The following is a 461373-nucleotide window of genomic DNA, read 5'->3' as shown; positions in this document are numbered from 1 at the left end:
GATAAGGCCGTCGCGAATGCCCAGGCCGTGCTCTTTGAGGACCACGCCAGCAGGTTCGACCGGCACCAGCCAGGTGGGCAGGAGCAGCAGGTCGAGCGGGGCAGCAGGATTGGGCATGGCAGGACATCCAGAGCTTATATTCAGGGCCGGCGAAGTATACCCGAGCGTCTTCTTGGGCGGCTCGCTATAATCAGCGGCTTTTTATGCTTTGCTCTCGATCTTGGCTTTCTATTTTTAAGTACATGGGGTGTGGAATGCGCGATCGACTATTGGCTGCGGAGAAGGTGAAGGCCATCGATTGGCGGGATGGCGCTCTGCATCTGCTTGATCAGCGCGTGTTGCCCTTCGAGGAAACCTGGCACACGTACACCAGCGCGGCGGGCGTGGCTGAGGCCATTCGCTCGATGGTCGTGCGCGGTGCGCCCGCCATCGGTATCAGTGCGGCCTATGGCGTGGTGTTGGCAGCGCGCGAGCGTTTTGCCGCTGGCGGCGACTGGCAGGCAGCATTGGAAGAAGACTTCACCGTGCTTGCCGAGTCGCGGCCCACCGCCGTCAACCTGTTCTGGGCGCTGAATCGCATGCGCGACCGTCTGCAGCGCTTGAAGGGCAGCGAATCACCTTTGGCGGCGCTCGAAGCGGAAGCAGTGGGGATTCACTTGAGTGATCGCGAAGCCAACCTGACTATGGCCCAGCTCGGTGCCGACCTGATCCGCAAGCATCAGGGCAATCTGCAAACCGTGCTGACCCACTGCAACACGGGCGCGCTGGCGACTGGCGGCTTCGGCACCGCGCTGGGGGTGATCCGTGCGGCGTACCTGGAAGGCATGATCGAGCGCGTTTACGCCGATGAAACCCGGCCATGGCTGCAAGGCTCGCGTTTGACGGCTTGGGAACTGGCGAATGAGGGCATCCCTGTCACCGTCACTGCCGATTCGGCCGCGGCGTACCTGATGCGCACCAAAGGCATTACCTGGGTCATCGTCGGCGCCGACCGCATCACCGCCAACGGTGACGTGGCGAACAAGATCGGCACCTATCAACTGGCCGTTGCCGCCATGCACCACGGCGTGCGCTTCATGGTAGTGGCGCCGAGTTCGACCATCGACATGGCCTTGGCCAGTGGTGAAGACATCCCCATCGAAGAGCGTGACGGTCGAGAGTTGCTGGAGCTCGGCGGCCAGCGTGTAGGGGCTGATGTCGACGCGTTCAACCCGGTGTTCGATGTGACGCCAGCAGACTTGATCGACGCCATCGTGACCGAGAAAGGCATCGTCGAGCGCCCCGACACCGCCAAAATGGCGCAACTGATGTGCCGCAAGCGGTTGCATTGATCTTATATGGGCCCTCCTGCAGACCTTCGATCAGAATCGAAATCGACACAGGGCGGGATCGTCAAAACGCATGCAGGGCCCTCAGAGGCGCTATAAAGGCCGATCGTTGGTCGATTAGTGTTTTGGCAGGCTATCCAGGGGATAGGTCCCTGATCGCGTTTGTGATAACATTCGGCGGTTTCCAGGGTAGCGCGATGCGCCTGCCTTTACTGCGCAGATCCATGGCATAACTCGTTGATTTGTCGTAAGTCGTTGCATGGCAAATGCCTGCAGCGGCGAGCTTCGTTCGTCCCGCATGGATGTGACGAGGTTTCACCAGAAAAAGGAATCAGGCTTCTCATGGGCGAACTGGCCAAAGAAATCCTCCCGGTCAATATCGAAGACGAGCTGAAACAGTCCTACCTCGACTACGCGATGAGCGTAATCGTCGGACGGGCACTGCCGGATGCGCGTGATGGCTTGAAGCCCGTGCATCGGCGTGTACTCTTCGCGATGAGCGAACTGGGTAACGACTGGAACAAGCCGTACAAGAAATCTGCCCGTGTGGTCGGCGACGTTATCGGTAAGTACCACCCGCATGGTGATACTGCTGTTTACGACACTATCGTACGGATGGCTCAGCCATTCTCCCTGCGCTACCTGTTGGTAGACGGCCAGGGCAACTTCGGTTCGGTGGACGGCGACAACGCCGCAGCCATGCGATACACCGAAGTCCGGATGACCAAGCTGGCCCACGAACTGCTGGCCGACCTGCATAAAGAAACCGTGGACTGGGTGCCGAACTACGACGGCACCGAAATGATCCCTGCGGTCATGCCGACCCGTATCCCCAACTTGCTGGTCAACGGCTCGAGCGGTATCGCCGTGGGCATGGCGACCAACATTCCGCCGCACAACCTCGGTGAAGTCATCGACGGTTGCCTGGCGCTCATCGACAACCCTGAGTTGACCATCGATGAGCTGATGCAATACATCCCGGGTCCTGACTTCCCGACGGCCGCGATCATCAACGGTCGTGCCGGTATCGTCGAAGCCTATCGCACCGGTCGTGGGCGCATTTACATGCGTGCCCGCTCGATGGTCGAAGACATCGACAAGGTCGGTGGTCGTCAGCAGATCGTCATCACCGAACTCCCGTACCAGCTGAACAAAGCACGTCTGATCGAGAAGATCGCCGAGCTGGTCAAAGAGAAAAAGCTCGAAGGCATCACTGAGCTGCGCGACGAGTCCGACAAAGACGGCATGCGCGTAGTGATCGAACTGCGTCGTGGCGAAGTGCCTGAGGTGATCCTCAACAACCTCTACGCCCAGACCCAGCTGCAAAGCGTTTTCGGTATCAACATCGTAGCGCTGATCGATGGCCGTCCGCGGATCCTCAACCTTAAGGATCTGCTGGAAGCATTCGTTCGCCACCGTCGCGAAGTCGTCACCCGCCGTACCGTTTTCGAACTGCGTAAAGCCCGTGAACGTGGTCACCTGCTCGAAGGTCAAGCGGTCGCCCTGTCGAACATCGACCCGGTTATCGCGTTGATCAAAGCCTCGCCGACACCGGCTGAAGCCAAGGCAGCGCTGATCGAAACACCGTGGGAATCCAGTGCTGTTGTGGAAATGGTTGAGCGTGCTGGCGCAGATTCCTGCCGTCCGGACAACCTTGACCCACAATATGGCCTGCGTGACGGCAAGTATTTCCTGTCGCCGGAACAGGCTCAGGCGATTCTGGAACTGCGTCTGCACCGTCTGACCGGTCTCGAACACGAAAAACTGCTGACCGAATACCAGGAAATCCTCACCCAGATCGGCGAACTGCTGCGTATTCTCAACAGCGCCGAACGTCTGATGGAAGTCATCCGCGAAGAGCTGGAGCTGATCCGCGCTGAATACGGCGATGTGCGCCGCACCGAGATTCTCGATGCGCGTCTGGACCTGACCCTCGGCGACCTGATCACCGAAGAAGAGCGTGTCGTTACTATCTCTCACGGTGGTTATGCCAAGACTCAGCCGTTGGCCGTCTACCAGGCTCAACGCCGTGGCGGTAAAGGCAAATCGGCTACCGGCGTCAAGGATGAGGACTACATTGCTCACCTGCTGGTCGCCAACAGTCACACCACGCTGTTGATGTTCTCCAGCAAAGGCAAGGTGTACTGGCTCAAGACATACGAAATTCCGGAAGCGTCGCGTGCTGCCCGTGGTCGTCCGTTGGTCAACCTGTTGCCGCTGAGTGAGGGTGAATACATCACCACCATGCTGCCGGTAGACATGGAAGCCATGCGCAAGAAGTCCGAAGAAGAAGGCGGTGACGATGTCATCACTCCAGAACTGGACGACGTAGCAAGCGACGAGAGCGAAGAAGACAGAAAGGCCCGCATCAAGGCGGAAGACCGGAAGAAAGCTCCGTTCATCTTCATGTCGACTGCCAACGGCACCGTGAAGAAAACCCCGCTGGTGCAATTCAGCCGTCAACGCAGTGTTGGCCTGATCGCGCTGGAGCTGGACGAAGGCGACATCCTGATTTCCGCCGCCATCACTGACGGCGAACGCGAAGTCATGCTGTTCTCCGACGGCGGCAAAGTGACACGCTTTAAAGAGTCCGACGTTCGTGCCATGGGCCGTACCGCTCGCGGTGTGCGCGGCATGCGTCTGCCAGAAGGTCAGAAGCTGATTTCCATGCTGATCCCGGAAGAAGGCAGCCAGATTCTCACCGCCTCCGAGCGTGGTTTCGGCAAGCGCACTGCGATTACCGAGTTCCCTGAGTACAAACGTGGCGGTCAGGGCGTTATCGCCATGGTCAGCAACGACCGTAATGGCCGTTTGGTCGGTGCGGTACAAGTGCTCGACGGCGAAGAAATCATGTTGATTTCCGACCAGGGCACCTTGGTTCGTACCCGTGTTGATGAAGTGTCCAGTTTGGGTCGTAATACCCAGGGTGTAACCTTGATCAAACTCGCCAGCGACGAAAAACTGGTCGGCCTGGAGCGTGTTCAGGAGCCATCGGAAGTCGAAGGCGAAGAGTTCGAAGAGGGTGAGGTGTTGGAAGGCGAAGTGCTTGAAGGCGAAGTGCTGGATGTCAGCGACATCGACGAATCCCAGCAAGTCGACGCCCCGGAAGAAGAGTAATGCGATACCTGTAGGAGCAGACTTGTCTGCGAATGGTTTGACGCGGTGTATCTATCAGGTATGCCCCTATCGCAGACAAGTCAGCTCCTACGGCCTTCGGCCAGAAACAGATGCCCGGCCGAACACGAATTCCTGTAGGAGCTGACTTGTCTGCGATCTAGTGCGAAGCGCTAGCAAAAATAGTGAATTCACTACCGTCGGAAGGTCGTACCGAGTCGAGCGCGACCCCGGCTTATCGCAGACAAGTCAGCTCCTACAGATTTGATACACGTGCAACGCGTACAGACCCAAGCATTGACGAGAGTGGATATGAGCAAGCGAGCTTTTAACTTCTGCGCAGGTCCTGCTGCGCTCCCTGAAGCTGTTCTGCTGCGTGCCCAGGCAGAACTCCTGGACTGGCATGGCAAAGGCCTGTCCGTCATGGAAATGAGTCATCGCAGTGATGAGTTCGTCTCCATTGCCAACAAGGCCGAGCAAGATCTGCGCGACCTGATGAGCATCCCCTCAAACTATAAAGTGCTGTTTCTGCAAGGCGGCGCAAGCCAGCAATTTGCCCAGATTCCGCTCAATCTTTTGCCGGAAAACGCCAGTGCCGATTACATCGACACCGGTATCTGGTCGCAGAAAGCCATTGAAGAAGCATCGCGCTTCGGCAACGTCAACATCGCTGCCAGCGCCAAGCCTTACGATTATTTCGCCATTCCTGGCCAGAACGAGTGGAAGCTGTCCAAAGACGCTGCCTACGTTCACTACGCACCCAATGAAACCATTGGCGGCCTGGAATTCAGCTGGATTCCTGAAACCGGCGATATCCCGCTGGTGGCTGACATGTCCTCGGACATCCTGTCGCGCCCCGTGGACGTTTCCAGGTTCGGCATGATCTACGCGGGCGCCCAGAAAAATATCGGCCCGAGCGGTATTGTCGTCGTGATCATTCGCGAAGACCTGCTCGGTCGTGCCCGTACAATCTGTCCGACCATGCTCAACTACAAAGTCGCCGCCGACAACGCGTCGATGTACAACACCCCGCCGACTCTATCCTGGTACCTGTCCGGACTGGTGTTCGAATGGCTCAAAGAGCAGGGTGGCGTCGAAGCCATCGGCAAGCTCAATGACATCAAACAGCGCACGCTGTACGACTTCATCGACGCCAGCGGCCTGTACAGCAACCCGATCAACAAAACCGATCGCTCGTGGATGAACGTGCCGTTCCGTCTGGCCGATGATCGTCTGGACAAGCCGTTCCTGGTCGGCGCCGAAGCACGTGGTCTGCTCAACCTCAAGGGCCATCGTTCGGTTGGCGGCATGCGTGCCTCCATCTACAACGCCGTCGACATCCATGGGGTCAACGCCCTGGTGGCGTACATGGCAGAGTTCGAGAAGGAACACGGCTAATGTCTGAGCAAGAACTCAAGGCGCTGCGCATCCGCATTGACAGCCTGGACGAGAAAGTCCTGGAATTGATCAGTGAGCGTGCGCGCTGTGCGCAAGAAGTTGCGCGGGTGAAAATGGCCACGCTCACTGAAGGCGAAGTGCCAGTGTTCTACCGTCCAGAACGCGAAGCCCAAGTGCTCAAGCGTGTCATGGATCGCAACAAGGGGCCGTTGGGCAACGAGGAAATGGCGCGCTTGTTCCGCGAAATCATGTCCTCGTGCCTGGCGCTGGAGCAGCCGCTGAAAGTGGCTTACCTCGGTCCTGAAGGCACCTTCACCCAAGCTGCAGCCATGAAGCACTTTGGTCACGCTGTCATCAGCTTGCCGATGGGTGCCATTGATGAAGTGTTCCGTGAAGTCGCAGCCGGCGCGGTGAATTTTGGCGTGGTCCCGGTGGAAAATTCCACCGAAGGCGCGGTCAACCACACCCTCGACAGCTTTCTCGAACACGACATGGTCATCTGTGGCGAAGTCGAATTGCGTATTCACCACCATTTATTGGTCGGTGAAAATACCAAGACCGACAGCATCAGCCGCATCTACTCCCACGCCCAGTCGCTGGCCCAGTGCCGCAAGTGGCTGGACGCGCATTACCCGAATGTCGAGCGCATCGCCGTTGCCAGCAACGCCGAAGCGGCCAAGCGGGTCAAGGGTGAGTGGAACTCGGCGGCCATCGCCGGCGATATGGCGGCAGGGCTGTACGGCCTGACCCGTATCGCAGAAAAAATCGAAGATCGCCCGGATAACGCCACGCGTTTCCTGATCATCGGCAGTCAAGAAGTCCCGCCGACTGGCGACGACAAGACCTCGATCATCGTGTCGATGAGCAACAAACCAGGCGCGCTGCATGAATTGCTGGTGCCCTTCCATGAGAACGGAATCGACCTGACCCGTATCGAAACCCGACCTTCACGCAGCGGTAAATGGACCTACGTGTTCTTTATCGACTTCGTCGGCCATCACCGTGATCCATTGATCAAGGCCGTGTTGGAACAGATCAGTCAGGAAGCGGTGGCACTCAAGGTGCTGGGTTCCTACCCGAAAGCGGTTCTCTAAAGGGGTTAGCACTACATGAGCGTCGACTTCCTCGCCCTGGCACAGCCGGGCGTGCAAAAACTTTCGCCTTACGTCCCGGGCAAACCCGTGGACGAACTGGCGCGCGAACTGGACATCGATCCGGCCCGGATCATCAAGCTGGCCAGTAACGAAAACCCGCTGGGTGCCAGCCCTAAGGCCTTGGCCGCGATTCGCGACGAACTCGCCGAGTTGACCCGCTACCCGGACGGTAATGGTTTCAATCTCAAGGCGCGTCTTGCAGAGCGCTGCGGTGTGCAAGCCAATCAAGTCACCTTGGGTAATGGCTCCAACGACATTCTGGAGTTGGTCGCTCGTGCGTATCTGGCGCCGGGCCTGAATGCGGTGTTCAGTGAGCATGCGTTCGCCATCTATCCTATTGTCACTCAGGCTGTTGGCGCCGACGCTCGCGTTGCGCCCGCCAAAGACTGGGGTCATGACCTGCCGGCAATGCTCGCGGCTATCGATAGCAACACCCGCGTCGTGTTTATCGCCAACCCGAACAACCCGACCGGGACCTGGTTCGGTCCGAGTGCCTTGGCTGACTTCCTCGCCGCCGTGCCGGAAAACGTGTTGGTGGTGCTGGACGAGGCTTACATCGAATACGCCGAAGGCGCGGAACTGCCAAATGGCCTGAACTACCTGGCGGATTACCCAAACCTGCTGGTATCGCGCACCTTCTCCAAGGCCTATGGCCTGGCATCGCTGCGCGTCGGTTATGGCGTGTCTTCGCCGGTTGTTGCTGATGTGCTGAACCGTGTACGTCAGCCGTTCAACGTCAACAGTCTTGCGCTGACGGCGGCTTGTGCTGCGCTGGATGACGTCGAGTACGTGGCCCAAAGTCGCCGCGCGAACGAAGCCGGGATGCAACAGCTTGAACAAGGTCTGCGTCTGTTGGGCCTGAGCTGGATTCCGTCCAAGGCCAACTTCCTTGCCATTGATCTCGGTCGCGAAGGCGCGTCGGTCTATCAAGACCTGCTCCGTGAAGGCGTGATCGTGCGCCCGGTCGGGGGGTATGGGATGCCAAACCACCTGCGGGTCAGCATCGGTCTGCCGGGCGAAAACGCGCGCTTCCTTGAGGCTTTGGCCAAGGTTCTGGCACGTGGTTGATGTCATGCCCGTGCAATCAACTCAACCTATGATCGGGCGCCTGGTGGTGATCGGCCTCGGCTTGATCGGTGGTTCGTTCGCCAAAGGCCTGCGTGAAAGTGGCCTGTGCCGGGAAGTGGTGGGTGTCGATCTGAATTCGCGCTCGCGCCAGCTGGCGGTAGAGCAGGGCGTGGTCGACCGGTGCGAGGAAGATATCGCTGCCGCCTGTCGCGGCGCTGACGTTATCCAGCTCGCTGTGCCTATTCTGGCAATGGAAAAGTTACTGACGTTGTTGGCGACCCTTGATCTTGGCAATGCTGTGCTGACCGATGTCGGCAGTGCCAAGGGCAACGTGGTGCGCGCTGCGCGTCTGGCGTTTGGCGGTTTGCCCGCGCGTTTCGTGCCGGGACATCCAATTGCCGGGTCCGAGCAGAGCGGGGTGGAAGCCTCTAACGCCCAGCTGTTCCGTCGGCATAAAGTGATTTTGACACCGCTGGCCGAAACCGATCCGGCAGCGTTGGCCCTGATTGACCGTTTATGGTCTGAGCTGGGCGCGGATGTCGAGCACATGCAGGTCGAGCGCCACGATGAAGTGTTGGCGGCGACCAGTCATTTGCCGCATCTGCTGGCGTTTGCCCTGGTGGACTCACTGGCCAAGCGCAACGAGAATCTGGACATCTTTAGATATGCAGCGGGCGGTTTCCGCGATTTCACAAGGATCGCGGGCAGTGACCCGGTGATGTGGCACGACATTTTTCTCGCTAATCGCGAGGCGGTGTTACGCACATTGGATACATTTCGCACAGACCTCGACGCCTTGCGCGACGCGGTCGATGCAGGGGATGGGCTTCAATTACTGGGCGTATTCACTCGCGCCCGTGTTGCTCGCGAGCATTTCAGTAAAATCCTTGCCCGCCGGGCTTATGTGGACGCTATGAACACCAACGACCTGATTTTCCTGGCTAATCCTGGTGGACGCGTTTGCGGACGTATCCGCGTTCCAGGCGACAAATCGATTTCCCACCGCTCGATCATGCTCGGCTCGCTGGCCGAAGGCACGACCGAAGTCGAGGGCTTCCTCGAAGGTGAAGACGCGCTGGCAACCTTGCAGGCGTTCCGTGACATGGGTGTTGTGATCGAAGGCCCACAAAATGGCCGCGTGACCATCCACGGTGTTGGCCTGCATGGCTTGAAAGCCGCGCCGGGCCCAATCTATCTGGGTAACTCCGGCACCTCGATGCGCCTGCTTTCCGGTTTGTTGGCCGCGCAGAGTTTCGACAGCACCTTGACCGGCGATGCCTCGCTGTCCAAGCGGCCGATGAACCGCGTCGCCAATCCATTGCGTGAAATGGGCGCCGTGATCGAGACCGCCGCTGAAGGTCGTCCACCGATGATCATTCGCGGCGGCCATCGTCTGACCGGCCTGACCTACACCTTGCCAATGGCCAGCGCACAGGTGAAATCCTGCCTGCTGCTGGCTGGCCTGTATGCCGATGGCAAGACCAGCATCACCGAACCTGCACCGACGCGTGACCATACCGAACGCATGCTGCGCGGCTTTGGCTACCCGGTCAGCGTTCAGAACAGCACCGCTTCCGTAGAGTCGGGTCACAAGCTCACCGCGACCCACATTGAAGTGCCTGCTGATATCTCCTCGGCAGCCTTCTTCCTAGTCGCGGCTTCTATTGCTGAAGGCTCTGACCTGTTGCTTGAGCACGTCGGCATCAACCCGACGCGTACCGGCGTCATCGATATTCTGCGTCTGATGGGCGCCGACATCACCCTGGAAAACCAGCGCGAAGTCGGCGGCGAACCCGTGGCGGACCTGCGTGTACGCGCCGCCAAACTCAAGGGTATCGAAATCCCTGAAGAGCTGGTCCCGCTGGCAATCGACGAATTTCCGGTATTGTTCGTGGCGGCAGCCTGTGCAGAAGGGCGCACCGTCCTGCGCGGCGCCGAAGAGCTGCGGGTCAAGGAATCCGACCGTATCCAGGTCATGGCTGACGGCTTGCTGGCGCTGGGCGTCAAAGTCGAGCCGACCCCGGACGGCATCATTATCGATGGCGGCCTGATCGGCGGCGGCGAAGTTCACGGTCACGGCGACCACCGGATTGCCATGGCTTTCAGCGTGGCCTCCCTGCGCGCATCGGCACCGATCCGCATCCATGATTGCGCCAACGTCGCGACCTCATTCCCCAACTTCCTCGCGCTTTGCGCTCAAGTCGGCATGCGTGTATCAGAAGAGGCGCAGTCATGAGAGTTCGAGCGCCAGTCATCACCATCGATGGACCTAGCGGTTCAGGCAAGGGCACCGTTGCTGGCCGGTTGGCCAAGCATCTGGGTTGGTGTCTGCTGGATTCCGGAGCGCTCTATCGTTTGCTGGCGTTCTCCGCGCGCAACCACGGCGTCGACCTGACGAATGAAGAGGCCCTGAAGCTGCTGGCCGCTCATCTGGATGTGCAGTTCAACGTCGGCACCGATGATCACGGGCAGCGGATTACTCTGGAAGGCGAAGATGTCACCCACGCCATCCGCAACGAACAGATCGGCAATGGCGCCTCGCAAGTGGCTTCACTGCCCGCGGTGCGCGATGCCTTGCTCCAGCGCCAGCGCGCATTTCAGGAGCCGCCGGGCCTGGTAGCCGATGGTCGCGACATGGGCACTGTGGTGTTCCCGGATGCGCCGCTGAAGATTTTTCTGACCGCCAGCGCCGAGGAACGTGCACGTCGCCGTTACTTGCAGTTGAAGGCCAAAGGCGATGATGTTAGTCTGTCGAGTCTGCTAGATGAGATATGTGCACGCGATGAGCGTGACACCCAGCGAGCGGTAGCCCCGCTCAAGCCGGCGCATGACGCCATACAGCTGGATTCCACTGAATTATCCATCGAGCAGGTGCTGGAACGCATTTTGAGTGAAATCGCACTTCGCGATCTCGCCGGATGACAAGGAAGCGTGTGGGAGACCAGGCATAGTCCCACAGGCCTTCTTTTATTTGAACGAAACCCACGTTGTCTGGAACGTGGCAGATGGGCGTATTCTTCGCCCTTGATCAACAGGAATTAAAATGAGCGAAAGCTTTGCAGAACTTTTTGAAGAAAGCCTAAAGACCCTCAACCTTCAGGCCGGTTCGATCATCACCGCGATCATCGTTGATATCGATTACCAGGCTGGATGGGTTACGGTTCACGCCGGTCTGAAATCTGAAGGCCTCATCCCGCTGGAGCAGTTCCACAACGACGCTGGCGAGCTGACCATCAAGATCGGCGACGAAGTGCACGTTGCACTGGACGCGGTCGAAGATGGCTTTGGCGAAACCAAGCTGTCCCGCGAAAAAGCCAAGCGTGCTGAGTGCTGGATTGTTCTGGAAGCGGCTTTCGCAGCTGAAGAAGTGGTCAAGGGCGTTATCAACGGTAAGGTTAAAGGCGGCTTCACTGTCGACGTTAACGGCATCCGTGCGTTCCTGCCTGGTTCTCTGGTTGATGTCCGCCCAGTGCGTGACACGACTCACCTGGAAGGCAAAGAGCTCGAATTCAAGGTCATCAAACTCGACCAGAAACGCAACAACGTTGTCGTTTCCCGCCGTAGCGTCCTTGAAGCCGAGAACAGCGCTGAGCGCGAAGCTCTGCTGGAATCCTTGCAAGAAGGTCAGCAAGTCAAAGGTATCGTCAAAAACCTCACCGATTACGGCGCATTCGTCGATCTGGGTGGCGTCGATGGCCTGCTGCACATTACCGACATGGCTTGGAAACGCATCAAGCATCCATCGGAAATCGTCAACGTTGGCGATGAGATCGATGTAAAAGTCCTGAAGTACGATCGCGAACGCAATCGTGTTTCCTTGGGTCTGAAGCAGTTGGGCGAAGATCCATGGGTCGCTATCAAAGCTCGCTACCCAGAAGGCACTCGCGTAACAGCCCGTGTTACCAACCTGACCGACTACGGCTGCTTCGCTGAGCTGGAAGAAGGCGTTGAAGGCTTGGTACACGTTTCCGAAATGGACTGGACCAACAAAAACATCCACCCTTCGAAAGTCGTACAAGTTGGCGACGAAGTGGAAGTTATGGTTCTGGACATCGACGAAGAGCGTCGTCGTATCTCCCTCGGCATCAAACAGTGCAAATCTAACCCATGGGAAGATTTCTCTGGCCAGTTCAACAAGGGCGATAAAATCTCCGGCACCATCAAGTCGATCACCGATTTCGGTATCTTCATTGGTCTGGACGGCGGCATCGACGGCCTGGTTCACCTGTCCGACATCTCCTGGAACGAAGTGGGCGAAGAAGCCGTACGTCGCTTCAAGAAGGGCGATGAGCTCGACACCGTGATCCTGTCTGTTGATCCAGAGCGTGAACGCATCTCCCTGGGCATCAAACAGCTGGAAAGCGATCCGTTCTCCGAGTACGTGATGGTCAACGACAAAGGCGCTATCGTTCGCGGTATCGTTAAAGAAGTTGACGCCAAAGGCGCCATCATCACTCTGGGCGACGACATCGAAGCTACTCTGAAAGCCTCCGAAATCAGCCGTGACCGCGTTGAAGACGCGCGTAACGTTCTGAAAGAAGGCGAAGAAGTTGAAGCCAAGATCATCAGCGTTGATCGCAAGAGCCGCGTAATCCAATTGTCCATCAAGTCGAAAGACGTTGAAGACGAGAAAGAAGCTATCCAAAGCCTGCGCGCCAAGCCAGAAACTGCGGAAAGCACAGGTCCTACCACCATCGGTGACCTGCTTCGCGCACAAATGGAAAAACAGAACTAAGTTCTGATTGACCATAGAAAAAGGGCGACTTCGGTCGCCCTTTTTTGTGCTTGCGAAAAGCCCATCACGATCCCCCTGACACCCCTCGCCAAACATACCTCCCTGCACACCACCCCACACTTGGCTAATCTGGGACATACACCTGATTAACCCAACGGGAGGGGCAACGGAATGCCCAAACACGCGCACAGCCACAGCCTACGCCATGGCCGACTCTCTGAAATCAGCCAAATTTACCTGTTAACCACCGTCACCCAAAACCGCCACCCCCTCTTCAAAGTCTGGCGCCTGGGACGGTTGGTCGTCTCCGAACTAAAACGCGCCGAAGAGCAAAGCCTGGTTCAGTCATTAGCCTGGGTAGTGATGCCCGATCACCTGCACTGGCTCATCGAGCTAAAGCAAAACTCCCTTTCCCGCGTCATGCAACAAATCAAAGCCCGAAGCGCTATCGCAATCAACAAAGCCACCCAAAGCCAAAACCGTGTATGGCAACGCGGATACCACGATACAACCCTCCGCACCGAAAACGACCTGAAAAAACTCGCCCGCTACATCGTCGCAAACCCCCTGCGAGCCGGGCTGGTCAAGCGAATAGGTGACTACCCACTGTGGGACGCCATATGGCTTTAACATCACACTATCCCAGCCGCTGAGCTGACTCGTAACTACGCGTCCCGGTCAGCTCCCACCTATCAAAATCATTGCCCATACGGTCTCCGCTTCTGGCCGCTAGGCCGTAGGAGCAGACTTGTCTGCGAAGACCATGCGGCGCGGTCTGCCTGCTGCCCCTCGATCCAGATCGAGGGGCAGGGTCAAACCCAAACCCGCCGGAAGCCCGTGCCGTGCTTATTCGCAGACGAGTCAGCTCCCACCTATCAAAATCATTGCCCATACGGTCTCCGCTTCTGGCCGCAAGGCCGTAGGAGCAGACTTGTCTGCGAAGACCATGCGGCGCGGTCTACCTGCTGCCCCTCGATCCCGATCAACCTCCTGCCATAGGTGATTTTCGCCGTGAAATGCACCATGTCTTTCGCGTCTGTCATTGCCCCACACGGTCATACCACCAACACATCACCCCCTCCTGTCTTTTCAACAAGACAAGCCCTTCAAGCCGAGACTAGACTGAATCGTCTACGAGCTGTCGCAGGGCACGCGCCCCGCATAAGGAAATACATGCGCCGCATCATCATTGTTGTCGCCATGCTGGCCCTCACAGGCTGTGCCACCTCCCATAAAACCAAAGTAATACGTGGTCAAAGCGGATTGATGGTCGAATGCTCCGGCATGAACTCCAGTTGGGACAGTTGCTACGCCCGCGCTACCCGTGAATGCAAACCGGGCGGCTTTAAAGTCCTCGGCAAATCCAGCGACGTCAAAGAAGATCCAGAGGACTATCCATTCGGGTGGAATCCAGCCGGCTATTTCACCAGGAGCATGCTCGTGGTCTGTAATTGAGCGTTTTAATCCTGGATATGCACCAGAAAATGTCATAAATGAAGGGAACTTCACGGGCCGCCAATCATCCTTCACATAAGTCAATACTCGGACTGTTCAAATCCTTCCAGTCATGCTAAAACCTTCGGAGCGCTTATCTAGCTGCTTGAAAAAGAAGGGAAAAATATGACGAAGTCGGAGTTGATCGATCGAATTGTTACCCATCAAGGGCTGCTCTCATCCAAGGATGTCGAGCTGGCTATCAAGACCATGCTTGAGCAAATGTCTCAATGCCTCGCCACCGGTGATCGCATCGAGATTCGGGGCTTTGGCAGCTTTTCTCTGCACTACCGCTCACCGCGCGTAGGGCGCAACCCAAAAACCGGCCAATCCGTGAGCCTTGACGGCAAATTCGTCCCTCACTTCAAACCGGGCAAAGAATTGCGTGATCGAGTCAACGAAGACGAAGAAGAGGGCGTCTAACGCCCCCAACAAAAGGAGCGGCAGATGCGGAACTTCAAGCGCGTAATGTTGGTCGTAATCATCCTGCTGATCGTTTTGGCGACGGTAGTGTTCGTGCTGGAAAATCAGCAACCTGTTTCCCTGGTCTTTCTCGGCTGGTCAGCGCCAGAGCTGTCAGTGGCTGTCCCTGTGATTTTAGCCTTGCTGATCGGGATGATGATCGGCCCGCTGCTTGGCTGGATTGTGAGCTTCCGGAGAAAACAAAAACCGCCTCGATTGGTTTGAGTTCAGTCCGGATTCTGGATGATCAGCGAGCGGAAAGAGAAAGAGGGCGCGGAGTGCGCACTTTTTCCGGGTTCTCTTCAAGAGATCTCAATTGTTTACACCTTCGACACTCAGAACATCAAAGTATTGTCTAACCTCAAATAGTCATGCTTGGCAAGGACGCTCAAGATATTCAGCGCGTCGACCAACCCACTATAAAAATTGAAAAGGTTAGACCTGATATGGCGAACACCCCGGCAACGACGCAGGACGCGGATGAGATCGACCTGTTTGAATTGGTTGTGGCGTTATGGGCTCAGAAGCTTCTGATAATCAGTGTCGCTTTGGTCGCAACCCTGGCAGCGGCGACGTATGCTTTTCTCAGTAAGCCTATTTATGAAGCGCGTGTTTATTTGCAGCCGCCAACCTTGAACGGCATCGCTGATTTCAACTACGGCCGAACCAGAGATGCAGAGCTCACGCCCTTTACGACCAAAGATGTGTACGAGGTATTCACCCGTAACTTACAGAGTGAATCATTGCGACGAGCCTTCTTCAATGAAGTTTATTTGCCTTCGCTACCAGCGTCCGAGCGTAACGGGTCGCAAGATGTGTTGTACGCCAATTTTCTAAGAACATTGACTATAGGTCTTCCGAGCAAAGAGCAACCAGATCGTTATTCCGTTATCGTTGAAGGCGAGGATCCTGCCCAAGCCGCCGATTGGGTGAAGGCTTTTGCAGCCAGAGCGGGTGCCGCAGCGGAAAAAGAAATGATCAGCAACGTTACCCGTGAAGCCGAAGTGCGGGCGCGTAACCTTAGCCAGCAGATCACTACCTTACAAGAAACACAAAGCCGAATTCGTCAGGACTCCATCACCCAGCTGCGTGAGGCGTTGGCGGTGGCTGAGGCCATTGGCCTGCAAAATCCACCCATCGTTTCTGGCAATATTTCAGCGGAAGTCTCTGCCAGCATGGACGGGCAGTTGACATATATGCGTGGCAGCAAAGCGCTGAAAGCAGAAATTCAGAACCTCGAAAGTCGTAAATCTGACGATCCTTTCACGGGGAACTTAAGAGCACTGCAAATCAAGCAAAGTTTTTACACAGATTTACAGGTAAGCCCAGACGCCGTCTCTGTCTATCGCCAGGATGGTCCCATTGAGCAGCCTGATCGTCCCATCAAACCCAAAAAAGGCCTCATCATACTGCTAGGGCTGGTCGTGGGTGGCATGGTGGGTTTCATGATCGCGCTGGTTCGCCATTTCGTACTGACCAGGAAAGGTAGGGTTTGAAGCATCTAGACTCAAATCCTCATGCCGATTCGTTTTGTAGGAACTATCCTACAAATTGTCAAGACTTGTAATGAGCTAGGTTAGTGGCAGAATGCCGCAAGTTCTCGATTACCAGTCAGTCTTTTGTGCGTCATTGACGCGAGCATGAAGCTCGCGTCAATGACCAGAATTAATAATAACTACTAGCACTTAGCTATCTGTCTGCATAACGAGCCCGCAGTTTCTCTTTTGAAGGCAGGCCTTGGTTGTGAGTAGCATTACCCGTATTCCCTCGACTACCCCTAACGATGAAATCGATCTATTTGCGTTAGTTCATGCCATCTGGCGTCAGAAAGCGCTGATCGTCTCAGTGGCTATCGTCGCCGGTCTGATCGCCGCAGCCTACGCGTTCCTTACTACCCCGGAATATCAAGTCAGCAGCGTTCTGCGCCCGGCGGCGATCAACGAACTCGATGCCCTGAACCGCTCGGATATCTACAAGCTTCCTCCTAAAGATGCCCTTCTCAAAGTGGGGGCTTCGTTGGAATCTTATGACACACGTTTAGGCTTTTTCCGCGCAAATCAAGGATTATTCAAAGAATTCAAGCGCCCAGGTCAAACCCTTGAGCAAAGCTTTGAGGAGTTCAACCGCGACTCAATCAGGCTGGTTTTGCCAGACCCCAAGAGAGTGGATGTCCTCAGCGCTTCTATTGGCCTGGAGTTGAACTATCCGAAAGGTGTAGATGGTGTTGCAATCCTGAACGGCTTTATTGACTACGGGATTCAGGCTGAGCGTGAGCAGATTTCGGCGGACATGGATGTGATCGTCAATAACCGTCTGAATGAGTTGAAAGGCAAAATTGATGCCGCGCGTGCCAGCTACGATACCGACAAAGAATCGAAAATCGCGGTGCTGCTTGAGGCGGATAACCTAAAGCGTGCGCAACTGCAGGACGAGCTAAAAGCCCTACGCTTGCAGTTAAAAACCCAGCGCGGTGATCGAATGGCTCAGTTGAGTGAAGCCATAGGTATTGCCAAATCATTGGGTATCAAGCGACCTACCACTCCGTCCTCGTTGGGTGACACTGAGCGCACAGGCCCTAACAGTGTTATGCGTACGGAAGTCAATAATCAGCAAATCCCCCTGTACTTCATGGGCACAGAAGCCTTGGAGGCGGAGCGTAATGCCTTGCAGCAGCGTAAATCTGACGATTTCACCGAACACCGAATTGCCGAGATCGCCAAGGAACTGCTACTGCTGCAGAACAACCGCCAGGTTGAAGTGCTGAGCAAGCGTGAAAACGAAGACATTTTCTTGACCGGCATCGAGCCTCTACGTGAAGAGCGTGCACGACTGCGTAACTTGAACATCGATCTGCAGAACCTAAAATTGGTCACTATCGACCGTAAGGCTCTGGAGCCTCAACGGCCCGTCAAACCTAAAAAGGTATTGATTGTCATTCTTGGCCTGATAATGGGCGCGATGCTGGGTGTACTGTTGGCATTGATCCGCCATTTCGTCAGCGCACGGCGCCTATCGGTTGTTCATCATCAGGCGTTAGCACCTGCATTGAATGGCACCCTGCAAGGCAGCAACGGACAAGGTTTGCAAAACGTTAAAGACTGATCAACGCCCAAGGTCCGGCTAAGCTGGACCGTTTTTTTATGGGCGAACATCGTCTTTCATGTAGCAAGACCGAGAGGGACTCTCATGCTTTACCCGGAAATCATCCACCACGGCGCCATTGAGGGTGTCACAGGCTCTTGCCATCAACTGCAACTGGATGCAACAAGCAGCCTGCTGATCGACTGCGGCTTATTTCAGGGATTGGAAACCAGCAAGCAGGGTATCGTCGGGGCCGATTCATCGGCCATCGACTTTTCCATCGAAACCATCAAAGCCCTGATCGTTACGCACGTGCACGCTGACCATGTCGGGCGTATCCCTAATCTCCTGACCGCTGGCTTTAAAGGTCCGATTCTCTGCAGCGAGCCGTCGGCTAAATTGTTGCCGCTGGTGCTGGAAGACGCCTACAAGCTCGAATACGGGCGAGACGAACAACACGTCGAGCGCTATCTCAAGCTAATCGAGTCGAGGATCATTGCGCTGCCCTTCGACACCTGGTTTAGCCTGGCAAAAACCCCTGAGCTTTCTTGCAGAGTTCGTCTGCAGCGTGCTGGGCATATTCTTGGTTCGGCTTATGTCGAATGCGATATCGACTACCCCGTCGAAAGCCGCAATAAGCGTATCGTTTTCTCGGGTGATCTGGGCGCCTCGCACACGCCACTGTTATCTCGTCCAAAATCCCCAGAACGCGGACGTACTGGTGCTGGAAAGCACCTATGGTGATCGCCTGCATGAAGACCGAGCTACACGCCTGTCGCGACTGGAAGAGGTCATTGACAGGGCTTTGGCAGATCATGGCACGGTACTGATTCCCGCATTCAGCATCGGGCGCACTCAGGAATTGCTCTACGAAATCGAAAATATTCTCCATCGCAAAGCGCTGCGGAACCCAAACACCGCCAATGAGGGGGTGGCGTTTGAAAGCCCCGCATCCGAGCAAGATCCAGGCAGCTCCCTACCCATCGATTGGCCTCAGCTACCGATCATCCTGGATTCACCCTTGGCCAGCCGTTTTACCAAGGTCTATCAGGAACTTGATGACTTCTGGGATGCCGAAGCTAAACAGCGACTAGACAACGGGCGCAAGCCGCTACGATTCGACCAACTGATTACCATCGACACCCATGCAAAGCATATGCAAACGGTCAACTACCTTGCCAGCACCGGCCGACCCGCTATCGTCATCGCGGGCAGCGGCATGTGCTCCGGTGGTCGAATCGTCAACTACCTGAAAGCCATGCTCGGTGACAGCAGGCATAATGTGCTTTTTGTGGGCTATCAAGCCAAAGGCACGCCGGGCGCGGCTATTCAGCAGCGTGGTCAGAAGGGTGGTTATGTCGAACTGGACCGTGAACGCTATCCCATTGTTGCGGGCGTGAGCACGATTAGCGGCTATTCCGCTCATGCGGATCAGAAAGGTTTGGTAGAATTTGTAACCGACATGGCAGATTGGCCGTCAGAGGTAAGGCTGGTACATGGTGACGCGCAGGCCAAAAAAGCGCTTCAGGCTGTCTTGCTTAGAAAACTTCAGCTCGAAAATAGCAAAACTACGGTGGTCTTGGGTTCGTTGTTGTAACGTATTGCAGATGAGAATTATTCAATAGTCTGCGTAGATAGCTGGCTCAACGTCCGCATTGATTGCATTGATTTTCGAAAGTAGGGGTCGTTAGGTTAACAACCGATCCCTGTGTAACTATTGCGCCGGGACCATTTCAGGGACCGCAGCATTGAAGGGAATAGCATGAAAGGCATAATTCTGGCAGGTGGTTCTGGAACCCGCTTGTACCCCATTACAAAGGGTGTTTCGAAGCAACTGCTGCCCATTTATGACAAACCAATGGTTTTTTACCCGCTGTCGGTACTCATGCTGGCCGGAATCCGGGAGATATTAGTCATCACCACGGCTGAAGATATTGACGGATTCAAACGCCTACTGGGTGACGGATCTCAGTTTGGTGTGTCTTTAAGCTATGCCATTCAGGCCCGGCCCGATGGTCTGGCTCAAGCCTTCATTATTGGTGAGGAGTTCATCGGTAAGGATCCGGTTTGTTTAGTGCTAGGCGACAATATTTTCTATGGTCAAGGTTTTACGCCGATGCTGCATGCTGCGGTAACTCGTGGGAAAGGGGCCACCGTTTTTGGATATCAGGTCAAGGACCCTGAGCGGTTCGGAGTGGTTGAGTTCGACCAAAATCTACGCGCAGTTTCTATTGAAGAAAAACCAAATAAGCCAAAATCAAATTATGCCGTTACAGGTTTGTATTTCTACGATAACGACGTTATTGAAATTGCCAAACAGGTCGAACCTTCTGAACGTGGTGAGCTAGAAATCACAAGTATTAACCAAGTCTACATGGAGCGTGGTGATTTGCACGTTCAGTTGTTAAGAAGAGGCTTTGCCTGGCTGGATACAGGAACTCATGAAAGCTTGCTTGAAGCTGCTCATTTCGTGGAAACGATTGAAAAGCGCCAAGGGTATAAAGTTGCTTGCTTGGAAGAAATTGCTTTTAATAACGGTTGGTTAACAACTTCTGAATTGATGCAGATTGGCACCGATCTGAGCAAAAATAGTTATGGACAATACTTGCTCAGTATAGTGAGAGAAAATGCTTGAGCGGAACGGTATTACTTTCATGATTGCGAAAAAAATAGGTCGCTTATTTATTAATATTGTCAGGTGTGATGATTAATGGCTTATCTCACAGACGTTCAACTACAAGAAGCAGGTTTTAAGGCGCTAGGCAAGCATGTAAAAATAAGCGATAAGGCAAGCATATATAATGCCGACCAGATTGAGATAGGTGACTTCTCTCGAATCGATGATTTTTGTGTGATTTCCGGGCGTGTTTCTCTCGGAAAATATAATCACATCACTCCCATGTGTTTGGTTGCTGGAGGCATTCCAGGTATCGTATTGGAAGATTTCTGTACGTTAGCTTATGGCGTAAAGGTATTTTCACAATCGGATGACTACAGCGGAGAGACCTTAACCAATTCCTTAGTACCAAAAAAGTTTAAAAATGAAAAGCTTGCTTCCGTCCATTTACAGAGACACGTAATTGTCGGAGCCGGAGCGATAATTTTCCCCGGTGTAACCGTTGCCGAGGGGTGTTCAATAGGCGCCATGGCGCTAGTAACTAAAAGCACTTCTCCTTGGGGCATATACACCGGTATACCTGCTCAGCGGGTTAAAAATAGAAAGAAAGATTTGCTAAAATTAGAACTTGAATTTCTCGACGAGCAGAAAAATGATTCCATTTAATAAGCCTCCTTATACCGGAAACGAAGACCAATATGTAATGGCCGCTATGCGAAGCGGAAAAATGTCAGGCGATGGCGACTTCACAATACGCTGTCAAAGTTGGTTTGAAGAAGCGCTGGGTTGTGAAAAAGCACTGTTAACGCCTTCATGTACACAAGCGTTAGAGATGGCTGCTATTCTTATAGATATTCAGCCCGGCGATGAAGTCATTATGCCGAGCTATACATTTGTAAGTACGGCTAACGCCTTTGTACTACGTGGCGCAAAAATAGTCTTTGTCGATATTCGCCCTGACACCATGAATATCGACGAAACATTGATAGAAGTTGCAATTACAAATAAGACGAAAGCTATAGTGCCAGTCCATTATGCTGGAATAGCCTGCGAAATGGACGTGATTATGGACATAGCGTCACGACATAATCTGTACGTCATCGAAGATGCGGCACAAGGGATGATGTCTACCTATAGAGGTCGGCCTTTAGGATCCATTGGGCACATGGCTGCGTATAGTTTTCATGAGACAAAAAACTATACCAGCGGTGGAGAAGGAGGATTGCTCATCATTAATGATAAGCAATTTGTATCGCGGGCTGAAATTATTAGAGAGAAAGGGACAAACCGCAGCCAGTTTTTTCGAGGCATGATCGATAAGTATACTTGGGTTGACGTCGGTAGCAGTTACTTACCTGGTGAACTTCAGGCGGCCTACCTGTATGGCCAACTTGAGAAGGCGGAATATATTAACGCTTCGCGCCTCTCGATTTGGAATGCATATGATGAGTTTTTTAGAGAATTAAAAAAAGAGGGGTTAGTTGATTTGCCAAACATACCCTTAGATTGCGTCAACAATGGACATATGTATTATTTGAAAGTGAAAGATATTGCGTGCAGAACGCGGGTTCTTGATATGCTGAAAGAAGCGAAAATAGGCGCTGTTTTTCACTATATCCCGTTACATTCTGCACCCGCAGGAAAAAAACTTGGACGTCTTAATGGTATCGACAATTTTACTACGAAAGAAAGTGAACGGTTATTACGTTTGCCTATCTGGCATGGAATGACATCTGCTGAAGTAAACGCTGTAACTGAAGCTGTCTCGGGTGCTATCCATGCCGCATGCTGCTGAGACGGGCGTAGTGCCTTCAAATCCAAGCCGTAGGATAGCAATTTACAGTGCATTACTCACCAGCGCAGCTCAAGGCTCGAAAATCCTTGTTGGTTTTTGTGTACTAAAGCTAGTGGCCATGTACTTAGGCCCCGATGGGCTTGGAAAACTTGGGCACTTCATGAGTGTCGTTTCAATTTTGGTCCTTCTTGCAGGTGGAGGATTAAGTCATGGAGTTATAAAATACTCGTCTGAATATAAGGCTAACTACTTTAAGTTTTACAAGGTGTTGTCTACATCTATTATTTATGCAGGTGTGTTTTCACTTGTATTTTTTGTAGCTGGAATAATTTTTTCGAATGCTATTTCTAAACTTGTATTCGGAGATGTTCACTTATATTGGGTAATTTTACTGCTGGCTGCTAGCCAAATTGTATTTGCGTTTAATGTTCTTTTTTCTAGTTTTGCTAATGGCTTGGGGGACGTAAAGTTATTTGCCAAAACGCAGATCATAGGTAATTTGATGGCTCTACCTGTGGCCTGGTTGATGATTTCAAATTACGGGGTTCCCGGTGCGGCTATAGCAATCGTTGCCGTCTTCTTCATGGCGTTTTTCCCCGGATTAAGTAGTTATATTAAATCGCCGCTTTTTTTGCGAATTAGCTGGAAAAAAATAGATACTGGGATATGTAAAAAGTTAGGCCGGTTTGGTCTAATGCTAGTCGTAAGCGCAATTGCTTTTCCATTAGTTGAAATACTTATTCGAGAGTCCCTAATAAAAAATGTAGGCTACAAAGAAGCAGGAATTTGGCAAGGGAGTATTAAACTCTCAAGTGCTTATCTTGGGTTTTTTAGTGTGTTTTTAGCGTCTTATTTTTTACCTATTATTTCTCCGATGATAAGTAAGAAGGAAATAGGTAAGCATGTATTTAAGTTTTTACTAGTCGTAATGTTTGTTTTTTCTTTAGGTGGCGGTGTTCTTTACATTGGACGCTCTTTTTTTATTCCTTTGCTTCTTTCTCGAGATTTCGTCGAGCTGGAAAGCTACCTCATATATCAACTGGTTGGTGATTTCTTTAAAGTATCAGCCTATGTGATTGGTTTTGTTTCAGTCGCTAAAGCTGCTACTAAAATATATATTGGATCAGAGTTTATCCAAGCTGGTATTTTTCTGGGACTTAACTTTACATTAGGACATTCTATTGGTGGCGTTGCGGGTGTCATGGTTGCTTACATGTATGCGTATATCATTTTTTTTGCTGTTAGCTTGGCGGCGTTTATGTACTGGATGCGCTCATAATGTCATTTAGGTTTGTGTGGCCGCTCTATGCGGTATTTGGGCTCATCTTTTTTTTAGGTGGACTTGAAATGGCATTAAAGCAGCGCCTATATAGATCAATTATGGTCTCGGCGTGTGCACTTGCACTGATCACGCTCGCGACGTTTCGAAGTGTCGGGGTAGGTAGTGATGACGCTGCCTACGAGTTAATGTTTATTCAAATACCATCTTTTTTTGATTGTGATACATTTTTATGCAATTACAGCTATTCTCAGTTTAATATTGAAGTGGGTTTTTTTACGCTACTTTCGTTGTTGTCTAGCATAAGCACAAGCCACTATTTGTTGTTTGGATTTATTTCATCTGTCGCCATTCTTTATAATATTAGAAGTATTAAGTACTTTACGCCCCATGTAGGGGCTGCGACTCTAGTCTATTTTAGCCACTTTTATCTAAATAAAGAGCTAAATGCAATACGGCTTGGTCTGGCTTCCGCGATACTTTTTTGGGCAGCGACATATGCAGGAAGAAAAAGATATTTAGCAATGTGGGTGCTGGTGGTGGGGGCAATATGTATACATGTGTCCTCAGTACTATTTATTGTTCCATTTTTATTATATTCTCGAATCTCGAACAGAGCAGTTTATGCTGTGGGAGGCTTGGCATTACTAGTCTTTGCTGCCCTAATTGATTTGAAGCTATTGTTTTCTTATGCGACAAATTTTGGTTTTATTGGGGAGAAAATTGAGCTTTATCTAAATGCTGATATGTACAGTTATGCACTCCCACTCCTGAGTGTAGTTAATTTAAAAAATATTTTCATCGTGATTTTATCTTTAATCTGGTGGAAAAAACTGTCAGAAAAATATGAGCATTTTGAGTTGATATTTTGTTTTTTCTACTGTGCAACGTTTCTTCGGATAGTGCTCGGGGATTTTGCAATTTTCGCAGGAAGAAGTTATGCCGCGATATCAATGTTCGAATATGTTCTCTTACCTGCGGTAGCGTTTGTCATATTTGGTCGCTGGGTTGGATATTTGATGATAGGCATCTATTCGCTTTTGACGTTATATCTGAACTTGACAACTAATTCAGGTTGGGCTGGAGAGGCTGAGGTTTTTTTTGATTTTTTTAATCTTTGACTTCACCGCTATGGGAGTGAGAATGTGAAAAATATACTATTTGTTTTAGGCGGCCTATCTATCGGCGGGGTAGAAACCTATGTTGTAAGGTTGGCTAAAGAGTTGAAAGAACAAGGGAACAGTATTGATATTTTGTTGTTATCCGGCAAATATGATGTAGGTCTTTTTTCACAGCTTAGCAAATTTGCCAGCGTTACAATTATCGAGAAAGTTAGCTTTTTAGGTGCTTCGAGTTGGATTAATTCTTTATTACCAAATTCCAATCGATCTGATATCCATTATGATGTAGTACATGTCGTTGATTTGCTGACACTTGCTTATGTGTACTTTAATAGAAAACATTACTCTTTCACCGGTTTGAGTATTGGTATTTATCACTCAAAAGAAATTTGTTGGTGGCGAGAGCGTAATATCTACTTTAGAAAAAAAATGCTTGAGCTCTATGATAAGAATGTGAAGCTCACATTGTTTCCTAATGAAAGTACTGCGGAAATGGCTTCTAATTTTTGTGGCATAGAATCGTCTAGTCTCCATGTCCTGCCTTTAGGGATTTCAATCAAAAATTATCAAAATAAAAAACCAAATAAAAAGTCTCTGAAAATAGTTTCCGTTGGACGGCTCGTTGATTTCAAAATTTACAATGCTCATGTGATTTCACAAATGCCTAGGCTTCGTGAGATCGATAATTTTGAGTATTTTATATATGGATCCGGTCCAGAGCTAGCCAGCTTGCAGCTATTAGCAAAGAAGTGTGGCGTTGGTAAGTATGTGCATTTTATGGGTGAAATCGAATATTCAGAGCTTCCAGCTGTACTGGATGGATCGTTTTGCTTTGTCGGATCAGGAACAACGATTATTGAGGCGTCCGCTGCAGGTATCCCATCTGTAGTGGGTATAGAGTCAATTGTTCTCCCGTTGACCTGCGGGCTATTTTCCGATGTTGTTGGCTACTCCTATAATGAGGAGTCAGCTACGACTATAAGACTGGGTATCTTTGAAACGATTCAGTCGTTACATGAATTGAATGATGCTCAATATTATCTCGTATCAGAGTCTCATCGATATAAAGCTAATGATTTTGATATAGAAAAAACGTCCATATTATTTTTAGAACAATCGAATCAACAACCAACATTCGATTTTTCTTTTAATAGGTGGCGAGCGCTGCTTTCTTTCGGTGCTTCAATTCTGAGCCTTGGGCCAAAGGCGTTGAAATCAAGATTTGATAGTGTGAACTAATATGAATTTAAAAATTGCCATCGTAACCCAGTATTTTTATCCAGAGCATTTCATAATAAACGATATTGTTCGTGAGTTGGTGCGCCAAGGGCACACAGTAGAGATATTTACGGGTAAGCCGAATTATCCCGATGGAATTATTTATGATGGCTATAGCGCTAAAGGGTGCACAAATGAAATATGGGAAGATGGTGTAAAGTTACATCGTGTCCCCATGAGGCCACGCTTAACAGGTGGAGCTAAGAATCTAGCTTTAAATTATTTGTCTTTTTTATTCAACGGACTATTTTTTTTTCCTGGGTCGTTAAAGAAGCAATCGTTCGATGCAATAATCGTATATGGGGTTTCGCCGATAACGGCTGCAGTGCCAGCGATTTTAATGAAGTTTTTAACGAGGGCACATTTGTTTGTGTGGGTCCAGGATCTGTGGCCTGAAAGTCTAAAAGCGACTGGTTTTATTAAGAACTCAATGACGCTTCGTCTTGTAGGGCTCTTGGTTAAAGGGATATATGCTTTTGCTGATACCATCTTGGTGCAATCCAAAGCCTTTGTGACGCCTGTAATGAAATACGCAAAAGCGAATAAAATTTTCTATTATCCTAATTCATACCGTAAACCCACCACTGTCGAAGTGTCTGAATCCGGCCTGCCTAGTGATTTTATTGACCTGTTAGAGCGTAATTTTTGCGTGGTATTTGCCGGAAACCTAGGGCACGCCCAGTCGTTGGATACCTTAATAGATGCGGCTATTAGATTAAAGCATTTAAGTGAACTCAAAATTGTCATAGTTGGCAGTGGTAGTAGGTTGCGTTGGCTTCAAGACCAAAAAAAGCAACTTAACCTAGATAATGTAATCTTGCCTGGTCGTTTTCCTGCTTCTGCGATGGATGAAATTTTCGAGAAGAGCAAAGGACTCTTAGTGACGTTGACGCGAGATGAGATTTTCTCTTATACCGTTCCTAGCAAAGTGCAGGCATATATGGCAGCTGGCAGACCACTCCTAGCCGCCTTAGATGGCGAGGGGGCCCGTGTTATTGAGGAGTCTGGCGCAGGGCTCTGTTCCCGTGCGGAAGATGCGGCCTCGCTCGCTCAAAATATTGAAGTCCTTTACAATAGATCGCCGGAGGAGCGGGATATCATGGGTGAAGCCGGTTTCCGTTATTTTAGCGAGCATTTTGAAATGCAAGGTCAGTGCCAACGCTTGGTAGAAATTATCAAAAAACGAATTGCAGACCAAGAGACTCATTAGATGAATATTTTAATTTTGGGCGTTACAGGGATGTTAGGCAGTACGATGTTTAAATACATCTCGGAAAATACGAGTCATTCAGTACGCGGTACAATGAGAAACCGCTCAGGCTTAAAAAACTTTAAAAGTGAACTCAAAGATAGTTTTTATGTTGATGTTGATGTCTTGGATCATGATTCTATCATCAGTGTTTTTGACGCGGCGCGACCTGATTTGGTCATAAACTGTGTTGGGCTGATAAAGCAGTTGGCTGATGCTAAGAACCCTTTGTCTGCGCTGCCTATTAACGCGATGCTTCCTCACCGGTTGTCAAAACTATGTGGGTTGGTTAATTCGAAACTTATTCACATAAGTACTGATTGTATATTCAGCGGCCGCAAAGGTATGTACACCGAGAACGACATCTCTGACGCCGAAGACTTGTATGGAAAGTCGAAATATATCGGTGAAATTTCAGATCAACCCCACGTGTTAACACTTCGCACATCTATCATAGGTCATGAACTGGGTAGTAGTTCGTCGCTGATCGACTGGTTTCTTTCCCAGACGGGTACGGTGAAGGGGTACTCAAAAGCTATTTTCTCGGGGCTGCCCACGGTAGAAGTTGCGAGAGTTATAGTGGATTTTGTTATTCCAAATCCCGAGCTATGTGGTTTATATCATCTATCTGTTGAACCGATAGATAAGTATTCATTGCTGCGCGAAGTTGCCAAAGTCTATGAGAAAAATGTGGAAATCATTCCAGATGATGAACTATTAATAGATAGATCTCTAGATTCTTCTCGGTTTAGATCTGCTGTAGGTTACATGCCACCCTCATGGCCAGATCTTATAAAAACCATGTATCTACATCGCTAATTACACTCTTGGTGGAAAAAATGTTTGACAATAAAATTCTGATGATTACAGGTGGAACTGGTTCTTTCGGGAATACGGTCCTTAAGCGTTTTCTTGACACTAATGTCAAAGAAATACGCATTTTTAGTCGAGATGAGAAAAAACAAGAGGACATGCGTATTGCCTTGAGTAATGACAAGGTAAAGTTTTACATAGGTGACGTACGAGACTATGCCAGCATTTCTCAGGCCATGGTCGGAGTTGATTACATTTTTCACGCGGCGGCCCTAAAACAGGTGCCTTCTTGTGAGTTCTACCCAATGGAAGCGGTTAAGACGAATGTTATGGGTACAGAAAACGTACTCAATGCTGCCATTGCGAATAACGTCAGCCGGGTAGTGGTACTCAGCACAGACAAGGCTGTATACCCCATTAACGCAATGGGGATATCCAAAGCCATGGCTGAAAAACTTGTAGTGGCTAAATCCAGGATTATCCCTGATACAGGCCCAGTGATTTGTTCCACTCGTTACGGGAACGTGATGGCCTCTCGTGGTTCGGTAATACCTCTTTTTATAAATCAGCTTAAAGATGGTCATGAGCTTACTGTTACAGATCCTAATATGACACGCTTTTTGATGTCGCTTGAGGACTCGGTAGATCTGGTTCTCCACGCATTTGAACATGCACAGCAGGGCGACATTTTTGTCCAAAAAGCGCCTGCATCTACAGTTGCAGACTTGGCTCAAGCGCTGAAGGAACTTTTTGCTTGTGATAATGCGATCAAGGTTATTGGGACGCGTCACGGTGAAAAATTGTACGAGTCTCTCATCTCACGTGAGGAAATGGCAAAAGCTGAAGACATGGGGCGTTACTACCGTATTCCGGCAGATAATAGGGATCTCAACTATAAAAAATATTTTGTCGAGGGTGAACAGCATATTTCGGAGTTGGATGACTACACTTCCCACAATACTGAACGTTTGGATATTCAGGGCATTAAAGAGCTTCTTCTGAAGCTGGATTTCATTCAGGAGCAACTTAATGCTTAAGGTAATGACGCTGGTGGGCACTCGACCTGAACTTATTAAAATGAGTCGAGTTATTGCCGAGCTGGATGAGCAAACCAATCACATTTTAGTCCACTCGGGGCAAAATTATGATTATGAGCTCAATCAAGTTTTTTTTGATGATCTCGGAATTCGTAAACCTGATCATTTTTTAGGTGCTGTCGGCGATACTGCGGCTAAAACCATTGCGGAAGTCATTTCGAAAGCGGACGATATTTTTGAGCTTGAGAAACCGGACGCGCTGATGCTTTATGGCGACACTAACACCTGCTTGGCTGTTATCGCGGCGAAACGTAGAAAAATTCCGGTTTTTCATATGGAAGCCGGAAATCGTTGTTTTGATCAACGCGTACCTGAAGAGCTTAATCGTAAAGTACTGGATCACTTGAGCGATATAAATCTGGTACTGACGGAGCACGCTCGTCGCTATCTTTTGGCTGAAGGCATTCGTCCTGAGACCATTATAAAAACCGGGTCTCACATGGAGGAGGTCCTAGACTATTATATGCCTCGCATACTAGAGTCCGACGTTCTTGCTCGTGAAGGGCTTGAAGATGGAAAGTTTTTCATCGTCAGCGCTCACCGTGAAGAAAATGTGGATACACCCGATAATCTTCTTGACCTTCTAGCCTCACTTCGTGCTTTGGCTGAGATTTACAAATACCCGATTATCGTCTCCACTCATCCCCGTACTCGCAAACGGCTGGAGTTACTCGGTGAGTCGCTTGATCATCCGTTAATTCGTTTCGTTAAACCTTTTGGGTTGCTGGATTATATAAAACTGCAGATGGGATCATTTTGTGTGCTTTCTGACAGTGGCACCATTACTGAAGAGGCTTCGTTGTTGAACTTGCCTGCGGTGACTATTCGAAACGCCCATGAGCGACCAGAAGGCATGGACGAGGGAACATTGATTATGTGCGGTCTTAAGTCAGAGCGGGTGCTAGACGCGGTCCGTGTCGTGACAAGTCAGCATAATCGAGAGGCTCGAGTTATTCCAGTGGTTAAGGACTATCTCGGCGGACCTGTATCCAAGCAGGTTGTTAGAGTGGTTCATAGCTACACTGACTATATTAATCGGACTGTTTGGTCTAAACCCTAAGAGGCTCGTTAGTATGCGCGTTCTGATAACAGGTGCCTCTGGCTTTGTCGGCAGTAGGTTGCTTACTGTCCTTTGTACAAAAGACAGCTATGAAATAGGCGCAGCTACACGCCGCGATTTCTTTGAATGCCCTGCCTCGGTGCGCGTATCTAGGGTCACTGGGCTTTCGCCTGATACCGACTGGACCGAGGCTACCAGAGGCGTCGAAGTTGTTGTGCATACCGCCGCTCGGGTGCACGTGATGAATGACACTTTTGCGGATCCTCTAGCAGAATTTCGCAAGATTAACGTTGAAGGGACGCTTAATCTGGCCCGCCAAGCAGTAGCGGCCGGAGTAAAGCGGTTTGTATTTGTTAGCTCCATTAAGGTACAGGGAGAGTTAACATTACCGGGCCGCGCGTTTTCAGCAGATGATTCGCCTGCCCCTGTTGACCCATACGGGGTATCCAAGCAAGAGGCTGAGGTGGGCCTTCGCAGGCTTGCAGCTGAAACCGGTATTGAAGTGGTGATTATCCGCCCTGTGTTGGTCTATGGGCCTGGGGTAAAAGCAAACTTTTTGAGCATGATGCGTTGGCTCGACAAGGGTATTCCGCTTCCTTTTGGAGCTATCAATAACCATCGCAGCTTGGTGGCACTGGACAACCTTGTTGACCTTATCGTGACGTGTATTGAGCATCCCAACGCCGCGAATCAGACCTTTTTGGTGAGCGACGGTGAAGACCTTTCTACCACAGAGCTTTTGCTCAGGATGTCACAGGCACTGGGTAAGTCACCAAGGCTGCTACCCATACCCAGTTGGGTTTTAAAAAACGCTGCCAATTGGTTGGGCAAAACGGAACTGTCACAACGGCTCTGTGGTTCGTTGCAGGTAGATATAAGTAAGACCCGATCAGTATTGGGATGGACGCCTCCAGTCAGTATTAATGAGGCTCTCAAGAAGACAGCTGTGCATTTTCAGGAATGTCGAGAATAATGATTTATTGGTGGCTGATTCCCGTTGTTGGTGTTTTTTCGTTGGCGTTGACGGCGGTCCTACGTCGATACGCCCTGTCTCGAAGCCTGATGGATATTCCTAATTCACGTAGTTCACATTCAATACCGACCCCGCGAGGTGGGGGGGTTGCGATCGTCGTGGCCTTTTTGATGGTATTGCCTGTTCTAGGGTGGGCCCTGCTGACTTCTTGGTCTACGGTTATCGCCATCGGTGGGGCCGGCGCATTAGTCGCAGTAATTGGCTTTATGGATGATCATGGTCATATCGCAGCTAGATGGCGTTTACTAGGCCATTTCAGTGCTGCCACATGGGCTCTGTTCTGGCTGGGCGGATTACCCGTAATCGTATTGTTCGGGGTCGAGGTTGATTTTAGTTGGTTTGGGCATATTTTGGCTGCGGTTTATCTGGTCTGGATGCTCAATCTGTATAACTTCATGGACGGGATCGACGGCATTGCCAGCGTAGAGGCTATTTGTGCCTGCCTTGGGGCTTGCCTTTTGTATCTGGTCGGTGGCTTTCCAGAGTTGATTTGGGTACCGCTGTCGTTGGCGATGGCAGTTTTTGGTTTTCTCTACTGGAATTTCCCCCCTGCGCGTATTTTTATGGGCGATGCCGGTAGTGGGTTTCTTGGAATCACCCTAGGTGTTATATCTCTGCAAGCGGCTTGGCTGTCATCACCGCTTTTGTGGAGCTGGTTGATTTTATTGGGCGTGTTTGTGGTCGATGCGACGTTTACACTGATCCGGCGCTTGGTGCGAGGTGACAAGGTTTATGAAGCGCACCGCAGTCATGCTTATCAGTTTGCTTCGCGCAAGGTCGGAATGCATCTACCGGTCACGTTGGCGGTGGCGGCAATCAACCTATTATGGTTAATGCCAATTGCGTTATGCGTGGCGATTTTTGAGCTGGACGGGGTACTTGGGCTTGTCATTGCTTACGTCCCTCTGATTGCCCTGGCCATAAAGTTTCACGCAGGCGAGCTTGAACCTATTGAATTCCCCCCGTCCTAAAATGAGGGCGTCTTCTGTTTTTGGTGTGTGTTCAAATACGTACAATGAAGCGGGTACTAGTCATGGGAGCGGCACGAGGTGAGTGAAGGTGTTATGGACAAGCTACGATCGGGTTTGCTAGGGCTGCCACGTCGGCAGAAACGATTGATACAGGTCGTTACGGACGTTATTTTGGTCTGGGCTGCGCTTTGGCTGGCTTTTGTGGTCCGTTTAGGCATTGATGAGTTGATACGTCCTACTGATTACCTTTGGCTGTTCCTCAGCGCACCTGTCATAGCAATCCCATTATTCATTCGCTTCGGTATGTACCGTGCGGTGATGCGCTATTTTGGCAATGATGCACTCATTGCCATTATCAAAGCTGTCAGCTTGTCCTCTCTGATACTTGGGGTTGTCGTCTACTGGTACGGCAATCATCAGAACGTAGTACCCAGGTCTATCATTTTCAACTACTGGTGGTTGAGCATGATCATGATTGGTGGCCTGCGTTTAGCGATGCGTCAATATTTCTTGGGAGACTGGTTTGCTGCCGCGCAGCACGTCCCATTCACTAATCGAGACGACGGTCTTCCTAAGGTTGCGATTTATGGTGCGGGCGCAGCAGGTAATCAGTTGGTAGCTGCGTTGCGCATGGGGCGATTAATGCGTCCCGTCGCGTTCATTGATGACGACGACAGCATTTCGAATCGGGTCATCTCGGGTCTTCAGGTCTTTAAGCCGCGCCACATTCAGCGAATGATCGACGTTACAGGTGCACAGGAAATTCTCTTGGCTGTGCCCTCGTGTTCTCGTGGGCGCCGTCGGGAAATATTAGGTTATCTTGAGGGCTTCCCCCTTCACGTGCGGAGCGTACCAGGGTTCATGGATTTGGCCAGCGGTCGGGTCAAAGTTGATGATATTCAGGAGGTCGACATTGCCGATTTATTGGGGCGGGATGCCGTACCCGCGCAGGAAGACTTGCTTGAACATTGCATTACGGACCAAGTTGTTCTTGTAACTGGGGCAGGGGGGTCCATTGGCTCTGAGCTTTGCCGACAGATTCTGGCATTGCGACCCGCCACGCTTTTGTTATTCGAGCACAGTGAGTTTAACCTCTACAGTATTCTTTCTGAGCTAGAGCAGAGCGTTAGTCGGGCGTCTCTGCCGGTCAAAATCTTGCCAATTCTTGGATCGGTTCGTAATCAGGATAAGATTCTGGATGTCATGAAGACCTGGCGTGTAGATACGGTTTATCACGCCGCCGCTTACAAACATGTCCCCATGGTCGAGCACAACATTGCTGAGGGCGTGCTGAATAATGTCATTGGTACACTTAATACCGCTCAGGCTGCGCTACAGGCTGGAGTTTCTAACTTTGTTCTGATTTCTACAGATAAGGCTGTTCGCCCGACAAATGTGATGGGTAGCACGAAGCGCCTTGCGGAACTCACGCTGCAAGCCTTGAGCCGTGAGCTAGCCCCCGTAATGTTTGGAGATAAGGCGAAAGTCTCGCGGGTAAATAAGACCCGTTTCACAATGGTTCGATTTGGCAACGTACTGGGATCTTCTGGCTCAGTCATTCCGCTATTCCATAAACAGATCAAATCGGGTGGGCCTCTAACGGTTACTCACCCGAAAATTACGCGCTACTTCATGACCATCCCTGAGGCTGCTCAGCTAGTGATTCAGGCAGGATCAATGGGGCTTGGCGGGGACGTATTTGTTTTAGATATGGGCGACCCCGTAAGGATTGTCGAGCTGGCCGAAAAAATGGTTCACCTTTCTGGTTTAAGCGTTCGCTCCGAGAAGAATCCCCAAGGCGACATTGCTATAGAATTTACCGGTCTTCGTCCGGGCGAAAAGCTTTATGAGGAATTGTTGATTGGCGATAATGTGGTGGCCACAGGGCATCCGATGATTATGAGTGCAAACGAAGATTCGTTTACATGGGAGGTTTTAAAGGAAAAAATATCTGACTTACTCTCTGCCGTCGAGGAGGATGATTATAATAAAGTTCGTCAGTTGCTACGGGAAACAGTCAGTGGATACGCACCAGACGGTGAAATCGTCGATTGGATATATCAGCAGCGTCGTTTGGAACCGTAAGCTCAAAACAAAATAAGATGGTTGTGGTGTATTGGCAAAGACGTTTGTGCAGGGGTCATTAAGCTGGCAGGTATCGGTTCGTTTTAATTCGAAAGCAGTTCAGGCAGCTGCTTCTGAATTAAACGCCGTTTCGAATAATTATTTATTTACTCTTGCATCCTTGCCATCTGCTTCGTATACCCTCACTTTTGCCCGCTCTCGAACCTGTAACTTATAGGTGTATGAAAACGTACTCCTGAAAAGGAAGGACAGCGATGTGGTTTGATATGGGCGCTGGAAAAGTTGTTTATTACCCATCCGTGATGACTCACCAATGCACTCTTAGCGCGGGTCTTCAGGTGTGTAGGACTCTGCTGGGTTTTGGGTGTTGTTGAGTTTTAATACAGTATCTTTATTTAAGGTCTTTTTAGTAAAATTTGTGAAGGGTTTTTCGATAAATGTGTAGCTTAGGTATGAGGTGATAAGTATGGTTAAGCATATAATTGCCAAGGTTGCGGCGTTTTGCAAGGTAGTTGTCGCGTCAGCTGTGTTTTATGCGGCTATTTTCAGTGTCGGTAACTCCCTTTCCGGATTGAGTGTGACCGCGCCGATGGGCTGCCAATTGCGTGTCGCACCTGACCAGCGATGTGGATGTTGATTACGAGCTTGCTGATACAGGGCATGACGCTTGGCCAAGATCTCTTGATCATCTCCTCGATGACGCTGCGCCGGGGTCACGAAGCGGATGCGGCTGTGGCGGTGTTGGTGGTTGTACCAGCGGATAAAATCGCGCACCCAGCTGCGTGCCGCGTCCAAATCTGCAAAACCACCAGGAGGCCATTGCGGGCAATATTTCAGGGTTCTAAACAGCGATTCTGAGTAGGGATTATCGTTACTCACCCGTGGTCGTCCGCGTGACGGGGTGATGCCGAGTTCGTACAGTTTGCTCAGCAACGTCACCGATTTCATCGGTGCACCGTTGTCCGAGTGCAGCACTAGGGGCCGTCCGGCGCAGCGTTCGGTGAGCACGGTGCGCTGCATCAGTTCGGCCGCCAGCTCGCCACTTTCTTGCTCGTAAACTTCCCAGCCCACGGCCTTTCGGCTGTAGATGTCCTCGATCAAATACAGATAGTAGTACTTCCCACGCACTGGCGATGGCAAGTAGGTGATGTCCCAAGACCAGACCTTATTGGCTGTGGTTGCGCTGTGAGTTGTCGGCGCAGCATGCTTGTGCGGTGCATGGCTGCGGCCACGTCGGTGCTGCTGATCAGCTTCCTTCAGGACGCGGTAAAAGGTTGCCTCTGAGGCCAGATAACGACCTTGATCGGCCAGTATCGGGACGATCTGGCTGGGCGGCAGGCTGACGAATGGCGGACTGTTGCAGACCTCTAAAATAGCGCAACGCTCCTGTTCACTCAGGGCATTAAGTGGTCGCGGACGTGACGTGGTGGTGCGCACGTCGGCCTGCATCACAGGCGTCAGCGCCCAGCGTTGCAGGCTGCGCAGCGACAGCCCGATCTCCGCGCTGGCAATAGTTTTGCGTGCACCAGAAGCAACGGCTTGGTTAAAACGTTCAACGAGTTGTTGCCGTTCTGGCAGCGAGGTCAGACGTCCTCGCTGTCGTTTCCCCAGAAGGCATTCATCTTTTTTCGCAGCACCAGAATCGCGGCGGTTTCTGCGAGCGCCTTGTCCTTGCGCCGCAGTTCACGCTCCAACTCGGCGATGCGTTTTTTGTCGGCGCGCGCCTGTTCTCGCTCGGCCTGGCGCTGTGCCTGGGCTGTTAGCTGGCCACTGATGCAGGCCTGTCGCCAAGCGCCGATTTGCTCGGGGTACAAACCCTTGCTGCGACAGTATTCGCTAAGCTCGATCTCGCTCAACGTGGCCGTGTGCAACACCGCTGCGAACTTGGCTTCAGCCGACCAGTTATCGGCACTGCTTTTATCTCCGGGCACCACTGCGCCTCCTGCTTTGAGCTTGGTTCGCCAAGCATACAGGGTGGCTTGAGAGATGCCTTCTTGACGCGACAACTCGGCCACGGACATGTTTTGAGGCGGCAGCAATTTGTTGATAAGGGCCGCTTTACGCTCAGGTGAATAGCTCGACATTACAGCTCTCTTTGGCGCCCCCGATCTATCGTTTTGATAAATCAGCTCAGGCGACAACTAGCCTGACACCGGGGGGTTGTAAGCAGTGAAAGGTTAAAGGTGTTCTGTGCTTTATACATATAGCAAATAACGAGGACGTGACTTAAATAAGTTGAGTACGACCAATCACCAAGCGTTGCGATGAAAGCGTTTTTTGGGAAGCGTTTCTCTTGGGATAAACTTGCAATGACGAGTAAAGAACACGGCACGCCGAATCGGATTGGTTCGTGGTTTACACCCGCTGTTGTAACAACGGTATAAATAGAGCCAGCAGCTAAGGTAAGGGCGACAGGGAGATTTATGAATTGGAACCAGTCCTTTTTATACATTAAGGCTATCAATATCCCCATTAAAAATTCAAAAACTATTTTGTTGGTGTAAAAAGAAAAGCTTCCATTAAGTTTTGGTACAATGTACGCGAGTATATAGATGCCTAAGAAAATTGTAGGCAGTCTGAGCTTTTTTGGCGCATACAGTGCAAGAAAAAAAATCGCATAAAATGCCATCTCATAATTTAGCGTCTAGCCTACAGTTAGTAGGGGAAATAGACCGACTCCTGATGGGTTTTCGGCTGGTAAAAATGCCAAACTTTTTAATAAAAAAAATGGTTCGAATTCAGTAAAAGCGACTAAGCCTTTGAAGTTGATAAGGCTCACTGCAACTAAACATGTAAATAGCCAGTATGCAGGTACAATCCGGGCCAAGCGATGGGCCAGAAAATGTAGAGGGGGAGTGTGTCTGTTGATGGTTGAGCTATAAATTACAAAACCACTGATAACAAAAAATAGATCAACACCTATCGCTCCATATTGTGATATCGCGACCGACAGAGGATCAGTAAGTTTGAAATTATAGAAGAACTGCAGGTAATGGTGGAAGACAACGAGCCATGCCGCAAGCGCTCTTAATGTTTGAATTGAGTTAAGCATGCTTAAAGCCGTCAAAAAAGGAGAATTATACCCACTGCTTGCTAAAGTCGGCCAGTAAATGCACTCATCTGGAATGAGGCCTCACATGGATATCACGTAATCGTGCCATAAAGCCTACCTATCGCGACGTAGCTTTCTCGTTTGCCTTGGCATATCTGGCGATCAGTTCCACGGCAGCAAGGCTTTGAAGTCAGCCACCGAAGCGGCCTGTGGCAAACGCTCCAGTACAGGCGTCGCCATGTGCAGGGTACCTGGCCATTGACCTTAGCGGTCTTGAGTAGACTGTAGATCCGAGCGTTCGCGGTGGGGTCTTTAAGGTGTGTCGCTGAACAGTCATGTCTTACGGCCGATCACAAACGGATTTTCAACTTTGGCGTCGGTACGCACCATGACGGTGCTGGCTCCAGAACAAGATCAGGGACTCAGCACTTGGTATCAACTGATAGCTTATTGTTCAATGAGCCAGCGATGACGTTGCGGTAGCTGAAAGCTAGATGATGTTCAAGCTCGCAACGTTCTTGGCGCCACCGCCGAATTCTGGGCGGTACGGGATGATAGTTCGCTGCTTTCTTGACTGGTGCGTTTCCCGCTCCAGATAAGGCTTAGTGCGATTAAAGTGCCGACTACCGAAGCAGCGCCCCAGCACAGAAAAAAAGTTAACATTTTGCTGCTCCTGATTCGGTATTTCTTTGTCCGAACAAACGCGGATTTGAGCCTTTTTTGCTGAGCGTCAAAAAACTCCTGAACTAAATTTACCTCTAAAATTAAGTTGTTCAAGCTGAAAGCCATTATTTTTGTCGTCAAAAAACGGCTTCCGTTTGTTTTTTTTTGGGTTGATGTTGTGTGATTGCCGGCAAGTTGACGCTTTTCTGTTTTGGCGGTTTTTTGGCATTTATTTAAATGAATCATTTCATGGTGCTAGCACGGAAAAATGTTGGGTTGTCGTGCTTCGACATAATTACGTCGCTCAAGCAGAAGAAAGCGTTGGTTCGAGAAATAATTGTTTCAAATGACCTCGAAGGGCGTTTTTGGGCGGGGCTGACGTTCGCTATGGCTTTGCATGCGCGATCAAATATTCGGTAACGCTTCGGTTTTTGACGGGGGGCGGGGCTCGGCTACCTTTGAGAGGCAGCTTCGGAAAGCTGCCCTCACCCTGGATAACATGGAGCGTCACTTATGCGTAATTCTGTCCTCTCGTCCTTCTTGTTTGCCTTGTTCACCACTGCTTCGGTCGCTGTGAGTGCCGCGCCTGTTGCCGAGGTTTCCTCGCCGGTCCCTGCCAGCGCTCCAGCCATGATGCAGGCCGAGCAGGGTGAAAGAATCAATCTCAACACTGCGGATGCCGAGATGCTTCAGCGTGAATTGGCTGGAGTGGGTGAAGCCAAGGCCAAAGCCATCGTGGCTTACCGTGAAGCCAACGGCGAGTTTGCGTCGATTGATGAGCTGCTTGAGGTGAAAGGCATCGGCAAAGCGATCCTTGAAAAAAATCGCGACAAGGTCAGCATTAACTAAACAGGCGTCGGTGGATGAAAGGCTGGTCTTTTGACTGGCCTTTTTTAATGGGTGTGTGAAATGGGGTTGTTGCATGGTTTTATCAAAAAAAGTCAGAGGACACCTCGCGTCCGACCGTAGCAGTCGCAATATGGTTGGGTTCACCACCGGATGAAGGTCGTGCCGCCCTTATTCGCAGACAAGTCAGCTCCTACGCCCGCGGGGCAGAATCGAGGTTGTGTTTGCTGTGCGACAACACGAGGCCTCCTATCAAACAATCGATAACTATTTTAAATATAAGATTATTTGTAGGAGCTGACTTGTCTGCGAATCGACCCGGGGTCGCGTCCGACTGTATAGCAGTCGCAAAATGGTTGGGTTCACCACCGGATGAAGGTCGTGCCGCCCTTATTCGCAGACAAGTCAGCTCCTACGCCCGCCGGGCAGAATCGAGGTTGTGTTTGCTGTGCGACAACACGAGGCCTCCTATCAAACAATCGATAACCATTTGAAATAGAGAATTATCTGTAGGAGCTGACTTGTCTGCGAATCGACCCGGGGTCGCGTCCGACTGTAGCAGTCGCAGAATGGTTGGGTTCACCACCGCATGAAGGTCGTTCCGACCTTATTCGCAGACAAGTCAGCTCCTACGCCCGCCGGGTAGAATCGAGGTTGTGTTTGCTGTGCGACAACACGAGGCCTCCTATCAAACAATCGATAACCATATGAAATATAAGATTATTCGTAGGAGCTGACTTGTCTGCGAATCGACCCGGGGTCGCGTCCGACTGTATAGCAGTCGCAGAATGGCTGGGTTCACCACCGCATGAAGGTCGTGCCGCCCTTATCGCAGACAAGTCAGCTCCTACGCCCGCGGGGCAGAATCGAGGTTGTGTTTGCTGTGCGACAAGGCGCGGCCTCCTATTAAACAATCGCAGAATGGCTGGATTCACCATCGGATGAAGGTCGTCCGAGTTGAGCGCGCCCCGGTTGGCTGTGCGACAGTCCTATTAAACAATCGACACTTATGCCGACCGTTTCGCCAAACGCGGCTACGATTTGTTGTTAGTTGCGCGCGATTTGGATCGTATGATTCAGCTCAATGCTGCGGCTCGTTACGAAGCTCCGGTTGCTTGAGCTTCTATTTCAACGTTGAGGGTTATTGCATGAGCGAACGCCGAGTTGTAGTGACGGGCATGGGCCTGGTGTCACCTTTGGGCTGTGGCGTGGAGGTGGTGTGGCAACGCTTGTTGGCGGGCCGCTCCGGGGTGATTCGGTTACCGGAAGAGGTGGTGGCCGATTTGCCGGGCAAGGTCGGTGGGGTTGTGCCGTTAATTGCCGATGACGCCGAGGCTGGGTTCGATGTGGACGCTGCTGCGCCTCCTAAAGAGCAGAAGAAGATGGACCGCTTCATTCTGTACGCGCTGGCGGCGGCCAAGGAGGCGGTGGCTCAGGCGGGTTGGGTTGCTGACAGCGAAGAAGCTCAGGAGCGCACGGCCACCATCATTGGTTCTGGCGTGGGGGGGTTCAGTGCAATTGCAGAGGCGGTGAGGATCACGGACAGCCGTGGCCCGCGCCGTTTGTCGCCGTTCACGATCCCTTCGTTTCTGGTCAATCTCGCGGCGGGCAATGTTTCGATCCAGCATGGTTTCAAGGGGCCGTTGGGCGCACCCGTGACTGCGTGCGCGGCGGGTGTTCAGGCGATTGGCGATGCAGCGCGGATGATTCGTTGCGGTGAGGCGGATATAGCGGTCTGTGGCGGTGCTGAGGCGGCGATTGATCGCGTGAGCCTTGGCGGATTTGCAGCGGCACGGGCGCTGTCCAGTGCGTTCAATGACACGCCGGAGCGTGCGTCGCGTCCGTTTGATCGTGATCGCGATGGGTTTGTGATGGGTGAGGGCGCAGGGATTTTGGTGATTGAGTCGCTGGAACATGCGTTGGCGCGGGGGGCCAAGCCGATTGTCGAGTTGGTGGGGTATGGCACCACGGCTGATGCCTATCACCTGACCGCCGGGCCGGAAGATGGCAGCGGGGCTCGGCGCTCGATGCAGGCGGCGATTCGTCAGGCGGGGATTCAACCTTCTGAGATCCAGCATCTCAATGCGCACGCCACGTCCACGCCGGTGGGTGACATGGGTGAGATGGCGGCGATCAAGGCGGTGTTTGGTGATCAGGCGTCGATTGCAGTGACGTCGACCAAGTCAGCCACCGGGCATTTACTCGGCGCGGCAGGCGGGATCGAGGCGATTTTTACGGCATTGGCGATTCGCGATCAAATTGCGCCAGCCACCCTTAATTTCGACAATCCCGATGAAGCGGCGCAGGGCCTGGATATTGTCCATGGCGCGGCACGACCGATGGCCATTGAATATGCCTTGTCCAACGGTTTTGGGTTTGGCGGGGTCAATGCGAGCGTACTGTTTCGGCGTTGGCATGATTGAGTGGGTGTAAGTGAATAGTCATGCGGTGGCTTGCTGCTTAAGCCACTCACGCGTGGTGTCGAGGATTCGATCGGATAGCGCGGGGTCATTTGCGCTACGCGACAGTAGCAATGCACCGACCAAGGTCGAGAGCATGACGATGCTTTGTTCGCTGGCATTGGTTTGATCGGGAAGGGTGTTTTCGATGGATTTGAGCCGGGACTGGATACATTCATCGGTCGTCGGACTGGCCTGTCCGCGTTGGCCCAGCTCGGCGGACATGGTCGGCAGCGGGCAGCCTGTATCTGGCGATGCGCGATGCTCAGACGACAGATAACTGTCTATAAAAGCTGCCAGCGGGTTTTCCTCTGCGAACAGGCCGTTGCAACGAACAGTCACATCGTCGGCAGCTTTGCGCAGTGATTGTTCAACCAGGTCATCTTTGGATTTGAAGTGAGCATAAAAGCCGCCATGGGTCATGCCCAGGGCTTTCATCAGCGGTTGCAGGCCTGTTGCGCCGATGCCATCACGCCGAAAGCGCGCAGACGCTTCGTTGACGATCCGTTGATGAGTTTGGGCTTTATGGTCTTCCGAGTAGCGCATTGCTGGAGCCTCCCGATTAGGGCTCGTGAGATGGTGTATGTCATTTTCACATGGATGCGTAACATGCCGCATCAAACATTCACTGGACAGTTGCCCGGCTATCAGTTGATTGCAGAGAGTGTTCGGTGATCGGACAGTCGTCTGTTGTTTGCCCGCTATCTCCAGTACCCTCTTGATAGTGCCAATGCCCGGGTCTTCCGGGCATTGTGAGCAACTATAAAAACAAGATGGGTGTGCGGTGTATGCAAAGCCTTCTGCTTAACGAAAAGAGCATGGTGTTTGAGCGCGCCGACCCTTACGCGGTGTCGGAATACGTCAATCAGCATGTCGGTTCCCACTGCATCCGGCTGCCTGCAACATCAAGACCGCAGGCCAGTCTGAATCACACTAAGTTCGCCAGTCTCGACCTGTGCCGTATCAGTTATGGCGCCAGTGTTCACGTGACGTCTCCCGCGCTTGAAACTATCTATCACTTGCAAATTCTACTGCGGGGTCAGTGCCTGTCCAAATCCTATGGGCAGGAGCATTACTTCGCGCCGGGCGAGTTACTGTTGATTAACCCGGACGATCCGGTGGACCTGATGTATTCCGCCGATTGCGAAAAATTCATTCTCAAGTTGCCGCTGCCTTTGCTCGACCTGACCTGCGCCGAGTTACGCTGGCATAAGCCCAGCGAAGGCATTCGTTTTGCCTCCAATCGCCATAAGCTGGCCGAACTCGATGGTTTTATGAGCCTGTTGGGATTGGTCTGTCAGGAAGCGGAAACGGACTTGGTGTTGCCTCGGGTTCGTGAGCATTACACCCAGATCATTGCGAGCAAACTGCTCTCGCTGCTGGGCACCAACGTCAACCGTGAGACGCTTGACGTGCAGTCCGCGCCATTCGAACGACTGGCCCAGTACATTGCGCAGAACCTCAAGCAAGACATCACCGTCGAGTCACTCGCGCAGTTGAGCCACATGAGCATTCGTTCGCTGTATGCGCTGTTCGAACGCCATGCCGGCACCACCCCGATGAACTACATCCGCAGCAAAAAGCTCGAACGCATTCAGGCCAGTTTGTCTGACCCGAGCCAGGGCGTGCGCAACCTGACCGAAATCGCTCTGGATTACGGCTTCCTCCATCTGGGCCGCTTCGCCGAGTACTACAAGAATCAATTTGGTGAATTGCCGTCGGTGACGTTGAAACGCCGCTGACCTCTGTGGAAAATCCCGCGCTGCCGTGCTAGCTGGAAGCCCGTGCCGGGCTTATTCGCAGACAAAACTACGCGTCCCGGTCAGCTCCTACCTATCAAAAGCATTGCCCACACTGTCTCAGCCTCTGGCCGCTAGGCCGTAGGAGCAGACTTGTCTGCGAATCGGCTGCGGAGCCGTCGCAAAATAGCTGGGTTCACCATCGCATGAAGGTGCTCCTGGTCGGACGCGACCCCGGCTTTTTCGCAGGCAAGTCAGTTCTATATCCTGCCAGGTTTATTTGGGGCCCATTATTTTGTTCAAGGTCTCGGGCGATGGTGCGCCTTGTTGCTGTTGCAGGTGGCCTTGGTCGTCGAGGTAGAAGATGGCCGGGGTGGCGGACAGGCCCAGATCGGTCATTAATTGCAGGTTGGCGTCGAGCTTGGTCTGGATATCTTTCGGGATGGTTGCCAGGGGTTTGAGCGGGCTGCCTTTGCCAGCGCTTTCGTGAGCGTTCAGCGCGACTTCGGGGGATTTGTCGGCCAGGAGCGTGGCGGATTTGGCGGCGCTGTCTTCGCGGATGATACCGACCATGATGTGCCGCAACTGCACTTTGCCGGCCTTGACCCACGGCCGTGCCTGTTCCCAGAACATGTTGCAGTAGGGGCAATTCGGGTCGCTGAATAGGTAGACCACTCGGGGTGCGGTCTTGCTGCCGTCGGCGATCCAGGTGCTGTTCTCCATCTTGTTCCAGACTTCTTTCGCCATCGGCGCATACACCAGCTTGTCCAGCGGCGCCTTGCTCAAGTCCTTGCCTTTTTCGTCATACAGATTGCCGGCCAGCACATGTTTGCCATCCGCTGTCAGGTAGAACGCCATGCCTTGATTCTGATACTCGGCGGCATACCCGCGCAGGCCATCCGGGGCATCGAAACTGCCGACGATGCGCGCGCCCTTGGCTTCCATCGCCCGGATCGGTTCGGGCCATGTTTCGGCATGCAGCAGCGAGCTTTGCAGGGCGAGCAGACTGATGGAGACGGCTAAAAAGTGACGGGGTAGTGTCATGGGGTAGTCCTTGAATGTGAAGGGGATGCATCGCTGTCGACGTTATCGAGGTAACGCGCCAGGCTGGCGTTGGACAATTCACCGAGGTGGCTGCCGCGTAAGCGGCCATCGGCGGTGTAGAAAATGGTGGTGGGCAGGGCCATAGAGCCGACGCTTTGCGCCAGTTTGCCGCTGCCATCGAACAACACGTTACGCAGACGCAGGCCTTGGTCGGCGATAAAACCGGTGACGGTCTGCTGGCTTTCGGCTTGGTTAACGAACAGGAAGACCACGTCCTCACGTTCTGCCTGCGCCTTTTGCAGCACCGGCATTTCCCGGCGACACGGGGGGCACCACGTTGCCCACAGGTTGATTACCAACGGTTTGCCTGTGTAATCGGCCAACTGCACCGATTCTCCGGCGGCATTGCGCAAGGTCATCTGAGGCAGGCGCGCGCTTTCCTGGTAGATGTTCAGGCCCATGGTTGCCAGCAACCAGAACAGCAAGCCGCTGCTCAAGCCCAACCCCAGCGGTCGGCGCAACGCGTGCTGACGCCAGCCGCGCCAAAGGCCGCCCAGTATCACTGCGAGCACGCCGGGCCAGATCAGAAAACCACCGTCGCGAATGTCGACGATCTGCCAGAGTTCTTCGCGGAACTGTGGCCAGTAAGCGATTACAAACCCCAGCCGAGCGACGAGTAGACCGAGCACGAACAGGCTGAATAGCGCCGACTCGGGATTGACCCCGCCACGCTTGGCGACACGCCAGCCGACCAGGGTTGCCAACCCTAGAGCGGCGATCAGCAGCACGTGGTTCATCGCGAGGGCGAAGGGGCCAATCGAGAAACTCAACATCAGCCACGCTCCCGGGTTGCTTGCCAGTGTTGCAGAAAGGGCTGAGCGTCGACCTCGCCGGTGATGCGTCGGTCACGCCGTTCTTCGCCCGTAGGACTTATCCACAGCAGGCTCGGCGGCCCCGGTACTTGATAGCGACTGAGAAGTTCGCGGCTGGCGGCATTGTCGGCAGTGACGTCCAGGCGTAGCAGGCGGACCTCTTTCAATGCGGCCAGCACCTCGGCTTTTGCGAACACCTGTTTCTCCATGACCTTGCAGGACACGCACCAGTCGGCATAGTAGTCGAGGAACACCCATTGACCTTGCGCCTTTGCAGCGTTGAGTTCGCGCTGAAGGGCTTCGGGTTCATTGACTGTGGTGAACGCGTTATGTTCAACGGCGTTCTGCACCGTAGCCCCCGGCGTGGCGTTGTACACCTGTAATGGGCGCAACGGATCTTCGGCGCCGCCTGCCGCGCCGATCAGCATCAAGGCTCCCCAGAGTCCGATCACCAGTCCGCCGGGGCCGAACAGGATCGCGGCGCGCTTGAGTTGCCGGGCCTGCATCACGGCGGCATAGGCTGCGACCAATAGCAGAACACCGCACATACCGACCCACAGCGACTCATCCAGTAGCGGTCGTACCATGATTAATGCGGTACCGAGGAACAGAAAGCCAAACACGCCTTTGAGCAGGTTCATCCAGGCGCCCGGTTTCGGCAGGAAGCGATTGCCCATCGTGACCAGCAGCAAGAGTGGCACACCGATGCCCAAGCCCATGGCAAACAACACCAGGCCGCCGTGCAGCGCATTGCCGCTTTGCGCGATGTAGAGCAACGCGCCGGCCAACGGTGCGGTCATGCAAGGGCCGACCATCAGCCCGGACAAGGCACCCAACACCCCGGCACCCACCAGACTCCCGCCTTGACGCTGGCGCCCGGCACTTTCCAGCCGATCACGCAGGACGGCGGGCAGTTGCAGTTCGAAAAGGCCGAACATCGGCAGCGCCAGTATCACAAACAGCGCGGCGAAACTGCCGAGTAGCCAGGGTTGTTGCAACAGCGCTTGCAGGTTGGCGCCCAGTAGCGCAGCCAGTACACCGAGACCTGCGTAGATCAGCGCCATGCTCAGCACATAACTGCTGGCCAGGGCGAGCCCGCGTTTGGGGCTCGCACCACTGCCGACCACCACACCGGCCAAAATCGGCAGCATCGGTAACGAGCAGGGGGTAAAGGCCAGTAGCAAGCCCAGGCCAAAGAAAATCAACAGGCTCCAGCCGAGTGCGCGTTGCTGCAGGCTACTTGCCAGTGCTTGGTCCGGCGCCTGAGAAATGCCTGAATTGATGTTGTTGTTGCCGCCCAGATCGAGCACTTTGTTTTGCGGTGGATAACACAGCCCGGCGTCGGCACACCCTTGCCAGCTCAGCTTCACTTGCCCGCTGGCAGCGACGGGGATCATCAAGTCCAAGGTGTTGCGATACACGGCCTGCGCGCCGAAATACTCATCGCTGTGCGGCTCGCCTTCAGGCAGTACGGGCCTGTTGTCTGGCGACAGGCCCTCGAATTTCAGACGCTGCTGATACAGGTAATACCCTTCACTGATGCGCCAGTGCAGGCGCGTCTCGCCCGAGGCCATGCGCTCGGAGCTGAACGTAAACGCCTTGTCCGCTGGCAGAAAGTCCGCCTGAGCGAAAGGGTCGGTGCTCGGGAGTGCCTGGGCCAGGGCGGGTATCAGATAAAAGATAAACAGCCAAAAAATCCGCATGAACAAAAAAGCCTTGAAGTGACAGGTGGGGTAAGGATGCGGCATGTCGATTAAGCGAGCGTTAATGGCGGAGCGTGGGCACCGTCTTCGACGCCGCGGAGTCTCCTGCAGGGGTGGGTGGACACGGGATCATTAATCGCGGGTTAATCGTGTTCTGCTTTAATAGCTTTTTTTCCCGAGTCCACCATGCACGTATTGCTTTGCGAAGACGATGACTTGATCGCCAGCGGCATTGTCGCGGGCCTTAATGCCCAAGGGCTGACGGTGGACCATGTCGCCACGGCGGCGGCTGCGCGGGCGATGGTGCTGGCGGCGCAGTTCGATGTGTTGATTCTCGATCTCGGCTTGCCCGATGAAGACGGCCTGACGCTGTTGCGCCAACTGCGCCAGAACGGTCTTGAATTGCCCGTGCTGATTCTCACGGCGCGGGACACGGTGACTGATCGGGTCGCCGGTTTGCAGGCGGGGGCTGACGATTACCTGCTCAAACCCTTCGATCTGCGCGAGTTAAGCGCTCGCTTGCACACCCTGATCCGTCGGGTGGCGGGGCGTTCGGTGAACCTGATCGAACACGGCTGCCTGACCTACGACCCCAGCAGCCGCGAAACCGTGCTGGCCGGGCAGCCGGTGGACCTCTCCCGTCGCGAGCAGGCGCTGTTGCATGCCTTGTTGCATAACCGCGGTCGGGTGTTGTCCAGCGAGCAACTGAAGGACAGCGTCTATGGTTTCGGCGATGACGTGGAGAGCAATGCGCTCAACGTGCACATTCACCACCTGCGTCGAAAACTGGGCCACACGATTGTCGAAACCGTGCGTGGCTTGGGTTATCGACTCGGTCCTGCGGATGCCAAGAGCGCCGGGCCGGAGGCGCCATGATGAGTTTAAGGGTGCGCCTGAGCCTGATTCTCGGGTCGGTATTCGTGTTGATCTGGGCCCTGGCAGCGGCCTGGATGCTCTGCGATTTGCGCAGCCAGATGATGCTGTCCCTCGACCAGCGTCTGGGCGCGTCGGCGCACATGGTTGCCGGTCTGCTCGAGCAGTTGCCGACCCCCGGCAAAAGTGACGGCACGCCGCTGAGTGCCGAGCAATTGGGTATTCCCGGCGGGCTCGCGTGCCAGGTCAGTTCGCTGCGGGGGGAGGTGCTGGTGCGCAGTCATGCCGACCCCGATCAGGCCCTCGACGCCCAGCAGTCCGGCTTTCACGATCAATTGATCAATGACGAACACTGGCGCAGTTTCACCCTGACCCAGGGGGATCTGCGCATTACCACGGCGGATCGACAGGCTGAACGCGACACCCTCCAGCATTCCATCTTGCTCGCGGCGTCGGTGCCGGTGGCGGTGGCCTTGTTCGGTAGCCTGGCGTTGCTGTGGCTGGGCATTGGTCAGGGTTTGGCGCCGCTCAATCGAATGCGCGATGCCTTGAAGCGGCGCAGTGCGGATTCCGTCGAGCCGTTGCACGTCCCCGATCTGCCCAGCGAGCTGCAGCCGTTACTGGACACCCAGAATCAATTGTTCCAGCGCATCGCCCAGACCCTTGAGCGCGAGCGCCGCCTGACCGGCGATGCCGCCCATGAACTGCGCAGTCCGCTGACCGCTATCAAAACCCACCTGCAAGTGGCGCGCATGACCGAAGGTCCGGTGCGGGATCGCTCATTGGCCCACGCGGAAGAGGGGGCCGACCGTCTGCACCGAACCCTGGAGCAATTGCTGTTACTGGCCAGGGTGGAGGGCAGTCTGTCGTTTGATGATGGGGTGCAGTGCAGTGCTGAAGAGGTTGCGCGGTTGGCCATCCACGACGCTAGCCCGGGCGATAGTTCGCGCATCGAACTGCACATGCCGAAAAATCTCTCCCTCGCGGCGGTGGAGATGCCCGCGGTATTGGCCGTTGCCGCGTTGCGCAATCTGCTGGATAACGCGTTGCGCCACACGCCTGCCGATGCGCATGTCGAGCTGAGCCTTGAGGCCGATGTGCATACCGCCTGCTTCCATGTGCGCGACCACGGCCCTGGCATTGCGAGCGAGGACCTGCAGCACCTCACCGAACGTTTCTGGCGCAACGGTAAAAGCCCTGGAAGCGGCCTGGGCCTGGCCATCGTCCAGGCCATTGTTCAGCGCTGCGCCTGCTCCCTGACATTCGACAGTCAGCCGGATGGTTTGCGCGTCGAGCTGCGGGTGCCACTGCGGAGCAATCAGGCGGAGTAGCCCCCTGCATTGATGGATCAGGGCTCAGGTCCGGGCCCGTTGACTCGGGTCAAGGCCTGTCGGCGGCTGTGCTGCTATTCTGCGCGCGGTAGCTGGATGCTCGCGGTGTTGCGGATGTCTGTCTGAGTCAGGTCATGAAGGATCAGGGGGATGGACATGAACGCACCCGAGACCGTGCCGGCGCAGCCTGCGGCCCGCATCAAATTTCCTGTGGGGTTGGTGGTCGCCGCGCTGGTAATGGTGGGCGTGCTGCTCTTGCCGTTGCCGACCGACTTGCCCGTCGCAGGCCATCGGATGCTGGCGATTCTGGCGTTCGCCGTGGTTGTCTGGATTACCGAGGCCGTGTCGTACGAAGCCAGTGCGATCATGATTACCTCGCTCATGGCGTTTTTGCTGGGGACGGCGCCGACGCTTCAGGACCCTTCGGTGATTTACGGCTCTTCTGCCGCGATTACCATGGCCTTGACCGGGTTTTCCAACTCTGCGCTGGCGCTGGTCGTGGGCGCGCTGTTCATCGCGGCGGCCATGACCCATACCGGGCTGGATCGGCGCATTGCTCTGGTCACGCTGTCGCGGATCGGCACCAGCACCCGACGCATCATGCTCGGTGCCATCGTGGTGACGATTTTACTGAGCCTTGTGGTCCCGAGTGCGACGGCGCGCAGTGCCTGTGTCGTACCCATCATGATGGGGGTCATCGCGGCATTCGGTGTGGATAAACGCTCGAATATCGCCGCCGCGATCATGATCATCGTGGCGCAGGGCACCAGCATCTGGAACGTCGGGATTCAGACCGCCGCCGCGCAGAACCTGCTGACAGCCGGGTTCATGGACAAGATGCTCGGCCAACGCGTGGCCTGGATCGACTGGCTGATTGCCGGCGCTCCGTGGGCAATCATCATGTCTGGCGTACTGATGTTTCTGGTGCTGAAGATGCTCCCGCCTGAAAGCGACAGCATTCCCGGTGGCAAGGAGGCGGTTGCCAAGTCGTTGGCCGATATCGGGCCCATGACCGGCGCGCAGAAACGTCTGTTGACCGTCTCGATACTGCTGCTCCTGGTTTGGTCCACCGAGGGCAAACTGCACAGCTTCGACACCACCTCGACGACCTATGCAGGGTTGGTAATTTTGCTCCTGCCGCGCTGGGGGATCATGACTTGGAAGGACGTGCAGTCGCGGATTCCATGGGGCACGGTGATTGTGTTCGGGGTGGGGATCAGCCTCGGTACGGCGCTCCTGAACACCCACGCGGGTCAATGGCTCGGCACTCAGGTGGTCAGCCATACCGGCCTGGACCAAGTAGGCCCGCTGGGCGTCTTCGCAATCCTCGGGGCGTTTCTGATTTTGATTCACCTGGGGTTCGCCAGTGCGACCGCGCTGACCTCGGCCATGTTGCCGATCCTGATTGCCGTGCTGCAAACCTTGCCCGGCGATTTCAATCGACTGGGCATGACCATGCTGCTGGGCTTTGCGGTCAGCTATGGCTTCATCCTGCCGGTCAATGCACCGCAGAACATGGTGTGCCTGGGCACGGAAACCTTCACCGCCAAACAATTTGCCCGTGTCGGCCTGGTCGTGACGCTGATTGGGTACCTGCTGATGCTGGTGTTCGGCGCGACCTACTGGAAGTGGTTGGGCTGGATGTAAGGGGTTTTCGCGAATCGTTGAGCACTGTTGTACTGACGCGCTGAAGACCGTTCCTCAGGCAGGGCTTTGATTCTTAAGCCTAATCCCGGACAATCGCGCCCCTCTTAAGGTTGGGGGCGCTGACTGTACAGTGTTGTGATCCGCCCCGGCCTTGCAGTAATGACTGGCTAGCGGAGATGTCGAACGGATGAATGACCAGGCCACCAGCGTCGATGAACGCGTTGAATCGGTGCCAGCGGGCGTTGCCTCTTGGAGCCACCATGACACCACTTGGATGCTGGGCCTGTTTGGCACCGCAATCGGTGCGGGCACGTTGTTTCTGCCGATCAACGCCGGTATCGGGGGCTTCTGGCCACTGTTGATTCTGGCGGTGCTGGCGTTCCCCATGACGTTCTACGCCCACCGTGGCTTGACCCGGTTTGTGTTGTCCGGACGCGAAGGTGCCGATATCACCGAGGTCGTCGAGCAGCATTTCGGCAAGACCGCTGGCGCGCTGATTACCTTGCTGTATTTCTTTGCGGTGTTCCCGATCCTGCTGATTTACAGCGTGGCGTTGACCAATACCGTGGGCAGTTTTCTCGAGCATCAACTGCATGTGCAGCCGCCACCCAGAGCGCTGCTGGCGTTTTTGCTGATCGTCGGGCTGCTCGCGGTGGTGCGCTGTGGCGAGAAGGCAATCGTCAAGGCAATGAGTCTGATGGTTTACCCCTTCATCGTTGCGTTGCTGTTCCTGGCGGTGTTTCTGATCCCGCACTGGAACGGCGGAATTCTGGCCACCGCGACCACGCTGCCTGAACCGTCGGCGCTGCTGCACACCCTGTGGCTGGCGATTCCGGTGATGGTCTTCTCGTTCAACCATTCGCCGATCATCTCGGCCTTCGCCGTGGACCAGAAACGCCAGTACGGCCGCCACGCCGAAGTGCGCAGTTCGCAGATTCTCGCGCGCGCCCACGGGCTGATGGTGGTGATGGTGCTGTTCTTTGTGTTCAGTTGCGTGCTGACCTTGTCGCCGCTGCAGCTGGCCGAAGCCAAGGCGCAGAACCTGTCGATCCTGTCCTACCTGGCCAATCACTTCAGCAACCCGACGATTGCTTTTGTCGCGCCGCTGATTGCCTTTGTCGCCATCACCAAGTCGTTTCTGGGTCACTACATCGGCGCCAGCGAAGGCCTTAAAGGCCTGGTCGTCAAAACCGGGCATCGTCCGGCGCCACGCACCCTGGATCGGCTGACAGCGGCGTTCATGTTGCTGGTCTGCTGGCTGGTGGCGACCTTGAATCCGAGCATCCTCGGCATGATCGAAACCCTGGGCGGGCCGGTCATTGCTGCGCTGTTGTTCCTGATGCCGATGTACGCCATCCACAAAATCCCGGCGATGCGTCGTTACGCTGGCAAGGCGTCCAACGTTTTTGTGACCGTGGTCGGTCTGGTAGCGATTTCGGCGTTGGTTTATTCGTTGATCGACTGATCGGTATCAGGGGGGATCGCGCTCATATGGGCGTTTTGGCGCGACCAGCCCCGAGTCGATCACCGCGGTGCTGCGGACGCGCGTGTCGTTTTCGATATGCGGGCCAGACCTGCCTTGCCGACAAGTCGAGCAGGGCTTAAGGTCGGCCGAGCCTGCCAATAGGTTCCTGCCGTAAACCGTTAGGGGAATAGCGATGAAACTCGCCCTTTTGAAAGAATTTTTCGCAGGCTTTCTGCGGACTCGACATTTCTCCCGGCACTTCCGTCGATTGGCACTGCTGGACAGCCTGACCGATGCCCCGGTCAGCCGCGAGGTGCCGCCGACCCTGGCACAAACCCTGGTGGCGGGGGCCAACAGTGATGTGGGTGCTTTGCTGGAAAAGCTCGGCAGCCACAACGAAGGTCTGAGCGACAGCGAAGCTGAAGTACTGCGCGAGCAATACGGCCTCAACGAAGTCGAGCACGAGCAACCGCTGCCATGGTGGGTTCACCTGTGGCACTGCTATAAAAACCCGTTCAACCTGCTGCTGACCTTGCTGGCGGTCATCTCCTGGCTGACCGATGACATGAAAGCTGCCACCGTGATTCTCTCGATGGTGGTGCTCTCGACGTTGCTGCGTTTCTGGCAGGAAGCCAAGTCGAACAAGGCCGCCGATGCCCTCAAGGCGATGGTGAGCAACACCGCGACCGTCATGCGTCGGGGGACCAGCAAAGAGGCGACGCCGATGTTCGCCAGGTTCTATGGTGCGGCAGCAGCGGTCCAGGGAGCATCGCGGATCGAATTGCCAATCAAGCAACTGGTACCCGGTGACCTGATTGTGTTGTCGGCGGGTGACATGATCCCTGCCGATTGCCGGGTGCTCAGCGCCAAGGACCTGTTCGTCAGCCAAGCGGCGATGACGGGTGAATCCATGCCGGTCGAGAAGTACGCCCGTCAGCAGGATGCAGGCACCCACAACCCGCTGGACCTGGAAAATATTCTGTTCATGGGCACCAACGTGGTGTCCGGTGCCGCCACTGCGGTGATTCTGACCACCGGTAATAACACCTATTTTGGCGCGCTGGCTCAACGGGTCAGCGCTACCGACCGTGCTCCGACCTCGTTTCAGACCGGGGTTAACAAAGTCAGCTGGCTGCTTATTCGCTTCATGTTTGTGATGGCGCCACTGGTGCTGTTCATCAACGGTTTCACCAAGGGCGACTGGACCCAGGCGCTGCTCTTCACGCTGTCCGTCGCCGTCGGGCTGACCCCGGAAATGTTGCCGATGATCGTCACCTCGACCCTGGCCAAAGGTGCGGTGTTCCTGTCGCGCAAGAAGGTCATCGTCAAACGCCTCGACGCGATCCAGAATTTCGGCGCCATGGACGTGCTGTGCACGGACAAAACCGGCACGCTGACGCAGGACAAGATTTTCCTGGCTCGCCACGTTGATGTCTGGGGCGATGAGTCGGACGACGTTCTGGAAATGGCGTATCTGAATAGCTATTACCAGACGGGCCTGAAAAACCTGCTCGACGTGGCGGTGCTGGAGCACGTTGAAGTGCACCGCGAGCTGAAAGTCGCCACCGCGTTTCAGAAGGTCGATGAAATCCCCTTCGACTTCACCCGCCGGCGCATGTCGGTGGTGGTGGCCGAGCAGGATCAGGCGCATGTGTTGATTTGCAAAGGCGCGGTGGAGGAAGTGCTGGCGGTGTGCAAGCGCGTTCGCCATGGCGATGAGGATGAAGCGCTGAGCGCTGAACTGCTGGCGCGTATTCGTCAGGTGACTGCGGCGTTCAACGAAGAGGGGCTGCGGGTTGTGGCGGTGGCTGCTCGCTCGATGGCGCCGGGTCGAGACACGTACAGTCTGGCGGATGAACAAGAGCTGACATTGATCGGTTATGTGGCATTCCTCGATCCACCCAAAGAAAGCACCGCTCCGGCGCTCAAGGCGTTGGCCGCCCATGGCGTAGCAGTAAAAGTATTGACCGGCGATAACGAGCTGGTGACCGCGAAAATCTGCCGTGAGGTGGGCCTCGAGCAACAAGGGCTGCTGCTCGGAGGGGATGTCGAGGGCATGAGCGATGCTGAATTGGCCGTCGCGGTGGAGACCACCAATGTCTTCGCCAAGCTCACGCCTGCGCACAAGGAACGCATTGTGCGCATGCTCAAAGCCAACGGGCACGTGGTCGGTTTTATGGGCGACGGCATCAATGACGCCCCGGCGTTGCGCACGGCTGATATCGGTATTTCAGTCGACAGCGCGGTGGACATCGCCAAGGAAGCGGCGGATATCATCCTCCTGGAAAAAAGCCTGATGGTCCTGGAGGAGGGCGTACTGGAAGGCCGTCGGACCTTCGCCAACATGCTCAAGTACATCAAAATGACCGCCAGCTCCAACTTCGGTAACGTGTTCTCGGTGCTGGTGGCCAGCGCGTTTATCCCGTTCCTGCCGATGTTGCCCATGCATCTGCTGGTGCAAAACCTGCTGTACGACATTTCGCAGATTGCCATCCCCTTCGATAACGTCGATGAGGAAATGCTCAAACAGCCGCAGCGGTGGCAGCCTGCGGATGTCGGGCGCTTTATGCTGTTCTTCGGCCCGATCAGCTCGATCTTCGACATCACCACCTTTGCCTTGATGTGGTACGTGTTCGACGCCAACACCCCAGACCATCAAACCCTGTTCCAGTCGGGCTGGTTTGTCGTCGGGCTGCTGACCCAGACCTTGATCGTGCACATGATCCGCACGCCGAAGATCCCGTTCCTGCAAAGCCGCGCGGCCATGCCGCTGATGGTGATGACCTTCGTCATCATGGCTGTGGGGATCTTCCTGCCGATGGGACCGTTGGCGCATTACTTCAAACTGCAAGCGTTGCCGTCGCTGTACTTCGTCTTCCTGCCGGTGATTCTGCTGGCTTACATGGGCCTGACCCAAGCGGTGAAAGGCTTCTACATCCGACGCTTCGGCTGGCAGTGACAGGCCTCGTTGAAGGTCTTCGCAGACAAGTTGCAATGCTTTTGACAGGTAGGAGCTGACTTGTCTGCGATCGGCTGCGCAGCAGTCGCAAAATGGCTGGATTCTCTGGGCGGAATCCAGCCCGATTTTGCTGCGCAATAGTGCGCTACACAGGGTCCACTTTCTTTTTGACGAAGTGCCCGTGCATTTCCACGGTCAGGGTCTCGACTCGCTCGGTCAGGGCTTTGGTCATTTCGGTCAGGCGGGTGTTCTGCTCAAGCAGTTGGAGCATTTGCGCAGAGCTCTGTGCGGCCATTGCCATGCGTTGCTCATTGGCTAACGCCAGTGCTTCCCGGTGCTGCGCATCGGCATCGGCGTGGGCTTTGTCCCGTGCGGCCTGACGGGTCTGGGCGAGCAGGATCAAGGGGGCGGCGTAGGCCGCTTGCAGGCTGAATGCCAGGTTGAGCAGGATGAACGGATAGACGTCGAATTGGGTGAAGCCACTCAGGTTGACCCCGATCCACAACACAACGATCAACGTTTGCCCGCCAAGAAACATTGGCGTGCCGAAGAAGCGTGCGAATGCTTCAGCCTTGAGGGCAAAGCTGTCGTTGCCGAAGGTTGTCGACAGGTGCGCATGCTGCTTGTGGAAGCGCAGATGATCGACCTGCGCTTTCTTCGGCGCAATCGGTGCGACGGGATCGGAAACGGGGGCGTCGGGCGTGGCGGCAGTCATGAAAAATTCCTGATGCTCAAGTAAACGGACGGGCAATAACGCCCTTGCCGCCACTATAGCCGCACGCCAGTCGCCTCGATATGTCCGGCGAGCCGATACCGCCGGTCGGCCTTAATCAGGGTGCAGGGGCTTGGACACCTGCATGATGTGCGCATAGTCGTACACATATTGCCGACCCGCATGGCTGGTCAGTCGCAGCTCCTCGATCAGTAGGCGCTCTTTCTTACTCAGATATAACAACCCAGGATGGTCATCGGACTTGAGGCGATCACGTTCATGGGCGTCAGGGAAAGTGATGACGTTCGTCATGAAAAATCTCCTTGCGTATTGAGTCCTTGTTCCCGGATGTCTGTCCAGGCCACTGGTGATGTAGCGACAGTGCACCTTACCCAGAAAAAGTTGGGGGGATCAACCCTGCAAACGGATAGGTCTCACATCACTTGAGTGACTTCGAACGATTGGCGCGCGCCGTTGATGGTGATTTCTACAACATCCCCCTCCGCTTTGCCGAGCAGGTTTTGCCCCAGCGGTGCGCGGGTCGTGATGACGGTGATCAATACGTCGCCCAGGTAGATCTTCAAGCCGGCGGCATCGGGCCCGAGGAACAATTGCTGCTGGCTGCCGTTGCCGGCCTCCAGGCTGAGCAGGTCGCCGATTTGAATCCCGCGTTGCTCGTCGAAAGGTCGCAGGCTCAGGTTCTGGAACAGCACCAGTGATTGACGGATTTCCTCGACGCGCCGTGCTTGACCCGCTGCCAGGTACGACGCCTCCAGGCCAAGGGTGTCGTACTTGTTCTCGGCGATATTTTCTTCGTGGGTCGCGGTTTCGTAGGCGGTCTGGGCTGCACGTTGCGCAACGTCCAGATCAATGACGAGTCTGGCGATGATCAGTTCGAGTACAGACTGCTTATTCAGGATTGATTGCATCAGGCCTAACCACAAAACTGACTGACATTGGCCCGGGTTTTTTCACTGGGCGCAGTTTGATCCTGCTGTAACCAGAATTGGCATTTCGGCGCGCTGAGGCGTTTTTCCTGAGCGGCCTGATTCTGTTCCTGGGCTTGCTGGGCCTGGCTGTCCTGCAGGTTTTGTTTGTACTTGTCGAACATCGGGTTTTCCGACGCCGGTTGCGCCGGAGGACGTGAGCTGAGGATAGAAGCCTTGAACTGGCTGACAACGCTGTTCAATGCGCTGACCTGGCTGGCGAGCGTCGTGGTGTAAGCCAGTCCCACCGTCACCGCGATAGCAATGAAACCGAGCCAGACGCCCACGGCAATGCAAATAATCAATTTCAGGGGGTGAGAGAGCATTGAAAATTCCTGGTGTGACCATCGATGCCAACGATTGTCGCACGACAGACGGCCGAAGCTGGAGCTTGCAGGCCGTTATGACAGACAATCAGCAGCTTTAGCGTTTCTTCTTTAGGGAACCAGGCATGAAAGTCTCCTGGGATATTTTTTGCAACGTTGTCGATAACTACGGCGATATCGGGGTTACGTGGCGTCTGGCCCGGCAATTGGCGGCAGAGTACCCCTTCGCGGTACGTTTGTGGGTGGATGATTTGCAGCCCTTTGTGCGGTTGTGTCCGGGGGCTCAGGTGGATGCCGCGCAGCAGTGGCAGGAGGGGGTCAGCGTCTGCCATTGGACCAAAGACTGGCAGCCGACCGAACCGGCGGACGTGGTGATCGAGTCGTTTGCCTGCCGTTTGCCACAGGCTTATCGGGACGCCATGCCTCAGCGCATGCGCCCGCCGCTGTGGCTGAATCTGGACTACCTCAGCGCCGAGGAGTGGGTGTCCGGTTGCCATGCGTTGCCATCACCGCAATCCAACGGCTTGCGCAAGATTTTCTTCTTTCCCGGGTTTCGTCAGGCGACCGGGGGCTTGTTACGCGAAGCCGGCTTGCTCGATCAGCGCCACGCTTTCCAGCAGGACCAAGCCCTGCAGCGAAACTTTTTACGAGGCTTGGGCGTGGTTCCGGACGAAGGCGCGCGCCTGATGTCGCTGTTCGCCTATGAAAACGCCGGGCTCGCCAGTTGGCTGGATGCATTGGCCGCCGATAGCCGACCGACCCACTTGTTGGTGCCGGAAGGGCGAATTATGGGCGACCTGCAGCGTTGGCTGGGCGTCGAGGATTTGCGGCCGGGAGCCTTGGAAGTCCGTGATTCGCTGACGGTCCACGTGCTGCCATTCGTCCGACAGGAGGACTATGACCGCCTCCTGTGGTGCTGCGATTTCAACGCCGTGCGCGGGGAAGACTCGTTTGTTCGTGCGCAATGGGCCGGTCGACCGTTCCTCTGGCACATCTATGAACAAGATGACGATGCACACTGGGTCAAGCTCGACGCGTTCCTCGATCTCTATCTCCAGGGCCTCTCGCCTGCGGCTGCCCAGGCACTGAGGGATGTTTGGCGAGCCTGGAATGCCGGACAGGACATGGGTCAAAGCTGGTCTGATGTGCTGCAACACTGGTCGGAAGTCACCCTGCACGCCGAATATTGGTGTCAGGAACAGGCTTCGCAGGTAGATCTTGCAGCGGCTCTAGTACAGTTTTACCGAAATTGGATATGATGCGCGGCCTAGATATTTGTAAATCCATCCAAATTCGGATATTCGTAATGAAAACTGGTAAAGAACTGAAACCCGGCACCGTGATTCGGCTCGAGAATGACCCTTGGTTGGTTCAGAAAGCTGAATTCACCAAGTCCGGTCGCAACAGCGCGATCATGAAAACCAAGTTGAAGAACCTGTTGACCGGTTACAAGACCGAGATCGTTTACAGCGCCGACGACAAACTGGACGACGTGATCCTTGATCGCAAGGCCGCCACGCTGTCTTTCATCAGCGGCGATACCTACACGTTCATGGACACCACCGACTACACCATGTACGAGCTGAACGCTGAAGACCTGGAAGCCGTTCTGCCGTTCATCGAAGAAGGCATGACTGACGTTTGCGAAGCGATTTTCTTCGAAGACCGTCTGGTTTCCGTTGAGCTGCCGACCACCATCGTTCGTGAAGTTGACTATACCGAAGGCTCCGCACGTGGCGACACGTCGGGCAAGGTGATGAAGCCAGCCAAATTGAAAAACGGTACCGAGCTGAGCGTTGCTGACTTCGTCAACATCGGCGACAGGATCGAGATCGACACACGTGATGGCGGTTCTTACAAAGGCCGCGCTAAATAAGCGTTGTCTTGTTCCGCAACACACGAAAGCCCGACCATCGAGTCGGGCTTTTTTGCATGCGTTGATCGGTGAAGTCTGGTCTTCGCAGACAAGTCAGCGCCTGCAGATTTATCAAAGGTTGTCGTGCAAATTCCCGCGCAGGGCGAGCAGTTCGCGTTGCAGGTTTTTCAGTGTGTCTAGTGTTGTGCCTGTGGCGGCGAAGATGCAGGAGGGCACGCTTTTGGCTTTTTCGCGCAGCGTACGGCCTTGTTCGGTGAGGTGCAGGTGGACAACACGCTCGTCTTCCTTGCTCCGGGTGCGGCTCAGCAGGCCTTCGCCTTCAAGGCGTTTGAGCAAGGGGGTCAGGGACCCCGGGTCGGTCAGCAGTCGCGTGCTGACTTCACCCACCGTCATGCCGTCGTGTTCCCAGAGCACCATCATCGCCAGGTACTGTGGATAAGTCAGGCCCAGCGCTTGCAGCAAAGGTTTGTAGACCTTGGTCATCATCAGCGATGTCGAGTACAGGGTGAAGCACAGCTGACTGTCGAGCAGCAGATGGTTGCCATTGTCTGCGTTGGGGGTGGAGCTGTCGTCAGCGCTCATGTGAGAGTCCTGTGTGCGGTAATGCGCTCTAATTTAGTGCCGCGATCTTTAATGCACCAGATAAATTCTACGGCTCAGCGTCAGTCGCCGTCGCATTCATGAAAGGCGAAGCCTCTGTGCATGGAATGTGAAGGCGCTGCGGCTGCCTTTGCGTTTCCCTACGTCATCGGACTGCGTAGCATGCGCCCATGGATTGACTGGGGACGCGGTGTGATTGAAATCGGGATGTATGTTTTGTTGGGCACCGTCATGGGGACGTTGGGTGGGTTGTTTGGCATCGGCGGCGGTCTGGTCGCGATTCCTGCGCTGGGGGTGTTGTTTGGTCTGAATCAGCAAATGGCACAAGGCACGGCGTTGCTCATGGTCTTGCCTAACGTGTTATTGGCATTGTTGCGTTATCACCAGCGCAACCGGATTTCCCTGCGCAATGCCCTGATGCTGATCATTCCCGGTTTTTGCTTCGCCTGGCTGACGTCGTTGTGGGCGGTGCGCCTGGATGCGCACACTATGCGTTTGGGCTTCGTCGCGTTCTTGATTGTGCTGACGCTGTTTAACCTGATTCAAATGTATTGGCACAAGGGCCAGGCCAGCAGCGAATTGCGTCATGTTAAATGGCTATGGCTGCTGGGTGTCGGCTCGGGGATGACAGGCGGCCTGTTCGGCGTCGGTAGCGGGGTGGTGGCGACCCCGATTCTGACCGGCGTGTTCGGCGCGACACAGGTGGCGGCTCAAGGGTTGGCGCTGGCGTTGGCAGCGCCCAGTACCGCCATTACGTTGGTCACTTACGCGGTGCATGACCACGTCAACTGGCAGATGGGCATTCCCTTGGCAGTGGGTGGCCTGCTGAGCATCAGTTGGGGCGTGAGGCTCGCCCATTCGCTGCCGGAAAAACGCCTGCGTTCGTTGTTCTGCGGCTTTCTGGTGATCTGCGCCGTGGTGCTCGCGTTTAAAGTTTGAAGCCGTCAGCGATGTGTTCGGCCAGGCATTCGGTGACCGGCGAGGTGTTTTTCGGATTGCGCAGCAGCACGATGCTGGCGGACGGCAACTGCGGCATTCCTTCGGCCTCGCCGATGATGCGCAGGTCCGGGGTGAGCAAGCTCTCGAGTTGCGCAGTCACCGCCAGGCCTGCGGTGACCACGGCACTGATCGCCGACAGGCTGGCGCTGGTGTAAGCGATACGGTACTCGCGCTGCATCGCGTCCAGCGCATTGCAGGCCCATATCCGGCAAAAACAGTCGGTATTGAACATCGCCAGCGGCAGCGGCGTTTGCTCGTGAGGGCAAAAACCTCGCGCCTCCATCCAGACGAAGCGCTCCTGACGCAAAATCTGGCCAATTTCGGTGCCCGGTTCTCGGGTGACGATGCTCAAGTCCAAGTCCTGGCGCTGTAGCAGTTGCTTGGAGGGTTCACAGTGAACTTCCACCTGCACCAGTGGATAGGCCTGAGCGAAGCGCGACAGAATCCCCGGTAGAAACCGCATCACGTAATCGTCCGGTGAACCGATTTTCACCACGCCGACCATGTGCGGTTCGCGCAAGGTGTTGAACACTTCGCTGTGCAGTTTGAGGATGCGTCGGGCATAACCGAGCAGCACCTGACCCTCGACGGTGAGGCTGACGGTGCGACCGTCCTTTTGAAAGAGCGAGCGCTGAAGAATGTCTTCTTCCAGGCGTTTCATCTGCATGCTGACCGCCGATTGCGTGCGGTTGACCACCTCTCCGGCACGGGTGAACCCACCCTCATCGGCAATCGCGACAAAGGTGCGCAACAGCTCGCTGTCGATGCTCGGGTAGGTGGCCATTCATCAATCTCCCAGATGCAGCGCATAAGAAACATTCGTTGGATTGATCTTAGCGCTGACGCGAGACTTAAGTCATCCCCACTTGGAGGGCAAGATGATGAAAGGTCAAAAAGGTTATGTGTGGGTGCGGGGCAGCGTGAATCGCAGTTCATCGGGTACACGCCTGATCAGCATGATCAAGCGTCAGTTGTTGCGCTGGTATGAACTGCATCGTCAACGTCAGCAGCTGACGAGCCTGAGCGATGCTGCTTTGAAGGACTTGGGTTTGAGTCGTGCCGATATCCAGCAGGAGGCAGAGCTGCCGTTCTGGAATGACCCAATGAAACGCTGACAGCACGGCGGTCGATCAGGTAGCGTTGTGGACTGAACAGGAGGTTCTGTATGTCCGCAGGTCTATCGCTCACAGGCACGGCGCATGGCGCTGGCCGCCCAGGGATTCAACGGGCGCCAGCCGCCAGCGTCGATCCCAGCCTTGGGCAGCGCCTACATTAGAAACGGATCAATCAGCGCCGAACCTGCTTCAATGTCTCGGCAATCAAAAACGCCAATTCCAGCGACTGGTCGGCGTTCATCCGTGGGTCGCAGTGGGTGTGGTAGCGATCCGACAGGCTGTCTTCGGTGATTGGGCGTGCGCCGCCGATGCATTCGGTGACGTTCTGCCCGGTCATCTCGATATGGATGCCCCCAGCGTAAGTACCTTCGGCCTGATGCACCTGAAAGAACTGTTTGACCTCGGTGAGAATCTGCGCGAAGTCACGGGTCTTGTAGCCGCTGCTGGCCTTGATCGTATTGCCGTGCATCGGGTCGGAACTCCACAGCACCTTGCGACCTTCGCGTTCGACCGCCCGAATCAGTTGCGGCAGGTGATCGCCAACCTTATTCGCACCCATGCGGGCGATCAGGTTCAGGCGACCTGGATCATTGTCCGGGTTGAGCGTGTCGATCAGGCGGATCAGGTCTTCCGGGTCCATGCTCGGGCCGACTTTGACCCCAATAGGGTTTTTGACCCCACGCAGGAACTCGACATGCGCACCGTCCAGTTGCCGCGTGCGGTCGCCGATCCACAGCATGTGTGCCGAGCAGTCGTAGTAATCATTGGTCAGGCTGTCGCGGCGCACGAACGCTTCTTCGTAATTCAGCAGCAAGGCTTCGTGGGCGGTGAAAAAGCTGGTTTCACGCAATTGCGGCGAGGTGTCCATGCCGCACGCACGCATGAAGGCCAGGGTTTCGTCGATGCGGCCGGCCAGCTGGCTGTACTTTTCGGCCAGCGCTGAATTAGCGATGAAGTCGAGGTTCCACTGGTGCACCTGATGCAGGTCGGCAAAACCGCCCTGAGCGAATGCGCGCAGGAGGTTCAAGGTGGCGGTGGACTGGTGATAAGCCTGCAAAAGACGGTCTGGGTCGGGCACGCGGCTTTTTTCATCGAAGCTGATGCCGTTGACGATATCGCCCCGGTAGGCCGGGAGCGTCACGCCGCCAATGGTTTCGTCGTTGGAGGAACGAGGCTTGGCGAATTGGCCGGCCATACGTCCGACTTTGACCACCGGGCCGCCGGCAGCGAAGGTCATGACGATGGCCATTTGCAGCAACACTTTGAAGGTGTCGCGAATCTTCGCTGCAGAGAACTCGACAAAGCTTTCTGCGCAGTCGCCACCTTGCAGCAGGAACGCACGACCCTGGGTCACCTCGGAAAACTGACGCCGCAACTCTCGGGCTTCCCCGGCGAACACCAGCGGCGGATAACCGGCCAGGCTCTGCTCGACACGCAACACGTGCGCGGCGTCGGGGTATTGAGGTTGCTGCTGAATAGGCATTGCCCGCCAGCTGTCGGGGCTCCAGGGTTGGCTCATGGTGAACTCTAAGTCAGTACGGTCGGACGGCCATGTTAGCAGTTCAGTGCCTGGGTGCCAGCGGAGGGGCCGTAGGATCAATCAATAATTAACGTGACCTCTCGGGCCTTGTTCGCGGACAATCCGCGCTTTCGTACAGCAAGCCCGGTCTCGATTCTGCCCGGAGGGCGTAGGAGCGACCGGGACGCGCAGTCTTGTCTGCGAAAAGGTCGGAACGACCTTCCGACGGCAGTGAATTCACTATTTTTGCTAGCGCTTCGGTCGGACGCGACCCCGGCTAGATCGCAGACAAGACTACGTCTCGGTCGCTCCTACAGGGGGCAGCGTTTTGCTGGGAATTTGATGGCACTTATTCTTTATTTTTCAATTGGTTACTTGTTTTTTGATAGGAGCGGCAATGACTGAGGAGAGGGTGGAGCGTGTACTGGCTGAAGTACACGATGATTTCGGCATGATTCGCGTGCTGGAAGTGGACGAGTATCGCTTCCTTGAATTCGGCGACGCCATCGAGCAAAGCTGCACGTTCACCGCCGACCCTAGCTGGCTGGAGTACGACTACACCCGCGCCATGCTGATTGGCGCGTTGTGCCACGAAGCGCCGGAAACCGCGCTGTTTCTGGGCCTTGGCGCGGGGACATTGACCCAGGCTTGCCTCAAGTTTTTGCCGCTCGAAGACGTCGAAGCCATCGAGTTGCGCCCTGACGTACCGCGGCTGGCCATCGAGTTTCTCGGTCTGGATGATGACCCGCGCCTGTACATACGCATTGGCGATGCCCTTGAATTGCTCGGCACTGCCGAAACCGCCGACCTGATCTTCGTGGATCTGTACACCGATCTGGGCCCGGGTGTCGGCCATCTGGCCTGGCAATTTCTGGAAAACTGTCAGAAGCACCTCAATCCGGGTGGCTGGCTGGTGATCAATCAATGGGCGACCGATGACGGTAAACCCTTGGGCGCTGCGCTGTTGCGCGGTCTTTATCACCGCCACTATTGGGAACTGCCGGTGAAGGAGGGCAACGTGATTCTGATGGTGCCGGCGAATCTGGAGCAGACGCTGGACTTGCAGCATCTGACCGAACGCGCCGAAGCCCTCGCGCCGCGCCTCGGTTATTCGCTGCTGCCGTTGATCAAAGCCATCCGCCCGGCGACGTGATTGTCCGGGGCTGCTAGTTGCCTTTGAAGTCGCCGGGCCTGCGTTCCAGCATCGCCCGTACGCCTTCTTTGGCGTCTTCGCTGTCCATCACGCTACGAATGAGCTCTGGCAAGCTTTTCGCCGCTGCGGTTTCCCCCTCCAGCAATGCCTGACGGGCCGAAGCCAGGGTAATCCTGACCCCTAGCGGTGCTTGCTCGGCGATGCGTCCGGCCAGTTTGATCGCGCGAGGTAGCAAATCCTCGCTGGCCATCACTTCCTGGACCAGGCCCATTCGATAAGCCTCATGTGCGTCGAACTCATCGCCAGTCAGCAACCAGCGCATGGCATTGCCCCAGCCCGCCCGTTGATGCAGGCGCAAGGTGGCGCCACCAAACGCAAAGATCCCGCGCTGCACTTCCATTTGCGCAAAGCGGGTGTTGCTGGCGCACAGGTTGATGTCCGAGGCGAGCATCAGCTCAATGCCGATGGTCAGGCAGTAACCCTGAGCGGCGACGATCACCGGCTTGCTGACCCTGGGGCCGATGAACACGCCCCACGGATCGCAGCCGCCCTCGGGCACTTCCCAGCCGCTGGCCAGGGTCGGTCCCGCCGCAGCCAGATCAAGGCCTGCCGTGAAATGATCGCCGTGGGCAAACACCACGGCCACTCGCGCCGCATCGTTGCGTTCGAACTCCCCGTAGGCGAGGCTCAGGTCATTGAGCAGGTCAAGATCAAAGGCGTTGCGTTTGGCGACGCGATCCAGGCCGATCAACATGATATGACCCCGCTGTTCGCGACTGACTCGGCCGGTGGAGGAGGAGGGCATAGGCATAATCCTTGTGCGCTGAGTGGCATTGGACGTGCGGTGAACACCTGGATCAGTGAACCGTTTAAGCAGCGTGGCCCCGCGATACCGGGCCTTTGCAAAATAGACACTGCAATGGATTTGCGCAAAGCCTGCGACGGACGGACGCGCAGCTATTATTTTGTTAAAAAACCCTCACTTTCGTGCGTAATTCCGGTATAGTGCGCGCCGGCCTTTAACAGGGCCCTCGTACAGGTATTGCAATTTCCCGAAGCCAGCTTCGGCTGCTTGTTCGCTCTGCGGACTATCCTTGACGATCCATTCATTCAAACGTTTTCGCAAATCCCCGCCGACAAAGCAGCCAGGGCGACTCTAGGGTCTTACACGGCACGCGCAGCTTTGGAACATGGGTCTTTGCGGATGCACTAGAGGCAGACCCATGACCCAGGAAATCGGCGGCTTCGCCGCTTTTGAACTACACCCTAATATTCTTGCAGCCGTTATCGCGACTGGCTACGAAGAGCCTTCGGCTATTCAGCAGCAATCTATTCCGATCATCATGGCCGGTCACGACATGATTGGTCAGGCGCAAACCGGTACGGGTAAAACCGCCGCGTTCGCCCTGCCGATCCTGCATCGCATCGACCCGGCCAAACGCGAACCACAAGCGCTGATTCTTGCGCCGACTCGCGAACTGGCCCTGCAAGTCGCCACCGCTTTCGAAACCTACGCCAAGCAAATGCCGGGCGTAACGGTTGTGGCTGTCTACGGCGGTGCGCCGATGGGCCCGCAATTGAAAGCTATCCGTAATGGCGCGCAGATCGTTGTCGCCACGCCGGGTCGTCTGTGCGATCACCTTCGCCGTGACGAAAAAGTCCTCTCTACCGTGAACCACCTGGTTCTCGACGAAGCGGACGAAATGTTGAAGCTGGGTTTCATGGACGACCTCGAGGTTATCTTCAAGGCCTTGCCAGCAACCCGCCAGACCGTTCTGTTCTCGGCCACCTTGCCTCAATCGATCCGTGCCATCGCTGAGCGCCATCTGCGCGATCCGAAGCACGTCAAGATTCAGACCAAGACCCAGACCGTTACCGCGATCGAACAGGCTCACCTGTTGGTTCACGCTGACCAGAAGACCTCGGCTGTTCTGAGCCTGCTGGAAGTGGAAGACTTCGACGCACTGATCATGTTCGTGCGGACCAAGCAAGCGACTCTGGATCTGGCCAGCGCCCTGGAAGCCAAAGGCTACAAAGCCGCTGCGCTGAACGGTGACATTGCTCAGAACCAACGTGAACGCGTCATCGAATCGCTCAAGGATGGCCGTCTGGACATCGTGGTCGCGACCGACGTTGCTGCCCGTGGTCTTGACGTTCCGCGTATCACCCACGTATTCAACGTGGACATGCCTTACGATCCAGAGTCCTACGTTCACCGTATCGGCCGTACTGGCCGTGCCGGTCGCGAAGGTCGTGCATTGCTGCTGGTGACTCCACGTGAGCGCCGCATGCTGCAAGTGATCGAGCGTGTTACAGGTCAGAAAGTTGCTGAAGTCCGCCTGCCGGATGCTCAAGCAGTTCTCGATGCTCGCATCAAGAAATTGACTAACAGCCTGGCTCCACTGGTTGCTGATGCTGAATCGACCCACGGTGATCTGCTTGATCGCCTGACCGCCGATATCGGTTGCAGCCCACGTGCCCTGGCCGCCGCTCTGTTGCGCAAAGCTACCAACGGTCAAGCATTGACCCTGGCAGCCATCGAACGTGATCGCCCACTGGTTCCGACCAGCGCGCCACGTGAGCGTAGCGATCGTTCATCTTCGGGTGATCGTCCTGAGCGCAGCGGTGCTGATCGTGAGCGTCGTGCTCCGGTTCCATTGGCTGAAGGCCGTGCTCGTTGCCGTACCGCGCTGGGTGCGCGTGATGGTATCGCTGCTAAAAACCTGTTGGGTGCAATCCTCAACGAAGGCGGCCTGGCCCGCGAAGCAATCGGCCGCATCCAGGTGCGTGATAGCTTCAGTCTGGTAGAACTGCCGGAAGATGGCCTTGAGCGTCTGCTGACCAAGTTGAAAGACACCCGCGTTGCTGGCAAGCAGTTGAAGCTGCGTCGCTATCGCGAAGATTGATCTGCTCTTGAGCTGATCGTCTGAACAAAAAAATCCCCGACTGGTTCGGGGATTTTTTTGTTTGTGGATTGATGAATTCGGCGTGTATATCCAGCATTTGCGGGTACTGGGGTTACGGTTCCGGCCTTACGGAGGGTCACTTTTTACAGGCGCCGGAATGCCGGACCACAAAAAAGTAACCAAAAACGCTTGCCCCTCCATACGGGGCTTCGCTGTGGCTCAGCCTGCACAGGTTCTATCTCAACCAAACCGATAAATGTCCATCCCCAGCGCGCCCATGGTGAAGCCTTGGTGCGCAATGCTGAATTCGCCTCCGGCACCGCGGGCAAAGAAAAGTGGCAGCAGGTGTTCATCGCTGGGGTGGCTACGAACGGCGTGGGGCGCCAGGCGGCGATAGTCGTGCAGAGCGGTTTCGTCGTTGTTCTTCAGCTTGTCGATGATCCAGTCGCGAAACTCTTTGGCCCAGGGCTCGACGCTTTCCGGTCCTGCGTGCCAGTCCAGTTCACGCAGGTTATGGGTGATGCTGCCAGAACCGATCACCAGCACACCTAGCTCACGCAGGTTGGCGAGTGCACGTCCTACCTGGGTTTGCAGGGCAGGCCCTTGGCGGGTGGGTAGCGAAACCTGCACCACTGGAATATCGGCCTGTGGGTACATCAACGACAATGGCACCCAGACGCCATGATCAAGCGGTCGCTGATTGTCGATTTTCGCCGCCAGGCCGCCAGCGGTGAGGAGTTCGACCACCTGTGCTGACAGTTCGGGTAAGCCGGGTGCCGGGTACTGCACGGCAAACAAGGCCGGCGGGAAGCCCCCAAAGTCATGCCAGGTTTCCGGATGCGGGTTGGCGTTGACCAGCAGCTCCTGGCTTTCCCAGTGGGCTGATACGATCACAATGGCTCGCGGCCTGGGCAGCTCGGCGGCCAGGCGAGCAAGTGCAGGGCCGCTTTCGCCGGGTTCGAGTGCAAGCATCGGCGAGCCATGAGAGATAAATAAGCTGGGGAACATAGCGAGAGTCCTGAGCGTTAAGATGGGGTTATCTTCAGGCAGAACATTGATCTAAATCTAATATAAGTTTTCGCGTCTTTTTATCGAATTATCAGGAGTATTTATGCAGCCGGACTTTTGGCACAAGCGCTGGGCACTCAATCAGATCGGTTTTCATCTTGGCGAGGTTAATCCTTATTTACAACGCTTCTGGCCTGACCTTGAACTCAAAAAGCATGCTCGGGTGCTGGTGCCGCTGTGCGGTAAAAGCCTGGATCTGGCCTGGTTGGCCGGCCAGGGATTTCACGTGCTGGGTGTCGAGTTGTCGGAAAAGGCCGTGGAGGACTTCTTTAGCGAACAGCACCTGGATGCGCAGATCAGTCAGCGCGGGCCGTTCAAGGTCTACAGCGTTGAGTCGATTGAGCTGTGGTGCGGCGATTTTTTCGCGCTCACGGCGGACGACGTCGGCGAGTGTGTCGGGCTTTATGACCGTGCGGCCTTGATCGCGCTGCCACCTGAGATGCGCCAACGCTATACGCGACACCTCGCGCAGATTTTGCCTCGCGGGTGCCAAGGGTTATTGATCACCCTGGATTACGATCAGACTCAAATCGACGGACCACCGTTTTCAGTGCCTGATGCTGAAGTACAGCAGTTGCTGGCAGCCGACTGGCAGCTGGATACCCTTGATGAGTGCGATGTGCTGGGCAAGAGCTGGAGATTTTTGCAGGGTGGCGTTACGCGGCTTGAGGAGCGGGCCTATCGCCTACTGCGTCGCACTGCCCTGTAGGTGGCGAACAAACGCATCGGAGTCGTCGATTGAGCGCTGCATGTCTTTGAGCAGTTGGTCGACATTGCCTTGCAGGTTGCTGTGCTCACCCTTGAGCGCGCCAATCGCTTGGGCGTTGAGGTTGTGCTTGAGGAACAGGACGTGATCGCGTAATACGCTCAGTACCGGCTCGATGCGGCTTTCAGCTGTTTTCATTTTCTGTAGCAACTCTCGGTATTCGGTCTGGGTGCGAGCCAGCTCCTTGGCGCTGGCGGCGCGCAGGTCTTTGTTGCTGTATTGATCGAGTTCGTCATTCCATTCGTCGAACAACACATCGGCCACGGTTTCGATGGCGCCGATGCGGTGGTGTACGGCGGCGGCGCTTTTTTCGCTGGCTTGGTAATCATCATTCAGCGCGTTGTAGCGTTTCTCCAGGTCGCCACCATTAAGTTGCACCACACTGCGATAGTTCTGCAACGCGCTGCTGAAATGCTGCTTGGCATCTTGTTGTGCGTCGCGTGCGTCATTAACCCGGCTGACCAGCATTTGCCGTTTTGGGATGCCTGCTTTTTCCATGGCGGCGAAGTACGCGCTTTGGCAGCCGCTCAGGGCGAACACGGTGATGCAGGCGAGGGCGAGGGCGAGCGAGCGCATGACGGTTTATTCTCTGATCCGGATAAAACAAAAAGGGCGACTCGCGTCGCCCTCTCGTAACACTGCCTGAAGCTTATCAGCCGCGACGACGGAGCGCCTCAATGCGGTCTTCCAGTGCCGGGTGGCTCATGAACAGACCCGCCAGACCGTGCTTGAGAACGCCGCCGTTGATGCCGAATGCTGCCAGGCTGTCCGGCATTTGCACCGGCACGCCTTGTTCCGAGCGCAGGCGCTGCAGGGCGCCGATCATGGCGCTGGTGCCTGCCAGGCGTGCACCGGCTTCGTCCGCCCGGTATTCGCGTTTGCGCGAGAACCACATGACGATGGTGCTAGCCAAAAAGCCCAATACCAGTTCGGCAAAGATGGTCGCGATGTAATAGGCCATGCCCTGACCCTGTTCGTTCTTGAAGATCACCTTGTCGACGAAGTTGCCGATGATCCGCGCGAAAAACATGACGAAGGTGTTCACCACGCCTTGTACCAGCGCCAGGGTCACCATGTCGCCGTTGGCAACGTGGCCGATTTCGTGCGCGAGGACTGCTTTTACTTCGTCGGGCGAAAAGCGCTCCAGCAAACCCTGGCTGACGGCGACCAGTGCGTCGTTCTTGTTCCAGCCCGTGGCGAAGGCGTTAGCTTCATAGGCCGGGAAGATGCCGACTTCAGGCATCTTGATCCCCGCTTCGCGTGCCAACTGTTCAACAGTTTGCAACAGCCATTGCTCATGACGAGTGCGTGGCTGGGAAATGATCTGGGTGCTGGTGCTCATCTTCGCCATCCACTTGGAGATGAACAGCGAGAACAGCGAGCCGGCGAAACCGAATACCGCGCAGAAAACCAGCAGCTGAGAGAGGTTCAGATCAACCCCATTGGCCGCCATGAACCCGTTGAAGCCAAAAAGGCTCAGCGTGATGCTGGCAATCAGCACGACCGCCAGGTTAGTGGCCAAGAACAGCAAAATGCGCATCATGGTTGAAACGTTCTCCTCATGAAAGTATGTAACGTGATGCGGGGTATATAAGGGGATGCACGCGGCTATTCAACAGGGGGACTATTTCAAACTGTGTCATTTGTCTGTTCCCTTCGCCCATTCAGCATAGCCCACACCTGGGCGATCCAGGGCTCCGCTAGCGCGAAAAGCCCCGTAGGCTGGCGGCGTGGCCCGTTCAGACCACGCAAGGCAGTGCGTGACTCGTTAGCTTACTGGCGATAGGTCTTGAGGAAGTTGCCGATGCGCCCAATCGCCTGATCCAGGTCATCGACACGCGGCAAGGTCACTACGCGGAAATGGTCCGGCCATGGCCAGTTGAAGGCTGTGCCCTGAACCACCAGGAGCTTTTCCGACAGGAGCAGATCGAGAACGAACTTCTCGTCGTTGTGGATCGGGCAGACTTTCGGATCGATCCTCGGGAAGGCGTACAGCGCGCCCATCGGTTTGACGCAGCTGACACCGGGAATATCGTTGAGCAGTTCCCAGGTCCTGTTGCGCTGCTCCAGCAGGCGACCCTGTGGCAGCACCAGGTCGTTGATGCTCTGGTAGCCGCCCAGCGCGGTCTGGATCGCGTGCTGGCTCGGCACGTTGGCACACAGGCGCATGTTGGCCAGCATGTCGATGCCTTCGATGTAGCTATGGGCGTTGTGCTTGGGCCCGGAAATGGCAACCCAGCCTGAGCGGAAGCCCGCGACGCGGTACGACTTGGACAGACCGTTGAACGTCAGGCAGAGCAGGTCTGGCGCCAGTGAAGCGGTGCAGATGTGCACGGCGTCGTCGTAAAGGATCTTGTCGTAGATCTCGTCGGAAAACACCACCAGATTGTGCTGGCGCGCGAGTTCCAGCATGCCCATCAGCACTTCTTTGGGGTAGACCGCGCCGGTCGGGTTGTTCGGGTTGATGATCACCATGGCTTTGGTGTTCGGTGTGATCTTGGCCTTGATATCTTGCAGGTCAGGCCACCAATAAGTCTGTTCATCGCACAGGTAATGAACCGGACTGCCGCCTGCGAGGCACACGGCGGCGGTCCACAGTGGGTAGTCGGGTGCCGGGATCAGCACTTCATCGCCATTGTTGAGCAGGGCCTGCAGCGACATCACGATCAGTTCGGAGACACCATTGCCCAGGTAGATGTCTTCAATGCCGACACCCTCTACCTGCTTTTGCTGGTAGTACTGCATGACGGCCTTGCGTGCGCTGAACAGGCCTTTGGAGTCGCTGTAGCCCTGTGCGGTCGGCAGATTGCGGATGACGTCCTGGAGGATTTCGTCCGGCGCTTCGAAACCAAATGGCGCGGGATTGCCGATATTCAGCTTGAGGATGCGATGGCCTTCCTCTTCCAGGCGTTTGGCGTGCTTGAGCACTGGGCCGCGAATGTCATAACAGACGTTGGCGAGCTTGTTCGATTTGCTGACCTGCATGGCGATTGATCCCGAAAATGGACGATCCACTGTATTCACATAGCCTGGGTTGCCGAGCATAGCGCCATGAAAATGGATTTGTATGCGCGAAACACGGATGCCAGACTGACGTCTAACGAGGCGCAATGATACGTGCCGCCCGATCAGCGGAAAAGATACAGATCGGGCTTTTTAAGCTGTGGAGGTGTACCCGTGGAAAAGTTGGAAAAAACCCGTGAAGAATGGCAAGCGATGCTCGATCCAGAGCAGTACAACGTGTGTCGCCTGAAAGCGACCGAGCGGCCCTTTTCCGGGAAGTACAACAGCACCAGGACCGCAGGGGTCTATCACTGTGTGTGCTGCAACGAAGCATTGTTCGACTCTTCGACCAAGTTCGACTCGGGTTGCGGCTGGCCAAGTTTCTACGCGCCCCTGGAGGGCAGTGCGGTCGTCGAGATTCGCGACATGACCCACGGCATGATTCGCACCGAAGTGGTTTGCGCCAAATGCGATGCCCATTTGGGGCATGTGTTCCCTGATGGCCCGCCGCCGACTGGCCTGCGTTATTGCATCAACTCGGTGTGCCTGGACCTGGTTCCTCGGGAGTAACGCGCCGCCGGGCTATTTGCCTATGCTGTGATATTGATGAGGTGAATTAGATTGCGCGCAATTAAATTGCGCACTATGTTTCCCCCACACTCCAGCCTTTGAGGGCTTTGCCATGAGCGAAAATTTACTGTCCATTCCGTGCACGACCATCAAGGGCGAGCAAAAGACGTTGGCAGATTTTGCTGGCAAGGCCGTATTGGTGGTCAACACCGCGAGCAAATGCGGTTTCACCCCCCAATACAAAGGCCTGGAACAGCTTTGGCAGCGTTACAAGGACCGAGGTTTGGTGGTGCTGGGCTTCCCCTGCAATCAGTTCGGCCATCAGGAGCCGGGGAACGAAGGGGCTATTTCCGAGTTTTGTGAATTGAATTTCGGGGTCAGTTTTCCGCTGTTCAAGAAAGTCGATGTCAATGGCAGCGACGCTCACCCATTGTTCGTCCAGTTGAAAAAACAGGCGCCGGGCCTGCTGGGCTCGAAACGCATCAAGTGGAATTTCACCAAGTTTCTGATTGGCAAGGACGGCAAGCTGGTCAAACGCTTTGCACCCCTGACCAAGCCAGAGGATCTCTCCAGCGAAATCGAAGCATTGCTGTAGGGCGCAGGCAGGCCGGTGTCTACAGAGGGGCTCCGCCAGGGGCGACGGGCAGCCACTTGTCCAGCAGGCTGATCAGTTCTTCGCGGCGGAAGGGTTTGGCCAGGTAGTCACTCATGCCCGCCGCGCGACAGTGTTCGCGTTCTTCGGGCATGGCGTTGGCCGTCAGGGCAATGATCGGCAGCTGTTGCCAACGCCCGGACTGGCGAATCTGCCGACTGGCTTCGTAGCCATCCATCACCGGCATGTTGCAGTCCATCAGCACCAGATCGAAGGTCTGATGCTCAAGCCGTTCGAGCGCATCGGCACCATGCCCGCTGACAACCACCTCGCAGCCGAGTTTGCTGAGGATGCCCTTGGCCACCAGTTGATTGACCGGATTATCCTCGACCAGCAGGATTCGCGCTCTGCGCGCCGTTGCCTGATTCCCGAGCGACAGTTCGCGGTGGCCGGATTCGTCTGCGTGCAGCACCCGTCGCAAGGTCTGGTACAGCGCATTGCGTGCCAGCGGGCGGGCTTGTTGTTGCAGGGGTTCGAGGGCTATGACTTGGTCGCGGGGCATGAAGTTACCGTATGCCGTGATCAGCAGGATCGGTGCTTTGATCGCGGGACGCAGGCCGAACAGACATTCCGGACAGTCGGTGATCAGCAGGTCGGGTTCAAGGCCATAAAGGCTGTCTCCGATACTATAGCGCCGGTATGCGATGCCCCAGCTGGGCAGCAGGCTGCTCAGCAACTCCGCCAAGCCGCTGCTTGCAGGACTGACGACAATCACTTGCCCTTTGATCGGTGCGAACACCTGTGCCGGGGCGTAGCTGGGCAGGGGTAGCTCGGCGCTGAACTGGCTGCCGAAACCGACTTGAGACTCAATGCTCAGATAGCCCTTCATGGCACCGCATAGATTGTGGGTCAGTGCCAGGCCAAGACCTGTGCCACCAAACTGCCGGGTGATACCCGCTGCAGCCTGCATGAACGGTTGGATGATTTTTGCCTGGGCGTCATGGGCGATGCCGATGCCGGTGTCGCGGACTTCGATCCGTACGCCGTCAGCGTGGGTGCTCAGGCGCACATCGACGCGGCCAAGGCGGGTGAATTTCAATGCGTTGGACAGCAGGTTGCTGACGATTTGTCGAACCCGGGTGGGGTCGCCGAGTACCAATGCCGGGAAGTGCGGATCAATCAGGCAGGTCAGCTCGACGCTGGGTGCTGCGTTTTGCGACAGCAGGTTGGCGGTGTCCTCGATTAAAGCACCCAGGTCGAAGGGGATATGCTCAAGCTCCAGCTGGCCGGCATCAAACTTCGACAGGTCGAGAATATCGTTGAGCAACTCCACCAGTACCTTGCCCGAGTCATGCGCAATGGACAGCTGTTGACGCTGTTCGGCGTTGAGGGGGCTGTCCAGAGACAGCGCGAGCATGCCCAGCAGGCCGTTGAGCGGAGTGCGGATTTCGTGGCTCATGTTGGCCAGGAAGGCTGAGCGCGCCTGGGCCATGTCCAAAGCGGTGCTGCGCGCTATCTGCAGTTCCTCGTTGGACTGGCTGAGCCGGGTATTACTGGCTTTGAGTTCGGTCGTCCGTGCTGAAACGATGTTTTCCAGCTCGCTCAGGTGGTCGGTGAGGCGGTTTTCTGCCGTCCGGCGTTGGGCGAGTTCGCTGGCTATTGTTTCAAGCTGCTCATTGGCGACTTGCACCAAAACGCCAATCTCGTCCTGCTCATGACACGGCGGGCACGGTAACCGGGTTTGCTCGGGGCTGTGCGGGTCGCTACGGCTCAGTGCGCGGATCACTCCCACCAGTGGCTTGGTCAGGGTGAAATAAAACATCGCTAATAAAATGCCGCTCAGCAGCAGGCTGCGGGCAAACCCGTTGATCAGGGTGATTTCGGCCCGTTGCAGGAAGTGGCTGCCAAACGCGAAGGTGTCGACATCCAGGTGCAAGGTGCCGATCGAGTCGTTGGGCATGTGGTTCAGGTGCAGGATATCTTCGAACTGGCGGCTTTCGCCAAAAAGAAAGTCGCTGATCATCCGGTAGCGACTCTCCGCCCGTGGGCGTTCGACGTCGGCAAGCACCACATTATTGTTGTCGCTGAGCTTCGCGCCCATGATGGCGGGGGAGCGCAGCAAGCCCTGGGTCAGTTCCTGAGCAAGTTCGGCGTCAATGTTGTAAGCGATTCGCGAGGCGGGGTTGTGACTGATTTCCAGCAGGGAGCGAATTTCGCGATCGATGGAGGCGTCTTCGCTGGCATAATCGAGGGTGATTTGAATCAGGCTAAGCACGGTTCCCAGCGCGAAACCGACCAGCACTGTCAGGCGCGCTTGCTTGAACGACAGACGGTTGGTGAACGATATATCCATGGGGTAAAGCCATTCCTCGTGTTTCTTCGCCGGGAAATCATAGCCGATCAGGCCTTGCCTTTATTCAGTTTAATTAAGGAGACACCGTGGACTCTCGGTTAAATGCATTTCTCGAACGCGCCGATGCGGTGCTGGCCCGTCTGGAGCCGCTATTGCCGGCACCTCGTCGTCCCGTCGACTGGGCGCACTCCCTGGCCGCGCGTTGGGTGCAGGAAGGTCGCAGTGGTTACTTGATGCCACTCCACGTCAGCCTGGACACACGCTTGTCTGACCTGATCGGTGTCGATAAACAGCGCGATCAACTGGCGCGCAATACCCGGCAGTTCATTGATGGTCTGCCGGCCAACCATGCGTTGCTCTGGGGCTCGCGAGGGACCGGCAAGTCATCGCTGGTCCGTGCATTGTTGGCTGAAAATCATCAGTGCGGTTTGCGTCTGATCGAGATTGAGCGCGATCACCTGGGCGATCTGCCTCGTGTGGTGGAGCAATTGCAGAAATTGCCTCAGCGCTTCGTACTGTTTTGCGATGACCTGTCGTTCGAAGCGGGCGAGAGCGATTACCGCGTGCTCAAGAGCGTGCTGGACGGTTCGCTCGAACAGGCGCCGGACAACGTGCTGTTGTACGCCACGTCCAACCGTCGCCATCTGGTGCCGGAGAAGGAAAGCGATAACGAAAACTGGCAGCGGGTCGACGGCGAGCTGCACCCCAGCGAGGCGGTGGAAGACAAGATTGCCTTGTCTGACCGTTTTGGCCTGTGGCTATCGTTCTATCCCTTCACTCAGGAACACTTTCTGAGCGTGGTCGAACACTGGATTGGTCAATTGGCGTCAGCGTCGGGCCTTGAGTGGCAGCGCGATGAGGCACTGGATATCACGGCGGTCCGTTGGGCGACCGGGCGCGGTAATCGCAACGGTCGTTGTGCTTATCAATTTGCGCGTTATTGGGTAGGGCTAAAATTGTTGGAGCAACAAGCATGATCGATTTACAAAACACCGGCGCTGGCCTGAACGGCTACGGCTTGCTCGCCGCACAGTTGGAGTCGTTGCTGGCGGACGAGCGTGACTTCATTGCCAATGCCGCACAGTTTTCTGCTTTTTTGTTCAGTCAGCTTGATGACCTGAACTGGGCTGGCTTCTATTTGGCGCGCAACGAAGAGTTGGTGTTGGGACCTTTTCAGGGGCAAATCGCCTGCGTGCGAATCCCGTTCGGCCGTGGCGTTTGCGGCGCGGCGGCCGCGACCCGCAAGACTCAGCGGGTCGAAGATGTCCACGCGTTCGACGGGCATATCGCCTGCGACAGCGCATCGAACAGCGAGCTGGTGGTGCCATTGGTCAAGGGCGGGCGATTGATTGGTGTGCTGGATCTGGACAGCCCAAGTGTTGGGCGCTTCTCCGAGCAGGATCAGGCAGGCATGGAACAGTTGGTGGCCATCTTTCTCAGGCTGACCACGTGCGATTGATTGCCTGATGGTGTGGCGGTTGCAGAGTCGGTGAGTTTATCGGCAGACAGGCTTTGCGCCTGTCTGCCTTGTAGTCAGAGCCTCAGTCGTAGACCACTTTCTTTTTCCAGTCGCCGTCTGCTTCGACAGTCTTCAATCCGTCGGTCAATTCGTTTACTTCGCCTTCGGCAGGCGCGGTATTGGTCAATACCATTGAGTTCGCGCGGGCCAGCATGCTTTCCATGTACCGGAGTTGTTCCTGATAAACGGCTGGGTCAGGCTGTTTACGCAGGTACTGCACGCCGCGTTCGAACGCCAGTCGCGCCTGACCGGGCTGCTCGTGGGAGAACGCCTGTTGCCCCAGGTTATTGAAGAACTCGATGTGCAGCAGCACCAGAATATTGCGGATTTCCTTGATCCAGTACTTGGCTTCGTTGGTAGGCAAGAAGCCATCGTGTGCGGCGCGTGTCACCTGGCCGTGTATGGCTTCTAATAGAAAGCGCACGTCCTTGGCCTTGGCTTCGGTCAGGATCGGGCCGGGTGGGTTGCTGATCGGGATCGCGTCGCCCTGATTCACCAGTGTCGCGAGTTCATCTATACGTGCCTTGAGCGCGCTGTTGCCCTTGTTCAGAGCGAGCAGGCGCTGGTTCACGTTCAGTTCCAGACGCGTCAGTAGCAGCTTGAGAGCGGGCGTCATCAACTGGCCGGGAAAAGTTTCGGTGATCTCTCCGCAGCGGCGCAGACGATCATTCAGCTCGACCTTAAGGCGAGCCTTTTCCAGCTTCTTGTTTTCGGATACGTGGTTGAGGAAGCCGATGGCAATCAGAATGACGATGCCAGCGACTATCAGCAGGGTGATCATGAGTGGTGTCACCGTTGAAACCTCATTCGGGTAGTTTGTGTCGAGTGTAGTGGTTAAGCATTTTTGCCGATAGGTGTAACGGTCGTTCGTCAAACTAACGGCGTGGTAATTCAGGCGCCTGTGCGTGTGGGCCAAGATATCAATGCGCGGGGAAGTCGTTGATTTAGATATATTTATAGATGGGGGTTGACGACTTGCCCCAGCATCCATAGAATGCGCGCCACTTACAGCGTAAAGCACACAGCGAAACGCAGATAAGTAGTGAAGTTGTACGTGTGTCCCCTTCGTCTAGTGGCCTAGGACACCGCCCTTTCACGGCGGTAACAGGGGTTCGAGTCCCCTAGGGGACGCCATTGCGGGAATAGCTCAGTTGGTAGAGCACGACCTTGCCAAGGTCGGGGTCGCGAGTTCGAGTCTCGTTTCCCGCTCCATTTTTAAGCAGTCTTGCTTTCGGGCAGGGCTGGTGAAACCAGGGCACGGTCTTCGGATCATGTTTTGGACACTGGAACATACCTAGTATGTTTCGGGCAGCGTCCCCTTCGTCTAGTGGCCTAGGACACCGCCCTTTCACGGCGGTAACAGGGGTTCGAGTCCCCTAGGGGACGCCATTTGCGGGAATAGCTCAGTTGGTAGAGCACGACCTTGCCAAGGTCGGGGTCGCGAGTTCGAGTCTCGTTTCCCGCTCCATATACAAACAAAAACGCCGCTCATTGAGCGGCGTTTTTGTGTGTGCGTTTTTGTGTGTGCGTTTTTTGGTGTGGCCCCGGGAGCTGACGTGTAACTACGCGTCAGCTCATTGCGGGTGGGCGCTCAAAGGTGAAGGCCGATCAATCAGTGCCTGCTGTCTTGTAGCGAGAGCGCCATCAGTTGTTTTTCCTGATTCCAGTCGAACGGTTCTTCATTCTGCTCGGCTTCGTAGCGGCGTTCTTCGAGTGCCTGATACAGGTCGATCTCATCATCGGGCATGAAGTGCAGGCAGTCGCCAGCGAAGAACCACAACAGATCGCGGGGGACCAGGTGGGCAATTTGCGGGTAGCGCTGAATGACCTGGCAGAGCATTTCCTGGCCCAGGTATTGGCTTTCGATGGGGTCTTGCGGCAATAGCGCGACCAGTTCGTCGAAGCGCTCCATGAACAGCTCATGGCTTTCTTCGGGAACTTGTTCGGCCTCGCCAAGGGCGACCAGGATGCTGCGCAGGTGCGCGAGCAGGGCAAGTTGGTGGTCGAGCGTGGCGTCGGCCATGATGGAGTCCTCTAAAGCAAAAACGGGCGCACGAGTATAAAGCCCTGTGCGCCCGCTGTCTTACCTCTGGTCAACTAGCGAGTCTTGCCCTCGGCCAGCGTCAGTTCCTCTTTATCGAAATCATCGACATCGATCACTGTGCGCCGCGCCGCCTCTGCCACGCGTAGCGTTTGTGCTTCGGCCGGTAGCAGCACGCCGACGCTCAGGGCGGCATCGATAACGTGCTCACCTGCCGCCGGTTTCAACTGACCGCTTTTCAGTGCGTGGTGCAGCTTTTGTTGTAGCGGTTGGCTGGCTTTCAGCAAGTCACTGGCGTGTTGCAGGGCGCCGACCGGATCATCTATCGATTGCGGGCGATAGCAGCCAGCAAGCAGTTCTTCCAGGGCCGGATCTCCTTTGGCGCGACCAATCACTTCGGCGACCTCGGCATCCAGTGCATCCGATGGCCCGGTGTGCCGACGACCGAACGGGAACACCACCACACGCAGCAGGCAACCCATTACTCGACTCGGGAAGTTGCTCAGCAGCTCATCCAGTGCGCGCTCGGACTCGCCAAGGCTTTCCTCCATGGCCCAGCGAAACAGGGGGCGCATGTGGTCGGGCGAATCGAGGTCGTGGTAACGCTTGAGCGCGGCGGAGGCCAGGTACAGATGGCTCAGCACATCGCCGAGACGGGCAGACAGCCGTTCCCGCCGTTTGAGCTCGCCGCCCAGGAGCATCATGCTCAAGTCGGCCAGCAGGGCAAAAGCGGCGGCCTGGCGATTCAGTGCGCGGAAGTAACCCTGGCTCAGGCTGTCTCCCGGTACGGTCTCGAAACGTCCAAGGCCAAGGTTGCGAATGAAGGTACTGGCTGCGTTGCCGACCGCAAAACCGATGTGCTTGAGCAGCAGGCCATCGAACTCCACCAGCGCGCGTTCGTGATCCTCGCGGCCGGCCAGGGCCATTTCCTTGAGCACGAACGGATGGCAGCGAATCGCGCCCTGACCGAAGATCATCAGGTTGCGCGAAAGGATGTTGGCGCCTTCTACGGTGATGAAGATTGGCGCCCCCTGCCAGCTGCGGCCCAGATAGTTGTTCGGGCCCATGATGATGCCCTTGCCACCGTGCACATCCATGGCGTGGCTGATGCATTCACGGCCACGTTCGGTCAGGTGATATTTCAGGATCGCCGACAACACCGAGGGTTTTTCCCCCAGGTCCACGGCGTTGGCGGTGAGCATCCGCGCGCTGTCCATCAGCCAGGCGTTGCCGCCGATCCGCGCCAGGGCTTCCTGGATACCTTCGAAAGCCGACAGCGGCACATTGAACTGTTCACGCACCTGCGCATATTGCCCGGTGACCAGGCTGGTGAACTTGGCTGCGCCAGTGCCGACCGCAGGCAGGGAGATTGAACGACCCACCGACAGGCAGTTCATCAGCATCATCCAGCCTTTGCCGAGCATGTCCTGACCACCGATCAGGAGGTCCAGGGGGATGAACACGTCCTTGCCGCTGTTGGGGCCGTTCATGAACGCGGCGCCCAGTGGCAGGTGGCGGCGCCCGATTTCCACGCCGGGGGTATCGGTCGGGATCAGCGCCAGGCTGATGCCCAGGTCTTCCTTGTCGCCGAGCAAGTGCTCAGGGTCGAATGCCTTGAACGCCAGACCCAGCAAGGTGGCGACCGGGCCGAGGGTGATGTAGCGTTTTTCCCAGTTCAGGCGCAGGCCGATGACTTCTTTGCCTTGCCATTGGCCTTTGCAGATCACCCCGGTGTCCGGCATGGCGCCGGCATCAGAGCCCGCCAGCGGGCCGGTCAGGGCGAAACACGGAATGTCGTCGCCGCGTGCCAGGCGTGGCAAGTAGTGATTGCGTTGTTCGTCCGTGCCGTAATGCAGCAGCAATTCGGCAGGGCCGAGGGAGTTGGGCACCATGACCGTGGACGCCAGGTCGCCGCTGCGGGTGGCCAGTTTCATCGCCACTTGGGAGTGAGCGTAGGCCGAGAAACCTTTGCCGCCATATTCTTTGGGGATGATCAGGGCGAAGAAGCCGTGCTGCTTGATGTGTTCCCAGGCTTCAGGCGGCAAGTCCATTGACTGGCCGATCTGCCAGTCACTGACCATCGCGCACAACTCTTCGGTAGGGCCGTCGAGGAACGCCTGTTCTTCTTCTGTGAGCTGGACTTTGGGGTAGGCCAGCAGCGTGTTCCAGGCGGGGCGACCGCTGAACAGTTCACCGTCCCACCAGACGGTGCCCGCGTCGATGGCGTCGCGCTCGGTCTGCGACATAGGTGGCAAGGTTTTCTTGAACCATGAGAACAACCGCGCAGTGAGGTACGTGCGGCGCAGATCTGGCAGGGCCAACGGCACTGCGACTGCCAGCCACAACACCCAGAGCACTACCAGCAGCCAACCCGGCGCGTGGCTGAAGGCGCCCATTGCCAGCAAAAAGACAGCGACCACACCCAAGCAGGGCAGGGGTGCGACGCGTCGGTGGGCCAGATAAGCAACCCCGACCACCAGAACCAGTATCCACAACAACAGCATAGGTAATCCTCCGTGACGACAGCGGCAAAAAATCCGCCATCAAGAGCTTAGTCGGCATCAGGTGAAGATGGCGACAACAGCGAGTGCATCGATAGTGACCACCCGGCCGTGGCGGAGTTCGCCGGGCATGAACTCGGTTTCAGCTCCAGCCCAGAGATGCAGGCGATCAATTTCTATAATAGATCGCTGGATTTAGAGGGGCGTGCTCGGATTAAACTGATGCACGATTGAGTCATCACGGGTTTGACAAGGGGAATGGCATGCTGAAAATCTGGGGTCGGAAAAACTCGTCCAACGTGCGCAAGGCGCTGTGGTGTGCAGAAGAGGTTGCGGTGCCGTATGAAGCCATTGATGCCGGTGGCGCATTTGGCATTGTCGATCAACCCGAATACCGGGCGATGAACCCCAATGGCCGGATCCCGGTCATTGAGGATGATGGTTTCGTACTCTGGGAATCCAACGCCATCGTGCGCTATCTCGCCGCTCGTTATGCGCCGGGCTCGGCCATGTACCCTGACAGCCTGACCGCGCGGGCGTCGGCGGACAAATGGATGGATTGGACCACCTCAACGTTTGCCGAACCCTTCAAGAGCGTGTTCTGGGGCGTGTTGCGCACCCCGGCGGATCAGCAGGACTGGGTGCAGATCAACGGTGCGATCAAAACGTGTCAGGCGTTGCTGGCCGTCGTCGACGACACGTTGGCCAAACAGCCTTACTTGTCTGGAGAGGTGTTGGGGATGGGCGATATTCCCTTGGGCAGCTTTATATATGCCTGGTTCGAGATGCCGATTGAACGCCCCGCGATGCACCATCTTCAAGCCTGGTATGAGCGCTTGAAAGCGCGGCCGGCCTATCGAAAAGCAGTGATGACCGCGTTGAGTTAATACTGACTATCAACACATGTCGCTGTACTTGCGCGGCGTTGCCAAGCACCATTGTCCGGTTGGCCGCAGTTGTTATTGATTGCGCTCGACCTTATTTATTCTTCCTTCCCCCTTCTTGGTGCGTATTTCAGATATGAGTTCCGCTCTGTCCATCCGGCAGCTAACCAAAACCTACGGCAACGGTTTCCAGGCCCTGAGTGGTATCGATCTGGATGTCGCTGAAGGTGATTTCTTCGCATTGCTCGGCCCCAATGGCGCCGGAAAATCCACCACCATCGGCATCATCTCGACCCTGGTCAACAAAACCAGCGGTACAGTGAATATCTTTGGTCATGACCTGGATCGCGAGCCCGCAGCGCTCAAGCGGTGCATCGGTGTGGTGCCGCAGGAATTCAATTTCAACCAGTTCGAAAAGACGTTCGACATTGTGGTAACCCAAGCCGGGTACTACGGTATCCCACCCAAAATCGCCAAAGAGCGGGCCGAGCAATACCTGACTCAACTGGGCTTGTGGGACAAACGCGACGTGCCATCGCGTGCGTTGTCCGGCGGCATGAAGCGCCGTCTGATGATCGCTCGGGCGTTGATCCACGAACCGCGTCTGTTGATTCTTGATGAGCCGACGGCGGGCGTGGACATTGAGCTGCGTCGCTCAATGTGGACCTTCCTCACCGAGCTGAACGAGAAAGGCATCACCATCATCCTCACCACGCACTACCTGGAAGAGGCTGAGCACCTGTGCCGTAATATCGGGATCATCGATCACGGCGTCATCGTCCAGAACATGGGCATGAAGCAACTGCTGAATACGCTGCACGTCGAGACGTTTTTGCTTGATCTGAGGGATGCGTATCAGGTGGCGCCGACCTTGATTGGTTACCCGGCGAAGTTGGTCGACAGCCATACCCTGGAAGTGCAAGTGGACAAGACCGTTGGCATCACCGCGCTGTTCGGTCAGTTGGCCGCGCAGAAAGTCGAAGTGCTGAGCCTGCGCAATAAAACCAATCGCCTTGAGGAGCTGTTCGTTTCTCTGGTGGAAAAAAACCTGGCGAAGGTGGCGGTATGAGTTCCAATCCTGGCTCCGAGCTGCGTCCCAACCTGATTGCCCTACAAACCATCGTCTATCGCGAGATCCGTCGTTTCACCCGTATCTGGCCGCAAACGTTGCTGCCGCCAGCGATCACCATGGTGTTGTACTTCGTGATCTTCGGCAACCTGATCGGCCGGCAGATTGGCGACATGGGTGGCTTCACCTACATGCAGTACATCGTGCCGGGCCTGATCATGATGTCGGTGATCACCAACTCCTATGGCAACGTTGTGTCGAGCTTCTTCGGCGCCAAGTTTCAGCGTTCGATCGAAGAGTTGATGGTCTCGCCGGTCTCGCCGCACACCATCCTGATCGGCTACACCCTTGGGGGCGTACTGCGCGGTTTGATGGTGGGCCTGATCGTGACCCTGTTGTCGATGTTCTTTACTGACCTGCAGGTCCATCACTTGGGGATCACGATAGTGGTGGTCGTGCTGACGGCAACGATTTTCTCGCTGCTGGGCTTCATCAACGCCGTCTTTGCGCGCAACTTCGACGATATCTCGATTATTCCGACCTTCGTCCTGACGCCGTTGACCTACCTGGGCGGGGTGTTTTACTCGATCAACCTGCTGCCGCCGTTCTGGCAGACCGTGTCCATGGCCAACCCGGTGCTGCACATGGTCAACGCCTTCCGTTACGGCATCCTGGGTGTGTCGGACATCCGCATCAGCATCGCCCTGACGTTCATGGTCGTGGCGACCGTTATTTTGTACCTGGGCTGTGCGCGTCTGCTGATCAGCGGGCGCGGGATGCGTCAGTAGTCTTCCTCTGTACAGGCTGTGTACTCAATCCGTGGGAGCGAATTTATTTGCCCCCACGGATTGCGTCAGCCTGACAGCTTCACTTCCTCTTCTCTCTCCGCAAACGCCACTGCCTGCTGACCCACCAGCGCCAATACAGCTGGGTCAGGCCGTATGCCAGTGTGCCAAATACGATGCCTGTCACTACAGAGCCCAGCAAGAAGGGCTGCCACAAGGTTGATAACTGCCCGCTGATCCACTCCCAGGACAGTTCAGGCGGCAGGTGGCGTGGTGGCAATTGCATCAGCCAGGCACCGATCCGGTACGTGCAATAAAACACCGGAGGCATCGTGACTGGATTGGTCAGCCAGACCAGGCTGACGCCAATCGGCATATTGCCGCGCACCGCGATGGCCAGCATGGCCGCCAACAACATCTGCAAGGGAATGGGCATAAATGCTGCGAACAGCCCGATGCCCATCGCACGCGAGACGGAGTGGCGATTGAGGTGCCAGAGGTTCGGATCATGCAGAAGACGACCGAGAAAGCGTAAGGATTTGTGTTCCCTGATGCGGGTCGGGTCAGGCATGTAGCGTTTGAATAGACGACGCGGCATAGGGGGTCTCGTCCCAGGTGTGTGGGTCAGTATGCCTAGATTCTGCCTACATCAAATTCAGACTTTGTGACAATTAATAAAAGCGGGGTCTGGCAGGGTGCGCTAATCCAAGGGATGGACTTCTCAAGGACAGACTTATGCGCACAGGGATGGTGGCGCTCGCGCTGGGTCTTTTGGCTATTCGTTTCATGCCGGCATTGCCACCGTTTTGGCTGTTGCTGTTGACGCCCGTCTTGGCGCTGATGCTGTTGCCGTTTCGAAGTTATCCGCTGGCGTTTTTTCTGTTCGGCTTCAGTTGGGCGTGTGTGTCGGCGCAATGGGCGCTGGATGATCGCCTGCTGCCTCGACTCGACGGCCAAACGCTATGGGTGCAAGGCAAGGTGGTCGGCTTGCCGCAGTCGAGTGACGGCGTGGTGCGCTTTCAACTCGACGGTGCGCAATCACGTCGTGCCCGGTTGCCTGAGCATATGCGTCTGGCGTGGTACGGCGGCTCTGGTGTGCGCAGCGGCGAGCACTGGCGGCTGGCGGTCAAGCTCAAACGTCCGGCGGGCCTGATTAATCCTGATTCATTCGACTACGAAGCCTGGTTGTTGGCGCAGCGCATTGGCGCGACCGGTACCGTGGCGGATGGGCAATTGCTCGCGCCTGCGCGTTCAGCCTGGCGCGATGCGGTGCGTCAGCGGTTGCTGGCAGTCGATGCACAAGGACGTCAAGGCGGGCTGGCGGCGCTGGTGCTGGGCGACGATTCAGGGCTGACGCCGGCTGATTGGCAAGTGCTGCAGGACACCGGCACTGTGCATCTGCTGGTGATCTCGGGCCAGCACATCGGGTTACTGGCCGGGTTGATTTACGCGCTGGTCGCCGGGCTGGCGCGTTGGGGGCTGTGGCCGCGCCGTTTGCCGTGGTTGCCCTGTGCGTGTGGCCTGGCGTTTGCCGCAGCGCTCGGTTACGGCTTGCTGGCTGGTTTTGAAGTGCCGGTGCGCCGAGCCTGCACGATGATCGGTATGGTCCTGCTCTGGCGTCTGCGCTTCCGTCACCTGGGTGTGTGGTGGCCCTTGTTGTTGTCACTCAACGCGGTACTGGTCGTCGAACCGCTGGTCAGTTTGCAACCCGGTTTTTGGTTGTCCTTTGCCGCCGTCGCGATCCTGATTCTGGTATTCAGTGGTCGGCTGGGCGCCTGGAGCTGGCTGCAAAGCTGGACCCGTGCGCAATGGTTGATCGCCATCGGGTTGCTCCCGGTAGTGCTCGCGTTGAACCTGCCGGTCAGTCTCAGCGGGCCATTGGCCAATTTGCTCGCGGTGCCATGGATCAGCGTCGTCGTGTTGCCGCTGGCGCTGCTCGGCACTGTGTTATTGCCGGTGCCCGGTATTGGCGAGGGTTTGCTGTGGCTGGCTGGAGGTCTGCTGGGGTGGCTGTTTCAGGGGTTGGCGTGGGTCGCTGGGTGGGTCCCGGCCTGGATCGGCAGTGCGGTGCCGTGGTGGGCGTGGTGGCTGAGCATGCTTGGCGGCGTCTTGTTGCTGCTGCCCAAGGGCGTGCCATTGCGTCTGTTGGGCTGGCCGCTGTTGCTGCTGTGCGTGTTCCCGCCAGTGAAGAGCGTGCCCTATGGTCAGGTCGAGGTGATGCAGCTGGATGTGGGACAGGGCCTGGCGATTGTGTTGCGGACGCGCCAGCACACGCTGTTGTATGACGCAGGCCCGCGCTTCGGTGATTTCGATATTGGCCAGCGCGTGGTGCTGCCGTCGATACGCAAGACCGGCGTACGCCAGCTCGATTTGATGTTGATCAGTCATGCGCATGCCGACCATGCGGGTGGGGCGCAGGCCGTCTATAAAAGCTTGCCTGTTGCCCGCGTACTGGCTGGCGAGGTAGCCAAGTTGCCGCCACTCTTGCAGGCTCAGTCCTGTCAGAACGGTGAGCAATGGCAGTGGGATGGTGTGCATTTCTCGACCTGGCGCTGGGAACACGCGACAGAGAGTAACGAGGCTTCCTGCGTACTGCGGGTCGAGGCCAATGGTGAGCGTTTGTTGTTGACTGGCGATATTGAAGCCGGAGCCGAACGTGCCGTGCTCGGCAGCGGGTTCGATGTTCGCGCGCATTGGTTGCAGGCGCCGCATCATGGGAGCCGCAGTTCCTCATCCACGGCGTTTCTCAAGGCGGTGGCGCCTGAAAGAGTATTGATCTCCCGTGGGCGCAACAATGCGTTCGGGCACCCGCACCCGCAGGTAATGGCGCGCTATGCAGCCTTGGCCGTGCAGCCTTATGACAGCGCCGAACTGGGCGCGATTCGTCTGCAACTGGGGGTATTCGGTGAGGCGCAAGGAGAGCGTGCCCGACGGCGCTTCTGGCGCGATTGATCAGGGCGGTTATTCATCGCGGGGTTCGGCGTGCGGGCGGCCCTATGGTAGAGTGACGCCACTTTTTTCAAGGGGTCGTCACTGTGTGGGAACTGGTCAAATCAGGCGGTTGGATGATGCTGCCAATCATCCTGAGTTCCATCGCTGCTGTCGCGATCATTATCGAGCGGCTCTGGACGTTGCGTGCCAGCCGCATCACCCCGCCGCATTTGCTCGGTCAGGTGTGGCGCTGGATCAAAGACAAGCAACTTAACAGCGACAAGCTCAAAGAGCTGCGCGCCGACTCACCGCTGGGCGAGATTCTCGCGGCGGGTCTGGCGAACTCCAAACATGGTCGCGAGATCATGAAAGAGTGCATCGAAGAGGCTGCGGCGCGGGTCATTCATGAACTCGAGCGTTACCTGAGTGCGTTGGGCACCATTGCTGCCATGGCGCCGTTGCTCGGTTTGCTGGGGACGGTGCTGGGCATGATCGATATCTTTGGTTCGTTCGTGAACTCAGGCATGACTACCAATGCGGCGATACTGGCTGGCGGTATATCCAAAGCGCTGATCTGTACCGCTTCCGGCCTGATGGTCGGTATTCCTGCCATCTTTTTCCACCGGTTCCTGCAAAGTCGGGTCGATGAACTGGTGGTGGGCATGGAGCAGGAAGCTATCAAGCTGGTCGAAGTGGTGCAGGGCGACCGTGACGTCGATCTGACCGAGGGTAAAGCGTGAAATTCCGCCGCCGTAAACCGCGGGAGATCATCGACATCAACCTCGTGTCGTTGATCGACGTGGTGTTTATCCTGCTGCTGTTCTTCGTTGTCACCACCACGTTTACCCGTGAGACCCAGTTGCGCGTCGAATTGCCGCAAGCGGTCACCGGCACTCCGGAAGCCGATTCAGAACTTAAACACCTGGACATCGCAATCAGTGCCGATGGCGTCTATTCGCTGAATAACCGGTTGCTGCCCAAGAATGATCTGGCAACGCTGATCGATGCGCTGCAGAAGGAGTCGGCTGGTGATACGACACTGCCGCTCTCGATCAGCGCCGACGGAAAAACCCCTCACCAAGCCGTTATCACAGCGATGGATGCAGCGGGCAAGCTGGGTTTCAGCCACCTGCGCATGACCACCGTCGAGGCGCCAACGGCTAACTGATGGCGCTGACCGACCGTTTACTCAATGCCTGGTACACCGGCCATCCTGCGCTTGGCCTGCTACGCCCGCTGGAATGGGTGTACCGGCGAGTGGTGCAGAAAAAACGGGCGCGCTTCCTGGCCGGTGAGGGCGACATCTATAAGGCGTCGGTCCCAGTGCTGGTGGTGGGTAACGTCACGGTGGGCGGTACCGGCAAAACGCCGATGATCCTGTGGTTGATCGAGCACTGTCGCAACCAGGGTCTGCGGGTCGGGGTGGTCAGCCGGGGGTACGGCGCTACACCGCCGAGTTTCCCGTGGCGGGTCCGTGTCGGGCAAAGTGCCAGCGAAACCGGTGACGAACCGTTGTTGATCGTGCAGCGCAGCGGCGTAGCCCTGATGATCGACCCGGACCGCAGTCGCGCCGTGCGTGCCTTGCTCGATGCCGAGCCGCTGGACCTGATCCTGAGCGACGATGGCCTGCAACATTATCGCCTGGCCCGGGATCTGGAACTGGTATTGATCGATGCCGTTCGCGGCCTGGGTAATCGCCGCTGCCTGCCCGCAGGCCCCTTGCGCGAACCGATGGAGCGCCTGAATAGCGTCGATGCGGTGCTTTATAACGGCGCCGTCAGCGACCGCGAGGACGGCTTCGCATTTGTTCTCAAACCCACCGCCCTGGTCAACCTGCGTAGCGGCGAGCGTCTGCCGCTGGATCACTTTCCGGCCGGACAAGCGCTGCATGCGGTGGCCGGAATTGGCAATCCACAACGTTTCTTCAACACCCTCGAAGGGCTACACTGGCAGCCTGTTCCCCACGCGTTCGCCGATCACGCAGTCTACAGTGCGCAGGCGTTGACGTTCACACCGTCGTTGCCGCTGATCATGACCGAGAAGGATGCCGTGAAGTGCCGGACCTTCGCCGCTGACGATTGGTGGTATCTGGCTGTGGATGCGCAGCCTTCAGCCGCCTTCGTCAGTTGGTTCGATTCGCAGTTGTTACGCCTGTTGCCCATTTCGCCACTTTCTCCGTAAATAACAGCAACACCACAGGATTTTTTATGGACACCAAATTGCTCGACATCCTCGCTTGCCCGATCTGCAAAGGGCCGCTCAAGCTCAGCGCCGACAAAACCGAGCTGATCAGCAAAGGCGCGGGCCTGGCCTATCCGATTCGTGATGGCATTCCGGTGATGCTGGAAAGCGAAGCGCGCACCCTGTCCACCGAAGAGCGTCTGGATAAATGACTGCAGCGTTCACGGTTGTTATTCCGGCGCGTTTCGGCTCCAGCCGTTTCCCCGGCAAGCCCCTGAAAATGATCGCTGGCAAGCCGATGATCCAGCACGTCTGGGAACAGGCGCGTAAAAGCAGCGCTGAGCGCGTGGTAGTGGCCACTGATGATGCGCGCATCGTCGAGGCTTGCCGTGCTTTTGGCGCCGAAGTGCTGCTGACCCGTGACGACCACAACTCCGGTACCGACCGCCTGGCCGAAGTCGCCGCTCAACTGGGCCTGGCGCACGACGCCATCGTGGTCAACGTGCAGGGTGATGAGCCGATGATCCCGCCTGCGGTGATCGATCAAGTGGCGGACAACCTGGCGGCACACCCGGAAGCGCGGATGTCGACCCTGGCCGAACCGATCGACGATGTGGCCAGCCTGTTTAATCCGAACGTGGTCAAAGTCGTGGCTGATCTCAATGGCCTGGCCCTGACGTTCAGTCGCGCACCATTGCCGTGGGCGCGTGACGCCCTGGCCAAGGATCGCGATCAGTTGCCGGCCGGCGTCCCGTATCGCCGACATATCGGGATCTACGCCTACCGTGCGGGTTTCCTTCACGACTTCGTCAGTTGGGGCCCGTGCTGGCTGGAAGATACAGAGAGCCTGGAGCAACTGCGTGCCCTGTGGCATGGCGTGCGTATTCACGTCGCCGATGCAGTGGAAGCGCCGCCAGCCGGTGTCGACACCGCTGAAGACCTTGAGCGCGTGCGCCGCTTGCTGGAGGTTTGATGGCCTTGCAGGTGCAGTCCGCGGTTTCCCTCAAGCCGTTCAACACCTTTGGCGTGGACGTGAGCGCCAAAGCGTTCGCCGAAGCCCACAACGACGATGAGGTGCGCCAGGCATTGGCGTTTTCGGCTGAACACGGGCTGCCATTGCTGGTCATTGGCGGCGGCAGCAATCTGTTGCTGACGGCCGATATTCAGGCACTGGTGCTGCGCATGGCCAGTCGCGGCGTTCGTCTACTTGCCGACGATGGCGAGCAGGTCATCGTGGAAGCCGAGGCGGGTGAGGCTTGGCATCCCTTTGTGCTGTGGAGCCTTGAGCAGGGCCTGTCCGGCCTGGAAAACCTCAGCCTGATTCCTGGCACCGTGGGCGCTGCGCCGATGCAGAACATTGGTGCCTATGGTGTCGAAATCAAGGATGTATTCCATAGCCTGACTGCGCTGGACCGCCAGACAGGTGAGCTGCGTGAGTTTTCCCTTGGCGACTGCGCTTTCGCTTACCGCGACAGCGTGTTCAAGCGCGAAACAGGGCGCTGGGTGATTCTGCGCGTGCGCTTTGTACTGAGTCGCGCGGCGCACCTGCATCTGGAATACGGGCCTGTACGTCAGCGTCTGGATGAACAGGGCATCGTTCAGCCGACGCCCAAGGATGTCAGTCTGGCGATCTGTGCGATCCGCAGCGAAAAACTGCCGGACCCGGCCGTCTTGGGCAATGCGGGCAGTTTTTTCAAAAATCCATTGGTACCCGCTTCATTGGCAGCTGAACTGAAGCGCCAATATCCGGGTCTGACTGCTTATCCACAGGCTGATGGTCAAGTGAAGCTGGCTGCGGGCTGGCTGATCGAGCACGCGGGGTGGAAAGGGTATCGCGACGCGGGCAACGGGGCGGGGGTACATCGCCTGCAGTCACTGGTGTTGGTCAATTATGGCAACGCCACCGGGTTGCAGCTGCTGAACCTGGCGCAACGTATTCAAAATGACATTGCCCAGCTCTATAACGTGCAATTGGAAATGGAGCCGAACCTTTACTAAGGTTCGGTTGTTTTTAGGGCTATTCTCTACCCTCGCTTTGCTCCTGTTTCATTAGAACCATCAGAATCCCTGAGGCGGACTCGTTCGCTTAAACGCTTTTTAGTTAGCTTGCTATCGATGTAAGGCGAGCGACTTGTTGATGCATCCGAACCGAGGGGCTGTGCGACACGGTCCTGTATTAGCCTGAGCCGATCTGCCTCAGCCAAAGAGCTGAATCCAGAGAAAGATCGCTCGTCTCGAACCCCTGATAAATAGGCGGCGTGCTCCATGATTACCCTGAATCTCAATGGCAAAGATCACCAATTGGATGCGACTGACGATATGCCACTGCTGTGGGCTATCCGGGACATCGCGGGTTACACCGGGACCAAATTCGGCTGTGGCATGGGCGTGTGCGGTGCCTGCACCATCCACATCAATGGTGAGCCGGCGCGCTCATGTGTCACCCCGATTGGCAGCGTGGTCGGTCAACCGGTCACCACCATCGATAACCTGCACAGCGATCCGGTCGGTCAAGTGGTACAGCAAGCCTGGCTCGATAATGGCGTGGCCCAATGCGGCTTCTGTCAGGGTGGGCAAATCATGTCCGCGACCGCCTTGCTCAAGAGCAATCCGGCACCTAGCGATGCCCAGATTGAAGACTATATGGCTGGCAACATCTGCCGTTGCGGTACCTATAACCGGATCAAAACCGCGATCCATAAGGCCGCGACTCACCTGAAGGAGGCCAAGGCATGAGCCAGTCCCTGAACGATTTCGCCCTGAATAATTTGAGCCGTCGCGGCTTCCTTAAAGGTGTCGGCGCAACCAGCGCGCTGGTACTGGCTGCCAGTTGGGGTTGGCAGGATGCTTTCGCCGATGAGAAGAAGTTCGGCGCCGACGGCATGCCGCACGGCTGGATCGATGACCCGAAGGTCTACGTCAGCATCGACGCCGACGGCACTGTGACGGTGACGTGCAACCGTTCCGAAATGGGTCAGGGTATTCGCAGCAGCCTGAGCATGGTGGTCGCGGACGAACTGGAAGCCGATTGGACGCGGGTCAAGGTCAAGCAGGCACCCGGCGACGAGGTACGCTTCGGCAACCAGGACACCGACGGTTCGCGCAGCATGCGCCACTGGTATGAGCCTATGCGCCGCTGTGGTGCTGCCGCGCGGACCATGCTCGAACAAGCCGCTGCCGATCAATGGAAAGTGCCATTGGCCGAATGCCACGCGCAGCTGCATAAAGTTATCCACAGGCCGACAGGCCGTGAGTTGGGCTATGGCGAGTTGGCCACGGCGGCCGGTGCATTGGCCGTGCCTGCCCGTGACAGCTTGCGCCTCAAGCAGCCTTCCGAGTTCCGTTATATCGGTAAGGAAGCAACGCGCGCCCTTGATGGTGATGACATCGTCAATGGCCGGGCGATTTATGGCGCTGATGTGCATTTTGACGGCATGCTCTACGCCACCATTGCGCGGCCACGGGTGTATGGCGGCAAGGTTAAATCCGTTGACTCCAGCGCTGCCCTGAAAGTGCCCGGTGTGATCAAAGTCATGGAAATCGAGAGCAGCCCGCTGCCCTCCGAGTTCCAGCCGCTGGGCGGTGTGGCGGTGATCGCCAGCAACACCTGGGCTGCGATCAAAGGCCGTGATGCGCTGAAAATCGAGTGGGATGATGGCGTCAACGCCAGTTACGACTCGGTCGCTTACCGCAAGGAAATTGAAGCTGCCGCGCAGAAATCAGGCAAAGTAGTCCGCAGCACGGGTGATATCGACGCCGCCCTGAGCAAGGCTCATAGTACGCTCGACGCTTCGTATTACTTGCCGCATCTGGCGCAATCGCCGATGGAGCCGATGGTTGCCATTGCCCGTTTCCAGGATGGCGTATGCGAAGCCTGGGCGCCGAGCCAGGCGCCGCAAGTGACCCGCACGCGGATCGCGGACCGTCTGGGCATCCACTTCGACAAGGTCACGGTCAATGTCACCCTGCTGGGCGGCGGTTTCGGGCGCAAGTCGAAACCGGACTTCGTGATCGAAGCGGCGATCCTTGCCAAAGCCATGCCCGGTAAAGCGGTGCGGGTCCAATGGACGCGGGAAGACGATGTTCATAACTCTTACTTCCACACGGTGTCGGCGGAATACCTCAAGGCCAGCCTCGATAAGGACGGCATGCCGTCTGGCTGGTTGCACCGCACCGTAGCGCCGAGCATCACCGCGCTGTTTGCGCCGGGGGTCAAGAACGAAGGTGCGTTCGAACTGGGCATGGGCTTCACCAACATGCCGTACGCAATCCCCAATGTCCGCCTGGAAAACCCCGAGGCCGTGGCGCATACCCGTGTGGGCTGGTACCGCTCGGTATCGAACATCCCCCACGGGTTTGCGGTGCAGAGCTTTATCGATGAACTGGCAGCCAAAGCGAAGCAAGACCCCTTGAAGTACCAGCTCAAACTCCTGGGCCCGGATCGGCAGATCGATCCACGTACCCTCAGTGAAGAGTGGAATTACGGTGAATCGCCAGAGCGTTACCCGATTGATACCGCGCGCTTGCGTGCAGTGATCGAGCGGGCCGCCAAGGAAGCCGATTGGGGGCGTAAATTGCCCAAGGGCCGTGGCCTTGGCCTGGCCGCGCATTACAGCTTCGTCACCTATGTGGCGGCAGTGATCGAGGTCGAGGTCAAGGATGACGGGACCTTGATCGTGCACAAAGCCGACATCGCCGTGGATTGCGGGCCGCAGATCAACCCGGAGCGGATTCGCTCGCAGTTCGAAGGTGCTTGCGTGATGGGCCTGGGCAACGCGGTGCTGGGGGAAATCAGCTTTAAGGACGGCAAGGTTCAGCAGGACAACTTCCACATGTACGAAGTTGCGCGCATGTCGCTGGCGCCCAAGCACGTCGCCGTGCATCTGGTGACGCCTGCCGGTGAGGTGCCGTTGGGCGGTGTTGGCGAGCCAGGTGTACCGCCGATTGCGCCGGCCTTGTGCAACGCGATCTTCGCCGCCACAGGCCAACGGATCCGCAGCCTGCCAATTCGCTATCAGCTCAACGGCTGGCAGGCGAAACAGGCCAAAGTCTGATGGACAGCGTTGACCTGAATGTCCTGCGCAGCGTGCTCGAATGGCGCCGCGCGGGGCATCGCGTGCTGTTGTACAGCGTGGTGCAGACCTGGGGCAGCGCGCCTCGGCCACCCGGCGCGATGCTGGCCTTGCGCGAAGACGGCATCGTCATCGGCTCCGTATCGGGTGGCTGCATCGAGGACGACCTGATCGCGCGCTTGCAGGAGGGGCGTGTACACGCCAGTAATGGCGTGCACCTGGTGACCTATGGCGTGACCCGCGAAGAGGCCGCCCGATTTGGTCTGCCGTGCGGCGGTACGCTGCGTTTGGCCGAAGAGTGGGTCGGCGATGTGCAGTGGGTTGCCGACGTATTGCAGCGCTGCGGGGATCACCAGATCGTCGCTCGCGAGCTGAATCTGCAGTCTGGCGCTGTCAGCCTGCACCCGGCCAGTCGTGAAGAGGGGGTGACGTTCGATGGGCAGACCCTGCGCACAATCTATGGGCCGCGCTGGCGTTTGATGTTGATTGGCGCGGGGCAATTGTCGCGGTATGTCGCCGAGATCGCCCGTCTGCTGGATTTCGACGTGCTGATCTGTGATCCGCGCAAAGAATTTGCCTACGGTTGGGAGGATCAGCAAGCGCGCTTCGTGCCCGGAATGCCGGATGATGCCGTGTTGACCATCGAGCCCGACGAGCGCACCGCCATCGTTGCCCTGACCCATGACCCGCGCCTGGATGATATGGCCCTGCTCACGGCATTGAGTTCCAACGCGTTCTACGTGGGCGCGCTTGGGTCGAGGGCCACCAGCCAGAAGCGCCGGGAAAATCTTGCTCAACTGGGCATGGATGCTGAGATTATCGGACGTTTGCATGGGCCTGTCGGTCTGCACATTGGCAGCCATACCCCCGCAGAAATCGCGCTGTCATTGATGGCAGAGATCGTGGCCCTTAAAAACGGCATTCCCTTGAAGCAGAAAAACCCCCTCAGCGCAGAGACGGCGCATTGAGCACAACCCTGTGTGCTGTGGTGCTTGCCGCAGGGCAGGGCAGTCGCTATCGGGCCGTTGCCGGTGCGGATCAAGATAAGTTACTGGCTCCGTGTGTCGGGCGCGACGGAATTGTGCGCCCGGTGCTTGAGCAGGTGTTGCTGAACTTGCAAGCGGCTGTGGATAAAGGGGCTGTGGATAACTGTGTGCTACTGACCCGTCCCGAGCGTCTTGAGGTCATTGAGCTGGGACTGCGTTATGGCTGCCAGGTGGAGTTGCTGGCGTCAGGCGGTATGGGCGACAGCATCGCGGCGGCGGTTACCGCTCAGCCCGATCATCGTGGTTGGCTGGTTGTGTTGGGGGATATGCCATTTATCTTGCCCGACACCCTGGTTCGGGTGATTGGCTCGCTGGAAGAAGGGTCCGTCAGTGTGCCGGTCAGCGCTGGAGAATACGGTCATCCCGTAGCATTCGGCCGTCAGTTTTGCCTGCCGTTGATGGCATTGGCGGGCGAGCGGGGCGCAAGACGCTTGTTTCAGGCTGGGCGGGTGCGGGAAGTGCCGGTCGACGACCCCGGCGTGCTGTGGGACGTCGATACACCTGCATCGTTGGTGTTCACGCCTTGATTGACTGATGTGCCTGGATTACCACCTTCGCGTCCGCTGGGTAAACCCGTTTCGCAGGCATGAAAAAGCCCCCATCTGCTCGCGCAGGTGGGGGCTTTTTCATCAGCCGGGATTAAGCGAGCGGTTTAGGCTCTTTGCTTTCTTCCAGTACTTCAGGGTGCTGCTTCACAACGTCTTCAATCGAACGCAGGTTCTCATCGATGACCGGCACTTGTTCGGTGCTTTCAACGTGCTGGGTCGATTCGATTTCAGCAACGACAGGAGCCGGTTCTACAGCGACAACCTGTGGAGCGTTGGCAGCTGCTTCTTCAGCTTCTTTCAGCAGACGCTCGGCTTCACGCTTGCGACGACGCACTTCGCGAGGATCGTTCGGCGCACGGCCAGTGCTGCTGACTGGAAGAGCCGGGGCTTCTTCAGCGATGGCTTCAACCACTGCTTCAGGTGCTGGTTCGGCTTTGACTTCCGGAGCAGGCGTCACGGGTTCGGCGATGACAGGTTCAGCGACGGCCGGCGCAGCAGGTGCTTCGGTCGGCAGTGCTGACGATTCAGTTGCCTGAACCTCTTCCTGAACAGGCGCTACGGGTGCTTTGTGGTACGACGCTGCGTGCTCGACGACCGGTGCGCTGAACAGTTCAGCCTGAGCGGCTGCTGGTTGTTCAACCGGTGCTGCGGGCTCTTCGCGTGGTACTGCCTGGACTTCAACGTCCGGAGCGGCTTCTGCTGCGCTCGGTGCAACGTCTGCGGCCTGCGCTTCAACCACTGGGGTCTCGACGGCTGGCGCATCGCTTGCTTCTACTGCGGCAGTGGCGCGTTCAGCCTGACGGTGTGCATCGGCTTCGGCCGGTGCGCTGATCACGCTGCTGGCAACGGCGGCAGTGACTGCCAGACCGGCAGCCAGATCGGAGGTGGTTTCTTCGGTGGTGCTTTCTTCAGCGCCTTCCGAACCTTCGATCACATTGCCGTTGGCATCACGTTGACGCTCGCGACGGTTGCTGCGACGACGCTGACCACGTGAACGACGACGAGGGCGATCACCTTCGGTGTCATCCTGATTGTCATCCTGCAACAGCTCTTCGTTAGGCAGCACTTCTTCTTCGCTGACAGCTACGGCCTGTTCGGCACGTGGCTGACGCTCTTCACGCGGTGCGCGCTCAGGACGCTCTTCGCTACGGACTTCAACTGGAGCAACAGCATCCAGAGGCTCGCGCAGTTCGCGGACCGGACGCTCTTCGCGTGGCTTGCGATCTTCACGTGGCGCACGTGGAGCGCGTTCTTCACGAGGCGGGCGAGGTGCGCGCTCTTCGCGAGGGGCTGTAGTCTCTTCGCGCACTTCACGCACTTCACGCACTTCACGTGGCGCACGTTCTTCACGAGGGGCACGCTCTTCGCGCGGTGCGCGTTCTTCGCGTGGTTTGCGTTCTTCATCGCGGCGGCCAGTGCGGCTGCGGCTCTGCTGACGACCGTTACGGCGCTCTTCGGTGCGAGCAGGACGTTCAGCAGCGGCTGGTTTTTCGACCACGACCGGTGCTGCAGGCTCTTCCTTGGTGGCGAACAGGCTGACCAGCGACTTCACCAGACCTTTGAACAGGCTTGGTTCGTGAGCAACGGGAGCAGGTGTCGGTGCAACGGCAACGGCTTCAACCGGCATCGGCGCGTTGGCGCGCGGCGGAGCGGTTTTGACTGCAGCTTCCTGGCGAACCAGGGTGCGGGTCGCGGCCGGGGCTGGCGGCACTTCTTCCACTTCAGCGGCAGCCGCAGCGATTTCGTAGCTGGACTGGTTGGTGTGGGCTTCCGGGCTGTCATCACGCAGACGCTGCACTTCGAAGTGCGGCGTTTCGAGGTGATCGTTCGGCAGGATGACGATGCGAGCACGAGTACGCAGTTCGATCTTGGTGATCGAGTTGCGTTTTTCGTTGAGCAGGAACGCCGCCACCGGGATTGGCACCTGAGCGCGAACTTCTGCAGTGCGATCTTTCAGGGCTTCTTCTTCGATCAGGCGCAGGATTGCCAGCGACAGCGATTCAACATCACGAATGATGCCGGTGCCGTTGCAACGAGGGCAAACGATGCCGCTGCTTTCGCCCAGCGATGGACGCAGGCGCTGACGGGACATTTCCAGCAAGCCGAAACGCGAGATGCGACCCACCTGGACGCGGGCACGGTCTTGTTCCAGGCTTTCGCGGACTTTCTCTTCCACGGCGCGCTGGTTCTTGGCTGGCGTCATGTCGATGAAGTCGATGACGATCAGGCCGCCGATATCACGCAGACGCAACTGGCGGGCGATTTCTTCAGCCGCTTCCAGGTTGGTTTGCAGTGCGGTTTCTTCGATGTCGCTGCCTTTAGTGGCGCGCGCCGAGTTGATGTCGATGGACACCAGAGCTTCGGTCGGATCGATGACGATGGAGCCACCGGAAGGCAATTCGACGACCCGCTGGAAAGCGGTCTCGATCTGGCTTTCGATCTGGAAACGGTTGAACAGCGGTACGCTGTCTTCGTAGAGCTTGATCTTGCTGGCGTACTGCGGCATCACCTGGCGGATAAAGGTCAGGGCTTCTTCCTGAGCTTCAACGCTGTCGATCAGCACTTCGCCGATGTCCTGGCGCAGGTAATCGCGGATGGCGCGGATGATGACGTTGCTTTCCTGATAGATCAGGAACGGCGCGGAACGATCAAGCGACGCTTCTTTGATAGCGGTCCAGAGTTGCAGCAGGTAGTCGAGGTCCCACTGCATTTCTTCGCTGCTGCGGCCAAGGCCGGCAGTGCGCACGATCAAGCCCATGTCGGCCGGAGCGATCAGGCCATTCAGCGCTTCACGCAATTCATTGCGTTCTTCGCCTTCGATGCGGCGCGAAATGCCGCCGGCACGCGGGTTGTTCGGCATCAGCACCAGGTAACGACCGGCCAGGCTGATGAAGGTGGTCAGGGCTGCGCCCTTGTTGCCACGTTCTTCTTTTTCGACCTGAACGATAACTTCCTGGCCTTCGGTCAGGACGTCCTTGATGTTGACGCGGCCTTCAGGTGCTTTCTTGAAGTATTCGCGGGAGATTTCTTTGAGTGGCAGGAAGCCATGGCGCTCAGAGCCAAAATCGACAAAGGCAGCCTCGAGGCTTGGTTCGATGCGAGTAATCCGGCCTTTATAGATGTTGGCCTTCTTCTGCTCGCGCGCACCTGATTCGATGTCCAGGTCGTAGAGGCGTTGGCCATCTACCAGTGCAACACGCAACTCTTCGGGTTGGGTTGCGTTAATCAGCATTCTTTTCATGTAGTACCGTCGGTTTCCGGGCTGCCGGAAACGGCGTTCGGCACACACGACTTCTCACGGTCGGTGTCAGGGCGCGTCAGGAGTGGTTGGCCACTCCGTGTCTAACGAGTTTCGACCAGAGGGGTCGGAGTCGCGACGACGTTTCCTGCTTGCTGTGGTGACAAAAGACACCCTGTCAGCAAAAGCTTTGTCAGGAGGAGGAATCAACCATCGGCAGCGGACGATATGAAGCGTCTTGAATAAAGCCTAGTGCTACACGGTCCGATGGTTGTGCGTCTCCACCCCGCACGTATCCCTGATAATTCGGGTGCTGCCGCGCGCAGAATCCGCAACGGGTTGGCATTTACCGCGGTCTTCGATAGGGAAGATCGCGCATCATTGCTAGAGGCTTTATTTCCGAAGCATTCGCTTGAGTGTCTGCAAACGACTGCACTTTGTGAACTGGCCGTGAATATGGGCTCCGAAGGCGAGTGATAACTCTGCGATCTGGCTTGTTTCAGGCCTCATGTCACCTGCGCTCGTTACGTTTCCAGACCTTCCGTTATCCAGCGAAAGCCCCGTCGGACGGCCTTGCGTCCTTGTAATTGCGATGGTCAGGGCCGGTGGTTATACCGTTTGTCCGCTGGCCAGGCCGCTTTTGGCGACGTTCGCGACTATAACAGTAATCATTAAGTGCTTCAAATCCATAAAAATTGTTATGATTTGCCGCATGACGAATATTGCCCCCCCAACCTCCGGCGTCCAGCTGGTTGAGGTTGCGCCGGAACTTGCCGGTCAACGCATCGATAACTTTCTATTCACCTATCTCAAGGGCGTTCCCAAGACCTTGATTTATCGCATTTTGCGCAAAGGCGAAGTGCGGGTGAACAAAGGTCGGATCAAACCTGAGTACAAGCTGAAAGGTGGCGACATCATTCGCGTCCCGCCTTTGCGCCTGCCTGAGCGTGACGAACCCGTGCCTGTGGCTCAGGGGCTGTTACAGCGCCTGGAGGCGGCCATTGTCTACGAAGACAAGGCGCTGATCGTGCTGAACAAGCCTGCCGGCATCGCTGTGCATGGCGGTAGCGGTCTGAATTACGGGGTGATCGAAGCCTTTCGTCAGATGCGTCCGGACGCCAAGGAGCTGGAGCTGGTCCATCGGCTCGATCGGGACACGTCTGGCCTGCTGATGATTGCAAAAAAACGCAGCATGCTCCGTCATCTGCATGAAGCATTGCGCGGTGATGGTGTTGATAAACGTTATATGGCCTTGGTCCGTGGCCACTGGGAGACGGCTCAGAAGCGCGTAAACGCACCATTGCTCAAGAGTAACCTGCGGTCCGGCGAGCGCATGGTCGAGGTCAACGATGAGGGCAAGGAGGCGCTGACGATTTTCAAGGTGCTGCGTCGCTTCGGTGATTTTGCCACCATGATCGAGGCTAAACCCGTCACCGGGCGTACGCACCAGATTCGTGTCCACACCTTGCACGCCGGACATTGCATCGCAGGCGACACCAAATACGGCGATGAAGACTTCAGTCGTGAAATTCGTGATCTGGGCGGCAAGCGCCTGTTCTTGCACGCCTACATGCTGACCGTGCCGTTGCCCGACGGTGGTGAGCTGAAGCTGCAAGCGCCAGTCGATGACATGTGGGCCAAAACCGTGGAGCGTTTGAGTGCGCCCTGATTATAAATTGCTGATTTTCGATTGGGACGGCACGCTGGCCGATTCCATTGGTCGTATCGTCGAGGCAATGCGTACTGCGGCGCATCTTAGTGATCTGGCCGCGCGCGATGATTTTTCGATCAAGGGCATCATTGGTCTGGGTTTGCCTGAAGCGATTCGCACGTTGTACCCCGAAATTTCTCCGAGCCTGATGACAGCTTTTCGTGATCACTATGCGCAAAGTTATATCGCGCTGGAGGCCGAGCCTTCGCCGTTGTTCGCGGGTGTCGTGCAGTCGCTCGAGGCGTTTCGTGTTCAGGGGTATCAGCTTGCAGTTGCCACGGGGAAGTCGCGCCGTGGCCTGGACCGGGTGCTGAGCGCGCATGGTTGGGAGGATTACTTCGAGATCACGCGTGCCGCCGATGAGACCGCGAGCAAGCCGGACCCTTTGATGCTGCACGAGATCCTTCGGCACTGCGATGTCGCACCCGAGGAAGCGCTGATGATCGGCGATTCATCGTTTGATTTATTGATGGCGCGTAACGCTGGCATGGATTCGGTGGCGGTGGGTTACGGTGCGCAAACACTGGCATCGCTGCGCGAATTCGAGCCGCGTCTGGCTATCGAGAGTTTTCCAGAGTTGCACGCCTGGTTGGGCGCGCGCTGATTTTTTAGGGTGATTGAACATGTCGGACGAATGGAAAGGCAGCAAGGCTGAAGTCGAGGGCGGTAGTTCCGACGACAAAAGCTGGAAACTGCTGGAAAAGACCTTGTTGGCCGGTGTGCAAGAGCAGCGCCGCTCACGACGCTGGGGCATTTTCTTCAAGCTGCTGACATTCGCTTATCTCATTGGTGCGTTGATGTTGTTTACGCCGCTGATGGATGTCGAAAAAGGTGTTTCTCGCGGGAAGAACCATACTGCGTTGATTGAAGTGCGGGGGATGATCGCGGACAAGGAAACGGCCAGCGCCGATAACATCGTTGGCAGTCTGCGTACGGCATTCGAGGATTCGAAGACCAAGGGCGTGATCCTGCGTATCAACAGTCCAGGCGGCAGCCCGGTACAGTCCGGCTACATCTATGACGAAATACGTCGGCTGCGCGCCGAGAAGCCGGATATCAAGGTTTATGCGGTCATCACCGATCTCGGCGCTTCGGGTGCTTATTACATTGCCAGTGCCGCCGACCAGATCTATGCCGACAAGGCGAGTCTCGTGGGTTCCATTGGGGTAACGGCGGCCGGCTTCGGTTTCGTCGGGATCATGGACAAGCTGGGCGTTGATCGTCGTACCTACACGTCGGGCGAGCACAAGGCGTTCCTTGATCCGTTCCAGCCACAGAAGGCTGATGAAACTCAATTCTGGCAAGGCGTGCTGGACACCACTCATCGCCAGTTCATCGCCAGCGTCAAGCAGGGTCGCGGTGATCGCCTGAAGGACAAGGACCATCCCGAGTTGTTCTCCGGGTTGGTGTGGACCGGTGAGCAGGCGCAACAGCTAGGCCTGGTTGATGGTCTCGGCAGTGCCAGCTATGTGGCGCGTGAGATCATCGGTGAGAAGGAAATAGTCGATTACACCATCGAAGAGTCATCGTTTGATCGCTTCTCCAAGAAGCTGGGTGTCAGCATGGCTAACCAGATAGCGATGTGGATGGGCTTCCAGGGGCCGTCGTTGCGTTAACGAAATCAGCGGTACGTGCAAAGAAGCCCGGCCATTGGTCGGGCTTCTTCATTTCAACGATTAAGGAATCGCGATCCCTTCCATCAGTAGCATGTCGATCAGGCGAATCAAGGGCAGGCCGATCAGGCTGGTAGCGTCGCTGCCTTCGGTGCTGCGAAACAGGCTTACACCCAACCCTTCGGCCTTGAAGCTTCCTGCGCAATCGTAGGGCTGCTCGGCGCGCAGATAGCGCTCAAGGCTGGCCTGATCCAGATCGCGCATATGGACGGTGAACGGCACGCAATCGACCTGGCAGTGGCCTGTACGGCTGTTGAGCAGTGCCAGGCCGGTCAGAAACGTCACGCTGGCGCCGCGGGCTGCTGACAGCTGCTCCAGGGCGCGTTCGAACGTGTGGGGTTTGCCTAGAATCTGGCCGTTGAGGACCGCGACCTGATCCGAGCCTATGATCAGGTGGTCTGGGTGGCTGTCGGCAAGCGCCAGCGCCTTTTCTCGAGCCAGGCGCTGAACCAGTTCGATCGCGGGCTCTTCAGGTCGGCGGCTTTCATCGATATCAGGTGAGCAGCAGGTGAACGGCAGGCGCAGGCGAGCCAGTAATTCACGGCGGTAGGGCGAGCTCGATGCGAGTAGCAGGGGTGGCATGCTGTTCTCCGAAAGGTGAAAGGTCATTCTAGTCAGCACTCAATATTGAGCTTTCAGTCTGCTGAAACGTAGCGAGCGAAGGCAAGGCAAGGCGAGAGCAGGCGAGAATGCGGAGTTTACGGGCTGTAAATGAGCATTTCGAGCCTGCTCTCAACGCAGCATTGCCGAGTGCAGTAGTTTCAACAGATTGAAAGGCCTGAATTTCCTTTGACAGAGGGAGGGCTCGTCCCTAGAATGCTGCGCCTATGTTGAATGACCCGATTCCACCTCACGTTGACCCGCGCAAATTAGCTGATCGTGGCACTACTCTTCAGGGAGAAGTACTGCTGGCTGATTTGGAGAGACTCTGCGACCCGCTTTCCGATAACCTCGGTACGGTGCAGGCTAAATTCATTTTTGAGCGAGACGAGCGCAGATCTGTGGTCATCCACAGTTCCATCGACGCCGAGGTCAAAATGGTTTGCCAGCGTTGTCTTGAGCTGGTCACCCTGCCGATCCACAGCGAATGCAGTTACGCTGTGGTGAAAGAGGGTGCGAATACCCAGTCGTTACCGAAAGGTTATGACGTGCTGGAACTGGGCGAAGATCCATTGGATCTGCTGGCATTGATCGAGGAGGAGCTGTTGCTCGCCTTGCCCATTGTGCCTGCTCATCATCCGGAAGAATGCCAGCAGCCGGCGGACCTTAACGAGTCCGAGCCGAGCGTGGACGAGGTAACGCGGTCCAACCCGTTCAGTGTATTGGCGCAGTTAAAGCGTGACCCAAACGTTTAGGAGTTAATCAATTATGGCTGTTCAGCAGAACAAAAAATCCCGCTCTGCCCGTGACATGCGTCGTTCGCACGACGCTCTTGTGGCAAGCACTCTGTCTGTAGAAAAAACCACAGGTGAAATTCACCTGCGTCACCACGTATCGCCGGAAGGTGTTTATCGTGGTCGCAAAGTGATCGACAAGGGCGCTGACGAGTAATTTCTTGTCCGCTCCGATCATCGCGATTGACGCAATGGGTGGGGACTTCGGTCCCCGCAGCATTGTGCAGGCCAGTATCGCTTGTTTGTTCGCTACGCCCTCGCTGCACCTGACCCTCGTCGGTCAAGCCCCCCTTCTTGAAGAATTGATTGCTCGCCATTCCGGTGTGGATCGCTCACGTCTGCGTGTTGTAAACGCCAGCGAAGTGATCGCCATGGATGAGCGGCCTTCGCAGGCTTTGCGCAGTAAGCCTGATTCGTCGATGCGGGTGGCGTTGGGGTTGTTGGCCGAGGGCCAGGTTCAGGCTTGTGTGAGTGCGGGTAATACCGGGGCGCTGATGGCGCTGTCACGCTTTGTGCTCAAGACTTTGCCAGGCATTGATCGACCCGCGATGATCGCAGCCATCCCGACTCAGCGTGGTTATTGCCAGTTGCTGGACCTGGGAGCAAATGTCGATTGCAGTGCCGAAAACCTCTATCAGTTCGCCGTCATGGGTGCTGTCGCGGCTGAGGCCTTGGGCGTTCCCCGGCCTCGGGTGGCGTTGCTCAATATTGGCACCGAAGACATCAAGGGTAATCAGCAGGTCAAATTGGCGGCTACTCTGCTTCAGGCTGCGCCGGGTTTGAACTACATCGGCTTCGTCGAAGGTGATGGGGTGTACCGTGGCGAGGCTGATGTTGTGGTGTGCGACGGTTTTGTCGGTAATATCCTGCTCAAGTCAAGCGAGGGGCTGGCGACAATGATCGGCGCACGGATCGAATCGCTGTTCCAGCAGAATGTATTTACAAGGGTGGTGGGTGCTTTAGCGTTGCCCATGCTCAAGCGTTTGCGGGCCGACCTGGCGCCTGCACGGCATAATGGCGCGAGTTTTTTGGGTTTGCAGGGCATTGTCGTGAAAAGCCACGGCGCCGCAGGCGTGCAAGGCTTCCAGAGCGCGATTCAACGAGCGCTGATCGAAATACAGGAAAACCTCCCGCAACGCTTGGGTGGGCGTCTTGAGGGGCTGCTTTAGGCTGTCTCCGGGCGCGAGTTGCGCAAATGTGACGCTGGTGACTGGTCAGTCATCCAACTGTCCATTCACGGACAGTTAATTTTGAGTTTCGCGCCTGGCCTGGCCGGGCGTCAATTTTCGACGACAAATCATTAGGGGCTTGATCAATGTCTGCATCCCTCGCATTCGTCTTTCCGGGTCAAGGATCGCAGTCCCTCGGCATGCTCGCCGAGCAGGGCGCTCAGCACAAACTGATCCTCGAGACCTTCAGTGAAGCTTCCGAAGCCTTGGGTTACGACCTCTGGGCGCTGACCCAGCAAGGGCCGGAAGAACAACTCAATCAAACCGATAAAACCCAGCCTGCGATCCTGACAGCCTCTGTGGCGCTGTGGCGCCTGTGGTTGTCTGAAAGCGCTTTGCGCCCTGCGTATGTCGCCGGGCACAGTCTGGGTGAATACAGCGCGCTGGTAGCGGCAGGCAGCCTGACCTTGAGCGATGCGGTCAAGTTGGTGGAGCGTCGGGGTCAGTTGATGCAACAGGCTGTGCCTGCGGGCCAGGGCGGTATGGCTGCCATTCTGGGGCTGGACGATGCCGATGTGCTGGCGGCGTGCGCCGAGGCTGCCCAGGGCGATGTCGTCAGCGCGGTGAATTTCAATTCGCCGGGCCAGGTCGTGATCGCCGGTTCTGCCGCCGCTGTCGAACGTGCCATTGAGGCCTGCAAGGCCCGTGGCGCCAAGCGTGCATTGCCACTGCCTGTGAGTGTGCCGTCGCATTGCGAATTGATGCGTCCGGCCGCTGAGCGCTTCGCCGAATCCATCGCGGCGATTGCCTGGCAGACACCGCAGATCAAGCTGGTACAGAATGTCAGCGCGTCATCGGTGGCCGACCTCGATACCCTCAAGCGCGATCTGTTAGAACAATTGTACAAACCTGTGCGTTGGGTCGAATCTATCCAGTTCCTGGCAGCCCATGGCGCGACCCGGTTGGTCGAGTGCGGGCCGGGAAAAGTGTTGGCGGGTTTGAATAAGCGCTGCGCCGAAGGTGTGACAACCTACAACCTCAATACCCCAGACGCCTTCGCCGCCACCCGTGCGGCATTGGCCTGATTAGGAGAAGCTTGCATGAACCTGCAAGGTAAAGTTGCACTGGTCACCGGTGCGAGCCGCGGTATTGGCCAAGCCATTGCTCTTGAGTTGGGACGTAACGGTGCGACCGTGGTCGGGACGGCAACGTCCGAGTCCGGCGCCGAGCGTATCAGTGCGACCTTCAAGGAAAACGGCATTGAAGGCTTCGGGCTGGCGCTCGATGTCTGCAGCGATGCGTCGGTCAGTGCGACACTGGCATTGATTCAGGAGCGCGTTGGCGCCCCGTTGATTCTGGTCAACAACGCCGGTATCACCCGTGACAACCTGATGATGCGAATGAAAGATGACGAATGGCATGACGTTGTCGACACCAACCTGAACAGTCTATTTCGGCTGTCCAAGGGTGTTTTGCGTGGCATGACCAAGGCTCGTTGGGGTCGAATTATCAGTATTGGTTCGGTAGTGGGTGCCATGGGCAACGCAGGCCAAGTAAACTATGCGGCTGCGAAAGCTGGTCTGGAAGGTTTCAGCCGGGCCCTGGCCCGTGAAGTCGGTTCGCGTGCGGTCACCGTGAACGCGGTTGCGCCTGGTTTTATCGATACTGATATGACTCGCGAGCTGCCAGAAGCGCAACGTGACGCATTGATTACCCAGATTCCTTTGGGACGTTTGGGGCAGGCGCAAGAGATCGCACACGTGGTCGCTTTTCTTGCATCTGAAGGTGCGGCCTACGTTACCGGGGCTACAATCCCGGTGAATGGCGGCATGTACATGAGTTGAATGTGACGGATCGCTTCAAAAAAATGTCATACGGGCGGTCTAAAATCCGTTATAAAGCTGCAATCTATTAATAGGCGGAAGGCGGGTGTGGTTACAGAGGATGAGCATTGAGCTTGAAATGCGTAAAACCTCTTCGATACACTTACCCACCGGCCAGCTGCCTGAATTTGTCCACTAGGAGTTAAAACAAGGTATGAGCACCATCGAAGAGCGCGTCAAGAAAATCGTTATGGAGCAACTTGGCGTCAAGGCAGAGGAAGTGACAAATGCTGCTTCTTTCGTTGAAGACCTGGGCGCTGACTCCCTTGATACCGTGGAGCTGGTGATGGCTCTGGAAGAGGAATTCGAGACCGAAATTCCTGACGAAGAAGCCGAAAAAATCACTACCGTTCAAGCAGCTATCGACTACGTTACTGCCCACCAGGCGTAATGGTTTGTAGTCGTCGCTTGCTGTCGGGAAAAACCGCACTGCCATCACGGCGTGCGGTTTTTTCTTTAGAAGTGATGTAAAGAGTCGTCAATAGATTAAAGGAGAGTGCTGTGTCGCGTAGACGCGTCGTAGTCACCGGTATGGGTATGTTGTCGCCATTGGGCACGGACGTTCCGAGTTCCTGGCAGGGCATTCTGGCTGGTCGCAGTGGCATTGGTCTGATCGAACACACGGACCTTTCGGCCTTTACCACCCGTTTTGGCGGCTCGGTAAAAGGCTTCAACGTTGAGGAATATCTGGCGCCCAAAGAGGCACGGCGTCTCGACCTTTTCATTCAGTACGGTTTGGCCGCGAGCTTTCAAGCCGTGCGCAACTCCGGGCTTGAAGTGACCGACGCTAACCGTGAGCGCATTGGCGTTGCCATGGGTGCGGGCATCGGTGGCTTGACCAATATCGAGAACAACAGTCGTTCTTTGCATGAGCAAGGGCCGGGGCGGATTTCTCCGTTTTTTGTACCGGGCTCGATTATCAACATGATCTCTGGCTTCCTGTCGATCCATCTGGGTGCACAGGGGCCTAACTACGCCATCGCAACGGCGTGCACCACCGGCACCCATTGCATTGGTATGGCCGCACGCAACATCGCCTACGGTGAAGCTGACGTGATGATCGCCGGGGGCGCGGAAATGGCTGCCTGTGGTCTGGGCATGGGTGGCTTTGGTGCGTCGCGGGCGCTGTCTACCCGCAATGACGACCCTGCACGGGCAAGCCGTCCGTGGGACAAAGGCCGTGATGGTTTCGTCTTGTCCGATGGCGCTGGAGCCTTGGTGCTTGAAGAGCTGGAACACGCCAAGGCGCGTGGCGCGACCATCTATGCCGAGCTGATCGGCTTTGGCATGAGTGGCGACGCTTATCACATGACCTCGCCACCCGAAGACGGTGCCGGCGCTGCACGTTGCATTGCCAACGCGCTGCGTGACGCCAGGATCAATGTCGATGAAGTGCAGCATATCAACGCTCACGGCACATCGACCCTGGCGGGCGATTTGGCCGAAGCATCGGCGATCAAGACTGTCTTTGGCGACCATGCCTACAAGCTGGCCATCACGTCGACCAAATCGATGACCGGCCACTTGCTCGGTGCCGCAGGGGCGGTCGAAGCGATCTTCAGTATTCTGGCGATCAACGGCCAGGTTGCGCCGCCGACGATCAACCTTGATGAGCCGGGCGAAGGCTGCGATCTGGACTTTGTCCCGCACGAGGCTCGAAGCATGCCTATCGATGTCGTGCTCTCCAACTCCTTCGGGTTTGGCGGCACCAATGGCTCGCTGGTGTTCCGTCGGTACGCTGATTGATGCCGAGCTGGATCAATGGTCGTCCAGCTGAGACCCTGCCCGTGACGGATCGGGGTCTGGCTTACGGCGATGGTTTGTTTGAAACCATTGCCGTCAAGGCCGGGCGACCCTTGCTGTTCGAACGTCACCTGCAGCGCCTGGCGACAGGTTGCAGTCGATTGGCGATTGCTGCGGATCAATCATTGATCCGCAGCGAATTGCTGGCGTTTGCTGCGCAGTTGGGCGAGGGCGTGATGAAGTTGATTCTCACCCGTGGCGACAGCTTGCGTGGCTACGCACCCGCACCCATGGCCGAGCCACGGCGCATCCTTCAGGGCGGCGCGGCGCCAGCCTATCCGGCGGCTCATGCCGAGCAGGGTATCTGCCTGTTTGAATGCCTTACTCGTTTATCTGAACAACCCCTGTTGGCCGGGCTCAAGCATCTGAATCGGCTGGAGCAGGTGCTCGCGCGTAGCGAGTGGCAGGACAGCGCATACGCCGAAGGGCTGATGTGCGATACCTCCGGGCGGATAATCGATGGTGTGTACAGCAATGTCTTTCTGATCAAGGAGGGTGTGCTGCTGACCGCCGACCTGAGCCGTTGCGGCGTGGCCGGTGTGATGCGCGCAGAACTGCTGGCTCAAGCCCGGACGCTGGGCATTGGCACTGAAGAACGCGACATCCAGTGGCTCGATCTGGAGCAGGCGGACGAGGTTTTTCTGAGCAACAGTGTCTACGGTGTGTGGCCCGTGCGAGGGGTTGCACGGCTGAACTGGCCGGTTGGCCCGCTCACCCGTAAACTGCAGGGCATTGCTCGCGCGCTTCTGGATGTTTGATCGGTGATTCGTAAATTATTGGTGTTGTTCGAAGGTTGTCTGGTCCTGGCAGGGTTACTGCTGGGCCTGTCTGTCTGGCAACAGGATGCAGCGCTGAAGCAGCCCTTGAACCTGACTCAGGAACAGTTACTCGACGTCCCCGCAGGCTCCACGCCCACTGGCGTGCTTAATCGTTTGCAGGCCGACGGGGTGATCAAGGACGCCTTCTGGTTGCGTCTTTACTGGCGTTTTAATCTGTCGGATCAATCGTTCCACAGCGGCGAATACCGCATGACACCCGCAATGAATGCCAAGGCGCTACTGGGGTTGTGGCATCGTGGCGAGGTGGTGCAATACAGCCTGACACTGGTTGAAGGCTGGAATTTCCGTCAGGTCCGTGCGGCCTTGGCCAAGCAGCTCAAGCTTGAGCAGAACCTGGCCGGGTTGAGCGACACGGAGTTGATGGCCAGGCTGGGCCACGCCGATGTATTCCCTGAAGGTCGTTTCTTCCCTGACACCTACCGTTACGTACGCGGCATGAGCGACGTCGACTTGCTCAAGCAGGCGTACAACCGCCTGGATGAAGTCCTGGCGGAGGAGTGGACCAAGCGTGCGGCTGACGTGCCTTATGTCGACCCGTATCATGCGTTGATCATGGCCTCGCTGGTCGAAAAAGAAACCGGCGTGCCTCAGGAGCGTGCGCAAATCGCCGGCGTTTTTGTCCGGCGCCTGCAGATTGGGATGTTGTTGCAGACCGATCCTACCGTGATCTACGGCCTCGGTGAGCGTTACAACGGCAAGTTGACCCGTGCTTCCCTGAAAGAGCCAACGCCCTATAACACTTATGTCATCGCTGGTTTGCCGCCGACCCCGATCTCGTTGGTGGGACGCGAAGCCATCCATGCCGCGCTTAATCCAGTGCCTGGCAGCAGCTTGTATTTCGTTGCTCGCGGTGACGGCAGTCATGTGTTTTCTGCTGATCTGGACGCCCATAACAACGCGGTTCGCGAGTTTCAGCTCAAACGACGTGCGGACTATCGTTCCAGTCCGGCGCCTGTTCCCGCTCCGGGCTCCATGCCAACGTCGGAGCCAGAGGTCGTACCGGCTCCGACTCCCGCACCCACTGCCACGCCAGATGACAAAAGCGAGCAGAGCCCGCAATGAATTTGATTAAGGACTGCCTGTGACTGGCTTGTTTATTACCCTGGAAGGTCCGGAAGGCGCTGGTAAAAGCACCAACCGCGAATACCTGGCCGAGCGCCTGCGCGCCCATGGTGTCCATGTTGTGCTGACCCGGGAGCCGGGCGGCACGCCTTTGGCTGAGCGGATTCGCGAGCTGTTGTTAGCGCCGAGCGATGAACCGATGAACGCCGATACCGAGCTGTTGTTGGTATTCGCTGCCAGAGCCCAGCATCTGGCTGAAGTCATTCGTCCGGCACTGGCTCGCGGGGCAGTGGTGCTGTGTGATCGGTTTACAGATGCAACCTACGCTTACCAAGGGGGTGGCCGTGGCTTGTCCCATGAGCGAATCGCCGTCCTGGAGCATTTTGTTCAGGGTGATCTGCGTCCCGATCTGACCCTGGTGTTCGACTTGCCGGTGGAAGTGGGTCTGGCGCGTGCGACGGCCCGTGGGCGGCTCGACCGTTTCGAGCAGGAAGGTCGGACGTTCTTCGATGCCGTGCGCAGTACCTATCTGAAACGTGCGGCCGCCAGTCCTGAGCGCTACCGTCTGGTTAACGCAGCGTTGTCGCTGTCGGAGGTTCAGCAGTCACTTGATGGCTTGCTGCCCGAGTTGCTGGAGCTTCAACGTGGCTGAGGCCTACCCGTGGCAAGAAAGTCTTTGGCAGCAACTGGCCGGGCGTAGCCAGCACGCGCACGCTTACTTGCTTCATGGGCCTGCGGGCATCGGCAAGCGCGCACTGGCGGAGCGCCTCATGGCTCGCTTGTTGTGTCGGCGCCCTGAAGGACTGGACGCGTGTGGTCAGTGCAAGTCCTGCCTGCTACTGGTCGCGGGCAGTCACCCGGATAATTACGTGCTGGAGCCGGAAGAGGCGGACAAAGCAATCAAGGTCGATCAGGTTCGCGATCTGGTCAGCTTCGTCGTGCAGACCGCGCAAATGGGCGGTCGCAAAGTGGTGTTGATCGAGCCTGCCGAGTCGATGAACGTCAACGCCGCTAACGCATTGCTCAAAAGTCTCGAAGAACCTTCCGGCAATACCGTGCTGTTGCTGGTCAGTCATCAGCCGAGCCGTTTGTTGCCGACGGTCAAAAGCCGTTGCGTGCAACAGGCCTGTCCGCTGCCCAGTGAGGCGATGAGCCTGGACTGGCTGGCCAGCGCGTTGCCCGATTGCGCGGAGGATGAGCGTGTCGAACTGCTGGCGCTGGCCGCCGGTTCGCCCTTGGCGGCAGTCAGCCTGCAGGCTCAGGGCGTACGGGAGCAGCGGGCGCTGGTGGTGGACGGTGTGAAAAAACTGCTTAAACACCAGCAATCACCCACTCAGCTGGCTGAAGGCTGGAAAGATATTCCGCTGTTGTTGCTGTTCGACTGGTTCTGCGACTGGTCGCATCTGATTCTGCGCTATCAGCTGACCCAGGATGAAGCGGGGCTAGGCTTGGGGGATATGCGTAAGGTGCTGCAATACCTGGCGCAGAAATCCACTCAGGGCAAGGTCCTCGGGATTCAGGACTGGGTGCTGGCCCAGCGTCAGAAAGTCATGTCCAAAGCCAATCTTAACCGGGTGTTGTTGCTCGAAGCGTTGTTGGTGCAGTGGGCAGGCTTGCTCGGACAAGGTTAGACTCTAGGGTCTGTTGACGTTTGGTGACGACCGCGACGGAGGCCCATTTGGCGCAGGGCGAGGCGCGAGGAACGCGGTTTGGTTGTTCCAAATAAGTTCCGAGCAACGCAGCCCTGCGCCAAATGGGCCCCGTCCCTTCGGGTTGCGCGCCAACGTGCGCGAGGCTGCGTTGCGGGATTTGCCAAGGGAACAACCATTAGCGGCATCCCGCGCCTTGCCTCGCACACGTTGGCATCGCAACGCGGTTCGCCAACAAACGTCAACAGACCCTATTATTCGGATCATGTCCCCAGGAGTTGCAATGAACTTGCCGCTGAGTCCAGGCCCACGGAACGGCATTTTGTCCCTGACGATCAAGGACAAATCCGTGTTGTACGCCGCTTATATGCCATTCATCAAAAATGGCGGGCTGTTCATCCCTACCAGCAAAAGCTACAAGCTGGGTGACGAGGTGTTCATGCTGCTCAACCTGATGGACGAGCCGGAAAAAATCCCGGTGACGGGCAAGGTTGCCTGGATAACGCCCAAGGGCGCTCAGGGTAATCGGGCGGCGGGAGTTGGCGTCCAGTTCAATGATGGCGACAACACGGCCCGGAACAAGATTGAAACGTACCTGGCCGGAGCCCTGAAATCCGACCGTCCAACCCATACCATGTAGTTGCCATCCTGCCATGCTTGTAGATTCCCATTGCCACCTCGACCGTCTCGATCTCGCTGTGCATGCAGGTTCGCTCGATGCAGCCCTTGACGCTGCACGGGCGCGGGGCGTCGGGCATTTTCTGTGCATCGGTGTCAGCGCCGAGAATGCCGGTGCGGTCAAAGCCTTGGCTGAGCGTTATGACGACGTGGATTGTTCGGTGGGTATTCATCCGCTGGACCTGCAGCCGGGCGAGGCACCGGCACTGGACTGGCTGCTGGATGAGCTGAATCACCCGCGGGTGGTGGCCATTGGCGAGACGGGACTGGATTACCACTATGAGCCTGAGGCTGCCGAGCTTCAGCAACAATCGTTTCGTCTGCACCTGCAGGCGGCCAGCATCACGGGCAAGCCGGTTATTGTGCACACTCGTGGCGCTCGCGCCGACACCTTGAACCTGTTGCGAGAAGCTGCGTTGCCGCACGCTGGCGTACTGCACTGCTTTACCGAGGATTGGGAGATGGCCAGGGCGGCGCTGGACCTGGGGTTTTATATCTCGTTGTCCGGGATCGTCACCTTCCGTAATGCCGATGCTCTGCGAGACGTGGCACGTCAGGTGCCCGTCGATCGATTACTGGTGGAGACCGACTCACCTTACCTGGCACCGATTCCTTATCGAGGCAAACCCAACCTTCCGCAATATGTGCGGGAAGTGGCAGAGTTTCTGGCGATGTTGCGTGGTGAGTCCTACGAGCGTTTTGCCGAGCAGACCACTGAAAACTTTAGGCGGCTGTTCCCTCTGGCGCACGTGAAGCGCTAGGCACTCTTTTCTCGAGCGCTGCCCTGCAGGGTATTTTCATGCAAAAAAAACCCGGGCTCTGGGGGGGGAATCCGGGTTAAGACCATTAGGAGTAAAACAAAGGCGCTCGGTCCATCGGCACCTTCATTGACGCGTCACTTGGGGGAGATGTCGCGTCAACTATCTTAGTATTGGTCATGATTGGCGGGCGTCCAGTCGCAGATGCTCATTTTTTAAACAGATTTGGAATACATCCGCTTCTGTTGAGTTCTCAATGAGCCGCCAGCGTGCGTACGATGGCCAATGTCTCTTCGATCACCCGCGACTCAGTATAAAAGTGTGGGGAAAATCTGACGCCGGGTCCACGTTGAACGCACACCACCTGTTCCCGTTTAAGGTGCTCGAATACGTGGGCGTTCGCTATACCGTCCAGGCTGAAGCTCAGGATTCCCGCGCGTTTCTCAGGGTTTTTTGGAGTGTGCAAGCGGACACCTGGAATGGCGCTCAACCCGTCTTCGAGCCAGAGAATGCGCTCGGCAATGGCCTTCCCCACTGCGTCCATGCCGACGTCTTCGAGCAGCGAAAGGCTGGCCTCTAATGCCATGGTGCCAAGCATGTTCGGGCTGCCGCATTCGAAGCGGCGCGCAGACAGGGCGGGCTCCCATGTCGTGCGGTTGTAGTCACCCATGTGCTCGAGCATGTGCCAGCCGAACTCACTGAGTTTCAGTTGTGGTCGCAATTCGCTGCGGCAATAAAACACGCCCAGGCCTTCCGGGCCCAGCAACCACTTATGGCCGTCTGCCATGGCGAAGTCGCATTGGTTTGCCTGAACATCAAAGGGCAGGGCGCCCAGTTGCTGGATAGCATCAATGCAGAACAGCACGCTGCGTTGTTTGCAGCCCTGGCCCAGACGCTCCAGATCCAGGCGCAGGCCCGAAGCGTATTGCACCGCGCTGATCGACAGCAGGCGTGTGCGAGCACCGCAGGCGGCGAGCAGCGCCGCCTCAGGGTCGTCGTTTTTGAGGCTGACCTGGATGACTTCGACGCCTTGGGGCGCCAGCGCCTCCCAGACGATGCGGTTGGATGGGAACTCTTCATCGCTGATAACGATCTGGTCGCCGGCTTTCCAGTCCAGTCCAAATGCAACGAATGACAGCGCTTCCGAGGTATTTTTGACCAGAGCGATGTCATCGGTCGACGGTGCGTTCAGTAGGCGCATCAGGCGTTCACGCAAGCGTTGCTCTACCACCATCCAGTCTGGATAGTCCCTCGCGCCCAATAAAACGTTCTCCTGGGCAAAGCGGCTGACGGCGGTCGCGGCGCGTTTTGGCCAGGGGGCGACCGCAGCGTGGTTTAAATATCGCAGGCCCGGGGCCTGTGCAAATTCATCAAGAAACGTAGACATGGTCGGATGATCCGTGCAATTTGGCGCAAGTTAGGCATAATACGCGGCTTCGATTTTGACCCCTACAGACCTTTTCTTATGCAAAAAGAACCTCGTAAGGTCCGTGAGTTTCGTCGCCGCGAGCAAGAAATTCTCGATACCGCGCTAAAGCTGTTCCTCGATCAAGGTGAAGACAGTGTCACCGTCGAGATGATCGCTGATGCCGTGGGTATCGGCAAAGGCACCATCTATAAGCACTTCAAGTCCAAGGCGGAAATCTACCTGCGCCTGATGCTCGACTACGAGCGCGATTTGAACGAGTTGCTCCACTCTGCCGACGTCGACAAGGATAAGGAAGCTTTATCCCGCGCCTACTTCGAATTCCGCATGCGCGATCCTCAGCGCTACCGGTTGTTCGATCGACTGGAAGAAAAAGTGGTCAAGGGCAATCAGGTGCCGGAGATGATCGAGGAGTTGCACCGGATTCGCGCGTCGAACTTCGAGCGCCTGACCCTGTTGATCAAGGGGCGGATCAGCGAAGGCAAGCTCGAAGATGTGCCGCCTTATTTTCATTACTGTGCGTCCTGGGCACTGGTGCATGGCGCCGTGGCCCTGTATCACTCGCCGTTCTGGAGCAATGTGCTGGAAGATCAGGAGGGCTTTTTTCAGTTCCTGATGGACATCGGCGTGCGTATGGGTAACAAACGCAAGCGTGATACCGATACCCCGCCAGGCAGCTGATATATTCGGTACCGTTATAGCGTCAGGTAGTGAATGCAGGGATCGTTGGTGCGGGAATATACTGGGCCCCGGGGTTGGTTGAAACGTGATGTCCAGTCATGTTTTACCGGCCTAATTTCTTAGCCGGAGTCGCTCATGATCGTTGACCGTCAAGGCAGGCGTTTCCGCAACTTGCGAATCAGCCTGACTTCAGCCTGCAACTATGCGTGTACCTACTGTGTGCCCAACGGCAAGCGGTTGGTGGCTGCGCAGGATGAATTGTCGGCCGATGCCATGACGCGTGGCGTAGCCTATCTGATCGAAGCCGCGGGCATTGAGCGTTTGCGTATTACTGGCGGCGAGCCACTAGTGAGCCCGAAGCTGGAAGCGTTCATGGGGCGAGTCGGTCAATTGGGGCTGGCTGATATCAGCCTGACCACCAATGGACAATTACTCGCTCGCAAGCTGCCATTGCTGGTCGATGGGGGTATTCGTCGGCTCAATGTGTCCCTCGATACCCTTGATCCTGTGGCCTTCCGCCAGATTGCCCGTGGCGGGGATCTGGCCAGCGTGCTGGACGGCATGGATCAGGCGCGCGCCGCCGGGATCAAAATCAAAGTCAATATGGTGCCGCTGCGCGGGCAAAACCTGGATCAGGTGATGCCGATGCTCGACTACTGCCTTGAGCGCGGATACGAGCTGCGGTTTATCGAGTTGATGCGCATGGGCCATCTGGCCAACGATTCGAATGCCTTCCTGCAGCAGTTTGTCAGTCTGCAACAATTGCTGGCATTGATCGGCGAGCGTTATGAGTACCTGCAAGCCGACGCGCCAGTCGATGCTACAGCTGTCCGCTATCAAATTCCCGACCTTGGTTTTTTCGGCGTGATTGCCAACGAAAGCGTACCGTTTTGCCGTACCTGCTCACGTTTGCGCCTTTCTTCCACGGGCTGGTTGCACGGTTGCCTGTCCTCCAGCAACCGCCATTACGTAGGCGATCTGTTGGATAAGCCACGCCACGAAGCGTTGCCAGCGCTCCAGCGTTTGCTGGTCAGAGCCTTGGGCGACAAGCAAGAAGTCGCGTTTTCCGGCGGCGCCACGATCATGAAAATTATTGGCGGCTAAGCTTCTCGCATCCCGGCGTTCCCACGTAAAACTGTCCATCATCGTCGCTCATACACTGCTTGATGGCGCGGAAGCTGCATCTTGTGCCCATTCGCCGGTTTTCCGTCACCGGCACGAGGGAGTGGATGATGCGTAGTCTGGTTTTGCTACTGACGCTTCTGGCGTTGAGTGGCTGCATGAGTGTCAGTGACATGGGGCAGGGCGCTCACGATCAGTTGAGTGATGCGGGCTTACTCGATCACAGCAACACGAGTCGCGCGAACAATCTGCGTATACAGGCAGACTCCTTTATCTATATTGCCCAGGGCTCATTCGTTCCCCCCGGCAATGCCTATCCGCGGCCTAATGTCGTGGCGGAAGAAGCCTTTCACGGCTTTGTCGAATACTTCCCTATGGTTCGTCGGGCCCGAGCGCCGATTGGTCTGGATGCAGCCTTAAGCGAGGCGCGCGCGGCGGGTGCGCATTATTTGCTGTACACCCGTTTCGCCAAAGCTGACGACAGGATTGGCAACACTGACGAATGGCACGACCAGCAAGCCGTGGATCGGCTGGGCGTCGACAGCGGCGTGATTCAGCTGATGCTGATCGAAACCAGTACCCGCTATTTGATCGATACCGCACGGATTCACACCCGCGGCGGATTGCTGACACTGCGCAACACCAAGCCCGAAGATTTGCTTGGTCCACCCCTGGAGGACTACGCTCGCAGTCTGTTAGGCATGAGTCGCTAAGGAGAAAGGCATGAGTGGTCCCGGCAATGCCAACGATCTATTCGCGCAGATTCCCAAGTCGAAGGGGTTGCCGCCTGTTCATCTGTGGAATCCCGATTTTTGCGGCGATATAGATATGCGTATCGCCCGTGACGGCACGTGGTACTACCTCGGCACGCCCATTGGACGTAAGCCCATGGTGCGCCTGTTCTCCACGATCATGCGCCGTGACGGCGACGACTACTTTCTGATCACTCCCGTGGAGAAGGTCCGGATCAGGGTGGATGACGCACCTTTTGTTGCAGTCAGCCTTGAAGTGGAAGGCCAGGGCGAAGATCAGCGTTTGCGCTTCACCACCAATGTCGAGGATCAGACCGAGGCGGGGCCCGAGCATCCGATACGGGTAGAAATTGACCCGCTCACTCAGGAACCAGCGCCTTATGTCCATGTGCGGGTCAATCTGGAAGCGCTGATGCACCGCAATGTGTTCTATCAATTGGTTGATCTGGCGGTAACGCGAGAAATAGATGGCCAGCGTTGGTTGGGCGTATGGAGTGGTGGCGAATTTTTTCGAATCGGACTCGAACCCTGAAGTGGGTTGTCAGCAGTTCTGGACCTGTCTCTGTTCCTGCGGTTAATTGCCTGTCGGTACCTCGACGGTTAAAGTGCCGCTCCCCGTTTTTGCTTGAGGTTTTTGCATGAAGCAGTCCTTTGATATTGCCGTGATCGGCGCCACCGGCACTGTTGGCGAAACCCTCGTCCAGATTCTTGAAGAGCGCGAGTTTCCGGTGGCCAGTCTGCACTTGTTGGCGAGCATCGAATCGGCGGGCCATTCGGTGCCGTTCAAGGGCAAGAACGTGCGCGTGCGTGAAGTGGATGAATTCGATTTCAGCAAAGTCCAGCTGGTCTTTTTTGCCGCTGGCCCAGCCATTACCCGCAGCTATGCAGCGCGGGCGACAGCGGCGGGTTGCACGGTGATCGATCTGTCGGGCGGTTTGCCGGCTGAGCAGGCGCCCACTATTATTCCAGAAGTCAACGCGGCCCTGCTTGGCGCGCTGAGAAAGCCGTATCAAATTGCCAGTCCCAGCCCGTCGGCGACGGCATTGGCAGTGGTGATCGCGCCGTTGCGTGCGCTGCTCGGCGTCGTCCGGGTCAATGTCACTGCCTGCCTTGCAGTGTCCAGTCAGGGCCGCGAAGGGGTGGCGGAGCTGGCTCGGCAAACCGCTGAGCTGCTCAATGTGCGACCGATGGAACCACGCTTTTTTGATCGGCAGATGGCGTTCAACCTGCTGGCTCAGGTCGGTACGCCCGACACCCAAGGCCATGCGCCGTTGGAAAAGCGTTTGGTCACAGAGTTGCGCGAGTTGCTTGCCATGCCATTGCTTAAGGTGTCCGCTACCTGCGTTCAAGCTCCTGTATTTTTTGGCGATAGCTTTAGCGTTTCGCTGCAGCTATCGGGCGCGGTCGATCTAGCGGCAGTCAATGCTGTGCTGGAGGCTGCACCGGGAATCGAACTGATTGAAGCGGGCGATTACCCCACGGCGGTTGGTGATGCCGTGGGTCAGGATGTCGTCTATGTAGGACGAGTGCGTACAGGGATCGACGACCCGGAGGAACTTAATCTGTGGATCACGTCTGATAATGTGCGCAAGGGTGCGGCGTTGAACGCTGTGCAAGTGGCTGAATTGTTGATAAAAGACCTTGTGTAAAAGATACTTGGCAACAATTCAAGAATCGTTTTAGCTTTCAGACTTTACCTTCTCGGTTGCCGAGGAATATTCAAACAAGGGATGGGCTATGGTTCAGGTTCGCAAACTGGTTTTAGCAATCGCTGCCGCTTCGGCGTTGTCGTCCGGTATGGCGCATGCGTTGGTGCTCGGGGACCTGACATTGAAGTCGACCCTGAACCAGCCTCTGGTTGCCGAGATCGAGTTGCTTGATGCGCGAGACCTGAATGCCGGGCAGGTAGTGCCGAGCTTGGCGCCATCCGCTGATTTCGCCCAGGCTGGCGTTGCTCGGCAGGCATTTCTCGATGATCTGACGTTTACCCCGGTGCTGAATGCCGGCGGTAAAAGCGTTCTGCGGATTACGTCGAGCAAGCCGGTTCGTGACCCCTACATGAAATTCCTCGTGCAAGTGCTCTGGCCTAACGGCCGGTTGCTGCGCGAATACAGCCTGTTACTCGATCCGCCGAAGGCTACGCCGGAAGCGGCCGTTGCTGCGCAACTTCCGGCCACTGCGCCCGCCGAGCCTCAAGCACCGGCCGCAACGCCGCCTGCACCGGTAGAGGCGCCTGCGCCGACCCCGGTCGCGGAGGCTAAACCTGCTCGATACACCACCAGTAAACGCGATACGTTGTGGGAAATCGCCGCCCGCGTGCGCAATGGTGGGTCGGTTCAGCAGACCATGCTGGCCATTCAGGCGCTGAACCCGGATGCGTTTATTGGCGGTAACATCAATCGGCTGAAAACCGGTCAAGTGTTGCGTCTTCCCGATCAGCAGCAAATCACCACGCTCCCTCAGCCGCAGGCCGTCGCTCAGGTGGCGGAGCAAAATGTGGCCTGGCGTCAGCGTCGCAGTTTGCCCGCAGCCGCGCGTCAGGTTGATGCGACCCGTCGCGCTCGTGCCGACGCCGCACCTTCCAAGGTCGACGCGCAGGATAACTTGAGCCTGGTCTCGGGCAGCTCCAAGGCGGGCGGCAAAGGTGCCTCGGGTGATAGCAAGGCGCTCAGCAACAAGCTGGCGGTAGCCAAGGAAAACCTCGACACGACGCGTCGTGATAATGCGGAACTGAAAAGCCGCATGACTGATTTGCAAAGCCAGTTGGACAAGTTGCAGCGCTTGATCCAGTTGAAAAATGATCAGTTGGCGAAGATGCAGGCTGATGGGGCGACCGCACCTGGCGCCACTAATACCGTGCCACCGCTACCTGCTGAACTGGTCGCGGCTGATATGGTTGCGAAGGTCCCGGGCGAGATTGCGCCCGAAGATGCTCTGCCACCGGGTGCTGCGCAAGCCAGCGCAGCGCCGGATGCCGCGCCGATCGCTCCTGCGCCTGCCGCGCCCGCAGCAGAAGAAAATGCAGATAATGCATTGAATCAATTGCTTGCCAGCCCGCTGATGTTGGGGTTGTTGGGTGGCGGCGCGCTGTTGATTGCGCTGCTCTTGCTGCTGCTCCTGGCGCGACGTCGCAATGCTCGGCAAGCGTCTGACAAACATAAACGTATGGCTCGGGCGCTGGCCGAAGAAACCCAGTTTGCGGCTGACATGGATTTGCCTGAAGACAGTTTCGACGGTGTCGATGTTCCGCCGCCAAGCGTCATGCTGGCGCCAGTGCCAGTACCTGCCGTTGAGCCGGTGCGTGAACGATCGGCTGATGTTCTTGGTCAGGCAGAGGTTCATCTTGCCAACGGTCGTCTCAATCAGGCTGCCGAACTTCTGGAAGAGGCCATCAAGGAAGAGCCGCAACGCAGCGACCTGCGCCTGAAACTGATGGAAGTCTATGCAGAGCAAGGTAATCGCAGTGGCTTTACTGGCCAGGAACGCAAGTTGGTGGCCACCGGCAAAAATCACGCTGAAGTCGAACAACTGAAAAGCCGCTATCCGACGATGCTGGTGGCAGCAGTTGCTGGCTTGAGCGCTGCGGCCCTGGCAGCCGAACTAGACGCCAACTACGTCAAGGACCTGATGCTTGACGAGCCTGAAGCGCCTGCTCCGGCAGCAACTCCGGCTCCAGTTCTAACACCAACACCAACACCTGCTCCGGTTCCAGCTCCGGCGCCTGTCGCGGAGTCCGATGATCTCGATGATTTTGACCAGGATTTCGACCTGAGTCTGGATGATCTGGAAGAAGCCTCGCCTGCGATCATCAAAAACCCGGTCGAGTCGACGCTCGATGATGTGCCTGTTTTGGGCGACGATCTGAACCTTGATGCGCCTTTGGTGAACGACGCGTTGCTTGATGATGACCTGGATTTTGACGCGGTGTTGCAACAACAGACGGACGCCAGGAAAGCCCCGTCCGATGATTTGGCAGATTTCGACCTGGATCTCCCGGAAGAGCAGCCATCGTTGAGTGCCGAGGATGACTTCCTGCTCAGCCTCAAAGATGACCTGCGAGATCTTCCCGCTTTTGATGACGCTCCGACCCTGGATCAACCCGTCGTCGATAAGTCGTCTGCGGACGATCTGGAATTGCCGGCTGATTTCGACCTGTCGTTGGCCGATGAAATTGACGCTGAAGCAGCGCCCGATGCTTTCGATTCGGAACTCAACGACGTCAATGCCGAGCTGGATCGTTTGTCCCAGAGCCTTGAGCACCCACCGATCGCCAAGCCGTTCGAAGCCCCGGGCGTTACCGCAGAGGACGCAGCTCTCTCGGACGACGAGCCTGAGTTTGACTTCCTGGCGGGTACGGATGAGGCTGCGACCAAGCTTGATCTGGCCAGGGCTTACATCGAGATGGGCGACAACGATGGCGCCCGCGATATTCTCGACGAAGTGGTCGGCGAAGGTGATGAAACCCAGAAAACCGAAGCACAGGAGATGCTGGCGCGCTTGCTCTGAGTCGATGCTCCTGGTTTTACCGTATGACGACCGCCTTGGCGGTCGTTTGCGTTTATGGCGTTTGGCAGGTTCGTCATGGACGGTGTGGGGCATCCTCCCTGAGGCGTGCCCCCGGTGACTCAGGGTTTAAGTTGAGCTGGCCTTTTTACTCAGCCTTCCGATCAGACAGGTTGCAGAAATGGACGGAGGGGGTACGAAGAGGAAGTTTAATTTGTAGCGTTCAATGAGCGTGAGGGCGAGCAGTGGTACGGTTATGCCAACCAGAGTTCCTACCGCCAAATGAACGGACGCAGCCTGTACTCCGGCGACCTTCACTAGGATTATCCGTGCACCGCTGCCGGCCAGAACATGCATTAGATAGATCGCCATGGAGGACGTCCCTAAAAACATGAACCATTCCAGGCGAACTTTATCCAGGCACATGGACAACGACACAACAAACAGAATCGAGACCGCCGCGAGCATTAATGCCGTAACGCCGACGACGTCGTAGGTCAGTCCCAGTACGAAGTGAAAAATGTATTGCCCCGCCAGAAAAGCAATACCAAGGCCCATCGCCAATGCCTTGCAGCGCCGCTCGAAAAAATCCTTTATATCGTTGAATACAATGCCGAAGACAAAGAAAACGGTATTTCCGGCTATGTAATATACGATGACCCCTGCGTGCAGTTCTTTGCTGACCACAAACAGGACAGCGAAAAACAAGAGCAACAGTGCCGAATAAGCCTTGCTGACCAGCGAATAAATAAGCGCACTTAAAACAAAGATCCAGAAAAGAGCATACAAGAACCAAAACTGCGCCCTTGGATTCCAGGCAAAAGAAAGCACATCGAAATAAGAGGTGCTGTGGGTGGTGTAATTCGACAGTGCAAACTCAATACTGCCTTGCAACAAAGACCAGATAATGAATGGATAGGCGATGGTATCAATTTTGTTGACGATCAGTCCGCCCGCGCCACGCTTCGTGAGCGACTCGTAAAAGAACAGGCCTGACAGGAAGAAAAACAGCGGCATGTGGAAGCTGTAAATAATGCTGTCTACCATTCGAAATGTATAGGCATCGATAGGCAGCCCGGCACTGTAAACGCCTCTGGCGACGTGACCATATACAACTAAAATGATACCTATCGCTTTTGCGTAATCAACCCAATAGCTTCTGTCCCTCATCGTAAAAACGCCTGTGTAGTGTGGATGTTTACTGCTGGCGATCGGCAAACGCAAGCTTAGTCGGGTATCAGGTTTGTGCCAGTTCCCAGGCGCAGATAACCACGCCGCGGTCTCGTTGCCTTTCGTCCGCCAAACCGGGTCTTGTTTGGGCGTGGAAGGGCTCTGGAGATTGCGGCGTGTCCTGCGCATGGCACTGCAGGGTAAAGGGGAGAAACAGCAGAAAAACTACAGTGCTGCACTCAATCCAAGCAAACGTTCTACCCCGACAGGCTCCTCAGCCATCAGCGGGATTACGGCATAGCGGTGAGCATGCTCGTGGATTACATGATCAATTTCCTTGAGCTCATTTGTCGCCCGCTTACGAAGCAGTGGGGATTGGGTCTTGGCTGCCGCGATGCTGTTGTTGATCACCCAGGCCCAAGGCTCAATACCCGCCCGTCGCAGGTCGGCTTGCAGATTGGCAGCCTCTAGCACGGGGGTTGTTTCAGCCAGCGTGACAAGTAAGACCTTGGTTTTCTTGGGGTCTTGAAGCTGCATCATCGGCGTCGTGAAGTGGGTGTTGCTGCCTGCCATCTGCCGGGCGATATCGCGATGATAGGCACCGGTGGCATCAAGCAACAAAAGGGTGTGACCGGTTGGGGCAGTATCCATGATCACGAACTTCTTGCCAGCCTCCCGAATAATGCGCGAGAAGCTCTGGAAGACCGCGATCTCTTCGGTGCAGGGAGAGCGAAGGTCTTCCGCCAAAAGCGCTTTTCCCTGCTCATCCAGATGCGCGCCTTTAGAGGCCATCACTTGATCGCGATACCGCTGGGTTTCAACGTGAGGATCAATGCGACTGAGGGTGAGGTTTGCCATTGAACCGTCCAGGGTTTCTGCTAGATGAGCCGCCGGGTCGGACGTGGTGAGGTGAACGGGCAATCCTCTGTGTGCCAACTCGACGGCCACCGCCGCCGCCAGTGTTGTTTTACCGACGCCGCCTTTACCCATGACCATCACCAGTCCATGGCCATCAGCCGCAATGTCATCCACCAGGTCGCTCAAGCTGGGCGCATGAATCTCGGTAGTTGGAGAGTCAAGCGTTTCAGCCGCGCCGTCGTCTTCGCGTAACAACTGTTTCAGTGCATCAATCCCAACCAGGTTGAAAGCTTTCAGGGGGAGTTGATCAGCGGGCAACGCCTTGAGCGCGTCCGGCATCTGCGCAAGGGCTTCTTGTTCCCGTGCATATACTGCGGCAGCCAAAGGATCTTTATCAGCTTCAGTCCTGGGCAAAATCCCGTTGACCACCAGGTATTGCTGGCGCAGGCCGATACTCGCAAGTTCCTCGTGGGTGTGTGCAGCTTCGCGTAGCGTGGCGTTCTGGGCACGAGCGACCAGGATGAGTCGAGTCAGTGCCGGATCGGACAAGGCTTCAACCGCCTTGTGATATTGATCACGCTGTTTGTCGAGCCCCGCCAATGGCCCTAGACAAGAGGCATCGCCTTGACCTGCTTCAAGGAATCCACTCCAGGCGCCAGGCAGTTGGAGTAGGCGAATGGTGTGCCCGGTAGGCGCTGTATCAAAGATGATGTGATCATAGTCATGGAGCAACGTGGCGCTCACCAATAGCGCTGTGAATTCATCGAAGGCGGCGATTTCTGTTGTGCATGCCCCGGACAACTGTTCTTCCATGCCCTTCACGACATTGGCGTCCAGCACACCGCGTGCAGGCCCGATAATGCGATCTCTGTAGGCTTGGGCTGCCGCCTGCGGGTCGATTTCGAGCGCAGATAAATGAGCAACTGCGGGTACAGGGGTTATGCGGTTGCCAATGCTGATGCCAAATACCTGGCCAACGTTGGATGCAGGATCGGTACTCACCAGAAGTACGCGTTTCCCTCGTGCCGTCAGTTCCAGGGCCGCGGCGCAGGCAATCGACGTTTTACCTACACCCCCCTTGCCAGTAAAAAACAGAAAGCGTGGTGCGTTCTCGAGAAACTGCATGAGCGACTCCGTCAAGGTTCAAGTGGCCATGTGTGTCGCTCAGAACGTACGACACATGAAGGCGGTTGGCGATTTTATCGGGCTTGAACATGATCGCCTACAACGTGTGGTCTTCGCCATTGCGTGCAATACCGTGTACCCGACGTGCTAATCTTTTTAGCCTCTTTCATCCTCCCAGGTCGTGAATAATGAGTAAGTGGCTCGCATTGATGGTTCTGCTGTGCTCGTCTCCGGTTTATGCCGAAGAGGCTGTGCAACGCGACTTGCCGCTTAGCTATCTGGAACAGACCCAGCCAGGTTCGAACAATCAACCTCTGGTCATTTTCCTCCACGGTCATGGTGGTAGCGAGAATGACTTGTTCGGGCTGAGAGAATCGTTACCTGCCCGCTACACTTACCTGTCTGTTCGCGCGCCGATGACCCTGGCCGATGGCGTCTTCCAATGGTTCGACAAGACTAATCGCACCGGTGAATATGACGGCAACACCGCGCAGGTGAAAAACAGTGAGCGGCTGATCGCCGAGTTTGTCGTTGCGGCGATTCAGAAATACCGGACTTCGGCGAAGAAGGTGTATCTGGTAGGTTTTAGCCAGGGCGCAATGGTGAGTTACTACGTTGCGCTGCACCATCCGCAGGCTATCGGCGGAATTGCGGCGCTGAGCGGAACGATGCTGCCCTCTCTGCGCGCTGAAGTGGAACCGGGCAAGCCTCTGGGAATGCCGGCCACGTTCATCGGTCATGGCACTTCCGATGGGACATTGCCCTTCGCTTTGGCTATCGAGGCGGATCGACTCTTGAAGGGTGGTTCGGTCACGGTGCAGTTTCATGCCTATCCCGGCTTGGGGCATTCGATCAATGAAGCTGAGGTGGCCGACCTCAAGCATTGGCTGGAACAGATGGATCGCGGCGCTTGAGCACCTTAATGTTACTTTTTTGCAAAAAATAGGGTGGCGAAAAAAGAGCAACCAGATAGCGCGTGAAGAGGTTGTTGGGTTGCTGGCTGGCAAACCGCTGTTTCTTCGATGGCCACGGAGCGCTCTATAAAGGAAGGCTGGCCTGCGTGGTACTCAGCTTTCAGGTGCGTATAATGGCCGCCACTGCGAAAACGATATTGGCGTAACAAATTGAAAAATATGACCACTGCGGCAGCCGAGATGGCTGCCGCCGGCTTTTCCAGAATCGCATTAGGCGTCGAGTATAAAGGTTCGCGTTATTGCGGATGGCAGCGCCAGGCTTCCGGCGTACTGACCGTTCAGGAAACCCTTGAGAACGCATTGTCCAAAGTTGCTGCGTCCCCCGTCTCATTGTTGTGCGCCGGGCGTACCGATGCGGGTGTTCACGCCTGTGGGCAAGTGGTGCACTTCGATACTCAGGCCGAAAGGTCGCTGAAAGCCTGGGTCATGGGCGCCAATATCAATTTGCCTCACGATGTCAGCGTGACCTGGGCCCAAGTCATGCCGGCGCATTTTCATGCGCGGTTCAAGGCGATTGCCCGTCGTTACCGCTACGTCATCTACAACGATCCGATTCGGCCGGCGCACTTGGGCCAGGAAATCACCTGGAACCACCGCCCGCTGGATGCAGAGCGCATGGCGCTGGCTGCTCAGTACCTGGTCGGCACCCATGATTTCAGTGCGTTTCGTGCCGGGCAATGTCAGGCGAAGTCACCGATCAAGCAGCTGCATCACCTGCGGGTGACGCGTCACGGTCAAATGATCGTCATCGACGTTCGCGCCAACGCCTTTTTGCACCACATGGTGCGTAATATCGCCGGCGTGTTGATGACCATTGGCACCGGTGAGCGGCCAATCGAATGGGCCGGGGAAGTACTGGAGAGCCGGGTCCGTCGGACCGGTGGCGTGACCGCGCACCCGTTCGGGCTTTACCTGGTGAAAGTGGAATACCACGATGAGTTTGCCCTGCCGGAACGTTACGTCGGCCCGCACTTCTTGACCGGCTTCTCTGAACTTGGCGGCTGACGCCCGGAAAAGCATTTGCTAACATCCGGGACTTTCCCGAACAAGGCTTGAGGTTTTCACTGCATGTCAGGCGTTCGCAGCAAGATCTGCGGGATTACCCGTATAGAAGACGCGTTGGCCGCGGTTGATGCCGGGGCCGATGCCATCGGCTTTGTGTTCTACGCCAAAAGCCCTCGTGCCGTCAGCGTCGAGCAGGTGCGTGCAATTATTGCTGCCTTGCCACCGTTTATTACCACCGTCGGCTTGTTCGTCAATATCAGCCGTTGCGAGCTCACCGAGATACTGGAAATCGTACCTCTGGATCTCTTGCAGTTTCATGGCGACGAAACGCCCGAAGACTGTGACGGCTATCATCGACCTTACATCAAGGCGTTGCGCGTGCAGGCGGGTGACGACATCGCCGCCAGTTGCCGGGCCTATTCCAGGGCCAGCGGTATCCTGCTCGATACTTATGTTGCCGACGTGCCGGGCGGCACAGGCGAAGCGTTTGACTGGTCGTTGATCCCGCACACGCTGAGCAAACCGATTATTCTGGCGGGCGGTTTGACGCCAGACAACGTCGCGCAAGCCATCGCTCAGGTCCGACCTTATGCGGTGGATGTCAGCGGCGGAGTTGAAATGAGCAAGGGCATCAAGGATCACGACAAGATCCGTGCGTTCATGCACGCGGTGCGGGGTTCTTGATCCGCCCGTTGACAGGTTGTTTGCCTGATGTGACGGTTAGTGTTTAGCCACCGTCCATAAGCCTGGCGTAGCGATAAGCGCGCGGGTCGACATTGAATAAGCGACGACGCTGATGCGCGTCGTCACAATGGCGAGTGACGAGGTTCGGTTCAGGCAGGTCCGGCGGTATGCCGATCCCTGAAGTGCTTGTCGCCGCTGTACACATGAATTAGCTCAAGGGCATACGCGGGACTGTGAATCGCTAGCGCGATCGAGTCACCGGTACTGGAGAAAGAAAGCATGAGCAACTGGTTGGTAGACAAACTGATCCCTTCGATCATGCGTTCCGAGGTGAAAAAAAGCTCGGTACCAGAAGGGCTTTGGCATAAGTGCCCGTCTTGTGAAGCGGTGCTTTATCGTCCGGAACTCGAAAAGACCCTGGACGTCTGCCCCAAGTGCAATCACCACATGCGCATTGGCGCGCGTGCTCGTCTGAACATCTTTCTCGATGTGGAAGGGCGTGCAGAGCTGGGCGCCGACCTTGAGCCAGTGGATCGACTGAAGTTTCGCGACAGCAAGAAGTACAAGGACCGCCTGGTCGCTGCGCAGAAGCAGACCGGCGAGAAAGATGCACTGATCTCCATGAGCGGCACGCTGCTCGGGATGCCCGTCGTGGCCTGCGCGTTTGAATTCTCGTTCATGGGCGGCTCGATGGGTGCCATTGTCGGCGAGCGGTTTGTCCGCGCGGCCAACTACGCACTGGCAAATCGCTGCCCAATGGTCTGCTTCGCTGCTTCCGGCGGTGCGCGGATGCAGGAAGCGCTGATTTCCCTGATGCAAATGGCCAAGACGTCGGCGGTATTGGCGCGTTTGCGCGAGGAAGGCTTGCCGTTTATCTCGGTCCTGACCGACCCGGTCTACGGTGGTGTTTCCGCCAGTCTGGCGATGCTGGGCGACGTGATCATTGCCGAGCCTAAAGCGCTGATCGGCTTCGCCGGTCCTCGTGTGATCGAACAGACTGTGCGTGAAAAACTGCCAGAAGGTTTCCAGCGCAGTGAGTTCCTGCTGGAACATGGCGCTATCGATTTGATCGTTCCGCGTCAAGAACTGCGTCCGCGTCTGGGTAATCTGCTGGCCCAAATGATGAACTTGCCGACACCTAAATTCATCGCCGCACCTTTGGAACCGATCATCGTTCCGCCGGCACCGGCCACTGTATGACCCTGCGTACCTTGGGCGACTGGCTCGCTTACCTTGAGCAACTGCATCCATCGGCCATCGATATGGGGCTGGAGCGTTCGCAACAAGTGGCGGGCAAGCTGGGATTGACCCGGCCGGCACCCAGGGTGATCACAGTTACAGGGACCAACGGCAAGGGGTCTACCTGCGCGTTCATTGCTTCATTGATGCAGGCGCAGGGGCTCAAGGTGGGTGTTTACAGCTCGCCGCACTTGTTGCGTTACAACGAACGGGTGCAGGTCCAGGGTGTTGAAGCCACCGATAGCCAGCTGTGCGAGGCCTTCGCGGCGGTAGAAGCCGCTCGCGGTAACATCTCCCTGACCTACTTCGAAATGGGCACGCTCGCGGCGTTTTGGCTGTTCGAGCGTGCGGCGCTGGATGCGGTGGTCCTTGAAATAGGCCTCGGTGGACGTCTGGATGCGGTGAACCTGATCGATGCCGATTTGGCCGTGATCACCAGTATTGGCGTTGATCACGCTGACTGGTTGGGTGATACCCGAGAGTCGGTCGCCTTCGAAAAGGCCGGGATCTTGCGTCAGGGGCGTCCAGCCCTGTGCGGCGACCTCGACCCTCCCGCGCCATTGCTCGAACGCGTCAAGGCGCTCGGTTGCCCGTTCCTGTTGCGCGGTCGTGATTTCGATCTGGCGGTGACCGACAGTGACTGGCATTGGCAGGGACATGATGCGCGCGGCCAATTGGTTGAATTGCACCACTTGCCGCTGCTTGACCTGCCGATGGAAAATGCTGCATTGGCGTTGCAGGCTTATCTGCTGCTGGATCTTCCCTGGGTGCAGGAACACATTAGTGCAGCCTTGAGCAGCACGCGGTTGACCGGTCGTCTGGATCGGCGCCAGATCAACTGGCATGGCAAGCCACTGAAGCTTTTGCTGGATGTCGGCCATAATCCTCATGCGGCACACTATCTGGCGCAGCGGCTGGCAAGTCGGCCGCTGGCTGGTAAACGCCTGGCAGTTTTCGGATTGCTGGCGGACAAGGATCTCAAGGGCGTACTGGCCGAGCTGGCTGGCAGCGTTCAGGAGTGGGCTGTTGCACCTTTACCGACGCCCCGTAGCTGTTCGGCTGGCGAGTTGCAGGCCGCGCTACAGAACCTTGGCGCAAGCGTGACGTCTTATCAGAGTGTCGCACTGGCGCTGGAAGGGCAGTGCGATCAAGCGACTGCCGAAGATGAAATTCTGTTGTTCGGATCATTTTATTGCGTCGCCGAGGCCCTGGAATGGCTGGCCCGGCGCGCCAAGGAGGACATTGCAAATGGCTTTGCTGGATAACGTGTTCAAGCAGCGGATGGTCGGTGCACTGGTATTGGTTGCATTGGCGGTGATTTTTTTGCCGATGTTGTTTTCGCGCCAGGATGAAACGCGTCGCGTGTCGGTCGATGTGCCCGCCACGCCGCAAACACCGGCGACGCCTCAAGTGCAGGTCGAGCCCGTAGCGGTTCCAGAGCCTCAGTCGTTGCCGCAGGAGCCTGTGCCGACGGACGAAGACCTTGCTCAGCCCAAGGCCTCTTCAGTGCCTGTGCCAATAACCACTGTGACCCCGTCGGTCGCGACCACGCAGCCAGTCCCGGCAGTCAAGCCGGCAGCGGCTCAGGCGCCCGCCAAACCCGCTGCGGACCCCAGTCGTGTGGATGCCAATGGCCTGTCGGTCAGTTGGTCGGTGCAACTGGCCAGTCTGTCCAATCGCGCCAGTGCCGACACGTTGCAGAAAAGCCTGCGTGCTCAGGGTTATAATGCTTATATTCGGTCCTCGGACGGCTTGAACCGAGTGTTTGTCGGGCCGCTGATTGAGCGTGCCGAGGCTGATCGTTTGCGTGATCAGTTGAGCAAACAGCAGAAACTCAACGGTTTGGTGGTGCGCTTTCAGCCTGAGCGAAATTGAGTCCGTCATCTAATCGGTAATAGCTGCTTACGGGCGGGCTGGTGCTCTGCTAAAATACGCCGCCTTATCCGTCCGTAGGCTTCAACGTGCCATTTACCCCGGTTGATTGGGCGATCATTGCGATCATTGCCATCTCCGCCTTGATCAGTTTGAAACGCGGCTTCGTCAAGGAAGCATTGTCGTTACTCACCTGGATCATTGCCGGTGTTGTTGCCTGGATGTTCGGCGGCTCGCTTTCGCAGTACCTTGTCAGTTACATCGAGACACCTTCAGCTCGCGTGATTGCCGGCTGCACCATCCTGTTTGTCGCCACCTTGCTGGTAGGCGCCATGGTCAACTTTCTTATCAGCGAACTGATTCGCGTCACCGGGCTTTCCGGGACCGATCGTTTTCTGGGTATGGTCTTCGGCGCTGCGCGCGGAGGCTTGCTAGTGGTTGTCGCGGTCGGGCTGTTGAGCCTGGGCCCCGTACAGCAAGATCAATGGTGGCAGCAGTCTAAACTGATGCCACAATTTCTATTGGTCGCTGACTGGTCGAAAAACCTGATTCTCGGGTTGTCCAGCAAGTGGCTAGCCAGCGGTATCAGCGTACCCGCTGATCTCCCGTTCAAGGAACACCTCCTGCCGTCAACAATGCCGCAAGAAGTGTTCGGTAAATCCAGTTCCACTAAGTAGGGGTTGCGTCGCATGTGTGGCATCGTCGGTATCGTCGGTAAGTCGAACGTCAATCAGTCGCTGTATGACGCGCTAACCGTCCTCCAGCACCGCGGCCAGGACGCTGCCGGTATCGTAACCAGCCATGGCGGCCGGTTATTCCTGCGCAAGGATAATGGGTTGGTCCGTGATGTGTTCCACCAGCGCCATATGCAGCGCCTGGTAGGTCACATGGGTATCGGCCATGTGCGCTATCCCACCGCAGGCAGCTCGACTTCGGCCGAAGCTCAGCCGTTTTACGTCAACTCGCCGTATGGCATTACTCTGGCGCACAACGGCAACCTGACCAACGTCGAGCAATTGGCCAAGGAGATTTACGAATCTGACCTGCGCCACGTCAACACCAACTCCGATTCGGAAGTGTTGCTCAACATTTTTGCTCACGAACTGGCCCAGCGCGGCAAGTTGCAGCCGACAGAAGAAGACGTCTTCGCGGCCGTGACCGATGTGCACCACCGTTGCCGTGGCGGATACGCCGTGGTCGCCATGATCACTGGCTATGGCATCGTCGGTTTCCGTGACCCGCATGCCATACGTCCTATCGTCTTCGGTCAGCGTCATACCGACGAAGGCGTCGAGTACATGATCGCTTCCGAAAGCGTTGCGCTGGATGTGCTCGGTTTCACACTGATCCGTGATCTGGCGCCGGGCGAAGCGGTCTACATCACCGAAGACGGCAAGCTGCACACTCGCCAGTGTGCGACCAACCCGCAATACGCACCGTGCATTTTCGAGCACGTTTATCTGGCGCGTCCAGACTCGATCATCGACGGCGTCTCGGTGTACAAGGCGCGTCTGCGCATGGGCGAGCGGCTGGCGGACAAAATCGTGCGCGAGCGCCCTGATCACGACATCGACGTGGTCATCCCGATTCCTGACACCAGCCGTACCGCAGCGCTCGAACTGGCCAATCGCCTGGGCGTGAAGTTCCGCGAAGGTTTCGTCAAGAACCGTTACATCGGTCGCACGTTCATCATGCCGGGGCAGGCTGCGCGGAAAAAGTCCGTGCGCCAGAAACTCAACGCTATCGACCTGGAATTCCGTGGCAAGAACGTGATGCTGGTGGATGACTCCATCGTGCGCGGTACCACCTGCAAACAGATCATTCAGATGGCCCGTGAAGCCGGGGCCAAGAACGTGTACTTCTGTTCTGCGGCACCGGCTGTGCGTTACCCGAACGTCTACGGCATCGACATGCCGAGTGCTCATGAGCTGATCGCACACAATCGTACGACGCAGGACGTTGCGGACCTGATCGGCGCCGACTGGCTGATTTATCAGGACCTCAGTGACCTGATCGATGCAGTGGGCGGCGGCAAGGTCAAGATCGCAAACTTTGACTGCGCGGTATTTGACGGCAAGTACGTGACCGGCGATATCGACGAGCATTACCTGAACAGGATCGAGCAGGCGCGCAACGACGCCTCCAAGGTCAAGACTCAGGCGGTCAGTGCCATTATCGATTTGTACAACAACTAAGAAGGGGTAGGCGGCATGGCTCACGAATGGGATGCAGGCCGGCTGGACAGTGATCTCGACGGCGTGGGTTTCGACACCCTTGCCGTGCGTGCCGGTCAGCACCGCACGCCGGAAGGTGAGCATGGCGATCCTATGTTCTTCACGTCCAGCTACGTGTTCCGCACTGCCGCCGATGCGGCGGCGCGGTTCGCCGGTGAAGTGCCGGGCAACGTCTATTCGCGTTATACCAACCCGACCGTGCGTTCTTTCGAGGAGCGTATTGCCGCACTCGAAGGTGCTGAGCAGGCCGTCGCCACCGCCACAGGCATGGCGGCGATCCTTGCTGTAGTGATGAGCTTGTGCAGCGCCGGTGATCACGTGCTGGTGTCGCGCAGTGTGTTCGGTTCGACCATCAGCCTGTTCGAGAAGTACTTCAAGCGCTTCGGTGTCGAAGTCGACTATGTTCCGCTGGCCGATCTGTCTGGCTGGGATGCAGCGATCAAGGCCAACACCCGGTTGCTGTTCGTCGAGTCGCCGTCAAATCCTCTGGCCGAGCTGGTGGATATCGCTGCACTGTCCGAAATTGCGCATGCCAAAGGCGCGATGCTGGTAGTCGACAACTGTTTCTGCACGCCTGCGCTGCAACAGCCTTTGTTGTTGGGCGCCGACGTGGTCGTGCATTCGGCGACCAAGTTCATCGACGGCCAGGGCCGTTGCATGGGCGGTGTGGTTGCTGGTCGTAGCGAGCAGATGAAAGAAGTAGTGGGATTCCTGCGGACCGCCGGGCCGACGCTGAGCCCGTTCAACGCCTGGATCTTTCTCAAGGGCCTGGAAACCTTGAGTCTGCGTATGCGCGCTCATTGCGCCAGCGCCCAGATTCTGGCCGAGTGGCTGGAACAGCAGGACGGCATCGAAAAGGTTCATTACGCAGGCCTCAAGAGCCATCCACAGCATGCCTTGGCGCAACGTCAGCAAAAGGGCTTTGGTGCGGTGGTGAGTTTTGAAGTCAAAGGCGGCAAAGAAGGCGCCTGGCGCTTTATCGATGCTACGCGGTTGATTTCGATCACCGCCAACCTGGGCGACAGCAAAACCACGATCACCCACCCGAGCACCACTTCTCACGGGCGTCTGGCGCCGCAAGAGCGGGAAGCTGCCGGGATTCGTGACAGCTTGATCAGGGTTGCGGTGGGTCTCGAAGACGTTGCCGACTTGCAGGCGGATCTGGCACGCGGGCTGGCGGCTTTGTGAGTGAGTGGGCGGTGGAAGCGGCCCCAGCCAGCAATGGCCGGGTCGCGTTGGTCACAGGGGCTGCTCGCGGTATCGGTCTGGGCATTGCCGCCTGGCTGGTCAGCGAAGGCTGGCAGGTGGTGTTGACGGACCGGGATCGTGTTCGTGGTTCGAAAGTGACCAAGGTGCTTGGCGAAAACGCCTGGTTCATTGCCATGGACGTGTCCAGTGAAGAGCAAGTGGCGCTGTGTGTGGCTGAAGTGCTGGGGCAGTTCGGTCGCCTTGATGCGCTGGTGTGCAATGCGGCCGTTGCCGATCCACACAATGCAACACTGGAAAGCTTGAGTCTTCATGACTGGAATCGGGTACTGGCCGTCAATCTCAGTGGGCCGATGCTGCTGGCCAAGCATTGCGCGCCTTACCTGCGCGCTCACGGTGGCGCCATCGTCAATCTGACCTCGACCCGTGCCACACAATCGGAACCGGACACAGAGGCCTACGCAGCGAGCAAGGGCGGCCTGTTGGCGTTGACCCATGCTCTGGCCATCAGTTTGGGGCCGGAAATTCGTGTAAACGCTGTCAGCCCTGGCTGGATCGATGCCCGTGATCCGTCAGTGCGGCGTGCAGAGCCTTTGTCCGATAGCGACCATGCCCAGCACCCGGTGGGCAGGGTGGGGACGGTTGAAGACGTGGCTGCGATGGTGGTCTGGCTGCTGTCGAAAAATGCAGGGTTCGTCACCGGCCAGGAGTTTGTGGTCGATGGCGGCATGACCAGGAAGATGGTTTATCAGGATTGAGGTTTTCAGCGAAAGCGCTGCATCAAACCGGCATGACCTGAATGTGCCGATCTGTTCGCGGATAGATACGCTCCCGCAAATGTGATTCGGTAAAACGATGTCAGACGATTGATTCAAAATGGTACTTTTCAAAAAAACTTCAAGCAGGGTATTGACTTAGGTTCGATACCTGCGTAAATTTCGCGGCCTCAACGAAGCAAAGGGTGATTAGCTCAGCTGGGAGAGCAGCTGCCTTACAAGCAGCGGGTCGGCGGTTCGATCCCGTCATCACCCACCATTTATTGAGTGTTCTTTAACGAGAACAGGACGAAAGTCCACCGACAAGCAGCGGTAGTTCAGTCGGTTAGAATACCGGCCTGTCACGCCGGGGGTCGCGGGTTCGAGTCCCGTCCGCTGCGCCATATTTTTCAGATTGGGTTCGCCCGGTCTGAGACTGGAAAGCCGCAAGGTTGATCAGTCAGGGTTACAACGAAACAGGCTCTCGAAGGCCCGTTTCAAATGAGTTCATCGGGTGCAAGCTCGAGCGACAAGCAGCGGTAGTTCAGTCGGTTAGAATACCGGCCTGTCACGCCGGGGGTCGCGGGTTCGAGTCCCGTCCGCTGCGCCATATCCCGCTTCAAGGCCCTTGAACTCCTTGAAGCAAACAAACAAGCGACCTTAGGGTCGCTTTTTTGCGTCCGTCATTTTACAGGACGCCATCGCCATCGCCATCGCCAGCACTCACGCGGTGAGCGCTTCTGTTTCTTCCATGCTCCGGGATTAGGTTATGCTCGAAGCGTGAAGGCGTTTTGGCATCGGTTGCGGCCTTGGTGGGGTGAAAGGGAGTGACTCATGGAGTCTCAAGGCAGTATTCGCAGGGCGCAGTCATTCGCTTCCGATACACGAGAGGCGGTGCGTGAGTTTCACGCAGGGGTCGTTCAGCACGACATGGCACTGGTGCTGTTCTTCTGTTCGCCGACCTATGACCGGGAGATAGTCGCGCAAGAAATGGCGCGTCTGTTCCCAGGCGTAGACGTTGTTGGCTGCTCGACGGCGGGGGAGATTGGCCCTGTCGGTTATTGCACCGACAGCATCACCGGAGTCAGTTTTCCTGAAAGTGATTTTGTGGCGGTGGTGGGTGCTATTGACCACCTGCAGCAACTTGAAGCGGCCAAGGTCATGGAGTTTGCGCAACGGCAGTTACAGAGGCTCACGATCAAGGCGTCAGGGGTGGTGGACCCAAGTGGTTTTGCGCTGCTCCTGACCGATGGCCTTTCAGTGCGTGAAGAGCCGCTGGCTAACGCGTTGCAACGGTCCCTGGGCAAGTTGCCACTGATCGGTGGGTCTGCAGCCGATGCGTTGTCTTTTGGCCATACCTACGTCTACTTCGACGGGACATTTCACAGCGATAGCGCGGTCGTGGTCCTGCTGAGTACCCCGTTGCCGTTCAAACTGTTTAAAATCCAGCATTTTGTACCGACGTCCAAAAGGCTGGTGGTGACCGCGGCCGACCCCGCACATCGCGTGGTGAAAGAAATCAACGGATTGCCCGCCGCCGAGGAATATGCCCGCTATATCGGTGTTGAGGTAAGCGACCTGACCCCGTTGAGTTTCGCCGCGTCGCCCCTGGTGGTGGTGATCGGCGAGACGAGCTATGTGCGTGCCATTCAGTCGGCCAACAGTGACGGGAGCCTGACGTTTTTCTGTGCCATCGAGGAAGGGTTGGTGCTACGCCTGGCGCATGGCGAGGATCTGGTGGAAAACCTCCAGCAGTCCTTTGCCGCATTCAACGCGGAAATCGGGCCACCGCAGTTGGTTCTGGGGTTCGACTGCGTCCTGCGCAGGATGGAAATCACCCTCAATGGCCTTGATGACGCCGTTGAGGATATTTTTCGCAGCAACAATGTCACCGGGTTCACGACCTATGGTGAGCAATTTCGCGGAGTGCACGTCAACCAGACATTGACCGGTATCGCGATTGGCGCAGCGCTGCCCGAGGTGGATCATGCTTGAGCGAACCCAGCTGTCCGCCGATGACGAAAAGCGTCTGTACGCCGAGATCGCTCGCAAGGACAAGATCATCGAGGTCCTGATGGACCGCGCCGAACGTGGGACCAACGGTCAAGGTTCCGATTTCGATCTGTTTCAGACCACTGTCATGCTGGAAGACATGGTGCATGAGCGCACACAGGATCTGGAAACCGCGCTGCGCAATAACGAAAGCATCACCCGCGAGCTGAAAGCGACCCAGGGGGAGTTGGTGACCTCCGCGCGCCTGGCCGGTATGGCCGAAATCGCAAACAATGTCCTGCACAACGTCGGCAACGTGCTTAACAGCGTGAATATCTCGGCCGATATCGTGTGTTCCACGCTGCGCCAGTCGAAGGTTCGCAGCCTGAGTAATGTCGTGGAGCTTATCCAGGAGCACTCGGACGACATCGGTGAGTTTCTGGCGCGAGATGAAAAAGGAAAGCTGTTGCTGCCTTACCTGTTCAAGCTGGCGGCCGCGTTGTCCGCCGAGCAGCGCAACGTGCTGGATGAGCTCGGCTCATTGACCCAAAACATCAACCACATCAAAAGTATTGTCGCGACCCAGCAGTCCCATGCGGGCTCGGCCAGCATTATCGAGGATGTCGATCTGGATGTCGCGATCGAGGATGTCCTGCGTTTGGGGGCCGGGGTCGTAGGTGCGCATCAGGTTCTCGCGCTCAAGGAGTATTCTGATGTGCCCGCGTTGCTCCTGGATAAGTCGCGGTTTATCCAGATTTTGGTCAACTTGCTGCGAAATGCCAGGCAGGCCATGGACGCTATCGATGACCTGACAGGCCCGATCACCCTGCGCGCAAGGGTGGTCAAGAACAGCGAGGGCAGGCGTTTGCAATTGAGTGTGGAAGATGACGGCGAAGGCATCGCCCCCGAGCATCTGCCGCAGCTTTTCGTTCATGGCTTTACGACACGCAAAGAGGGCCATGGCTTTGGCCTGCACAGCTGCGCGTTGGCCGCCAAGGAGATGGGCGGCACCTTGACGGTTCACAGTGACGGGCCCGGCGCCGGGGCGGTGTTTACCCTTGAGTTTCCAATGACCTCAGCGCTGGGTTGATCCGCGATGTAACGCTCATGCGGGTAGTTGCCGCCCCCGGCGATCAGTGGAAGCGTTCGGCGCTATAGGGGGCTGGGTCGGTAAACGGTTCGGCGCCGGTCATCAGCTCTGCGAGCAGGCGGCCACTGACCGGGCCCAGCGTCAGACCGTGGTGGGCGTGGCCGAAGTTGAACCACAGCCCCGGATGACGGTTGGCCGGACCGATCACTGGGCACATGTCCGGCAGGCACGGACGTCGACCCAGCCAGGGTTCGGCATCCAGACGTTCTCCAAGGGGGTAGAAGCCGCGTGCCAGCTTTTCGCAACGGCGCAGCTGGATTTCATTGATAGGGTCGTCGCTGTCGGCGAACTCGACGCCGGTGGTCAGACGAATCCCTCGCACCATCGGTGCCAGTACATAACCGCCCTGACGGTCAACGATGGGGTGATGCAACTGAGTACCGGGTTTGGCTGCGTAGTGCATGTGGTAGCCGCGTTTCACCGCCAGCGGAATCCGGTAACCCAGCGGCTCGAAAATGCCCCTGGCCTGAGGACCGAGGGCCACCACGGCTTCGTTGGCAATGATTAGGCCCTTTTCGCTCTGCACCTCCCATTTGTCGGCACGCTGGCTCAGGCTCAAGGCATCACCCAGCACGAATACGCCGCCGCGCTTAATGAACAGTTCAGCATAGCCGCGGGTCAGACCGCCCGGATCGCTGACCGTCTTCGGGTCGAGCCAGTGAATACCGCCGACGACGTTGGCATGCAGCCCGGGCTCGCGCTCGTGTACCTGCTGCTGATCAAGCACTTCATAGTTCAAGTCGTACTTTTTGAGCGCCGCCGCGTCTTCTTTGGCCTTTTCAAACGCGGGCAGGTTGCGGAAGGCCTCGATCCAGCCACTGTCCTTGATCAGCCCGCCCATGCCTGCCGGTTCCGACAGCAGGTCATGTTCGCTGACACAGCGCTCGACCAACGGCAGCATGGAGCGAGTCGCGACGGCCAGGCCTTTGGGTCCCGAGTTACGCCAGTATTGCAGCAGCCACGGACCTGCCTTAGGCAGATAACGCAGGCTGTAGCGCACATCGGATTGCTGGTTGAGGGCATAGCGCAGCAGGCTCGACAGCTGGCGCGGAAACGCATAGGGGATCACGCTGGCGCGCTCGATCAGTCCGGCGTTGCCATGGCTCGTGCCGTTGCCGGGTTGCTCTCGGTCGAGCAATACCACGTTGCGGCCGCGTGCCTGTAACTGCAGGGCGGTACTGACGCCGACAATCCCGGCGCCCAGAACGATGGTGTCGCAATGCATGGGAAATCCTTGATACGCGGGCCGTAATCACAGCCTGGAAAAATCGGTTCAATTCAAATCAGGGCCCGGCGGCCTTCGATTAACTTGGGCAGCGTCGCACAGTGTCGACATTACGGGAGAAGCTCCACTTCGTCACGCCCATCGGCGCCTTGGATAATCAACGTCGGCGCGTGAGCCGAACGGGTGTAGAATCCCCAGGCGTCAGTCAAATCGACCATACCTCCAAACTGCGTTGATCGAACGCCAGCCTTGTTGCAGACTTACCCCCTCGTTTCAGGACTGTAGTTCTACTGACAGCTATTTTCCCCAGGATTTTCAATGTCTAAATTACTGAGCTTTCGTACCGCATGCTGGGTCACCACCCTGCTGGCTGCCGCAGGCTGCTCATCGCCCAAGCCGGCGGTCTACGAGCATGAAAATTTCGACGATTCCGGTACTTTTTCGAGAAACTACCCGGTCAGCGATTCCGCGTCCTGTGAGGCGGCGCGTCGAGCCTTGCTCAGCCAGGGCTACATCATCAGTAGCAGTGACCCGAAAGTGATCAGCGGGCACAAAAGCTTCCAGCAGACGGGTGAAACCCATATGGAGATCAGCTTCAGTGTGGTCTGCGCGTCTGATGGTACTGCCGCTAATGGGGCGACGATGTTCGCCAATGCGTTGCAGGACCGTTATGCGCTGAAGAAGGTCAACAATTCGGCGAGCGTGGGTGTTGGCGTACTGGGTTCGGTGTCGATGCCGATTGGCTCCACTGACGATTCGATGGTCAAGGTTGCCAGCGAGACGGTCTCGTCACCCACGTTCTATGATCGCTTCTTTACGCTGGTAGAAATCTTCTTGCCACCTGAAGTGAAAAAAGCCGCCCATATCCCTGAAAAACCGAAAACCGATCTGGGCATACCAGAACCGGCTGCTCAAGCGATAAAGCCGGCAGCGCTGGCCGAGACCAAGCCTGCGACTCCAGAGGCGGTACCTGCGACAGAACCTGCGAAAGAATCCTCTCCGGAGACGGCTCCTGCTGCCGCCAATGGAAGTGAACCAGCGCCAGCACCGGCTGAGCACGAGTCTATTAAGGTCGAACCTGTAGCGCCTGCGCCGACACCTGTTCAGCCGGAGGCAACGACACCTTAGCGTCTGGCAAGCAGCATCCGGTGCCCAATAGCCGCTGAGACTTCTCCGTTCAGCGGCTTTTTGATGGGCAGCGTTCCTCAGCTTAGAAAAAGCTTGTACGCCGGGTTATCCGTTTCATCCCAGTACGGATAACCGATCTCGGCCAGTGCCGCAGGGATCAGGTGACGCTCCTCTTCCGGCACTACCAGCCCCGCCATAACGCGGCCATCTGCAGCGCCGTGGTTGCGGTAGTGGAACATCGAGATATTCCACTGGCCGCCGAGCTTGTTCAGGAAGTTGAACAGTGCGCCGGGACGCTCGGGGAATTCGAAGCGGAACACCACTTCATCGCTGACCCTTGGCGCATGGCCACCGACCATGTGCCGAATATGCAGCTTCGCCAGTTCGTTGTGGGTCAGGTCCAGCACCGGGAAGCCCTGTTCGGTCAGGCTGCTGAGCAGCGCGGCGCGCGGGTCGTTTTTCGGGTGGGTCTGCACGCCGACGAAGATGTGCGCTTCGCGATCGGTGTGATAGCGGTAGTTGAATTCGGTGATCTGGCGTTTACCGATGGCTTTGCAGAAGGCTTTGAAGCTGCCCGGCTTCTCGGGAATGGTCACCGCGATGATCGCTTCGCGGCCTTCGCCCAGCTCGGCGCGTTCGGCAACGTGGCGCAGACGGTCGAAGTTGACGTTGGCCCCGGAGTCGATGGCCACCAGGGTCTGACCACTGACGCCGTACCGCTCGACGTACTTCTTGATCCCGGCCACGCCCAATGCACCGGCAGGCTCAGTGATCGAGCGGGTGTCGTCGTAGATGTCCTTGATCGCCGCGCAGATTTCGTCGGTGCTGACGGTGATCACTTCGTCGACGTAATCCTTGCAGATATCAAAGGTGTGCTTGCCAATCTGCGCCACCGCCACACCATCGGCAAACAGACCGACCTGACTCAGCACCACGCGCTCGCCTGCGGCCATGGCCGCTTGCAGGCAGTTGGAATCGTCAGGCTCGACGCCGATCACCTTGATCTCCGGGCGCAGGTATTTCACGTACGCTGCGATGCCCGCGATCAAACCGCCACCGCCCACCGGGACAAAAATCGCGTCCAGACGACCCGGATACTGACGCAGGATCTCCATCGCCACGGTGCCTTGCCCGGCAATGGTGTCCGGGTCGTCATACGGGTGGACGTAGACGTAGCCTTTTTCTTCGACCAGTTTCAGGGAGAACGCCAGCGCCTCGGGGAACGAGTCGCCGTGCAATACCACCTTGCCGCCGCGCGAACGCACGCCTTCGACCTTGATCTCGGGGGTGGTTTTGGGCATGACGATGGTGGCTTTGACCCCCAATACCTTGGCCGCCAACGCCAGCCCCTGCGCGTGATTGCCGGCCGACGCGGTGACCACGCCCTTGGCCCGTTCGGCTTCGCTCAGTTGCGTCAGCTTGTTGTACGCGCCGCGAATCTTGAACGAGAACACCGGCTGCAAGTCTTCGCGCTTGAGCAATATCTGATTGCCGAGGCGCTCGGACAGCTGGCGAGCCTGCTGCAAGGGGGTTTCAACGGCCACGTCATAGACGCGCGAGGTGAGGATTTTCTTGACGTACTGCTTGAGCAAATCGCTCATTGATGGGCTCCTGGTACGAGAGGTGTTGCCCAGGAGACAGAAGAAAAACCCGCCTCGAGGGCGGGTTGGGTGCAGCCGTCAGCTAACCCGCCAAGATAGGAATGGCGGTAATAATAATCGGGCGGACGACATGCTGGGTCAGGTTCATGTATCGAAGACTATTTCGGATGGCGTGGGCAAGTCAAGCCTACACGGGCTATGTAGGAGGCCTCGCCGCGTCGTCGACGCCGCGCTGTCGCGCAGCAAACCGGGTTGGGATTTTGCTCGGAGGGCGTAGATACCGTCTTGACCCTCACCGCGCAAGCGCAAGTTGTGGGTTAAACCCAGCCCCACCAGAAGCCCGTCCCGGGCTTATTCGCAGACAAGTCAGCTCCTACAGGGATCAGCGCTTATCTTGAAATTTTATTTATTTTTCAATTGGTTACACGTTTTTTGATAGAAGCGCTTGCAACGACGCGTCCCGCCGCGATGGCGTCGTGTCAGGTGTACCGATGATCGCAGAACCAGGTATCCCTTTCCCTAGGGGGCGACGCATTCATTTTTTCGTCACGTTGGCACTTTAAGGTGAAAACCGTGGTCAGTCATAAAACCAATAGTGAGCATCAGCCAAAGAGGGCATGCGTAATGGACGAATACCAGGAAGAACTGCTTGAGTATCAGGCTTTTGAACTTGATCCAGTGGAACCCGCCGACGACGCTACCGAGCTGTAAGCGTCAACCGGCTTGACGCTGGCTGCGGCGGAACTCTCCCGGGGTATGCCCGTTCCAGCGTTTGAAGGCGCGTTGAAAAGCCTCGGCCGAGGCAAAGCCGAGCAGGTAGGCTATTTCGCCGAAGGCCAGTTCTGTATCACGGATATAGGTCATCGCCAGGTCGCGGCGGGTGTCATTGAGAATGGCGCGAAACTGCGTGCCTTCGTCAGCCAATTTGCGACGCAATGTCCAAGTCGGCAGCTTCAGTCGTGCGGCCACTTCTTCCAGATCCGGTTCCCGACCACCATTCAATAACGGCCCGAGCAACTGAGTGATGCGCTCTCGCAGGCTGCGGGTGCGGGTGAGCTGTTCCAGTTCCTTCTCACACAATTGCAACAAGTGCCGCCACGTGCTGGGGCAGTGCTCCGGGTTGCGTAGCCCGAGGCTCGACAGGCTCAGGCGCAGTTGATTGATGTCGGCAGCAAAACTTACAGGGTTATCGCTCAAGTCGCTGTAAGACCCCGCGTAAGCCGGCGCGGGAAACTCGATGTCGACCTTTTCCGCACGCAGGCGGCAGCCGGCCAGACTCGAAAGCTGCTGAATCCAGCTGGCGAGAATCGAATCCACCACAAAGCGGTTGTAGGCGTTGTACGGGCTGATGGAATAGAAACGCAGCCATGCGCCTTGAGCGTCCTCATGAAAGCTCGACCGCCCTCGGTAATTCGAACCGAAAAGCGCTTCAAAGCGGATCAGGCAGCGTGCTGCCTCGCGCACGGTGGGCGCCTGCGCGGCGGTCACGCCCGCCAGTCCTGCCTGGCTGATACGGCTCAACTGGCCCATGCGCAGGCCCAGCCCCGGTTCGCCAGTCAGCTGGATGGCGGCGTGCCCAAGGCGCATGTAACGCGGGATCGACAGGCGTGCACCCGGCTCAGCCAAGCGTGCCGGGTCCAGCCCGTATTGTTCCAGCAACGGCTCCGGGTCCTGGCCGAAACTGCGTACAGCGTCGGCCAGGCTGTGCACGAAGCCTACTGACAAATCACCCAAACGCACCCGTGGCGAAGTCATCGATTCACAGCCAGAGGTTAATCAAGCGCGCACCGTGCCCAGGCTGGTCGGCGCTGATTTGATCGGTGCCGGTCAGCCCTTGGCGATTGGCAAAACTGTCGCCGGAGCTGTCCTGATCCCAGAACTGGCCACGCATGAACACACTAATCCCAGCACGTGCGGTACTGGCCGGTGCATGGCCGGTCAAGGTCAGGCGGCGCCAGGCCGCACCTTCGCTGATTTCTCCCGGCTTGAGGCTGACGCCCTCAGGTGTCGAAGCACTTTTATAGCCTTGCCAAGGTTTGGACCAGAGACCATGGCCCACGACGAACGCAGGCACGGCAATCAATTCGGCGCCGTTGTTGTTCAATTGTGCGTAATTACGCGGATACCAACTGTCACTGCCGATCAGCACCCCCAGGCGTCCGGCCGGGGTGTCGACGACATTCAGCGCAGCCTGCGTCGCTGGCTGGATGTAATTGCGTTCCGCGAACGTCGGGTACAGCTGACGCTGCGGCTGGCCAATCGGCAGGCCGTCGCTGCTGAATACCAGGCTGCTGTTGTACAGAGGGCCTGGGCCGATGTGCAGTTGGCCGTTATCGATGCTCGGTTCGGGCAATACGATTGAGCCTGCCACCAGGGTCACGGCAAACTCTTTGGCCAGACCGCCGAACAGCGTCTGGTAATCCTTGGCCATGGCCCGTGCTTTCATGCGCAGATGAGCGTCGTCGAGCCGGTTACTGCCCTTGGCCCGTATCAGCGCGTTGAGGAATTGCAGGGGGTTGCTGACCGACAGCCAGTTCATGGCTTCATTGATCGTCGTGGCTTGATACAACTCATCTTTCTCGCCTCTGGCAAACAGCCAGGTACCGATGTGCTCAGGCAACACCACGATGGTTTTGTCGTTAAGCAGACCCTGGTCACGGGCTTGTTGCAGGTAGGCCGCCAGCTTGCGGTGCAGATGTTCGAGGCTTTGATAATCGGTGGGGAACAGCTCCGGCTGGATACCCAGCAGGTTGCCGCGCTCGCCGGGTTGGCCGTCATTCACTGCCAGTTGAATGCGCAGATCCGAAAGATAATGGCCTACGGGGCGTTGCCCGGTCCAAACGGCGTAACCGGTGATCATGGCGATCAACAGCAGGGCAACGGAGACATTGAAAATTTTGCGCATGGGAGACACAGAGAGCAGCCGTGAGCAGGATTCACCGACTAGGGTAGGGCGATGAGCCGCGCTTGCCAACCCTCGCTGTTCGTTTGGATCAATAACTTGTCACTTTGAGTCATTGAGTGTGACCGGTTGGCTCTTTAATGTTTGTGCCATGGACAGATCAGTGAGTTTGCCTCCTGCCTGAATAATTGACGGGAGCCCATAGAGGCCCCCGCATCCCGTGATGACGTTCGATGGAGTTTTTATGGCCGCCGCTCTCTACCCGCACCTGTTGGCCCCGCTGGACCTGGGATTCACCACCTTGCGCAACCGCACCCTGATGGGCTCGATGCACACAGGTCTTGAAGAAAAGCCCGGCGGATTCGAACGCATGGCGGCTTACTTCGCTGAGCGGGCCCGTGGTGGTGTTGGCCTGATGGTGACCGGCGGTATCGGCCCCAACGATGAAGGCGCGGTGTATTCCGGCGCAGCCAAGTTGACCACGGTTGAAGAAGCGGACAAACATCGCATCGTCACCAAGGCAGTGCATGAAGCCGGTGGCAAAATCTGCATGCAGATCCTCCACGCCGGACGCTATGCCTACAGCCCCAGGCAAGTCGCTCCAAGCGCGATTCAGGCGCCGATCAACCCGTTCAAGCCCAAAGAACTGGACGAAGAGGGCATCGAAAAGCAAATTCAGGATTTCGTCACCTGTTCGACCCTGGCGCAGATCGCCGAGTACGACGGCGTTGAAATCATGGGCTCGGAAGGTTATTTCATTAACCAGTTCCTGGCCGCTCACACCAACCATCGCACTGATCGCTGGGGTGGTAGCTATGAAAATCGCATGCGCCTGCCAGTGGAAATCGTCCGTCGCGTGCGCGAGACGGTAGGCCCGAACTTCATCATTATCTATCGCCTGTCGATGCTCGATCTGGTGGAAGGTGGCAGCGTCTGGGAAGAAATCGTGCAACTGGCCAAAGCCATCGAGGCGGCGGGTGCAACCCTGATCAACACCGGTATCGGTTGGCATGAGGCACGAATCCCGACTATCGCGACCAAGGTTCCGCGGGCGGCTTTCAGCAAGGTCACGGCTAAATTGCGCGGCTCGGTGAGCATTCCACTGATCACCACCAACCGCATCAACACCCCGGAAATTGCTGAGCAGATACTCAGCGAGGGCGATGCCGACATGGTGTCCATGGCGCGGCCGTTTCTGGCGGATGCGGATTTCGTCAACAAGGCCGCCGCCGGTCGCAGTGATGAAATCAACACCTGCATCGGCTGCAACCAAGCCTGTCTGGACCATACCTTCGGTGGCAAATTGACCAGTTGTCTGGTCAATCCGCGCGCCTGCCACGAGACTGAACTCAACTACCTGCCCGTGCAGCAGATCAAGAAAATCGCGGTGATCGGTGCCGGTCCAGCGGGTCTGGCCGCGGCAACGGTGGCTGCCGAGCGCGGGCATCAGGTGACATTGTTCGATTCGGCCAGCGAGATCGGTGGCCAGTTCAACGTTGCCAAACGGGTGCCGGGCAAGGAAGAGTTCTCCGAAACCCTGCGCTATTTTTCTCGCAAGCTGCAAACCACCGGTGTCGAGGTCTGCTTGAACACCCGGGTGGCTGTCAGCGATCTGCTGGGTGCCGGTTACGACGAGATTATTCTGGCGACGGGCATTGCCCCGCGTACGCCGGCTATTCCCGGTGTCGAGCATGAAAAAGTGCTGAATTACCTCGACGTGATTCTGGGGCGTAAGCCAGTAGGGAAAAGCGTCGCAGTGATCGGCGCGGGCGGTATCGGTTTCGATGTGTCGGAATATTTGGTGCACAAGGGCGTGTCCACGAGTCTCGACTGCGCTGCGTTCTGGAAAGAGTGGGGCATCGACGCGACGCTGGAGGCGCGTGGTGGCGTCGCCGGAATCAAGGCCGAGCCGCAGGCTCCTGCGCGTCAGGTGTTCCTCTTGCAGCGCAAGAAAACCAAGGTCGGTGACGGCCTGGGTAAAACCACTGGCTGGATTCATCGCACGGGTCTGAAGAACAAGCAGGTGCAAATGCTCAATGGTGTCGAATACCTGAGCATTGATGATGCTGGCTTGCACATCCGCATCGGTGAAGGTGAACCGCAGCTATTGCCTGTGGATAACATTGTCATTTGCGCAGGTCAGGACCCGCTGCGCGAACTGTATGACGGCTTGGTCGAAGCCGGGCAGAACGTGCACCTGATCGGCGGCGCGGACGTCGCTGCCGAGCTGGACGCTAAGCGCGCAATCAATCAGGGTTCGCGGTTGGCGGCCGAGCTCTAATGCCCCGTTGTCGCGAATGAACCCGATTCGCCGGTCTGCCTGAAAAAACCAAAGAGGGCGCAATGCTAAACTGCGGCCTCTTTGTTTACTGACTCCAACCTCATGTTTCCCCCAATACCCCACCCGCCCAACGCCCCCCTCCAACCCTTGCATCTGCCTTGGCTAAAACAGGCTGGTGTCGAGGTGGCTGTCCTTCGTCTGGACTTGATCGACCCGCGGATCTCCGGCAACAAGTGGTTCAAGCTGACTCATCATCTGGCGGCGGCAGCCGAGGCCGGTGCTGAAGGCGTGATCAGCCTCGGCGGTGCGCATTCCAATCACCTGCATGCCTTGGCCGCAGCGGGCAAACGCTTCGGTTTCCCCACCGTCGGCCTGCTGCGCGGCCATGCGCAAGACACCCCGACAAGTCTTGATTTGCAGGCATTTGGCATGCAGCTGCACTGGTTGGGTTACGCCGGTTATCGGGCTCGGCATCAGGCGGATTTCTGGTTGCCATGGCAAGCACTTTACCCGCACCTGCACCCGGTACCGGAAGGCGGTGGTGGATTGCCCGGTGCTTTGGGCTGTGCCGATTTGGTGGTTCAAGCGCGCAGCCAATTGAGTCAACTGGGTTGGGACGATTATCACGCCTGGTGGTTGGCGGCAGGCACCGGAACCACCCTGGCCGGGCTGGTCCTGGCTGAAACGGGCGCCCACCCGGTCTATGGCGCTCTGGCGGTGCCGGACGACCACGGTGTCGCCGAGCACGTCTCTGCTGTCATCGAGCGGGCTAACGAGCGCCATTGCAGCTATTACCTGCTGGACGCGAGCCGCGGCGGCTTTGCCAGGACCGATCCGCACTTGCTGGACTTCATCTCCGTCAGTGAAGCCGACAGCGGCCTGCCACTGGAGCCGCTGTATACCGGCAAAGCGCTACTGGCTTTGCATGATCGGGTGGCAGCAGGGTTATTGGCCCGAGGCACTCGCTTGATTTTTGTGCACACCGGCGGCTTGCAGGGGCGGCGCGGGATGGCGGCGAGGACCACGCTCTGAGTCTCATGGCATGAATCCTGCGAATCTCATTTGGTAACGGGTCGGCCCTGAGTATGCGGATGACACATGTGGAGCACGTACATCTCGGCGCGGCCCGGATAATCGATAACTTCTAATCGATACCTTCCTGATGAGCGCGCCGAGGTCAGCATGACAACCCAAGCAATGAAGGCTGTAGACCCTGCCACCTTGAGACGCGTGATCTGTGCGGCGGCCATTGGCAATTTTGTCGAGTGGTTCGACTTTGCGGTGTACGGCTTTTTGGCGACGACTATCGCTCAGCAGTTTTTCCCCAGCAGCGACCCCAGCGCCGCGTTGTTGAAGACGTTCGCTGTCTTTGCTGTGGCGTTCGCTTTTCGGCCCTTGGGCGGTATTTTCTTCGGCATGCTCGGTGACCGGGTAGGGCGCAAGAAAACCCTGGCCTTGACCATCCTGCTGATGGCGGGTGCGACGACGTTGATTGGCGTGCTGCCCAATTACGCGGCAATTGGCGTGCTGGCGCCGGTGTTGTTGACGTTGATTCGCTGTGCCCAGGGGTTTTCCGCCGGGGGTGAATACGCTGGCGCCTGCGCTTATCTGATGGAGCATGCACCGCGCACCCAGCGCGCCTGGTATGGCAGCTTTGTGCCGGTCTCGACGTTCTCCGCCTTTGCCTGCGCGGCGGTGGTGGCCTATGCGCTGGAGTCGTCGCTGTCGCTGGACGCCATGAGCACTTGGGGCTGGCGTTTGCCGTTTCTGCTGGCAGCCCCGTTGGGGTTGGTCGGGCTGTATCTGCGCTGGAAACTGGATGAAACCCCGGCGTTTCAAGCCGTCGCCAACGAGGCTGCAGTGGCCCATTCCCCATTGCGCGAAACCCTGCGTACCCATGGTGCCGCGATCTGCTGCCTGGGCGCGTTCGTGTCGTTGACGGCGCTTTCGTTTTATATGTTCACCACCTATTTCGCCACGTACCTGCAAGTCGCAGGCGGTCTGAGCCGGGCTACGGCATTGCTGGTGTCGGTGGTTGCGCTGATTTTTGCCGCCGCAATCTGCCCATTGGCCGGGATGTTTTCCGACAGGGTCGGGCGGCGGGCGACAATAGCGAGCGCTGGCGTGTTGTTGCTTGTGGTGGTGTATCCCGCATTCCTGATGGCCAGTTCCGGCTCGTTCATTGCGTCGATCTTCGGCGTAATGTTGTTGGCGGTGGGAGCAGTGCTCTGTGGTGTGGTCACGGCGGCCTTGCTCTCCGAAACCTTTCCTACACGTACGCGTTACACCGCCTCGGCGATCACCTACAACATGGCCTACACGATTTTTGGTGGTACCGCGCCACTGGTTGCCACCTGGCTGATCACCACGACCGGCAGCAACCTGTCCCCGGCTTTTTACCTGATGGCCGTCGCAGTGCTGGCGCTGGCGGGCGGATTGGCGTTGCCGGAGACGTCGAAGGTTTCCTTGCACGGGGCTGATGGCTCAGATGAATTCGAAGTGTCGCCGCAGGGATCTGTCGCTTAGCGAATACCTCTACTGATGCTTTTGGATGCACTGGCATCAGGGAGGATAAATTTTGCCAGCCAGGCAGAGTCCGCAACAAAAAATGGCATTCATGCGCTAAAAAGTGGCACATTGGCGCCGCCACTGTTGGCGGCATCCTTTGCAATCACGGTTGTAAAGCGCATACCCATTGTTACGGATGATCTTCATGGCTATCAGCAATATTCAGTCCAGCCCGGTCCCGCCCTTGGCAGCGAGCCAAAGCAGTCCTCTGGTCATGCGCATCATTGGTGCCGTGGCTCTGGCGCATTTGATCAATGACCTGATTCAGGCGGTACTGCCGTCGATCTATCCAATGCTCAAGGCCAACTACGGGTTGACCTTCACTCAGGTCGGATTGATTACCCTGACCTTTCAGATCACGGCGTCGCTGTTGCAGCCTTGGGTGGGTTATTACACGGATCGTCATCCGAACCCGCTGCTATTGCCGGCCGGTGCTATTTGTACGCTGGTAGGGATTGTCATGCTGTCGATGGTCGGCAGCTTTCCGCTCATTCTGCTGGCGTCGGCATTGATCGGCGTTGGTTCTTCGACATTTCACCCGGAAGCGTCGCGTATCGCCCGACTGGCCTCGGGTGGCCGCTTTGGCCTGGCTCAGTCTACCTTTCAGGTCGGTGGCAACGCAGGGTCGGCATTTGGCCCACTGCTGGCTGCAGCCATCATCATTCCGTTTGGCCAAGGCAATGTCGCCTGGTTCGGGCTGTTCGCGGTGTTTGCCATCGGTTTGCTGTACGCGATCAGTCGTTGGTACCGCGCGCACCTGAACCTGTTCAAACTCAAGGCAGGGCAGCAAGCGACCCATGGCCTGTCGAAAAAGCGGGTGACCGGCGCGTTGATGGTCCTCGGCTTTCTGGTGTTTTCCAAATACTTCTACATGGCCAGTTTCACCAGCTATTTCACGTTTTACCTGATCCAGAAATTCGACCTGTCGGTGGCCAGTTCGCAACTGCACCTGTTCCTGTTTCTCGGTGCGGTAGCCGCCGGTACGTTCTTTGGCGGCCCTATAGGCGACAAAGTCGGGCGTAAAACGGTGATCTGGTTCTCGATCCTTGGGGTGGCGCCGTTCACCTTGATGCTGCCCTATGCGGACCTGTTCTGGACCAGCGTGCTGAGCGTGATCATCGGCTTCATTCTGGCCTCGGCGTTTTCCGCCATTGTGGTGTTTGCTCAAGAGCTGGTGCCGGGCAACGTGGGGATGATTGCCGGGGTGTTCTTTGGCTTGATGTTCGGTTTCGGTGGGATTGGCGCAGCGTTGCTCGGCTACCTGGCCGATATCCACGGAATCATCTACGTGTACTCGCTCTGCTCGTTCCTGCCACTGCTGGGGATTTTTACGGTTCTGTTGCCCAATACCAAAAAAGTCTGATCACCTATCACTGCATAGATTCCGGCCGAACGCTCAAGCCGGCGGCATTGGTACGGCGACTGAGGCGACGGCGTTGGTGGTATTCCCTAGATAGGGCCACTGATCCGAGACCAGGAACAGGCGCTCGGCCTCTTCCCAATCGCCGCCACCGTTTTCGGTCAAGCGCACCAAGAGCTGTGCTGGCGCCAGCGGGTCCAGTTGCAGCAGCCACTCCTGTAACTGATCGGCCTGCCAGGTCTGCGCTTCACTGTAATGGGCGGGAGCCAGCCAGGCATGGCGCGGCAGGGGTTGCCAACGACCTGCGGGGCTTTGCGCGATGAAATCTGCCCAGTCATGCTGATGCAGCCAGCGTCCATTCAGGTGCTGACGGTGCGCGCCCGCCGGTGATTGTGCTTTCCCGGGCCATGGATAAAGCAGGTAACCCCCCAGCCACAGTTCAGCGCTGAACTGGCGAATGTCCAGCGCATCAAGGGCTTCACGGGCCTCGGGTCGTGCCGAGATTGGCAGTTGATGCTGGCTCAGGTGCGCGAGCTTGCGGTCCAGTCGGTCATGACAACCGGGCCCCAACCATTGCGCGGGGTCCTTGCCATCGCCCCGTTGCGGCCCCAGATAGAGTTTGATCGCCAACTCCACGTGGTGCACGCCGTCCCGGTCACGCAGAAGCATGTCCAGCTCCCCCAGCGTGTGACCGGCCAGGCGAATAGGTAAATTGGCGGCGATCATTTCAACGCCGGGTGCCTGCTGCACGGCAAATTGCCACAGCCGCTCGTAATACAGACCCAGGCGTCGGGTCGCGCCCAGTGCCAGCCAGTGATTCAGGGCGCTGCTGTCCTGATCCAGACGCAGTAACCAGTCGGCCAGGGTGTGCGGCGCTTGCACCCAATCACTGCCCGTCAGGGGGTGACGCTGGGGCCAGGGCGTTTCGGCAAGCATCGGCGGTGCGAGGATGACCCACGCCAGGTCGCGCACTTCGGGGTGGCGCAACTGGCGGGGCAGGTCGAGTAGGCTCGGGAATAAAGTCATTCAGCGAGAATAGCCTGTGTTGAAGGGGTTGGGTCATTCGCGAGGATGTCCGGGCAGGCAAATAATCCGCACCGGTTTGCCGCTGGGCAGGCCTTTCACCCATAATCGCTTTCTTTGAGTCGTATCGAATCCCGCAGGAGCCCCATGGAGCAATTTCGCAATATCGGCATCATTGGTCGCCTCGGCAGTTCGCAGGTGCTTGATACCGTTCGCCGACTGAAGGCGTTTCTGCTCGAGCGGCACATGCACGTGATCCTCGAAGACACCATCGCCGAAGTCTTGCCGGGGCATGGTCTGCAGACGTCGACGCGTAAAATGCTGGGCGAAGTCTGCGACATGGTCATCGTCGTCGGCGGTGATGGCAGCCTTTTGGGTGCTGCCCGGGCCTTGGCGCGTCATAACGTGCCGGTGCTGGGGATCAACCGGGGCAGCCTGGGGTTCCTCACCGATATCCGTCCCGATGAGCTGGAAGTGAAAGTCGCCGAAGTGCTCGACGGCCACTATCTGGTGGAGAACCGCTTCCTGCTTCAGGCCGAAGTACGGCGCCATGGCGACGCCATTGGTCAGGGTGATGCGCTCAACGATGTGGTACTGCACCCCGGTAAATCGACGCGGATGATCGAGTTCGAGCTGTATATCGACGGCCAGTTCGTCTGCAGCCAGAAGGCCGACGGCCTGATCGTCGCCACGCCGACCGGTTCGACTGCCTACGCGCTGTCGGCGGGCGGGCCGATCATGCACCCCAAACTCGACGCGATCGTCATCGTGCCAATGTACCCGCACACCCTGTCAGGCCGGCCGATCGTGGTCGATGGCAACAGCGAATTGAAGATCGTCGTGTCCAAAGACATGCAGATCTACCCGCAAGTCTCGTGTGACGGGCAGAACCATTTCACCTGCGCGCCCGGTGATACGATCAACATCAGCAAGAAGCCGCAAAAGCTGCGGTTGATTCATCCGCTTGATCACAATTATTACGAAGTCTGCCGCACCAAGCTTGGCTGGGGCAGCCGGCTCGGTGGTGGAGGCGATTGATGCTCGATCCCGCGCGTAGCTATGATCTGATCGGTGACGTGCATGGTTGTGCCCATACCCTTGAGCACTTGCTCGACACCCTCGGTTACCGTTTTCAGGCGGGCGTCTGGCGCCACCCTGAACGTATCGCGCTGTTTCTTGGCGACATCATCGACCGTGGCCCGCGAATCCGCGAAGCGCTGCACATCGTTCATGACATGGTCGAAGCGGGCCAGGCCCACTGCATCATGGGCAACCATGAATTCAATGCGCTGGGCTGGAGCACGCCAGCTTTGCCGGGCAGCCACAAGCAATTCGTGCGCGAACATACGCCGCGTCACGCGCGGCTGCTTGAGGAAACCCTGAGCCAGTTCGACCAGCATCCTCAGGACTGGCATGACTTCCTCGCGTGGTTCTACACGATGCCGCTGTTTATCGATGCCGGGCGGTTTCGCATGGTTCACGCCTGTTGGGACGCGGGTTTGATCGAGCCGCTACGGGCGCAGTACAGCGACGGTTGTATAGATGAGCACTTTGTTCAGGCGTCCGCCGAGCCCGGCAGTTTCGCCAGCAACGTCTTCGACCGTCTGCTGCGGGGGACAGACATGCGCCTGCCGCATGGCCTGACCCTGACCGGCGGCGATGGCCTGACCCGTGCGTTTTTCCGCACCAAGTTTTGGGAAGACGACCCGCAAACGTACGGCGACGTCGTGTTTCAGCCGGACGCCTTGCCTGATCTGGTCGCGAAGACACCGTTGTCGCCACTCGAAAAAAATGCCTTGTTACGCTACGGCATCGACGAACCCTTGCTGTTCGTTGGCCATTATTGGCGCAGTGGCAACCCCGCCCCAATCCGGCCGAACCTGGCCTGTCTGGATTACAGCGCCGTGCTTTACGGCAAGCTGGTCGCCTATCGGCTGGACCAGGAAACCTGCATCGACCCACGCAAATTCGTCTGGGTTGATGTTGAACGTCCAGAGGCTGTGCAATGAGTCCTGTTGCAGTACTACGCTTGCCGTTGACCACTGACTTGAGCGGCTTCGTCGGCTTGTTGCGACGCCTGCGCGTGCCCCATCGGGTCAGTGAAGAGGCGGGTGAGCAAGTTTTGTGGGTGCCAAATGCGCAATTGGCAGATGACATCCGAGTGCTGTATCAACGCTTCCCCGAAGGCGATCCCGCCTATGAATTGCCCGCTGTCGAGCTGGGGGCGACCTACGCCCGGCCGGGCTTTGTCCAACAATTGCGCAACAGCCCGGTTACGACACTGGTATTGCTGCTGTGCCTGGTGGTTGGCGCCGTCACCCTGCTCGGTGACCGGTTTGACACCCTGAGCTGGCTGACTTTTCTCGACTTCCGCGTGCGGGGTGACTACATCACCTTCATGCCACTGGCCGACAGTCTGGCAGCGGGGCAGTGGTGGCGGCTGGTCACACCGATGCTGGTGCATTTCGGTATTCTCCATCTGTCGATGAACGGCATGTGGTACTGGGAACTGGGGCGGCGGATCGAGTCGCGCGAGGGCAGTTGGCACTTGCTCGGGCTGACCTTGCTGTTCAGCCTGGTGTCCAACTACACCCAATATCTGGTCAGTGGGCCGACCCTGTTTGGCGGGCTTTCGGGAGTACTCTACGGCCTGCTCGGCCATTGCTGGATCTTCCAGTGGCTGGCGCCGAACCCTGTTTATCGTCTGCCTCGCGGCGTACTGATCATGATGCTGGTCTGGCTGCTGCTGTGCCTGTCGGGTCTGATCAGCATGCTGGGCTTCGGCGCCATCGCCAACGGCGCTCATGTCGGCGGCCTGATCATCGGTTGTGTTACGGGTCTTGTAGGCGGAGCTTTAGCTCGCCGGGCTGGTTAAAATTGTGTCCTTACTGTGGAGAGTGATATGTCCTCTTTTGTTGAAATGATCGAAAACATTACCCCGGACATTTACCAAAGCCTGAAATTGGCAGTGGAAATCGGCAAGTGGTCCGACGGTCGCAAGCTGTCCCAGGAACAGCGTGAGTTGTCCTTGCAAGCGTTGATCGCCTGGGAAGTCCAGAACTTGCCCGAGGAACAACGCACCGGCTATATGGGACCGCAGGAATGCAGTTCAAAATCGATAACAGTGCCTAACATCCTGTTCAAGTCGGATGCTATCCATTGATCGAGATTGGCCGCGGTGCAATCAGCAAAATGTCGGCGCGTCTCGACGCGCCGTGGGTGCAGTACGGTTTTCGTCTGGGCGACACGGACATACCGGTCAACCCCATGATCGGCAAGACGGTGCGCCTGGAATACCTGGGCGCGATCAATTGCACCCATTGCGGGCGCAAGACCAAGACCAGCTTCAGCCAAGGGTATTGCTACCCGTGCATGACCAAACTGGCGCAATGCGATATTTGCATCATGAGCCCGGAAAAATGCCACTACGAACAGGGCACCTGCCGTGATCCGGCGTGGGGCGAGCAGTTCTGCATGACCGATCATGTGGTTTATCTGGCCAACTCTTCCGGGGTCAAGGTAGGCATCACCCGCGCCACGCAATTGCCCACCCGCTGGCTTGATCAGGGGGCCAGTCAGGCGGTGCCGATTGTGCGCGTCGCGACGCGGCAGCAGTCCGGTTTTGTCGAAGACCTGTTGCGCAGTCAGGTGGCCGACCGTACCAACTGGCGTGCCTTGCTCAAGGGCGATGCACCGCCGGTGGACCTTAAAGCCGTTCGCCAGCAACTGTTCGACACCTGTGGCGAAGGCTTGCTCGGCTTGCAAGAACGATTCGGCCTGCAGGCCGTCCAACTCTTGCATGACGTCGAGCCAATTGAAATTCGTTACCCGGTCGAGGCTTATCCGACCAAGATCGTCAGCTTCAATCTGGACAAGAACCCGATCGCTGAAGGCACGCTGATGGGGATCAAGGGGCAGTACCTGATCTTCGATACCGGCGTGATCAATATTCGTAAGTACACGGCTTATCAGCTCGCCGTGCATCAGTAAGGACTCCAGCATGCGCACAGAACAACCGAAAATGATCTATCTGAAAGACTATCAGGCGCCTGAGTACCTCATTGACGAGACGCACCTGACCTTCGAACTGTTCGAGGACCACACTCTGGTCCATGCGCAACTGGTGATGCGTCGTAACCCGGCGCGCGGTGCCGGTCTGCCGCAGCTGGTGCTGGATGGGCAGTTGCTCGAACTGCTGTCGCTCAAGCTCGACGACACTGAACTGGGTGTCGGCGACTACCAACAGACTCCCGACCAGCTGACCGTGCAACCCAAGGCTGCGCAATTCACCCTCGACACCTCGGTACGGATTCACCCGGAAACCAATACCGCGCTGGAAGGCTTGTACAAGTCCAGCGGGATGTTCTGCACCCAGTGCGAGGCCGAAGGCTTCCGCAAGATCACCTATTACCTCGACCGACCTGACGTGATGAGCAAGTTCACCACCACCGTCAGCGCCGAGCAGCACAGCTATCCGGTACTGCTGTCCAACGGCAACCCGATTGCCAGTGGCCCGGGAGAGGACGGTCGGCATTGGGCGACCTGGGAAGATCCGTTCATGAAGCCGGCGTACCTGTTCGCGCTGGTGGCCGGCGATCTGTGGTGCATCGAAGACGTGTTCACCACCATGAACCAGCGCGACGTGACACTGCGCATTTATGTCGAGCCTGAAAACGTCGACAAGTGCGAGCACGCCATGAACAGCCTGAAGAAGTCCATGCGCTGGGACGAAGAGACCTACGGTCGCGAATACGACCTGGACATCTTCATGATCGTGGCGGTCAACGACTTCAACATGGGCGCCATGGAGAACAAGGGCCTCAACATCTTCAACTCCAGCTGTGTGCTGGCCCGCGCCGAAACCGCCACCGATGCCGCGCACCAGCGGGTCGAAGCGGTGGTCGCCCACGAATATTTCCACAACTGGTCGGGCAACCGCGTGACTTGCCGCGACTGGTTCCAGCTGTCGTTGAAGGAAGGCTTCACGGTCTTCCGTGACGCTGAGTTCTCGGCCGACATGAACTCGCGCACGGTCAAGCGCATCGAAGACGTCGCTTACCTGCGTACCCACCAGTTCGCCGAAGATGCCGGCCCGATGGCCCACGCCGTGCGCCCGGCCAGCTTCATCGAGATTTCCAACTTCTATACCCTGACCGTGTACGAGAAGGGCTCGGAAGTGGTGCGCATGTTGCGCACCTTGCTCGGTACCGAGGGCTTCCGTAAAGGCAGCGACCTGTACTTTGAACGCCATGACGGTCAAGCCGTGACCTGTGATGACTTCATCAAAGCCATGGAAGACGCCAATAGCGTCGAGCTGACCCAGTTCAAACGCTGGTACAGCCAGGCGGGCACCCCACGTCTGGCGGTGAGCGAGGCGTATGACAGCGCGGCGAAAACCTACAGCCTGACTTTCCGTCAAAGCTACCCGGCGACCCCGGACAAACAGGAAAAACAACCCTTCGTGATCCCGGTGGCGCTCGGCTTGCTGGATGCGCAGGGCGGCGAAATAGCCTTGCGTCTGTCCGGCGAAGCAACGGCGTCGGGCACCTCGCGGGTGATTTCGGTGAACGAAGCCGAGCAGACCTTCACCTTCGTCGACATCGCTGAAAAGCCGCTGCCGTCGTTGCTGCGTGGTTTCTCGGCACCGGTGAAACTGAGCTTCCCGTACAACCGTGACCAACTGATGTTCCTGATGCAGCATGACAGCGACGGCTTCAATCGCTGGGAAGCAGGCCAGCAACTGTCGGTACAGGTGCTGCAGGAATTGATCGGCCAACACCAGAAGGGTGAGGCCCTGGTGCTCGATCAGCGTCTGGTCACTGCGTTGAACAGCGTGCTGGCTGACGATCAGCTTGATCAGGCCATGGTTGCCGAGATGCTGTCGTTGCCGGGCGAGGCCTATCTGACAGAAATCAGCGAAGTCGCCGACGTGGACGCGATCCATGCCGCCCGCGAGTTTGCCCGCAAGCAATTGGCCGACAGCCTGTTCGAGGGCTTATGGCAGCGTTACCAGGCCAACCGCGAGCTGTCGAAAAAGACCGCTTATGTCGCCGAGGCCGAGCATTTTGCCCGTCGTGGCCTGCAAAACATCGCCCTGTCGTACCTGATGCTCAGTGGCAAACCGCAGGTGCTTGCGGCCTGCCTTGAGCAGTTCGATACGTGCGACAACATGACCGAGCGCTTGACTGCGCTCGCGGTGTTGGTGAACTCGCCATTCGCCGAAGAGAAAGCCAAGGCCCTGGCCACGTTTGCCGACAACTTCAAGGACAATCCGCTGGTCATGGACCAATGGTTCAGCGTCCAGGCTGCAAGCACCTTGCCCGGTGGCCTGCAACGGGTTAAAGCGTTGATGGCGCACCCGGCCTTCACGATGAAAAATCCGAACAAGGTTCGTGCGTTGGTCGGCGCATTCGCCGGTCAGAACCTGATCAACTTCCATGCGGCGGATGGCTCGGGCTATCGCTTCCTGGCGGACCTGGTGATTGAGCTGAACGCCTTCAATCCACAGATCGCCTCGCGCCAATTGGCACCGCTGACACGCTGGCGCAAATACGACAGCGCCCGTCAGGCCCTGATGAAGGCCGAACTGGAGCGCATTCGTGCTTCGGGCGATCTGTCGAGCGACGTGTATGAGGTGGTGAGCAAAAGTCTGGCTTGATTCATCGCCTTCGCCAGCAACAGGCACAATGGATAGTCCCCTCTGAAAAGTGTTACCCGCAAACAATGGGGTAACATTTTTTTGCGTAAAGAAAGTATCGACGGCCTGTCTTGGACGGATAACTCACATGCAGTTACTAACTTTTCGGTGTGTGTCGGATTGTATTCGCTCCTGAAATACTGCTTGGGATATTCTCCGTGCGTTGAACGGCGTATGTTATTGCCTTAATGATTGGTTTTTTGTTCTGTAACACTTATCCTCTCCTTTGTTATTACATTTGGCATCCGGATTGCGGGTTTTTAACTTGAGAACGGCTTGCGTGCGTTTAACTTGTGAAATTTCCTACAAGCTAAAGGGATGTTTCTTATAAAAATAATTAATGCATGTAAATAAGTAACTTCAGGGAGTAAGTCATTATGGAGAAGGGACCTGTCAGGGCGCGGTTGCGTTTCGCACCAAGGGTTGCGGGCTTTACCTTGGCCGGGCTTTTGCCCTTGCTGGGCGGCGTGGAGGTCGAGGCTGTCGAGTTCAGTTTCGCCGATGATGAAATCAAAGGCTCGTTCGATACCACATTGTCTTATGGGCAGCTGTGGCGAGTGCAAGGCCGGGACAAGACTAATGATGATGTCAATATCAATGACGGTAATCGTAACTTTGATACCGGATTGGTCTCGGAGGTTTATAAAGTTACGAGTGACTTGGAAGTTTCCTACAAGAACTATGGAGCTTTCGTACGTGGCTCGGCGTTCTATGACACACAGATTATGGATAAGCGCACCGATTACTCGGGTAACAATAATCCGTCGCAACCCAGTCAGAACTTTCCGCATAACGACAGCTTCACTTATGCCACTCGTCACAGTGCCGGGCGCGATGCACAAATTCTCGATGCCTATGTCTACGGTAATTGGGAGGTCGGTGATTTGCCGCTGACGGCGCGTCTGGGCCGACAAGTATTCAACTGGGGCGAGGGGCTTTTCTATCGAGGTGGAGTCAACACCACCAACCCGATCAATGCTGCGCAATTCCGGTTGCCTGGCTCTGAACTCAAGGAGGTACTGGTGCCCATCGAGGCGCTGAATTTCAACGTGGGGTTGAGCGACAACCTGTCGATGGAAACCTTCTACCAATTCAGCTGGAAGGAAACCCAGGTTGATCCGGTGGGCACCTATTTTTCGGAAACCGATCTGTTTGCCGATGGTGGCAATACGGCCTATGCGGTGATGCCGCAGCTGAGCACACTCAACGGTTTGTATCAGGGCCTCAGTGCGGCGGGTGCCGGGGGCCTGCAAGGCGGAGGTGGTGCTGACGCCGTCGGCAATTTCAAGGTGGCCTCGATCGGGCCTGATATCAACGCGAGAAACGACGGGCAATACGGCGTGGCTTTCCGCTATCTGGCCGAACAGCTCAACGCCACCGAATTCGGCTTTTACTTCGTCAACTATCACGCCAAAGAACCGACCATTTACGCTGACCTGGGCAGCTACAGTGGGTTGAATCTGGCCGAGCTGACCGCCGCGACCACGCCTGCGATTCAACAGGCGGTGGCCGCTCAGGCCGGTATCAGCGTGGCGCAATTGCAGGCGGCACTGGCTGCCGCCCCCAATTCGCCACTGGCCCAAGCCTATCGCAGCACCCTGACCTCGGCGGTGGGGGGAATGGCCACCATGGACGTCGCCAATCAGGTTCAGGGGCGTCGCGAATACGCTGAAGACATCCGCATGTTTGGTGTCAGCTTCAACACGACTCTGGGTGACGCCTCGTTGTTCGGGGAACTGGCTTATCGGCCGAACATGCCGATTGGTATCGCCACCACCAGCGATTTGCTCGGCGATTTGCTGATGCAGGCCCCACAAATGGCCTCGGGTGCCCTGGTCAATATCGGCGGTAATGACGTCAGGCTGGGGGACATGATCCATAACGCCGAACGCGTCGAAATGTTCAACACCTCATTGGGCACGATCTACAACTTCGGCCCACGAATGAGTTTTGATTCGCTGACCGGCGTCGCCGAGCTGTCTTCCGAACACTTGCGCGGTAGCAGCTTGAAATATACCGCTTGGGATGGCAGCACTCGTTATTACTCCAGCCGTGGCAACGTTCCGTACATCAATGGCCATGACCGAGACGACCAGGTCAATAAAAACGCTTTTGGCTACACGCTGATGTTCCAGGGCACCTGGAACGATGCGTATGCGGGGGTCAACCTGTCGCCCTTCGTTATCTACAAGGATGACTTCGAGGGCAACTCTCACCAGACCGGCAATTTCATCGAGGGACGCAAGGCTTACACCCTCGGCGTCAGGGCCAACTACCAGAACCGTCTGGAAGCCGAGCTGCAATACACCGAGTTTTACGGGGCAGGGCAGAACAGTGCCATTCGCGACCGGGACAACATCGGGTTGAACGTCAAATATTCGTTTTGAAATCAAGGAGAGTGCAGATGTTCATGAAACAGATGCTCAAGACGCATCGGTCAATGGCAGTCGCCTTTGTCCTGACGCTGACGGCCAACACTGCCCAGGCCACGGACGCTGCTGCGTGGGATAAAAGCCTGACCCCATTGGGCGCTGAAAAGGCTGGCAACGCGGCGGGCACCATTCCGGCCTGGAGTGGTGGTCTCACCCAAGCGCCTGCGGGTTACAAAGGCCCCGGCAAACCGCATGTCGATCCCTTTGGCACAGACACGCCGTTGTTCACCATCACCAAGGCCAATCTAGACCAATACAAAGTAAGTCTGACGCCGGGTCAGATCGCGATGTTCGAAACGTACCCGAACAGCTACCAGATGCCGGTTTACACCACTCGCCGCACCGGAGCGGCACCGCAATGGGTCTATGACAACACCCGCAAGAACGCCGGCAGCGCCAAATTGATCGGTGGCGGCAACGGCTTTGTCGATGCATACGGAGGTATTCCGTTCCCGATGCCGCAAAGCGGGGTTGAAGCGCTGTGGAACCACATTGCCCGCTACCGCGGTACCTATGTGGTGCGTCGTGCGTCGGAAGTGGCTGTACAGCGTAATGGCAGTTTCAGTCCGATCACGTCGCAGCAGGAGGCCAAGTTCAAGTTTTATGAACCCGATGGCTCTTACGCCGGCTTGGGCAACGTGATGTTCTATTACCTGTCGTTCACCAAAAGCCCGGCGCGTCTTGCCGGTTCTGCGGTGCTGGTGCATGAAACCCTTGATCAGGTTAAGGAGCCACGTCAGGCCTGGGCGTATAACGCAGGCCAGCGCAGGGTGCGGCGCGCACCGAATCTGGCTTATGACACGCCAATCCCCGCTGCCGACGGTTTACGCACGGCTGATGACACCGACATGTTCAACGGTTCGCCGGACCGTTACGACTGGAAGCTGGTGGGCAAAAAGGAAATTTACATCCCCTACAACAACTACAAGGTGTCCAGCCCGGAGGTCAGTTACAAGCAATTGTTGCAGGCGGGCCATTTGAACCCTGCCTATACGCGTCACGAGTTGCATCGGGTGTGGGTGGTGGAGGGCACGCTCAAACCGAACGCACGGCATATCTATTCCAGACGGACCCTGTATCTGGATGAGGACAGCTGGCAAGCGGCGGTGGTCGATCAGTACGACAGCCGCGGCGAATTGTGGCGGGTATCGATGGCCTACCTAAAAAACTACTACGAACTGCCCACCACCTGGTCTGCACTGGACGTATTTCACGATCTTCAGGCCCGTCGCTATCACGTGCAGAACCTGGACAATGAGGAGCCTAATACCATCGACTTCAGCCAGATCAGCCCTGATGAAAGCGAGTTCAAACCAGCTGCCTTGCGCCGGCGCGGTACCCGGTAGGGGGCAGTGAGACTGCCCTGGCCCCTTCATCGCAGTCTCGCGTGTCACCACACAGGTGCGCGATCTGCCGGGACGGGCAGTCTTGCAATCAGGCGTGCCCTTCTTGATAGGGTATGTCCGCTCGCACCCTGGTCATCAAGCAAACGAATAAGCCATCAATCACGCATGCCCGGCTTAACAAAAGATAACGTCATGTCGATTGTCATACGTTTCTAAAGCTGGATAGGATAGGTCTGCTTCCAAAGGGTTTTTCTAGAGCGGTTGCGGCCCTCTGGGACACCTTGAGGTCGACCTAATAACAATAACGGGGGAGAGGTCTATGAGTGAGCCTGTAAATCGGCGCACCCAGTCCGATGTGGATGCGGCTATAGGTCGTCCATCGGCGTTACGTAAAGGCAAGTCCCTGGCGGCGGCACTCTCAGTGACCATCTCGCTGCTCGGCGCGCTGTCGGTATCTGGTTTTGCCGCGCCCTTGCAGGCTGCGCAAAGCACGGCTGAAGACTCTACTTTTTCCATCGAATCGCCCAAATCCTCTCACGGGTTATTGCTCGACGTGACCCATGCCGGTGCGCGGCTGATCGTTGTGGGCGACCGGGGCCACATTCTGTATTCCGATGATCAGGGCAAGACCTGGACTCAGGCCAAAGTGCCGAGCCGGCAGTTGCTGACGGCGGTCTATTTTGTCGACGACACGCATGGTTGGGCAGTCGGGCACGATGCACAGATTCTTGCCAGTGCCGATGCAGGCGCGACTTGGACCAAGCAATTCGAAGACCTCAACCGCGAAGCACCCTTGCTGGATGTCTGGTTCAAGGACGCCCAGACAGGTTTTGCCGTGGGAGCCTATGGCGCCTTGCTGACGACCACTGATGGCGGCGCGCATTGGGCCGATGTCAGCGACCGAATCGACAACCAGGACCAGTACCACTACAACGGCATCGCCCAGGTCAAGGATTCGGGTCTGTTCATTGTTGGGGAAATGGGCAGCATGTTCCGTTCTGCCGACGAGGGACAAACCTGGGAGCGCGTACAAAGCCCTTATCAGGGTTCCCTGTTCGGTGTGATCGGCACTGCCAGATCCGACACGCTGTTGGCCTACGGCCTGCGCGGTAACCTGTTTCGGTCCACTGACTTCGGCACTACCTGGACCACCATCGAACTCAAGGGCGCACGTGGCCCGCTGGAGTTCGGCCTGTCGAATGCGGCCCTGCTGTCTGACGGCTCGCTGGTAGTGGTGGGCAATGGCGGCAGTGTGATGCGCAGCACTGACGACGGCGTTTCGTTCAAGGTGTCCAATCGTCCTGACCGCATCTCCCTGGCAGGCGTGACCGCCGACGATAAGGGCGATCTGATTCTGGTAGGACAGGGTGGCGTTCGCGTTACCTCGCCAACCGGCGCTGAGCTGGTCCAACAATAAGACCTATTAAGGCGAGGAAGTTTTCGCATGACCAATCATCAACCACTTCATCATCAAGACAAGGCGACGTTCCTTGAACGGTTGATTTTCAACAATCGCCCGGTAGTGGTCTTTATCTGCCTGCTGGTCAGTACCTTTCTGTTCTATCAGGCGACGTTGGTTCGGCCCTCGACCAGTTTCGAAAAAATGATTCCGCTCGAGCATCCCTTCATCCAGAAGATGCTTGAACACCGCAACGATCTGGCCAACCTCGGCAATACCGTACGGGTTTCCGTGGAAGCGGTGGACGGCGACATCTTCACGAAGGAGTACATGGAGACCCTGCGACTGATCAATGACGAGGTGTTCTACATCTCCGGCGTTGATCGATCCGGGTTGAAGTCGCTGTGGAGTCCTAGCGTGCGCTGGACCGAAGTGACCGAAGAAGGGTTTGCTGGTGGTGAAGTCATCCCGCAAAGCTACAACGGGTCCGAAGACAGCCTTGATCAACTGCGCAACAACGTGCTCAAGTCGGGTCAGGTCGGTCGACTGGTGGCCAACGATTTCAAATCGAGCATCGTGGATATTCCGTTGCTCGAGTCCTACCCGGACCCGAATGATCAAGGCAAGCTGCTTGCCCTCGATTACCGGCAGTTTTCCCATCAGCTCGAAGAGAAAATTCGCGACAAGTTCCAGGCGCAGAACCCTAATGTGAAGGTGCACATCGTCGGTTTCGCCAAGAAAGTCGGCGACCTGATCGATGGCCTGATCATGGTGGTCCTGTTTTTTGGTGTGGCTTTCCTGATCACCCTGGTGCTGCTCATCTGGTTCACGCGCTGTATCCGCAGCACCATCGCGGTGCTCAGCACCACGCTGATTGCGGTGGTCTGGCAATTGGGGTTGATGCACGTGGTGGGCTTCGGCCTGGACCCGTATTCGATGTTGGTGCCGTTCCTGATTTTCGCCATCGGTATTTCCCACGGCGTACAAAAAATCAACGGCATCGCCATGCAGTCCAGCGATGCCGACAACGCCTTGACCGCTGCTCGACGGACGTTCCGCCAACTGTTTTTGCCGGGGATGATCGCGATCCTTGCCGACGCAGTGGGTTTCATCACCTTGCTGATTATCGACATCGGCGTGATCCGCGAGCTGGCCATCGGCGCGTCGATTGGTGTCGCGGTCATCGTTTTCACCAACCTGATCCTGTTGCCGGTGGCGATTTCCTATGTCGGCATCAGCAAGAAAGCCGTTGAACGCAGCAAAAAGGATGCGGTGCGTGAGCATCCGTTCTGGCGCCTGCTGTCGAATTTCGCCAGCGCAAAAGTTGCGCCGGTGTCTATTGGCCTGGCGTTGCTGGCCTTCGGTGGTGGGCTCTGGTACAGCCAGAACCTGAAAATCGGTGACCTCGATCAGGGGGCGCCGGAACTGCGTCCGGACTCGCGCTACAACAAAGACAACAGTTTCATCATCAAAAACTACTCCACCAGCTCGGATGTCTTGGTGGTGATGGTCAAGACCCCGCCAGAAGGCTGCTCGGCCTATCCGACGATGTCTGCCATCAACGAACTGACCTGGAAGATGGAGAACACCCCAGGCGTGCAGTCGGCGATTTCCCTGGTGACCGTGTCCAAGCAGATGATCAAGGGCATGAACGAGGGCAACCTGAAATGGGAATCCCTGTCGCGTAACAAGGACGTGCTGAACAACTCCATCTCCCGCGCTGACGGCCTGTACAACAACGATTGCTCGCTGGCACCGCTGTTGGTGTTCCTCAACGACCACAAGGCCGAAACCCTTGATCGCGCGGTGCATGCAGTCAAGGACTTCGCCAGAGACAACGACAAGGATGGTCTGCAATTCCTCCTCGCCGCGGGCAATGCCGGGATTGAGGCGGCCACCAACGAAGTGATCAAGGAGTCGGAGTTGACGATCCTGATCCTGGTCTACCTCTGCGTGGCGACCATGTGCATGATCACCTTCCGTTCATGGGCGGCGACCTTGTGCATCGTCCTGCCGCTGGTGCTGACGTCCGTACTGGGCAACGCCTTGATGGCCTTCATGGGCATCGGGGTGAAAGTCGCGACCTTGCCGGTGGTCGCGCTGGGTGTGGGCATCGGTGTGGATTACGGGATCTACGTTTACAGCCGTCTGGAAAGCTTCCTGCGTGCCGGTCTGCCTCTGCAGGAAGCGTATTACGAGACCTTGAAGTCCACCGGTAAAGCGGTGCTGTTTACCGGCTTGTGCCTCTCTATCGGGGTTTGCACCTGGATCTTCTCGGCAATCAAGTTTCAGGCTGACATGGGCCTGATGCTGACCTTCATGCTCCTGTGGAACATGTTCGGTGCCCTGTGGCTACTGCCAGCACTGGCGCGGTTCCTGATCAAACCGGAGAACATGGCGGGCAAGGTCGGGAACTCGTTGTTCTCTCACTGAAGTCGTCCGCAATAAAAAAACCGCAGCTCAATGGCTGCGGTTTTTTATTGCCGAGTTAGGATTGGTTTCTGTTACAACGCCACATCCTGCCCCAACACCACGTTCAGGGCGCTTCTTGCGTCATCCAGTTGTACCAGCGTGGCATGGCGTGCGCCGAGGGCGTCGCGGTTTTCGATGGCGGTCAGGATCGCTTTGTGGCGCGGCATCGCCAGCTCATGGAGGTTTGGTCGTTGGTTGGAGTGTTTCAACGCTTCGCGCAGGGCCAGTGACAGCATGTTGCACAGGTGGGCGAGCAGGTCGTTATGGGTGGCGTCGGCGATCCTGCTGTGGAAGTCCAAGTCTGGCTGCAACAGTGCTTCAGGCGTCGGCGCGGCTTCCATGCGTTGGTAGGCCTCGCCAATCGAAGCAATGTCCTGATCGGTTGCGTATTGGGCGGCGAGGGCGGCCGCAGCGGGCTCGATGATGCTGCGCACGCTGGTCAGCAGGTTGAAGAATTCATTTTGCGGGCTGCTTTGCATGACCCAATGCAGCACGTCCGGGTCGAGCAAATGCCATTCGCGACGTGGTTTGACCACTGTGCCGACCCGCGGCCGGGAATACACCAGACCTTTGGCGACCAACACCCGCGTGGCTTCACGTAGCACCGGCCGGCTAACTGCGTACTCTTCGCACAGGGTCGTTTCGGCAGGCAGTTTATCGTCGGGCTTGAAGCGGCCGGATACGATCTGCATGCCGATGTCCTGAACGATTCGGGCATGCATGCTTTTGCGGACGGAGGGCTTACGGTAGTCCATGAGGGGCGAGTCGTTCCTGAGCAATAAGTGCTGCGCATAATAGCATCGCGCAGGGGGGCATACAGGGCGACGATAGTATCGTCGCCCGGTTATTTATCCCGCAAACTCAGTGCGAATGACGTGGCACGTCGGCGCCACGACAGCCGACCAGGAAGTCGAAGTCGCAGCCTTGATCGGCTTGCATCACATGGTCGATGTACAGCTGGCGATAACCGCCCAGCAGTAATCCCTCTGGCGCTTGCCAGTCGGCCAGGCGCCCGGCCAGTTCAGCATCGGAGATGTCCAGGTGCAAACGGCCGTTGGCGCAGTCGAGTTCGATCCAGTCACCTTCATGCACCACCGCCAACGGTCCGCCCGCAGCGGCTTCCGGTGCCACATGCAAGACCACCGTGCCATAGGCGGTGCCACTCATGCGCGCGTCGGAGATGCGCACCATATCGGTCACGCCCTGAGCCAGCAGTTTCGCAGGCAAACCCATGTTGCCGACTTCGGCCATGCCTGGATAACCCTTCGGTCCACAGTTTTTCATCACCATGACGCAGCTGGCGTCGATGTCCAGTTCAGGGTCGTCGATCCGTGCCTTGTAGTGGTCGAAGTTCTCGAACACCACGGCCCGGCCACGGTGCTGCATCAATTCGGCGCTGGCGGCTGAAGGTTTGAGTACGGCCCCCAGTGGTGCAAGGTTGCCGCGCAGCACACAGATGCCGCCGTCGGCGCGAATCGGGTTGTCGATTGTACGGATCACTTCATCTTCGCCATAGATTGGCGCGGCTTTGTTGTTGTCGCGTAGGGTTTTACCGTTGACGGTCAGGGCATCCGGGTTGGGCAACAGATTGGCTTCATCGAGGCGACGCAGCACCGCAGGCAGCCCCCCCGCGTAGTAAAACTCTTCCATCAGGAAGCGCCCCGAGGGTTGCAGGTCGACGATGGTCGGTATACCGCGACCCATGCGGGTCCAGTCGTCGAGGTCCAGTTCGACGCCGATACGTCCGGCAATCGCCTTCAAGTGAATGACCGCATTGGTCGAGCCACCGATGGCGGCGTTGACCCGAATGGCGTTTTCGAAGGCTTCTTTGGTGAGGATTTTCGACAGACGCAGGTCTTCACGGACCATTTCAACCGCACGCATGCCCGACATATGCGCGAGCACGTAGCGTCGTGCATCGACTGCGGGAATCGCCGCGTTATGGGGCAGGGAAGTGCCGAGGGCTTCGGCCATGCAGGCCATGGTCGAGGCGGTGCCCATGGTGTTGCAGGTGCCTGCCGAACGGGACATGCCGCCTTCAGCTGCGAGGAAGTCGTCGAGGCTGATCTGCCCGGCCTTTACCTGTTCGCTGAGTTGCCAGACCACGGTGCCGGAGCCGATGTCCTTGCCTTTATGTTTGCCGTTGAGCATCGGGCCGCCGGTGACGACGATGGCAGGCACGTCGCAACTGGCGGCGCCCATCAGCAGTGCCGGGGTGGTTTTATCGCAGCCGGTCAGCAGCACTACGCCATCGATAGGGTTACCCCGGATCGCTTCTTCGACATCCATGCTCGTCAGGTTACGGGTGAACATGGCGGTAGGGCGCAGGTTGGATTCGCCGTTGGAAAACACCGGGAACTCCACCGGGAAGCCGCCGGCTTCGATTACCCCACGTTTGACGTGCTCGGCGATCTGCCGGAAATGTGCGTTGCACGGCGTCAGTTCCGACCAGGTATTGCAGATACCAATGATGGGCTTGCCATGGAATTGATGATCGGCGATGCCCTGGTTCTTCATCCAGCTACGGTACATAAAGCCGTTTTTGTCGGCAGTACCAAACCATTGGGCAGAACGCAGGGGTGGTTTTTTCTCGGAATCAGACATGGTTATTACTCTTATTGTAAGACTTAATGGCGTTTACCTTGGTTAAAATAAGCCTAAAAACCTATCTTTGGAAGAGTTGTGGCTTAAATAGTAATACTATATAGTCGATTTCCAGTGAGGGACGACCCTGCCAGTGCTGTAAGGTGCAGAGGCGATCCCCGAGGTTCCATAACAAAAACAATTGGAGACCACCTTCATGAGCCAGGAACTCAGGCTTATACGCCGCATCACCCTGAAACTGATTCCCTTCCTGATCCTGCTGTACCTGATCGCTTACGTGGATCGCTCTGCCGTCGGTTTCGCCAAGCTGCACATGGGCGCGGACCTGGGCATCGGTGACGCGGCCTACGGGTTGGGCGCCGGGCTGTTTTTTATCGGCTACTTTCTGTTGGAGATCCCCAGCAACCTGATGCTTGAGCGCTTCGGTGCCCGCCGCTGGTTCGCCCGCATCATGATCACTTGGGGCGCGATCACCATCGGCATGGCGTTTGTCCAAGGGCCGCACAGTTTCTACGTGATGCGCTTGCTGCTGGGCGCAGCGGAGGCGGGCTTCTTTCCGGGGGTGCTGTACTACATCACCCAATGGTTCCCGGTTCGCCATCGCGGCAAGATCCTCGGCTTGTTCATCCTGTCGCAACCCATTGCCATGATGATCACCGGGCCGGTTTCCGGTGGATTGCTGGGGATGGATGGCGTGTTGGGTCTGCACGGCTGGCAGTGGCTGTTCATCGTCATCGGCACCCCGGCGATTCTGCTGACCTGGCCGGTCTTGCGCTGGTTGCCGGATGGTCCGAAACAGGTGAAGTGGATGGACCAGACCGAGAAGGACTGGTTGGCCGGTGAGCTGAAAAAGGACCTGGAAGAGTACGGCCAGACCCGCCATGGCAATCCGTTGCATGCCCTTAAAGACAAGCGAGTGTTACTGCTGGCGCTGTTCTACCTGCCCGTGACCCTGAGCATCTATGGACTGGGCTTGTGGCTGCCGACCTTGATCAAGCAGTTCGGCGGTAGCGACCTGACCACCGGCTTCGTCTCGGCGGTGCCTTATATCTTCGGCATCATTGGTTTGCTGATCATCCCGCGCAGCTCCGACCGATTGAATGACCGCTACGGGCATCTGGCAGTGCTGTATGTGCTCGGCGCTATTGGCCTGTTTCTCAGCGCCTGGCTGACGATGCCGGTACTGCAACTGGCGGCCCTGTGCCTGGTGGCGTTCGCGTTGTTTTCCTGCACGGCAGTGTTCTGGACCTTGCCGGGACGCTTCTTTGCCGGGGCCAGCGCGGCGGCCGGTATCGCCCTGATCAACTCGGTCGGCAACCTCGGCGGTTACATCGGACCGTTCGTGATCGGCGCGCTGAAGGAGTACACCGGCAACCTTGCGTCGGGCCTGTACTTCCTGTCTGGCGTCATGGTCTTCGGCTTGTTTCTGACCGGCGTCGTCTACCGCCTGCTGGAGCGTAAACACGCTCTGGCTCCGACCGAATTTGCTGCCAGCGCCCGAAGCCAAAGGGCTCAGCCTGTCAGTCGTCCTTGAAGCCTGCAAAGAAGGGAGCATGCACATGCGTTTAGTACAGTTCGAATTGAGCAATGGCCAGCGTCGGGTTGGCGTGGTGGACGGCGAGCGGGTGCGCGAAGTGGTGGGCGCTGCCAGCGTTCGCGAACTGGCGCTGGCCGCCATTGAGGCGGGCGTCAGTCTGGTGCAACAGGTCGAACGCCAAGGGCTGGGTACCGATCACGATTACCCGCAACTGCTGCAAGACCTGCGCATTCTGCCACCGCTGGACCATCCCGATCCGGCACACATGCTGGTTAGTGGTACTGGCTTGACGCATTTGGGCAGTGCTGCGACGCGGGACAAAATGCACCAGCACACGGTTGATGACGCGACATTGACCGACAGCATGCGCATTTTTCAATGGGGTCTTGAGGGTGGTAAACCGACCGCTGGCCAGGCCGGAGTGCAGCCAGAATGGTTCTATAAAGGCGACGGCGGCATCGTCGTTCGCCCAGGGCGTTCGTTCCCGCTGCCGCCGTTCGCTGAAGATGCTGGCGAAGAGCCGGAGTTGAGCGGTTTGTATGTGATTGGTCCTGACCATAAGCCGTACCGTCTGGGCTTCGCCATCGGCAATGAGTTTTCCGACCATGTGATGGAGCGCAAGAACTACCTGTACCTCGCGCACTCCAAATTACGCGCCTGTTCATTTGGCCCGGAATTACGGGTCGGCGAACTGCCGCAACACCTGTCGGGCACCAGCCGGATCCTTCGTGACGGCACGGTGCTCTGGGAAAAAGAGTTCCTCAGTGGCGAGGCCAACATGTGCCACAGCTTCGAGAACCTCGAATACCACCACTTCAAGTACAGCCAATTCCTGCGTCCGGGCGATGTGCACATTCATTTCTTCGGCACCGCGACCTTGTCTTTTGCCGACGGCGTGTGCGCTCGGCCAGGGGATACGTTCGAAATCAGTCAGGCCGACTTCGGCGCCCCGTTGATCAACGGCATCGCCCCGGCTGAAGCTGCTTTTCAGCCCGGCGCCATTGGCACCCTTTAAGGAGCACCGTTCATGTCCCACATTCTTGGTTACAACTACATCGGCGGCCAGCGTAGCGCTGCCGGCCAGGTCATCGTGCACAGCGTCGACGCCAGCACCGGCGAAAAGCTGCCCCACGACTTCTATCAGGCCACCCTCGAAGAAGTCGACAGCGCCGCCAAGGCAGCCGCTGCCGCGTACCCGATCTATCGTCAATTGAGCGCAGTGAAACGGGCTGAATTCCTCGACGCCATCGCCGATGAACTCGACGCGCTGGGCGATGACTTCGTTGCCATGGTTTGCCGTGAAACCGCGCTGCCTGCCGGGCGTATCCAGGGCGAACGCGGACGTACCAGTGGCCAGATGCGCTTATTCGCCAAGGTCCTGCGCCGTGGAGATTTCTACGGTGCGCGAATCGATCAGGCGCTGCCGGAACGCAAACCGTTGCCACGCCCGGACCTGCGTCAGTACCGCATCGGCCTGGGCCCGGTTGCCGTGTTCGGCGCCAGTAACTTTCCGCTGGCGTTCTCGACGGCCGGTGGCGATACCGCTTCGGCCCTCGCGGCCGGTTGCCCGGTGGTGTTCAAGGCCCACAGCGGGCACATGGCAACCGCCGAACAGGTCGCTGATGCGATCATCCGCGCGGCGGAAAAGACCGGCATGCCGGCCGGCGTGTTCAACATGATCTACGGCGCTGGCGTGGGTGAAGCGCTGGTCAAACATCCGGCGATTCTGGCCGTGGGCTTCACCGGCTCGCTCAAAGGTGGCCGCGCCCTGTGCGACATGGCGGCAGCGCGCCCACAACCGATTCCAGTGTTCGCCGAGATGAGCAGCATTAACCCGGTGATCATCCTTCCCGAGGCCCTGGCTGCACGCGGCGAAAGCATTGCCGGCGAACTGGCTGCGTCGGTGGTTCAGGGGTGTGGTCAGTTCTGTACCAATCCCGGTCTGGTCATTGGTCTGCGCTCGCCCGCGTTCAGCGAATTCGTGCAACAGCTCAGCGCGCAGATCAACGATCAAGCGCCGCAAACCATGCTCAATGCGGGCACGCTAGGCAGCTATGCCAAAGGTTTGCAGGCATTGCAGGCGCACCCTGGCATCGCGCACCTGGCAGGCAGTGAACAGCAGGGTAATCAGGCCCGGCCACAACTGTTCAAGGCCGATGTCAGCCTGTTGCTCAACGGCGACGCGGTGTTGCAGGAAGAAGTATTCGGCCCGACCACCGTGGTGGTGGAAGTCGTCGATCAAGCCCAACTCAGCGAAGCCCTGCACGGCTTGCACGGTCAGCTCACCGCGACCTTGATCGCCGAACCGGGCGACCTGCAGCAGTTCAGCGAACTCACTGCGCTGCTGGAACTGAAAGTCGGCCGTATCCTGCTTAACGGTTATCCGACCGGGGTCGAGGTGTGCGATTCGATGGTGCACGGCGGGCCTTATCCCGCGACTTCCGATGCCCGTGGGACGTCGGTGGGGACGTTGGCGATCGATCGTTTCCTGCGCCCGGTGTGTTTCCAGAACTACCCGGACAGCGCACTGCCCGCCGCCCTAAAAAACGCCAACCCGCTGGGCATTCAGCGATTGGTGGATGGGGTGGCGTCAACGGCTGCGATGGGCTGATTCGGTGGGGAATTCAGGGTCGTTCATAAACAGAGATTGGCAGTGCGTGGGAACGTCCCGCCGTTTGGCCTATCATTCGTCCTTTAACTCAGGCGATTGAACGTTATGACCAGCACTAACCAAACCCTGCTTGCGGCCTTGCAAACGGCCAACATGTTGGAAATTGACGGGCTGCATGCCTGGGAGTTTTCTCTGGGCGACGAACATCTGGAGGTTGAGGCAATAGACGGTCGCGAGCGCAAAATCTGGCGTTTCAGCCTTGCGCAGGTGCAGGCAGCGACGTTTGATACGCAATTGCAGAGCTGGACCCTCAGCGATGGTAGTGCTGATCACCGGATCGTGTGCCTCAGCGCGTTTACGCCAAGCGATGATGATGTGGACGAAGACGTCGACGTCGACGACGCTTCCGGGCGGGACTGATTCGCGTCGACGGGTCGAGTTTCTTACGGCAGCTATACTGCGTTTCACATCGGCTCAACGGATTTGAGCCACAAACGATAGGGAGATCCATTATGAGCACCCAAGGTGCAATAAAGAAACGTGCGGGCCTGTTACCGACTCTGGTCGGGACGGTGTTGCTGGCGTTAGGACTGGTCATGGTGACCGGGGGCGTCAAGCTGGCGCAGTTGGGCGGGTCGTTTTATTACGTACTTGCCGGGGCCGGCTTTGCGTTGAGCGGGGTGTTGCTGATTCTGGCGCGGCGTGCGGCGATTGGGCTGTATGCCGTGCTGCTGCTCGTCAGCACGCTGTGGGCGTGGTGGGAAGTCGGGCTGGATTGGTGGCAGCTGGTTCCGCGCTTGTCCTTGTGGTTTGTCCTGGGCATCGTACTGTTGTTGCCGGCTGTTCGGCGTCCTTTGAGGCCGGAACATCAACGGTTTTCCACTGCCAGTCTGAGCCTGGCAGTGTTGGTTGCCGGTGCTGCAGCATGGGCCAGTCAATACACGCAGTACGATGAAATCAAGGGTGAGTTGGCACGTGCCGATGCGGGTGTGCAGCAGAGTGCGCCAAAGCAGCCTGACGGCGATTGGCAGTCATACGGGCGCAGTGCGTTCGGTGACCGGTATTCACCTCTGGCGCAAATTACCCCGGACAATGCGCATCAGCTGCAACTCGCGTGGACTTTTCGCACTGGCGATCTGCCGGGTCCCAACGATCCGCAGGAAACCACTGCCGAGAACACCCCGCTCAAGGTTAACGGCATGCTCTATCTGTGCACTCCGCACAGCCAGGTGATTGCCCTGGACCCGGATTCCGGCAAAGAAATCTGGCGCTTCGATCCCAAACTCAGCACGCAGAATGCCGCCAACTTTAAAGGTTGGGCGCACATGACCTGTCGTGGAGTGGCCTACCATGATGTCGGGGCGTATCCCTCAAGCCCTGAGGGTAAAGCGTTTTCTGGCAAAACCCCCTCTGGCAAAGCCGTCGTGGCGGTGAAGAACACCTGTCCCAGGCGCATTTTTGTGCCCACCGCAGATACCCGGCTGATCGCCCTGAACGCGGATAACGGCACGCTGTGCGAAGAGTTTGGCGATCAAGGCTCGGTCGACCTGACCCGCAATATCGGGGACTTCACCCCGGGCGGGTATTACTCTACATCGCCACCTGCGGTCACCCGCGATCTGGTGATCATTGGCGGGCATGTCACCGACAATGAATCCATCGACGAGCCGTCGGGGGTGATTCGTGCCTTCGACGTGCGCAGCGGCAAGCTGGTATGGAACTGGGACAGCGGCAACCCCGACAACACCGAGCCAATCCTGCCCGGCCTGACCTACACCCGCAACTCGCCCAACATGTGGTCGGTGATGAGCGTCGACGAAAAGCTGGGCATGCTCTACCTGCCCATGGGCAACCATACGCCGGATCAGTGGGGCGGTGATCGCCAGCAGCCTGAGCCGTACAGCGCCGGCGTGACCGCGCTGGACATTGCCACGGGCAAGGTGCGCTGGACCTTTCAGTTCACCCACCATGATCTGTGGGACATGGACGTCGGCGGGCAGCCGACACTGATGGACCTCAAGACCGAGAGCGGGATCAAGCCGGCCCTGCTGGCATCGACCAAGCAGGGCAGCATTTATGTCCTCGACCGCCGCACCGGTACGCCCATTGTGCCCATCAAGGAAACCGCTGTGCCGCAGGGTGCGGTGGAGGGTGACTTCACCTCGCCAACCCAGCCCATGTCGGCGCTGAACATGATGCCGCCGCGCCTGCGCGAAGCGGACATGTGGGGCGTGACTCCGATTGATCAGATGCTGTGTCGCATCACGTTTCGTTCGCTGCGCTATGACGGGATTTACACGCCACCCTCGACTCAGGGGTCGATCATCTATCCAGGCAATGTCGGCGTCTTCAATTGGGGCGGCATCTCCGTCGATCCGGTGCGGCAGGTTGCCTTTCTTTCGCCCAATTACATGGCCTTCACCTCGACACTGGTGCCACGCTCCGCCATGCAGGGCGGCCCTGCACGCAAAAGTGAAACCCAAGGCGTGCAGCCGAACAAAGGCGCGCCGTATGGGGTGATCCTGTCGCCACTGCTTTCACACGTGGGGTTGCCGTGCCAGGCACCGGCCTGGGGTTACGTTGCGGCGGTTGATCTGACCACCCATAAAATGATCTGGAAACACAAGAACGGTACAGTTCGCGACAGTGCGCCGCTGCCGGTTCCGTTGCCCATGGGTGTGCCGAGCATGGGGGGCACGATCAGCACCGCCGGTGGCGTGTCGTTCCTCGGCGGTACACTGGATCAATACCTGCGGGCCTATGACATCCGCAACGGCAAACAACTGTGGGAGGGCCGCCTGCCAGCGGGCGGTCAAGCCACGCCCATGACCTACACCGGTGGAGACGGTCGCCAATACGTGCTGATTATGGCTGGCGGTCATGGTTCGCTCGGCACCCGGAAGGGCGATTACGTGATGGCATTCGCGCTGCCCAAACCTTGATAACACGCCGCGATAAAACGATTGCATCACGGGCGCTGTCATAGAATCGATGGCGATAGCGCGATTGGCCAAGTAGGGCGCCCAACACCTCCAACAATTAGAGAACTGCTCATGAACCGTAAAACTCTGCCCTGGCTGGTGATGGTGAGTGGGATCAGCGCTTTCCCCGTTTTAGCGCAAAATGTCACTGAGTACGATGTGCTGGTGGGGTCATACACCCAAGGTAACAGTGAAGGCATCTACCGCTACCGGTTCGACAGTCAGAGTGGAAAGATCGACCTGCACCCGCGCCAAGTGATCAAAAGCGAAAACCCGTCCTGGCTGACGCTTTCCGACGATCAGCGCCGCCTGTTCGTGGTCAATGAGAACGGTCCAGGTCAGCGCAACACCGTGGGCAAGGTCAGCAGCTTCGCCATCAATGGTAAAAGCCATGAAGTGACACCGATCAATCAGGTCGAGAGCAAGGGCGATGAGCCGACCCATTCCAGTCTGAGCCCTGACGGACGCTTCCTGTTCGTGTCCAACTACGCCGTGCACCCCGATCCGGGCGGCGCGCTGGCAGTGGTGCCGGTGGATTCGTCGGGCAAGCTGTCCGCCGTTGCGCAAACCAGCAGCCATCCGGCCAGCCATATCGATCCAGAGCGCCAAGCGTCGTCCCATGTGCATTCGGTCGTACCGACACCGGACGGCAAGTACCTGATCGCCAGCGATCTGGGGGCCGACAAGCTGTTTGTCTATCGATACGACAGCAAGGCCAAGCAACCCCTTCAACCCGCCAGGAACCCTGCGGTGGAATTACCTGCGGGCAGCGGGCCTCGCCATGTGTTGTTCAGTCACGACGGCAAGCACGCCTATCTGACATTGGAGATGTCGGCGCAGGTGGCGCTGTTCGATTACCACGACGGGGTTTTCAAGCGCACCCAGCTGATTGATCTGGCTGACAAGAGCATGCAGCAGAAAAATAGCGCAGGAGGCCTACACAGCTCGGCGGACGGTAAATTTCTGTATGTCGCCAATCGGGGAGAGGCCAATCAGCTAGTGGTATTTTCCATCGCCCCGGCGACCGGCCAGCTCAAGGAAGTCCAGCGGCGCTCGGTCGAGGGCACTGAGCCGCGCGAGTTCAGCATTGACCCCAGTGGTCATTTTCTGTTGATTGCCAATCAGAAAAGCAACCAGATCGTTATCCTCCGCCGCGACACCAAGACCGGTCTTTTGGGCGAAACCGTGCAAAAAATGGACATCGACTCACCCTCTGACTTCAGATTCCTCACCCGCTAACCCCTGAATAATAGGCTTAAGCCCCGTTTTCCGGGCGCTGCAGCCTGTTATTAATTGAGTTGATATGGGCTACCAGTACAAAGCATTTCTGAGATCAGACCCCCGGGCGTAAGTTTGAGTCACGGCCTTAAACGGCAGTTATCCAACCTGAACATCCGAGGCTTACGACATGAACTTCAATATCTTCTCTGTCATTGCAGCATCCGCCATCTCCGCCGCTGTCGCCCTGCCTGCCAGCGCCAGTGTCGAGATCAGCGACAAAAAATCGAATGTCACCCAGAGCTACACCACCAAATATCTGCAACAAAGCGTCCATTTCTACGCGGCACTGGATCACAAAACCCAGCAATGAACGCCTCTCTGCAATGAATCCATTCCCCGTTAACGATAAGACCGATAACGGGGAATGGATTCGTCCACATTTTTATGGATGCTGCGTCATCCTCCGTCTCTGCAATGCCAACGACTACGCGGTCGATCAGGCGGTCAGGCGGTCAGGCGGTCATCGCGAAAGTCACGCAATGCCTGCTCGATCTCTTCTCGGGTGTTCATCACGAACGGGCCGTATTGCACGATGGGCTCACGCAACGGCTTGCCTGCGATCAATAACACCTTTGCCCCTGAGGCGCTGTGCAGTTGCAACTCACCGACGTCAGACAAGCGTACCAGACGACAGGTGTCGATTGTTTGTGGCTGACCAGCAAGTTCAAGGGTGCCCTCGTAAACGTACAGCAGCACGCGGTGGCCCTGTGGAATCTGCGGGCTGATGCTCGCGCCAGCGGGGATGTGCAGGTCGAAATAAAACGGTTCGGTATCCGGGCGCTGCACTGCACCCGCCTGTTGCACCTGACCGTCGTCGAACTGCCCGGCGATCACGACCACTTCCACACCAGCCTTCGTGGTCAACCGGGGAATGTTCTGCGGTTGAATGTCTTGATAGCTGGCGGGGTTGAGCTTGGACTTGGCCGGCAGGTTCAGCCACAGCTGAAAACCGCGCATCACACCTTCCTCCTGCTCAGGCATTTCGCTGTGGATAATCCCGCGGGCTGCCGTCATCCATTGCACACCACCCCCTTCGAGCAAGCCTACGTTGCCCAGATGATCCTCGTGGCGCATCCGACCTTCGAGCATATAGGTGACCGTCTCGAAACCTCGGTGCGGATGCGCAGGGAAACCGGCAATGTAATCGTCGGGCTTGTCCGAGCCAAACTCGTCGAGCATCAGGAACGGGTCGAACAGCTCCATGCTTTCGCCGCCGAACACACGAGTCAGGCGCACGCCGGCACCGTCGGAAGTAGGCTGACCGGCTTGAATCGCCAGCACGTTGCGAAATTGAGTCATCACGGCAGCTCCTGATCAGGTGGGAATGGCGACTATGTTATGCCTGTCCCGTTGAGGGAATGGTGCGATTTTTATGCCTTGGTTATCAATTATTCTGATGCTTTCCCCTGTCAGCGGCAGTTGATCGTTATGGCCAATAACAAAGCAGGCAATAAAAAGGCCAGCCTGTTACCCAGGCTGGCCGTTTTGTGACGCTTGCTCAGTTGCTCAGTTGCTTACTCGGCAATCTGCAACTTACGCGCTTCGGTGTAGACGTAGCGCACTTTCTCGTACTCGAACGGTGAGTTCGCCTGACCATAGCGGAAGCTGTTGGTGTAGCGCCGGTCGATAGCCCGCAACAGGTAGATTTCCGGGTGATTGTCGCTGACCTGGGCGACATTGAGGAAGTTGATCTGCGATTCGGCCGTAAAGTCGAAGACCAGCCCCGCGGTGTCACGCAGGTTCGATGGCCCGAGGATTGGCAGGATCAGGTACGGACCACTTGGCAAGCCATAGAAGCCCAACGTTTGACCAAAGTCTTCGCTTTGACGTGGCAGGCCCATCATGGTCGCGGGGTCCCACAGCCCGGCGACGCCGACCGTGGTGTTGAGCAGCAATCGGCCCGTAGTGTTCAGCGAGCGGTGGCCCTTGAACTGGAACAGACTGTTCAACAGGTTCGGGATATCGCCCAGGTTGCTGAAGAAGTTACTGACGCCGGAGCGCAAAAAGTTCGGTGTGATGTAGCGATAGCCGTTGACCACCGGCAGGAATACCCACTCATCAAAGCGATAGTTGAAGTGATACACCCGACGGTTCCACGACTCTAACGGGTCATAGACGTTGAGGGCGTTGAGGGTCGCGCGTTCGAACTCTCGCTGGTCCAGGCCCGGGTTGAATTTCAGTGACTTCAACGGTTCGGTGAAACCGTCCGGATTGGAGACCCTGGCAACGGTCGGGGGATGGGCCGCTGGTGGGACATCGGCCGCATGGGTTACGCCTGCGCACAACAGGGCAGCGATAAACAAGAGATGTTTAGCCACGGAAGAACTCCAGCATGGCGTCGCTGTTGACGCGGTAGTTAATGTTGCCGCAATGGCCGCCGTAGGGATAAACAGTCAAGCGGTCACCAAACGTTTTGCGCAGGAAACCGAGGTCGCCAGGGCCAAGAATTACATCGTCGGCGTTATGCATCACGGCAATTTTCGAGCTGTTGTGCAGGTAATCCTTGAGCGCGTAGAGGCTCACTTGATCCACCAGTTGCAGCAGACTGCCGCCGTCGGTGCGTGCACGCCACATCGGGATGACCTGTTCAGTGATGTAACAATTGAAATCACATTGCAGCGCACGCTTGAAGAACGGGGTCAGGCTGGTCCCTTCACTGATCGGGTATTTGGGTGGGGTGATCAACCCGCGGCGGTTGATCAGGTCGGAGGTGAAGGCGATATCGGCCACCGAGAAACGGAAGGTGCTGCCAATCAGCATCGCCATCTGTTCATTGGTCAAGTGCTGCTTGGACTGCTGGAAGTCAAAAAGCACCGCGTCGTTAAGATCGACGTAACCTTTCTGTTTGAAGTAACGGGTCAGCTTGGCCAGTACCAGTTCGTAGAACGTGGTGCTGTTATTAATGCCCTTGACCTCAGTCTGTACCAGTTTGTCGAGGTTGGTAATCGAGGTGTAGAGGTTGACCGGCGGATTCAGCAGCAGCACCCGCTTGAAATTGAAGCTGCGTCGGGTTTCGTCCAGGTGGGCGACGAAGGCTGCATCCAGTGCGCCCAGGCTGTAACCGGTCAGGTAGTAATCAGTGATCTGCACGTTCGATTGTTGGGCACGCACGGCCTGCATCACCCGATACAAGTCTTCCGCGTCGTCCTTGGAAACTCCGGGTGTTGCAAAGCGCGAGGCGGCACTCATGAAGTCGAAGCTGGAGGGCGACGATAACTGCACGACGTTATAGCCAGCACCGTAGTACAGTTTTTTCAGGAATTCGTTGAGCGTACTGGTGTACGGCGCGCCGGTGCCCGCAATCAAAAAGACCAACGGAGCCGGATGATTTTGCTTGGCCAGACGATAGCGCAGTTTTTTCACTGCCCAGAAATTGTCAGGCAGCGTGAAATCGCGTTCAGGACGCAAGTTAAGGGTGTAATCGGCTTGATCGATATCGGCATCGGCCGGTAGGTCTGGACGCAGGTCCGCAGGTGTTGTGGCAATGGTCGCTTCGAAGGGGTTGGTCAGGGGGAAGCCATAACTGGTCGGGTCGACATCGACCGCCAGAGCGGACGCACTCAAAATGAGGCCGCCGAAAACGGCAGCGCAGCGCAGAAAACGGAGCATGACTAAATCCCTTGGGGAAAGTGCTGAGTGAGGTACGCAGGTTATGACCACTGGGGTAGTGCCAAAGTGCCGTACTTGCAAGCGAACGCCGTGTATAGGTTTGAGACGATACACGTTCTGTACCGTTAACTGACAGTAAAGCCAGTCTTATTATTGCTGGAGCCCCTTGCATAAGGGTGTCGGGCGATTATGCTGGGCGCCGTTTCCGGTTTCGGCCGCGTTGGTTTCTGGAGTATTGCATGTCCCGCCGTCTGCCACTGATTGTGCTGCTGATCGTTCTGCCGCTCTGGCTCGCTGCCAGCTATGGTTTACGTTATTCGTTGATGGAGGATGCCCGCTGGGTCGGTCTCTGCGCCAACGAGGCATTGAACTGGGAATGCCAGATGCGTTCGAGCCTTGGGTTGATGATTCATTTCGGGGTGATCGCCTGGGCGGCGTTGGTGACATCGGTCATCGCTTTTTGTGTGCCAGGTCGGGCCGGATGGGGTTTGGCAGTGCTAGCGGTGCTGTTCGGGATTCCGGCGCTGGTGCTCTACAGTGCGAGCCTTGCAGTGTTTGCCGTAGTGATTGCCGGGTTGCGGTTGGTCAGAGCACCGCGCGCTGTGCGTTGATTCAACATCCAGAATCTCAAACCCCAGACAGCACTGAGGGGAGCCGAAGCTCCCCTCTAATCGTATTGCGTGCTCTTTTTTTATTATTGTAGGGTGGCCTGTTCTTGTTTTTGGCGACCTGTCCCTTTACTGCTGTTTTGTGCGATCCCATTGGGGATCAAGAGCAAACGTATTTTTTTGAGCGCTGACTTGCTTTGATCACTGATGTGACCCAACCCGTTGGTAGCTACCTGAGGTAGTTTTATTGTTCTCTGCCCGGTTGCGGGATCGAAACCCCGGTAAAGCCCTTCCACTCCAAAAAAATCTGTTAGCTGCGTCTCTGTCCGTGTTGTTCTTGTTATGTCAGAGCCGATACGTATTGTTTTTATTGGGTTGCTGCTTTGTTTTTATTTTTGTTGTGCAAGAGATATAGCATGAGCCGTGCCAGTTTATAGAAATCCTTTAAAATCAGTAACTTAAATAAAATCGTATCGGTGCGGTCGATAAAAATCATCAGCATTTGTTTCCGTGTTACCCGAATGGGTACCGGCCTTTGTGTGGCCGGTAACACAATGGGTACATTCCCAGCCTGTTCAGGCGTGACGGACCCGCAAACAACGCCACAGCGCAGCGGTCAGCAGCAGGCTGACCAATGCCCAGCCCAATGCCTGCTGGCTGGCGAGCCCTTCCTGGAACAACTGCGGCGCGACACCGGCACCGACGATGAACGTCAGCAGCGCGACTTCCCGGCGCGGAACACGCACTGGCCGGAATAGATAGAACAAGGCGGGCAGTATCAGGGTCGGCGTGGGAAAGCTGCGGTAGCGCGGGTCAAACACCATGGCCAGCATCATCACCGCTGCGGCGAACCCCGTGGCGGTTACCCACCAACCGGCGCGGGCCTCAAACCAGAGGAATGCGCGAGCCCGCCAGCCGTCTTTGGCCGACAGCGCCAGCGCGGCATGGGTCAGCACCAGCAGATTCAAACCAACCAACAGCACGGCCCAGACCCATTCGCCCGCAAAACGATTAGTAATCCGTGCCAGCTCGCCCCAGTTGCCGACGCAGCAAGCACCCAGCGCGGCCAGCAGCGGTAAGACCACCGCCGCGCGTGTGGTGGACACGCGGCCAGCAACTGCCAAAGTCATCGCGAATAACAGCCCACTGACGGCCAGCCAGAAAGGCCAGTAAGGCAGGTTGGAAACCGGGCCTGCGAGCACGCCTTTCTCCTGGCGGTCTGCATCGAACAATCCCCAGTAACCGCCTACCGCGCCTTCGGCGGCGCGTTTCCACGGCTGGTCAAAGGCTTCTATCAGGTTGTAGTGCCAGCCGTTCTGTTCGGCCATGGCGACAAAACCACGAATGAATCGTGCTTCGTTGGCTCGGCTCGGCACAGCGGTTTCCCGCTGGCGACCTTCGCTGGGCCAGCCGGTCTCGCCGATCACGATGTCTTTGGGCGCAAAGCGACTGCCGAAGATCTGACGAATCTGTGCGACATGCTCCAGAGCGTCGTCGATGCCCTTGGGATCATCTTCCCAATACGGCAACAAATGGATGGTCAGAAAATCCACTGCAGGCGCGACTTCCGGGTACTGCAGCCAGAACTCCCACACGTCGGCGTAGGTCACCGGTTGTTTGACCTGGCCCTTGACCTGAAGAATCAGCTTCGCCAACTGCGAGCCGGTCACTTCCTTGCGCAACAGCGCTTCGTTGCCGACGATCACCGCAGTGACCACGTCAGCGTTGGTATTGGCCGAAGCGATCAGTGCATCGACTTCCTTGGCGGTGTCCACGGGATTGGCATTAACCCAGGCGCCTAGCATCAGCTTCAGCCCGTGTTTGCGCGCGAGCGCCGGAATGGCTTCCAGTCCGGTCATGGAATAGGTGCGAATGCATTGGAATCGGGTGGCGAGCAGGGCCAGGTCGGCATCCATCCGTTCCGGTCGAAGTTTGAAGGGCTGGTCGAACGGGGATTGATCCTTGTCGAACGGGGTGTACGAGGCGCACTGCAATTTGTGCGTAGGCGTGGCCGCGTCCGGCAGAATCACCGGCTTCCCCAGTCCATACCAGAAGCCGCAAAGGGCGAACAGACCAAGCAGACACGCGAACAGATAAGGTGCAACGGGAAAGCGGGAAATCGCAGGCATGATGGGGCCGTAATGGGGCTGAGGCCGGCATGTTACCTGTATTTTTCCAGGGCAGGAGAAGCTCTTTGGCGCTGACCTGAAGAGGGACATGCAAAGTTCGGGCGGACTAGACCACTTATTTAGGGTGGTTTGTCGTTGATGGATTGGTGATGTCGTTTCTCGGTGCCTTGAGGTCGCTGACAGAGCAGGAGGCATCCCCCTGCAGGTTGATTATCAAGGTGCCAGCACGGTGAATGTGTCTGTGCAGGTGAACAGGCGAAGCGTGAAGGGGCGGCAGCGCTCCAAAGCCGGGCATGAACTGCGGTCCCTAAAAACAACGTTAAACATGCTCGACATGTCGTCGGGCCTAGCACTTTCGGGGAAGTAACGATGAAGATTCGACGAATCCTTGGCGCAGGTGCCGCTCTGGTACTTGCGATCAGCTCCACGCTGGCGATTGCAGAAACTAAATCAACGCTTAGCATCGGCTATGTCGATGGTTGGTCTGACAGCGTTGCCACGACCCATGTGGCGGCTGAAGTGATCAAGCAGAAGCTTGGTTATGACGTCAAGCTGATGCCGGTTGCGACCGGGATCATGTGGCAGGGCGTTGCGACCGGTAAACTCGACCTGATGCTGTCGGCCTGGCTGCCAGTCACGCACGGCGAGTACTGGACCAAGAACAAGGACAAGGTTGTCGACTACGGTCCTAACTTCAAAGATGCCAAAATTGGTCTGATCGTCCCGGAATACGTCAAAGCGCAAAGTGTTGCCGACCTGAAAACCGATGACTCCTTCAAGAAAAAAATCGTGGGCATCGACGCCGGTTCAGGCGTGATGCTGAAGACCGATCAAGCGATCAAGGACTACAACCTGGAGGGCTACAAATTGCAGGCCAGTTCCGGCGCTGCAATGATTGCCGAGTTGACCCGCGCTGAAGAAAAGCATGAGTCCATTGCCGTCACTGGCTGGGTTCCGCACTGGATGTTTGCCAAGTGGAAACTGCGCTTCCTTGAAGATCCAAAAGGCGTTTATGGCGCAGCCGAGACAGTGAACAGCATCGGCAGCAAGGGTTTAGAGAAAAAGGCACCTGAAGTGGTGGCCTTCCTGAAAAAATTCTCCTGGAACTCCAAGGATGAAATCGGTGAAGTCATGCTCGCGATCCAGGACGGCACCAAGCCTGAAGTCGCCGCGAAAGACTGGGTTGCCAAGCACCCGGAACGTGTTGCCGAGTGGACTAAGTAAAAGCGCTTAAACGCGTCTACGTCGCACCTTTCAAGGCCATCTTGCATTCCTGCAAGATGGCCTTTTGCCTGACTATAACTGCCCGCCATCCGCGCCCTCTCGCTTAATCATCCCCCTGCTTTATTCAAATAAGCGTGCGTCGTCGCGCATCGTAGCTAATGTCGTTCTAATACTAAGGTCGTCTGGAGTGCGCTCAGGACCAGACTAAAGTGTAATTCGTTCAAACTCATCTGTGCTGCGAGGACAAAAATAATGAACGACAGCATTTACATCTCGATTCAAAACAGCCCCCTTTTTAAGGAGCTGGTCTCAAAAAGAGAGCGGTTCGCTTGGATTCTTTCAGCGATCATGCTTGGGTTGTATGCGGGCTTTATCTTTTTAATCGCTTATGCGCCACAGGTTCTCGGGGGCAAAATCAGCCCTGAATCATCAATCACGTGGGGGATCCTGATAGGGGTCGGGCTGATTCTTTCAGCGTTTATCCTCACCGGGATCTATGTATACCGTGCGAACGGTGAATTTGATGACCTGAACAAAGCGATTCTGAAGGAGGCCCAACAATGATCCGGCGACTACTAACGGCCCTTGGCCTTGCTGTGTTCGCACCGACTCTGTGGGCGTCTGAAGCGCTTACCGGTGCAGTGCAAAAACAACCGCTGAACGTTGCTGCTATTGCCATGTTTGTGGTGTTTGTCGGCTTCACCCTGTGCATCACCTACTGGGCGTCCAAACGCACCAAGTCGGCGGCAGATTATTACTCGGCGGGCGGTAAAATTACCGGTCTGCAAAACGGTCTGGCGATTGCTGGCGACTATATGTCGGCAGCATCATTCCTGGGGATTTCCGCGCTGGTGTTCACCACCGGCTACGACGGCCTGATCTACTCGATCGGCTTCCTGGTGGGTTGGCCGATCATTCTGTTCCTGATCGCCGAGCGCCTGCGTAACCTGGGTAAATACACCTTCGCTGACGTGGCATCCTATCGCTTAGGTCAGACCCAGATTCGCACGCTGTCTGCCTGCGGCTCTCTGGTGGTGGTTGCGTTCTACCTGATCGCGCAAATGGTCGGTGCCGGCAAGCTGATTCAGCTTCTGTTCGGTCTGGACTACTACATCGCGGTGATTCTGGTGGGTGTCCTGATGTGCATGTACGTCCTGTTTGGCGGCATGTTGGCGACTACCTGGGTTCAGATCATCAAAGCGGTGTTGCTACTGTCGGGTGCAACCTTCATGGCAATCATGGTCATGAAGCACGTTAACTTCGATTTCAACACCCTGTTTTCCGAGGCGATCAAAGTTCACCCTAAAGGTGAAGCGATCATGAGCCCGGGTGGCTTGGTGAAAGACCCTGTGTCTGCGTTCTCTCTGGGTCTGGCACTGATGTTCGGTACCGCTGGCCTGCCACACATCCTGATGCGCTTCTTCACCGTGAGCGACGCTAAAGAAGCTCGCAAGTCGGTGCTCTACGCAACAGGCTTCATCGGCTACTTCTACATCCTGACCTTCATCATCGGCTTCGGCGCGATCCTGTTGGTAAGCACCAATCCGACCTTCAAAGACGCTGCTGGCGCGCTGTTGGGCGGTAATAACATGGCGGCGATTCACCTGGCCGATGCAGTCGGTGGCAGCTTGTTCCTGGGCTTCATCTCTGCGGTAGCGTTCGCTACCATCCTGGCAGTGGTTGCAGGTTTGACCCTGGCTGGCGCAACAGCGGTGTCTCACGACCTGTATGCCAGTGTAATCAAGGGCGGCAAAGCCAACGAGAAAGATGAGATTCGGGTATCGAAGATCACCACTCTCGCACTGGGTGTTCTGGCTATCTTCCTGGGCATTCTGTTCGAAAACCAGAACATCGCGTTCATGGTTGGCCTGGCGTTCTCCATCGCGGCAAGCTGTAACTTCCCTGTCCTGTTGCTGTCCATGTACTGGAAAAACTTGACCACCCGGGGCGCCATGATTGGCGGCTGGATGGGCTTGGTCAGCGCAGTAGGTTTGATGATCCTTGGCCCAACCATCTGGGTAACGATCATGCACCACGAGAAAGCCATCTTCCCGTATGAATACCCGGCGCTGTTCTCCATCGCCATCGCGTTCATCGGTATCTGGTTCTTCTCCATCACCGACAAGTCCAAAGCGGCAGAGGGAGAACGTGCCTTGTTCTTCCCGCAATTTGTCCGCTCGCAGACTGGCTTGGGTGCCACCGGCGCCGTCGCTCACTAACGTCTGTTGATGTCATGAAAAAAGCAGCCTTCGGGCTGCTTTTTTTATGGACGTGAAAACGGTTATTTTTGCTGAACCATAAAAAACCCCGCTATAAAGCGGGGCGTTCTGCAGCCAGCGGACTAGATCCTGCCGAGCAGGACCAGGATTAACAGAATGATCAAAACAGTCCCGATGATGCCCGATGGCCCATAACCCCAGTTTCTGGAGTGCGGGAATACCGGCAGGCCGCCAACGAGCAGCAGGATCAGGATGATGATAAGAATTGTGCCGATGCCCATGACGAGTTCCCTCTTGGTGAGTGGCTTCTGCAGTTCACGCAGTTAACGCCCAATGCGTAAAGTGTGTGCTGCTTAAATGATCCGACTGCGGCTGTTTGAAAAAAGTCCGTGGTCTGTGTCGTAATATTTCATGGGGGGGCAGAACTGTGCTTTATCACATCGCCGCCGATGCCGTTGTCCTCATGCATGTGCTGTTTATTCTCTTTGCCTTGTTCGGTGGATTACTGGCGATACGTTGGCGCTGGCTTATTGCACTGCACCTTCCGGCGGTTGCATGGGGCGCGGCTGTCGAGATATGTCATCTGTACTGCCCGCTTACACCGCTGGAAAACGAGTTGCGCGTGAAGGCGGGTGATCAAGGTTTCAGCGGTGGGTTTATCGAGCATTACCTGATTCCGCTGATCTACCCTGCGGGGCTTACGCCGCAGACCCAGTTGTGGTTAGGCGCTGGGGTTGTGGTGATCAATGGGGTGGTTTATTTCTGCTTGATAAGACGTCATTGGCGTCAGCGCAACGCCTTATAAGCCGTGGGTTTGCCCTTGGTATTCAGCAATTGGATGGTGAGGTGTTACGGGGATGACCTTCGCTACACTGCGACTCATCTTCCCCGGAACAACAAGGCATTCCCCTATGCAAAATCGCATGATGATCACCGGCGCCGGGTCAGGCCTGGGTCGCGAAATCGCGCTGCGCTGGGCCCGTGAAGGCTGGCAGTTGGCGTTGTCGGACGTCAATGAGCCTGGCTTGCAGGAAACCCTTAAGTCAGTACGCGAGGTTGGCGGCGACGGTTTTATCCAACGCTGTGATGTGCGGGATTACAGCCAGCTGACGGCCTTCGCCCAAGCGTGCGAAGAGAAGTTTGGCGGCATAGACGTTATCGTCAACAACGCGGGCGTTGCCTCCGGTGGCTTTTTCAGCGAGCTGTCGCTGGAGGATTGGGATTGGCAGATCGCGATCAACCTCATGGGCGTCGTCAAGGGCTGCAAGGCGTTTTTACCGTTGCTGGAAACGAGCAAGGGCAAGATCATCAATATCGCGTCAATGGCCGCCTTGATGCAGGGCCCGGCCATGAGCAACTACAACGTGGCCAAGGCCGGCGTCGTGGCGCTGTCGGAAAGCCTGCTGGTCGAACTGCATCAACAGGAAGTCAGTGTTCACGTGGTATGCCCGTCGTTTTTTCAGACTAACCTGCTCGATTCTTTCCGTGGTCCAACCCCGGCGATGAAAGCCCAGGTTGGCAAACTGCTGGAAAGCTCGCCAATCACCGCCAGCGATATTGCCGACTACATCTTTGAGCATGTCGCCCAAGGCGAATTCATGATCCTGCCCCACGAGCAAGGACGCATGGCCTGGCAGCTGAAACAGAAGAATCCGCAGATGCTCTACGACGAGATGATTTCCATGGCCGAAAAAATGCGCGCCAAGGCAAAGCCGGGTCGCGAGTAAGTAGATCGCATGCCACTGTTTTCGCGAAGGCTTGCTCCGCCTCCAGCATGCAGTTAGGGTTGCCGGCATCTGCCCCAGCAACCTTGACGAGATGCCGACGTGCTCAACTATCTGTGGTTTTTTCTTGCGGCGTTGTTCGAGATCGCCGGTTGTTATGCATTCTGGATGTGGTTACGCATGGGCAAGAGCGTGTTATGGGTGCTGCCGGCGCTGCTCAGCCTGACACTGTTTGCGTTGCTGTTGACCCGAATCGAAGCCACATACGCCGGACGTGCCTATGCGGCTTATGGTGGTATTTATATCGTTGCATCCATTGGTTGGCTGGGGCTGATCGAGCGGGTTCGGCCACTGACGTCCGATTGGCTGGGCGCCGCACTCTGCGTAATCGGCGCCAGCATCATCTTGTTCGGCCCACGATTTTCTAACGCCTGAGAAACCCAAAACCTGTCTGCGTTGCTGACTTCTCCTATGGTTTTGATCGCCATGTGGCCCTATTCCGTAGGATCGGTCTGGCCGGAATGAAGGGCATTACTGATTTACTGCAGATGCATTGAAGAGGCCGATTTCGCCGTGCAGTCTTTGCTCTTTGTAACAAAAGAGGGCAGGGAGAATGCTTATATTGACGCGAGAAGTTGGAGAGACCTTTTCAATTGGTGATGACATCACCGTGCAAATTCTGAGCGTGAACGGCAATCAGGTCCGGCTGGGAATTACCGCACCCAAGCACATCAAAATCAATCGAGCGGAAGTCTTCAGACGCATCGCCAGTCGTTTGGCGGAGCAAGACCCGGAGCCCACGGCGTGACCGGTATCAGCCGAACCATTCCTTGGGCACGTCGTGTTTGAGCATCAGTTGGCACTGCTGGCTTTCCGGTTCGAATACGATCACCGCCTGACCCTTGCCCAAGGCATGACGCACCCTCAGCACGCGGGTTTCCAGCGGTGTCTCGTCGCCATTGTCGGTGCCGTCACGGGTGACGAAATCTTCGATCAGACGGGTAAGGGTGTCGGCTTCAAGTTGGTCGTAGGGGATCAGCATGGGGTTCTCGCATGAATTCCCGCGATGCTAGCGCGGTTGAGGTCAGCAGGCTACATCCCAGGACGATGCTTCCATCCGGGCGGCAGGAGGTTTCCCACCGCCCTATGCCTCAAACCTCCTCGGTGCGCTGACCGATCAAGCTCTCTACAGCCGGTACCCGGGTGTCGGATTCCATCTGGGCATCATGTTCGAGCTGATGGCTGAAACGCTCCAGCGACCCTTTCGCCGGCTGTGCATCGCTGGCGAACACCGGCGGGCTGAGCATGTAGGCGCCCAGCAGACGGCTCAGGGCACTGAGGCTGTCGATGTGGGTGCGTTCATACCCATGGGTCGCATCACAGCCGAAGGCGAGCAGGGCGGTGCGAATGTCATGCCCGGCCGTGACGGCAGAGTGCGCATCGCTGAAGTAGTAGCGGAATAAATCCCGGCGTACCGGCAGTTCGTTCTCGGCTCCCAGGCGCAACAGGTGCCGTGACAAGTGGTAGTCGTAAGGGCCTCCTGAGTCCTGCATCGCGACACTCACTGCATGTTCGCTGGAATGCTGACCTGGGGCGACCGGGGCAATATCGATCCCGACGAACTCACTGACATCCCACGGCAGCACGCCTGCCGCGCCGGTACCGGTTTCTTCGGTGATGGTGAACAACGGATGGCAGTCGATCAACGGCTCGGCGCCACTGTCGACAATTGCTTTAAGTGCAGCCAGCAGGGCCGCGACGCCAGCCTTGTCGTCCAGGTGTCGCGCGCTGATATGCCCGCTTTCAGTAAACTCTGGCAGGGGGTCGAACGCGACGAAGTCGCCGATGCCGATGCCCAGCGATTCGCAGTCGGCACGGGTGGTGCTGTAGGCATCCAGACGCAGCTCGACATGGTCCCAACTGATCGGCATTTCATCCACCGCCGTGTTGAACGCATGCCCTGACGCCATCAAGGGCAGGACACTGCCGCGTATCACCCCGGTGTCCGTGAATACGCTGACCCGGCTGCCTTCGGCGAAACGGCTCGACCAGCACCCTATCGGCGCGAGGGACAGGCGCCCATTGTCCTGCACCGCTCGTACGCTGGCGCCGATGGTGTCCAGGTGTGCCGAGACGGCACGGTCGGGGCTATTTTGCTTACCCTTCAAGGTGGCGCGAATGGTCCCGCGCCGGGTCAGTTCAAAGGGAATGCCCAGTTCTTCCAGGCGTTCGGCGACATAACGCACGATGGTGTCGGTGAACCCGGTTGGGCTGGGGATCGCGAGCATTTCCAGCAGGACTTTCTGCAGGTAATTCAGATCCGGTTCGAGGATTTTTGCAGGGGTCATGAGGGGCGCTCCTGAAGCGATGCGGTTAGCTGTGTGCAGGCAGGCTGTGTGGAAACAGCAGGTCGACGAAACGTTCGGCGGTCGGTTGCGGTTCATGGTTGGCCAGGCCGACCCGTTCATTGGCTTCGATAAACACGTACTCCGGCTGGTCGGCAGCGGGCACCATCAAATCCAGGCCCACCACCGGAATGTCCAGCGCTCGGGCCGCCCGTACGGCCGCATCGGCGAGTACGGGGTGCAGGATTGCCGTGACGTCTTCCAGGCAACCGCCGGTGTGCAAATTGGCGGTGCGTCGGACCGCCAGGCGCTCACCCGGTGGTAACACGGTGTTGTAGTCGAACCCTGCGTCGCGCACTGTGCGTAGGGTTTCTTCATCTTGCGGAATACGGCTTTCTCCCGATGTAGCGGCCTCACGGCGTCGGCTCTGCGCTTCTATCAGCGCGCCAATTGCATGGTGACCATCACCGATGACTTCGGCCGGTCTGCGGACAGCGGCTGCCACCACCTCGAAGCCAATCACCACGATGCGCAGGTCCAGTCCCGGGTGATAACTCTCGAGTAACACCCGGCTGTCGAACGGGCGGGCGCGCTCGATGGCATTCTGGACGTCTTCAATCGTGCGCAGGTCCACGGCGACGCCATGACCCTGTTCACCATCGAGCGGCTTGACCACGATCTGCCCGTGCTCGTTCAGAAAATCCAGATTGTCATCGACGTTGCCCGCCAATTGCTGGGCCGGCAAATTCAAGCCTGCGGCCTTGAGTGCATGGTGGGTCATGCTCTTGTCCTGACACAGGGTCATGCTGACGGCGCTGGTCAGGTCACTCAGGGATTCACGGCAGCGCACACGACGTCCGCCATGACTGAGGGTGAACAGGCCGGCGTCGACATCATCGACCTGTACGTCGATACCACGTCGATGGGCCTCTTCGACGATGATTCGCGCATACGGGTTGAAGTCTGCTCGTGGTCCTGGCCCGAGAAACAAGGATTCATTGATACCGTTCTTGCGTTTGATGGCGAAGGTCGGCAGGTTGCGGAAACCAAGCTTGGCGTACAGGTTTTTGGCTTGCAGGTTGTCATGCAGCACCGAGAGATCAAGGTAGCTCAAGCCACGGCTCATGAAGTGCTCGATCAAATGCCGCACCAACACTTCGCCCACACCCGGCCGGGTGCATTGCGGGTCAACGGCCAGGCACCACAGGCTGCTGCCGTTCTCCGGGTCATGAAAGGCTTTTTGATGGTTGAGGCCCATCACGCTGCCGATCACGGCATTGCTGCTCTCATCTTCGGCAATCCAGTACACCGGCCCACCTTGATGGCGCGGGGTCAGCAGGGCAGGGGCGATGGGCAGCATGCCCCGCGCCAGGTACAGGTTGTTAATCGACTGCCAATCCGCATCGTTCTGCGCACGGCGAATACGAAAACCCCGAAACACCCGCTGTGCCGGACGGTAATCGCTGAACCACAGGCGCAAGGTATCGGACGGGTCGAGGAACAGCTGTTGTGGCGATTGCGCCAGCACCTGCTGGGGCGCCGCGACATACAGGGCGATGTCACGCTCGCCGAGCTTCTCATTGAGCAAGTCGTCAGCCAGCGTCGCCGGGTCAGGATAGGTGTGCCCGATCAGCAGCCGGCCCCAGCCGCAATGCAGGGCCAGAGGTTGGGCGTCAGGCTCGCTGCCGTCTTCCGCGAAGCGTGCTTGCAGGCGCTCATAAGAGGGCGCCTGGCCGCGCAACAGGCGTTGGCTAAAAGCCGAAGCATTGTGTTTCATCGATCAAAGTCCTTGTTCGCTGAGCCACAGGTTCAGCGCTGCGAGCTGCCATAGCTTGGAGCCGCGCAAGGGGGTCAATTCGCCCTCGGGATCGGTCAGCAGTTTGTCGAGCATGGCCGGGTTGAACAGGCCTCGGTCCTGACTCGGGTCGAGCAATAGGTCGCGTACCCAATTCAGCGTGTCGCCCTGCAAATGCTTGAGCCCCGGCACCGGGAAATAGCCTTTTTTGCGGTCGATCACTTCGGCCGGGATCACCCTTCGCGCCGCTTCTTTGAGTACCTGCTTGCCGCCATCGGGCAACTTGAAGCGCCCCGGTACTCGGGCCGACAGTTCGACCAGGCGATAGTCGAGAAACGGCGTACGCGCTTCCAGACCCCAGGCCATGGTCATGTTGTCGACACGTTTCACCGGGTCATCGACCAGCATGATCGTGCTGTCCAGACGCAGTGCTTTATCCACAGCGGCGTCGGCCCCAGGTTGGGCGAAATGCTCGCGGACAAAGTCGCCGGCTGCGTCATTGGCGGTCAGCCACTGGGGCTGCACGGTGGCGGCGTATTCGTCATACGTGCGGTCGAAGAACGCTGCGCGATAGGCCGCATAAGGGTCGCTGGCGCCGTCCACTTGTGGGTACCAGTGATACCCGGCGAACAGCTCATCGGCACCTTGCCCGCTCTGCACCACTTTGCAGTGCCTGGCCACCTCTCGCGAGAGCAGATAGAAGGCAATGCAGTCATGGCTGACCATCGGTTCGCTCATGGCACGGAACGCCGCAGGCAACTGCTCGATGATTTCGCTTTCGTTGATGCGCAACTGGTGATGTTGAGTGCCGTAGTGTTTGGCGATCAGATCCGAATACTGAAATTCGTCACCGCGTTCGCCGCCGGCATCCTCAAAACCGATGGAAAAGGTCGACAGCTCCTTGACCCCGACTTCCCGCAGCAGGCCGACCAGCAGGCTGGAGTCGACGCCGCCAGACAGCAGAACGCCGACATCCACCGCTGCACGTTGACGAATCACCACCGCATCACGGGTGCTGTCCAGCACCCGGTCACTCCAGTCTTCGAGGGTCAGATTCGCTTCGTCGGCATGCGGGCCATAGGGCAGATGCCACCACACTTTCTGTTCGGTCTTGCCGCTGGCGTCGATGCGCATCCAGCTAGCAGGTGGCAGTTTTGCAATGCCCGCGAGCAGGGTACGCGGCGCTGGAACCACGGCGTGGAAATTCAGGTAGTGGTTCAGGGCGACCGGGTCGAGCATCGGGCTGATATCGCCGCCTTTGAGCAGCGCAGGCAACGATGAGGCAAACCGCAGGCGCTTGTCGGTGTGTGACAGGTAGAGTGGCTTTACACCCAGTCGGTCGCGAGCCATGAACAAGGTCTGGGTGTCACGCTCCCAGATGGCGAAGGCAAACATGCCGTTGAGCTTGGGCAGCAGATCGACGCCCCAGGCGTGGTAGCCCTTGAGCAGCACTTCGGTGTCGCCGCCAGAATAAAACGGATAGCCGAGTGCTTCCAGTTCAGCGCGCAGTTCCGGGAAATTGTAGATGGCACCGTTGAACGCCAGCGCCAGCCCCAGCTGATTGTCGACCATGGGCTGTGCCGAGCCTTCGGACAGGTCCATGATTTTCAGTCGACGGTGACCGAGGGCAATAGGTCCCTGGCTATGAAAACCCCAGGCGTCCGGGCCGCGAGGGGCCAAATGATGGGTGATCCGTTCAACCGCCGCGATGTCTGCCGGTTGATGGTCGAAACGTAACTCTCCAGCTAATCCGCACATGGTGCTTAAACCCTATGTGTTTCGGCACAATTGGCATCACTGGCTTTTTACTCGTACCACTTTCGTACCACTTTCCAACATTTTCAGCTTCTCAAGCTCTGCCCAATCGTTCGGCGAGCTGATCCACTTGGCGTATGTAGAAAGCAGCACTTGTACGCTGTGCCCGAGTTGCGCGGCGATGAATGCCGGGTTCATGCCGGCCATCAAGCACATCGTTGCGTACGTGTGGCGGGTGTCGTACATCCTGCGGCGTCTAATTCCTAATTTCCGCAAAGCAGTAAGCCAGTAACGTTTTTGACCAGTCTCAGAGCGTATGTACAACTCCGATTTCTCACCTGTTCCGCTCGGCGCGAAAACATAATCAGAGCGCGCCGCTGTGAGTGGTCTAGCCTTTTCGAGTGCGTGCAAAGCGCGATCGTTCAATAAAACTGTGCGTGGCCTCTTCGTTTTGGTCCGATCCTCGATGATTCCACGGATCTGAATTCGGCAAACATGTGCGGTTTTTTTGCGGGTATCGAGTTCGCTCCAGCGCAGCGCCATCACCTCACCCGGGCGCATCCCTGTGTAAAAGCAAAACTCGAAATAGGCCGCGTAGATTGCGGTCAATCCGCTCGTCGTTTTGTACAGGTGGGCGATGATGAGATCTGCTTCTTCCTTCGTAAACGGGTCAACGTCACGCTTCGGAACTTTCGCGCCGGGGATAGACAGGGCTGGGTTTCGGGTAACTATTTCGTCGATCATGGCCTGTTGGAATATCGACACCAATAAGCCGACCACGCCCTTGCGCCTCACCGGCGAGGTCCATTCAATCTCGTTCATGATCTTGCGTAATCTGACCGACGTGATGGTGTCGATAGGCATTTTGGCTAGATACGGAATCCAATAAACTTGCAGGGCCGACCTGTAGTTTCTGCGAGTGCCGTCGACGATCTGGAGGCTGTCTAACCAGTCTTGGGCGTAGTCAAAGAAAATAGGTGCGACTTGATCTTGCACGGCCACGCTGCGCGTATTAGGGAACAGCCCGGCATACTTCTCTGGCGTGAGAGCGCCGAGCTTGTCTAGGCCCTTTACTTGAGCACGTAAATTCGCTGCTGCTGAGATTCCTTTCGCAGTTTGGGGGAGGGGGAGCGTCTCACAGCACCGCTTCTTGTTCCAGGAGAAACGAATTCGGATTGACTGCCCGATAAGCTCGACCCCGGCTGGCAGGTCCATAGGCTTTCTACCCATTCCTCGTATCTCCGTTTGCTGTAAATAATCCGACCATCAATCTTCATCCACACCCAGTTGGGGATGACTCCCTTCTCCCGCTTGCGTTGGAGCGCCTTCGCAGTACACCCCACCAACTCTCCCATCCGTTTTTCAGTGATCTTGTCGTGCCCTGCGTCTTCGTGCAGGTTTTCGGCTGCGGCCATGTTGGCTACCTCTGCCCGTATCGGGCGCGATGGTGTATCTCCATGCCGCCCTATGGCGGCAGAAGGTAGGGAGGGGTTAGATAGCCAGGATGTGGCCGAACGGAACGCGGAAGCCGGCGGCGTTGCGATGACCGCCACCGCCATACTGCCGGGCGATTGCTGAGACATCCTCACCAGCATCAGAGCTGCGCAGGCTGAAGGATCGGCCTTCCGGCGTGTCCCAGTAGCAGGCGGCGAAGGGCTCGCCCGCAGACATCAGGTGCCCAGCATCGCTGGTCAGCGTGTACGGCAGGTTTGCCACTGGCACGTCATGGCCACCGATCATCATCCGGCGCTTGGCCACCCCGACCAATTCCGCGACGTCCTTGTGGTGCTTGCGTTCAATTGCCACCCCTTCGGCCCGCATCGTTTCAATGTCACCCTCAAAAAGCGCGTCCCAAACATCGAAGTCGTAAGGGAAACTGAACAGGCTTGCTTGTATTTCGCGAGTGCCGTCCAGCTTGAACAGCCAGAGGTCGCGGTCCTCGATGTGGTTGATCAGCGCCGGACGGGGTTCGCCGAGAAAGAAATAGTCCCAAGCGATGCCAGCGCCTGACCGGTTCATATCGAACAGTGCGTGCAGTCGCGGTGCCACCTGATGGTATTTGTGGTGAGGCCCAGCAGCAGGTATTTCCTTTAGATCGGCCTGCGCAGTCTTGTGGTGGTCAAGCACCAGTACAGATTCGGCCGTTTCTGCCATGACCATCAACGTTTCGAGTGGATAGGAGAAATCGACAATGATCACCTTCTTGCCAGTCACGTCGGGAGCGCGATGGCCGTGCGTTGCCGGAAAGAACTCGATGTCGCGCCCAACCATGGCACGGCGAACGACCCAGGCAGCGCCGAACCCATCAGCACAATTGCCGTGGTAAATACAGATGGTGGGGTGCTGGTTGTTGGGAATGGACGGTATTGCCGATGGACTTTCTTCGTCCACCTTGCAAGAGCCGCAGCCATCGCCGCAGGCCCCGCAGAAATCTTTGCCCGCTGCAACTGCGTCGATTTCATGCTGCAGGCTTGGCACATGTCGAACCCATACGCAGATCGGTCCGTCCTCGGTATCGTGGATAGAGAAGATGAACCAGCCATCGCCAGCAGGGTTGCTAGGCACCCATGCAGTGCAGTCGCAGAGACCTTCATCAGCCCAAGTTTCGAAAAGACCTTCCGGACCGTCGCTTTCCATCTCGAAACAGAGGGCTTCAAGACCGTGCTCCGCGAACCAGGTCATCGGGATTGCGTCTTCATCGCCATCGCGCGGCCACGCTGGGTGGGTCCAGAAGCCCATTTCATCGCGCTTGACTGGCAGAGGTTGAATCAAAACGGTTTCTTCAGGCATGACTTCGTCCTTACCGCTATAGCGGCTGACTTTGAATTGGGGGAGGGGTTTGGTGCACCGACTGGCGTGACTTGAGGCTATGGTCTATTGCTGTAATTCAGCGCGGATCTGAATCAGGAAGATCGATATGCATTCAGGTGTAGAACGGCCTTATCCGATGGATTACGACCATCCAAACGGAGAGAAAGCAAAGATTGACTTTGTCTGGGGCGATCCGGAAAGCATGACTCCTATCGGAATTATTATTCTTATCAAATATAGGGAGAGTTATGTAAAGCTCGGTGAGTCGACTGGAAAATGGTCGACTTTTGGAGAGGCGAAGGCGCGTGGTTTTGAGCTGGCATTCCAATTGATCGGCCTCTATGTTGGTATTTCTAATGTACTTGGCTTTGCAGATGCCATGTAGTGATGTGATTCGTTGGAATGGTAGCGCTCCGGCGTTTAGCGCAATAGGTGAGGCCAGGTTATGTGGCTGTGGCAACGGGTTCTGCGAGCGCTTGCTGTACCGCTTCGACGATACGGCGCAGATATGTGAAATCGTGGTTTTCCTCGATGGCATTACCATCAAGTGAGTAATGCCATTCATCACCGAATAGCTCTGTCAGAGGCTTACCGTGATGCCAGCATTCGTTTGGCGTCTCGATGTTACTCAGAACACCGATATCATTCCAAAGCTCGCGGGCCTCGCTTTTGCTCAGTTCGCCAAGTTCCCATTCGTGGCGCCCGGTCTGCTGGCGACGGCGCTGGACGATGCACTTTTTAGCGAAGGTATGGAGCGCGTCACCGTTGAATCGCGTGCTGCTGATCCCTCGATCCAGGCAGTTCAAGACGTAGTCCCAGCCGCAGTTGACGACGAACTCTGAAACAGTGCGCGGTCCCATCCCGCCCCAGTAGGCGTTCCAGCTCTTATCCCAGCAGTTGATGGTGATCTTGCCCTGGGCGGTCTGATAGTTCGGGTTCGATTCGGTCGGGCAATCGCGGCGGCCGAAGTCCTCGAGGAACACGGTGATCGGGTCGAGCCGAGGTGCGCCAGTGATCACCAGCTTCGTCACTGTCGAACGCTCAACCTTCAGTGGCTCAGCGATTTTGTTTTCTGTGGGCATGGGGCGTCCTATACCGGGTCATGCCCGGACTGGCGTGATTTTAGGTTGTGGTCTATTGATGTAATTCAGCATGGATCCAGATCAGGGAGAACGATATGCATTCAGATGCAGCAAGGCCCTATCCAGTGGATTACATCCATCCAACTGGAGAGCAAGCAAAGATTGATTTCGTCTGGGGTGACCCGAAAAGCGTGGCGCCTATCGGAATTGTCATTTGGGTGAAGGATGGAGAGAGTTACGCAAAGCTCGGCGAAACGACTGGCGAGTGGCAGACCTTCAGAGATGCAAAGCTGCACGGCATTGACCTGGCATCCAAACTTATTAGTCTCTATGCCGATCTTTCTGATGTTCTTGGTTGGGTAGATGTCAGGTAGTTGCGTGATTCGTTGAAATGATAGTGCTACGGCTTTCTGCGCAATAGGAGAGTGTGGGTCAGGCTGCGGCTGCCTGACTCTGAGTTGCTCGCCATGGATCGTTCGCCCGGGCCAACGCAGCCATAGGCGGAGGGCTGACGCTGTTACCGCACATGTGCACCTGCTGGGTCTTGGTGAACGGCTTGCCGTCTGCGCCCTTGTCGATGATGTAGTCGGCGGGAAATCCCTGCGCTCGGTACAGCTCAGCCGGTTGCAGCATCCGAAGGCGGATGTCGACGATCACGTAAGGCGTCCCCTTCACCATCACGGTGACCAAGGCCAGTCGATCCTTCGTGGTTATGGTTGGCGCTGGCTTGTTGAGTCCACTCATGTTCTCGGTACCGTAGTAGCTGATCAGGAATGCCGCAACCCGCAGGGCACCTTCTTCGTGTTCGGGTGAAAGCTGGAATGAAACCAGAGAGCTCTTCCCGCCGCCGCCCGCCGTAATAGTTGGCGCTGGCTCGTCAATGCACTGGCCGATGCTGGCGCCGAACTGGCGCTCGAGAAATGCACTGGCCAGGCCGTGGTGAGTTCCGCTTGCGCTTACAGTGTGCAGAGGCTCGGTCAGATCCCGGGCATCGCAGTTACCGCGAAAGTGCACCAGGTTGGCGGCAACCAGCTGCTGTTGGCTGCCGGTGTTCGTCACGGTGGTCATGGGCTCATCGACGCCCTTGGCGTCGGTGGTATTGAAACCGCCGTTCATCTGCGCCATGAAGGTGCTGACCAGAGCGTGCTTAACGCCACCAGCAACAACGGTACCGAGCGGTTGGTTAAGCCCCGGAACTCGCGGTTGTTGACCATTGCGCTCGCCGTAACCGGTTTGGATCAGGGTAGGGCTGATCAGTGTGAGTTCGCCGCGGTTGGCGCAAGTGATCGTCGGAAGCGGTTCAAGCGGATCGTTGATCCGGTCGCTGCCTTGGTGGGTTGCTGGCGCGATGATCGGGCTGACAACGGAGAACGCGCCGCCTTTCGGGTAGGAGGTAATAGTGCGCAACGGCTCATCCATCGACTGCACTGTCTCGGTCGACCAGTTCGCGATCGGCACGATGAAAGGTTTCGGGTTGTCGATGACGAACTTCTTCATGCCCTTCGCTACACGGCGGAGCGTGGCGGGTGCCAGATCCTTCTTCCGTCCAAAAATGCTTTTGCCTAAGTCGCTGAAGTCGATGCACTCGGCGGCGGTGCGCCATGGAAGCTGACCCTTTGCCGGTTTCTTCGCATGGGTTGGCTCTGGCCATACGACTGGCTGGCCATCACACCGAGCAATCATGAATAGGCGCTCACGGCTGGTCGGCGCGCCGAAGTCGCAGGCCTTGATCACGCGCCATTCGACGACGTAGCCCATGCCCTGCAGCTCGGCAACGAATCGCGACCAGGTCTGGCCTTTGCGTTTCGGATCGGGTATCAGGAATTGCTGCTCGAGCGGAACGGCCTCACCTGGTACAGCGACACCGCCGCCCAGTTTAACGACGCGCCCAGTGTCTTTGCATCGTTTCGCAATCAGCGGACCCCACTGAAGGATCTGCTTCACGTTCTCCAGGCTGATCACCCGAGGTTGCTTCTTGCCGGCCCATTTGAGGCCAATCCATGACAGGTTACGGATCTCGCGCTTGCGCGGCTGGCCACCGGCTGCCTGGCTGTGATGCGTACAGTCTGGCGACATATGGAACCAGCCAACAGCCTTGCCGCCGCATTCGGTGTCGGGATCACCCTCGAACACATCAGTCGTGTAGTGCCTGGTATGCGGGTGGTTGACAGTGTGCATGCTGATCGCTGCGGGGTTGTGGTTTTTTGCCACGGTCACTGCGCGGCCAAGGCCAATTTCCAGCCCGGTACCGGCGCCACCGCCACCACAGAAGAAGTCCACCAGGATTTCATCGTCTTGCGGGTTGAAGCCAAGGCCGTACTGAGTTTTGAAATCAAAGGGGTGTTTCTTCTGGTAAGCGGACATAGGGGATCCTCGCCGGTATAGTTCCGGGATCTGCAGGGGAGTGGGTTATGAGCTGGGAAAGTATTTCTTACTGGATTGAGCATCACCCGGGCCTGGCGTCTTGGGTCCAGGCTCTAGGATCGATACTTGCAATCCTAGTTGCGGTACGCGTGGCCTCAAGTCAAAAACGCGAGCAGCTTAAAAATGAACGAATAAGATTCGAGCGCGACTGCGAGTTTTTGAAGGTCATTTCCGATAGAGCGCTCAGGGCAGCAAAACCAAATCCCGCAGAAATCACCGTACGCGATGCGGCGAGAATGCTCGTCGGTGTTTCATCGATCTTCAAAAAAATCGATTTGATGAGTTTGCCGCACGCCTCTTTGATTGAACCGGTATCTACTATCCGTGACGCACTTCAAGCTGCTGAGTCGTCAATTGAAGGCGAACCCAGAATCGAGCTGTATTTTGGGAGCAGTGAACACGATAAGTGGTATAGGCTTATTTTTCTGGCACGCAATCGACTACTCGAAGAGATCAATCGTATTTCTTAAATGGACTCGCTGCGTTCAGCCCAAATCAACCTTCCCCACTATTTTGAATGTCGTGATTCGTAGAAGTGGGGTATTTGTGTTCAGCTCCACCTGAAGCGAGAATACTGATGAAATCGACGGCGAAACCGCTAAAACTTTGCCCTGGCTGTCAGCAATCAATCCGAGCGGCTCGTTGGGAAAATCACGTAATCAAGTGCGCGAAAGTTATGGCATCAATGCTTCCAGCCAAAATCCGCGAGAAGCGGATAAAGTGCCTGATTGGAAGCGAACCTGAATTCAGCAGAGGCGATTTCAAAGCGCCAACGGAAACTACAACCATCGGGGCGTTCGGCTTGGGGAAAAGCAGAAAGCACTGATTTGTCACTGCATTCGGTGCAATAGGTGAGGAAGAGTTAGGCGGCTGGCTCGACCTTCAGCGTCACCGTGACTGGCCCGTCACGGAAATTGCCATCGACCATGCCGTCGAGTTGGGCGATTTCCTTTTTCGTGAGGTTCTTCCATTTCGCAATTAACCAGTCGCCCTTGAGCACAGCCACGGGATGCATCGCAGAAGTGTCGCTGCAGCTGTAGCCGTTTTCTTCTAGCCATTTTCGTGCCGCTTTCCAAGCATCAAAAGTTCCTGGTGCCTCGAATGTTTTTCGGAACATGAGGGGATTTCCAGTTAGGCGCCGCCCTCCGTGACCGGATGCGACAGTGGGTGGTGTGCTATAGAGTCGGAAACCCTTCAATGTTGAGGTTCACGGATGAAGTCGAAGCTTGAGCAGCAAGAGATACTGGTTAGCCGCCTGAAAGGCGTGAAGCTAAATGGTGTGTCAGAGAAATTCGCGATCACACCGGAAGAGGCGTTGTCCGCTCTGATGCGTAAGACCAGCAATAAACGCCGAAATAAAGCCAAGAAAAAAAAGGGAAAATGGTCGCCTGTGCTGCCTGGAAGTTTTGAAAGTTCGTCCCGCTGATCAGTTCTGCTCGATTATCTCGTCGCTAGGTTCTTTCTGAATGATGAGCAAGGGAGGGGCGCCCCATCTACAATTGGGCGCCGCTGAGGGTCAGTTCGGGCTGAATGTGCCAAGTGCCAGCTTGGCCGCCTCACCTACTTGAGCTTCGAGCACCGACTTGAACTCCTGGGCGATCTCCTCGCGCTGAACCTCTTCGCCGATCCAGCGCAGCTTCAGCGCTGGTTGCGCGCCGCTGGTGATGACCGAGATACGCAGCACGATTTCGCGCACGCTGAGGCCTTCGAACGGCACCACCGAGAACACCAAGGAAGTAGGCAGCGTTTCTTTGCTGCTGGCCTCGATAGCGTCCATCGCGCTGCGGCTGGCGCCGGTCTCACGCACGGTATGATCGCTTTCCGACGATGCCTTGATGGTGATGGTGCGCACTGCTGCGATCGCCTTCACGATACTGATGTCCTGCAGGTCCTCACCGACAGCCGTCAGCGACGCGTTCCAGTCCTCGATCCAGTCGCTCAATTCCCTCTGCGATAGGGTGCGCCCGCCAATCTCCCGAACTGCCTTGTAACCAGCCGTGGGTTTTAGCTTCAGCGCCGCGCGGTCGTCGGCGTGACCAGGGTTCGCGGCGTCGCCGATGTTGAACATCACCAGGCAGGACATTTCGTCCTGATCAATGAAGCCTTGAGCATTTACCACGGCTCGGTCGGTGACGTACTTACCGAAGTCCAGCAGGGAGTTTGTGGAGAAGGTGCCACGGAAGCGGCTGCGGCCAGCGGCGAAGCGCTCCAGGTCAAAGATCTTGGCGCCTTCCGGAAGAATGGCGGTCGGCATGAACGTACCCAGCGGTTTGCCGGTGGCGATCAGCGCGGTGTTGGTGATCAGTTGAATTGCTTCAGGGGTGAGGGACATTCGTCAAATCTCAATGTGGAAGGGAGGGCATTGCGGATGATCAGGTGCGGGGAATTACCGGGGCCTGGTCTTTGCTGAACAGCTGGGCGTGCTTCTCAGGAAACAGCGTTATCTTGCCGCCGCTGCCAACGTGCATCGGCGTGTCGAGGCTGGTGTTCTCGCTGCGGGTACCGCGCTTGGTTGGCACCTTGTAGTCGAGCTTGTGCTTGATTTTCACCTGGCTCGATTCGCCGATCTGGGCGAAGTCCAGGGTGATGACCAGCTTCCCGACCTTGCCGTGGTCAACGACACCGGCGGCGACTTCGGAAAGGGCGTGGCCGATCTGGCTGGCGAAGGCGCCGCCATTCAGCTCCTCGAGGAACTCGGCGGTATCGGTTGCGATGGGCATGGATGATTCTCCGGGAGGGCGTTGAGCCCGCTGGGTGGAAGATTGAGTTGAGGTTGTCGACGACGGCGGTGCACTTTGGTGTTGATCCGGCGCATCAAGTCTTCTTGCTGAAGGTGAAGCCGTTTTCCCTGGCAATAAGGGCTACGGTTTTTACGTGGATGCCCACGGCCTTTGCTGCTTCCGCAACGGTCAGCCCGGCATCGGCATGCTTTCTCAGTTCAGGTGCTTTGGCATCGCGCCGCGCCCTAAGCTTTTCGGAGTAGGTGGTGGTACCGGAGAATGTCGCGCTGGCGCTGACGCCGCGCGGTATGTCCTGAATCTTCTTGCCGGTAGCAAGGAAGTAGTCGATCTGGGCGCTGAGGTCAGCGATGGTCTTGTGCCGAGGGTCAGGCATTGGTACGCCGATCATTGCTGTGCACCTTCCGACAACACAACAACGACGCCGTCGGCTTTTGCCTCAAGCTGCTGAGCGAAGTTGACCGCATCCTTCCAGCTAAACCGGAATCCCTTCACCTTGCCGGTCGACAGCTCGATGATGTGGTATGCCTTCGGGCCCTTGGTCGTGACCTGATAGCGAACGGCTTGTGCAGGTGCGTCCCTGCCAATCAAGGCGTAGAAAGCTGCTGTGGCGATACTGGAGCGGACGTGAAGGGCTTTAACGCCGTCCACTCTCTGCTGAATTGATGGGTGCATGGCTGATCCTCTTGTTGGTTCACGTCTATTCGAATGCTTGCTCGACCTGAGCGCGTATTCGAATAAATGCGGGCAATAAAAAGCCCAGTCGTAACTGGGCTCTGTTTGGCTCACTAACACCTCCGTATGTGAACCTGACCTGGCGCGCATATGGCGGACCCGGTAATTGACGTTTACATGGCTGTAAATCCTCTTAGGGTTGTTCGGAGTTGATGAAGGTGGGCGGTTATAGGCCGCGATTTCGTCCGCATCGGGGTGTGATCTGATCGGAGGTGCGGTCGCTTCAACAGCCCGCCGTTCAACTCGCAACGCTACAAAAGCTCACCGCCAGGGGCTGCTTGATCGCTGGCTTCATCCTCGTCCTGCTGCGGACTTCAAAACAGATCACACTCCGATGCGGCCTGGTGCTGGGGAGTACCAGGTGCTCGGGCAGTTAACGTCAGGCTGACGTGGCGCTGGTTGATCAGTCGCTGCTGCTTGAGCTGGAAGAGCTGCTATCGCTCGACGAACAACTCGAACTGTCACTGCTGCTGTAACTGTCGCCGCCGCTGTACCCGCTACAGTGCGAGCGTGAAGGCGTGTCGTCGCTTGCGCTGTAAATCATGGTGTTCTCCGGATTTAGCGGGTTGCTGAGCGTGTCGTCGACGTTTCTCCGATCTGCTGCTGGCATGGCCCGAGGTGAATCGCCACGCCGTATTGGCGGAGGCGGCACGGGTGATGCAGTTCGAACTGTTGGCCGTGGGGTTGGCTTGACTGGTGTAGTCGCCTGCCTTGTTTCCGGTTTCGCTTGAATCGCTTCTGGTGGCTTGCGGCTGAATAGCCTGGCCAAAAACTTGAACATGCTGTCGCCCTCGTTACGTTTTCTCTTTGGTCTTTCCGGTCATCAGCACTATCAGCAGAAGCGACACCAAGATCAGGTCTCCTATCATTGAGAAGATGCGACTTGCCGAGTCGACGAACACCACGCCACCGGCAAGCCCGAAGGCTGCCCAGCGCCGTACCTTGTTGCTGAGCGCGCCAAGCACGGTTACAGGTGGTCTTTGAGGTTGAGCCCAAGCAACTTGGCGCTACGCTCAAGCGCTACCATTTCTGCCGGCTCGATCTCGCCGTCAGCTTCTGCCACGGTGAGCATGATGTTGAGCACGGTCAGTGCCTCGGCTGGGCTGTGAGCCAGGTCGCCAAGTTCTTTCTCGGCGTTCTGGCGCAGGATGCGTGCACCTGACTTGAAGTCAGTCTTGGCGCGGTCGATGGTGTTCGACAGCTCGGCGCCGAAGCCTTGTAGCGATGGGTTGTTGCTGAGAATGGTCTCGACCTTGCTCAGTTCGCTTTCTTCGAGGTCGCCATCAGCTGCGGCGACGTAGATCGCTCCATAAACCACAGCCTCCATCAGGTCGCGGTTTGCCAGCTTGGCCACTGCGGCGCGAGCCTGACCGGTTTTCTTGCCGAACAATTTGCCTAACATGGTGTTACCTCTGGTTGGTGGTCATCCCAAAACGCCCGATCGCTCCGGCGTTTTAGTGATGCTTTCCAATCAGGCCGCTTTATCAGCCGTTGGTTTTTCTGCCTGGATGCGCTGGTAGATCTCTTCGCGATGCACAGCGACATCCGCCGGTGCCGAAATACCGACTCGCACTTGTTGCCCTTGCACGCTTATCACCGTGATGCTGATGTCGTCATTGATGCGGATGGTTTCGCCTGGCTTGCGGGTGAGTATCAACATGGTCCTGCTCCTTGGTTATCTTCCCGCTACCGACGATCCGTCGGTACTGGTGAAGACGGCTCGCTTGAATCAGCGAGCTGTCCGTGTTGCGCCCAGGCTTGCTACTGGCAACAGCCTGGGTTTGTTGCGTCAGCGGTGCTTGTAGCTGGTGCCTATTCCCCGCTTGCTGATGGCAGGTTTCGGTTCGTCGGATGCAGCGGTGGGCTTCCCTGTTCGCTCCAGCTTGATCAGCGTTGCTGGCGCGGTCGTCGGGCAAATACAACATGCGGCGTGCAGTCCTGTGCCTGGGTGAGTTGTTAGGCACACCGCATGAGGTCCGGCGCTCCTCATAGCCGAGGCTCGGAGCGCTAATTCTGTTCAGTTGAGTCTCCCTTCATCCGCTGGGATTCGCGGGGCGCATTGCTTGCCGGGTCGTTCTCACGGTTCTGGCTTGTCGCCATCGATCAGCCGTAAAGGGTTTTCCCTTTCGTGGGCGGGCTATCTGACCCGTCTGATCGCCGGTCGCCGGGAGAGGCAATGCGGTCTGTTGGTATTTCTGTATTGCGCATCAGATTTAAAGAGCGTCGGCCCTTATGAGGGCCTGTCGCTGCGTGGGTGTGTAGCTGCGATGAACTTAGTTAACCATCGGTATATCTGCACGTCAATACCGATGGTTAATTTAATTTCGATTGGTGTGCGGTATCCTTTTGCTATAACTGGATGGATATACAGCTTTAGGAGATAGGCATGAGCAAGCCGCAGAAGGCGACGTCAGTAGTACGAGTTGAGATGTCCGGGGTAGAGCGCCTAGGGCTACGCGTCTCATCGATGGTCAATCACCCCGCAGCGCAGGCTCAGCGCTGGGTGACGATCCATCGCCTGGATACGGACGGCGACCGAGAGTGGGAGGAGGTGATGGGCGTTCTTTCAGAAACGGATGGCTTGGACATCACATTTGATGACGACGGCGGGGTTACGGTGAAATGGGAGTCGATAGAAGGCGAAGATGCGCCGGTAGGAATAGCTGATTTCGAGGAGGAGCCAGCGCCCTTTTGATGGGCAAAAAAATGCCCGCTCAGCAGCGGGCTATTGGGTGCGGTTAGCGGGGGGATATGAGCTGGACGCATCTACCGCGGTCTATCTGTATTTGATCTGATTTTCATTTCGCAGGAGCGCTTGGTTGGCCGTGCGGGGCAGAATGCGGTTTCGTGAGATTAAGCTTGCCAGAGTAGTAATCTTGGCTAGCCGTGGCGAGTAAAATTTGGGTATTGCTCATTACTTTTAGAAGCTGTGTATGCTGAGGTGTTCCCGGCTTAAGGTTAGTCAGACCTTCTTTCGCGTTACCGATATCATGTTTCAATGCTTTTTTGTATAAGGCGAGCTCGATAGGTAACATGAATCTATGAATAAGAGAAATAAAAAAATGCGTTAAAACTGGGCCAAAAAAACTTGCGATCAGAATTCCTGTCTGCTGTTGCTCGATTGGCAGTTTCGAGCAAAGTCCGACAAGCAACATCGTCAAGCCCCCCGATCCTGCTGGTCGGCCAAGTTTATCTACTATCCCCGCGCGATTACTCATAACGCGCTCCTTTTTTGGTTCTCTATTTTTTCAATAATGTTACCGTTGCTCATGGTGCTGATAGAGATTTGAGATGAGACTTGGCCATTCTCCATATAAGTTACTATCAGGATTTCGTCGGCAACATACACGTCAAGTAGGTATTTGCTAAGTTTCCATGAAAAAATAGCTACCAATGGGCTGAATAGTGTCATCCCTAAGTATATAAAAACCAATCCCATGTCGTGGTTTATGAACATTAAGGTATGCCTCAAACTAGACGCTGGTCCTTGTCAACCCAGTGTCTTGTGATTTCAATAACCTCATAGATTATAGTCGATCGCGTCAGTCTTTCGGTAGTAGTGATTTTGATTTTTGCTTCGTACAGATCGTCTTTTTTGAATGCCTGTTCCGCATCTTTTACTCTACGTAAAAAGCCCGCATCTTGCATTGTTGCAGATTTTTCTTTGCCGTCAGCAAATCGAATTCTCCACCCGTTTTTCGAATCGAAATTTACTTGGGCAAAGCTGATGTTTATATGCAGAAACTCAATATGCTCTTGCTCTAGACTACCAATCGGCATAGGCGAAAAATCATTGATCTCAGTCTCGCCGACTATATTTATTATTTCATTATTTTGGCCAAGTACCTTGAATTGAGCGTCATTTTTATTCTGCAAGGGGGCCTGAACAACTTTTTGCATAGCGTCTCGGATTTTTTTGTTTCCGACAAGCGCAGCAACTTTTGAGTCGCATTGTATGACACCCTGATCTGTCTCAATGGTTCCAATACCAGCAGCTTTATCGATTGTAAGTTTAGTAATTTTTCGGTTGCGCAGTTTTTTTATTATCTGGATTGCTGACGGGATTCCGAGAGCCGCGCCAGCGCTAGAAAAACCTAGATATTTCAGTACTTCGAGAACGGCGGGGTTTGTTGCAAATACTAAAAATTCTACTATAACTGAGCCTTCCTTGGCCGGGGTTGTTACCAGGAGCTCAGCATCACCCGATCCCTGCGAGTAGACCAACACTGCTTCGTCTAACATGTCCGCCATGGAGCTAATAGCATTTCCTAGATCTCTAGCATTAATCTTGTGATTCGACAGGTCATCCGACTTGGCGTCATACGAGATGCTAAATTTCTCAAAATCCCTTTTCAAAATATTCCCCAATTCTAAGTTATAAATAATGGTCTTTAACTGTAGTCTTTTTCTTTTTCTTAGGTCCTCGCATCGGGCCTAAACCAAATGTGCATTCCAAACCAGAAGCACGCGAGCCAGGATATGCGTGTCATCACGGCGTATCGGCTTGGTCGGGTGGTGGGTGCTATCCGAGATCATCTCGAAATTATCTGAATCCGACACCTGAAGCCGCTTGATGTAGAGCAGGTCATCCCAGGAGAACAGATAGATGCCGTCGCCAACGAAGTCGCGAATGCTGATATCTACTATGAGCGGATCGCGGTGCTTGATAGTCGGCGCCATTGACTGACCCCAGCCAGTCACAAGCTTGAGGTAGTTGTAGTCCTCATATTCCACGCCCAGCTCTCTCAGATGCTTCTGACTGACACGTATGTCCTTGAGCATCTCCGGGAAGTCGGCGGCTTTCTGTCCACCACCCATAGAGCCACGGATGTCGTAGTGCGCGATTCTGATTTCGTCACCGACCAGGCCGTGGCGGGAGAAGTCAGCAACGATCACATTTCCGCCACTCACGCTAATCGCTGTTTCCTGGACTGCATCGGCAATCTTCTGCCTAGCGTCCTCCGAAAGATTTTTGCCATGCTTGGCAAGCATCTGCTGGACGATATCGGCAGATGACTGCGTAGCGGATGGCTTAGTCGTACTGGTCAGCGATTCAATTTCATCTGCCAAGCGCGGACTGAACCTCTCAACGGGCTCCTGAAGCATTCGCGAGAGAACTGCTGCGAATTGCGTGTTCAGTGGATTTATGCCCTTGAAGTACAAATTTACCGCAGCCGGCGTCATACCGGCGGCATCGGCAATTTTCTTCTGACTCAGCTTTAGCTCGTTTTTCTTCGCTAAAAACAGGTCATGTGCCGCCTTGCACTCAGCAAGTCGGTCGGGCGGGAGTATTCGTTTTTTCGTCATGGCGCGAATTTATACCAATGGTTAAAAATAAGAAGAAACCATCGGTATTGATTAATAATTAACAGATGGTTAATATCTGTTTCGTATCCAACAGAGGCATGACCATGAATGAGACTTCCCTCGATAGGTTCGTGGCTGACAAAGGGCAGTCCGAGGCCGCACGGCTTCTTCGGGTAACAGCCCCAGCCATTCACAAAGCCATATCAGCGAAACGGGACATCCGCGTGCTCGAGCTTCCAGATGGAAGTTTTCAGGCTCAAGAGCATCGCCCGTTTCCCTCTAAAAAATCAGCCACTTAAACCAATTTCACCAAAGCAAAGAGCAGCTTTTCCTTGCGGTTCGGAAGATTTGGTCGCGGATGCGTCCTTGATCAATTTCAGTAAGCAAATGATCGCGGAACCAGTGGCATCAAGCCACGTAACAAATTTCGAGGTGTTACATGCAGACATTGATGAGAGCGATCTATGACGTAGTGGATGAATTCGGAACCAAGAAGATCGCCGAAGGTGCCAGCTTCACATCTAGAACGCTTCTGTCGCAGAAGGCGAATCCAGACTACGACAGCCACAGCATGAACGTTCCGGAGCTACACCGGATCATGAAGTTCACCCAAGACTTTCGGCCCCTGATCGCGTGGGCCGACAGCTTCGGTTTTGACCTTGTGTCGCGTCAGCGCCCAGCACCAAAACCACTCCTGACCGCGCTTGGCCTCCTGTCCGCCGAATGCGGAGACGTGGGCCGGCTGATCTTTGATGCCACGGCTGATAATCACATCAGTCAGCACGAAAAAGCCCAGGGCGATAAAGCCATTTTGGAAGCCATCGACGCGCTGAACGTTCTGCGCGAATCGCTGAAGGCTGCCTGAATTTCAGACACAAAAAAGCCGACGGCGAGGTCGGCTTCTTCAACAACGGTGTATCAACGTGGGGCCATTATGAACACGATCACCACTTCAAGCAACACGGTAACCATGAGTAGCCGGGAAATCGCCGAACTCACAGGTAAACAGCATAAAGACGTGATCCGTGATGTTCGCGCGATGCGGAAAGCGCTGGAGTCGGATGGCGCAGATCTGCGCCATCTCCACGAGATCAAGGATGGCCGGGATTACACCGCCGAGTTTCGTCTTGATCGCCTGCTGACGGAAACGCTTCTGACCGGCTACAGCATTCCGCTTCGCTATCGTGTCGTGACACGTTTGAGCGAACTCGAAAACGTGTCACGACAGGTTGTCACGGTTCCACAAACACTTCCGGAAGCCCTCCGGCTCGCCGCTGACCAGGCCGAGCATAATCTTCAGCTTCAGGCCGTCATCCAGAAGCAGGCGCCGAAGGTTGAGGCGTTGAATCGCCTCGCCAATACCCACGGTTCCGTCTGCATCACTAATGCCGCCAAGCAGCTTGGGGTAGCACCTATGCGGCTCTTCGCGTGGCTGAGCGACAACCGTTGGATCTATCGCCGAGCTAGTCACGCCAGCTGGTCTGCTTTCCAGCCACGGCTATCCAGCGGTCTGCTCGAGCACAAGCTGGTGAAGGTCGGCGGCGATCCGGAAGAACTCAAAGTCGTCGAACAAGTCATGGTCACTCGCCGCGGCATCACCACCCTGGCCGAACAAATCCTAGGAACGCCCCTGTGAGCACCATCATCATGAGTGCCTGCTGGCCGCTCCAGGGCATGAGCCCTGCTCAAAAATCCGTATTGATCTCTCTCTCCGACAACGCTAACGATGAAGGCGTGTGCTGGCCGTCAGTCGCGAAGATTGGGCAAAGAACCTGCCTGGCTGAGCGCACAGTTCAAAGCGCAATCAAATGGCTTTGCTCGACTGGCGTGCTTTCGGTTCGGGAGCGAATGGGCCGCTCGACTATGTACACCATAACCCCGGCAGCATTTGCACCCCCGCAGGATATGCGCCCCGCAGATGGTGCGGGAGAGCCCCCGCAATCGCTGCGCCCGTCCCCCGCAAATGATGCACCACCCCCCCGCAGTGGTTGCACCCAGAACCGTAATAGAACCGCCATTGATCCGTCAGTAGAACCACCATCTTCTTTCCCAGCCCTAGTCGGGCAGGGCAAAAGTGGACTGATCGACCCTGATCAGGAAAAACGCACCAAGGCAAAAATCGAGGCTGATCGCCAGGAAGCCTGCCGGGGAATCTGGATCAGTTACGCCGAAGCGTACTTCAACCGCTACAGCACCGAACCAGTTCGCAATGCGACGGTGAACACCCAGATCAATAACTTGCTGAAGCGGCTCGGTGCCGACGAAGCTCGATTTGTGGCCGAGTACTACGTCTCGATCAACGACTCTTACCTCATCCGCGCTTGCCACGACATGGGCTCGCTGTTGGCAAAGGCTGAGGCTTATCGGACCCAGTGGGCTACCAAAACCCAGATCAATGGCACCACTGCCAAGCAGATGGAAAACACCCAGGCGAACATGTCGACGGCCGAACAGGCCAAAGCAATGTTGCGTAAGCGTGGTACCGGCAATGCTTAACCAGAACGAGCTGGATCTGGCGATCGATCTTCTCTGCGGGACCGCCGAAGCGATGGGCGTAACTTTGAGTCCAAACGCAGCGGCAATCATGGCAGTCGATTTGAGTGAGCACCCATTGGGCTTGATCGAAAGGGCATTGAAGGCTTGCCGGAAAGAGGTTCGTGGGAAGTTGACGATGTCGGACATCTTGTCGCGAATCGAAGCAGCCGATGGCCGCCCGGACAAGGACGAGGCATGGGCTATTGCGCTGGCCTCCAACGATGAATTCGACACTGCGGTGATGACCGACGAGATTCAGATTGCACTCGGTGCGGCCCGCCCTGTGTTGAGTCTTGGCGACAAGGTCGGTGCCCGCATGGCATTCATCAATGCTTACGAGCGGCTTGTGAGCCGGGCCCGGGCCGAAACCAAGTCAGTCAATTGGCATGTCTCCATCGGCTTTGATGCAAATCGCCGAATCGAAGCCATAAACGCTGCTGTGCAGATGCAACGCATTCCGCAAGAGCGCGGCCGGCTTTACCTGGCTGATTTGAGTCATGAGCCGATCACTGAAGACGGTCGCGCGCTCGCTGGATTGATTACCGGGCAAGTCGTGAAGCCAACTGCCGCGATAAGGGAAAAGCTGAAAGGCATCAAAGCCAGCATGCTCGAAATGCGAGGTGTCAGCGATGAGCGGAAGAAAGAGGCTCGTGAAAAAGCCGAGCAGGAGTTCGCCGCGCGCCGGGCCTTTTTGTCTCAGCAGGCAATCGCCGCCCTTGCAAAGGAAGACGCTCATGTCTGATCAGCGCCTCGCCAACACCAATCCTGCCGATTACCGCTTCGCGGTGCACTGCTGCGGCTACAAGTGGGATCTCACCGATAAGCCCGACCGCGCCGTGGGTCTTTTTGAGCATCGCTCCGTCGCCGTTCAATTTGGCCGCGCGCTGTGGCCGAGCACCTTTGAAGTAATCGATATCGTCACCGGGGAGAAGGTATGAAAGGCCGTTCCGTCACTGCCCAGCAGAAGCGCTGGCACAGCATGCTGGTACAGACCATCGGATGCGTCGCGTGCCGCGTCGGCCAGGATATCTACAACGATCAGTGCAGCATTCACCACGTCGACGGCCGCACCAAGCCACACGCGCACTGGTACGTGCTGCCGCTGTGCGCCGGACACCACCAGCATGGTTACGGCGCCGAGGGCTTCCCCGGTTACGCTGTGCACGGGCAAAAGGTGCAGTTTGAAGAGGCATACGGAAAGCAACCGGAACTGCTGAGCTTCTGCGCCAAGTTCATCGCCGAGGCTGGCCAAGATGTGCCGGCGGGCTTCCTTGCCTGGCTGGATGGTTCGGAGGTGGAAGCGTGAAGCCTTTGGTCATCAAGCCGTTCAAGGTCAAGGTCGCGCGCGCAAAGCCCATCGACTGGGAAGGCATGGAGCAAAAAACACTGCTGCTCGAACTGGCGTTACGGCATCCGCTGGCCTCCAAGCTCATTTTCCATGTTCCCAACGGCGGGCACCGGCACAAGCTGGTGGCCATTGAGTTGAAAAAGCAGGGCGTCAAAGCGGGGATCCCCGATCTGGTTTTACCAATGGCACGGGGCGGATATTTTGGCCTGCTGATCGAATTCAAAGCCACACCGCCGCACGATTCTCCGGTCTCTCCGCAGCAAGACGCCTGCCTTCATACGTTCAACGAGCAGGGTTATCTCGCCGTCGTATGCCGTGGGCACCGCGAGGCGCTCGACGTGATCGGTGCCTATCTGAAACAGCCACGTACCGTGGTGGCCGCATGAGCACCGCCGCCGTAAAGATCACTGACGCCGAAATCAAACGGCAAGCCGCCTGCACCGTCCGGGATCTTCGCGACGTTGAGAACCGCGGCCTTTATCTGCGTTTCACCCGAGATCGCGCACGTGCGTCTTGGTATCTAGTGCGCAAGGGCAAGTGGAACCTTGTCGGCAGTTTCCCTGATCTGACAGCAAAGCAGGTGGTAGCAGCGCTTCCGGGCATTCGCCTTCGCATCGAGGCAGGTGCCAACTCAACACTATCCAAATGGGCGACCACAGGTGAGCTGCTTGATTGGTTTGCCGAGCGGTATTCGCGCGACCGAAGCCTGTCGAAAAAGCGCAAGGACACAAGTGCGTCGATGCTCAGGCGTCACCTCGTACCATGCTTGGGAGAAGTAGCCTTGGCCAGCATCGACAAAGCCACGCTGGACAGCCGCTTAATTTGGCCGATGCAGCAAACCGTTGAAATCGACTACGTTCGATCCGCATTCCAGCTGCTTGCGCTGGCCTTCCGGCAGGCATTCAAGCTGCGGCTGATATCGGCAAACCCTATGCAAGACATCAAGTTCAAGGACTTCTCAACAGCAAAGGTCGGGATCAAGGCGTCCCGGCTGCGCGGTACCCAGCTGCAAGAGCTGCTTCACCATCTGGCCGGCGTCATCGAATCCAATCCCCACGACGGAATGCTGGCCGTGATGATGCTCTGTCACGGTACGCGCATTGGTGAATCCCGGCTGGCCCGGTGGTCCCACATCAGCCTGGCTGAGCGCGAGTGGTTCATCCCCAGCGAGAACACCAAGACCGGCGTTGAGCATCATCTGCCACTGACAGACCAGGTGCGGCAATTGCTGATCTGGTACCGCGACAAACAGCAGGCCGCTGGCTACGACGGGCAGTTCCTGTTCCCCGGTCGCGGCGGTGAAGGTCTCAGTGAGGGCCGGGCCAGTGCGGTATTCGCTCGGGTAGGGAAGGGTGAGTGGACCAGCCATGACCTGCGCAAACTGGCTCGCACCTGCTGGGCAGACATCGGGATCGATCACCTGATTGGTGAGCTGCTGATCAACCATGCCATGGGCCACAACGTGAAGGTTTACGTCCAGTCGGGCGTGATGGCCCGCAAGCGTGATGCCCTGATGAAGTGGAACGCCCATCTAGACGGGAAGGGCTTTGACCTGATTCACGCATTGACCGGCTTTAGATTCGAAGATTCTGATAATCAGCTACAGCCCACGGATGGCGTGGCCTCTGTCGCAGTTGCCAACACCACCATAGGCGAGGTTTAAAAACGTGAAAAAGAGCCACGGTCCCGCCTTCCGCAAAGCGCTCAGGCCGCTTCGGGAATGCCTCGACTGCCGTGGTGTTGGTGTAGTCCGGGGTGTTTTCCACGAAATGGAGTGTGCCACCTGCAATGCATCGGGCTGGATTTGCGCAGAGACCGGCGCCGCGCTGCCGCTCACCGATCTGGTCCTGCAGCTGAATATGAAGTTGCAGGTGGCAGAGCAAATAATTCGATCACTCCAGCGGCCAGCAAGTGGCCCTGGTCAGCAATACGAACAGAACAACCGTCGCGGTGCCGGCGGTACCAACTACACTGGGGATTGAGAGGATGACCATGAATAGGAACGACCGAACCGTTGAAGACCTGTTGGAACACTGGGGCCGCTGGGTCGTGTTGGGCTCAGGCGTCTCCTGCTGCGCATCCCGCGAGAACGACCTACACCAGCCAATGATCACGGACGACGATGCTCTATTAATGGATAGCCTGGTTGGCCGCCTACGTAATCGATATGCCGAGTCAGGCAACGTGATCATCAAGTACTACACGTCCCGCGACACTTCATTAATGGTTGTCGGTAAGAAGCTTGGGTTCGGCGAAGAGAAGACCAGGCAGCTCTGGAAGGCCGGCGTTGCATGGGTTGATGGCGCGCTTGATTTTCGTCGCAAGGCTGCTTGACAGCCCCGGTCCTTACATATAGTTTTCACGTTACTTTGCGGTTTTTCCGCGAGCAAAGCCCGACCCTGGAGTTGGGCTTTTTGCTTTCTATGATTCCTTCTGCCTCGCCATTGAGCGGGGCTTTTTATTGCTCTCGATTTCCCCAAAAGACCTCCAAGCCTCTTGCTTCGGCAACGCGTAGATAGGAGGCACCTATTCCTTTGGCTGGCAGTCAGCCTTTTTTATTCATGGAGCACACCCTATGGCCGAACCGAGCACGGGCGCCCTCGCAGTAGCTGGCGTGCTTGGCAGCGTGAGCCTGGGTGCTGCCTTCCCTGAGATTGACTTGGCCGCATTGGTCGGGGCATTCGGTGGGGCTTTCTTCTATGTCGTATTCGCCAAGGACATCACGTCGTGGCGGCGCGTTGGCTACCTGTTCGCTGGCTGGATTGGCGGCTACTTCGGGTCTGCTGAGGTCATGGGCTGGGCCTGGACCAAGACAGCAGGTTTCAGTGCATTCCTTTGCGGCGCCTTCTGCGTCGTGTTACTGGCCAGTGTTATCGAATGGATGCAGACCGGCGCCATGCCGCGCTGGCTTCAATGGTTCCTCAGCCGGTTCGCCGGGAAGGAGGGTTGAATGGTTGCCATCCTACAAGCCGCGCTCTGTGCGCTGATCTTCATCATGATCGGCCTGCACTACCGCCCGCTCCCTGACTCACGCTACAAACCAGCGATCAGCCTCATGGCCTGGGCTGCATGCGCAATCACCGGCATGCAGTTCATGAGCCTGGTTGGTCGCATGGTGTTGCACGATGACTTTGCCGATGCGTCTTGGTTCAACACAGCGTTCTACTGTTTGGCTGCCATGCTGGTGTGGCGGGCCAAGGGCAATGTGGCGCGCATCCTGAGGCTTGATTGATGAAGAAGTCTTGGCGTGTGACTGCACCAGGCTATCTACCATTCCCCATGATCATGCCTGAAGACCATAGCCACTCTGATGCGCTGGCCTTTGCTCGGTCGATTTGGCCTGCCTGTTCTATTGAGTGAGGTGCGGCCATGGCCTGCAGTGGATGTTCCGCCCGTCGCGAATGGGCCAAGAAGTGGATGAGGGTTGGATATGAGCGAGCAGCAGAACTCTTTGGCAAACCTGCTGAGCCAGATACTGGGCGAGCAGGTGAAGCACACGGCGATCCTCGAACGCCTGGCAGAGCAGCAGATCCTGCTGATCGAGGCACTGGCTGATCCTGATGGCGAGGACCCTGATGCACTGCCCGCGACCTACATGGATGGGAGCCCGGTCAATGAGTAGGCTGACCACACTCAAGTCACGAATGACCCAGGTCGAGGGCCGCAAGCTCGGGACATTGACTCCCGCAGAGTGTGCGGGCGGCTGGGGTTCAGGTCGCGGCGGCCGTCCATGGCGGCGTAAGCGCGAGTCGATCCTGCTGCGCGACAAGTACACCTGTCAGAAGTGCGGCGTGGTTACGCTGGACCTTGAGGTCGACCACATCGTCAACATTGCCCAAGGCGGCAACGACGATGACGCCAACCTCCAGGCGCTTTGCGTGCCCTGCCACCACGCCAAGACGGCGGCCGAGGCAGCGCAGGGTGGCGGTTGGTGACTGACACGTCAGTGGCGTGCTAGAAAAGCTGGAAAATGCACCGGTTTGGTGTGGCACGTCACACGCCCACGGGGCGGGTCGAAACCATGGGGCCTTTTGTGTCGGACACCGCCCCCCACCGCACGTAGAGATTTTTTCCCCTCGCTCAGGAAAAGTTAAATGGCATTAACTGACAAAAAGCGCCGGTTTGCTGACGCTCTCTTGTCTGGAGTGAGTAAATCCCAAGCTGCTATTGATGCTGGCTATAGCGTGAAGACCGCGCCACAAGCGGGCTCCAAGCTGTTCAAGGACCAAGACGTGACCGGCTACCTCCAGCGGCGCAGTGCACCAAATGCCCCTCCGCAAAAAGTTAAGTCCGAGGTTAAGAAAGTTAAGTCTGAAGTTGAAAAAGTTAACCTCGACGATGCTTTGACTCTGGATGCGCCGACGTTCGATAGTCGGGCTCTGCTTGAGCGGATTGCGCGTGATAATGAGCAACTGAACCCAGAGCTGGCCGCCAAGATAGCCCTAGGCTTGATGCCGTACGATCACCCGAAAAAGGCCGATTTTGGCAAAAAGGACGCAAAAGAAGCTGACGCGCAAAAGGCAGCCAAAGGCCGATTTGGCCAGTCATCCCCACCACCCATCCAATTACGCTCGGTGAAATAGATGGATCGTGACGAAGACAAGAAAACGGCTGCACCTGGTGTACATAGCGATCCGATGGACTACCTGCTGGCAGAGATGAACGATGCAAGCGCATCTCGGGCAGATCGGCTAGCTGCGGCAGTGGCCTTGATGCCCTATTTCCACGAGTCGCTTAATAATTCCGAGGAGGAAGAAGCGAGCGATTGACAGGCACTACCGTTGCGCAGCGCCTCCGCCTCCATCTCATTTACGCTAGGTGACATAAGTGAACGAACCCACCTGGGACACCTCGTGCCCGGACTGGGAGTCGAGGGTCGTCAATCGACAATCGTTGGTGCCGTTCCCGCCGCTGTTTCCGGACGAGGCTGCAGCTTGTATGCAGGTCCTGAACAATCTGAAAATTGTCGACGCTCCTGGCAGCCCTCTGATTGGCGATTCATCTGCGCCTTGGATTAACGACCTGGCCAGCGCCATCTTTGGGGCTTACAACGCCGGTACCGGTGAGCGATTGATCCAAGAGTTCTTCCTGCTCATAAGCAAAAAAAACGCTAAAAGCACCATCGCTGCGGCAATTATGCTCACCGTTCTGATCCGAAATTGGCGGCAGTCGGCAGAGTTCATCATCCTGGCGCCAACCATTGAGGTTGCGAACAACGCTTACGCGCCAGCCCGCGACATGGTCAAGCACGATGAAGAGCTTTCTGCGCTGCTGCATGTTCAGGATCACCTCCGTACGATCACTCACCGAGAGTCCGGCGCTACGCTGAAGGTTGTGGCGGCCGACCAGAACACGGTCGGCGGCAAGAAGGCAGCGGTCGTCCTTGTGGATGAGCTTCACCTGTTCGGCAAGAACCCGCACGCGGCGAATATGCTGCGGGAAGCCACCGGCGGTCTGGCCTCCAGGCCGGAAGGTTTCGTGATCTACCTGACCACTCAGTCCGACCAACCGCCAGCAGGGGTTTTCCGGGAGAAGCTGCAGTACGCCCGTGGAGTGCGGGACGGCACGATCATCGATCCAAACTTTCTGCCGGTGATCTACGAATTCCCGAAGCACATCCTGGATGCCAAGGAGCATCGCAAACCTGAAAACTTCTACATCACTAACCCCAATATGGGGTATTCGGTCAGCGAGAAATTCCTGATCAGGGAGATGAAGAAGGCAGAGGAGGCGGGAGAGGCTGAGGTGCTGGGCTTCATGTCCAAACACCTCAACGTCGAGATTGGTCTCGCGCTGCGGTCAGATCGATGGGCCGGTGCGGACTTTTGGGTTGCGGCGGCGGTGCCGGTGTTGACGCTCGACATGCTTATCTCAATGTCCGAAGTGATTGATGTGGGTATTGATGGCGGTGGCCTGGACGACTTGTTGGGTTTCGCAGCAGTAGGCCGGGACAAGCGCACGCGTGACTGGCTGATCTGGACCCACGCCTGGGCTCACCCCTCAGTGCTTGAGCGCCGCAAGGCCGAAGCGCCTCGGTTCCACGACTTCGAGAAGGACGGCGATTTGACGTTGTCCATCCGCATCGGTGACGACGTGGCGGATGTCGCCGACCTTGTCGAGCAGATTGAGGCGTCCGGCTTACTCGACAAGGTCGGCTGCGACCCGGTGGGCATTGGCGCGATCTACGACGCGATGATTGAGAGGGAGATACCGGCGGAGAAGATAGTTGCGATCAGCCAGGGCTGGAAACTGGGCGGAGCCATCAAAACCGCTGAACGCAAGCTCGCCGAGGGTGGCTTGAAACACGGAGGCCAACCGCTGATGGCCTGGTGCGTGAGCAACGCAAAGGTCGAGCCTCGGGCCAACTCCATCCTGATCACCAAGCAGGCCAGCGGGTCGGCCAAGATCGATCCATTGATGGCTCTATTCAACGCAGTGACCTTGATTTCCTTGAACCCCGAAGGTCGGGGCAATGACGACTTCATGGCCGCCATTCGGAATCCGATCATCGTATGAACCCATTGTACGTATTCATTCTGACCGCCTTGTCCGGGTTCGCCCTGGCTGTTACTGGCGTATACGTCCTGTTCGGTTTGGGCTGGGCATTATTGGCGGGCGCAGGCTCGTTACTTCTCATCGCTGGTTTTGTACGCAAGGGGCTGACAGGTGACTAAATCCTTATCGGCCGTGATAGGTCGCGCTGCCAGCAAGCCCAGTGCGTCCATTGGCGAATGGTTTGGAAAGTCTATCAAGCTGGGCGATGGCGGGTTCTGGGGACAGTTTCTCGGCGGACAATCAAGTTCTGGCAAGACAGTGAACGTCGACAACGCCATGCAGTTATCGGCGGTATGGTCCTGTGTACGGATCATTTCGACATCGGTCGCAGGGCTTCCGCTTGGGGTCTATCTCCGCGAGGCAGACGGCGGCAGGAAGGATGCTCGCGACTTTGGCCTGTACGACGTCATCCATAACAGCCCCAACGAGGACATGACTGCCTTCCAGTTCTGGCAGGCAATGGTCGCGGCAATGCTGCTGCGCGGAAACGCCTTTGCAGAGATCCTGCGTATCGGATCTCGCATTGTGGCCTTGGATTTTCTGTTGCCATCGCGCGTTGATCTCGACCTCGATGACGACGGGCGCATCACATATTGGTACAGACCACGGAAGGGTGCTCGCCGACAGATCGAGCGCCAGAACATGCTGCATATTCCAGCCTTTAGCCTTGATGGCCGTGTGGGTCTTTCAGCTATCCGTTACGGCGCTGACGTCTTTGGCGCCGCGATGTCGGCGGACGACGCGGCGAATGGCACCTTCAAGAATGGGCTGTTGCCGGCAGTGGCCTTTAAGGTCGACCGGATACTTAAACCGGAACAGCGTGAAGAATTCCGCGACTACGTGAAACAGGTATCAGGCGCACTGAACGCAGGGCGCTCACCAGTGCTCGAACAGGGAATTACGCCCGAGTCCATTGGCATCAACCCGGTTGATGCTCAGTTGTTGGAGTCCAGGGCCTACAGCATTGAAGAGGTCTGCCGCTGGTTTGGCGTCCCACCCTGGATGGTTGGCAAGACGGACTCTGGCAGCAACTGGGGGACGGGGTTGGAGCAGCAGATGATTGCGTTCCTGACCTTCAGCATCAGTTCCATTACCAACCAGATTCAGCAATGCGTAAACAAGCGGCTGCTCACGCCGGTTGAGCGCCAGTCTTATTACGCTGAGTTCTCCCTGGAGGCTTTCCTCAAGGCGGACAGCGCCGGGCGATCAGCCTGGTACAGCCAGATGACCCAGAACGGAATCATGACCCGTGACGAGTGTCGAGTTAAAGAGAACCTTCCACGTCATGGCGGTAATGCCGCGGTGCTCACCGTACAAACCAACCTGGCTCCCATCGACCAGCTGGGCAAGTCAACCGATAGCCAGGCCGCGCAGGCCGCCCTACAAAACTGGCTTGGCCAGAACCAGGAGTAACCATGCAGCTGAACATCAAGGCCGGCAGCTTTCGCTGTGAGCTGAGCCCTCGCGCGCTCGATATGTGGAACCCGGACCTTCGTGCTGCACTGGAGGCCGGTACTGACACCATCACCATGTACGGCATCATCGGAGAGGACTGGTACGGAGAGGGTGTAACACTCAAGCGTGTCGACGCTGCCCTGCGGGCTATTGGCGACAAGCCAGTCACTGTCTACATCAACTCGCCCGGCGGCGATATGTTCGAAGGTATCGCGATCTACAACCGCCTACTCGAACATTCGCAGGAGATCACCATCAAAGTGCTCGGGTTGGCTGCCTCTGCCGCGTCCGTGATCGCAATGGCGGGCACTAAGCGGGAGGTGGCCAAGACGGCTTTCCTGATGATCCACAACTGCTGGACGTACTTCGCCGGTAACCGGCATGCGATTCGCGAACTGGCCGATACCATGGAGGAATTCGACCGAGCGATGATCAGCCTGTATTCCGACACAAGCGGGCAGGATGAAAAAGCCGTAGAGAAGATGCTCGACGCCGAGACCTACATGAATGGTGCGAACGCCTTGGAGAAGGGCTTTGCAACGGGGCTTATCTCTGCTGCCGAGGTTACGGAGGCGCCCGATAACGGGCAGTCGCAAGCGCACGCCGCCCGCAAGCTCGACGCGGCCCTGGCTAAATCCGGGATGCCACGCAGCGAACGCCGAAAGCTTTTATCCGAAATCAAAACTGGCACGCCTGGCGCTGCTGGTGACGGCACGCTCCGCGCTGTCGTTGTGGGTACGCCTTGCGCTGCCCTTGATGTATCCGCGTTTGAAGAAACCGCAACCCAGGCTTCAGCACTGAAAGGGCTGCTTCCCATTCGCTGAAAACTGTTCTCGCAATTGATTACGAACCGCCCGAGTGGCGGTTTTTTCATTTCTGAAAGGAACACAAAAATGCCCGCAGATCTTTCTCAAATCGAAGCTTCCCAGAAGCAAACTCAGGCCGACCTCAAAGCTGTCGGCGATCAGATCAAGACTTACGCCGAGCGTACCGAGAAAGAAATCAAGCTCTCGGGTGAAATGCAAACCGAGACCCGCGCCAAGGTCGACGAACTGCTTTCCAAGCAAGGCGAACTGCAAGCACGAATGCAGGATGCCGAGCAGAAGCTGGTCAATGCAGGCAAACAGCATGAGCCTGAGCAACAGCTTTCTGCCGGTCAGTTGGTTGCGGCCAAGCTGGCAGAAGAGGGTATGACCAGCTCGTTTCGTGGCTCGCGTCGTGTGGAAGTTCCGCGCGCGGCCATCACCTCGGCTCCGGCCTCTGGTGGAGCGTTGGTTGCACCTGATCGCGTCGGTGTGATTCTGGCACCTCAGCGCCGGCTTACCATTCGCGACCTGCTCGCACCAGGGACTACTGGCAGCAACGCTGTCGAATACGTTCGTGAAACCGGCTTCACCAACAATGCGGCGATCGTGGGTGAGGGCTTGGCCAAGCCTTACAGTGAACTGACCTTCGCGCTGGAAAACGCGAACGTTCGCACCATCGCTCACTTGTTCAAAGGTAGCCGCCAAATTCTGGACGACGCCGCGGCGCTGCAAAGCTACATCGATGCCCGAGCTCGTTACGGTCTGCTGTTGGCCGAAGAAGCGCAGTTGCTCTACGGCAACGGCACTGGCAATAACCTGCACGGCATCATCCCCCAGGCTCAGGCCTATGCAGCGCCGATCGGCATCACCGTGGAAGCCGCGCAGCGTATCGACCGTATTCGTCTGGCGCTGCTGCAGGCCACCCTGGCGGAGTTCCCATCTACAGGCATCGTGCTCAACCCGATTGACTGGGCTGCTATTGAGCTGCTCAAGGACGGCGAAGGCCGCTACATCATCGGCAAGCCTCAGGAAGGCACGTCGCCACGCTTGTGGAACCTGCCTGTAGTGGAGACCCAGGCCATTGTTCAGGACCAGTTCCTGGTTGGCTCTTTCAATCTGGCAGCGCAGATTTTTGACCGCATGGGCATCGAAGTTCTGGTCTCTACCGAGAACGACAAGGACTTCGAAAACAACATGGTGACCATTCGTGCTGAAGAGCGTTTGGCCTTCGCGGTTTATCGCCCAGAAGCGTTCGTCACTGGCGATTTGACCGCGGCTTAATTCGCACCGAGAAACAACAGCCAGCCGTCCACGGGGCGGCTTTGCTGTACGCAGGAGAGAGGAAATGGCTCGCACTTCAAAGAGTGATGTTCCAGCAAGTACCCAAGATCAGCAGGGCGTTACAGCTTCGGTAACCCCTCAAGCCAAAGAGCCTCAGCCGGAAACGGGAGGGGTGAGACGGGGGGTAACGATTTACCCGTTGCGCAGCTACCTGGATGGTAAAGAGATCAAGCGCGCAGGAGGTAAAGGATATGAGTCGCCAAAGCATGAAGCTGCGCAGCTCATAGCCAAAGGTTTGGCAACTGACGAAAAACCGGGGACTTGAAATGACTGCTATCACCGTCGATGTTGCCATGCAGCACTTACGGGCTGAGCAGGAAGATTCGGATTATGTAGTGTTGTTGCTCGAGGCTGCCGAGGACAGCGCTGCACAATTTCTTAACAGACATTTTTATGCTGACCAGCAGGCGCTGGATCAAGCGGTATTGGATGGCGTTGCTGGTACTGATCCGATTCTGATAAATCCGTCTGTCCGTGCTGCTTGCTTGCTGATCTTGGGCAGCCTTTTTGAGAGCAGGGAAGACGTCATTGTGGGCGCGACCTCTTCTCAACTGCCGATGGGTTCTCGCTCACTGCTCACGCCGTATCGTATTGGCTGGGGGGTGTGATGCGCTCAGGAAAACTGCGGCATCGTTTGGACTTCGAAGCACCAGGTCTGCAGCAGGATCCGGCCACAGGTGAAATGCTTGAGGGTTGGACATTAGTCTGGAGCAAGGTTCCGGCTTCCATTGAGGCACTCAGCGCTCGCGATCTCATCGCAGCTAAGGCAGGCCAGTCAGAGGTCAGCGCCCGGATCGTTATCCGGTACCGGACTGGCATCCTGCCGACGATGCGCATCCTTCACCGCGACGTGATCTACAACATCCAAGGCCTACCACTCCCTGACAAGGTATCAGGGCTGGAGTACCTGACCTTGCTTGTCGCTGCAGGGGTGAATGATGGCTGACAGCATTGAATTCAGAGTTGAAGGTCTCAATGGCGTTATCGAAAAGCTGAAAACCCTCGCGCCTCGCTTGCAAAAAACAGGTCTGCGCCGTGCTTCCCGCAAAGCAATGAACATCGTCCGCGATGCTGCTCGAGCGAATGCCAAGGCGATCGATGATCCGCAAACCAAGGAGAAGGTCTGGAAAAACATCGTGACCCAGGAGTCTCCGCGCGGCGGCAAGCGCGAAGGCGGGATCATGATGCGTGTTGGCGTTCGTGGCGGTGCCAGCAGAAACCAGTACAGCCAGGACGCTTCCGGTAATCCCGGCGGTGACACCCGGCACTGGAGGTACATTGAGCTCGGTACAGAGCACATGCAGGCTCATCCGTTTTTGCGGCCCGCGCTGCAAAGCAATGTCGCAGCGGTGACCGAAAAGCTTGCTGCCGAACTTCGTAGCGAAATTGATCGATTAGTCTGAGGTGGCCGATGTTTGCACCGATATTTGCGGTCTGCGCTGCCGATGCGGGCGTGACCGCGTTGCTGGGCACCAGCCCGACAAGACTTTATCCATTTGGCGAGGCACCCCAAGACACCGTAAACCCTTACGCAGTGTGGCAAATGATCACTGGCAGCCCGGAAAACTACCTGGCTGGTCGCCCGGACGTGGACGGTTTCACGCTGCAAGTGGATGCCTATGCTCCGACAGGTTCTCAGGTGCGAGCAATTGCAGCGGCCATCCGGGACGCCATCGAGTTGCAGGCTTACATCATCCGCTGGGGTGGTGAGTCGAGAGATCCTCAAACCAAAACCTACCGCTACAGCTTCGATGTTGACTGGTTAGTCCCGCGTTAACCCACCCGCAAATTCTGCCCGCCCTATGCGGGTTTTTTTTCGTCTGTAGGAGACACCTATGTCCATTCTTGCCCAGGGCACGCAGATCTATGCTCTCGTACCCACCATAGCTGACCCAGCAAAGCTGGAAGTCATCGAAATCGAGTGCGCAACGGCATTCAGTCCAGGCGGTAATCCTGCTGACCAGATCGAGACCACTTGCCTGAGCGCAATGGTTCGCAGCTATATGCGTGGCTTGCGCACGCCTGGTCAGGCCTCGCTGACGCTCAATGCTGACCCGCGTAATGAATCCCATGTGCGCTTGTATCAGCTGTCTGAAGACGACACGATTGAAAGTGTGCACTGGGTTGTTGGCTGGTCTGATGGGAAAGATATTCCCCCAACCCTCAGCACTGAAGGCGATGACTTCGTGCTGCCCAAAACGCGCACCTGGTTCGTTTTCGATGGCTATGTCAGCGACTTTCCGTTCGACTTTGCAGCCAACACTGTCGTGACCACCGCAGCCACCATCCAGCGCTCGGGCGGCTCAGCCTGGATTCGTAAGGTCGCCGTGTGATGGACCTGAGTATTGAAAACCTCACCAAGTCCAAAGCGTTCACATCGAAGCCGGTACCCAAGGAAATCGTTTGGGAACATGACGGCGTGAAGCACAAGTTTAAAACGTATATCCGTCCGCTGGGTTATCACACGGCCGTGGGTGATATCAGCTCTGTTCGCAATGACAATTTCTTAGCCGCAAGGATCGCCTCCAGCATCTGTGATGGCGACGGAAAGCCTGTGTTTGCCGTGGCAGACCTCACCGGCGAAAACGACCCCGAGCGCGGGCCTATCGCCGACTCGCTGACTCACGCTCTGCTGATCGCCATTGGTGAAGTGCAGAACCTGGGAAAGACGCCGACCTCGAAAAAATAGACGAAATATGGTGCGAGCTGGTGATGAACGGAATCGGCGGCCGCACCATCGCCGAAGCGCAAGAAAACATTACGTACCCTGAATTTATGATCTGGTGCAAGTTTCGCGGCAAGCGCGGATCGTTGAATCAGGGGATGCGTATCGAGGTGGCGATAGCGCGTTTCATGACGTTGTACGGCAACGTCAAAACCGGCAAAAAAACATTCGCCATTGAGGACTTCGCGCCTCATATGGACCTACCAGAACTGACACTCGAACGCGCTATGGAAACATGGCAGTAAGGAACGCGCATGGCTCGCTCGCTGGGCACTCTGACGCTCGACCTCATAGCAAAAATCGGCGGCTTTACCGGGCCAATGGACAAGGCCGGTGAATCCGCCAAAAAGTCGATGGGCCAGATCGAAAGCAGTGCCAAGAATGCTAGCCAGTCGGTTACCAATTCGCTGAAAACCATCGGGGTGGCTGCTGTTGGCTACCTGGGTACGCAGCAGATCGTTCAGTACGCCGAAACCTGGACCTCCGTCCAAAACAGGTTGAAGCAAGTCACTGGTACTCAGCAGGAGCTGGCTGTAGCCACGCAGGCGGTGTTCGACGTTGCTCAGCGGTCAACCTCTGCGCTCGAGCCTACCGCCGAGCTGTACCAGCGGATTGCGTCCAGCACCAAGGTGCTGGGTGTCTCACAGACTGAAGCAATCCGGGTGACCGAATCGATCAGCAAAGCCATGTCGGCATCAGGTGTTTCTGCTGAGTCCGCCTCAGCTGCTTTGGTCCAGTTAGGCCAGGCCTTTGCCTCGGGTGTGCTTCGCGGTGAAGAGCTGAACTCTGTGATGGAGCAAGCACCCGCTCTGGCGAATGCTATTGCGGCAGGCATGGGTGTCACGGTTGGCGAGCTGCGCACCCTGGGTGCAGCAGGCACGCTCACATCCAAGGCAGTATTTAACGCGATTCTTGGGCAAACGGAGGCAATCGACGCGGCGTTTGCTAAAGCACAGACCACTATTGCGCATGCTTTCACGACCGTTCAAAACTCAGTGACCCGCACTGTCGGGACCATGGATCAGTTGACGGGCGTTTCGGTGGAGGCGGCTGGCGCATTGGTCAGTATTTCCAAATCGCTTGATACGGCCAACATCGAAAAAATCGTATCTGTACTGGGGGTCGGCTTAGTTGGTGCCCTTGGTCGAGTTGCCGCCGGCTTTGCAAATACAGCCATCGCTGCCGGCATGAACGTCCTCGCGATGGGTGAAGTTGCAGCCGCCAACGCTGTAGCCACGGCGGCTGCCGTGCGTAAAGCTGAGGTGGATCTAGTCACCGCAAAAAACGCAGTGACCAACGCTCGCCTAAATCTTGCGCTGGCTACCAGCGTGAATGACATAGCCATTGCTGAGAGGCTGCTTGATGCGGCCAAGGCCAAGGCACTCGCGGCGAGTGCTGCACTTTCTGGGGCACGAGGAGCTGAAGCGACTGCGGCAACGCTCTCCGCATCCGCTACAACTGCTTACGGCTTTGCTCTGCGGGCAGCAAGCGCAGCTGGCGCCGGCTTAGTACGTGCCGGCTCGGGATTGCTCGCGCTGCTTGGGGGGCCAGTCGGGCTGGCATTCATTGCAGGAGCTGTTGCGCTTTCGTTCGTTGATTTCAGCAGCAAATCGGACAAGCTGAAGGGGGACCTGAGCAGCCTGGGTACCGCTGTCGATCAAGTACGGCTTGAGTTCAATAAGTTAAATGCGGACCAGCAGCAAAATCAGGTGAATGTCTGGCGCGACAAGCAGCTGGGCGCCACGATGGCCGTGGATAACGCCTATGCCGATCTAAAGACGTCCGTCCAAAGTGGGCTTGTCGACATTTCCAACATTGAAATGGTCGATCTGGCAAAAGTCGCCGATCAGGTTCGCAGCTACGATGCCTTTATTGGAAAGCTGGATGAGGCGAAAGCGAATGGCGAAGCGTTGGGGCCAATCCTTCGCGAAGCAGCCTCCAGTGGGCAGATCAGTCCGGCACAGCTGAAAAGTTGGGAAACGCAAGCGAGCGTCGTGGCAGACGCGGACGTTGTATTGCGCCAAGTTAACGATAGGTTGGCACTTCAGAGCGATATTTTAGCCCGCAACACGGCCGAGGCAAATGCCAATAATATCGCCAAAGCTGGCTTTACTGGGGCCGGGCAAAAGTATCTCGATACGCTGACAAAACAGCTCGGAAGCCTGCAAGACAATGGCGATGCGGTGAAAGAGGCGAACCGCTACATCGCAGAACATGCCGATCTTTCCGAGACTGACCGTGTTGCCATTGTGTCGGCTGCGACGGCTGTCAAATCGCAGGTCGCCGCCAATAAGCTGCTGATAAGCAGTCAGCGCGAAAGCAACAAAGAAATTTCGGCGGCCGCTGCGGCTGCGCAAAAATTGCTGACCGCTTTCGAAAACTCGGCGGAGGGATATGAGCGAGAAATTGAGCTGATCAACACCACCACCGATAAGCGAAAAAAGGCGAGTGAAGTCTCTCAGCTGGCCTTCGAAATTGAGTCGGGAAAGTTGGTTGGGATCAATGCTGAGCAGCAGGAGCGACTTAAAGGGCTTGCTGCCGAGCTGGACATCAAGAAGCAGTTAAAGCAAACCAACGAGGACGCCGCCAAAGTTGCAGCGTTTGCGGCCGCGCAGGACATTGCCTACCAGACCCAGAAAAACGGTTTCGACCTGGAGCTGGCTGGGGCGGGCATGGGTGACAAGGTCAGGGATCGACTGAAGCAAGACCTTGCGATTCGTCAACAATATGCGCAGGACATTAAAGACCTGCAAGAACAGCAGAACAGCGGTGCCATATCAGATGATGTTTACGCTAAAGAGACGGACTTGCTTAGCGAAAACCTCGATAAGCGCATGGAGCTGCAAGAAAAATACTATGAGCGTCAGGACCAAGCACAGAACGATTGGCTTGATGGCGTTTCTGAGGCGTGGGCGAACTATGCCGATACGGCGAGTGATTACGCGCAAATCGTAAACGATCAGGTATCAAGTCAGCTCGATACCCTGCAAGGCAGTTTCGGCGATGCCATTTCAGCAATGATTCTTGAGAACCAGAGCCTTGGCGATTCGTTCCGGAACATCGTCGACAGCATGGTGACTTCGCTGGTCAAAGGCTTGGCCGACATGATTGCGCAATGGCTAATCCATCAAGCCATAAAACTGGTTATTGGTGGAGTTGGTGATACCGCGGCCATCGCCAGTGCAGGCATTACAGGTACTGCAATCGCTACGGCGTACGCGCCTGCTGCCGCCGCCGCTTCGCTCGCGTCCTTCGGTGGCAACTCTGTTCCAGCCATTGCCGGTATTTTGGCAACCAACGCCGTTGCCAAAGGCGCTGCACTCTCGGGTATGGCGCACGACGGTATCGACTCTGTACCGCAAGACGGCACCTGGCTCCTGCAAAAGGGCGAGCGCGTCACAACTGCCCAGACCAGCGCAAAGCTGGACAAAACCCTTGCGGGTATCGAGTCATCAGGTGGCCAGGGCAACAGCGGGCGCCAATCAGTAGTCAACCAAACCATCAACGTCCAGGGTCGTGTAGACCGCCGCACCTCTACACAGCTCAACAATGACGCTGCCCGCAAACAACGTATCGCTCAAGCGAGGCTTGGCTGATGTTCAACGAAACCAGGCTGTTGGACTGCGTCTCTTACGGGTCGCAGTTCGGGCAGGAATTCAAAACACGCATCACCCAGTTGCGTAATGGGCGTGAGCGCCGTAATGCGGATTGGGCTCTGCCATTGGGCAGATACAGCGTGACCTACCAGGCGCTAAAGCCTGAGGACCATCTATTGGTTCGCGGCGCACACATGGCCTGTATGGGAAGTCTGATTGCATTCCGGTTCAAGGATTGGACGGATTATCTCGGCGAACATGAGTTGATTGGGGAGGGCACCGGTGTTGCACAGACCCTTGCCCTGTCGAAGTCTTATGCCTTTGGTCCCATCAGCTTTGCCCGTCCGATTACCAAACCGGTGGCCGGGACGATCGTTATTTATGAGGGTGGCCAGCCGGTAGCAGCCAGTGTCAATTACACGACCGGCATGGTCACCGTCACGGCCCCACCGGGTTCGCCGATCACCTGGTCAGGCGAGTTTGATGTTCCGGTTCGCTTTGAATCTGACCGTCTCGACTGCGACCCCATCGCCCGATTCAGCAATGGGTATGTGCTGACCGCAGATGTTGACCTTGTGGAGGATCGCCAGTGAGAACTATTCCAACAGCCTTACGCGCTCACTTGCAGCAACCCGTCACCACGACCTGCCGCATCCTTCGCTTCATCTTGGCTGACGGCCGCATCTTTGGCCTGACCTCGCTTGACCGGGATGTTGTGTACCAGGGCGTCACCTATTCATCGGTCAACGGCTTTGACTCGAGCGTGATCGCCACGGACGCCGGACTGAGCGTCGATAACTCGGAAGGCTATGCGCTGCTGTCGGCAGATGCCTTGGGCATTACTCTTGAAATAGTGGTCTCTGGCCAGCTCGACAATGCCCAGTGGGAAATGCTGCTGATCAATTATCGCGACCTGAACATGGGTCACATGATCATTGATGCGGGCGACACCGGGGAGGTTACGACCCAGAGTGGTGTGGCTTACATGCCTGAGCTGCTCAGTTATGCGATGCGCTTGCGCCAGGCAATCGGGCATGTGGACAGTCGGACCTGCCGGGCAACTTTCGGCACTCCGGCCAACACACAGACCGGCTGCGGCGTGAATGCCGAGGTGCTATGGATGTCGGCGGCTGTGACGGGCATGGGTGATGAACCACGCCGAGTATTTGCAGACAGCGCGCTCCTGCTGAACCCTTCGCCGATCCCTGGCCGCATCCGCTGGACTGGCGGCCGCAATGCCAGTGCCAGCCGCTTGTATCAGATCGAGGCGTACAGCTCGGTGTCTGGAACTATTGGCCTACTTGAGCCGCTTCCGTTCGACGTGCAGGTCGGCGACACCTTCGACATCCGCCGCGACTGCCCCAAAAACCCTACGGCGTGCACTGCCTTCGGCAACTTCATCAACTACAAGGGCGAGCCACTGATTCCGATTGGTGACGGCGTCCCTCTGTTAACACCGGGTGGCCAGATAGCAGGCGGTTTCGTTGGTTCGCAGGTGGTCGAATGACGCCCGCTGAGCTTCGCGTTGCCGAGGCCCGCAGCTACATCGGCGTGAAATGGCGCCATCGCGGCCGCAAGCCCTGGTCGCTGGACTGCATCGGTCTGGTGATTCGCGCAGTGGCTGCCGGCGGGCTTGAGATGGTCGACCGGCAGAACTACGGTCGTGAGCCGTGGAATGACGGCTTGCGGCAAGAGATGCGCGACCAGCTTGGCGAGCCAGTAGAGGCATGGCAACCGGGCGATATCGCGCTGATCAGTTGGGATGGCGGCGCCGAGCCTTCGCACGTCGGCGTCATTGGCGATTACCCGGGCGGACTGTCCCTGATTCACTCCTACAGTCTGGTCGCGGTCTGCGAGCACCGGATCGACGAGGCCTGGCACAAACGCATCATTGAGGTTTATCGACCATGAGCCTCAGCGCAACGCTCTTTGGCCGCGACAGCGCGATATTCAAGGCCACCAACATCCTCGGCCTGGGCATTCCAGGCTGGCTGGACAGGAAGTTCGGTGCCAAGCCACTGCAAGGTGCATCGCTGGGTGAGATGGCATCGCAGACCAGCAAGGAAGGGGTGGCCCGTCCGATCATATGGGGCATCGTCCGGCCCATCGGTGGCAACATAATTGCCACCTCCGAGCCGATCATTCGTCAGATCGAGTCCGAAACAGACAGCGGCGGGAAGGGCGGGGGTAGCAAGAGTAAAAAGACGATGGTCAATGCGGTCTATCGCACCTACGCAATTCGTATCTGTGAGGGGCCAATCACCGGCATACGCCGTGTCTGGCGCAACACGAAGCTGGTGTACGACGGGCGCGGCAATGCCTGGGGCGCGACCAATAATGGTGTGTTCCTGACCAAGGCCACTTTCTACCTGGGCGGCTGGGATCAGCTTCCATCGCCGGCGCTGCAATCGATCTTCGGCGTAGCTGCGGTCACGGCTCACCGTGGTACCTGCTACATGACTATGAGTGACGAAGACCTGACCGACCTGGGCGGTGCAATTCCGCAGTTCATTTTCGAGGTTGAGCGCGCCGAGGGCATGCCGCTTACATCGCGTATTTATCCGATTGAGGATATCCAGGCAGTCCAGGAAAACGGTACGGTTGGTTTGCGCGGGGCACCATTTATCAATCGGGTTGAGGGTGTCGATTCGGGCGAATCATTAGTCACGGGTTCGATGCGTTCAATGCTTCAAACGTATCGAAACTATGCGCCTGAGGGCACCCAGCTTATCGCTGAAACATTGATACGCGCCGAACTGCGTTCAATACTTAAAGCGTATCCGAATTATGCGCCAGAAGCTGTAAATGATAGCGGTGTACTTGTTAGTGGCACGCTGACTCGAACGCTTATACGTTACGCAAATTATGCGCCAGAAGCTATCGTCACTGGCGAATCTATACAGCGTGGGAGTTTAGGCTGATGTGTGTAGTTAAACTAAATACAGAGCAGGCTGTTGAGGGTTGGTTTTCTGTCGAGAAATTTAAAGTCGATAGTAATGGAAATGAGATTGAAGGTTCACGCCACAAGCCTGTTCCAGATTTCAGGAATCTTATCACCAACGCTGGGCTAGATAGGATGGGCGCATACGCTGACTGGCTATGGTATTGTCAAGTTGGCAGCGGGTCTACTATTGCCAACGTATCCGACACAACACTAGCGGCCCGTGTTGGAAGTGCTAGCGGCCCCACCCCTGTACAGGCCATGCAATCAACAGCGCCGTACTACATCAGCGCAACAACGACATACCGATTTGCAATTGGTACGGCTGTCGGCAACTTGTCGGAAGTTGGCGTTGGCTGGGCTGAAACCGGGTCGCTATTTAGTCGTGCACTTATCGTCGATGGTTCGGGTGTCCCGACAACGATAACCGTATTGCCTGACGAAATTCTGGATGTAACGTATCAATTCCGTTGCTACGCGCCTACTGCTGATGTGATGGGCACTATCGTATTGCGCGGCGTTACCCATACATGGACTTCACGCGCAGCAATGGTTACATCAATGAACATATACCAGGGTTGGTATATGCCGCGCGGTGCTTGGCTTATGAGTAACCCTGGTGTGCATCAGGCTACAGACGGAACAATTGGCCCTGTTACTGGCGCGCCTACCGGCGACGTGACAGCCGCATCATCTATCTCAGATGCCGCGTATTCATCAGGGAGCTACGCACGTGAAGGGACGTTAACGTTTGGTTTGAACCAAGCGAACTACGCTACTGGCATCGGTGCAATAATTACTGTGCATGGTATTGGTGTTAGTCAAATTTCGTTTTCGCCTCAGATTATGAAAACTAGTGAAGACGTATTGACGCTAGTTGTCAAACACTCATGGGCAAGGAAAACCCTGTAATGATGCCCGATAACGTGCTTTCGTCTCAGACAGTGCGCGGCAATATAGTGGGCGCCCGTGCGCTCGCTGTAACACCTATCGTCGATTATGAGGACGGTGGCGTAGCGCTTAACGACTCGACCCGTGGCAATCAGTACCAAATCTGGCAGGCGCTGCTAATCAAGGATCAAGTGCTTGTAAGCGCGCCAAACACGCCAGAATTCGTGATGTTTGCGGGGCCTGGCCTGACGGAAATTAGCCTGACGTTCGATCAGAACATGCGCCCGGTGCTGGCGTTCGTGCAGGGCGGTGTCGCACGTTATCGCTGGTATGACCCAACTGTTGGCGCGCAGATTGTTACCGACCTTCCGGCAGGCTCAATCACGCCAAAGGTCATTCTCGACGACAAGCGCCAAACCCAGACCAGCAGCTGCGACGTGATCCTCGCCTATGTGCGCGGCGGGGGGTTGTACTACCGCCAACAGCGCGACCGCTACCAGATTGAACGACTACTCACTGACGGCGTAACCACCAGCCTGCTGCGGATTGGCTTTAGTGATCAGTTGCGTCTTCAATTCATGATGGAGGTTGCCCGATGAGTCTGCCTCCTGAGTGGACAAGGCCGGGCCTTGGCCTGGCTCCGCTGGAAGCAAGTTGGGCCGTTTCATCCATTGTTGCCGAGATCTGCCAGCGCGCAGGTATTCCGCCCGCCAAGATCGATTTGGCGGGCCTCGGCGGGATGTGCGACGGGTTCAGCATGACCAGCGAATATGGGGCCTTCACCGGGCTTGAAAACCTCGGTAATGTCTTTCTGTTCGATGCGGCCAACTGGGATGGAGCGCTGCATTTCGTGCCTCGCGGGCGCCCGGTGATTGCCACGATAGAAATTGGCGACCTGATCGACGACGGTGAAGACATCCAGAAGCTGACCCGGCGTGATGCTATCGATATCCCGCGAGTGCTCAGCCTGCAGTACTTCGACATCGACGGCGGCCTTCAGGCTGATATACAGACCAGCGACCGCAGTTTGGACAGCCGGTCGAAGTCAGAGGCGCAATCAGAAACAACCTTGCTCATGCGTGCTGACGACGCTGCTCGTTCGGTGGTGGTGACGCACAAGGTCACCATTGAAGAGCAGCGCGGCGAGTACGCATTCAGCTTGCCGGATTCATGGTGCTGGTTGTCAGTAGCGGACACCATCATGCTTGACGGCGAGCGCCTGCGGATCACCTCAGTGGAAATCGACGAGGGATTCCAGAAGTACAAATGCTCGTTCGACCGAGCCAGCGCATACATCTCAAGCGTTATCGGTATTCCTGCAGCACCACAGGCTGAGCCGCCGACACTGGTGGTGGGCGACACAGTGTTGCAATTCATCGACAGCCACATCCTGCGTGATTCTGATGACTGTCTCGGCTACTACGTGGCTGTATCTGGCACTTCCCCTGCGTGGGATGGCGCCGTCATTGAGCTGTCGCTTGATGGTGGGGCGAACTACATCGACCGTTCCAGCGGCAGCATACGGGCGACCATGGGCTCGCTCACTGCTCCAGTTGGTGATCACAGCCGCCCGGTTACTTCCGATCTGCAAAACACTGTCAGCGTGAAACTGCTGCGCGATGACGTCGACCTGCAAAGCACCAACCTGGCCGGGATGATGAATCGTCTGAATCTGGCATTGGTCGGCAACGAAATCATCAACTTTGCCGAGGCCGACGAAACCAGCCCTGGTACCTGGGACTTGAGCAACCTGCTGCGCGGGCGTAAGGGTTCGCCCGTCTCTGCGCACCCTGTAGGCGAACGGTTCGTGATGCTTCAGCGCAATCGTCTGTTCTTCATCGATGCCGAGATGTTCAGCCTCAACCGTGCGCTGACCTTCCGCGTCACCACCAACGGTGGATCGGCTGGAATCGTCTCGACCCACACCTTCACCGGAATGTCCCAGGCCGAGCAGGCTCCGGCCTATCTCACTGCGCACCGAGTGGGCAGCAATATTGTGATCGCATGGCAGGGAATCGGAAGAGTCGGGGGCGGGGCAAACGTGGCCATGGGTACGTTCTTCAAGGGCTTTCAGGTGACGATTAACGGCGTAACCCAAACAACTATCGCAAGGACTCTCACCATTCCAGATCCAGGCGGCAGCGTGATCATCAGCGTTGCGCAAATCAATCAACTGACCGGCACCGGTCCCGCAACGGCGCTCACCCTATGAATACGATAAGCAACGCGATCCCCTTTGTGCCAGAGAACACCATAGATCCAGCGGCCGGGATCAATAACGCCCTGATTGCTATCGACGTGCTGTTGCAACTGGCTTTCGTAAGCGTCGGCTTGAACGCGCCTGCAGTGTCACCTGCTGACGGTGCACGCTATGCAGTCGGTACGGCGCCAACGGGTCTGTGGGCGGGTAAGGCGGGCATGATCGCAAGCTGGACGGCGGCACCTGGTTTTTGGACTTTTCAGGCGGCCCGGTACGGCTACAACTTGGCAGACTCAACCCTGTATGTGCGGAACGGTAACCTATGGGCGCCGTTAGCCGCTGCGGGCTTAAGCAACCCAATGACTGCACCGGCCGACCTGATTATTGGCGGCGTTGCTGGCGCACCTATGCGACTTGCTGCGGGTGTAACCGGGCAAGTCTTGACGCGCACAGCTAAAGGCCTGGAGTGGGCAGCACCTTCAACGTACGGAACAGTTGTGATCGAGGCAGCCACGGCGCGAACCTTGATCCTTGCGGATGCTGGCACATACCTGCGAATGACTGGTGCAGCCCCTGCGATCACGGTGCCTCTGCAGGCAACTATTGCGTGGGTCGACAACACCGAGATAACGATACGTCACGCAGGTGCGGGAACGCTGACGTTGGCGCCCGCATCGGGTGTAACGCTCAATACCCCTAATGGCGGCACGCTGACCATGGCAGCGGCTATGACCGTCACGCTCAAGCGTGTAGCGATCAACGTTTGGGACGTACTCGGCCAGACGGTGGCCGCATGATTGCTGGGAAATACGCGAGGTTGGCGGGGCAGCCTCGTCCACATCTACAGGCGCTACACCAGCCTGCTGGGCAACGTGATGTGCAAGCAACACCACTCAACAATCTCGAACAGAAGTGTATGGCAACGTAAGTAGTACCTGGATTGGTAACGTCAGAGACCAGTAACAACGCTGACAGCAGCACAGTTTAAGTCGAACACCGCCCCCGCCACTGAGCGGGTTTTTTTCGCCTGGAGAAAAGTGATGACTGCAACAGATCGCGACAGAGACGTGGTGGCCCGAACACTTTGGGGTGAAGCGCGCGGGGAGGGCTTCGCCGGAATGATCGCCGTGGCCTGGTCTATCCGCAACAGAGTGGATACCGACCTGCACAATGACGGCAAGCCCGACTGGTGGGGCGAAGGCTATATCGGCGTCTGCCAAGCCCCGTGGCAGTTCAGCTGCTGGAACAAAAACGACCCGAACTATCCATTCCTGATCGGCGCGAAGCCGATCCCTTCTGGTGAGTTTGCGACTTGCCAGAGTGCGGCGGCGACGGTGATCGATGGTACGGCGCCAGATCCAACTGGCGGTGCGACTCACTACTACGCCACGACCATGCCCAAGGCCCCAGCGTGGGCGTCGAAGGCCAAGCAGACCCTGAAGCTGGGGCATCATATTTTCTTTAAGGATGTGCCATGAGCTGCCTATCCAGAGTGCTGCGATCCAGCGCCGATTATGGCCTGATGTTCTGGTGCCCAGGCTGCGATGGCGCGCATCGCATCCAGCATGGTGCCGGATCTGGCCCGCGCTGGGGTTGGAATGGAAACGCTGAGAAACCAACCTTCACGCCGTCGATTCTGGTGAGCTATCCAGCCAACCCGGATGCGGGGGAAGAGTTCAAGGAGTGGCGCACCGCCCGGATATGTCATTCGTTCGTGACTGACGGCCGCATCCAGTTTCTTGGCGATTGCACGCACGGCCTGGCTGGCCAGACCGTGGATATTCCTGATTGGGACGAGGAGGGGCTATGACGGACTCCGCGTGGAAGTTGATCGGACTGGGCTTGGCCATCGCACTGCTGCTGGCGCTGGGTGCCGGTTGCGGAGCATGGCTGGCATCAGGACATTATCGACCGCTGCTCGACACCGCTGAGACAGATCTAGCCTCGGCCAAGACCGTCAATGGCAACCTGCTAGCGCTTACCACTGAGCAGGGGCTGGCGCTTGGTGGGTTGGTGCAGGCGGGCGAGAAACGACAGGAGGCCGCCAAAATAGCAGTGGCTACGGCGAAGGAAGAGGCGAAGCCTGACTATGCTGCGGCAAACACGATTCAGCAGGGACATACAGGCGGTGACCCGGCCATGGCTGCGGCGTCGATCATTGATCAGGAACTAGGGTTATGAGACTGCTGCTGATGGGGGTGGTGTTTTTGCTGGCGGGATGCGCTGGGCAGGAACCCGAAATACGCACTGTGCGAGTGGAGGTTCCAGTGCAGGTTCCGTGCAAGGCACCAATCATTGCGGCGCCGGTGTTCGCTGCGGCTGGCTTGAAGAAAGCGGATTCGCTCGAGGTGAAGGTGAGGGCGCTGCTGGCTGAGCGTCGGCAGCATATCGGTTACGAAAAGGAGTTAGTCGCGGCGGTGAGCGCTTGCTAGTAAAGCTCGACTTCTACGACTGAATGTTAATTTTTTCGTAAGCGTCTACCCAACATACCTTGCGTGGTTATCCCCAAGTAACTCGGTACTCTCGTCACTGAAAACAACGAAACTTTCACATCTATCCGACAGAGGCCAGACAACTGGGTGCTTACTCTGGGCGCTGCCATAGGTTGATATCGAGGAGGGTAAGCAAAGCAGTCCTGAGAGCGGGGACTCGAAGGGTAACGTTGACGTAATCGCAATGACTAAAAACGCACGTGAGATCCATTCATTCAGGAGTTACCTATGTCCATCGGATCCGTATCAGCTTCAAATCCAGTGACTATCAACGGGCTAAGTTCTGCCCAAAGTCAGCCTCAGGCGAAAGCAAATCAGGCAAAGGCCTCTACCACAGCCAGTAATGTCGCAGCAGCGCTGAAAGAAGCTACTGAGACTGCCGCGCAAACCGCTCAAGAGGCGGGGCATGGTGATCGTCAGGCACAGCGTTTGATGCAAAAGCAGAACCATCAACCCGCAAACACGGCAGCCCCGACGGCTGGTGTTGTGAATGGTAACGGGCAGATAACCGGCGAGACCATAAACACTAAAGCGTAATCTCCCGGATGCACTGCAAAAGGCTGGCGAACCCTGTGCGAGCAAGGTTTTCCAGTTGCATTCAACGCACAGTAATACGCCACTTCTGCTACGTGCTTGAGACTTCCTGGACCTAAGCCTGATAGTCGTACGCGTCCGGGCATCCGGTCTTGCGCAACTAAACCGGTTGTCATCTATGCGGCAGCAGTTAGGCAAGGGTGATGGCGTCCGCTTAAAAATACGCCTGCACAATCGTCCTTAATGCTGGGGGCCGGTAGGTGTATTCCCCGGACGGATACCGAAAAATTAGCATTTAGCCCGTGCGGGTGCGCTTCCTGTTGATCTTTACGCCGTTACACCTGATGTAAAGCTGGTCGTTCGGACCGAACCCCGTTATGGGGGATTCCGCCTTTCGTCAAGCGTGAGTCATTGTCAACTTGCGCAAAATCGAAGGATCTGAAAATTCACCGTGTACTTTCGTTAGGCTTCGATCGTTCAGCTTGTTCTTTCTTATGGTTCTTCATATCCAGGCGGACACCCCAGGCAAGTATGGCCACTCCGAAAATAGCGACGAGGATGATTTGTGCGGCAGGCATAGTGATATTCCATGAAAAGTTCTATTGATTACATGGTCATCAGCTACGAACAAGTCCGATAGGATTACAGAATGTTTCTCATTTTACGGGAGGAAGTTGTGAGGCCGGTCTTAGGTTCTGAGCATTGGTGGGGTACGAGCGCTTGTCGATATGAGATTGTGTCCGGTCGGCAGGACGCCGGGGGAGGGATTGCGCAAAACCTCCGCTACAGGCCACGGTTTACCGTTTGCATAAGCACACAAAAGCGGATAATTTGTCACTCTGAATATGGTATTTATTCCTTATTAAACAATATGTTATGCGTATTTAATCCCAGTATGGAGGCTAGGGCTCGAGTGTTCGAATCACTTAGTCATCTATGTCCAGCCAGCTCAGTGCGAAGCGTTGAACCGGAATGCGGAGATAGCCACCGTCAGGAAGAGCAATCCGGTCGGGCCGGAGCCGCTCAACCCGTTGCTCGATGTCAGGCTGTCAGGAATGGCTACCGGTGGATTCGCGCTGAGTTGGGTAATGGCACTGACTTGCCCACCCGTTAGCATTCGACCTGACCAGCCTTTTGCATCGGACTTGACCGGCAGAAGTCGACTCATAGCTGCTCGTTATGGTTTCCAGGATATTAGAGACGCTTCACAATCCAGCACAAAAGCTTCACGTTTTACCTCTCCTGAATTCATAGAATAACTGCAACGCTTGAAACGAGAGGCAGAGAGCCAGCCACCGGTAGAATCCAGGCTCTCACACCAAAGGATTCAAGCGCAGATGACCACGCCTTACCGGCAGCTGACTCATGGCCAACGTTACCAGATTGAAGCGGGTCTGAGGGCTAAAGAGAGCCAAGCAAACATTGCTAAACAGGTGGGCGTGCACCCTTCGACGATTAGTCGTGAGGTTCGCCGCAACCGTTCTGAAAATGTTTACGAGGCGGTTTCGGCGACCCATGAAAGTGATGTCCGGCGCGCTGGGGCTCGGAAGTTTTGCAAACCGGTTACCTGGTTGAGCCATCACCTTGCGATATGGCTCAACCATGGAATGAGCCCAGAGCAGATTTGTCATCGGCTCAAGCAAGAGCGACCAGATCAGGCGGTCAGTCATGAGTGGATTTATCGGTTTATTGCCACCGACAAACAGGGCGGCGGCGAGCTTTATACGCATCTGCGGCACCGTCGAAAGCGTTACCGTAAACGCTATGGAAGCCACGACCGGCGGGGACAGTTGCGAAATCGGGTGTCGATCACTGAACGTCCTGCTGAGGTCGAAACTCGAGAACGGCTGGGCGACTGGGAAGGTGACACAGTGCATGGGGTGGGCGGTAATTTGGTCACTCTGGTTGAGCGTAAAAGCGGCTATCTGAGCGCTTACCCGGTCAAGCGCTCAGATAGCCGCCAAGTCACTCGGGCGATCAATTTACAGTTCAATGGGCATGTGGTGCATACGTTGACGCTGGACAACGGCAAGGAGTTTGCCGGCCATGAGCGCATCGCGAACAAGAGCCGTTGCCAGGTCTATTTTGCCGACCCGTATTCGTCCTGCCAGCGCGGCACGAATGAAAATACCAACGGTTTACTCCGCCAGTATTTTCCCAAAGGCAGTGACTTCAGCAAGCTGACGGTTGCTGCTGTAAACCGTGTGGTCGCGCAAATAAATTTACGCCCTCGCAAACGCCTGGGCTGGAAGACACCGTATGAAGTCTATGCGGGGGTGAGCGTTGCACTTATGTGTTGAATTCAGGTCTTTTAAAACAGACCGAAACACATAATCCGCTCTTCTTCATCTCATCCGAAAAACTCAATCGGATGTGCGCCCCCGCACGATCGGCTATCGCCTTTACAATCGATAAACCCAGCCCGGAGCCTGCTTCATCGGTTCCCAAACTTCGGTAGAACGGATCGAACACCAGCATTTGTTCTTCCGCGCTGATGCCTGGGCCTGAGTCCTTGACTTGAAGGATCACTGTTTCCTGCGCCAACTCTACCGTCAGGTCGACTCGTCCGCCAACGGAGGTATAACGGATAGCATTATCCACCAGATTCTTGACCAGGATTAACAGATCCATTGCGTTGATATTGACCTGTACGTCTTCGATGCTTTCAACACCGATATCGATGCGCTTGCGCTCTGCCAGCGGCAGTAAGTCCTCTAGTACCCGTCGATAGACTTCATGGACTGAAACTGATGTCTGTGATCGATCCGAGCTTGATTGTGCTGCCGCCAGGGCCAGCAGTTGATCGATCAGTTTTCTGCTGCGTTCAATTCCCCGAGACAATGGCAAAAAACGTTCATAGGCCGCCGCCGACATTTCTATGGCCGACAGTCGCTCGGCTTGTAGTGACAGGGCCGTCATCGGGGAGCGCAGTTCGTGGGCTGCATCGGCGATGAAGCGACGCTGGGCTTCCATGGACTGCGCAACGCGCGTCAACAATCGATTGATGGCCACGACGAAAGGTCGGATCTCGGTTGGCAGGTGGTTATCGTCGATAGGATGCAACGCCTGTTCGTCGCGCTGATCGATTTCGTCCGAGAGGGTTGCTATGGGACGGAACAGTTTGCGTACCAGATCGCTCACCACCAGCAACAGCACCGGAAACAGAATGAGAAACGGCAACAGACTACGCCAAGCGCTCTTTCGCGCCTCTTTTTCACGCACGTCAGCTTCTTGGGCGACAACGATGCGTTCGCCACCGACCATTGTTCTAACCAGCACGCGAAAATTTTCGCCTGCCACGCTCAAGGTCGACAAGCCATCGGCTAGTCTTACCGGGAAGGGTAACGGTGTTGTTGCGTCATCACTTCCGGTCGCTTTACTGCTGTCGGTCAGGTATTGGACGATAACCCTGGACTCTTCGTCGTCGCCAACTACCTGTTCAACCACAGGATAGTGGAAGGTCATCTTTTGCCGATCAAAAAGGATGGCCACTTGACGCAAGGTCTCGTCCTGCATTTCGTGCGTCTCGTTAATCGCAGAGACAAAAGCGAAAAAACCTGCCAGTACCGCCACGATCAGGATGGCTAGCGACAGCGTTACAGACAAATGCATCTGTACCGAATCATTCAAGCGCTTTTTGAAACCATCCATCCCATTCCCCTGACATTCTTGATGACATGGCTCCCCAGTTTCCGCCGCAGTGCATGAATCAGAAACTCCACCGCATTGCTTTCCACTTCATTACCCCAGCCGTAAATACGGTCTTCCAGCTCGCTGCGCGAGAGAATGGCACCAGGTCGTATTAATAGGGCCTGTAACAGGGCGAACTCGCGGCTGGAGAGTTGAATGTCGGGGATTTCGGCAGTAGCCGCTTGTTTGGATAGCAAATCCAGCGACACTACACCGTTGTCCAGCACTGACTGGGCACTGCCGCCTTTGCGGCGTAAAACGGCGCGGATGCGTGCCAGTAACTCCGCCATGGCGAAGGGTTTGAGCAGGAAGTCGTCTGCGCCGCCGTCGAGGCCGCGCAGGCGATCATCGAGTCCATCCCTTGCGGTGATGATCAGCAACGGCACCGGGTTGTTGCGTCCACGAATGCCATCGAGCACATCGAGCCCGTCTTTGCCGGGCAAGCCGAGATCCAGCAGCACCATGTCATAAGCTTGTGTTTCCAGTGCTGCAAGGGCGGTGAGTCCGTTTTTTACCCAGTCTGCGGCGTAGCTAGCATCGTTCAGCGCGCCTTGAATGGCATCCCCAATCATCGGGTCATCTTCGACCAGCAATATCCGCATTTATCACTCCAGAAAAAGGCGCGCCGATCATGACCGTCGCGCCTGTATTGAAGCATCTGGGTCGGCGTTTGTCCGTCGCCGGATCAACGCAATGTGCGGCTGTCGGTCACTGCTTCACCTTCATGGAGTCGAAGGCTTTCAACAGATCATCCATCGAAGCCTTGCAATAGCCCTGTTTCGGTGTGCTGGCGCGCAGGGCGTCGAGTGCCCGGTCAATGGCTTTGTCCAGCACATGCCAGTCACTTGCAGCCCGGGGTTTGATGCCAGCTTCGGCGGAGTCCCAGGACGTTTCTAGATCCTTGATGCGGGTTTTCGCCCCCGGCAGGTCGTTTTTATCGACGAGCGCGGCAACATCAGCGGCGATGGTGCGGAACTCAGACAGATCACCCAGTTTTGAACCTGGCTGGGCGGATGCGCTCGCCGATGTGGTCGGCGTGCCAGCACTAGGTTTGTCGGCAGGTTTCGAGCAGCCGGTGGCGATGCTGAGCAAAAAGATCGACGAGACGATGGCAACGTGGCGAATGACATTTTGAAGTGGACGCATGACGATTCCTTGATTGGCTTTTTGACAGGTTATTGATTGACGGGTTTACGGTTGCCAACACTGATTTGCGCGGCCGCGACCAAAAGAACAATGACGCACAGGAAGATGGCACTCGTCCAAGCGGCTCCCATGCCGAGGCCACCATAAGTTTTAGCTTGGGTCAGCAAATCACCGAGAGAGGCGCCAAATGGACGGGTCAGGATGTATGCCATCCAAAAGGTCAGCACCACATTGCCGCCTAAGCGCCAAGCCAGCAGAGTCGTGGCGATAAGCGCACCGAAAATCACGACGCCAAGGGTGAAACCCAGGCCCAGCGCTTCGGTGGCCAGGTCGCCCGCTGCTGTGCCGAGTGCAAAGGTGCAAAGCACGGTTGTCCAGTAGAAAAGCTCCCTTCGCGGGGTGACGATTTCGCGGATCGACAGGTTGTGCTCCACCCGGTACCAGACCAGGAAATTGATCGTCAGCAGAATGGCAAAGACCGCCGTGCTGGTGTACAGGCTGATGTCGAGCATGTCGGTCATGATGTCCGTGATCTGTGTCCCGACGATGCTTACCAGCACCACGGTTAACCAGTAGATCCGGGGTGAATAGGCCTTGGTACGTAGTTGAAAACACAACGCGAGCGCTAGCAAGACGGCCATGCCGATGCTCGTCCAACCAGCGCCCAAACCGGCATCCACGGCCAGAAAGTCCGCGCCGGTTTCACCCACCGTCGTGGACAGAATCTTGATCACCCAGAATGACAGCGTCACTTCGGGTACTTTGTTGAGCCATCCGGATTTTTCGGGATTCATGTGCGGGTAGCCTCTCCTGAGCGGCGCTGAACTTGCGCAGGGGAGAAGATACTTAGCGAAACTTAGCTGAGGCTGAGGGACGGCAATACGATTGCCGCGGTTCCTTTGCCGGGTAGATCGCTGAAGGCATTACTCCGGATTTGGGAACGTTACATATTACTTCCGCAGCCTATTCTGGAGGTTGGCATGCGCAATTGTCTGAATCGGAACCGATCGGCAGTTTTGTACCGATCATGGCTACGAAGCGTGTTGGTCAAATCCGAAGCAATCGTTGGTCAGATCAAATGCAAACACGGGAATCAAGTGGAGTGCAATTTCGCACTGAGTAGCGTGGAAGAGATCGACTGCTTTCTTTATGCGCAGTCGTGGTATTGCAAGCCGCGTGATTGAGATTGTGTTCGGTCGACAGGACGCCGGAGAGGTTGGGCCAGTTTCTGGGCCAATGGTGCCAAGTCCTTTTTGACCGCTCAATCTGCGCTAAAGTCTGTGAGTATTTTGTGAAAAGGATGTCGTGGATACGAAAAAGCCCGGCGCTGGGCCGGGCTGTACGCTGGCCTGTTAAGCGGCATTATTCGGCGTGCCGAGAGCTTTCTTGTATTCGGCTTTCATCGCTTCCATTTGCTCGCCCAGCGCATCCAATGTCGCTTTGCCGAGCAGCTTTTTCGCCTGAGGAAACATCTCGGTTTCCTCCTCCTCAATGTGATGCTCAATCAACTCCTTAACGAACTTTGTGCGACCCGCAAACTCAGGTCTGTCGCTTTGAGGTCGGGAAGTACCAGAGAGTCGACAGTGCGGTGTTCTTCCTTGGCCTCGTAATACATTTCCTCCTGTTCCTTACCACCTGCTTCCTTGAAGGCGGGATATAAGATCTCTTCTTCCAGCTTGGTGTGGATGGTGATTTCCATTTCGAGCTTGGCTACCAGGCAGGTCAGTACGTTTTTTTTGGGACCGATCAGTCGACTCGCTCAATTGGGCGAGGATGTCCTTTACTCGTACGTGGTCAGCTTTTAAAAGGTCGATCGCGTTCATTTTGCGTGCCTCTGCTATCACGGAAGGACGTGGGACGGTCGTCGCCGTCACTGCTTTGTTTCCTAGGTAGAAATGCATTAGCTGTGCCAATCAAAAATTTAAGCAATCAGCTTTACTATCAATACATTAGACATTTACTACGTCGGCAACGTTCCGAGCAGTAGCACACTTCCTTCCAGCAGCGAGCCCATTTCTTCCGCCACGTGAAGGGGAGGCCGCAGATCACGCAAGTTTTGACTGGGAGTTCACTCTTTTTCAAAATGACTCATCTCCATCTAATTTGGCGAGCAATGACTGGCCACGTTGCCAAAGCGCCTGCTGTTTGAATTCAGGCATCCGGTCGAGGTTTTTATAAATCATGCTCATGCGTTGGTTGCCGCGCAGACGGTCGCCGTGACGCATCAGGAAGTGCCAATAGAGCGAGTTGAAGGGGCAAGCGTCGTCAGTGGTGCTTTCGCTCACCTTGTAAGCGCAGCCACGGCAATAGTCAGACATCCGCTTGATGTACTGGCCACTCGCACAGTAAGGCTTAGAGCCCAGGTAACCGCCATCGGCGTGCATGACCATGCCCAGTGTGTTGGGTAGCTCCACCCAGTCGAAGGCGTCCATGTAGATCGCCAGATACCACTCGCATATTTGACTCGGTATGATGCCCGCGAGCAGGGCGAAATTGCCGGTCACCATCAGCCGTTGGATATGGTGAGCATAGGCATGCTCGAGGCTTTGGCTGATAGCTTGGCGCATGCAATTCATCTTGGTCTCGCCTGTCCAGTAGAACTCTGGAAGCGACCTTGTGTTACCGAACACATTGCCATTGGCGTAGTCAGGCATCTTCAGCCAGTAGACGCCCCGGACATATTCCCGCCAGCCGATTAGTTGGCGAATAAAGCCTTCGGCAGCATTGAGTGCAATGCTGCCCGACCAGTACGCTGACTCCACATCGCTGCAAAGCTGACGAAGATCCAGTAGGCCAATATTGAGTGCAGCGCTTATACGGGCATGAAACAGAAAGGGCTCGTCGCTGGCCATGGCGTCTTGATAGTCGCCGAAAGCTGCCATGCCCCAGTCGAGGAAGTAATCCCATAGGGCCTGAGCTTCCGCATGGGTTACCGGGTAGTCGAACGTGTCGAGGGTGCCATAGTGGCTGGTGAAGTGTCTTGCCACCAACGCAAGCACATCCTGGGTGATTGCGTCGGGCGTGAAGCGGGCAGGCGAAGGCGGCCTAACTCCCCTTGGTAATGCCTTGCGGTTTTCTGTATCAAAGTTCCAAGCGCCCCCGACCGGACTGCCGTCGCCATTGAGTAATAACCTGCTCTTGCGCCGCATCTCTCTGTAAAAGAATTCCATGCGCAGCTGCTTTTTGCCTTTCGCCCAGTTAGAGAACTCGGTGCGCGTGCAGAGAAAGCGAGTATCGGAATGCCATTCGATCGCTAAGCCGCAGTCCTTGATTGATTGCTCCAAACGCCAGTCGCCGCATTCAGTCATGTGTAGCTCATCTGGCTGTAGGAGTGCCTGCCAGCGGCGTAACTCGCTCGGCACCGATCCGCTATTTTGCTGATCATCAAGGGTGACGTATTGAACTCGGATTCCACGCTGCTGCAGAGCCTCGGCGAAATGGCGCATAGCACTGAAGATCAGGGTGATTTTTTGCGGATGATGTGGGACATGGCTAGCTTCTTCCATCACCTCGACCATGAGCACCGTATCGCTCTCCTTATCCAGACCCTGCAGTGAGGCAAGGTCGAAAGATAATTGGTCGCCCAAGACGAGGCATAGCTGGCGAGTCGTATTCATCAAACAGAATCCAGTTGAGGTGAGCGTAAAGGCCCAGGGACTTCCTAGCTTTAATCCACAGAACGTATTGTGAGAAGGGAAGTTGCGAATTATTGTACAAATAAAAAATAATGTACAAGTTTTTTATATCGCCTTTGCTGGAAAACGCCAGCGGTCTTTTCAGATTGGATGCGCAAGCCGCTAGCTCCAAACGGTTTTATTGCGATGGATCAGGATCGCCAACGCTGATGGAAAGTCCCTAGATGCTTTCTCGATCTTGAGCGAAGGTCACCTTCTCGCCCTAATCGATCAACGCCATAATGATGGAGCCTCAAGGCTAGTTGGTTTTCGTAGAGTTTGAGAGCAGGGGCGGGAGCAGGTCAGAGTTCGGCATTGGTGTTCCTCGGTGGAGTGAACAGCACAGCAGTTGGTGTGTTTGGTGGGGATTGTGTTCGGTCGGCAGGACGCCGGAGTAGGGGCTACTACTGTATGAAAATACAACGCTAAGTTATTGATTCTTATAGTGTGTATTGGGGCTTTTTTGGTAGCTAATAAAGTAGATATTTTCTTTTACATTCAATAGGATAGGCTTTAATAGAAGTCACCTTGACATGATGGTGGCTCAAACAATTTCGGCGCCTTTCGCGAAGGCGCCGAAATGATGCACCTACTTACCTTTCGGCGGTGCATTCCCACGTCCGCCACCAGATTTATTCCCTGTTGTGCTGGGCAGATTTGGAACCGGAGCGCTCTTCGGCGCGCTTCCCGTTCCTTTTCCTCCCGATCCACTCTTTGTTCCGCCAGATTTCGTCATGATCTTCTCCTGGGCATGAACACATATGAGTCGTAACCATAGCCGCCAATCAATAGTTGCGCGGTGTCCGGTCGGCTAGAAGCCTGAAGAATAGGTGCGCAAAACCTCCGCTGCAGGCCACGAGTTTACGTTTGCATAAGCACAAAAAAACGGATGTTTTGCCACCCTTAAAAGGGGTGGTATCCGTTTTAATTCAATAGGTTAGCTCGCTATCGTCCCCAGCATGGGGTGCTAGGGGTCGAGTGTTCGAATCACTCCGTCCCGACCATATAACTCAAGGGGTTGGCCCAATCTGAAAAGGTTAGGCTTTTTCATGCCTGGAAAATTACTCCCACATTTACTCCCGCTGATTTTTTGGATCTAGGTAGCTATGAGTTTGTGGGCTCATACGGTGTTAGGCCTGTTGAATGTAGGGGCGGGGCGGTCAGTGATCGAAAGTCGTCCAACTGTCGGAGGCACCCACAATCTGCAGTATTTTTTGCTGAGGCTAAAAATGCCGCAGTCGAACACGGGTTGATCAGGTAAGCGATTCACGACAGTGGCTATCGGCGCCTGTGCATCCGCAGTGCGGCGTGTAACAAGGCCTGACACAAAAAAATTGACGTCAAAATGCCATCACTGTATAAAAACTTCTCTTTCAGCAGCTCAGATCAAGCTGGTGTGAATTACGATGGCTGACGGTGGCACCGCTATACAGCGGCTTAGTTTTGCTGGGTTCTTCTGTAGGTAGCGCGTTTCTGGTCGCGATGACTATAAGTGATTGGGTTTTTTTAGGTGTAGTGTCAATGTGACATCATTCCCAAAAAGGGGTCTATGTGCAGGATGAGTTGAGAGCGCGGGCGCTGGCGTCATGGGGGCGAATCCTTGAACACCCGGCCGCCTGGATGAGCGCTGAGCAGCAATACCACGAGTTGTTGAAGGTTGCAGACAAGATGGAACTAGAGAGGCTTATAAGCGATGTTGAGTGGCGCCAGTTGGTAAGAAAAGCTGGGTCCTGCTTTATAGGCAGTACAGGTCCAGGCACGCTGTACAGCGTGCGCAGAAGGTGGTAGGCAATAGAGCTTTGAGCGGAGCATGCAGATTGTCATTAAAAATGGCGCGATGACGGTCTAATGGCAATATAAATATTTTTACTATCATATCAATGACGGTTCTGTTCAATGGCTATCCAATGGAGTTCTGTACCTTGCCAGCAACAAACCTCATAAGCCTGCGTCGGTGGATCTGGGGAGCTTTTGCAAAAAGCGCCCTAATACCCCTGCTGTTGGTAGAAACGGTGCTGATTGCCGTGTACCTGCTGACCAACGGTGCCATTCGCGAGGCGCAAATCGATTATTTGCGGGAGAACGCCCTGACCGATCTGCAGTACTCGGCCAAGCATGAGGGACGCATCATCGATGAGCAGTTGACGAATCTGGGCGCTCTCACAGATCTCTACCGCAACCTCACCGCAAAAGCCTTGCAAGATGAACCTGTCGGCACGGCCGAAGCATTGATGCTGACGGTCGATGGCGTTCGTTATAGCCCCAAAGACCTCGGTGCAGCTGCGGTGTTCTACGCTAACGGCACGCTGCCCGCGCGTCAGGATCTGGCGAAAGTGGCTCGGCTGGCGAGCCTTGCCCCGCTGATGAAGCAGCTCAAGGAGGGCCAACCGCTTGTTGCCAGTGTGTATTTCAACAGTTGGGACAGCCTCAACTATATCTACCCATGGTTCAGTACGCAGGACCAGTACCCCCATGACATGGTGATCCCCGACTACAACTTCTACTACCTGGCTGATGCGAGCCATAACCCTGCGCGTAAGGTGGCCTGGACCGATGTGTACCTTGATCCGGCGGGACAGGGGTGGATGATGTCGGCCATTGCCCCTGTCTACCGAGGCGACTTCCTTGAAGGCGTCAGTGGGATGGACATCACGGTGGGGAGCATCCTGCGGCAGATCGAGCAGTTGTCCGTGCCATGGAGTGGTTATGCCATGCTGGTCAGTAATGATCTGCGGATCATGGCCATGCCCAAATCTGGAGAGGCCGATTTTGGGCTCGATGAACTGACCGATCACTCCTACGATGAGGCTATCCGTAGCGAGCTGTTCAAGCCAGAAGACTTCAATCTACGTACTCGTAATGAAACCCGCGAGCTGGCCAAGATCATTGCCGCCCAACCAGAGGGTATTCAATCGATCATTCTTGGTGAGCGGGTGAACTGGGTGGCCTGGACCACCATCAAACAAACGGGCTGGCGCCTGCTGACAGTGGTCGACGAGGCCGATATTTTCAAACAAACCAATGCATTGGCGGGTCGCTACCAGCAGCTTGGTTACTTGATGATTGCCGGTCTGATTGTGTTCTATCTGCTATTTTTCGCCTTTATGTGGACGCGCGCTCTGCGACTGAGCGGCGAACTGCGAGCGCCCATCACGAAAATTTCGCAGATGATGAGCGGGATAGGCCAAGGACAGAGGCAGCCCGTGCAAGTCAGTTCGCATATTTACGAGTTGAACGAGATGGCCGGGCATGCCACGGCATTGGGCGAGCAACTGGAGCAAAGCGCACAGTCGCGGGCAATCGCCCAACAGCGCCTCGATCTGGTACTTGAGAGCGCCACTGAAGGTCTTTGGGAGCATAGTTTCATTAGCGGTCGTGTCACCCTGAGCAGGCATTTTTGTCAACGTTTCGGCCTTCCAGATACCGAACTGAGCCATGAACAGTTTCTCCAGCGTGTGCATGTCGACGATCAGTTGTCCATCCGACTGGCCTATGAACAGGTGCGCGATGGGTATGATGATATTTACAAGTCGGAGTTTCGCTTCTCCGATGCCTCCGGTTGCTATCACTGGCTGCTAAGCCGTGGCCGAGTGCTGGAGCATGATTCCAGCAGCGGGATGGCCAGCCTCATTGCCGGCACTCATGTGGATATTGACGAACTCAAGCAAATCGAAGCTCAGCTGCGCGACGCTACCCTGCAAGCGCAGTCCGCAAGCGAGGCCAAGTCGCGCTTTATTTCAAGCATGAGTCATGAACTGCGTACCCCGCTGAACGCCATTCAGGGGTTTGCTCAGCTAATGACCATGAAGCGTAAGGCCTTGGAGCAGACCGAGGATACGGACTATCTGGACGAAATTCTGTTGGCTAGCCGACACCTCAATCACTTGGTGGGCGATATTCTTGACTGGTCGAGCATCCAGACTCACCAAGTGCACCTTGACCTGCAAGCAGTGGACATCGGCAGCCTGATGAGCGAATGCGCCGAGTTGACCCGGCGCGAAGCGCAGGAACAGCACTTGCAGTTCCACCTTGTTCTACCGGATGAGCCGCTACGGGTCCGCGCCGACCCGCACCGATTGCGTCAGGTACTGATCAATCTTTTATCCAATGCCATTAAATACAACAGGCCAGAAGGCCATGTGACCCTCAGTTATCAAGTGACTGGCGGCTGTGTCCGTTTGATGGTCGAAGATAACGGCCTCGGTATCGATGCGCACCTGCAAGAGAAACTGTTCGAACCCTTCCAGCGCCTGGGCCGTGAAAACACGGCGATCCCGGGCACCGGTATCGGCTTGTCACTGTGCCGCGAATTTGCCCAGCGGATGCAGGGCCGTATGGGCCTCCACAGCGAGCCAGGTATCGGCAGCCGTTTCTGGATCGAATTAGCGCTGCTTGGCCGGGTGGCCCTGCCAGTTGCTGGATCGCGTCCAGAACCGCAACTGACTAAGGTCAACTTACCTCATCTGCTCTATGTAGAAGACGACTCGGCAAGCCAGTTTCTGGTGCGCAAGGCATTGGCTGATTTAGCCCAAGTCCATGTCGTCGGCACTGGCTACCTAGCGCTACAACGAGTTCTTGACGAGCCGCCAGCACTGATGTTGCTTGACTTACATCTACCAGATATGGATGGAGCTGCACTGCTGAATCAGCTACGAGCACACCCCTCCACCCGCAACCTGCCGATAGTACTCCTCAGCGCTGCCCCGGATATCGCGCATTTGCTGGCCCTGGATTGCCAGGGAACGCTAAGCAAACCGGTGGACCTGGACGAACTACGCGCCCTGGTGCGCGAACTGTTATCAGAGGTACCTGTTGATGTTATCTGACGAACTGCGCTTTTCGCGTGTAGTGGTTATCGATGATGTGGCCTCCAATCTACGTCTGCTCGAATCCAGCTTGAAAACCTTCAGCCTTGTACACGTCAAGACATTCAGTGACTCGGCCGCAGGCCTCGTCTGGCTGCAGGAGAACCCATGGGACCTCCTGTTGCTGGATCTGGACATGCCAACACCCAACGGGTTCGACATTCTGCAGCAATTGGAGCCGCGTGATCGGAGCCGCTCCCCCGTGATTATCATCTCGGCCCTGAGCCGCGCCGAAGATCGGCGCAAGGGCCTAGAAATGGGTGCTCAAGACTACATCAGTAAGCCTGTTGATCTGTCCGATCTCGTCTTGCGGGTGCGCAACAGTTTGCAGTTGAGTCTGGCCAGCCAAAACATGCATCAGGAGCGTGACCAACTCGAGGACCTGGTAAAGGAACGCACGGCGCAACTAAACCGCAGCTTTCAAGCCCTGATCCGCAGCCTGTCGCGGGCCGCAGCCTATAAAGACAACGAGACGGGCAATCATGTACTGCGCATCGGTGAATCGGCGGCATTGATTGCCACCGCCATGGACCACCCGCCTGAATGGGTAGAACAATTACGCTTGGCTGCGCCCATGCACGATGTCGGTAAAATCGGCATTGCTGACGCGATCCTTGGCAAGCCTGGAGTACTGACCGCCGCAGAACGTGTGGTTATGAATGAACACGCACGTATCGGTTACGAAATCCTGCGTGATGAGCAGGTGTCGCCGCTGACCGAGTTGGCCGCCGAAATTGCTTTGTACCACCATGAAAAGTGGGACGGTAGCGGCTACCCGCACGGGCTCAAAGGCGAGGCCATTCCGCTGGCGGCACGCATCGTCGCTATCTGTGATGTCTACGACGCCCTGCGTTCGCAGCGACCTTACAAGCAAGCCTGGACCAAGGAACGGGCCCAATCCTATATGTGTGAGCAGTCCGGCCGACACTTTGACCCTGAGCTATTGGAAGTATTCAAGGGGCTGTTCGATCAGGTAGATGCGTTACAGCAACACTTGGGTGATGAGTCTGCGTCGATAAAATCACCATTCTAGGATCGCCCACGACTCAACCTAAATGGCATTCGGCGTGTAATGTTCTCTCGCCTCTGTGGCTTACCTCCTCGCCAAGTCTGTGAGGACCTACCATTTTCTCAGCAGCTTCTTCAACTACGAAGAGCCCTTGCGTGTATTCGTAGCATTCTGCGAGTTCATAGGCCCACAGTTCATCAAAGCGGAGTCTGTGTCCGAGCGGATGAAAATGGTGCGCGCCACAGTCGTCGAGAGGGCGGCTGTCACCTATGAAGGCGAAGTTCAAATGCCCGGCAACCTCAAAAAGCCCAAGGCGAAGAAGAGTGGGGCTGGCGGAGCTCCTTTGATCAAGAAGATCTCAGTGCGGGATATGATCGGTAACAGCAATCCGCCGAGCAGGCCCTGACCGCTCTCGATCAGAAAGCCACAGAGGAAAAAACGAAAGCACTCTCTGAAAATGACAAGCTGCGCGCTGATATTGCCTCTGGTGCTCGCCGGCTGCGCATCGCGTGAAGTTGTCGTGCCGTTGGTGGCAACGTGCCCGGCACCGCCATCAGCTCCGGCATGGGTGATGCAGGAACCGTCGAACTCTCTCCAGCTTCTGGATCAACTGTTCTTTCCATCCGGGCCGGGATCATTGCCGACCAAGCGGCCTTGAAGGCGCTGCAGTCGTATGTGATGAATGTGTGTCGCTGATCGACTTCGCTGAGGGCGCAAATCCGGACGCTCTGATCGAATCCAGTTATTGCTAATTTTGGAATCTGTCAACCAGACCTCATTGCTGATTCGCCTATCTGTCAACCTGCGCAGAATCTCATGTTGGGCGGACTGATGTTAAAGGAAGGGATTGTGTTCGGTCGGCAGGGCGCCGGGGAGGCCAAGCCTTTGCTTGGCATGCAACCTGAATAAGTCCGAAAGTCTCGAGCAGAAGGTGAGGGCACTGCTGGCTGAGCGTCGACAGCATATTAGCTATGAAAAGGAGTTGGTGGCGGCGGTAAGCGCTTGTCAGTAGGGCTCAACTCCTGCAATTGCATGCTAATTTTTCGCGCCTACATTGTAGGTCGTAAAAATTAGCATGTAGCCCGTGCAGGTTCCCTGCCAGTCGATCTTTACGTCTTTACACCTAGTGTAAAGCTGGTTGTTCGGACCGAATCCCATTATTGCTGATTCAGCCCTTTGCCAACCTAAAGTCATTGCTGATCTGCCAATCTGTCAACCTGCGCAGAATCGCAGGCTGCCCAGCCCGGAATAATTTTTGGAATATTTTGCAGCTGGTTTTGTCGTCCAGCCAAGACATGGAAAGGGAGCAAGGCGCCGTGCGCGGTGTATTATTCGCCATTCATCTTGAACGCTAGGAGCCGTGATGCAACATCTGTCCGATGCAACAGTTCGCGAAATCATAATTTTGTCGGAAGCACGACTAGCGGCGATCCCTCAGGATCAAACCCGAGATCAAATATTAGAAAGCATCCTCGGAGACCCTAGCCCAGAAGAAAAGGCGCTCCGGGATTCGCTCAATAAACTCAGTCATCACCAGGCTCTGGATCTGGTGGCGATGATGTATGCCGGTCAATACATGGTCGAGAGCGAACCCTATGAAAACGACCAGGATGATGACGAAGGTATGGAGGAGCAGCTCCCCAGGGAAAAGTTCGGGGATGTTTACAAGGATCATCTCCGCAATTTTCAGCATGACGATGCCGCTACACTGATCAGTATGTGCGAGCAGAAAACCAACGTGCTCCACCGGTATCTCAAGGCTGCTCTGGGGCGCCGCTACGGATGAGATTTAAAACTTGAAAACAACTAAAACCCGAGCATGCTCGTACCACTTTCTGTACCAAATGAGGTTTTTTCAGGGGGTTTCAGGGGTGTTTATTGCCCCGCAAAGCCCCTATATCCCCATTTCCTAATACTCCAGCTAATCCGCACATGGTGCATAAACCCTATGTGTTCCGGACCCTCCAAGGCTATGGGTGCTTGGTACGTACCACCGCGGTGCTTCATGCCGAGCGCAGTCGTTTTCACACAGCCTGTTTCAGGTCCTGTTTTGGAACGGACATAGTGCTCTGATCTTTCACCCGTCCCCTCCGGCGCAAGCGCATCATCAGAGCGCGCCGCCGTAAGTGGTCTGACTTTTTCGAGTGCATGCAGAGCCCGATCGTTCAATAAAATTTCCCGTGTGGCTTTGGTCGGGAGCTTTTCCCGGACGTTTTCATCGACGTGTATCCGACAGGTTCGGGCGTTTCGCTGTCGCGGGTCGACCTCGCTGCCGCGCAGGGCCATCAACGCTCCCGGGCGCGACAGGTATAAGAAAGCGCCTGGAAATGACGTAGGGGGATAGGGCGTCACATGCATCGGGAAATTAATCGACAAGCTCCACTACTCTGGCCCCGGTTTTTTGGGGGGGGGACCTTGTTTTTATGGGGCAGAGGGGGACTTCGCGGAGTGGCGTGATTTCAATTCATGGTCTATTTGTGTATTCCGGCGCGGGGCCGGCTCAAGGAGATTGCCATGCATTTGGTTGTGGAAAGACCTTATCCCGTGGACTATATCCATCCGAACGGAGAGCAAGCAAAGATTGACTTCATTTGGGGAGATCCAAAAAGTATGGCGCCTATCGGAATTACTATTTGGCTCAAGGCTGGCAATGACAGGGTAAAGCTCGGCGAGGAAATGGGCGAGTGGCGCACCTTCGGCGAGGCCTTGCGACACGGTATTGATCTCGCGTTCACCTGGCTTGGTCGCTGAAACCGAACGTTTGATGACAGGGCTCATGCCGCCAGCAGCTGTTCTTGCTGGCGGGGTGGACGGCTCGATGATTGAATCGGCCTTTGCCGTGGCCGACGATAAGAAGGGACTCTGGTCCGACTTAAATATGGAACCACGCCAGTGTGCCCAGCACGACACTGACACCCACTGCGCTGTACGCCACCTTTTTGAGCCACTCCTTGCGCGTCAACAAGGTAATCGCCGCCAGCGAAATAGCGATCTGAATCGCAGTCATCGCCTGCGCCCAGCGGTGATGCTGATGCAGTGCCAACTCTGACTTTTCATCCCACTCTCGAGCCTCTGTTTCGAGGGCCTCGGCGTTCTTGCGCACGATTTCTTTCTCATTTTTATAGCGCAGGGCTTCGGCGGTGTAATGCGCGGCATCGAGGCCGGGGATATGGATCGCCAGTTCAGAGAGGTTTTGCCGGCTGGATTTAGCCTGGTAGTAATTCCACAGGTTGGACGCTTCGGTTTTCTTGATCGCGGCGTTGTTTTTGTCCATGGCCGCTTCGCTCTCCGTGGAGCCGGCCTGATAGCTGAGCAATGCGCCGAGGGTCGCCATAATCGCCGTCATCACCGCTATCTTGCCCGCGAAATTGTCGCCGCTGGCATGGGCGTGTTCGTTGACGTGTTTCAGGTGATGTTCGTGCGGACTGGGGACTTCGAAGTCTTCAGACATGGACGTTGGTCTTTGGGAGTGGATAAGTGGTGAAGTGTAAAGGTAGTCATCATCGAAGGCGCTATTTCTCGACGTGCCGGGCACTATTTTTTCGACCCAGAGCACACCCTCTGCGTTTAGCCAATTCCCACACGGTTATGCAAAACAGAAGGGCTGATTTCGTCGGTGCTAATTGTGTACCTCAGTTAAACCTTTCGAATGCATAACGTGGTCAGTCCTATTCATGCCAGCAGGTTGTGTTTTATGACTGTTTCACCTCGTTCAAACGCTAAAAATCCAGTTCAACCCAACCTCCATTTCATCAAGAGCAATACCCCCGCCTGGCTAAAAGAGGCAGACCCCACGCTACGTGAAACCCTGCGGGTGCAAATGGCAGTCAGTAGTTTTTCGAGAACGCGGGTCGCCGAGGTGCTTGAGGAACTGCAGAGCATTGACACATTCGCCGAGCCTTTGTTGACCAAGGCGTTGCAAGACTGGTTCAACGTGAAAGTCGATGTGCGCACCGCGATATTCTTTAACCGCAACGTCGACTACAGAACATCCAGCAGCAGTCTGCTCGAAGCTGCGCTGCAAAACTTCGAAGCGCACGAGGGTAAAGACGGCGCCTTCAAAACAGGCTCTGGCGTATTCCTCAATGAGCACTCTGGAGAGCGTCTGCCTATTACCCCTGAACAGTTCGCCCGTGCCTGTCGCAATCTGAACCTGGGGCAACTCTATCAGGATCACCTCGATTCGGTATTTCAGCCCTACACCGGGCTGGATGAAAACCCTGTGGCGGTACGTGCTAATCGTCGAGCGCTGTTCCTGGTCAGTGAGCGGGATGCGCTATCGGTTGAAATCACTGTCGCGCGCATCAAAGGGGATATCAGCGAAAGCGCCCATCAGATGATGTTGCAGGTGGCCGCTCAGCGCTCGGAGGCGTCACTGCCGAGTGTCGTACGATTGACCCTGTTCGAGACGCCGATCCATAAAATAGTGGTGATCAGCGCGGATCGAAGCCATGAGGATGGAAAGGCGTTGCCCTGCGTGGCGTATATCCCGGGAGACCCCCTGCACCCGTTGAAGGAGTACGCCTCAACTGCTGATTTCGCCAAGGCGCTGACCGAGCGTTTGGGGTCAGCGGATTATCAGCAGTTCTTCAGTCGTTTTATCACTCAACGGCAGCGGCCAGCTTTTTTCAAAGCCCTGAACACACGTCTTTTCCCTTCGCTGCCTTACCGCGTCTTCACCCCAGACCCTGTTCTGCAGAAGGGCGCAGTTGGCACGTCCTTGATCAAGAGAATGTTCCCCAGTCCAAGTGCCATCTGGACGCAAACGCTGGATAAAAATGCCACCCTGAGCTTCGGCGAAACGCCGTTGGTGGGTAACCTGTTCTTGACCCTTTACCGTCAGCAACTGCAACAAGTGCTCGATGATGCGCGCTACTTGGTGGTGCGCACCGACGATGAGGATTTCAAGAGCAGCCTGGCCTTCTACGATGAGTTTCTGAGCATTGGTTTGAGTGTCCTGAATCTCGCGGCCTTTTTCGTTCCGGGTGTGGGCGAAATCATGATGGTGGTCGCCGGCGCGCAGCTGTTCAACGAGTTATTCGAAGGTGTCGAGGCCTGGAATCATGCGGAAGTCGAGGAAGCGCTGGCGCACCTTTTTGGTGTGGCAAGCAATGCCGCCTTGATCGTTGTGTTGGGGGCGAGCGGGGCGTCCCACGTGCCGGCCGTTGAAGGTTCGGCCTTTATCGACACGCTGATCGAAGTAAAACTGGCCAATGGTCAGAGTCGTCTGTGGAAGGTTGACCTCAAGCCGTTTGAGTCTGACGTACTGCTGCCTGATTGGGTCGCGGCGGATGCCGAAGGGCGCATCACGCTTGAGGGCAAGGACTACCTGCCATTGAACGACAAACTCTATCGGATAGCGCTTGATCCGGCGATCAACACCTGGCGGCTCAAGCCCCCGGTCTATGTCGAAACGTATTCGCCCCTCCTTGAACATAACGGCGCAGGCGCATGGCGGGTCGAGGGCGAAAGCCCGCACAGCTGGCAGATCAACACGTTATTCAAGCGGTTGGGGTATTCGGTAGATTCCTTTTCCGAAAAAACAGCCGAGCACATTCTGGCACTCACAGGGACCGATGAAACGCTGCTGCGCAGGATCCACCTGGGAAACCAGGCTCCGACACCACAGTTGGCGGACACCATAAAACGGTTTCGACTGGACCAAGAGTTGGTGCAGTCCGGTGCGCACGAGGACTTGCCCGCAATATTCAACGCGCAGTATCAGGCTAGCGAGGCCTCCGCCGATCCGCTCATCAATGTGATCAAACGGGACTTTCCGAGCATTACAACGGCAGCCGCCAAGGAGATCATTGTCGAGGCTAATGCGACCGAAATTGCGCAGATGACCGGGCAGCAACGCATTCCTTCGCGACTGGCGGGACAAGCCCGTGTTTATGTACGGGAAACACAACTGAACCGTGCCTATGAAGGTTTTTTCCTTGCCTCGGGCAGTGCGCACCCAGACACCCTAAAGCTCGCGCTGGTCTCGCTTGAAAAACTGCCGGGCTGGCCGACAGACCTGATGATCGAGGTCCGACAGGGCTCGACGGGCGGCGAGTTGCTTAATCGTGTCGGCAGCCCGACGGCATCGCAGGTTAAAACGCTGGTCAAGCGTGGCAAGACTTATCAGGCTCATGACAGCGAGGGCAACGAGCTACACGCGCCTGCTGATTTTTTTACGGCGGTCATGCAGGCGTTGCCGGACTCGGCCCGCGAGTCGATTGGCGTGTCCGGCGTCTGGAACGTCAGCCAGTTCAGAGAGCGTTTGGCCGCAGTCGCCATGGGTCAACGTGATCACGCGGCCAGGGTTCTCGGCCAATCGCGCGCCAAACAGAGCTTCACTGTGCCGTCCCGTCTATCCAATAGCCGAATCGGCTACCTGTTGAGTGGACGTGGGGCGATGGCAGCGGCTGTTGTGTACCAGCAAGAGAGCGCAGAGGCGCTCAGCGAAAGACTGCGCACGTTTTATCCTGAAAGCGCTGATGCGGGCCACGTCGACCGGTTGGCCGGCCGAGATGTAGCGCGGGTCAGCGCGCGTTTGAATGAGCAGATTCAAGCATTTGGCACTTTGCGCAATGCGCTGGACGGCTGGGTCGATATTTCGGAGTCCAATCCGCTGCTGACTGCGCTGGAACGTCAAACAAGAGGGCGAATCGCAGACGAACTTTCTCGTGCCTGGCGCTACAGCGAGCATGTGATAGCCGTCATGCCAGAGCCGCGCACTACGTTTAGTCTCGATTCCGTTACCTTGCCTGACCTCTCCGATCTGCCGGATCTGCCGGATTACTACAGCAAAATCGAAGAAATCATCCTAAGCAATGTGACGGCTGATGCCGAGCAGTTCGATGTGTTCTTGAGCAAATTTACAGGGCTAAAAGAGCTGTCTATTACTAACGGCGGGCTTTCACGTGTGCCTGCGGGGCTGACCGGGTTCGCCCAACTGAATTATGTGTCCATAGCTTGTCAGGACATGGTGATCAGTCAGCAGGCCATGGATATATTCGTTGCTATGCCTCGGTTGCTGACGCTGGATCTGTCGGGCAATACATTGGGCAGCTTTGCCGGTAGCAGCGGATTGAGACTGGACGTGTTAGCCCTTGAGTCGATGGGGTTGACCGAATGGCCGCAGTGGGTCGAGGACATTCCACTGCAGGAACTCGACATATCCGATAACCAGATCGTGCATTTACCCGATCATATTTTGCAGAACCAACGCCACAGCAACCAACATTTGACTGTCAGGGCCTACGGGAATCCGATTTCCCATGACGATCTGCAGACCGCATGGGTCAATGACAGTGGCTGGAATCAGCGATATTCGTTGCTTGCGGATTATCCGGACGACATCAGGGCGCTTCACTCACGTCGCTCGTCGCCCTCGGAGTCTGAGGCTTCGGACGATCTATTCTCCGCTCCTGAATCTTCAGACTCGGAGCCACCGACTCCAGATCCGCAGGCCGCGGAGGGTGTGCATCTCTGGCAAGTGCCGGGAAGTGATTCACTGAACAGCCGAATCGAGCTCGCGTGGCAACGGGTTGAGGAGACCAACGATGCCCCCGACCTGCTATCGCTGATTCAACAATTGCGAGGCAGCGAGGATTTCAACCGGGTCCGTGAAGAACTGACCATTGAAGTACTTGGGGTGCTGGAGGCTGCGGCAGAAGACGCTGAGTTGCGAGGCACTCTGAATGCGCGAGCTGCACAAGGTTGTGAAACCTGCACAGACGGTGCGCGCTTGCTGTTCAGCGATGTTCAGGTGGAGGTCTACAGCCGAAATGCCCTGTTGAACGTGCCCGAGGAAGGCAAAGGCGGTGTTTTGTTCAAGCTGGGTAAGAGTCTGTTTCGTCTCGAGGCCGTCGAAGCAATCGCCGAGAAAGATATCGCCACCAGGAAGAGCATGAGATTGCTCGTCGATGAAGCCGAGGTACGTTTGGCTTATCGAACGGATCTGGCTGACCGGCTGGGTTTGCCTGCACAGCCCCACGGCATGAATTATCGGCGGATAGTGGGGGTGAGCGAGGATGCGATCATCAGCGCCGAAGGCACCGTTTTGCAGCGTGAACAGGCGCTTGAGTACGTTGACTCGATGATCCAGAAGCGCTTCTGGAGCGATTACTTGCACCAGCACTATGCGGCTCGGTTCGAGGAACGACTGGCGGCTTTCGATCTCCGACTCGAAGACCTCACAGCGGCACCCCCGGCAATGGAGGGTGAGTATCTCAATCAGGTGAATGCCTTGCGCCAGGAGCGAGAGGAAGAAGAGCTGCGCGTGTTGAGCGAGTTGACCTTGCTGGAACGGTGGACGTTGGGAGGCATTTGATCACGGTCATTTGATCGTCTCCCGCAGACTGCCCGGCAGCCAAAGTGCCTTCGGCTGTCGGGAAGTGTCGGGTGTGAGCCCTCGCTCGACTTAATACCCGGTCATTTCCAGATACCCGGTGCCCGAATGACTTCCGCTCAACTGCACCGGGCCTTCCCAGTACGGGATGCGCAGGTTCATCCAGGCATTGGGGTTTAGCGCGGTTGTGGTGATGTCGAGGTGTTTTTCGGGGATTTTCACTCCCCAGCGGGTTGGCAGCGCGTGCCCGGCGACGTCACTCGAGGTCAGTGGCGTGAGCTGGATCTCTGGCCCCTTCAATACCTGTGTCTGGCCGTCAGCGCTGATCCAGGTGCCTGTCAGATACGGCTCGCCGTTTTTCTGCCGCATCCGGTACAGCATCAGTTGTTCGCCGCTGTCCAGGTGCATGGAAAACCAGTCCCAGCCCGTTTGATTGGCGGTCAGTGGCTGGCTGCTCCACTCACGGTCCAGCCAGGCGGGGCCCGCTACCTGATACGTCTTGCCGTCTATTTCGACGGTGCCCTTAGCTTGGAAAAATGGCTGGCTGTAGTAATACGAGGCTTGGCCCTGTTCTGACTTCTGACTGAAACCTTGCTCGCCTTGCAGCACCAGCGGTTGGCTGGTTGTCAGTTGCAGTCGATAACTGAAATTCTGTCCACGGGCGTGCAGTTGCATGTTTGCCAGCGGTTTTTCGAGGCCTGACTGGCTGTCGAATGTCCAGTCATCGATCCACGCCTTGAACGGCGAGGCGTTAACCCCGGCTTGCTCGACGCCGCCGCGGGCGTAACGTTCGGCGGCATAGTGCCGGCTGGCCGAGGTCACTGCGGCATGGCCCATCCAGATCGTTTGATTGCTCCAGCCCTGCACCTGGGTATTGGCTTTCAGCGTGTTGCGAAACAACGTCCATTGCACGCCGAAGGTCCGGCCCTGGTCATCCTTGAGGTTGGCGGTAACGTACCACCACTCGATGCGGAAACCGTCGTGGGGGCCGTGATCCCGAGGAAAACTGAACACCTTGCCCGGGACGACCCGAGCAAACGTCGAGGCCTGGTTACCCAGCCCGGCAAAACCATCGGCAGGCGGCTTTTGATCATCGCAGGCACTCAAGAGCAGGGTGCCGAGCAAGAGCCATAGCCATCTAATCCTCATTGGCAAAGGTCCTCAGCAGGTCGGCCGGGCGACTGCGATACAGCTTGATCAACGGCCACGCCGAGGCCAGCAAGGTCGCCAGCAGGGCCAGCCCCATCAACTGCACCAGTTGGGCAGGGAACACCTGCAACGGCAAGCGCCAGCCAAAGGCTTGCACATTGATCACCGCGTCCAGGCACCAGGCCAGCAGGAGACCCAATGGCAATGCGAGTGACAGCGTTAGCACTGCCAGCAGCCAGGTTTGTCCCAGATTGAGCAGCATCAGTTGGCGTCGGGTCACGCCCAGTGCCCACAGCGGCGCCAGTTGTCCGAGCCGACTCTGGCTTTGGGTCAGCAGGCTGATGAACAACGCCACTCCCGCGACCCCCAGTGTCAGGCTATTGAGCGCGGCAGTGGCGGCGAAGGTGCGTTCGAAGACCTGTGTGGACCAGCCCTTGAGCCGACTTTGATCGACGATGCGACTGTCTTCCAGGGCAAAGCGCGACTGAAGTTCGCGCACCAGCGGCGGTACCGACACAGGGGCGATGCGCAGATTGAAGCGATTGGGCGACAACTGCGGCCAATAGCGCAGCAGGTGTTGAGCGTTGACCAGCAGATGGCCCTTGGGATTGCCGTAGTCGGCGTAGATCGCGACGATGCGCGGCGACCACTGACCTTGTGGTGTGGGAATCGTCAATTGATCGCCGACCTGAACCTTGAGCCTGCGTGCCAGTTGCTCGCTGAGCATCAGGGTGTCGTCCCGGGCCAGTTGATCCCAGGGATCGTCCGCCTGAGTGTCCAGCAACGGCCAGTGCTGACGGTAGGTCGGGTGGTCGATCACGCCGACTACATCCGCAGGCCAGCCCTGTAGCTGGATCGAGACCTGCCAGGTGGGTAACACGGCCTGCACCTGTGGCTGCTCGTTGAGCCAGGCCTGGAGGCTACGTGCCTGGGCCGGGTTCTGTGGGTTGAGGTATAGCTCTGCGGTCAGCCGTTGTTCCAGCCAGTTATTGAATGTCTGGCGAAATCCCGAGGTCATGCTGCCCGCACCGATATTGGCGGCCAGGGCCAACAACAGCGCCATCAGAGCCAGGCTCAACGCCGGTAACTGCTGGCGGCAATCGGCAAGAAACCACTGGCCCAATACCGAACGACTGCGGCCCAGTAAGGCTTTAAGCAGCGCATTGAGGAGCACCGGCAGGCTCAGTGCCGCGCCCAGCATCAGGGCGGCCATCAGCACAAAACCGCTGGCCAGGCTGTCACCCAATAACAAGGCCAACAACGCCGTCACGCCTGCGATGGCCGCCACCCCCGCCTGGCGTCGCAACCAGCGAGCATAGGCTTGATGCCAGGCCTGTGCGTTGGCCAGGGCCAGCAGTGGCAACCGCGCTGCACGCAACAAGCTGCTGGCCCCGGCCAGCAATGCACCGAATAGACTCAAACCCACACCACTGGCCCACCACAACGGGCTCAAGCTCAATTGTCCGGCCACTTCGGCGCCGTACAGGCCCCGCAGGCTGGCGGCGACATCGGGTAACAACAGGCTGGCCAGGAAGTAACCGCTGACGACCCCGGCGAGGCCTCCCAGCAAGGCCAGGCCACCCAGCTCCACGCCCAGGCTGAGGATTAACATACGGGCGCTGACACCGCAGGCGCGCAGAGTCCTGAGCAGTCCGCGCCGCTGCTCGAGTGCCAAGCCAATGGCGGCATGCACGATAAATAAACCGACCACGAACGACAGAAAGCCCAGTGCATCGAGGTTTAAATGAAAACTCTCGGTCAGGCGCGACAAGTTGTTTTCTTCACCGCTGCTCTTGAGCACCAGTTGCCCGACCAGTTCAGCAGGCAATGCCGGTTGTGTGGCCGCAAAGTCTTTAGGCAACAACAGCCGCGAGACTTGGTCAGGCATGCCCAGCAGGTGTTGGGCGAAGCCGATATCCACCAGCAGTAACCCCGGGGCCATGTCGGCCTGACTGTGCAGCGGTGGCAAGGCCAGCCCATTCTTGGTCAGGGGTTGGTCACCTTCGTGATAACCCAAGACCTGCAGGGTTTGCGGGGCGATCCAGGTGCTGCCCGGCGGGCTGAAAAATCCAACGATCTGCGCCATGTCCAGGGCTTGCCCGGCCACCGCCGAACCGCCTGGCAGCGACACCGGTTCGATGCCCATCAATTGCAGGCGCTGATCATCATGCCCCTTGAGCGAGAGGCGTGCTTGCAGCACTGGAGACACCGGCCAACCCGCGCGGCGCAGACTGACAAACACCTCCTGAGAGAAGGACGCGCCATTCGGTGCGCTCAGACTGGCTTGGGGTTCGCCACCGATCAACTGGCTGGCACGGGCGTAACTTTCCCGCGCCTGACTGTTCAGCGCTTGCACGCCGGTCAACAGGCTGGTCGCCAGCCACAGCCCGGTCAGCACGCTGAAAAACTGCACCGGGTGCTGACGCCAATGGCTGAGCAGGGCGTGTAATGTCCAATAAAATACGCGCATCTCAGCGCTCGCCGACATCGGCCAGTCGCCCGCGATGCAGTACCACTCTGCTTGCCAATCGAGCCGCTACTCGCGGGCTGTGGGTGACCATCAATAAACTGGTCGGGGTGTTTTTCAGCAGGTCCAGGAGCAGTTGCAGGACTTCATCGCTGGTGGCTTCGTCCAGATTGCCCGTGGGCTCATCGGCCAACAGCAGGCCGGGACGCGAGGCCAGCGCGCGGCCGATGGCAACCCGCTGTTGCTGACCGCCGGACAGCTGTTCCGGGTAGCGCTTGAGCAGCGCGCCGAGTCCCAGCCGCTCGATCAGCTGTGCTTGCCAGGACGGATCATAACGTCCGGCCAGGCGCGCCTGGAACGCCAGATTGTCGTCGACTGACAGACTGCTGATCAGGTTGAACTGTTGAAACACCAGGCCGATCTCGGTGCGCCGCCAATGGGCAAGCTGTGCTTCGCTCATTTGATCCAGACGATGCCTGCCGGCGCGTATACTGCCGCGATCGATCTGGTCCAGCCCGGCCACCAGGTGCAGCAGGGTGCTTTTACCGCTACCCGACTCTCCCATCAGTGCCAGACTGCTGCCGTGTTCGAGCTGTAAATCGACCCCTTGTAACACCGCCAGCGGGCCTTGTGGCGTCGCGTAGCTCTTGAACACGCCTTGCACCTGAAGCATGAAGTCACTCGCCTGACAAAGGGGTAGGCAAAGAATAGCGGGTGTCCGCCATCATGTGTCAGGCAGATTACGCTGCCCCCTTTTTTGATTCAGCTCAAACTAACATGCCGACTCAACAATGCCCGCAGCGCCGCCGGTTTGACCGGTTTCGACAGGTAATCGAGGCCGGCAGCGTGGATCTGCGCGATCAGTTCAGGTCGACCGTCCGCGCTGATTACCACGCCGGGTACCGGCTCACCCAGTCGCGTGCGCAACCAGGCCATCAGCGCGGCGCCGGTATCACCCTCATCCAGGTGATAGTCCACCAGCGCCAGCTGCGGATGCACGCCTTTGCCCAGCAGGGCTTCGCACTCACTGCGATTGCGCGCCGTCCACACCTGACATCCCCAACGCGTGAGCAAGCTGTTCATCCCGATCAAAATGCTGTCTTCGTTGTCGACGCACAGTACCTGGGTACCGCTCAGTGGCTGGTGGGACTTGGGCTCGGCAGGACTGGCGGCCAATGGCATTTGATGAGTGGCCAGGGGCACAGTGACGCTGAACACGCTGCCTTTACCCGGCCAGGAGCGTACTTGCAGTTCATGACCCAATACGCGGCAAAGTCCGTCGGCAATGGCCAGCCCGAGGCCCAGGCCTTTTTCGGCACGGGTCTGATGGCTGTCCAGGCGTTTGAACTCTTCGAAGATCATCTGACGTTTGTCTTCCGGAATACCTGGGCCGCGGTCCCAGACTTCAAGGCACAGCTGCGCGCCTCGACGCCTTACGCCCAGCAGTATCGGGCCCTTGCCGTAGCGGAAAGCGTTAGTCAGGAAGTTTTGCAGAATCCGTCGCAATAACTTTATGTCGCTGTCGATCCGCACGTTGCTGCCGCGTACCCGGAATTTCAAGCCTTGTTCCTGGGCCAGTGCCTTGAACTCGGCGCCGAGGGTGTCGAACAGCGCACTCAGGGGGAACGGCTGAGGATTGGGTGTGATCTTGCCGTTTTCCAGGCGAGAAATGTCCAGCAGGTCGCTGATCAGGTCTTCTGCGGAGCGCAGCGAGCTGTCCAGATGGTGCACCAGTTGCTGGGCCTCGCTGGAGATCTCGTCTTCCTGGTGGGACAGGGCTGCCGAGAACAGTCGCGCCGCATTCAGCGGCTGCATCAAGTCATGGCTGACCGCTGCAAGAAAGCGGGTTTTCGACTGGTTGGCGGTTTCCGCTGTACCTTTGGCCTCGGTCAGCGCCACGTTCAGTTGTGACAACTCATGGGTACGCTCGGCGACGCGTTGCTCGAGGCTTTCATTGGCGCCTTTGAGCGCCTGCTCGGCTTCACGGAACGCGGTGATGTCAGTGAAACTCATGACGAAACCGCCGCCGGGCATCGGGTTGCCAATCAGCTCGATGACGCGTCCATTGGGGAACAATCGCTCTGAGGTATGGGCTCGACCCTGGCGCATCCAGTGCAGCCGACGCGCCACATGCACTTCGGCTTCACCGGGACCGCACAGACCACGTTCGGCGTTATAGCGGATGATGTCTGCGATTGGTCGGCCAACGCTGATCAGGCCTTCCGGGTAATTAAACAGTTCCAGATAACGATGATTCCAGGCCACCAGTTTCAGCGATTGATCGACCACGCTGATGCCTTGGGTGATGTTTTCAATGGCCCCTTGCAGCAGTGCCCGGTTGAACTGCAGCACCTCGGAGGCTTCGTCGGCGATGCGCACCACGTCTTCGAGCTGCATTTCCCGGCCTTCGATGGCGGCCTTGACCACTGCGCGGGTCGAGGACGCGCCGAGCACACCAGCCAGCAAGCGCTCGGTGTGGGCTATCCACTCCCCGTCGGCGTTCTGGTTCGGGCTGAAGCCCTTGCCCTGACGATAGGCGAAACGAATAAAACTCTGCCGCGCGCGCTCCTCACCCACGAAGCGCGCCGACAGGCTCAATAAATCCTCGATCTGCACCGCCAGCAACGAACGGTTGCTGGGGCGCGCACTGATTTCCTGACCGATGAAGCGTCCAGCCTGCCAGTGTTCGGAGACCCTTGTGCGTGACAGCACCGACACCCAGGCGAACAGCGTGAAGTTACCGGCAAGCGACAGCACCACGCCTTGGGTCAGCGGGGTAATCGGTAAGTGCAATGGGTTACCGTGTAGCCAGGCCAGCCCCGGGAACAGGGTGAGCGTCCAGCCTAGGCTGTTGGCCGCAATGGGTAGCACCAAGGTGTAAAACCAAATAAAGGTGCCGGCTGCCAGGCCAGCGAATACGCCTCGGCGGTTGGCTTGTTTCCAGTACAGCGCGCCGAGCATGGCCGGGGCCAGTTGAGTGATGGCGGCGAAGGCGATTTGGCCGATGGTTGCCAGACTCGCCGTTGAACCGAGCAACCGGTAGCAGACGTAAGCCAGCAACAGGATCACCACGATGCTGATCCGACGCACCGACAGCATCCAGTGGCGGAACACCTCGAAGGGGCGCTCTGCGGTTTTGCGGCGCAACAGCCATGGCAGCAGCATATCGTTGGAGACCATGGTCGACAACGCAACGCTGGCGACGATCACCATACCGGTGGCCGCCGAGGCGCCACCGATAAACGCCAGCAGGGCCAGCGCCGGGTGCGCCTGGGCCAACGGCAGGCTGATCACGAACGAATCGGGCAGCACCGAACTGGGCAGTAGCATTTGTCCGGCCAGGGCGATGGGCACTACAAACAGCGCAGCCAGGGCCAGGTACGTCGGAAAAACCCACCGGGCGAGCCTGAGATCCTGGGGCTCGATGTTCTCGACAACGGTCACGTGAAACTGCCGTGGCAGACACACTATGGCCATCATCGCTACGCCGGTTTGAACCACCATCGACGGCCAGTTGACGGTTTCCTTCCAGTACTCTTCCAGGCGAGGGGCGATCATTGCCTGACTGAACAGGTCATCGAAACCGTCGTACAGGCCGAAGGTGACGAACGCGCCCACTGCGAGAAACGCGAACAGTTTGACCAGCGCTTCGAAGGCAATTGCCAGCACCATGCCGCGGTGGTGTTCGGTAGCGTCGAGGTTGCGAGTGCCAAACAAGATGGTGAACAGTGCCAGGATCAGCGAGACGATGAGTGCGGTGTCCTGGGCGCGGGTGCCCGTGGATTCGGCGACTGCACCGATCAGCAGGTTCACCCCCAGGACGATGCCTTTGAGCTGCAAGGCAATGTACGGTAAAACACCGACCATACAGATCAGTGCAACCACCACCGCCAACGATTGCGACTTGCCATAGCGTGCGGCGATGAAGTCAGCGATAGACGTGATGTTCTCTTGTTTGCTGATCATCACCATCTTCTGCAGCACCCACGGCGCCAGCGTCAGCAGTAATATCGGGCCCAGATAGATCGGCAGGAACGACCAGAGTTGCTCGGCCGCTTGGCCCACGGCGCCAAAAAATGTCCAGCTGGTGCAGTACACCGCCAGCGACAGGCTGTAGACCCAAGCCCGCAGGCGTGGCGATAGAGGCGCACTGCGTCGATCGCCATAAAAGGCGATGGCGAACATAACGGCCATATAGGTCAGGGCGACTGCAGCAATCAGCCCACTGGACAGCGACATGTAAAACTCCAGGTAGCGCTAGATAGCTCTCAACAGCGCTCGTTAAAAAATGACCGACCGGAAGCGATCCTGCTCCGGCTGGACAGTCTCGCATGATGTTCAGGGTTCGTCAGTGCCGACCAAGGTCTTGGCGCGGCCTGGTGCCGCAGGACGAGGTCTGCGGTGTTGCATATAGGTAAAATAGATGACCTATAGAGAAATTACCCGTTATATAGATATGCAGTCGAACTATAAGCTCATTTCACCTCATAGGAGGACTGGAGAAGAGCATGCCTTGCCTTGATACGCCTGCGCCATACGCCGTTGCCAACCAACGTAATCTGCCGTTGAACACGCTGAGTCATCCGCGAGAAGTGATTCGCCAATTCACCCCGAATTGGTTCGCCGCGACCATGGGTACCGGCATTCTGGCCCTGACGCTGGGGCAATTGCCCGTGCAGATCCCGGGTTTGCACCTGTTGGCCGAGGGGTTGTGGCTGTTCAATATCGCGCTCTTCGTGCTCTTCAGTCTCGTGTATATGGCGCGTTGGGTGCTGTTTTTCAATGAGGCGCGGCGAGTGTTTGGGCACTCTACGGTGTCGATGTTTTTCGGCACCATCCCCATGGGGCTGGCGACCATTATCAACGGCTTTCTATTCTTCGGCCTACCTCGATGGGGCGGAGCTATAGTGCCTATTGCCGAGACGCTGTGGTGGCTGGACGTGGCTATGGCGCTGGCCTGCGGGGTGGCCATTCCGTTCATGATGTTTACGCGTCAGGAGCACAGTATCGACCAGATGACGGCCGTGTGGTTGTTACCCGTGGTCGCGGCTGAGGTGGCGGCAGCCAGTGGTGGTCTGCTGGCACCCCATCTGACCGACGCCTCCGCGCAATTCGGCGTGCTGATCACCAGCTACGTGTTGTGGGCGTTCTCGGTACCCGTAGCGTTCAGCATCCTGTCCATTCTGTTGTTGCGCATGGCCCTGCATAAATTGCCCCACGAAAACATGGCCGCTTCGAGTTGGCTGGCGTTGGGTCCGATTGGCACCGGAGCGTTGGGCATGTTGTTGATGGGCGCAGACGCACCGGCGATTTTTGCGGCCAACGGTTTGCCCGGGCTCGGAGAGATGGCGGATGGTATCGGGTTGGTGGCGGGTATCACACTGTGGGGATTCGGCTTGTGGTGGATGCTGATGGCCGTGCTTATTACCGTGCGCTACCTGCGCACCGGCATCCCGTTCAACCTCGGCTGGTGGGGATTCACCTTTCCATTGGGTGTCTACGCATTGGCGACCCTAAAGCTTGCAGCAAGGCTGCACCTGACATTCTTCTCGCTGGCCGGTTGTGCGTTGGTGTGCTGTCTGGCGATATTGTGGCTGATCGTCATGAGTCGGACCGTATGTGGTGCCTATAAAGGAGAGCTGTTTGTTTCACCTTGTATTGCGGGGTTGGGTGCTGGGGTCAAGTGAGTATTAAAGACGTGGGAGACGATCAAACCAGACGCGTCCTATCGACATCTGCTTGCGTAACGTTTCCAATGTGGCTCGGAGTCGACATAGACACTCCAATTAAAAAGCCGACCCCGGCGCTATTCGAGTACACGGACGATGAGTCAGTCGCAATTCAGTTTGCTGGTAAAACGGCGGTTTCTGCCGTTTTTCATCACCCAGTCCCTCGGGGCCTTCAACGACAATATCCTCAAGCAATCATTGATCCTCGCCATTCTCTATAAGCTGAGCATCGACGGCGATCGCTCGATTTGGGTCAACCTGTGTGCGCTGTTGTTCATTCTGCCGTTCTTTTTGTTCTCGGCATTGGCGGGTCAGTTTGGCGAGAAATACGCCAAGGATGCCTTGATCCGCCTGATCAAACTGGGCGAAATCGCGATCATGCTGGTGGGCGCGGCGGGGTTCATGCTCAACCACCTGTGGATGATGTTGCTGGCGTTGTTCGCCATGGGGACGCACTCGGCGTTGTTCGGGCCGGTGAAGTACTCGATCCTGCCGCAGCACTTGCATGAGGATGAATTGGTCGGTGGCAACGGGCTGGTGGAAATGGGCACCTTCCTGGCGATTCTGGCCGGTACCATCGGCGCCGGGATCATGATGTCTTCCGCGCACTACGCGCCGATCGTTGCGACAGCGATCTTGTTGGTGGCGTGTCTGGGTTATATCGCCAGTCGCAGCATCCCGCGCGCAGCGGCGGCTTCGCCGGAAATGCGCCTGAACTGGAATATCTTCAGTCAATCCTGGGCCACCTTGCGTTTGGGACTGGGTCAGACGCCGGCCGTGTCACGCTCGATTGTCGGCAACTCCTGGTTCTGGTTCGTCGGCGCGATTTACCTGACGCAAATTCCGGCCTACGCCAAAGAGTGGCTGTATGGCGACGAGACCGTGGTCACGCTGATTCTCACCGTGTTCTCCATCGGTATCGCGCTGGGTTCGATGCTGTGCGAGCGATTGTCCGGGCGCAAGGTAGAGATCGGTCTGGTGCCGTTCGGCTCGATGGGCCTGACCGTGTTCGGGCTGCTGCTGTGGTGGCATTCGGGCGGCTTTCCACAAAACGTTCAGGCCAATGACTGGCTGACGGTGCTGTCTTATGGTCAGGCGTGGTGGGTGCTGAGCGATGTGCTGGGCATCGGTGTTTTTGGCGGCTTCTATATCGTGCCGCTGTACGCACTGATCCAGTCGCGCACCGTCGAGAACGAGCGTTCTCGGGTCATCGCGTCCAACAATATCCTCAATGCGCTGTTCATGGTGGTGTCGGCCATCGTCTCGATCGTGCTTCTCAGTGTGGTCAAACTGTCGATTCCGCAGCTGTTCCTGGTGATCTCGCTGATGAACATCGCGGTGAATGCCTACATCTTCAAGATCGTGCCCGAGTTCACCACGCGGTTCATGATCTGGCTGCTCGGCCATTCCATGTACCGCGTCGAGCATCGCAACCTGGAGCTGATTCCGGAAGAAGGTGCGGCGCTGCTGGTCTGCAACCATGTGTCCTTTGTCGATGCGCTGTTGATTGGCGGGGCTGTGCGGCGGCCGATTCGGTTCGTGATGTATTACAAGATCTACAACCTGCCGGTGCTCAACTTCATTTTCCGCACCGCTGGCACCATCCCGATTGCCGGACGCAACGAAGACCTGGCGATCTACGATCAGGCCTTCAAAAAAATTGCTGAATACCTGAAAAATGGTGAGCTGGTGTGCATCTTCCCTGAAGGCAAGCTGACTGCTGACGGGGAGATCAATGAATTTAAAGGTGGCCTGAGCCGGATTCTGCAAGACACCCCAGTGCCAGTGATTCCACTGGCACTGCAGGGCTTGTGGGGTAGTTTCTTCAGCCGAGATCCGAACAAGGGAGTCTTTCGTCGGCTGTGGTCGCGCATCACCGTAGTTGCCGGCCCCGCCGTGGCAATGGAGGCGGCGTTACCGGCGAGTTTGCAGGCGCGAGTTGCGGAGTTGCGAGGCACGGTTCGGTAGTTGATCTGGCGTAGTGCAACTTCAAGCACTCAGCTTGAGCCCCACCAGTCCACACAGAATCAAGCCCACGCTGGCCAGGCGGAACAGCGCCGTGGACTCGCCGAACAGAATGATCCCGGCGATCACGGTGCCTATCGCACCGACACCGGTCCATATCGCGTAGGCAGTGCCCAGCGGTAGTTCTTTCATGGCCAGGCCGAGCAGGCCCAAACTGACCAACATGGCCGCGACGGTGAGGGCTGTAGGCAAGGGGCGGGTGAAGCCTTCGGTGTATTTCAGGCCGACGGCCCAACCGACTTCGAACAGACCGGCGAAAAACAGAATGATCCAGGACATGATGACCTCCTATAAAGGGGTCGTCCCCGAATCGTTTTTCTTGATGGATCAGTCAGGTCGTCCTGGCTGTGCGCAGTATTTTGCACATAAACGATTCGGGGGCAAGTCAGGTATCGATAACGCGGCTAGTCTGCAACGGGCCGAGTGGCGAGTTCGCGGTCTGCTTTTTCACTCATGCGCCGGAAATACGTAGAAAGCAAGGCGCCGGAAATGTTGTGCCAGACGCTGAACAGCGCGCTGGGCACGGCGGCCAGCGGCGAGAAATGGGCGCTGGCCAATGCAGCACCCAGCCCGGAGTTTTGCATGCCGACTTCCAGTGCCAGGGATTTGCGCTGCGCCAGCGGCAGCTTGAACAGCTTGCCGGTGAAGTAGCCGAGCACAAAGCCGAAACTGTTGTGCAGCATCACCACCGCCATGATTAACAGGCCTGACTCAGCGATTTTCGCCTGGCTGGCGGCAACCACCGCTGCGACGATCAATACGATGCTGACCACGGATACCAGCGGCAAGACGTCCACCGCCGCTTTGACTCGATGGCCGAGCACGCGTTGTGCGACAACGCCAAGCACGATTGGCAGCAAGACCAACTGCAGAATCGACCAGAACATGTCCATGAAAGACACCGGTAACCAGGCAGAGGCCAGCAACCAGATCAACGCGGGTGTCAGCAGCGGGGCGAGGAGGGTGGTCACTGCGGCGATAGCGACCGACAACGCCAGGTCGCCACGGGCCAGCCAGGTCATGACGTTGGAGGAGGTGCCGCTCGGGCAGCAACCCACCAGAATCACGCCCACAGCGATCTCCGCGGGCAGATGAAACGCCTGGCACAGCAGCCAGGCGACGCCGGGCATGATCACGAAATGCGCGACCACCCCTAAGGCCACACGCCATGGATGGCGAGCGACTTCAGAAAAATCATCGAGCTTGAGCGTCAGGCCCATGCCGAACATGACCAGGCCCAGGAGCGGCACGATGGCGCTTTTTAAACCGATAAACCATTCGGGCAGCGCAAACGCCAACACTGCAAACAGCAGCACCCAATAGGCGAAGGTATTCCCGACAAAGCGACTCAACGCAGCCAGCGCACGCATGGCTTGTTCCTTTTTTTATTAGAGGGGAAATGCGCTACCGCAACGGGTAGCGCATGACAGCTGATGGCTTAGATGCCCTGTGGCAGTTCTTCGCCGCCCAACGCTTCAAACAGCTCAGGCAGGAATTCGCCGAAGGTCAGCATCATCAAGGTGAAGCTGGCGTCCAGTTGGCCAAGGGCTTCCTCGCCACCGTCCTGTTCGGCCTGATCTTGCAGCAGGTCTTCGAATTTCAGGCGTTTGACCACCATCTTGTCGTCCAGCACGAAGGACAGCTTGTCCTGCCAGGCCAACGACAGCTGGGTGACCACCTTGCCGGTGCTCAAGTGCAGCTGGATTTCATCGCTGGTCAAATCCTGACGCTTGCAGCGCACGATGCCGCCATCTTCATGGGTATCACGCAGTTCACACTCGTCGAGGACGAAGAAGTGGTCAGCCGCTTTCTGGGACTTGACCCATTCGGTCATGGTTGCACTTGGCGCGACTTTCACCGTCAGTGGGCGTACCGGCAGCGAACCGATCACTTCACGCAGGGTGGAGAGCAGGTCTTCGGCGCGTTTCGGGCTGGAGGCGTTAACCAGAATCAGACCCTGTTTCGGCGCGATGGCAGCAAAGGTCGCCGAGCGACGAATAAAGGCGCGGGGCAGAAAGGCCTGGATGATTTCATCCTTGATCTGATCACGCTCCTTCTTATAGACCTTGCGCATTTGTTCGGCTTCGATCTCTTCGATCTTTTCCTTTAATGCATCACGCACCACGCTGCCAGGCAGAATGCGTTCTTCCTTGCGTGCGGCAATCAGCAGGAAGTCCTGACTGACGTGAACCAGAGGAGCGTCCTCACCTTTACCGAACGGTGCGACGAAACCGTAAGTGGTCAACTCCTGGCTGGCACAAGGGCGAGCCTGTTTGGTCGCCAATGCGGTTTCCAGCGCCTCGGCATCAAAAGGCAGATCTTGGGTCAGGCGATAGATAAGCAGGTTTTTGAACCACATGGGGTGAATCTCTCCTTTGTACAAAGTGGGGGCATTATTCGCTCCTCGGCCTCTGCGGCCAACCCTGTGCTAAGCCTTTGGCAGGATTATAAAAATTATTTAAAAAAGTGCTTGCCAGAGATAGGGTCGCTATATAGAATGCGCGCCACACCGAGAGTGAAGGGTGATTAGCTCAGCTGGGAGAGCAGCTGCCTTACAAGCAGCGGGTCGGCGGTTCGATCCCGTCATCACCCACCAATCCTTCTCAGTGTTACGCGCAGCGGTAGTTCAGTCGGTTAGAATACCGGCCTGTCACGCCGGGGGTCGCGGGTTCGAGTCCCGTCCGCTGCGCCATATTAAGCTTCAAGGCCCTTGAACTCCTTGAAGCAACAAAAAGCGACCTTAGGGTCGCTTTTTTTTGCTTTCTAAATACCCAAAACTAATCGCTGAAGCTTGGGGTTGTGCTCCCGATTATCATCGGGAGCCAGCAATCAGGGGTGTCCCTGTGCCCGCGTCGACAAAGTCTACCTCCGCTCCAGGCCGGTAGACTTCCGAAATCCATCGGCGGGCTAATTGCGTTGATCGTTCACTCCTTTGGTGAGTCCGATGTCGCGGTCGTTTTCGATCACGGCAGGGGTGCGTCTGCGGCAGATGTTCCCGGGACAAAAGCAACGCTGCCGGATTCGCGGACATGGAACAGTCGGGCGCCGTTATTCGGCTTAGTGGTAATTACCTGATGGTCGGCGGCCAGGTAGCCAAGAGGCAGCTGATGAATATCGTGATACTGGGTGATGATGATCGTGTGCTGCGGGTCCCATGTCTCGCCGCTTTTCTTCTCTAGCCATGCCATGAATGCGGCGCTGTTACCGTCGCGCGGAAAATCCTCGCTTTCCGGAACATAGTAAAAAGGTGCGCCTTTATTTTGCAGGTACATCGGCAGTTTATTGTCGACCTCGACCAGCACCATGCGCCACTGACTCCAGGGCGCACTTTTGCTGGCTTGCGCCTTTATGTCTGCGGTGAACTGCATGACGCCGCCACCACCGTTGGTCCAGGGGTAGATAATGCCCAGCACCAGCAAGAGTGTCACCGCCGCAGCTGCGATGCCCTTCGTCCAGCCTGGACCGCTGATTTTGCCAGCCTCCCGTCGTTCGGCCATGTGTCGGGTCACCCACCAGGCTGACAGCAGCTGTGCGAATGGCACCAGAGGTAATACGTAGTAGCTGCGCCGACTGCCGCTGGCAGTGAAGAACACAAACAGCAAGCCCAGGCCCCAGATCAGCCAGCGGGTGTTTGGTTCGATCTGCTTCCAGTTGCGCAGAGCCAGCCACAGGCCAAGTATCCAGCACGGCGCCCAAGGCAGGGTATAGATCGGCAGGTAGAGCAGGTAGGTATAGATCGGGCCGATATTATCGAACGGGTGGAAAAACCGTACTACGTTCTCCCTGAAGACCAGGCCCAGGCCGCTCTCGGCGTAGCTGGGCGTGCCATACAGGTGCGACAGCATGAATGGCACCATATAGAGCGCGCCTGCGATCACTAGCGCCAGGCAAAAGCGCCAGTTGAGATGACGCTTCCAGCGCCCCTCGCTGAGCACGTGCGGCAACAGCATAAGCCCTGGCAGGATGAAACCAATCAGGCCTTTGAGCAGGGACGTGAGCGCCAGCAATACAAAGAACACTATGTAGCGACTCAGGCGAGTGTCATCCGGGCCGCGCCAATACCACCAGACGGCCGCGAGCACGCCGCACACGGTAAGAACATCGGCCGTGGCTACCCGTGCCCAGAAGATGAAAAAGAACGTCGTCGCCAGCAGCCAGCCGGCGATCAGTCCGGTGCCTTTGCGGAAGAGGCGTTCACCAATGAGATAGACCAACCAGATACTTAGCCAGGCGCTAATCACTGACGTCAGTCGTAATGACCAGTGGTTCAGGCCGCCCATCAAACTTGCCGTGGCGGTGATCAGCCAATAAGAGGGCAGTGGTTTGTCGTAATAGGGTGCGCCTTTGAGGTAGGGGTCGAAATAGTTGCCTGTTTGTATCATCTGTAAGGCGATGTTAGCCCAGCGGGTTTCAGCGCCCCAGAGTTCCCTTGCTCCGAGCCCCAGCAACAGAATCAGTGCCGATACAGCGAGCAACAGTGTCAATGCTCCCCTGTCGCTTCTCCAAAACTTCATTCTTATAATTTCCATAACGCGACCGAGTGCCCCCTGGAATTTCGGGCCTTGTCGTACGGCACGACAAGGCGCGTCAATGTTATAGGGTGGTTTGTCAAATTGGTGTCGGGATGGCAAAAAAAAAGCATTATTCGGCCAACTTTTATGGCGGATGGGCGGTTGATGCTCGTGTGGATGTTATTTCCGTTAATCTCGTGGTCAGGGGCTCGCTGAGAGTGCGGTCTTTTCTCAGGCCGACGTTTTCCTTTACAGTGCGTTCACTCTTTTTTCACGGCGGCATATCTAAACTCTCAGAGGTTATTGAACTCAAGCGTTTGCGGATGAGTGCGCAATGTTGTTATCGATGTGCTCGTAACGCTGCGCGGCAGAACTCAATGGCCAGGTGCTGTTTAAGTTTCCTGATGAGGTCGGTGTCTAGACGTGTTCGGTCTTTGTTTGGGGGGTATTGATAGTCTGTTTGTAATTTGCTTATAGGGTGGCTCGCAACATGGAAGCATTGAATCGTTCACTTTTTTTAATGATCAATGCTGGTGCAGATCCTGCCCCCGGGATGCTGTGGGTGGCCATTATCGTCGCGCAGTGGCTGATTTATGGTGTTCCCTTGTTACTGGCAGGATTTTGGCTCTGGGGAGGCCCGCAACGCCGTGCGGCGGTATTGGTTGCCACGCTGAGTTTGCTGGTTGCCCTGAGTTGCAATCAGTTGATTGCCGCCGCCTGGATGCACCCTCGGCCATTTATGATTCAGTTGGGGCATACGTTCATGGGCCATGACGCGGAATCTTCCTTCCCCAGCGACCACGCCGTGGTGTTTTTCTCGGTGGGGCTGGCACTTATCTGGAGCGCCTTGCGCAATGTCGGTGCTTTACTTGTGTTGATCGGTGTCGTTGTGGGGGCCTCCCGTGTTTACCTGGGCGTGCATTTTCCATTCGATATCATTGGCGCCTTTCTTGTGGCCATCGTCAGTAGTTGGGTTGTCATCACAGGGCTAAGCGTTGGTCAGGTCAAACAGCAACTGCTGCAGGGGTTGGAAGGACTGTATCGGCGCCTGTTCGCTTTTGCGATCAATAAAGGATGGGTTCAGGCTTGATCAGTGGCTGATGTTTATGCCTGAACAGATAATTCTACGTTGAGGCGTTGCAAGGTTGGAGAGGGTTCGGCAACCAACGATGGGGCTTCGCTAAGTTCGTCCATGTGTCGTATAGAACGTTTTGAATAACCCTCCCTTGAACAGAAGGTTATTCATCAATAAGAGTCAACTTTTTCAGGGTTAGATAGCTGAATACTTGATCAACGATGCCAGAGCTTTTGTACAAGGGCTCTGGCATCTGGATCAATCAATCAGAGGGGATTGCTGGAATCCCATTTTTGTTGCGGGATTGGCAGGTTGCATGACTCGCCTCGGCCCATCGGGAAGTACGTAAAGCCTTTTTGAGCCATGCGTTCGGCGTCATACAGGTTGCGGCCGTCGAAAATCACCGGTGCTTTCAGGCGCTTGTGAATTTCATCGAAGTCGGGCGCCTTGAATAGCTGCCACTCAGTGCAGATGACCAGCGCATCCGCACCACTGAGTGCTGATTCCAGCGTGCCCATGAGGGCAAGGCCCGGATGGTCACCATAGAGCAGTTGGGTTTGCTGCATGGCTTCCGGGTCATAGGCGCGCACATTTGCTCCAGCTGCCCACAAGGCTTCCAGCAGGACACGACTGGGGGCGTCGCGCATGTCGTCGGTGTTGGGCTTGAAAGCCAGGCCCCACAAGGCGAAGGTCTTGCCTTTGAGGTCTCCTTTGTAGAAGGCGTTGAGCCGATCGAACAGTTTGTGCTTCTGTCGCTCGTTGATCGCTTCGACTGCCTGCAACAGATCGTTGGAGCAGTTAGCCTGGTCGGCACTGTGGATCAGGGCGCGCATGTCCTTAGGGAAGCACGAACCACCATAACCGCAGCCCGCATAGATGAAGTCGTAGCCAATGCGCGAGTCGGCGCCGATGCCTAGACGTACCGATTCAATATCGGCGCCGAGGTGCTCGGCCAGTTCGGCGATCTGGTTGATAAAGCTGATCTTGGTCGCCAGCATGCAGTTGGCGGCGTACTTGGTCAGCTCGGCACTGCGCAGGTCCATGAACATGATGCGGTCGTGGTTGCGGTTGAACGGCGCATACAGGTCGCGCATGACCTCACGCACTTCTTCACGTTCGCAACCGATCACGATGCGGTCCGGTTTACGGCAGTCGGTAACCGCAGAGCCTTCTTTAAGGAATTCAGGGTTGGAGACGATATCGAACTCCAGCGGGCGTCCCGCCAGGGCTTTTTCGATATGAGCACGCAACGCGTCGCCGGTGCCGACGGGTACCGTGGATTTTTCGACGATGATCAGGGGGGTGACCCGATGCCTGACGATCGCATCGCCGACAGAAAAAACGTAACTGAGGTCTGCCGAGCCATCGTCGCCGGAGGGTGTCCCGACAGCAATGAACAAGACTTCGCCATGTTCGACCGCGAGCTTTTCGTCGCTGGTGAAATGCAGGCGCTTGCTCTCAAGGTTATCCCGAACAAGATTGGCCAGCCCAGGCTCGAAGATGTTTACCTGGCCTTGGGAAAGCTGCTTGACCTTGTTCTCATCGATGTCCATACAGATGACATCATGACCGACCTCGGCGAGCACCGTCGCTTGCACGAGACCGACATAACCACTACCGAATACACTGATTTTCATGCGCAGTTCCTAAGGTTTGTTGCCGCGTGTGCGTCGTAATTTAATAGTCATCACGCGCGGAATGACCAAGGTCATTCAGCGCGTCTTTAATACTGGGAAATGGTCATTGAAGGCGTTAGAACGGGCTTCCGGCAATGGATACAGTCATGGTGTCGTTTGGGCAAAGATAAAAATCACGATGTTGCCCTGTTCATAACGCTTCCCATCTTTGGGCAGTAGATCGACTTCATGCCTTTCGCCGTCATCTTTGACCCGCATAACCACGCCGACCGAGCCTTTCTGACGAGCCTGGGTCATCCATTGCTGGACAGTACTTAATGTCACGGCGCGGCCCTTGGCGTCAGGGTAGGTGAAACCATATTGGGTCTCACCGACGGTGTTGTACAACGTTATGTCCGGGCGTGCGGTATGCCAAGCCAAGGCAGAGGCTGCCCCCAGCTCATTGCTCAAGAGCGAGCGGGTCTCGCGAAGTGCCTGGGCATGCTCGGAGATGAATACGTCAGGTGTCTTGTTGTAGATAATTGTGTTGGGCAGTGCTGCAGGCAGCAAGGCGACCAGCGCCAGCATCCCGACTGCGGGCGCCAGAAAAAGGGTCGATGGTCTGGCGACTTGCAGGGCGTTGGCGATGCTCCATATCCCCAGTGCAATGAGCACAAAAGTCAGATGAAGCGGCTCATTGTCATAGATGGGCTGCTTGAATTGCAGGTAAGTCACCGTTAGTAGCGTAATCAGGCCAAGGGCCAGGTTCAGCAGCCCGTTAGCGCGGATTATCCCCGTTCTGGCTTGCTCAAGCCAGCCGGTCAGCGTGTGGCCGATCAGCAGTGCTAAGGGCAGCAGGCACGGCATGATGTAGGTGGGTAGCTTTCCTCGGCTCAGGCTGAAAAAAGCCAGTGGCAACACCAGCCAGAGCAACAGAAATGCGATTTTTGGCTGGCTTTTTGTCTGCCATGCATGCTTGAAAGTCCCTGGCAGCGCCAGTGCCCAAGGCAGGCTGGAGACTATCAGTAACGGTAAGTAGAACCACCAGGGTTGAGCGTGTTGCGCATCGTCTCCGGCAAATCGGCGGATGTGTTCGTGCCAGAAAAAGAATGACCAGAAGTCGGGTTCGCGCATGTGTACGGTCAGCACCCAGGGCAGCGAGACCAGTACGGCGACCAGCACGGCTAACAAGCCATAGCGCATCATTTCAGTGAGTCGACGCTGCCATATCATGTACGGCAGGGCGATCAGTACGGGTAGCAGGAAGGCCAGGAAGCCCTTGGTCATGAAGCCCATGCCGCAGGCCAGTCCGAGTACCGCCCAGGCGGCCAGTTTTACCCGCTGTGCGGTACTGTCGATGGCATACCACAAGGCCACCAGGCTGAGGTTGACCCATAGTGTGAACTGCGGATCAAGGTTGGCGTAGCCGGCCTGTCCGACGATCAGGCCAAAGCTCATGTATATCGTGGCGCAGGTGAAGCTCTTGCGCGGGGTATTCCACAGGCGACGAGCCATCAGGTAAGTCAGCAGGGTACTCAGCCCCAGGCTCAGGGCCGAGGCGATGCGCACGCCGAACAGGTTTTCTCCAAACACCGCTTGGCCGATGGCGATCATCCAATAGCCGGCGGCGGGCTTCTCAAAGTAGCGCAGGCCCATGAAGTGTGGCGCCGCCCAGTTGCCGCTCAGGAGCATTTCCTGGCTGGCTTGTGCATAGCGGGTTTCGTCTGGAATCCAGAGGCCGTGAAAGGGCAATGGCAGCAGATAAAACAGGCCAAAGGCGAGTAACAGAAGAGGTATGCCCCAGCGTTTAATCATGACCGTTGAGCTCCCTGCCAGTGGCTCCTGGTTTGAAAGAGCCTGGTTTGCTGATGTGCCACAGCCAGCAATTGACGGAAATAGTCGCCCATGAGAAATCCTTGTACTTAGGGATGTAGGCTGAAGACGTTCAGCGCTGGACTGAATGAGTCGAAGTTCCAGCGCTGATAGTCCAACCCGTCACTAAAGGGCATGAGGCGCCATAAATGGCGCCTCATGCTTTCCTGCTTTATGTTGAAGAGTAACCTCAGCGTTTATCCGCGATTTCGAGCATTGCTTCACGCAGGAAGAAGTCGAGGGTCTTGCCGATGGTTTCGCTCAGTTCGATGGTTGGGGTCCAGTCGATCAGGCGGCGAGCGTTATCGATGCTTGGCTTGCGGTGGGTCACGTCCTGGTAGCCGGTGCCATAGAACGACTGGCTTTCGACGTCACGGAAACCGGCGAAAGGAGGGAAGTTCGAGCGCAGTGGGTGAGCTTCGAACTGACGCAGCAGTTCTTCGCCCAGCTGGCGGATGCTGGCTTCGTTGTCCGGGTTGCCGATGTTGATGATCTGGCCGTTGCACTTGTCATCGCGGTCTTCGATGATGCGTGCCAGGGCTTCGATGCCGTCAGCCACGTCGGTGAAGCAGCGTTTTTGTGCGCCGCCGTCGACCAGACGAATCGGGGTGCCTTCCACCAGGTGCAGGATCAGTTGGGTGATGGCACGCGAGCTGCCGATCCGCGCCGAGTCCAGACGGTCCAGGCGTGGGCCCATCCAGTTGAACGGACGGAACAGGGTGAAGCGCAGGCCTTTCTGACCATAAGCCCAGATTACCCGGTCGAGCAATTGCTTGGAGACCGAGTAGATCCAGCGCTGCTTGTTGATCGGGCCGACGATGAGGTTCGAGGTGTCTTCGTCGAAATTCGGGTCGGTACACATCCCGTACACTTCGGAGGTTGACGGGAAGATCACGCGCTTGTTGTATTTCACGCAGTAACGCACGGTCTTCAGGTTTTCTTCGAAGTCGAGTTCGAACACGCGCAGCGGGTTGCGGGTGTATTCGATCGGGGTGGCGATGGCCACCAGCGGCAGCACGACATCACATTTTTTGATGTGATATTCGATCCACTCGGAGTGGATGCTGATGTCGCCTTCGACGAAGTGGAAGTTCGGGTGGCTGCGCAGGCGGTCGATGGCGTCGGAACCGATGTCCATGCCATAGATTTCGTAGCGGTCGTCTTGCAGCAGGCGCTCGGACAGGTGGTTACCGATAAAGCCGTTGACGCCGAGGATCAGAACACGGGTGCGACGCACGGCACGTGCCGACTCGCTGCCGACCATGCGCGAGCCTTCGACCAGACCCAGTTCGCGGGCCAGTTGCGGGCCGCTGAGGTACAGCCCGGCGTCGCCACGCTGACCGGCGGTGATCACCAGGGAGTCTTCGCCACAGGCGATGCGCAGGGGATCGGAACTGATCACTCGGCCTGGGGCGATGCCTTCATTGCCGGCAACGACGTCGGCGCTCCAGACGATCAGTTTGTGTTCGCCAACCGGGCAGAAAGCACCAGGGTAAGGCTGGGTCACGGCGCGCACCAGGTTGAACAGCTGTTCGGCCGGGCGCTTCCAGTCCAGCAGGCCATCGGCCGGGGTGCGGCGTCCGAAGTAGGACGCTTGGGTGTCGTCCTGGGCGGTTTCAGTCAACTTGCCCTGGGCCAGCAGCGGCAATGCGTCGCGCAACAAGTTGGCAGCGGCGTCGCGCAACTTAGTGTGCAGGGTCAGGGCGGTGTCGGAGCGTTCGATGGCCACACGCTGTTGAGCCAGGATAGCGCCGGCATCGGCGCGCTTGACCATGCGGTGCAGGGTCACGCCGGTTTCGGTTTCGCCATTCACCAGGACCCAGTTGGCTGGGGCGCGGCCGCGATAATGCGGGAGCAGGGAGCCGTGCAGGTTGAAGGCGCCTTTGCTCGCGCAGGCCAGCAATTGCTCGCCCAGCAGATGGCGGTAATAAAAGGAGAACAGGTAGTCGACGTTGAGTTTGCTGATCCGCTCAATCCACAGAGGATGGTTGGCATCTTCCGGGGCGTGCACCGGAATGCCTTTGCGTGCACACAATTGCGCGACGGAACCGTAGAAGGTGTTTTCCTTCGGGTCGTCGGCATGGGTAAACACGGCAGCGATTTCATAGCCTGCGTTGAGCAAGGCTTCGATGCCAGCACAACCAATATCGTGATAGGCAAAGACGACAGCTTTAGGATTCATAACGTGACCTGAGTGGAAGATGAAGACGGGTGTGAGCTGTTAGCATTTACAGCGGACGTCGCGGACGGGCTGCGCAGCACTTTTTCGATGAAAAAACGCGGGCGGGCCCGGACATCGCTGTACATGCGGCCCAGGTATTCGCCCAACAGTCCCATGCCGATGAACTGGCCGCCGGTGAACACGAACAGCACAGCAAACAAAACAAAGGTGCCGTGGCCAGCCCAGGTGGCGCCGAAAATCAGGCGCAAACCGATGAGCAACACGGCGAACAGCACGCCGAGAAAGGCCATGCTGAAGCCGAGGATGCTCAGCAGGCGCAAGGGCGTGGTGGTCATGCAGGTGATCAAGTCGAACATCAGGTTGATCAGGCGCATCGGGCTGTATTTCGAATCACCATGTTCGCGCTCGGCGTGCGGGACGAGCACCTCGGTGGTGTGGCGGGCGAAGCTGTTGGCCAGAATCGGGATGAACGTACTGCGCTCGCGGCAGGCCAGCATGGCGTCGACGATCGTGCGTCGATACGCCCGCAGCATGCAGCCATAGTCGCTCATGGCCACGCCGGTGGAGCGTTGCACGGCCAGATTGATCAAGCGCGACGGCCAACGACGCCAGGCTGAATCCTGACGGTTGTTGCGCACGGTGCCCACCACGTCGTAGCCGAGCTCGGCCTGGGCAACCAGGCGCGGAATTTCTTCCGGCGGGTTTTGCAGGTCGGCGTCCAGAGTGATGACGACATCGCCTTTGCATTGCTCGAAGCCGGCCATGATGGCCGCGTGCTGGCCATAGTTGCGATTGAGGATCACCGCGACAATGGAGCTGCCTTCACGCTCCGAGGCGTCCTGAAGGATTTGCGCAGAGTTGTCGCGGCTGCCGTCGTCGACCAAAACGATTTCGAATTCATGGTGCAACTGTGCACAGGCCGCTTCGGTGCGGCGCAACAACTCAGGCAGGCTCTGCTCTTCGTTGTAGACCGGGATGACGATCGAAACGCACTGAATCGGATAAGGTTTCACAGGCTTCGTTCCAGAGTGGTTTCAATAGCACACGCAACGCGCTCGACGTCGTCGAGGGTCATGTCGGGAAACAGCGGGATCGAGCACAGGCGTGCCGAGTTCCATTCGGTGTTGGGCAACTGGACCGACGGGAACTGCTTGCGGTAATAGGTGTGCAGGTGGGTGGCGATAAAATGAATGCCGGTGCCAATGTTCTGCTCCTGCAAGCCTTTCATGAACGCCTCGCGGTCCAAGCCACAGCGCTCGGCATCGATGCGCAGAATGAACAGGTGCCAGGCGTGCTGCTGCGGATAGCTTGGCAGCAGAAGCGGCTGGACCGGCAAGTCTGCCAGGCGCTTGAGGTAGGCCTGGGCCAGGACCTCGCGCTTGGCATTGATCTCGTCGAGGCGCTTGAGCTGCACCAGGGCAATGGCGGCGTTCATGTCGGCCAGGTTGTACTTGAACCCTGGCTCAATGACCATCGCCTGCGGTTTGCGGCCATGGGTCATGCGGTCGTAGGCGTCCACGCCGAGCCCGTGAAACTTGAGCATGCGGACCCGGTTGGCGAGGTTCTCGTCATCGCTGACGAACATCGCACCTTCGGCGCAGGTCATGTTTTTGATCGCGTGGAACGAGAAAATGGCAGTGCCTTGCGCGCCGACCGCACGTCCCCGGTAAAGGGTGCCCGCTGCGTGAGCGGCATCTTCGATCACCATGATGCCGTGACGCTCGGCCAGTGCGTAGAGGGGGTCCAGATCAAAGGCGGCCCCGGCGTAATGCACCGGGATGATGGCTTTGGTACGCGGGGTGATGGCGGCTTCGATGGCGGCGAGGTCAGTCATCAGGGTGTCGCGATCGACGTCGACGAAAACCGGGGTCGCGCCGAGCAGGCAGATCATGTTGGCGGTGGACACCCAGGTTTGCGACGGGGTAATCACCTCATCGCCAGGGCCAATGCCCAGGGCGAGCAACGTGACATGCATCGCGCCGGTGGCGGACGAGAGCGCGACGGCGTGACGACAGCCCACGCGTTCGGCAAATTGCTGTTCAAGCTCCTGGTTTTTCGGGCCTGTGGTAATCCAGCCGGAGCGTAAAACCTGCTCGACGGCGGCAATTTCTTCGTCACCGATACTCGGGCGGGAAAAGGGGAGAAAGCTCTGGCTCATGGCATTCCTACGTGGGCAGCGTGTCTTATGTACATATACTAACAACTTATGCAGAAAGCCGAACTCTGCATTTACTTCATTGAAATCGCTTGCACGCTCATCAGACGTAGCTGTTGAGCACCCAACGGGCGAGCGTGGATTTAGAAGCGTGCTTGCGGTCGAGGTATATACACACGTCTATCACGTCATCAAGTTGCTTTTGAAGGTGGGATTTCCGCAAAGTCACTCAGTAACATCTACTCGTAGTGCCAAGCGCAAAGATAATAGGTTCCCCAAGACTAACGGTATGAAATCAGTGAGTTTTTTGCAAGAAATATCGGCTTACAAATGCAGGGTCGAGTTTGCTCGTCATGGCGTTGGTCCGTATGCGCGTCGAGTCGCCAGCCCTGGAGCGTCGGGGTTATGTAAGTGCAATTGCTTTTTATTCAGCACTGACGGCCAGTCCTGAGCATTCATAGTGTCCAGTGCTGTTGTGTTCTTGAGGTGAGTCGACACAGGGCCAAGTCGGGGCGGGTCTTATTTGAATAAAACCCGCTATGAACAACGCCCTGTTCAGCGTTTCGTCCAGGTTGTAGGTCGCGAAAAAAATCAGGCTCGGCGAATAGGCTCTTGCTGCGCAGCTGAACCAATGCTGTACGACATGCACTCGGTGCAAGAAAACGTTTGGATACCTGAACTTATCTGACTTTTCTGCCTCTCATGCCGGTAGCCATTGATCGCGGCAGCCTGATAAGCTCGCGGCTTTACTCGTTTGCCCTATTGGCGCATGAACAAGGAATTAGTATGAAACAGCATCGGTTGGCGGCGGCGGTAGCCCTGGTAGGTCTGGTACTCGCGGGTTGTGACTCGCATACCAACGTAGAGCTGAAAACCCCGGCGCAAAAAGCTTCTTACGGTATCGGCTTGAACATGGGCAAAAGCCTGGCTCAGGAAGGTATGGATGATCTGGACTCCAAAGCGGTAGCCCAAGGCATCGAAGACGCCGTCGGCAAAAAAGAACAGAAGCTCAAGGATGATGAGCTGGTCGAAGCCTTTGCTGCCCTGCAAAAGCGGGCTGAAGAGCGTATGGCCAAAATGAGCGAAGAGTCGGCAGCCGCCGGCAAGAAATTCCTGGCAGAGAACGGCAAGCGTAAAGAAGTGACCACCACCGCTTCCGGTCTGCAATACGAAATCATCAAGAAAGCCGATGGCCCTCAGCCTAAGCCGACCGACGTAGTGACTGTTCACTACGAAGGCAAGCTAACTGACGGCAAAGTCTTCGACAGCTCCGTTGAACGCGGCAGCCCGATTGATCTGCCGGTAAGCGGCGTGATCCCTGGCTGGGTTGAAGGCCTGCAACTGATGCACGTTGGCGAGAAAATCAAACTCTACATCCCTAGCGACCTGGCTTACGGCGCGCAAAGCCCAAGCCCGACGATCCCTGCCAACTCCGTTCTGGTCTTCGATCTGGAACTGTTGGCTATCAAGGATCCTGCCGCTGCAGCAGCAGAAGCTCCTGAAGAGCCAGCCGCCAAGTAATTGAGCGCACTGGTTTGAGCACAACGCCCCGCTTTGACGGGGCGTTGTTGTTTGTGGCGTTTGGACGCGAACGGATCCCCTCTGACGCAGTCGTAATACCATTAGCGGACTGACTATTGCTGGCAGATTGTAGGACGATCGATTGCGACCCCCTGCAATGCGGTGGGGGTAACTTCAGTCAGGCCCCAAGTCAACGAATTTGTCGTATTTTTAATGTGAGTAAAAAACGCCCGATTTGAGCCAAAGCCCTACAGCGCGGGCGTCTCAGGCCTGAAAATAGGGTCTGTTCACAAGGTTATCCACAACTTGTGTGGATAACATTTTGTGCAGCATAGTGGTGACACCTGTTGCAACCTCCGTTGGGAGCGATCATGAAAACACCTTGGAATTTGATTCGTTTTTTACCCATGGCTCAGCGCTTGCTCAGTCGTGGGCGTTTGCCAGCCTTGATCTTTGCTGTTGCACGCAAGGGCGCTAGGCAGGGTGACCGTTTGGGTAAGCTCAAGGATGACCTGCGCTTGCTGCAGGCCCTGTGCCTGGCCTATTGGCGCGGTGAGTACCGAGCTGTCAGCCCCAAGGCGATGCTCTCGGTGGTGGCGGGGTTGATGTATTTCCTCAGCCCGTTCGATGCCGTGCCGGACTGGATACCCGGGATCGGCATGCTCGATGACATCGCAGTGCTGGCTTGGGTCATGAAAAGCCTGGAAAGTGAGCTGAATGCCTTTCGAGCGTGGCGAGCCAGGCAGGCACCGGAGAAACTTGTCGTCGTCGAACGATTGCCCGCAACACCGGAGCTCCTGGTGCTAGAGCATCGCAAACCCTGAAGCGCCCGGATTTATGGGGGTTATCGTTGTCTTGAGCGGTCGCTTGTCGATTCAGAGGACGCAAGGTGCCTCTGTCCGCTGTTAAGATATCAACACAGGGAAAAAGCCTACTCGCAAAGTGTTGTAGTCCTACAGGGGGTTTGTATGGATCTTCAGATAATTACACGTGATGGAGAGCCAGAGTACGCAGTTTTGCCTTGGGCTCAGTATCAGGCTCTGCTCAAAGCGGCCGGGATCTCGGACACAACCGTTCAACACTCGCCGCAACCGCCTGAGGTCGCGCCTGTCGATCATCCCGGCTTTGATCAGTTGGGTGCCTTGCGCGCCGCCAAAGGCCTGGAAGTTGCGCAGTTGGCGCGTGCAGTCGGGATAAGTCCGTCGTATCTGGACTTGATCGAAAGTGGCGAGCGATTGCCGGATGCGGCCATTCGCCGAAGCCTGGCCTGGGAATTGGGTGTCCCTGGCTGGGGGGGTGAGTCATGAGTGTGCGCATCAGCCGTCTGCACTGGGAAGGGCTGTTGACTGAGCTGGATCAGGCGCGCCGGCAACGGCATCTATTGACCTACCGTGCTTTACTCGAGCGGTTGCAACTTCCCAGCCCCGCGATGCTTACCCTTACTGCCGCACTTGAACACTTGGCAGCGTTGGATGCTCGCGCCGAACAGCCGTTGCGTAGTTCGTTGGTGATCAGTCAGGGCGCGAGTCGTTTGCCGCGTACTGGCTTCTTTGAATGCGTCGAACGGCTTGGGCGATTCTCGGGCCCTTCCGACGGCGTAGCCGCAGCGTCATGGCATGCTTCTGAAGTGGCGCGGGTCTTTGAATACAGCTATCCGGAGAGCGTGTGAATCCAAGTCTGTGGCGTTTACGAGCACGATTGAGCTACTTGCTGGCTCGGCGGTTATTCCATTGGTCGTGGTTCGTGCAACAACCTCGAGGCTGGCAATGGCTCGAAGGTCAATTCTCGCGTATGGCGAATCTGGGAGATGTTGGCGCTCAGAGCTTCTACGGCCATATCCTGACGTTTCGCGGTCAAGGTTTGGGTGCTCGCGAGGAAGGCGTGCGTCTGTTGCGTCTGGCCGCGTTGGGGGGTGATGGCAAGTCGGCTTACCAGCTCGGCGTGTTGAGCCTGGCGGGTGACACACGCAAGGCCCCTGATGCTGTGGATGCCGCTCAATGGTGGGGCATGGCAGTCGAGGCCAGGCATCCACTGGCGGCCATCAAACTGTCGCAGTTGTACCAACAGGGCGGCCCCGGCTTACCCCCCGATCTGGATCGTGCCAAAGCGTTTCAGGCCCATACCTGGTAGTTGGGTATTTAGCGTGCCAAAAATGCTTCGCAGTCCAGTGTGTCGATGACGTGCACGCTGGGGCCTGCAACGTTCTTTGCGTGGTGCTTGGCTTGTGACGCCATTTCTGCGAGTTGACTGGCATCCAGATCCGCACAGGCATCGGGGTGCAGGTGGACGACGCCTATGGACAGCGATAACAGTGCGAAGTCCTGGCGCTGGCCCTGACGATTGAGGGCAGTGAAACAGCCCGACTCCAGATGCTCGGCTCGATAGAAGCGCCGACACTGATTCTGAAAATCATCTAGCAAAAGATTCAGGCGTTTGCGCCAGTCTTCGGAGCCCAGGACCATCAAGAAATCATCACCGCCAATGTGTCCGACAAAGTCGCGGCTCGGGTCGATCCGGTCGTTCAGGCACTGCGCCAGGCAGAGCAATACTTCGTCGCCACGTCCGTAGCCGTAGATATCGTTGAACGGCTTGAAACTGTCGATATCCACGTAGCAGATCATTGACTCCTGGCCCTGTTGCAGCAGGCGGGTCAGGCATTGCTGGATCGGCACGTTTCCGGGCAATAAAGTCAGCGGGTTAGCGTAGCGAGCTTGCTGTATTTTCAGTTCAGTGATCAGTTTCAGCACGTCAATCACCCGCCCAAGACCCAAGTAGCAGCCATTGAGGGTGATGATGAAGTCCTCTTCAATACGCTGCCGGGCGCGACTGGTCAGCAGGCGGCTGACCTGCTGCAAGGACTGGTTCAGCTCGACAGCAAGAAAGTCGTCGCTCATCAGGCGGCTGATCGGTTTGCGCGCGAACAGGTCGGTAGCGAAAGGCTTTAGCAGAGCCTCGGACAATGAGTGCCGATGCACGATACCGCAGGGTTGCGACTGCTCGTCCAGCACTGCCAGGGAGTTGAGGTTGGCTTGTTTGCGAAAGTACTCAAGGACGGCGGCGGTCGGTGTGGACTGATTGACTGCGGGTTGTTCGTTGAGCAGAGCGCTCAGGTCGCAGGCGTCTTCGTTCAACGCCGGTACCGTCGGATCGAGCTTGGGTAACAGCGCGCGGGCATCACGCGGTGGATGTTCTTGCGGGCGACAGAGCAGATAGCCCTGAACCAGATCCACGCCCATGTCGATCAGCACCGCGAGCTCTTCCGGCAGTTCAATGCCTTCAGCGATCACAATCGCTCTGGAGGCCTTGGCCATCTGCAGCATGGAACCGACGAACTCGCGCTTGACCGCATCCTGATGAATGCCGTCGATAAAGTGTCGATCAATTTTTACGTAGTCCGGGCGCAACTCCGACCACAGGCGCAGGCTGGAATATCCCGCACCCAAGTCGTCCATGGCGATGGAAAAGCCCATGTCCCGGTAGTGATGCAGTGCGTTGTACAGCAGCTCGAAATCTTCAGTGGGTGTCTGCTCGGTCAGCTCGATCACCACCTGGCTGGGAGAAATGCCGTAGGCGTTCAGCAATTCCAGGGTACGACCTGGCGGGTGAGCCGGTTCCAGCAGCGACTCAGGCGAAACGTTGAGGAACAGCTTGCCCTCAAGTTTCTGTTCGCTGAAACGTCGACAGGCACATTCTCGCGCAGCCAGTTCCAGCTCGCTGAGCCGCCCAGCTTGGCGGGCCACTGCGAACAAGCTGATGGGCGAATGCAGGGGGCTGTTGGACGGGCCTCGGGTCAAGGCTTCATAGCCGAGAATCCGGCGGTCCGACAGCGACAGTATCGGTTGGAACAAGCTGTGCAAATCGCGTTGAGCCAGAATTGAACTCAGTGCGCTCAGCTGTTCAGTGACGGTCATGGTGATCTCTGCGTAAAAAAAAAGGGGCTAAGCGCAATAGCGCTCAGCCCCTCTATTCCACGACAGATTGATGACTGTTTGATGACTGAATGCCACTAGAGAGCACTAAATGGCCAGCATTTTACGATCATCCATCCTGCCTTTTTACTTTTTTGCGATAGCGGCGTTCAAACTCAGGTAGTCGAGCAGGATGCGCCCGGTTTCGGCCAGGTAGGCGTCATCCTCGGGTTTGGTCTTGTCTTCTGCTGGCAGCGCGTCCTCATCTTCTTTCTTCAGCTCTTTGAGCGGCTCTTCACCTTTGGCCTTGCGGCGGGTGTTTTCCAGAGCCAACTGCTTGCCTTCGATGTCGGTGTGTTGAGCGCGACGCTCGGCTTCGTTGAGGCTAACCGTTTTTTCTGCCATCAGCTTTTGCGCCAGGAGCAAGCGGTTCTCGATGAAGACGAACTCCGGGTCCTTCGACGAGCGCTCATCATGCCGCGTCTTGAGTTGCGCGAGGAACGGTTTGAACGGATCGACGACAGGCTTGATGGCCGGTCTGATGGTGTCATACGACATGGCTTCGGGCAGCGCGCTCTCGCCGATTTCCTTGGTGTCGATGATCGACGGGTACGCGATGTCTGGCAGTACACCCTGGTGCTGGGTGCTCTGGCCGGAAACCCGGTAGAACTTGGCCAGCGTCAGTTTCAGTTCGCCATGGTTGAGCGGCTGAATGGTTTGTACGGTGCCTTTACCGAAGGTCTGGCCACCGATGATCAACGCGCGGTGATAGTCCTGCATAGCGCCGGCGAAAATCTCGGAGGCCGAGGCAGACAGACGGTTGACCAGCAACGCCATCGGGCCTTTGTAGAAAGCACCTTTGGCTTCATCTTCAAGGACATCGACCTTGCCGTCGCTGTTGCGAACCAGCACGGTAGGGCCTTTGTCGATGAACAGGCTGGTCAACTCCGTGGCTTCCTGCAACGAACCGCCGCCGTTGTTACGCAGGTCGATGACAACACCATCGACTTTGTCGGCTTGCAGTTCAGTCAGCAGTTTCTTCACGTCACGTGTGGTGCTCTTGTATTCTGGATCGCCTGCACGATAGGCCTTGAAGTCCAGATAGAACGCCGGAATTTCGATGACGCCGAGTTTGTAGTCGTGGCCATCCTGCTTGAGGTTGAGGATCGACTTCTTCGCCGCCTGCTCTTCAAGCTTGACCGCTTCGCGGGTGATCGCGACGATTTTGCTGGTCTGGTCATTAGGCGCATTGCTGGCCGGAATCACTTCCAGGCGCACGATTGAGCCTTTAGGCCCGCGAATCAGTTTAACCACCTCGTCCAGGCGCCAGCCGATCACGTCGACCATCTCTTTGTCGGCCTGGGCAACGCCGATTATCTTGTCCGCCGGGGCAACTTGCTTGGTTTTGGCGGCAGGGCCAGCCGGAACCAGGCGCACGATCTTGACGTTGTCGTTATCGCTCTGCAACACGGCGCCGATGCCTTCCAGCGACAGGCTCATGTTGATGTCGAAGTTTTCCGCACTGTCAGGCGACAGGTAGTTGGTGTGCGGATCGTAAGACATGGCGAAAGTGTTGATATAGGCCTGGAACACATCTTCGCTGCGGGTCTGCTCCAGACGCGACAGCTGATTCTTGTAGCGCTTGGTCAGCAGCTCTTGAATCGCTTTGGGTTCCTTGCCGGCAATCCTCAACCGCAGGACTTCATCCTTGACGCGTTTGCGCCACAGATCGTCCAGCTCGGCAGTACTCTTGGCCCACGGGGCATCCTTGCGCTCTACGAGCAAGGTTTCCTGGGCGGTGAAATCGAACTTGCCGACGCCCTTGTCCAGTTCTGCCAAGGCAAAATTCAGGCGCGATTTGACGCGATCCAGATAGCGCTTGTAGATGGTGAAGCCGGGATTCAGGTCGCCGCTCTTGAGAAAATCGTCGAACTGCGTGCGCCATTTGTCTAATTCGGTAATATCACCGGCCATAAAGTAGCTACGGGACGGGTCCAGCAGCTTCAGATAGCTCTCGTAGATGATGACCGAACGCTTGTCGTCCAGCGGCGGTTTGCTGTAGTGATGCCTTTTGAGCAACTCTACAACGTTAAGACTGGCAATGACCTCTTCGCGATCTGGCTGAAGGTTATCCCAGCTATTGGCTGCGAACGTATTGGCGGACAGCGGCAACACGCTGAGGCCAATGAAAAAGGCAAGCGCGGTGCTGGGGAAAAAATGCTTCATGCTGATTCGACGCGGGGACAATTGATAACGCATATTAGGCCGTCTTTGAAGTCGCCGGTTCCGTCGGATCCGGTCGCATAATGCAAAAAGCCCGTGCGTCTATAGCACCGGCTCAGTCCAGACTTACTATGGAGGCACTGTGAAGGCATTGCAAGGCGTTGACGGACATGTGGAATGGCTTGAACAACCCGGCCTGACATGTGATGTAGGGCAAGTACGCATTCGGATCGCTGCGGCGGGTCTCAATCGTGCGGATTTATTGCAGCGGGCCGGGCTGTATCCGCCACCGCCGGGAGCCAGTAAAACCCTCGGGATGGAGTGCTCCGGGGTGATCAGCGAAGTCGGTTCGGGTTCGTCCTGGCACGTAGGGGACAGAGTCTGCGCATTGCTCGCAGGTGGTGGCATGGCTGAAGAGGTCGTAGTCGACGGACGGCATGTGCTGCCGGTTCCCGAGGGCATGTCTTTGCCGGAAGCGGCAGGTATCCCCGAGGTGTACGCCACTGCATGGTTGAATCTGTTTCAACTGGCTGCATTGAAGCCGGGTGAAAAGGTATTGCTGCACGCCGGGGCAAGTGGTGTTGGTTCAGCTGGCATTCAGCTTTGCAAGGCGTTCGGCAACCCGGTATGGGTGAGCGTCGGCTCTGCCGAACGTCTGGCGTATTGCGAAGCGCTGGGGGCTCAGGGTGGGGTTGTGCGCAGCGACAACCTGGAAAGCCTGAAAGACCTCGGTCCGTTCGATGTCATTCTTGATCCGGTGGGTGCCAACTACGCGGCCTTGAACATCAAAGTGCTGAACGTTGATGGGCGATTGGTACTGATCGGTCTGATGGGCGGGCGTGAAGCGCAACTGGACCTGGCGCAAGTGCTGGTCAAGCGTGTGCAGATACTGGGTTCGACCCTGCGTAGCCGTGATGATCAATTCAAAGCGGATTTGCTCAGTGATCTGAGTCAGCACGTGTGGCCGTTGTTTGTCGAAGGACGCCTCAAGCCGCAACTGGCCAGAACGTTCCCGATCAAAGACGCCGAATCTGCCTTCGCCGAGCTGGCGACCAATCAGGTGTCAGGCAAACTGGTGTTGGTGATCGACGAAAGTCTGGTCTGACACATGGTGTGAAGTCGTTCGCTTAAGCGGCCTGCCAACCAGGCCGCTTATTCAGCCATCACTTCCAGCTATGAATCGGCCAGCTGGCCTTTTCTGCATGCTCGCGCAGTACCGGGTCCGGGTTGACGACGCGGGGGTATTGGACCTTGAGCAGCAGCGCCAGGTCATTGCGTGAATCCGAGTAGAAACTGGAGCCTTCCAGCGTCTCGCCTTCGTTTTGCAACCACTCCAGCAAGCGCGTGACCTTGCCTTCGCGGTAGGTCAGTACGCCCAATGTCGCGCCGCTGTAGACGCCATGTTTGACCTCCAGTTCGATCCCCAGTACTTCGTCGATGCCCAGTCGTTCGGCGATGGGTTTGACCAGGTGCGTGCCTGACGCCGATATCACTAAAATCCGGTCACCGGCCGCTCGATGGGCGGCGATGGCCCGGCAGGCCTCGCTGAAGATGATCGGTTCGATCACGTCTTCGACCCAAGGACCTACCAGGTGCGCGACTTCTTCCGGCGTGCGACCGGCCATGGGCTCCAGGCTGAAGGTCATGTACTCCTCCATCGCCAGTTCGCCTGCGCTGTACGCGGCCATCAGTTCATTGTTACGGCGCATGAACGACTCAGCGTCCACCCAGCCGAGTCGACCCATTTGTTCGCTCCACAAGCTGGCACAGTCGCCGTGGATCAAGGTTTCGTCCAAATCAAAAATCGCTAACGCCATTACTGCTGTCCTCTGAAATTTTGCAGCCTTCGTAACCTCTACAGGTTCTGCGGTTGTCGCTTAGGCTACTTCACACAGCGCCGACGGATCGATAGCCAAGGCCACTCGACGTCCATTGGGGTGCAAATCAGCCGCTGAACGGTTCAGTACGTCGACCACCAGTTCCACGCCTCGGGCTTCGATCCGGTAACGGATCACGTTGCCCAACAGGCTGTGGCTGCGCACTTCGCCGTCGAGGTCGCCGGTCAGGCTCAGCTCGATGGCTTCCGGACGAATCGCCAGACGGCTGTTGATCGGCCGTTGCAGCAAGCGGCTGGCGCTGTCGGCGTCGAGCAGGTTGTAGTTGCCGATAAAGCCGGCGGCAAACACGTCGATCGGCGCGGTGTATAGGGTTTCAGCATCGCCGCTTTGGACGATCCGGCCCTGGTTCATCAGGAAGATCCGGTCTGACATGGTCAGCGCTTCTTCCTGATCGTGGGTCACGAAAATCGTCGTCAGTCCCAATTCACGCTGGATCTGACGAATCTGTTCGCGCAGGTGTTTACGAATCCGTGCATCCAGCGCCGACAGCGGTTCATCGAGCAACAGCAGGCGTGGCCGGGTCACCAGCGAGCGCGCCAGCGCAACCCGTTGGCACTGGCCACCAGACAGTTGGTGCGGGTAGCGTGCGGCGAAGTCGTTCAGTTCGACCAGTTTCAGCACTTCGGCGACTCGCGTGCGGCTGTCGTCGGCGTTGACCTTTTGCATGCGCAGGCCGAACGCGATGTTTTGCTCGACGGTCATGTTGGGGAACAGCGCATAGCTCTGGAACACCATGCCGATGCCGCGCTTCTGCGGGCTGAGCGGGACAATGTCCTGGCCGTCGAGCAGGATCTTGCCGCCATCAACAGCGGTCAGGCCGGCAATACAGCGCAACAGGGTGGATTTGCCGCACCCGGAAGGGCCGAGCAGTGTCACGAACTCGCCTTTCCTGATGTCGCAGTTGATGTCGCTGAACACGGCGGTGCCGGCGTAGCTCTTTTGCAGGTGATCGACGCTGACGAAGCTCATTGGCTTTTGTCCTTGTTCATTAAATTGGCCGCCCAAGTCAGCACCAGCACAAAGAAGAAGTAGGAAACCACCAGCGCACTGGTGAAGTGACCGCTGCTGTTGCGCATGTTGTTCAGGTAGACCTGCAGGGTTTCGTAGCGCGTGCCGACCAGGATGTTGGCGAACACGAACTCACCGAACAGGAAGGAGAATGACAGCAACAACGCGACCATCAGGCCTTTGCGCAAGTTTGGCAGCACCACCAGGAACGCGGCCTGCCAGGTGCTGGCACCGAGCAGTTGCGCAGCGTCCATCAGGTCGCGCAGGTTAATCGCTTGCAGGTTGTTGGTAATCGCCCGGTACATAAACGGCAGCGCCACGGTGAAGTAGCAGCCGATCAGAATCCACGGCGTGCCGACCATCGCGAAAGGCCCGGACCCATAGAGCTGCAACAGGCCGACGGATGACACCACGGGAGGCACGGCGAAGGGCAGCAGGATCAGGATATTCATCAGCGCATCAAGCTTGGGGAAATGGTAATGCACGACGAACAGCAGTGGCAGGATCAGGACCACTGACAGCACCAGGGAGCCGACACATACCAGCAGTGACTGGCCGAATGCGTGGAGGAAACGCGGGTCGCTCCACAGTTCGACATACCATTTGACGGTAAACCCGCTGGGCAGAATGGTTGCCGACCAACTGGTGGCAATGGAGTAGATCAGCGTCCCTGCCAGTGGCAGCAACAGAATGATGAACAGCAGGTACACCACGACGCGGTGGTAGAGGACGGCGGAGCCCGGTTCAGCGCGAGACATGGTAGCTCCTCTTCAAAAGCCACTGGTGCACGAGGGTCACCAGGGTCATCAGGCCCACCAACACTACGGCCAGGGCGCTGGCCATATTCGGGTCGAGGCTGATGTCGCCTGAAACCATGGCGGCAATACGGATGGGCAGCACGTTGAAGTTGCCTGTGGTCAGGGCGTACACGGTGGCGTAGGCGCCGAGGGCATTGGCCAGCAGAATCACGAAAGTACCGATCAGCGCCGGGGTCAGCACTGGCAGGCCGATATACCGCCAGAACTGCCAGCTGTCGGCCCCGAGCAAGGCAGCGGATTCGCGCCAGTCTTCGCGCAGGGCGTCGAAGGCCGGGTAGAGCAGCAGCACACCCAATGGAATCTGGAAGTAGGTATAGAGGATGATCAGCCCGGTTTTCGAATACAGGTTGAAATCCTCGATGATCCCAGCTTGCTTGAGCATGATTGTGATACTGCCGTTGAACCCCAGCAGGATGATGAAGGCGAAGGCCAGCGGCACACCGGCGAAGTTGCTGGTCATATTGGCGAAGGCGTTGACGAAGTTACGCAGTCGCGAGTCGACCCGACGCAGGGAGTAACTGCCCAGCACGGCAATGATGATTCCGAATACGCTGGACCAGAAGCTGATCTCCAGGCTGTGCTGGATCGCTTGCAGGTAGAACCGGGAGCTGAACACTTCAGTAAAATTAGCCAGGCCCCAGCCGTTGTCTTCCGATTGCAGGCTGTGGATCACGACCCAGGCCAGCGGGGCGATCTGGAATACGATGAAAAACACGGAGAAGGGCACCAGACACAGGGCCGCCAGCCATTTGCCTCGGGTGATTGAGTTCACTTCAACAACTCCCGGCACACTGGCTTGTCGTGAGGGACGCCGAGCAGTTCGCAGACCGTGCCACACAGATCGGTCTGTTTCGGTTGGGCATTGCTATCGAAACTGAAGGCATCGCCGAACACGAACAGCGGAACTTCGCGTTCTTCCGGGAGTAAGCCATTGTGGGAACGGTCGTTGTTCATGCCGTGGTCAGCGGTCACTAGCACCTGGTAACCGGTGTCGAGCCAGCCTTGCAGGTAATCGGCGAGGATGATGTCGGCAGAGCGCGCACTGTTGCGGTATTGCGGGGTATCGAGGCCGTGCTTGTGCCCGGCGTCGTCAATGTTCATGGGGTGTACCAGCATGAAGTTCGGCGCATGGCGCAGACGTAGGCTTTCGGCATCAGCGAACAGGTGTGAATCCGGATAGTGATCCGCATAGTAGAAGTGTCCATGCTGGATCGGCAGGTGTGCGTCGTCAGTGTGGCGGTCGCGGGCGGCAACGAACGGTGAGCGGTTATACAGTTCGCTGACCCAGTGATAAGCCGCTGCGGCAGTGCTGAGACCAGCGTCGGTGGCATAGTGGAACACGCTGCGCTGATTCGACAGGCGCGTGACGTTGTTGTGCACGATACCGCTGTCGATCGGTTTCACGCCGGTAAGGATGCACTCGTACAGCGGTCTGGACAGCGAAGGTAGCTCGCATTCCAGTCTGTACAGGGCGGCGCGTCCTGCACCTGCGTATGCCTGAAGGTGTCCCATGGCATGTCGGGCGACTTGGTAGTTAAGACCATCGAGCACGACCAGGATGACGTTGTGCCTCATAACGGATGAGCTCCAGAAGCGTTGTACACAATCAGAAAAAATGGTCCAAAGAGGGAAAAACGGGCGAACCCGTTCTTCCCTCAAATAACGCTTATTTCATTTCGATGATGACTTGTTCGTTCCACTTTTTCGGCAGGCTTTTCGAGGTTTTTTCCCAGGCATCCGCGTCGGCAATCGGCTTCACGTGTTTGTACTGCTCGTTAGGCAGCAGCTTGGCTTGTACGTCAGCCGGCAGGGTGATGTGTTCAGCACGAATCGGACGGGCATTGCCCCGCGCCAGGTTGGTCTGGCCGGCATCGCTGAAGATGTATTCGCGAGCCAGTTTGGCGGCGTTCGGGTGTTTGGCGTATTTGTTGATGATGGTGGTATAGCCGGAAATCACCGAACCATCGGAGGGGATCAGCACTTCATAATCGTCAGGATTGACCATCTTGTCGCGGTAGCTCAGGCCATTGAAATCCCAGACCACGCCCACTTCGATTTCGCCTTTTTCCATCGTGGCGATTGTCGGGTTGGACAGCGACAGACGCCCCTGTTTGGCGATTTCGGCGAACATCAACAGTGCCGGTTCAATATTCTTTTCATCGCCACCTTTGGAAATGGCAGCAGCCAGCACGCCGTTGGCGGCCTGGGCGGCGGTGCTCACGTCACCGATGGAGACCTTGTATTTGCCTTTCTCCAGGTCAGCCCAGGTTTTGGGGGCGTCGGAGCCATGGAGCAATTTTTTGTTGATGATGAACGCGATGGTGCCGGTGTAGGCCAGTGCCCAGTTACCGTCTTTGTCTTTCGCCCAATCCGGGATTTGAGCCCAGGTGCTTGGCTTGTACGGCTGGGTCACGCCCTGTTTTACTGCGATAGGACCGAAGGCTGCACCCACATCGCCGATATCCGCGCTGGCGTTGTCTTTCTCCGCAGCGAATTTAGCGACTTCCTGGGCCGAACTCATGTCGGTGTCGATATGCGTGAGGCCGTAGTTTTTCAGCAGGTCGTCCCAGGTGCCTTTCCAGTTGGCCCAGTTATCGGGCATGCCGACGCTGTTGACCGCACCTTCCGTCTTGGCCGAGGCCTCCAGGGTTTTCAAGTCGGTATCAGCAGCCATGGCGGCTGTGCACAGGGCAATGGTCGAACCTAACAGTGATGCCAGGAAAAGATGTTTCATCCGAAGCTCCTTTGGGCGTTTTCAACGCTACGTTTTTATCGACGTTAGTGCGGTTGGGTTGGTCTAGGTCAGCAATACCTGAGCCAATTTAAGCCTGCTGAATGACACTTTGATGTCGGCATCACTCCTGCAAGGGTAATCATCAGCTAAGGGAGGTCAGTCCAAGGTAAGCGTAGACCATGGCTAATATATTGATATTCATCGGTTTTGTTGATCTGGAACAACCGTATCAGGCCGTCCCTCGGCAGCTTTGTCATCGATCAGTCATGTGCTTTGTCTAGGCTGACCGATACTCACAGGAGCGATATTCATGCTCGGTCCTGCTCTTAAACAGCGCTGGACTAGTCCAGATAGGTAACGTTGATGCGCGAAGATGCACCAAAGGCGGTGACAGCCATCGGTCTGGCCTTGCAGGAACAGATCGAGCACGGCTTGTTGCCGGCCAGTAGTAAGCTGCCCGCCGAGCGCAAACTCAGTGAGTTGTTCGGTACCACGCGGATCACCGTGCGTGAAGCGTTGTTGCAGTTGGAGGCACGGGGTCTGGTTTATCGCGAGGAGCGACGTGGCTGGTTTATCTCGCCGCCGCGCCTGGCTTACGATTTGATGCGCCGCAGCCATTTTCACGCCATGGTCAGTGCGCAGGGACGAGTGCCTTCGACGGAGGTGATTTCAGCGCGTCTGCAGCCTGCGTCGGCGGCGGTATGTGCCTGGTTGCAGTTGCCAGCATTGTCCAGCGTGATCCAGATCTGCCGCGCGCGACGCATTGATCAGCGACTGGTGTTGTACGTGGAGCACTATCTCAATCCGGAATACTTTCCCCAGATACTGGATGTCGATCTGAGTCAGTCGCTGACCGAGTTATACGCCAGCCGTTATGGCTTGCGGTATGGCCAGGTGCGTTTCGAGATGGTGCCGACGGCCTTGCAGGTCGAGGCGGCAGCGGCATTGAAAGTGTCCGTTGGCAGCCCGGGCCTGCGCATTGCCCGGGTCAACTATGATCAGCAAGGCCGTCTGATCGACTGCGACCTTGAGTATTGGCGCCATGATGCGATTCATGTGAGTGCGGTGGTGCCGGGGTAGGGCGCGATCATGTCGTCACGCCCAGTGTGGTCGCGATCATTGCTTTTCCTTGGCCGCTCCAACGCCAATCACGCTACCGCCGCCGGTGCTCACCTGTACGCTTAAACGTGGGGTTGCCAAATCGAGTCCGGCTTCATCCAGATGGCGTTTAAGCGACAAGTTGAAGGCGCGCGAAACTTCCCACTGTTTGATCGGAGCAGTCTTGAAGCGCGCCCGCAGGACTGCGCTGCCGGATTCGAAACTTTCGACCCCCTGAATCTCCAGCGGCGACCAAATGTTGCGTCGCTCCAGCGGGTCACTGTGCATTTTATGCCCGACCTCACGAACCAGTTTGATCGCGTCGTCGATGTTCATGCTGAACGGAATCGCAATGCGGAAAATCGCATAGCCGAACTCCCGCGAGTAGTTCTGGATGCTTTTGATCTCGCTGAACGGAATGGTGTGGACGATGCCATCGATATCCCTCAAGCGCACCGTGCGGATGGTCAAACCTTCGACCGTGCCCAAATGCCCGCCGACGTCGACGTAGTCGTCGATGGCCAGCGAGTCTTCGATGATGATGAACAGGCCGGTGATCAAATCCGCCACCAATGACTGCGCGCCGAAACCAATGGCCAGGCCGATAACCCCGGCACCGGCCAGCAGAGGGGTCACGTTCATGCCCATGTTCGCCAGTGCGACGATCAGGGCGATGATGAATATCGCCACGAACAGCACATTGCGGATCAGCGGCATCATGGTTTGCGCCCTGGCATTGGCCAGGCCTTTGCGTGACCGGGTCAAGGCATGATGCACGGCGGTGTCACCGAGGATCCACACCAGCCAGGCGAACAGCAATGTTGCGCCCAGGCTGAACAGCTTGATGCTGACTTCGTGGCCGTCACCTTCGGCGAAACGAATCAGCGACAAGCCCCACACGCGAAGGCCCAGTTCGATGAACAGCAACCAGACCAGCAGATGCGCCAGGGTATAGAAGAAGTTTCTCAGTCTGTCCGAATACAGCGCATGACGTTTTTGTCCATGGTACGGCCGTTGCGCATGACGGCGCACCAGGCCATTGATGACCATGCACAGCACCAGCAATACCGCGCAGATCAAGGCCTGACGCAGGGCGGTACTGGTATCGCCAGCAGAGAAGAACGTGGCGAACAATGACACCGCCACCAGCATCAATGCCGGCACATACCAGAACGAGCCCAGGATGTAGAGGCTGTCGCTCAAGGCGCGCCGGGTCAGGCGACGGGACAGCGGCTGGTTGCGGATCAAGTGGCCGATGGGGCGGCGGAATCGCAGGATGAACAGCCCCGTGGAGATCGCGGCCAGCACGTTAGCCAGGGTTGCGGCGGTGTGCGCCAGGTGTTCGCCAAGACTGGCGATCAGGCGCGGGTCGCTCAACGCTTGGCCGAAGGCGGCAAAACTGCCGATCAGCCACAGCGGGCGAAACGCCTGATGACGCAGGATATACAGCGCTCGGCGGCGGTGGGGGCCGTCGACAACGGAAAAGGCAATCACGCAAATGGCCGAGAATAAGGTGCCAACCACCAAGGCATACGCCAGCACCATGGCCAAATCCTTGCCCAGCGAAGAGGGCAGGGAATAGCTCAAGTACACGGTGATAACCAGGGCCACCAGCCACGGCCCCAGTTTGCGCAGGGCAAAACGCAGCATGTCCCAGGTACGAGGGTGTTGTGGCAGCTCTTCTGACAGACCAAAGCGCAGGCGCACCCGATGGCTGAGCCAGATCAGCACGGCAGCCAGCAGGCTCCAGAGCAGCATCACCAGGGCGAAACCGAAGATGACCGGCAACCATTGATTGGCGGGCAGCATCAGCCCCAACAGCTCTTCCTGCGCCAGGGTCAGTTCGTCGGACCAGCGCTGAATCGGACTGTCATCACCGCTGAATTGCTTCTCGAAACCGGACAGGGTGCTTCCGATCAATCCAAGCACGCCTTCTTCGGCGGTCGGTTGAGCTTTCTTGGTGGTGTCGCGGAGTTTTTTCAGGTCGTCGAGAAGTTTGGTGCGTTGTTGATCGTTTTCCAGGGTCTTGATCACTTCATCCAGCGATTGCCCAAGAGGTTCCTGTGCTTGCGGTTGGCCTTTCTGTGAGCCACCTAGTGAACCCGGCAGGCTTAGGGCCTGAGCCGCGCTAATGGGTATCAGGGCCAACAGACAGATCAGAAAAAGGCGCGGGAGAGCGAGCAGGCGGACAAAAACAGGCACTGGGCGGTGAACCTCGAATCAGCACAAAAACGCCCGGTATCATCAGGCAATGACTGGCGAGTGTACGAGTGACGCGTGGGCTTGGCGAGCGCCATTGTATAGACAGCTTGCGGTTATGCACGCCATACGCCGAGCGGCTTACACCAGTTTTTCGAGGAGTTTGTAAACCACCGTCCCGAGGATGCAGACCATGCCCAGCCAGAGTAAGAACACACCAACACCTCGCTCCTGGTAAGAGAAACCCACACACAGCATGAGCATGCCGGCGACTATCGGTATTAGCATGGAGTGGAACGGATCCATGAGCACTGCACCTGTCTGGTTCGGTAGTGTCAGTCTAGGTGGGTTTTTGCAGATGGACCAAGTGATCGTCTTCGCAGGCAAGTCCGCGAAGACGATGGACTGGATCAAGGCAGTTCGTGGCTGGCGTAGAACGCGGTAAGCACTTTCACCAAATGCGCCAGATCCTGGCTGCCTGCCAGTTCACGGATCGAGTGCATGGCGAAGGTAGGCAGGCCGATATCGACGGTGCGCACCCCCAGGTGGCTGGCTGTGATCGGGCCGGTGGTCGAACCGCAGGCCATGTCGCTGCGCACCACAAAACTTTGCACCGGAACTTCTTCGGCCATGCACAAATGGCGGAAGAAACCGGCGGTTTCGCTGTTGGTTGCGTAGCGCTGGTTACTGTTGACCTTGATTACCGGGCCTGCGTTGAGTTTCGGGCCGTGATTGGCGTCGTGCTTGTCAGCGTAGTTCGGGTGGACGCCGTGGGCGTTGTCGGCCGAGATCAGCAACGACTTTTGAATGGTCCGCACATAATCTTCGCCTTCAGGTAGCAGGCGTTGAAGCACTTGTTCCAGCATCGGACCGTCTGCACCGCAGGCGGAGCTGGAGCCAACTTCTTCGTGATCAGTGCAGATCAGCAGGCAGGTCTCATCGGTTTCGGCAGTGAGCAAGGCGTTTACACCGGCGAAGCACGACAGCAGGTTATCCAGGCGTGCGCCGGCGATAAAATCACCATGCAGGCCGACGATCGCAGCGCTTTGGGTGTCGTAAAAGCTCAGCTCGTAATCGAGTACCACATCAGCATTCAAACCGTGTTCGCGGGCCAATTGATCGGTCAGCAGTGCACGGAAATCTACACGCTCATCGCCTGCCACCTGCGCCAGAATGGGCGGTAACTCGTTCTGGGCGTTGATCGCCCAACCTTCATTGGCCGTGCGGTTCAAGTGGATCGCCAGATTCGGGATCACGGCGATGGGCAGTTTGAAATCGATCAGTTGGCTTTCGACCTTGCCATCACGGCGGAAGGTGACACGCCCGGCCAACGACAAATCACGGTCGAACCAAGGCGCAAGCAGGGCGCCACCGTAGACTTCGACACCCAGCTGCCAGAAACCCTGGCGCTGTATCTCGGGCTGCGGCTTGACCCGCAGGCACGGGCTATCGGTATGGGCACCGACCAGACGGATGCCGCCGCTCAAGGGCGATAGACGGCCCAGTTTGAAAGCGACAATCGACGAATCATTGCGGGTGGCGTAATAGCGCCCACCGGCCTCGGTGGCCCATGTTTCGCGTTCATCCAGACGTAGGTAACCGGCCGCTTCCAGGCGTTGAACAAGGCTTGCGGTGGCATGAAAGGGGGTGGGGGAGGCCTTGAGGAAATCGATCAGGCCTTGGTTCAACTCTTCGCGCATAAGTTACTCCAGACAGCAGTGGCGCGAGTTTACCGTATCTTGTGACTGACGCCGACCTTGTGGGGATTTGCATGTGCGTCCGGTTCGGATTGCACGCAATCAAAACGGCGCAGGGCACTCGAAGCGCATGCGCTCACCCGATTGTGGGTGAGTGAAGCTGAGCATGCTGGCGTGCAGGCACAGGCGTGGGTAAGCAGCCAGCGCTTGCGGGTGTGCGTACAGCCCGTCGCCCAACAACGGGTGGCCGATGGACAGCATGTGCACGCGCAATTGGTGTGAGCGACCGGTAATCGGCGTCAACTCGACACGGCAGTAATCACCGCAGCGTTCCAGCACTTTCCAGAATGTCAGTGCGTGCTTGCCGAATTCGTGATCGACCACGTGCCGGGGTTTGGTAGGGGGGTCGTAGCGCAGCGGCAAATCGATACTGCCACTGTCCAGTTCCGGCTGACCCCAGCACAGAGCGGTGTAGGCTTTTTCGGTTTCACGGTCGTGAAACTGCCGTGACAGCTCGCGATGCGTATCGGCATCGCGGGCCAGCAGGATGATGCCGGAGGTTTCCCAGTCCAGGCGATGGACAATGCGGGTCTCGGGGTAACCGTTTTCCTGCAGGCGGGTAATCAGGCAATCCTTGTTGTCCTCGGCACGGCCGGGAACGGAAAGCAGCAGGGTCGGTTTATCGACCACCAGAACGCCAGCGTCCTGGTGAATGATGCGGATGTTCGACAACGGCATGTGCAACGGGCCTCGAAACGCTGGAAACGCCAACGGCGGTATTCAGACCCTTTTTTTCAAAAGGTCCGAGATACCGCCGCAGGCACCCGCCGGATCAACGATCTGGCAGGGTGATATTGAGTTCGAGGATCGAGCAGCTGCCCTGGTTTTCCAGCGCGACATGCACTTGTTCAGACTCGATGTTGACGTATTTACGGATGACTTCAACCAGCTCTTTTTGCAAAGCCGGCAGGTAATCCGGGGTGCTGCGTTGGCCTCGTTCGTGCGCCACGATGATCTGTAGACGCTCTTTCGCTACCGAAGCTGTACTTTCCTTCTTACGGTCACGAAAGAAGTCAAAAATATTCATTCACGGCCTCCAAAGACTCGCTGAAACCATCCCTTTTTCTGCACATCGATGAACCGGTGTGCAACTTCCTTGCCCAGCAAGCGATCCACGGCATCGCTGTACGCCTGACCGGCGTCGCTCTGGTCGTCAAGGATGACCGGGATACCCTGGTTAGAGGCTTTCAAGACTGCCTGGGACTCAGGAATCACGCCCAGCAGGCGGATTGCAAGGATCTCTTCGACGTCTTCGACGCCAAGCATTTCGCCCTTGGTGACACGCTCTGGGTTGTAGCGGGTCAGCAACAGGTGTTCCTTGATCGGGTCTTCGCCTTTTTCTGCGCGACGGGACTTGCTCGCCAGCAAGCCGAGCATGCGGTCCGAGTCACGTACCGAAGACACTTCCGGGTTGGTCACAACGATTGCTTCGTCGGCGAAATACATCGCCAGATGCGCGCCTTTCTCGATGCCCGCAGGGGAATCGCAGACCACATATTCGAAGGTTTCCTTGAGTTCCATCAAAATCTTTTCAACGCCGTCCTGAGTCAGGGCGTCTTTATCACGGGTCTGGCTTGCGGCCAGCACGTAAAGATTTTCCAGTCGTTTGTCTTTGATCAGTGCCTGGGTGAGGGTTGCTTCACCGTTCACGACGTTGACGAAGTCGTAAACCACGCGGCGTTCGCAGCCCATGATCAAGTCAAGATTACGCAAGCCGACGTCGAAGTCGACGATCACTGTTCTGTGGCCGCGCAAAGCGAGACCGGTACCGATAGCGGCGCTGGTGGTGGTCTTACCCACACCACCCTTGCCGGATGTAACCACGAGAATCTTGGCCAAGGTGTTTCACCCCTAGAGGAAAAGGACAGTTAGTCCCTGAAGGGCATCCCTTGAAACGGCAACAGTCGAGCAATGCTGGAAATCGAGAACCCCTGAATCAGAGGTTTAACCATTGGGAAACCTTGGCTTTCTCGACTTCCGACTTCTTTTGCTACGTTTTCGCGACGAATCAGGGATGCTTTAAAATGGCGGCAGTATCCGTTAAAGACGGGTGATGTTCAACACTTCACCGGACAGGCTGACCTGTACCCCGGCCCCCCACAGCGGATCTCTGCGCAGGTCTTCGGAAACCTTGTATTGCCCGGCGATCGAGACCAGTTCAGCGCCCAACTGTTGGCAAAAAATCCGTGCCTTGGTATCACCTTTGATCCCGGCCAATGCTCTTCCGCGCATAGGGCCGTATACATGGATGTTGCCATCGGCCAGAAGTTCCGCACCGGGACTGACCGGGGCGATGACCACAAGGTCGCAGCCCTGGGCATAAATCTGCTGACCGCCACGCACGGGAGAGGTGATGATTTTGGTCGGTTTTAGGGTTGGCTCAGGTGGCTTTTCCGCTTTTTTCTTCGCTGCATCGCCTTCGACCGGTTCCAGCGGACGCTCCCGGGCACCCGAAGGGGGCAGTACCGGCAGGTCAATAGCAATGGCGGCAGCGATGTCTTCGATGCGGTTGGCACGAATCGCCAGCGTGCGCAGGCCGTGTTGCCGGCACACACGCATCAAGGCCGGCAGGTCGACCGCGCCTTCGCCAGCGGGCAGTTTGTCCAGAGCCAGCACCAGAGGGGTGTTGCTGAAGAAGTTCGGCGCGAGGGCAACCTTGGCCGCCAACTGGCGATCAAGGCTTTCAAGATTGTTTCGGGCCAGCTCAAGCACGGTAATGGCAAGCATGCTGCCCTTCAGCTGGAACACAGGATCCTGGTCTTGCAATTCGATTTGGCTCATGGTCGGCACAAAGCAGCTTGTCGCTAAAAGTGCCGAGACTTATAACGAGAACGCTCGCGAGTCGCAAGCCAAGCCGAACCGATGTTGCCGAACCGATGTAGAATGCGCGGCCCTTATCTTTACGGAAGCTGTAATGGATCGCCCGCGTTTTCGAGCTCGTTTTCTTCTACCGCGTTTCTGGCCGCTATGGCTGGGGCTGGGGCTGCTCTGGCTGATCGTTCAGTTGCCGTTTCGCACGCTGATAGCCGTTGGTCGGGCGCTGGGTGCGGTGATGTATCGTTTTGCCGGTGACCGACGGCGTATTGCGTCGCGCAACCTGGAGCTGTGCTTCCCCCATCTGTCGAAAGCCGAGCGTAAACAGCTGCTCAAGGAAAATTTCGCGTCTACTGGCATCGCGTTTTTTGAGATGGCCATGAGCTGGTGGTGGTCGCGCCAGAGGCTGGCCAAACTGGCCCATATCGAAGGACTGCAGCACCTCAAACAGGCGCAGTTGGAGGGGCAGGGCGTGATTCTCATGGCACTGCACTTCACCACGCTGGAAATCGGCGCGGCCTTGCTCGGTCAGCAGCACACCATTGATGGCATGTACCGCGAGCACAAAAACCCGCTGTTCGACTTCATCCAGCGTCGCGGCCGTGAACGCCATAATCTGGACTCTCTCGCTATCGAGCGTGAAGACGTGCGTGGCATGCTCAAGCTGCTACGCGCTGGCCGGGCCATCTGGTACGCGCCGGATCAGGATTACGGCGCCAAGCAGAGCGTGTTCGTGCCACTGTTTGGGATTCAGGCGGCGACCGTGACCGCCACCAGCAAGTTCGCTAAGCTGGGTCGCGCTCAAGTGGTGCCGTTTACCCAGCAACGCCTCGCTGATGGCAGTGGTTATCGACTGGTGATTCATCCACCGCTGAGCGATTTTCCCGGCGAAAGCGACGAGGCCGATTGTCTGCGGATCAATCAGTGGGTCGAACGCGCCATCATCGAGTGTCCGTCCCAGTACTTATGGGCGCATCGACGCTTTAAAAGCCGACCAGCGGGCGAGCCAAAGCTGTATAAGACGCGTGGCTGACACTAAACAGGCTGAAAATTAAAAAATGCGTTCACGTGCCATAGAAAATCGGTCATGAGTGCCGCTGAAATCTCTTCCGCAGAGCCGATCACCGGGCTGATTCTTTCCGGTGGCCGTGCACGGGCGGCTTATCAGGTCGGCGTACTGGCCGGGATAGCTGATTTGTTGCCTGCCGGTGCTCCAAATCCCTTTCCGGTGATCGTCGGCACCTCGGCCGGGGCCATCAATGCCGTCAAGTTGGCCAGCGGTGCTTCGCACTTCTGCGCCGCCGTTCACCAATTGACCGAGTTCTGGCAGGGCTTTCGCAGTCATCAGGTGCTGCGTAGCGATTGGGCGGGGGTGGTCCATCAAGCCGGCCGCTTCGTCGGCCACCATCTGATGGGGATTGGCTCGCGAGTCCCCGTGGCGTTGCTCAACAGCTCGCCCTTGCGTGACCTGCTCAACGCCCGTATGGACCTGAGCGGTATCGAGCATGCCATCGAAGCCCAGCATCTGCGTGCCGTGGCAGTAACAGCGTTTGGTTATGAGTCGGGACAAGCCGTGACCTTTTATCAAGGTAAGGACTCCATCGACTCCTGGCTGCGTCATCGGCGTATCGGCTTGCCAGCACAACTGACGGTCGATCATTTACTTGCCAGCTCAGCGATCCCCTTGCTGTTCGCGCCGATCAAGATCGAGCAGGAGTATTTTGGCGACGGAGCTGTACGTCAATCAGCACCGATCAGCCCGGCGTTGCACTTGGGGGCGAATCGGGTGCTGGTGGTCGGGGTCAGCGGCAACCCGCGCAGTGTCGAAGCGAAAGCTCCGCTGCACCGGCCAACACGGGGCGCGCAGCCGAGTCTGGCTCAGATTGGCGGGCATATGCTAAACAGCACCTTTATCGACAGCCTGGAAAGCGACATCGAATTGCTGGAACGTCTCAATGAATTGAGTCATTTGTTGGCTCTGCAACAGCCAGTACGCAGGTTGGGTCTGGCACCGGTCGACGTGCTGGTGATCGCGCCCAGCCAGCCGCTGGACGAAATCGCCGCACGTCATCGGCACGAGTTGCCGGCCGCCTTGCGCATGTTCCTGCGCGGCCCGGGCGCGACTAAAACCAGCGGCGCCGGTGTGCTGAGTTACCTGTTGTTCGAAACCGGGTATTGCAGTGAGTTGATCGAACTGGGCCGACGCGATGCCCTGGCCCAGAGTGACCAGTTGAAGCGGTTTTTAAGGCTGGCTTGAGGACGCGCCCCTGCGGGCGCTTTCGCCGTTCAAATCGGCCCCGGCAGAGTCCAGACTGGCAGCAAATGCTACAGGCGTTACCCACCCCCCCCCCGTCGTTGATGTAGGACTTGTCCTCAAGCCATACCGGAAACGTCTCCTTCGTATCCCCCCGCATTGAACCCGTTCGTCATCCACTGCATGTTTCGCCCTTTCTGGCAGACCTATCAAAGGACGGCTTATGTCTGACGCGATCATCCGGTTTCTTGAGCGTCCCACCCTGAACGGCCCTCGTCTGGAACAGGGGCAGAAGATAGCGTTCCTTATCGAAGCCGCCCACGCGCCTGACGCATGGAAGGTACTGATGCAGCAAGGCGCGGAGTACAGCGTTGACCGGCTGTGGTTCGGCACGCCGTTTCAGGCGCACATGGCCCAAGGGCCCTCCTGGTTTTTGGTCAACACAGTGTGCATCGACGGGCTGGCGGAGGTGTGTCATCAACGCCCCGCAGGCACGGCCTTGACCTGCACCGACCCGGCGCAGGCACTGGCGCATGCCCGAACATTGCTGAGCATGATCCCGACGAACGTATTGTCGATTCACGACCCCGCTATCTGGGCCGCGCTGGCAATGGAAAACACCCGGCAACACGCCTGCCTGTTCGGGCCGTGGAGTGAGGTTTACACCCCGGTTCCTGGCGTTAATCCCGCATCACGTCAGTGGCATGTCTGGAAAGCCGAAACACCCGCCACAGGGCCCTGCGAATACCCCCTCGTTTTCCCCGACACCCTGTACTCGACCTACAAGGACATCCGCTGGCTGCACTGGCTACGGCAGAACCCACAGCACTTTGCCCAGGTGCCAGATCATGAACTGCCTCGCGCAGTCAGCAACCTCAATTTCTTCGTGAAGCACGGCATCGGTATCGACCGTGACCTGTTGCAGCTCTCTGCGCTAATCACCCACGGCGACGTGCGTGAGCGCGAAGACCTGCTCCCGATCCTCACCTCGCGCGAACGGCCACAGCGTCGGGTCGAGCAACTGCTACAGGGATTACAGCCATGACCACTCACATTTATACCGTCCAGGAAGGCGACACCCTCAGCGGTCTCGCGCAGCGATTGAACAGCGGTGTTGACGAATTACGACGTCTCAATCCCTTTATCAACAATCCGAACTACATCCGCACGGGGTGGACATTGAATGTGCCGGACACCACCAACGCGCGCGTGGCGGACAACCCGGCGCTCGCACCCGACACCAGCGCTCTGGAGGTGTTGCACCTCGACCCCGTTGCCGCGCCGCCTGAACACTGCACCGTCAATTTCTGCGGCGAGCAGCCGTGCACGCGAGACACCCATTACGCCGACGTTATTTATGAAGTCGGTCAGGAACGCTTCTGGCTGTTGCGCGAACACACCCTGAATACGCTGGTCGCCGCTGCCGATAGTCTACAAAAGAAGCTGCTGACCACTAATCCCGACTCACGGATCAACGCCCTGAATGACGCGGGCCTGCTGGAGCCTTTTCTCGAACCCAAAACCAACAGTTTTCTGGATGCCCAAGACAGCCAGCGGTATCTCGAAATCGAGCATGAGTTGGGCCAGACAGGGCGCGACCTCGGACGTCTGGGGATACGCGAAGAGGGCTTGCAGGACGTCAAACACGTACCGAGTCTCACGGTTGAGCAGCTCAGACACGTCAACCAACAGCAACAGGCCGCCCTGCCGTTACGCCGCGAACTGGCTGCACTCGATGCCAAGGGCCATAAAATCGGCCTCGAACGCGGCTATAGCTTTGAAGACGGTCATCTGTACAGCGCCGAGGCGATGAAAGCTCGCGAGATCATCCAGCGTTATCTCAAACAGCGCCAGATTCTGGTGGACCTCGGCAAACCTCATTTCAGCCAGCAAGAAATCGAGCAATTCTCCCGAGAGCAGGCCCAACTGCTCACAGAGATTGATAGTGCGACTCGTGACCTCACTTCACCGCGACTGGACATTGCGCAATGGGTACGGAATTCGACAGGAAAGTTTCATTATTCCGAACTGGTAAAAACCCTTCTCGAAGCCGCCGCCTACGGCCTGGCCTTGCCCGAATACGCTCTGCAAGGCGACAACGGGGATATTCAGCACGGGTTCGAGGAGTACGAGAAATACCACGCCTGGCTCAGGCAAAAAGCAGCCCTGGATCAACACGTCGAAAAATCATTCGACAATTGGGTCAATGTCGCCAAACAACAGCCTCCGAGCAGCCTGTTCACCACGGAAGCCGTGCAGTGGCAGGCACTCGAAGCCCAAGAACAGGCGCTGAAGAAAAAAGCCGAAGATTTCGTCAAACGCTCAAAACCCCTACGCCACCTGCTCTGGAACCCCGAGACCTTTGCGCCAAAACCGCAACAACGACTGGTACGCACTAACTTTCCGTTGCGAGAAATCAGCGTGCCCACCGAGCGCACGCGCCTGCGTCACTTGAGCCTCACCGACGTACTCAACCACCTCAACCAAAGCACCCGCGACCTGCTCAAGGACGACCTGAACAAAGCACTGGCCCAAGCCAAAGATCCCACCGTCAGAGTGACTGCGGGCAATACCAGTGCCGACCCGGATCTGTTCACCTCCTGGCTGAGAATGAACGACGCTCGGCCCGTTGAAATCCAGGCCGGCTGGTTCGACCGCAACGGCTTCTTCCAGCCCGAAACGTTCAAGCGCTACATCAAAACCGAAAAAATCTACATCGAGAACCTGCGCGACGACGCCACCTTCGATGCCTGGGGCAAAGACCTTGAACAGATCCTGTTCAAAAAAAGCATCCTCGGCCCATTGCGCTTATTCGATAACAGCCCGCAGGCGCGCTTGATCCGCTGCTTGACCCCGGCCCAGAGCAACGTGCAACTCGCCACTCAAACACTAGACCCCAGCGTCAGCCTGAAAAAAGGCCTGGGCGCGTCGGCCAACGTGACGCTGGACGTCAATCGGGCGCAGGGCGAAGTTGATGTGGCCTCGTTTGAGCTGCCAGGGAGGGCCGAGGCGACACCGAAAACGCTGAGCTACAAAAACGAAAACGACGACCAAGGCCAGAAAGTCGCAGACGGTATCGTTACGTTCGGAAAGTTTTGCCTGACCGGCAGCATCAAGGCCTGGGGCTTCGCCGGCGCCTCGATGATGCTCAGCGCCAACCTGCGCGTGGGGCCGAACAAACAGGAAAACGACGACCTGGGCCTCGACACCGGCCGCGACGCGGAGCGCCGCCTCAGCCGAGCGGAGACCGGCCTGAGACCCCACATCCGCCACGACGACCTCCTCGGCGGACAGTTCAACCTGTTCGCTGGCGTACAAGGTGGGGTCAAAATCAATGGCTCACTGCTCTGGACTCCGCCCGACGACCTGCTGACCCTGCGCCACCCGATCTTCAAGAAACACGTCGATAATGACGGTTGGCTGGAACTCGCCACCTTGGGCATCGACGCCTCCGCCGCATTGGGTGTCGGCACCAAGGCCGGGCTTAACCTGTCCCTGCAAAACGGCTACGTGATCCTGCGCATGAACGCCGCCATCATTGCCGGCCCCGGCGTGCAAGGCGCCTTCAACTTCGTCGTGGGCTACAAGGCCATTATTCAGATCCTGGATATCTTCAATAAAGCCCTGGTTGAAAACAACTATAAGAAAATGGTCTGGGTACAACCGGAGGCCTTCGCGTACTTCAGCAAACTGCAACTGCTCAGTGCGGTCGGCGTGGACATGCAGTGGGCTTTTTTGAGGGGGTATAACGTTGTGAGTCGGATGTATGACGTGATAAAGGCTGGCGGGCGGGCGGGGCCGATGGCTCACGAGATTTTTGATAAACAAGACGATCAGGAATTGAGGCGGTGGTATTCAACCTTGACGCCAGAGGGGTTGGGGTCGCTGCTGGATACGCTACTTCAAAGGCCAAGGGCGTTTGAAGTATAAGCGCAGGGCGATATGGGTGGCACAAGGACGGTGAGGTATACAGCGCAGCAATGCCATTTATTGCAGCAGCACGCGATCGAAATCATTTTAACTTCCATCCATGAGAATGCCACGGCAAGCGCATATAACACGATCGGCTATGAAAGCCTGGCCTCGGCGCAAGAGCGGTTTGGCAAAGCAGTGCTGCGTTTTTCATCCTTTAATAAACCGGATAATCCCAAGTTTATTTATTGTGAAAATGTATACCGGATGAGTAATTTCATGGCGGCAAATGCTGGTGAAAAAATAGAAGATAGAATCATGCAGGAACGTTATAGAAAAGCGAGACGTCGATTGGGCGAGGCGATGGACACTGCCTGTGATTTTGCATCACAGACAAAATTCTGGAACCCAGATGCAGGGACGGAGCTGGCACCATGGCCAAGATATTGATTGTTGCAGTGAAACTAACCGGCCTGCTGTTGCTGTTCAGTCATTGCGCCTGGGCTCAATTGACACCAGAGCAAGAAGAGGCACGCAGCCAAGGTCTATTTTTCTTAAATATGATCAAGAGTGCAAAGGCAAGCCCCTTCCTTGAAATATCAGCCGAGGCTGGGGACACGGATTCACAGTATTACTTGGCTGAAATTCTTAGGCGGAACCAAAAAGTTATAACGCCGAGAGCTCAGGAGCTGTACGAAGCCGCCGCCGAAAAAGGCGATATCTACTCAATGATGCGATTGTCCGATAAAGGTGATGACCTTTGCCACATCATGGAAAATTGTCCGCCTGATATAAAAACACCTCAAGAGTGGCTGGAAAGCGCTCGCTCACTGGCCAAAGAAAGAGCCGCTCAGGGGGATGGTGAGGCCATGCAGCAACTTTTCATGATAAGCGGTCATTTTGATTGGTTAGTCAAAGCAGCGGAGTCCGGCTTCCCTGATGCGCAGGAATGGCTCGGCTCTTTATATAAAGAAGGTGTTGGCACTTTTCTGATCCCCGGCAACCGGAAAAAGGAAATCGAGAAATGGTACCGGGCCTCGGCGGAAAGTGGCTATGCGCCGGGTATGAGTAGCTATGCCGATTTACTGCAAAAATTTGGAGATCTCAAAGGTGCTGGTTATTGGACAGAAAAAGCAGCCGAGGCCGGTCACTTTGGTTCTATGTCTAGTTACGCCGCGTGGACTGCTCATATGCCCGACGAAGTCGGCTACCCGCTTGATATGGTAAAAGCCTATGGTCTGACACTGCTCATGGCAGAAGCGGACCCCGGTAGAAGGCCGTCATCGCCCGGCTACGGAGGGCAAGTACTGCCAAGTGTCGCCGCCAAAATGACCCCCGAACAAATAGACGCCGGCAAAGCCTACGCCAAAGAGTGGGCGAAAACCCATCCGTCGCTGTCGAGATTCCCGCCTAGGTACGGATATTGATGCCGGCTGGACGCTCTCACGCCAATGCACGTAGGACCCATCCTCAAACTTCGCAAGACAACTCCCTACCTGTATCCCCCTCATTGAAACCATTCCTGTGTCGCCGCATCTTGCAGTTCTTCCGAACTTTTTTGTAGGCGACGCACTGCCATGTCAACGGCCAAACACCCTGTCCTCGATCAAACCGAATCCTTGCGTGCCGCCGCTGACCGACAGCAGTTAGGGTGCCTGGAAAGTACGTGGCTGGGCTGGAACGAGTTGCATCGTTTTGTTTGTTCTAAAGGGCATGTTTTTCTCAAGACCCCGAGACGGATGAGCCGAAGCCAGGAGAGTTGTCAGGCGTGTATTCAGGATCGCTTTACGGAGCGGGTCCGCGCCATTGCCCTGGAGGCCGGGGTGACGTGGCTGGATGAGCAGTGGCTGGGTGATGGCGTGCCCCATAACTTTCGTTGTTCGCAGGGGCACACGTGGCAACGTAAATCTTCGACCATGGGCTTACACCCTGATTGCAGCCTCTGCAAGCGAGACAAGGCCAGAAACCTCAAGGGGTTCTCCGACGGACTGACCCGTTTGCAGCAGATCGCTGCGCAGCACGGCGGGGTATGTTTGGCTGATGCTTACACCAGTACCCGTCAACGGTATGGTTTTCGCTGTGCCCAAGGGCACGTGTGGGAGTCCCTAGGTGTCAATATCATGGGCGGCGCGTGGTGTCATGAGTGCGCGATCCAGCCCAGGCTTATCCATGAAAAGGGGGTGGACGGACTGTCACGGTTGCGTGAAGTGGCAGAACGCCATGGCGGAGTCTGTCTTGACCAGAAGTACCTGGGCGTAAAGCATCATTATCGCTTTCGTTGCGATGCCGGGCATGAGTGGATGAGGTTGGGGGCGAGCGCCTTGCATGGCAGCTGGTGTGTGACATGCCACCTGAAGGCGAAGACACTCACCCTTGATGACGCGCATCGGGCAGCCGCGGCAAAAGGAGGAACATGCCTGTCCACTGAGTATGTAAATGCCCAAATAAAGCTTCAATGGCAATGCCAGAACGGACATCGCTGGCTTGCCCCGATGGGGACTATCAGACAGGGTGGTTGGTGCAAACGGTGTCCAAAGAGCAGGCTAAGCCTCGACGATGCCCATCAGGCCGCGCGAGCAAGAGGTGGGAAATGCCTGTCCACCAAATACGAGAACTGCCACACAAAAATGCACTGGTTGTGCGAACGAGGGCATGGCTGGCACACCAATCTGTCAATCATACGTAATGGCCATTGGTGTCCTGAGTGCGCTCATATGGCGAAGGTAACCACTCTGAAGACGATGAAGCGATACTTGTCGGCTAAGTAAAGGGCGTTGGCCATGTGTCAGACCGGCTTGGTCATCACACCCATGAACAGCTCTGACGCGAGAAAGCGCTGTAACCAGGCCTGTAGGCGAGGGTAGGGGCTTTGCCAGAACCAGTCGGGGTCGACGTAGCAGAACTGCCGCACGAAGGGCGCCAGGGCGATGTCGGCCAGGGTCACGTGCTCAGCGGCCAGGAAGGTCCGTTGTAGCAGGCGTTTTTCGAGCTTTTGCAAAAACAGTGCACCCAGGTCGCGGTAGTGTTCCTGCGAGTGTTCAGGATGGCGGACCGCGTATTTGTAGTGATCCAGATGGTGCTTGAAGACGTGATCGTTTTCTTCGATCAATGCCCCGATGTCGCTCTGGGCCTGCGGGTCATTTGCCAGCAGCCAGTCATCGGGGTCGTTGAGCGCCAGTGCCCAGCGCATGATGCCCAGACTCTCGTCGATCACGCGTCCTCCCTCACAGATCAGGACGGGCACAGTGCCTTTGGGTGAACAGGCAAGCATGTGCGGCGGCTTTTCTTTGAGGCTGACTTCGCGAATGTCCAGTGCGCAGCCCGCGTAAAACAACGCCATGCGCGCACGCATGGCGTAGGGGCAGCGCCGGAAAGAGTAAAGAATCGGCGTCGCGGTGTTCACTGCGCTCAGCAACGGGTCTCTTTACGCTTCGGCAGGCAGTTGGCCGCAGTCGGCGATCACGACTTTTTTGCTGGTTTTGCCTGATTGCGAGCCCAGTGCTTCAATGGCCCTCACAACGTCCATGCCTTCGATGACTTTACCGAATACCACGTGTTTGCCATCCAGCCAGCTGGTGACGATGGTGGTGATGAAGAACTGGCTGCCGTTGGTGTTCGGGCCTGCGTTGGCCATGGACAGGTCGCCTGGCTCGGTGTGCTTCAGGGTGAAGTTCTCGTCCTTGAACTTTTCGCCGTAGATCGACTTGCCGCCGGTGCCGTTGTGGTTAGTGAAGTCACCGCCTTGCAGCATGAAGTCTTTGATCACACGGTGGAACGAGGAGCCCTTGTAGTGCAGGCCGTCGCCTTTCTCTCCGGTGCACAGGGCACGGAAGTTCTCAGCGGTTTTCGGTGCCACGTCTTCGCGAAGTTCCATCACGATGCGACCCATTGGCTCGTCGTTGGCGGTGATGTCGAAAAATACTTTTGGATTGGACACGGGTAGTTACCTTCTCATTTGAGGTGGCGCAACGGGTCGCGCCGTGGGTGTGTAGGGTACAGAAATTCCGCTTGGCAGTTTTGTCTGACACAGAAAATGGGGGCTGCCTGTCGGTTTATCAATTGCTGACCTCAATCGTACTCAAACCATTGCCTTGGCGCCGCACCTGAATCTGCACGGGGATTCGCTCATGCATTTCCTGCACGTGGGAAATCACCCCAACCTTGCGCCCCTGGGCTTGCAAGCCGTCGAGGGCATCCATGGCCAGTTGTAGGGACTCCGGATCGAGGCTGCCGAAGCCCTCGTCGATGAACAGAGATTCGATTTTCAGCGTGCTCGATGCCATTGACGCCAGGCCCAGGGCCAGGGCCAACGACACGAGGAAGGTCTCTCCACCGGACAACGAATGTACCGAGCGCAGTTCATCGCCCATTTCGGTATCCATCACCAGCAAGCCCAACATGCTGCCGCCGCGCTTCAGGCGATAACGGCGCACCAGTTGCCGCAGCTGTGCGTTGGCATGGTGAACCAGCAGGTCAAGGTTGTAGGCCTGAGCGATCTTGCGGAACTTGTCGCCTTCGGCCGAACCGATCAGCGTGGCCAAGCGCGCCCAGCGTTGATACTGGGCATAGGCGTCGGCAATCTGTTGCGCCAACGCTTGATTGGCGTCTTGGCGGCGTTGATCGTCGGCTTGTTGGGCGCGCAGGTCGGCATTGAGGTGTTCGCTGGCGGCGCACAGCCCCTGCAGCTCGCTCAAGGCGCTGTCCAGTTGCTCGGCGTCAAGGTAGCCATTGGCTTGCGCTTGATGGCTGTGCAGACGCTGTTCGCGTTCGTGCAGCAGGACCTTGGCTTGCTCGATGGCTTTTTCACTGTGCTGCAGGCGTTGGCGCAGTTGGCTGACGTGTTCATCGTCGATGCTCAGTAACTGTTCGAGAGCACTGTCATCCAGCTCGCTATGGAGGCTGCGCCATTCTGCAATCCTGGCGCTCAGCTCGCTGCGCTCTTGCTCCAGGCTTTGCAGGCGTTCCTGCCTGGCTTTGAGTTCGGCGGCGAGTTCGATCAGTTGGCTGCGTACGTCCTGCAACGCTTGGCCTGCTGCGCTTTCGACGTGACGCGCCTGTTCGACGGCGTGTTCCAGTTGTTGCTGCCAACGTTCAGCGCTGCGCTGTTCACCGGCTTGGCCACCCAGCAGTTCAGCGAGCGTTTGCTGGCTGGTGTGCTGCTGCTGGGTGAGGGCGGCAAAACGTTGCTGCAGGTCTTCCAGGTGCTTGGCGCGGGCGTGTTGCTGGAACTGCTCATGCTCGATTTTTTGCTGACGTCCACTCTGCTCAAGCAGCTCATCGCGTTGCTGCTCCAACTGGTCCAGGCGCTGGGTCACTTGCTGATCGAGCTGCATGACCGTCGCTGCGGCTTCGTTGCGCAAGCCATTGAGGATGTCGGCGGGCAGCAGTGGGGTGAAAGCCGCCAGTTCTTCTTCCAGCCGCTCATGGTCGCTGGCCAGTTGGCGCCGCTGTTCGGCCACATGTTGAGTAGCGGTCTGGCTGGCTTCTGTGGCGCTTTGCAGTTGTTGCTGCAGGCGCCCGGCGTCTTGTTGCAGTTTGAGCAATGCGCTCTGGCGCTGTTCATCTTGGGTGATGTTTTGAGACAGCTGACTTAACTGCTGGCTCAGCCAGCCGTCGCGCTTGGCCGCGTCCTGCTCCAGGAGTCGGGTGCTGAGCGGATGAGCCTCGAGACTCGGGGTCAAGGCGCGTTGCTGTGTGGTCAGTTGTTCCTGTTGGTGCAGGAATTCTTTTTGCTGAGCGATCAACCCACTGACGCTGGTACGCAGGTCGATCAATTTTTCCTTCAGTGTGTCCACGGCTTTCAGGGCGTTGGCTTCTTCGCTTTCGTCATGCCGGGTCAGGCTTTGCAGCAGGGCTTCGGGCTGATGATACGGATGCTCGCGACTGCCACACACCGGGCACGGTTGATCGTCCTGCAATTGTTCGCGCAATTCTTCAACGCTGGCGCTGCGAGCCAGGCGCTGGCGCTCCAGCAGTTGCTGAGTGACTGCCAGGGTTTGCTCGGCGACCTCGAGTTCATCCTTGGCCTGAATCCCCTCGCGGTTGAGGTGCTCGCGCTGTTGCTGGGCATGCTGCTGTTTCCGTGCAAGCGCCAGCGAACGCGTGTCGAGTTCCTGCTGCTCGGTCCATAAACGCGCAAGGTCTTCGAAGGCCCGTTGCTGTTTGCGATTGTCTTGCAGCAGGCTGCCGAGGATCTGGATTTGCTCAGCGACGGCATGCGCTTCGGCACCGGCTTCGTGGTACAGCAGCTCCAGGGCGCTACGTTGCTCGGTGAGATGTTGGCTGACGCTGGCGGCACGCTGCTCAAGCTGCGGCAACTCGATTTGGCCCTGTTTCAAGCGGCTGCCGATCTGCATCACTTGCTTCAGGCGTTCGCGGTAGGCATTCCAGGCTTCGCTGAGCGGAGCCAATGCGCTGCTCTGCTCAAGCTGTCCGGCAATTCGCTGCAGGCGCTCGGCTACTTGGTGTTGCTGGTCGAGCAGGCCTTGCAGGGCGCTTTGTCCCTGAATGCACTGTTGCTCCGCCTGTTGTTTGAGTTCAGTGGTCTGGTTCAGTTCGTCGATCAAGCGCGCGACGGTGCTTTGGGTTTCGAAGGCTTGACGTAACAGCGGTGTGGCGTCGGTCTGCTGCTGCTGAGCGTTGAGCAACGCTGCGTGGGCATCGACCTGGGTTTTCTCAAGCTGTGTCTGCTGGGCTTGACGTTCGATCTGCAGCTGTCGATGTTGCTGAATCTGCGCCACCAGCGTGCTGAGCTGGGCATTCAGTTCGGCCTGGCGAGCGAACGGGTGACGTTGCGGCGCGAGGTGTTCCAGTTGGGCCAGCTTCAGACGTTCGGCGCTCTGGCCGTCCCACTGCAATTGGGCCTGTTGCAGTTGTTCGGCAGCGCTTTGCTGTTCGTCCTGCAACTGATGCAGGGCCTTGAGCCAGTGGTGCTGAAGCTCGAGTTGCTTGAGTTGCACTTGCTGAGTTTTCAGCTGTTGTTGGGCTTCGTTGAAACGCTGGTCGAGTTCGGCGCGGGCCTCTGGCGCTAGCGGTGTTACACCGGTGGCCAGTGCTTTCAGATCTTCATGGACCTTTTCCGCTTCCTTGCTCTTGCTGTAGGCGCGCCGGCCCAGTTGGCTGTAGATCGCAGTGTCAGTGAGCTTTTCCAGAAGCTCGCTGCGCTCTTTGTCATCGGCCTTGAGGAAGGCGCTGAACTCGCTTTGCGCCAGCATGACGGCGCGGGTGAACTGTTCGAAGTTCAGGCCCAGGCGCGCTTCGAGCATGGTTTTGTATTCGGTTTTGTTCTGGCTGCTCAACACCTGTTCGCTGTCCAGATCGGTCAGGGTCTGGCGGCTTGCCTGGAGTTTTTTGCTGGCGTTGTCCCGTGCGCGGTTGGTTTCCCAGCGGGCACGGTAACGACGGCTGTCGATGCCGACGAAATCCACTTCGGCGTAGCCGCTGCCAGTGCCGCGCCGCAGCAAGGTGCGCGGGTCGTTGGTGCTGATATCACCGTCGATTTCCGGCACTTTGGACTGACCGACATTGCTCAGCCGTGGGATGGCGCCAAATAACGCCAGGCACAGCGCGTCGAGCAGGGTGCTTTTGCCGGCCCCGGTCGGTCCAGTGATGGCGAACAAGCCAGCACTGGCCAATGGTTCAGCGGTGAAATCCAGCTCAAACGGACCCGCGAGGGAGGCAAGGTTTTTCAGGCGAATGGCGAGAATTTTCATGGCTGTTCGCTTTCCAGTTGTACGTCCTGCAAGAGCGTGGCGAAATCCTTGAGGGTTTGTTCGTCGACCTCGCTGCCGTAGCTGTCCTGCCAGGCGCGGCTGAACAGTTCCAGGGGGCTGAGTTGGTCAAGGTCGATCAGGCCGTTGCCGCTGTCATCGCCCTCGGCGCCGCCGTTGCCCGCATATTCGGTGGCGATGCGCACCAAACGCACGGCCTTGCCCTGCAGCACGGTTTCGATTTGCTGGCGAAGGTCCGGTTGCGGTTCGTCGAGGCGCACCCGAACCTCCAGCCAGGGTTGGCGTTCGATGTCAGCCAGCAGATCGATATTTGGCAAGGACGCCAGTTGCACCAATAACTCCGCCATAGGTGCAGGACCGACGCGTTGCAGATTGACTGCGCGAGGAATCAAGCAGGGTTCGACGCTGATCAACTGATCGCCGTCGCAATTGATTTCGAGAATCTGATGCTGATAGCCGATCTCCGAAAACGATAGCGGGATCGGCGAGCCGCTGTAGCGGATGCGATCTTCACCGTTAACCTTCTGCGGCTTGTGCAAGTGGCCAAGGGCAACGTAGGTGATGCTCGGACCGAACAGGCTGGCGGGCAGGGCCTCGGCGTTGCCGATGATCAGGCTGCGTTCAGAGTCTTCGGACACCGAGCCGCCGGCCATGTGCGCGTGGCTGATGGCGATCAATGCCTGTCCCGGCTGGCGCTTGAGGTTGGCGGCTTCGATCAGCAGTTCATGGACCCGACCAATACCACGCAAGTAGTCGTCGCCCAGGGTGGCGCCCGTGACTTCGGCGGGCCGAAGAAAGGGCAGCGCCAGGCACCAGGCTCCGATTTCGCCGCTGGCCTCGGATAACGGCAGCAGCAGGCGCTCGGCATCCAGTTGTCCGTCATCGAGCCACAACACCCGTCCCAGGGCATGGGTGCGCAAACGGCGCATCAGTGGTGCGGGCAATTCGATGCGCGAGCCGGAGTCGTGGTTGCCAGCGATCATCACAATGGTCAGCAGCGGCAGCTGTTCGTGAGCGTTGACGATGAAGTCGTACAGGCGCTCCTGGGCTTTGACCGGCGGGTTGACGGTGTCGAAAATGTCCCCCGCGATCAACAGTACGTCAGGCTGGCGGTCGACCAGGCGGCCCAGCAGCCAGGTCAGAAAGCAGGCGTGTTCGAAGTCTCGCTCCTGGCCATGCAGGTTCTGGCCAAGGTGCCAGTCGGAGGTGTGGAACAAACGCATGGGGAATCCTTGTACAGCCTGATAGGAGCGGACTTGTCCGCGAAGAGGCCGGGTCAGTCAATGAAGATCGAATAAAAACCGCAGATATTCAAAATTATTTCGGGTACAGCGGTGGCAGGCTGGTGTCGGTGGCCGGATTCTGAACCCGCTCACCTGCTGGCAATGTACGCACGGCGCGCCACAGTTCTTCACCTTGCCAGTACTGGCCTGCCTCGCTGTACAGCGCGCCGTTCAGGCCGTCGAGGGCGTCGGACAAGGGTACGAAACGTGCAGCCATGTCGGCCAGGGTTTCCGGTTGTTGGCGGGCCCAGGCATCCAGCGCCTGGCGGGTCGCCTGCGGATCGTTGGACAGACTGGCACGTTTGAGTTCATCAAGTACGGTGCGTGGGCTCGGACCCGCTTGCACAACCCGCGACACTGCCGGTTGCCAACGCGCGCGCCACCATAGGCCAAAGCCGAGCAGGGTAGTGCAGGCCAGAAGTAATGTACTCAGTTGCCATGGCCACAACGATTGCCCTGCGATGGTCATGCCGTTCGCATCGGTGCTCACCGGAGTGTTCAGAGACAGACTCGGGTTATTCACCACCTGAAGGGTGCGTGCGGGGAGACTGCTGTGTTCCAGATGATCGTCAAGGGTGTTCCACCAGACCACGTCCACTGCCGGTAAGTCGATTGCGCCTGTGCGTGTAGGCACCAGGGCTTCACGTTCTTCGCGGCTGCCGATCAGGCCCCGCTCGCTGGTCAGGTTGGCCAGTTGAGGTTGGTCGGGGTAGCGACGCAGGCCGCTGACGTCGGTGCTGGGCAGTGGCGTCAGTTGCGCGCTCGACAAGCCTTCGGCGCGGATCGTCAGGCTACGGGTCAGGGAGTCGCCGAGCAGGATGTGTTCCGGTTCCGGTTCCGGGTTCCAGGCTTCGCTCAGGCTCACGCTGCGTGCGGGCAACCATGGGGCGTCGGCAGGGTAGTCGGTGGGCTGGGGTTTTATCCACAGGGGGATTTCGGCGGAGCTGACGTGCACCTGCTTGCCTGGCTTCGGCCCCGTCGGGTTGACACCCTGAGCCTGTCCCTGATTCTGGGCTTGAGCGTCCTGCACCAACGTTGCACTGAAGACTTGCGCGGGAATCAGCAACTCACCGCTGTGCTGTGGATAAATCGCATAGCGTATCTCAATGACACCGTGGCGAATGCCATTGATCAGTTTTTCATAGGTGCGCGAATCACCGAGTTTTTCGATCCGTGCATCCGGGATCTGCAGAGGCGTCAGGTTGCTGTCATCGAACAGTGCGACCGAGTGATAGACGCGCAGGGTCAGCACGACCTGAGCTTGAACGTAGACGCTTTCCTGATCGAGGCTGGCGTCGATGAACACGGGCGCCAGCGTCTCTTGGTCCTGGGCTTCGCTTTGTACCACTTGCAATGTGATCGGCTGACTTTTCAGCTCGCCCAGTTGCAACGAGGGGATGACCACGGTGCCGTTCTGCTTCGGCAGCAGGGTAATGATCCAGCGGGTGGTGGCTTGAGCGCCGCCGTCCAGGGTGGTCAGGTGGTTGATCTGCCGCGTGCCGTGTACGTCGAAGTTAACCTCCAGCACGGTCAGATCGGGTTTGCCGAACAACGTGACGTCATTGGATTCCAGGGTCAGCTCTACGGTTTCGCCGGAGTTCAGGCGTGCGCGATCGACGCTGGCCACCAGCTCTGCAGCCTGAGCCGACAGCGTCATAAGACCTAGCATGAGGCTGATCAATAAAGTGTACGGGCGACTCATCGGGTTTGTTCCTGACGCTGTTGCTGTTCATACCAGAATTTACGTCGCAACAATTCGCCGGGATCGTCCGGGATCTGTCGCAACCATTGTTCCAGAGCTTGTCGTCGTTCTCCGTCGAGGGCGGTGTCGGCGGGTTTTATCGGTGGTCGGGTGGTGTTTTCATCGCCCAGTTGTGAGCCAGGTACGTCGTTGCCGCCAGCCGGGCTGTTCGGGTTGCTGGTGACGGTGTTGTTATTGGCGCTGCTGTCGTCGCCTGATGGGGGTAGCGGCTGATTTGGATTCTGCGGTGCTGTCGCCGCGCCAGCTTGTGGACTTTCGCCGATGTCGTCCTTTTTGCTGCCGTCCGGCTTGTTGGGGTTGGAGGCCTGTTGCTGCTTGTCCTGTTCCAGCAAACGCTCGACCAGCGCCTTGTTTTTCAAAGCCGGTTGCAAATCGGGCTGGCGTTCCAGGGCCTGTTCATAGGCATCCAGCGCGGCTTCCAGTTCGCCAGCCCTGGCCAGCGCATTGCCGCGATTATAGTGGTCGGCGGCGTTGTTGCCTTCAGCAAATCGCTGAGCGGCACTGGCGTAGTCGCCGGCCTGGTACAGCGCCAGACCTTGCCATTGGCTGTCCTTGAAGTGTTGTGCAGCTTCGGCAGGCCGACCTTGTTCGAGCAGGCGCTGGCCCTGCTGGTCGGGCCGCAACCACAGGTCGTTGAACTCGAAAGCATAGCTGGGCTGTGGAAGCATGAATAACAGCGGCAGGCACAACAACCAGCCTCGGCGCCCGGCGCAGGCCGCGAGCAATAATAGTGGCAGCAGCAGCCACGGACCCTGATCGTCCCAGCTGTCCAGATGCACGGTCTGGCCATCGCTGCGCAGGCTTTGCGGACTGTCGAACAGGCCCAGTCCTCGCAGGTCGGAGTCATCCAGGGAGGCCTGACGATAGCGCCCGTCGATCTGGCTGGCGAAGTCTTTCAGGCTTGGGCTGTCCAGGCGAGGCAGGAGGATCGCGCCTTGTGGGTCTCTGAGAAAGCCCCCTTTTTCCTGCATGACCGGCGCACCGTCGGCGGTGCCAACGCCGAGGATCAGCAGCGGGTTAGACTGTCGGCTCAAAGCCTCGCGTATGCCTTGGCGTTCCTGTTCGCCGAGTGACGAGCCGATCAACAGCAAGCGCCCTTGGCCCTGCGCACTTTGCTTAAGTAGGGCAAGTGCGTTGGTTACCGCCAGATCGGCGCGGTGGCCGGCTTCAGGCATGATAGAGGGCTTGAGCGCGTCGAGCAGGTTGCGACTGGTGGTCAGGTCGTCAGACAGCGGCACCAAGGTGTGAGCACTACCGGCATAGACGATGATCGCCGTTTGCGAATCGCTGCGGCTCTGCAACAGGTCGAGCAGTTTACGTCGCGCCTGCTCCAGGCGAGTCGGCGGAGTGTCGGTGGCGAGCATTTCCGGGGTCAACTCGAGCAACACGACCAACGGGTCGGCGGGCTTCTGGCTGGATTGCTCGACGTGCTGCCAACTCGGTCCGAGCAACGCCAGCACGGCGAGGGTCCAGGCCAGGCCCAGCGCAACCCACGGCAATTTGCTGTCTCGACCACTGCCGCCTCCGAGCAGTACCGCGTGGAAAGCCACAGGCAAGATCATCTGCCAGCGTCCTGCACGTTTTTGTCGGTGCCAGAGTTGCCACAGCAACCAGCCCAGCAGCGGTAGTAGTAGCAACCACCAAGGCCTGAGCCAGTGCGGCCAGAATGTGATCATCGACGCCTCCGCAAACGCTTGAGTCGCTGACGCCATTGCTCATTCGACGGCAGAAAAACTTTCTGCTTGAAGAAGCGTTGCAGCAGGTTGTTCGGAAAGCGTTCGCGGATAACCAACAGCATACTCAATAGCAGCGCGCCGGCCAGCGGCCAGTGATACAACGCCTGGGTCGAGCGTGCTTGGGTAGGCTGTTGGGCGACCGGCTCCAGGGTATCGAGTGTTTGTCTGATTTTTTGCAATTGTTGGCCGTCGCGGGCACGAAAATATGTGCCCCCGGTGATGTCGGCAATGTGTTTAAGGGTGGGCTCGTCCAGGTCCAGGCTCGGGTTCAATCCCGGCATGCCTAGCGTTGCGCCTTGTTCCGGGTCGGCACCGATGCCAATCGGGTAGATTTTGACCCCTTCATTGGCGGCCAGGCGCGCGGCGGTCAGCGGATCGATTTCGCCGCCGTTGTTGGCGCCGTCAGTGGCCAGCACCAACACCCGGCTTTGTGCCGGGCGCAGACGCAGACGCTTGAGACCCAGGCCGATGGCGTCGCCGATGGCTGTGTTTTTTCCGGCGATGCCAATCCGTGCTTCATCCAGCCAGATACGCACGGTGTGTCGGTCGAAGGTCAGAGGTGACTGAAGATAGGCCTTGCTGCCAAACAGGATCAGGCCAACACGATCACCTTCACGACTTTCGAGAAAGTCTCCCAGCAAATTTTTGACCAGGGTCAAGCGGCTGACCTCATCGCCGTTCCAGTGCATGTCGGGGTAGTCCATGGAACCGGAGACATCAACGGCCACTAACAAGTCGCGGCCACTGGCAGCAATTGGCAGCGGCTCACCCAGCCACTCTGGACGGGCAGCGGCCATCAGCAATAACAGCCATAGCAGAATGAGTGGTGCCTGTTGCCGCCACCCAGGCAAACTGGTCCGTGCCCGACGTCCGGCCAGACCTTCCAGCTCGCTGAGAAAACTGACCTCGAGTGCTGCTTCACCGCTGTCTGCCACAGGCAACAGTATCCTCATCAGCCAGGGCAGAGGCAGCAGGGCGAAGACCCACGGCCAGGCGAACTCAAACATGTTTGCGAATCCAGGTGTCGACCGCCTGATTCAGGCCGGTGATAGCTTTGTCATCGAGTTTGCACTCCGGTTTGTACGCGCCTTCGACCAGCACCATCCAGCGGGTCAGGCCCGCAGCGGGACACCGGTTGTCGAGAAAGGCCAGCCACTTGCGGCCGTTCAAGGTGTGACTTTGGCTGTAGGGATAGTGGTTGCGGCACAGGCGCTTGAGCAACGCGTTGATTTGCTGCAGCCAGGCGCCAGCAGGTGCTCCGTCGTAAGGCTTGGGCAGTCCGGCGAGTTCTTCCAGGGCCGCGACCCTCAACGGATCCAGGGGTTGCTCGGCACGGCTGACCGGGCGCTTGCCGGGCCAGTAACGACGCAAACGCCACAGCCACCACGCCGCCACTGGAAGTAAGAACAAAAGCAGCCACCAGCCCGGCGCCGGTGGCCAGAGGCTGACCGCCGCGGGAGGGATCAGCGGTTGCAATTGCTCCAGGTTATTCATGGTTGTTTACCGGGACGCTGGGGATTCAGGTATTCGCGCAGCTGCTCGACCATTTCGCTCTGTGTGCTCAGTGGCATCAATGGCACACGCAGTTTTTGCGCGAGTAATTCCCAGTGTGCAACGCGGGCTTCGCCTTGAGCACGATAGGCCTGGCGCAAGTCTGGTTTGAGGGTGTCGAGTTCCAACTGCGCGCCGCGTTCGGAGAAGCGTAACAGGCCGGCTGCCGGCAAAGCGTGATCCAGTGGGTCGGACAGCGGCAACAGCAGCAGATCGCAATGCCTGGACAGCAGACTCAGTTGCTGCTCGGCCGCATCGGACAGCGCCCGCTCATCGCAGATCACGATCACCAGGCTGCCGGGGCGCAGCACTTCACGGGCGCGGCGCAGGGCGGTGCCAAAAGCGTCACGGTCGGCGGGAATTTCGGTGTGCAGTGATTGATTGACCCGCACCAGCCGGTTGAGCAACTGCAACAGGCTCTGCTTGCTGCGCCGGGGTTTGATCTCATAGTGCTCGTTGTCGCCGAACACCAGACCGCCGACCCGGTCGTTATGGCTCAGGGCGGCCCAGCCGATGAGTGCCGCAGCCTGAGCGGCGAGGACCGATTTGAACATCAGGCCCGACCCGAAAAACAGCCGACGGCTTTGTTCCACCAGAATGAAGATGGGACGTTCGCGCTCTTCATGGAACAGCTTGGTGTGCGGCTCCTGGGTGCGGGCGGTGACACGCCAGTCGATGGTGCGCACGTCGTCGCCAGCCTGGTAAACCCGCACCTGATCGAAGTCCACGCCACGCCCGCGCAGCTTCGAGTGGTGCAGGCCGATCAACGGGCTGCGCTGGCTCGGGGTGGAAAACAACTGCACTTCGCGCACGCGATGGCGCATCTCGATCAGCTCAGCGAGGCTGACGCGAATTCCCGGTTCGGCAATCGGTTGGGGTTGCATGGGGTCAGGCGACAGCCACGACGTCGAGGATGCGCTGGATCACGCGGTCCTGATCGATACCGGCGGCTTCCGCTTCGAACGACAGAATAATACGGTGGCGCAACACGTCGAACAGCACCGCCTGAATATCTTCGGGGCTGACGAAATCCCGGCCAGCCAGCCAGGCATGAGCCCGTGCGCAGCGGTCCAGGGCAATCGAGCCACGCGGGCTGGCGCCGTAAGCAATCCAGTCGGCCATTTCCGGGTCGAACTTGGCGGGTGTGCGCGTGGCCATCACCAGCTGTACCAGGTATTCCTCCACCGCATCGGCCATATACAGCCCGAGGATTTCCTTGCGTGCAGCGAAAATCGCCTGCTGGCTGACCCGGCGTTCTGGCTTGGTTTCACCATTAAGTGCTTCGCCGCGAGCTTGCTGAAGGATCTTGCGTTCGACTGCCGCGTCCGGGAAGCCGATTTTGACGTGCATCAGGAAGCGGTCGAGCTGGGCCTCGGGCAGCGGATAGGTGCCCTCCTGCTCGATGGGGTTCTGCGTCGCCATCACCAGAAATAGCGGCGACAGTTCATAGGTGCTGCGCCCGACACTGACCTGACGTTCGGCCATGGCCTCCAGCAAGGCTGACTGAACCTTGGCCGGGGCCCGGTTGATTTCGTCGGCGAGCACCAGATTGTGGAAGATCGGCCCCTGTTGGAAGACGAAGCTGCCCGTTTCCGGACGATAGATCTCGGTGCCGGTGATGTCGGCAGGCAGCAAGTCAGGGGTGAATTGAATGCGGTGGAATTGTGCTTCGACGCCTTCGGCCAGTTCCTTGATCGCTTTGGTCTTGGCCAGACCCGGTGCGCCCTCGACCAGCATGTGGCCGTCAGCGAGCAGGGCAATCAACAGCCGCTCGATCAGTTTTTCCTGGCCGAGAATCTGCGTTGAGAGAAAGGTTCGCAGCGCAATCAGCGCTTCACGATGTTCCATCGTTGACTGTTCCTGGCAGGGTGACCGACAGCGTCAAACGACGCTGAGGTTGGGGGTGTTACTTTAATCCATCCGGGGCTGTGCCGACTAACGGCTATGGGCTTTTTTCCGGGATTGTCGGATTTAACCTGCGTAAATATCGGAATTGTCTGACGTGTCGTGTTTAAGCTGTGTAGGAGATTGCTGCTGGATAAATCTCCATCACGGCCTTCCGCAGTACTTACACCCGATAAAATGCCGTCGCATTGTCCCACAGCGCCAGCCGTGCGCCTTGTTCGCCCACTGCATCGATCAGCAGTTCGATATCGCTCGCTGCAAACGGCCGTGGCGCACGAGTGGAGGGCAGGTCGGTGCCGAACATCAGGGCGTGGGGGTTGGCGGCGAAAATGTCTTTTAGTGTCGAGGCTGCCGGGAAGTCCACCCGACCAAAACCGCAGGCCTTGATACGTACGCCTTTTTCGGCCAGACGCAGGACGCTGGGCAGACCCTCTTTGCTCAAACCCAGATGATCAATGCTGATCGCCGGCAATTGCAGCAGGCGTTGTTCAATCTCGGGCAACTCACGGGAGTCGATGTACAGCTCAGAGTGCCATCCCACTTGCTCGTGCACGCGATGGGCCAGCGCTTCAAGCTGGTCCAGTTGCTCCGAACCGCCACGCTTGAGGTTAAAGCGCAGTGCGCGCACCCCAAAGCCATTCAGGGTTTGCAGTTCGGCGTTAGTCACGCGGCCTGGCAATTGGGTCACGCCGACGAAGCCTGACCCTAGTCGATGCAGGGCGTCGAGCAGATAACCTTGATCGAAGCCCTGGAAAGAACCGGACACCACCGCACCGCCGGTGACGCCCAGTGGCCGGGTTTGGGCCAGGTAATCCTCGACGGTAAAAGGTTCGGGCAGATAACCGTTGTTGGGCACCAGGGGAAAGCGCGAATCGATGATGTGGCAGTGGGCATCGAAAATCGATGGGGTCATGACTGTTCCCGTCTTAGTGTCGGTTGACGATCAAGCGATGGGGTTCAGGCAATTTCGCTGACGTAGGTACCGATGTCTTCCAGAATGATCTGCAAGGTTTCCTGGACATCACGCAACTCGTCCGCCGGTGTTGTGTGACGAATTTCATAGGTGACATGACCCTCGAGCTGCTCAGCGTCGGCGGGGTCGATTTCAACCAGCAGGCGTTCGGCGCTGAAGGTGACTTTCAAGTTTTCCAGGGTCAGTGTCTTGTCGTCACCGACTGTGATCTCCACCTGATTCTCGTCAGGGAAGCGGGTCAGCGAGAACAGATCGCCTGTTTCCCCGTGGCAGCAGAACAAGGCCATATCGTCGTATTCGTCATCGCAAGGGTTGACGATGAGGGCGGTCGCGTTGATTTGCATGATGGTTTCCTGATCTATCGAGGCAGACAAAATTTGATTTTGCCAGTCTCGGCGATTGTTTGTCGGTTAATTACACGCTATGTCCCAGTGGCCTGCTAGGTTTTTATTGGGCGGGGCAGGGGCTATAATGCGGGCCATTACACCTTCGTAATGCTTAAGAATGTTTACTCGATATGACCCTGATTGTTAGAGACAGCAATGGTACCCAACTGGCCGACGGCGACTCAGTGACGCTGATCAAGGACCTTAAAGTCAAAGGCACTTCGGTCACGCTCAAGCGTGGCACCATGGTCAAGGGCATTCGCCTGACCGATAACGAAGATGAAGTTGAATGCAAGGTCGAGAAAGTCAAAGGCTTGGTATTGCGTACCGAGTTCTTGAAAAAAGCCTGATCCCTGATCATCGGCTGCTTGTCCAGGGGTGCGCAATCGCACCCCGTGACGTTTTATCCACAATCCCCCGCTTCATCCGGCTGGCTGTGATCCTCTTCTCAGTCTCGGCAATGCCTTCCCTTGATCATTCAAGAACACCTGATTCGGTGTCGACCTCTATTTAGAGGGGATTTCGCGCGCCTGTTACGTGCCGATGACCGAATATGTCGCAGCACCGCAAGCAGGGTCGGGCCCGCTATCGTTAAGCTTCGCAGCAGGATGGACACCTCTAAAGACACAGCCCGCCCGGGCAGTCGTTTTTGTAGATGCCCATTTTCTTCACCGAGTTCACTCTCGGGAAAATGAATGTGACTACCCGATCGTGACGAGCGTTTGTTCTTTAGCTTCATTACCCTGTCATGCTGTGCTGCGTTTGTTTGAAACTCAGCACGCGTGATGGCGATTCCCTGAACGGGATGCGACGCTTCTATCAATAAAAAGCCCAAGCGGAGTACCACAGATGGCGTTCTTCACCGCAGCCAGCAAGTCCGACTTCCAGCATCAACTGCAAGCGGCACTGGCGCAGCACATCAGTGAACAGGCACTGCCACAAGTGGCGCTGTTCGCTGAGCAATTCTTCGGCATTATTTCCCTTGATGAACTGACCCAGCGCCGGCTATCCGACCTGGCCGGTTGCACCTTGTCTGCCTGGCGACTGCTTGAACGTTTCGAACATATTCATCCGCAAGTGCGGGTCTACAACCCTGATTACGAGCGCCATGGCTGGCAGTCGACCCACACCGCGGTCGAGGTTCTGCATCACGATCTACCGTTTTTGGTGGACTCGGTCCGTACCGAGCTGAACCGTCGCGGTTACAGCATTCACACCCTGCAAACCACCGTGCTGAGCGTGCGTCGCGGCAGCAAGGGCGAATTGCTGGAGTTGTTGCCCAAGGGTTCTCACGGCGAGGACATCCTGGAAGAGTCTCTGATGTACCTGGAGATTGATCGCTGCGCCAATGTTGCCGAAATGAATGTGCTGGTTCGTGAACTCGAGCAAGTGCTGGATGAAGTACGGATCGCGGTCGCTGACTTCGAACCGATGAAGGTCAAGATCAACGAGCTGCTGGCCGGTATCGACACCCTTGAGTTTGCCGTTGAAGAAGGCGAGAAGTCCGAGGTCAAGGTCTTCCTGCAATGGCTGGTGGACAACCACTTCACCTTCCTTGGCTACGAAGAGTTCGAAGTCCGTAATGACAATGGCGGCGGCTATCTCGTGTATGACGAGTCGTCCTTCCTCGGTCTGACCAAGCTGCTGCGCGCAGGGCTGACCAAAGAAGACCTGCACATCGAAGACTACGCAGTGAATTATCTGCAAGAGCCGATGTTGCTGTCGTTCGCCAAGGCCGCACACCCAAGCCGGGTGCATCGCCCGGCGTACCCGGATTACGTGTCGATCCGCAAGATCGATGCTACCGGCAAAGTGATCAAGGAATGCCGCTTCATGGGCCTGTACACCTCATCGGTGTACGGCGAGAGCGTGCGTCAGATCCCTTACATTCGCCGCAAGGTTGCCGAAGTCGAGCGTCGCTCCGGTTTCGATGCCAAGGCGCATCTGGGCAAGGAATTGGCGCAGGTGGTGGAAGTGCTGCCGCGTGATGATCTGTTCCAGACCCCGGTGGACGAGTTGTTCAGCACCGTGATGTCCATCGTCCAGATCCAGGAGCGCAACAAGATTCGCGTGTTCCTGCGCAAGGACCCGTATGGCCGGTTCTGCTACTGCCTGGCCTATGTGCCGCGCGACGTTTATTCCACCGAAGTCCGGCAGAAAATCCAGCAAGTACTGATGGATCGCTTGAAGGCCAGCGATTGCGAATTCTGGACCTTCTTCTCCGAGTCAGTATTGGCGCGCGTGCAGTTGATCCTGCGAGTGGACCCGAAAAGCCGTCTCGACATCGACGCACAGCAGCTGGAAAACGAAGTGGTACAGGCTTGCCGGTCTTGGCAGGACGATTACTCCAGCCTCGTTATCGAAAGCTTCGGCGAAGCCCACGGCACCAATGTGCTGTCCGACTACCCTAAAGGTTTTCCGGCCGGTTACCGTGAGCGCTTTGCTGCGCATTCGGCCGTGGTCGACATGCAGCATTTGCTCAGCCTGACTGAAGCCAATCCGTTGGTGATGAGCTTCTACCAGCCGCTGGCGCAAGCCGGTAAGCAGCAACTGCATTGCAAGCTGTACCACGCCGATACCCCGCTGGCCTTGTCCGACGTCCTGCCGATTCTGGAGAACCTTGGCCTGCGCGTGCTGGGTGAGTTCCCTTATCGCCTGCTTCGAAAAAATGGCCGCGAGTTCTGGATTCACGACTTTGCCTTTACGGCGGGTGAAGGCCTGAACCTCGACATTCAGCAACTCAATGACACGCTGCAAGATGCGTTCGTACATATCGTGAGCGGCGATGCCGAAAATGATGCGTTCAACCGTCTGGTGTTGACGGCGGGTCTGCCGTGGCGCGATGTCGCGTTGCTGCGTGCTTATGCCCGTTACATGAAGCAGATTCGTCTGGGCTTTGATCTGGGTTATATCGCCAGCACCCTGAACAACCACACCGATATCGCTCGCGAGCTGACGCGGTTGTTCAAAACGCGCTTCTATCTGGCGCGAAAACTGACTTCCGACGACTTGGAAGACAAGCAGCAGCGCCTGGAACAAGCGATTCTGGCGGCACTGGACAACGTTCAGGTGCTCAACGAAGACCGCATCCTGCGTCGTTACCTGGACCTGATCAAAGCTACCTTACGGACCAACTTCTACCAACCGGACGCCAACGGTCAGAACAAAAGCTACTTCAGCTTCAAGTTCAACCCGCGCCTGATTCCCGAGCTGCCCAAGCCGGTGCCAAAATTCGAGATCTTCGTCTATTCGCCACGGGTCGAAGGTGTGCACCTGCGCTTCGGCAACGTCGCTCGTGGTGGCTTGCGCTGGTCGGACCGTGAGGAAGACTTCCGCACCGAAGTGTTGGGTCTGGTAAAAGCCCAGCAAGTGAAGAACTCGGTCATCGTGCCAGTGGGCGCCAAAGGTGGCTTCATTCCGCGTCGCCTGCCGTTGATTGGCGGCAGCCGTGACGAGACTCAGGCTGAAGCGATCACCTGCTACAAAATCTTCATTTCCGGTTTGCTGGACATCACCGACAACCTCAAGGACGGTGGCCTGGTGCCGCCGACCAATGTGGTACGGCATGACGAGGATGATCCGTACCTCGTCGTTGCAGCTGACAAAGGTACCGCAACGTTCTCTGATATCGCCAACGGGATTGCCATCGATTACGGCTTCTGGCTCGGCGATGCTTTCGCCTCGGGTGGTTCGGCCGGTTACGACCACAAAAAAATGGGCATCACCGCTAAAGGCGCGTGGGTCGGTGTGCAGCGTCACTTCCGTGAACGCGACATCAACGTCCAGCAAGACAGCATCAGTGTGATCGGTATCGGTGATATGGCCGGTGACGTGTTCGGCAACGGCTTGTTGATGTCCGACAAGCTGCTGCTGGTTGCTGCGTTCAACCACCTGCACATCTTCATCGATCCGAATCCTGAGCCGGCCAACAGTTTCATCGAGCGCCAGCGCTTGTTTGATCTGCCGCGTTCGGCCTGGAGCGACTACGACGCCAGCATCATGTCCGAAGGCGGCGGGATCTTCTCGCGCAGTGCGAAAAGCATCGCCATCAGCCCACAGATGAAAGAACGCTTCGACATCACGGCCGACAAGCTGACCCCGACCGAGTTGCTCAATGCGCTGCTCAAGGCGCCGGTGGATCTGCTGTGGAACGGAGGTATCGGTACGTACGTCAAATCCAGCGAAGAAAGCCACGCCGATGTCGGCGACAAGGCCAACGATGCGCTGCGTGTGAACGGCAATGAACTGCGCTGTAAAGTAGTGGGCGAGGGCGGCAACCTGGGCATGACCCAATTGGGTCGGGTCGAGTTCGGCCTCAATGGCGGCGGCTCCAATACCGACTTCATCGACAACGCCGGTGGTGTGGATTGCTCCGACCACGAAGTGAATATCAAGATTCTGCTCAACGAAGTCGTTCAGGCCGGTGACATGACTGAGAAGCAGCGAAACCTGCTGCTCGAAAGCATGACCGACGAAGTCGGCAGCCTGGTGCTGGGCAACAACTATAAGCAGACGCAGGCCTTGTCCCTGGCCGCGCGTCGCGCTTATGAGCGGATCGCTGAATACAAGCGTCTGATGAGCGATCTGGAAGCGCGTGGCAAGCTGGACCGTGCCATCGAGTTCCTTCCGACCGAAGAGCAGTTGGCCGAGCGGACTGGGGCGGGCCATGGCCTGACCCGTGCCGAACTGTCGGTGCTGATCTCTTATAGCAAAATCGACCTCAAGGAATCGCTGCTCGGGTCCCGCGTTCCAGATGACGATTATCTGGTGCGCGACATGGAGACGGCATTCCCGCCTTCGCTGGCCGCCAAGTTCTCCGAGGCCATGCGTCGTCACCGCCTCAAGCGCGAAATCGTCAGCACCCAGATCGCCAACGACCTGGTCAACCATATGGGCATCACCTTCGTTCAGCGGCTCAAAGAGTCCACTGGCATGAGTGCGGCCAATGTGGCGGGCGCTTACGTGATCGTGCGGGACATCTTCCACCTGCCGCACTGGTTCCGGCAGATCGAGGCCCTGGATTACAAGGTTCCGGCCGAAATCCAGTTAGCCCTGATGGACGAGCTGATGCGTCTGGGTCGTCGCGCCACGCGCTGGTTCCTGCGTAGCCGTCGCAACGAACTGGATGCTGGACGCGACGTCGCACACTTCGGTCCGCACATCGCGGCGTTGGGTCTCAAGCTTGACGAGCTGCTGGAAGGCCCGACCCGGGAAGTCTGGCAGGCTCGTTATCAAACGTATGTCGAAGCCGGCGTACCCGAGTTGCTGGCGCGCATGGTCGCAGGCACCAGCCACTTGTACACGCTGTTGCCAATCATCGAAGCGTCGGATGTCACCGGGCAGAACGCTGCCGATGTGGCCAAGGCTTACTTCGCCGTGGGCAGCGCGCTGGACGTGACTTGGTACTTGCAACAGATCAGCAACCTGCCGGTGGAAAACAACTGGCAGGCCCTGGCACGTGAAGCCTTCCGTGACGACATCGACTGGCAGCAACGGGCGATCACTGTGTCGGTCCTGCAGATGCCGGATGCTCCGGCGGATGTCGAAGCGCGCCTGACATTGTGGCTTGAACAGCACCTGCCAATGGTCGAGCGCTGGCGGGCAATGCTGGTTGAGCTGCGTGCGGCCAGCGGAACTGACTACGCGATGTATGCCGTCGCCAACCGTGAGTTGCTGGATTTGGCGATGAGTGGTCAGGCGGTTGTGGTTTGATGGTGTGAGTTGAAGCGGTAACAAAGGGCCCTGCATCGCGAGATGTGGGGCTTTTTTGTTTTCTGACTCTGACAGTATTGAAGGCAAAAAAAACCCCGTCACCAGGACGGGGTTTTTTCAACGCGGTGTTTCGTTACGCTTGAACGACCGGGATGTTGGCGTTCGCTGCAGCTTCACGGAACTCGGCGATCTGGTCGAAACTCAGGTAGCGGTAAACGTCCGCTGCCATGGTGTCGATTTCTTTCGCGTAGGCCATGTATTCCTCAACGGTCGGCAGGCGACCCAGGATCGATGCAACAGACGCCAACTCGGCCGAGGCCAGGTAAACGTTCGCGCCATCACCCAGACGGTTGGGGAAGTTACGGGTCGACGTGGACACCACGGTAGCGTTAGGTTCAACGCGTGCCTGGTTACCCATGCACAACGAGCAACCTGGCATTTCCATGCGTGCGCCAGCTTTGCCGTAGATGCCGTAGTAGCCTTCTTCGGTCAACTGGTGCGCGTCCATTTTGGTCGGAGGCGACAGCCACAGACGGGTTGGCAGCGAACCTTCAACTTTCTGCAGCAGTTTGCCTGCAGCGCGGAAGTGACCGATGTTGGTCATGCACGAACCGATGAATACTTCGTCGATCTTCTCGCCAGCAACGCTGGAAAGCAGACGGGCGTCGTCCGGGTCGTTTGGCGCGCAGAGCACAGGCTCTTTGATGTCAGCCAGGTCGATTTCGATGGTTTCGGCGTATTCGGCGTCAGCATCGGCAACCATCAGCTCAGGGTTGGCAACCCAGGCTTCCATCGCTTGAGCACGACGTTCCAGAGTACGAGCATCGCCGTAGCCTTCGCCGATCATCCAGCGCAGCAGGGTAATGTTGGACTTCAGGTACTCGGCGATCGACTCTTTCGACAGCTTGATGGTGCAACCGGCAGCGGAACGCTCGGCAGAGGCGTCGGACAGCTCGAAAGCCTGTTCGATGCTCAGGTTGTCGAGGCCTTCGATTTCCAGGATGCGACCGGAGAATGCGTTTTTCTTGCCTTTCTTCTCTACGGTCAGCAGGCCAGCCTGAATCGCGTAGTAAGGAATGGCGTGAACGAGGTCACGCAGGGTGACGCCAGGTTGCATTTTGCCTTTGAAGCGGACCAGGATCGATTCCGGCATGTCCAACGGCATAACGCCCGTGGCAGCAGCGAACGCGACCAGACCGGAACCGGCCGGGAAAGAAATCCCCATTGGGAAACGGGTGTGCGAGTCACCACCGGTACCGACGGTGTCCGGCAGCAGCATACGGTTCAGCCAGCTGTGGATGATGCCATCGCCCGGACGCAGGGAAACACCGCCGCGGGTCATGATGAAGTCAGGCAGGGTGTGGTGAGTCTTGACGTCGATCGGCTTTGGATATGCCGCGGTGTGGCAGAAAGACTGCATGACCAGATCGGTAGAGAAACCCAGGCAAGCCAGGTCTTTCAATTCGTCGCGGGTCATCGGGCCAGTCGTGTCCTGGGAACCGACGGTGGTCATCTTCGGCTCGCAGTACGTGCCTGGACGAACGCCGGCGACGCCGCATGCCTTGCCGACCATTTTCTGCGCCAGGGTGAAACCCTTGGTGCTGGCAGCCGGTTGTTCAGGCAGCTTGAACAGGGTCGAAGGTGGCAGACCCAGTTCGGTACGGGCTTTTTCGGTCAGGCCACGGCCAATGATCAGTGGGATACGGCCGCCAGCACGAACTTCGTCGAGCAGTACCGGGGTCTTCATTTCGAAGGTGGCCAGGACTTCTTCGCTGTTGTGCTTGGTGACTTTACCGGCATGCGGGTAAAGGTCGATCACGTCGCCCATGTTCATCAGGGAAACGTCGAATTCGATCGGCAGAGCGCCGGCATCTTCCATGGTGTTGTAGAAGATTGGAGCGATCTTGTTACCGAAGCAGAAGCCGCCGGAGCGCTTGTTCGGTACGAAAGGAACGTCGTCGCCGAAGAACCACAGCACCGAGTTGGTGGCTGATTTACGCGAAGAACCGGTACCGACCACGTCACCGACGTAGGCGATAGGGAAACCTTGGCCGCGCATGGTTTCGATCTGCTTCATCGGGCCAGTCACGCCTTGTTCATCAGGCACGATGCCGTCACGGGCCATTTTCAACATGGCCAGGGCGTGCAGCGGGATGTCAGGACGGGACCAGGCATCAGGTGCAGGGGACAGGTCGTCGGTGTTGGTTTCGCCGGTGACCTTGAACACGCGTAGGCTGATTTTGTCGTCCAGAACAGGGCGCTTCTGGAACCACTCGCCGTCGGCCCAGGATTGCAGAACACCTTTAGCATGAACGTTGCCGTTCTTGGCTTTTTCAGCCACGTCGTGGAACGCGTCGAACATCAGCAGGGTGTGCTTGAGTTCTTTGGCAGCGACTGGCGCCAATTCAGCGTTGTCCAGCAGGTCAACCAGGGTGACGATGTTGTAGCCACCTTGCATGGTGCCCAACAGTTCAACAGCACGCTTTTTGTCGATCAGCGGAGAGGTGGCTTCACCTTTGGCCAGAGCGGACAGGAAGCCAGCTTTGACGTATGCAGCTTCGTCAACGCCTGGTGGAACGCGATTTGTAATCAGGTCGACAAGGAAAGCTTCTTCGCCAGCCGGGGGATTTTTCAGCAGCTCGATCAGGCCTGCGGTTTGTTCGGCGTTAAGCGGCTGGGGCACGATACCCTGGGCGGCACGCTCTTCGATGTGTTTACGGTAGGCTTCAAGCACAGTATTACCCTCATCAGTGGTCCCAAATGGGTGTCCGGGACGCTCATCCAGAAAATTATCCGCACCCATGCGCTTTTTAGGCTTTTTGAGCCATTTGGCCGGGGAGTCGGTAATTTCTTACAGAAGCTGTTTTCAAAGTTTTACGCCTGCAGGACGGCTGATGAGTGTCGACACAGAATTTTTCGAAGAGAAATACCTGCATCAACACCGGACTGCTGGGTTACTTGACTGTGCTCGTGACGCTTTGAAAACAGCTTCTAACGGACATTGGCGCCTTAAAAGGCTCGATGATTCTACGGCAAAAATCGGGTAAAGGTAAGTTAGACCCTGCATGTTCAGGGGTGACCCTCGTTAGACAAAGGGCTAACATGCGCGCTTGTTTTGCCTGTTGCCGTCCTCTCGACCATGTCCAATCAAACCATCAAGACTCCCTGCATCGGCCTCTGTTCTACTGTTTATGGGGATCTGGTGTGCCGTGGTTGCAAGCGATTCCACCACGAAGTAATCAACTGGAATGGTTACAACGAGGATGAAAAGCGTGCGGTCTGGCTGCGCCTGGAACAACTGCTCGTCCAGGTCATGACCGCCAAGCTTGAAGTGTTCGACGCTGCCAAGCTGCGTCAGCAGCTGGAAAAACGCAAAATCCGCTTTGTGCCACATCAGTCGGCCTATTGCTGGGCCTACCAACTGATTGCCCGCGGTGCGCGGGTTATCAGTCAGCTTGATGCGTATGGGGTGGTGCTGATGCCGGAGTTTCGTAGTTGGGCCCTGCCAGAACTGCGCGATGCGATTGATCGCGAGTTTTTTCTGCTGTCAGAAGCCCATTACGAACGGTACATCGCCCCGGGTTTTCTCAAGGATGCGTTTGGCGTCAGGTAAATCGCTTCAAGCCATTCGCGAAGGCGATGTAACGGGCACAAACGCTATCAGCCCTTGGCCGCCAGCTCTTCCAGATGAGCAATGATTTCTTCGGTTTTCAGCACTAACACATCGGTTTCCAGTGAATCGAGCACCACTTCGGCGGTGTTGCCGATCAGTGCGCCGGAAATACCCGTGCGCGCCACAGTGCCGATCACGGTGACGACCGCGTTGAGTTTGCGCGCGGTATAAGGGATCAGCACGTCGGCCGGGCCTTCGGCGATGTGCAGGTGGGCGTCATCGACATCGAACTCGGCCTGAAACGCCCGGCATTGATCCCGGTAGCGCGCTTCGATGCTTTCTTTGAGCTGAAACACCGGATCGGCGGCTGACAGCATGGGTGAAGGGTGCGCGGTGATGACATGCAATTGCGCCTTGGCCAGCGCGGCAATCTGGAAGCCGTGATCAACGATGTTGAAGTGCAGGGCACGGTGCTCACCGTCAGAATTACCGACATCAACCGCCGCCAGAACCACCCCGCCAGTCCACGGCGTCGAGGTTTTGACCATCAGCACCGGGCTTGGGCATAGCCGCAGCAATTTCCAGTCATCGGGAGTCAGCAACGCTTTTTTCAGCGGGTTATCGGGGAAGTGCTGCTTGATGACCAGGCCACACCCTTTTTCCAGCTGAGCATCAATGATGGTTTGATGCAGCGTCTCGTTCCACTCTTGCTCGGCGGTAACGCTGAAGCCTTCGCTGATCAACCCGGTCGTGAGAACGCTGAGCAGGGCCGAGTGATCATGTTTTTTGTCGCAGACCAGCAAATGCAGATGTGCGCCAGTCACCCCTGCGATCAGTTTGGCGCGTTTAAGGGCCAGGCTTTCGGCATGTTGAGGCTCGATTATCACGAGGATGCTGCGAACGGCTTGCATGAGTTGGATCTCCCTAGATGCGACTGACTATTTTCACGGCGGCTGTTTAGCTACAACTATAGTTGCAGTCCGCTGACTGGGTTGTTGATCCAGATCAGGTCAAATCTGCTGCAAGGCGCTGGTTCATTCGCTCTGCCCTCGTATAATGCTGCGTTTTGCCCACCCAGCCGTGCTGTGAGCCTATGCAACTGAACCCTGAAATCGACGCTTCACATCCTGTAACCAAGGTTTCGAGGGCGCCCGTGCTGCCTGAAATCCATGAGTTTCTAGGGTGCAGGACCCCCGCGGGCTGGATTGAGGCGGCGTTGGCCAATCAGGAAAAGATGCTCCTCGATCACAAGAACTGTGAATTCAAGGCCGCCAGCACTGCCATGAGCATGATCGCCAAATACGGTTCGTATCCTGACTTGGTCATGATGATGTCGCGCCTCGCCCGTGAGGAGTTGGTGCACCATGAACAGGTCTTGCGGCTGATGAAAAAGCGCAAAATCGAATGGCGCGCATTGTCAGCCAGTCGTTATGCCTCTGGGCTGAGAGCAGCGGTGCGGACCCATGAGCCCGTCAAACTGGTCGATACGCTGGTGGTGGGTGCGTTTATCGAAGCCCGAAGCTGTGAGCGTTTCGAAGCCCTGGTGCCGTATCTGGATGAAGAGCTGGGCCGCTTCTATGATGGGTTGCTGAAAAGTGAAGCCCGGCATTTCCAGGGTTACCTCAAGCTGGCCTATCAATACGGTGAAGCTGCTGACGTTGAGCGGACCGTCGAAAAAGTCAGGGTACTCGAAGCCAGCCTCATCGACAGTCCCGATGTCGAGTTCCGCTTTCACAGTGGTATTCCGAGCCCTCAGCCCCGAGATTAAAGCTCCTCAGCCTACAGTCGCACAACGTTCTGTGTGAATAGGCCCGCGGCGCGCTTTCGCGGCTTTTGACGGCCACGACTTTGCCGATGGATGCGCTGCGGGTGTCCAGGTCCATCTGTTGTTCGATAGGGTTATAAAAACGGCTGTTGTCCGTCCAACTAGCAAGCTTGCTAATTAATGCATTGACATTCGCTGCCTAGGCAGTAGTATTTCGCCAGCTCTCTGCCTAGGCAGCTTTTTGGTGGTTCGATGAAGCATTTCACGTCTGACAACTTCAACTCCGGTCTCATGGGTCTGTTGATCGGGCGCATGAACGCGCTCAAAGATCGCCTGCTGGACACGCATCTGGTGCCGTACGGTGTGACCGCATCGCAGTTTAAAGTGTTGGTTATCATTGCCCAGTTTTCTGCCGACACCCCGGCCGACCTGTGCCGTCACCTGTCCCTCGACAGTGGCTCAATGACTCGCATGCTGGACCGCCTTGAACAAAAAGAACTGATCACCCGCACCCGCTCGGACACTGATCGGCGCCAGGTACATCTGGCGTTGACCGAAGAGGGGAAAACGCTTTCGGACCGCCTTCCGCAGATCGGTGCCGAGGCCATGAACGACCTGTTGGGTGCGCTCGAACCGGCCGAATTGCAGAGCCTTGAGCAGATACTGACCAAGGTGCTGGTGGCGGCCGATGATCAGATCACTATTGCCCGTCTAGGCGTTAAAGCGACAGGTGGGAAATGAGTAACCTGACTCTGCGGACCTCAGTGAGTCTGGTGTTTCTCGCCATGAGCCTGGCCGGGTGCGCCAGTTACCGTGGTCTTGGCCCCGAAGGCACACGCCTGGATGCGAAAAACCTCCAGGCCGCGCAGACGCTCGATGGCGTGACGTTGTCGCCCGCCGTCTGGCCGAAAAGCGATTGGTGGAAAAGCCTCGGTGACCCGCAACTCGATGGTCTGATCAGTGAAGCATTGCGCGACAGCCCAGACATGCAAGTTGCCAGTGCCCGGGCGCATCAGGCCAGCGCCGCGGCGTATGCCACCGACGCTGCACGGATGCCGACCGTTGATGCCGAGGGGGGTATCAGTCGTTCACGTCTGGCTCGCGATCAGAGCCCGACAGGCGAGGGTGGTACCTACTCTACCGTGCGTAATCTGGGTGTGAATTTCAATTACACCTTCGACCTGTGGGGCGGCCAACGCGCCACGTGGGAAGCTGCACTTGGCCAGGCACGTGCCGCCGAAGTCGATCAGCAAGCCGCGCAACTGACCCTCGCGGCCGACGTTGCCCGCGCCTACAGCGACCTTGGTCAGGCCCATGTGGTTCATGATCTGGCGGCTGACGACTTGAAACGCACCCAACAAATGCTTGAACTGGGTGACCGTCGTCTGAAGTCCGGGATCGACAGTCGCTATCAGTTCCAGCAGACCCAAAGTCTCGAAGCCAGTTCTGAAGAACAACTGATCAATGCCGCAAAACGTCTGCGTAGCGCGAAAATAGCCTTGGCGGTGTTGCTGGGCAAAGGGCCGGACCGGGGTGAAGAGATCGCCCGTCCTAAGGTTCTCCAGCCCAGTGCAGTTGCCTTGCCGTCGGCGCTGCCAGCTGAGCTGCTCGGGCGTCGTCCCGATCTGGTGGCCGCGCGTTGGCGGGTGGAAGCCGCGAGCAAAAGTATTGTCGCTGGCAAAACCCGCTTTTACCCAAACCTGAACCTGAGCGCTGCCGCAGGCACCGAGTCTTTGCTGGGTGACGCGCTGTTCGGTTCGGCCAGCCGCTTCTTCAATATCGCGCCTGCCGTGTCCTTGCCGTTGTTCGACGGCGGACGCCTGCGCGCCGATCTTGATGCTCGCGATGCCGATTACGACCTGGCCGTCGCGCAGTACAACAAAAGCCTGGTTCGGGCGTTGGGTGATGTCAGCGACACGCTCTCTCAACTGCGTGCCATCGGTGGTCAGATCGACGCCAAACAGCGCGCCACCGACATCGCTCAAGACTCCTACAACACGGTGGTCCAGCGATTTGGCTCGGGGATAGGCAACTACCTCGATGTGCTGAGCATTGAACAGCAATTGCTCCAGTCACAACGCCAACTGGCGGATCTCAACGCCGAACGAATCGATTTGTCGATCCAGTTGATGCAGGCACTGGGCGGAGGCTTTCAAGGCGAAAGCCAAGGCCTGAACACCCCATCAACCGCTTCGCTGACTGAATAACTCAAGGTAATCGTCATGGCTACTGCCGCTACCGAAAAGACGTCTGTACACGACCCAAAAGCTCAGAACGAAGTTCAGAACAAAGATCGGGATCAGAACCCGCGCAAGCGCAAGATCTGGCTGCTGGTGGTCCTGATGCTGGTGATCCTCGGCGGTCTCGGTATCTGGGGCTGGTATGAAATCTACGGGCGCTGGAACGAAAGCACTGATGACGCCTACGTAAACGGCAACGTGGTGGTCATTACCCCGCTGGTCACCGGGACGGTGGTGAGCATCGGCGCCGACGATGGCGATCTGGTTCGAGAGGGCCAGGTGCTTATCCAGTTCGACCCGAGCGATGCCGAAGTCAGCCTGCAAAGCGCCGAAGCCAATCTGGGCAAGACGGTGCGCCAGGTGCGCGGCCTTTACAGTAATGTCGACGGGATGAGGGCCCAGCTGGCCGCGCAACGGGCCGAGGTGCAGAAAGCCCAGGACAACTACAACCGCCGCAAGAATCTTGCCGCAGGCGGGGCGATCTCTCTGGAAGAGTTGTCCCATGCTCGCGACGACCTGACGACCGCGCAAAATGCGTTGAACAACGTCCAGCAGCAATTGGCTACCAGCTCCGCGCTGGTGGACGACACGGTGGTGTCCTCGCACCCGGATGTGAAAGCAGCTGCCGCGCAGTTGCGTCAGGCTTACTTGGGTAACGCCCGCAGCACCTTGATTGCCCCGGTCACCGGCTACGTAGCCAAGCGTACCGTGCAGTTGGGCCAGCGGGTTCAACCCGGCACCGCGTTGATGGCGGTGATTCCTCTGGATCAGCTGTGGATCGATGCCAACTTTAAAGAAACCCAGCTGGGCAAAATGCGCATCGGTCAGTCGGTGGACATTGAATCTGACCTGTACGGCAGTGACGTGAAGTTCAGCGGCACGGTTGACAGCCTGGGTGCCGGCACGGGTGGCGCGTTTGCCTTGCTGCCGGCGCAGAACGCCACCGGTAACTGGATCAAGATCGTGCAGCGCGTGCCGGTGCGGATTCACATCAACGCCGAGCAGTTGAAAGAGCATCCGTTGCGTATTGGCCTGTCGACCGTGGCCAACGTCAACCTGCACGATCAGAGCGGCCCGGTACTGGCACAGCAACCGCCGCAGAAGGCCTCGTTCAGTACCCATATCTACGAAGAACAACTGGCCGACGCCGACGCCCTGATCACGCGTTTGATCCACGATAACAGCGCCAACAACAGCAGAACGGTTCAGCGCTGATTCGCCAATCCGTCCGCTCCGGCCCTGTGGCTGGAGCAACGTTCAAGTGTTAAAGGATTCGCGATGAGCTCGACCGCCCCGGCCTCTTTTACGCCGCCCAGTTTGTTGATGTGCACCATCGGCCTGTCGCTGGCGACCTTTATGCAGGTGCTCGACACCACCATCGCCAACGTCGCTTTGCCGACCATCTCCGGTAATCTGGGGGTGAGTTCGGAGCAGGGCACGTGGGTCATCACCTCGTTTGCGGTCAGTAACGCGATTGCCTTGCCGCTGACCGGTTGGCTCAGCCGCCGGGTGGGCGAGGTAAAACTGTTTATCTGGGCCACCGTGCTATTCGTGATGGCGTCGTTTTTGTGCGGGATTTCCCAGTCGATGCCAGAGCTGGTGGGTTTTCGCGTGCTGCAAGGGGTGGTCGCCGGTCCGCTGTACCCCATGACCCAAACGCTGCTGATTGCGGTTTATCCCCCGGCAAAAAGGGGGATGGCGCTGGCATTGCTGGCGATGGTCACGGTGGTGGCGCCCATTGCCGGGCCGATCCTTGGTGGATGGATCACCGACAGCTACAGCTGGCCATGGATTTTCTTCATCAACATTCCAATCGGTCTGTTCGCTGCGTTCGTTGTGCGCACACAAATGCGTACGCGGCCGGTGGTTACCAGCCGACAACCCATGGATTACGTCGGCCTGTTGACGTTGATCGTGGGTGTAGGTGCGTTGCAAATCGTGCTCGACAAGGGCAATGATCTGGACTGGTTCGCGTCCAGCTTCATCGTGATAGGCACCGTCATTTCAGTGGTCTTCCTGGCAATATTCATCATTTGGGAAATGACCGACCGGCACCCCATCGTCAATTTGCGCCTGTTCGCCTTTCGCAACTTCCGCATCGGTACCATCACCCTGGTGGGGGGCTATGCCGGATTCTTCGGCATCAACCTGCTACTGCCGCAATGGCTGCAGACACAGATGGGCTATACCCCGACCTATGCCGGGCTGGCGGTGGCGCCCATTGGTATTCTGCCGGTGTTGATGTCGCCCTTTGTCGGAAAATACGCGCACAAATTCGACCTGCGGCTGCTCGCCGGGCTGGCGTTTTTTGCGATAGGGCTGAGCTGCTTCATGCGCGCCGATTTCACCAATCAGGTTGATTTTGAGCATATCGCACTGGTGCAGCTCTTTATGGGGGCTGGCGTGGCGTTGTTTTTTATGCCGACGTTGACCATCTTGCTGTCTGACTTGCCGCCTGACCAGATCGCCGATGGCTCGGGGCTGGCGACGTTTCTGCGGAACCTGGGAGGGAGTTTTGCCGCATCGCTCACCACCTGGATCTGGATTCGGCGGGCGAATCAGCACCATGCCTATTTGAGCGAAAACATCAGCACCTATGAGCCCGCGACCCGCGACGCGCTGAACAATCTGGGCGGGGCGGGCAGTCAGGCCTACGCGCAACTCGAGGGGATGCTCAACAGTCAGGCGTACATGATGTCGACCGTCGACTACTTCCACATGCTGGGCTGGGCTTTTATGGGCTTGATCGTGCTGGTGTGGATGGCCAAACCACCGTTTACGGCGAAGGCTGGACCGCCGGCGGGGCATTGAGGGTCACCAGAAGCAGGTCTGTGGTTCTCCGAAAATTCATGGTGGCGGGCTGGCAACTACGCGTCCCGCCGCGATGGTGTCAGTGAGTCAGCGCCGGTACCGGCACAAAATCAAACGCCGCCAACTGAAACCCCTGTTCATCCACCTGCAACGCCCAGCCCTGACGATCCCAATCCCCCAGGACAATCCGCTTCGCCGCATCGTTGCCGATCAGCAGTTTATGGATCGCCGGACGATGGGTGTGACCGTGGATCAGCGTGCGCACACCGTATTGCGCCATGATCCGTGGGATTTCCTCGGGCGTAACGTCGACGATGTCGTTGGCTTTCATGCGGGTCTGTGCGCGACTTTCGCTGCGCAGTTTGCGCGCCAGTTTGTGCCGCGTGCCCAAGGGCAAATGACGCAAAACCCATAAGGTCAGCGGGTTGCGCAGGTAACGGCGCATGCGCATGTAGGCTTCGTCGCGGGTACACAGGCTGTCACCATGCATCAGCAGCACAGGCTCGCCATTGAGCTGGACCACGCTTGGGTCCTTCAACAAGGTGCAACCCGCCGCCTTGCAGAACGCCTTACCGATCATGAAGTCGCGATTGCCGTGCATCAGGAACACCAGCGTGCCGCTGTCGCTCAGTGCGCGCAGGGCTTGGCAGATAGACAGTTGGAACGGCGACATGGCGTCATCGCCGATCCATGCCTCGAAAAAGTCCCCGAGGATGTACAGCGACTCGGCCGTGCGGGCCCGGCCGTCGAGTAATTCCAGAAACGCCCGGGTGATGTCCGGCCGCTGCTCTTCCAGGTGCAGATCAGAGATCAGCAATATCACTCAATGATCTCGGCTTTCACGATGATCACGTCTTCGGCGGGCACGTCCTGATGACCGGCTTTCATGGTGGTCGCCACGCCTTTGATCTTCTCGACCGTGTCCATACCCTCTACCACTTCACCAAAGACGGTGTAGCCCCAGCCTTGAACGGTCGGTGCAGTGTGGTCAAGGAAATCGTTGTCGCCCACGTTGATGAAGAACTGCGAGGACGCCGAATGCGGCTCCATGGTGCGGGCCATGGCCACGGTGCCTTTTCGGTTGGAAAGGCCGTTGTTGGCTTCGTTTTTGATCGTGGCGCGGGTTTTCTTTTGTGCCATGCCCGGCTCGAAACCGCCGCCCTGGATCATGAAATTGCTGATCACACGATGGAATATAGTGTTGTCGTAATGGCCTTCTTTAACGTACTGCACAAAGTTGGCTACGGTTTCCGGCGCTTTATCGGCGTTCAGTTGCAGGACGATGTCGCCGTGGTTCGTGCTCAGTTTGACTTTGGACATTTTAAAAATCACTCGTTTTGAATTCGTGGAAGGCGCGCGCTGGTCGCAACACCTTGACAGCTTCGGCTATGATAAGCGCTTTGATTTAGTCGGCCTACCCTGGCCGCGCACTTGTACGTTCAAGGATCCTATGAGCAAGCCCACTGACTCCACTGCGAATTCCAAGGCAGGTCCTGCTGTCCCGACCAATTTCCTGCGCGCAATCGTGCAGGCAGACCTGGACTCTGGCAAGCACACCCAGATCGTGACCCGTTTCCCGCCTGAGCCCAACGGTTACCTGCACATCGGCCACGCCAAGGCGATCTGCGTGAACTTCGGTCTGGCTCAGGAGTTCGGTGGCGTAACGCACCTGCGTTTCGATGACACCAACCCGGCCAAGGAAGACCAGGAATACATCGACGCCATCGAAAGCGATGTGAAGTGGCTGGGTTTCGAGTGGGCCGGCGAAGTGCGTTATGCCTCGCAATACTTCGATCAATTGCATGAGTGGGCCATCGTACTGATCAAGGCTGGCAAGGCGTTCGTCTGCGACCTGAGCCCCGAGCAGTCCAAGGAATACCGCGGTAACTTGATCGAGCCTGGCAAGAACAGCCCGTTCCGTGAGCGTAGCGTCGAGGAAAACCTGGACCTGTTCGCCCGGATGAAGGCTGGCGAGTTCAAAGACGGTGAGCGTGTACTGCGGGCCAAGATCGACATGGCTTCGCCGAACATGAACCTGCGCGACCCGATCCTGTACCGGATTCGCCATGCGCATCACCATCAGACCGGCGATAAGTGGTGCATCTACCCGAACTATGACTTCACCCACGGTCAGTCGGACGCCATCGAAGGCATTACCCACTCGATCTGTACCCTTGAATTTGAAGGCCATCGCCCGCTGTACGACTGGTTCCTGGACAACCTTCCAGTGCCGAGCCATCCGCGTCAGTACGAGTTCTCGCGTCTCAACCTGAGCTACACCGTCACCAGCAAGCGCAAGCTCAAGCAACTGGTCGACGAGAGGCATGTGCATGGCTGGGATGACCCGCGCATGTCGACTTTGTCGGGGTTCCGTCGTCGCGGCTACACTGCGGGCTCGATCCGTAACTTCTGCGAGATGGTCGGCACCAACCGTTCCGATGGCGTTGTCGATTTCGCCATGCTCGAATTCAGCATCCGTGATGACCTCGACCACAGCGCACCACGTGCCATGTGCGTGCTGCGTCCGCTGAAAGTCGTGATCACCAACTACCCGGAAGGCCAGGTCGAGAAGCTCGAGTTGGCGCGTCACCCGAAAGAAGACATGGGTGTACGTGAACTGCCGTTTGCGCGCGAAATCTACATCGACCGTGATGACTTCATTGAAGAGCCGCCAAAAGGCTACAAGCGTCTTGAGCCCAATGGCGAAGTGCGCCTGCGTGGCAGTTACGTGATTCGCGCCGACGAAGCGATCAAGGACGCCGACGGCAACATCGTCGAACTGCATTGCTCGTACGATCCGGAAACCCTGGGTAAAAACCCTGAAGGGCGCAAGGTCAAAGGCGTGGTGCATTGGGTGCCGGCAGCGGCAAGCCTCGAGTGCGAAGTACGTTTGTACGATCGTCTGTTCCGCTCGCCGAGCCCGGACAAAGCGGAAGACGGCGACAGCTTCCTGGACAACATCAACCCTGATTCCCTGCAAGTGCTCACGGGTTGCCGTGCTGAGCCGTCATTGGCGCAAGCGCAGCCGGAAGACCGTTTCCAGTTCGAGCGCGAAGGTTATTTCTGCGCGGACATCAAGGACTCGAAACCCGGTCAGCCAGTGTTTAACCGTACTGTGACGCTGCGTGACTCATGGGGTCAGAGCTAAGGAATCATCGTGCTCTCAATTTACAACACGCTCACCAAGAGCAAAGAAGTCTTCAAACCTCTGGACGGCAACAAGGTGCGGATGTACGTGTGCGGCATGACCGTATATGACTTCTGCCACCTTGGGCACGGCCGCAGCATGGTTGCGTTCGATCTGGTCACTCGCTGGTTGCGCTTCAGCGGGTATGACTTGACCTATGTACGCAACATCACCGATATCGACGACAAGATCATCAATCGTGCGCGTGAAAACGGCGAGTCATTCGAGGCGCTCACCGCACGCATGATCGATGCGATGCACGAGGACGAGGCGCGGCTGAACATTCTGCCGCCGGACATGGAGCCGCGCGCGACCGATCATATCGCGGGCATGCACGCCATGATCCAGACCTTGATCGACAAAGGTTATGCGTACGCCCCGGGCAACGGCGACGTGTATTACCGCGTCGGCAAGTTTGTGGGTTACGGCAAGCTGTCGCGCAAGAAAATCGAAGACCTGCGCATCGGTGCGCGGATCGAAGTGGATGAGTCCAAGGATGATCCGCTGGACTTCGTGCTATGGAAGGGCGTCAAGCCGGGCGAGCCAAGCTGGGATTCACCGTGGGGCGCTGGGCGTCCGGGCTGGCACATTGAATGTTCGGTGATGTCGACTTGCTGCCTGGGCGAGACCTTCGATATTCATGGCGGCGGCAACGATCTCGAGTTCCCGCACCATGAAAACGAAATCGCCCAGAGCGAGGCGGCCACGGGCAAGCCGTACGCCAACGCTTGGATGCACTGCGGCATGATCCGCATCAATGGCGAGAAGATGTCCAAGTCCTTGAACAACTTCTTCACCATTCGCGACGTGCTGGAGAAATACCAGCCGGAAGTGGTGCGCTATCTGTTGGTGTCCAGCCATTACCGCAGCTCGATCAACTACTCCGAAGACAGCCTGAAAGAGTCCAAGGGCGCGTTGGAACGTTTCTATCACGCCCTTAAAGGCTTGCCTGCCGTAGCGCCTGCCGGTGGCGAAGCGTTCGTCGAACGTTTCTCCGCGGCGATGAACGACGACTTTGGCACGCCGGAAGCCTGCGCGGTGCTGTTCGAGATGGTGCGCGAAATCAACCGTCTGCGTGACACCGATCTGGCGGCAGCTGCGGGCTTGGCGGCACGTCTGAAAGAATTGGCCAGTGTGTTGGGTGTTTTGCAGCTTGAGGCGGATGACTTTTTGCGTGCAGGCGCAGAGGGTCGGGTCGATGCGGTTGAAGTCGAAGCGCTGATCCAGGCCCGATTAAGCGCTCGTGCCAACAAGGACTGGGCCGAATCGGATCGCATTCGCGCCCAGCTCACCGCGATGGGGGTGGTGTTGGAAGACGGCAAGGGTGGAACGACCTGGCGTCTGGCGGACTGACTGTTGAACCATAAAAAACGGCACCCGAGGGTGCCGTTTTTTATGCCTGATCCCGCGCACTCAGACGTGCAGGGTTTCCGCGGCGTACAAGGTGTTTTCCAGTAGGCAGGCACGGGTCATCGGGCCAACGCCGCCCGGTACCGGGGTGATCCAGCCGGCGCGGGGCAGGGCGGTTTCATACACCACGTCACCGACCAGCTTGCCGTCTGCCTGACGATTGATGCCGACGTCGATCACGATCGCGCCTTCCTTGATCCACTCGCCTTTGACCAGGCCGGGCTTGCCGGCAGCGACAACCACGAGATCAGCACGGCCGATATGGCCTGGCAGGTCGCGGGTGAATCGGTGCGTGACAGTGACCGTGCAGCCGGCCAGCAACAACTCCATCGCCATCGGACGTCCGACGATGTTACTGGCGCCAACGATGACGGCATCCATCCCGTAAAGATCGACACCGGTGCTTTCCAGCAAGGCCATGATGCCCTTGGGGGTGCAGGGGCGCAGCAGGGGGATGCGTTGCGCCAGCCGACCGACGTTATAAGGATGGAAGCCGTCCACGTCCTTGTCCGGGCGAATGCGCTCCAGCAATTTTGAGGCATCCAGATGCGCGGGCAGTGGCAGTTGCACCAGAATGCCGTCGATATTTGGATCGTCGTTGAGGCGATCGATCAGGTCGGTCAGCTCATCCTGCGAGGTGTCGGTAGGCAAGTCATAGGCTTTGGAATTGAAGCCGACTTCTTCACAGTCTTTACGCTTGTGCGAGACATAAACCTGGGACGCGGGGTCGTTGCCAACCAGAATCACCGCGAGGCCCGGTGTACGCAGGCCCTGTTCGCGACGCTCGGTGACACGTTTAGCGATCTGCTGGCGCAGGCCGGCTGCGATCGCTTTACCGTCGATTAGTTTTGCTGTCATGACGCGTGATTAACCATCGAAAGGGATTGAAAAAGAGCGCGCATTCTCGCATGCCATGGCGCGAGGGCAAAGGCGCTTGGTCTGTATATTCCTCTAACTCCTTTATCTAACTGAATTTTTTTCGAAAAAGAGTTGACGACCTCGGGGCTCGTCTATAAGATTCGTCGCACTTGTCGGGCACAGCCTAGCACTGGTTAAGAACGTCGGGCAGAGTTGTAGATTGGCTCAGCGTGACTGAAGCTCTTAATTTGTAATCGGTTAATGAATACAGATTAAATAAGCGCCCGTAGCTCAGTTGGATAGAGCATCCGCCTTCTAAGCGGATGGTCGCAGGTTCGAGTCCTGCCGGGTGCGCCATTTAGGCAACTTTGGCACAAGTAATGTTGCATCGGTCACACGCTATATGGTGGGCGTAGCTCAGTTGGTAGAGCACGGGATTGTGACTCCCGTTGTCGAGGGTTCGATCCCCTTCGTCCACCCCATATTCGAAAGGCGCCTGACTTAAAAATCCGGCGCCTTTGCTTTAAAGGCTTGAAGCGCGGACGTGGTGGAATTGGTAGACACACTGGATTTAGGTTCCAGCGCCGAAAGGTGTGAGAGTTCGAGTCTCTCCGTCCGCACCAAGATACAAGCTTTGTGAAATGCCCGCGGCATTCATAAAGCAACAGAAAGCCGCCTAGTGCGGCTTTTTTTTGTTTCGGAATATTGAAAGTTTCGCCCGGCGCGACCACTCGCTTCGCCTGTTTTCTCTGGCGTTCAGCGATTTTTGGTTGATGCAGAGAGCTGGCGACGCATCAGGGGTTCCTTATGTGGGGTGTGCCAGACGCGTCGCTTGCTGCCTTGCGTCAATCGTTCGCAATGGGCGTCGTCGCCCCCCTGCCGGCTGCTTGATTTCATGCTGCTTACTTACCCTTTTCAGTGGGGTGACTTCTTGAGTTTGACCCACTAGAATGCATGCCCTTGATTCTGGGGTCGGAAACGGCCGGCTAACGTCTGTGCAACGAGGAATATCCATGCAAGTTTCTGTTGAAAATACTTCCGCTCTTGAGCGCCGCATGACCATTGGCGTGCCTGCCGAACGCATCGAGACTGAAGTCAACAAGCGTCTGCAGCAGACTGCCCGTAAAGCTAAGATCCCAGGCTTCCGTCCTGGCAAAGTGCCTATGAGCGTGATCCGTCAGCGTTATGAAGATGGCGCTCGTCAGGAAGCGCTGGGCGATCTGATTCAGGCAACGTTTTACGAAGCAGTGGTTGAGCAGAAGCTCAATCCAGCTGGCGCACCTTCTGTAGAGCCAAAAACCTTTGAAAAAGGTAAAGACCTGGAATACGTGGCTACTTTCGAAGTATTCCCGGAATTCACGGTTGCAGGCTTCGAGTCCATCGCTGTCGAGCGTCTGAGTGCAGACGTGGCTGACGCCGATCTGGACAAAATGCTGGAAATCCTGCGCAAGCAAAATGTTCGTTTCGAAGTCACTGAGCGTGCCGCTCAGAACGAAGATCAACTGAACATCGATTTCGTTGGCAAGGTTGATGGCGAAGTGTTTGCTGGTGGCTCTGCCAAAGGTACTCAGCTGGTTCTGGGTTCCGGTCGTATGATCCCTGGCTTCGAAGACGGTCTGGTTGGCGCTAAAGCCGGCGAAGAGCGTGTTCTGAACCTGACCTTCCCGGAAAACTACCAGAACCTGGAGCTGGCCAATAAGGCCGCCGAGTTCACCGTGACGGTCAACACTGTTTCCGAGCCTAAATTGCCTGAGCTGAACGAAGAGTTCTTCACTCAGTTCGGCATCAACGAAACGGGTATCGACGGTTTCCGCACCGAAGTTCGCAAGAACATGGACCGTGAGCTGCGTCAGGCGATCAAGTCCAAGGTCAAGAATCAGGTGATGGACGGCTTGCTGGCCTCCAACCCGATCGAGGTGCCTAAAGCACTGCTCGAAAACGAAGTGAACCGTCTGCGCGTGCAGGCTGTTCAGCAGTTCGGCGGCAACATCAAGCCGGATCAACTGCCAGCCGAGCTGTTCGAAGAACAAGCCAAGCGCCGTGTAGAGCTGGGCCTGATCGTTGCTGAAGTGGTCAAGCAGTTCGACCTCAAGCCTGATGATGCCCGTGTTCGCGAGATGATCCAAGAGATGGCATCGGCTTACCAAGAGCCTGAGCAGGTCGTGTCCTGGTACTACAAGAACGACCAGCAACTGAACGAAGTGCGTTCGGTTGTGCTGGAAGAGCAAGTTGTGGATACTGTTTTGCAGAAAGCTAGCGTGACCGACAAATCGGTCTCTTACGAAGAAGCAGTCAAGCCGGTAGAAGCTCCACACGCCGACTGATTTTTTCTCTCGTTCGAAAACACCCATAAGCCAGCCTTCGCGCTGGCTTATGTGTATTCAAGAAATGACTATTTGGGAGTGAATGCGAGACATGTCCCGCAATTCTTATATTCAGCAGAACTCTGACATCCAGGCCGCTGGCGGCCTGGTCCCGATGGTTATCGAGCAGTCCGCCCGTGGCGAACGCGCCTATGACATCTACTCGCGCCTCCTCAAGGAGCGGGTGATCTTTCTGGTAGGTCCAGTAGAAGACTACATGGCCAACCTGATTGCGGCGCAGCTGTTGTTCCTTGAAGCCGAAAACCCGGACAAGGACATCCATCTCTACATCAACTCACCAGGCGGTTCGGTGACTGCGGGCATGTCGATCTACGACACCATGCAGTTCATCAAGCCAGACGTGTCGACCATTTGCATCGGTCAGGCCTGCAGCATGGGTGCTTTCCTGCTGGCTGGCGGCGCCGCTAAAAAGCGTTACTGCCTGCCAAACTCGCGAATGATGATTCACCAGCCACTGGGCGGCTTCCAGGGGCAGGCATCGGATATTGATATCCATGCCAAGGAAATCCTGTCCATTCGTGCTCGCTTGAATGAAATTCTCGCATACCACACCGGGCAAACGATTGAGACCATCGAGCAAGACACCAATCGGGATAACTTCATGGGCGCCGGGCGCGCTGCTGAATACGGTTTGATCGATCAGGTTCTTACTCAGCGTCAAATGGCTCGCTAAGCAGCTCAATCGTAGGTGGTTGGAACAACTGACCACCTGCGGACTTGAAAAAGCCCGCAATAGCCTTCATCTTGTGTTGCAAGCCTACCGGATTGGATCGATCGAATGACTGACACCCGCAACGGCGAGGACAACGGCAAATTGCTCTATTGCTCCTTCTGTGGCAAAAGCCAGCATGAAGTGCGCAAATTGATTGCCGGCCCCTCGGTTTTTATCTGCGACGAATGCGTCGACCTGTGCAACGACATCATCCGAGAGGAGGTGCAAGAAGCCCAGGCCGAAAGCAGCGCGCATAAATTACCATCGCCTAAAGAAATCAGCGGCATCCTTGATCAGTATGTGATTGGTCAAGAACGTGCAAAAAAGGTTCTGGCAGTAGCGGTGTACAACCACTACAAGCGTCTGAACCAGCGCGACAAGAAGAATGATGATGTTGAACTCGGTAAAAGCAACATCCTGCTGATTGGCCCAACCGGCTCCGGCAAGACGCTGCTCGCTGAAACATTGGCTCGTTTGCTCAATGTGCCGTTCACCATCGCGGACGCCACCACCCTGACCGAAGCTGGTTATGTGGGGGAGGACGTGGAAAACATCATTCAGAAACTGTTGCAGAAATGTGACTACGACGTAGAAAAAGCCCAGATGGGCATTGTCTACATCGATGAAATCGACAAGATTTCGCGCAAATCCGACAACCCTTCGATTACCCGCGATGTTTCCGGCGAGGGTGTGCAGCAAGCCTTGCTGAAGCTGATTGAAGGCACCGTGGCTTCCGTTCCTCCTCAAGGGGGTCGCAAGCATCCACAGCAGGAATTCCTGCAGGTGGACACGCGTAACATCCTGTTTATCTGCGGTGGCGCTTTCTCGGGCCTCGAAAAGGTTATTCAGAGCCGCTCCACTCGCGGCGGCATCGGCTTCAATGCCGAAGTACGCAGCAAGGACGAAGGCAAGAAGGTTGGCGAATCGCTGCGTGAGGTTGAGCCTGACGATCTGGTCAAGTTCGGTCTGATTCCAGAGTTTGTTGGCCGTCTACCTGTTCTGGCGACGTTGGACGAATTGGATGAGGCTGCTTTGATGCAGATTCTCACCGAGCCGAAAAACGCGCTGACCAAGCAGTATGCAAAACTGTTCGAAATGGAAGGTGTGGAACTCGAGTTCCGTGCTGATGCACTGAAATCGATCGCCAAACGCGCACTTGAGCGCAAAACAGGCGCTCGCGGTCTGCGTTCCATTCTCGAAGGTGTTCTGCTCGACACCATGTACGAGATCCCCTCGCAGTCCGAGGTGAGCAAGGTGGTGATCGATGAGAGCGTCATCGAGGGCACGTCCAAGCCGTTGTTGATTTACGAAAACAGCGAGCCGGTTGCCAAGGCTGCCCCAGACGCGTAAGTGAAGCTGCTGCGTTGACAGGTAATAAAGAAGGGGCCTTCGGGCCCCTTCTGCTTTTCCTGCGCCAGAGCTTGTTTTTTTAAGACGCTACCCCCATCTTGACCTCAAGCTAACTTCCATATGTTCCGGCCTTATGGCCGCCGTAGAGGCGAAATCATGAAGACAACCATAGAATTGCCTCTCCTGCCATTGCGCGATGTCGTGGTTTATCCGCACATGGTTATCCCGCTGTTTGTGGGGCGCGAGAAATCTATCGAAGCCCTCGAGGCCGCGATGTCTGGGGATAAGCAGATTCTGTTGCTCGCGCAAAGAAACCCTGCAGACGACGATCCAGGTGAAGAGGCTCTTTATAGCGTCGGCACCGTTGCAACCGTGTTGCAGCTGCTCAAGTTGCCTGATGGCACCGTTAAGGTGTTGGTCGAAGGCGAGCAGCGTGGCGCTGTCGAACGTTTCATTGAGGTCGATGGCCATTGCCGCGCTGAAGTGACCTTGATTGACGAGGTCGATGCCCCTGATCGCGAATCTGAAGTGTTCGTGCGCAGCTTGCTGGCCCAGTTCGAGCAGTATGTGCAGTTGGGCAAAAAAGTCCCGGCTGAAGTCTTGTCATCTCTCAATAGCATTGATGAGCCGGGCCGCCTGGTCGATACCATGGCCGCGCACATGGCGCTGAAAATCGAGCAGAAGCAGGCCATTCTCGAAATCGTCGACCTGCCTGCACGGGTAGAACACGTATTGGCTTTGCTGGATGCCGAAATTGATCTGTTGCAGGTCGAGAAGCGCATTCGCGGCCGCGTCAAAAAGCAGATGGAGCGCAGCCAGCGCGAGTACTACCTGAATGAGCAGATGAAGGCCATTCAGAAAGAGCTGGGTGACAGTGACGAAGGTCACAACGAAATCGAAGAGCTGAAAAAGCGCATTGACGCTGCCGGCTTGCCTAAGGACGCCTTGACCAAAGCGCTGGCTGAGCTGAACAAGCTCAAGCAGATGTCGCCGATGTCGGCTGAAGCGACCGTGGTGCGTACCTACATCGACTGGTTGGTGCAAGTGCCGTGGAAGGCTCAGAGCAAGGTGCGTCTGGACTTGGTTCGTGCTGAAGACATTCTTGATGCCGACCACTATGGTCTTGATGAGGTCAAGGAACGCATCCTTGAATACCTCGCCGTGCAAAAACGCGTGAAGAAAATTCGCGGTCCGGTTTTGTGCCTGGTAGGTCCGCCGGGTGTGGGTAAAACGTCTCTCGCAGAGTCGATTGCCAATGCGACTAACCGCAAGTTCGTGCGTATGGCCCTCGGTGGTGTGCGTGATGAAGCGGAAATTCGTGGTCATCGCCGGACATATATCGGTTCCATGCCGGGAAGATTGATACAAAAGATGACGAAAGTGGGCGTGCGCAACCCGCTGTTTTTGCTCGACGAAATCGACAAGATGGGCAGTGATATGCGCGGCGATCCGGCCTCTGCATTGCTGGAAGTGCTCGACCCTGAGCAGAACCACAACTTTAACGACCATTACCTGGAAGTCGATTACGACCTTTCCGACGTGATGTTCCTGTGCACCGCGAACTCGATGAACATTCCTGCGGCATTGCTGGACCGGATGGAAGTCATCCGGCTGCCTGGCTATACCGAAGACGAAAAAATCAACATCGCGATCAAATACCTGTCGCCAAAACAGATTCAGGCCAACGGCTTGAAAAAAGGCGAGGTTGAGATAGACGAGGAAGCAATTCGCGACATCGTCCGCTACTACACCCGTGAAGCGGGTGTGCGGAGTCTGGAGCGGCAAATCGCCAAGATCTGTCGCAAGGCGGTGAAGGAACACTCGCTGGAAAAACGCTTCCAGGTCCGCGTTACTGCGGAAATGCTTGAGCATTTCTTGGGTGTGCGCAAATTCAGCTACGGTTTGGCCGAGCAACAGGATCAAATCGGACAGGTGACAGGCTTGGCGTGGACGTCGGTGGGCGGCGAATTGTTGACCATCGAAGCGGCCGTGGTGCCTGGCAAAGGCCAGTTGATCAAGACCGGTTCGCTGGGTGATGTGATGGTCGAATCCATCACCGCTGCCCTGACCGTTGTGCGCAGTCGTGCGAAAAGCCTGGGAATCCCCGTGGACTTCCATGAGAAGCGTGACGTTCATATCCATATGCCAGAAGGAGCCACCCCGAAAGACGGCCCTAGCGCTGGCGTAGGTATGTGCACGGCCCTTGTTTCAGCGCTAACACAGATCCCGGTCCGTGCTGACGTGGCAATGACCGGTGAAATCACCCTGCGGGGGCAGGTTCTGGCCATCGGTGGTTTGAAGGAAAAACTGCTTGCGGCGCACCGTGGCGGAATCAAAACGGTGATCATTCCTGAAGAAAACGTACGGGACTTGAAAGAGATTCCGGACAATATCAAACGGGACCTGCAGATTAAACCGGTTAAATGGATTGACGAGGTCCTGCAAATTGCGCTGCAATACGCGCCGGAGCCCTTGCCGGATGTGGCCCCGGAGATGGTTGCGAAGGACGAAAAGCGCGAGACTGACTCTAAGGAGAGAATCAGCACGCATTAGCCTGAATGACCTTCCTTGACAGCTTTTTAGAGCCCTTGTTATAAAGCGGCTCTTAAAGTGTCTGTTCTTCATTCAGCACTCGTTTTTGTCTACACCAAAAAACTTAGAAACATACTCAATAGATATAAGGGGACTTAGAGTGAACAAGTCGGAACTGATTGATGCTATCGCTGCATCTGCTGATATCCCGAAAGCTGCTGCTGGCCGTGCGCTGGACGCAGTAATCGAATCCGTCACTGGCGCTCTGAAGGCTGGCGACTCTGTGGTATTGGTAGGGTTTGGTACTTTCTCCGTAACAGATCGTCCTGCTCGTATCGGTCGTAACCCGCAGACCGGCAAGACGCTGGAAATCGCAGCAGCTAAAAAACCAGGTTTCAAAGCCGGTAAAGCCCTGAAAGAAGCTGTTAACTAAGTTTCTTTCAAGCCTTTGCCCATCCAGGACCTGGTCATTCTTGTCCTGGCAGCGGAGCGGTAGTTCAGTCGGTTAGAATACCGGCCTGTCACGCCGGGGGTCGCGGGTTCGAGTCCCGTCCGCTCCGCCAGTTACGAGAAGGCGCATCCTCGGATGCGCCTTTCTTCTATCCGGATTCCACCCACGCTCCGCGGTTGGTTAATCTTTACAACCGTTCTGGGGGACGCATGCTGCAAAATATCAGGGACAATTCCCAAGGCTGGATTGCCAAGACGATCATTGGGGTCATCGTGGCATTGATGGCCTTGACCGGTTTTGACGCCATTTTCAGGGCCACCAGCACGAGTCAGGATGCTGCCAAGGTCAATGGTGAAGAAATCACGACAAACGAGCTGAGTCAGGCGGTCGATATGCAACGCCGTCAGCTTATTCAGCAGTTGGGCAAGGATTTCGATCCTGCGCTGCTGGATGACAAAATGTTGCACGACGCAGCCTTGAAAGGGCTGGTTGATCGCAAGTTGTTGCTGCAAGGTGCAGCCGATTCGAAATTTGCTTTCTCCGAAGCGGCTCTGGATCAGCAGATTTTGCAGACACCTGAATTTCAGGTAGACGGCAAATTCAGCGCTGACCGTTTCGATCAGGTGATTCGTCAACTGGGCTTCAGCCGTTTGCAATTCCGCCAAATGCTGACTCAGGAAATGCTCATTGGTCAGTTGCGTGCCGGTTTGGCAGGTAGCGCTTTCGTGACCGATGCTCAGGTTGATGCGTTCGCTCGTCTGGAAAAACAGACTCGCGATTTCGCCACGCTGACATTCAAAGCGGACACTGCGGCCGCGAAAGTGACCGACGATGAAGTCAAAGCGCATTACGACGAACACGCCAAAGAGTTCATGAGCCCGGAGCAGGTCGTACTCGACTACATCGAATTGAAGAAGTCTTCTTTCTTTGATCAGGTTGAAGTCAAAGACGCCGATTTGCAGGCGGCTTATCAGAAAGAAATCGGCAACCTTGCCGAGCAGCGTCGTGCTGCGCACATTCTGATCGAAGTGAATGACAAACTGAACGAAGCTCAGGCCAAAGCGAAGGTTGAAGAGATTCAACAGCGCTTGGCCAAAGGTGAGGATTTCGCGGCCCTGGCCAAGGAGTTTTCCCAGGACCCGGGTTCGTCCAGCAAAGGCGGTGACCTGGGTTACGCGGGCAAGGGTGTCTATGATCCGGCTTTCGAAAAGGCGCTGTATGACCTGAAGAAAGATCAGGTCTCGGGTCCGGTACGCAGCGACTACGGTTGGCACTTGATCAAGTTGTTGGGCGTTGAAGCACCGTCGGTGCCGAGCTTCGCCAGCTTGAAAGACAAGCTCACCCACGAATTGAAAAGCCAGCAGGTCGAGCAGCGTTTCGTTGACGTGACCAAGCAGCTTGAAGATTCGGCGTTCGAAGCGTCCGATCTGGTGCAGCCAGCTCAAGAACTGAAACTGAAAGTGCAAACCACTGCGCCATTTGGTCGAGAGGGCGGTGAAGGCCTGACCTCCAACCGTGCAGTGATCCAGGCCGCGTTCAGCCCGGAAGTGCTTGAAGAAGGCTCCAACAGTGCTCCGCTGGAACTTGATCCGGAAACGGTTGTGGTCGTACGGATGAAGGAACACCGTCAGCCAGAGCAGCTGCCACTTGAAAGCGTTGCCAGCAGCATTCGTGCGCAGCTGATCAAGAATCACGCCACCGAAGCGGTCAAGACCAAAGGTGCCGAGCTGGTTGCAGGTCTGCGCGATGGCAAGATCGCTCTCGCTGCGAAGCAGAACGGTCAAAGCTGGAAAGTCCTGGAAGCGGTCACCCGCAGTCAGGAAGGCATCGATCCGGTGGTTCTGCAGGCGTTGTTCCGCATGCCCAAGCCTCAAGGCAAGGACAAGCCGTCCTACACCAGCCTGACGTTGGCTGATGGCAGCTTCGTGGTGGTGCGCCTTAATGGTGTCAACGAAGCCGCAGCACCGACAGCCGATGAGAAGGCCCAGTACCGTCGCTTCCTCGCCTCGCGTGCCGGTCAGCAGGATTTCGCTGCTTACCGCGCACAGCTGCAAAGCAAAGCGAAGATCACCCGTTACTGACGTCTGATCCCGCGACAAAAAAGAAGGCCGCTCAATGAGTGGCCTTTTTTTGTCTGAAGTTTTTTGTGCCTGAACAGACGCTTTCGCAACTCCCGTAGGGCCGAACACAAAAAGCCCGCCGTTCGTGAGAACGGCGGGCTTTTTGGGTGCCGCGCGTTGAGTTTTTACTCTTCGAGGTTGCCCATCGCGGTGGTGTTGAAGCCGCCGTCGACGTACATGATCTCGCCGCTGATGCCGGACGCGAGGTCCGAGCACAGGAACGCGCCGGCGTTGCCGACTTCATCGATGGTCACGTTGCGACGCAGCGGTGTTTGCGCTTCGTTGGCAGCGAGCATTTTGCGGAAGTTCTTGATGCCGGAGGCGGCGAGGGTGCGGATCGGGCCAGCCGATACTGCGTTCACTCGTGTGCCTTCCGGGCCAAGGCTACCGGCCAGGTAACGTACACCGGCTTCCAGGCTGGCCTTGGCCATGCCCATCACGTTGTAGTTAGGCATGGTGCGCTCTGCACCCAGGTAGGACAGGGTCAGCAGGCTGCCGTTGCGGCCTTTCATCATTTCGCGACCGGCCTTGGCCAATGCGACGAAGCTGTAGGCGCTGATGTCGTGAGCGATGCGGAAACCTTCGCGTGTTGTCGCTTGGGTGAAGTCACCGTCAAGCTGGTCGCCAGGGGCGAAGCCAACCGAGTGAACGATCACGTCCAGGCCATCCCACTTCTTGCCCAGTTCTTCGAAGACCTTGGCGATCTCTTCGTCGCTGGCCACGTCGCAAGGGAAGCACAGTTCCGGGCCTGAGCCCCAACCTGCTGCGAACTCTTCGACACGACCTTTCAGTTTGTCGTTCTGATACGTGAAGGCCAGCTCTGCGCCCTCGCGATGCATGGCGGCAGCGATGCCGGATGCGATGGACAGTTTGCTAGCGACACCGACGATCAGGACGCGCTTACCGGCGAGAAAACCCATGTGTTGTTCCTCTTCAGGTTAATCGACAGCTACCGGTGCCAAAAAGGCGGCTTCCAGCAGCTGCTGTGTATAGGTATGTTGCGGTGCGGCAAAAATGCTGCGCGCCGCACCCTGTTCAACGACTTTCCCCTGCTTGACCACCATAAGCTGGTGGCTAAGCGCTTTGACTACCGCCAGGTCATGGCTGATAAACAAATAGGTCAGGTTGTACTTTTTTTGCAGTGAGCGCAGTAGCTCCACCACTTGGCGCTGAACGGTCCGGTCGAGCGCCGAGGTGGGCTCGTCCAGCACAATCAGCGCCGGTTTTAACACTAATGCCCGGGCAATGGCGATTCTCTGCCGTTGCCCGCCGGAAAATTCGTGAGGGTAGCGGTACCGGGTTTCCGGGTCCAGGCCTACCTCCTTGAGCGCTTCGATGATGGCGAGTTCCTGTTCAGCCTCTGTGCCCATGCCATGGATACGCAGGCCCTCACCCACAATTTCGCCTACGCACATGCGGGGGCTCAGGCTGCCGAAAGGGTCCTGAAACACCACCTGCATTTGCCGACGCAGCGGACGAATCTCCTTTTGCGTCAGGCAGTCTAGCGTTTTGCCTTGAAACCGTATGGCGCCCTTGCTACCTATCAGCCGAAGAATCGCCAGACCCAGCGTCGATTTGCCCGAGCCGCTTTCACCGACAATCCCCAAGGTATGCCCTTGGGGCAGGCTGAAGGTGATGCCATCGACTGCTTTGACATGATCGACGGTTTTTTTGAACAGGCCTTTCTTGATCGGAAACCACACCCGCAAGTCATCGACTTCGAGCAGCGGCGCGCCAGCAACGTTGTCCACCGGGCCGCCACTGGGCTCGGCACCCAGCAATTCTTGTGTGTACGGATGCTGAGGTGAACGGAACAGCTCCTCACATGACGCTTGTTCGACGATGCGACCGTGCTGCATGACACATACCCGATGTGCAATTCTCCGAACCAGGTTCAGATCGTGGCTGATCAGGAGCAGCGCCATGCCCAGTCGGGCCTGCAGTTCGGTGAGCAATTTGAGGATTTTCAGCTGTACCGTCACGTCGAGTGCGGTGGTCGGTTCGTCGGCGATCAGCAGTTCAGGCTCGTTGGCCAAGGCCATGGCGATCATCACACGCTGTCGCTGGCCGCCTGAGAGCTCGTGTGGCAGAGCTTTGAGTCGTTTCTCGGGCTCGGTTATACCCACCAGCTCAAGCAGCTCCAGTGTGCGCAGGGTGGCTTCCTTGCCCTGCAAGCCTTTATGCAGACCGAGGACTTCATTGATTTGCTTCTCAATGGACTGCAGCGGGTTAAGTGAGGTCATCGGCTCCTGGAAAACCATGGCGATCCGGTTGCCACGGATCGCGCGCAACCTTTTTTCGCTCAGCGTCAGCAGGTCGTGCCCGGCGTAGTAGATGGTCCCGCTGGGATGGCGCGCCAGCGGGTAGGACAGCAGGCGCAGAAACGAGTGCGCGATGACTGATTTGCCAGAACCGCTTTCGCCGACCAGCGCCAGGGTTTCGCCCCGGCGGATATCGAAGCTGATGCCTTCGACCACGCGATGGACCTGCTCGCCGGTAACGAACTCGACGGCGAGATCGCGGACTTCGATCAAATTGTCCTTGTTCATCTCATTTCCTTGGGTCGAAAGCGTCGCGGGCGGATTCGCCAATGAACACGAGAAGGCTGAGCATCAGGGCCAGCACGGCAAAGGCGCTGATCCCAAGCCAAGGGGCCTGGAGGTTGGATTTGCCTTGGGCCACCAATTCACCCAGCGACGGGGAGCCTGCTGGCAAGCCGAAACCGAGGAAGTCCAGGGCGGTCAGGGTGCCGATAGCGCCCGTGAGAATGAACGGCATGAAGGTCATGGTCGAGACCATGGCGTTGGGCAGGATGTGGCGGTACATGATCGCCCCGTTTTGCATGCCCAGGGCCCGTGCGGCGCGCACATATTCCAGGTTGCGCCCCCGCAAGAACTCGGCGCGTACCACGTCCACCAGGCTCATCCATGAAAACAGCAGCATGATGCCCAGCAGCCACCAGAAATTAGGCTGGACGAAGCTGGCCAGAATGATCAGCAGGTACAACACCGGCAGCCCGGACCAGACTTCCAGGAAACGTTGCCCCAGCAGATCCACCCAACCACCATAAAAACCCTGCAGGGCGCCCGCGATGACGCCAATGATCGAACTGAGTACGGTCAAGGTCAGTGCAAACAGCACGGAAATACGGAAGCCATAGATGACCCTTGCCAACACATCGCGGCCCTGATCGTCGGTGCCGAAGTAGTTCTCCCGCGACGGCGGGCCAGGGGCCGGGACTTTCAGGTCGTAATTGATGCTCTGGTAGCTGTAGGGGATCGGTGCCCACAGGGTCCAGCCGTCCTTCGCTGCCAGCAGTTCCTTGATGTAGGGGCTTTTGTAATTGGCTTCCAGCGGAAATTCGCCGCCGAAGACCGTTTCGGGATAGCGCTTGAATACCGGGAAATACCACTCGCCGTCATAGTGCACGGCCAGCGGCTTGTCGTTGGCGATCAGTTCGGCGCCCAGGCTCAGGCCGAACAGAACCAGGAACAACCACAGTGACCACCATCCGCGCTTGTTGGCCTTGAAGCGCTCGAAGCGTCGGCGATTGAGAGGGGAGAGGGTCATGTCAATTCTCCCTGCTTTCGAAGTCGATACGTGGATCGACCAGCGTATACGTGATGTCACCGATCAATTTCACCACCAGCCCGAGCAGGGTAAAAAGAAACAAAGTACCGAAGACCACCGGATAGTCGCGGTTGATGGCCGCCTCGAAACTCATCAAGCCCAAGCCGTCGAGGGAGAAGATCACTTCCACCAGCAGCGAGCCGGTGAAGAAGATGCTGATAAAGGCCGAAGGGAACCCCGCGATCACCAACAGCATGGCGTTACGAAACACATGGCCGTACAGCACACGATGCTGGCTCAGGCCCTTGGCTTTGGCGGTGATGACGTACTGCTTGCCGATCTCGTCGAGAAAGCTGTTTTTGGTCAGCAGGGTCATGGTCGCGAAGTTGCCGATCACCAGTGCGGTGACGGGCAACGTCAGGTGCCAGAAGTAATCGAACACTTTACCGCCCCAGCTCAGCTCGGAGAAGTTGTTCGAGGTCAGGCCGCGCAAGGGGAACCAGTCGAAATAGCTACCGCCAGCGAACACCACGATCAGCAGGATGGCAAACAGAAAGGCCGGAATGGCGTACCCGACGATGATCGCCGAGCTGGTCCAGACATCGAAGTGGCTACCGTGACGTGTCGCCTTGGCAATCCCCAGCGGGATCGATACCAGGTACATGATTAAGGTGCTCCACAGTCCAAGGGAAATGGACACCGGCATCTTCTCGATAATCAGATCGATCACTTTGGCATCGCGGAAAAAACTGTCGCCAAAATCCAGCGTGGCGTAGTTCTTGATCATGATCCACAGGCGTTCGGGTGCTGACTTGTCGAAGCCATACAGGTGCTCGATTTCCTTCACCAGTGCTGGATCAAGCCCTTGCGCACCGCGATAACTGGAGCCTGCCACCGACACCTCTGCGCCACCGCCCGCAATGCGACTGGTTGCGCCATCGAAGCCCTCGATCTTGGCGATCATCTGCTCCACCGGACCGCCGGGCGCTGCCTGGATGATCACGAAATTGATCAGCAAAATGCCGAACAACGTCGGAATGATCAGCAGCAAACGCCGAAAAATATAAGCCAGCATCTTATTGCTCCACGCTCGCCGGCTCGGCTTGCTCAGGGGGTTGTGCAGGGTTGGCCGGTTTGGCGTCGGGTTTTATCCACCAGGTCGAGGTAGCGACGTCGAACAGCGGTGTCACCTTGGGATGACCGATATGGTCCCAGTACGCCACACGCCAGGTTTTGATGTGCCAGTTGGGGATCACGTAGTAGCCCCAAAGCAGCACACGGTCCAGCGCACGGGCGTGGGTGATCAGGCTTTGCCGCGAGTCGGCATCGATCAGTCCGTCGACCAGGCTATCGATGGCCGGGTCTTTGAGGCCGATGAAATTGCGGCTGCCCGGCTTCTCCGCGCTGGAGGAGTGCCAATACTCGCGTTGTTCGTTGCCCGGTGAACTGGATTGCGGAAAGCCGCTGACAATCAGGTCGAAGTCACGCGAACGCAGGCGGTTTACGTATTGCGAGACATCGACCCGACGCAGCACCAGATCGATGCCGAGGTCGCTGAGGTTGCGCTTGAAGGGCAGCAGGATGCGTTCGAATTCGGTGTGCGCCAACAAGAACTCGAGGGTCACTGGCTTGCCTTGGGTGTCGACCATCTTGTCGCCGACGATCCTCCAGCCGGCCTCTTGCAGCAGTTGAAAGGCTTTACGCTGTTGTGGGCGAATCATGCCGCTGGCATCGGTGACCGGCAGCTTGAACTCGTCAGTGAACACCCGGTCAGGAATGGTGCCGCGCAACGGCTCGAGTACGGCCAGTTCGTCTTTACTCGGCAAGCCGCTGGAGGCCATGTCCGAATTATCGAAGTAGCTTTTGGTCCGGGTGTAGGCGCCATTGAACAGTTGCTTGTTGGTCCACTGGAAATCCAGCAACAGGTTCAATGCTTCACGCACCCGCACGTCTTGAAATATCGGACGCCGCAGGTTGAAGACAAAGCCCTGCATGCCGGTAGGGTTGCCGTTGGGGATTTCTTCCTTGATCAACCGACCGGCGTTGACGGCAGGCGTGTTGTAAGCCGTGGCCCAGTTCTTGGCGCTGGTTTCGAGCCAATAATCGAATTGCCCGGCTTTGAGTGCTTCAAGGGCAACGGTATTGTCTCGATAGTAATCGATGGACAGGGTGTCGAAGTTGTAAAAACCACGGTTAACCGGCAGGTCTTTGCCCCAGTAGTCCTTGACCCGTTCGTAACGGATCGAGCGCCCGGCTTTGACTTCGGCCACCTTGTACGGGCCGCTGCCTAACGGGATTTCCAGATTGCCTTTGGCGAAGTCGCGATTTTCCCACCAGTGCTTGGGCAGGACCGGCAGTTGGCCGAGGATCAGTGGCAACTCGCGGTTGTTGCTGCTTTTGAACTTGAACAGCACGCGCAGAGGGTCTTCGGCGATGACCTGATCAACGTCTGCATAGTAGCCGCGATACATCGGGGCACCGTTCTTGATCAGGGTCTGGAAGCTGAATACCACGTCTTCGGCACGGATGGGGTGACCATCGTGGAAGTGGGCTTCGGGGCGCAAATAGAAGCGCACCCAGCTATTGTCCGGCGCTTTTTCGATTTTGCCGGCAATCAGGCCGTATTCGGTAAAGGGCTCATCCAGACTATGGCGGGTCAGGGTGTCGTAAATCATGCCGATGTCGTCAGCTGGCACGCCTTTATTGATAAAGGGGTTGAGGCTGTCGAAACTGCCAAAGCCGGCCTGACGAAAGCTGCCGCCCTTGGGGGCGTCCTGATTGACGTAATCGAAATGTTTGAAATTGGCGGGGTATTTCGGCGCCTCGTTGTACAGGGTCACTGCGTGTTCGGGGGCGGCCAGGGCTATGCAGGCCACGCCCATCAGCAACATGCCGCTGGCCCGCATCAGCAGGGAGCGCATAGCAATCATTGGGTTTTCTCCGAAGGCTTGAGCCACCACGCACGCAAACCCAGAGTGTAGGTTGGGGTGGTGACCTGGGCGAACCGGTTGCGGTACGCCAGGCGATGATAATCGAGGTACCAGTTTGGGATGCAGTACTGCTGCCAAAGCAACACCCGGTCCAAGGCACGGGCTGCGGCGATTTGTTCGTCGCGTGATTGTGCCGCCAGCAATTGATCGAGCAGGCTGTCGACCACCGGGCTGGATACGCCTGCGTAATTCTTGCTGCCTTTGATTCCAGCCTGACTGGAGTGAAAGTACTGCCATTGCTCAAGACCGGGGCTGAGGCTCTGGTTCAAGGTCATCAAGATCATATCGAAATCGAACTGGTCCAGGCGCTGCTTGTATTGGGCGCGATCTACGGTCCGTAAGCGAGCGTCGATCCCGAGGCGAGAGAGGTCCTCAATGTAAGGCTGCAGAATCCGCTCAAGGTTGGGATTGACCAGCAATATTTCGAAGCGCAAGGGCTGCCCGTTGCGATTGAGTAACCGCTGATCCGACAACTTCCAGCCCGCTTCGGCAAACAGCCCGAGCGCTTTGCGCAGGGTTTCCCGGGGAATATCACCCCCCTCGGTTTTAGACACACTAAACGGCTGGGTGAACAGGTTCGGCGGCAACTGATCACGCCAGGGCGACAGCATCAGCCACTCGTGACCTGACGGCAGGCCGGTGGCTGAGAACTCGCTGTTAGGGTAGTAGCTCGCCGAGCGGGTGTAGGCGTCACTGAATAGCGCGCGATTGGTCCACTCGAAATTGAACATCAGCCCCAGCGCTTCGCGCACCTTGACGTCCGAGAAGGTGCCGCGCCGGGAGTTCATGAACAGCCCTTGGGTCTGGGTTGGAATCTTGTGCGGGATCTGCGTTTTGATCACGTCGCCACGGGCGATCGCCGGAAAGTTGTATCCGTTGGACCAGTTTTTGGCCTGATGCTCGATGTAGATGTCGAACTCACCAGCCTTGAATGCTTCGAATGCCACATCGCTGTCGCGGTAGAACTCCACGTTGACCCGATCGAAGTTGTACTTGCCACGGTTCACCGCCAGATCTTTGCCCCACCAGTCCTTGACCCGCTCAAACACCAGTTGCCGTCCGGGTTGCACCTTGGTAATCCGGTAAGGACCACTGCCCACGGGTGGTTCGAAGGTGGTGGCTTTGAAATCGCGATCTTTCCAGTAGTGCTGCGGCAATACCGGCAGTTCGCCGAGACGCAGGATGAGCAAGGGGTTGCCGGCACGCTTGAAGACGAAGCGGATGCGATGGCGACCAAGAATGTCGACCCGCTGCACTTCCTGCAGGGCAGTGCGGTATTGCGGATGACCTTCCTTGAGCAGTAACCGATAGGAGAACGCAACGTCATACGCGGTGATTGGTTTGCCATCATGGAAACGCGCCTGCGGGCGCAGGTTGAAGACCACCCAACTGCGGTCTTCGCTGTATTCGACGGTTTGCGCGATCAGGCCGTAGCTGGAGGTCGGCTCATCACCGGACGGGTCGTACTGACCGGTGCCGACTATCAACGGTTCGTTGAGCTCGTTGACCCCGTATTGCAGAAAATTTGGCGTCGAAATCGGACTGCTGCCCTTGAACGTGTAAGGGTTGAGCGTATCGAAAGTGCCAAATGCCATCATCCGCAAGGTACCGCCTTTCGGCGCCTCGGGATTGACCCAGTCGAAATGGGTAAAGCTGGCTGGGTACTTGAGCACACCGAACTGCGCGTAACCATGGCTTTCGCTGATGGTTGCGCCTGCGGAAAAGCTCAAGACCAAGGTGAATAACAGGAGGAGGCGTATCAAGTCAGAGATTCGATCCAGGAGGCTTGGGCTTCTTGGTCGGTACAGTAACAGCTTGTATCCGTTGGAAAAAGGCCACCTCCAGGGTGGCCCTTTGCTGCGTATCCCGTCTGGTTATTCAGGGGTGCAAGCCAGTGGATCTCAAGGGGCCTGATACACGGTCAGGGTCTGGCCTGGTTTGAGGGCATGGCCGCTACGTGGGTTCAAGCGTTGGAGATGCTCCATCTCGACGTTGAAACGTTTGGCCACCATGTACATCGAATCGCCTTTGCGTATCGTGTACTGGGTCGACTTCTTGTCGCTGCTTTTGCCTTTGCTTTTGCCTTTACCCTTGGGGCTGATCATGTCCTGCATGACCAGGGTCTGCCCGACTTTCAGGTTTCGCCCGGACAGTTGGTTCCAGTGCTGCAGGTCTTTGACCTCAACTTTGTTGGCTTTGGCGATGGCTACCAGGTTATCGCCCTTTTTCACCCTGTAGTTGCGGCTTCGCGTAGGTTTGTCAAGGCTGGCCAGCGTGTCGCCAGTGCCGCGGTATTGCTGCCAGCCCACCATTTCCTGCGGTTTCATGTTCGACAGGCTGGCGGTCAGCAACTGTGCCTTGGCGGTTGGCACCAGCAAATGCTGTGGACCGTCGACGGTCATGCGTTTCTTGAACGCCGGGTTAAGCTGGAAAAGCTCGTCTTCGTCGATATCCGCCATGGCGGCGACCTTTGACAGGTCCATGCGCTGGTTGAGTTCAACGACTTGGAAGTAGGGCTGGTTGGCAATCGGATTGAGGTTGACGCCGTAGGCTTCCGGTGCGAGCACCACTTGGGACAGTGCGAGGAACTTGGGCACGTAATCCTGAGTTTCCTGCGGCAGTGGCAGGTTCCAGTAATCAGTGGGCAGGCCAAGTTTCTGGTTGCGTTCGATGGCCCGGCTGACGGTACCTTCGCCAGCGTTATAGGCAGCAAGCGCCAAAAGCCAGTCACCGTTGAACATATCGTGCAGGCGTGTCAGGTAGTCCAGGGCGGCGATGGTCGAGGCGGTAATGTCGCGGCGGCCGTCGTAAAAGCTGGTCTGACGAAGGTTGAAGTAACGCCCGGTCGATGGAATGAACTGCCACAGGCCTACCGCGTCGCTGCGTGAATAGGCCAGGGGGTTGTAGGCGCTTTCGATTACCGGAAGCAAGGCCAGTTCCAGCGGCATGTTGCGTTCTTCGAGGCGCTCTACGATGTAATGCATGTAGAGGCTGCCGCGTTCGCCAGCGTTTTCCAGAAAGGATGGATTGTTGGCGAACCATAGACGTTGTTGATCGATACGTGGGTTCTGACCGTTGCCTTCTTGCAACTGGAAGCCCTGACGCATCCGCTCCCAGACATCCTGAGGTACTAGTGGGGTCGGTTTGTCACTGAGAAAAATCGGTTTTTGCTTGATGCCGGCGGCGAGATTCGGCGCGTGATGGGTACTGACAGAGTCGATTTGGCTGGTGGTCTGACAGCCGGCCAGCGTAGCGCTCAGGGCCACGGCGATAGCCGGGACCAGTCGGGTCAATGCGTCTGAATTGATGACTTTGCGTATGGATGACGACATTGGCTGGGGGGTAGTTCCAGGCGAAAATGTCGGGCGATTCTAGGAACCAGCCAGCCAACGGTCAACCTTTCAGAATTTCTATGCTGATCAAGACGGTGCTTAGAACTTATCTTTCCAAGCACGCAAGCTAGCAAAAATAGCACTTGGCGACTGATTGTCCGTGCCAGTCCGTTCGTCTGCTTTTTCTTTAACGGATCTTTCATGGGTCCGAATGAATGGGTTAGTGCGTCGTTCCAGCGCTAAATTTGAAGGTAGGCTGATCCGGTTTTCGCTGCGCCATTGGCTCACTTGGGCGAAGCGTTCGGCGATGTCGCAATTACCCGGTTCTACCGCTTGGGCGAAGCGCAGATTGCTCAGGGTGTACTCATGTGTGCAATACACCAGTGTGCTGTCCGGCAGCGCCGCCAGACGGCTCAATGACTGATGCATTTGCTCGGGTGTGCCTTCAAACAGTCGGCCACAACCTGCCGCGAACAGCGTGTCGCCGCAAAATAGTAACGGTGCGGTCGGGTCGTCGTGGTAGAAGGCGATATGGCCCAGGGTATGACCGGGCACAGCGTACACAGCAAAGGTCAGGCCGAGTACGCTGATCTGGTCGTTGTCGTTGAGCGCGACATCTCGCGCCGGGATGTTTTCGGCCGCAGGACCCAGTACCCGGGCACCAGTGGCTTTTTTCAGTTGCTCGACGCCGCCCACATGATCGAAATGGTGGTGGGTGACCAGAATGTCGCTGAGCTGCCAACCCGGATGCTGTTCCAGCCAGGCCAGAACCGGTGCAGCATCGCCAGGATCGACCACCGCACAGCACCGGCTGGCAGTGTTTTGTAACAACCAAATGTAGTTGTCAGTGAAAGCGGGCAGGGCATCAATCTGTATCATGGCGCAGTTCGCTAAGCGGGAAACAATGGTGCATCTTAGGGTCTATAGAGGTTCTACGCGAGTGCCCTCATGGAGAACAGAAATGACTGATAAAGCTTTCGCCCAGGCTGATTCTGAATGGCTTGCGCTGATCAGCTCAGCCCGTGAGTGGTTGTCCGGACCGGTAGGGCAACTGCTGCTGGAGGAGGAGCGGCGGGTGCTCGAAGATGAGCTGGGCCGTTTTTTTGGCGGCTACCTGGTGCATTACGGCCCTTCTGCCGAAGCGCCGCCAGCGGCTAAACAGGTCCAGCGTAACGTACGTCTGGGTGCACCTTTGCCCGGCGTGGAAATCGTCTGTGAAGAACAGGCCTGGCCCCTGAGCGAGCACGCCGCCGACGTTGTGGTCATGCAGCATGGTCTGGATTTCTGTTTGTCGCCTCACGGTTTGCTGCGTGAAGCGGCCAGCAGTGTGCGCCCCGGTGGACATCTTTTGATTATCGGGATCAACCCGTGGAGCGCCTGGGGGCTGCGGCATGTTTTCGCTCATGATGCCCTGCGCAAGGCCCGCTGCATTTCGCCGTCGCGGGTGGTGGACTGGTTGAACCTGCTGGGCTTTGCGCTGGAGAAACGACGCTTCGGGTGCTATCGTCCGCCGCTTGCTTCAGCGGCCTGGCAAGCACGACTGGCCGGGCTGGAACGCCTCGGCGACGGTTGGCAAAGTCCCGGCGGCGGCTTCTACTTACTGGTTGCACGCAAGATCGTGGTCGGTCTGCGTCCTGTGCGTCAGGTGCGGCGTGAGACCATGGGCAAACTGCTGCCATTGCCGATGGCCAAGGTCAATCGGCGCAATCCGCAGCCGTAAAGCGTTACGCAAGACAAGCCGGTTGATGGTTTGTCGATGAAAGTTCGGTGGAAAGCTCGATGGAAGGTTTGATGGAAACGGTTGTAGTGAGCGAAAGCGTTGAAATATTCACCGACGGCGCCTGTAAAGGTAATCCTGGCCCTGGCGGTTGGGGCGCCTTGTTGGTATGCAAGGGGGTCGAAAAAGAACTGTGGGGTGGCGAGGCCAATACCACCAACAATCGGATGGAGCTGACCGCGGCCATTCGTGGTCTTGAAGAACTCAAACGGCACTGCAACGTACTGGTTGTTACCGACTCCGAATATGTCATGAAGGGCATGAAGGAGTGGCTGGTCAACTGGAAGAAACGCGGCTGGAAAACCGCGGCTAAACAACCGGTGAAAAATGCCGACTTGTGGCAGTTGCTCGATGAGCAAGTCAATCGCCATACCGTGACCTGGAAGTGGGTACGTGGGCACACCGGCCATGACGGCAACGAGCGCGCCGATCAGTTGGCCAACCGCGGTGTAGATGAAGTGAGAGGCATCAAACATGCGTAGTGTCGTACTCGATACCGAAACCACCGGTATGCCCGTTACCGATGGCCACCGGGTCATCGAGATCGGTTGCGTGGAGTTGATCGGCCGCCGCCTGACCGGGCGGCATTTCCACGTGTACCTGCAACCGGATCGCGAGAGTGATGAGGGCGCCATTGGGGTCCACGGCATCACCAACGAGTTTCTGGTGGGCAAGCCGCGCTTCAATGAGGTCTCGGAAGAGTTTTTCGAGTTCATCAAGGGCGCGCAGCTGATCATCCACAACGCAGCGTTCGACGTCGGCTTCATTAACAACGAATTCGCCCTGATGGGGCAGCGTGACAAGGCTGATATTACTCAGCATTGCACCATCCTCGACACCTTGGCGATGGCCCGGGAGCGTCATCCTGGCCAGCGCAACAGCCTTGATGCACTGTGTAAGCGTTACGGTGTCGACAACTCCGGCCGTGAATTGCACGGCGCTTTACTCGATGCCGAGATTCTTGCCGACGTTTATCTGACCATGACCGGCGGGCAGACCAGTCTGTCTCTGGCAGGCAATGCGACCGATGGCAACGGCTCGGGAGAAGGATCGGGCAACACGGCCAGTGAAATTCGCCGCTTGCCAGCGGATCGGCAACCAGCGCGGGTGATCCGGGCCAGCGACAGCGAAATGGCTGAGCACGACGTGCGCATGGCGGCAATCGCGAAATCTGCCGGTGCGCCAGCGTTGTGGGTGCAGTTGCAAGAGGCTCAAGCGCAAACTCCCCAGTAAACTCATTTTCAGATAGCGCAGTGGTGTCATGACTCAGGAAAACCCGGCACTGTCCATTCGAGTCGCGGATGAGTGCTTCGAGGATTACATCCTCAACAGCGAGTTCACCTTCACCGTCAGCGGCTATGCGTTGGCGCAGGTTGGTCAGCGTGTCGACTCCTGGGAAATCGACCCCGTCGAGCCTTATCGCAAGAATTACGGGATCGATTCCCAAGAGTTTTGCCATTATCGGGACGCTGCTGGCAGCACGGTACTGGTGGCCTGGCTAGGCGAGCGGGCAGTGGGCCATGTGGTGCTCAGCACTCACTGGAATGGCTTTGCCCATGTGGACGAGCTGGCTGTGGACGCTTCGGCGCGTCGCCAGGGGGTGGCGAGGTCACTGCTGGATGTTGCGCAGTTCTGGAGCCGCAAGCACCGCCTGCCGGGCCTGATGCTTGAAACTCAAAACAATAATCTGGCAGCCTGCAAGCTCTACGAGCGTTGCGGTTTTGTGATGGGTGGCATCGATCACATGCTGTATCGGGCTATCGACCCTGAAACACGGGAAGCCGCGATTTTCTGGTACTTGGTGTTTGAAGACTAACGCCAGAAGTTACTGAACGTTATTCTTGGGGCGTGCGGGGAGGGGGTAGCGATTTGGATTTACAGAAAGCGCAAGCGCGGAAATTTAATTATGTCCAAAAACGGACCTGAATCGCCGCTTGCGGCCACGTCAGTGCGGGGCGTTAAAACGGCGCACAGGTAACCTGACGATTCAGCACAGTTAACGATGCACGCTCCCGGATCAGGGAGTGCGGGTCATTTTTACGCCGGACTGAAGCAACTCGAAGTCATCTCCGCCCAAATGATTGACTCGATCGCCAATGGCCAGACGGTAGGTCGAAACAGGCTCCGTGCCGCTGGCCGCATCGGGCTGTGATTCCTGGAATTCATGCACCGAGTAGACGCGGCCTTCCGCATCTCTTGCATGAAAATGTCGGACGAGAACTGAAGCCATTTGCTTTGTAACCTCTGGAGATAACCGCTCATTTGCGCTGACATGCTAACACCACGCGCTGACAATCGATGCCCGCTTGTAAGGTAAGTCTGAACGAATTGATTCAGCTGCTACACCTATATTTGTCAGACCGCTGTTTTGCAGGCTAGTTTTCCAGTGCTGAAAAAATAGTCTGAGCCGTTGGTACTGCGGGTAGCAAGTGGCTGTGCGTGGCGTTTTCAACAGTTCAATCGTAATGGTCGGACCCGAAAACCAGACTAAATAGGTGACTTCATCTATAACTTACACCTCCATTAATCAGTGAGCGGAAATCTTCATGAGCCAGGTCTATACGATCGCTGTTGTTGTTGGCAGTCTGAGAAAGGACTCAATCAACCGTAAGGTCGCGCGCGCGTTGGTGGCGTTGGCACCCAGCAGCCTAAAGCTGAATATCGTCGAAATTGGCGATTTGCCCCTCTATAACGAAGATATCGATAGTGACTCTCCTCCGGCCGCTTACACGGCCTTTCGCCAGCAAATCAGCGCAGCCGATGGCGTGCTGTTCGTCACCCCGGAATATAACCGTTCGGTACCGGGTGTCCTGAAAAACGCCATCGACGTGGGTTCGCGTCCGTATGGCAAAAGTGCCTGGGACGGCAAGCCAGGCGCAGTAGTCAGTGCCTCGCCGGGTGCCATTGGCGGTTTTGGCGCCAACCATCATTTGCGTCAATCGCTGGTTTTTCTTAACGTACCGTGCATGCAGCAGCCGGAAGCCTACCTGGGCAACGCGGGGACTTTTTTCGATGCCGCCGGTACGGTGTCCGAGCAAACCAAGCCCTTCCTGCAAACATTCATGAACGCGTTTGCGGCCTGGGTTGAGCAGCATAAGAAGGTTTAACGCCTAAAGGCGGTGCGTCAGCGCCTGCCTTGCATTATGTAACGCAGGGCAGGCGAGGTAATTCGGTAAGTTTCTCTTTCACGTTCAACCACCGTCGCGGAATTCGTTCGGCGGGGTGGTTTTCAGCGCAAAAGGAAACTTGCCATGACATCCCCCTCCCGCCCGTACTTCCATACCGAATCGCTCAAAGAAAGATTTTCCCGCGACGTGACGGACGCCGTCCTCGCCGAACGTATAGACGAGGACGAAGCGCGCTGGTTGCGAACGCTGGTGGGTCCCTCTGCTCTGGACGGGACGGTGATACCACCGCGGCTGGACCGCGTGATCAAAACCGGTGGTCTGCCCACTGACGTTGAACTGGCTGCGGCCGTGTTAATCAGCTACCCATCGAGCGACACCACCGTTTACCTGAGTACCCTGCTGTATGGCCTGGAGCGATTCGATGATAGGGAACAACTGCTGGTCAAATTGCTAAAACGTTTCGGATCGCAAACAAGTGACGTGCCGGCGTTCGAAAATCAATTGATCGATGAGCCGTTGTTTGAGTTTCGGATGCTCAAGATCATCGATCACCAAGTACAAGAACTCGTTGAGCTGGCCCAGCATTTTGAGCAAACACCCTCATTGCAATCGGTACTGAAATACGGCTTGGAAGGGCAGATCAAGACCGCAATACCCGAGACGTCAATCGATCCTTCGACGCACATTCTGCAGATCATCCAGTCAACAACGCGGTCGTCGATGAAAGACGTCACGGCCGTCCAGTCGCTCGTGGATGCGGCACTGGACGAGTACATCGACCGGGAATTGCCGCAAGGCGCTGAGCACCGCTTTCTGGGGCCGTCGGGTACGACCCTTGACTCACTGGAGGCGCAACCTCAACGACAAGCACTGTCTGATACGGTCAAGGAACTGAAAACGTCTTTTGATAATCGACTGGGTCATTTTTGGTGGTCTCCGGTAGGTCATGGCCAGACGCGTCGTGAATACGTTGCCGCTGCGTTGTCCGAATGCTTCCGACAGGCGCTGCTGGCACGCAGGCACGATGCTAAGTTCGACGCTCATGAGTTTCGACGAGTCAGCTCACTGTTAGATCCGTCTCTTGAGCAATGGGGCGATGGTGGTCAGGTTCGCCTCAGGAAGCTCACACTGTCTCTTGATCATCGAGATCCGTCGGAGCTGGCGGGCGTATTTCTGGTGGAGTGGATTGTGCCGTCGCTGTCGGAACTGCTGCTTTACTCAGTGGGAAAGGGACTGCGTTCGTTTCGAAATCGAAGGGAATTGAGCGATCACTTCTCCACAGGCGAAGGACGCACAGAACTCCTTCACTACCTGTCGCTGGATGATCACGCTCGGGTGCGCACGGCGGCCAGGTTGCAGTTGGCGTTTGAAAACATCGACCGGCCCTTGTTTCTGGATCGAGTCGACTCGGTCATCGCCTTGCAGAACCGCAATCTGGCTTTCGTTATCGATCAGCCTCGCAGAGACCGCGATCTGGCAGCCGTCATGATTGACGATGCGTTGGATATTCGTCATCTGATTGACCATCGCCTGTCGCGGCTGGGTGGCGGTGGTCGATGGCGTGATGTACCGGGCACGTTCGGTGAAGCATGGCGCCTGACACCTTCGATCCCACTGGCACTCCCACCTGCCAAGGCCGTGGCGGCCACGCTCAGTCCATCCTGGCTAGAGCGGATGCAGACGCTTGATGATGCATCCCGGCTTATCTGGAAAGCGCACCCGGGTATCGAATCCTGCGCCCGCGATGTGCTGAACAGGCAGTTGGCCATCCTGTGTGATGGCCGTCTGGATGCGAAGGATGTTCACGTGCAGCTCATTGAGGCATTGCCTGTCGAGGTGCTGAGAAACACGGCAGAAGCCCGAGCTGGCGCAGTCAGTCCGACAATGCCCCCAGTCGATCTGATCACCCTGCTGCTCGACCGGGTGAGCGGTCATCGAGTAGTCGATGTGCACGTCGACAATCAGATTATCCTTGCTCCGGCAACGATTGCGCAGACAGACCCCAGCACACTGCTGACGCCTGCGTTGGTCAATCATCTGCTGAAATACGCGCATGCCCAGTTTTCCGCAGCGCTGGCACGTCAGACCAGGCGGTTCCACACGCATGCTCTGCGTCAGGTCAACTCCCGATTGGACCCTCGGGCGTTGTCGTGCGAGATAACGGCAGCACTGCTTCGCCTGGAGCTGAACCTGAAGGGACGTCTGGACGACCTCGATCAGCCAGCGCAGGTCATGCTTGAGCAAGTACTGGATTACCCTGTGCGTAGTCTGCGCCGGGTATTTGGCGACGCTATCGTCGAAGTCTGCGCCCTGTCGTGCACCTATGACGAGAAGCGCCCATCGGTGCAGATGACCAACCTTTTCATGCTGCATCAACCCTCACTCGCCCCCACGGGTGTAGTGCTCTGGTCTTCATTGTTGGGTGTACGACGATTCGACTCACTTGTTGGTCTCAAGCGGTTATTGATTGCGAAGCTGGCGAACACTCATCACCGCGAGCAATGGTTGGATCTTTTTCCCGAGCCTGAAAAGTGCATGATCCGCAAACACCTGGAGCAACCCGATGGCAATCTATTGTCTATCGATACTATTCCGCTGAATGAGCATTTCATTGAGCAGTTGCAACGGGTCGAGCAGGACCGGCAATGCAAGGCTGTCGAGCACGCGGTTCAACTCGCAACGGACTGCCGTCTAGAGACGAAACTGTTCAGCAACCTCGTGACCGCTGCCCAGGCCAATGACCAGATGGATGCAGCACTGGATGCGATGTCAGGGGCCATTCAGAGTGCCCTGTTCGAAGCGCAAATGCCGGCCTGGTTAAAAAAAGCCTCGATTGACGACTTGCAGAGCTATGCCGACGTACTCAAGCGTTACTTTCGGGTCGGTGATCCGATCAATGATTTTCTATTCGGCATTCCGTATCTAAAGGCGTACGCCCGCGAAAAAATACTCGACCAGCTGAGTATCGACTTCCCCGGCCAGTCATTTGACCCGGACACCTTGCGAATAACCCTTACGCGATACGTTGGAGCCCCGGTGGGCACGGGACAGACGCCTTCTTTTTTGCCCGCAGTGACCGATGTCAACACCGAAACATTGACCGAATACTCGCTTAATCATTTTTCGACGATCCAGGGGGCGAGCCTGGCGGTGAGTTCTGCTGAAGAGAGCCTGGCTACCGTTCTGTTGACGCCCGCCTACCTGAGTGGGTTGATCCACACGTTGGATGTGGGAGCACATTATCAAAAACTGCTGACGCAAAAGCTGGACAGCAGTCATTCAGACTACAGCCTTCGCAGACGTTTATTTTTCAAGCAGTTGCCAGCGCTGATGATCGAAACTGCTGTTCAGAAAAAGCTTGAAGGGCAGCTCAGTGCCAGCGCCTACGATTACATCGAGGGCCTCATGGAGATGCCCGATAGTCTTGCCCGGCAAACTGTACATGAAGAGGACATTATCCTGTGTCCGCTTCGACTGATCGCGCAGGCGGGCGCCATGGCGGACAGTGTGCCCGGCTTTTACGTCATAGGCCCAAAGGACCCATCTCAGGGGCCGGTGATCCTTTATTCGATTTTTAACCAGAATTTTTGCTTCAAGGAGTACGCCGACAACGCCAGCCTGCTGCAGGACATACGTACATCAAGCAGCCTGCAAACTCAGCTCATGCAGCGTGTCACGCCCGACGTGCAAACGCGTTATGGCCATCACAGCTTCCTTCTGCCTCCGGTGTGGAGTACCGAGTTCTATACGGATTTCCCAATGTTTTCATTGGGGCCTATCACCCTGGACAGCGAACCTGTTGAGGGCAATGTTTTGCAGTATCTGTTCCGTGATGCCGTTAGCGTATTCAAGGAAATAGCGAAAACGCAGACAGTCACTACTGCCCAGGCTGATTGGGAGTCGCTCACGTACCTGATGACGCTTCAGGCCGAGCAAGTCCTTATTTTTCTGCCCGGCGATCTCGGCCTGATGGCTGCTGGCTGGCAAGGGCTATCGTTGTTTCACTCATCAGCCACCTCGGCCGCCAGTCGACACTGGGGCGAGGCAGTGTCGGAGTTTACCGCTGCTTTGGCCATTTTTGTGTCGGCCAAACATTCAGCCTTGAAGGCGCTGGAGGTCGACGATTCAGCCTCTGAGGTGCTGAGTGACCTTGACGCGCCGCTGGGATTCTCTTGGCGAAATGCCCAATTGCCCCCAGACGTAAAAGTCCGTTTGCAGGCGTTCGAAGTGTCCGATATCGCATTGAGCGATTTGATGAAAGATGAGCTGTACAACCTTTACCAGGCGCCCTTGACGCTGAAAAAGTATGCGGCTGTCGCTGGCAAGGTCTATCAGGTACAGATGCAGGATGAGGGGGCCTGGCACATTGTCAGTGGTGACAATGTCGGGCCGAACCTGAAACTCAATGACCATCAGCAATGGGAACTCAATGTGCGTTGGGGGTTGAGGGGGGGAGGCGGGCTTCTTACTCGGCCTAAATCTCCTGATGCTTTAACCCTGAGTGAGATCGACGCAGCGGTCAATCATGAGTTCGACGTTCTGGCCAGTGGAATGCCTGCGATACGTCTGGGGTATCGAGACCACGCACGCAGGATTGGTCGCGCCCATCTGCAAACCAAACGCTATATCGAGACCTGCCTGGAAAATCTGAACGTGCGAACGCCCGCTGCACCGCTCAATGCACAGGTCAACACAATCATTGGTGAGTTCTTCGGTGTACAGACGCCGAGTGCCGGACTTGTCGATGCAATCAAAAAGTCGACAACGGGCTTGTTCAACGCCGTGATGGATGCCTCGTTGGCACCTTATTCTTCACCCCGTTTTTGTCTTGGGGGTGAATCGGGCAGGGTACGAAACCACTGTCGCGTTCACGCTAAAAGCTGATCCACTCCAGCGTATTTACCTGAGCGAGCAGTTTTTTGAAGCGTCGAAATATCACCTCAAGCCTTCAGCCGTTGGCAGCGCGGGTTTCAATCTGAGGTCCCACTATCGAGCGGCTGCACTCATCCACGAACTGTCTCACCTGAGCAATGACACGCACGACATCGCTTACCTGGAGGCCACGGCCCCTTTCCTCGATTTGTTGGCCATCGATACGCCGGACCAGATTCGGATCAAATCCGATCTGGAGGAGTTGCATCACCGCTATCTTTCGCATCGGACCCCCATCAGTCAGCTGTTCAAGCACTTTAAAAATGGCCAGTGGCAAGACATCAATGATGAAGGGGAGGGTAAGCAATTCGTTCTGAACATCACCGGACAGACAACCCTGGCAGACGCTCGCCCGGTTTTTCTGGCCGATGCTGAAAAACGCAGCGAAATCATCCTGGGAAATGCTGACTCTTTGGGCCTTCTCGTCACGTTGTTGGGGCGCCAACGCTTCGCCGCTTGACTCGCTTGTCGGGTGCATCAAGGCTGCATTGAAAATGAGCCGCTTTAAAAAGCGGCTCGTCTTAGCTCTTATACCGGCGAATCAAATCGTGTAGTGCCGCAACTCACGGGCGATGACCAGGCGCTGGATTTCACTGGAACCTTCGTAGATCTGGGTGATCCGTGCATCCCGGTAATAACGCTCCACCGGGTAGTCTTCCAGGTAGCCATAGCCGCCATGGATCTGCATCGCCTTGGAGCAGACTTTCTCAGCCATTTCCGACGCGAACAGCTTGGCTTGTGACGCTTCCGACAAGCAGGGTTTGCCCGCGCTGCGCAGGCGCGCCGCGTGGAGGATCAGCAGGCGTGCAGCGTTGAGTTGGGTGTGCATGTCGGCGAGCATATTCGAGACGCTTTGGTGCTCGATGATCGGCTTGTCGAACTGCACCCGCTCACGTGCATACGCCAATGCGGCTTCGAACGCGGCGCGGGCGATGCCCAGTGCCTGTGCGGCAATGCCGATGCGTCCGCCTTCAAGGTTGGACAGGGCAATGGCCAGGCCCTTGCCACGCTCACCCAGCAGATTGGCGGCGGGAACGCGGCAATTGCTCAAGGTCACGGCGCAGGTGTCTGATGCGCGAATGCCCATCTTGTGTTCGGTACGGTCTACCACGAAGCCCGCAGTGTCGGTTGGTACCAGAAACGCCGACAGGCCTTTCTTGCCCAATTCGGGATCGGTCACGGCGAAAACAATGGCCAGTTTGGCGCGTTTGCCGTTGCTGACGAACTGCTTGGCGCCATTGATGACCCATTCGTCGCCCCGCAACTCAGCACGGGTCCGCAGGTTGTGTGCTTCGGAGCCCGCCTGTGGCTCGGTCAGGGCAAAGCAGCCGATGGCCTGACCGCTTGCCAGCTCGGCCAGCCACGTCTGCTTTTGCGCCTCGGTGCCGTAGTTGAGCACCGGGCCACAGCCCACCGAGTTGTGAATACTCATGAGCGCACCTGTCGCGCCATCGCCTGCGGAAATCTCTTCCACGGCCAGGGCGTAGGCGACGTAATCGACATAAGTGCCGCCCCATTCTTCCGGGACCACCATGCCTAACAGGCCCAGTTCGCCCATTTTGGCGACCAGGGCGTCATCGATCCAGCCGGCTTTTTCCCATGCCTGGGCATAGGGTGCGATTTCATTACGGGCGAAGTCGCGCGCCATGTCGCGAATCATTACCTGTTCTTCTGTCAGTTCGAGGTCGTGCATGGCTTAGCCCTCATGGCCGTTAAAGAAGCTTTGGACATGCTCGGCACTGAGCGCCTGCACGGTGGGTGGGTTCCACTGTGGATTTTTATCTTTGTCGACAATCAGTGCGCGGACCCCTTCGATCAGGTCGCCGCGCTTGAACCACTGGCGATCGAGGTGCAGCTCCAGAGCGAAGCAGGCTTCAAGTGGTAAATGGCGACCTCGACGCAGCATTTCCAGGGTGACCGACATCGCCAGCGGCGAGCGACTTTCCATCAAGGCAGCCGTACTCATCGCCCAGTCGTGGCTGTTAGCCACGGTGACTTCACGCAGTTGTTCGATGATGCTCTGCACGTTCGGCTGGCTGAAGAAATGGTCGATGACCGGACGCAGTTTTTCCAGCGGGGCATCGGGCAATTGCTGCACGGCGTTTTTTGCCAGCAGGTTTTGTAAATCCTTCAGTGCGTTGTCATTCCACAGCAGGCTGTCCAGTTGCTGGTCCAACTGCGGTAAAACTTCGCTGTTCAGGTACCAGTCGGCCAACCCGCAATACAGTGCGTCCGCCGCATGAATCTGTACGCCGGTGACGCCAAGGTAAACCCCCAGCTCGCCCTGTACCCGCGACAGGAAATAACTGCCGCCCACGTCCGGGAAGTAGCCGATGGCGACTTCCGGCATCGCCAGTCGGCTGCGTTCGGTGACCACCCGCAAGTCGGCGCCTTGAGCCAGGCCCATTCCGCCGCCAAGCACATAGCCATCCATCAGCGCCAACACGGGTTTACGGTAGCGGTGGATGGCCAGGTCGAGGGCGTACTCCTCGACGAAAAAGTCCAGATGCACAGTCAGGCCATTTTTGTGGCTGTCGTACAACGAACGGATATCGCCACCGGCGCAGAAGGCCTTGTCGCCGCTGCCGCACAAGACCACGGCGTACACCTCATCGTCCTGAGCCCAGGCATCGAGCTGTTTTTGCAGGATGCGGACCATGTCCAGGGAGAGGGCATTCAAGCCAGCGGGGCGGTTGAGGGTCAAATGGCCGATATGGTTACGCACCGTGGCGAGTACAGCGTTGCCAGTTCCAACGGGTAATTCCTGGGCAGTCATGGCTATCTCCCTGCTGCTTTATTGTTCTGCTTCTCATCTGGTGCGAGAAATGACCCACGGATGCTACCAGTGCAAATTTGCAAATGACAATCGAGAATACTGCAGTGCGGTTGGGCATTTTTGCATGGGCCAAAGAGAGGACATGCCAAATAGGCCTCAAGCCTTCAAACTGAACAGCGCCACTTGGGGGGCTTCGCTCACCCAGAAAGCACTCACCGACCAGTTGGCGTCCGCCGCAAGCGCGGTGAATGATTCGATGCTGAACTTGTGTGAATTCTCGGTGTGCAGGCGTTCGCCAGCGTTGAAGTGGAACGTGTGTCCAGCGACCTTGACTACATGTTCGCGGCGGCTCACCAAATGCATTTCCATGCGCTCCTCGGTTTCGTTCCACAGCGCCAGATGGTCGAAGGCCTCGACGTTGAAGTCGCCGTCGAGTTCGCGGTTGATACGGGTCAACAGATTCTTGTTGAAACGCGCGGTGACACCGTCGGCATCGTCGTAAGCGGCCACCAGAATGTCGGCCTCTTTGAGCAGATCCACTCCAACGATGAAATGTGCCTGATCGCCCAACAAGGTCCGGGCTGAACGCAGAAACTTCACGGCTTGATCGTGAGTGAAGTTACCAATGGTCGAGCCGGGGAAAAATCCCACACAGGTGTGCCCGGCTACCTCGGTCGGCAATTGCAGGGCGCGGCTGAAATCGTCAATCTGCGGCACGATGTTCAAGTGCGGGTAGCGTTTCCTCAGTCGTACGGCGGCCTTCTTTAATGCGTTGGCGCTGATGTCGATCGGTACATACAGCGCAAGCTGCGGCGCTGCATCGAGCAACAGACGGGTTTTTTCGCAGGCGCCACTGCCGAACTCCACCAGCGCTGCACCGTCTGGAATGGTACTGGCAAGCTGTTGGGCCACGTGAGTCAACAGGGCGGTTTCAGCGCGGGTCGGGTAGTACTCGGCGGTCTCGCAAATGGCCTCGAACAGCTCGGAGCCAGCAGCGTCATAGAAATACTTGGGCGACAGACTTTTCACCGACGCCGACAACCCGGCAATCACGTCGCGGGCGAACTCGCTGTCGTGGCTGTTCACTGCGCCAGGCTGGCGGGCATCACGGGCCAGGCGCAGGCCGGAAAACATCCAGCGCTTTTCCGGGTGGAAAAAGTTGCGGTAGGTCGTGCGGGTGTGGCCAGGGGCGGTGACACTGGCCCCGCCGCGAAGGACCATCAGGTTGATCATGAATTTGCCGTTGTACTCGCCCACCGCGCCAGCAGCCGGACGAAACCCCGGGTAGGCGCTGTAGGCACTTTGCGTCCATTGCCAGGCGACGTCATCCACCTGCTCCAGCAGTCCGGCCTCTGCGGCAGCTTCCCATTCGGCCTCTGTTGGCAGGCGCGCATCAGCCCAGTGGGCAAAGGCGGCCGCTTCGTAATAGCTGATGTTGATCACTGGCGCTGTCGGGTCAATGGCTTCCAGCCCGCGCAAGGTCAGCTGGCGCCAGCCGGGCGCGTCGTATTGCCAATAAAGTGGGGCATTCCAGCCATGTTCCTGGACCGCGGCCCAGCCGTCCGATAGCCATAGCCCGGCTTGGGTATAGCCACCGTCCGCCATGAACGCCAGCCATTCGCCGTTGGTCACCAGGCGGTCGCTGATTTCGAACGGTTGCAGGTAGGTGGTGTGTCGGGGGCCTTCATTGTCAAAGGCAAAGCCTTGGCCCTTGTGGCCGATTTCCGTCAGTCCCCCCTTGAGCGGCTTGAACCGGCCGCGCCGCCCGGGAAGGTCTTTGGGCCAACGTGGGTCATAGGCCGGCTTGAGCGAGGAGGTGCTGAACAGGTGCAAGATGTCCATCAGCAACAACTCTTGATGTTGTTCCTCATGGGCCAGACCCAGCTCAAGCAAATCGGCAGTGGCCGTGGTTATGTCTGCCTCAAGCAGCGTGCGCATGTGTTCGTCCACATGCTTGCGGTAGTCCAGTACTCTGTCCACGCTCGGACGTGTCATCAGCCCGCGCTGCGGTCGGGGATGACGCGGGCCGACGGCTTCGTAATACGAGTTGAACAGGTAACCGAATGCCGGATCGAAAGGGCGGTAGTCGACAACGTTCTCGGCCAGCAGAAACGTTTCAAAGAACCACGTGGTATGCGCCATGTGCCATTTTGTCGGGCTTGCGTCAGGCATTGACTGAACGACCATGTCCTCGGCACTCAGTGGTGCGATCAGGTTCTCGGTCCTGCGTCGAATAGACAGATAGCGCTTGAGACGTGCGTTACCGGTGGGAATATTACGTCGCTCGCTTGAGGTGCTGATCATCAGGTCCTCTCTTCGGCAGTTCAATGGCTGGTACGTTGTTCAGCCCTATACACCTTAGGCTTTGAAGGTCACCCTGACAGGGGTAATAACTGTGATGTGCAGTGCGCGCGTAATGTTCAAACCGAATGTCGGATCGCGGAATATAAAAGGCTGCCGGGTATTCCTGTCCGCTTGAAATCAGCGAGTCCAAGGCTCGTTTCAATCGGTTTCACCCAACGCTGGCAAGAACTCCTGTCCTACGGTTTACTACGCCTTGACCGCGCGCTTTACTGATCTGGACTCGCTCGGTTCATGAACATTTGAGGAGATACTCCATCAGGTCCACTCGATGAACGAGTACACCCCTCGCCATTGGGCGCCCCACGAGCGCCCGGCACTGCCTGGCTCCCCGTCCACGCCGTTGCACTCGACGGGCAAACGTTGGGCGTTTGCAATCGTCGGTGTGATCGTTGCGTTGACCGGCGGTCTGGGTAATGCACTGGTGGTTGCCAATCTGCCGTACTTGCAAGGCGCTTTGGGTGCGACGACTGCGGAAATTGCCTGGCTGCCCGCCGCATATGTCATGACCAACGTGTCGATGAACCTGCTGTTGGTGAAGTTTCGCCAGCAGTTTGGCTTGCGTGCATTCACTGAAGTATTTTTGGTGTTGTATGCGCTGGTGACGTTCGCGCACCTGTTCGTCAACGACCTGGGGTCGGCGGTGGCCGTGCGTGCGGCCCACGGTATGGTCGGCGCGGCACTCAGTTCGTTGGGGCTGTACTACATGATCCAGGCCTTCCCGCAGAAATGGCGAATGAAGGCGCTGGTCCTTGGCCTGGGCACTTCGCAGCTGGCGATTCCTCTGGCGCGACTGGTGTCCGAAGACCTGTTGCAAATCGCCGAATGGCGCGGCCTTTATCTCTTTGAACTGGGCATGGCGTTGCTCTCGCTGGGCTGCGTGCTCCTGCTGAAACTGCCCCCGGGCGACCGGTTCAAGGCGTTTGAAACACTCGACTTTCTCACCTTCGGCCTGCTCGCCAGCGGCTTTGCCTTATTGTGCGCCGTGCTGTCGTTGGGACGGATTGACTGGTGGCTTGAGGCGCCATGGATCGGTATCGCCTCGGCTGCATCGATCGCCCTGGTCTTTGCTGGCTTGGCGATCGAACATAACCGCACCAACCCCTTGCTGATCACTCGCTGGCTGGGCAGCGGCCGAATCCTTCGTCTGGGTTTGGCCGTGATGTTGATTCGTATCGTGTTGTCGGAACAGTCCATCGGCGCGGTGGGCTTTTTGCAAGTGTTGAACATGAGCAGCCAGCAGATGCACAGCCTGTATCTGGTGATGTTGCTGGGCAGCGTGGTGGGGCTGGCGGCCAGTGCGCTGACCATCGATCCGCAGCACCTGTTCAAACCGGTGATCATTTCGCTGGCGACAATGGCCGTGGGTGCCTGGATGGACAGCAGCTCGACCAATCTGACCCGGCCCGAGAACATGTACCTGAGCCAGTTTCTGCTGGCCTTCGGGGGTACCTTTTTCCTCGGTCCGACCCTGGTACAGGGGATGAGCGGGGTGATTGGCAACCCGCGTAATCTGGTGAGCTTTTCGGTGTTGTTCGGTATCACCCAAAGCCTTGGCGGGCTGATCGGGTCGGCGGCGTTGGGCACGCTGCAGGTTGTGCGCGAGAAATTTCACTCCAGTCACGTCGTCGAACACCTGACGTTGATCGATGCCCAGGTGCAATCGAGCCTGCAAATCGCCAGTGGCAGTTATGCCTCCGCCATTGCCGACCCGTCGCTGCGTACCAACCAGGGGATTCGCACCCTTGCAGCGGCGGCGACCCGAGAGGCAAATGTTCTCGCCTACAACGATGTATTCATGATGATCGTGCTGATCGCGGTGCTGACCCTTATCTGGATTTTCCTGCGCAGTCTCTGGCTGAAGATGACCACCGAAAAAATTGCTCCTGCCCCGACAACGACGTCCTCCGACCCCTCCAGTGGCGCTGAACTTTCATGACTGAGCCCAATACTCCGGCAAACGCCACACCAGCGGCCTCTTCAGGCCCACCGCCGGCGCCCGTCACGGAACCGCCGAGTACTCAGCCGCGTCCGTTGCGGGTACGGATTTTCTCTTCATTGATATTTGGCTCGATTGCGCTCATCGGCATATTGATCGTGCTTTACGCCTGGCAACTACCGCCGTTCAGCAGTGCCATCGAGAGTACGGAAAACGCGTTGGTCAGGGGGCAGGTGACGATCATCGGGCCTCAGCTCAGCGGGTATGTGTATGAGGTGCTCGTGCAGGACTTCCAGTTCGTCAAGGCCGGCGATGTGTTGGTGCGTCTCGATGATCGGATCTACAAGCAGCACCTGGATCAGGCGCTGGCCCAACTGGCGGTGCAGAAAGCGGCGCTGGCCAACAACCTGCAGCAGCGTCGCAGTGCCGAAGCGACCATCCTCCTGCGACAGGCCGCTCTGGCCAACACTATTGCCCAAGGCCGCAAGACCGCCGCTGATTTGCGCCGTAATGAGGATTTGGTCGCCGATGGCTCAGTGTCCAGGCGCGACCTGGACCTGAGCCGCGCAGACAATGCCCAAGCTGTCGCCGCCGTCGCCGAGGCGCAAGCTTCGCTGGAGATTTCCCGCCAGGATCTGCAAACCGTGATCGTCAATCGTGGCTCGCTGGAAGCGTCGGTGGCCAATGCCGAGGCCGCCATCGAACTGGCGCGTATCGACCTGTCCAACACGCGGGTTACAGCCCCGCGTGATGGTCAGTTGGGGCAGATCGGCGTGCGGTTGGGCGCTTACGTCAATTCGGGGGCGCAACTGATGGCGCTGGTGCCGGATCGGCTGTGGATCATCGCCAATATGAAAGAAACCCAGATGGCCAACGTACGTCTCGGTCAGCCGGTAACCTTCAGCGTCGACGCCCTCGACCATCAGAAGATGCAGGGCAGGGTACAGCGAATCTCGCCCGCCGCTGGCTCGGAGTTCAGCCTGCTACCCGCGGACAATGCCACGGGGAACTTCGTCAAGATTGCCCAGCGGATACCGGTGCGGATCGTCGTTGACCCCGATCAACCCCAGGCCAAACGCTTGCGACCGGGGATGTCAGTGGTGGTGAGCATCGACACCCGCCAGAGCGGCGAAGTACCGCCTGATCAGGTTGATGACGATTCAGCCCCGGAACGAGCCGATCAACGCCGCTGAGTGAACGGCTCTTGGCGCGAGCCGTGCACTGAATGCTTGCGCGCTTCAGTAGTCGTCGCGTTTGCGAAAGGCCCAGCGACCCGCGAGCAGGGTGAACGTTGCGACCAACGCCACCAGTACCCAAAAGCCTTCGGGGTCAGTGGCCAGTGGAATGCCGCCGACGTTCATCCCGAAGAAGCCTGCGATGATATTGATCGGCAGCGCCAGCACGGTGACCACGGTCAAGGTGAACAGGGTGCGGCTGCTCTGCTCGTTGAGCTTGGCGGCGATTTCTTCCTGCAGCAGCTTGATCCTCTCGCCCAGCGCGGTGAGATCGCTGATCACCAGTGCGGATTCATCGGTGGATTTACGCAGCTCTTGCACGTCTTCTTTCTGGAACCAGGCCGGTGGGCGGTTGAGCAGGCGCAGCAGGGACCTGGGTTCCAGGGCCAATAGCCGATGCAGGCGCACCAGCACCCGGCGCATGGCACCCAGGTCTGCGCGGTTATCGCTCAGGCGTGAAGACAACAGTTGGTCTTCGATTTGATCGACGCTGACCGTGGTTTTCCTCACAATCTGTTCGAGGACTTCGCCTTGATCGCGCAGCAAATGCACGAGAAGCTCCAGCGGCGAGCGGAAAAACTCCCCGCGTTTTACCGAGTGACGCAGCCTGTCTACCGAATGCAGGGGCTGCAAGCGGACGCTGATCATCATGTGGCTGCGGGTGCAGACCCACAAGGTAGAGATGTCTGAAGACACCATGCCGAAGTTGAACACCACATCGTTGACCACTGCCAGTAGCGACGAGTCGATGTGTTCGATGCGTGTCGAGCGTGACCCTTCATGCAGGGCTTCGAAAAACTCTTCCGGTAGTTCCAGATGCGATTTCATCCAGCGTTGGCAGCCTGCATGGGCCAGGTTCAGGTGCAGCCAGATGAATTCTTCGGGGTCGCCCGGAGTGTGCAGGCACTCCAGGGCGGCGGCCGAATCGATTTCCCGACCCCGCTCACCGGGGAGGAAACGAAACCCATAGATCAAGCCGAACAAGTCTGAATCCTGATGATCGTGCACGATGCTGTTGTTCATGGATGCTCGCTGACCTGAATACGCCTGTCAGGGACGCAGGATTGCTAAAACCGCATCATGGCAATCTGTTTTGACAGTTTTGTTACAGTTCAATCGGTGTCTCAGGCACTCAGCCGTGCTGTCACCTCATTCAACTGACCCGACACGCTGTGCAGGTTACGGCTGGCCGTTTCGGTGCGTTTTACATTGTCCTGATTGGCGCTGGCGATTTGGGTAATCTCTACCAGATTGCGCGAGATATCTTCGGCGACCGAGGTTTGCTCTTCGGCCGCCGTGGCGATCTGTCGGTTCATGTCGCGGATCGCCTCGACCGCTTCGGTGATGCGATGCAGCATATGGCCTGCTTCGGTGACCTGCTCGACGCTTTCTTCGCTGCGAGACTGGCCACCCTCAATCGCTTTCACTGCGTCGAGGGCGCCAGTCTGTACGGTGTGGATGATTTGATTGATTTCGGCAGTTGAGGCCGCGGTGCGCTGTGCCAGGCTGCGGACTTCATCGGCGACAACGGCAAACCCGCGTCCTGCATCGCCGGCGCGCGCCGCTTCAATGGCCGCGTTCAGGGCTAACAGGTTGGTCTGCTCGGCGATACCGCGAATGACTTCGAGTACTTTACCAATTCTTCCGCTGTCGGTTTCCAACTGACGGATGACCGAGGCTGTATTGGATATCTCGCCACGCATGTGAGTAATCGCGGCAATGGTTGTCTGCATGACCTGTTCGCCTTGCTGGGCGCTGTGGTCGGCGGCGTCTGCCGCAGTGGCGGCCTGCTCTGCGTGTCGAGCCACTTCTTGCGCGGTGGCGGACATTTCGTTCATGGCCGTGGCGACCTGATCGGTGCGCTCGAACTGCTCGTTGGTGCCCTGAGCGATCAGTTGTGCAATCGCATTCAACTCACTGCTGGCGCTATCCAGGTCCGTAGCGCTGACCTTCAAACGGTTGAAGGTCTTTGCCAGAAAGTCTCGAAGCGTGTTGGCGGCCACGGCCAGACGGCCTAGCTCATCCTGACGCTCGGTGCTGACGCGGTCACCGAATTTACCTTGGCTGAGCTGGGCGACGTATTCGATCAATCGTCGAACTGGATCGATCAGATTGCGATTGACCAGCCACAGGCTCAGCAGTCCGATCAACAGCCCGGACACCAGCATCACCGCAATACCCAGGAGAATTGTTTGGTTTGCGTCTGCGCTGATGTGCTCGGATTGTTGGCTGCCCTGCTCGCGTAATTGGGCGACCAGCTCACTCATTTGTTCACTGGCGGGCCGATCCATGCCTTTGACTGCCGTATCACCTACAACAGGGTCGCCGTTAGAGGCTATAAATGCATCGCGGCCTTTCTGGTACGCGGTGCCCAGCACTTGATGGGCTTCGCGCAGTTTCTCGATCCGGGTTTTCAACTCGGGGGGCGTCTGGTTGGCGAGGCGCCCAAGGATGTCTTGCACCTCACGTTGGCGCTCCTCGAATTGTCCCCAGTATTTATTCAGCTCTGCCGGTTCCTTACCACGCAGCAGGACGTTCTTCCATTCCTGTACCTGAATTTTGAATTGGAGGTTGGCCTCATCGATCAGTTGGGATGTGTGCAACGGCCCGTCGATCAGGCCTTTGTAGTTCTGCACGCTATTGGAGAGGAAATGAAAACAGGCCAGCGCGATCAGCAGGATCGCCAACAGGCTGCCACCGAGCAACGCCAGAATCTGGGCTCTCAGCGATTTTTGCAAGAACATGGGGGGTCTCTCATGGCCAAGAAGAAGGCATTCCACGTGGGAACGGGTGCGGCAAAGACATCCCTGTTCTTCAAGGCCGGGATTGCCCCGAACTTGAAGGTCGTACCTAGAGGTCGGCGGACGCCGGGGTTTCTTGAGTAATGCGGTTTTTCGTTCGGATGAACAGTACGCTGCGGCCAATCTCTTTCCGCCCCCGGTACGACTTTTCAAGAAAATTCGCAGCGGCAATAACTATCCTGAACCTCGCACGCCCTCCAGACCGCCAACGGAAGGCCATATTTTTCCTTCTTGTGGCGAATAAAATCTTCGTTTAAGCGATTGATCAGCGCGGCGTGTTTACCCTGCTAGGGAAGGTCTGAAGTAGGCCCTTCTTTTTGCCGGAAATCGGGCGTCAAGCGCTCAGAAATAAAGTAATTCACTGAAATATCGGAAATACCGGCTTTTTTAGATGAACCATATTTGGAAACCTTTTTCAGAGTTTCCCTAACTCAAGCTTCCACCGGACGGGTCGCTGGCCGCGGCAGATCAGATCACGGAATTCGGAATGCTCGAAAGCATTCATAAATATGACTATAAAAAGATAAGAAAGTATTCGAAAAGAGAATAGATCACTGTCATATATGACAGTAGACGGCAAAAACCTTATTGGAGAAACTGTACGTGAGCAACGGGCAGCATGATGACGACCATGCGCTCAATCACTGGGGGCTAATGAGAATATCATTGCGACTGCCCGCTGTTATTGAATAATAGGAGCAATACATCATGAGTGAAGAAGTCTGCGCGATAGTTATTGATATTGGCAGTAGCACGATGAAGGTAGGTTTCGCCGGTGAAGACAGACCAGCAGCGGTATTTCCCACCGTAGTAGGCAGGCCAGAATCGGCTGATGCAAACCAAAAGGCAGTGTACGTGGGTGAGGAAGCGCTAGCTAAAAGAGATACATTGAAACTTAGCTGCCCGGTAGAGCATGGCTTCATCACTGACTGGGACGATTTCGAGCTCATTCTACACCATGTATTTGACAACGTATTAAAAGTGAAACCTGCCGAGCATGACATACTCTTGACGGAGCCGCCGCTTAACCCACGTAGTAGCCGGGAGAAAATGGTTAAAATATTATTTGAGGTATTTAATTGCCGCGCTTGTTATGTCTCGATTCAAGCGGTTTTGGCTCTGTATGCCTCAGGACGTACAACGGGGATAGTTTTGGAGGTGGGCGATAGCGTTACTCATGCTGTTCCGATTTACGAAGGCTATGCGTCACCTCACGCAGTCTTGCGGACGGACATTGGAGGGCGAAACCTGACGGCCTACCTGGTTAAAATACTGTCAGAACGCAGCTACTCTTTTGCCACAACGGCAGAGTCTTCAATTGTTCAGGAGATCAAAGAGAAGCTGTGTTACGTCGCAATGGATTTTGAGGCTGAAATGGAAGGCGCAGCGACCTCCAGCAGTCTTCAGGAATCGTATGAACTGGCAGATGGCCAAGAAATCACTGTGGGTGACGAACGTTTCCGGTGCCCGGAGGTGTTGTTTAAACCTTCACTGACTGGATTCAAATTCGCAGGAATTCATGAGGTGGTTTATAACAGCATCATGAAGTGCGATGTTGATATTCGAAAAGATCTTTATAGCAACATCGTTTTAACTGGTGGCTCTACAATGTTTTCGGGCATGGCTGAAAGGCTGCAAAAGGAAATCACCAAGCTAGCACCTTCCCGCATGAAAATTAAGGTTATTGCACCACCTGAACGTAAATACAGCGTTTGGATTGGTGGTTCTATACTCGCTTCGCTCAGCACCTTTCAAACAATGTGGATTACCCGTAAAGACTATGATGAAGTGGGTCCTTCAATTGTGCATAGAAAGTGCTTTTAAGTTCGAGACCCCCCCCCTTTTAATTAGGAGCATCCGGCCAGGCTGCACTTCTACACCGACCCGGAATTGATCGGGGGTACCGAAACCCAGGCGTTTGTTAGCCATCATGACGAAATCATTCTGATTGCCGTCCGAGGAAGTTTCCCTACGGCTGGCTGCTGTTCGGTTTTGGGCTTGGACGTATGGGTGGCGAGCCTTATCGGCATCATGGGAAACAGCAGCATTTCATGCCGGTGACGTTCAGTGATGGCGAAAAGTCTTCCATCCTCTGGGACCTCGGTTGTGAATCCATTGAGGACACTGCGATATGCAAATACGCCCGTGAGCAGTAATGCACGTAGTTTCGATGAGGGCTCAAGTCATACAACAACCCGCCTTGGAGCAGAAAGAAGTCGCCTCAATACGACCATTGGCCGCTTGGGGGAATTGAACGCCATCAAACTAAAACCGGCCGATGTTTAGGGCAATGCTGCGCAGTCGCCAGCGTTTGAGGCGAGCCTCAAGCGCTGGAGGGCTCATAAAGAGAATAACGTCAAAGTGCAACTGGCGATGATCCCTTCGCGGCCAGACAATACTGATGTCGCGGGGGTCTACCAAAAAGTTGATCGCGACCCAATGGCGTAGTGCTTCCTCCCATGGTAATCCGCCGCACGCTGATAAGGCTGTTCGGCGGATAGTCGGGTGTGTCCGTGACCGCTTAAGCAGCGGCTCACACCATCGCCAGCACCCGCTTGCGAGTGGGCGCAGGCCAGGCGCTGTCGATGGCGTGCAGGTCTTCTGCGGTCAGGGTCAATTGTGCGGCAGCAGCGTTGAGGCGTATGTGCTCGGGCTTGACGGCTTTGGGAATCGCGATGACGCCTTTATTGCGCAGCACCCAGGCCAGGCAGATCTGCGCGGGGGTGGCGTCATGCCGGGCAGCGATGTCTTGCAGCACCGGGTTTTTCAGCAGGTGCCCGGCCTGAGCGATGGGGCAGTAGGCCATCAGCGGCATGAGGTGGATCTGCGCCCAGGGCAGTAGATCGAATTCGATGCCGCGTTGTTCGAGGTTGTAGAGCACCTGATTGGTCGCGCAGGCCGGGTTGGCCAAGTGCGCCATGTCGGTGACGTCGAAATTGGAGACGCCCCAGCCACCGATTTTGCCGGCTTCGCGCAGGCGTTCGAAGGCTTCGACGGTTTCTTCCAGTGGGTGTTGGCCGGGCCAGTGCAGCAGGTACAGGTTGATGTGTTCTGTGCCGAGGCGTCGCAAGCTTCGTTCACACGCCTCTACTATGCCGGTGCGGCTTGCGTTGTGTGGGTAAACCTTGCTCACCAGAAACACGCGGTCGCGCTGCCCGGCGATGGCCTCACCGACCACTTCCTCGGCACCGCCTTCTGCGTACATTTCAGCGGTATCGATCAGGGTCATGCCGTGTTCGATGCCCAAACGCAACGCGGCCACTTCATGTTTTCGTTGATGCGGATCTTCGCCCATGTGCCAGGTGCCCTGGCCGATGACGGGGACGGATGCGCCAGCCAATTCGAGGGTTTGCATGTAATCTCCTACAATCAGTGGGTGATATTTATTCTGGCAGCAGGATGACGAGCAGGTTCAAACCGGACCGGGAAAAGCGGTGATATCGGTCATTTATTCACCACCGCCGTACGGCCATTCTCCCAACCCCCACCTAAAGCCAAAAACAGATCGATCTGGCCCATGGCGACTTGGGTGTTAGCCGAAGCCAATTGGGCACGAATATCAGTATAGGTGCGTGTAGCCTGGAGGTCGGCAAGGAACGAGGCGCGGCCAGCCTGGAAGAAACGGTGAGTCTGATCGGCCGCTTGCCGGGCCGACTGTTCGGCGTCGGCCAGCGCCTCACGCCGCTCCAGCAAGGCGGTGTATTGCGCCAGACCGGTCTGGGCTTCGCGGATCGCGTTGAGCACCACGCCATCGAAATGCGCCAGTGCGGCTTGGGTCGAGGCTTCGGCTTCATGGATCCGCGCACGGGAGCCGTTCGATGGCACCGTCCAGCTCAGCAAGGGCCCAAAGCCCCAGCGATTAGTGGCCGGTTGGCCGAGGTTACTCAGAATACCAACGGTGCCAATGCTCGCGCCGATGCTGATGTCCGGGTACAGCGCGCCGGTGGCGACACCAATCTCTGCGGTGGCGGCTGCCAGTCGACGCTCGGCCTGACGAATATCAGGCCGGCGTTTGAGCAATGCGGCACCGTCGCCGACGGGCATGAGCTGCGCGATGTGGGGCAGTTCAGCGCATGTCGTCACGCCAGCAGGCAGTTGTGCCAGCGGTTTGGCCAGCAGCATCGACAAGCGGAACAGTCCGGCTTGACGGGCGGCGTTGTAGCGGGGCAATTCGGCGCGCAGGGATTTGAATTGGGTTTGTGAGCGGGTGACTTGGGTTTCATCCCCGCGCCCCGCGTCGCGCAGGCGCTGGGTCATGGTCAGGCTTTGCTGTTGCAGGTCCAGCGAATGCAGGGCGATGTTCTGCTCTTCATTGGCGGCGCAGACCTGGGTGTAGGCGCGTACTACGTCGGCCACCAGGGTGATGCGCGCGGTGTCCGCTGCGGCTTGGGTCGCATCGGCACTGGCTTGTGCGCCTTCGATGCCGCGCTGCAGGGTGCCGAACAGATCGAACTGGTAAGAGGTGCTGATGCCGATGTCGCCGACATTGGCCACGGGCACTTTATCGGCTAACAGAAAGGCTTCACCCGATTCCTGCAAGCGTTGTGCGCCCATTTTTACCCCGCTGTGGAATCCCCCCAAAGACTGGGCTTCCTCCACTTGCATTCGGGCCCGGGCCAGATTGGCGGCCGCTACCCGCAGGTCGGTGTTGGAGGCCATGGCCTGACGTACCAGCTCATCGAGCCGAGGGTCCTGATACAGTCGCCACCAATCTGCCGGTACCGGCGCTGACATCGCATTGGCACCCTGACCCGCGATTTTGCCCTGCAAATCCGGGCGGTTCAGTGCGGCATCCTTGGGCAGATGATAGTCCGGCCCCACCATCTGGCAGGCGGACAACAGCAAACCCAGGGCTACGGTCGCCAGACGTGCGCCTTGTTTCATTGCGCGGTCTCCCGAGGGTGAGCGTCCTCGATGATCGACACCGTCGCGGTACGCCCGGCGATCATGCGAAAGTCATCCGGCACGCTGTCGAAGGCGATTCGCACGGGAATCCGTTGTGCCAGCCGCACCCAGCTGAACGCCGGGTTGACGTTGGGTAGCAGGTTGGTGCCGCTGCTGCGATCACGGTCTTCGATAGCGGCGACGATGCTCTGCACATGACCGCGCAAGCGTGCGCTATCACCGATCACGCGGATATCCACAGCCTGGCCGATGTGGATACCAGACAGCTTGGTTTCTTCAAAGTAGCCGTCGATATGGAACGAGGTGCCGTCGACCACCGACAGAACGGCGCGGCCAGCGGTGACAAACTCCTGCGAACGCGGTGCGCGGTCGTTGAGGTAACCGTCCACCGGGCTGCGGATCACCGAGCGGTCCAGGTTCAGTTGTGCGGCATCGACCGCAACCTGTGACTCGCTCAAGGCCGACAATGCACGCGCTTCGCGAGACTGACTTTCTTCGAGTTGTTCCTGGGCAACCAGATTGCCCAGGCCCCGGTTGCGTTTGTTTTCACGACGGGCCTGTTCATAGGTTTCCTGGCGTTCGGCCGCCGTCGCCTTGGCCTGACGCAGGGCCAGACGAAAGCGGTCCTGGTCGATGGTGAACAGGACTTGGCCCTTGGTCACCACCTGGTTGTCGGTCACCTCGACCTTCTGAATCAGGCCGGAAACGTCTGGGGCAATCTGCACCACGTCGGCGCGAATACGACCGTCGCGGGTCCAGGGCGCAAACATGTAATACATCACCATGCGCCAGACCACGACAGTGGCGAAGGTCACGATAAGCAGGGTCAGGACCACTCGGCCCAATGTCAGTAAGGGTTTTTTCATTTCATCAGGTATCGACTGAGAGTATCCACAGCGCCGAGCAACACAGCGTATAGACCTACGTTGAACAATGCCCGGTGCCAGACCAGGCGATAGAAGTGGGCGCGTGTCAGCAGTGCGTGCACCACTAGATAAAGCAAATACGTGATGCCCATCAGTACCATCAGCGTGGGCACGATCACCCCGCTGATATCCAGATCACCGATCATAAAGGCGCTCCGTCGATGCCATAGGGCGGTTGTTCTTTGGCCTCACCGGTGGCCATTATTTCGACGCCAGGCAGCAGCGCCAGGCGCAGGCCACTCAACGCATGCAGCAGGTGAGTGCGGGTTGGATCGTCGTCCATCCATTGCGCGGTCAATGAGCGCCGTGCGCGGTCCATGGTCATCAACAGACCTTTGGGCGCGGGCAAGCGTTGGCGGGCGTTGAGGCAGGCCTGAAAATAAACGCCGACCTCATCGATCACCTGCTGTAGCAGCGCTTGGGGGACTGCGTGTACCCGATGGATATACGCCTGCAAATCCAGCAAGTTGAGGGCGACCTGCAGTTCGCGCAGGGCAACCCCGGTGTCCTGAGCGGTGATGGTCAGGCGCGGTAAATGCTGCATCAGGCGGTCGAGCATCTGCACGCCCATGCGCCGATGCTCGGCCAGTGTCGCCGGCTGGCTCAGGGTGACAATATCGTGCCAACTGAAGCGGGTCAGGCGCTTGGCGGCTAATTCAACGCCGAAGGGGCGTACCACCAGGGTCCAGACAAACGCGAATAACAGCCCCACTGGCCCCGCCAGGTTGGTGTTGACGAAGGCCAGGAAGTCGGCGTCGTAGGCGCCCTGAATGCTGATGAATGAGGACGTATTGACGATGGTCAGCAAGGTCCCCAAGTAGAAGCGGGGCTGCACGGTCAAGGTGCCGATGACGATGAAGGGGATGGCGAAGGCCAGCACCAGCATCGGGAAGTCATGCAGGTTGGGCAGCACCAGGAACAGATAGAGACTGGCGAACAGCACCGACATTGCGGTCCAGAAAAAGAAGCGATAGATCTGCGGTGCGGGGTCGTCCATGGCGGCGAAGAAGCTGCACGCCACCGCAGCCAGAATCACCGCGCTGCCGCCATCGGTCCAGCCCAACAGAATCCACAACACTGACGCGACGATGATTGCGGTGACGCTGGAAAACACCGAATACAGCATCAAGCCGCGATCAAAAAACGGCGTCAGCCGGCCCAGCCGCCAGTGCCGATAGACCGCGCGCCACGAGGACTGGTCGTCAGTGCGCAACGCATGTTGCAGGCTGCGACAGTCCTGCCACAGATCGATCCATTCGCCGAGTCGGTAGAGGGCGTTGGACAGTAGCAACTGATGCCGATCATCCAGCTGCGTCGAGCTGGGTTGCAAGCGCTCCAGATGATCGCGTAGCGCTTGCCAATGTTCGACCGGCGCGCCCTCACGGGTGCTATGCAACCAGGCGCAGGTCTCTGCCAGCAGCGGCGCGAGGCGTTCGGCCTGTTCGGGTGTGCGTTTTTCCAGTGCCAAAAGGGCGTCGTTCAATGCATCGACAACCGGCAACAGGTGAATCATCCGTCCACGCAATTCTTTACTGTTGCGCATTGTCTGAGGGCGCGCACCTTCGTGAGGTAACTGACCGATCATCAGTTCCAGCGTATTGAAAGTAGCAACCATCGAGGTGCGAAGGCGGCCGATGTCTTCCGGGGCCAGGGTGCGCGCCAAAAATAGCTCACTGTAAGCGCTGGCGTCGGCAAACCAGTTGTCAGCCGCCCCCAGCATCACGGGCGCCAGCCGGCGCGGCCAGAACATGCCGCCCACCACGGCGGCACAGACGATCCCGAGGACAATCTCCTCAGTGCGTGACACCGCAATGTCGAACACTGTCAGCGGGTTATCCACAACCGGAAAGGCAATCAGCGGCAGGGTGTAGCCCGCGAGCATCAGCGCGTAACTGTTGGCCGTGCGCAGGTGCAGCGAGAGGAACAGCAAGGTCCCGGTCCAGAGAGCGATCACGATGGCCAGCAAGAACGGGGTCTGCACGAACAATGGCACGAAAAAAACGGCCGCCGCCGCGCCGACAAAGGTCCCCAGCGCCCTGTAGAGCGCCTTGGAACTGGTCGGGCCAACAAAGGGACTGGAAACGATATAGACCGTGGCCATGGCCCAATAAGGCCGAGGCATTTCCATGATCAATGCGATATACAACGCGATCATTGAGGCGGCGAAGGTACGCACGCCATAGAACCAGTCACGTGCCGGCGGTACCCCGGTAAAAAAACCGCTCAAGATGCCCATACCGTGCTGTGATGGCCGGCATCTTCAAATGCCTTCAGCACCCGCAGGGTGGCTTCGAGATCCGCGACGTCGACATTTTTGAGCACGTCCCTGCGCAGACGAATCAACTCATTTTCAATCGACAACGCCAGCGCGCGGCCATTCTCGGTCAGGCTCAAGGATTTGGCGCGGCGGTCTGTGGGATCTTCGGTGCGACAGACCACGTCAGCTGCACATAATTGATCAAGCAAACGCACTAGCGATGGACTTTCCATCCCGGCGGCCTGGGCCACTGTCACTTGGCGCACGCCGTCGCCCAAGCGCAGAATCATCAACAAAGGCATCGCGCACGCTTCGGAGATGCCGTAGTCGACGAGCGTCGTGTGACAGATGCGCCGCCAGTGACGGGACGCTGCCACGATGCCGCGGCTGATGCTCATTTGGAGAATATCGAGAGTCATGGCGTTGCCAGTGATAATAGTTTGAAATCACATTATTAGCTTGCTAACTATAAATAGTTTGTAACACTGTTGCAGCGCCGTCAACCGTCATCTTGCTTGTCCAGGCAATCACACATGGCTGAAGTCCGTGAGTGCCCATCTCCATGACTCTGTGACCATTCCCTTCCACACGCAAGATGCCCGATACAGAGCTTTTCACTGGAAAAAAAAGCAGTGGAGTTTGAATAGATGACTACCGTTTGTCGGTAATAAAAAACGGTATTGGGCGCCTTTATCGCGCTTTTATTCAAAAAAATGACGCAAGGTTTCGGACCTGGCGCCTTTGTTAATGCAGTCTGTGGTGAACCTTTTATTCATCCTGATGTCGTCATCAAATGATGCCGTAATAGTGGCCTTACAGCGGATCGCCTGTTTTTTGACGTCATTAGGTCGGCGATTGAATTTCAACAATCATCGATTCAGCCGATAGCAAGGACAACACCGCTGGGTGGTTGCACACCACCTTTAACGATCCGTCCTTGCTGGTGCGCAAGCCGCACCCCTTCGAGTCTTGAATGATCGATCTCGCTACCTGGAACCTCTCCGTCCCTGTCGGTCCTCCCGCCGGCACCATTGATACGCCAACACTGGTGGGTGGTTATCAGGATGGTTACTTCCGCTCGGGGGACACCTTGTTCTTTTGGGTGCCGGTAACCGGCTCCAGAACTGAAAATGCGATATATCCCCGGACCGAACTGCGCGAGACCAAGGCCGATGGCAGCGTCAGCAACTGGAAATTTCCCCAGGCAGACAACGTCCTGCGTGCCGCGCTGTTGGTCAGTCAGGTACCCTCGACGGGCAAAATCGTGATTGGTCAGATTCATTGTTACCAAAGCGCGGAGCCGTTGCTCAAGCTCGAATACCAGTACAAGGAAAAGCTCAAGACCGGCAACATCGTTGTCAAGTTTCGACGCGCACCCGGCGTGGAGCCTGAGGTCATCATCATTGCCGAACAGGTGCCGATGAATCAGCGCTTCACCTACACCATTCACCTGACGCCCAACGGCAACCTGACCGTCAACGCATTCGACCATGTCTGGACCGCAGCTCTGGATTCATCCTGGAGCACCCGGCTTTTGTACTTCAAGGCAGGCGTCTACGTTCAGGACAATACGGGCTACACCACTGAAGGCGGGGCGGCGACGTTCTACAAGCTGACAATTACCCATGACAAGAAGGCTTGAGTGGGGTCAAGCCGGAAAGACCAGGGTAAACCGAATCGGTGCGGCAACCGGTTGCGCGACGGTGACGCGTCCGCCATGCAGATGCATGATCGCGGCGACAATGGCCAACCCCAGACCATTGGAGTCGGAGCGTTGATGGCGTGAAGCGTCGCCGCGGTAGAAACGGTCGAACAACCGGGTCAAGGCCGCAGGCGCCAGCACCGGACCCTGATTCTCCACCTGGATCAGCCATTCGCTATCGCGCCTGTCGACGCGCACCAGAATCTCGCTGTCCGCATCGGCGTAGCGAATGGCATTGGCCACCAGATTGCTCAACGCCCGCCGCAGAAGGATCGGGTCGGCGTTCAAGGTCCCGCCGCCAGAAGTCTGGATGCGCAATTGACGCTCTTCTGCCAACCCTTCGAAATAACCGGCGACGCGCTGCAGTTCGTCTTCCAGATTCAGTGGCTGACGTTCGAGCACGGCTTGTGCGTCATCAGCCCGGGCGAGGAACAGGATGCTCTCGACCAGTCGGGAAATCCGCTCCAACTCCTCAAGATTCGAGGCCAGCAACGCTTGGTATTCATCCACGCTGCGGGTCTGGCGCAACGCAACCTGACAATGCCCCATCAGTGAGCCGACAGGTGTGCGAATCTCATGGGCCAGGTCTGCGGAAAACTGCATCAGCCGCTGATAACCGTCGGCCAGGCGATCAAGCATGGCGTTGAAAGCGTCGCTGAGTTGATGCAGCTCCACGGGTGTGTCGTGGCTGTCCAGGCGGCTACCTCTGTGGCTGTCGAGCGTCGCCGGGGTGATGTCTGCCGCGTGTGTCGCCATTCGCCGCAACGGGCGTAAACCACGGCGTAACAACAGATAACCGAGCAGCGCGGCGATGACGAAAGCCAGGGTCATGGCCACGTAGATGCGCTGTCTGAAACTGGCGAGCATGGCCATTTCCTTGACCATTACATGCGCGGCCAGCAGGTGCACCTCGGTGTTGCCCGACAGCGCCTGCACGGATGCGGCGCGCAAGGGCACGCCTTCCAGGCTCATCCCACTGCGCAGGTCGGTGTCGTTGAGGGCTTGATCCTGGCCGACCACCGGTACCTGTGGCAGCGGCGCGTGCGACGGATTGACCGAAATCACCGGGGGCTTGCCCGGTTCACCGATGATGAAAATGTCTTCTTCGCTGTCGAGCATGTTTTCGAACAGTTGCGGACTGCTCTCAAGTTTGTCGAGGGTCAGGTCGTAGCGCAGCAGTTTGCGAAAATGATCGAGCCGGGCCAGCACGGCATGGTCGCTGCGCTGCATCACGGTCCGTTCTATCGATACGTAAAGATACAGGCCGGCGCCAGCCACGGTGAGCATCGCCACCAGGGCGAATGCGAGTGTGGTGCGCAGGGTCAGGGATGGCGGGCGTCGGGACCGCATGGCCGCACCTCGCAGACGTAACCGATGCCGCGCACGGTATGGATGAGTTTGACCGGGTAGGGCAGGTCGATCTTGCTGCGCAGACGTTTGATCGCGACATCGACCACATTGGTGTCGCTGTCGAAGTTCATGTCCCAGACCTCCGAGGCGATCTGTGCCCTGGACAGTACATCGCCTTCGCGGCGCAGCAGCAGATGCAACAGCGCGAATTCCTTGTTGGTCAGGACGATCACCTGTTGCTGGCGGGTCACCCTGCGTCGCAGCAGGTCCAGCTCCAAGTCGGCGATATGAAAATGATCCGGCTCGCGGACCACGCCCCGACGCAGCACGGTGCGGATGCGCAGCAGCAACTCAGTGAAGGAAAACGGTTTTACCAGATAGTCGTCGGCGCCCAGCTCCAGGCCACGAATGCGATCCTGCAATTGATCGCGCGCAGTGAGGAACAGCACGGGCACATCCTGTTTGGCGCGCAGCACTTCGATAATCTGCCAGCCATCGATGCCTGGCAGCATCACATCGAGCACGATCAAGTCATAGCGCTGTTCGAGGGCCATGTGCAGGCCATCGGTGCCGTGTTGGGTCCAGTCGACTTTATAACCCGACTCGCCAAGGCCCTTTTTCAGGTACTCGCCGGTCTTGGTGTCGTCTTCGATGAGCAGGATGTGCACCGTTGGGTCTCCATGTTCTTCACACAGGCTGGAGCGTTTCCAACGAGGAGCGTTGGGCAGGGTTGGAGTTTAACCAAGTGCCATGAGGGTGTCGGTGACATTTTTGTCATGCGCGATCTACCTGCGCCGAATGACAAAAATGTCATTCGGCGGTCATGCTGCCGTGCGGGTTCCAGGGTGATGATGGCTGCTAACTCACTCAACCAGGTATCGACATGAAGAATGCACTGTCCACAACGTTCGGCTTGCTTCTGCTCAGCGCCGCAGTCATGACCCAGGCCGCCGACATGCCAGTGGTCAAGCCCATGCGCGGCACTGTTGATAGCCTCCAGGCTGATACGTTGAATTTCACCAACCGTGCCGGTCAACATCAGAGCATCGGCTTGACCGACAAGACGACGATTCGCTTGATTTCAAAAACCAGCCTGGATTCGATCAAAACTGACAGCTTTATCGGTTCGGCGGCCACACCGCAGGCTGATGGCACGTTGAAAGCATTGGAAGTTACCGTGTTCGAAGCTAGCCTCAAAGGCAGCGGTGAAGGCCACTACGGTTGGGAAAATGCCGACGGCAGTACCGGCACCATGACCAACGGCACGGTTGGTACGCTGGCAAAAACCAATGGTCGCACCTTGACCGTGCTCTATAAGGGCGGCGAAAAACAGCTGGTCGTGCCAGAAGACGTGCCGATCGCCTACGTTCAACCTGGCGAGCGCAGCGCACTGAAAGCCGGTGCCAAGATCGTTCTGTTCCCGGCCGATGACGGTAAATCCGCGCGCGGTATTGCCGTGGGCAAGGATGGTTTCACGCCACCGATGTAACGCAGAGCGAGGGCGTCGGATTCAGACACCACAGGAGACCGCCATGAGCACTCGACATATCCATCCCTGGCCAGTGCGGCTTACGCATTGGCTCAACGCGCTGGGCATGGTTGGCATGTTCATGAGCGGCTGGGGCATCTACAACGCTTCACCTTTATTCTCTTTCCGCTTCCCCCGCGAGATAACTCTGGGCGGTTGGCTCGGTGGTTCCATCGCTTGGCATCTGGCAGTGATGTGGCTGCTGGTGATCAACGGCCTGGCATACGTGTTGTACAGCGTGTTCAGTCAGCACTTCAAACGCGATTTGTTACCGATTTCAGTGGACGCGGTGAGGCGTGATCTGGGGGATGCCCTGCGCTTGCGTCTGGCTCACCAACAGGGGCGCTACAACGCCGTGCAACGGTTGTCGTATTGGCTGGTGTTGGCGCTGGGCGTGCTGGTGGTCTTGTCCGGGCTGTCGATCTGGAAGCCGGTCCAGTTGCAGGTGCTGTGTAGCTTGCTGGGCGGGTACGACTTCGCTCGTTTCGTGCATTTTGGCGCCATGGCCGGGATCGGTGCATTCGTCGTCGTCCATTTGGTGTTGGTACTGCTGGTGCCACGTACATTTGTGCCGATGATTACCGGTGGTACTCGGGAGAATTCCAATGACTGAACCCAAACAGCGGCCACCTGGTTTGCGCCTGGAACCGGCGCAGCAGACCCAATTGATCAATATTCAACGGCGCTCGTTTCTGCGCGCCGGGCTGACGATCGGTGCAATGTCGATGCTCACGGGCTGCAACCTGGAGAGTGACGATGCTGTGGATAAAACTTTGTGGGCCATGTCGCGCTGGAACGACCGGGTTCAGGCCTGGCTGTTCAGCGGTCAACGTCTGGCGCCGACCTACGATCTGGCAAAGGTCACCAGTCCGTTCCCGTTCAATGCGTTCTACCCTGAATACAATGTGCCCGAGGTCGATCTTTCCACGTACCGTCTGGCGGTGTCCGGGTTGGTGCGTGACACGCAACCCTGGACCCTGGAAAACTTGCGCAAGCTGCCGCAACGCACCGACATCACGCGGCTGATCTGCGTCGAGGGCTGGAGCGCGATTGGCCAATGGGGCGGGGTCCCTTTGCGCACGTTTCTGGAACACATTGGCGCGGACACCACGGCAAAATTCGTCGGGTTCAAATGTGCTGACAAATACTACTCAAGCCTGGACATGCCGACCGCGCTGCATCCACAAACTTTGCTGGCGCTGGATTTCGGCCAAGTAGCACTGCCACCGGATTATGGTTATCCATTGCGTGTGCGGGTGCCGACCAAGTTGGGGTTCAAGAATCCCAAGCACATCGTCGAACTCTTCGTGACCAATGAATACCCGGGCGGGTACTGGGAAGACCAGGGCTATAACTGGTTTAGCGGGAGTTAAAGCAACCGCTGCACAGTTGATCGCAGCCTTCAGGGGAGCAGCTTCAGGATTCCTGGATACTGAAGCTGCTTTTCACTCAGTTCAGACCCAGCTTGCCACGCAAGGTGGACAGGTCTTCAGCCAGGGTGTTGACCGGGCCAATCAGTGCCTTGCGGTCATTTGCACTGACTTTGTCATACGTCTCGTAGCCACCGTCTTTGGTTTTGTATTTGGCCAGGATCTTGTTGACCGTCGCAAAGTTCTTGTCGACTTTGGCGGCAAACACCGTGTCCTGCTTTTCGATCTGCGGGCGGAACAGGTCGACGATTTTTTTGGCGCCGTCGATGTTGCCCTGGAAGTCATACAGGTCAGTGTGGCTGTAACGGTCTTCTTCACCGGAAATCTTGGTGGCAGCGACTTCTTCGAGCAGCACTGCCGCACCGCCAACCACTTTTTCAGGTGGGAAGGTCAGGCCGGCAACGCGTGTTTGCAGGTCTTTGACATCGCCGTTGAGTTTGTCGGCCAGTTCGCCCAGGCCCTGGGTGCTGTTCTCGGAGAACAGGCTGTATTCGATGCGGTGGAAACCGGTGAAGTCTTCAGCGGTCACGCCTTTTTCGTGGTCATCAACGCGTGAATCGATGGAGGCATCCAGGTCGCTGAACAACTCGGCGATGGGCTCAACGGACTCGTAATAAACGCGAGTCGGCGCATACAGTTTTTTGGCGGTGGCCAGGTCGCCTTTTTTCACGGCATCGGTGAACTGTTGGGTGTGGCTACCCAGCTCATCAAGCTGTTCGGTGACGTAGATTTTGTAGTCCGAGATCGGTCCCACCAGGTCCAGCGGCGCTGTCGCGGCGAAGGCGGCCAAGGGAGTCTGGAGCAAGCCAAAGGTAAGCATCACAACGAGAGGCGACTTTTTCATGGGACTTTTCCGGGTGAAATTAGTGTGGGTCAAAGCGTTTTCGTCGGTGTGGAGGCGGCAAGCAGCGACCGACCGAGGTAATCCTGATCGCCGACGACACCGGGCAACGTGAAGAAGTAGCCACCGCCAATGGGCTTCAGGTACTCCTCCAGAGGTTCGCCATTGAGGCGGGTTTGCACGGTGATAAAGCCTTTTTCCAGATCGGACTGGTAGCAGATGAACAACAGGCCCATGTCGAGCTGACCGTTCTTGCTCACGCCATTGGAGTAGTTGAACGGGCGGCGCAAAATCCGGTTGCGTTCAGTGTCGGCGGTGCGTGGGTTGGCCATCCTGATATGTGAGTCCAGGCGAGTCTGCTTGCCGTGGGGATCGGCAGCGTAGTTCGGCACGTCGGTCTCCTGCTTGCCATCCATCGGCGCGCCGGTGGTCTTGACCCGGCCAAAGATCGCTTGCTGTTCCTGCAGTGGCGTCCGGTCCCAGCGCTCGACGAAGTTACGGATGATCCGCACTGCCTGATAGCTACCGCTGACAGCCCATGCGGGCTCATCGCTGCGGGGTTGAACCCAGACCAGGTAGTCCATGGCTTTTTGATCGTTGGAATCGGGGTTGGCTGAACCGTCGCGGAAACCGAGGAAGTTACGTGCACTCTCTGCGGGCTGCCCGGGTTTGACGGGGGCCTGAGCCGGCACGGTGCCTTCCTGCTTCCAGCGCACCAACAACAAGTCGGGCAGATTTTTGACGATGTCACGCAGGGCGTGAATATTGCTGTCGGGGGTGTTGGAGCAGAACTGAATGCTCAAGTCACCGTGGCAGCGGTCAGGCTCCAGCGCGTCATTAGGGAAGCCAATCATCCGGATCAGGCGCGTGGGCTTGACCGACGCCAGGCCGAAACGCTCGTCGAACAGCGACTCACCGACCGACACGGTGATGGTCAGGTTGTCCGGCGTCACCACCGGACCGAGGATGCCCGAATCCACCGGTGGCAATTTCGGATCGACCTGCGGCACGACGCCTCCTGTCATCAGGAACGCAATACGCTCGTTCAGCGTGCGGAACAGACGCTCCAGATCTTCGCGGTCGGCAGCCAGTACGTCGAACGATACGAGCATGCCCGCAGCCGGGCGAGGCGTGACAATGCCCGTCTGGTGACGGCCATGGAACAGGTTACGGTCCTGGGTCTTTTCGCTGTGCGGCGCTTCGGTGACTTGCGCCTGGGACGCCGCCAAAACGTTGCTGCTCAGGCTGCTACCCGCCAATGCTGCACCCGCCGCGCCGAGTCCCAGAAGCACGCGGCGACGTTGGGCTGAAAGCGGGGCGTTGGACATATCTGAATCTTTCATAGTGATGAGGTCTTCGTTCTATTACGGGTCTGAAAGGACACTGCTTAGAGGCCCTTGAGGCCTAAGGCTGGATCGATTCCATCGAGTGCGTCGGCCAATGCTTTGGCGCTGTCTGCTATCTGTTGGCGCTGCCCATTCGCGACTTGATCGTAGGGGCGGTAGCCGCTCTCGGTTTTCAAGCTGTCGAGTTCAGCGCCAAAGGCCGTTGAAGCCGCATCGATCCTTTGCAGCAGCTCGCCAGCTGTCTTGGCCAGCAGCGGACGCAACAGGTCGATGACTTTGCGTGTACCTTCCAGATTGGCGGCAAAACCGCTCAGGTCAGCACGGCTGTAGCGCTCTTCTTCGCCGTTGCTGCGGACTTCGGCCAGGGAGCGCATGTTGTGGGTAATGATGCCAACCAGTTGCTCGGGGGCCATGGTTTGCGCCATCAATTGTTGCTTGAGGCCAGTGACGTCGGTTTGCAGACGCTGCACCGTCAGCGCCAGGCCATCGACTTTGTGCTGATCGAACAAGGCGTACTCAATGCGATGGAAGCCATTGAAGCCCGGGTCTTGTTCGCGTTTTTCGTAGTAATCAGCACGAGCGTTGATGGCGTTATCCAGATCGGCAAAGCGCTGTGCGGCAGGTGCAATCCGCTGATAGACGACTCGGGCCTGCAGGTAAGCCGCTTGTGCCTGATCCAGGTCAGCTACGTCGATGGCCTGTTGCAAGGCGGTAACGGCCTTGATCAGCGCTGAACTCTGGCTGCTCAAATAAACGCGGTATTCGGACAGTGGTCCGATAAACGCGACCATCGATGGCCGGGCCTTTGCGCTGGCGTCGGATTCAGCGGTGGGGGTCACATGCAGGGTGCCGCGTGGGTTGCTCAGCAGGCCGCAGGTGATGGTGTAGTCGCCCGGCATCAGGTTGGCATTGATCACCTGGCTCAGCCCCGGCGCGATATTTTCGCGCTCCTCGACCACCAGTACACCGTCGAGGATTTCCCACTCAACGGCACGTTCGGAGCGGTTGACGATACGAAAGGCGGTGCGTCCAGCAGGTACCGTCAACGCATTCGGCTCACAGCTGTGGGCATGAATGCTGACGAAGGTCTCGGCACTGTTATTAGCCTGGCGCTTTTGCATCGCAGCGCGGGAGGCATAGTAGAACAGCCCGCCGGCCGCGATCATGATGATCACGGAGCCGACTACTGCCAATCGCAAGACGTTATGAGACCTGGCTTTTTCAGGAAGCCCAGAGGGAAGATTCGACATGGGTACCCTTATTCGTTCGTAGCGGAAGATGATTGGCGAAGCACGGGTTTAGCCGATTGAGTCCCCGGCGCTGGCAGGAAGAACAACACCAATGCGCCGATCAGGTAGATCAGGTAGACGCTCAGGGTGCTGACGGTCGGAGAATCTTGATAACCAAACATGCCGGCCAATACCGAGCCTAATGGGCCGTCCATTGGCAGCGCTGCGCTGATGTCGAACACGACTGTTTGCAGGTGATTCCACAGTCCGGCCTCATGCAGCGCTTGCACCGACGTAGAGAGAATCCCGGCGGCGACCACCAGAATGAACAGGCCGGTCCAGCGGAAGAACATGCCCAGATTCAGGCGCATGCTGCCGCTGTAAATGGCAAACCCCACGCCGATGGCCAGGATCAGGCCGAGCAGGGCCCCCATCGGGGCTGCCGTCCCCTCACTCTGCTGGAACACCGCCAGCAGGAAAAAAACAGTCTCCAGCCCTTCACGGGCGACGGCGAAAAACACCATGGCGATCAGCGCGTAAACCTGATTTTTCGAGGTGGCAAGTGCGGCATCGAGAGAGGCGTGCAATGAGTGCTTGATGGAGCGTGCGACCTTGCGCATCCAGAACACCATCGAACTGAGAATGCCCACGGCCACCAGGCCGATCACGCCTTCGAACAACTCCTGCTGTTTTTGCGGGAATTCGGCGCTGACCAATTCCAGGCCGCCCCCGACCAGGAGCGCCAAGGCTGCCGCGAGAAAAACACCGATCCACACGGCGGGCATCCATTCCCCGCGGCCGGTCTGTTTCAGGTAGCTGGCAATGATGCCAACGATGAGCGCGGCTTCAATCCCTTCGCGCAGCATGATCAAAAAAGGAACGAGCATGTGTCACCAAAATAAGAGCTGCAGGGCGTGTAACCAGGTGCGCAACGGAGGCTGTTGCGCGTTTGAGAATCTGCAACATAATGATACTCATTATCTAATGAGAATATCATTTTTTTAAAATTTCGGATTTTTTGCAGGCTCGTACAGGTTAGGTTCAGGTCGTGGGCAGTGGGTCTGATTGATCCAGCACCGACCTCATCAGCTCTACAAACCGCTGTGGCGCCGGGCTCAGGCTTTGACCTGCGCGGGTGATAAGGCCGATTTCTCGGCTGACACCAGGGTGATCGACTGGCACACGCGCCAGATCGCCACGGCCATCGTCGGCGGACTCCGGCAGCAGGGTCATCCCCAGTCCTTGGCGGACCAAGGCCAGCACTGTCGACATATAGTTGGCTTCCAGGCCTGGTATCAGGTGCAGACCCTCTTCGGCGAACAGCTGCTCCACCCGTTCGCGCACGCTGCTGTCGCGTCCGGTGAGGATCATCGGCTGACCTGTCAGCGCCGAGATACTTACTGATTGGCGTGATGCCAGCGGATGATCGCTTGGGATAAACAGGCACAACCGATCCACCATCACCACCTCAAAGTCCAGGCCGTGTCCCAGCCGGGCTCGCACCCCAAGACCGAAATCGACTTCGCCATCACGCACAAGTGCGTCGATACGTTGCGCTACCACATCGCGCAGGCGTATCTCGACCCCGGGAAACTGTTCGCGAAACAGCTTCAGTACTGGAGGCAGTGCGCCTGAGCAGATCGAGGGCAGGGCCGCGATGGTCACCACACCTCGGCGTAGCGCCGCCAAATCCCGCGAGCCGGCAACAATGTTGTCCAGGTCCAATAGTAGTTTTTCCATCGGCCCCAAGGTCTTCTGCCCGGCCGCCGTGAGGCTGACCTGACGCGGACTGCGCTCGAGCAGTGTCACCCCCAGCCAGTCTTCGAGTTGTTGAATCTGCACGGTTAGCGCCGAAGGCGACAGATGCAAGGCGACTGCCGCCTTGGCAAAGCTGCCGCTATGGGCCACGGCGAGAAAGGCACGGATATGCTGAATTGAGTTCTTCATTCTGTTTTTCCGAACGAGATGCGGTGAACATTTCAATTTACAAAGATTACCCCGATTTTCAATACTCGTTGAAAACAACAACGGTTCATTCCACTGCCCCAGGCGGTCAGGAATGACACACAGGACCCTGCCCATGCTCGCCACGCTCGGTGTTATCACCATCCTCTGTTTGCTCACCGCTGTAATGAGCAAACGCCTCTCGCCACTGGTTGCACTTATTGCGTTGCCGATCATTGCTGCATTGATCGGCGGCTTCGGCCTGGAAACCAGTGCCTTCATCATTACCGGCATCAAGAACGTGGCCCCGGTGGTGGGCATGTTCGTGTTCGCCATCTTGTTCTTTGGGGTGATGACGGACGCCGGGATGCTTGATCCCATCATTGATCGGATCCTGCACACGGTAGGGACGCGACCGACACGGATCGTGACCGGCACCGCGTTACTGGCGTTGTTGGTGCACCTGGATGGTTCGGGGGCGGTCACTTTTCTGGTGACTATCCCGGCCATGCTCCCTCTCTATAACCGTCTCGGCATGGACCGGCGCATCCTTGCGTGCGTCACGGCGATGGCGGCCGGGGTTAACTTCCTGCCCTGGACCGGCCCGGTGCTGCGCTCCTCGGCGGCGTTGCATGTGCCGGTATCGGACCTGTTTCAACCTCTGATTCCGGTGCAGATCGTGGGTTTGGTGTTTGTCTTCACCTGCGCCTGGCTGCTTGGTCGCCGCGAAGAGCGTCGGCTTGGCCTTGGCGCTGGCGTCACGGTTGATGTGGTTCCCCAGCGTACCCTCAGCGCGGAAGAAGAAGGGCTGCGTCGGCCACGGTTGTTCTGGCTCAATCTGCTGCTGACCGTGTTGGTGATGGGCGTGATGATTGCTGGCTGGGTCGACCCAGTGGTGATGTTCATGCTCGGTACCGTATTGGCGCTGTGCATCAACTACCCAAACGTCGACGCCCAGCGGGAGCGCGTCGATGCGCACGCCAAAACGGCCTTGACCATGGCCAGGATCCTCCTGGCAGCCGGGGTGTTCACCGGGATCATGCAGGGCAGTGGCATGCTCAAAGCGATGGCTGAAGTGGCGGTGGCACAGATCCCGGCTGGCCACGGTCATTTGATCCCGGCGGTAGTGGGCTTTCTGTCCATGCCATTGAGCCTGCTGTTCGATCCAGACTCGTTCTATTTCGGTGTGATGCCGGTGATCGCTGAAGTCGGCAAGGCGCTGGGCGTCAACCCGCTGCAGGTGGCTCAGGCCTCGTTGCTCGGCGTACATACCACCGGGTTCCCAGTCAGCCCGCTGACGCCGGCGACCTTTCTGTTGGTCGGCCTGTGCAAGATCGAGTTGGCCGATCACCAGCGTTTCACCATCCCCTTTATGTTCGCCGCGTCGGTGTTAATGACCCTGACTGCGTTGCTCCTGGGAGTCTTCTGACATGAAAACCTTACGCATTGGCTCTGGCGCCGGTTACTCGGGTGACCGCATTGAGCCGGCCGTGGAACTGGCCGAGCAGGGCGATCTGGATTATCTGGTCTTTGAATGCCTGGCCGAACGCACTATTGCTCTGGCACAGCAGGCCCGTCTGGCTGATCCAGAGGCGGGTTACGACCCTTTGCTGAGCGAGCGTATGCGCCGGGTGCTGCCTTTTGTCGGTCGTGGCATTGATGGCAATCGCCGGCGCTTGCGCGTGATCACTAACATGGGCGCCGCCAACCCAATGGCGGCCGCTCGTGAGGTCAGGCGGATCGCTGCGGAGCTGGGGTTGAACAGCCTGAAAGTCGCCGCTCTGACCGGCGATGATGTGCTTGATGCGTTGCAGGCCGATCCTTCCTTGTTACTCGACAACGGTGCAAGCCTGGGCTCGCTGGGTGAACGACTGATCTCGGCCAATGCTTATCTGGGCGCTTCAGGCATCGTCGACGCGCTACGGGCCGACGCCGATGTGGTGATTACTGGCAGGGTTGCCGATCCATCGTTGTTCCTCGCACCGCAGTTGTTCGAGTTTGGCTGGGCTGAAGATGATTGGGCCTTGTTGGGTCGCGGCACATTGGTCGGGCATCTGCTCGAATGCGCCGGACAGATCAGCGGCGGGTACTTTGCCGATCCCGGTTACAAGGATGTTCCTGATCTGGCGCGGCTCGGCTTCCCGCTGGCCGAGGTGGATGCTTTGGGGCAGGCAGTGATCAGCAAAGTGTCGGGCACGGGCGGCCGCATTGACACCGCCACCTGCACCGAACAACTGATCTATGAAGTGCACGACCCTGCGGCGTACCTGACGCCGGATGTCAGTGCTGATTTTTCTGCGGTCAGCTTCAGCACCGAGGGCGTTGACCGGGTGCGTATTGCAGGGGCAGACGGGCACCCAAGGCCTGAAACCTTGAAGGTGTCGGTGGGCTATCTCGATGGCTGGATCGGCGAAGGGCAGATCGCGTATGGCGGGCCGGGGGCTGTGGCCCGGGCACAGTTGGCCCGTGAGGTTGTGCTCGAACGGTTGAAACTGACCGGCGTGATCTACGACGAAGTGCGCGCCGAACTGATTGGCGTCGATGCACTGCACGGGGCCGGGCTAGGTTCACGTACGAGCAGCGAACCGTGGGAAGTGCGTTTGCGGGTGGCCGCGCGCTGTACTGATCGGGCCGAAGCGGTGCGAGTCGGCAATGAAGTAGAAACGTTGTACACCAACGGTCCTTGCGGCGGTGGCGGGGCAAGCAAAAGCGTTCGTCAGGTGGTGGCAGTTGCGTCGCTGTACCTGCCCCGTGATGCAGTCACCCCACGAATCCATTTGGAGGATGCCTTATGAGTACCGTCAAGCTGCGAGAGTTGGCGCATTCCCGTACCGGCGACAAAGGCGACACCTCAAATATTTCGGTAATCGCCTACCGTGCCGAAGACTATCCACACCTGTGTCAGGCGCTAAGCGTCGAGCGCGTCACGGCCTGGTTTGCCGAGTTGCTCGACCCGGCGGCAGGCCCCGTTCGGCGCTATGAGTTGCCCAATGTCCATGCCCTGAACTTCGTCCTGCCCGGCATCCTGCGCGGGGGCGTGACCCGGTCCCTGGCACTGGATGCCCATGGAAAGGCGCTAGGGGCAGCGTTGCTGGACATGGAGGTTTAGAGCGGCGGGTTTATCTGAGTCACAGCTCCTGCAGGGGGGGATGACTTGCATTGATGTGATCATCAGAAAATATTTTGGAATTCAGTGGGATAAAACGTTTCAGTAAATCAGTAATGAGAATAAGATTCGTTACCATGTAACGAAAGCACTATTCGAGAGTTCTGGTTTATTCATGACAAAGCATCAAGCCGGTTGTTATGTGCCCGTGTCGACAGCGGTTGCGCCTCTGTCGTATCGACTGCGCAATCTGTACACGGCGAAAGTCACGCTGTGCGCCTTGAGTGCGCCGATGGCCTTTGCCGAGGAGATGCAGCTTGAGGCGGTCAACATCGATGCCAAGGCTCAATCGCTCGAAGCCGAGGAGCTTGAGCGCAGCCGCACAAGCTATCAGGCACGGCGCGCCACGGTCGCTACCCGCACCGATGAGCGCCTGGTGGAGGTCCCGCAATCGGTAAATGTGGTCACCAACCGGGTCATCGAAGACCGCCAGCCGGCGAGTCTGGACGAAGCGATCAATGCCGTCAGCGGGGTCAAACAGGGCAACACCCTGGGCGGCACTCAGGACGCGATCCAGAAACGCGGTTTCGGCACCAACCGGGACAACTCGATCATGCGCGACGGCATGCAATCAGTGCAGGCGCGTAATTTCACGCCCACCACCGAGCGTATCGAGGTACTAAAAGGCCCCGCGTCGATGTTGTATGGCGTGCAGGACCCCGGTGGGATCATCAACGTGGTGACCAAAAAGCCACAGCTGGAAGCCGCTCACTCGATCTCTGCATTCGGCTCCAGCTTTGGTGGCGGAGGCGAGCAGATAGATCTCACCGGGCCATTGGGCGATAGCGGTCTGGCCTACCGGTTGATCGCCGACAAACAGAACGTCGATTACTGGCGCAATTTCGGCAGCATCGATCAGACAGTGATTGCGCCGTCGCTGGCCTGGTATGGCGAGGACACCAAGGTCTCTATCGCCTACGAACACATGGAATATTCGGTGCCATTCGACCGAGGCACGCAGATCAATCCGAAAACCGGCAAGGTGCTCAACATCCCGCGCAATCGACGCCTGGACGAACCCTTCAACGTCACCGCCGGGCGTTCGGATTCGGTGGACCTGCGTATGGAGCATCGCCTGAACGACAGCTGGACGCTCAATACCGGTTACGGCTACAGCCGCAACTATTACAACGACAATCAATCGCGGTTCATGTCGGCCAATAACGACACCGGTCTGGTGACCCGGCGCGCCGATGCGACCCGCGATGCGGTGCAGGCGGCCCATACCGCCACCGTCAATACCTTGGGCAAGTTGTACTGGGGCGATACGCTGCACGAAGTATTGATTGGCGCCGACTACATGAATAACCAGCGGGATCTGGGTGATCTGCTGCGTAACACCGCCAGTGCCGACTTCAACTACAACGCCCCGGTGTATGGCATGGCGCCGCTGCCTAGCAAGGTCAGCGCAGCAAACAGTGACCAGAGTGACCATCTGCAAACCCATGCGTTCTTCGTGCAGGACTCGATGCACCTGGGCGAGCACTGGATTGTCCAAGGTGGCCTGCGCTACGACGCATTCGATGAAATCACCGGCAAGGGCCGACCGTTTGTGGTCGGTGCCGACGTCAAGGACAGCAACGTCGTGCCGCGTGTAGGGCTGGTGTACCTGATTCAGCCTGACTGGTCGGTGTACGGCAGCTACACCGAATCGTTTCGCCCCAACACCTCGATCGCCACGCCGATTGGTGACTTGCCACCTGAAGAAGGCAAGGCTTACGAGTTTGGCACCAAGTTTGAAAATGACGCGATCACCACTACGGTAGCGCTGTTCACGATCAACAAGAAGAACGTGCAGACCAGCGAAGCCTGCGGCACTGAAATCTGCACCCGGGTCTCCGGCGAGGTGCGGTCCCGTGGCCTTGAAGCAGACATCACCGGCCAGCTCGACGAGTTCTGGAGCATCACTGGCAGCTACGCGTACACCGCCACCGAGGTGCTCAAAGACCCGATCCTGGAAGGTGCTCCCCTGGACGGTGTGTCGAAACACACCGCGGCGGCGTACCTGACCCGAGACTTTGGCCATGTCGGTGTGGGCGACTTGCGTGCTGGAGCGGGCGCCCGTTACGCCAGCCGCTGGGGGGTGAACGATGGTGCTGGCATCGAGTATTACTTGCCGTCTTCGACCGTGGCCGATGCGTTTGTCAGCTACAAAATGAAGATTAAAGACCGTGACCTGACGCTGCAGCTCAACCTGAAAAACGTGTTCGACGAACGCTATTACGTGTCCAGCAGTGGTCTCGGTTCGCCAGCCATCGTCATTGGCGAACCTCGCCAGCTGATTGCTCGCGCCACGCTGGATTTCTGACCGAAGCAGCAGGCCGGCTATTCATGCAGACGGCCGTGGATCATGTCGTATATGAATTATTTTGAACGTTAAGACCGTATACGGGGATATAAATCATAAGCGAACGAGTGTTTTACGATATCCATGCTATTCATATGGGTAATTGGAAGTTTTCCGCGCCAAGTTAAATGCTTTATATATCAGTGGCTTAATCAAATTAATTGAATAATGGGAATTAAAATATATTTTTAATTCATATTCGTGCTTAAAGAGCCACTAAAACACCTTTGACAGGTTTTAATATTGGATCCAATCTGTGTTTCTAAACGGTTACATTGGCTGACGGTCAACGGGGATGGACATGCACACTTACGGTCATGCTCAAGACATCACTCCAACCCCTTGCATTATTGACGCCTTACCTATTGAAAACCTGCCTGACCTGATCATCTTTGATTGCGACGGCGTGTTGGTCCAGAGCGAAGAAATTACCCTCAGCGTATTGGCAAAGTTATTCAATGCCCACCTGCTCGATAGACGTCCCGAGTGGCCTCCGCTGGAGATCAACGACTGCATCCGACGTTTTAGAGGACGTAAGATCAATACGTGTCTTGATGAACTTCAGGATGAGTATTCGACCGTGCTGCCACTCTATTTTGAAACCGTGCTCAGGGAGCAGGCCTTAAGTCTCTATACAACCGATTTGCAGGCCACAGAAGGCATTATTGATCTGGTGTCGAGCCTCAATACTCGCCTGTGTGTGGCCTCTAGCGCACCGCGTTCGAAGATCGAACAGTGTTTGAAATTGACCCGCTTGTGGCCCTGGTTTGAAGGCAAGGTCTTCAGCTGTTACGACGTGGGTACCTGGAAGCCTGATCCGCTGGTTTTTCAGACAGCGTGTCTGAGCAACAGCGTCAATCCTGATCGGGCATTGGTCATAGAAGACAGCATTCCCGGTGTTCAGGCCGCGGTGGCTGCCGGGATACGGGTGTTGGGGTTCGGTCCTCCTGATCGACATCCCGAACTGAAAAAGGCGGGTGCCGTGACCTTTTCCAGAATGAATCAACTGCATGGCTTGATGGCGTGAATCCATTTCGATAACGAAGGAGATCATTAGCATGGACGACCGGGATTTTGTTCGCCTTCTAAAAAGTTTTAATGCCAACTCCGAAGTGTGGTGGGACTCTTCTCCAACAGGCTACTCGGCGTTCAAACAACAGTTATTGCACCGCTATCCGACTGTTAGCGATTACATTAATGAATTGTTACCTGAGCTGTTTTCCTGCAGTCCGTCTGGGGTCAGTGGCGTGACCACTAACCCCCGGCTGGTCACCGCCGCTATTATCGACGAATCGTCAATGTGGGTGCCGCGCATTCAGGCACTGAGTCAGACACTCAGCGCCGCGCACGTTCAGGACAGGCTCTATACCGAGTTGATTGCCCAAGGTGCATCTTTGTTGAACCCGTTGTGGCAACAAACCTGGCACCGCCAGGGTTGGTTCTCGGCTCAGGTCGACGTCAATGACATTCATTGCGCCGAACGTATGGTCCAGCATGGGCTGGCGCTGACGAAAATCGCCCCCAATGTAATGATTAAGGTTCCGGGTAGTCAGGCCGGTTATGGCGCCATCGAACAACTGGTCGCGCAAGGGTGCTCAATCAACAACACGTTTTGTTTCACCGTTTCGCAGTTTGCTGCCTGCCTGAGGGCCATTCGTCTGGGTCAGGCAGCTGCTTTGCACAACGGTACGGACGTGAGCGGCGCACGCTACGTGATTACATTCATGATCGGCCGGTTTGGCGCCGAGTCACTCTTGGACACGCAAGCCCGTGAGCGCGGGATTGAGCTGACGCCTGTGGATAAGCGCTGGGCAGAAATAGCGATTTATCACGCTATTCAGGCCCTTTTGTTGCGGTCCAATAGCCCGGCCCGACTGTTGATCTCCAGCATCAAGGTTGACCGTATGCCCGGCGAAATCAGTCGTTGCTGGCACCTGGAAAAAACCGGGGAGCGTGAAACCTGCTACACGCTGACGCCGGAAATTATTGAGTTTCTGGTGCAGCGCGAAAACATCGGTTGTTCGGTACAACCTTTGGCTTCGCGCGTCCCTCGCGCGGTTCTCCATAAGTTGATGAAGATCCCTTATTTCCGCGATGCTCGTTTTGAAGAGTCTATCGCTGCCCGCGATTTTGCCCATCACCCGGCATTTATCTGCGCTCATAGTGAAGCCGTTTTTGCACATCAGCGGCTGTCGGACTTCATCCAGGGGGCAAGCCAGGCGCTGCCGAGGAGCGTGCCTTTCACCGGAGCCGTGTCTCGGTCCGGACAGACCGCCGATCAGGCTGTTTTGTTGCGAGCTTCAGCATGAACAAAATGATCGCGCTCTGGGCTCACCCTCGATCACGCTCAACTGTGCTGGAGCGTGTGTTTATCGAACGCAGGGATTTTGAAGTGTTTCACGAACCCTTTGCGCATATGGCTTTCGATGACCACTCCGCGATCCCTTCGGACAACCTCGATTGCGGGCTGCCCACAACCTATGTCGCGATCAAAGCGCTATTGCGTTCGGCACGCGAGCGCAGCCACGTCTTCCATAAAGACATGTGCTACCACTGCCTCCGTGAGCTAAAGACAGACCGGGAGTTTTTGATCGAGCAAGAGAACATATTCATTATTCGCGAGCCGGGTCGTTCAATCCTTTCGCATTTCGCTATTTTTCCGGAGATGCCCCTCAGTGCCATTGGGCATAAAGCACTTTATGAAGTGTTCTGTGAGGTGACCAGACTCACCGGAAAAATCCCCTACGTCATCAATGCCGATGACCTGGCCCGCAACCCCGAGGCGACAGTACGCAGGTTGTGCGAGCACCTGAAAATTGAGTATTTGCCTCAGGCCCTCAACTGGAATAAGGCCTGCCCACCCCAATGGCTACCGTGGAGGCGCTGGCATGAGGACGCTGAAAACAGCACGGGGATAACCGCGACCCCGGCCTCGGACTTTGATGCTGACGCGCTAAAACGTATCCCTCGATTAATGGCGTATTACGACTATCACCGGCCGTTTTATGAACGCATGAATCAGTTCACCCACTGAGGTAATCCTGATGAAAAAGGTAGTGATCACCGGTGCCGCTAATGGCATTGGCAAAGCGACGGTCAAGGCATGCATTACCGAAGGTTTCTACGTGATTGCCGCAGACAAGGACCGGGGCGGGCTTGAGTGCCTGGCCGCGGAAGTCGGGTGTGAGCAGCTGGAGATTCAGTTCGCGGATTTTTCCAAATTCACCACGATCAAATCGTTCATTCCTGGTTTGTATAAGAAGCACACGTCGCTGTACGCGCTGATCAATAACGCGGGGCTGTATCACGGCAAAAGTGTTTATCACTATACCGATAGCGAAATCGACGAAATCTGGACTGTCAATCTTAAAGCTCTGGTGTACCTGTCCAAAGACTTTGCAGAAGGGGAAATGGAATCCAAAGCATTTCGCAGTATCGTCAACATCACTTCGGTGGCGGGAGAGGTCGGCAGTTGTGATGCGTTATACGGTGCTACCAAAGCAGGGGTGATCGGCTTGACCAAAGCCAACGCCTGGAACTTCGCTCCTTACATCCGGGTGAATGCCGTCTCGCCGGCCCTGGTTCGCGAAACGGCAATTCACGCCATGATCCCCGATTACCGACGAGAAGAATACGAGCGCCAAGAGGTGATCAAAGACCCGATCACTCCCGCTGGCGTGGCCGATGTGATCGTTTTTTTGCTGTCAGAAAAAAGCCGGCACCTGACCGGGAAAATCGTTGCTGTGGATAACGGCGCCTACCCTCGATAGCGAATAAAAAACAACAGGAGACGGCCATGCACAGGAAAAAATTACTCATCGTCGGGGGTGGCAATTTGTGTCTGCAGATCCTGCAGATTCTGGCCCCGCGTGACACGTTTCACGTTTACGTTGCTAGCCGGAATCTGGAGAAAACCACGGGGTTGTGCAACCTGATACGTCTCGGTGCATTGCAACTGGGCGTGGTCAGTTCAATCACTCCCATCGAGATGGATCTGTGCGATATCTCCAGGACGGCCGCATCCATCGCTCAGATCAGGCCCGATATCATCGTCAACTGCGCGACCTTGCAGTCATGGCGAATAATCACCGAGCTGCCCACGCCTTTTTTCGTTGCCTTGGATCAAGCGCAGTTTGGCCCCTGGCTACCGATGCACCTCGTGCCCGCATACGACTTGATGCGTGCGGTGAAACAGTCCTGTGTCAGGTCAGTGACCATCAATGCTGCGTTTCCCGATGCGGTCAACGTCGTGCTGGACAAGGTCGGCATGGCACCCGATGTCGGCATAGGCAATGTAGCCAATCTTGTCCCGGCGATACGTTCAGCGATCGCCAAACTCGACGAGTGCACCGCGGATCAGGTCCAGGTCAAACTCATCGCACAGCATTACTTTAGTCATTACGTGCCCCGCGGTAGTTTGCCGAGTGAGGCCAACTACACGTTGTCCTACCGCATCAAGGGTGTCGACCAGACGGGGAAATTCCAGGATGCCGAGATTTTCCGGTGTGTCCGTACGGACTTTCGGCGCTTGGGAGGGGTAGCGGGACAGTTTCTGACAGCAGCCTCGGCGGTCACGGTAATCAGCAATACTCTCTCCACTGACGAAGTGGAAGCACACGCGCCCGGCCCAAACGGCCTGCCGGGTGGTTATCCAGTGAGAATTGGCCTGGGTCGGGTGCAGCTTTCACTGCCCCGCGGTGTTTCCCGGGCTGACGCCATTGAGATCAACCGAAGCTGTCAACGCCAAGACGGTATCGAATCGATAAAAGCCGACGCCAGTGTGACGTTCGAGTCGGAACAGATGGCCGTTATGGAGACGCTGCTGGGCTTCTCCATGCCCAAAATGGAACTTCACGATGCACGCCAGTGGTCCGTCGAGCTGGCACACAAATACAAAGCCTACGCTGATAGAGCCTGGTAACCGCCCCCCTTGAAAGGAATCAAGCCATGTCCACGTTTACCGTGACAGATGATGATGCTGCCAGCACTAACGCTCCCGACGCCAAAGCCAAAGCAGGTTCCGGCGCCTATCCCGACGCCGATTATGCTCATCAATACGACGATGACTTTGTCAGTCGCTGGGACGAGTTGATCGATTGGCAAAAGCGATCCGAAGGTGAGGGCACTTTTTTCATCGATCTGCTGCGCAAGGCGGGTGCTTTCAAGGTGTTGGATGTCTCCACGGGCAGCGGTTTTCACGCGGTGCAGTTGCGCAAGGCGGGGTTTCATGTGGTGGCCTGTGACGGCAGCCCGACGATGGTCAAGCGCGCTGAAGTCAATTTTCGTCGGCATGGTTTGAGTATTCCTATTCGCCAATCCGATTGGCTGGAGCTGGACAGCGAGGTCCTGGGTAAATTCGATGCCGTGGTCTGTCTGGGTAGCTCGCTGTGTCACGTGTTCGATGACACGGCGCGACATCAGGTGCTTCAGCGTTTCAGAAGTCTATTGAACCCGGGTGGTTTGCTGATCATTGATCAGCGCAACTTTCAGGCTATACGGGCTGGTAAGTTCAAGACGTCTGGTCGGTATTACTACTGCGGTAAAACCGCTCATGTGAGCGTCGGCGAGGTGAACGACCATGTTTGCGAGTTCGTGTACACCTTCAGTGATAGCGCCACTTTCCGGTTGCGGGTTTACCCCATTCTTCCCCAGCAACTGAGCGATGAAATAGCGCAGGCAGCGTTCAGTCAGCCCCGATCCTACGGTGATTTCAAACCGATTTACGATGCCATGAACAGCGATTTCATTGTTCATACGGCCATCGCGCTGTAACAGGCATTCAATCGTCGGCAGAACATCAACTTCGAGAGGAAAGATCAATGACAACCTACGCGATAGATGCACGGGCTCCGGGCGTCAATGGGGTCGTTCTGGCAATCGTGCTGACAGGTTTTGTCGCCAGTACTTATGGTTTTGGCGTGTACCTGTTCGCCAGTCTGGTGGTCGATATGCGCCGTGACCTGGGGTTCGGCTATACCGCCGTGGGCCTGATAACCGGGGGCGCGCAGGTAGGGTTTTTGAGCTTTTCGGTTCTGACCAGCTACCTCGGGAGATTTTTCCAGGGGTGGAAAATAAGCCTCTATTCGACCCTCGTCACAGCCCTGTCGCTATTGGGTCTGGCCATGAGCAACAACATCTGGTTGTCGGGTGCGTTGTTGATACTGCTCGGCGGCTGTTCAGCATCGGCCTATATCCCGCTGGCAGAGATCGTGACCAAAAGCTTCTCGGCCAACAAGCGCGCGCGCGTCATGGGGCTGATTTCCAGTGGCACCAGTTACGGGGTGTTCATTAACGGTTTGCTGGTCAGCTCACTCACCTTGCAGGGTGGTTGGCGAAATATCTGGCTGACCGCTGACCGCTGGCCTGGTGTCCTTGGGGTTATGCGTCCTGGCTTACTTCTTACTGCGCAACACGCCATCACCGGCCATTCCGTCGAGTAAGGAATCGGTTGTCGAGCCGAGCGATCAGGAATGGCTGAGCGGCTCCCTCTATTTGATGTGGCTGGTTGCTTTTCTCAATGGCCTGACTCTGCTGCCCTTTCAAACCTACCTGGCCCCGTTCATGCGCGAGGAACTCGGCATCTCCGCCTCCACCGCAGGCCTGGTCTGGTCGACTATTGGAGCGGTGGGTATGGCGGCCGGCTTTCTGGTGGGCTGGATCGCTGATCGAATCGGCGCTCGTCTGGCGTTGATCCTGTGTTTCACCAGCGCCTGTGTGGCGAGCCTCTGCGTCTATCACTTCAACAGTGAGGGCTATTTTTATGTTGCCGGCTTTCTTTTTGCCCTGGCGTTCTATCCGGTTTTCGGCCTGGTGCCTACGTATATCGGCCAGATCGTGGGTGTCAGTCGTCTGACCCAAGCGTTCGGGATCGCCAATGTGCTGATTGGACTAGGCGGGGTGTGCGGCAACTTTCTGGGTGGGGTTTGCAAAGATGTACTGGGCTCGTTCGCCCCCCTTTACATGTTCATTTCAATATTTCTGTTGGTGCAACTGGTGGTGGTCGCCATGCTGCCTAACGTGCGCCAAAGCGACTGATCCATTACCAATGAGTGGCCTCTAAACCAGGGACGGTGCTTCATGAAAACTCAGTGCGTGGGCTCGACTTCGACGTTTAACTTTTTTTCTTCCACCGTTAGCGAGCCTGACATTACCGACTTCAAACAGGCCTCCGTTGTCGTGTGGTTAACCGGCTTGTCGGCTTCAGGAAAGTCGACTATTGCCGGTGCGTTGTACAGCGTGCTGCAGTCCGCCGGTTGCCCCTCTTGCGTTCTCGACGGTGATTCGCTCAGGACCGGTCTGTGCAAAGATTTGGGATTTACCCTGGATGACCGCGCTGAGAATATTCGTCGTGTTGCCGAAGTTGCTGCACTCATGGTCAATGCGGGATTAATGGTGATTGTGGCGCTGATCTCACCGACCTCGGTCTCACGTCATCACGCTCGCTCGATCATTGGCAATGATCGATTCGTCGAAGTGTTTGTCGATGCGCCCTTGAGCGTGGTCGAGGCGCGGGACCCTAAAGGGCTGTATCGCAAAGCCAGGAACGGGCAACTCCGTGACTTCACAGGGATCGACTCCCCTTATGAGGCGCCGGTATGCCCTGAACTGTATATACCGTCTGATTGTGTGACCGTCGAGGAGGCAGTGGATATCATCGTGTCATGGATGTGCACGCGTCTGCGGGGCTGACCGAACCGTTCGGCATCACATTGGAACGCCCCGTCTAAAATAATTGGCAAGCCGTTTTTCTCTGTCATTATTGTTTTTTAAACAGTGACAGGAGTTCGCCATGCCTCTTCGTCTTATGAGCATACATTCGCTTCGCTTGGTGGGGGGTATGGCGGTGCTGGATTTTTTAAACAGTTGCAATGGCCGCCGACCAGGAACGTCATTGGGCGAAGTTGCCGAAAGCTTGTTGACCCTGGAGGACGTCATTTATTGGTTTCAGCATGCGAACTTGATCAGTACGGCTGAACGCGACCATCTTCTGGCATTGATCCCGGCTTCGTCTTATCAGCAGAACAATGCTTATCAGCAGATGATCGCGTTTCGCGAACAGCTATATGGGTTATTTTTCCCTATTGCCGAGGGGCACCGGATAACTCCCGCAGCCCTTGATTCCCTTAATAAAGCCTTGGTGGATGCAGCGCCTTACCGTCAATTGGCGTTGGTGGAGGGCGCTACGACATGGGTGTGGTGTCGTAGCCACACGCTGGAAGAAGTGATAGCAAGCCTGATCGGTCGCTTGGCGGTGCAGGCAGCCTCATTATTAACATCTCCAGAGTTGGCCCGGCTCAAGCTCTGTTCAACCCTTGCCTGCGACTGGCTGTTTCTCGATACCTCGAAAAATGGTCGTCGACGCTGGTGCCAGATGAGTATCTGCGGCAGTCGAGAGAAGGCGAAAAGGGCTTCGACCGCGTATGAGCCTGTTGAGTAGGGCCATGTGGAGTGCTTGGTTTGCCTGTGAGGCGCGTGCAGCGGGTTGAGTTCACTCGTTGTATTTAGCCTGGAGCTGTTTCGCCATTTTCAGGTGCTCCTGCAACGTGATTAATGTCTCTTTGGCGAAGGCAGTGAGTGCTGGCGTCTGCGATGTTCTTACTTCATCTTCAAACAACTGGATGATGGCCTCATGCGCCTTCACCTGGTTGCTGACGTAGGCGTTGTCGAACGACGCACCGCGGTACTGAAGAATCATGTTCTTGGTGCGATCCATCAGCTCGGTTTCGCGCGCCAACGGTACCTTCAATGCTTTAGCGACGGTGGCCAGTTTCTGGTTGGCGTCGGTGTGGTCCTTAATCATCAGTTGAGCAAAGTTTTTCACATCCTCGGATTGGCTTTTTTCCAGCGCCAGTTGGCTGGTCTGGATTACTGCCATGCTTTTGGCCGAGGCATGGTCAACAAAGACCGCCGGGTAAGCCGCATAGGCAGGCGCGCAGGCCATACCGAACAACAGAGCAAAACCGGTCACTCGAAGGATAGAAGAATAGCGCTTCATGCTTGAGTACCTCAGACGGATAAACAACAAGGCTCGGTAAGGCTAACCGATCACGCGCTATGAATGCGTGCTGCGGCGAGGTCTTGGCACCTCACAAAGGGTTTGAAGTCATGGACCCTAAAAGGTTTAACGAATGAGATAAGCAACCGATGAGCGGAGCTGTTCAGTGGTGCTGAAGCGCTTGTTTTCAGCGCGCCACATCCTGATGAGCAAACATCCTCACCGCATCCACGGCATGGCTTGTACCGTCGCTGATTTGCACAATGACCGAGCCGGCCTGATCCGCCAGTTCCACACCTTTGGCTGCGGTGGCCCGTGTATTGTTCATGCTGTCTATGGCCAACTGGGTTTCGCTCTGGATCACCTGAATCATGTCTGATATTTCTGCGGTGGAGCGACTGGTACGCCCTGCCAGTTGCCGGACTTCGTCGGCAACCACTGCGAATCCTCGACCCTGATCTCCAGCCCGAGCGGCTTCAATGGCTGCATTGAGGGCCAGCAAATTGGTTTGGTCGGCGATGCTGCGGATGGTGTTGACGATGGCGCTGATCTGGTCCGAGCGTTCACCCAACTGGGTGATGATCCGGGAGGAATTTTCGATATTCAGGGATATCTGGCGCATCTCACTGGCGGCCTGCTGAATCACTTGTGAGCCTTGCTCGGTAACTTTTTGTGTCTCGACCGAAATGTGAAATGCCTGCGCGGCGCTACGCGCATCCTGTTCATGTTGTTCGACGCGTGCGGTGATATCGGTGGCGAATTTGACCACCTTCCACAGTTTGCCGCTGGCGTCGTATACCGGGTTGTAACTGGCCTCCATCCAGAGGGTCTGGCCGCGCCTGCCAACCCGCTTGAACTGGCCACTGAAAAACTCACCCGTGTTCAAGCATCGCCAGAAATTCGCGTACTCATCACTGTTGATCAGTTCGGGCGGGCACAGCATTCGGTGATGCTGGCCTAGCAGTTCAGTCAGGGTGTAGCCCACCAGTTTCAGAAAGTTTCCATTGGCGGCGAGAATGCGTCCATCCAGATCGAACTCGATCACTGCCATGGAGCGGTCGATGGCCTGAAGCTTGTTTCGCGCCTCAGCTTCCAATTGGACTTTCTGAGTGACGTCCAGGGCATATTTAACGACTTTCACCACCTTGCCCGTGGCGTCCTTGACCGGGTTATAACTGGCTTCGAGCCAGACAGGTTGCCCATCGCCTGCGACGCGGCGAAAAGTCGAGGACACGAAATCCCCCGCCCGCAGACGTGACCACAGCTGCGTGTATTCGTCGCTGTGACCGTACTCGTAAGTGCAGAACAATCGGTGTTCTTTACCGATCACACTCTCTCGTCGATAACGCAGGGTATTGAGAAAGTTGTCGTTGGCGCTGAGCACGGTGCCGTTCAAGTCGAACTCGATGACCGCCATGGAGCGGTCGATGGCCTGCAGCAGACTGGCTTGCTGGGCAATGATTTGCTGCAAGTCATGTATAGCTTTTTTACGTGAGGAAAATAGCATGCTGCACCTGGCTCAGGAAAAAGGCATGGATAAAAGCGCCTGGTCCGTAGCCAATGTGGCGAACAGAAGCCCTCTTACATGGGGTTATGCTAGAAGGCCATCATACGTATTTTGGTCTAAAAAGCTGTAATTAGTTGTACGAAATTTTATTTTTGTACAGCTTGTGGTCATTTGAATTGCATGCTGTTGTTTTGGAGGGGTCGTGAATAAAGTGCGCCCTGAACCTGTCGGCCGTTGCTCGAGCCTAATCCTCAAACCCTACCTGCTCATGTATCTGATCGACTTTCAACTCCAGCCGATAAGCCACGGCGATGAACAACGCCTGGCACAAGCACAGCGTTGCGCTCAGGGAGCGAAAGGCGAAGGAGCTGCCTTCGTTGACCAGCAGTATTGCGTTGGCGCGTTTGGCCAGAGGGGAGAGGTTGCTGTCGGTGATGATCAGGGTCTTGGCTTGATTGTGCTGGGCAATACGCAGGCAGTGTTGGGTTTCTTTGCCATAGGGGGTGAAGCTGATGGCGATGACCAGGTCGTTGGCGCGCACGCTGCGCATTTGCTCGCGATAGCTGCCGCCCAGGCCTGAGATCAGGTGGATGCGCTTGTTGGTGTGCTGCAGGTTGTACACCAAGTAATCGGCGACCGCGAAGGACCGACGCACACCAACCACATAGATATTGTCGGCGTTGACCACCAGATCAACCGCTTTATCGAAGGCTTCATCATCCAGTTCTGCGCCCAGACGCTCCAGCCCGGACAGCGTGGCATTCACACAGTCACGTGCCAGGTCGCCGCCGCTGGCTTTCTGTGACTTGTTGGCGATCATGCTGCGGATGCGCTGCTGGTAGTTCTGAACCGGAGTGGTCTTGTGGGTATAGGCCTCGCGAAACAGCGCCTGCATTTCGCTGAAGCCACTGAAACCGAACCGCTGGGAAAACCGCACGATGGCCGACGGATGCACTTCGCATTCGCGGGCGATATCGCTGATGCGGTCGACCATGATTCGGTCGCTTTGCTGGCTCATGTAGGTCGCAATGCGCTTGAGCTGACGCGGCAAGTTTTCGTATTCAGTGGTGATCAGCTTGAGCAGACCTTCGGCGTTCGCTGGAGGCGTGTCGGCGCTGTTTTCGGGCAAGGCGTGCTGATCAGTGCTGGGCATACGATTCAATCCTTCTGGCTTGCTCTTATAAGTCATTGCGCGCCGAAAGAACCGGCTCTGTGCCCCTGACAATAGACTGTGCAGTTTACAGGGGTTGTGAGTTATATCCTCGTCTGTTTAGCACGAAGTGCCATTACACTAACGCATATTGGAAAAAACATTCTAAATATAAAATTTATAGAATAAATATTGATCGGCGTCGACAGACGTTCTAGTCTGCACCCACCAAGAGCGTTTCGCGCAACCTCGGCGCGCAACGCAGGCTGATAAAAATAACAGGAGCCAGCATGGGCCAGACTCGTTTTGCCAGTGGGCGTCAACTGGATCTGATTTGCCTCGGACGCCTCGGCGTCGATCTTTACGCGCAGCAGGTCGGTGCACGGTTGGAAGATGTCAGCAGTTTTGCCAAATACCTCGGTGGCTCGTCGGCGAACATCGCATTCGGTACGGCTCGTTTGGGGCTCAAATCCGCCATGCTCAGCCGGGTCGGCGACGACCATATGGGCCGCTTCCTTCTCGAGTCACTGGTCCGGGAAGGGTGTGACGTCAGCGGGGTCAAGGTCGATCCGGAACGCTTGACCGCCCTGGTTCTGCTGGGTCTCAAGGACCGCGAAACCTTTCCTTTGGTGTTCTATCGCGAAAACTGCGCAGACATGGCGCTGCGCAGCGAGGACATCAGTGAAACGCTGATTGCTTCCAGTAAAGCGCTGTTGATCACCGGCACCCATTTCTCCACCGATCAGGTATTCAAGGCCAGCAGCGAGGCACTTGATTACGCCGAAAAACACAACGTCAAACGCATCCTCGATATCGACTACCGCCCGGTGTTGTGGGGTTTGGCAAGCAAAGCCGATGGCGAAACCCGGTTCGTCGCTGATCAAAAGGTCAGCCGGCATGTGCAGCGAATTCTGCCGCGCTTCGACCTGATCGTCGGTACCGAAGAAGAGTTTTTGATGGCTGGCGGTTGCAGCGACCTGCTCAGTGCGTTGCGCACGGTGCGTGGACTGACTGCCGCGACACTGGTGGTCAAGCTCGGCCCGCAAGGCTGTACGGTGATTCACGGGGTAATTCCGGCCTGCCTCGAAGATGGCGCGATCTACCCCGGCGTGCGGGTTGAAGTACTGAACGTTCTGGGGGCTGGCGACGCTTTCATGTCGGGTTATCTGAGTGGTTGGCTGAACGATGCCAGCGACGAGCGTTGCTGCCAGTTGGCCAATGCCTGCGGTGGTCTGGTGGTGTCCCGGCATGCCTGCGCACCCGCCATGCCGACCCCGGCGGAACTTGATTATCTGTTCAACAGCCCGGTGCCGATTACTCGCCCGGACCAGGACCCGATGCTGCAGCGCCTGCATCAAGTCAGCGTGCCGCGTAAACAATGGAAGCAGCTGTTTATCTTTGCCTTCGATCATCGTGGGCAACTGGTGGAACTGGCCCAGAAGGCGGGTCGTGACCTGAGCAGCATCAGTCAGCTCAAACAGCTATTTATTCAGGCAGTGGAGCGGGTCGAAATTGATTTGAAACAGCGGGGCATCGACGCCGATGTCGGGGTGTTGGCTGATCAGCGTTTTGGGCAGGATTCACTAAACGCCGCTACCGGTCGAGGCTGGTGGGTCGCCCGCCCAGTGGAGGTGCAGGGCTCACGGCCGCTGATGTTCGAACATGGTCGCTCCATCGGCAGCAATCTGCTGAGCTGGCCTCAGGAACACATCATCAAGTGCCTGGTGCAATTTCATCCCGATGACGAGCCGCTGTTGCGTCTGGAGCAAGAGGCACAGCTCATGGGGCTGTACCAGGCCGCACACGTCAGCGGGCATGAGCTGCTACTGGAAATAATTCCGCCCAAAGATCACCCGTCCCGCCATCCCGATGTGCTCTATCGCGCGCTGAAACGCCTGTACAACCTAGGCATTTTCCCCGCCTGGTGGAAGATCGAAGCGCAGACCGCCGAGGTCTGGCAGCAACTCGATGAGTTGATCAGTGAGCGTGATCCTTATTGCCGAGGAGTGGTGTTGCTGGGCTTGAACGCGCCTGTCGAAGCATTGGCAAATGGCTTCAAGCAAGCTCGCCACAGCAGTAGTTGCCGGGGTTTTGCCGTGGGGCGGACGATCTTTCAGGCGCCGAGTCGGGCCTGGATGGCTGGCGAAATCGATGACGCGACCTTGATCAGCCGCGTGCAAAGCACCTTCGTGTTCTTAATCGAGTCCTGGCGTGAGGCTCGTACCTGACGTCGCCGCTGTGATTTGAAACCTGTCCGTTGAAAACAAAAAAGGTGCAGCCATGCCCGTTTCCGCGCTCTCTCCCACCGGCCCTTCAGCGATCCGGATTGGCATCAACCCGATCTCCTGGAGCAACGATGACCTGCCAGCCCTCGGTGGCGAAACACCTTTAAGCACGGCCCTCAGCGAAGGCAAGGAGATCGGCTACGAAGGCTTCGAACTCAACGGCAAGTTCCCCAAGGACGCCAAGGGTGTCGGCGATGTACTGCGTCCTTACGATCTGGCACTGGTGTCCGGTTGGTATTCCAGCCGTCTGGCCCGACGTTCTGTTGCGGAGGAAATCGAGGCCATTGCCGGTCATGTTCAGTTGCTCGCCGAAAACGGCGCCAACGTTTTAGTGTACGGCGAGGTCGCCGACTCGATTCAAGGCCAGCGCATCCCGCTGGTTGAACGGCCGCGCTTTCACAGCGATCAGGCCTGGCAGGAATACGCCGACAAACTCACCGAGTTGGCACGTTTCACCCTGTCCCAAGGTGTACGCCTGGCCTATCACCACCACATGGGTGCCTACGTCGAATCGCCGCAGGACATCGATAAATTGATGGCCTTGACCGGCAATGAAGTCGGGCTGTTGTTCGATTCGGGTCATTGCTATATGGGCGGAGGCGAGCCGTTGCAGGTGCTGACAACACACCTCCAGCGCATCTGCCATGTGCACTTCAAGGACGTGCGCAAGCCGGTCGTGCAACTGGCGCGCAACAACCTGTGGAGCTTCCCCGACTGCATCATCAACGGCACATTCACCGTGCCGGGGGATGGCGATATCGACTTCGCAGCGTTGCTCGACGTGCTGTTGGCTGCGGACTACAGCGGCTGGCTTGTGGTCGAGGCGGAGCAGGATCCGGCTGTCGCGCCGAGTTACGCCTACGCAAAAAAAGGCTACGAAACGTTGCGCGGTCTGCTGACCCATGCTCAGAAAAGGAGCGCCGGACAATGAGCCTGTTGGTCAAAAGCAAGCCTGAAGGCCGCACCCTGGTCGAACTCGGTGCTGGAGTTTTGGAGTACGTGGGCTTCGCCGCCTATCGTCTGACGGTCGGCGAAAGTCTGCCAGTCAGTGCCGGGGACAAAGAACTGTGTCTGGTCCTGCTCAGCGGGCGGGTTAGCATCAAGGGTGAGGCGCCGGGGCAGGGTGGTTTTCAGTGGGAAAACATCGGAGATCGCAAGTCGGTCTTCGAAGATAAATCGCCGTTCGCGGTGTACCTGCCGCCCCATAGCCAAGCCCAAATAACCGCGCTCAGCGCTGTGCAGGTCGCGGTCTGCGCAGCCCCTGGCGATGTCACGAAAAATCTGTCTGCGCGCTTGATCACTCCCGGCAGCATGAAACGCAGCACGCGGGGCAAGGCGGCCAATACCCGTTATGTCTGCGACATCCTTCCCGATACTGAGCCAGCGCATTCATTGCTGGTGGTGGAAGTGCGCACACCGTCCGGGCATTCGTCGAGTTATCCACCGCACAAACACGATCAGGACGACCTGCCGCACGAAAGTTTTCTGGAAGAAACCTATTACCACCAGATCAACCCACCTCAGGGTTTCGTGTTCCAGCGCGTGTACACCGATGATCGCAGCCTTGATCAGTCGATGGCCGTGGAAAACAACGATCTGGTGACCGTGCCCAAGGGCTATCACCCGGTCAGTGTGCCGTATGGCTACGAGTCCTATTACCTGAACGTAATGGCCGGGCCGAAGCGCGCCTGGCAATTTCATAACGATCCCCAGCACAGCTGGCTGCTGGATCTTTGATTCTGTTTTTTTAGTGTTTAAATTGAGTGCGAGGAGCAGCGGCATGAGCGAGTCCCCGGTTATCGGCCATTACATCAATGGCAAGGTGCAAGAAGGCGCCAGCGAGCGCTACAGCAACGTGTTCAATCCGGCGACCGGCAGCGTGCAGGCACGGGTCGCGCTGGCAACCTTGAAAACCGTAGACGAGGCCGTCGCTGCTGCGCTGGCGGCGTTCCCGGCCTGGGCCGATCAGTCGTCCCTGCGCCGTGCGCGGGTGATGTTCAAGTTCAAGGAGCTGCTCGATCAGCACCACGACGAGCTGGCGGAAATCATTAGCCGCGAACATGGCAAGGTGTTCTCCGACGCCAAGGGCGAAGTGACGCGCGGGATCGAAATCGTCGAGTTCGCCTGCGGTGCGCCGAGCCTGTTGAAAACCGACTTCAGTGACAACATCGGTGGCGGCATCGACAACTGGAACCTGCGTCAGCCACTCGGCGTTTGTGCCGGGGTCACACCGTTCAACTTTCCGGTGATGGTGCCGCTGTGGATGATTCCCATGGCGCTGGTTACCGGCAACGCTTTCATTCTAAAACCTTCCGAACGCGATCCGTCGGCCAGCCTGTTGATGGCGCGATTGCTCACCGAAGCGGGTCTGCCTGATGGTGTGTTCAACGTGGTGCAGGGCGACAAGGTGGCGGTTGACGGCTTGCTGCAACACCCGGACATCGAGGCGATTTCTTTCGTCGGCTCGACGCCGATTGCCGAGTACATCTACCAACAAGGGACTTCCCGGGGCAAGCGTGTACAAGCCTTGGGCGGGGCCAAGAACCACATGATCGTTATGCCTGACGCCGACCTGGACCAAGCGGCCGACGCACTGATCGGCGCGGCTTACGGTTCGGCGGGCGAGCGCTGCATGGCGATTTCCATTGCGGTGGCGGTGGGTGATGTGGGTGATCGTCTGATTGAAAAGCTGCTGCCACGTATTGATCAGCTCAAGGTCGGCAACGGCATGCAGAGCGACATCGACATGGGCCCGCTGGTGACCGACGTGCACAAGGCCAAGGTCGAGGGCTTCATTGATCAGGGTGTGGCGCAGGGCGCGCAACTGCTCGTCGATGGACGCCACTTCACGGTGCCGGGCGCCGAACAGGGCTTTTTTGTCGGCGCCACACTGTTCGATAACGTCACGCCTGAAATGAGCATCTATAAAGAAGAAATTTTCGGTCCGGTGCTCGGCATCGTCCGCGTAGCAGATTTCGCCAGCGCGGTGGCGCTGATCAATGCCCATGAATTTGGCAACGGCGTGTCGTGCTTCACCCGTGACGGCGGCATTGCTCGCGCATTCGCCCGCACGATCAAGGTTGGCATGGTCGGTATCAATGTGCCTATCCCCGTGCCCATGGCCTGGCATTCGTTTGGCGGCTGGAAGCGCTCGCTGTTCGGCGATCACCACGCCTATGGCGAAGAAGGCATGCGTTTCTATAGCCGCTACAAAAGCGTAATGCAGCGCTGGCCCGACAGCATCGCCAACGGCCCCGAATTCAGTATGCCGACCGCTAAATAAATCGTGTGCGCGTGGACATTTTGGAGAACAAGAACAATGAACCATCCCCTGCGTTTTGCCTTGAACCGTATGGTTGCCCCACGCTTGTCACTGGCGGATTTCGTTGCGCTGGCAGTGACCTTGAAAGCCGATGCCATTGAAATTCGCAATGACCTTAAAGGCATCGAGATCGAGGACGGAACTGCTCCACAGACCGTCCGCGATCTGTGCGCCGCACAGGGTATTCGCGTGTTGTCGATCAATGCCCTTTACCCCTTCGATGTGTGGAATGACCAACGCCGTGCCCAGGCACTGAAGCTGGCGGCCTATGCCCGTGAGTGTGGGGCCGAAGCAGTGGTGCTCTGCCCGTCGAACGACCGCGCCGATCAGCGCAACGCTGCTGAGCGCGCTGCGGGTTTGCGCACGGCGTTGAGCGCACTGGCGCCGATCCTGCGCGAGTACGGCATTCTTGGGTTCGTCGAACCGCTGGGTTTTGAAGAGTGTTCGTTGCGCCGCAAGCGTCAAGCGGTGGATGCGATCAAGGCGGTCGGCGGGCTGGATGTGTTTCGTCTGGTACACGACACCTTTCACCACCATCTGGCGGGTGAACAAGAATTTTTTGCCGACTTGACCGGACTGGTGCACATCTCAGGGGTCGAAGATGACGCAGTGCCGCTGGCGAGCATTCGTGACGGGCATCGGGTGCTGGTCGGCGAGGCGGACATTCTCGGCAACGCCGCCCAGATCGAGCGTTTGCTCGGAGACGGTTATGCCGGGCATTTGTCCTTCGAACCGTTCGCCAACAGCGTGCATGAACTGACCGACATCCAGCAGGCGGTCTCGGCGAGCATGGCTTACTTGCAGCGGTGATTGTGCTGACCTCATCGCAGGCAAGCCTGCTCCCACAGTAGATCGCGAGGGAATCAAGCATGAAGACCACACGTTTAACCATGGCCCAGGCGCTGGTGAAGTTTCTTGATAACCAGTACGTCGAAGTCGACGGGGTTCAGAGTAAATTCGTCGTCGGGATTTTCACCATCTTTGGGCACGGCAATGTGCTGGGCATCGGCCAGGCGCTAGAGCAGGACAGCGGCCAGTTGATCGTCCATCAGGGCCGCAATGAACAGGGCATGTGCCACGCAGCCATTGGTTTCGCCAAACAGAACCTGCGGCGCAAGATCTACGCGTGTTCGTCATCGGTGGGGCCGGGGGCAGCGAACATGCTGACTGCGGCCGCCACGGCTACCGCCAATCGCATCCCGCTGCTGCTGTTGCCGGGCGATGTCTACGCCAGCCGTCAGCCAGACCCGGTGCTGCAACAGATTGAGCAGTTTCACGATCTGAGCATCAGCACCAATGATGCGTTCAAGGCAGTGAGCAAATATTGGGACCGGATCAACCGTCCCGAGCAATTGATGAGCGCGGCGCTCAATGCTATGCGCGTGCTGACTGATCCTGCTGAAACCGGCGCCGTCACCCTCGCGCTGCCTCAGGATGTACAGGCCGAAGCCTATGACTACCCTGACAGCTTCCTGCAAAAGCGTGTGCACCGCATCGACCGTCGCCCGGCCAGCGATGCCATGCTCGGCGATGCATTGGCGTTGCTCAAAGGCAAACGTAAACCGTTGCTGGTGTGCGGCGGCGGGGTGCGTTACTCCGGTGCGGCCGAGGCGTTGCAGGCGTTTGCCGAACGCTTTGATATTCCGTTCGCCGAAACCCAGGCCGGCAAAAGCGCCATCGTCTCGGCGCATAGGCTGAACCTCGGTGGCTTGGGCGAGACCGGTTCGTTGGCCGCCAACCTGTTGGCCAAGGAGGCTGACGTGATCATCGGCGTGGGCACCCGTTACAGCGATTTCACCACCGCATCCAAATGGTTGTTCCAGAATCCCGAGGTGCAGTTCCTCAACCTCAACGTCAGTGCGTTTGATGCGCAGAAACTGGATGGGGTGCAGGTGCTGGCCGACGCCAAAGTGGCACTGGAGGCGCTGACCGAAGCGCTGGAACAAAGCGGCTATCGCTCGGCCTGGGGTGACCAGCCACAACAGGCGCGGGCGCAGTTGGAGGCCGAAGTGAACCGTCTCTACGCGGTCGAATACCAGACTCAAGATTTCGTCCCGGAAATCAACGACCATCTCGACCCTGCGGTGTTGCGCGAATTTATCGAGCTGACCGGGTCTTGCCTGACCCAAAGTCGGGTGCTGGGCGTGCTGAATCAGAACCTGCCCAGCGACGCGGTGATCGTTGCTGCGGCGGGCAGTTTGCCAGGGGATCTGCAACGGGCGTGGCGCAGCACCGGGGTTAACACCTACCACGTCGAATACGGCTATTCGTGCATGGGCTACGAGGTCAATGCCGCGTTGGGGGTCAAGCTGGCCGAGCCCCAGCGAGAGGTCTATGCACTGGTCGGCGACGGCTCTTACATGATGCTGCACTCCGAGCTGGCCACGTCGATTCAGGAGCGACGCAAGGTCAACGTCATCCTGCTCGACAATATGACCTTCGGCTGCATCAACAACCTGCAAGTGGAACACGGGATGGACAGCTTTGGCACCGAATTCCGTTTCCGTAACCCGGAAACCGGCAAGCTCGATGGCGAATTCGTGCCTGTGGATTTCGCCATGAGCGCTGCGGCCTACGGCTGCAAGACCTACAAGGTGAATACCCTTTCTGAGCTGGAAGCGGCACTGATCGATGCGCAGAAACAAACCGTGTCGACGCTGATTGATATCAAGGTCCTGCCCAAGACCATGATCCACAAATACCTGTCCTGGTGGCGGGTGGGGGTGGCCGAAGTGTCGACCAAAGGCTCGACGGCCCAGGTCTTCGAAAAGCTGAATAAAGAGTTGGCGAAAGCCCGCAAATACTGAGAACCCCTCCAGCGACCTGAAACACATCCAAGAGAGTACTGACATGGCATTGAAATTAGGCGTAATCGGCACCGGGGCAATCGGCCAGGACCATATCCGGCGCTGCAGCCAGACCCTGCTGGGCAGTCAGGTCGTGGCCCTGACCGATATCAATCTGGAACAGGCCGCCAAGGTCGCCCGCGACCTGAACCTGACTGCCGAGGTATATGCCGACGGGCACACACTGATCCAGTCGCCGGAAGTCGAAGCGGTGCTGGTCACCTCCTGGGGGCCGAGCCATGAAGCGTTTGTGCTGGCAGCGATTGCCGCTGGCAAGCCGGTATTCTGCGAGAAGCCACTGGCGGTGACGGCTGAGGGCTGTCGGCGGATCGTCGAGGCCGAAATCGCCCACGGCAAACGACTGGTTCAGGTTGGCTTCATGCGCCCTTACGATGAAGGCTATCGCGCCCTCAAAGCAGTGATCGACAGTGGCCAGATCGGCGAACCCTTGATGCTGCACTGTGCTCACCGCAACCCGACTGTCGGCGAGAATTACAAGACGGACATGGCAATCACCGACACCTTGATCCATGAGATCGACGTGCTGCGCTGGTTGCTCAATGATGACTATGTGTCAGTGCAGGTGGTGTTCCCACGCAAGTCTGGCAAGGCCTTCGCTCACCTTAAGGACCCGCAGATCGTTCTGCTGGAAACCGCCAAAGGCACACGCATTGATGTCGAAGTGTTCGTTAATTGCCAATACGGTTATGACATCCAGTGCGAAGTCGTGGGTGAAACCGGGATCGCCCGATTGCCGGAGCCTTCGCAAGTGCAACTGCGTAGCGGGGCGAAGCTCTCCACCTCGATCTTGATGGACTGGAAGGACCGCTTCATCGCCGCCTATGACGTCGAATTGCAGGCGTTTATCGATGGCGTACAGGCAGGCCAGGTCGGGGGGCCGTCAGCTTGGGATGGCTATGCGGCGGCGGTCACCGCTGATGCGTGCATCGAAGCGCAGAGCAGCGGTGCTATCGTCCCGGTGAGCTTGCCGGAGCGCCCTGCTTTTTATGCCTGATAGAAGGCTTTCGCGAATGAATCGGCACGCACGGAAGGAAATTCAATCTTCTGTAGGAGCAATCGGGACGCGCAGTCTTATCCGCGAAGACGTTGGTACAAACCCCCAGAAATTTGAATTTGAAACACCAGACAACAGGAGTGCCCGATGCGCATTGGATTAGTGGGATATGGCAAGGGTGGGCGCTATTTTCACGCGCCTTTGATCGCCAGTTTGCCCGGTGCGACGTTTGTCGGCGTGGTTACCCGTTCGCCAGAGCGTCGTCGGGAACTGACGCAGGATCACCCAAAAGTGGTGGCGTTCGACAGCCTCGCCGATCTGGTCTCCGCGGGGGTCGATGCCGTGGTGATTTCCACGCCATTGGCATCGCGCAAGGCGCTGATCCTTGAGGCTATTGAACTGGGCGTGGCGGTGGTCAGCGACAAACCCTTTGTCAGCGATGCCACGCAGGCTTGCGAATTGGTCCTGGCCGCCGAGGAGAAAGGCGTGTTGCTTAGCGTTTATCAGAACCGACGTTGGGATTCCGACTTCCTTACGGTGCGCAAACTGATCGACAACGGCGTGTTGGGCGAAATCAGCCGATTCGAATCCAGGGTCGAACGTTACTCGCCTAAATCGGTGGGCAAGGTGAGTGGTGGTGGGATGCTGCGTGATCTGGGTAGCCATCTGGTGGACCAGGCGCTGTTGTTGTTTGGGCCGGTATCACGGGTCTATGCCGAGCTGGATTTCGCCACCCGGGACACACCGCTCGATCATGCTTTTTTTGTTTCTCTAACCCATGCCAGTGGTGTGGTTTCGCACCTGTGGGGCAGCTGTTTGCAGAACTGCCCTGGGCCGCGCTTCCGGGTCAGTGGATCAGCAGGCTGTTACAGCGTCGAAGGTCTGGACGGGCAGGAAGCGGCCTTGCTGGCCGGTCTGTCACCCAAAAGTGAAGGCGACAGCTGGGGCGTCGAGGAGCATCGACGCTGGGGGTGGTTCGAGCAAGGCGAGCAGCGCGAGCGCATCCCCTCCGAGCGCGGTTGCTGGGACGCGTTTTATCGCCAGCTACAGGACGCAGTTGGGGGCAGGGGGGCAAACCCGGTCGATCCGCGTGATGCGGTGGCGTCGGCAGTAGTGCTGGATGCAGCCCGTTTAAGTGCTGAACAGGGGAGGGTGGTGGATCTATCGGTTTGATAGTCCGGTTACTTCTGCAGTTAAAATAAAAATAGAAAAATATTCTAAAATTAATTGATATAGAAATTATTTTCCAATAGAGTCGTTTCCAGGTTATCCATAAAACAAAAGCAACAGTTGGAGACAGACCGATCATGAAGACCAGGATTCGCTTCACCTCTCTTGCCTTGGCGCTGATGCTCAGTAGCGGGGCCGCTTTGGCCGATCTGAAAATTGGCGTGAGCATGTCGCAGTTCGACGATACCTGGCTAACCTACTTGCGCGAGTCAATGGACAAGAAAGCCAGGTCCATGCCAGGCGGCGTCAACTTGCAATTCGAAGACGCCCGCAGCGATGTGGTCAAGCAGTTGAGTCAGGTCGAGAACTTCATCAGCCAAAAAGTCGACGCGATTGTGGTCAACCCGGTGGACACCGCCGCCACCCAAAAAATTACCGCCGCCGCGGTCAAGGCCGGTATCCCGCTGGTTTATGTCAACCGCAGACCCGATGATCTGAACCTGCCCAAGGGCGTGGTCACGGTTGCCTCCAATGACCAAGAGGCCGGTCAGATGCAGATGCAGTACCTGGCCGACAAGATGGGGGGCAAAGGCAATATTGTGATCCTGCTGGGGGATCTGGCGAACAACTCTACTCAGAACCGCACCAAAGGCGTTAAAGAAGTGCTCGCCAACTACCCGGACATCAAAATTACCCAAGAGCAGACCGGCACGTGGCTGCGCCAGAAGGGCATGGACCTGACCAACGACTGGATTACTCAGGGCAAAAAGTTCGATGCGGTTGTCGCCAACAATGACGAAATGGCGATTGGCGCTTCCATGGCACTCAAACAGGCTGGCGTTGAACAGGGTTCGGTCTTGATCGCAGGTATCGACGGCGCGCCTGATGGCTTGCACGCGGTGAAGAAAGGGACGCTGACCATGTCGGTGTTCCAGGATGCCAAGGGCCAGGCCGATGGCTCGATCGACACCGCGGTGAAAATGGCCAGGCACGAACCCGTGGAACACGCTGTCTGGGTACCCTATCGCTTGATCACCCCGGAAAATGTCGATTCGTTCAAATAGCAGCTCTTTTTCTTCTTCCCAAAAATAATAATGTCGCTTGAGGAGCCTGTCACATGTTCGCTTCAGCTACTGCTTCGAGTACCGCCAGGACCGATCGATCGGCTGGCGCTGCTGCGACCGATACTGCCGATGTGCCCTATCTGTTGGAAATCATCAACGTCAGCAAAAGCTTCCCCGGCGTGTTGGCCCTGTCCAATGTGCAACTGCGTGTGCGCCCCGGTTCGGTGTTGGCGTTGATGGGCGAGAACGGAGCCGGTAAATCCACCTTGATGAAGATCATCGCCGGGATCTACCAGCCCGACGACGGCGAGCTGCGCCTGCGTGGCAACCCCGTCAGTTTCGACACACCGCTGGCCGCGTTGCAGGCCGGGATCGCGATGATCCATCAGGAACTCAACTTGATGCCGCACATGAGCATCGCCGAAAACATCTGGATCGGCCGTGAGCAGCTCAATGGCCTGCGCATGATCGATCACCGGGAGATGTTCCGCTGTACCGCCGTATTGCTAGAGCGTTTGCGCATCAACCTCGATCCGGAGGAGTTGGTGGGCAACCTGAGCATCGCCGAGAGGCAGATGGTGGAGATCGCCAAGGCGGTGTCCTACGACTCCGACATTCTGATAATGGACGAGCCGACGTCGGCTATTACCGACAAGGAAGTCGCCCACCTGTTCTCGATCATTGCCGACCTCAAGGCGCAGGGTAAGGGCATCATCTATATCACCCATAAAATGAACGAGGTCTTCAGCATTGCCGATGAAGTGGCGGTGTTTCGCGATGGCGCCTATATCGGCCTGCAGCGTGCTGACAGCATGGATGGTGACAGCCTGATTTCCATGATGGTCGGTCGTGAACTGACCCAGTTGTTTCCGGTACGTGAAAAACCGATTGGCGACCTGCTGATGTCAGTGCGCGATCTGCGTCTGGATGGGGTATTCCAGGGTGTTTCGTTTGATCTGCACGCGGGCGAAATTATGGGAATCGCCGGGCTGATGGGGTCCGGGCGGACCAATATCGCAGAAACCATTTTTGGTATTACCCCCAGTGACGGTGGTGATATTCAGCTTGACGGGGTCAGCGTACGTATCAGTGATCCGCACCTGGCCATCGAAAAAGGCTTCGGCCTGTTGACCGAGGATCGCAAGCTCAGCGGCCTGTTCCCCTGTCTGTCAGTGCTGGAAAACATGGAAATGGCGGTGTTGCCGCACTATGCCGGCGGGGGGTTTATCCAGCAAAAAGCCCTGCGCATCTTGTGCGAAGACATGTGCAAGAAACTGCGGGTGAAAACTCCGTCGCTGGAGCAGTGCATCGACACCTTATCGGGTGGCAACCAGCAAAAGGCCCTGCTTGCACGCTGGCTGATGACCAATCCACGGGTGCTGATCCTTGATGAGCCGACCCGTGGCATCGATGTCGGCGCCAAGGTGGAGATCTATCGATTGATTTCCTATCTGGCCAGCGAAGGCATGGCGGTGATCATGATTTCCTCGGAGTTGCCCGAAGTTCTGGGTATGAGTGACCGGGTCATGGTCATGCATGAGGGCGAGATGATGGGCGTACTCGACCGCAGCGAGGCGACCCAGGAGCGAGTGATGCACCTCGCCTCTGGCCATTCTGTTCACTAGCGGGCCGGTCAGCACACAGCAGAACATGAGGATTAACCGCAATGAACGCGATTCTGGACAATAAACCCACCGTAGCGGCGGTCAAATCGAAGCGGCGCTTGCCCACCGAATTGAGCATTTTTCTGGTGCTGATCGGTATCGGCCTGGTCTTTGAGGTGTTTGGCTGGATCGTTCGCGATCAGAGTTTTCTCTTTAACTCTCAGCGTCTGGTGTTGATGATCCTGCAAGTGTCGATCATTGGCTTGCTGGCCATCGGCGTGACTCAGGTCATCATTACCACTGGTATCGATTTGTCCTCGGGTTCGGTTCTGGCGCTGTCGGCAATGATCGCCGCCAGTCTGGCGCAAACCTCGGACTTTGCCCGAGCCGTGTTTCCATCGCTCACCGATTTGCCGGTGTGGATCCCGGTGATAGCGGGTCTGGGGGTGGGGCTGCTGGCTGGGGCGATCAACGGCAGTATCATTGCCCTCAGCGGGATTCCGCCGTTCATTGCGACCCTGGGCATGATGGTGTCGGCTCGCGGTGTGGCGCGCTTCTACACGTCAGGCCAGCCGGTGAGCATGCTGTCAGATCCGTACACCTCCATCGGTCAGGGGGCGATGCCGGTCATCATTTTCCTGGTAGTCGCGGTGATTTTCCACATCGCCCTGCGCTATACCAAATACGGCAAATATACCTACGCTATCGGCGGCAACATGCAGGCGGCGCGAACGTCGGGGATCAACGTCAAACGGCACTTGATCATCGTCTACAGCATCGCGGGCTTGTTGGCCGGGCTGGCGGGGGTGGTGGCTTCGGCGCGTGCGGCAACGGGGCAGGCCGGTATGGGCATGTCTTACGAGCTGGACGCAATCGCTGCTGCGGTGATCGGCGGCACCAGCCTGGCCGGTGGCGTGGGGCGCATCACCGGGACCGTGATCGGTGCCTTGATCCTGGGGGTCATGGCCAGCGGATTCACGTTCGTCGGCGTCGACGCTTACATCCAGGACATCATCAAGGGAATGATCATCGTGGTCGCCGTGGTGATCGACCAATACCGCAACAAACGCAAAATAAAGCGCTGAGTCAGTACTGGCGAACGGGGCGCAGTGGTGTGTCAGGTACAGTGCTTTCGCCGACGAACGGGCCCTTCTGGGCCCTTTTCTGTTGCCTTACGCGACTAGTTGAGCAAATCCGCGTCAATTATGTTGCTGAGTCAACACGCCGGCCTTAGACTGCCGCCCCTCATAAATTGAGTGTCAGGTGGCCCTTGGAGACGATGGCGCTTTTTCGGCAACGCTGAACCGCTCCTTAATTCGCCTTAATGCACGTATTTTTTATAGAGAAATCAATGACAAAGGACAAGTTGCTGGCGATGCCGGCCGATGACTACATGAATGCCGAGCAGCATGCTTTCTTCGTCGAGCTGCTGCAAGGCATGAAAGTCGAGATCCACGCGCGAATCGAGCAGAGTCGTATTGCTATCGAAAGCCTGGACACGCCTTCCGATCCTGCTGATGCGGCGTCGGTCGAAGAAGAGCGTCACTGGTTGGTCAACGTGATCGATCGTGATCAGCGCATGCTTCCGCAGCTGGAAATGGCCCTTGAACGAATTGGCAACGACAGCTTTGGCTGGTGCGAAGACAGCGGCGAGGCGATTGGCCTCAAGCGCCTGCTGATTAGCCCTACCACTAAGTACTGCATCGAAGCTCAAGAACGTCACGAGCAAATCGACAAGCACCAACGTCAGGCCTGATCGATTCTGGCGTTTGCTTTATAGGGGCATTCAAATGCCCCGGTAGAGTTGCGCCTGTTGTTCTATCCGTCTGAGCACGTCTTCATCCGTTCAATATTACCTGTCGATCTAGCACTAACGACTCATGGCTAATGGTTGTTGTCTGGCGTTTAATGCAGACAAATAACGATAAGTACAGGTGGGTGATAAGCATGGCTGGAGACGGATTTCTCGTAGGGACGCTTGCGTCGCAGGCTCAGTCCCCTGAACTGACCCCCCTCAAAAAAACACGCTGGCTCGCACCGTTATTGCAGAGTCTGGCGCTGTGCCTGTTGTTGCTGGCGATGGCCTTCAGCGGTTTGTCGGTCTACGTGTGCTTGCCAGTGGCAGTATTACTGATCTGGCTGCCGCGCTTGCTGACCCGTGAGCCTACTTCGGTCGTGGCTCAGAACAGCGGCACTGATATCGCCCAATTGACCCGCGACTTGTCCCGCACCACCAGCCATAACGCGCTCTCTGCGGCAGGCGTGGCCTTTTCCGTACGCCAGTTGGCGGCCAGGATTCAGTCGCAGCTCGATGCCGCTGAGCAGATCGTCAGCAGCGCCGATGTGATGATCACTACCGAGCAGGCGACCTCCCAGCTCAGCCAGCAAGCGCTCACGGCGGCCAGCGAGGCCAGACAGAGCAGTGATGCCGGGCGCACCGTACTGGCGGAATCCATCACCCGCATGCACCAACTGAGCAAACGTGCCATTGGCAGCCGTGAACTGATTGAAGCCCTCAGCCAGCGCAGCGAAGAAATTCAGCGTGTCACTCTGGTTATTCAGTCGATTGCCAGTCAGACCAACCTGCTGGCGCTCAATGCTGCCATCGAAGCTGCCCGTGCCGGCGAGCACGGGCGTGGCTTTGCCGTGGTCGCTGACGAGGTGCGCGGTCTGGCCGGTCGCACCGCCAGTGCCACCGAGGAAGTCGGGCAGATGGTGGCTGATATTCAGCAGCGCACCGGACAAGTGGTGGAGCAAATCCGACAGCTGTCCACTGATCTGGACAGCGGCGTGGAGCAGGTCGAACACACCGGCAAGCATTTGGAAAACATCGCTCGCCTGGCGGCCGGGGTAGAAGCGCAAGTCAACGGGATTGCTGCGGGTGCACAGAACAATCAGGAGCAGCTGAGCGGTTTGTTTACCGCGGTCGAGCAAATGCGCAGTGATTTGGCGATCAGTGATGAGCAGACTCGACAACTGGCCAGCGCCGCGGTGCAGATGGAGGGGCAGGCAGAGAGCATCAGTGAGCGCCTGGCCCAGGTAGGGCTGGACGATTATCACCAGCGTATCTATGACCTTGCCCGCGAAGGTGCCCGCCAGATTTCTGCGCAATTCGAAGCGGATATCGAGCAGAACCGCATCAGCCTCGAGGACCTGTTCGATCGCAGTTATCAATTGATTCCCAAGACGTCGCCGAGCAAGTTCCAGACGCGATTTGATCGTTACACCGATCAGGTGCTGCCGTCGATCCTGGAGCCGATCTTGCCGAGCCATGAGGGCCTGGTCTTCGCCATTGCCTGTACGCAGCAAGGCTACGTGCCGACGCATAACAAGGTCTTCAGTCAGCCGTTGACCGGCGACATCAAGCTCGACACGGTGCAGAACCGCACCAAGCGCAAGTTCGATGACCGCACGGGTATTCGTTGTGGCAGCCATCAACAGCCGGTACTGCTGCAAACTTACACCCGCGATACCGGCGAACTGATGCACGACCTGTCAGTGCCGATCATGGTCAAGGGGCGCCATTGGGGTGGCCTGCGCCTGGGCTACAAACCCGAAGGTCTACCGCAACCCAAACGCGGGTAAAACCTTTCCGAGTACTCCGGCGATTCCACCTCCCAAAGGCCAGGAATCGCCTTCGAAATACGTCTGCCGTTGATGACGGGTCTTTGATGGTTTCATTCAAGTGAATGCAGTCGTTTATGTCGCTTAATGGGCTCTATTAGTCTTCGTTGTAAGACTTATTAGTTAATAGACTCTCTAACTTCTCTGTGGTGTGTGGGACGATTCTGAAATCGTCCTGAGTGCCTTGACGTCTGTGTATGGCTGAGCAAGCTGTTTTAAATCAGAAGTATTTATTGATTTAAGCAGGCTGGCTTCCAGTTGTGCCATACAGGGCGAAAATACCATGAGCGGGATAGAGACAACCCAGCAGGCTGCGGCCAGCGCTGCCCCGGAAATGCACCGTGTTACGCTGCGTATCGGTCTATTTTTCGACGGGACAGGCAACAATCGGGTCAATAGCTACATCGCGGCTCGTTGCCGTGCGCAGGTCGTGATAAATAACTCACACATTAGAGAGTGCGCGGGGCGCCATACCCAGCCTGCCAGTAGTTACAGCAATGATTTAAGTAATGTGGCCAGGTTGTATGAACTGTATTGTCAGCAGTTCAAGGTAAGCGCGACGAAGAATGGAGGGGCTGCGTGCTGGCCGATTTATATAAGCGGTATCGGCACAACGTCCGGTAAGTGCGATTCAGTATGGGCGGGCCAAAGTTTCGGGCGTGGCAGCACGGGTGTCATCGCCAAGGTTGCCAAGGGCGTTAAAAAGCTTGGTGCCGTCCTTGACGCTTTCAAGGCCGAGAACCCAGGGTGCGTTATCGATGGGCTGGAACTCGATCTTTTCGGCTTCAGTCGCGGTGCCGCAGCCGCCCGGCACTTTGCCAATGAAGTATTGAAGCAGGCAAAAGGCGCCCTTGGCCCCTTACTCGATCAGAGGCAAATCCCATGGAGTGAAGATTTCGCCTGGCATAACGCAAGCGTGAAATTGAAAGTGATCGGCTTGTTCGACACCGTCGCGGCCATAGGTAGTATCGAAGATTGGGGTAATGTGCGGGACGCCGCGAACCGTGGGGTCAATCTCTACCTGCCTCCCGGGTCGGCACAGCAGGTGTTGCACCTGGTCGCCGGCGACGAGTTGCGGCGTAACTTCGCCTTGAACAGCGTTGCCCCGGATTGGTCGAAGGAGGTCGTGGTGCCTGGGGCGCACTCGGACGTTGGCGGTGGCTATCATCCGCAGGTGCGGGAAAAGCTATTTCTGACCCGGCCGCGCCGAAGCATCGTAAGCCTCGATACGCACTGCCACGCCAGCGGTGCCTGGCTGGAAAGCGATTTGGATCTGCAGGCGATTGATGCCAGTCAATGGCTCGATCCTCTGGATGTAGGCGCTTCGTTGCGCGTCGAGTGTTGTGAAAGCTATCCCGGCGCAGGCAGTAACAAGGTCGGCGTTAAAACGATCCTGGCCGCTGTGAGTCTGGAACGTCGCGTATTCGGTCATCTTTCCAGGGTCTATTTACGCGTGATGCACGCGCTGGCCTGTGCCGAAGGGGTGCCTCTGGGGCCGATACCTGACACCCCCGAGTTGAGGCTTGTACCCGAGTTGCAAGTGGTTGCGCAAAAGCTGATTGCCTACGCCAAGGGCGGCCCCGACACGCTCGATGAAAGTGAACGGCGCATGTTGCGTCAGCGCTATATCCATCGCTCCGCTCACTGGAACGCCGCAGTCGGTAGTGGTGGCAGTCTGAGTGGCGCTGTTTTCGTCCATGCACCACAGCCTGGCGGGCGTGTTCATCACCCCCACGTCAGTCAGCCCGGTTATCCCCGATGAGGTATCAGCGAGGGCGCTGGGCGAAGGGTCCGTGCTGGGATTTTGTTACCGGTTATGTAACGAAGCTATGCGGGCGATAGCTTTTTCCCGGCGGGGCAAGTCTCTATGATGGCGACATCGTTAGGTTGCTTGTTAAATCCGGGGAGAATGCTCATGCACAGCAAAGTCGATGTCGCCGTGATGATAGGTACAGGGGTTCCGCCTTCAATGCGTGCTCAGGGGCGTCGCGTTTGTTGGGTGGTGCTGCTCAATGGGGAGCGGCGCGGAACCGCTTTTTCCTCCCGCAGCGAAGCAGAAGAGTGCCGCGCGGCATGGGCCGCTCAATTGTCGATAGCGGCCTGATCATGGTGTGGATGCGGTATGGGTGCTACTTGGTCAAATGCAGCCGCTCATTGAGTTCATCTACAACGAGCGACCATTCGGCGTCTTCGCGCAATTCTTCTTTCAGGAATCGCGCCTGTTGCGGTGTCCAGAATTCGGCCTCGGAGAGCTTGATGTTTTCTGGCAGAAAGTGGCTGGAGACGAATGCATCGATACTGGCCGGGTCGGACTCAAGGCCCAGTTGTTCGAAGAGGGTGGCCAGCGTAGGCGTAGTCAATTCCATGTGATCTCCTTGACGGGAAAAACCCGTGCAGTGGTGGAAGCCGTTAATAAAGCGGTGGCAACGTATCTGAGGCCCGCGCTCGGCAAGAGTTCGACGGGATAAGCGGGCAGTGACAGATTCTTTTTACACTCGATCCTGAGCGCCGATGGCCAGCAAAGGTAACCGGCGAGTACTGGCCCTCCCGACTGCAGTGAGCTAGAGGCTCAAAGCACCCGCATCGACCGCTTCTTTCAAGGCTTTGGCAGCGTCTTTTGCGGCAGTCGCAGCAACATCTGCTGTTTTAAACCACCGGTCTTTTTCGACTTGGTGGTAGCTGATTGCGTTTTTTGCTTCTTTGGCGCGCATCACGATTACAGCCTGGAACTCGCCGTCGACTTCTTTGGCTTCGCCCCAGATGAAGAACTCGCCAATATCAAATTCAATCACTATTACCTTCCCATGGATGACGAGTGACTACGCTACGGCACGCAGGCGTATCGTCTGTTTTTTTTGATGTTGGCGAGTATGGCAGTTGTTGAGGTGGACAGGCGGGGTTTAGTTCTCACGATGACGAATGACAGGTTATCGGGAGTCGGACGTTAACGAGTGGATTTCTGCTCTCCGCGTCGTCGCCGGACGAAAGGTATATACCCTGTAGGGGGGGCTAACCGGTAGAATCGTATTTTTATTCCTGAATACGTTGCCTGCTATTCTCTGGCAACCGAAAGCGCGATTTCCTGCAAGGCTGGACGCCCAGGTGGCGAGACGCCGAGTCGGTTATCCATTAATATTCTGTGCCGGGTTGTTGGCAGACGCCTGGGCTCCAAGTTGACAATCTTTCTCGAAACGTCAGGGAGACTGGATCAAGGTCAGTCAATATTTTTTGTGCGACGAACAGGGGCGGAAAATAGCTATATCCAACCCGTTTTGTGTGGTGCTCGAACGTTGTCGGGCAAGATAATTTTCAAGTTAGAGGACTCGTCATTGGCAGTAAGTAATCTGGATATGCACGCATTATTCGTGCTTGGCGATCTTCGTGCCAAGCTAGTCAAGCAATTCCAATCCCGTTTTGTCTATGTCACCGAGCAAACCGCCGAAGGCATCTACATCGCTGAAATTGATACCGAAACCGCGTTGGTGGTAGACGACAAGCAGCGTCTGGAACTCAAAGTAGGCGATCACTTTCGTGCGGCAGTATTGCCCAGCCGTGAAGGCGGTAAGTTAGAACTGAAGTTTCGAGATATCAAGTTGACCGTCTATGGTCTGGGTGATTACGCCTACGTTAATACGCCTGATGGCCACGGTATTGTGTTCAAGGAAGGCCGTGCCGTGGTTACGGTCTTTGCCGCCAACGAGCAGTTGCAAGGTACGTTGAGCAAGACCCTGAAAGCCGTTACCGGCAAAGCCGCGAAATGGCGCAAGGGTGAGCTGACATTCAAGGCCAGTGAATAATACGAGAACAAGACGCTGCGTTTTGCTCGCGAATGAACGAGTGTGCACCGTATAAGGCAACCCCTCGAAGCCGGGCTCCGTCGAAAAGGAACCTCTGCGCCGATCTGCTGACAGAGTATTTTGAAACCATGGGAACCGAATACGTCATCACGGGCGACGCTGAGCGCGGTATCAAGCCGATGGCGCCCTAGCTGCGTAGTGTGTCGGATTTGCCTCGGTACAAAGATGTGTTCAAAGCCCCCGAGTTACCGGGCAAAGGGCGAATTTTGAACAGCCCAATGGGTTGGACTTCTGGCGTGGTCAACGGCTAGAAGCTCAAGGCGTATGGGCTCGAGAAAAGCTATGTGAATTTTCAAAGCGGGTCGGGCGCAGCACGGGATGCCGAAATCTCCTCGTCCATGAAACGAGTCCGGCCGGTATTGTTCTATTACTGGTCGCCGACGCCGCTGTTGGGATGCTACAAATTGATTCAACTTCAGGAGCCGGCCTTTGATGCATCCGCTTGGGAAACCCTGACCGATGCGAAAAATCTCAATCCGCAGCCAACGTTCTTCGGTCTACGCTGAGCATCGGGGTTTCCAGACCGTTTAAGCGGCACTATCCGCAACCGGTAGCGTTCTTCGAGAAGGTTGATCTGCCAATGGGTCCGCTGAACAAGGCGTTGGCGGACATGAGCGAAAAACACCTGGCCCCACGGGATGTTACCCAAGTGTTCCTCAAGGAACACCCGGATGTCTGGAAGGCCTGGCTGCCCGAAGACATTGCGACCAAGGTCAGCGCCAGCTTGAAATGAGGCGGCATAGCTGAAATGCCGCCCATCAGTTACCGCCCGGATCACCTTCGTTGCGATCGCCACTGACCTCTGGCGGTACGTCATCCCCCGCCATGCGTTTGCGGAACAGTCCGGTGCGGGCCAGCAACAGGGTCGTGACCGGCACAGTGATAGACAGCAGTACCGGGATCAACCAGGCGTGAATCACCGGTTCGGATTTCAGCGCCGAAAAATAGATGATCGACGCCAGCGCTACACACCATGCGCCCAAGGTGGACGCTAGTGCGGGTGGGTGCATGCGCTGAAAGAAATCTTTCATGCGCAGCAGACCGAGAGCGCCGGTCAGGGCGAACAGGCTGCTGGCGACTAATAGCGCCGCAGTGATGATCTCGACCCAGAATGGCAGCACGCTGAGCGAATTCACTCGATCACCTCGCCGCGCAGCAGGAACTTCGCCAGCGCGAAGGAGGCGACGAAGCCGAACAGCGCAATCAACAGCGCGGCCTCGAAGTACATGTCGCTGGCGTAGCGGATGCCCAGCACCAGCATCATCAACATGGCAATGATATACAGGTAGTCCAGAGCGAGGACCCGATCCTGCGCGGACGGGCCCTTGAACAGCCGAATAAAGGTCAGCACCATCGCCATCACAAAGATGAACAGGCTGAGCAAGATGGCGTTGGAGAGCAGGGCACTCATTGGAAAATCTCCATCAGCGGGCGTTCGTAACAGTGCTTGAAGTGTGCGATGAACTGCGCCTCATCGTTCAGATCGAACGCATGCATCAGCAACACGCTACGGTCCAGGGCCAGTTCGGACCACACCGTGCCCGGAATGACCGTGGTGATCATCGACAGGACGGCCAGGCCATTGGCGTCACGCAGCTCAAGCGGTACTTTGACGAACGCTGAGCGGGGTGGTCGCCGTTTAGCGTTCCACACCGTCCAGCTCACGGCAATGTTCGATGACACCACGTCGCATCCCACCCGCAGGAACAATTTCAGCATCACGCCAGGCCTGCGAGTCCGTACCGGCAGAGGGCGCAACGGCTTCATCAGCAAGGGGGCGACAACCCCAAGCAATGCGCCGAGCAACAGATTGCCGGGGCTGAGAGACAGGTTCAGTACCAGCCAGAGCAACCAGAGCGCCAGCGATAGCAACGGGGCAGGGAACAGGCGCTTCATGGCTGCACCTGCTGGGCAGCAGCCGTGGTCGGGCCGGGCAGTGGGCGGGTGGCCATGACTGACAGCACGTATTGCTGCGGATCATGCAGGGCCGCCGCAGTGTCCTGGGTGTAGCGCAGCAGCGGCTCGGCTTTGAACGTGAGCGCAATGCACAAACCCAACAGGATCAGGATGGGCAGGCACTCATTGCGGCGCAGCTTAGGCGAAGGTCGCTCCCTCGGAGCCCAGAAACGCTGAATGCCGACGCGAGAAAAGGCGATCAGCGAGGCCAGTCCGGAGAAGATCAACAGGCTGATCAGGACCCAACTGGCACCTGAAATCGATTCGTCCTTGGCCACATCCAGCCCGAGTGGATTGAGCAAAGCGCTGAGCAACGTCAGCTTGCCAATAAAGCCGGACAGAGGCGGCATGCCAATGATCAATAGGGCGCAAGCGATGAAGCTCAGCCCAAGGAAGGCCATGGTCCTCGGGATCACCTGACCCACCACGGCTTTCTGTTCCTCGTCGAGGTTTATACCCGGCAGTGGCTGCAACGATTCCAGCGGACGAGGCCGCTCCGCGTCTTCAAATAGGGGGATTTCGTTCTCTGAGCGCGAGCGCTCTATCAGTTCGGCCAGCAGAAACAGGGCGCTGAGAGTCAGGGTCGAGCTGACCAGATAGAACAGTGCGCCAGCGGTCAGGCTGGGTTGGGCAAAGCCGATGGCCGACAGCAGGATACCTGCCGACACCAGAATGCTCAGACTGCCCAAGCGTTCCAGGCGTTGCGCGGCCAGAATCGTTACGGCTGCCGTGAAAATCGTCGCCATGCCGCCGTAGATCAGCCAGTCGCCGCCAAAAAAAGCTGAGGCGCCTGCTTGCCCCGAGAATAGCAGGGTCCAGAGCCGCAACAGGGTATAGACACCGACTTTGGTCATGATCGCGAACATCGCTGCCACAGGGGCGCTGGCTGCCGAGTAGGCCGGCACCAGCCAGAAATTCAGCGGCCACATGCCTGCCTTGGCGAGGAACGCCGTGGCAAGAATCGCGGCGCCAGCATGCAACAGGCCGCGATCGGATTCGGGCACTAACGGGATCTTTATTGCCAGATCGGCCATATTCAAGGTGCCGGTCACGCCATAAATCAGTGCCGCTCCAATCAGGAACAACGACGAGGCCACCAGGTTGATGGTGATGTAATGCAGGCCCGCTGAGACCCGTGCGCGTCCCGAACCGTGGAGCATCAGGCCATAAGACGCGGCCAACAGCACTTCGAAGAATACGAACAGGTTGAACAGGTCAGCGGTCAGGAAGGCCCCGTAAAGGCCCAACAGCTGGATCTGGAACAAGGCGTGAAAGCTGGCGCCGGCCCGGTCCCAGCGGGCCAGGGCGAAGAGCAGCGCACAGACACCGATGATCCCGGTCAGCACCAGCATCAGCGCGGAAAGATGATCGACCACCAGCACGATGCCAAAGGGCGCTTCCCAGTTACCCGGCAGGTATACGCCGATAGAGCCCGTGGTACCTGCCTGCTGGACCCATATCAATAAACTGATCGAGATCGCCAGCCCAAGTAAGGTGGAGAGCAGGTTGATTCGGGCTTTCAACGGACGATGCTTTTCGCCGAGCATCAACATCAGGGCGGCGGTCAGCAGGGGGAGCAGAATGGGGGCGACGATCAGTTGATTCATCAACGTCATTCTTTAGGCTCCCGACCATCCACATGGTCGGTGCCGGTCAGGCCCCGCGAGGCCAGTAGCAGTACCAGAAACAGAGCGGTCATGGCGAAGCTGATGACAATCGCCGTCAAGACCAGGGCTTGCGGCAGGGGGTCGGTGTAATTGAGCAAGTCTTGCGGCACTCCGTCCTTGATGATCGGTTCCTTGCCAATAAACAGGCTGCCCATGCTGAAGATGAACAGGTTGACCCCGTAGGACAGCAAGCACAGCCCCATCACCACTTGAAAGGTTCGAGGTCGCAGGATCAGCCAGACGCCCGAGGCAACCAGTACACCGATGGCGATTGCGATGACTTCTTCCATCAGACGGCTCCTTGCGTTGCTATGGGCTTGGGCAGCGAGGTCGGACGATGGCTTCGCACCGATTGGTGAGCTAAAGCAGTGAGGATCAGCAGCGTCGAGCCGACCACCACGGCGTACACGCCGATATCGAAGAACAGCGCACTGGCGAAGTGGATATCGCCCAGCAGCGGCAACTGCAGGTGCGCGGTATGGGTGGTCATGAACGGGTAGCCGAGTGCCATCGAACCCAGCCCGGTGAACATCGCAAACAACATTCCGATGCCCATCCAGCGCAGTGGACGCAGGCTCATTTGCGCTTCGACCCACTGCGTTCCCGCCACCATGTATTGAAGAATGAAGGCCACGGACATCACCAGCCCAGCGACGAATCCGCCGCCTGGCAGATTATGCCCGCGCATGAACAGATACATTGAAATCACCAAGGCAATCGGCAACAGCAAGCGTACCAACACCGCTGGCACCATCATGAAGCCCAGTGCGGTGTCACTGGCGCTGCGCGGATTAACCAGGTCGGTGACCACGTCACGCGCCAGCAAGCGTTGCTGAGCGGGCAGCGGAATGCTTTCTTTAGGGGGGCGGAAGCGCCTCAGTAGCGCAAATATCGTCAGGGCGATGGCCGCCAATACAGTGATTTCGCCCAAGGTATCGAAGCCACGGAAGTCCACCAGCATCACGTTCACCACGTTGCTGCCGCCGCCTTGAGGGAGGGCGCGGCTGAGATAGAACGAGGAAATCGTATTGGGCGTTGGCCGAGTCAGCATCGCATAAGACAGCAGCGCCATGCCGCCACCGACCATCACCGCCAGTAGCAAGTCACGCAGACGACGTGCCCGAGCCTGGCTGAGGGTGCTCGGCAGTGGCGCGACGTTTTCGTTGCGTCGTGGCAGCCAGCGCAGGCCCAGCAGAATCAGCACGGTGGTGACCACCTCCACCACCAACTGGGTCAGAGCCAGGTCCGGGGCAGAGAACCAGACGAAGGTGATGCAGATCATCAATCCGCAGACGCTGACCATGGTCAGTGCCGCGAGACGGTGATATTTGGCCTGCCACGCGGCGCCGAGTGCGCAGGCAATCGCAATCAGCCACAGCGTTACGAACACCGCTGAGCCTGGAATCTTTGGTCTATCACCCCAGGTCAGGCCACTGTGGTAGAGCGGAATCAGTCCGCCAACGAATGCGACCAGGACCAGCAGAAATAGCTGGGCCTGCAGGCGGCGGGTGCTGATCTTTCGCGCGAAACGCCGTGCGCAACGCACCATCAATACCAGGCTGCGCTCGAACAGATGCTTGCCATTGAGGCGGGAGACCAGGGGCGCACCGGTAAATCGCTCCTGTTTGAACGCCGGGCGCAACAACAGGTACAGCACGATTCCGCCGACCATGGCCAGCAGGCTCATGATCATTGGCGTATTCCAGCCATGCCAGATCGCCAGGTTGTATTCGGGCAGCGTGCCCCCCACGACCGGCCGTGCTGCAGTGGCCAACAGCGGGCCCACGGACTGTGCGGGGAAGATGCCGACGATCAGGCAGACCAGCACCAGTAGCTCCACCGGTGCGCGCATCCAGCGTGGCGGTTCGTGAGGTGCATGGGGCAGGTCGGTGGCTTTCGGACCGAAAAATACATCCACGGTAAAGCGCAGCGCATAGACGACGCTGAAGCTCCCGGCAATGGTCGCGATGACAGGCAGAGCCATCTCGACCCACGCGGTAGAAGAGATGAACACGGTCTCGGCGAAGAACATTTCCTTGGAAAGAAAGCCGTTCAGCAGCGGAATCCCGGCCATTGACGCACTGGCGACCATGGCCAGGGTGGCGGTATACGGCATCATCTTGATCAGGCCGCTGAGCCGCCGAATATCGCGGGTACCGCTTTCATGGTCGATGATCCCGGCGGCCATGAACAGCGAGGCCTTGAAGGTGGCGTGATTGAGAATATGGAACACCGCCGCCACGGCGGCCAATGGACTGTTCAGGCCAAGTAGCAGGGTGATCAGCCCCAGATGGCTGATGGTCGAATAGGCCAGCAGGCCCTTGAGGTCGGTCTGGAAAATCGCTGTGTAGGCACCCAACAGCAACGTGCAGGCGCCGGCCCCGCCGACGATCCAGAACCATTCTTCAGTGCCCGACAATACCGGCCAGAAACGCGCCAGTAAAAATACCCCGGCCTTGACCATGGTCGCTGAGTGCAGGTAGGCCGAAACCGGGGTTGGGGCGGCCATGGCGTGGGGCAGCCAGAAGTGAAAAGGGAACTGCGCGCTCTTGCTCAAGGCGCCAATCAGTATCAACGGCAGCAACACCGGGTACAGGGCGTGGGCGCGAATTACGTCACCCGCCGCCAGTACCTTGTCCAGGTCGTAACTGCCGACCACATGGCCGAGCAGCATGACCCCCACCAATAAGGCGAGGCCGCCAGCTCCGGTGACCACCAGCGCCATGTAGGCGCCTCGGCGGGCATCGGCGCGATGGTGCCAGTAGCCGATTAGCAAGAAGGAGAAAAGACTGGTCAGCTCCCAGAAAAATACGATCTGGATCAGATTGCCGGAGATCACCAGGCCCAGCATGGCACCCATGAACGCTAGGAAAAAGGCGAAAAAGCGCGGTACCGGGTCGTCGGGTGACATGTAATAACGTGCATACAAGGACACCAGCGCACCGATGCCCAACACCAGCATGGAAAACAACCAGGCAAAACCATCCATTCGCAGAACGAAATTCAGGCCCAGGCTTGGTAACCAGAAGAATTCCTGGCGAATCACACCGCCGTCAGCGATCTGCGGGTACCACAGGGCGACCTGGATCGCGCCTATCAGACTCACCAGACCTGCGAGGATGGACTCGGTATTACGCGCGTTGTGCGGCAAAAGGGCCGCGAGACAGCTGCCGATAAAAGGCAAAAGCAGTAGAACTATCAGGGACATAGGTTTCTAATCTGCTGGGAATTATCTGGAATCATACGTGTCAGGTCCCAGATCACCAACTCGCAAGCTGTGGCAGAATCCTACAAAGGCTAAAGGCAAGGGTAGTTGGGGGCCCGGTTTTACGAGGGATTTATTGTGACGGGGCTGTCGCTTTCGCGAATGAAGGCACTCGGTGTTGCTGGGCTCAATCGGCCTCGCTCAACACCTCACCTCGATCTTTTTCGTCTTTCACTGCCGCCTTGGCCCGCACTTTAAGTTCGCTGACAATGACCCCTGCAACGATTAATGCCGCACCGAGCAAGGCGATGGCGGGTAAGCGTTCACCGGCCAGACGCCCGGCAATTCCGGCCCATACCGGCTCACCGGCATAGATCACGGTGGCACGGGTCGGCGAAACGGTTTTCTGCGCCCAGTTCATTGCGACTTGAATCGCCGCGCTGGCGGCCCCGAGGCCCACCGCGCTGATCACCAGCAACCATGAGAACGGTGGAAGTGGCTCTCCGGTCGGGACGACCATCAGAAACGACAATACCGAGGCGGTTGCCAGTTGCACTACCGTTACTCGACGCACGTCGACTTTGCCGGCGTAGGCGCCGATCAGAATAATTTCGCCGGCAATTGCCACAGCGCTGACCACGGTGGCTATTTCACCGGGGCTGAAATTCAGCGAGGCGCCATTGGGCCCGGACAGCAGCATCAACCCGGCGAAGGCCAGGCCAATGCCCAGGCTTGGCATAAGACCCGGACGACGTCCCAGCACCAGCCATTGCAACAACGGTACGAAAGGCACATACAACGCGGTGATAAAGGCAGACTGGCTACTGGGAATGGTTTGCAGGCCGATGGTTTGCAGGCCATAGCCGAGCATTATCGACACACCGATGAACACCCCGGCCTTGAACTCGAGCAGCGTCAGGTCGCGTAGAATTCGCAGGGAAAAGAGGGCAACGATGCTCGCGGCGGCAGCGAACCGCAGCCCGACGAAAAACAACGGTCCACTGGACGTCAGTGCCTGCTGCACCAGCAGAAACGTCCCGCCCCAGATCACGGTGATCAGGATCAATACAGCTTCTGCTTTACTGATTCGTGGCGTCAGGCGGGTAGACTTCATGGTGTTCACCGGGCTATTGGGGCTTGCGTGTGACAAAGGTGAGACGCAGAATGCGTCGAAAGTGGGCAGTATACTGCGCAAATCGAATCAGGCGAGCAATATAGTGCACAAAGACATCGCTCAGAGAGCCCCGGTGCTACAACACGTCAGTCAGAATGTGCGCCGTTTGCGCAATGCCGCAGACCTTAGTCAGAGTGCCTTGGCAGAGAAATCCGGGGTGAGCCGCAGAATGCTGGTGGCAATCGAGGCGGGCGAGAAAAACGTTAGCCTGGCAACCCTTGATCGGGTCGCCGATGCGCTGGACGTGGCGTTCAGCGATTTGATCCAGGCCCCGGATGTGCGCGATCCCAGCCGCATCAACGAGGTCGCGTGGGCGGGACTGATCCCTGGCAGCAAAGCAGTGCTCCTGGCAAAGGCCGTGGCCAAGCGCGAAGTCGAGTTGTGGGAGTTTTGCCTGGAACCGGGTGAGGTTTATGCGTCGGAAGCCGACCCTGAAGGCTGGAGTGAGCAGGTCTATGTGTTCGAAGGTTGCTTGAACATCGGTCTGGTCGATACCGTCCACCGCGTTGAACGCGGCGAGTTCTACATGTTCGCCAGCAGTCAGGCCCATACCTATCGAAACGATGGGCCGGTGGCTGTTCGGTTTGTGCGCAACGTGGTGCTGTAAGCCGTTCACGGAAGAGGGGTGATGGCTCGCGAACTGTTTGCCCAACAACAGCGTTTGAACACTGTGTAGGTTTGCTGGACTTTTTCACTGTCAGATTGCAGGCAAGGCCAAGAAAAGCGATCATTTTTGATCAGGCATGCCCTGTGCAAGGTCGGTGGCAGACATTACTTTTTGCTGCGCTTTTTGAAGGATAGGGGAATGACCGAGTCGCATTCAGGGCAGGCGATTTCTGCCGTCCGTACAGCCGATATTTTAATTGTGGGTGGCGGCTTGAGCGGCAGCATGTTGGCTGCGCAATTATTGAGACTGCCGGGTAAACGACGGATTTTGATTATCGAGTCGCGCAGTGAGCTGGGGCGTGGCGAAGCCTACAGCGCGACTGAATTGGGCCACACCCTCAATGGTAATGCTG

Annotated in this window: 414 protein-coding genes, 13 tRNA genes and 11 pseudogenes (2 of these 438 only partly in view); 281 read left to right on the top strand and 157 right to left on the bottom strand. The window is 57.1% G+C overall.

Features of this window, described 5'->3' with window-relative positions; translation table 11 throughout:
• On the bottom strand, nucleotides 1-117 hold the 5' end (the start) of the coding sequence (locus RGU44_RS13245) for a TRZ/ATZ family hydrolase (protein WP_322181011.1). It extends 1230 nt beyond the left edge of the window; the window shows 117 of its 1347 coding nt (coding positions 1-117); its start codon is at nucleotides 115-117; the stop codon falls past the left edge of the window.
• A 137-nt stretch (nucleotides 118-254) separates the two neighbouring features.
• Between RGU44_RS13245 and mtnA the strand changes: the two genes are divergently transcribed.
• The 28 genes and pseudogenes from mtnA (at nucleotide 255) to RGU44_RS13105 (ending at nucleotide 34232) form a co-directional block, all read left to right on the top strand.
• Nucleotides 255-1331 (top strand): S-methyl-5-thioribose-1-phosphate isomerase, encoded by a 1077-nt coding sequence (gene mtnA / locus RGU44_RS13240; protein ID WP_322181009.1) that lies wholly within the window; start codon nucleotides 255-257, stop codon nucleotides 1329-1331.
• Between the two features lie 339 nt (nucleotides 1332-1670).
• Nucleotides 1671-4445 carry a DNA gyrase subunit A gene (gene gyrA / locus RGU44_RS13235; RefSeq protein ID WP_322181007.1) on the top strand — a complete coding sequence of 925 codons (2775 nt, stop codon included), beginning with the start codon at nucleotides 1671-1673 and terminating at the stop codon, nucleotides 4443-4445.
• Between the two features lie 309 nt (nucleotides 4446-4754).
• Entirely contained in the window at nucleotides 4755-5840 is a 1086-nt protein-coding gene (gene serC, locus RGU44_RS13230) for a 3-phosphoserine/phosphohydroxythreonine transaminase (RefSeq protein WP_322217490.1), read from the top strand.
• Nucleotides 5840-6934 carry a prephenate dehydratase gene (gene pheA / locus RGU44_RS13225; protein WP_322181003.1) on the top strand — a complete coding sequence of 365 codons (1095 nt, stop codon included), beginning with the start codon at nucleotides 5840-5842 and terminating at the stop codon, nucleotides 6932-6934. Before serC ends, pheA begins: the two co-directional genes overlap by 1 nt.
• 15 nt (nucleotides 6935-6949) lie before the next feature.
• Nucleotides 6950-8062 (top strand): histidinol-phosphate transaminase, encoded by a 1113-nt coding sequence (hisC, locus tag RGU44_RS13220; RefSeq protein WP_322217489.1) that lies wholly within the window; start codon nucleotides 6950-6952, stop codon nucleotides 8060-8062.
• A 28-nt stretch (nucleotides 8063-8090) separates the two neighbouring features.
• Nucleotides 8091-10298 (top strand): bifunctional prephenate dehydrogenase/3-phosphoshikimate 1-carboxyvinyltransferase, encoded by a 2208-nt coding sequence (locus tag RGU44_RS13215; RefSeq protein WP_322217818.1) that lies wholly within the window; start codon nucleotides 8091-8093, stop codon nucleotides 10296-10298.
• Nucleotides 10295-10984 carry a (d)CMP kinase gene (gene cmk, locus RGU44_RS13210; protein ID WP_219063884.1) on the top strand — a complete coding sequence of 230 codons (690 nt, stop codon included), beginning with the start codon at nucleotides 10295-10297 and terminating at the stop codon, nucleotides 10982-10984. Before RGU44_RS13215 ends, cmk begins: the two co-directional genes overlap by 4 nt.
• A 121-nt stretch (nucleotides 10985-11105) precedes the next feature.
• Nucleotides 11106-12797, top strand: coding sequence for a 30S ribosomal protein S1 (rpsA, locus tag RGU44_RS13205; protein ID WP_219063883.1), 1692 nt, complete (start codon nucleotides 11106-11108; stop codon nucleotides 12795-12797).
• A gap of 171 nt (nucleotides 12798-12968) precedes the next feature.
• Nucleotides 12969-13427: an REP-associated tyrosine transposase gene (locus tag RGU44_RS13200; protein ID WP_322217487.1), complete on the top strand. Its 459-nt coding sequence runs from the start codon at nucleotides 12969-12971 to the stop codon at nucleotides 13425-13427.
• Between the two features lie 543 nt (nucleotides 13428-13970).
• Complete coding sequence (locus RGU44_RS13195) at nucleotides 13971-14252, top strand: hypothetical protein (protein ID WP_322180999.1); 282 nt, start codon at nucleotides 13971-13973, stop codon at nucleotides 14250-14252.
• Nucleotides 14253-14417: 165 nt separating this feature from the next.
• The gene (gene ihfB, locus RGU44_RS13190) at nucleotides 14418-14714 is read left to right on the top strand and encodes an integration host factor subunit beta (RefSeq protein WP_322180997.1); all 297 of its coding nucleotides are present in this window, start codon (nucleotides 14418-14420) and stop codon (nucleotides 14712-14714) included.
• Nucleotides 14715-14738: 24 nt separating this feature from the next.
• A complete protein-coding gene (locus RGU44_RS13185; protein ID WP_322217486.1) occupies nucleotides 14739-14978 on the top strand; it encodes a LapA family protein in 240 nt (79 codons plus the stop codon).
• 146 nt (nucleotides 14979-15124) lie between these two features.
• Nucleotides 15125-16249: an LPS O-antigen chain length determinant protein WzzB gene (locus RGU44_RS13180; RefSeq protein WP_322217484.1), complete on the top strand. Its 1125-nt coding sequence runs from the start codon at nucleotides 15125-15127 to the stop codon at nucleotides 16247-16249.
• A 247-nt stretch (nucleotides 16250-16496) separates the two neighbouring features.
• The gene (locus RGU44_RS13175; RefSeq protein ID WP_322217481.1) at nucleotides 16497-17855 is read left to right on the top strand and encodes a Wzz/FepE/Etk N-terminal domain-containing protein; all 1359 of its coding nucleotides are present in this window, start codon (nucleotides 16497-16499) and stop codon (nucleotides 17853-17855) included.
• 84 nt (nucleotides 17856-17939) lie between these two features.
• Nucleotides 17940-19431, top strand: a pseudogene (locus RGU44_RS13170) (MBL fold metallo-hydrolase).
• A gap of 165 nt (nucleotides 19432-19596) precedes the next feature.
• Nucleotides 19597-20469 carry a glucose-1-phosphate thymidylyltransferase RfbA gene (gene rfbA / locus RGU44_RS13165; protein WP_322217478.1) on the top strand — a complete coding sequence of 291 codons (873 nt, stop codon included), beginning with the start codon at nucleotides 19597-19599 and terminating at the stop codon, nucleotides 20467-20469.
• A 75-nt stretch (nucleotides 20470-20544) separates the two neighbouring features.
• Nucleotides 20545-21117 carry an acyltransferase gene (locus tag RGU44_RS13160; protein WP_322217476.1) on the top strand — a complete coding sequence of 191 codons (573 nt, stop codon included), beginning with the start codon at nucleotides 20545-20547 and terminating at the stop codon, nucleotides 21115-21117.
• Nucleotides 21104-22246, top strand: a complete 1143-nt coding sequence (rffA, locus tag RGU44_RS13155) for a dTDP-4-amino-4,6-dideoxygalactose transaminase (RefSeq protein WP_322217473.1) — start codon at nucleotides 21104-21106, stop codon at nucleotides 22244-22246. Before RGU44_RS13160 ends, rffA begins: the two co-directional genes overlap by 14 nt.
• Nucleotides 22230-23525 (top strand): O-antigen translocase, encoded by a 1296-nt coding sequence (locus RGU44_RS13150; protein ID WP_322217470.1) that lies wholly within the window; start codon nucleotides 22230-22232, stop codon nucleotides 23523-23525. The genes rffA and RGU44_RS13150 overlap by 17 nt, the downstream gene beginning before the upstream one ends.
• 68 nt (nucleotides 23526-23593) lie before the next feature.
• Complete coding sequence (locus RGU44_RS13145; protein WP_322217466.1) at nucleotides 23594-24646, top strand: EpsG family protein; 1053 nt, start codon at nucleotides 23594-23596, stop codon at nucleotides 24644-24646.
• A 24-nt stretch (nucleotides 24647-24670) separates the two neighbouring features.
• Nucleotides 24671-25885: a glycosyltransferase family 4 protein gene (locus tag RGU44_RS13140; RefSeq protein WP_322217464.1), complete on the top strand. Its 1215-nt coding sequence runs from the start codon at nucleotides 24671-24673 to the stop codon at nucleotides 25883-25885.
• Nucleotide 25886: 1 nt separating this feature from the next.
• Nucleotides 25887-27134, top strand: coding sequence for a glycosyltransferase family 4 protein (locus RGU44_RS13135; RefSeq protein WP_322217462.1), 1248 nt, complete (start codon nucleotides 25887-25889; stop codon nucleotides 27132-27134).
• Entirely contained in the window at nucleotides 27135-27992 is an 858-nt protein-coding gene (locus tag RGU44_RS13130) for an SDR family oxidoreductase (protein WP_322217460.1), read from the top strand.
• Between the two features lie 20 nt (nucleotides 27993-28012).
• Entirely contained in the window at nucleotides 28013-29023 is a 1011-nt protein-coding gene (locus RGU44_RS13125; RefSeq protein ID WP_322217458.1) for a polysaccharide biosynthesis protein, read from the top strand.
• On the top strand, nucleotides 29016-30143 hold the full coding sequence (wecB, locus tag RGU44_RS13120; protein ID WP_322217455.1) for a non-hydrolyzing UDP-N-acetylglucosamine 2-epimerase: 1128 nt from the start codon (nucleotides 29016-29018) through the stop codon (nucleotides 30141-30143). The genes RGU44_RS13125 and wecB overlap by 8 nt, the downstream gene beginning before the upstream one ends.
• A gap of 13 nt (nucleotides 30144-30156) precedes the next feature.
• Nucleotides 30157-31116 (top strand): SDR family oxidoreductase, encoded by a 960-nt coding sequence (locus RGU44_RS13115; RefSeq protein WP_322217453.1) that lies wholly within the window; start codon nucleotides 30157-30159, stop codon nucleotides 31114-31116.
• Complete coding sequence (locus RGU44_RS13110) at nucleotides 31116-32147, top strand: glycosyltransferase family 4 protein (protein WP_322217450.1); 1032 nt, start codon at nucleotides 31116-31118, stop codon at nucleotides 32145-32147. Before RGU44_RS13115 ends, RGU44_RS13110 begins: the two co-directional genes overlap by 1 nt.
• A gap of 93 nt (nucleotides 32148-32240) precedes the next feature.
• Nucleotides 32241-34232, top strand: a complete 1992-nt coding sequence (locus RGU44_RS13105) for a nucleoside-diphosphate sugar epimerase/dehydratase (RefSeq protein ID WP_322217815.1) — start codon at nucleotides 32241-32243, stop codon at nucleotides 34230-34232.
• Between the two features lie 531 nt (nucleotides 34233-34763).
• Here the strand turns inward: RGU44_RS13105 and RGU44_RS13100 are convergent.
• From RGU44_RS13100 to RGU44_RS13085, 4 genes and pseudogenes are all read right to left on the bottom strand, one after another.
• Nucleotides 34764-36316, bottom strand: a protein-coding gene (locus tag RGU44_RS13100; protein WP_250690811.1) for an IS3-like element ISPpu4 family transposase whose coding sequence is annotated in 2 segments (ribosomal slippage) — nucleotides 34764-35854 and nucleotides 35854-36316 — 1554 coding nt in all. Because the reading frame shifts where the segments join, the coding sequence is not laid out codon by codon here.
• A gap of 41 nt (nucleotides 36317-36357) precedes the next feature.
• Nucleotides 36358-37284, bottom strand: a pseudogene (locus RGU44_RS25100) (acyltransferase family protein).
• Between the two features lie 162 nt (nucleotides 37285-37446).
• Nucleotides 37447-37644 (bottom strand): annotated as a pseudogene (locus RGU44_RS13090) (transposase domain-containing protein); the annotation flags it as partial.
• Between the two features lie 141 nt (nucleotides 37645-37785).
• Nucleotides 37786-38193: a hypothetical protein gene (locus RGU44_RS13085; protein WP_322217446.1), complete on the bottom strand. Its 408-nt coding sequence runs from the start codon at nucleotides 38191-38193 to the stop codon at nucleotides 37786-37788.
• 267 nt (nucleotides 38194-38460) lie between these two features.
• Between RGU44_RS13085 and RGU44_RS13080 the strand changes: the two genes are divergently transcribed.
• Together RGU44_RS13080 and fabF (RGU44_RS13075) are read left to right on the top strand one after the other, a co-directional pair.
• Nucleotides 38461-38796, top strand: a complete 336-nt coding sequence (locus RGU44_RS13080) for a helix-hairpin-helix domain-containing protein (RefSeq protein WP_322217443.1) — start codon at nucleotides 38461-38463, stop codon at nucleotides 38794-38796.
• A gap of 1145 nt (nucleotides 38797-39941) precedes the next feature.
• Entirely contained in the window at nucleotides 39942-41216 is a 1275-nt protein-coding gene (fabF, locus tag RGU44_RS13075) for a beta-ketoacyl-ACP synthase II (RefSeq protein WP_322217441.1), read from the top strand.
• Nucleotides 41217-41234: 18 nt separating this feature from the next.
• Here fabF (RGU44_RS13075) and RGU44_RS13070 read toward each other — a convergent pair whose 3' ends face one another.
• Nucleotides 41235-41798: a TetR/AcrR family transcriptional regulator gene (locus RGU44_RS13070; protein WP_322180950.1), complete on the bottom strand. Its 564-nt coding sequence runs from the start codon at nucleotides 41796-41798 to the stop codon at nucleotides 41235-41237.
• A 242-nt stretch (nucleotides 41799-42040) separates the two neighbouring features.
• Between RGU44_RS13070 and RGU44_RS13065 the strand changes: the two genes are divergently transcribed.
• A complete protein-coding gene (locus RGU44_RS13065; RefSeq protein WP_322217438.1) occupies nucleotides 42041-42994 on the top strand; it encodes an AraC family transcriptional regulator in 954 nt (317 codons plus the stop codon).
• Nucleotides 42995-43267: 273 nt separating this feature from the next.
• Here the strand turns inward: RGU44_RS13065 and dsbG are convergent, their stop codons facing one another.
• The 3 genes from dsbG to dsbD are packed head-to-tail and all read right to left on the bottom strand — an operon-like array spanning nucleotide 43268 to nucleotide 46610.
• Complete coding sequence (gene dsbG / locus RGU44_RS13060; RefSeq protein WP_322180946.1) at nucleotides 43268-44035, bottom strand: thiol:disulfide interchange protein DsbG; 768 nt, start codon at nucleotides 44033-44035, stop codon at nucleotides 43268-43270.
• Nucleotides 44032-44868 carry a prolipoprotein diacylglyceryl transferase family protein gene (locus RGU44_RS13055; protein ID WP_322217435.1) on the bottom strand — a complete coding sequence of 279 codons (837 nt, stop codon included), beginning with the start codon at nucleotides 44866-44868 and terminating at the stop codon, nucleotides 44032-44034. Before RGU44_RS13055 ends, dsbG begins: the two co-directional genes overlap by 4 nt.
• The gene (gene dsbD, locus RGU44_RS13050; RefSeq protein WP_322217433.1) at nucleotides 44868-46610 is read right to left on the bottom strand and encodes a protein-disulfide reductase DsbD; all 1743 of its coding nucleotides are present in this window, start codon (nucleotides 46608-46610) and stop codon (nucleotides 44868-44870) included. The genes RGU44_RS13055 and dsbD overlap by 1 nt, the downstream gene beginning before the upstream one ends.
• 186 nt (nucleotides 46611-46796) lie before the next feature.
• Between dsbD and RGU44_RS13045 the strand changes: the two genes are divergently transcribed.
• The 5 genes from RGU44_RS13045 to mgtA all read left to right on the top strand — a co-directional run bounded on the left by RGU44_RS13045 (nucleotide 46797) and on the right by mgtA (nucleotide 54885).
• Nucleotides 46797-47486: a response regulator gene (locus RGU44_RS13045; protein ID WP_322180937.1), complete on the top strand. Its 690-nt coding sequence runs from the start codon at nucleotides 46797-46799 to the stop codon at nucleotides 47484-47486.
• Entirely contained in the window at nucleotides 47483-48814 is a 1332-nt protein-coding gene (locus RGU44_RS13040; RefSeq protein WP_322180935.1) for an ATP-binding protein, read from the top strand. The genes RGU44_RS13045 and RGU44_RS13040 overlap by 4 nt, the downstream gene beginning before the upstream one ends.
• A gap of 156 nt (nucleotides 48815-48970) precedes the next feature.
• Complete coding sequence (locus RGU44_RS13035) at nucleotides 48971-50461, top strand: DASS family sodium-coupled anion symporter (protein WP_322217431.1); 1491 nt, start codon at nucleotides 48971-48973, stop codon at nucleotides 50459-50461.
• 187 nt (nucleotides 50462-50648) lie between these two features.
• Nucleotides 50649-51926 carry a serine/threonine transporter gene (locus RGU44_RS13030; protein ID WP_322180931.1) on the top strand — a complete coding sequence of 426 codons (1278 nt, stop codon included), beginning with the start codon at nucleotides 50649-50651 and terminating at the stop codon, nucleotides 51924-51926.
• A gap of 193 nt (nucleotides 51927-52119) precedes the next feature.
• Nucleotides 52120-54885 carry a magnesium-translocating P-type ATPase gene (gene mgtA, locus RGU44_RS13025; RefSeq protein WP_322180929.1) on the top strand — a complete coding sequence of 922 codons (2766 nt, stop codon included), beginning with the start codon at nucleotides 52120-52122 and terminating at the stop codon, nucleotides 54883-54885.
• Between the two features lie 145 nt (nucleotides 54886-55030).
• Here mgtA and RGU44_RS13020 read toward each other — a convergent pair whose 3' ends face one another.
• The 4 genes from RGU44_RS13020 to RGU44_RS13005 all read right to left on the bottom strand — a co-directional run bounded on the left by RGU44_RS13020 (nucleotide 55031) and on the right by RGU44_RS13005 (nucleotide 56909).
• A complete protein-coding gene (locus tag RGU44_RS13020) occupies nucleotides 55031-55600 on the bottom strand; it encodes a DUF1003 domain-containing protein (RefSeq protein ID WP_322180927.1) in 570 nt (189 codons plus the stop codon).
• Between the two features lie 111 nt (nucleotides 55601-55711).
• Nucleotides 55712-55909 (bottom strand): hypothetical protein, encoded by a 198-nt coding sequence (locus tag RGU44_RS13015; RefSeq protein ID WP_219061673.1) that lies wholly within the window; start codon nucleotides 55907-55909, stop codon nucleotides 55712-55714.
• Between the two features lie 122 nt (nucleotides 55910-56031).
• Nucleotides 56032-56514: a GreA/GreB family elongation factor gene (locus RGU44_RS13010; RefSeq protein WP_322182794.1), complete on the bottom strand. Its 483-nt coding sequence runs from the start codon at nucleotides 56512-56514 to the stop codon at nucleotides 56032-56034.
• Nucleotides 56515-56531: 17 nt separating this feature from the next.
• Entirely contained in the window at nucleotides 56532-56909 is a 378-nt protein-coding gene (locus RGU44_RS13005; protein WP_322180924.1) for a hypothetical protein, read from the bottom strand.
• Nucleotides 56910-57034: 125 nt separating this feature from the next.
• On the opposite strand from RGU44_RS13005, the gene earP reads away from it, so the two are divergent.
• Both earP and RGU44_RS12995 read left to right on the top strand, forming a co-directional pair.
• Nucleotides 57035-58168 (top strand): elongation factor P maturation arginine rhamnosyltransferase EarP, encoded by a 1134-nt coding sequence (gene earP / locus RGU44_RS13000; protein WP_322180922.1) that lies wholly within the window; start codon nucleotides 57035-57037, stop codon nucleotides 58166-58168.
• A gap of 47 nt (nucleotides 58169-58215) precedes the next feature.
• Entirely contained in the window at nucleotides 58216-58785 is a 570-nt protein-coding gene (locus tag RGU44_RS12995; RefSeq protein WP_322180920.1) for an elongation factor P, read from the top strand.
• Between the two features lie 111 nt (nucleotides 58786-58896).
• Here the strand turns inward: RGU44_RS12995 and RGU44_RS12990 are convergent, their stop codons facing one another.
• The gene (locus tag RGU44_RS12990; protein WP_322180918.1) at nucleotides 58897-59367 is read right to left on the bottom strand and encodes a MarR family transcriptional regulator; all 471 of its coding nucleotides are present in this window, start codon (nucleotides 59365-59367) and stop codon (nucleotides 58897-58899) included.
• A 210-nt stretch (nucleotides 59368-59577) separates the two neighbouring features.
• Between RGU44_RS12990 and RGU44_RS12985 the strand changes: the two genes are divergently transcribed.
• Nucleotides 59578-60324, top strand: a complete 747-nt coding sequence (locus RGU44_RS12985; protein ID WP_322182792.1) for a sulfite exporter TauE/SafE family protein — start codon at nucleotides 59578-59580, stop codon at nucleotides 60322-60324.
• Here the strand turns inward: RGU44_RS12985 and RGU44_RS12980 are convergent.
• Nucleotides 60314-61168 carry a LysR substrate-binding domain-containing protein gene (locus tag RGU44_RS12980; protein WP_219061668.1) on the bottom strand — a complete coding sequence of 285 codons (855 nt, stop codon included), beginning with the start codon at nucleotides 61166-61168 and terminating at the stop codon, nucleotides 60314-60316. The genes RGU44_RS12985 and RGU44_RS12980 overlap by 11 nt on opposite strands.
• Before the next feature lie 94 nt (nucleotides 61169-61262).
• Here RGU44_RS12980 and RGU44_RS12975 point away from each other — a divergent pair, with 94 nt between their 5' ends.
• A complete protein-coding gene (locus RGU44_RS12975) occupies nucleotides 61263-61499 on the top strand; it encodes a DUF1127 domain-containing protein (RefSeq protein ID WP_322180915.1) in 237 nt (78 codons plus the stop codon).
• Between the two features lie 172 nt (nucleotides 61500-61671).
• Here RGU44_RS12975 and RGU44_RS12970 read toward each other — a convergent pair whose 3' ends face one another.
• Entirely contained in the window at nucleotides 61672-63018 is a 1347-nt protein-coding gene (locus RGU44_RS12970) for a class II 3-deoxy-7-phosphoheptulonate synthase (RefSeq protein WP_322217428.1), read from the bottom strand.
• A gap of 397 nt (nucleotides 63019-63415) precedes the next feature.
• Here RGU44_RS12970 and RGU44_RS12965 point away from each other — a divergent pair, with 397 nt between their 5' ends.
• Complete coding sequence (locus RGU44_RS12965) at nucleotides 63416-64171, top strand: spermidine synthase (RefSeq protein WP_322180908.1); 756 nt, start codon at nucleotides 63416-63418, stop codon at nucleotides 64169-64171.
• Nucleotides 64172-64184: 13 nt separating this feature from the next.
• On the opposite strand, the gene RGU44_RS12960 is transcribed toward RGU44_RS12965, so the two are convergent.
• The gene (locus RGU44_RS12960; protein WP_322180906.1) at nucleotides 64185-64976 is read right to left on the bottom strand and encodes a crotonase/enoyl-CoA hydratase family protein; all 792 of its coding nucleotides are present in this window, start codon (nucleotides 64974-64976) and stop codon (nucleotides 64185-64187) included.
• A gap of 385 nt (nucleotides 64977-65361) precedes the next feature.
• Between RGU44_RS12960 and RGU44_RS12955 the strand changes: the two genes are divergently transcribed.
• Entirely contained in the window at nucleotides 65362-67077 is a 1716-nt protein-coding gene (locus RGU44_RS12955; protein WP_322180904.1) for a DEAD/DEAH box helicase, read from the top strand.
• 240 nt (nucleotides 67078-67317) lie between these two features.
• Here RGU44_RS12955 and RGU44_RS12950 read toward each other — a convergent pair whose 3' ends face one another.
• Nucleotides 67318-68085, bottom strand: coding sequence for a class III extradiol ring-cleavage dioxygenase (locus tag RGU44_RS12950; RefSeq protein WP_322217425.1), 768 nt, complete (start codon nucleotides 68083-68085; stop codon nucleotides 67318-67320).
• 103 nt (nucleotides 68086-68188) lie between these two features.
• Here RGU44_RS12950 and RGU44_RS12945 point away from each other — a divergent pair, with 103 nt between their 5' ends.
• The gene (locus tag RGU44_RS12945; RefSeq protein ID WP_322180900.1) at nucleotides 68189-68854 is read left to right on the top strand and encodes a thiopurine S-methyltransferase; all 666 of its coding nucleotides are present in this window, start codon (nucleotides 68189-68191) and stop codon (nucleotides 68852-68854) included.
• Here RGU44_RS12945 and RGU44_RS12940 read toward each other — a convergent pair.
• The 3 genes from RGU44_RS12940 to RGU44_RS12930 form a co-directional block, all read right to left on the bottom strand.
• A complete protein-coding gene (locus RGU44_RS12940) occupies nucleotides 68831-69487 on the bottom strand; it encodes a DUF2959 domain-containing protein (RefSeq protein ID WP_322180898.1) in 657 nt (218 codons plus the stop codon). The two genes, RGU44_RS12945 and RGU44_RS12940, sit on opposite strands and share 24 nt — an antisense overlap.
• Before the next feature lie 76 nt (nucleotides 69488-69563).
• Complete coding sequence (gene htpX / locus RGU44_RS12935) at nucleotides 69564-70454, bottom strand: protease HtpX (RefSeq protein ID WP_322180896.1); 891 nt, start codon at nucleotides 70452-70454, stop codon at nucleotides 69564-69566.
• 230 nt (nucleotides 70455-70684) lie between these two features.
• A complete protein-coding gene (locus tag RGU44_RS12930) occupies nucleotides 70685-71896 on the bottom strand; it encodes a pyridoxal phosphate-dependent aminotransferase (RefSeq protein ID WP_322180893.1) in 1212 nt (403 codons plus the stop codon).
• 192 nt (nucleotides 71897-72088) lie between these two features.
• Between RGU44_RS12930 and msrB the strand changes: the two genes are divergently transcribed.
• On the top strand, nucleotides 72089-72484 hold the full coding sequence (gene msrB, locus RGU44_RS12925) for a peptide-methionine (R)-S-oxide reductase MsrB (RefSeq protein WP_322217422.1): 396 nt from the start codon (nucleotides 72089-72091) through the stop codon (nucleotides 72482-72484).
• Nucleotides 72485-72596: 112 nt separating this feature from the next.
• Nucleotides 72597-73079, top strand: coding sequence for a glutathione peroxidase (locus RGU44_RS12920; protein ID WP_219061655.1), 483 nt, complete (start codon nucleotides 72597-72599; stop codon nucleotides 73077-73079).
• 19 nt (nucleotides 73080-73098) lie between these two features.
• Here RGU44_RS12920 and RGU44_RS12915 read toward each other — a convergent pair whose 3' ends face one another.
• Nucleotides 73099-75429, bottom strand: coding sequence for a response regulator (locus RGU44_RS12915; RefSeq protein ID WP_322180888.1), 2331 nt, complete (start codon nucleotides 75427-75429; stop codon nucleotides 73099-73101).
• A gap of 86 nt (nucleotides 75430-75515) precedes the next feature.
• On the opposite strand from RGU44_RS12915, the gene RGU44_RS12910 reads away from it, so the two are divergent.
• Nucleotides 75516-76406, top strand: coding sequence for an ATP-binding protein (locus RGU44_RS12910; protein WP_322180886.1), 891 nt, complete (start codon nucleotides 75516-75518; stop codon nucleotides 76404-76406).
• Nucleotides 76403-76888, top strand: coding sequence for a GAF domain-containing protein (locus RGU44_RS12905; protein ID WP_322180884.1), 486 nt, complete (start codon nucleotides 76403-76405; stop codon nucleotides 76886-76888). Before RGU44_RS12910 ends, RGU44_RS12905 begins: the two co-directional genes overlap by 4 nt.
• Before the next feature lie 82 nt (nucleotides 76889-76970).
• Here the strand turns inward: RGU44_RS12905 and RGU44_RS12900 are convergent, their stop codons facing one another.
• On the bottom strand, nucleotides 76971-77729 hold the full coding sequence (locus RGU44_RS12900) for a hypothetical protein (protein WP_322180882.1): 759 nt from the start codon (nucleotides 77727-77729) through the stop codon (nucleotides 76971-76973).
• 277 nt (nucleotides 77730-78006) lie between these two features.
• On the opposite strand from RGU44_RS12900, the gene RGU44_RS12895 reads away from it, so the two are divergent.
• The 4 genes from RGU44_RS12895 (at nucleotide 78007) to RGU44_RS12880 (ending at nucleotide 78416) form a co-directional block, all read left to right on the top strand.
• Nucleotides 78007-78082: transfer RNA gene (locus tag RGU44_RS12895), tRNA-Glu, on the top strand.
• A 2-nt stretch (nucleotides 78083-78084) separates the two neighbouring features.
• Nucleotides 78085-78160, top strand: a tRNA-Gly gene (locus RGU44_RS12890).
• Between the two features lie 101 nt (nucleotides 78161-78261).
• Nucleotides 78262-78337: transfer RNA gene (locus tag RGU44_RS12885), tRNA-Glu, on the top strand.
• A 3-nt stretch (nucleotides 78338-78340) separates the two neighbouring features.
• A tRNA-Gly gene (locus tag RGU44_RS12880) sits at nucleotides 78341-78416 on the top strand.
• A 144-nt stretch (nucleotides 78417-78560) separates the two neighbouring features.
• Here the strand turns inward: RGU44_RS12880 and RGU44_RS12875 are convergent.
• Nucleotides 78561-78971: a PA2817 family protein gene (locus tag RGU44_RS12875; protein ID WP_219061650.1), complete on the bottom strand. Its 411-nt coding sequence runs from the start codon at nucleotides 78969-78971 to the stop codon at nucleotides 78561-78563.
• Between the two features lie 74 nt (nucleotides 78972-79045).
• The gene (locus RGU44_RS12870) at nucleotides 79046-81493 is read right to left on the bottom strand and encodes an acyl-CoA dehydrogenase (RefSeq protein WP_322217420.1); all 2448 of its coding nucleotides are present in this window, start codon (nucleotides 81491-81493) and stop codon (nucleotides 79046-79048) included.
• A 260-nt stretch (nucleotides 81494-81753) separates the two neighbouring features.
• On the opposite strand from RGU44_RS12870, the gene RGU44_RS12865 reads away from it, so the two are divergent.
• The 3 genes from RGU44_RS12865 to RGU44_RS12855 all read left to right on the top strand — a co-directional run bounded on the left by RGU44_RS12865 (nucleotide 81754) and on the right by RGU44_RS12855 (nucleotide 84231).
• Nucleotides 81754-82377 carry a glutathione S-transferase gene (locus RGU44_RS12865; protein WP_322180875.1) on the top strand — a complete coding sequence of 208 codons (624 nt, stop codon included), beginning with the start codon at nucleotides 81754-81756 and terminating at the stop codon, nucleotides 82375-82377.
• A 133-nt stretch (nucleotides 82378-82510) separates the two neighbouring features.
• Nucleotides 82511-83443, top strand: a complete 933-nt coding sequence (locus RGU44_RS12860; RefSeq protein ID WP_322180873.1) for an ABC transporter ATP-binding protein — start codon at nucleotides 82511-82513, stop codon at nucleotides 83441-83443.
• Nucleotides 83440-84231, top strand: coding sequence for an ABC transporter permease (locus RGU44_RS12855; RefSeq protein ID WP_322180871.1), 792 nt, complete (start codon nucleotides 83440-83442; stop codon nucleotides 84229-84231). Before RGU44_RS12860 ends, RGU44_RS12855 begins: the two co-directional genes overlap by 4 nt.
• Before the next feature lie 79 nt (nucleotides 84232-84310).
• Here the strand turns inward: RGU44_RS12855 and RGU44_RS12850 are convergent, their stop codons facing one another.
• Complete coding sequence (locus RGU44_RS12850) at nucleotides 84311-84826, bottom strand: DUF2062 domain-containing protein (RefSeq protein WP_322180869.1); 516 nt, start codon at nucleotides 84824-84826, stop codon at nucleotides 84311-84313.
• 137 nt (nucleotides 84827-84963) lie between these two features.
• Here RGU44_RS12850 and RGU44_RS12845 point away from each other — a divergent pair, with 137 nt between their 5' ends.
• The 12 genes and pseudogenes from RGU44_RS12845 to RGU44_RS12795 all read left to right on the top strand — a co-directional run bounded on the left by RGU44_RS12845 (nucleotide 84964) and on the right by RGU44_RS12795 (nucleotide 95985).
• On the top strand, nucleotides 84964-87180 hold the full coding sequence (locus tag RGU44_RS12845; protein WP_322180867.1) for a DNA internalization-related competence protein ComEC/Rec2: 2217 nt from the start codon (nucleotides 84964-84966) through the stop codon (nucleotides 87178-87180).
• Nucleotides 87181-87263: 83 nt separating this feature from the next.
• Entirely contained in the window at nucleotides 87264-87899 is a 636-nt protein-coding gene (locus tag RGU44_RS12840; protein ID WP_322180865.1) for a MotA/TolQ/ExbB proton channel family protein, read from the top strand.
• Nucleotides 87896-88327, top strand: a complete 432-nt coding sequence (locus RGU44_RS12835) for a biopolymer transporter ExbD (RefSeq protein ID WP_322180863.1) — start codon at nucleotides 87896-87898, stop codon at nucleotides 88325-88327. Before RGU44_RS12840 ends, RGU44_RS12835 begins: the two co-directional genes overlap by 4 nt.
• On the top strand, nucleotides 88327-89340 hold the full coding sequence (gene lpxK, locus RGU44_RS12830; RefSeq protein WP_322217418.1) for a tetraacyldisaccharide 4'-kinase: 1014 nt from the start codon (nucleotides 88327-88329) through the stop codon (nucleotides 89338-89340). The genes RGU44_RS12835 and lpxK overlap by 1 nt, the downstream gene beginning before the upstream one ends.
• A 26-nt stretch (nucleotides 89341-89366) precedes the next feature.
• Nucleotides 89367-89552: a Trm112 family protein gene (locus RGU44_RS12825; protein WP_058437370.1), complete on the top strand. Its 186-nt coding sequence runs from the start codon at nucleotides 89367-89369 to the stop codon at nucleotides 89550-89552.
• Nucleotides 89549-90313, top strand: coding sequence for a 3-deoxy-manno-octulosonate cytidylyltransferase (gene kdsB / locus RGU44_RS12820; RefSeq protein ID WP_322217415.1), 765 nt, complete (start codon nucleotides 89549-89551; stop codon nucleotides 90311-90313). The genes RGU44_RS12825 and kdsB overlap by 4 nt, the downstream gene beginning before the upstream one ends.
• Nucleotides 90313-91338 carry a UDP-N-acetylmuramate dehydrogenase gene (gene murB / locus RGU44_RS12815; protein WP_322217412.1) on the top strand — a complete coding sequence of 342 codons (1026 nt, stop codon included), beginning with the start codon at nucleotides 90313-90315 and terminating at the stop codon, nucleotides 91336-91338. Before kdsB ends, murB begins: the two co-directional genes overlap by 1 nt.
• A gap of 267 nt (nucleotides 91339-91605) precedes the next feature.
• On the top strand, nucleotides 91606-92076 hold the full coding sequence (locus RGU44_RS12810) for a (2Fe-2S)-binding protein (RefSeq protein WP_322217410.1): 471 nt from the start codon (nucleotides 91606-91608) through the stop codon (nucleotides 92074-92076).
• A 62-nt stretch (nucleotides 92077-92138) separates the two neighbouring features.
• A pseudogene (locus RGU44_RS25095) lies at nucleotides 92139-92570 on the top strand (molybdopterin cofactor-binding domain-containing protein); the annotation flags it as partial.
• Between the two features lie 204 nt (nucleotides 92571-92774).
• Complete coding sequence (locus RGU44_RS12805) at nucleotides 92775-94394, top strand: xanthine dehydrogenase family protein molybdopterin-binding subunit (protein ID WP_416194642.1); 1620 nt, start codon at nucleotides 92775-92777, stop codon at nucleotides 94392-94394.
• Nucleotides 94394-95380, top strand: coding sequence for an XdhC family protein (locus RGU44_RS12800; protein ID WP_322217404.1), 987 nt, complete (start codon nucleotides 94394-94396; stop codon nucleotides 95378-95380). Before RGU44_RS12805 ends, RGU44_RS12800 begins: the two co-directional genes overlap by 1 nt.
• Entirely contained in the window at nucleotides 95377-95985 is a 609-nt protein-coding gene (locus tag RGU44_RS12795) for a nucleotidyltransferase family protein (protein ID WP_322217403.1), read from the top strand. The genes RGU44_RS12800 and RGU44_RS12795 overlap by 4 nt, the downstream gene beginning before the upstream one ends.
• 112 nt (nucleotides 95986-96097) lie before the next feature.
• Here RGU44_RS12795 and rne read toward each other — a convergent pair whose 3' ends face one another.
• Nucleotides 96098-99247 carry a ribonuclease E gene (gene rne / locus RGU44_RS12790; protein ID WP_322217401.1) on the bottom strand — a complete coding sequence of 1050 codons (3150 nt, stop codon included), beginning with the start codon at nucleotides 99245-99247 and terminating at the stop codon, nucleotides 96098-96100.
• Between the two features lie 709 nt (nucleotides 99248-99956).
• On the opposite strand from rne, the gene rluC reads away from it, so the two are divergent.
• The 3 genes from rluC to sppA are packed head-to-tail and all read left to right on the top strand — an operon-like array spanning nucleotide 99957 to nucleotide 102571.
• Nucleotides 99957-100913, top strand: coding sequence for a 23S rRNA pseudouridine(955/2504/2580) synthase RluC (rluC, locus tag RGU44_RS12785; protein WP_322217399.1), 957 nt, complete (start codon nucleotides 99957-99959; stop codon nucleotides 100911-100913).
• Nucleotides 100903-101559 carry an HAD-IA family hydrolase gene (locus RGU44_RS12780; RefSeq protein WP_322180840.1) on the top strand — a complete coding sequence of 219 codons (657 nt, stop codon included), beginning with the start codon at nucleotides 100903-100905 and terminating at the stop codon, nucleotides 101557-101559. Before rluC ends, RGU44_RS12780 begins: the two co-directional genes overlap by 11 nt.
• A gap of 19 nt (nucleotides 101560-101578) precedes the next feature.
• Complete coding sequence (gene sppA, locus RGU44_RS12775) at nucleotides 101579-102571, top strand: signal peptide peptidase SppA (protein ID WP_322180838.1); 993 nt, start codon at nucleotides 101579-101581, stop codon at nucleotides 102569-102571.
• A 60-nt stretch (nucleotides 102572-102631) separates the two neighbouring features.
• On the opposite strand, the gene RGU44_RS12770 is transcribed toward sppA, so the two are convergent.
• Nucleotides 102632-103210 carry a nucleoside triphosphate pyrophosphatase gene (locus RGU44_RS12770; protein WP_322180836.1) on the bottom strand — a complete coding sequence of 193 codons (579 nt, stop codon included), beginning with the start codon at nucleotides 103208-103210 and terminating at the stop codon, nucleotides 102632-102634.
• Between the two features lie 245 nt (nucleotides 103211-103455).
• Between RGU44_RS12770 and RGU44_RS12765 the strand changes: the two genes are divergently transcribed.
• The 13 genes from RGU44_RS12765 to RGU44_RS12705 all read left to right on the top strand — a co-directional run bounded on the left by RGU44_RS12765 (nucleotide 103456) and on the right by RGU44_RS12705 (nucleotide 113866).
• Nucleotides 103456-103983 carry a YceD family protein gene (locus RGU44_RS12765; RefSeq protein WP_219061630.1) on the top strand — a complete coding sequence of 176 codons (528 nt, stop codon included), beginning with the start codon at nucleotides 103456-103458 and terminating at the stop codon, nucleotides 103981-103983.
• A gap of 13 nt (nucleotides 103984-103996) precedes the next feature.
• Entirely contained in the window at nucleotides 103997-104179 is a 183-nt protein-coding gene (rpmF, locus tag RGU44_RS12760; RefSeq protein ID WP_219061629.1) for a 50S ribosomal protein L32, read from the top strand.
• Nucleotides 104180-104183: 4 nt separating this feature from the next.
• Nucleotides 104184-105191 carry a phosphate acyltransferase PlsX gene (gene plsX / locus RGU44_RS12755; protein ID WP_322180833.1) on the top strand — a complete coding sequence of 336 codons (1008 nt, stop codon included), beginning with the start codon at nucleotides 104184-104186 and terminating at the stop codon, nucleotides 105189-105191.
• A gap of 146 nt (nucleotides 105192-105337) precedes the next feature.
• Complete coding sequence (gene fabD, locus RGU44_RS12750; protein ID WP_322180831.1) at nucleotides 105338-106276, top strand: ACP S-malonyltransferase; 939 nt, start codon at nucleotides 105338-105340, stop codon at nucleotides 106274-106276.
• A gap of 15 nt (nucleotides 106277-106291) precedes the next feature.
• A complete protein-coding gene (fabG, locus tag RGU44_RS12745; protein ID WP_322180829.1) occupies nucleotides 106292-107035 on the top strand; it encodes a 3-oxoacyl-ACP reductase FabG in 744 nt (247 codons plus the stop codon).
• 193 nt (nucleotides 107036-107228) lie between these two features.
• Entirely contained in the window at nucleotides 107229-107465 is a 237-nt protein-coding gene (acpP, locus tag RGU44_RS12740; protein WP_219061625.1) for an acyl carrier protein, read from the top strand.
• Between the two features lie 110 nt (nucleotides 107466-107575).
• Complete coding sequence (fabF, locus tag RGU44_RS12735; protein WP_322180826.1) at nucleotides 107576-108820, top strand: beta-ketoacyl-ACP synthase II; 1245 nt, start codon at nucleotides 107576-107578, stop codon at nucleotides 108818-108820.
• Nucleotides 108820-109635: an aminodeoxychorismate lyase gene (gene pabC / locus RGU44_RS12730; RefSeq protein ID WP_322217397.1), complete on the top strand. Its 816-nt coding sequence runs from the start codon at nucleotides 108820-108822 to the stop codon at nucleotides 109633-109635. Before fabF (RGU44_RS12735) ends, pabC begins: the two co-directional genes overlap by 1 nt.
• A 3-nt stretch (nucleotides 109636-109638) precedes the next feature.
• A complete protein-coding gene (gene mltG, locus RGU44_RS12725; RefSeq protein WP_322217395.1) occupies nucleotides 109639-110778 on the top strand; it encodes an endolytic transglycosylase MltG in 1140 nt (379 codons plus the stop codon).
• 19 nt (nucleotides 110779-110797) lie between these two features.
• A complete protein-coding gene (tmk, locus tag RGU44_RS12720) occupies nucleotides 110798-111430 on the top strand; it encodes a dTMP kinase (protein WP_322180820.1) in 633 nt (210 codons plus the stop codon).
• The gene (locus RGU44_RS12715; RefSeq protein ID WP_322217392.1) at nucleotides 111423-112409 is read left to right on the top strand and encodes a DNA polymerase III subunit delta'; all 987 of its coding nucleotides are present in this window, start codon (nucleotides 111423-111425) and stop codon (nucleotides 112407-112409) included. The genes tmk and RGU44_RS12715 overlap by 8 nt, the downstream gene beginning before the upstream one ends.
• A 301-nt stretch (nucleotides 112410-112710) precedes the next feature.
• Nucleotides 112711-113067 (top strand): PilZ domain-containing protein, encoded by a 357-nt coding sequence (locus tag RGU44_RS12710; protein WP_322180816.1) that lies wholly within the window; start codon nucleotides 112711-112713, stop codon nucleotides 113065-113067.
• 13 nt (nucleotides 113068-113080) lie between these two features.
• Nucleotides 113081-113866 (top strand): TatD family hydrolase, encoded by a 786-nt coding sequence (locus RGU44_RS12705; RefSeq protein ID WP_322180814.1) that lies wholly within the window; start codon nucleotides 113081-113083, stop codon nucleotides 113864-113866.
• 250 nt (nucleotides 113867-114116) lie between these two features.
• On the opposite strand, the gene RGU44_RS12700 is transcribed toward RGU44_RS12705, so the two are convergent.
• A complete protein-coding gene (locus tag RGU44_RS12700; RefSeq protein WP_322180812.1) occupies nucleotides 114117-115250 on the bottom strand; it encodes an aminotransferase class V-fold PLP-dependent enzyme in 1134 nt (377 codons plus the stop codon).
• A gap of 78 nt (nucleotides 115251-115328) precedes the next feature.
• Here RGU44_RS12700 and RGU44_RS12695 point away from each other — a divergent pair, with 78 nt between their 5' ends.
• From RGU44_RS12695 to RGU44_RS12670, 6 genes are all read left to right on the top strand, one after another.
• A complete protein-coding gene (locus tag RGU44_RS12695) occupies nucleotides 115329-115970 on the top strand; it encodes a TetR/AcrR family transcriptional regulator (RefSeq protein ID WP_322180809.1) in 642 nt (213 codons plus the stop codon).
• Nucleotides 115971-116105: 135 nt separating this feature from the next.
• Entirely contained in the window at nucleotides 116106-117074 is a 969-nt protein-coding gene (locus tag RGU44_RS12690; protein ID WP_322217390.1) for a GTP 3',8-cyclase MoaA, read from the top strand.
• Nucleotides 117075-117202: 128 nt separating this feature from the next.
• A complete protein-coding gene (locus RGU44_RS12685; protein WP_322180805.1) occupies nucleotides 117203-117805 on the top strand; it encodes a DUF4823 domain-containing protein in 603 nt (200 codons plus the stop codon).
• 10 nt (nucleotides 117806-117815) lie between these two features.
• A complete protein-coding gene (locus tag RGU44_RS12680; RefSeq protein WP_322180803.1) occupies nucleotides 117816-118376 on the top strand; it encodes a DUF1285 domain-containing protein in 561 nt (186 codons plus the stop codon).
• A gap of 106 nt (nucleotides 118377-118482) precedes the next feature.
• A complete protein-coding gene (locus tag RGU44_RS12675) occupies nucleotides 118483-119493 on the top strand; it encodes an aspartate-semialdehyde dehydrogenase (protein ID WP_322180801.1) in 1011 nt (336 codons plus the stop codon).
• 88 nt (nucleotides 119494-119581) lie between these two features.
• Nucleotides 119582-122350, top strand: a complete 2769-nt coding sequence (locus RGU44_RS12670) for a FimV/HubP family polar landmark protein (RefSeq protein ID WP_322217388.1) — start codon at nucleotides 119582-119584, stop codon at nucleotides 122348-122350.
• Nucleotides 122351-122476: 126 nt separating this feature from the next.
• On the opposite strand, the gene RGU44_RS12665 is transcribed toward RGU44_RS12670, so the two are convergent.
• Entirely contained in the window at nucleotides 122477-123517 is a 1041-nt protein-coding gene (locus tag RGU44_RS12665; RefSeq protein WP_322182790.1) for an acyltransferase, read from the bottom strand.
• A 225-nt stretch (nucleotides 123518-123742) separates the two neighbouring features.
• Nucleotides 123743-125500, bottom strand: coding sequence for an arsenical pump-driving ATPase (gene arsA / locus RGU44_RS12660; protein ID WP_322180797.1), 1758 nt, complete (start codon nucleotides 125498-125500; stop codon nucleotides 123743-123745).
• On the opposite strand from arsA, the gene RGU44_RS12655 reads away from it, so the two are divergent.
• The 16 genes from RGU44_RS12655 to RGU44_RS12580 all read left to right on the top strand — a co-directional run bounded on the left by RGU44_RS12655 (nucleotide 125499) and on the right by RGU44_RS12580 (nucleotide 138551).
• Nucleotides 125499-125651 (top strand): hypothetical protein, encoded by a 153-nt coding sequence (locus RGU44_RS12655; RefSeq protein WP_322180795.1) that lies wholly within the window; start codon nucleotides 125499-125501, stop codon nucleotides 125649-125651. The genes arsA and RGU44_RS12655 overlap by 2 nt on opposite strands.
• Nucleotides 125652-125688: 37 nt before the next feature.
• Entirely contained in the window at nucleotides 125689-126414 is a 726-nt protein-coding gene (locus RGU44_RS12650; RefSeq protein ID WP_322180793.1) for an alpha/beta hydrolase, read from the top strand.
• Between the two features lie 240 nt (nucleotides 126415-126654).
• A complete protein-coding gene (gene truA / locus RGU44_RS12645; protein ID WP_322182787.1) occupies nucleotides 126655-127479 on the top strand; it encodes a tRNA pseudouridine(38-40) synthase TruA in 825 nt (274 codons plus the stop codon).
• Between the two features lie 63 nt (nucleotides 127480-127542).
• The gene (locus RGU44_RS12640; RefSeq protein ID WP_322180791.1) at nucleotides 127543-128163 is read left to right on the top strand and encodes a phosphoribosylanthranilate isomerase; all 621 of its coding nucleotides are present in this window, start codon (nucleotides 127543-127545) and stop codon (nucleotides 128161-128163) included.
• Between the two features lie 279 nt (nucleotides 128164-128442).
• Nucleotides 128443-129363: an acetyl-CoA carboxylase, carboxyltransferase subunit beta gene (gene accD, locus RGU44_RS12635; protein ID WP_322180789.1), complete on the top strand. Its 921-nt coding sequence runs from the start codon at nucleotides 128443-128445 to the stop codon at nucleotides 129361-129363.
• Nucleotides 129360-130667, top strand: a complete 1308-nt coding sequence (gene folC / locus RGU44_RS12630; protein WP_322180787.1) for a bifunctional tetrahydrofolate synthase/dihydrofolate synthase — start codon at nucleotides 129360-129362, stop codon at nucleotides 130665-130667. The genes accD and folC overlap by 4 nt, the downstream gene beginning before the upstream one ends.
• Complete coding sequence (locus RGU44_RS12625) at nucleotides 130651-131277, top strand: SPOR domain-containing protein (RefSeq protein WP_322180785.1); 627 nt, start codon at nucleotides 130651-130653, stop codon at nucleotides 131275-131277. The genes folC and RGU44_RS12625 overlap by 17 nt, the downstream gene beginning before the upstream one ends.
• An 86-nt stretch (nucleotides 131278-131363) precedes the next feature.
• Complete coding sequence (locus RGU44_RS12620) at nucleotides 131364-131951, top strand: CvpA family protein (protein WP_219061602.1); 588 nt, start codon at nucleotides 131364-131366, stop codon at nucleotides 131949-131951.
• Nucleotides 131952-131963: 12 nt separating this feature from the next.
• Nucleotides 131964-133469, top strand: a complete 1506-nt coding sequence (gene purF / locus RGU44_RS12615) for an amidophosphoribosyltransferase (RefSeq protein WP_322180782.1) — start codon at nucleotides 131964-131966, stop codon at nucleotides 133467-133469.
• A gap of 15 nt (nucleotides 133470-133484) precedes the next feature.
• A complete protein-coding gene (locus RGU44_RS12610) occupies nucleotides 133485-134696 on the top strand; it encodes an O-succinylhomoserine sulfhydrylase (RefSeq protein ID WP_322180780.1) in 1212 nt (403 codons plus the stop codon).
• Between the two features lie 11 nt (nucleotides 134697-134707).
• The gene (locus tag RGU44_RS12605; protein ID WP_407074659.1) at nucleotides 134708-135472 is read left to right on the top strand and encodes an SDR family oxidoreductase; all 765 of its coding nucleotides are present in this window, start codon (nucleotides 134708-134710) and stop codon (nucleotides 135470-135472) included.
• A 201-nt stretch (nucleotides 135473-135673) separates the two neighbouring features.
• Nucleotides 135674-135749 (top strand) — tRNA-Val (locus RGU44_RS12600).
• Between the two features lie 47 nt (nucleotides 135750-135796).
• Nucleotides 135797-135873: transfer RNA gene (locus RGU44_RS12595), tRNA-Asp, on the top strand.
• Between the two features lie 129 nt (nucleotides 135874-136002).
• Nucleotides 136003-136079: transfer RNA gene (locus RGU44_RS12590), tRNA-Asp, on the top strand.
• A gap of 224 nt (nucleotides 136080-136303) precedes the next feature.
• Nucleotides 136304-137464 (top strand): FIST N-terminal domain-containing protein, encoded by a 1161-nt coding sequence (locus tag RGU44_RS12585; RefSeq protein WP_322217384.1) that lies wholly within the window; start codon nucleotides 136304-136306, stop codon nucleotides 137462-137464.
• Nucleotides 137457-138551, top strand: a complete 1095-nt coding sequence (locus tag RGU44_RS12580) for a sensor histidine kinase (protein WP_322180775.1) — start codon at nucleotides 137457-137459, stop codon at nucleotides 138549-138551. The genes RGU44_RS12585 and RGU44_RS12580 overlap by 8 nt, the downstream gene beginning before the upstream one ends.
• Before the next feature lie 43 nt (nucleotides 138552-138594).
• Here RGU44_RS12580 and RGU44_RS12575 read toward each other — a convergent pair whose 3' ends face one another.
• Nucleotides 138595-139836 carry an FAD-binding oxidoreductase gene (locus RGU44_RS12575; protein WP_322180773.1) on the bottom strand — a complete coding sequence of 414 codons (1242 nt, stop codon included), beginning with the start codon at nucleotides 139834-139836 and terminating at the stop codon, nucleotides 138595-138597.
• Nucleotides 139837-140154: 318 nt separating this feature from the next.
• Here RGU44_RS12575 and RGU44_RS12570 point away from each other — a divergent pair, with 318 nt between their 5' ends.
• The gene (locus RGU44_RS12570; protein WP_322180771.1) at nucleotides 140155-140964 is read left to right on the top strand and encodes a DUF2242 domain-containing protein; all 810 of its coding nucleotides are present in this window, start codon (nucleotides 140155-140157) and stop codon (nucleotides 140962-140964) included.
• A gap of 77 nt (nucleotides 140965-141041) precedes the next feature.
• Here RGU44_RS12570 and ilvA read toward each other — a convergent pair whose 3' ends face one another.
• The gene (ilvA, locus tag RGU44_RS12565) at nucleotides 141042-142598 is read right to left on the bottom strand and encodes a threonine ammonia-lyase, biosynthetic (protein WP_322217813.1); all 1557 of its coding nucleotides are present in this window, start codon (nucleotides 142596-142598) and stop codon (nucleotides 141042-141044) included.
• Nucleotides 142599-143138: 540 nt separating this feature from the next.
• Here ilvA and RGU44_RS12560 point away from each other — a divergent pair.
• On the top strand, nucleotides 143139-143276 hold the full coding sequence (locus RGU44_RS12560) for a hypothetical protein (RefSeq protein WP_322180769.1): 138 nt from the start codon (nucleotides 143139-143141) through the stop codon (nucleotides 143274-143276).
• 3 nt (nucleotides 143277-143279) lie between these two features.
• Here RGU44_RS12560 and RGU44_RS12555 read toward each other — a convergent pair whose 3' ends face one another.
• Both RGU44_RS12555 and RGU44_RS12550 read right to left on the bottom strand, forming a co-directional pair.
• Nucleotides 143280-144320, bottom strand: a complete 1041-nt coding sequence (locus RGU44_RS12555) for an AraC family transcriptional regulator (RefSeq protein WP_322180767.1) — start codon at nucleotides 144318-144320, stop codon at nucleotides 143280-143282.
• Nucleotides 144321-144324: 4 nt separating this feature from the next.
• Nucleotides 144325-145470: a carbon-nitrogen hydrolase family protein gene (locus RGU44_RS12550; RefSeq protein ID WP_322180764.1), complete on the bottom strand. Its 1146-nt coding sequence runs from the start codon at nucleotides 145468-145470 to the stop codon at nucleotides 144325-144327.
• A 241-nt stretch (nucleotides 145471-145711) separates the two neighbouring features.
• On the opposite strand from RGU44_RS12550, the gene RGU44_RS12545 reads away from it, so the two are divergent.
• The 4 genes from RGU44_RS12545 to RGU44_RS12530 all read left to right on the top strand — a co-directional run bounded on the left by RGU44_RS12545 (nucleotide 145712) and on the right by RGU44_RS12530 (nucleotide 151679).
• Nucleotides 145712-147748 (top strand): NADPH-dependent 2,4-dienoyl-CoA reductase, encoded by a 2037-nt coding sequence (locus RGU44_RS12545; RefSeq protein ID WP_322180762.1) that lies wholly within the window; start codon nucleotides 145712-145714, stop codon nucleotides 147746-147748.
• A 102-nt stretch (nucleotides 147749-147850) separates the two neighbouring features.
• Nucleotides 147851-148780 (top strand): 1-aminocyclopropane-1-carboxylate deaminase/D-cysteine desulfhydrase, encoded by a 930-nt coding sequence (locus tag RGU44_RS12540; protein WP_322217381.1) that lies wholly within the window; start codon nucleotides 147851-147853, stop codon nucleotides 148778-148780.
• 150 nt (nucleotides 148781-148930) lie between these two features.
• Complete coding sequence (locus RGU44_RS12535) at nucleotides 148931-150274, top strand: MFS transporter (RefSeq protein ID WP_322180758.1); 1344 nt, start codon at nucleotides 148931-148933, stop codon at nucleotides 150272-150274.
• A 187-nt stretch (nucleotides 150275-150461) separates the two neighbouring features.
• Nucleotides 150462-151679, top strand: coding sequence for an MFS transporter (locus RGU44_RS12530; protein ID WP_322180756.1), 1218 nt, complete (start codon nucleotides 150462-150464; stop codon nucleotides 151677-151679).
• 33 nt (nucleotides 151680-151712) lie between these two features.
• Here the strand turns inward: RGU44_RS12530 and RGU44_RS12525 are convergent, their stop codons facing one another.
• The gene (locus RGU44_RS12525) at nucleotides 151713-152702 is read right to left on the bottom strand and encodes a DUF1853 family protein (RefSeq protein ID WP_322180754.1); all 990 of its coding nucleotides are present in this window, start codon (nucleotides 152700-152702) and stop codon (nucleotides 151713-151715) included.
• Nucleotides 152703-152846: 144 nt separating this feature from the next.
• Here RGU44_RS12525 and RGU44_RS12520 point away from each other — a divergent pair, with 144 nt between their 5' ends.
• The 10 genes from RGU44_RS12520 (at nucleotide 152847) to RGU44_RS12475 (ending at nucleotide 167006) form a co-directional block, all read left to right on the top strand.
• Complete coding sequence (locus RGU44_RS12520) at nucleotides 152847-153737, top strand: NAD(+) kinase (protein ID WP_219061589.1); 891 nt, start codon at nucleotides 152847-152849, stop codon at nucleotides 153735-153737.
• The gene (locus tag RGU44_RS12515) at nucleotides 153737-154708 is read left to right on the top strand and encodes a metallophosphoesterase (protein ID WP_219061588.1); all 972 of its coding nucleotides are present in this window, start codon (nucleotides 153737-153739) and stop codon (nucleotides 154706-154708) included. The genes RGU44_RS12520 and RGU44_RS12515 overlap by 1 nt, the downstream gene beginning before the upstream one ends.
• Nucleotides 154705-155574, top strand: a complete 870-nt coding sequence (locus RGU44_RS12510; RefSeq protein ID WP_322180752.1) for a rhomboid family intramembrane serine protease — start codon at nucleotides 154705-154707, stop codon at nucleotides 155572-155574. The genes RGU44_RS12515 and RGU44_RS12510 overlap by 4 nt, the downstream gene beginning before the upstream one ends.
• Before the next feature lie 27 nt (nucleotides 155575-155601).
• Nucleotides 155602-155862 (top strand): YeaC family protein, encoded by a 261-nt coding sequence (locus RGU44_RS12505; RefSeq protein ID WP_219061586.1) that lies wholly within the window; start codon nucleotides 155602-155604, stop codon nucleotides 155860-155862.
• Nucleotides 155859-156689 (top strand): DUF2797 domain-containing protein, encoded by an 831-nt coding sequence (locus RGU44_RS12500; RefSeq protein WP_322180749.1) that lies wholly within the window; start codon nucleotides 155859-155861, stop codon nucleotides 156687-156689. Before RGU44_RS12505 ends, RGU44_RS12500 begins: the two co-directional genes overlap by 4 nt.
• Before the next feature lie 10 nt (nucleotides 156690-156699).
• Nucleotides 156700-159357 carry an aminopeptidase N gene (gene pepN / locus RGU44_RS12495; protein WP_322180747.1) on the top strand — a complete coding sequence of 886 codons (2658 nt, stop codon included), beginning with the start codon at nucleotides 156700-156702 and terminating at the stop codon, nucleotides 159355-159357.
• 416 nt (nucleotides 159358-159773) lie between these two features.
• Entirely contained in the window at nucleotides 159774-161783 is a 2010-nt protein-coding gene (locus RGU44_RS12490) for a DUF1302 domain-containing protein (protein WP_322217378.1), read from the top strand.
• A 32-nt stretch (nucleotides 161784-161815) separates the two neighbouring features.
• A complete protein-coding gene (locus tag RGU44_RS12485) occupies nucleotides 161816-163174 on the top strand; it encodes a DUF1329 domain-containing protein (protein WP_322217811.1) in 1359 nt (452 codons plus the stop codon).
• Nucleotides 163175-163493: 319 nt separating this feature from the next.
• A complete protein-coding gene (locus tag RGU44_RS12480) occupies nucleotides 163494-164591 on the top strand; it encodes a WD40/YVTN/BNR-like repeat-containing protein (RefSeq protein ID WP_322180742.1) in 1098 nt (365 codons plus the stop codon).
• Between the two features lie 27 nt (nucleotides 164592-164618).
• Entirely contained in the window at nucleotides 164619-167006 is a 2388-nt protein-coding gene (locus tag RGU44_RS12475; RefSeq protein ID WP_322217376.1) for an RND family transporter, read from the top strand.
• A 71-nt stretch (nucleotides 167007-167077) separates the two neighbouring features.
• On the opposite strand, the gene RGU44_RS12470 is transcribed toward RGU44_RS12475, so the two are convergent.
• Nucleotides 167078-167800, bottom strand: coding sequence for a FadR/GntR family transcriptional regulator (locus RGU44_RS12470; protein WP_322180738.1), 723 nt, complete (start codon nucleotides 167798-167800; stop codon nucleotides 167078-167080).
• A 106-nt stretch (nucleotides 167801-167906) separates the two neighbouring features.
• Nucleotides 167907-169649: an IlvD/Edd family dehydratase gene (locus RGU44_RS12465; RefSeq protein ID WP_322180736.1), complete on the bottom strand. Its 1743-nt coding sequence runs from the start codon at nucleotides 169647-169649 to the stop codon at nucleotides 167907-167909.
• Between the two features lie 196 nt (nucleotides 169650-169845).
• Here RGU44_RS12465 and RGU44_RS12460 point away from each other — a divergent pair, with 196 nt between their 5' ends.
• The 7 genes from RGU44_RS12460 (at nucleotide 169846) to RGU44_RS12430 (ending at nucleotide 178369) form a co-directional block, all read left to right on the top strand.
• Nucleotides 169846-171183, top strand: a complete 1338-nt coding sequence (locus RGU44_RS12460) for an MFS transporter (protein ID WP_322180734.1) — start codon at nucleotides 169846-169848, stop codon at nucleotides 171181-171183.
• Nucleotides 171184-171208: 25 nt separating this feature from the next.
• On the top strand, nucleotides 171209-172201 hold the full coding sequence (gene araD1, locus RGU44_RS12455) for an AraD1 family protein (RefSeq protein WP_322217373.1): 993 nt from the start codon (nucleotides 171209-171211) through the stop codon (nucleotides 172199-172201).
• A gap of 12 nt (nucleotides 172202-172213) precedes the next feature.
• Nucleotides 172214-173797 carry an aldehyde dehydrogenase (NADP(+)) gene (locus tag RGU44_RS12450; RefSeq protein WP_322217370.1) on the top strand — a complete coding sequence of 528 codons (1584 nt, stop codon included), beginning with the start codon at nucleotides 172214-172216 and terminating at the stop codon, nucleotides 173795-173797.
• 105 nt (nucleotides 173798-173902) lie between these two features.
• A complete protein-coding gene (locus RGU44_RS12445; protein WP_322180728.1) occupies nucleotides 173903-174217 on the top strand; it encodes a DUF5629 family protein in 315 nt (104 codons plus the stop codon).
• Between the two features lie 92 nt (nucleotides 174218-174309).
• Nucleotides 174310-176739, top strand: coding sequence for a glucose/quinate/shikimate family membrane-bound PQQ-dependent dehydrogenase (locus tag RGU44_RS12440; RefSeq protein ID WP_322217367.1), 2430 nt, complete (start codon nucleotides 174310-174312; stop codon nucleotides 176737-176739).
• A 111-nt stretch (nucleotides 176740-176850) separates the two neighbouring features.
• The gene (locus RGU44_RS12435) at nucleotides 176851-178017 is read left to right on the top strand and encodes a lactonase family protein (protein WP_322180724.1); all 1167 of its coding nucleotides are present in this window, start codon (nucleotides 176851-176853) and stop codon (nucleotides 178015-178017) included.
• 169 nt (nucleotides 178018-178186) lie between these two features.
• The gene (locus RGU44_RS12430; protein ID WP_322217365.1) at nucleotides 178187-178369 is read left to right on the top strand and encodes a hypothetical protein; all 183 of its coding nucleotides are present in this window, start codon (nucleotides 178187-178189) and stop codon (nucleotides 178367-178369) included.
• 134 nt (nucleotides 178370-178503) lie between these two features.
• Here the strand turns inward: RGU44_RS12430 and RGU44_RS12425 are convergent, their stop codons facing one another.
• The 3 genes from RGU44_RS12425 to RGU44_RS12415 form a co-directional block, all read right to left on the bottom strand.
• The gene (locus RGU44_RS12425) at nucleotides 178504-179358 is read right to left on the bottom strand and encodes a pirin family protein (RefSeq protein ID WP_322180720.1); all 855 of its coding nucleotides are present in this window, start codon (nucleotides 179356-179358) and stop codon (nucleotides 178504-178506) included.
• 215 nt (nucleotides 179359-179573) lie between these two features.
• A complete protein-coding gene (locus RGU44_RS12420; RefSeq protein WP_322217362.1) occupies nucleotides 179574-180377 on the bottom strand; it encodes a VacJ family lipoprotein in 804 nt (267 codons plus the stop codon).
• Nucleotides 180370-181668, bottom strand: coding sequence for a serine/threonine protein kinase (locus tag RGU44_RS12415; RefSeq protein ID WP_322180716.1), 1299 nt, complete (start codon nucleotides 181666-181668; stop codon nucleotides 180370-180372). Before RGU44_RS12415 ends, RGU44_RS12420 begins: the two co-directional genes overlap by 8 nt.
• 239 nt (nucleotides 181669-181907) lie before the next feature.
• On the opposite strand from RGU44_RS12415, the gene RGU44_RS12410 reads away from it, so the two are divergent.
• The gene (locus RGU44_RS12410) at nucleotides 181908-182279 is read left to right on the top strand and encodes a hypothetical protein (RefSeq protein WP_322180714.1); all 372 of its coding nucleotides are present in this window, start codon (nucleotides 181908-181910) and stop codon (nucleotides 182277-182279) included.
• 572 nt (nucleotides 182280-182851) lie between these two features.
• On the opposite strand, the gene RGU44_RS12405 is transcribed toward RGU44_RS12410, so the two are convergent.
• A complete protein-coding gene (locus RGU44_RS12405) occupies nucleotides 182852-184405 on the bottom strand; it encodes a glycosyl hydrolase family 17 protein (protein ID WP_322217359.1) in 1554 nt (517 codons plus the stop codon).
• Between the two features lie 369 nt (nucleotides 184406-184774).
• Between RGU44_RS12405 and RGU44_RS12400 the strand changes: the two genes are divergently transcribed.
• The 3 genes from RGU44_RS12400 (at nucleotide 184775) to RGU44_RS12390 (ending at nucleotide 187848) form a co-directional block, all read left to right on the top strand.
• Nucleotides 184775-185629, top strand: coding sequence for a glycine betaine ABC transporter substrate-binding protein (locus RGU44_RS12400; RefSeq protein ID WP_322180710.1), 855 nt, complete (start codon nucleotides 184775-184777; stop codon nucleotides 185627-185629).
• A 252-nt stretch (nucleotides 185630-185881) separates the two neighbouring features.
• Nucleotides 185882-186193, top strand: a complete 312-nt coding sequence (locus RGU44_RS12395) for a DUF485 domain-containing protein (protein ID WP_322180708.1) — start codon at nucleotides 185882-185884, stop codon at nucleotides 186191-186193.
• Nucleotides 186190-187848 carry a cation acetate symporter gene (locus tag RGU44_RS12390; RefSeq protein WP_322180706.1) on the top strand — a complete coding sequence of 553 codons (1659 nt, stop codon included), beginning with the start codon at nucleotides 186190-186192 and terminating at the stop codon, nucleotides 187846-187848. The genes RGU44_RS12395 and RGU44_RS12390 overlap by 4 nt, the downstream gene beginning before the upstream one ends.
• A gap of 122 nt (nucleotides 187849-187970) precedes the next feature.
• On the opposite strand, the gene RGU44_RS12385 is transcribed toward RGU44_RS12390, so the two are convergent.
• Nucleotides 187971-188129 carry a DUF3309 family protein gene (locus RGU44_RS12385; RefSeq protein ID WP_322180704.1) on the bottom strand — a complete coding sequence of 53 codons (159 nt, stop codon included), beginning with the start codon at nucleotides 188127-188129 and terminating at the stop codon, nucleotides 187971-187973.
• Nucleotides 188130-188275: 146 nt separating this feature from the next.
• Between RGU44_RS12385 and RGU44_RS12380 the strand changes: the two genes are divergently transcribed.
• From RGU44_RS12380 to csrA (RGU44_RS12365), 4 genes are all read left to right on the top strand, one after another.
• Nucleotides 188276-188653: a DUF2784 domain-containing protein gene (locus RGU44_RS12380; protein WP_322217357.1), complete on the top strand. Its 378-nt coding sequence runs from the start codon at nucleotides 188276-188278 to the stop codon at nucleotides 188651-188653.
• A 106-nt stretch (nucleotides 188654-188759) separates the two neighbouring features.
• Nucleotides 188760-189575 carry an SDR family oxidoreductase gene (locus RGU44_RS12375; RefSeq protein ID WP_322180700.1) on the top strand — a complete coding sequence of 272 codons (816 nt, stop codon included), beginning with the start codon at nucleotides 188760-188762 and terminating at the stop codon, nucleotides 189573-189575.
• A gap of 99 nt (nucleotides 189576-189674) precedes the next feature.
• Complete coding sequence (locus tag RGU44_RS12370; RefSeq protein WP_322180698.1) at nucleotides 189675-190007, top strand: YnfA family protein; 333 nt, start codon at nucleotides 189675-189677, stop codon at nucleotides 190005-190007.
• A 178-nt stretch (nucleotides 190008-190185) separates the two neighbouring features.
• On the top strand, nucleotides 190186-190380 hold the full coding sequence (gene csrA / locus RGU44_RS12365) for a carbon storage regulator CsrA (RefSeq protein WP_322217354.1): 195 nt from the start codon (nucleotides 190186-190188) through the stop codon (nucleotides 190378-190380).
• Nucleotides 190381-190386: 6 nt separating this feature from the next.
• Here csrA (RGU44_RS12365) and RGU44_RS12360 read toward each other — a convergent pair whose 3' ends face one another.
• From RGU44_RS12360 to RGU44_RS12335, 6 genes are all read right to left on the bottom strand, one after another.
• The gene (locus RGU44_RS12360; protein ID WP_322217352.1) at nucleotides 190387-190614 is read right to left on the bottom strand and encodes a YheU family protein; all 228 of its coding nucleotides are present in this window, start codon (nucleotides 190612-190614) and stop codon (nucleotides 190387-190389) included.
• Between the two features lie 109 nt (nucleotides 190615-190723).
• A complete protein-coding gene (locus RGU44_RS12355; protein ID WP_322180692.1) occupies nucleotides 190724-191920 on the bottom strand; it encodes an osmoprotectant NAGGN system M42 family peptidase in 1197 nt (398 codons plus the stop codon).
• A gap of 25 nt (nucleotides 191921-191945) precedes the next feature.
• The gene (ngg, locus tag RGU44_RS12350) at nucleotides 191946-193694 is read right to left on the bottom strand and encodes an N-acetylglutaminylglutamine synthetase (protein WP_322217350.1); all 1749 of its coding nucleotides are present in this window, start codon (nucleotides 193692-193694) and stop codon (nucleotides 191946-191948) included.
• A 3-nt stretch (nucleotides 193695-193697) separates the two neighbouring features.
• Complete coding sequence (locus RGU44_RS12345; RefSeq protein WP_322217347.1) at nucleotides 193698-195470, bottom strand: N-acetylglutaminylglutamine amidotransferase; 1773 nt, start codon at nucleotides 195468-195470, stop codon at nucleotides 193698-193700.
• 36 nt (nucleotides 195471-195506) lie between these two features.
• Nucleotides 195507-196697 carry a tyrosine-type recombinase/integrase gene (locus RGU44_RS12340; protein WP_322180686.1) on the bottom strand — a complete coding sequence of 397 codons (1191 nt, stop codon included), beginning with the start codon at nucleotides 196695-196697 and terminating at the stop codon, nucleotides 195507-195509.
• 261 nt (nucleotides 196698-196958) lie between these two features.
• Nucleotides 196959-198257 (bottom strand): hypothetical protein, encoded by a 1299-nt coding sequence (locus tag RGU44_RS12335; protein WP_322180684.1) that lies wholly within the window; start codon nucleotides 198255-198257, stop codon nucleotides 196959-196961.
• Between the two features lie 127 nt (nucleotides 198258-198384).
• Here RGU44_RS12335 and RGU44_RS12330 point away from each other — a divergent pair, with 127 nt between their 5' ends.
• A complete protein-coding gene (locus RGU44_RS12330) occupies nucleotides 198385-198663 on the top strand; it encodes a hypothetical protein (RefSeq protein ID WP_322180682.1) in 279 nt (92 codons plus the stop codon).
• 58 nt (nucleotides 198664-198721) lie between these two features.
• Here the strand turns inward: RGU44_RS12330 and RGU44_RS12325 are convergent, their stop codons facing one another.
• A complete protein-coding gene (locus RGU44_RS12325) occupies nucleotides 198722-199360 on the bottom strand; it encodes a hypothetical protein (protein ID WP_322180680.1) in 639 nt (212 codons plus the stop codon).
• A gap of 95 nt (nucleotides 199361-199455) precedes the next feature.
• Here RGU44_RS12325 and RGU44_RS12320 point away from each other — a divergent pair, with 95 nt between their 5' ends.
• Nucleotides 199456-199734, top strand: a complete 279-nt coding sequence (locus RGU44_RS12320) for a hypothetical protein (RefSeq protein ID WP_322180678.1) — start codon at nucleotides 199456-199458, stop codon at nucleotides 199732-199734.
• A gap of 58 nt (nucleotides 199735-199792) precedes the next feature.
• On the opposite strand, the gene RGU44_RS12315 is transcribed toward RGU44_RS12320, so the two are convergent.
• Nucleotides 199793-201724: a DNA cytosine methyltransferase gene (locus tag RGU44_RS12315; RefSeq protein WP_322217344.1), complete on the bottom strand. Its 1932-nt coding sequence runs from the start codon at nucleotides 201722-201724 to the stop codon at nucleotides 199793-199795.
• A gap of 47 nt (nucleotides 201725-201771) precedes the next feature.
• Between RGU44_RS12315 and RGU44_RS12310 the strand changes: the two genes are divergently transcribed.
• Complete coding sequence (locus RGU44_RS12310) at nucleotides 201772-202254, top strand: hypothetical protein (RefSeq protein ID WP_322180674.1); 483 nt, start codon at nucleotides 201772-201774, stop codon at nucleotides 202252-202254.
• Nucleotides 202255-202646: 392 nt separating this feature from the next.
• Here RGU44_RS12310 and RGU44_RS12305 read toward each other — a convergent pair whose 3' ends face one another.
• Complete coding sequence (locus tag RGU44_RS12305) at nucleotides 202647-202901, bottom strand: hypothetical protein (protein ID WP_322180672.1); 255 nt, start codon at nucleotides 202899-202901, stop codon at nucleotides 202647-202649.
• A gap of 96 nt (nucleotides 202902-202997) precedes the next feature.
• On the opposite strand from RGU44_RS12305, the gene RGU44_RS12300 reads away from it, so the two are divergent.
• A complete protein-coding gene (locus RGU44_RS12300; RefSeq protein WP_322180670.1) occupies nucleotides 202998-203210 on the top strand; it encodes a hypothetical protein in 213 nt (70 codons plus the stop codon).
• Between the two features lie 90 nt (nucleotides 203211-203300).
• Here RGU44_RS12300 and RGU44_RS12295 read toward each other — a convergent pair whose 3' ends face one another.
• The 7 genes from RGU44_RS12295 to csrA (RGU44_RS12265) form a co-directional block, all read right to left on the bottom strand.
• A complete protein-coding gene (locus RGU44_RS12295) occupies nucleotides 203301-204116 on the bottom strand; it encodes a DUF2303 family protein (protein WP_322180668.1) in 816 nt (271 codons plus the stop codon).
• A gap of 40 nt (nucleotides 204117-204156) precedes the next feature.
• Entirely contained in the window at nucleotides 204157-204504 is a 348-nt protein-coding gene (locus RGU44_RS12290; protein ID WP_322180666.1) for a hypothetical protein, read from the bottom strand.
• Between the two features lie 94 nt (nucleotides 204505-204598).
• On the bottom strand, nucleotides 204599-204913 hold the full coding sequence (locus RGU44_RS12285; protein ID WP_322180664.1) for a hypothetical protein: 315 nt from the start codon (nucleotides 204911-204913) through the stop codon (nucleotides 204599-204601).
• Nucleotides 204910-205197, bottom strand: coding sequence for a hypothetical protein (locus tag RGU44_RS12280; protein WP_322180662.1), 288 nt, complete (start codon nucleotides 205195-205197; stop codon nucleotides 204910-204912). Before RGU44_RS12280 ends, RGU44_RS12285 begins: the two co-directional genes overlap by 4 nt.
• An 854-nt stretch (nucleotides 205198-206051) precedes the next feature.
• Nucleotides 206052-206222, bottom strand: coding sequence for a hypothetical protein (locus RGU44_RS12275; protein WP_322217340.1), 171 nt, complete (start codon nucleotides 206220-206222; stop codon nucleotides 206052-206054).
• A 2-nt stretch (nucleotides 206223-206224) separates the two neighbouring features.
• Nucleotides 206225-206659: a tellurite resistance TerB family protein gene (locus RGU44_RS12270; protein WP_322217337.1), complete on the bottom strand. Its 435-nt coding sequence runs from the start codon at nucleotides 206657-206659 to the stop codon at nucleotides 206225-206227.
• 69 nt (nucleotides 206660-206728) lie between these two features.
• A complete protein-coding gene (csrA, locus tag RGU44_RS12265) occupies nucleotides 206729-206917 on the bottom strand; it encodes a carbon storage regulator CsrA (protein WP_322217335.1) in 189 nt (62 codons plus the stop codon).
• 726 nt (nucleotides 206918-207643) lie between these two features.
• Between csrA (RGU44_RS12265) and RGU44_RS12260 the strand changes: the two genes are divergently transcribed.
• Nucleotides 207644-207952: a DUF1654 domain-containing protein gene (locus tag RGU44_RS12260; RefSeq protein ID WP_322217334.1), complete on the top strand. Its 309-nt coding sequence runs from the start codon at nucleotides 207644-207646 to the stop codon at nucleotides 207950-207952.
• A gap of 103 nt (nucleotides 207953-208055) precedes the next feature.
• Here the strand turns inward: RGU44_RS12260 and RGU44_RS12255 are convergent, their stop codons facing one another.
• The 3 genes from RGU44_RS12255 to RGU44_RS12245 form a co-directional block, all read right to left on the bottom strand.
• A complete protein-coding gene (locus tag RGU44_RS12255) occupies nucleotides 208056-208475 on the bottom strand; it encodes a hypothetical protein (RefSeq protein ID WP_322217333.1) in 420 nt (139 codons plus the stop codon).
• Nucleotides 208476-208725: 250 nt separating this feature from the next.
• On the bottom strand, nucleotides 208726-209508 hold the full coding sequence (locus tag RGU44_RS12250) for a hypothetical protein (protein ID WP_322217332.1): 783 nt from the start codon (nucleotides 209506-209508) through the stop codon (nucleotides 208726-208728).
• 183 nt (nucleotides 209509-209691) lie between these two features.
• Nucleotides 209692-210564, bottom strand: a complete 873-nt coding sequence (locus RGU44_RS12245) for a S24 family peptidase (RefSeq protein WP_322217331.1) — start codon at nucleotides 210562-210564, stop codon at nucleotides 209692-209694.
• A gap of 65 nt (nucleotides 210565-210629) precedes the next feature.
• Here RGU44_RS12245 and RGU44_RS12240 point away from each other — a divergent pair, with 65 nt between their 5' ends.
• From RGU44_RS12240 to RGU44_RS12025, 44 genes are all read left to right on the top strand, one after another.
• Entirely contained in the window at nucleotides 210630-210863 is a 234-nt protein-coding gene (locus RGU44_RS12240) for a Cro/CI family transcriptional regulator (RefSeq protein ID WP_322217330.1), read from the top strand.
• A gap of 140 nt (nucleotides 210864-211003) precedes the next feature.
• Nucleotides 211004-211429, top strand: coding sequence for a phage regulatory CII family protein (locus RGU44_RS12235; RefSeq protein WP_322217328.1), 426 nt, complete (start codon nucleotides 211004-211006; stop codon nucleotides 211427-211429).
• Nucleotides 211430-211498: 69 nt separating this feature from the next.
• Nucleotides 211499-212200 carry a phage antirepressor KilAC domain-containing protein gene (locus RGU44_RS12230; RefSeq protein WP_322217326.1) on the top strand — a complete coding sequence of 234 codons (702 nt, stop codon included), beginning with the start codon at nucleotides 211499-211501 and terminating at the stop codon, nucleotides 212198-212200.
• On the top strand, nucleotides 212197-213060 hold the full coding sequence (locus tag RGU44_RS12225) for a helix-turn-helix domain-containing protein (protein ID WP_322217324.1): 864 nt from the start codon (nucleotides 212197-212199) through the stop codon (nucleotides 213058-213060). The genes RGU44_RS12230 and RGU44_RS12225 overlap by 4 nt, the downstream gene beginning before the upstream one ends.
• Nucleotides 213053-213841 (top strand): hypothetical protein, encoded by a 789-nt coding sequence (locus tag RGU44_RS12220; RefSeq protein WP_322217321.1) that lies wholly within the window; start codon nucleotides 213053-213055, stop codon nucleotides 213839-213841. The genes RGU44_RS12225 and RGU44_RS12220 overlap by 8 nt, the downstream gene beginning before the upstream one ends.
• Entirely contained in the window at nucleotides 213834-214037 is a 204-nt protein-coding gene (locus RGU44_RS12215) for a hypothetical protein (protein ID WP_322217318.1), read from the top strand. The genes RGU44_RS12220 and RGU44_RS12215 overlap by 8 nt, the downstream gene beginning before the upstream one ends.
• The gene (locus tag RGU44_RS12210; protein WP_322217316.1) at nucleotides 214034-214405 is read left to right on the top strand and encodes a Ref family recombination enhancement nuclease; all 372 of its coding nucleotides are present in this window, start codon (nucleotides 214034-214036) and stop codon (nucleotides 214403-214405) included. The genes RGU44_RS12215 and RGU44_RS12210 overlap by 4 nt, the downstream gene beginning before the upstream one ends.
• Nucleotides 214402-214833, top strand: a complete 432-nt coding sequence (locus RGU44_RS12205; protein ID WP_322217315.1) for a VRR-NUC domain-containing protein — start codon at nucleotides 214402-214404, stop codon at nucleotides 214831-214833. The genes RGU44_RS12210 and RGU44_RS12205 overlap by 4 nt, the downstream gene beginning before the upstream one ends.
• A complete protein-coding gene (locus RGU44_RS12200; protein ID WP_322217313.1) occupies nucleotides 214830-216110 on the top strand; it encodes a tyrosine-type recombinase/integrase in 1281 nt (426 codons plus the stop codon). Before RGU44_RS12205 ends, RGU44_RS12200 begins: the two co-directional genes overlap by 4 nt.
• A gap of 4 nt (nucleotides 216111-216114) precedes the next feature.
• Nucleotides 216115-216429: a hypothetical protein gene (locus RGU44_RS12195; protein WP_322180638.1), complete on the top strand. Its 315-nt coding sequence runs from the start codon at nucleotides 216115-216117 to the stop codon at nucleotides 216427-216429.
• Between the two features lie 10 nt (nucleotides 216430-216439).
• Nucleotides 216440-216781 (top strand): antiterminator Q family protein, encoded by a 342-nt coding sequence (locus RGU44_RS12190; RefSeq protein WP_322180636.1) that lies wholly within the window; start codon nucleotides 216440-216442, stop codon nucleotides 216779-216781.
• Between the two features lie 241 nt (nucleotides 216782-217022).
• Nucleotides 217023-217397, top strand: a complete 375-nt coding sequence (locus RGU44_RS12185) for a putative holin (RefSeq protein ID WP_322180634.1) — start codon at nucleotides 217023-217025, stop codon at nucleotides 217395-217397.
• Nucleotides 217398-217679 carry a phage holin family protein gene (locus RGU44_RS12180; RefSeq protein ID WP_322180632.1) on the top strand — a complete coding sequence of 94 codons (282 nt, stop codon included), beginning with the start codon at nucleotides 217398-217400 and terminating at the stop codon, nucleotides 217677-217679.
• A 198-nt stretch (nucleotides 217680-217877) separates the two neighbouring features.
• Complete coding sequence (locus RGU44_RS12175) at nucleotides 217878-218069, top strand: hypothetical protein (protein ID WP_322180630.1); 192 nt, start codon at nucleotides 217878-217880, stop codon at nucleotides 218067-218069.
• Complete coding sequence (locus RGU44_RS12170; protein ID WP_322180627.1) at nucleotides 218062-218382, top strand: HNH endonuclease; 321 nt, start codon at nucleotides 218062-218064, stop codon at nucleotides 218380-218382. Before RGU44_RS12175 ends, RGU44_RS12170 begins: the two co-directional genes overlap by 8 nt.
• Before the next feature lie 159 nt (nucleotides 218383-218541).
• Nucleotides 218542-219030 carry a terminase small subunit gene (locus tag RGU44_RS12165; RefSeq protein ID WP_322180625.1) on the top strand — a complete coding sequence of 163 codons (489 nt, stop codon included), beginning with the start codon at nucleotides 218542-218544 and terminating at the stop codon, nucleotides 219028-219030.
• Nucleotides 219031-219216 carry a hypothetical protein gene (locus RGU44_RS12160; RefSeq protein ID WP_322217307.1) on the top strand — a complete coding sequence of 62 codons (186 nt, stop codon included), beginning with the start codon at nucleotides 219031-219033 and terminating at the stop codon, nucleotides 219214-219216.
• Between the two features lie 58 nt (nucleotides 219217-219274).
• Complete coding sequence (locus RGU44_RS12155; protein ID WP_322217304.1) at nucleotides 219275-220963, top strand: terminase large subunit; 1689 nt, start codon at nucleotides 219275-219277, stop codon at nucleotides 220961-220963.
• A complete protein-coding gene (locus tag RGU44_RS12150) occupies nucleotides 220960-221121 on the top strand; it encodes a hypothetical protein (RefSeq protein ID WP_322180619.1) in 162 nt (53 codons plus the stop codon). The genes RGU44_RS12155 and RGU44_RS12150 overlap by 4 nt, the downstream gene beginning before the upstream one ends.
• On the top strand, nucleotides 221114-222415 hold the full coding sequence (locus RGU44_RS12145) for a phage portal protein (RefSeq protein WP_322217301.1): 1302 nt from the start codon (nucleotides 221114-221116) through the stop codon (nucleotides 222413-222415). Before RGU44_RS12150 ends, RGU44_RS12145 begins: the two co-directional genes overlap by 8 nt.
• A gap of 2 nt (nucleotides 222416-222417) precedes the next feature.
• Entirely contained in the window at nucleotides 222418-223281 is an 864-nt protein-coding gene (locus tag RGU44_RS12140) for a head maturation protease, ClpP-related (protein WP_322217297.1), read from the top strand.
• A gap of 69 nt (nucleotides 223282-223350) precedes the next feature.
• Nucleotides 223351-224544 carry a phage major capsid protein gene (locus tag RGU44_RS12135; RefSeq protein ID WP_322180612.1) on the top strand — a complete coding sequence of 398 codons (1194 nt, stop codon included), beginning with the start codon at nucleotides 223351-223353 and terminating at the stop codon, nucleotides 224542-224544.
• Nucleotides 224545-224608: 64 nt separating this feature from the next.
• On the top strand, nucleotides 224609-224869 hold the full coding sequence (locus tag RGU44_RS12130) for a hypothetical protein (RefSeq protein WP_322217294.1): 261 nt from the start codon (nucleotides 224609-224611) through the stop codon (nucleotides 224867-224869).
• A gap of 1 nt (nucleotide 224870) precedes the next feature.
• On the top strand, nucleotides 224871-225212 hold the full coding sequence (locus RGU44_RS12125; protein ID WP_322180607.1) for a head-tail connector protein: 342 nt from the start codon (nucleotides 224871-224873) through the stop codon (nucleotides 225210-225212).
• Nucleotides 225212-225550, top strand: coding sequence for a phage head closure protein (locus tag RGU44_RS12120; protein WP_322180602.1), 339 nt, complete (start codon nucleotides 225212-225214; stop codon nucleotides 225548-225550). Before RGU44_RS12125 ends, RGU44_RS12120 begins: the two co-directional genes overlap by 1 nt.
• The gene (locus tag RGU44_RS12115) at nucleotides 225543-226007 is read left to right on the top strand and encodes an HK97-gp10 family putative phage morphogenesis protein (protein ID WP_322180600.1); all 465 of its coding nucleotides are present in this window, start codon (nucleotides 225543-225545) and stop codon (nucleotides 226005-226007) included. The genes RGU44_RS12120 and RGU44_RS12115 overlap by 8 nt, the downstream gene beginning before the upstream one ends.
• A gap of 8 nt (nucleotides 226008-226015) precedes the next feature.
• The gene (gene gp17, locus RGU44_RS12110; RefSeq protein WP_322180598.1) at nucleotides 226016-226381 is read left to right on the top strand and encodes a tail completion protein gp17; all 366 of its coding nucleotides are present in this window, start codon (nucleotides 226016-226018) and stop codon (nucleotides 226379-226381) included.
• 58 nt (nucleotides 226382-226439) lie between these two features.
• The gene (locus RGU44_RS12105; RefSeq protein WP_322180596.1) at nucleotides 226440-226937 is read left to right on the top strand and encodes a phage tail tube protein; all 498 of its coding nucleotides are present in this window, start codon (nucleotides 226440-226442) and stop codon (nucleotides 226935-226937) included.
• Nucleotides 226937-227293, top strand: a complete 357-nt coding sequence (locus tag RGU44_RS12100) for a phage tail assembly chaperone family protein, TAC (RefSeq protein WP_322217290.1) — start codon at nucleotides 226937-226939, stop codon at nucleotides 227291-227293. Before RGU44_RS12105 ends, RGU44_RS12100 begins: the two co-directional genes overlap by 1 nt.
• A 23-nt stretch (nucleotides 227294-227316) precedes the next feature.
• Nucleotides 227317-227574, top strand: a complete 258-nt coding sequence (locus tag RGU44_RS12095) for a hypothetical protein (RefSeq protein WP_322182778.1) — start codon at nucleotides 227317-227319, stop codon at nucleotides 227572-227574.
• Nucleotides 227575-227583: 9 nt separating this feature from the next.
• Nucleotides 227584-230925, top strand: coding sequence for a phage tail tape measure protein (locus tag RGU44_RS12090; protein ID WP_322180592.1), 3342 nt, complete (start codon nucleotides 227584-227586; stop codon nucleotides 230923-230925).
• Nucleotides 230925-231518 (top strand): DUF2460 domain-containing protein, encoded by a 594-nt coding sequence (locus tag RGU44_RS12085; RefSeq protein WP_322180590.1) that lies wholly within the window; start codon nucleotides 230925-230927, stop codon nucleotides 231516-231518. Before RGU44_RS12090 ends, RGU44_RS12085 begins: the two co-directional genes overlap by 1 nt.
• A complete protein-coding gene (locus RGU44_RS12080; protein ID WP_322180588.1) occupies nucleotides 231515-232432 on the top strand; it encodes a DUF2163 domain-containing protein in 918 nt (305 codons plus the stop codon). Before RGU44_RS12085 ends, RGU44_RS12080 begins: the two co-directional genes overlap by 4 nt.
• Nucleotides 232429-232836, top strand: coding sequence for an NlpC/P60 family protein (locus RGU44_RS12075; protein WP_322180585.1), 408 nt, complete (start codon nucleotides 232429-232431; stop codon nucleotides 232834-232836). The genes RGU44_RS12080 and RGU44_RS12075 overlap by 4 nt, the downstream gene beginning before the upstream one ends.
• A complete protein-coding gene (locus RGU44_RS12070; protein WP_322180583.1) occupies nucleotides 232833-233846 on the top strand; it encodes a hypothetical protein in 1014 nt (337 codons plus the stop codon). Before RGU44_RS12075 ends, RGU44_RS12070 begins: the two co-directional genes overlap by 4 nt.
• Entirely contained in the window at nucleotides 233846-234778 is a 933-nt protein-coding gene (locus RGU44_RS12065; protein ID WP_322180581.1) for a hypothetical protein, read from the top strand. Before RGU44_RS12070 ends, RGU44_RS12065 begins: the two co-directional genes overlap by 1 nt.
• Entirely contained in the window at nucleotides 234778-235356 is a 579-nt protein-coding gene (locus tag RGU44_RS12060; RefSeq protein WP_322180579.1) for a hypothetical protein, read from the top strand. The genes RGU44_RS12065 and RGU44_RS12060 overlap by 1 nt, the downstream gene beginning before the upstream one ends.
• Nucleotides 235353-236969, top strand: a complete 1617-nt coding sequence (locus tag RGU44_RS12055) for a phage tail protein (RefSeq protein ID WP_322217287.1) — start codon at nucleotides 235353-235355, stop codon at nucleotides 236967-236969. The genes RGU44_RS12060 and RGU44_RS12055 overlap by 4 nt, the downstream gene beginning before the upstream one ends.
• Complete coding sequence (locus tag RGU44_RS12050; protein WP_322180575.1) at nucleotides 236966-237754, top strand: DUF2793 domain-containing protein; 789 nt, start codon at nucleotides 236966-236968, stop codon at nucleotides 237752-237754. The genes RGU44_RS12055 and RGU44_RS12050 overlap by 4 nt, the downstream gene beginning before the upstream one ends.
• A 243-nt stretch (nucleotides 237755-237997) precedes the next feature.
• Nucleotides 237998-238435, top strand: a complete 438-nt coding sequence (locus tag RGU44_RS12045; protein ID WP_322180573.1) for a cell wall hydrolase — start codon at nucleotides 237998-238000, stop codon at nucleotides 238433-238435.
• Nucleotides 238432-238767, top strand: coding sequence for a DUF6527 family protein (locus RGU44_RS12040; protein WP_322180571.1), 336 nt, complete (start codon nucleotides 238432-238434; stop codon nucleotides 238765-238767). Before RGU44_RS12045 ends, RGU44_RS12040 begins: the two co-directional genes overlap by 4 nt.
• A complete protein-coding gene (locus RGU44_RS12035; RefSeq protein WP_322180569.1) occupies nucleotides 238764-239138 on the top strand; it encodes a hypothetical protein in 375 nt (124 codons plus the stop codon). The genes RGU44_RS12040 and RGU44_RS12035 overlap by 4 nt, the downstream gene beginning before the upstream one ends.
• Nucleotides 239135-239389, top strand: coding sequence for a hypothetical protein (locus tag RGU44_RS12030; RefSeq protein ID WP_322217284.1), 255 nt, complete (start codon nucleotides 239135-239137; stop codon nucleotides 239387-239389). Before RGU44_RS12035 ends, RGU44_RS12030 begins: the two co-directional genes overlap by 4 nt.
• Nucleotides 239390-239677: 288 nt before the next feature.
• Entirely contained in the window at nucleotides 239678-239986 is a 309-nt protein-coding gene (locus RGU44_RS12025; RefSeq protein ID WP_322180565.1) for a hypothetical protein, read from the top strand.
• Between the two features lie 946 nt (nucleotides 239987-240932).
• On the opposite strand, the gene RGU44_RS12020 is transcribed toward RGU44_RS12025, so the two are convergent.
• Nucleotides 240933-241151, bottom strand: a complete 219-nt coding sequence (locus tag RGU44_RS12020) for a hypothetical protein (RefSeq protein ID WP_322180563.1) — start codon at nucleotides 241149-241151, stop codon at nucleotides 240933-240935.
• Nucleotides 241152-241320: 169 nt separating this feature from the next.
• Here RGU44_RS12020 and RGU44_RS12015 point away from each other — a divergent pair, with 169 nt between their 5' ends.
• Nucleotides 241321-242283: an IS30 family transposase gene (locus tag RGU44_RS12015; protein ID WP_322178783.1), complete on the top strand. Its 963-nt coding sequence runs from the start codon at nucleotides 241321-241323 to the stop codon at nucleotides 242281-242283.
• Here the strand turns inward: RGU44_RS12015 and RGU44_RS12010 are convergent.
• From RGU44_RS12010 to RGU44_RS11980, 7 genes and pseudogenes are all read right to left on the bottom strand, one after another.
• On the bottom strand, nucleotides 242273-243634 hold the full coding sequence (locus RGU44_RS12010; RefSeq protein ID WP_322180560.1) for an ATP-binding protein: 1362 nt from the start codon (nucleotides 243632-243634) through the stop codon (nucleotides 242273-242275). The genes RGU44_RS12015 and RGU44_RS12010 overlap by 11 nt on opposite strands.
• The gene (locus tag RGU44_RS12005; RefSeq protein WP_322180558.1) at nucleotides 243610-244275 is read right to left on the bottom strand and encodes a response regulator; all 666 of its coding nucleotides are present in this window, start codon (nucleotides 244273-244275) and stop codon (nucleotides 243610-243612) included. Before RGU44_RS12005 ends, RGU44_RS12010 begins: the two co-directional genes overlap by 25 nt.
• Nucleotides 244276-244381: 106 nt before the next feature.
• Nucleotides 244382-244819 carry a hypothetical protein gene (locus tag RGU44_RS12000; protein ID WP_322180556.1) on the bottom strand — a complete coding sequence of 146 codons (438 nt, stop codon included), beginning with the start codon at nucleotides 244817-244819 and terminating at the stop codon, nucleotides 244382-244384.
• 29 nt (nucleotides 244820-244848) lie between these two features.
• Nucleotides 244849-245613, bottom strand: coding sequence for a hypothetical protein (locus RGU44_RS11995; protein WP_322180554.1), 765 nt, complete (start codon nucleotides 245611-245613; stop codon nucleotides 244849-244851).
• A 558-nt stretch (nucleotides 245614-246171) separates the two neighbouring features.
• Nucleotides 246172-246642 (bottom strand): annotated as a pseudogene (locus RGU44_RS11990) (hemerythrin domain-containing protein).
• 118 nt (nucleotides 246643-246760) lie between these two features.
• Nucleotides 246761-246901, bottom strand: coding sequence for a DUF2256 domain-containing protein (locus RGU44_RS11985; protein ID WP_322180552.1), 141 nt, complete (start codon nucleotides 246899-246901; stop codon nucleotides 246761-246763).
• Complete coding sequence (locus RGU44_RS11980) at nucleotides 246898-248436, bottom strand: cryptochrome/photolyase family protein (protein ID WP_322180550.1); 1539 nt, start codon at nucleotides 248434-248436, stop codon at nucleotides 246898-246900. The genes RGU44_RS11985 and RGU44_RS11980 overlap by 4 nt, the downstream gene beginning before the upstream one ends.
• Nucleotides 248437-250415: 1979 nt before the next feature.
• Between RGU44_RS11980 and RGU44_RS11975 the strand changes: the two genes are divergently transcribed.
• From RGU44_RS11975 to RGU44_RS11955, 8 genes and pseudogenes are all read left to right on the top strand, one after another.
• Complete coding sequence (locus RGU44_RS11975) at nucleotides 250416-253319, top strand: ATP-binding protein (protein ID WP_322217282.1); 2904 nt, start codon at nucleotides 250416-250418, stop codon at nucleotides 253317-253319.
• Nucleotides 253309-254391 (top strand): HD domain-containing phosphohydrolase, encoded by a 1083-nt coding sequence (locus RGU44_RS11970; RefSeq protein ID WP_322180545.1) that lies wholly within the window; start codon nucleotides 253309-253311, stop codon nucleotides 254389-254391. The genes RGU44_RS11975 and RGU44_RS11970 overlap by 11 nt, the downstream gene beginning before the upstream one ends.
• Nucleotides 254392-254446: 55 nt before the next feature.
• Entirely contained in the window at nucleotides 254447-254773 is a 327-nt protein-coding gene (locus tag RGU44_RS11965) for a hypothetical protein (protein WP_322180543.1), read from the top strand.
• Complete coding sequence (locus tag RGU44_RS25090) at nucleotides 254770-254880, top strand: lysis system i-spanin subunit Rz (protein ID WP_416152014.1); 111 nt, start codon at nucleotides 254770-254772, stop codon at nucleotides 254878-254880. Before RGU44_RS11965 ends, RGU44_RS25090 begins: the two co-directional genes overlap by 4 nt.
• Nucleotides 254855-255025, top strand: a complete 171-nt coding sequence (gene rz1, locus RGU44_RS25085; RefSeq protein ID WP_416152013.1) for a lysis system o-spanin lipoprotein Rz1 — start codon at nucleotides 254855-254857, stop codon at nucleotides 255023-255025. Before RGU44_RS25090 ends, rz1 begins: the two co-directional genes overlap by 26 nt.
• Before the next feature lie 234 nt (nucleotides 255026-255259).
• Nucleotides 255260-255379: pseudogene (locus RGU44_RS25080) on the top strand (hypothetical protein); the annotation flags it as partial.
• 351 nt (nucleotides 255380-255730) lie between these two features.
• Nucleotides 255731-256153 carry a hypothetical protein gene (locus RGU44_RS11960; protein WP_322180541.1) on the top strand — a complete coding sequence of 141 codons (423 nt, stop codon included), beginning with the start codon at nucleotides 255731-255733 and terminating at the stop codon, nucleotides 256151-256153.
• A 728-nt stretch (nucleotides 256154-256881) separates the two neighbouring features.
• A complete protein-coding gene (locus tag RGU44_RS11955; RefSeq protein ID WP_322180540.1) occupies nucleotides 256882-257118 on the top strand; it encodes a hypothetical protein in 237 nt (78 codons plus the stop codon).
• 121 nt (nucleotides 257119-257239) lie between these two features.
• On the opposite strand, the gene RGU44_RS11950 is transcribed toward RGU44_RS11955, so the two are convergent.
• Nucleotides 257240-257818 carry a DUF4337 domain-containing protein gene (locus tag RGU44_RS11950; RefSeq protein WP_322180538.1) on the bottom strand — a complete coding sequence of 193 codons (579 nt, stop codon included), beginning with the start codon at nucleotides 257816-257818 and terminating at the stop codon, nucleotides 257240-257242.
• Between the two features lie 243 nt (nucleotides 257819-258061).
• Between RGU44_RS11950 and RGU44_RS11945 the strand changes: the two genes are divergently transcribed.
• A complete protein-coding gene (locus tag RGU44_RS11945; protein WP_322217279.1) occupies nucleotides 258062-262687 on the top strand; it encodes an NEL-type E3 ubiquitin ligase domain-containing protein in 4626 nt (1541 codons plus the stop codon).
• A 90-nt stretch (nucleotides 262688-262777) separates the two neighbouring features.
• Here RGU44_RS11945 and RGU44_RS11940 read toward each other — a convergent pair whose 3' ends face one another.
• The 4 genes from RGU44_RS11940 to RGU44_RS11925 form a co-directional block, all read right to left on the bottom strand.
• Nucleotides 262778-263854 carry a lipocalin-like domain-containing protein gene (locus RGU44_RS11940; RefSeq protein WP_322217276.1) on the bottom strand — a complete coding sequence of 359 codons (1077 nt, stop codon included), beginning with the start codon at nucleotides 263852-263854 and terminating at the stop codon, nucleotides 262778-262780.
• Nucleotides 263844-266324, bottom strand: a complete 2481-nt coding sequence (locus tag RGU44_RS11935) for an ABC transporter permease (protein WP_322217275.1) — start codon at nucleotides 266322-266324, stop codon at nucleotides 263844-263846. The genes RGU44_RS11940 and RGU44_RS11935 overlap by 11 nt, the downstream gene beginning before the upstream one ends.
• Nucleotide 266325: 1 nt before the next feature.
• On the bottom strand, nucleotides 266326-266994 hold the full coding sequence (locus tag RGU44_RS11930; RefSeq protein WP_322217272.1) for an ABC transporter ATP-binding protein: 669 nt from the start codon (nucleotides 266992-266994) through the stop codon (nucleotides 266326-266328).
• Nucleotides 266995-267083: 89 nt separating this feature from the next.
• Complete coding sequence (locus RGU44_RS11925) at nucleotides 267084-270560, bottom strand: PAS domain-containing hybrid sensor histidine kinase/response regulator (RefSeq protein ID WP_322217270.1); 3477 nt, start codon at nucleotides 270558-270560, stop codon at nucleotides 267084-267086.
• A gap of 269 nt (nucleotides 270561-270829) precedes the next feature.
• On the opposite strand from RGU44_RS11925, the gene RGU44_RS11920 reads away from it, so the two are divergent.
• Nucleotides 270830-272008, top strand: a complete 1179-nt coding sequence (locus RGU44_RS11920) for a TDT family transporter (protein ID WP_322180525.1) — start codon at nucleotides 270830-270832, stop codon at nucleotides 272006-272008.
• Between the two features lie 138 nt (nucleotides 272009-272146).
• The gene (locus RGU44_RS11915; RefSeq protein WP_322217267.1) at nucleotides 272147-274018 is read left to right on the top strand and encodes an MFS transporter; all 1872 of its coding nucleotides are present in this window, start codon (nucleotides 272147-272149) and stop codon (nucleotides 274016-274018) included.
• Between the two features lie 21 nt (nucleotides 274019-274039).
• Here the strand turns inward: RGU44_RS11915 and sugE are convergent, their stop codons facing one another.
• From sugE to rdgC, 3 genes are all read right to left on the bottom strand, one after another.
• Nucleotides 274040-274354 (bottom strand): quaternary ammonium compound efflux SMR transporter SugE, encoded by a 315-nt coding sequence (gene sugE, locus RGU44_RS11910; protein WP_322180521.1) that lies wholly within the window; start codon nucleotides 274352-274354, stop codon nucleotides 274040-274042.
• A 125-nt stretch (nucleotides 274355-274479) separates the two neighbouring features.
• On the bottom strand, nucleotides 274480-275445 hold the full coding sequence (locus RGU44_RS11905; protein WP_322217264.1) for a bile acid:sodium symporter family protein: 966 nt from the start codon (nucleotides 275443-275445) through the stop codon (nucleotides 274480-274482).
• A 68-nt stretch (nucleotides 275446-275513) separates the two neighbouring features.
• Complete coding sequence (gene rdgC, locus RGU44_RS11900) at nucleotides 275514-276434, bottom strand: recombination-associated protein RdgC (protein WP_219061542.1); 921 nt, start codon at nucleotides 276432-276434, stop codon at nucleotides 275514-275516.
• A gap of 161 nt (nucleotides 276435-276595) precedes the next feature.
• On the opposite strand from rdgC, the gene RGU44_RS11895 reads away from it, so the two are divergent.
• Both RGU44_RS11895 and RGU44_RS11890 read left to right on the top strand, forming a co-directional pair.
• Nucleotides 276596-276671: transfer RNA gene (locus RGU44_RS11895), tRNA-Val, on the top strand.
• 19 nt (nucleotides 276672-276690) lie between these two features.
• A tRNA-Asp gene (locus RGU44_RS11890) sits at nucleotides 276691-276767 on the top strand.
• A 271-nt stretch (nucleotides 276768-277038) separates the two neighbouring features.
• Here RGU44_RS11890 and RGU44_RS11885 read toward each other — a convergent pair.
• Complete coding sequence (locus tag RGU44_RS11885) at nucleotides 277039-278589, bottom strand: ArnT family glycosyltransferase (RefSeq protein WP_322217262.1); 1551 nt, start codon at nucleotides 278587-278589, stop codon at nucleotides 277039-277041.
• 487 nt (nucleotides 278590-279076) lie between these two features.
• Here RGU44_RS11885 and RGU44_RS11880 point away from each other — a divergent pair, with 487 nt between their 5' ends.
• Nucleotides 279077-279676, top strand: a complete 600-nt coding sequence (locus tag RGU44_RS11880) for a phosphatase PAP2 family protein (protein WP_322217260.1) — start codon at nucleotides 279077-279079, stop codon at nucleotides 279674-279676.
• Nucleotides 279677-279927: 251 nt separating this feature from the next.
• Here the strand turns inward: RGU44_RS11880 and RGU44_RS11875 are convergent, their stop codons facing one another.
• The 5 genes from RGU44_RS11875 to arnB form a co-directional block, all read right to left on the bottom strand.
• A complete protein-coding gene (locus RGU44_RS11875; protein WP_322180513.1) occupies nucleotides 279928-281298 on the bottom strand; it encodes a UDP-glucose/GDP-mannose dehydrogenase family protein in 1371 nt (456 codons plus the stop codon).
• A 144-nt stretch (nucleotides 281299-281442) separates the two neighbouring features.
• Nucleotides 281443-283092, bottom strand: coding sequence for a lipid IV(A) 4-amino-4-deoxy-L-arabinosyltransferase (gene arnT / locus RGU44_RS11870; RefSeq protein ID WP_322180511.1), 1650 nt, complete (start codon nucleotides 283090-283092; stop codon nucleotides 281443-281445).
• 247 nt (nucleotides 283093-283339) lie between these two features.
• The gene (gene arnA / locus RGU44_RS11865; RefSeq protein WP_322215284.1) at nucleotides 283340-285331 is read right to left on the bottom strand and encodes a bifunctional UDP-4-amino-4-deoxy-L-arabinose formyltransferase/UDP-glucuronic acid oxidase ArnA; all 1992 of its coding nucleotides are present in this window, start codon (nucleotides 285329-285331) and stop codon (nucleotides 283340-283342) included.
• Nucleotides 285328-286344 (bottom strand): undecaprenyl-phosphate 4-deoxy-4-formamido-L-arabinose transferase, encoded by a 1017-nt coding sequence (gene arnC / locus RGU44_RS11860; protein ID WP_322178223.1) that lies wholly within the window; start codon nucleotides 286342-286344, stop codon nucleotides 285328-285330. The genes arnA and arnC overlap by 4 nt, the downstream gene beginning before the upstream one ends.
• Nucleotides 286341-287489 (bottom strand): UDP-4-amino-4-deoxy-L-arabinose aminotransferase, encoded by a 1149-nt coding sequence (gene arnB / locus RGU44_RS11855; protein WP_322178224.1) that lies wholly within the window; start codon nucleotides 287487-287489, stop codon nucleotides 286341-286343. Before arnB ends, arnC begins: the two co-directional genes overlap by 4 nt.
• A 783-nt stretch (nucleotides 287490-288272) precedes the next feature.
• Here arnB and RGU44_RS11850 point away from each other — a divergent pair.
• The 5 genes from RGU44_RS11850 (at nucleotide 288273) to RGU44_RS11830 (ending at nucleotide 291137) form a co-directional block, all read left to right on the top strand.
• Nucleotides 288273-289007, top strand: a complete 735-nt coding sequence (locus tag RGU44_RS11850; protein ID WP_219061540.1) for an FKBP-type peptidyl-prolyl cis-trans isomerase — start codon at nucleotides 288273-288275, stop codon at nucleotides 289005-289007.
• Between the two features lie 371 nt (nucleotides 289008-289378).
• On the top strand, nucleotides 289379-289831 hold the full coding sequence (locus RGU44_RS11845; RefSeq protein WP_322178225.1) for a YkvA family protein: 453 nt from the start codon (nucleotides 289379-289381) through the stop codon (nucleotides 289829-289831).
• Between the two features lie 144 nt (nucleotides 289832-289975).
• Complete coding sequence (locus RGU44_RS11840; RefSeq protein WP_322178226.1) at nucleotides 289976-290314, top strand: helix-turn-helix transcriptional regulator; 339 nt, start codon at nucleotides 289976-289978, stop codon at nucleotides 290312-290314.
• The gene (locus tag RGU44_RS11835) at nucleotides 290311-290676 is read left to right on the top strand and encodes a hypothetical protein (protein WP_219061537.1); all 366 of its coding nucleotides are present in this window, start codon (nucleotides 290311-290313) and stop codon (nucleotides 290674-290676) included. The genes RGU44_RS11840 and RGU44_RS11835 overlap by 4 nt, the downstream gene beginning before the upstream one ends.
• Nucleotides 290673-291137 (top strand): sel1 repeat family protein, encoded by a 465-nt coding sequence (locus RGU44_RS11830; protein WP_322217258.1) that lies wholly within the window; start codon nucleotides 290673-290675, stop codon nucleotides 291135-291137. Before RGU44_RS11835 ends, RGU44_RS11830 begins: the two co-directional genes overlap by 4 nt.
• An 8-nt stretch (nucleotides 291138-291145) precedes the next feature.
• On the opposite strand, the gene RGU44_RS11825 is transcribed toward RGU44_RS11830, so the two are convergent.
• Both RGU44_RS11825 and RGU44_RS11820 read right to left on the bottom strand, forming a co-directional pair.
• The gene (locus RGU44_RS11825) at nucleotides 291146-292918 is read right to left on the bottom strand and encodes a bifunctional diguanylate cyclase/phosphodiesterase (protein ID WP_322217257.1); all 1773 of its coding nucleotides are present in this window, start codon (nucleotides 292916-292918) and stop codon (nucleotides 291146-291148) included.
• A gap of 144 nt (nucleotides 292919-293062) precedes the next feature.
• A complete protein-coding gene (locus tag RGU44_RS11820; RefSeq protein ID WP_322217256.1) occupies nucleotides 293063-295141 on the bottom strand; it encodes a carboxy terminal-processing peptidase in 2079 nt (692 codons plus the stop codon).
• 139 nt (nucleotides 295142-295280) lie between these two features.
• Here RGU44_RS11820 and RGU44_RS11815 point away from each other — a divergent pair, with 139 nt between their 5' ends.
• Entirely contained in the window at nucleotides 295281-296243 is a 963-nt protein-coding gene (locus RGU44_RS11815; RefSeq protein WP_322217254.1) for a zinc-binding dehydrogenase, read from the top strand.
• A gap of 58 nt (nucleotides 296244-296301) precedes the next feature.
• On the opposite strand, the gene RGU44_RS11810 is transcribed toward RGU44_RS11815, so the two are convergent.
• The 6 genes from RGU44_RS11810 to RGU44_RS11785 all read right to left on the bottom strand — a co-directional run bounded on the left by RGU44_RS11810 (nucleotide 296302) and on the right by RGU44_RS11785 (nucleotide 301596).
• The gene (locus RGU44_RS11810; protein WP_322178231.1) at nucleotides 296302-296955 is read right to left on the bottom strand and encodes an HAD family hydrolase; all 654 of its coding nucleotides are present in this window, start codon (nucleotides 296953-296955) and stop codon (nucleotides 296302-296304) included.
• 60 nt (nucleotides 296956-297015) lie between these two features.
• Nucleotides 297016-298005 (bottom strand): ABC transporter ATP-binding protein, encoded by a 990-nt coding sequence (locus RGU44_RS11805; RefSeq protein WP_322178232.1) that lies wholly within the window; start codon nucleotides 298003-298005, stop codon nucleotides 297016-297018.
• Nucleotides 298002-298802 carry an ABC transporter permease gene (locus RGU44_RS11800; RefSeq protein WP_219061530.1) on the bottom strand — a complete coding sequence of 267 codons (801 nt, stop codon included), beginning with the start codon at nucleotides 298800-298802 and terminating at the stop codon, nucleotides 298002-298004. Before RGU44_RS11800 ends, RGU44_RS11805 begins: the two co-directional genes overlap by 4 nt.
• Complete coding sequence (locus RGU44_RS11795; protein ID WP_322178233.1) at nucleotides 298789-299634, bottom strand: ABC transporter permease subunit; 846 nt, start codon at nucleotides 299632-299634, stop codon at nucleotides 298789-298791. Before RGU44_RS11795 ends, RGU44_RS11800 begins: the two co-directional genes overlap by 14 nt.
• Entirely contained in the window at nucleotides 299631-300437 is an 807-nt protein-coding gene (locus RGU44_RS11790) for an alkaline phosphatase family protein (RefSeq protein WP_322178234.1), read from the bottom strand. The genes RGU44_RS11795 and RGU44_RS11790 overlap by 4 nt, the downstream gene beginning before the upstream one ends.
• A gap of 91 nt (nucleotides 300438-300528) precedes the next feature.
• On the bottom strand, nucleotides 300529-301596 hold the full coding sequence (locus RGU44_RS11785; RefSeq protein WP_322217251.1) for an ABC transporter substrate-binding protein: 1068 nt from the start codon (nucleotides 301594-301596) through the stop codon (nucleotides 300529-300531).
• Nucleotides 301597-301959: 363 nt separating this feature from the next.
• Here RGU44_RS11785 and RGU44_RS11780 point away from each other — a divergent pair, with 363 nt between their 5' ends.
• Nucleotides 301960-302676, top strand: a complete 717-nt coding sequence (locus RGU44_RS11780) for a UTRA domain-containing protein (RefSeq protein ID WP_322178236.1) — start codon at nucleotides 301960-301962, stop codon at nucleotides 302674-302676.
• Between the two features lie 36 nt (nucleotides 302677-302712).
• On the opposite strand, the gene RGU44_RS11775 is transcribed toward RGU44_RS11780, so the two are convergent.
• From RGU44_RS11775 to minC, 7 genes are all read right to left on the bottom strand, one after another.
• Nucleotides 302713-304896 carry a mechanosensitive ion channel domain-containing protein gene (locus tag RGU44_RS11775; protein WP_322178237.1) on the bottom strand — a complete coding sequence of 728 codons (2184 nt, stop codon included), beginning with the start codon at nucleotides 304894-304896 and terminating at the stop codon, nucleotides 302713-302715.
• A 138-nt stretch (nucleotides 304897-305034) separates the two neighbouring features.
• Nucleotides 305035-305199 (bottom strand): hypothetical protein, encoded by a 165-nt coding sequence (locus RGU44_RS11770; RefSeq protein ID WP_322178238.1) that lies wholly within the window; start codon nucleotides 305197-305199, stop codon nucleotides 305035-305037.
• A gap of 104 nt (nucleotides 305200-305303) precedes the next feature.
• Nucleotides 305304-306593, bottom strand: a complete 1290-nt coding sequence (locus RGU44_RS11765; protein ID WP_322217248.1) for a M18 family aminopeptidase — start codon at nucleotides 306591-306593, stop codon at nucleotides 305304-305306.
• Nucleotides 306594-306692: 99 nt separating this feature from the next.
• Nucleotides 306693-307328: an RluA family pseudouridine synthase gene (locus RGU44_RS11760; protein WP_322217247.1), complete on the bottom strand. Its 636-nt coding sequence runs from the start codon at nucleotides 307326-307328 to the stop codon at nucleotides 306693-306695.
• A gap of 94 nt (nucleotides 307329-307422) precedes the next feature.
• Complete coding sequence (minE, locus tag RGU44_RS11755) at nucleotides 307423-307677, bottom strand: cell division topological specificity factor MinE (RefSeq protein ID WP_219061521.1); 255 nt, start codon at nucleotides 307675-307677, stop codon at nucleotides 307423-307425.
• The gene (gene minD / locus RGU44_RS11750) at nucleotides 307674-308489 is read right to left on the bottom strand and encodes a septum site-determining protein MinD (RefSeq protein WP_219061520.1); all 816 of its coding nucleotides are present in this window, start codon (nucleotides 308487-308489) and stop codon (nucleotides 307674-307676) included. Before minD ends, minE begins: the two co-directional genes overlap by 4 nt.
• 201 nt (nucleotides 308490-308690) lie before the next feature.
• Entirely contained in the window at nucleotides 308691-309431 is a 741-nt protein-coding gene (gene minC, locus RGU44_RS11745; RefSeq protein ID WP_322178241.1) for a septum site-determining protein MinC, read from the bottom strand.
• Nucleotides 309432-309564: 133 nt separating this feature from the next.
• Between minC and RGU44_RS11740 the strand changes: the two genes are divergently transcribed.
• From RGU44_RS11740 to RGU44_RS11710, 7 genes are all read left to right on the top strand, one after another.
• Nucleotides 309565-310497, top strand: coding sequence for a lipid A biosynthesis lauroyl acyltransferase (locus RGU44_RS11740; protein ID WP_322178242.1), 933 nt, complete (start codon nucleotides 309565-309567; stop codon nucleotides 310495-310497).
• 54 nt (nucleotides 310498-310551) lie between these two features.
• Nucleotides 310552-311721 carry a patatin-like phospholipase family protein gene (locus RGU44_RS11735; protein ID WP_322217244.1) on the top strand — a complete coding sequence of 390 codons (1170 nt, stop codon included), beginning with the start codon at nucleotides 310552-310554 and terminating at the stop codon, nucleotides 311719-311721.
• A gap of 220 nt (nucleotides 311722-311941) precedes the next feature.
• On the top strand, nucleotides 311942-312763 hold the full coding sequence (locus RGU44_RS11730; RefSeq protein WP_322217242.1) for a hypothetical protein: 822 nt from the start codon (nucleotides 311942-311944) through the stop codon (nucleotides 312761-312763).
• The gene (locus tag RGU44_RS11725; protein ID WP_322217240.1) at nucleotides 312760-315648 is read left to right on the top strand and encodes a LysM domain-containing protein; all 2889 of its coding nucleotides are present in this window, start codon (nucleotides 312760-312762) and stop codon (nucleotides 315646-315648) included. The genes RGU44_RS11730 and RGU44_RS11725 overlap by 4 nt, the downstream gene beginning before the upstream one ends.
• 60 nt (nucleotides 315649-315708) lie before the next feature.
• Nucleotides 315709-316080, top strand: coding sequence for a hypothetical protein (locus RGU44_RS11720; protein ID WP_322217238.1), 372 nt, complete (start codon nucleotides 315709-315711; stop codon nucleotides 316078-316080).
• Nucleotides 316065-317057, top strand: a complete 993-nt coding sequence (locus tag RGU44_RS11715) for a sel1 repeat family protein (RefSeq protein WP_322217237.1) — start codon at nucleotides 316065-316067, stop codon at nucleotides 317055-317057. Before RGU44_RS11720 ends, RGU44_RS11715 begins: the two co-directional genes overlap by 16 nt.
• Nucleotides 317058-317207: 150 nt before the next feature.
• Entirely contained in the window at nucleotides 317208-318398 is a 1191-nt protein-coding gene (locus tag RGU44_RS11710; RefSeq protein WP_322217234.1) for a hypothetical protein, read from the top strand.
• 17 nt (nucleotides 318399-318415) lie between these two features.
• Here RGU44_RS11710 and RGU44_RS11705 read toward each other — a convergent pair whose 3' ends face one another.
• From RGU44_RS11705 to RGU44_RS11650, 12 genes are all read right to left on the bottom strand, one after another.
• Entirely contained in the window at nucleotides 318416-319045 is a 630-nt protein-coding gene (locus RGU44_RS11705) for a glutathione S-transferase (RefSeq protein ID WP_416194624.1), read from the bottom strand.
• Nucleotides 319046-319054: 9 nt separating this feature from the next.
• Nucleotides 319055-319567, bottom strand: coding sequence for a peptidylprolyl isomerase (locus RGU44_RS11700; protein ID WP_322217232.1), 513 nt, complete (start codon nucleotides 319565-319567; stop codon nucleotides 319055-319057).
• Between the two features lie 118 nt (nucleotides 319568-319685).
• Entirely contained in the window at nucleotides 319686-323342 is a 3657-nt protein-coding gene (locus RGU44_RS11695; RefSeq protein ID WP_322217230.1) for an AAA family ATPase, read from the bottom strand.
• Nucleotides 323339-324583 (bottom strand): exonuclease SbcCD subunit D C-terminal domain-containing protein, encoded by a 1245-nt coding sequence (locus tag RGU44_RS11690; RefSeq protein WP_322217227.1) that lies wholly within the window; start codon nucleotides 324581-324583, stop codon nucleotides 323339-323341. The genes RGU44_RS11695 and RGU44_RS11690 overlap by 4 nt, the downstream gene beginning before the upstream one ends.
• A gap of 94 nt (nucleotides 324584-324677) precedes the next feature.
• Complete coding sequence (locus RGU44_RS11685) at nucleotides 324678-326345, bottom strand: BatD family protein (RefSeq protein WP_322217225.1); 1668 nt, start codon at nucleotides 326343-326345, stop codon at nucleotides 324678-324680.
• Nucleotides 326342-328081: a vWA domain-containing protein gene (locus RGU44_RS11680; protein WP_322217223.1), complete on the bottom strand. Its 1740-nt coding sequence runs from the start codon at nucleotides 328079-328081 to the stop codon at nucleotides 326342-326344. The genes RGU44_RS11685 and RGU44_RS11680 overlap by 4 nt, the downstream gene beginning before the upstream one ends.
• Complete coding sequence (locus tag RGU44_RS11675; RefSeq protein WP_322217221.1) at nucleotides 328078-329148, bottom strand: VWA domain-containing protein; 1071 nt, start codon at nucleotides 329146-329148, stop codon at nucleotides 328078-328080. The genes RGU44_RS11680 and RGU44_RS11675 overlap by 4 nt, the downstream gene beginning before the upstream one ends.
• Complete coding sequence (locus tag RGU44_RS11670) at nucleotides 329141-329635, bottom strand: DUF4381 domain-containing protein (protein ID WP_322178254.1); 495 nt, start codon at nucleotides 329633-329635, stop codon at nucleotides 329141-329143. Before RGU44_RS11670 ends, RGU44_RS11675 begins: the two co-directional genes overlap by 8 nt.
• Complete coding sequence (locus RGU44_RS11665) at nucleotides 329632-330576, bottom strand: DUF58 domain-containing protein (protein ID WP_322178255.1); 945 nt, start codon at nucleotides 330574-330576, stop codon at nucleotides 329632-329634. The genes RGU44_RS11670 and RGU44_RS11665 overlap by 4 nt, the downstream gene beginning before the upstream one ends.
• A gap of 4 nt (nucleotides 330577-330580) precedes the next feature.
• Nucleotides 330581-331540, bottom strand: coding sequence for an AAA family ATPase (locus RGU44_RS11660; RefSeq protein WP_219061506.1), 960 nt, complete (start codon nucleotides 331538-331540; stop codon nucleotides 330581-330583).
• A gap of 220 nt (nucleotides 331541-331760) precedes the next feature.
• A complete protein-coding gene (locus tag RGU44_RS11655) occupies nucleotides 331761-332510 on the bottom strand; it encodes an amidohydrolase family protein (protein WP_322217218.1) in 750 nt (249 codons plus the stop codon).
• Nucleotides 332511-332554: 44 nt separating this feature from the next.
• Nucleotides 332555-332914 (bottom strand): hypothetical protein, encoded by a 360-nt coding sequence (locus RGU44_RS11650; RefSeq protein ID WP_322178257.1) that lies wholly within the window; start codon nucleotides 332912-332914, stop codon nucleotides 332555-332557.
• 173 nt (nucleotides 332915-333087) lie between these two features.
• On the opposite strand from RGU44_RS11650, the gene RGU44_RS11645 reads away from it, so the two are divergent.
• Nucleotides 333088-333306: an alkylphosphonate utilization protein gene (locus RGU44_RS11645; RefSeq protein WP_257604287.1), complete on the top strand. Its 219-nt coding sequence runs from the start codon at nucleotides 333088-333090 to the stop codon at nucleotides 333304-333306.
• Nucleotides 333307-333805: 499 nt separating this feature from the next.
• Nucleotides 333806-338668: an NAD-glutamate dehydrogenase gene (locus RGU44_RS11640; RefSeq protein WP_322178258.1), complete on the top strand. Its 4863-nt coding sequence runs from the start codon at nucleotides 333806-333808 to the stop codon at nucleotides 338666-338668.
• A 133-nt stretch (nucleotides 338669-338801) separates the two neighbouring features.
• On the opposite strand, the gene acnB is transcribed toward RGU44_RS11640, so the two are convergent.
• A complete protein-coding gene (gene acnB / locus RGU44_RS11635; RefSeq protein ID WP_322178259.1) occupies nucleotides 338802-341402 on the bottom strand; it encodes a bifunctional aconitate hydratase 2/2-methylisocitrate dehydratase in 2601 nt (866 codons plus the stop codon).
• Nucleotides 341403-341807: 405 nt separating this feature from the next.
• Between acnB and RGU44_RS11630 the strand changes: the two genes are divergently transcribed.
• Entirely contained in the window at nucleotides 341808-342281 is a 474-nt protein-coding gene (locus RGU44_RS11630) for a DUF1289 domain-containing protein (RefSeq protein WP_219061501.1), read from the top strand.
• A 47-nt stretch (nucleotides 342282-342328) separates the two neighbouring features.
• Here RGU44_RS11630 and RGU44_RS11625 read toward each other — a convergent pair whose 3' ends face one another.
• The gene (locus RGU44_RS11625; RefSeq protein WP_322178260.1) at nucleotides 342329-343192 is read right to left on the bottom strand and encodes a universal stress protein; all 864 of its coding nucleotides are present in this window, start codon (nucleotides 343190-343192) and stop codon (nucleotides 342329-342331) included.
• Between the two features lie 242 nt (nucleotides 343193-343434).
• Between RGU44_RS11625 and RGU44_RS11620 the strand changes: the two genes are divergently transcribed.
• The 5 genes from RGU44_RS11620 (at nucleotide 343435) to RGU44_RS11600 (ending at nucleotide 349097) form a co-directional block, all read left to right on the top strand.
• A complete protein-coding gene (locus RGU44_RS11620) occupies nucleotides 343435-344049 on the top strand; it encodes a tRNA-(ms[2]io[6]A)-hydroxylase (protein WP_407074573.1) in 615 nt (204 codons plus the stop codon).
• 249 nt (nucleotides 344050-344298) lie between these two features.
• Nucleotides 344299-344787 carry a MarR family transcriptional regulator gene (locus RGU44_RS11615; RefSeq protein ID WP_322178262.1) on the top strand — a complete coding sequence of 163 codons (489 nt, stop codon included), beginning with the start codon at nucleotides 344299-344301 and terminating at the stop codon, nucleotides 344785-344787.
• Nucleotides 344784-346253 carry an efflux transporter outer membrane subunit gene (locus RGU44_RS11610; protein WP_322178263.1) on the top strand — a complete coding sequence of 490 codons (1470 nt, stop codon included), beginning with the start codon at nucleotides 344784-344786 and terminating at the stop codon, nucleotides 346251-346253. The genes RGU44_RS11615 and RGU44_RS11610 overlap by 4 nt, the downstream gene beginning before the upstream one ends.
• A gap of 15 nt (nucleotides 346254-346268) precedes the next feature.
• Complete coding sequence (locus RGU44_RS11605) at nucleotides 346269-347501, top strand: HlyD family efflux transporter periplasmic adaptor subunit (RefSeq protein ID WP_322217215.1); 1233 nt, start codon at nucleotides 346269-346271, stop codon at nucleotides 347499-347501.
• A gap of 63 nt (nucleotides 347502-347564) precedes the next feature.
• Nucleotides 347565-349097: a DHA2 family efflux MFS transporter permease subunit gene (locus RGU44_RS11600; RefSeq protein WP_322217212.1), complete on the top strand. Its 1533-nt coding sequence runs from the start codon at nucleotides 347565-347567 to the stop codon at nucleotides 349095-349097.
• A 79-nt stretch (nucleotides 349098-349176) separates the two neighbouring features.
• Here the strand turns inward: RGU44_RS11600 and lpxH are convergent, their stop codons facing one another.
• Both lpxH and RGU44_RS11590 read right to left on the bottom strand, forming a co-directional pair.
• Nucleotides 349177-349920 carry a UDP-2,3-diacylglucosamine diphosphatase gene (lpxH, locus tag RGU44_RS11595; RefSeq protein WP_322178266.1) on the bottom strand — a complete coding sequence of 248 codons (744 nt, stop codon included), beginning with the start codon at nucleotides 349918-349920 and terminating at the stop codon, nucleotides 349177-349179.
• Nucleotides 349917-350417 (bottom strand): peptidylprolyl isomerase, encoded by a 501-nt coding sequence (locus tag RGU44_RS11590; protein WP_322178267.1) that lies wholly within the window; start codon nucleotides 350415-350417, stop codon nucleotides 349917-349919. The genes lpxH and RGU44_RS11590 overlap by 4 nt, the downstream gene beginning before the upstream one ends.
• A 130-nt stretch (nucleotides 350418-350547) precedes the next feature.
• Here RGU44_RS11590 and RGU44_RS11585 point away from each other — a divergent pair, with 130 nt between their 5' ends.
• Nucleotides 350548-352245: a glutamine--tRNA ligase/YqeY domain fusion protein gene (locus RGU44_RS11585; RefSeq protein ID WP_322217210.1), complete on the top strand. Its 1698-nt coding sequence runs from the start codon at nucleotides 350548-350550 to the stop codon at nucleotides 352243-352245.
• Between the two features lie 9 nt (nucleotides 352246-352254).
• Nucleotides 352255-353637, top strand: a complete 1383-nt coding sequence (gene cysS / locus RGU44_RS11580) for a cysteine--tRNA ligase (RefSeq protein ID WP_322217208.1) — start codon at nucleotides 352255-352257, stop codon at nucleotides 353635-353637.
• Between the two features lie 60 nt (nucleotides 353638-353697).
• Here cysS and folD read toward each other — a convergent pair whose 3' ends face one another.
• Complete coding sequence (gene folD / locus RGU44_RS11575; RefSeq protein ID WP_322178270.1) at nucleotides 353698-354552, bottom strand: bifunctional methylenetetrahydrofolate dehydrogenase/methenyltetrahydrofolate cyclohydrolase FolD; 855 nt, start codon at nucleotides 354550-354552, stop codon at nucleotides 353698-353700.
• 280 nt (nucleotides 354553-354832) lie between these two features.
• Between folD and RGU44_RS11570 the strand changes: the two genes are divergently transcribed.
• The 10 genes from RGU44_RS11570 to RGU44_RS11525 all read left to right on the top strand — a co-directional run bounded on the left by RGU44_RS11570 (nucleotide 354833) and on the right by RGU44_RS11525 (nucleotide 364062).
• Nucleotides 354833-354909, top strand: a tRNA-Arg gene (locus RGU44_RS11570).
• 49 nt (nucleotides 354910-354958) lie between these two features.
• Nucleotides 354959-355034, top strand: a tRNA-His gene (locus tag RGU44_RS11565).
• A 56-nt stretch (nucleotides 355035-355090) separates the two neighbouring features.
• Nucleotides 355091-355175, top strand: a tRNA-Leu gene (locus RGU44_RS11560).
• 390 nt (nucleotides 355176-355565) lie between these two features.
• Nucleotides 355566-356876 carry a trigger factor gene (gene tig, locus RGU44_RS11555; RefSeq protein WP_322217206.1) on the top strand — a complete coding sequence of 437 codons (1311 nt, stop codon included), beginning with the start codon at nucleotides 355566-355568 and terminating at the stop codon, nucleotides 356874-356876.
• 91 nt (nucleotides 356877-356967) lie between these two features.
• Nucleotides 356968-357609 carry an ATP-dependent Clp endopeptidase proteolytic subunit ClpP gene (clpP, locus tag RGU44_RS11550; protein WP_322178272.1) on the top strand — a complete coding sequence of 214 codons (642 nt, stop codon included), beginning with the start codon at nucleotides 356968-356970 and terminating at the stop codon, nucleotides 357607-357609.
• A 105-nt stretch (nucleotides 357610-357714) separates the two neighbouring features.
• Nucleotides 357715-358998, top strand: a complete 1284-nt coding sequence (gene clpX / locus RGU44_RS11545) for an ATP-dependent Clp protease ATP-binding subunit ClpX (RefSeq protein WP_322178273.1) — start codon at nucleotides 357715-357717, stop codon at nucleotides 358996-358998.
• A 156-nt stretch (nucleotides 358999-359154) separates the two neighbouring features.
• Nucleotides 359155-361551, top strand: a complete 2397-nt coding sequence (gene lon / locus RGU44_RS11540) for an endopeptidase La (RefSeq protein WP_322217203.1) — start codon at nucleotides 359155-359157, stop codon at nucleotides 361549-361551.
• A 139-nt stretch (nucleotides 361552-361690) separates the two neighbouring features.
• Entirely contained in the window at nucleotides 361691-361963 is a 273-nt protein-coding gene (locus RGU44_RS11535; protein ID WP_002552737.1) for an HU family DNA-binding protein, read from the top strand.
• Nucleotides 361964-362016: 53 nt separating this feature from the next.
• A tRNA-Asp gene (locus tag RGU44_RS11530) sits at nucleotides 362017-362093 on the top strand.
• A 97-nt stretch (nucleotides 362094-362190) separates the two neighbouring features.
• Nucleotides 362191-364062 carry a SurA N-terminal domain-containing protein gene (locus tag RGU44_RS11525; protein ID WP_322217201.1) on the top strand — a complete coding sequence of 624 codons (1872 nt, stop codon included), beginning with the start codon at nucleotides 362191-362193 and terminating at the stop codon, nucleotides 364060-364062.
• Nucleotides 364063-364226: 164 nt separating this feature from the next.
• Here RGU44_RS11525 and fabI read toward each other — a convergent pair whose 3' ends face one another.
• From fabI to gloB, 8 genes are all read right to left on the bottom strand, one after another.
• Entirely contained in the window at nucleotides 364227-365021 is a 795-nt protein-coding gene (gene fabI / locus RGU44_RS11520; RefSeq protein ID WP_219061472.1) for an enoyl-ACP reductase FabI, read from the bottom strand.
• An 18-nt stretch (nucleotides 365022-365039) separates the two neighbouring features.
• Nucleotides 365040-366650 (bottom strand): ABC transporter ATP-binding protein, encoded by a 1611-nt coding sequence (locus tag RGU44_RS11515; RefSeq protein WP_322217199.1) that lies wholly within the window; start codon nucleotides 366648-366650, stop codon nucleotides 365040-365042.
• A gap of 1 nt (nucleotide 366651) precedes the next feature.
• Nucleotides 366652-367671 (bottom strand): ABC transporter permease, encoded by a 1020-nt coding sequence (locus RGU44_RS11510; RefSeq protein ID WP_322178278.1) that lies wholly within the window; start codon nucleotides 367669-367671, stop codon nucleotides 366652-366654.
• 1 nt (nucleotide 367672) lies between these two features.
• The gene (locus RGU44_RS11505; RefSeq protein WP_322178279.1) at nucleotides 367673-368746 is read right to left on the bottom strand and encodes a microcin C ABC transporter permease YejB; all 1074 of its coding nucleotides are present in this window, start codon (nucleotides 368744-368746) and stop codon (nucleotides 367673-367675) included.
• 1 nt (nucleotide 368747) lies between these two features.
• Entirely contained in the window at nucleotides 368748-370601 is a 1854-nt protein-coding gene (locus RGU44_RS11500) for an extracellular solute-binding protein (protein ID WP_322217196.1), read from the bottom strand.
• Nucleotides 370598-372424, bottom strand: a complete 1827-nt coding sequence (locus tag RGU44_RS11495) for an extracellular solute-binding protein (RefSeq protein ID WP_322217193.1) — start codon at nucleotides 372422-372424, stop codon at nucleotides 370598-370600. The genes RGU44_RS11500 and RGU44_RS11495 overlap by 4 nt, the downstream gene beginning before the upstream one ends.
• A 138-nt stretch (nucleotides 372425-372562) precedes the next feature.
• The gene (locus tag RGU44_RS11490; protein WP_322217191.1) at nucleotides 372563-373993 is read right to left on the bottom strand and encodes a lytic transglycosylase domain-containing protein; all 1431 of its coding nucleotides are present in this window, start codon (nucleotides 373991-373993) and stop codon (nucleotides 372563-372565) included.
• A 99-nt stretch (nucleotides 373994-374092) separates the two neighbouring features.
• On the bottom strand, nucleotides 374093-374872 hold the full coding sequence (gene gloB, locus RGU44_RS11485; RefSeq protein WP_322178283.1) for a hydroxyacylglutathione hydrolase: 780 nt from the start codon (nucleotides 374870-374872) through the stop codon (nucleotides 374093-374095).
• A gap of 82 nt (nucleotides 374873-374954) precedes the next feature.
• Here gloB and RGU44_RS11480 point away from each other — a divergent pair, with 82 nt between their 5' ends.
• The 4 genes from RGU44_RS11480 to RGU44_RS11465 all read left to right on the top strand — a co-directional run bounded on the left by RGU44_RS11480 (nucleotide 374955) and on the right by RGU44_RS11465 (nucleotide 377586).
• On the top strand, nucleotides 374955-375713 hold the full coding sequence (locus tag RGU44_RS11480) for a class I SAM-dependent methyltransferase (RefSeq protein WP_322178284.1): 759 nt from the start codon (nucleotides 374955-374957) through the stop codon (nucleotides 375711-375713).
• A gap of 71 nt (nucleotides 375714-375784) precedes the next feature.
• On the top strand, nucleotides 375785-376252 hold the full coding sequence (gene rnhA, locus RGU44_RS11475) for a ribonuclease HI (protein ID WP_374028618.1): 468 nt from the start codon (nucleotides 375785-375787) through the stop codon (nucleotides 376250-376252).
• Nucleotides 376245-377003, top strand: coding sequence for a DNA polymerase III subunit epsilon (dnaQ, locus tag RGU44_RS11470; protein ID WP_219061463.1), 759 nt, complete (start codon nucleotides 376245-376247; stop codon nucleotides 377001-377003). Before rnhA ends, dnaQ begins: the two co-directional genes overlap by 8 nt.
• A gap of 28 nt (nucleotides 377004-377031) precedes the next feature.
• On the top strand, nucleotides 377032-377586 hold the full coding sequence (locus RGU44_RS11465; RefSeq protein ID WP_322178285.1) for a GNAT family N-acetyltransferase: 555 nt from the start codon (nucleotides 377032-377034) through the stop codon (nucleotides 377584-377586).
• A 201-nt stretch (nucleotides 377587-377787) separates the two neighbouring features.
• Here RGU44_RS11465 and RGU44_RS11460 read toward each other — a convergent pair whose 3' ends face one another.
• Nucleotides 377788-378000 (bottom strand): hypothetical protein, encoded by a 213-nt coding sequence (locus RGU44_RS11460; protein WP_219061461.1) that lies wholly within the window; start codon nucleotides 377998-378000, stop codon nucleotides 377788-377790.
• Between the two features lie 316 nt (nucleotides 378001-378316).
• On the opposite strand from RGU44_RS11460, the gene RGU44_RS11455 reads away from it, so the two are divergent.
• The 3 genes from RGU44_RS11455 (at nucleotide 378317) to RGU44_RS11445 (ending at nucleotide 384290) form a co-directional block, all read left to right on the top strand.
• The gene (locus RGU44_RS11455; RefSeq protein WP_322178286.1) at nucleotides 378317-378877 is read left to right on the top strand and encodes an NAD(P)H-dependent oxidoreductase; all 561 of its coding nucleotides are present in this window, start codon (nucleotides 378317-378319) and stop codon (nucleotides 378875-378877) included.
• Nucleotides 378878-379021: 144 nt separating this feature from the next.
• The gene (locus tag RGU44_RS11450; RefSeq protein ID WP_322217189.1) at nucleotides 379022-383782 is read left to right on the top strand and encodes a dermonecrotic toxin domain-containing protein; all 4761 of its coding nucleotides are present in this window, start codon (nucleotides 379022-379024) and stop codon (nucleotides 383780-383782) included.
• Nucleotides 383733-384290 (top strand): hypothetical protein, encoded by a 558-nt coding sequence (locus RGU44_RS11445; RefSeq protein WP_322217186.1) that lies wholly within the window; start codon nucleotides 383733-383735, stop codon nucleotides 384288-384290. The genes RGU44_RS11450 and RGU44_RS11445 overlap by 50 nt, the downstream gene beginning before the upstream one ends.
• Before the next feature lie 81 nt (nucleotides 384291-384371).
• Here RGU44_RS11445 and RGU44_RS11440 read toward each other — a convergent pair whose 3' ends face one another.
• The 3 genes from RGU44_RS11440 to egtB all read right to left on the bottom strand — a co-directional run bounded on the left by RGU44_RS11440 (nucleotide 384372) and on the right by egtB (nucleotide 388910).
• The gene (locus tag RGU44_RS11440) at nucleotides 384372-385523 is read right to left on the bottom strand and encodes an acyl-CoA dehydrogenase family protein (protein ID WP_322217184.1); all 1152 of its coding nucleotides are present in this window, start codon (nucleotides 385521-385523) and stop codon (nucleotides 384372-384374) included.
• A gap of 3 nt (nucleotides 385524-385526) precedes the next feature.
• On the bottom strand, nucleotides 385527-386606 hold the full coding sequence (locus RGU44_RS11435; RefSeq protein ID WP_322217182.1) for an enoyl-CoA hydratase/isomerase family protein: 1080 nt from the start codon (nucleotides 386604-386606) through the stop codon (nucleotides 385527-385529).
• Between the two features lie 156 nt (nucleotides 386607-386762).
• Entirely contained in the window at nucleotides 386763-388910 is a 2148-nt protein-coding gene (gene egtB, locus RGU44_RS11430; RefSeq protein ID WP_322178290.1) for an ergothioneine biosynthesis protein EgtB, read from the bottom strand.
• Nucleotides 388911-389238: 328 nt separating this feature from the next.
• Between egtB and RGU44_RS11425 the strand changes: the two genes are divergently transcribed.
• Nucleotides 389239-390906, top strand: a complete 1668-nt coding sequence (locus RGU44_RS11425; protein WP_322217180.1) for an MFS transporter — start codon at nucleotides 389239-389241, stop codon at nucleotides 390904-390906.
• Nucleotides 390903-392099, top strand: coding sequence for an HlyD family secretion protein (locus RGU44_RS11420; protein ID WP_322217178.1), 1197 nt, complete (start codon nucleotides 390903-390905; stop codon nucleotides 392097-392099). Before RGU44_RS11425 ends, RGU44_RS11420 begins: the two co-directional genes overlap by 4 nt.
• A 45-nt stretch (nucleotides 392100-392144) precedes the next feature.
• Here RGU44_RS11420 and RGU44_RS11415 read toward each other — a convergent pair whose 3' ends face one another.
• The 3 genes and pseudogenes from RGU44_RS11415 to RGU44_RS25070 all read right to left on the bottom strand — a co-directional run.
• The gene (locus RGU44_RS11415) at nucleotides 392145-393164 is read right to left on the bottom strand and encodes a transporter (protein ID WP_322178293.1); all 1020 of its coding nucleotides are present in this window, start codon (nucleotides 393162-393164) and stop codon (nucleotides 392145-392147) included.
• A 101-nt stretch (nucleotides 393165-393265) separates the two neighbouring features.
• A complete protein-coding gene (locus RGU44_RS25075; protein WP_407074577.1) occupies nucleotides 393266-393970 on the bottom strand; it encodes a methyl-accepting chemotaxis protein in 705 nt (234 codons plus the stop codon).
• Nucleotides 393971-394198: 228 nt separating this feature from the next.
• A pseudogene (locus RGU44_RS25070) lies at nucleotides 394199-394309 on the bottom strand (hypothetical protein); the annotation flags it as partial.
• 1341 nt (nucleotides 394310-395650) lie between these two features.
• Between RGU44_RS25070 and RGU44_RS11405 the strand changes: the two are divergent.
• Both RGU44_RS11405 and RGU44_RS25065 read left to right on the top strand, forming a co-directional pair.
• Nucleotides 395651-396766: an actin gene (locus tag RGU44_RS11405; protein WP_322217173.1), complete on the top strand. Its 1116-nt coding sequence runs from the start codon at nucleotides 395651-395653 to the stop codon at nucleotides 396764-396766.
• Between the two features lie 27 nt (nucleotides 396767-396793).
• A pseudogene (locus RGU44_RS25065) lies at nucleotides 396794-397065 on the top strand (hypothetical protein); the annotation flags it as partial.
• A 410-nt stretch (nucleotides 397066-397475) separates the two neighbouring features.
• Here RGU44_RS25065 and RGU44_RS11400 read toward each other — a convergent pair.
• The 6 genes from RGU44_RS11400 to RGU44_RS11375 form a co-directional block, all read right to left on the bottom strand.
• Complete coding sequence (locus RGU44_RS11400) at nucleotides 397476-398297, bottom strand: aldo/keto reductase (RefSeq protein ID WP_322217171.1); 822 nt, start codon at nucleotides 398295-398297, stop codon at nucleotides 397476-397478.
• An 89-nt stretch (nucleotides 398298-398386) separates the two neighbouring features.
• Entirely contained in the window at nucleotides 398387-399826 is a 1440-nt protein-coding gene (locus RGU44_RS11395; protein ID WP_322217169.1) for an efflux transporter outer membrane subunit, read from the bottom strand.
• On the bottom strand, nucleotides 399823-400713 hold the full coding sequence (locus RGU44_RS11390) for an efflux RND transporter periplasmic adaptor subunit (protein ID WP_322178299.1): 891 nt from the start codon (nucleotides 400711-400713) through the stop codon (nucleotides 399823-399825). The genes RGU44_RS11395 and RGU44_RS11390 overlap by 4 nt, the downstream gene beginning before the upstream one ends.
• On the bottom strand, nucleotides 400710-400919 hold the full coding sequence (locus RGU44_RS11385) for a DUF1656 domain-containing protein (RefSeq protein WP_219061446.1): 210 nt from the start codon (nucleotides 400917-400919) through the stop codon (nucleotides 400710-400712). The genes RGU44_RS11390 and RGU44_RS11385 overlap by 4 nt, the downstream gene beginning before the upstream one ends.
• Complete coding sequence (locus tag RGU44_RS11380) at nucleotides 400916-403000, bottom strand: FUSC family protein (protein WP_322178300.1); 2085 nt, start codon at nucleotides 402998-403000, stop codon at nucleotides 400916-400918. Before RGU44_RS11380 ends, RGU44_RS11385 begins: the two co-directional genes overlap by 4 nt.
• Nucleotides 402997-403449 carry a MarR family winged helix-turn-helix transcriptional regulator gene (locus RGU44_RS11375; protein ID WP_322178301.1) on the bottom strand — a complete coding sequence of 151 codons (453 nt, stop codon included), beginning with the start codon at nucleotides 403447-403449 and terminating at the stop codon, nucleotides 402997-402999. The genes RGU44_RS11380 and RGU44_RS11375 overlap by 4 nt, the downstream gene beginning before the upstream one ends.
• Nucleotides 403450-404003: 554 nt before the next feature.
• Here RGU44_RS11375 and RGU44_RS11370 point away from each other — a divergent pair.
• On the top strand, nucleotides 404004-404672 hold the full coding sequence (locus RGU44_RS11370; protein ID WP_322217167.1) for a polysaccharide lyase family 7 protein: 669 nt from the start codon (nucleotides 404004-404006) through the stop codon (nucleotides 404670-404672).
• 6 nt (nucleotides 404673-404678) lie between these two features.
• On the opposite strand, the gene RGU44_RS11365 is transcribed toward RGU44_RS11370, so the two are convergent.
• On the bottom strand, nucleotides 404679-406082 hold the full coding sequence (locus tag RGU44_RS11365) for a heavy metal sensor histidine kinase (RefSeq protein ID WP_322217165.1): 1404 nt from the start codon (nucleotides 406080-406082) through the stop codon (nucleotides 404679-404681).
• Complete coding sequence (locus RGU44_RS11360) at nucleotides 406055-406750, bottom strand: heavy metal response regulator transcription factor (protein WP_322178304.1); 696 nt, start codon at nucleotides 406748-406750, stop codon at nucleotides 406055-406057. Before RGU44_RS11360 ends, RGU44_RS11365 begins: the two co-directional genes overlap by 28 nt.
• 215 nt (nucleotides 406751-406965) lie before the next feature.
• Between RGU44_RS11360 and RGU44_RS11355 the strand changes: the two genes are divergently transcribed.
• Genes RGU44_RS11355 through RGU44_RS11345 form a run of 3 tightly spaced genes read left to right on the top strand, consistent with a single transcriptional unit; the run spans nucleotide 406966 to nucleotide 408983 of the window.
• Complete coding sequence (locus RGU44_RS11355; RefSeq protein WP_322178305.1) at nucleotides 406966-407571, top strand: hypothetical protein; 606 nt, start codon at nucleotides 406966-406968, stop codon at nucleotides 407569-407571.
• Between the two features lie 43 nt (nucleotides 407572-407614).
• Nucleotides 407615-408223, top strand: a complete 609-nt coding sequence (locus tag RGU44_RS11350) for a cytochrome b/b6 domain-containing protein (RefSeq protein WP_322217163.1) — start codon at nucleotides 407615-407617, stop codon at nucleotides 408221-408223.
• A complete protein-coding gene (locus tag RGU44_RS11345; protein ID WP_322178307.1) occupies nucleotides 408216-408983 on the top strand; it encodes a molybdopterin-dependent oxidoreductase in 768 nt (255 codons plus the stop codon). Before RGU44_RS11350 ends, RGU44_RS11345 begins: the two co-directional genes overlap by 8 nt.
• 76 nt (nucleotides 408984-409059) lie before the next feature.
• Here RGU44_RS11345 and efeO (RGU44_RS11340) read toward each other — a convergent pair whose 3' ends face one another.
• From efeO (RGU44_RS11340) to RGU44_RS11320, 5 genes are all read right to left on the bottom strand, one after another.
• Entirely contained in the window at nucleotides 409060-409884 is an 825-nt protein-coding gene (gene efeO, locus RGU44_RS11340; RefSeq protein WP_322178308.1) for an iron uptake system protein EfeO, read from the bottom strand.
• 29 nt (nucleotides 409885-409913) lie between these two features.
• A complete protein-coding gene (efeB, locus tag RGU44_RS11335; RefSeq protein ID WP_322217161.1) occupies nucleotides 409914-411224 on the bottom strand; it encodes an iron uptake transporter deferrochelatase/peroxidase subunit in 1311 nt (436 codons plus the stop codon).
• A gap of 44 nt (nucleotides 411225-411268) precedes the next feature.
• Entirely contained in the window at nucleotides 411269-412477 is a 1209-nt protein-coding gene (efeO, locus tag RGU44_RS11330; protein ID WP_322217158.1) for an iron uptake system protein EfeO, read from the bottom strand.
• Between the two features lie 8 nt (nucleotides 412478-412485).
• A complete protein-coding gene (gene efeU / locus RGU44_RS11325) occupies nucleotides 412486-413343 on the bottom strand; it encodes an iron uptake transporter permease EfeU (protein ID WP_322178311.1) in 858 nt (285 codons plus the stop codon).
• A 154-nt stretch (nucleotides 413344-413497) separates the two neighbouring features.
• The gene (locus RGU44_RS11320; protein ID WP_322217156.1) at nucleotides 413498-414403 is read right to left on the bottom strand and encodes a LysR family transcriptional regulator; all 906 of its coding nucleotides are present in this window, start codon (nucleotides 414401-414403) and stop codon (nucleotides 413498-413500) included.
• A 133-nt stretch (nucleotides 414404-414536) separates the two neighbouring features.
• Between RGU44_RS11320 and RGU44_RS11315 the strand changes: the two genes are divergently transcribed.
• The 14 genes from RGU44_RS11315 (at nucleotide 414537) to RGU44_RS11255 (ending at nucleotide 428350) form a co-directional block, all read left to right on the top strand.
• Entirely contained in the window at nucleotides 414537-415829 is a 1293-nt protein-coding gene (locus RGU44_RS11315; RefSeq protein ID WP_322217809.1) for a citrate:proton symporter, read from the top strand.
• 1 nt (nucleotide 415830) lies between these two features.
• Nucleotides 415831-417195, top strand: coding sequence for an acyclic terpene utilization AtuA family protein (locus RGU44_RS11310; protein WP_322217153.1), 1365 nt, complete (start codon nucleotides 415831-415833; stop codon nucleotides 417193-417195).
• The gene (locus RGU44_RS11305; RefSeq protein WP_322178314.1) at nucleotides 417192-417509 is read left to right on the top strand and encodes a hypothetical protein; all 318 of its coding nucleotides are present in this window, start codon (nucleotides 417192-417194) and stop codon (nucleotides 417507-417509) included. Before RGU44_RS11310 ends, RGU44_RS11305 begins: the two co-directional genes overlap by 4 nt.
• 289 nt (nucleotides 417510-417798) lie before the next feature.
• Nucleotides 417799-419874, top strand: a complete 2076-nt coding sequence (locus RGU44_RS11300) for a TonB-dependent siderophore receptor (RefSeq protein ID WP_322217807.1) — start codon at nucleotides 417799-417801, stop codon at nucleotides 419872-419874.
• A 340-nt stretch (nucleotides 419875-420214) separates the two neighbouring features.
• Nucleotides 420215-420940 carry an HAD-IA family hydrolase gene (locus tag RGU44_RS11295; protein ID WP_322178315.1) on the top strand — a complete coding sequence of 242 codons (726 nt, stop codon included), beginning with the start codon at nucleotides 420215-420217 and terminating at the stop codon, nucleotides 420938-420940.
• A 31-nt stretch (nucleotides 420941-420971) separates the two neighbouring features.
• Nucleotides 420972-422222 carry a transaldolase family protein gene (locus RGU44_RS11290; protein WP_322217151.1) on the top strand — a complete coding sequence of 417 codons (1251 nt, stop codon included), beginning with the start codon at nucleotides 420972-420974 and terminating at the stop codon, nucleotides 422220-422222.
• Nucleotides 422219-422947, top strand: a complete 729-nt coding sequence (locus RGU44_RS11285) for a sulfotransferase family protein (protein ID WP_322178317.1) — start codon at nucleotides 422219-422221, stop codon at nucleotides 422945-422947. Before RGU44_RS11290 ends, RGU44_RS11285 begins: the two co-directional genes overlap by 4 nt.
• A 10-nt stretch (nucleotides 422948-422957) precedes the next feature.
• Nucleotides 422958-423683: an SDR family oxidoreductase gene (locus RGU44_RS11280; RefSeq protein ID WP_322178318.1), complete on the top strand. Its 726-nt coding sequence runs from the start codon at nucleotides 422958-422960 to the stop codon at nucleotides 423681-423683.
• Between the two features lie 26 nt (nucleotides 423684-423709).
• On the top strand, nucleotides 423710-424834 hold the full coding sequence (locus RGU44_RS11275; RefSeq protein WP_322217148.1) for a hypothetical protein: 1125 nt from the start codon (nucleotides 423710-423712) through the stop codon (nucleotides 424832-424834).
• 26 nt (nucleotides 424835-424860) lie between these two features.
• Nucleotides 424861-425685, top strand: a complete 825-nt coding sequence (locus tag RGU44_RS11270) for a class I SAM-dependent methyltransferase (RefSeq protein ID WP_322178320.1) — start codon at nucleotides 424861-424863, stop codon at nucleotides 425683-425685.
• 47 nt (nucleotides 425686-425732) lie between these two features.
• A complete protein-coding gene (locus tag RGU44_RS25060) occupies nucleotides 425733-426353 on the top strand; it encodes an MFS transporter (RefSeq protein ID WP_416194623.1) in 621 nt (206 codons plus the stop codon).
• Entirely contained in the window at nucleotides 426286-426948 is a 663-nt protein-coding gene (locus tag RGU44_RS25055; protein ID WP_416194622.1) for an MFS transporter, read from the top strand. Before RGU44_RS25060 ends, RGU44_RS25055 begins: the two co-directional genes overlap by 68 nt.
• 42 nt (nucleotides 426949-426990) lie before the next feature.
• Nucleotides 426991-427602 (top strand): adenylyl-sulfate kinase, encoded by a 612-nt coding sequence (cysC, locus tag RGU44_RS11260; protein ID WP_322178322.1) that lies wholly within the window; start codon nucleotides 426991-426993, stop codon nucleotides 427600-427602.
• 100 nt (nucleotides 427603-427702) lie between these two features.
• Nucleotides 427703-428350, top strand: a complete 648-nt coding sequence (locus RGU44_RS11255; RefSeq protein WP_322178323.1) for a CGNR zinc finger domain-containing protein — start codon at nucleotides 427703-427705, stop codon at nucleotides 428348-428350.
• A gap of 51 nt (nucleotides 428351-428401) precedes the next feature.
• Here the strand turns inward: RGU44_RS11255 and RGU44_RS11250 are convergent, their stop codons facing one another.
• The 4 genes and pseudogenes from RGU44_RS11250 to RGU44_RS11240 all read right to left on the bottom strand — a co-directional run bounded on the left by RGU44_RS11250 (nucleotide 428402) and on the right by RGU44_RS11240 (nucleotide 431568).
• A complete protein-coding gene (locus RGU44_RS11250) occupies nucleotides 428402-428908 on the bottom strand; it encodes a DUF4142 domain-containing protein (RefSeq protein WP_322178324.1) in 507 nt (168 codons plus the stop codon).
• 187 nt (nucleotides 428909-429095) lie between these two features.
• Nucleotides 429096-429533: pseudogene (locus RGU44_RS25050) on the bottom strand (methyl-accepting chemotaxis protein); the annotation flags it as partial.
• A gap of 108 nt (nucleotides 429534-429641) precedes the next feature.
• A pseudogene (locus RGU44_RS25045) lies at nucleotides 429642-430415 on the bottom strand (PAS domain-containing protein); the annotation flags it as partial.
• Between the two features lie 244 nt (nucleotides 430416-430659).
• Nucleotides 430660-431568: a MurR/RpiR family transcriptional regulator gene (locus RGU44_RS11240; protein WP_322217142.1), complete on the bottom strand. Its 909-nt coding sequence runs from the start codon at nucleotides 431566-431568 to the stop codon at nucleotides 430660-430662.
• Between the two features lie 287 nt (nucleotides 431569-431855).
• Between RGU44_RS11240 and RGU44_RS11235 the strand changes: the two genes are divergently transcribed.
• The 15 genes from RGU44_RS11235 to RGU44_RS11165 all read left to right on the top strand — a co-directional run bounded on the left by RGU44_RS11235 (nucleotide 431856) and on the right by RGU44_RS11165 (nucleotide 450599).
• On the top strand, nucleotides 431856-433793 hold the full coding sequence (locus RGU44_RS11235; RefSeq protein WP_322217139.1) for a bifunctional 5-dehydro-2-deoxygluconokinase/5-dehydro-2-deoxyphosphogluconate aldolase: 1938 nt from the start codon (nucleotides 431856-431858) through the stop codon (nucleotides 433791-433793).
• A gap of 52 nt (nucleotides 433794-433845) precedes the next feature.
• Nucleotides 433846-434781 carry a myo-inosose-2 dehydratase gene (iolE, locus tag RGU44_RS11230; RefSeq protein WP_322178328.1) on the top strand — a complete coding sequence of 312 codons (936 nt, stop codon included), beginning with the start codon at nucleotides 433846-433848 and terminating at the stop codon, nucleotides 434779-434781.
• Nucleotides 434778-435587 (top strand): 5-deoxy-glucuronate isomerase, encoded by an 810-nt coding sequence (iolB, locus tag RGU44_RS11225; protein WP_322178329.1) that lies wholly within the window; start codon nucleotides 434778-434780, stop codon nucleotides 435585-435587. The genes iolE and iolB overlap by 4 nt, the downstream gene beginning before the upstream one ends.
• A gap of 43 nt (nucleotides 435588-435630) precedes the next feature.
• Nucleotides 435631-437133 carry a CoA-acylating methylmalonate-semialdehyde dehydrogenase gene (locus tag RGU44_RS11220; protein WP_322178330.1) on the top strand — a complete coding sequence of 501 codons (1503 nt, stop codon included), beginning with the start codon at nucleotides 435631-435633 and terminating at the stop codon, nucleotides 437131-437133.
• Between the two features lie 36 nt (nucleotides 437134-437169).
• Complete coding sequence (locus tag RGU44_RS11215) at nucleotides 437170-437982, top strand: TIM barrel protein (RefSeq protein ID WP_322217136.1); 813 nt, start codon at nucleotides 437170-437172, stop codon at nucleotides 437980-437982.
• A gap of 59 nt (nucleotides 437983-438041) precedes the next feature.
• A complete protein-coding gene (gene iolD, locus RGU44_RS11210; protein ID WP_322217133.1) occupies nucleotides 438042-439979 on the top strand; it encodes a 3D-(3,5/4)-trihydroxycyclohexane-1,2-dione acylhydrolase (decyclizing) in 1938 nt (645 codons plus the stop codon).
• Between the two features lie 43 nt (nucleotides 439980-440022).
• On the top strand, nucleotides 440023-441033 hold the full coding sequence (locus RGU44_RS11205) for a Gfo/Idh/MocA family oxidoreductase (RefSeq protein ID WP_322178333.1): 1011 nt from the start codon (nucleotides 440023-440025) through the stop codon (nucleotides 441031-441033).
• A 147-nt stretch (nucleotides 441034-441180) separates the two neighbouring features.
• A complete protein-coding gene (locus tag RGU44_RS11200; protein WP_322178334.1) occupies nucleotides 441181-442206 on the top strand; it encodes a Gfo/Idh/MocA family oxidoreductase in 1026 nt (341 codons plus the stop codon).
• 134 nt (nucleotides 442207-442340) lie between these two features.
• A complete protein-coding gene (locus tag RGU44_RS11195) occupies nucleotides 442341-443267 on the top strand; it encodes a sugar ABC transporter substrate-binding protein (RefSeq protein WP_322178335.1) in 927 nt (308 codons plus the stop codon).
• A gap of 53 nt (nucleotides 443268-443320) precedes the next feature.
• Nucleotides 443321-444892 carry a sugar ABC transporter ATP-binding protein gene (locus tag RGU44_RS11190; RefSeq protein ID WP_322217130.1) on the top strand — a complete coding sequence of 524 codons (1572 nt, stop codon included), beginning with the start codon at nucleotides 443321-443323 and terminating at the stop codon, nucleotides 444890-444892.
• 41 nt (nucleotides 444893-444933) lie between these two features.
• Nucleotides 444934-445956 carry an ABC transporter permease gene (locus RGU44_RS11185; RefSeq protein ID WP_322178337.1) on the top strand — a complete coding sequence of 341 codons (1023 nt, stop codon included), beginning with the start codon at nucleotides 444934-444936 and terminating at the stop codon, nucleotides 445954-445956.
• 266 nt (nucleotides 445957-446222) lie between these two features.
• On the top strand, nucleotides 446223-446627 hold the full coding sequence (locus RGU44_RS11180) for a TraR/DksA family transcriptional regulator (protein WP_219061387.1): 405 nt from the start codon (nucleotides 446223-446225) through the stop codon (nucleotides 446625-446627).
• Nucleotides 446628-446758: 131 nt separating this feature from the next.
• The gene (locus tag RGU44_RS11175) at nucleotides 446759-448456 is read left to right on the top strand and encodes a methyl-accepting chemotaxis protein (protein ID WP_407074571.1); all 1698 of its coding nucleotides are present in this window, start codon (nucleotides 446759-446761) and stop codon (nucleotides 448454-448456) included.
• A 322-nt stretch (nucleotides 448457-448778) separates the two neighbouring features.
• Nucleotides 448779-450257: a DUF2235 domain-containing protein gene (locus RGU44_RS11170; protein ID WP_322217127.1), complete on the top strand. Its 1479-nt coding sequence runs from the start codon at nucleotides 448779-448781 to the stop codon at nucleotides 450255-450257.
• A gap of 153 nt (nucleotides 450258-450410) precedes the next feature.
• Nucleotides 450411-450599, top strand: coding sequence for a hypothetical protein (locus tag RGU44_RS11165; RefSeq protein WP_322178340.1), 189 nt, complete (start codon nucleotides 450411-450413; stop codon nucleotides 450597-450599).
• A 25-nt stretch (nucleotides 450600-450624) separates the two neighbouring features.
• On the opposite strand, the gene RGU44_RS11160 is transcribed toward RGU44_RS11165, so the two are convergent.
• Together RGU44_RS11160 and RGU44_RS11155 are read right to left on the bottom strand one after the other, a co-directional pair.
• Nucleotides 450625-450861: a DUF2789 domain-containing protein gene (locus RGU44_RS11160; protein ID WP_322178341.1), complete on the bottom strand. Its 237-nt coding sequence runs from the start codon at nucleotides 450859-450861 to the stop codon at nucleotides 450625-450627.
• A gap of 195 nt (nucleotides 450862-451056) precedes the next feature.
• Nucleotides 451057-451287: a hypothetical protein gene (locus tag RGU44_RS11155; protein ID WP_322178342.1), complete on the bottom strand. Its 231-nt coding sequence runs from the start codon at nucleotides 451285-451287 to the stop codon at nucleotides 451057-451059.
• A 537-nt stretch (nucleotides 451288-451824) separates the two neighbouring features.
• Between RGU44_RS11155 and RGU44_RS11150 the strand changes: the two genes are divergently transcribed.
• A complete protein-coding gene (locus tag RGU44_RS11150) occupies nucleotides 451825-452292 on the top strand; it encodes a hypothetical protein (RefSeq protein ID WP_322178343.1) in 468 nt (155 codons plus the stop codon).
• A gap of 137 nt (nucleotides 452293-452429) precedes the next feature.
• Nucleotides 452430-453085: pseudogene (locus RGU44_RS11145) on the top strand (glycine betaine ABC transporter substrate-binding protein); the annotation flags it as partial.
• Between the two features lie 25 nt (nucleotides 453086-453110).
• Here RGU44_RS11145 and RGU44_RS11140 read toward each other — a convergent pair.
• The 7 genes from RGU44_RS11140 to RGU44_RS11110 form a co-directional block, all read right to left on the bottom strand.
• On the bottom strand, nucleotides 453111-453488 hold the full coding sequence (locus tag RGU44_RS11140) for a Na+/H+ antiporter subunit G (RefSeq protein WP_322178344.1): 378 nt from the start codon (nucleotides 453486-453488) through the stop codon (nucleotides 453111-453113).
• Entirely contained in the window at nucleotides 453485-453763 is a 279-nt protein-coding gene (locus RGU44_RS11135) for a K+/H+ antiporter subunit F (protein ID WP_322178345.1), read from the bottom strand. Before RGU44_RS11135 ends, RGU44_RS11140 begins: the two co-directional genes overlap by 4 nt.
• Nucleotides 453760-454248, bottom strand: coding sequence for a Na+/H+ antiporter subunit E (locus RGU44_RS11130; protein ID WP_322217125.1), 489 nt, complete (start codon nucleotides 454246-454248; stop codon nucleotides 453760-453762). Before RGU44_RS11130 ends, RGU44_RS11135 begins: the two co-directional genes overlap by 4 nt.
• Nucleotides 454245-455924, bottom strand: coding sequence for a monovalent cation/H+ antiporter subunit D (locus RGU44_RS11125; RefSeq protein ID WP_322217123.1), 1680 nt, complete (start codon nucleotides 455922-455924; stop codon nucleotides 454245-454247). Before RGU44_RS11125 ends, RGU44_RS11130 begins: the two co-directional genes overlap by 4 nt.
• A complete protein-coding gene (locus tag RGU44_RS11120; protein WP_219061377.1) occupies nucleotides 455921-456265 on the bottom strand; it encodes a Na+/H+ antiporter subunit C in 345 nt (114 codons plus the stop codon). Before RGU44_RS11120 ends, RGU44_RS11125 begins: the two co-directional genes overlap by 4 nt.
• Nucleotides 456265-459183, bottom strand: a complete 2919-nt coding sequence (locus tag RGU44_RS11115; protein WP_322217121.1) for a monovalent cation/H+ antiporter subunit A — start codon at nucleotides 459181-459183, stop codon at nucleotides 456265-456267. Before RGU44_RS11115 ends, RGU44_RS11120 begins: the two co-directional genes overlap by 1 nt.
• 184 nt (nucleotides 459184-459367) lie before the next feature.
• Nucleotides 459368-460294: a DMT family transporter gene (locus tag RGU44_RS11110; protein WP_322217119.1), complete on the bottom strand. Its 927-nt coding sequence runs from the start codon at nucleotides 460292-460294 to the stop codon at nucleotides 459368-459370.
• Nucleotides 460295-460397: 103 nt separating this feature from the next.
• Here RGU44_RS11110 and RGU44_RS11105 point away from each other — a divergent pair, with 103 nt between their 5' ends.
• Complete coding sequence (locus tag RGU44_RS11105) at nucleotides 460398-460961, top strand: XRE family transcriptional regulator (RefSeq protein ID WP_322178350.1); 564 nt, start codon at nucleotides 460398-460400, stop codon at nucleotides 460959-460961.
• 198 nt (nucleotides 460962-461159) lie between these two features.
• Nucleotides 461160-461373 carry the start of an FAD/NAD(P)-binding protein gene (locus RGU44_RS11100; protein WP_322178351.1) on the top strand. 1226 nt of this gene lie beyond the right edge of the window, so the window shows 214 of its 1440 coding nt (coding positions 1-214); the start codon lies at nucleotides 461160-461162; its stop codon lies off the right edge, out of view.

Origin of the sequence: Pseudomonas sp. 5C2, from assembly GCF_034314155.1 — a bacterium.
Classification (GTDB): Bacteria; Pseudomonadota; Gammaproteobacteria; order Pseudomonadales; family Pseudomonadaceae; genus Aquipseudomonas.
The sequence above is the reverse complement of the archived record's forward strand: the minus strand, read 5'-3'. Positions and strand labels throughout refer to the sequence as shown.

Coding starts and splice junctions, on each gene's coding strand:
- RGU44_RS12010 (WP_322180560.1), bottom strand. CDS start 243,634: ATGGATGGTTTCAAAAAGCGCTTGAATGATTCGGTACAGATGCATTTG.
- RGU44_RS12030 (WP_322217284.1), top strand. CDS start 239,135: ATGAGACTGCTGCTGATGGGGGTGGTGTTTTTGCTGGCGGGATGCGCT.
- RGU44_RS11175 (WP_407074571.1), top strand. CDS start 446,759: ATGGTTGTTGTCTGGCGTTTAATGCAGACAAATAACGATAAGTACAGG.
- sppA (WP_322180838.1), top strand. CDS start 101,579: ATGTCGGACGAATGGAAAGGCAGCAAGGCTGAAGTCGAGGGCGGTAGT.
- RGU44_RS11215 (WP_322217136.1), top strand. CDS start 437,170: ATGAACCATCCCCTGCGTTTTGCCTTGAACCGTATGGTTGCCCCACGC.
- RGU44_RS12220 (WP_322217321.1), top strand. CDS start 213,053: ATGCTTAACCAGAACGAGCTGGATCTGGCGATCGATCTTCTCTGCGGG.
- RGU44_RS11805 (WP_322178232.1), bottom strand. CDS start 298,005: ATGAGCTTCGTCAGCGTCGATCACCTGCAAAAGAGCTACGCCGGCACC.
- RGU44_RS12505 (WP_219061586.1), top strand. CDS start 155,602: ATGTCCTCTTTTGTTGAAATGATCGAAAACATTACCCCGGACATTTAC.
- RGU44_RS11820 (WP_322217256.1), bottom strand. CDS start 295,141: ATGAAGCATTTTTTCCCCAGCACCGCGCTTGCCTTTTTCATTGGCCTC.
- rluC (WP_322217399.1), top strand. CDS start 99,957: ATGACGAATATTGCCCCCCCAACCTCCGGCGTCCAGCTGGTTGAGGTT.
- RGU44_RS11420 (WP_322217178.1), top strand. CDS start 390,903: ATGACTGAGCCCAATACTCCGGCAAACGCCACACCAGCGGCCTCTTCA.
- RGU44_RS12700 (WP_322180812.1), bottom strand. CDS start 115,250: ATGTCTACGTTTCTTGATGAATTTGCACAGGCCCCGGGCCTGCGATAT.
- hisC (WP_322217489.1), top strand. CDS start 6,950: ATGAGCGTCGACTTCCTCGCCCTGGCACAGCCGGGCGTGCAAAAACTT.
- pabC (WP_322217397.1), top strand. CDS start 108,820: ATGCCGAGCTGGATCAATGGTCGTCCAGCTGAGACCCTGCCCGTGACG.
- RGU44_RS11810 (WP_322178231.1), bottom strand. CDS start 296,955: ATGGCGTTAGCGATTTTTGATTTGGACGAAACCTTGATCCACGGCGAC.
- RGU44_RS11115 (WP_322217121.1), bottom strand. CDS start 459,183: ATGTCCCTGATAGTTCTACTGCTTTTGCCTTTTATCGGCAGCTGTCTC.
- efeO (WP_322217158.1), bottom strand. CDS start 412,477: ATGTCGAATCTTCCCTCTGGGCTTCCTGAAAAAGCCAGGTCTCATAAC.
- RGU44_RS12640 (WP_322180791.1), top strand. CDS start 127,543: ATGTCAGGCGTTCGCAGCAAGATCTGCGGGATTACCCGTATAGAAGAC.
- efeB (WP_322217161.1), bottom strand. CDS start 411,224: ATGAAAGATTCAGATATGTCCAACGCCCCGCTTTCAGCCCAACGTCGC.
- RGU44_RS12325 (WP_322180680.1), bottom strand. CDS start 199,360: ATGCCCACAGAAAACAAAATCGCTGAGCCACTGAAGGTTGAGCGTTCG.
- ihfB (WP_322180997.1), top strand. CDS start 14,418: ATGACGAAGTCGGAGTTGATCGATCGAATTGTTACCCATCAAGGGCTG.
- RGU44_RS12330 (WP_322180682.1), top strand. CDS start 198,385: ATGCATTCAGGTGTAGAACGGCCTTATCCGATGGATTACGACCATCCA.
- RGU44_RS11500 (WP_322217196.1), bottom strand. CDS start 370,601: ATGATTGCTATGCGCTCCCTGCTGATGCGGGCCAGCGGCATGTTGCTG.
- RGU44_RS12450 (WP_322217370.1), top strand. CDS start 172,214: ATGTCCCACATTCTTGGTTACAACTACATCGGCGGCCAGCGTAGCGCT.
- RGU44_RS11300 (WP_322217807.1), top strand. CDS start 417,799: ATGGCCTTTGCCGAGGAGATGCAGCTTGAGGCGGTCAACATCGATGCC.
- arnA (WP_322215284.1), bottom strand. CDS start 285,331: ATGAATCCTAAAGCTGTCGTCTTTGCCTATCACGATATTGGTTGTGCT.
- RGU44_RS11905 (WP_322217264.1), bottom strand. CDS start 275,445: ATGCGTGCGCTGGCTGCGTTGAGTCGCTTTGTCGGGAATACCTTCGCC.
- RGU44_RS11590 (WP_322178267.1), bottom strand. CDS start 350,417: ATGTCCAAAGTCAAACTGAGCACGAACCACGGCGACATCGTCCTGCAA.
- RGU44_RS13110 (WP_322217450.1), top strand. CDS start 31,116: ATGATTTATTGGTGGCTGATTCCCGTTGTTGGTGTTTTTTCGTTGGCG.
- RGU44_RS13065 (WP_322217438.1), top strand. CDS start 42,041: ATGCAAAGCCTTCTGCTTAACGAAAAGAGCATGGTGTTTGAGCGCGCC.
- RGU44_RS12680 (WP_322180803.1), top strand. CDS start 117,816: ATGAGTGGTCCCGGCAATGCCAACGATCTATTCGCGCAGATTCCCAAG.
- RGU44_RS12340 (WP_322180686.1), bottom strand. CDS start 196,697: ATGGGTAGAAAGCCTATGGACCTGCCAGCCGGGGTCGAGCTTATCGGG.
- RGU44_RS12585 (WP_322217384.1), top strand. CDS start 136,304: ATGGAGTCTCAAGGCAGTATTCGCAGGGCGCAGTCATTCGCTTCCGAT.
- RGU44_RS12905 (WP_322180884.1), top strand. CDS start 76,403: ATGATCGATTTACAAAACACCGGCGCTGGCCTGAACGGCTACGGCTTG.
- truA (WP_322182787.1), top strand. CDS start 126,655: ATGGCTGCCGCCGGCTTTTCCAGAATCGCATTAGGCGTCGAGTATAAA.
- RGU44_RS13070 (WP_322180950.1), bottom strand. CDS start 41,798: ATGCGCTACTCGGAAGACCATAAAGCCCAAACTCATCAACGGATCGTC.
- kdsB (WP_322217415.1), top strand. CDS start 89,549: ATGACTGCAGCGTTCACGGTTGTTATTCCGGCGCGTTTCGGCTCCAGC.
- fabF (WP_322217441.1), top strand. CDS start 39,942: ATGAGCGAACGCCGAGTTGTAGTGACGGGCATGGGCCTGGTGTCACCT.
- RGU44_RS12115 (WP_322180600.1), top strand. CDS start 225,543: ATGGCTGACAGCATTGAATTCAGAGTTGAAGGTCTCAATGGCGTTATC.
- RGU44_RS12355 (WP_322180692.1), bottom strand. CDS start 191,920: ATGACCCCTGCAAAAATCCTCGAACCGGATCTGAATTACCTGCAGAAA.
- pheA (WP_322181003.1), top strand. CDS start 5,840: ATGTCTGAGCAAGAACTCAAGGCGCTGCGCATCCGCATTGACAGCCTG.
- RGU44_RS12980 (WP_219061668.1), bottom strand. CDS start 61,168: ATGGCCACCTACCCGAGCATCGACAGCGAGCTGTTGCGCACCTTTGTC.
- RGU44_RS11270 (WP_322178320.1), top strand. CDS start 424,861: ATGTCCACGTTTACCGTGACAGATGATGATGCTGCCAGCACTAACGCT.
- RGU44_RS11505 (WP_322178279.1), bottom strand. CDS start 368,746: ATGCTGGCTTATATTTTTCGGCGTTTGCTGCTGATCATTCCGACGTTG.
- RGU44_RS11390 (WP_322178299.1), bottom strand. CDS start 400,713: ATGAAAAAACCCTTACTGACATTGGGCCGAGTGGTCCTGACCCTGCTT.
- RGU44_RS11850 (WP_219061540.1), top strand. CDS start 288,273: ATGAAACAGCATCGGTTGGCGGCGGCGGTAGCCCTGGTAGGTCTGGTA.
- RGU44_RS11185 (WP_322178337.1), top strand. CDS start 444,934: ATGAACGCGATTCTGGACAATAAACCCACCGTAGCGGCGGTCAAATCG.
- RGU44_RS11480 (WP_322178284.1), top strand. CDS start 374,955: ATGACTGATAAAGCTTTCGCCCAGGCTGATTCTGAATGGCTTGCGCTG.
- RGU44_RS12575 (WP_322180773.1), bottom strand. CDS start 139,836: ATGCATTGCGACACCATCGTTCTGGGCGCCGGGATTGTCGGCGTCAGT.
- RGU44_RS12470 (WP_322180738.1), bottom strand. CDS start 167,800: ATGGACTACCGTAAGCCCTCCGTCCGCAAAAGCATGCATGCCCGAATC.
- RGU44_RS11675 (WP_322217221.1), bottom strand. CDS start 329,148: ATGTTTGAGTTCGCCTGGCCGTGGGTCTTCGCCCTGCTGCCTCTGCCC.
- RGU44_RS12475 (WP_322217376.1), top strand. CDS start 164,619: ATGACCAATCATCAACCACTTCATCATCAAGACAAGGCGACGTTCCTT.
- RGU44_RS12405 (WP_322217359.1), bottom strand. CDS start 184,405: ATGCCTGCGATTTCCCGCTTTCCCGTTGCACCTTATCTGTTCGCGTGT.
- RGU44_RS11345 (WP_322178307.1), top strand. CDS start 408,216: ATGACTGAACCCAAACAGCGGCCACCTGGTTTGCGCCTGGAACCGGCG.
- RGU44_RS11645 (WP_257604287.1), top strand. CDS start 333,088: ATGACCCTGATTGTTAGAGACAGCAATGGTACCCAACTGGCCGACGGC.
- RGU44_RS11190 (WP_322217130.1), top strand. CDS start 443,321: ATGTTCGCTTCAGCTACTGCTTCGAGTACCGCCAGGACCGATCGATCG.
- cmk (WP_219063884.1), top strand. CDS start 10,295: ATGAGAGTTCGAGCGCCAGTCATCACCATCGATGGACCTAGCGGTTCA.
- RGU44_RS12135 (WP_322180612.1), top strand. CDS start 223,351: ATGCCCGCAGATCTTTCTCAAATCGAAGCTTCCCAGAAGCAAACTCAG.
- RGU44_RS12655 (WP_322180795.1), top strand. CDS start 125,499: ATGAGCGACTCCGTCAAGGTTCAAGTGGCCATGTGTGTCGCTCAGAAC.
- RGU44_RS12865 (WP_322180875.1), top strand. CDS start 81,754: ATGCTGAAAATCTGGGGTCGGAAAAACTCGTCCAACGTGCGCAAGGCG.
- RGU44_RS12990 (WP_322180918.1), bottom strand. CDS start 59,367: ATGAGCGCTGACGACAGCTCCACCCCCAACGCAGACAATGGCAACCAT.
- RGU44_RS11715 (WP_322217237.1), top strand. CDS start 316,065: ATGGCCAAGATATTGATTGTTGCAGTGAAACTAACCGGCCTGCTGTTG.
- RGU44_RS12070 (WP_322180583.1), top strand. CDS start 232,833: ATGAGCCTCAGCGCAACGCTCTTTGGCCGCGACAGCGCGATATTCAAG.
- RGU44_RS13030 (WP_322180931.1), top strand. CDS start 50,649: ATGAATGACCAGGCCACCAGCGTCGATGAACGCGTTGAATCGGTGCCA.
- RGU44_RS11255 (WP_322178323.1), top strand. CDS start 427,703: ATGCCTCTTCGTCTTATGAGCATACATTCGCTTCGCTTGGTGGGGGGT.
- RGU44_RS11370 (WP_322217167.1), top strand. CDS start 404,004: ATGATCGATCTCGCTACCTGGAACCTCTCCGTCCCTGTCGGTCCTCCC.
- rne (WP_322217401.1), bottom strand. CDS start 99,247: ATGAAAAGAATGCTGATTAACGCAACCCAACCCGAAGAGTTGCGTGTT.
- RGU44_RS12290 (WP_322180666.1), bottom strand. CDS start 204,504: ATGCCCATCGCAACCGATACCGCCGAGTTCCTCGAGGAGCTGAATGGC.
- RGU44_RS12185 (WP_322180634.1), top strand. CDS start 217,023: ATGGCCGAACCGAGCACGGGCGCCCTCGCAGTAGCTGGCGTGCTTGGC.
- RGU44_RS11960 (WP_322180541.1), top strand. CDS start 255,731: ATGCAACATCTGTCCGATGCAACAGTTCGCGAAATCATAATTTTGTCG.
- RGU44_RS12190 (WP_322180636.1), top strand. CDS start 216,440: ATGAATAGGAACGACCGAACCGTTGAAGACCTGTTGGAACACTGGGGC.
- gyrA (WP_322181007.1), top strand. CDS start 1,671: ATGGGCGAACTGGCCAAAGAAATCCTCCCGGTCAATATCGAAGACGAG.
- RGU44_RS11940 (WP_322217276.1), bottom strand. CDS start 263,854: ATGAGGATTAGATGGCTATGGCTCTTGCTCGGCACCCTGCTCTTGAGT.
- lon (WP_322217203.1), top strand. CDS start 359,155: ATGAAGACAACCATAGAATTGCCTCTCCTGCCATTGCGCGATGTCGTG.
- rpsA (WP_219063883.1), top strand. CDS start 11,106: ATGAGCGAAAGCTTTGCAGAACTTTTTGAAGAAAGCCTAAAGACCCTC.
- RGU44_RS12395 (WP_322180708.1), top strand. CDS start 185,882: ATGAACGACAGCATTTACATCTCGATTCAAAACAGCCCCCTTTTTAAG.
- csrA (WP_322217354.1), top strand. CDS start 190,186: ATGCTTATATTGACGCGAGAAGTTGGAGAGACCTTTTCAATTGGTGAT.
- arnB (WP_322178224.1), bottom strand. CDS start 287,489: ATGAGCCAGAGCTTTCTCCCCTTTTCCCGCCCGAGTATCGGTGACGAA.
- RGU44_RS12440 (WP_322217367.1), top strand. CDS start 174,310: ATGAGCACCCAAGGTGCAATAAAGAAACGTGCGGGCCTGTTACCGACT.
- murB (WP_322217412.1), top strand. CDS start 90,313: ATGGCCTTGCAGGTGCAGTCCGCGGTTTCCCTCAAGCCGTTCAACACC.
- RGU44_RS13130 (WP_322217460.1), top strand. CDS start 27,135: ATGAATATTTTAATTTTGGGCGTTACAGGGATGTTAGGCAGTACGATG.
- RGU44_RS12535 (WP_322180758.1), top strand. CDS start 148,931: ATGACAACCCAAGCAATGAAGGCTGTAGACCCTGCCACCTTGAGACGC.
- RGU44_RS11130 (WP_322217125.1), bottom strand. CDS start 454,248: ATGAAGCGCCTGTTCCCTGCCCCGTTGCTATCGCTGGCGCTCTGGTTG.
- acpP (WP_219061625.1), top strand. CDS start 107,229: ATGAGCACCATCGAAGAGCGCGTCAAGAAAATCGTTATGGAGCAACTT.
- RGU44_RS12345 (WP_322217347.1), bottom strand. CDS start 195,470: ATGTGCGGATTAGCTGGAGAGTTACGTTTCGACCATCAACCGGCAGAC.
- rffA (WP_322217473.1), top strand. CDS start 21,104: ATGATTCCATTTAATAAGCCTCCTTATACCGGAAACGAAGACCAATAT.
- RGU44_RS11290 (WP_322217151.1), top strand. CDS start 420,972: ATGGACGACCGGGATTTTGTTCGCCTTCTAAAAAGTTTTAATGCCAAC.
- RGU44_RS11950 (WP_322180538.1), bottom strand. CDS start 257,818: ATGTCTGAAGACTTCGAAGTCCCCAGTCCGCACGAACATCACCTGAAA.
- clpP (WP_322178272.1), top strand. CDS start 356,968: ATGTCCCGCAATTCTTATATTCAGCAGAACTCTGACATCCAGGCCGCT.
- rnhA (WP_374028618.1), top strand. CDS start 375,785: ATGGAAACGGTTGTAGTGAGCGAAAGCGTTGAAATATTCACCGACGGC.
- RGU44_RS12300 (WP_322180670.1), top strand. CDS start 202,998: ATGAAGTCGAAGCTTGAGCAGCAAGAGATACTGGTTAGCCGCCTGAAA.
- accD (WP_322180789.1), top strand. CDS start 128,443: ATGAGCAACTGGTTGGTAGACAAACTGATCCCTTCGATCATGCGTTCC.
- RGU44_RS12650 (WP_322180793.1), top strand. CDS start 125,689: ATGAGTAAGTGGCTCGCATTGATGGTTCTGCTGTGCTCGTCTCCGGTT.
- RGU44_RS11995 (WP_322180554.1), bottom strand. CDS start 245,613: ATGAATCCCGAAAAATCCGGATGGCTCAACAAAGTACCCGAAGTGACG.
- RGU44_RS11935 (WP_322217275.1), bottom strand. CDS start 266,324: ATGCGCGTATTTTATTGGACATTACACGCCCTGCTCAGCCATTGGCGT.
- RGU44_RS11605 (WP_322217215.1), top strand. CDS start 346,269: ATGGCTACTGCCGCTACCGAAAAGACGTCTGTACACGACCCAAAAGCT.
- RGU44_RS11375 (WP_322178301.1), bottom strand. CDS start 403,449: ATGACTCTCGATATTCTCCAAATGAGCATCAGCCGCGGCATCGTGGCA.
- RGU44_RS11205 (WP_322178333.1), top strand. CDS start 440,023: ATGGCATTGAAATTAGGCGTAATCGGCACCGGGGCAATCGGCCAGGAC.
- rfbA (WP_322217478.1), top strand. CDS start 19,597: ATGAAAGGCATAATTCTGGCAGGTGGTTCTGGAACCCGCTTGTACCCC.
- RGU44_RS12005 (WP_322180558.1), bottom strand. CDS start 244,275: ATGCGGATATTGCTGGTCGAAGATGACCCGATGATTGGGGATGCCATT.
- RGU44_RS11740 (WP_322178242.1), top strand. CDS start 309,565: ATGGATCGCCCGCGTTTTCGAGCTCGTTTTCTTCTACCGCGTTTCTGG.
- RGU44_RS12235 (WP_322217328.1), top strand. CDS start 211,004: ATGCAGACATTGATGAGAGCGATCTATGACGTAGTGGATGAATTCGGA.
- RGU44_RS11415 (WP_322178293.1), bottom strand. CDS start 393,164: ATGAACAACAGCATCGTGCACGATCATCAGGATTCAGACTTGTTCGGC.
- RGU44_RS12095 (WP_322182778.1), top strand. CDS start 227,317: ATGAACGGAATCGGCGGCCGCACCATCGCCGAAGCGCAAGAAAACATT.
- RGU44_RS12465 (WP_322180736.1), bottom strand. CDS start 169,649: ATGTCTGATTCCGAGAAAAAACCACCCCTGCGTTCTGCCCAATGGTTT.
- RGU44_RS12545 (WP_322180762.1), top strand. CDS start 145,712: ATGGCCGCCGCTCTCTACCCGCACCTGTTGGCCCCGCTGGACCTGGGA.
- minC (WP_322178241.1), bottom strand. CDS start 309,431: ATGAGCCAAATCGAATTGCAAGACCAGGATCCTGTGTTCCAGCTGAAG.
- ngg (WP_322217350.1), bottom strand. CDS start 193,694: ATGAAACACAATGCTTCGGCTTTTAGCCAACGCCTGTTGCGCGGCCAG.
- RGU44_RS12870 (WP_322217420.1), bottom strand. CDS start 81,493: ATGCTGTTGTTGTGGATACTGGTTCTGGTGGTCGGGGTTGCTTATCTG.
- RGU44_RS12255 (WP_322217333.1), bottom strand. CDS start 208,475: ATGAGTAATCGCGCGGGGATAGTAGATAAACTTGGCCGACCAGCAGGA.
- RGU44_RS12855 (WP_322180871.1), top strand. CDS start 83,440: ATGAGTTCCAATCCTGGCTCCGAGCTGCGTCCCAACCTGATTGCCCTA.
- RGU44_RS11710 (WP_322217234.1), top strand. CDS start 317,208: ATGTCAACGGCCAAACACCCTGTCCTCGATCAAACCGAATCCTTGCGT.
- RGU44_RS11125 (WP_322217123.1), bottom strand. CDS start 455,924: ATGACGTTGATGAATCAACTGATCGTCGCCCCCATTCTGCTCCCCCTG.
- RGU44_RS12480 (WP_322180742.1), top strand. CDS start 163,494: ATGAGTGAGCCTGTAAATCGGCGCACCCAGTCCGATGTGGATGCGGCT.
- RGU44_RS12555 (WP_322180767.1), bottom strand. CDS start 144,320: ATGACTTCGCCACGGGTGCGTTTGGGTGATTTGTCAGTAGGCTTCGTG.
- rpmF (WP_219061629.1), top strand. CDS start 103,997: ATGGCTGTTCAGCAGAACAAAAAATCCCGCTCTGCCCGTGACATGCGT.
- RGU44_RS12170 (WP_322180627.1), top strand. CDS start 218,062: ATGAGTAGGCTGACCACACTCAAGTCACGAATGACCCAGGTCGAGGGC.
- RGU44_RS12690 (WP_322217390.1), top strand. CDS start 116,106: ATGATCGTTGACCGTCAAGGCAGGCGTTTCCGCAACTTGCGAATCAGC.
- RGU44_RS12800 (WP_322217404.1), top strand. CDS start 94,394: ATGGACAGCGTTGACCTGAATGTCCTGCGCAGCGTGCTCGAATGGCGC.
- RGU44_RS11790 (WP_322178234.1), bottom strand. CDS start 300,437: ATGAGGCACAACGTCATCCTGGTCGTGCTCGATGGTCTTAACTACCAA.
- arsA (WP_322180797.1), bottom strand. CDS start 125,500: ATGCAGTTTCTCGAGAACGCACCACGCTTTCTGTTTTTTACTGGCAAG.
- purF (WP_322180782.1), top strand. CDS start 131,964: ATGTGTGGCATCGTCGGTATCGTCGGTAAGTCGAACGTCAATCAGTCG.
- RGU44_RS11450 (WP_322217189.1), top strand. CDS start 379,022: ATGACATCCCCCTCCCGCCCGTACTTCCATACCGAATCGCTCAAAGAA.
- RGU44_RS11315 (WP_322217809.1), top strand. CDS start 414,537: ATGCTCGCCACGCTCGGTGTTATCACCATCCTCTGTTTGCTCACCGCT.
- fabG (WP_322180829.1), top strand. CDS start 106,292: ATGAACCTGCAAGGTAAAGTTGCACTGGTCACCGGTGCGAGCCGCGGT.
- RGU44_RS11165 (WP_322178340.1), top strand. CDS start 450,411: ATGCACAGCAAAGTCGATGTCGCCGTGATGATAGGTACAGGGGTTCCG.
- RGU44_RS12090 (WP_322180592.1), top strand. CDS start 227,584: ATGGCTCGCTCGCTGGGCACTCTGACGCTCGACCTCATAGCAAAAATC.
- RGU44_RS12160 (WP_322217307.1), top strand. CDS start 219,031: ATGGATCGTGACGAAGACAAGAAAACGGCTGCACCTGGTGTACATAGC.
- RGU44_RS12245 (WP_322217331.1), bottom strand. CDS start 210,564: ATGACGAAAAAACGAATACTCCCGCCCGACCGACTTGCTGAGTGCAAG.
- RGU44_RS11670 (WP_322178254.1), bottom strand. CDS start 329,635: ATGAATAACCTGGAGCAATTGCAACCGCTGATCCCTCCCGCGGCGGTC.
- RGU44_RS11955 (WP_322180540.1), top strand. CDS start 256,882: ATGCATTTGGTTGTGGAAAGACCTTATCCCGTGGACTATATCCATCCG.
- clpX (WP_322178273.1), top strand. CDS start 357,715: ATGACTGACACCCGCAACGGCGAGGACAACGGCAAATTGCTCTATTGC.
- RGU44_RS12510 (WP_322180752.1), top strand. CDS start 154,705: ATGAGTCCTGTTGCAGTACTACGCTTGCCGTTGACCACTGACTTGAGC.
- RGU44_RS12000 (WP_322180556.1), bottom strand. CDS start 244,819: ATGCGTCCACTTCAAAATGTCATTCGCCACGTTGCCATCGTCTCGTCG.
- RGU44_RS11845 (WP_322178225.1), top strand. CDS start 289,379: ATGAAAACACCTTGGAATTTGATTCGTTTTTTACCCATGGCTCAGCGC.
- RGU44_RS11235 (WP_322217139.1), top strand. CDS start 431,856: ATGGGCCAGACTCGTTTTGCCAGTGGGCGTCAACTGGATCTGATTTGC.
- folD (WP_322178270.1), bottom strand. CDS start 354,552: ATGACAGCAAAACTAATCGACGGTAAAGCGATCGCAGCCGGCCTGCGC.
- RGU44_RS11650 (WP_322178257.1), bottom strand. CDS start 332,914: ATGCAAATCAACGCGACCGCCCTCATCGTCAACCCTTGCGATGACGAA.
- RGU44_RS11785 (WP_322217251.1), bottom strand. CDS start 301,596: ATGAAACATCTTTTCCTGGCATCACTGTTAGGTTCGACCATTGCCCTG.
- RGU44_RS12175 (WP_322180630.1), top strand. CDS start 217,878: ATGAGCGAGCAGCAGAACTCTTTGGCAAACCTGCTGAGCCAGATACTG.
- RGU44_RS11835 (WP_219061537.1), top strand. CDS start 290,311: ATGAGTGTGCGCATCAGCCGTCTGCACTGGGAAGGGCTGTTGACTGAG.
- RGU44_RS12435 (WP_322180724.1), top strand. CDS start 176,851: ATGAACCGTAAAACTCTGCCCTGGCTGGTGATGGTGAGTGGGATCAGC.
- RGU44_RS11355 (WP_322178305.1), top strand. CDS start 406,966: ATGAAGAATGCACTGTCCACAACGTTCGGCTTGCTTCTGCTCAGCGCC.
- folC (WP_322180787.1), top strand. CDS start 129,360: ATGACCCTGCGTACCTTGGGCGACTGGCTCGCTTACCTTGAGCAACTG.
- RGU44_RS12065 (WP_322180581.1), top strand. CDS start 233,846: ATGTGTGTAGTTAAACTAAATACAGAGCAGGCTGTTGAGGGTTGGTTT.
- RGU44_RS12270 (WP_322217337.1), bottom strand. CDS start 206,659: ATGTTAGGCAAATTGTTCGGCAAGAAAACCGGTCAGGCTCGCGCCGCA.
- RGU44_RS12525 (WP_322180754.1), bottom strand. CDS start 152,702: ATGACTTTATTCCCGAGCCTACTCGACCTGCCCCGCCAGTTGCGCCAC.
- RGU44_RS11825 (WP_322217257.1), bottom strand. CDS start 292,918: ATGACCGTCACTGAACAGCTGAGCGCACTGAGTTCAATTCTGGCTCAA.
- RGU44_RS12960 (WP_322180906.1), bottom strand. CDS start 64,976: ATGCCCTCCTCCTCCACCGGCCGAGTCAGTCGCGAACAGCGGGGTCAT.
- RGU44_RS12025 (WP_322180565.1), top strand. CDS start 239,678: ATGTCCATCGGATCCGTATCAGCTTCAAATCCAGTGACTATCAACGGG.
- RGU44_RS12930 (WP_322180893.1), bottom strand. CDS start 71,896: ATGCAGGTCAGCAAATCGAACAAGCTCGCCAACGTCTGTTATGACATT.
- htpX (WP_322180896.1), bottom strand. CDS start 70,454: ATGATGCGCATTTTGCTGTTCTTGGCCACTAACCTGGCGGTCGTGCTG.
- RGU44_RS12085 (WP_322180590.1), top strand. CDS start 230,925: ATGTTCAACGAAACCAGGCTGTTGGACTGCGTCTCTTACGGGTCGCAG.
- RGU44_RS12305 (WP_322180672.1), bottom strand. CDS start 202,901: ATGTTCCGAAAAACATTCGAGGCACCAGGAACTTTTGATGCTTGGAAA.
- RGU44_RS12710 (WP_322180816.1), top strand. CDS start 112,711: ATGAACTTGCCGCTGAGTCCAGGCCCACGGAACGGCATTTTGTCCCTG.
- RGU44_RS12320 (WP_322180678.1), top strand. CDS start 199,456: ATGCATTCAGATGCAGCAAGGCCCTATCCAGTGGATTACATCCATCCA.
- RGU44_RS11405 (WP_322217173.1), top strand. CDS start 395,651: ATGAGTGAAGAAGTCTGCGCGATAGTTATTGATATTGGCAGTAGCACG.
- RGU44_RS12250 (WP_322217332.1), bottom strand. CDS start 209,508: ATGGCGGACATGTTAGACGAAGCAGTGTTGGTCTACTCGCAGGGATCG.
- RGU44_RS12055 (WP_322217287.1), top strand. CDS start 235,353: ATGAGTCTGCCTCCTGAGTGGACAAGGCCGGGCCTTGGCCTGGCTCCG.
- RGU44_RS13195 (WP_322180999.1), top strand. CDS start 13,971: ATGCGCCGCATCATCATTGTTGTCGCCATGCTGGCCCTCACAGGCTGT.
- RGU44_RS11240 (WP_322217142.1), bottom strand. CDS start 431,568: ATGCCCAGCACTGATCAGCACGCCTTGCCCGAAAACAGCGCCGACACG.
- RGU44_RS12045 (WP_322180573.1), top strand. CDS start 237,998: ATGACTGCAACAGATCGCGACAGAGACGTGGTGGCCCGAACACTTTGG.
- RGU44_RS12950 (WP_322217425.1), bottom strand. CDS start 68,085: ATGTTCCCCAGCTTATTTATCTCTCATGGCTCGCCGATGCTTGCACTC.
- RGU44_RS12015 (WP_322178783.1), top strand. CDS start 241,321: ATGACCACGCCTTACCGGCAGCTGACTCATGGCCAACGTTACCAGATT.
- RGU44_RS11725 (WP_322217240.1), top strand. CDS start 312,760: ATGACCACTCACATTTATACCGTCCAGGAAGGCGACACCCTCAGCGGT.
- RGU44_RS12975 (WP_322180915.1), top strand. CDS start 61,263: ATGATGAAAGGTCAAAAAGGTTATGTGTGGGTGCGGGGCAGCGTGAAT.
- RGU44_RS12375 (WP_322180700.1), top strand. CDS start 188,760: ATGCAAAATCGCATGATGATCACCGGCGCCGGGTCAGGCCTGGGTCGC.
- RGU44_RS13200 (WP_322217487.1), top strand. CDS start 12,969: ATGCCCAAACACGCGCACAGCCACAGCCTACGCCATGGCCGACTCTCT.
- RGU44_RS12945 (WP_322180900.1), top strand. CDS start 68,189: ATGCAGCCGGACTTTTGGCACAAGCGCTGGGCACTCAATCAGATCGGT.
- RGU44_RS11510 (WP_322178278.1), bottom strand. CDS start 367,671: ATGACCCTCTCCCCTCTCAATCGCCGACGCTTCGAGCGCTTCAAGGCC.
- RGU44_RS12970 (WP_322217428.1), bottom strand. CDS start 63,018: ATGAGCCAACCCTGGAGCCCCGACAGCTGGCGGGCAATGCCTATTCAG.
- RGU44_RS12550 (WP_322180764.1), bottom strand. CDS start 145,470: ATGCGCAAAATTTTCAATGTCTCCGTTGCCCTGCTGTTGATCGCCATG.
- RGU44_RS11660 (WP_219061506.1), bottom strand. CDS start 331,540: ATGGAACATCGTGAAGCGCTGATTGCGCTGCGAACCTTTCTCTCAACG.
- pepN (WP_322180747.1), top strand. CDS start 156,700: ATGCGCACAGAACAACCGAAAATGATCTATCTGAAAGACTATCAGGCG.
- RGU44_RS11735 (WP_322217244.1), top strand. CDS start 310,552: ATGAGTGCCGCTGAAATCTCTTCCGCAGAGCCGATCACCGGGCTGATT.
- iolE (WP_322178328.1), top strand. CDS start 433,846: ATGCCCGTTTCCGCGCTCTCTCCCACCGGCCCTTCAGCGATCCGGATT.
- RGU44_RS25075 (WP_407074577.1), bottom strand. CDS start 393,970: ATGTCCGCCACCGCGCAAGAAGTGGCTCGACACGCAGAGCAGGCCGCC.
- RGU44_RS11320 (WP_322217156.1), bottom strand. CDS start 414,403: ATGAAGAACTCAATTCAGCATATCCGTGCCTTTCTCGCCGTGGCCCAT.
- tig (WP_322217206.1), top strand. CDS start 355,566: ATGCAAGTTTCTGTTGAAAATACTTCCGCTCTTGAGCGCCGCATGACC.
- RGU44_RS13015 (WP_219061673.1), bottom strand. CDS start 55,909: ATGACGAACGTCATCACTTTCCCTGACGCCCATGAACGTGATCGCCTC.
- RGU44_RS12210 (WP_322217316.1), top strand. CDS start 214,034: ATGAAAGGCCGTTCCGTCACTGCCCAGCAGAAGCGCTGGCACAGCATG.
- RGU44_RS12965 (WP_322180908.1), top strand. CDS start 63,416: ATGACTGAGGAGAGGGTGGAGCGTGTACTGGCTGAAGTACACGATGAT.
- efeU (WP_322178311.1), bottom strand. CDS start 413,343: ATGCTCGTTCCTTTTTTGATCATGCTGCGCGAAGGGATTGAAGCCGCG.
- RGU44_RS11630 (WP_219061501.1), top strand. CDS start 341,808: ATGTCCAATCAAACCATCAAGACTCCCTGCATCGGCCTCTGTTCTACT.
- RGU44_RS12485 (WP_322217811.1), top strand. CDS start 161,816: ATGCTCAAGACGCATCGGTCAATGGCAGTCGCCTTTGTCCTGACGCTG.
- RGU44_RS11770 (WP_322178238.1), bottom strand. CDS start 305,199: ATGGATCCGTTCCACTCCATGCTAATACCGATAGTCGCCGGCATGCTC.
- RGU44_RS11250 (WP_322178324.1), bottom strand. CDS start 428,908: ATGAAGCGCTATTCTTCTATCCTTCGAGTGACCGGTTTTGCTCTGTTG.
- RGU44_RS11295 (WP_322178315.1), top strand. CDS start 420,215: ATGCACACTTACGGTCATGCTCAAGACATCACTCCAACCCCTTGCATT.
- RGU44_RS12665 (WP_322182790.1), bottom strand. CDS start 123,517: ATGAGGGACAGAAGCTATTGGGTTGATTACGCAAAAGCGATAGGTATC.
- RGU44_RS12060 (WP_322180579.1), top strand. CDS start 234,778: ATGATGCCCGATAACGTGCTTTCGTCTCAGACAGTGCGCGGCAATATA.
- RGU44_RS11120 (WP_219061377.1), bottom strand. CDS start 456,265: ATGGAAGAAGTCATCGCAATCGCCATCGGTGTACTGGTTGCCTCGGGC.
- RGU44_RS11110 (WP_322217119.1), bottom strand. CDS start 460,294: ATGAAGTCTACCCGCCTGACGCCACGAATCAGTAAAGCAGAAGCTGTA.
- RGU44_RS11980 (WP_322180550.1), bottom strand. CDS start 248,436: ATGAATACGACTCGCCAGCTATGCCTCGTCTTGGGCGACCAATTATCT.
- RGU44_RS12530 (WP_322180756.1), top strand. CDS start 150,462: ATGGCTATCAGCAATATTCAGTCCAGCCCGGTCCCGCCCTTGGCAGCG.
- RGU44_RS12580 (WP_322180775.1), top strand. CDS start 137,457: ATGCTTGAGCGAACCCAGCTGTCCGCCGATGACGAAAAGCGTCTGTAC.
- RGU44_RS11880 (WP_322217260.1), top strand. CDS start 279,077: ATGGAAGCATTGAATCGTTCACTTTTTTTAATGATCAATGCTGGTGCA.
- RGU44_RS12765 (WP_219061630.1), top strand. CDS start 103,456: ATGTTGAATGACCCGATTCCACCTCACGTTGACCCGCGCAAATTAGCT.
- cysC (WP_322178322.1), top strand. CDS start 426,991: ATGAAAACTCAGTGCGTGGGCTCGACTTCGACGTTTAACTTTTTTTCT.
- RGU44_RS11920 (WP_322180525.1), top strand. CDS start 270,830: ATGCCTTGCCTTGATACGCCTGCGCCATACGCCGTTGCCAACCAACGT.
- RGU44_RS13005 (WP_322180924.1), bottom strand. CDS start 56,909: ATGCTCTCTCACCCCCTGAAATTGATTATTTGCATTGCCGTGGGCGTC.
- RGU44_RS12625 (WP_322180785.1), top strand. CDS start 130,651: ATGGCTTTGCTGGATAACGTGTTCAAGCAGCGGATGGTCGGTGCACTG.
- RGU44_RS11465 (WP_322178285.1), top strand. CDS start 377,032: ATGACTCAGGAAAACCCGGCACTGTCCATTCGAGTCGCGGATGAGTGC.
- RGU44_RS12240 (WP_322217330.1), top strand. CDS start 210,630: ATGGTTAATATCTGTTTCGTATCCAACAGAGGCATGACCATGAATGAG.
- RGU44_RS11160 (WP_322178341.1), bottom strand. CDS start 450,861: ATGGAATTGACTACGCCTACGCTGGCCACCCTCTTCGAACAACTGGGC.
- mgtA (WP_322180929.1), top strand. CDS start 52,120: ATGAAACTCGCCCTTTTGAAAGAATTTTTCGCAGGCTTTCTGCGGACT.
- RGU44_RS11220 (WP_322178330.1), top strand. CDS start 435,631: ATGAGCGAGTCCCCGGTTATCGGCCATTACATCAATGGCAAGGTGCAA.
- dsbG (WP_322180946.1), bottom strand. CDS start 44,035: ATGACACTACCCCGTCACTTTTTAGCCGTCTCCATCAGTCTGCTCGCC.
- RGU44_RS11840 (WP_322178226.1), top strand. CDS start 289,976: ATGGATCTTCAGATAATTACACGTGATGGAGAGCCAGAGTACGCAGTT.
- RGU44_RS12390 (WP_322180706.1), top strand. CDS start 186,190: ATGATCCGGCGACTACTAACGGCCCTTGGCCTTGCTGTGTTCGCACCG.
- fabD (WP_322180831.1), top strand. CDS start 105,338: ATGTCTGCATCCCTCGCATTCGTCTTTCCGGGTCAAGGATCGCAGTCC.
- arnT (WP_322180511.1), bottom strand. CDS start 283,092: ATGATTAAACGCTGGGGCATACCTCTTCTGTTACTCGCCTTTGGCCTG.
- araD1 (WP_322217373.1), top strand. CDS start 171,209: ATGCGTTTAGTACAGTTCGAATTGAGCAATGGCCAGCGTCGGGTTGGC.
- RGU44_RS12020 (WP_322180563.1), bottom strand. CDS start 241,151: ATGAGTCGACTTCTGCCGGTCAAGTCCGATGCAAAAGGCTGGTCAGGT.
- RGU44_RS12150 (WP_322180619.1), top strand. CDS start 220,960: ATGAACCCATTGTACGTATTCATTCTGACCGCCTTGTCCGGGTTCGCC.
- RGU44_RS11195 (WP_322178335.1), top strand. CDS start 442,341: ATGAAGACCAGGATTCGCTTCACCTCTCTTGCCTTGGCGCTGATGCTC.
- egtB (WP_322178290.1), bottom strand. CDS start 388,910: ATGATCAGCACCTCAAGCGAGCGACGTAATATTCCCACCGGTAACGCA.
- RGU44_RS13045 (WP_322180937.1), top strand. CDS start 46,797: ATGCACGTATTGCTTTGCGAAGACGATGACTTGATCGCCAGCGGCATT.
- RGU44_RS13215 (WP_322217818.1), top strand. CDS start 8,091: ATGATCGGGCGCCTGGTGGTGATCGGCCTCGGCTTGATCGGTGGTTCG.
- RGU44_RS11915 (WP_322217267.1), top strand. CDS start 272,147: ATGAGTCAGTCGCAATTCAGTTTGCTGGTAAAACGGCGGTTTCTGCCG.
- RGU44_RS11490 (WP_322217191.1), bottom strand. CDS start 373,993: ATGTCGTCATCCATACGCAAAGTCATCAATTCAGACGCATTGACCCGA.
- RGU44_RS12425 (WP_322180720.1), bottom strand. CDS start 179,358: ATGACTCAATTTCGCAACGTGCTGGCGATTCAAGCCGGTCAGCCTACT.
- RGU44_RS11885 (WP_322217262.1), bottom strand. CDS start 278,589: ATGAAGTTTTGGAGAAGCGACAGGGGAGCATTGACACTGTTGCTCGCT.
- RGU44_RS12940 (WP_322180898.1), bottom strand. CDS start 69,487: ATGCGCTCGCTCGCCCTCGCCCTCGCCTGCATCACCGTGTTCGCCCTG.
- RGU44_RS12105 (WP_322180596.1), top strand. CDS start 226,440: ATGTCCATTCTTGCCCAGGGCACGCAGATCTATGCTCTCGTACCCACC.
- RGU44_RS12860 (WP_322180873.1), top strand. CDS start 82,511: ATGAGTTCCGCTCTGTCCATCCGGCAGCTAACCAAAACCTACGGCAAC.
- RGU44_RS12610 (WP_322180780.1), top strand. CDS start 133,485: ATGGCTCACGAATGGGATGCAGGCCGGCTGGACAGTGATCTCGACGGC.
- rdgC (WP_219061542.1), bottom strand. CDS start 276,434: ATGTGGTTCAAAAACCTGCTTATCTATCGCCTGACCCAAGATCTGCCT.
- RGU44_RS12915 (WP_322180888.1), bottom strand. CDS start 75,429: ATGGATATATCGTTCACCAACCGTCTGTCGTTCAAGCAAGCGCGCCTG.
- RGU44_RS11945 (WP_322217279.1), top strand. CDS start 258,062: ATGACTGTTTCACCTCGTTCAAACGCTAAAAATCCAGTTCAACCCAAC.
- RGU44_RS11440 (WP_322217184.1), bottom strand. CDS start 385,523: ATGCACGACCTCGAACTGACAGAAGAACAGGTAATGATTCGCGACATG.
- RGU44_RS12685 (WP_322180805.1), top strand. CDS start 117,203: ATGCGTAGTCTGGTTTTGCTACTGACGCTTCTGGCGTTGAGTGGCTGC.
- RGU44_RS12445 (WP_322180728.1), top strand. CDS start 173,903: ATGACCAGCACTAACCAAACCCTGCTTGCGGCCTTGCAAACGGCCAAC.
- RGU44_RS11455 (WP_322178286.1), top strand. CDS start 378,317: ATGAGCCAGGTCTATACGATCGCTGTTGTTGTTGGCAGTCTGAGAAAG.
- RGU44_RS12670 (WP_322217388.1), top strand. CDS start 119,582: ATGGTTCAGGTTCGCAAACTGGTTTTAGCAATCGCTGCCGCTTCGGCG.
- RGU44_RS12040 (WP_322180571.1), top strand. CDS start 238,432: ATGAGCTGCCTATCCAGAGTGCTGCGATCCAGCGCCGATTATGGCCTG.
- lpxK (WP_322217418.1), top strand. CDS start 88,327: ATGGCGCTGACCGACCGTTTACTCAATGCCTGGTACACCGGCCATCCT.
- RGU44_RS11275 (WP_322217148.1), top strand. CDS start 423,710: ATGCACAGGAAAAAATTACTCATCGTCGGGGGTGGCAATTTGTGTCTG.
- RGU44_RS12490 (WP_322217378.1), top strand. CDS start 159,774: ATGGAGAAGGGACCTGTCAGGGCGCGGTTGCGTTTCGCACCAAGGGTT.
- RGU44_RS12075 (WP_322180585.1), top strand. CDS start 232,429: ATGACGCCCGCTGAGCTTCGCGTTGCCGAGGCCCGCAGCTACATCGGC.
- RGU44_RS12705 (WP_322180814.1), top strand. CDS start 113,081: ATGCTTGTAGATTCCCATTGCCACCTCGACCGTCTCGATCTCGCTGTG.
- RGU44_RS11525 (WP_322217201.1), top strand. CDS start 362,191: ATGCTGCAAAATATCAGGGACAATTCCCAAGGCTGGATTGCCAAGACG.
- RGU44_RS12805 (WP_416194642.1), top strand. CDS start 92,775: ATGCTCTACGCCACCATTGCGCGGCCACGGGTGTATGGCGGCAAGGTT.
- RGU44_RS12295 (WP_322180668.1), bottom strand. CDS start 204,116: ATGTCCCTCACCCCTGAAGCAATTCAACTGATCACCAACACCGCGCTG.
- RGU44_RS13145 (WP_322217466.1), top strand. CDS start 23,594: ATGGCATTAAAGCAGCGCCTATATAGATCAATTATGGTCTCGGCGTGT.
- RGU44_RS11280 (WP_322178318.1), top strand. CDS start 422,958: ATGAAAAAGGTAGTGATCACCGGTGCCGCTAATGGCATTGGCAAAGCG.
- sugE (WP_322180521.1), bottom strand. CDS start 274,354: ATGTCCTGGATCATTCTGTTTTTCGCCGGTCTGTTCGAAGTCGGTTGG.
- RGU44_RS13085 (WP_322217446.1), bottom strand. CDS start 38,193: ATGATTCATTTAAATAAATGCCAAAAAACCGCCAAAACAGAAAAGCGT.
- RGU44_RS12825 (WP_058437370.1), top strand. CDS start 89,367: ATGGACACCAAATTGCTCGACATCCTCGCTTGCCCGATCTGCAAAGGG.
- RGU44_RS12200 (WP_322217313.1), top strand. CDS start 214,830: ATGAGCACCGCCGCCGTAAAGATCACTGACGCCGAAATCAAACGGCAA.
- RGU44_RS11680 (WP_322217223.1), bottom strand. CDS start 328,081: ATGATCACATTCTGGCCGCACTGGCTCAGGCCTTGGTGGTTGCTACTA.
- RGU44_RS12410 (WP_322180714.1), top strand. CDS start 181,908: ATGTCCCGCCGTCTGCCACTGATTGTGCTGCTGATCGTTCTGCCGCTC.
- RGU44_RS12035 (WP_322180569.1), top strand. CDS start 238,764: ATGACGGACTCCGCGTGGAAGTTGATCGGACTGGGCTTGGCCATCGCA.
- earP (WP_322180922.1), top strand. CDS start 57,035: ATGAAAGTCTCCTGGGATATTTTTTGCAACGTTGTCGATAACTACGGC.
- RGU44_RS11730 (WP_322217242.1), top strand. CDS start 311,942: ATGTCTGACGCGATCATCCGGTTTCTTGAGCGTCCCACCCTGAACGGC.
- RGU44_RS13180 (WP_322217484.1), top strand. CDS start 15,125: ATGCTTGGCAAGGACGCTCAAGATATTCAGCGCGTCGACCAACCCACT.
- RGU44_RS11690 (WP_322217227.1), bottom strand. CDS start 324,583: ATGCGTTTGTTCCACACCTCCGACTGGCACCTTGGCCAGAACCTGCAT.
- RGU44_RS11200 (WP_322178334.1), top strand. CDS start 441,181: ATGCGCATTGGATTAGTGGGATATGGCAAGGGTGGGCGCTATTTTCAC.
- RGU44_RS11425 (WP_322217180.1), top strand. CDS start 389,239: ATGAACGAGTACACCCCTCGCCATTGGGCGCCCCACGAGCGCCCGGCA.
- RGU44_RS12460 (WP_322180734.1), top strand. CDS start 169,846: ATGAGCCAGGAACTCAGGCTTATACGCCGCATCACCCTGAAACTGATT.
- RGU44_RS12920 (WP_219061655.1), top strand. CDS start 72,597: ATGAGCGAAAATTTACTGTCCATTCCGTGCACGACCATCAAGGGCGAG.
- RGU44_RS12285 (WP_322180664.1), bottom strand. CDS start 204,913: ATGATCGGCGTACCAATGCCTGACCCTCGGCACAAGACCATCGCTGAC.
- mtnA (WP_322181009.1), top strand. CDS start 255: ATGCGCGATCGACTATTGGCTGCGGAGAAGGTGAAGGCCATCGATTGG.
- RGU44_RS13080 (WP_322217443.1), top strand. CDS start 38,461: ATGCGTAATTCTGTCCTCTCGTCCTTCTTGTTTGCCTTGTTCACCACT.
- RGU44_RS11305 (WP_322178314.1), top strand. CDS start 417,192: ATGAGTACCGTCAAGCTGCGAGAGTTGGCGCATTCCCGTACCGGCGAC.
- iolB (WP_322178329.1), top strand. CDS start 434,778: ATGAGCCTGTTGGTCAAAAGCAAGCCTGAAGGCCGCACCCTGGTCGAA.
- RGU44_RS12165 (WP_322180625.1), top strand. CDS start 218,542: ATGGCATTAACTGACAAAAAGCGCCGGTTTGCTGACGCTCTCTTGTCT.
- RGU44_RS13105 (WP_322217815.1), top strand. CDS start 32,241: ATGGACAAGCTACGATCGGGTTTGCTAGGGCTGCCACGTCGGCAGAAA.
- gloB (WP_322178283.1), bottom strand. CDS start 374,872: ATGATACAGATTGATGCCCTGCCCGCTTTCACTGACAACTACATTTGG.
- RGU44_RS11695 (WP_322217230.1), bottom strand. CDS start 323,342: ATGAAAATTCTCGCCATTCGCCTGAAAAACCTTGCCTCCCTCGCGGGT.
- RGU44_RS12140 (WP_322217297.1), top strand. CDS start 222,418: ATGCAGCTGAACATCAAGGCCGGCAGCTTTCGCTGTGAGCTGAGCCCT.
- RGU44_RS12540 (WP_322217381.1), top strand. CDS start 147,851: ATGTTTCCCCCAATACCCCACCCGCCCAACGCCCCCCTCCAACCCTTG.
- RGU44_RS12875 (WP_219061650.1), bottom strand. CDS start 78,971: ATGGCCGACGCCACGCTCGACCACCAACTTGCCCTGCTCGCGCACCTG.
- RGU44_RS11930 (WP_322217272.1), bottom strand. CDS start 266,994: ATGCTTCAGGTGCAAGGCGTGTTCAAGAGCTACGCGACGCCACAAGGC.
- RGU44_RS12845 (WP_322180867.1), top strand. CDS start 84,964: ATGCGCACAGGGATGGTGGCGCTCGCGCTGGGTCTTTTGGCTATTCGT.
- RGU44_RS13160 (WP_322217476.1), top strand. CDS start 20,545: ATGGCTTATCTCACAGACGTTCAACTACAAGAAGCAGGTTTTAAGGCG.
- RGU44_RS12995 (WP_322180920.1), top strand. CDS start 58,216: ATGAAAACTGGTAAAGAACTGAAACCCGGCACCGTGATTCGGCTCGAG.
- RGU44_RS11400 (WP_322217171.1), bottom strand. CDS start 398,297: ATGCAAACCCTCGAATTGGCTGGCGCATCCGTCCCCGTCATCGGCCAG.
- csrA (WP_322217335.1), bottom strand. CDS start 206,917: ATGTTGATACTCACCCGCAAGCCAGGCGAAACCATCCGCATCAATGAC.
- RGU44_RS12280 (WP_322180662.1), bottom strand. CDS start 205,197: ATGCACCCATCAATTCAGCAGAGAGTGGACGGCGTTAAAGCCCTTCAC.
- RGU44_RS11135 (WP_322178345.1), bottom strand. CDS start 453,763: ATGAGTGCCCTGCTCTCCAACGCCATCTTGCTCAGCCTGTTCATCTTT.
- RGU44_RS11285 (WP_322178317.1), top strand. CDS start 422,219: ATGAACAAAATGATCGCGCTCTGGGCTCACCCTCGATCACGCTCAACT.
- RGU44_RS13150 (WP_322217470.1), top strand. CDS start 22,230: ATGCCGCATGCTGCTGAGACGGGCGTAGTGCCTTCAAATCCAAGCCGT.
- RGU44_RS11365 (WP_322217165.1), bottom strand. CDS start 406,082: ATGCGGTCCCGACGCCCGCCATCCCTGACCCTGCGCACCACACTCGCA.
- RGU44_RS11600 (WP_322217212.1), top strand. CDS start 347,565: ATGAGCTCGACCGCCCCGGCCTCTTTTACGCCGCCCAGTTTGTTGATG.
- RGU44_RS11685 (WP_322217225.1), bottom strand. CDS start 326,345: ATGAGTCGCCCGTACACTTTATTGATCAGCCTCATGCTAGGTCTTATG.
- RGU44_RS12385 (WP_322180704.1), bottom strand. CDS start 188,129: ATGGGCATCGGCACAATTCTTATCATCATCCTGATCCTGCTGCTCGTT.
- RGU44_RS11765 (WP_322217248.1), bottom strand. CDS start 306,593: ATGCGCGAAGAGTTGAACCAAGGCCTGATCGATTTCCTCAAGGCCTCC.
- RGU44_RS11515 (WP_322217199.1), bottom strand. CDS start 366,650: ATGAACAAGGACAATTTGATCGAAGTCCGCGATCTCGCCGTCGAGTTC.
- RGU44_RS11615 (WP_322178262.1), top strand. CDS start 344,299: ATGAAGCATTTCACGTCTGACAACTTCAACTCCGGTCTCATGGGTCTG.
- RGU44_RS13040 (WP_322180935.1), top strand. CDS start 47,483: ATGATGAGTTTAAGGGTGCGCCTGAGCCTGATTCTCGGGTCGGTATTC.
- fabI (WP_219061472.1), bottom strand. CDS start 365,021: ATGGGTTTTCTCGCCGGTAAGCGCGTCCTGATCGTCGGTGTCGCTAGC.
- RGU44_RS11665 (WP_322178255.1), bottom strand. CDS start 330,576: ATGCAACCCCAACCGATTGCCGAACCGGGAATTCGCGTCAGCCTCGCT.
- RGU44_RS11875 (WP_322180513.1), bottom strand. CDS start 281,298: ATGAAAATCAGTGTATTCGGTAGTGGTTATGTCGGTCTCGTGCAAGCG.
- RGU44_RS12180 (WP_322180632.1), top strand. CDS start 217,398: ATGGTTGCCATCCTACAAGCCGCGCTCTGTGCGCTGATCTTCATCATG.
- dnaQ (WP_219061463.1), top strand. CDS start 376,245: ATGCGTAGTGTCGTACTCGATACCGAAACCACCGGTATGCCCGTTACC.
- RGU44_RS11625 (WP_322178260.1), bottom strand. CDS start 343,192: ATGCAAGCCGTTCGCAGCATCCTCGTGATAATCGAGCCTCAACATGCC.
- RGU44_RS11655 (WP_322217218.1), bottom strand. CDS start 332,510: ATGACCCCATCGATTTTCGATGCCCACTGCCACATCATCGATTCGCGC.
- RGU44_RS11180 (WP_219061387.1), top strand. CDS start 446,223: ATGACAAAGGACAAGTTGCTGGCGATGCCGGCCGATGACTACATGAAT.
- RGU44_RS12315 (WP_322217344.1), bottom strand. CDS start 201,724: ATGTCCGCTTACCAGAAGAAACACCCCTTTGATTTCAAAACTCAGTAC.
- RGU44_RS12130 (WP_322217294.1), top strand. CDS start 224,609: ATGGCTCGCACTTCAAAGAGTGATGTTCCAGCAAGTACCCAAGATCAG.
- RGU44_RS12955 (WP_322180904.1), top strand. CDS start 65,362: ATGGGTCTTTGCGGATGCACTAGAGGCAGACCCATGACCCAGGAAATC.
- RGU44_RS12850 (WP_322180869.1), bottom strand. CDS start 84,826: ATGCCGCGTCGTCTATTCAAACGCTACATGCCTGACCCGACCCGCATC.
- RGU44_RS11395 (WP_322217169.1), bottom strand. CDS start 399,826: ATGAAACAAGGCGCACGTCTGGCGACCGTAGCCCTGGGTTTGCTGTTG.
- RGU44_RS12335 (WP_322180684.1), bottom strand. CDS start 198,257: ATGCCTGAAGAAACCGTTTTGATTCAACCTCTGCCAGTCAAGCGCGAT.
- RGU44_RS13185 (WP_322217486.1), top strand. CDS start 14,739: ATGCGGAACTTCAAGCGCGTAATGTTGGTCGTAATCATCCTGCTGATC.
- RGU44_RS12360 (WP_322217352.1), bottom strand. CDS start 190,614: ATGCTGATCCCCTACGACCAACTTGAAGCCGACACCCTTACCCGTCTG.
- RGU44_RS12260 (WP_322217334.1), top strand. CDS start 207,644: ATGAGCAAGCCGCAGAAGGCGACGTCAGTAGTACGAGTTGAGATGTCC.
- RGU44_RS12520 (WP_219061589.1), top strand. CDS start 152,847: ATGGAGCAATTTCGCAATATCGGCATCATTGGTCGCCTCGGCAGTTCG.
- wecB (WP_322217455.1), top strand. CDS start 29,016: ATGCTTAAGGTAATGACGCTGGTGGGCACTCGACCTGAACTTATTAAA.
- efeO (WP_322178308.1), bottom strand. CDS start 409,884: ATGAAAAAGTCGCCTCTCGTTGTGATGCTTACCTTTGGCTTGCTCCAG.
- RGU44_RS12100 (WP_322217290.1), top strand. CDS start 226,937: ATGGACCTGAGTATTGAAAACCTCACCAAGTCCAAAGCGTTCACATCG.
- RGU44_RS11310 (WP_322217153.1), top strand. CDS start 415,831: ATGAAAACCTTACGCATTGGCTCTGGCGCCGGTTACTCGGGTGACCGC.
- RGU44_RS13125 (WP_322217458.1), top strand. CDS start 28,013: ATGTTTGACAATAAAATTCTGATGATTACAGGTGGAACTGGTTCTTTC.
- RGU44_RS12695 (WP_322180809.1), top strand. CDS start 115,329: ATGCAAAAAGAACCTCGTAAGGTCCGTGAGTTTCGTCGCCGCGAGCAA.
- dsbD (WP_322217433.1), bottom strand. CDS start 46,610: ATGCGGATTTTTTGGCTGTTTATCTTTTATCTGATACCCGCCCTGGCC.
- RGU44_RS12400 (WP_322180710.1), top strand. CDS start 184,775: ATGAAGATTCGACGAATCCTTGGCGCAGGTGCCGCTCTGGTACTTGCG.
- RGU44_RS12230 (WP_322217326.1), top strand. CDS start 211,499: ATGAACACGATCACCACTTCAAGCAACACGGTAACCATGAGTAGCCGG.
- RGU44_RS25060 (WP_416194623.1), top strand. CDS start 425,733: ATGACAACCTACGCGATAGATGCACGGGCTCCGGGCGTCAATGGGGTC.
- RGU44_RS12770 (WP_322180836.1), bottom strand. CDS start 103,210: ATGCCACCCCTGCTACTCGCATCGAGCTCGCCCTACCGCCGTGAATTA.
- RGU44_RS11460 (WP_219061461.1), bottom strand. CDS start 378,000: ATGGCTTCAGTTCTCGTCCGACATTTTCATGCAAGAGATGCGGAAGGC.
- RGU44_RS12430 (WP_322217365.1), top strand. CDS start 178,187: ATGAACTTCAATATCTTCTCTGTCATTGCAGCATCCGCCATCTCCGCC.
- RGU44_RS11640 (WP_322178258.1), top strand. CDS start 333,806: ATGGCGTTCTTCACCGCAGCCAGCAAGTCCGACTTCCAGCATCAACTG.
- RGU44_RS11760 (WP_322217247.1), bottom strand. CDS start 307,328: ATGCCGTTGTCGAACATCCGCATCATTCACCAGGACGCTGGCGTTCTG.
- RGU44_RS12125 (WP_322180607.1), top strand. CDS start 224,871: ATGACTGCTATCACCGTCGATGTTGCCATGCAGCACTTACGGGCTGAG.
- RGU44_RS13135 (WP_322217462.1), top strand. CDS start 25,887: ATGAATTTAAAAATTGCCATCGTAACCCAGTATTTTTATCCAGAGCAT.
- RGU44_RS11925 (WP_322217270.1), bottom strand. CDS start 270,560: ATGTCGCTGTCCAGTGGGCTGATTGCTGCAGTCGCCCTGACCTATATG.
- RGU44_RS11385 (WP_219061446.1), bottom strand. CDS start 400,919: ATGATCGGTGATCTGGATATCAGCGGGGTGATCGTGCCCACGCTGATG.
- RGU44_RS12050 (WP_322180575.1), top strand. CDS start 236,966: ATGAATACGATAAGCAACGCGATCCCCTTTGTGCCAGAGAACACCATA.
- serC (WP_322217490.1), top strand. CDS start 4,755: ATGAGCAAGCGAGCTTTTAACTTCTGCGCAGGTCCTGCTGCGCTCCCT.
- RGU44_RS13055 (WP_322217435.1), bottom strand. CDS start 44,868: ATGTTGAGTTTCTCGATTGGCCCCTTCGCCCTCGCGATGAACCACGTG.
- RGU44_RS11350 (WP_322217163.1), top strand. CDS start 407,615: ATGAGCACTCGACATATCCATCCCTGGCCAGTGCGGCTTACGCATTGG.
- RGU44_RS11435 (WP_322217182.1), bottom strand. CDS start 386,606: ATGACTGCCCAGGAATTACCCGTTGGAACTGGCAACGCTGTACTCGCC.
- RGU44_RS12120 (WP_322180602.1), top strand. CDS start 225,212: ATGCGCTCAGGAAAACTGCGGCATCGTTTGGACTTCGAAGCACCAGGT.
- RGU44_RS12310 (WP_322180674.1), top strand. CDS start 201,772: ATGAGCTGGGAAAGTATTTCTTACTGGATTGAGCATCACCCGGGCCTG.
- RGU44_RS12415 (WP_322180716.1), bottom strand. CDS start 181,668: ATGCTCCGTTTTCTGCGCTGCGCTGCCGTTTTCGGCGGCCTCATTTTG.
- RGU44_RS12215 (WP_322217318.1), top strand. CDS start 213,834: ATGTCTGATCAGCGCCTCGCCAACACCAATCCTGCCGATTACCGCTTC.
- gp17 (WP_322180598.1), top strand. CDS start 226,016: ATGTTTGCACCGATATTTGCGGTCTGCGCTGCCGATGCGGGCGTGACC.
- RGU44_RS13115 (WP_322217453.1), top strand. CDS start 30,157: ATGCGCGTTCTGATAACAGGTGCCTCTGGCTTTGTCGGCAGTAGGTTG.
- RGU44_RS12900 (WP_322180882.1), bottom strand. CDS start 77,729: ATGATCACCCTGCTGATAGTCGCTGGCATCGTCATTCTGATTGCCATC.
- RGU44_RS11610 (WP_322178263.1), top strand. CDS start 344,784: ATGAGTAACCTGACTCTGCGGACCTCAGTGAGTCTGGTGTTTCTCGCC.
- RGU44_RS12675 (WP_322180801.1), top strand. CDS start 118,483: ATGAAGCAGTCCTTTGATATTGCCGTGATCGGCGCCACCGGCACTGTT.
- RGU44_RS11780 (WP_322178236.1), top strand. CDS start 301,960: ATGCGCGAAGATGCACCAAAGGCGGTGACAGCCATCGGTCTGGCCTTG.
- RGU44_RS13020 (WP_322180927.1), bottom strand. CDS start 55,600: ATGACTGCCGCCACGCCCGACGCCCCCGTTTCCGATCCCGTCGCACCG.
- RGU44_RS11970 (WP_322180545.1), top strand. CDS start 253,309: ATGTTATCTGACGAACTGCGCTTTTCGCGTGTAGTGGTTATCGATGAT.
- RGU44_RS11585 (WP_322217210.1), top strand. CDS start 350,548: ATGAGCAAGCCCACTGACTCCACTGCGAATTCCAAGGCAGGTCCTGCT.
- minE (WP_219061521.1), bottom strand. CDS start 307,677: ATGAATATTTTTGACTTCTTTCGTGACCGTAAGAAGGAAAGTACAGCT.
- RGU44_RS13035 (WP_322217431.1), top strand. CDS start 48,971: ATGAACGCACCCGAGACCGTGCCGGCGCAGCCTGCGGCCCGCATCAAA.
- RGU44_RS11170 (WP_322217127.1), top strand. CDS start 448,779: ATGAGCGGGATAGAGACAACCCAGCAGGCTGCGGCCAGCGCTGCCCCG.
- RGU44_RS12570 (WP_322180771.1), top strand. CDS start 140,155: ATGTCTAAATTACTGAGCTTTCGTACCGCATGCTGGGTCACCACCCTG.
- RGU44_RS12515 (WP_219061588.1), top strand. CDS start 153,737: ATGCTCGATCCCGCGCGTAGCTATGATCTGATCGGTGACGTGCATGGT.
- iolD (WP_322217133.1), top strand. CDS start 438,042: ATGAAGACCACACGTTTAACCATGGCCCAGGCGCTGGTGAAGTTTCTT.
- RGU44_RS11800 (WP_219061530.1), bottom strand. CDS start 298,802: ATGTCTCGCGCTGAACCGGGCTCCGCCGTCCTCTACCACCGCGTCGTG.
- RGU44_RS12810 (WP_322217410.1), top strand. CDS start 91,606: ATGATTACCCTGAATCTCAATGGCAAAGATCACCAATTGGATGCGACT.